Consider the following 339,287-nt stretch of genomic DNA (forward strand, 5'->3'; position numbering starts at 1 on the left):
CATTAGGTTCATCTAATACATGCATTTGGCCTTGCATGAACTGCCCACCCGGTTTACTGCGGGGATCTAAGATAATGACATCTAATCCTAGACGACGTGCTTCTTTGGCTAGTAATGACCCCTGAATCTCACTTCCGATCACGACGACATCATAGCTACTGCAACCCGTACCACATGATGCTTTAGCTAATACGGTATTCCCCATCGTAGATGGGGCAACCAGTTGAACCAAAAGTACAACAACCATAACGCCAATGATGTAACGAGCACATTGTTTCATGAAATTCATTGTTTGCTGACCACTCTCTCTTATGTAATAGGTAAATTCGACATTATATACACTTCGCTACCTAACACCACCCTTCCTCTTTATTGATAGGTAAATCACCTATATTCTGAGAACAATACGTTTCATTTAACCTCAATAACAAAAACCCCTAAATCCTTAACAAAGGATTTAGGGGTGACTACCATGAGTGGATATAGCATTAGAATTTGATAATCCCCGCTGAATGTAAGAATACGAATACGACAAGGATCGGCGCTACAAATCGCAGCAAGAACAACCATATACGGAACCATAACGCGTTCAAGCCCGCTTCATCTGCAACACCTTTATAGAAGTATCCTGCAAATATCGTTACAATGAGTCCCCCCAGTGGTAACAATACATTAGAAGCCATAAAGTCAATCCAATCGAAGAATGCCATCCCACCTAACTTTAATCCCGGTGACACTCCTAATGACAAGGATGCCGGTACCCCTACTATGAAACACCCGATAATAATGATCCATACTGACCGAGTTCTACTCCACTCAAAGCGTTCCATTGCGTATTTCACCGGTACCTCTAACAATGATACCGCTGAAGTTAACGCTGCTATCGCTAGTAAGATGAAGAACAACCCTCCAAAGAAAGAACCGAAAGGCATGGCCGAGAATGCAGCAGGTAATGCGATAAATACGAGTCCGGGACCTTGTCCAGGATTAATTCCAAAGGAAAAGGTAGTCGGAAAAATAATCAATCCTGCAATAAGAGCGTAGAGAAGGTCTCCTGTTCCAATGGCCAGTGTTGCCGTTCCCAGCGACTGTCGCTTCTCAACATAAGAACCATATGTAATCATGGTACCCATACCCAGAGATAGGGAAAAGAATGCATGACCTAAGGCTACAAGTGTCGACTCTGGTGTTAACTTCGAGAAATCAGGGTTTAGAAAGAACGATACTCCCGCCCCTGCCCCTGGCAATGTCAATGCTCGGACCATCAATATGACGAGCAGGATAAACATCCCTGGGATAAGAATCTTATTGAACTTCTCTATCCCACCAGAAATCCCCTTTACCACGATTGCGCCTATAAGCACTAACACGACAGCTTGCCAAAGTATTGGGGTGTAGCTACCCATGAATCCATTGAACATGACTGTGAAATCTGTATCTGCGACGAGCTTGCCACTAAATGCTTTCACCGCATAATGAAGCGTCCATCCAGCAACAATCGCGTAGAACGACAGGATGACAAACGGTGCGATTACCGAAATCATACCTAATCTGCCCCATATTTTCTTTCCGCTTAGTTTAACGAAAGAAGACGATGCACTTCCTCGCCCCCCGCGGCCAATAGCAAGCTCTGCTAGGAGGACAGGCAAACCTACAACTACTAAGCACGCAACAAATAATAGAAAAAATGCTGCTCCGCCATATTGTCCTGTAATGTAAGGGAATTTCCACATGTTCCCTAACCCCACAGCACTTCCGATCGCTGCAAATATAAATCCCGAAGAAGAGAACCTCTCGCCCTTACCCGAAGATAGATTTTCTTGATGTTTATTAAAATTGTCCATGATGTGTCCTCCCCATGATGTCCTTTAGCCTAATACTAGGTGAATGCACGTATTATACTAAAAAACGGCGCTATACGTATACGTCAAATATCTCATTATTTTTTACATTTATGTGTTATTTTATTCTAAAATGGATGGGTTCCTATAATATATACCCACAAAGGATTACAAATAAGCGAAAAATGGCTTCTTAACTCCTTTCTCATTCATTGTTTAGAAGGAAACACTAAAAAGAAGCTGACCTCATATAAGGGTCAACTTCTTTACTTGTACATGCAATTTTCCACCTTACGGCTTAGGTTTCATCTTCTTAACCAATAAACCAACCAGAAGGATCGATACTAGTATAACAATCCCGTTAAACCATACTTTTTGTTGTAACCACCATACAGGATCTTCTTTTGTAGGTGTGGCAACTGAGGACTTCACCTGTATATTTAGCTTTCCAAGCGCAACATCTTCTTGTTCAATATGACTCTTGAAATTCACAATATCATATTCAGGCTTGGTACTTAAGGTGTTTCCGTAAAGTAACTTGTATGGTCCCTCAGCTGTATCCTCGAACACCAGTCTATCCACGGCATAGGCTATACCGAATCCCGCAATGTCTAACGGCAGATCATCGCGATTATTTATTTCTATGGTGATAAAGGGACTTCTGATCGGCTCAACTGCTGTAATCATATGGTTCTTGATCTGCACGTCCTTGAAATCCAATTGGTATATTTCCTGTGCCCCAACGGTCTCAATCCTTACCCCCTGATCATCATATACTTCAAAGGATCTATTATAATTAGTTCTTTCCGAAAATAACTGTAATTCAGTAATTTGAAGACGGTTCTCATTATTAAGGATGATTTGTGTAAACTTATCTTTCTGCTTCACTTCAAAGGAAGGCTTCCCCCTCTTCGTGTGAACCAGCCACTCGCGCTCTTGTGTATTATGAATCAATTGCATGCTCGGGAAAGCTAGTTTCTCTTTATTGTTGAGAACGCTCAAGCGATAATATTCATATTTGTACTCTGAACCTAGGTCTATACGATCCTTCACCATCTGATCTGTTCGGTACAAATCACTTTGATCTACGAACTCCCACTGGGAACCGTCATAACTCCCATAGACTTTAATATGTTTCAGAAAAGATTCTTCCGGTAACTCTACGGATAGAAGATTACCCTGAATATCCACATTGTCGGCCACTCGCGTGACCTTATAATCCAATAAGGTATTACCATCCTTCGTAGCTGTACGAATGAGCGAAGAGGAATAAGACTTCGAATTTTCCTTTGCCTGTTCGTAACCGCTATCCATATAGTAAGGAACATACTGCCCTTTCTGATTCACAATTCGCAGATCACGTAAGTCTTCACTCGCACCAGCATACACTTCTTCATCAAGAAATAAGGAATGATAGCGAACGCTACTCTGTATTTCAATTCCTTTCCAGAAGCGCCATTCCTGCTCCTGTTCTTTCTCTGCTACAACGATGACGTCCCTGCTTACGAGTGCAAGCAGTAATAGCATTACCGCGAGAATTACACTAACTCTTTGAATCCGCTTCGACACCTTCGTTCGCATGGGTCTCCCCCAATCTGCTTGATACTTTCTGATAACCATAGGAAATGCCAAGTAATACAATTCCGAATGTGAAATAAGCAATAATTGTACTTCCAGTTGACAATAGACTTAGATCATACAATATTAATTTCCCAGTGGCAGCAAGCGTTAGACCTAATCCAAAACGTCTAATGTACACGTACCGATACCGGAATCCGAACGCAATATAGACGATAGCCAGTAGTAAATACAGCAGACTGAAGATCAGACCTATCTCTTCCAGTTGGAATTGAACAACTAGGAAAGAAGTTAGTATTCCAAGTAAATATACTCCTAAAGCTACCGGATATATCTCGATACTCTTATACTGCTGGCGTATAACTGCAATCAATACTTCACGAATACTGAAGAATACCAATACATTAAATCCAACTAGTATCCCTAATGCAATATATTCAGTTGCTGTATTGTACGTATAATCGGACTGTAGCGCTGGCGCCGTTAATGTAACCATGATACATAATAGATATCCAACCCCATATAGGAACATAACGTAGTACTTCACCACGCGATCATACAGTACTTTCACTTTGGAAAGCCCGTATGCTAGACCAATGGTTATACTAGCCATGAGCAGAGAACTGTAGAAATCAAAATGGCTAAAATCATTGGGTACCCAAGTATCATATACATCTCTCAACTCGTACATGAAATAGAACCACACATTCAGTAACGATACGTATTTAAAGACCTTAACCAATTGAGCTTCATAAGGGCGACTAAATAGTCCTGCTACCCGCTTGCGTTGCTGAACCGCATAATACAATGTAACGAGTAACATGCCTCCAGTGACAAAGCTATATTTCAAAGTATAGTATGGATCATTGTGGAACAATAAAAATAAATTAGTTAACATGTCTCCCCATAGGAATGCCCCTAAACATAACGTTAGAATGCCCCAACCTGCTTTCTCTAGAGACTTAAACCGATTGAGACTTCCATAGATCGTTAAGAGAACCCCTTCCGCTAGCCATCCAATTGATACCCACGCTGCACCGAATTGGAATGGAATCATCAGGATTGCAAATGTAAGCGAAGTGGCATAGAATAACAGCGTTGTCTGCCTTTCTTGATGCATGAACTTCTCCAGGAATCTGCCGAGCCTGATATATACAAGACAGAACACTAATGCCAATAGTCCTTGGAAATCCTCCAATTGTGATACATGAAACAAGACATACAGCGTTACACAGCTAGTGAAAGTATTCAAAGCGAGCAACGTGAAATCCCACCATGATAACTTAGACTTATACTTAAATGGATAGCCCAACGTCATGCCAAGGTACAGCATAAAGGTAATCGCTACATACACCATACTGATATAATTACTATTGGATAACGACACTAAAGCTATCATAGATGGAACATTAAATAAGAAGCTGATGTAATTTACAATGACCCACCGCTTACGAAATGAGACAAGTAGAATCGATGCGTTCAGGAGGAACAAATAACCCATCGCCACATATACCGCATTCCCTTCAAGTCCAAACGCACCCATGTATGAGAATAGCGGAAGATATCCTCCTACAAGACCCAGCGAAATGATACTCCGTGAATGATACCTTAGCGACAACAACACTGCCGTTAATGACACTAGAACAGATAAGGTTAAACCCACATAAATATCTATAATGTCGAGTAAAAAATAACTGTAAAAGATCGAACCATACAATATCGAAATCCCGCCACCTAATAACCCTAAGGCAAAAGTCTGCTTTTGCTTACGGAACAACCATTCTCCACCTACAAGCATTATTATGCCTAGCAGGAAAAAGGCACTCCCTTTCATGTATCCGTTGAACCAACCCGTATACATATATTTAAAGCTAACACCTACGGCTAAAATAATGAGCAACATCGCAACCTTATTCAACCAGTTCAAGCCAACTTTCATTTCAAACTGATTCTGCTTGATTCTCTTCTGCATCACTTCTTCCGTTACTTCTTCCGTTGCCAATCGATCTAACCCACTCGTTACTTGTTGATGAAGTCTTCTCTCATCTTCTACTATTCGCTCACGATGAATCATGATCTTCTGATTTAACTCATCAGAGATTTCTGCAAGCTTAAGCGCCATCTCCTCCTTCTCTTCCTTCAAATAGTTGGATGACCGCTCGAAGAGACGTTGAACCGCCGATTTGGTCTGAAGCTCGAAAGCTCTCAGTTGATTCGTCTGTCCGTCGCTACGACTTGCGAAATATGTATTCAATTTCTCCCGTGATACGTTGATAATATTCAATTTCTCGTTCATAATCTGCTCTGTTAACGAAGTCCTTAATTTCATGTTCTCTTCTTCTAGAAGCGATACTTTCTTCTGTAACGTTGTTAAACGAATCTTCTGCTCTTTATGTTGCTCCTGAAGAATCTCATTCTCATGGATGACATCGTACGACTCATATTCATGAATTAAGGTCTGCACCTCTTTAGACAATTGGTTCTGGCTATTTTGAATGTGAAATAGACGATCTTTAAACTCCTTCATAAGTTCCCTCCCATGCGCATTACTGGTAATCTTTACATTTTACTATATATTATCCACAAATATTAATTATTTAGTAAGTAGCTAAGGATATAAAAGAAGGTGCTATCTCCTCTGCAGAACACTGCGGAAAGATAGCACCTTCTTTAACTTATAACGACGACTTAACGCGTAGCCTTTCTAAATCCGGAAGCAACGGCTTCCTGATCACTACAGAACATCATCTCTGCCTTGGTATCATTGTAACTTTCCCCACCGGGAACATGATATATTTTTTCATTCCGAGAATTAATATTACCTTTGATCTTGGGATTGCTACAAGATTGAATCGCCGTAGCCTTATTCGTATCTTTGGCCCATAATCCTACTTGTTTGGACTGCGCTTCACGCTTGAGCAGTGAAAACTTATTTGTGAATAATACGTCAGGAGGTAAGGACATCGTATTTGCATAACCCTTAGCAATCAACATTTCGTTAAACATGATTGGATCATCCTTAATAAAGACCAAACGTAACAATCGATCATACTTATCTGTTTCGCTTACATCTTTAAATAGATAAACGGTCTGTCCCTTGAGCCGCTCCTTGCTGAAATTACTAGCTTCCTGACCATAATATTGCACTTCACCAAATACCTCAGGCGTATTTACGCCAACCAATCGCACCTTCTGATCGGAAGCCGTTACGAACGTATCCCCATCTACGATGCGCTTAACGGTGGTGATCTCATACTCTTTATCTTTCAACTCAGGGTAGTCTTTGACCAATTGGGTAACAAATGCATCCTTATCTTGTACTACAACATTCCCCGGATCAGAACACCCTGAAATAAAGAGGGAGACCAGTAAGACGATATACAGATAGATTTTCATCGTAATTCCTCACTTATTCATCAATAATACTCTTTAGTTGTATCTACCTTTTATTCGCGACATGCACTTTCAATAATTTACCCTTAACAGTAGTTGTCTTCATAACTTGGATTACATGCTGACCTTTACCATTCAATATTTCAACGTAAGATACGTTATCTTGAATCGTAATAATACCAATATCATCGGCTGATATACCTTCAATTTTGGCAATAGTACCCACGAAATCAATAGCTCTAATCTTCTTCTTCTTTCCACCGTTGAAATATAGCTTCGTGATTTCTTTATTTAATTGTTCATTCTTATCTTGTTTAAGTATCGGCTCGATACCAATTTTCCCTTGGAAAGCATCCCGATTACTTTCAACTTGTTCTTTAGATGGAACACTTTTCTTAGGAATATTAAATCCAATATAGTTCTCAATTTCATTTAGGAATTTCTCTTCATAAGGTGTTACGAAAGTAATGGCTTTACCCGTTTTACCCGCGCGGCCCGTTCTTCCTGTACGGTGAACATAACTTTCCTTCTCCATCGGAAGATCATAGTTAATGACATGTGTGATGTTATCAATATCAATCCCTCTTGCAGCTACATCTGTAGCAACTAAATAACGGAATTGGCCTCGTTTGAAATCATTCATCACTTCGAATCGATCCTCTTGGAGCATACCACCATGGATTTTGGAACATGTATAGTTGGCATTGGTTAATTGCTCGCTCACCTGATTCACGTGTTCTTGCGTCCGACAGAAAATAATGCAGCTATCTGGATTTTCTACAACAGTAATATCTTTAAGCAAGCCGAATTTCTCCGATTCTCTCACTTCATACAAAGAATGCTCAATGGTATCTGTTGTGAGTCCGCTAGCTTTAATCTCAATCATCATAGGATTGCTCATATATTTGTAGCAAAGTTTCTCCACATCTTGCGGTAATGTTGCTGAGAATACCATCGTTACACGTTCTTTAGGAAGTTTCTCTATAATCGATGCCACTTGTTGAATGAATCCCATGTTCAACATTTCATCAGCTTCGTCAATGATAAGATACTCTAAGCGCTCTAGCGCAAATGTTCCACGTTCAATATGGTCTAAGACACGTCCCGGTGTCCCAACAACCACATGGCTCTTTTGCTTCAACTCTGCCGTTTGCTTCGCATACGGCGTCTTACCATATAGAGCTGTTGCTTTGATACGTTTATAGCGCCCGATATTCATAATATCCTCTGTCACTTGCGCAGCAAGCTCACGCGTAGGCGTTAAGATTAATGCCTGTGGCTTATTCTCATTCCAATCAATCAGGTCACAGATCGGAATACCAAAAGATGCTGTCTTCCCGCTTCCTGTTTGGGACTTCACGACAAGATCCTGCCTGTCTAGCGCCATCGGAATAACTTCACGTTGCACCTCAGTTGGTGTCGTGTAACCCAAGCTATCGAGTGCTCGTACAATTTCTTCACTTAGTGTATAGTCTTTAAAACTTTGATCGCTCATGTAAGTAACCTCATCTATTCTAAAATTATTGTAATTACGGAAGCTCAGCACTAAAACCAGTGCTTTACAAAAGGTCATTTCTAATGACCGCTACGATAACGGATTGTCCTTCCGATCGCTATCGCTTCTCCAGGACAATTCCGTCACCTTCGCCAGGTTTCAGTATGATCCATCTTTTTGCAAGCACTAATTAAGGGTAAGAGCCCTTATGGACATATGTTTCCACGAATCATCTATCACATACTCTCTATTATACTCGAAATGGGGAAAATACTTTAGTTATTCGATGGTAAATAGCCGAAGTTAGCTTATAAGAGCTAACTTCGGCTTCATCAGCGACCTTCTATGGCAGTGGCGCAGCATGATCCTTTCTGCCCCGTGCGCCACTCTATGTACGTTTTCTTACACACCATGTCGTCATACAGCGCTGCCCTGCTACAATCGTCGTCTTGATCGGCTCAAATAACTCCCCCTGCAATGCCGTTGTGATTCTCCTTAATTGCTCTTCATCCACAAGGAACCGCATACTCCCGTCAGGTAAGATATAACGTTGATTGCCTACCGGCTTCACGTGATCCTCTATTCCAATGGAAGAAGCCAATCTTGCGAAGAGTCGACCTCCGGGTTTCAGCACACGCCATAATTCCTGAACCATCTGGTCAAAATGTACTTCATCTTCAGCAAAATGTAGAACTGCACTACTTATAACGAAGTCAAAGCTCTGATCGGCAAAGCTCATGTTCTCCAATGACTCCACACGTGCTTGCTCGGTTGACCATTCTGGCGCAAGCTTCTCTCCCAGCCTTTGAACATGTTGAATGGCTTCCTCCGAGCGATCTAAAGCATATACATTATAGCCACTCTGCAATAAATATCTGAGATTTCTGCCTGATCCACAACCGGCATCCAAGATCGTCATATCTTTGGTGATATTCCCTTTCAATAACTGATCAAATAAGTAAATATCGATATTGCCGAACTGCTCCTGTAATTCTATGTTCATCATGTCATCTCACTTTCAATTTAATAATACTCCATAAAGAGACTTAAACGTCGACAGTGATTTTTTGTTACATTACTGCTTGTTGATGGATTATAATGGTATAATATAGGATGCTGTATGAGATCAACCGAAGGGAATGAGAAGTTATTTTAAACGGTGTGGGCGTTCTTGGACTGATTTTATTAGTCGTGGTTGTAGGATTGATTATTTTATTCTTCGTGTCATTTTATCGATTTATAAGAAAATTAGTAACAAATTCTGCTCAAACAAAAAGAAGCCAAATGGCTTCTGAAGCTAGACTTCGTCATATCGAAGACCAACTGGATGTTATTACGAAAAAGATGGACAAAGGGATCTAATCCCTCTGCTATAATGTATCTCAGAAGACTACGCATACGGAACTTGAGGTAGTCTTCTTTCGAATGTTTATATTACTCGCTATTTCTATTCTATTCTTTATCTAATTATCTCCCAAGAAATACTTCTCCAGCGCCCTCTCCGCTCGATATTCCGATAGATTAAATGATGGCCAATCACGATCACGCATGGACAAGTTCTGCCATTGCTCTCTCAAATAATTATCCATGATCCCATTTTCCTCAAGGCTAAAACGTATAAGTAAAGGCGTGGCATCCGTAGATAAACTATTCAAATAGGACTCATCCATGTTGCCACTTTGTTTGTAACGTTCCATGTTCTTCTCAGCGATGATGGTATCCATGCTGGTATAGTTCATGATCACATAAGAGAGCAGACTGAGTACAATGTAAAATTTAGCTAGGGGTATGCGTTCGAAATGTATTCTTAGTCCTGCAACGATTAACAGTATCCCTAGAAAGATCAAAAACGCATGAACAAGGAATCGAATATAGGTATATCCATAAGCCTCCTCGTACAATACTAATCTTGTATAGGCCGAATACAACATTACACACGAGCATACAACCAATATGTACAGCATCATATTATTGATTCGTTGTAATAATCCTTGATCTTTCGCACTAAATACAAGCGTACCCATCAACAGGACAAAGTTAATCGCCGTTACGATCATGAGTTCGAAGAACCCACTTCTTGCATACTCTGCATAAGAGGCACCTTCTGGTAATGTCCCTTCCCATGCGCCAAACAAATAGGAGAACTGCAATACAACAAACAGGACATACACGATATTTATAGCTACTAATATGGTAGCCGTAATGATCGGATCTAATACAACCTTAAGTGAGTCAGTTGCTGCAGGGTTATCAACAAGATCCTTCTCTTGTTTATGGCCCCAATCGTACTTCTTAGAATCAATGAATCCCCATAAGTATCCGAACAATAAGAGACACATAATACACACCCACACAAACCGAATGATACCCTCCCCCATGGAAAGATTGCTCATCAGATCAGGGATTCTTGAAATGACTTGGTCGAATACCCCATCAGCAGAAGAGAGCAAGGAAATGACAACCATTAATATTGGCATGGCAATCACAAGCCCAATCAATACTTTACCAATCACCGTCTTACGACGTTCGCCCGATGTAGTTGAGTTTTTCGGCTTTATTAATGTGAACGCTGTTGGAACATGTCTTAAGCTTTGTACAATAAGATGATTTAATGCAACTCTGATCACCTGAGGTTTATACCAGAGCGGTCTCTGATCACTCAGGATATACCCCATATGCACGAAGACCAACGAAGGAATCGTCACAAAGTTGAGCACGTAGAAAAAAGGGTTCTGAAATAAAGCATATGTCAATGAGAGTAATAGGATGGCCCCAAATAACATCCACCCAAACCATGAGTATTGTACACTTTGATCCTTAGCATTGTAGAACATATACAAATACAGCAGGCCGATAAAGATAGGATAAGAAACACCCAACAAGTTTTCGAAAAACAAATACTGGTGAACGATCGCTAAGAAGAACGCACCAATTAGAGCCACAAGAGGTCGGTCAATTCTTGATTTCAAATGATTCACTACAGGTATCCCTCCACTTCTTACTTTCTAAACCTAATTCTAGATGATAAAATAAGAAGATAAAGAGAAATAAATATATTAAAACTTCCTATTTTAGAGGTGGATCAACAATATGAAGCTACACAACCAATTCCTGCGTCTTTATTCACATTTTGGAACCACAGAAGATGTCCAGATCACATTAGATGAGTTAGCTATGACGTTAAATTGCACGCATCGGAATGCCTCTATCGTTATAGGTAACATGGTGGAGCACGAATGGATATATTGGGAACCTCAGCGTGGTCGTGGTCGTCGCTCCACACTACGATTTCTTATTCAACCTGAAGAAATTGCTGCTCAATCCATGATGAAGGCGATCAGTCGACAAGACCTCAAACATGCCATCGATCAGATCAGAGTCCATGCCAGATCGTCCATGATGCAGGATCGACTACAGGAATGGCTGCTTACTTACTTTGGACATCATTCTGAGATTAGAAGTAATAAGCAAATTGACACGCTCCGATTGCCTATTCGCGAAAGACTCCACACCTTAGACCCCCTTTATATGAATCTTTTAGCGGAATCTTTTGTTTCAAGTCATGTATTTGATGGCCTAACTCGAAGAGCGAATAATACGGATGAGATCTTGCCGAACATTGCTCACGCTTGGGATGTCAATTCGAATCGCACACAGTGGACATTCTATCTACGCAAAGAAGTGTTATTTCACAATGGCACACTCATGACAGCCCATGATGTCGTGTATACATTTGAGCGATTAATCGAGACATCTCGGAAAATGTTATACAGCTTTATTTTCAAACAAATAAAATCTGTCCGAGCCCTTAATCCAACAACCGTCATCATTCAACTAAAAGAACCCAATGAGTTATTTCTATCCTTCTTATCGACAAGTCGTGCTGCTATTGTCCCAAGAGAATTAGATCAAGTGGGAGAGACTAGCTTCGGTACGAAGCCCATCGGGACTGGACCGTTCAAGGTAACAGAGATGAATGACAGCATTTGCGTGTTAGAGGTATTCACTCATTATTTTCAAGGAAGAGCACACTTGGACCGTGTGGAAGTTGTCTCTGTTCCATGGGATATCCCTTCAAATAAAACTGACACGGAACACACGTCAGATCCATTATCGCCCTTTCACATTATTCATAATCCTTCCTTGGCAGAAGGAACATCATGGAGCCAGATTCATTCCGAAGCCTCTGTCCGGAAATTCGTAACCTGTAACACCAAAAAAACTGGACCACTTACTGATCCAGTTGTTCGAGCTCAAGTTCTATCCTGTTTAAGCGGGGACGGGGACATTGTAAATAACGAAGATTCATGCGAATCTGGAGACGCAAGCGAAAACAAACTTACGCTTCAGATTGCGACGATCCCACAATATAGACTGGATGCGGATTTTATAGCTGAGCGTTTAGCCAAATTCGGTTATGTATGCCATGTCGTATCCACATCTCTCGAAGAGTTCAAAGGGTCCATCCGATTAGAATCTGACCTCATTGTCTTCTCTCTATTCCGCGATCAAGATGAGCAACTTCGCCTATTAGATCTCTATTTAACGATGTCTGAACACGTTGAACCACACACACGAGTGGATATTGATACGCTCCTTCACAACGTGATGCGTGAGACTGACTCCCATGTAAGAACGCAGAGGTTCGCTCAGATTGAAAACCGTCTGATTCAGGAACATCAACTACATATTCTTTATGAGAGGCCAGTTCAGACCGCCTATCTGCCCTCTGTTCGCGGCGTGACCTTTAACAGCCAAGGGTGGGTTGATCTAAGGCATATATGGTTCCCACCAAAGGTCGATCACTGACGTCTCTTTATAAACAGATGGGACATTTCTTTGTCCCTCTATCTTCTCTATTCATGCTTTATCGTGTACAAGCTAACATTATCACCATAATATTTCGAATATTCTTGAACGGCAAAGCTATCCATCATACCCGATATGAAATCGATAATGTTACGCCTTTTATCCGTATTCTCATCAATCACTCTGTACTCTGGAGGAAGCAATTGTAGATTTTTATTAAAGCTTTCATCGTTATATACGTTGTAAAGCCCTCTCAATACCTTCTCACCTTTTTTCTCATACATTTGGACAGAAGGTTTGCGCAATATCATATGAAAGACCATCTTCTTTAGTCCTGAAGATAGGGCGCCATATTGATTAAAACTCAATCTACCCAACGTTTCATTATATGTAATGTCTCTGATTAATGTATTTACGATTTTGGAGGTCAACTCTTTTCTAAACAGAAATGAATATTCCTCGGATGATTTCAGTCGAGTGCCTTGTGATGCAAATGTTGTACAATGGTGAATAATATCTTCTAGCACACTAGAAACACTGTGATAAGCTTCATGCACTTTAAATTCATACAGAAGTTCATCGATTGAAAATAAGTTCTGACTCAGACAATCTTCTAAATCATGGGCAGCATACGCGATCTCATCTGCTAAGTCCATAATCTGCATATCAATAGTACATGCATCTTTATCCGTTAACTTAAGCCTATACAATTCTTCTTGTATAACAAGATAATTATCGTCATATATAAACTTCTTATTCTCACCACTGTTATATTTGTTGAAATATTTCACGACGCCGAGTAGAGATCTGAATGTGAGATTTAGTCCCTGATAACCATAATGCTTCTTCTCTAATTTCATTAGTATTCTAAGGGTCTGCGCATTGCCCTCAAAGCTCCCAATATCTTGGACGAGTTCTCCCAATACTCTTTCTCCATAATGCCCAATCGGTGGATTTCCTAAATCATGTGCAAGGGAACACGCTTCAACAACAAATGTATCAAGCTTAAGATCCATAGCTAGTCCTCTTGCAATTTGTGCAACTTCCATACTGTGTGTTAATCGATTACGAAAAAAGTGATTGTTATCTATGCCAAGAAGCTGCATCTTCCCTTGCAATCTTCGAAAGGACGCTGAATATAGCACACGTGCATAATCGCGTGAATATTCCTCTCTTCCTCGCTCATCCGCTCCCATATCGTGCAAGCGAAAATTCAACTTGTCCAACTTAGGAATACTCTCTTTAACGTAATCCATTGTCTCCTGATTATAAAAGCTCATTGTCCTCCACCAACCCTCGCTTAATATAATTTATCATTCGCTTCGCCTTTTCTCTGTTCTCTTCCGTATTGTATATCACGATATCACATTGAGAGAGGGTACTCATTTCCTCCTCATAACTTGCAAGACGACGCGTTACTTCCTTGTCATCCGTATCTCTGGATAACAATCGTAATCTACATTGCTCTTTATCAGCCGTAACACCTATCACTAGAATTTTATCGTGGAATCTCTCCTTGAGTATCTTTACTCCATTGGCATCCATAACTACTGATTTCATTTGCTGTCCGATCATAATTTCGTTAATGGATAATATCGACGTCCCATAATAATTACCTTGGTATTTCGTCATCTCTAGCATATTGCCTTCTTCAAACATCTCACACATGATTTCCTTTGTCACAAAATGATAGTCTACCCCATTCACCTCTCCTTCCCTAGGTGCGCGAGAAGTCCATGTAACGACCTTGGGTATATCTAGTAGTGCTTGAAGTGTGCTTTTCCCTGAGGCACTCGGTCCTTGAAATACAATGAGCTTGAATGACATGTTAACCTCCAAATAGTCTTAAGAATGATTAATGCTATTTTATACTTAAATGGGAGAAGAAAACATCATTCATATGATTAACGCCATCGACGCGCTTCCCTTTTGACTTACTATTCAGTTAGAATTATATAATTAGAATATATTAGGAGGTTCCAAATGACACACACGAATATGGATCAAGTGACCATTGTAGAATATGAACCCAAGTATGCTGCATCACTGGCTGATATGTGGAACCGAAGCAGAGATAGCTGGGGCGGAGATAATGCGATCCGTTCAGAAGAAGCCATCCTCTCTGAGCATAACAATAGCACTCATATTAAAGTGTTTCTTGCCGTAGTAAATGATGAGGTTGTTGGTTATTGCAGTTTCTCTCACTATAAAGATGATGAAGGTGCTCTATATATTCCTTTATTAAACGTACGTCCTGATTACCACGGTCGTAAGGTAGGTAAGACACTGGTTCTTCGTGCATTGCAAGAGACGATAAATCTCGGTTGGTCGAGACTCGATCTTCATACGTGGCCCGGAAATACGAAAGCCGTTCCTACTTATAAGAAATCCGGATTCTTTTGGGAAAAGCGTGACGACATGACGCATCTCATGAATTTCATTCCATCCGTTCTTCAAACGGAGCCGGTTCGAGCCTATTTCAACGACATTGACTGGTATACGGCGAGCACTCGTGTTCTATTAGTTGAGCCGGATGGTCGTAAAGAAAATGGCTTCGACTACTTCACATATGAGTGGAATAAAGATGGCCGATATTTGAAAATGGAGTATGAACGCACAGGCCGTGGACTTCGACTCATCGAGACGGATGAATACCTTATTTCAGCGACTGTTGTAAATCACAGTCTTCCCTTCGGCAAAGAGTACGAGATTGTCTATGAACTCGTTAGTAAGAACAATACCCCTTTAACCGTCGAGGTACATGGTGTAAGCAATAAGCAGATCGAGTTCGATCTAAGTGAATCTCGCGTAGTTACTGGAACTGATGTTATTAAAGGGAAATTTAGAGTACATCCGATTGAAGAAGAGCAGAACCCTTGGCAGAATCATCCGGTTGTGGAAGCAGAGCTTAGCATTAACGGTCTTAAGACGATGTTCAAAGTCGGCATTGCTCCGACCTATCCTGCCAGCATCACACTTGAATCTACTAATCACACATTTAATATTGGGCAAGAAATGGAACTGTTTCTTACCGTGGAGAACGGATTTAACGAGGAGACTGTCTTTGCATTCGACTTGCCTACAACATCAACAATCTCCTTCGTACAACGTCATATCGAGATTACTATTCCTGCTAAAGGTCGCGTAAGTATACCTGTCACGGCTCAACTACATGAATACGGGGTACTACAGCAATCGATTGAGCTATTAGCTACGATTGATAATAAACAGATTGTCGTCCATAGAGAGCTAAGTGCGCTATTCCAAGGACATACCGCTATGTTCGGAGGGCAGATAAAACACGAGTGGATCATTAGTTATGGAGTCTATTCAGTCCATTTGAATACCTTAAATAATAGAACCACCGTTAATCAGAGTGGCCAGGAAATCGATACCGTATTGATCTTTCCTAAATTGGGTCTGCCCTTCTCGAGTGAATTCAAAAGAAATCGCCCTATCCATGTAGCCCAATATGCCGAACAACAAGTTATGGTCATGGAAGCACACTACACCATGCCAGGTTATGAGGGTATTCTCCTCGTGGCTATTACAAAACTTCATGGTAACGGCATCGTCCAACATCATTATCGTATACAGAACACTTTGGACGTATCGATGACTCACGATTTGGTACTACAGGAAGGAATTATCCACGATATCACGAACAATGTGATTCCCTATGATGGAGATTATTTCGATCTACGACAAGGTGTGGATGCCTCGAATAAGGATTATTGGGATTACAAATTAGTGATGGAGAATTGGCTCTTCGCTTATCGTGGATTAACAACCCATGGTATCAGTTGGCCTGCAAGCCAACAATTGATGAAAGACGGTTGGTTTTTCTGCATTGACCATTCACTCGGAACACTTCTTGCAGGGCAATCCATAGAGACGGAACCGGTCTGCATCACAGTAGGGACATTCACGGATTGGCGCGATTTCCGTGCCTTTGTTATGCAGGAGGAGAATACGAAGCAACTTCAAACTTCTGAACATCTCACGTATGCTCTTAATGATGGCAATCCTTTTGTAAAGGACTCCTTTCAAGTAACATTGAAGGAGAGAACAACCATCTATCTGGATGGACAAGTTACAGTCTCATCAGAGTTGGATAGCCTTGTCTCGGATAGTCTCACTGTAGATAGTGACCAACAACGATCTGAAGTCACGCTTCCACTTCATATTAAGGGTGATCATAAGGTTGATGTCGTCGACATACAATTAAATTTCGAGCCTTTCGAAACAAAGAAAAGAAAAGTTATATTCCCTATAACACATACAGAAGTACAATGTGAGGCTTCCACGGAACAGGGCTTAGAGGTATTCACAGCAGACAATGGTACACTACGGATTCAGGCGAGTCCTGCATTTGCACCTTCCCTCTTCTCGATCACACATCAAGGACGAGAATGGTTAGATTCTTCCTTCCCACAGGTAGGACCGAAATCTTGGTGGAACCCATGGTTAGGAGGCATCGCTACTAACTTCCGTTGGAGTTCTCTGCTCAGTCTGATGGAAGAACCACGAACAACGTCCTTTACCCAACTTACAGATAACAAAGGAAACGAATGGTCTGGTATTCGGATGAGTGTTACGATTACAAATAATGAAAAGTATAACGGACTCATACTCCACCATCATTATTTGCTTCTACCTGGAGCACCGGTCGTATGTCATGTCATCATGATCGAACAGCTTACAGGTGCCCATCTACCACCCATTCGTATGATTACTTCTAGTTTCTTCAAAGCAAGTAATGATTTGAAGAATAGTCGAATTCAACTGAACGATATTCAAGGTAATCCTCTTGTCTATAAAGCTGGCAGAATTCAATATGATATCGAGACCCAAGGTATTGTTAACTTTGGTTCTTCGGAACATACAGAACGACTAACTCTCGCGACTCACCCAAATTTAGAGTTATGTCATGCATTTGTGAATACCCATGCAATGTCTTCAACCGTTATTGAAGAGTTACTCGTTAAGAATGGTGAATCCAAATTTGCCACACCGCAGTTCTATACCCTAAGCGATCAGATGATCCCTGATCATGCTTACACTGATTTATTCAACATCCGTTTTACAACTCAATCATCCTAAGAGAGGGGCTAAACCATGAAAATTATCGATGCACATATCCATTATTCCAACATAGAATCCTTTCATGATACCGCCCGCACTTTGGCACATATCGATTATTCAGCAGCAGGATTACAGGAAGAATTTAAGCGTGCGGGTGTTATTGCAGGCGTAGGTATGGGCGTAACTGAGACAATTCCCGGTGCTTTTCCTGATTATGCAGCAGCTAATCCTATGATGCTTGATCTGACTGAGAAGTTACCACCCAATCTATATACTTGTGTCGGCATTAACCCGTTAACGCTGAGAGATGGCAATCAGCTAGTGGAGCTAGAACATACACTTCAGCAGGATCATGTCGTGGGTATCAAATTGTACGCTGGTTATTATCACTACGATGTGGGCGATCCGATTTATGACCCGATCTATGAACTAGCCTCCACTTATAACTTACCTATCGTCATTCATGGAGGATTGACATACTCAGACAGAGGCTTACTAAAGTACTCCCACCCACTCGCTATGGAGGAGACATTCCTGAAACATCGAGACATTACTTTCATGATGTGCCATCTAGGCGATCCATGGGTTATGGATGCAGCAGCCTTATTAGAGAAAAATCCGAATCTTTATGCTGATTTATCTGGTTGGATTGTAGGTGACGATGCCAAGGTTGAACGTATGATGCAAGAGCAAACCTATACGGATCATTTCCGTCGTGCTATCGTATTCGCTGAACGATACGATAGATTAGTATTTGGAACGGATTGGCCACTTGTTCCTTTGGATTCCTACATCCGCTTCGTAAAGAATTTAATTCCCGAAGCCTATTGGGAGCAAGTATTCTATGGCAATGCACTTCGTGTATTTCCAAAAATCGAGAAATTATTGAACGGTTGAATGATCCGACAGAAACGTACCACTAGAGCGTATGAACGCAAAAAATCCGTCCCTCGTAGGAGGACGGATTTTCTTATATTTTTATAATGATTTTATTTCAAGTAACTCATATTTAATGATTCCCATTGGTGCAGTTACATTAATAACACTGCCAATTTTTTTACCTATAAGTTCTTTACCTAAAGGACTCTCATAGGAGATCTTATTATCCAATACATCTGCCTCAGCAGGTCCTACAATTTGATACTTGATTTGCTCTGAGAATTCAATATCATTCAGAATGACAATAGAACCTACACTAACAACAGAGAGATCTAGACTCACTGTATCGATAACCGTTGCTTTCGTGATCATCTTTTCCAATATCTTTATTCTAGTCTCCATAAAGGATTGGTCGTCCTTAGCAGAGTGGTATTCACTATTTTCCTTCAAATCGCCGTAACTAATAGCTAACTTAAGACGTTCCGCTAATTCTTTACGCTTAACGGTCTTAAGATCTCTTAGTTCATCCTCTAACTTAGTCAAACCTTCTTTTGTTACAATCACTTCTTCTTTAGCCATGTTTACAACTCCTATTTTACTTTCTTATTCAATTCTAACCTATATTCACTTAAATTGTTATTAACTCAACGAAAAAGTTAGCTCTCAAGTGACTATATTGGTAAAATAAAGGTTGTTTTATACAATAATATTACAAACAGGTACTACAATATGTATATTTATTTTTGAGCATCCGATCTATAACTTTATTCTCTACACATGTTCCTTGTTCTATTCTGTCTTCTCTTCAGGTTAATCAAATAATAAAAGAGGATGATCCAGAGTATTGGATCATCCTCTTTTATTATAAGAATGGAATACTAACAATAACTGCAACGGATGCAATACCTATTAACAAGCTTTTATTACGAGGTAATTTAGGTTTCTGATAAGGTTTATATAAGGTGAATCGTGCTAACACATTGCGATGGAATATATAGATCAATGCAAAGTTTGCCGCGACAACAAGTATTAACATCTTTAAACTTTTGATCCCTCCAACTCCAATTATCGGTTTCTCAATCATCAAAAGAATAATAAATGCTACAACAAAAAACACTGTATTCTTGACTATATCAAGTGTTATTCTCTGAGAGTTGCTCATCTAAAATCACCTCCACATTTACTCTAGTATAACCTTCTAAATATGTACTGTACTGTTATAAAACTTACCATAAATCATATATACAGTCATCTTAACAAAATGAAGATTGTAATGAACAAAAAACAGTAAACCCAAGGTTGATTGAACATCAACCTTAGGCTTACTGTTTATAATTTATTTCATAATGAAATTTCGATTAGTATGCCAAAGTGAACAACGCTTTAATATGAGACAAGTAACGAATATTACTTGCTTCTTTCATAAGAGAAGCAGGCATTCCTTTAAGAGGTGTTCCGTTAGCTCCGATCGTTGCAACTGCGTCTTTACGACCCAAGCTTGCAAGTGTTCCAGAGTCAATTGGAGAGAATGATTCCATAGATTTATTATTCAACTTAGCGAATAGATTGTAACCTACAAGTTCACCCATCTGCCAAGCGATCTGTGCTGTTGGAGGATAAGGACGTCCTTCAGGACCAAAGAATACTGCACTATCCCCTACAACAAATACGTCTGGGTGAGAAATAGATTGAAGATGTTCGTTGACGCTTGCACGTCCACGGTTAACTTCAAGGCCTGATTCTCCAACTAGCGGACTTCCTTGTACGCCACCAGTCCATACAAATGTGTTCGTAACAATTTTGGAACCATCTTTAAGGTCAATCGTATTACCTTCAACATTGGTAACCGGAAGACCTGTTAGGAATTGAACGCCACGCGCTTCCAAACTTTTCGTTGCACGTTCAATCAAATGATCTGGTAATACTGGAAGGATCTTAGGACCTGCTTCAACTAGCAACAATTTCACTGATTTAGGATCTACACCATATTTCTTAGCAAGTGCAGGCATACCATCAGCAATTTCGCCAACTAACTCTACGCCGGAAAGACCGCCACCACCGATAACAATCGTGCCATCAGCCGGGTTATTTGTTTTCGCAAATTCACGAATACGATCTTCAATTTGTTTATGAATTTTATTTGCATCAGCAGCAGATTTTAACACCATGCTGTTTTGCTCTAGCCCTGGAATACCGAAAAAAGCCGTTTGGCTTCCCAAACCGACAACCAACGCATCATAAGTTAAGGATGATCCATCTGTAAGTTTAACTTCTTTTTTGTCTACGGAGAAAGATTCTACCTTGTTGATCATAAGATCAATGTCTTTCCCTTTGAACAATTTCTCTAGTGGCATAGCAATCGCCTCTTCAGCAATATTACCAGCTGCAAGACGGTGCAATTCTGTAATGATTTGGTGTGTTGGAGTCTGATTAATAACTGTTACTTGTGCTTCAGCCTTACTCAAAAATTTACGAAGACTCAAAGCCGTTAAAAGGCCACCATACCCTGCACCTAATATAACAATATGTTTTGACATAAGTGTATTATCCTCCGCTCTTACTCAGTTATTGTAAACGAACTATTTTTTATTCTGCTCTTCACTGACTTGAAGATAAGCATTAACGAATCGGAACATCTTTTGTGCTTGTGGATCTTTAAGCATTTTCATCAAACCAAATAGGCCGATTACTTCCTGGCTTTTCTCAGCACGCTCTTTCGCTTCAATAACATTTGCCGCAACATGCTTCACGGAACCTACTACAGGTCCAACAATTTCTGTTATTGCGCCAACTGTGTCGCTTTTCAGAACATCATCCGTAGCTACGGAATGAGCGAAATCATATGTCTTCGTCATTGCATTAACGATTTCATTCAATTTCGGTAATTGCTGAATTAAAGCAGTTAGAGATTCTTGAACCTCAGGTTTTAATAACTGATCCAATAGATCGTTGTTGTCTTTGCTTGTAGATAAAGCTTGTTCAGACGTTGTCTGAGTGATAGATTCTGACATATCTAATTCTCCTTTACGATAAGCAACATTCGCTTCGAATTTATATTATAGCTATAATTCATGAGTGTATAATAAATTTGGGAATTTAAAATTCCCTATTAATAATACGACTAACCTCTGATATTATCAAACATCTTTTTGAAAATTTAAGAAAGTATACGTTCCATCTTACACTTAATTCTTATATTTCTCACTGAAATCATTTGTTAACCTTTACTGTCGCTGATGCTATTATGCACCACAGCTTCTGCAACAATTCCATAACATATATTTACAAACTAAAATCTGGACGTACAAATAAATTTGTACGTCCAGATTTAATTTATAATCGAAATTATTTAGCTGTAACGCCACCATCAACAGGAAGCTCAACACCAGTAATATAAGAAGAAGCATCAGAAGCAAGGAACAATACTGCATCAGCCACTTCAGAAGCTTTCCCAACTCTTGGTAGAGCCGTTTGAGATAGGAACCAAGCTAGCATTTTCTCATTATTAACCATATCTTGGGACATTGGTGTCTCAATAAATCCTGGGTGAACGGAGTTTACGCGAATGTTAAATTTACCATAATCCACTGCAGCTGCCTTAGAAAGCATACGAACTGCTCCCTTAGAAGCTGTATAAGCACCTGCTCCACTACCACCTGTTAGACCAGCAATGGAAGAAATGTTCACGATAGATCCACCATTGATTTCTTTCATTTGAGGAACAACATGTTTCATTCCTAGGAATACGCTTGTAACATTTATATTCATGACACGATTCCATTGGTCCATAGTCGTATCAAGCATGTTCACTGCTAAGGAGATACCAGCATTGTTAACCAATACATCAATTTTACTATATTTTTGAATCGTTCCGTCTACAACTTTGATCCAGTCTTCTTCCGAAGCCACATTGTGTGCAAAAGCCGTTGCTTCTCCACCATTAGATGTAATTTCTTCTGCAACAGCTTGTACAGCTGCTTCGTTGATATCCGTTAATACAACGATAGCACCTTCTTTAGCAAGCAAAATTGCCTCTTCGCGTCCCATACCACTACCTGCACCTGTAACAATTGCTACTTTACCGTTTAATACTCCCATATCTATTCCTCCTAAGATTTATTTATAATAACGACAATTCCGTAATGGACTATAACTGTCATAGTATTTCCTAAGGCTTGTTAGAGTATTACTGAAACCGTTTATTACAACAGTATCACAAAAAGTAACCAATTGAAAATAAGTAATCAAAATTTTAGATATAGCATAAAACCCCTAGGAATTGTGCTATTTGAGATATGGATGACGTCTTCTAACAATTTATGAGGAAGGAATTATCGACTAAAGGCTGTGTGTCATCAGCTCTTAACTTTTTTATAGCGTGTACTTCAAAGTAACGCTGTGTTTAAGAATTCCTCTTTTGACGTAAAGTAATGTTATATGTACTTAACGTAATACAATAAGGAGGGGATCCTATGCTCGACAGAAACAGACAGAAAATTGTGGAGAGTGTTCCACAGCAGGGCTTTTTTGGACATCCTAAAGGGTTGTTCACTTTGTTCTTCACAGAGTTTTGGGAGCGTTTCTCCTATTATGGCATGAGAGCTATTCTTGTTTACTATATGTATTATAAAGTTTCACAAGGTGGATTAGGTCTCGATGAAGCAACAGCTCTTGCGATCATGTCGATCTACGGGTCGCTTGTATATATGTCTGGCATTATTGGAGGATGGCTAGCCGATAGAATATTTGGAACTTCAAAGGCTATATTTTATGGCGGCGTATTAATCATGTTCGGGCATATTATCTTGTCTATACCGGGAAGTATAGCGATGTTCTATATATCTATGGTTCTCATCGTTCTCGGTACAGGTTTATTGAAACCTAATGTTTCAAGTGTCGTGGGTGAAATTTATAGTCCTAACGACTTACGCCGAGATGCAGGGTTTAGCATATTCTATATGGGAATTAACCTTGGAAGTTTCCTCGCTCCTTTAATTGTCGGCACCATAGGTATGAAACAAAATAATTTTCACTTAGGCTTCCTCATTGCTGCTATTGGTATGTTTATTGGATTGTTGGTCTTTATATTGACTAAGAAGAAAAATCTAGGTCTTGCGGGTACCATTATAGCCAATCCCTTATCTTCTTCAGAGAAGAAAAAAGTCTATACCTACATAACGCTCGGCGTAGTTGTTGTAGCTATCTTGATTGCTGTTACTATACCCTTAGGTTATCTGACATTTGATACTTTCATTGCTCTTGTAGGGGTATTAGGGATTCTTATTCCCACCATGTACTTCGTTGTTATGTACCGTAGTCCGAAGACAAAAGCAGTAGAACGCTCCAGACTCATTGCTTATATTCCGCTATTTATCTCTTCAGTGATGTTCTGGGCCATTCAAGAACAGGGATCAACGATCCTTGCTAATTATGCGGACAAGCGCACACAGTTAAACTTTGCTGGAATTGAGCTATCCCCTGCTTGGTTCCAATCGTTGAATCCGTTGTTTATTATCATTTTGGCACCGGTATTCGCGTGGGCTTGGGTCAAGCTTGGCGTTCGTCAGCCCTCAGTTCCTACGAAATTCTCACTAGGTTTGTTATTTGCAGGCTTATCTTTTCTTGTGATTCTGTTACCTGCTTACTTTGGAGGTAGCCATTCACTGGTTAATCCACTATGGCTCGTTCTTAGCTATTTCATTATCGTCCTTGGGGAACTATGTTTGTCACCTGTTGGACTGTCCGTCACTACGAAGTTAGCGCCGGCCGCCTTCTCAGCCCAAACCATGAGTCTATGGTTCTTATCTAATGCAGCTGCTCAAGCGATTAATGCGCAGATTGTTAAATTCTATAGCCCTGAGACCGAGATGATTTACTTTGGTGTGATTGGGGGAGTCGCTATCGTGCTGAGTGTTGTGCTGTTTATGATTTCGGGGAGGATACAGGGGTATATGAAAGGTGTGCGGTGAAACTTAAAAATGTTATTTAGGCTCAAAGCTGTTATTAGTGCTTGCTTATAAACAATTGCGCGGTTGCAGGCTACGGGGACGGATTGTCTTTCGATCGCTGTTGTCCTCTGATTTCTTGATTATATACCGCATATAGCGGTTGAAATCGGAGGACAAAGGCGAACGCTATCGCTTCTTAAAGACAATTCCGTCCCCTTCGCTATGTCTGCCTCGATCGTTGTTGTGTTTGCGCAAACACTAATATGGCGTAGAGCCAACATAGCTATTTTTAATTTCACCTTTGGTGTGTTGTAAGTACGAACACGCCACGCCATTGATATCGGCTCGGCTATTAACAGCAATTATTAAACCTTGCTACATACGTTGAATGGGCCGATTCATTCATTGCTTACCCCGAGCGCATGAAGTGCTCTTCTGAAACAGATCGCTAATAGAAATGGCAAATAAGCGCCCAATGGACAGGACGCTTTTTGCTTGTTTATTTTCACACCGACATCCATGTTTTCTTTACGCACATTTTCATTACCAAAGGTCTTTAGTTCGGCACAGATATTCTATCTGATAACACGCCAAATGTGGAGGCTTTGATGAAAGGTAGCCCTTGTAACGCTTGTAACTGTTTAGCTGTTCCCGTTACAACTGCACCTATGATTGTCACATCACCTTCTTCTAAGGTGTTATTATCTCCCGCTAAAGCTTTGTGAATTTCGCCTGCTGCCCATTTGAAACTATGATTCCTACTACCACGCAACTGCTCAACACTTGTGATAAAAGTATCCATGCCGCCAGTTACTTCAAATTGTTCTGCATGAAATCCATAAATGAGCATGCCATCCGCAGAAAGTACCATCTTCACTTGCTTCATATATTTTAAATAATCTTTTGTATAAGCGTCCACCCACCACCAGACGGATTGTACATCCGGAGGAAGTAGGCTTTGGATCTCATCATAAGAATATGCTTTATCAAATGATAATCCCAGCTCCACTAAAGTAGTATCGTCAACTTGATTCAGATCACTAATACTGTCTTTATAGGTATCATACGAAACCTCAGGGTGGAAAAAGATCATTTCTCTATCACCCGTGTCCGAATTATATCGGATCAATTGATTCGATTCATTCGATTGTGAAATTTGTGAAATATTTAATGGGATGGAACCGAATGAACCATACATTCGTGGCGTACTACCAAATAATGTGTATCTACTTTCAACTGATTCCCACACATAGGGGACTTCTCCAATCAACTTAAAGGTTTTCGTTTTTATTTTCCCTCCAAACCAATTGTTGTCGTATGTTTGATGACTAATATGAATATTAGGTGCACTAATTTCGTTATACATAACAATTTCATTCATTGTTTTTTGTGCTTGATGGAGTGACCACGTCCTGAATCCATACCATAATAACACTAAGACAATGGGAGTTACGATCACGGTAATTCCAATCATTTTCAATGTAGACCAAAGCTTTGCTTTCCTCATTAATTGTTTAGCTTGTTTCTCATCAAATGAAAAATGATTCAAATCCTCGTCCATATCAAAGGTCCTCCTTGAAGTTCTTTATGAATCTTTCCTTTGCGCGTGCGACATGCGTTTTCAGTGTATTCTCATTTTTATTCAATAAAGATGAAATATTTCTGTACGATAACTCCAACTCAAATTTCAGAATTAACAATTCTTGATGAAATTCAGATAATGTCTCAAGTGTGTCTCGGATATTCTTTGATTGTTCCTTTTGAAGGATACTGATTTCTGGAATGTTAGTTAAGGATCGTAGAGGGACATCATCAATATCCATTGTGGGGTGTCGCTTATCTTGTCGCTTGAGATCATAAAATTGATTCGTAGCCACACGGAATAACCAACTCATGACTTTATCTGATTGAATTCCATCTTTATGCAATAAAAATTTGTAACAGGTATCTTGCGTTATGTCCTCTGCATCTTCATGGGTAAGTCCGCGTTTTCTCAAGTATCTATAGAGTACGGTGCCTACCTGTTGAAGAAATCCAGTCATTGTTTCTTTCGCCATGTCTGCCCCCTCCACCCATACAACGCACAACTCTATAAATAGTTTACAGCATAAGAAAAGGGTAATGGCCCTCCCAATCAATGAAGCTGTGACATGTAATCATATGCGGTTATTCCAAACATACTCTTAAAATGCCTATTCAGATGAGTCAGATCCGCGAATCCATATTCCGCTACGGCTGAATATATATCCTTAGTTCTCTCTATAGATTGTTTCGCTTGTTCTACCTTGCAATTCAAAAAAAATTGATAGGGCGATATTCCTGTATGTTTCTTAAACGCCCGGATAAACTGATATTTTGACATTTCAAACTCATCTGAAAGGTCGTCCAGTTTAAGGACATTCTCTATACTGCAGTACATCCGTTCCTTCGCTCTATTAACAAGTTCATTATTGATTCTGGAGACTGTATCTATTTGGGTATTGGAGACTAGATCAACAAGTGTTAACAGCAGCTCATGGCACATAGATTCATCTTTTCCATTCTGGATCGCATGGCTAAGAGCTAATATGCATTGTGCCAACTTGTCGTCGTATAGGATAGGAGAGGTGAAGCGGAGTTCTTTCTTTCCTAATATCTCTAAAATTAGAGCCGGCTTGATATAGAGCATGACATAATCAATGCCGGCTTTATCATAAGAACTGCCGTCATGCGATTGCTCTGGATTAAATAGCATGACGCCATTCTTATGGGATGATTGCAAACTGCCATCTAGGTTATATTGCTGGATACCACGTAAGGTTACGCCGAGTGCGTACTCCTCGTGGCAATGTTTTTTATAGGAGAACTCTGTAATGCTTGCTGATAACGACAAGATATCTACCGATCTTTTATAGTTGAATTTCTCCACGCCTTTACCTCCAACACGCTATAGGATCCCTGATACCATGATTGCAGAATACACTAAAAAAAGTGCCATCAGGGTATTGAGAACTTTTTGATGATTGTGCAAGAATCTTCTGAAGATTCTGCCAAAAACAACCCATGTCGTAAATGCTAAAAATCCGATCAGGGTTATGATGATAACAAACAAGAACAATACAAGAGATGACGTATAGTAAGGCATAACAAAGGTGGGAATAACGGTTAGTGTAAATAAGACAACTTTAGGATTTACAAATTGCATGAGTAAGCCCGAGACAAAGTTTGTAGTCTGGATATCCTTGGATTCCGTTGCACCCATCTTATAGACTTGGTAAGCAAGGTAGAGCATATATAGACTGCCGATGATCTGCATAATGCTCAGAATATTTGGGATGACATCAGCAAGAATACGGTTCAGCATGGTAGAAACAACAAGTAGCAATCCAAACCCTATCGTGGCTCCGCATACATACGCCATGGCCTTTTTAGCCCCAAAGTGTTGCACGGAAGATAGAATAACAATATTAGCAGGCCCAGGTGTAAATGTAGCTACAACACAATAAATTAAAAAGGACGTTATATTCATGATGACCCCCTGTAAAAGTAGTCCCATCAATATATACCTCATAGCTTGAATGCTTATAGTATATTATTGCAGATCGATTCCCGCCTTGTAAGAATAACAAAACTGGCTGTGCTGTCCTTGTTAAGGAACGGCACAGCCAGTTTCTAGAAGCCTATGCAATCAACCCAATGCAAATCGGTCGTGATCGGAGATGTCATCTTCGGATTCTTTCATCTTTTTACTTCTTAACTGTCCGCACGCGGCATCGATATCTGCGCCATGTTCAAGGCGGACTGTACAATTGATATCATTCTTTTTCAACGTATCATAGAACGCAAGAATGGCCTCTTGATCACTTCTCTGATATTGACTATGTTCATCTACTGGATTGTATGGAATTAAATTGACGCTTGCGAGATTTTTCTTGTCTTTAATGAGTTCTGCAAGTTCCAGTGCATGTTCCTTACGATCATTCACATCTTTTAACAGAATATATTCGAACATAATTCTACGATTGGTCTTCTCCAAATAGTACTCCACGGCATTCATTAACTTCGCTATTGGGAAGGCACGATTGATAACCATAATCTTCGTCCGAAGCTCATCATTCGGTGCATGTAAAGAGATTGCTAAGTTTACCTGAAGATCAGCATCGGTAAATTGAATGATTTTGTCTGGCAGACCGCTGGTAGATACAGTAATACGTTTCGCACCGATAGCCAACCCTTTATGATCCTTAACCACCTGTAAGAAATCAACCAGATTATTGAAGTTGTCGAACGGTTCGCCAATCCCCATCACGACAATATGGCTTACTTTCTCATCTAATTGCGCTTGATCAAGGAGTTGCTGAACTTTGATAATCTGTTCTACAATTTCACCAGCAGTTAAGTCACGACTCTTCTTAATTAGACCACTCGCGCAGAAGCTACAGCCAATGTTACATCCCACTTGGGTCGTAACGCATACGGCTATACCGTATTTCTGTCTCATCATCACCGTCTCAATGAGATTACCATCATATAATTTGAAGAGAAATTTAACGGTTCCATCGGTTGATTCTTGTTTCACATGTTCCGTTAAGGTCTGGATATCAAAGTGATCGGAAAGTAATTGAATACAATCCTTATTCACATCATCCATAACTGCGAATTCCGTAACCCGCTTGCGATACAGCCAATCCCAGACTTGTGTTGCTCGAAACTTCTTATGACCATATTCTGACAGCCACGCTGTCAATTGTTCTAATGTTAATCCATAAATGGATGGTTTATTCATTACTATATCCTCTTTTCAAACGATAAAATTCGTCCTATTCTTCTAAGCAGCCGAAGCTAACCATATGTCTATGATTGTCTCAAATTTTGATTACTAACACAAGAGGAAGCCCACTACCATCTCCTGTATACGATCTTGGTTTGTCACTAGATTAATTTGTGTATGACTACGTGCTCTATTCATATGTAACGCTTGTTCTAAATTCACATCTTTGCCATCCAAAAGAAGTTGCAACTACAAAGCAGTTATATTATGATTAGGATGAAAATAGTTTTCTTATTAATGTATATATTTACTGAAATAATTTTAAAACACTTCTTAGCAAATACTACAAATTGGAGGTGCATTTATAGCCACGATCCTTCACACCATCCAGCGTCAATTATCTAAATTATCCCCTTTAGAGCGCAAATTAGCGGAACGAATTCTTGCGGCTCCAAGTGAAATTGTTCATATGGGCATTACGGAATTAGCAGAACAATCCACTGTCAGCCCAGCTACGATCACGCGTTTTTGCAAAGTGTTTCATTTCAAAGGATTTCCCGATTTCAAGGTACATCTAGCATCTGAAATAGCACAAGGGGGACCAGAAGAAGAATCTTATTCTTCTGCATACCAAGATATTGTCGCAGGTAATCCTTTATCACTCATCGTAGAGGCCATACAAGCAAATCATCTAGCATCGATTAGGGATACAACCTCCTTACTAGATCTAACCAAACTAACCAAAGTAGTGGATTGGCTGTGTGGTGCACGTAGGATTGACCTATACGGGATGGCAACTTCCTCTATTGTAGCCCAAGACTTTTATCAAAAATTGATTCGCATCGGTGTGAATTGTACTGCGTTCGCCGATTCTCACATGCAAATTACATCCGCATCGACTTTAGGTCCTAATGATGTCGCGTTTGCTGTATCTTATTCTGGAGAAACCCCAGAGACCATCGATGCACTCACTTGTGCACGCAACAACGGAGCAACGACGATTTCCCTAACTTCTTATGGAAGTAATACGTTGGCGTCACTAGCTGATCTCCCACTCTTCTCTTCTTCATTAGAACAAGGCATGCGGCGGGGAGATATGGCGTCACGCATTGCGCAGCTCCATATTATCGACATTCTGTTCACTGGGATGGTTAGTAAGCAATTCGGAGACTTCGTTCCCAAGCTAGAGCAATCCTATAATAATGTTCAACAATATCGTAATAAACGAGGAGGCCATTGAGCCATATGAATATATTCACTTTTAAGACAGAAGAAGATTTCGTACAAACCGGAGCCAATCTAATCGCTAGTCTAGTACAAAGTAAATCAAATGCCATTCTCGGACTTGCCACAGGTAGCTCTCCAATTGGTATTTATACACGTCTAGCTGAAATGAACAAAAAGGGACTTGTAAGCTTCTCCCAAGTATCTGCATATAACCTTGATGAGTATGTAGGGATATCTGGCGACCACTCACAAAGTTACAAAACTTTTATGAAGGAAAACCTCTTTAACCATATCGATATTGATCTACAAAACACACATATCCCGAATACCAATGCAGCAGACCTTGATGCTGAATGTAAAGCTTACGACCTTGCGCTTGAGCAAAATGGACCTGTTGATATTCAAATTCTAGGTATTGGTTCGAATGGCCATATCGGCTTCAATGAACCTGATGATCATCTTTACGGCGGTACACATGTGATTGATCTATTGGAAGAAACACTAGAAGCTAATGCTCGCTTCTTCGATTCACTTGATGAAGTACCTAAGCAAGCAATCACAATGGGTGTAGCTAGCATTATGAAAGCCCGCCAAATTCTCTTTATTGCACGTGGTGCTAGTAAAGCTGAGGCTGTAAAAGCTGCTCTTCAAGGACCAATTACAACGCAATGCCCTGCCTCCTTGCTACAGTGTCACCCAAATGTCATCGTTCTTCTAGATGAAGAAGCAGGAAGTCTACTATAATGAGCAGCACGACAGAACAACTTCTTTATGGAAAAGTGTTGACACCACTTGGTCTTATTGAAAATGGCGTAATTGCCGTGTCAGGATCAACCATTTCATATGTTGGCGATCGTAAAGATCTTCCAAGCACGTATGCAGATTGGTTAACCATTCCTACAGAAGAGAATGGCCTGCTTATTCCCGGGTTCGTGGACGTACACGTACACGGTGGAGCTGGACATGACTTCATGGACAGTGATCGTGAGACCTTAGATGCGATTACTCGCTTCCATAGTTCCCAAGGAACAACAACCATGCTTGCTACAACAATGACTGCACCCAAAACAGACATTGATCACGTGCTTAGCGAAGTAAATGCCTATCGTTCTGGAGATATGCCATTTGCTCAATTAGCTGGGGTGCATCTCGAAGGGCCTTTCATCAGTCCTCAATGGCCTGGTGCACAGAACCCTGCACATATCGTGCTTCCCACCGTTAGCTGGCTAAAAGAGTGGGAACAACAATACCCTAATCTTATTCGCCAAGTTACGCTTGCACCTGAGCGCGAAGGTGCTCTTGAAGTTATTTCATGGTTGCGGGACAAGGGTATTACACCAGCACTTGGGCATACCGATGCCACTTATGATCAAGTTATTGCCGCAGTTGAGGCCGGGCTTTCGCAAGCGGTTCATGCCTTCAATGCTATGACACCCCTACATCACCGTAAACCGGGCACTGCCGGTGCTGTTCTGGGCGATCAACGGATTACCGCAGAACTCATCGCTGACGGTATTCATGTCCATCCTGCTGTGATGTCTATCCTTGCACGTATGAAAACAGATTCTAATCTGATACTCATCACGGATGCCATGTCTGCTGCTGGACTCGGTGACGGTGAGTATACGTTAGGTGATCAACCCGTGAATGTATCCGGTGGCATTGCTACACTTAAGAATAACGACGGAGCACTTGCTGGAAGTACATTAACCATGATCCGTGGTTTCCGTAATCTAATTACAGACGTTGGTCTTACTCTTGAAGAAGCTTCCGAAGCTGCCAGTCTAAATCCTGCAATTTCGCTTGGATTAGATCAACAAATTGGATCACTTGAAGCAGGTAAGCTAGCCGATATTCTTCTGTTAGATTCTGAATTGAATCTTCGTAATGTGTGGGTTCAAGGTAGACAAATCGTGTAAATAACAACTAAATCGTGTTAGTGAACTAAAAACGCAGCAATCCCATCCACTATATAGTGGGGATTACTGCGTTTTTGTCATCTATATGGATGTTTATACATGCCACGAACGGCCTTCAAACCTTTTTTCATGAACATGTGATTACGGTCCATTCTTACACAATCGAATCGTATCTTCCCACGTCATGGTCATCTGAAGGTTATCCTCTTTATCTAGTTCAGTGCCGATCTGGATTTCAATAAATTCAAGTGGAAGTATGGCTTTCACGGCATGTTCGGCTCCGCAGGAAATTTGGAGAACATCACCTGTCTGAATAAGCGATAACGTATCGTTCAAGATAAACTCTCCCGATCCGGAAATAATAGTCCAAATTTCAGTTCTCTTCGGATGTGAATGATAGCCAATATATTTCCCGGGTAACACATTCACCTTCCTCGTTATCGCTTCCGTTTCGTCATTCATTACCTTGGAGTAATCCAATACGAGACAGGTTCCCCATCTTTTCTCATCGTACTTAGGTTTTTGTGGAGTATACCGAAGTTTATTTTTTATTTGATTTGCGCTTTTTTTACTTGCCACAAGAATCCCATCTGGACTCGCGGCCACAATAATATTAGAGACGTCGATAACCTGAATTGGATATGGAAGCTCATTAACTAAATGTGTATTGATTGAATCATTAGAAATTTGTCCTGAACCAATAGCAAGACTCTCAAAATGACTCGTCAACGTATCCCAACTCCCAAGATCCTTCCACGCTCCATCGTAAGGGATGACCACGGAGTGATTGGTACGTTCAACAACCTCTTGATCGAAACTCAACTCGGGAAGATGCTCGTATTGAAGGAGATATTGATCATAGTCTGTTGGTAAACCTTTCTTCTTCATATATGACAGCATAAAATCCATCGAAAAGGCAAAAACACCACAGTTCCACAATGCTCCATTATTGATAAGGCGAATGGCATGCTGTTCCTCCGGCTTTTCTACGAAATGAGTGACGGTTAAGTATTCTCTATTCTTGATACGATTGGTATTCGGTATAATGTAACCGTATTGATTAGAGGGATTTTTGGGAACTGTCCCAAGAAGAGCTATCTCGGATTGGGAATGGTTTAATATTTCGGGGAATGTATGAATCAACTGGAAGAATGCCGTCTCCGCAAACGAGTCAACTGGGAGGACACATATGGTTTCGTTCGGATCTAGATTCATTGTAGAATGAAAATAACTCACCGCTAGTGCTATAGCCGTGAACGTTCCCTTCTTATAGGGTTCACCGAGTATAGGGATGTTGTCGCCGACATAATTCTGTGTAATCTCAACTTGGCTTTCATGTGTCACGATAGAAGTGGATTGAAGCAGTCCTACTGAATCCAATTGTCTACACACTCTTTGAATCATGGATTCCTTCGTGCCATCATCCGATTTCAATAATTTCAGAAATACTTTTGATCTAATCTCATTAGAGAGCGGCCATAGTCTTTTTCCGGAACCGCCAGACAATAGAACGATTCTCACAATATATCCCTCCCGACAAGATGCGTATTATCCTATTTTCTATTATGGTTAGTCCGTATGACCTCTTCTATAGCTTGTTTCAAAGAGACTCCCGCTCTATTCCAGGTTAGTTTAAGCACATCTTGTCTACCTCGACGACCCTTCGTCTTGCACAATTGGGGGTTATTATACGCTAATCTCATCTTTTGCCTCAAACTGCGAACATCTACTTCCGCCCATCGTTGTCCTTTTTGTGCAAACAACTCACGGAATTCACGAGAGATGGCGTGTCTACTATTCATGCTAAGCACAGGATTTCTTAATTTATACGGCAGTAAGAATGAATTGTTGCTGGTCAAGAAATCCATATGTCCTCCCCACCCTGTAGCTATAACTGGGGTCCCGCTCGCCAATGATTCAAGGAAGGGCAATCCAACGCCTTCACCTCTTGTAGGTAAAACAAAGGCTTGCGCACGGGTATACATCCCCTTGAGTTTCTGAGAATTCATATGCCGCGCTGAGAGTATAATTGGTGCCGTTTGCTTGTTGATGCCAAGGCTTTGTTTATAATGTCTAATTTTATTCTTAATCGATTGCTCATTCTCGTGCTCGGTGCATCCGTCCGTCTTGATAATCAACAGCACATTGTCCGTTGCAGAGAATTCTTCCCAGTAGGCTCTTAATAGGGTCTCCGGATTTTTCCTATGTTGAAAACCAAATACAGATACAAACACAAATCGATGCTTATACTTTCTTAACGTTATTTTCTTATTCGTGGGCGTATATCCTTTGGTGTCCACTCCATGAGGAACGATAAATATAGGTACTGTAACACCGCTATTCTGCATTGCCTGCTTATTGTGATACGTTGGCACGCAAACAGCATCAAATTTATTCATATAAGGAATCCAAACATTAGGTAATCGAGTCGTCTCCCACACCGTATTTAGAATGACATGATCGAAATAAGCTCTTTCCTTCTTGAAGTTAATCGTATGAGGAGGATCATGATAGATTAGGATTTTCTTTTTCCCTTGATTAGCGTTCCCTCTGGGTGTATCTCCCACCGAGACGTTTACACCTTGTCGTCGCAATGCTTGAACATAGGCTCTGCTCGCGATACCAAGCCCAGAATTTTTGTGGACAGGTCCTATCCACACAACTTGATAATTTGTCACTTCTTCCTCACCGGCAATTGCCTTACGTAGTCTTTACGTTTGTGAAAAGAGATGGATCTATACTGGTGGGATAGACCTTCAATCCGTGATTGTGATGCTTGTGAAACATTCATATGCAGACTCTTATTCAAAGATTTCTTGCGAATAATTGCACTTGGATAAGTACTATGGATGAAGTTTCCATACGTTTCAAATTCTGAAAAAGCAAACTGCTTGGTCTTATCCATACTCCGCAATATCGCAGAATACCAGCTCGTATGGTGTTTAGCTTCAATAGCCTTCTTCATTTGTACAAGCTTGGATTTCTCAAACAACATATAGTGAGTCACAAAAGATGTGGACGAGGAACGTTGTCTTCCCATCAGCTTACGATAGGTTCTGAAATATTCACCTTGGCTCCAATTTCGGCAATAAAATATCGTCTTGTTACCCGAGCGGAATATATGAGGGCGAATTAATACCGTATCGGCATCCATCACCAAAAAAAACTTCGAAGAACTCAAGGTATCGCCGTTCAGTTTCAACAATTGTTGAAACATCCACCCAGAACGTTCCCATCTCTTTGAACGATAATGAATGTTCTTTTTAGTAATCGGAAGAACGGTATTCTCATGAATGAACTTACATCCTTTTCGGTTACATAGATCTATGATTCTCTTCTTTCTCGGAGCAACGATCATGATATCCCCGATGGGGTGTTGTACATGTTTTCTGATTGCATCAATGACAAAGGGAAGTGTTCCTAGATCTTTTTCAATCGCAGGTATTAAGATATCTATCTTGGTCTTACTTCTTAATTGGCTCGTTCGAGGGATTGCCATCATTTCAACTCCATCTATCACGTATTTCAATTATGATATGTCAACCTAAAACAGATGGATTGGGCAATCAGAAGTGGTATAAGGTCTAAAAATAGCATAACGCTTCCGCCTATCGAAGGTCTTTCAGTCTTTAGTCATTATTCTATTTCATGAAGTAAATAGGTTGATCCTGCGAATATATCATAAATATATAAGCAAGTAGAAATCATTGTAAATATAAGGAATAGCGTATCAAGTGAAACTTATACTAAATTAAAAAAAGCAATAAGCGTGACTGCGCTTATTGCTTTTTTTCTAGATTCAATCAATTTCATTCCATAGGTTAAGAAATCCATCACACCAAGGTGAAATGTTAGACAGAAACTTTACTTAAATCGATCAGGGAATTGCTTAACAATTCCTTCTGTAAGAATATCTGCAAATTCAACCATATGATCCACGCCTTTATCAAAAGCAATGGTCTCAGCATCCCAATCCTTCTTCAGTCTTGCTGTCACATCGTCTATGATTAGTTGCAAATGTTCATACATCATATCCTTGATCACTTTTTCCGACCAGTATGGATTAACACTGCTGAGGAATTTAGCGATATCATCGGCATTTCGGTGCCATTCTTTGTTGTACTTTTCCAGATTCGCCTGATTTCCACTTTTAGCTGCGTCTAATACTTGTCCCGCAAGTAGAATATGCTCCCGAAGTAGTTCAGCTAGCTTATTTCCCGCTTTTTCCCCATAGTACGGCTTTATTGCATCTCCAATATCCTGCTGATTCCGCAGAAGTCTTTCAAGTACCTTCTGTTGATCCGCCAGCCCTTCGATGGCACTTACGATGTAGCTTCTAGTCCATACGACATGGTCGATCCATAACCGCCTCATGTCCTCTTTAAGTTTCACTTTGGCAGGGCTCAGACATTCTTTATGGGCAGCATGGGTTTGCTTATGTTCCATAGCTTGGACATTTAATGGTGCCATACTCGTAATAAGGATCACGCACAACATCGTTAATTTCATAAACTTGCTTCTCATATAAGTACCTGCTCCTTTTAGTAGAATTTTACTCATAGTTACATCCTGCTTTATTGTGCACTTTTTAACATATTTCATTCGTAAGTGATGATATAAAAAGGGCTTCATTTGCTTTTGATATTGAAAGCATTAAAATTAAGATGAAGGTTCCAATATTAAACATCGGGTCAGACCCATTGAAATCAAATAAAAGGAGCGATGTACCATGATTATTGTAACGAACAGAATGAAAGTAAAAAAAGGAATGGGTGCAGCTATGGCGCCAAGATTTACAGCACCAGGTCCATTGGATTCTTCTAAGGGTATGGTAAAAGTAGAAGTCTTACTGACACAGAACTTGCCCGATTATGATGAATTGAGTGTAAACACGTATTGGGAAACACAGGATGACTTTACGACATGGCGAAATAGTGATGCTTTCAAGGCTTCCCACAAGCGTCCAGAACCAAGTCCAGATGCTGCTCCCAAAGAGTCTCCTATCATTAGTAATGAAATTATTACGTATGAAGTAGCATCAACAAAAGAACTCGCTAAATAATTTTAAATATAAGAATGCGTACAACATAAAATAACCCGCTATCACTCTACTTATAGTGATAGCGGGTTACTTTGCCTAAGATACCAATGCCCAGCAGCCTTCAATATCTCATTAATTCTATAATTGCAGCCATGACCTTCATCCACATATTGAATAAGTCGTTTCTCAATAGGAAGTTTGGTATATAAATCATATATATTATCATGCTGTATAATCGTATCTTTCTTACCATGCACCAAGAGAATTGGACTTACATAATCGAGGCTTTCCATTCTTAATAGAAGACCACTCTTGGAATCCTCAATGATATTCAACAATCTTTCCTCAAAATACTCAGGCACTCTGGTATCCCCATCAATTACAGGGCTTACCGAAACCGTTCTGCATATCTTAGGGTGGCTACTTCCTTGGATGCTCCAAGCCCCACCTAAACATGTTCCGAACAAATAAAGCTGGAGCATTGGAAATTGTAATGCAGTGAACTCAATCACTTCATTGACAAAGAGGTCCCAGCTTTGACGTGTTGCCCTTTGATGACTAAAAGTATAGGTTTCGCCTTGTCCTGGGCCATCGAAGCTTACTGTAGCGAAACCCATCCCTGCGAAAAAATCTTCATACTTCACTACCTCCTCCTTCGAGGAATCAATAGGATTAATAATAATGACACAACCCTTAGGTCGATCAGAGACACGTATCCGTCCGTAACACTCGTTGCCTTCGACTTGAATGATAATGTTCATAATCTCATCTTCCACAAGCTGATCGGCTTGCTCATGCATATCTTTGCATCGTTGATACCATTCTCGCTTCTCATTACCCGTTTCGGGAAACACCCATTGAATGAGATTGTAGTGCATAGCTGCAAGTCGATAGAAGTTAACTGCTTCACCGACTGAATGTTGATTAAGAACATGCACCGCACGATTCTCGTAAACATCCGCATGTTTTTGTAATATCCGAATCCAATCTTCAAGTCTATTGATCCGATGGCGCAACTCAATCACCGTTTCCCTCGGGATATCATTTGCAATCCATCTATCCCAGAACCCTTGAAGCAGGAAACTCGTCAACATTGTTTTCTCTATGGTACTACTACCCATTACCAAGATTATGCCTCCAACCCTTAAAGCTCCAACTTAGCGTTTCAGGAATCCTGTAACTTCCATGATCTTAGATGTGATCAGATGAACAGGAACCGTGTAATCTACACAGCCTAATTCAACTGCTGATCTTGGCATGCCGTATACAATACAGGTTTCCTTCGATTCAGTAATGGTTGTATGTGCTCCCGCTGCTTTCGCAGCCATCATTCCCTTCGCACCATCGCTCCCCATTCCCGTCATAAGGATAAAATGCCGCTTCAAGCTCTTCAACAAAGAGATAGAATTGAATAGAACATCAACGGATGGACGATGCCCCTGGACCTGAGGCTCCTGATGAAGTCTGATTCTGAATTCCCCGTTCGTCTGAACAACCGTCATGTGGTAATCGCCAGGGGCAATATATACCGTTCCACCTAATACTGTCTGGTTATCTTCCGCTTCAACCACTCGAACACGTGATAAACGATTCAACCGATCTGCCAACGATTTCGTAAACTTCGGTGGCATATGTTGAACAACCAGTATGGGATAAGGAAAATTCGCTGGCAGGGCAGTAATGACAGTATCTAGAGCCTTCGGGCCCCCTGTTGAAGTGCCAATAACCAAGATCTGATCAAATTTCCTTGCAAGTCCAGTCTGAGTATTCCCTTTTTGTCCTTCATCATCTTTTGAATCCGTTATATTGTTAACTATAAGGTTTATTAGAGGTATTTGTGAAGCCTGTTTGATTTTAGATATTAATTCTTCCTTCACCTTAAATAAATCAAAGGGATTCGAACATGATGGTTTAGATATGAAATCTACCGCCCCATTTTGTAGCGCTTTAATTGTGGCTATCTCCCCATTCGGTGTCATCAAGCTTAGCATGATTATAGGTGTTGGACGGTGCTCCATGATTGTTGTCAAAGCTTCCAACCCATTCATTTCTGGCATGTCGATATCTAATGTTATGACATCAGGCTTGAGTCTGCGCACCATACTAACGGCTTCCTCTCCATTTCGAGCCGTTCCGATCACTTCCAATGCAGTATCCACTGTGATTAGTTGAGAGATTAAGTTCCTCATAAATACAGAATCATCTACTACAAGTACCTTTATCTTCTGCACAACATCTCTACTCCTATCACTAATTTATCCACGACCCCTCTCATATTAAGGCCCTTTCCATCTTTAATATCTTGGTTACTTCCTTATCCATTTCCCTTATTTGAGCTTGAAGATGGATACCAATCCATTCAATTCCTCCGCTAGTTGTGCCAAAGATTGCGCAGTTACTGCTGTTTCCCCACTGCTTGCTGCCACTTCTTCAGTCGCTGCGGATATACTTTCTATGGAGAACATCACCTCTGAGGATTGTGCAGCTTGCTCCTCGCTGGCTGCCGCTATTTCGGTTACTTTATATGCTGTCTCGCTCATCATGGATAGAATATGTTCAAATGCTTCGCCCGTTTTCTGTGAAGATGCCACACCCTCTTCTACGGATTGTACGCCTTGTTTCGTATTCTCTTGCATGCCTTTGATGATCGAAGTAATTTGTTTCGTAGCATCGCCGCTTCGTTCGGCTAACTTCCTAACTTCACCCGCTACAACTGCAAACCCCCGACCATGATCTCCAGCACGTGCCGCCTCAATGGCTGCATTAAGTGCAAGAAGATTCGTCTGGACTGCAATATCGCTAATGACTTCAATAATTTCACCTATTCTGTGCGAGTCTCCTTCGAGTCGAGACATTTGTTCATTCACATGTGTCATCCCATCAATAGAGATTCGGACTACCTTACCCCCATCTTGCGCAATCTTCATCGTCTTATCAGAGAGCTCAGATGCCTGCTCAGCACCCTGAGCTACGGAATGAATAACTAAGGATAACTCATGAAACAACTCATTCATGGTTTGAGCTGCACTGGCTTGGCTCATACTACCGCTTGCAATCTCCTGTGTGCTAGCTGAAATCTGCTGAGACGCTGCTGAGACTGTTTCTGCGGACACCAAGATTCCACCTACCGTATGTCTTAGTTTCAGAATCATGTCATTGACGGAACGAGCCAATAATCCGACCTCGTCTTTCGTAACCAAATCTGAAGTTTCACTCAAATCTCCATTCGCTACCTTCCCTAGCAAGACCACAACACGCTTCAATGGTCTCGATATGATCTGGGAGATTAAATACCCGAACCCAACACTCAGGAGGGTTGCAACTACAGTAAATATGAAAGTAATAAGACGTGAAGATAAGTAAAGGCTATTCGCATAGTCCTTAGCTCCGTCTGCCTGCTTCATCTTGATATCGATCAAACTTTGCAGAATCTCTGTCATTTCAGCAGTCGATTTCTGTAAATTACCTGAAAGCAAATAATTTGTATACTCCTCCCAGCCCACTTTGTCCTCATTCATCTTAATAGCTACGTCTATGTCAGCTTTATACCGTTGCCATATCGAGGTATATTCCTTCATCTTCTCTAGTTCTTCTGGTCTAAGAGCTGTCTTACTATATTTGGCCATAATAGCTTCAATCGCTTTGATGTTATTATGAATTTTCACCTTATATGCTGTAACTTCAGCTTCTGTACTAGCCATCGTGTTTATATCTCGGATATCTATTCTGTTTTTTAGGAACAATTCATTCGCTTCCCCAAAATAAGTAATCGGAGTCAAGCGATCGTCATACATATCGACGATAGATTCATCCATTTTACTCAAATTACTGATCCCATATAATCCAACGATACACAAAATAACAGCAACAATAACAAATGCAGAAATTAACTTTACAGCTGTTCTCATATTATAAAACCACTTCATGTTCCAACACCCCGTTTTTCCTTATTGTAGTAGTAGCATTGTAGTTTCTAATCCATAATTCTAAAGTCCTAGAACCATCATAAAACGAGGGCCATATTTTGGTAACCGAAAAAGTATAGCGTGACCCCGCAATATTATTGCGGAACCCTGCAATCCAATTGAGCAAATACTTTATAAATCATCAATCATTTCGCACCTCGAACTTCATTTCCACACAGCAAAAGACCCCATATCACAACGTGAATGGGATCCTTTTATAGGGGACATTTATTGTCCATGTAACGCACTATTATTCCACATCTGAGTCCGTCAATACACCCATTTGTTTCGCTTTAATTGCAGCTTCCACTCTAGATTTCACCTTTAACTTATAAAATAGATTCGTTAGCTTATATTCTAGGGACCGTTGGCCCATATGTAGAATCTCAGCAATTTCTTTATTACTTTTTCCTTGAGCTATTTCTTTAAGAATCTCATATTCCTTATTACTAATCGTAGAAGCTATCTCTTCATCAATCCCTTCCGGTCCCAAGATTGTCATTCTTCTTAATTGTTTCACTAAGGACAGGGGGAGGATGACTTCTCCTCTTAAAGCACAACGAACAGCCGTAACAAGTTGTTCCCTACTTGTCGTTTTGGGTATGAAACCAAATATGCCGGTCTCAATCATTAAGTTGAAATGATTATTAATTTCAAACCCAGTATATATTAATATGATGGCGTTCGAATTCATTTCTAACACTTGCTTAGCCAGGTCTATCCCATTAACATCGGAAATATGGAGATCGAATAACATGACGTCAAATGATTGTGAGCCTACCATTTCCAAGACTTCCTCAGCCGTATTCGCCAGGTCTACCGATATATCTCCCTCTTGTTCTAGTATCATCCTGGTTCCTTCCATGACAGCTGGATGGTCATCAACCAACAGAATATGAATCATAACAGTTACACCTCGATCCCTTTAGTATTTCGTATCTATTCATGTAGCTGTATAGAGATCGTCATCGTTAATCCATTATTCTCGGATGAGAGGAAATGAATGATTCCATCCATACTACGAACCCGTTCTTTCATACCATGTATACCCATACTTGTCATCGAGTCTTTCATCTCTGTAATATCCATTCCCATCCCATTGTCCTTATACTCTAATCGGATATGCTCGCCTTCGCTGAATAATAGAATACGAACTTCTGTTGCAGAGGAATGTTTCGAAGCATTAGCCAAGAGCTCTTGTACAATACGATATAAACCAATTAGTACATCGTCATCTAATTTATAATTGAAATGTTCTACATCAAAATGAATCACATAATTGGAACGCAATTGAGTGAAATCGAACAAAGCTTCAAGTGAAGAGACGAGTCCATCTCTTATTAACATAGGAGGTCTTAGCTCATTACACGTGATACGTAATTGATAAATGACATCGAGTAAACCCTCCGTGATTTGCCCAAGTTGCTCTCGTAGCATTCCAGTGATAGATCTATCCGTCAAAAGAAGATCAAGCTTACGGTACCAGATAATCTGCTCTTGCAGGGCTGAGTCATGTAAATCCTGAGCGAGGCGCTTTCGTTCATTCTCAGACAAATTAAACATGAAACGCAGAAGCCATGTAGGAGCAACTTGCTCAGATGCATCCTGCTCAAGTTCCTTAGTTAAATCCTCGATGATCAGAAAGTTATCAAATAGCACACTGACATATCGGGTAATCGTGGCAAGCCATACTCTTATAGCTGTTATCTCTAAGCTACTCGGTTTCTCGTCAATACAAAGTAAATAGCTCTTGCCCTTCTTCTCATCTATCTTAAGAGAATAACCTTTCTCCGTTTCGATAATCTCGCATAAATTATCTTTATTGTGTTCAACTTCAATGATACTAACATCTGTAACTTTCAGTATGTCACGTACTTCTTGTAATAACCGTTGTTCCATCTGGGCAATTTTCATTACGCCAAAGAGATCGTGAGAGAACTGATCCAGACTTGTTTGTAAGCGGAAATAGCGCTCCTCGCTTTCCAACAGTGCTTGTTCTACGCGTTTCTTTTCCGTGATATCTTCGAACATGAGCTGTATCGATGAAGATTGTGTATCATAGATCGCTAACATAGATACTATTATCACCTGACCATCCGAACGAACCACTTGATATTCAGCCGGAAGGGAATAGCCGTTCAACATCGTCTTATCCATACCAAGCCTTACATAATCATAATAATCTGGGTGCATCCAATCCATAATATCCGCTGACAACGCATCGTTGCTGATATCTAAGCCGAGGATCCTACAACCTTCTGGATTAATATAATTAATTAACCCGTCCTTATATACAGCGATTGCTACTGGAGAGAGTTCTACCAATCTTCGATAACGCTCTTCACTTTCCTGTAGAGCTCTTTCCATCTTGAGCTGTTCCGTAACGTCCTTAATTAAGATAAGGATCGTCTCTGTGACTTCGTCATATATTCCGATAACCTCTGTATCAATTAATTGACCGTCTACACGAATGATCTTATATTTCATAGATCCAATGTAGTCCATGTCCATCAATTGATGCATCCTTTGCGTGCCCTCTTCCCAATTATCTTCATGAATATAATCGTACATCGATTCCCCTATGATTTCATCGGCATGGGATGCTCCAATCATATTCAGACCAGAGGGATTCATGTAGACCACCTTAGTCTGTAGAAGGAGAACCATGGGTTGAGGAGACAGCTCAATAAGTCTACGATAACGTTCCTCACTCTCTCTAAGTTCTTTCTCAATTCCAACTTTTTTAGTAATATCCCTCGACACGATCACAATTTTCTCGAAATTTCCATCATCCCCGAATACTGGAGTACCCATCGATTCAAGATAGATGATATGACCGTCAACATGGATGAAACGAAATCTTAACAATTTACTACCCTTTGTTTCTAACATATCCATAACGTGATCTATCAGGTATTGCCTATCGTCGGGATAAATATGTTCCAATATTGTCGTCTCCCGAATCAACTCTAAAGGGATACCCATGATGTTCTCACAAGAAGGTGATGCTACAAGGAAATTGCCGGAGGCGTCCAATACAACCATTAAATCTTTCATATTATCTGTAATTAACCGATACTCCGCTTCACGTTCAGCAAGTCTATTCTGAACTTTTCTCTTCACCGTAACGTCTTTAGCAATCACATAAATGCCCACTAGCTGATTATTCACTTGAATTGGAACATTCTTGATATCCCAGTGAATAATACCTCTATCCCTATAACATGATGTCACTGCGTAATGGGGTGTTTCTCCTTCAAGAACCTTCTCGAAAGAGTCATTCATTAGCTCCGCATGCTCATTACCAAACACATCCACAATAGAAAGAGTCTTGCAAGACAGATTCATTCTTTCTCCTGTAATATTCTCGGCAACCGGATTAATAGCTAAGATATTTCCTTGAAGATCTAATTCGCATACAACATCTGTATTATATTCAAATAAAGATTTATAACGTTGCTCGTTCCTGTATAACGTTTCTTCCATCATTTTTCTTTCAGTAATATCTGTTACTAAACCATCGAGCCGCACAACCGAATTGAATTTATCCAGACTGGGTATTATTCTGACTTGAATCCACCTTATATCTCCATTGGCGTGGATAATGCGACTTTCGCTTAGATCCCGAATTCCACCTTTCACCATTGTAGTTATACTATCGACACGAGCTTTTTCATCTGGATGAGCAATACCTGACCAAAATTTACTCACTTTCGTTTGCTCAATTGGATAACCTGTAATTTTAGCTATAGCATCCGAAATAAATGAGACATGCTGCAAGTTCATATCGTATGAAAACAATGCGACGTCAATCGTATCCAACATATCTTGATACAAGGAGAAAGTATTCTCTACTTGTTCCTGTTCAGCTCTCTTTTCCGTTATATCTAGCATTACACCATCAATTCGGCAAACCTCATTAGCGTGATTTAGAACAGGTATACCGATATTTTGAATCCATTTCAGTTCATTATTCTTAATACGGATACGGTACTCTAAGCTACTTATCTGACCATAGCTTAACTTGTTCATGTGTTCATTGAACATATGAACATCTTCCGAATACACCATTTCTTGTAGAAGATTGGAACTATAGACTGTTTCCTCATTCAAATAGCCCATCCATCTCTTGAATCCGTCCGATAGCGTTAGGCAATTTGTTTCCGTAATCATTGACCAAGTGGTTGTTTCGTTGTTGCAGAGTGAATTCATGTTGCTCCCACTTCCTTATTACTAATTATGAACGGCCCCCTGCTTCACCCGACTGATGAACAGTCTAATAAAGAATAAGGGGTAAATCATTAAGTACAAATTGAACACCCACCATGTGATATCAAAGTCTTTAATAAATGACCAGAAGGCAATCGCTTGCAGACCCGAGCAGAATGTCAATACGAGCGATATCAACGCAAACCCTCGCCATGTTGCGTGTTGTTTACGATATAAATACAAACTGTAGAGACCCGTGAGCGATATTATAATATCTAATGGAAAGAACGACCAGTTCCAAGCTACGATGATCGGATTATCATAATCTTTAAATGCCCAACTTGTCGGAATAATATGAAAATAAGTAACAATCCAATACACAATAAATCCGATGTCTGTCATGAGGAAAAAAGGCTTTAATCGTCTCATCCTTAACCTCCAACGTATATAAATTAATAGTGTATTTTATCTTTAGATTCCTACTCGATGGACTCGCTAACCGTTGGTAACGGATCAGAAGTCTTCTCTGAACTAAGATTTAATGAAATGACCCCTATGACGATAAGTACAATAGACAGCACCTTTGTCACATTAACATGCTCGCCTAAATATACAAATCCAATGATTGTAATAGCTACAATTCCTGCGCCAGACCAAATCGCATATACAGTAGAAACCTCAAGGCCTTTTAATGTCAGTGTTAGAAATACAAAACTACAAATATAGAAAACCACAAGTAGGATGCTCGGTTGCCATTTGGTAAATCCCCCCGACAACTTCATACTCAACGTCCCACCCACCTCGAATACAATCGCTAGCCATAAATATAACCAATGCATACGAATCTGTACCCTCTTTACCGTTGTTGTGTGGTAATGCCGTATAACAGAATATCTACTACCGATTGAAGAATATCCCTCATCGTCATTTCAGCTTTCAAGTTAGACGACGGATCGTAAATTTGGTTGATGGCGCTTAAGTAAAGTTCAATAAATAATGGCAAGTGAATATTTCGGATTACACCCTGTTCTGTCCCTTTTTTCATTAATCCTAACACAACGTTCCATTCATCCTTTAAGAAGGAATCGAGAATTTGCCATTGCGAATAGTGGGCATTATGTAGTTCTGATAGTAACCTCGTATCCAAGCCTGCGAACTCCTCCGGGATGCATACCAACATCTGCTCGATCTTTTGTAGTATGTCAAGCTGTTCATCTTCTCCGATTTTTTGTTCTCTTTCTTTAATTTCTAGAATAAGTCCGTTCACAATATGCTCGACAATATCGTCTTTGGAAGTAAAGTGCTCGTAAATCGTCCGCTTACTGATTGCAACTTGCTTTGCTACATCACTAAGGGTAAAGCTAAAACCCTTTTGTTGAATCAAGTAAATCGTGCCATTGATGATTCTATCCTTCACATATCTACCCTCCACTTGGTACTCATTTTTTATTTACAGTACCAACATATGTTATTATATACCAATTATGATTGATAACAAGTTATTTCCCTATACAATCACACATAATCACATAATACATATTCCACTCACAAGAAAAAACGTGGTGATCACTCCCTACTAGGAGCGTCCACCACGTTTGGTATTGATAACCATTAGTTACTACAAAATCTCATTAATCTCGTCCTTGATCGTTTCGGATTGTGGACCGAATACGACCTGAACAGCACCTTTACCAAGTCTCATAACGCCAGCAGCACCAAGTTGCTTAAGACCAGCGTCGCTAACAGCCTTCTCGTCTTTAACGATAAGACGAAGACGTGTGATACAAGCATCAACGGACTCAATGTTGCTAGATCCGCCTAGTTGAGACAAGATTTTAGCCGCGCGACTGTCACCAGATATGGCACCGGAAGCCGAACCTTCAAGCTCAACAACTTCATCCTCACGACCTGGTGTTTTGAGGTTAAACTTCACAATTAGGAAGCGGAACACCACATAATACACCACTGCGGTTACTAGACCAATTGGAATCAATAGCAATGGCTTCGTAGCTAGCTGATAGTTGATTGCATAGTCGAGGAAACCTGCTGAGAAACCAAAGCCGAGCTTCATACCCATTGCATAAGATATAAAAGCAACAGCACCTGATAAAACAATATGCACACCATAAAGTAAAGGAGCAACAAACATAAAGGCAAATTCTAAAGGCTCAGTAATACCAGTCAAGAATGAAGCAAATGCAGCACCGATAAAGATAGATCCAATTGCTTTACGTCTTTCTGGCTTAGCCGTATGAATAATGGCAAATGCAGCAGCTGGAAGACCGAACATCATGACTGGGAAGAATCCTGTCATAAACATACCTGCTTCGGGATCCTTAGCGAAGAAGCGCGTTAAGTCACCGTGAACGACATCGCCAGCAGCGTTAACGAAATCACCAATTTGAAACCACACGATTGAGTTAATGATATGATGTAGGCCAAACGGTACTAAGAGACGGTTAGCAACCATATGAATGGCAGATCCTACACCACCGAGACCTGTAACCCACCCACCGAACGTATCAAGAGCCGCTTGAACAGGACCCCATACAAGACCACACACCAGACCTACAACGACCATTGTGAACGCTGTAGCCATAGGGACGAAACGCTTGCCCCCGAAGAATCCAAGCCAGTCTGGAAGCTTGATTTTATGATATTTCTTATAAAGACCTGCGGCGATACAACCTACCAAGATACCACCGAGAACACCCATGTTCAATTTAGTATCTGCCGATTGCATTAATTCAGGGAATATTCCTGGTACAATTAGAAGTACTTTAGCCAAGATCATATAACCGATCACTGCTGATAATGCTGCTACAGCATCGCCAGCCAATCCAATGGCAACCCCAACTGCAAAGATTAGTGGGAGGTTATCGAATATCGTACCTCCGCCCGCATTTAGAAACGGTGCAACGTAAGTATTTAAGAAACCTCCAACACTGTCTCCCATGTGAAAATCCTTAATGTAATCGACATTACCGAAACGCATTAGGATAGCTGCTGCCGGTAGTGTTGCCACTGGAAGCATCAGCGACTTACCGATTTTTTGGAGAAATGCTAACATGAATGAATCATCCTTTCAAATTTTATAATGCTATGACTTTATAACCGCCTTCAAAATGACAGTACTGCCTGCCTCAACAGGACCGGTGATTAATTCTAAGTCGCTTGTCACATCATCAGCGTTCGTTACAATGATGGGGGTAATGACGGGATATCCTGCAGCTTTAATCTTCTCGATGTCGAATTCAATTAACACTTGTCCTGCTTTCACTGTATCTCCAGTAGCTACGTGAGAGATGAAACCTTCTCCTTTGAGGGATACCGTGTTTACTCCAATATGGAATAGGAATTGCAACCCTGCGGGATGCTCCAACATGATCGCATGTTTCGATTTAATGATATGAGCAACCGTTCCGTCAAACGGAGCGATGAGCTTTCCTTCTGTCGGTTCAATAGCGACCCCTCGACCCATGTGCCCTGCGGCAAATGCCTCATCAGGGACCTCAGTAAGTGCAACCGCGTTACCTGTTACAGGTGCGTAAATATCAACAACAACATTTTCTTCTTTTTTCTTTTTCCAAAACATAAATATTCCTCCTAATCCGGTTTAACGGATATTTATTCTTTAGTCCGATACCCTTAGTGTGCTACTTTTACCATTACACTATCCCGTCGATTTAACCAACTATACTTAACGAGAAATTTTTAAAAAAACATTAAAATAAGCCAAGGAAAGGGACCTATTACTTTAGGTTCGCTTTCCTTGGCTCATGCCCATTAATATAACGGTAACACACCAAGTGAATTCGTTTTTTATTGTTTTTTTATTATGACCTTATAATAATTCATGCTTTGGCATCCGTCAACAACAAAATGTAAGCGCCTTTATTTTAAGTGAAATGAATTCAATTCAGCCGCTTTATAGCCATCAAAAAAAGCAACAAGCAGTCACACTTGACTCCACTTATTGCTTCTAAATTCACCAATTATTTATATAATACTTTGTCCACATTATATTTAGCTTTGTATTCATTAATGATATACGTTTCATAGATTTCTCTATGAACAGGATCACCAATGAGACACACATCAATTTTAGTGACTTCGTCTCTATTCATTTTAATTACGGAAACCGTATCTTCAAAATGTTTCTTTATTCTTGGTCTAAGCTTTCTTGCTTTACCTACGAACAACAATTCATCATTATCGTTGTAGAACATAAAGATACCACCCATATCTCTAGGAATCAGGTGAAAGTCAGTAAACCCGTAAATATTACTTAGCTCAGGATCAACCTGTTTAGTTATGCTAACATGTGGTTCTGGAACGGTTATGTTTATCATTATAGCTCACTTCCTCTTTCTATATAGGTGTAAATTCTATCACAAATCCCAATAGAAAACCATGCACAACTACCTTGCGATTCGCCCGACTGTTCTAGTTAAATATTTCCCTTGATAATATAAACATAAACCTAAATAATTAAGGTATATCTTATTTGGAGAATCTACACCATCCTGAGATGAAGCTTCATTACATACAGAAGAAAGGTTGAACGCTACAGCATGGAACTAACTCAAAGTATTCCTAAGAAATCATCGTTAAAAAAAGAACCATTCCCCATTTCTATCCTTTCGCTTACCGTTGGTGCTTTTGCCATTGGCATGACTGAATTCGTCATTATGGGTCTTCTACCCAATGTAGCTCAGGATTTAAATGTTAGCATTCCAACAGCAGGACAGCTTATTACGATGTACGCCCTTGGAGTAGCTGTCGGTGCGCCCATACTGACGCTCCTCACCCAACGAATTCCACAAAAGAAGCTTTTATGTCTGCTCATGGTTCTATTCATTCTTGGCAACGTTATATCTGTCGTTGCTCCTACTTATGCAGTGTTGATGGTAGCTCGACTCATTACAGCGTTAACTCATGGAACTTTCTTTGGCGTTGGAGCAGTCATCGCTTCTAACCTAGTCCAGCCGAATAAGCGAGCCGGTGCTGTATCCATCATGATGGCAGGCTTAACTATTGCGAATATTGTTGGTGTTCCTCTCGGAACATTTATTGGACAACATATGGGGTGGAGGTCATCATTTGGTGCTATCGCAATCATGGGCGTTGTGGCACTCATCGGTATCATTATCTTTATTCCACAACTCCGCCAAGATAAACCGGCCAGTATTAAACAACAGATATCTGCTTTGGCCAAACCCAGGTTACTTCTATATCTACTAATCGGGGCGCTAGGTAATGCCAGTCTATTCACCGTCTTCACTTATATTAACCCACTGCTTCAGGAGGTCAGCGGATTCGCTGAACATAGTGTAACTTGGATTCTCGTTCTATTCGGGTGTGGTGTGACCATTGGTAATATCCTGGGTGGTAAGCTTGCGGACTGGAAATTGATGCCTTCCATATTGGGACTTTACTTCTCAGTAGCCATCATTCTTACAATCTTCACTTTTACGGTTCATAGTCCCATTGCAGCTGTATTGACAATCTTCTTGTGGGGTGTTGTTTCCTTTGCTGTAATGCCAGGCCTTCAGGTCCGGATTATGAGCTTAGCTCAGGATGCTCCCGCACTAGCTTCTACCTCTAGCCATTCAGCGGGCAATCTAGGGAATGCATCGGGTGCTTTCATTGGTGGCTGGGTCATTACACATCTAGCTATTACATCGCTTCCTTGGGTTGGTGCAATCCTCGTTGGCCTAGGTCTAATCCTTGGAATAGCCTGCTATATCGTAGAGCGCAAGGAAGTTACGGTATAATCCTATTTATATCATTCAACAATATAAAGGCCCAGCTTCGATGTAGAAGCTGGGCCTTTACCTTATTTCACACAATTATTGAATCGCAATATAGATCTTTACTACAGCTTGGGTAGGGTCAAATTTCCCAGCATCATACAGCTCAAAATCCCCAGTGAAAGTTCTTACCTCCTCTGAATCTTTGAAGTAGGACCAAATCTCTCCCCAACATTGTGCGACCACTTCATACACTGGACCTTTGTTAGTCGTAAATACGAGGTACTTACTCTCTGGTATAACCGTATGATTATCGTTATGATCAAGGGCATCCTCACCCAATTCATGCCCTATTACAACGGTATACGCGCCCGATGCATCACTTTCGTAATCGGTGTATAAGGCATAAATAAGATGTGGGTTATTGATCCCAGCCTGTGATGCCAAATGACTCTGAAAATATGTATCCCATAGCTTTGATAATTGTCCGTTTGTACCTAATTCTTCAGCATTCGTCGTACGCACACTCACACCAGTCATTGCGATTTGTGGTTGTTGAACAGTATAAGTATTCATGATTCGCCTCTTCTCCTTGAATATAATTTGATTATACGTTGGAAAAGTGGACACCTATCTGTCTACGTTTATATACTGTTCCACAATTTTTTGTGCCCGTCTCACCACTTCCTCAGCAACACACGCTGGCTGCTCCACTCTGACATGTTCACCATAACTCAGGATCATTCCGTAGAACCATTCATCTTCCGCAAACTCACCCATCACTTGAATGGAACCATCTTCGAGTACAGAGACCATCTCTGGATCAAAAGTATCTACGATGCGATAACGAACTTGTCGTTGAAAGTTCAGTATCATCTCATGCCTAACGTCCGTCGACCACTCCGCCTCCCATGCGTAACCATCTAAGGATGGTGTCTCCCGATGCACACCCTGCTCCATTAACGTACGCAACTCATGTATACGAGATAATCGAAACACCCTGAAATCCTGCCGTAATGTGCAGTATGCATGCAGATACCATACATATCCTTTGAGAATTAAGGCCGCTGGCTCAATAACTCTCTCGCTCTCTTTTCCATTCATGTTCAAATATTGAATGCTGACCTTGCGTGATTCCTCTATCGCCTGTTTCAATGTTTTCACTTTATCTCGCTCAGCAGGACTCTGACCCCAAGGGTTGAAATCAAAGATAATTCCAGCTGAGGATTGCTCTTTATTTATGGTATCTGTTTTACTAAGAAGCGCCTTAACCTTCTCAAGAAGGGTAGCAAACTTACTGTCATCCACAATCCCGGTGATTCCTTTGACTACAGAAACCATTGTGTTGATTTCGTTAAGGGTTAGGAACTGGCGAGCAATCGTGTATTGTTCCATAATTTCAAATCCACCTGAGGTCCCTTGATGTGCCACTATAGGAATGCCTGATTGATTCAATGTCTCCATATCCCTGTAGATCGTCTTAGTTGAAACTTCAAAGCGATCAGCTAACTCCTTTGCACTAACTCGTTCACGGTTGAGCAGCAGAATTGTCAACGCTAATAAGCGATCAATTTTCATCGTTTCTCTCCTAGCCATTATTCTTTGGCTTTCATTATGTCAGCGATACGAAAGAGAATCAATAAATAACACAAAAAAGCCTAGGGCAATGAAGCCCTAAGCTTGTTATCAATTAAATTATTTAGATTGTGCTGCTTGTGCTTGTGCTGCCATCGCATTGAAATCAGGAGCAGTAGGATTAGCTAGATAATGTCCACCTTCAACTTGAATCGTCTGTCCTGTGATGAATTTAGATTCATCAGAAGCCAAGAATAGAACGGTGTTACCGATATCATCAGCTTCACCATGATAAGGTAGAGCATTGTATTTCATGAAGATGTCCAACAAAGGTTGTGACAAATTATTCTTCGCTGCTGGCGTCAAGATTAGACCTGGTGCAACGCCGTTACAACGAATATTATCTTTACCATACTGTGTAGCGATATATTTCGTAAGTTGCACAACAGCTGCTTTAGAAGCACCATATGCGGAACGGATAGAGTCTGAAGCGAACGCAGCCATGGATGCTGTATTAATAATAGAACCTCCACCTGCTTTGATCATATGAGGAATTGCGAAGCGGCTTCCCAATAGAACGCTCTTCACATTTACATTCATAAGGCGATCCCATTCATCTAGATCGATATTAACGACATCAAGGTCTTTCTTCAAATTAGTTAGACCTACGTTGTTATAAAGAATCGTAATTGTACCGTATTCTTTCACTGTGAATTCAACGGCTTCTTTGATCGATTCCTCTTTGGAGGCATCCAAGAATACTGCAGTAGCTTCGAAACCTTGGTTTTTAATTTCTTGTGCAGCTTCTTTTGCAGCGTCAATATTGTAATCACCGATTACCACTTTAGCGCCTTCTTTAGCTAATAACATGGCAGTTGACAACCCAATACCTGAAGCTCCTCCAGTAACTAATGCAACTTTCCCTTGTACTCTTCCCATTATGTTTGTCCCCTTTGTTGTGTGTTTGTTATATGATCGATTCATAATCTATCATTATTATCAAAGTTTTTTAATAACTTGTCATAAATATTAATAAACTGCTGTACTTCTTCTTCACTAAGCACTTTGAACAATTCAACGTGTAGTTCAAGCCCTTTTTGTTGCGCTTCTTTCTGTACCTCTAAACCCTTGTCCGTAATCGATAGAAATACATTTCGTCGATCATTCTCGTTATATTCTCGCTCCGCAAGACCTAATTTAATGAGGCGATCTGCAATACTCGTTATTGCACCTGGTGAGTATCCCAACTTCTTTGATAAAGTAGTATGTTTTTGGGTACCCCTTAATTTCAATTCAGTTAACACGAGAACCGGGGAAATCCCTATATTGTAATCAAAAGACTTCATCCAGCGAATAATCGCTTCATTCGTAAACAATTCTCCTGAACGTATCAACTTAAAAATATCGGTTTGTCCCAAAATAGTCTCCTTTAAAATCGGGTGAAATACATGGTTTGTCCTGTAGAACATTATGTTGAAGGACGCATCATAATCCAAATCCGCTTAATAAATCATCTCCTTATTGTCCATTACAATTAACATCTTAACATTAAAACGTTTAGTAGTAAAATACTTATATTTTAAATATCCATTTTTGTGAAAGATCTTATAATACTACTATTAACGTAACCGTTGATGCACTGGATTAGCCAAAGGAAAATTTGGATAACTTATCACATGATTCTACACAAAAAACACCTATATTAAAAATGTAGGTGTCGTAATTTCGATTCAATTGATACTTACGCAGCTTCACTACCTTACTTCTTCGAATTCATCCATAAGTTTGTCTACAATTTGTTGAACACTTCTAATTTCCTTGATCTCATGCACCCTTGACCCTGCAAAAATCAATCCATTCTGTACATCGCCAATAATGGCGTTATTCAAGGCTTCCATGGTACAGAAACGAAACGAGCATATCTTCAGGCATTTATGGCATTTCTTAATGCGCAATTTCGTCTCCTCGTTACTTATAATGTCTGTCAATCGGTTCTTTATCGCTCTTCCATGTAGTCCTACCGTAGTCTTAACTAGTATCGTATCATTTGGTTTGGTATTCACATACATCTGTTTGAAGGCTTGTGGGGCGTCACATTCGTGACTAGCCACGAAGTGTGTTCCGATCTGTACACCCGATGCTCCTAGTCTCATCGCTTTAGCGATATCTTCTCCTGTCATAATACCACCGGCTGCGATAACCGGAATATTGACGGCCTCTACAACCTCCGGAAGTATATCAAATAAGGGCCGATCTGTACCCAAGTGGCCTCCCGCTTCGAACCCTTCCACCACTACCGCGGATGCTCCTAATCTCTCTGATAGTCTAGCTACTTTAGCAGATGAGACAATTGAAATGACAGGTGTATTGTACGCTTTACCCCATGCATACATATCTCTAGAAATACCCGCCCCAGAGATAATGAAATCCACCTTTTCTTCTAAGGCTGCCTGCATTTTTTCAGCGAAATCTTTAACAGCAAACAAGACGTTAACTCCGATATATCCCATTCGTTCCTTGGATTCTTCTCGTGCTTTACGAATATGTAATCTTAATTCCTCTATCGTGATGCCTGTACCTGAAATGGTGCCAATCCCACCCGCATTAGCTACAGCTGCGGCAAGACCACTCAAGGAAATTCCGACACCCATACCCCCCTGCATGATGGGTACTCTTGATTTAATATGGCCAAATTGTAATATCGGAAGCTCCAATATGAACACCTCTTTCATGATATGACTACAAATCATTGGTTATATTGTTATTTAAGGATCACCTTTTACAGTACTATAGCAAGAAGTATGATCATATGATTCAACTCACAGTCCAATAAGAACAGCGTAGAGATTCGTAGAATCATACCCAGATCAAAAAACCTCTAACTTCAAATAAAGTTAGAGGAATTATGATATATTGGTTAATAGCCTACATTCGAATGACAAAGGAGCGCATACTTTGAAAAAGTATCTATTACCTGTACTTATTTTACTTATGAGTTTACTCTATATTTTCGTTATTCCATCGGAACCACACGCCGTCAAGATCCTATTCAAGTTAATTCCGATGTGGCTCATTATCATTTATGCATATTTTCAAATTCCTAGAATTAGAAAGCGCCATCATTTATTGCTATTAATCGGATTATTCTTCTGTATGTTAGGCGATGGCCTATTAAGTTGGTTCGTCGTTGGATTATCTGCCTTTCTAGTTGGGCATCTATTCTATATGATGGGATTCCTCAGCAAATGGCGCTTCTCAAAGCTTCGATTCGCTAGCATTGTTCCGATTGCCGTGTATGCTTCATTCATGGGTTGGGAGCTTGTTCATGCATTGATTCGAGATAACAATGGATCCTTGATCATCCCTGTTCTTCTTTATGTAAGTGTAATTTCCTTGATGATGTGGTCTGCGGCTATGACCGGTCAACTATGGGCAATTATCGGGAGTATTTTGTTTGCAATTTCAGATTCTATCTTGTCGTGGAACCTATTTATATCCGATATTACTTTCTCAGGTGTATTCATCATGACAACTTATTACGCTGCTCAATTCTGTATGGCCTTCAGCATAGGAACATTAGCTATACATACATTGTTAGTTGAAGAAGTAGAAGCACCTCTGGCATAGTACACGATTTGAATCACCAGCTATCTACCGCATGTTCGGCGAAAGCAACGATGTCCTTTACCTCATCAATAACGCTGCCGTCATCAAGAATTGCTTTCCCTGTAAATGTACCGAATAACTAATGCCAGCTATGATCTACGAACAATATCTGCCCTCATTGGTCGTAGATCATGACAGAACATACGAGAAGTCGTCGTTCATCGGTATCATCCCTTAGTATATAGCAGCAATGCGTAAGCTTATGACTTATATCTTTTGGTGAAAAGGACACCCTATTTCAGCCGACGAGACCGTAGTCGTCTCTATGTTATCACCAGATTCAAGTCGACCATCCAACGCATCTAGCCAGCCTTGATAAGCAGGATTTTGATAAAGAAATTGCGGACTCAGATCGAGCTCCTTCAAGGATTGATCGTGCCAGATTGGGGTAGCTGTTGGTGACATGGGCGGAATAAGCCAAGACCAACGGCTTGATACCTCACGCCCGCGTTGCTCTTCTTGCTGTTGGAAGCGAACGAATTGATCTGCCGCCGTATGATGGTCGACAATGCTAACCCCAGCTTGTTTGAATGAATGGAGCACCGCACGGTTCAGCTCTAGAAGTGCTCTGTCTTTCCACAACGTCGTGTTGGTAGAACGATCCAGACCCATCAGATTAGCAACAGCAGGTAGGAGGTTGTAACGTCCTATATCACCTAAATTTCGTGATCCAATTTCAGTCTCCATATACCAACCGTTAAATGGAGCAGCCGTGTACAAGATGCCACCAATCTCAAGCTGCATATCCGAAATAATAGGTACCGAATACCAACGAAGCTGAAGTTCTGGAAAACGTTCAATCTCGGGATGACTTAAGTGTACTTCCTGCACCAAGTCTGTAGGAATGGGAAACAGCCGAGGTTCCCCCTTCCCAATACCGACAACCAGCGGTAACACATCATAATTCCCGCCTGTTCCTTGCCATCCGAGTTGCTGACATACACGTGTGAAATCATCAGACGCCGGATCTCCTGAACGGACAGACCCGTCTATGCTTGGATAACCAGCATAACGAATCAGTTGATGATTCCACACACGAATACGCTGCCACTCGTCTTCTCCACTACGGAATACCGTTAATACAGGGCGAATACGCCCGCCATTATTCGCTCTTTCCACGTGTTGCAACAAAGCTTCCGCTATCTTCTCCTCATTCTCTGCTTGACGAGCATCGATCACCTCAAGCTTGTCCCAGAACAGACGGCCAATGCAGCGACTATTATGACGCCAAGCCATCCGCGCTCCATGTATCAATTCTTCCTCTGTGTGATAGTAACTACCCGAGTTATTTATTTGTTCACGTACAGTAATGAGACGGTTCTTCGTCTCTTCTTCCGACTTGTCCAACTCGAAGTACATCGTGTGGATGAATGATTCCGCCTTCTTGATCAACTCTTCGATGTTCGTGTTATTCATGCTGATCTCTCCCCGATTCTAACCATTCTAACTTTCTAGAACTCTTTTGTTTAGTATAACATTCGGGCTACCTTACTACATCTTTCGGGATGACCTTATCCTATCATTTCCGCAATATGTGTCTATTCAGTCAACTACTCCAGAAATCATAAATAGATATAAACAAATCTCCACTCCAAGAGAGGAACGGGAAATTTGTTTATATCTATTGGCTCATCACTATTATCTATCGTTCATAACCAAGTATCGATGCTACTTATTTCCCACCCATAGGTGCTGCCGCCTTTGGCGAATACACGGAAATATGGTGAAGCACTTGTTTATCATGTGGACCTACGAATTTGAGTTCATATTCTCCAACCTTATAGACAAGGATATCGTCATTTCCATTGGTACGATTTTCACTTGGCACCCCTAATGTTTGTGTAATATCTTCCAAAGAGATTTGGCTGAATTGTACCTTTGGACCCTCGCTAGAACCATAGGAACGAACATCGTAGATCACTTCACCACGTCCAATACCAAAAGCAAATGACCCTCTTCCTGCGCCTGGGCTATATGCCTCATAGGGATCACCCGCTCCTACCGGCTTATCTGGTTCTCCCCATGACGCATGAACTTTATCAATAAGATCTTGTCCCGAAACAAAATCAACACCCGGTACTTTCCCTTCCTTACTAAGCTCATAGATCTCTTTAATTAATTCGCCATTTTCTTCTTTAACCGGTGTAGTTCTTCCTGTATTGCCCTGCGCACTAACATCCTTGGAGGGTTTCTTGCTATCCGTATTCACATTTTCTTGTTGTTGCGTAACTGGCTGTTCTGTACTGACATTGGACTTACTATCCGAAGCACAGCCTGCAAGTAGAACGACTATAGAAATACCGATAATTGACCATGATAAAGACTTACGTTTAAATGTTATGATCATCACAATTCTCCTTTCAATTGCTGAATAGTTGGATTCGGTGACACTAAAAAAGTCTATTTTACACCACGAAATTAAATAAAAGAAAAAAACCTCTAGAATGACTCCTAAAGGCTCTATTCCTATTTGTAAGTATTATCCGTAACATCCGACCTAGGCGCTACTATTACTTTACTTAGCGTTGGTTGGGACAGTGCTGTCGGTGTTAGGTGTTACTACTGGTGCCGGTGTTGGTTCTACTGCTGGTCTTGGAGCTAAATGGTCTTTCTGAGTTTTGAAATATAGCGCTTTGTCAATGATAGCAATAGCTTCAGCACGTGTTGCTGTTCTCACCGGTCCAAATGTTCCATTAGGGTATCCTGCCATAATTTTATTATCTATAACTGCACTAATAGCTCCCTTACTCCATGCAGGAATACCTTGCCCATCTGCAAGAGATTCAATTGTTCCCGATTGATTCAAACCTAATAGATTCGCAACAATCACTGCTACTTCTTGACGAGTCATTTCATTCTTTGGTCTAAACGTTCCATCGGGGTATCCTGAGACGTATCCGGCTTTCTTTGCAACCCCTATATCTTCATACGACCAGTCTGTCTGTTTCACATCCGTGAATCCAATGGTTTCCGATCCCATTAATCCAAATGACCTATTCACCAATGCGGTAAATTCCTCACGATTCACCTTTTCTTCTGGTCGAAATGTTCCATCTTCATACCCAGAAACTAAGTCCCGATCATTCCAACTTGTAATGACACCTTCTGCCCAGTGACCTTTAATGTCATTGACACTACTAGCTGCTGATACCATTCCCATTGACGAAAAAGTTAAACCTAATACTGTTGTCCATACAAATGCGGTTTTCTTTGTTATTTTCTTCAAAACTAACATCTCCTCGTTAAATCTAATTTTATTAATAACCATTAGCAACTTATGTACTCACACTATTGATTTAACCCAGTATTTACTATTTTGAATCAAGGTTTCATCCTACCCTTTGCAATGTTGGTATAAAGGTGCATTCCTCCGATCGATCCAACCAACCCATTCACTCATATTCCCGTTAATTTCAGGGAAATATATATATTATGAAACATTTTATAGATTCAACACGTCGATAAGCCTAAGAACAGAAGTCACAATACACATACTAAGGAGAATGTCCCAATGAAAAAACTACCTTTCGCTCTTATGCTAGCCATCGTATTCACACTAGCGCTAAGTGCATGTTCCAGTACGAAGGAAACAAAGATTGAATCGAATGTACCTGTGAAAGAAATGGTCGATAAGATGATTACAGAAATAGAACAACCATCTTTAATGGAACTAGATGCAGAAATGGTGAAGCAACAATACCAATTAGATACTACATTGCTTGAAGAATATACCGTTCGAGCTCCGATGATGAACATAAAGACCAACGAAATTGCCATCTTCAAAGTGAAGGATGCCAAAGATATCCCCGCTGTTGAAACAGCTATTAAACAACGTGCAACAGCAGTACAAAAGCAATTCGAGACATACCTTCCTGATCAATACGAGAATGCTAAGAACTATAAAATGGTTACCAAAGGTAACTATGTATTCTTCGTTATTTCCGAAAAAGCAGATGAACTTGTGAAGGCATTCGATAATTTCTTCGTGCAAAAATAGTCATCTATGTTATTCAGCAGCCTACTGTTCCTATTCGTATTCTTGCCGGCCGTCCTTGCGCTATATTACATTTCGCCTTGGCGAATTAAAAATCTCATCTTATTTATAAGCAGTCTGATCTTCTACGCGTGGGGCGAACCGGTTTACATTATCATTATGTTGCTGTCCACCATTACAGATTATAGCTTCGGTCTACTACTCAGTAGTCCGAAGCTAAATGCTGTTCAACGGAAGTGGATTGTCGTATGCTCCGTAATCATAAATCTTGGATTGCTATCATACTTCAAATACGCCGACTTTCTTATTACGAATGTGAATGAACTCCTTGGAACTCATATCCCTTTAACAGACTTACCTCTCCCAATCGGGATATCGTTCTATACGTTTCAATCGATGTCCTATATCATTGACGTCTACCGTGGGACCGCCAAAGCACAACGTAATTGGATCGACTTTGGTACGTTTGTCGCCTTGTTCCCCCAATTAGTCGCAGGCCCGATTATTCAATACAATACCATCGCCGAACAACTACGCGAGCGTTCGATGAATATGGAGAAGTTTGCAGAAGGGGTCCGGCGCTTCACGATTGGACTGGGGAAAAAGGTGCTACTTGCGAACAATATAGGATTACTCTGGGATACCATATCCAAGTCTAATATGGAATCTATGCCTGTATTAACAGCTTGGCTAGGCATTATTGCTTTTGCTTTTCAAATCTATTTCGACTTTAGTGGCTATTCTGATATGGCGATTGGACTCGGTCTCATGTTCGGATTTCAATTTAACGAGAACTTCAACAAGCCCTATACCGCACAAAGTATCACGGACTTCTGGCGAAGATGGCATATTTCTCTTAGCAGTTGGTTCCGGGACTATGTCTATATCCCACTTGGCGGTAATCGCCGAGGATTTGGTATTCAATTACGTAACATTCTAATTGTGTGGGTACTTACAGGCATTTGGCATGGCGCAAGTTGGAATTTTCTGTTGTGGGGCTTATACTTCGGTGTTATTCTCATATTTGAAAAATGGTGGGGATTACAGCTTCTAAGTCGCTTACCCCGCTTCGTAAGACATCTCTATGCACTCGTACTAATCCTCATCGGATGGGTCTTGTTCGCTTTCGACCAACTTCCTATGGTATTCAGCTATCTACAAGCCATGATGGGACTCAGTCACCAGCCATTGTGGGATAATACGACGTTATATTTTGCGTATACGAACGCGATTCTCATCATCGTATTGGTTATCGCATCTATACCAAGGAAGTTGCTACCGAGACTAGAGACTAGGTATCTACTGCATCTCATCTGGTATGGATTACTATTCTTCCTATCGGTCGCTTACTTGGTAGATGCCACGTTTAACCCATTCTTATATTTCCGGTTCTAACCATGAGGGAGGATACAACTGATGAAGCAGAGGACAGATCGAATATTGGTTGGGGGATTTGTCCTAACGCTTGCTCTCATGTCTTTAGCCTTTTTCTTATTGCCTAAGGAGCGTTTCTCCGAACTCGAAAATCGTGTATTACAGAGCGCGCCACAACTGACATGGGACAATCTTTTGTCTAAAAAGTACGCGGATGATGCTGAGAGTTTCGTAACAGATCAATTTCCCTTTCGTTCAAAGTGGGTAGCGGTCAAATCGTCTGTTGAACAATTACGACTACAGCAAGAGAATAACGGGATTTATAAAGGTACTGATGGTTATTTGTTCGAAAAGTTCGCTACACCTGATTATTCAAAAATTCAACAATACGCGGATGCGGTAAAGAAATTTGCCGTTAGCCATCCTGAAGTGAACACCACCTTCATGCTTGCACCGACATCCGTTGGTATTTACGCTGATCGACTGCCTTGGCTCGCTCCAATCTACTCTCAAGCGAAGGTCAATCAATTTATTGCTGAAGATGTACAGGGAAGCGTATCGTTTATCGATGGTTTTAATTTCCTGAGTCCTCATGCTTCAGAACCGATATACTATCGAACCGATCACCATTGGACGACGAACGGCGCTTACCTAGCTTATGTAGCTTACGCCCAGAAGATGGGCTGGCATCCCTTATCCAAGAAGGAATTCAACATTCAGACCGTGAGCAATTCCTTCTTAGGAAGTTACCATACACGGAGTCAATTTAATGGCGTAACCCCAGATTCGATTGAAGTCTACACGCCTATTCAGCCCGTATCGACAGAGATGTACGTTGCTGATACCGATGAGACATTTACGAGCATGTACGATGCCAACTTTCTAGAGAAAAAGGATCAATACTCCTATTTCTTAGGCGGCGTTCATGCTCTTATGAAGCTTACAAGTAAGCCTCATAAGAGTGTTGTTAAACAAGAGAAATTGTTGGTCATCAAGGACTCTTACGCTCATAGCGTAATCCCATTCCTAACACTACACGTACCTGAAATTCATGTCATCGACATGCGTTACTATAACGGGAGCATCAGCGACTATATGTCCGAGAATGGCATTAAGGACGTACTATTACTGTTCAACACAGCTACTTTTATCGACAGTCCTGCACTCTTGAAATTGGATGCGAAGAAATAAGAATACATTGAGGGATCGGGGGCGAACATCTAGACAATCCCCGATCTCTCAACAACGTTCATACTGTTGAGTATGAGTGAAATATTCTTTCAATGAGTTTCTTTCCCTATCCTTACAGCATATCCGCTAATGTTTTGGCCTGTGTATCAAGTTGACGTGCAGCTTCTCCGAAGCCCGTAAATTCATCAACAGCCTGCTGAGTTCGGTGTTGGCTATCCGTAATAACCGTTTGCGAACGTTTGGTACCTTTAGCGATCTCTGCAACCTGAGCAGCAATACCCTCCAGATTGGCATTCACTTCCTTTGTTGCTTCCTCTGCTTGCTTAGACAACTTACGAACCTCGGTTGCCACCACGCTAAAGCCTCGCCCATGTTCTCCAGCGTGTGCCGCCTCAATCGCAGCATTCAATGCCAATAAATTAGTCTGTGAAGCAACATCACGAATGGTCTTCATAATACCACGCACTGAATTCGCCTTATCTTCCAATAACTTCAGAAGTTGCATGTTGTCATCAGACTCCTTAACGACCCGTTCAATGGATGATGCGATTTGATGGCTACTCGACACACCTTCCTCTGCACGCTTCAAGAGATTCTCCGCCATCTGTTGCAATCCACTTGTCACTTGTGTCATTGCATTCTCCCTATGGGTGATATCCGTTGCCACTTTAATAACGGCTTGTACATCGCCTTCTGCATCATAAACGGGTATATATGTCGCCTCAAACCACAGGAGACGTTGATTCTTACTGACCCGTAATATTTTTTCTTGGAAAGGACGTCCGCTTTTTAAATCTTTCCACAACGTCACATATTCAGAACTATTCACAAACTCTTGTGTACAAAACTGCTTATGCATCATTCCTACCATTTTTGAGGCTTCATAATCCATCGCACGTGCGAAGTTAGCATTTACCCATAATACTTTACCCTCCGTATCGAATTCGATCATGGCCAACGATTGTTCCATGGCTGCAAGAACCGCACTCTGTTCCAGTACTTGAGTACTTGAATACTTATCATTTCTTAGACTACCCATATTACGCCTCCTACATATGTATAACTTTTCACAATAACTATTATTAAAAATAGCCCTATAGAACTATAGATATGCACAACCACATAACTATAAACAAACTATATACAAAATATACACAAACATTAAACAACACGCAACACCATTTAGAGAAACAACCATCTTTGAAAGAAATTCAAAATAAAAAAAGAGACTGTCGATAGCCATTTTCATGACTTTCAAAGACAGACTCCGTTTAACACCATCATCAAACACCCTACTTAGTTCCTTAAATGGTTATCTTAATCGTAACCATATCCTTGTCATACTGAAAATAAATATCACCCTTATATATATCAACCGTTCTTTTAATAATCATTAATCCATTGCCACTTAGTTCATCAGTATTTTTCTTTGTTGTATAGCCATATAGAAATAGGCTCTTTTGTTCTTTAGCTGTAAGATATGCTGTGTTCTCCACAGCAAATACATATTTCTCTCCAACTATTTTACAGATGACACGGATCTGTTTAGGCTGGTCGCCCATATAAGCTGCCGTTGCTTCAATCGCATTATCCAATAGATTAGAGTAAATTCTAGCTAAGTCCATAGACTCCAACTTACTATATTCATGCTCATTCGTCTCAAAGTACATAGGTATCCCTTTAGATTGGGCAAATTCCCACTTACTTTGAAATATAACCATGAGAATTGGATTTTTGATACGTAATGACATTTCTACCATTTTGGATTCAATCGCAAGCTGTTTTAGATAATCCTTCGCTTTATCATGCAACCCCATGTCCATTAGTCCGCTTAGAACCTGTAGATGATTGATCATATCATGCCTACTTGATTTAACGGCATCAGTTACTCTTCTAAGCTCTGAGATATACATTTTTTCTGATTCTTTCAAATCCTGTTTCAAACGTAATTTATACCACTGGTATAAGCTGAACGCAACAAGTAATAATACAATAGCGAATAGAATATCAATGACAAAGATAAAGAGATTACTCTTAAGTACTTGCTCACTTACTTGCTTTAACTCCTTAACACCAACATCAATAGCGACAACACCAAGTAAACTTCCATCATTACCGTACAATGGTACTCCAACCGATAAGTAAGAACCGTTATATTTGTCTTTTATAATATTTGTATAATAGCTCTGTCCACTTTTAGCCTGCCTTACTTGAGCCGCAGGAACTGTACAAGGATCTGCTATGGGGAAATCATTCTTATTTGAAGGAACTGCTGAAACCATGACTTTAGATATATCTGAATGATCAAGCATTAACACATAAACATATAAAGCGTTGATTCGTTTGTGATATTCTTCTAAATACTGTTTTATTTGTAGGCGATTCTCATCATCTTGTTTAGTCGCTAGAAACTTCTGATAAACATCTGTATCTAAGCCTACTGCAATATCTTTTGCTATTTCTATATACTGCTTAGCAAGCGTGGTTTGCGCCGATTTACCAATCGAATAATAAGATATCAACAGTTTGACGCTCATAAGCGCGCTTAGTACAATACATGAAACAACAATGAAATAAACAATTCTCTTTTTTGAATATAAACTGTTAAATCTCATATACTCAGTCCTTTTGTCCTATGTCTTATGACTTATGCCCTTAGACTATTATAATCGGAATAATGAACTAAATTAATTAGATTCTTACCACATGTATATATTTCCTTCTTTTGAAGCGGGTTAACAATCCAGATTCACGTGAGGCACGATAACTAGAACAGCCGCACTGCAATGACATATTGTCAAAGAAGTGCGGCATGTTCTTAATGCAACGTTGTGATCAATCCTTGTTCTCTCATAAGTAAAGATTAAGATTATTCCGGCTAATCATCTACTGCAGTGGATTGTTGTTCTTGACTGTTTTGTTAGCTACCAACGTTATAAGTAGAGCCAGAACTAGTGCAACCACCATCGCAATAGTAAATCCAATCCAGTTATTAGATAACCATGGCCCCATAAATGATGGAACATAAGCGGTGCCTCGAACGTTAAATACGCCCACAAGTCCTCCTCCTACACCAGAAGCAACAATCGCCCCTGCAAAGACCATTTTATTAGAGAACATGAATGGGTAGGCTGCCTCAACGAATGTTCCGAATCCCATATTAATTAAGAAACCTGGTGTAGCTACCGCCGCTTCACCTCGATCTCTAGGAGCAATGATGTTCGCTAATGTAATACCCGCTGATACCATTACCAAACCAACCATATCAATAGCACCTAAGAAGCTATTTCCCGTCTTCTCCATCTCAAGGAGCACGATGGGTAGTATGGCAGCATGATATACGCCTCCCAGAATAGCTGGCCAGATCAAGAGACCCGCTATAACACCCGCTATAATAGGATTAAACGATATCGCCATGTTAATGATATCCTTGATGAATTCACCCAACTGTAGTGCAAAAGGAGCGATCAAGAAATACATAATAAGCCCTGATATGAGTCCTGCTAGACCGCCGGCAACAATATTTACCGTTGTCATTGGGAAACGCCACTGCACACATTTTACGAACAGGTATTGAACAAGCAGTCCAGCCCCGATACCACCAATAATCCCACCTATGATTCCCCCTTGAATAGACAGTGCCCCTGCAATAACACCCGCAACAATGGACACTTCATCCAAATCGGAAATTTGCTTAGCTGCAATGACCGCTAGCACAACTGGCAAGGCTTTTAGCATGATATCAAATACTTCACTTAATCCTTTAAATGTAGGAATTTGACTGATCGCAAGCACAATAGCCATCGCAATGAACCCAGGTAAGGACGATTGCATAATCCCTTTGAGATTGATATTCTTCCAAGGCTTGCTGGATGCTGAAGCTTGTGAGGATGGTGAAGATCCTAGAATAGGGTAATATTTCATGCCCCAATATTTACACAACGATTGGATAAAGGATACCGCTCTTGTACGGTTCGTGGTTCCTGTCGTCCCAGATGCCGCAATCACATTTGCACCTTTGGAACTAATCAGAGCCATGGATGTTCCACCTGTACCTACAAGGGGTATTCCTTTCTCTACAGCCGCTTTAATGGTTTGTTTATTCGCATCATTAGGATCGGCACTCATGGCAATCACGCCATCAATGAGACCTGAATGGATAAGGTTCGCGATTTCGGCATCTACAGCTGCTGCTGCATGGTTCATATCTTTCAATAATCCCTCGGAAAGCTTACTAAGGCGATTCTCCTCTGAATTCCATACATATAAATCTGCTGTCGTACTCTCTTTTGCGATGTCCATCGATTCCCCTGCTGCAATAAATTGCACCATGCCAATCTCTAGACCTGCGCTCTTACTTTGTGTAACGATTTCTCCAATTAACTTCTCAGGGTCTTTCCCCCCAAGATTAAATAAATTACCACCGCTGCTACCTATAATTGCTATACGTTTCATTTCTCTACCCCTCATTTGGTTACTTATGCACTTTCTCGCTTTAGCTAATCACCGTATTCCCTCATTATACTGACGTTGCTCTGAATAACAATAGATATGACTAAAAAAAGTGAAGTTCATTTTGCAACGATTGGTCGGTTGTAGCATGCAAAAAAACTCGATCATCTTGGTCAGAGATGATCGAGCCTATGACAACAGCAAGACGAAATTTACTCGTCCCACTTGATCCACATTTACATATAATTACTTTGTATATAAAGTAATATCATAATGATAATATATCAAATGAGTACGATTTGTCTTTGATGAAGATCGTGAATGAAAGGACAACTCAATGCGACAGAACTCGGATCAACAACATATACAAACGGTGCTTGATTTCATTTTAGTCTTAAGTGACACGATGACTCGACAGAAGCAGTTATTCGAAGATGAAACAGCATGTTCGCCCGAGGAGACTAACGTCATCCGAATTCTTTCTCAGAATGGCCCACTCATGGTCAAGGAAATCGGTCAAGCCTTGCCAGGAATGAACTTCAGTAAGCTTACTCGTATACTCGACAGCCTAGAGAAAAAGGGTCATGTCATACGTACCCTTAATCAGAAGGATCTTCGTAGTTTCCTTTTAGCACCAACGGAGAAGAGCAAACAGCTCCTCTGCAAATTCATGGGTGATATTGGAGAAGTTGCGCAACATATGCTTTCATCATTGACGCCTACCGAACGCCTCATGTTAGATCAATTATTCGGTAAAATGCAGATTAATTTACGTGATATTACCTCATTATAGAATGTGAACGTCAGACCATACCCTCCTAATTAGAGGGTATTTTCATCCTATAATAGTACCGAAGTGATCACATTTATGATGATAGGTTAGATTTCGCTGCAAATAAATGTTTCACTAATTCACGGTTTTTTTCTTTAAAGACGTCATTATGTGAAGAGACCATTCCATGACCATAAGCTTCTGGCATAATATATTGCTTCGCTTTATTCACAGCATTTGCTGCATCTTGAAATGCCCCTGCGATTAAATGGAGTTTCCCTTCGTGATTCAAAATATCTCCTGCAGCATAGATCCCAGGCACAGATGTTTCACTCATGGGACTACCCGCAATACTGTATTCATTTGCCATTTCAATATTTAATCCACTATTGGATGTCAACTCTTTATCACGTTCGTAGCCATGATTTATGATCACTTCATCAACAGACAGTTCAATCTTATTTCCATTCTCACCGCTAAGTAATTCCACTTTCTCAATAGTCTCGTGGTCACTTGCGGCAATGAGCTTTTCAATCGATGTATTCAATAAACATACAACAGAACTATTGAATAGCCGCGTAACTTCTGCCTCATGTCCCTTCAACATGTCTTTCCGATAGGTCAAATAGACTTTTTTCGCAATCGGTTCCAATTCATTTGCCCAGTCAACAGCAGTGTTGCCACCTCCGGAAATCAATACAGTCTTCCCTTTAAAGCGTGCGAGAGATTTCACTGTATAATGCAAATTGGAAACCTCAAAACGTTCAGCGCCTTCGATTTCTAGTTTTGTTGGATTCAAAATGCCCCCGCCAACAGCTAAAATAACTGTTTTGGAGAAATGTTTGCGGTTTGTAGATGTTTGGATAACAAAGTTTCCATCTTCATCTTTGTTAATTGACGTCACTTTTTCACCTAATACCACCTCGGGCTCAAAAGTTGTCCCTTGCTGAACCATTTGTTCAATCAGTTGTTCTCCAGTAGTGGGTAGGAGTCCCCCTATATCCCAAATCATTTTCTCTGGATAGACATGCACTTTTCCTCCTAAAAAAGGTTGAAATTCAATAATTTTTGTTTTCATTTCCCTTAAACCACTATAGAAGGCAGAAAAAAGTCCTGCTGGGCCACCACCAATAATTGTTACATCATACAGCTGTTCTGAATTCATTATGAATGCTCCTTTATATTTAATTAGGATGGAATGAAAGAAAAGATCCTCCCCCTACCATAAAGTTGGTGTGAGGAGTATCATTTCTATTTGTCGAGACTGGTGAGCCAAGTCGTAAGTTCTTCAATTTGAGCAAGGACGGCCACACATAGATATGTCCATTCTTAACTGCTGGAATGCTCCCCCAAATTGGGTCCTTCTGGAAGTCTTCAATCGTTCGATTATTCGAAGTCATAATAATATAATCGCCGGCGTATTTCTCTACCATTTCCTCTGAGAGTTCTGCCCATTGCTTCTCCATAATTTCATTGGCAACTACGCTTGGAGGCTTACGTCCAAGCGCCTGGTATATCGGTTGACCACCACGACCAAAATTATTGCCGTATACCCAAGTCGACTTACCACCATCCTCCATAATGGAAAAACTAGCATCAGTAGCAATAGCAGTATCAACCTTGGCCTTCGCCTCGGCAATACGCTTGTCGTATTGGAGTAGCCAAGTCTTCGCTTCTTCTTCCTTATCAAGTAGCTTACCGAAATAGGTTAGCTCCTCATGAACGTCTTTCAAATCGCCATAAGGAATAACAATAGTGGGCGCGATTTTGCTTAATGCCTCGTAGTTGTCTCCATTATTAGTAATAATGAGATCTGGGTTTAGAGCAAGTACGTTTTCGATAGATGGTTTTCCGTATGTTCCGATATCCGAAACCCCGACGAGTTTATCTTTGAAATAATAGTTTTTAATGCTCAGTCCTGGTGCTCCAACCGGAATAACACCCAATGGAATCAGACTTCCCAGGTACTCCTCTGCAACAATACGTTGCGGTTTAACAGGAATCTCAATATCACCTTTTATTGTGGTAACAGTTTTCACTGCACTGCTCGTGTCAGTACTTGAGTTCTCTTCTGTTTTCGGTTTCTCAGCCGCTTCGCTATTTGGAGCTGTCTTTGTCTCTGTCGCTCCGCAACCGGAAAGGACTAATACAATCAATAGAAACAATATTGGAAGAACTAACCCTAATTTCTGTGACCTATGGTGTTTTTCTCTTGAATACAACTTGAATCCCCCTTAAACAATAATGATAATCATTATCAATATTGTTATTGTAAGGTATACTGACAATCATGTCTATGCACTACAATGATCTGGCTCCCTCAATTTTGTAATGTTAGCAACCTCATTAGCTCATGTAACTGTCCCTGAGAGGATAGGGGGTCATAACCATAGAACAAATCTGGCTTGTCAATTATATACACCTGATTTTTTTTGACAGCCTCCATTTCCAGCCATGGCTCAGACCTAAACAGACGATTCATCCTCTTCTTTGCCGCTAAATTTGAAGGTAACCCAGTAATAAAGATATGATCCGCTGGGTAGTCTACGATAGCCTCGATCTCCTCCTCCACATATCCCCATCTATCCATGTCACGCTTAAGCAGAGAGACTGGTGGACGAAAGCCGATATCATCATACAAGATTTGACTCCCTCTACCGTAGCTGCTGTTAATGCAGTAAGCAGAGCTAGTACCAATCTCCCACACGACAGCAGTCCCCCGTTCGCAAAGGCGCTGATCAAGTGTCTGATTATAGGCCCCAACCATTCCTCTACATGCCTTTGTCTTTCTACAATGTCCGCAATGAGGCGGAATTGCTCTCGCCAGCTTATGTTCATGAAAGATAGGCCAAGCACAGGAGCCAACGGAAGCAGTAGATGATTCCCTTTTGCCGTATTATAGTCAATAATTACGTCAGGATGAGCGGCAGCAACGGTCTCATAGAAAGAGGAGGCGCTTCCTTCATATTCGTAGAGTTTTTGCACGGGGTTCACGTCCTTCACACTTTCTATCCAGGCAGAGTACACCCCCAGTTCCGGGGTGATACCTAAGGCCAATAAGCATGCGGTATGATTACTATTAAGAGCAACCACTCGTTTTTGCTTATGATGATAAGCGGTAGGAGATAAGCCGACTAACTGCTTAAATTTCCGACTTAAATATGTACCTTCTTTATAGCCCACTTCTTGTGCCAAGTTCTCTAACTTTGGCATATTGAATAACAACCTATTCTGGGAGGTCCGAATCCGTAACATAGCTAGATAAGCACTGAAGGTTTGACCTGTATGCATGCGAAATGCACGGGAGAAATGCTCTGGGCTCACCTGCGCAAATCTGGCCATCTGCTCGCGCGTCACATCCTCATGAAAATGTGTGTCTATGTAATGTAGTACTTGTTCCATCCACGAGCCTGCATGCTGAAGTTGCCTTTCAATTTCATCAGATAGCTCTGACAGTAGCTCAACAAATAACTGTTGGAGATGAAACGGCTTACTGTTGGCTAGATTTCTAGAGACTCTTTCTAACTCTGCCGCCAGCCATATGATATTTAATGAACAGTCCCAAAGAGGTTCAGGATACTTTAATTCATTCGGTTCTGTACCATCACTTGTTAAACAACGATACCTGATCAAAATTCCCTCGAACCTTGTATGCAATTTAGGAGACAACTTTAATTCATTGGAATTATGCCAAAGTACTACACAACCACGTGATAACGCATATTGCTGTTCGTTAAGCGTGAGTAAGCTGTTACCATTTGAAACAACAAGAAGACAAGGAAACGATGCCATTTCTTCATCCATTAAGGTTTCTTCCCAATTCGATATACTAACAGGTAAATAGTAGGTATTAGAAAGTGGGTTACGATCTTTGGATAGCCTATCTTCATCTTCCATCACCATGTTCCTCCTCTCGAGTGTAATCGGTTCATTCTAATATCGAGTTCCTTAAGATATCCAATCTGGCTTCGTCGTTTCGATGCCTTGTTCATCTTTGAAAATAATACATATGAACAAGGAAAACCGGAATGCACTTAACATCCCGTCTTCTCCCTTATCCCTCCACTTCCTAGACTCCAAATTGCGCTTGGTGAAGTCTGTTATAGGCTCCTTCTGCAGCTAATAACTCATGGTGACTTCCTTGCTCGACGATCCCATCCTCCGTTACTACGACAATGCGATCCGCATTTTTAATCGTTGCTAAACGATGTGCAATGACAAGTGTAGTTCGCCCTTCTGATAATTCAGTTAATGCCTGTTGAATCGCAACCTCTGTTTCTGTATCCAGTGCAGATGTTGCTTCATCTAAGATCAGAATAGATGGATTTTTAAGGAACATTCGAGCAATGGATAGCCGTTGTTTTTGTCCACCAGACAGTTTGACGCCTCGCTCACCAATCAATGTATCCATTCCTTCAGATTGGGACATGATGACTTCCTCCAACTGCGCTCTTCTAGCAGCTTCCCATATGTGCTCTTCCGAAGCATCTAACTTGCCATAAGCGATATTCTCCCGAATCGTCCCATCAAATAGGAAGACATCCTGTTGGACAATTCCTATCTGAGAGCGAAGGGATTCAAGTGTCATTTGTCGGGTCTCAATCCCATCGATCATTATAGATCCGCTGTTCACATCATAGAAGCGAGGTAACAAACTACAGATCGTTGTTTTACCAGCGCCTGATGGTCCAACAAGTGCTACTGTTTCACCTGCCTGAATCGTTAAAGTAATATTTACTAACACATTCTCTTTACCTTCATAACCAAACGACACATCTTGGAATTTTATATTTCCTTCTAAATGTGAGACAGCTATTGCATTGGGCGCATCCGCTACATCTGGCTCTGTCTCAAGCATCTCTACATAACGTTTGAATCCAGCAACTCCTTTGGGATACATTTCAATAACTGCATTGATTTGTTGAATCGGTCCTAAAAATACGTTCGATAGAAGAACAAAAGCAAGAAACTCTCCGTATGTCATTTGTTTATTAATAACAAACCATGTACCGCACAGCAGAACAAACAACGTGACGAATTTCATAAGAATATAACTAATCGACGAATTCCAAGCCATAATCCGGTAGGCAATCAATTTCGAATCTCGAAAACGTCCATTATTTTCATTGAATTGAGCGATTTCGTGCTCTTCATTAGCAAACGCTTGAACAACGCGCATTCCACTTACATTATTTTCTACACGCGCATTAAAATCAGCGATATCTGCAAAGAAACGTGTAAATGCTTTAGACATTTTTTTACTGAAATACAAGGAAAGACAGATAATAAGTGGCACAACAATAAAAGTAAGTATTGCTAATTGCCAATTTATTGTAAGCATGATTACAAATGCGCCTGAAAGCGTCATGATTGCGATAAATAGATCCTCAGGTCCATGATGTGCGATTTCACCAATATCCATCAAATCATTTGTCATTCTGGATACTAAATGACCTGTTTTATTATTATCAAAAAAGCGGAATGATAACTTCTGTACATGAGTAAAAAGATCTTTTCGCATATCGGATTCTATATTAATGCCTAGCTTATGTCCCCAGTAGGTGACAACATAATGGAGAGCCGAACTAATAATATATATTCCTAATAATGATGCACATCCCCATAAGATCCAACTCCAGTTCGAGCTAGGCAATAAATCATCCACTACACGATGGACAGCTAAAGGAAAGGCAAGTTCCAATAATGCTGCTATAATCGCACAGGAAAAGTCCAAGATGAATAGCCTTCGATAGGGTTTGTAGTAAGAGAAGAAACGTTTTAACAAAATGTATCGACTCCTAACCTATTTATTGAATAGTATTTTATTTCACTTCTGCTATTTCTGATATTAATAATCATTCTCATACATTGAATATAGCCTATCCCTTACTCTGAAGAAATGGACAAACGTGTATTCTTTTTTGGACAAAATGAACTTATATGATATGTGAGACTAGTCTTATTTCTGACCTTGTTTCTTAGCAACAAGCATATCAGCCCCTTCTTCCGCTTGATTTAGCACAGCAATCGGATCATATGTACGAAAGCGTTTTTCATCGAGATAGAATACATCATCTTTTTTGACTGCATCAACAGATTGCCACACGGGATCATTCTTATCTAACGAACCACCATTTGATATATCAAAAAAGATGTAGTCGCCCGCATAATCCGTTAGCACTTCGAAAGACACCTGTTTGTATGACTCCCCTTTATCGATCAACTCTTCTTTAATACGCTTGGGTGGAGTTAACTGAAGTTGTTTATAAATGGCTTGCCCGCCCTTATAAATACCATCGCCATAGAGATAAGTGTCCTTGCCAAGCATCTGCCCAATAGCCCTTACTTCTTCGTGTACATCACTATATGTTTCATAAGGAATAATAATGGTTGGAGCCATTTTGGAAAATTTCTCAAATGAACTCTTCTCAATATCCGAACTAATGATTAAATCGGGTTGTAATGCCAATATCTTCTCGAAAGAATTCTCACCGGTACTTTCAATATTAGCGTTGAGATTCTGGATATGTACATTTTCAATATCTACTTGAGTTGCACCTACGGGTTTTACATCCAATAAAAGCAACGTTGGCAAATAACTATCTACCACAATTCTTTTAGCATTTGCTGGAATTACAATATCTCCGTTAACCGTTTTTACTGTTCGAGTCTGGGGTTATTCACTTACAACCTCTTCTACTTTCCCTTCTTCGCTGCTTTTGTTACTTTCAGAAGATTGGGCTCCCTTACTACCACAAGCGGTAATCATTATTGCTAACATAACCAATAGCAGACCAAAGATAAAAGATATATTTTTAAACATTAAAATTCCTCCTCGTTAATTGAAAATAATTAATATTATTATTTATTGAACTTGTTATCTATATAGATTGAACTAAAGCTCACACTCACAAGTTCAATCCATTCTAGAGAATCATGAATATGGGGGTTCGTCTTTAGTTCAATCTATCTTACTAATCTTTCAAGCGCGACAGCAGGTAAAGAAAGTATGGTGCGCCTATCACTGCCACGACAATTCCAGCTGGAATCTCTGATGGCTGTAAGATCCACCGACCCAGTGTATCCGCAATAAGAACTAATAGTCCTCCGGACAGTGCAGCCGCTGGGATCAAAAATTGATGCCTCGATCCAACTAACTGGCGTGCCAAATGGGGACCAATCAGTCCTACAAAACCGATTCCACCACTTATGGACACACTTGCTCCTGCTAGTCCAACAGCTGCAGCAAGTAATACACGCCGCTCTTTCTCAATCGATGCGCCTAGTCCTGTAGCCGTTATATCACCTAAATTAAACACATTCAATACACGTGCTTTGGAGAATACGAATGGAATGAGTACGAGTGTCCATGGTAATAAGGCAAGGACAAATTTCCAATTCGATCCCCAAATACTACCCGCTAACCAAGTAGCAAGAAATTGATAATTCTCCGGACTGAGTCGAAGTGTTAACACAATCATGATTGAACTAATCCCAGCTGCTACTGCTACACCCGTAAGGATCAACCTCATTGGCGAAATTCCTTCATTACGTTTATAAGCTAACGAATAAATAATAATCGCTGTTATACCTGCACCAGAGAATGCCAATACCGGCAGGAAAAAGACAGGGACGGATGTAGTCGTTGGAAAAAAGGATATGTATAACATAACAGCGAGACCTGCCCCTGCGTTAATGCCCAATATTCCGGGATCAGCCAACGCATTACGAGATATTCCTTGCAAAACACAACCAGATACTGCAAGTCCCATTCCTACTAATACTGAAATAACAATCCGTGGTAATCGAAATTCAAATAAAATAAGGTGTTGCTTCTCTGTGCCATAGCCAAATAGCGTTCGAATGACTTCAAGCGGCGTTAACTTAATAAATCCCGTATTCATACTGATAACGAAAGTAATGACAATAAGCAGCGCAAGAATACCGATGATAACAAGGTTTCGAGTCTTTGCCTGATGTTGATCTTTGGAGACAAATACGATTTCCTTCACAGCTCCCTACCTCCTCTTCGTGCAAGATACAAGAAGAATGGGACCCCAATTAAAGCAATCAACGCTCCAATAGGCGTCTCATATGGAGGATTAATCATTCTAGCTGCGAGATCAGCCAACACGACCAAAAGCGCACCAATTACGATAGAGCAAGGAATAATCCAGCGATAATCGTGACCGATAATTAGACGGGTAAGGTGAGGTACAATCAAGCCTACAAAACCAACCGCACCAACAACCGAAACAGCAGATCCAGCCAACACGAGAACGATGAGCATCCCAAACACTTTAATGGTCTTTGTTTTTTGACCAAGCCCAATCGCCACTTCATCTCCAAGACTCAATAAGGTGATAGACTTAGAAATAATGATTGCACCTATCATTGCAATAATGATCCATGGGGCCATCACTTGAAGATTAATCCATTTTGTACCAGACACACCCCCGGCATACCAGAAAGCTAGATCCTGACCAATCCGAAAATAAAGAGCGATTCCTTCGCTAAGCGCACCCAATAATGCGCTTACCGCTGCCCCAGCAAGTACAAGACGCATAGGTGTCAAACCACCACGTGACAGCGAACCGATTCCATAAACAATTGCAGCACCTAATCCAGCACCCAAAAAGGAATACATAATCAGATACATAATTGGTAACCCTGGAAAAAAAGCGAAACATAGTGCTAGCATAAAAGCTGCACCCGCATTAAGACCCAATAGACCCGAATCTGCCAGTGGATTCCTTGTCATCCCTTGCATAAGCGCACCCGCCACAGCAAAACATGAGCCTACCATCGCAGCTCCAAGAACACGTGGCATACGTATTTCTCGAATAATTTGATGAGGTGTTAAATCAGGATTGAAATGAAACACAGCTGTCCACACCGTTGCTAACTCAATGTCCGCAGCCCCAAATGAAATGGACATTGCAATGGAAACAAGTAATGCAAAAATGCCTCCAAATAAAATTATAATTGCCATAATAGGTCGGGATTGCTTGTTTGTTTCTGTTAACGCTTCTATTTCGGCAGAAACTTCTGCTCGAGTAGACATACACTTCCTCCTTCTTACTAAACTTTCTGTTATCTTACGATTAAGAAAGTAAATTATCTGTTTTTCTGAAATAATTGATAGGATAGACATATCGGATTATTACTAAATGGACAGGTTGCCATGCTGGCATCTATATTAAATACATTTTGTAAATTTGGACAAGTCATTACTTCATCCGGCGTCCCCTCTATCATCAATGTGCCATCCTTCATAGCAATCATATAATCAGAGAAGCGTGAGGCGTGATTCAAGTCGTGAAGCACCATGACAATGGTCCGACCTTCCTCCTCCTTTAGTCGTTGTAAAAGGAGTAAGATATCCAGTTGATGCGCTAAGTCCAAATAGGTAGTCGGTTCATCAAGAATAAGTATTTCAGTGCCTTGTGCGAGCGCCATTGCAATCCACACACGCTGTCTTTGCCCACCAGATAAGGCTTCAATCGGACGATCCTTAAACTCATTTAATCCAGTTACATCAAGCGCCCAATAGATAAATTTATAATCTTCTTTTTTTAATGAGCCGAACCCCTTCTGATGCGGAAAGCGACCATAAGATACGAGTTCAAAAACAGTTAATCCCTCGGGTGCCGATGCCGTTTGTGGCAAAATCGCCATCCTCTTTGCAACTTCTTTCGTTTCTAACTGATGGATGGCACGTCCGTCGAGGTAGACCGCACCACTTTTCGTTTTCAACACACGTGAAATAGCTTTCAGTAAAGTCGATTTCCCACAACCATTCGGACCAATGATAGTCGTTATTTTATTTTCAGGGATAGAAACCGTTAAATCATTGATAATAAGCTTGTTTAAATACCCGGTTGCTATTCGATCTACATTAAGAACCCCCATTTTTCATTATCCTCCCTTTTTTATATCAAGCTCACTCGATTTACGAGTTCGTCGGCTATAGAAATTCCACTTACAAAACAAGTGAATTAACATATATTTCAATTCTAAATGAAAATGATTATCATTCACAATAAGTATCATAGTAAAGTACTTCATTATTAATTGTCAACAAGAATAGAAGGGACGCATTTTGCCGAATATTATCATATTGATAGTATATTGAATTAATAAAAACGGGTTTTAAATGATATCCCGAATGAAAATGATTAGAATAAATATCTACTTATAGATGAAACAACCTGTTCTAACAATGAGTCTAACGTCATCCACATCTCTCCTCTGAATGGCGCAGTAATGGTCAAGGAAATCCCCCAGACCTTTACAGTAATGAATTTAAGTAAGTTACCCCATAAACTGAATAGCCTAGTGAAACAGGTTACTTCTTACATATCCTTTGTTAGATGGTCTGTCTAGCTTTCAATTTATCTTGATACTACCTCCTTATAAGACGATAATATCGGAATACGCTCTCCTACAAAGACCATGTTCCATAAATTTTAATAGTACCGAAATGATAATTTATGGTATGGATAGTTGTGGAAAAATAAAATAAAGGCACTTATATTTGAGTACAGGGTATAGCAAAAGGCCACTTACACGTAGTGGCCTTTTGCTGTGCAGTATCCTATTTTAGAACCGAATCAAACCTACAATTTTCTCACGGGATAACATACCTCAGTAACCCAGTTATTCGGATTCTGCTCCATTGATGGCCCAACATGATAGATGTTAAACATTGAACCATCAGATTCATAATTATGATCTGAAATCCAATTCGCTAACGAGACATTGACTTCACTAAGTAAAGCATAACTCCCCGTAAGCATGGCCGAAGCAACTGTGATCGGAGCAACCTTTTTGAAACGGACATGTTCCGTATCCTTATAGCTTCCAGTGACGGATAGCTGGATTTCAATATCCACGTCGCTGTCTTTATACCCTTCATCGTGAAATACAGCTATACTGTAGCATGGATTGGCAAATTGTAGACTATCTCCTACTTCCTTCTCTAAGCGTGACCACAGCTCACCCTCTTGATCATATGCAGGAATAACATCTCTAAGACTTGCAACATATCTCTGCGGTATTTCTTTTAAAATAACATCGTAGTTCATATTTCCACAATCCTTTCCCAATCTGAGAATAGTGTTCTGGAGGAGCGCCAGTTTCTTCTGCAATACTTCCTCCTCCTCTTTCATTTGTGCGTGTTGAATCACGAGATACTTCCGTAGACTCTCCTCATCGTCATATGCTTTGAGCATCTGCCCAATCGTAGGAATGCCAAACCCCATGCCCTTAAGAACCTGAATTCTGTTAGCAACCATTAATTGTGCCGCATGGTAATAGCGATAGCCTGTGAAATCATCCGTATGATCTGGAATAAGCAGACCTACATCATGATAATGTCGTAGCATCCGGATACTAATTCTCGACAGTTTTGAGAAATCACCTATTCTAAACATAGTTATCCTTTCTACCGGTAAATTGTGAGCTCATATATAGAATGAAGTATGACACAGTGATAGAGTCAAGAAATAATATAAAAATCACCTACCCCTATGCAGAATGGGAAGTTTTAAACATTATTTGGAGCTTAGAACCATGCTGAGTTGAACTACAGTTATATCTCTAATCGTGGTACTATAAACTCATTGCAGAAATGGATAAATTTTATAGGATAGTGTGGAATTGTAACTTAATATTGTTAATATTGTTGTGACACTAACGCAAGTGGCGTTTACATGGAGGAATCGAAAATGATTCAGAAGAATAAATTGATGTTATGGATTTCATTGGGTGCTGTATTGTTAAGCTTAGTTATTCATATCCTAGGGAGCTTATTTCATCTATTTCCTAAACATCTAGCTACAATGACAATGGAACATACTCATTCAGGCCATTACTTATACCTGCTTAACACCCTGTTGTTCATACCCATCATTTTAATGATTTTCTGCGTCTACTTATATGCTCGAAAACAAAAAGATCATCCGTTCATCCCCTTAATTACCGCCGTATTATGGACTTTCAGTATTATTTCAATTATAGCTTCTTTATGGTGAACCATCTTATCTAAGTTAAGAAAATCATTTATAAACACACAAAAAAGGCACTCGATCCCATGGATTGAGTGCCTTCTCTTATATCCTTCTCCTCTGACAGAAGGATTATAGTGAACTACCGCTGCTCTTACCTAACCAACGACTTTCTCTTGTTTAGGTTGCTCAGCCGGTCTACTTCTTTTGATAAAGAAGGCAAGGATTAAGGCAACAGCCGCTACAAAAGCAGATACTAAGAACGCATCGTTGATTCCTTCTATAGTAGCTTGCGAAATGATCTGTTGTTTCATTTCTGCAGCAACGCTTTCTGAAGGTTGTGTCGTTAGTTTACTCATCGCCGCTTCCCCAATGGCTTTCGCATGTGTTGCAGTGCGCGTGGACATGATGGTAACCAGTAACGCACCTCCAATAGCCCCTGATACTTGTGAAATGGTACTATTCATGGCTGTACCATGTGGTGTATATTTGGCCGGAATGGAATTCAAGCCATTCGTCATGACTGGCATCATAACCATAGATATACCGAACATTCTTACGGAATACAACGTCATCAATGTCATGTATTCTGTAGTAATCGTCAATTCACTGAAGAAGTACGTTGTAATGATCACGATCGCTAAACCTAAGATCGATAATACTCTTGCTCCAAATTTATCAAATATTTTACCTGTGATTGGAGACATTACGCCCATAATTAATGCTCCAGGTAACATAAGTAATCCTGAATCGAGCGGTGAGATTTGTCTAATACTTTGTAGGTAAATCGGCATTAACATCATGGCAGAGAACATCGCCATATTCAATGTAACTGAAATCGCTGATGATAAGGCGAACATAGGATATTTATACACTCTGAAATCGAGCATTGGTTGTTTCAATTTGAATTGACGTGTAATGAATAGAACCAATGCAATTGCTCCAATAATGAGGGTAGAGTATACTACCGGTGAATCCCATCCTTTATTCCCAGCAGAACTGAACCCGTATAAAATCCCACCAAATCCGATAGCGGATAAGATAATGGAAAGAACATCTAACTTAATCTCAACTTTTTCTTTCTTATCATGCAGTTTAAATAAAGCTAATATGAACACCAATATTGCAATTGGTGAGATGATATGGAATAGTACTGGCCAGCGATAGTGCTGAATAATCCATCCCGATAGTGTAGGTCCGATGGCCGGTGCAAAGATCATTACTAACCCGAACATCCCCATGGCAGATCCACGTTTCTCAGGTGGAAATGTCGTAAATAATACGTTCATCAATAATGGCATCATGATTGCTGCCCCTGAGGCTTGAATCATTCTAGCCGTCAACAGAATAGGAAAGCTCGGTGCAAATCCACCAATTAGTGTACCTATTGCAAATAATCCAATCGCAATTAAGAACAGCCGTCTAGCCGTATATTTTTGAATTAAAAAGGCAGTTGACGGTATCATAACACCATTAACTAACATATACCCCGTCATTAACCACTGTACTGTTGAAGCACTCACATCGAATTCTTTCATGAGAGATGGCAAGGCTATATTAAGCAGTGTATTGCTTAGCAATGCAACGAATGCACCAATCATAAGAATGGCTAAAACGCCATATGACGCTTTACTTTTAGTTTGTTGTTCTTTCATTATGTTATCTTCTCCCATTGTTTCTAGATTCGTAACCTCCTATAATTGTGTTCACGACCAACAAATAATACCATTAGTTCAATTTTGGACTCGAGTTACAGTGAGATATATGATACACTTTTATTTCCTCTTTTACAAGGTGGAAGAACTTTAAGCATTATCATGCCCATTCGCATTTGATTTTACAATCCTTCGGATTCCATTGTAATAGAAGTGGAAATAAGCTAGTCTAATCTAGAATATGAGTCCAGTTAAAGGGGCATAGCGATGAATAAGCGAAAAGAACATGTTGTTCATAAAGCGCATGAATTATTTATTGAAAAAGGATATCATGCAACATCTATTCAGGATATTTTGAATCATAGCGGAATTTCAAAAGGTTCTTTCTATAATTACTTTCCTTCCAAAGGCGAGCTCTTTAAAGCTATATTCACGTCCATTCACAGCCAGGTTAAAGAAGACCGAGATGCCTTGCTTATTGGGGAGGATCTTGATGATATACATATATTTACCCAGCAAATTTATCTCACGATGGAATCCAATCGAAAAAATAAAATGTTGCAACTTATAGAGGATGCTATCGTCTCAAATGATCCAGATTTGATCCTATTTATTAAACAATCCAGATTTTTATTCTTAAACTGGGTACACGATCGCTTCATTAACATATTCCCTGAGGATAGGAAACCTTATTTGTTGGATTGTGCCATACTATTTGCAGCACTTCTGCCAAATATTCATCAAACAAGTCATGCTATGAATGAACCCATTTCCCTAAAACAGATTATCGATTATTGTATGGCATGTATAACAACGATTCTAGAAGATGTAAGTGCAAAGGGACTCCAACTCTTCTCACCGGATAAATTACATACTCTGTTGCCAAATTCAGACTACAATGATTTTTTTAATAATGAATTTTCTTATGCAACACTCAGTTTGAAAAAAGTTATTGAAAAAGTCTTCACAGCAAATAACCTTAACCAGGCTAGCTATCTTAAGTTGTTACTCTTCATCCAAGAGGAAATCATGAATCATAAAGAACCACGGGTTTTCTTAATTGAAAGTGCCTTGTTATCTTTGAAAACGTGCCCTCATATTAATGAAACGAAAGAATTCGAACATTACCAGACGATATTATGTAAGATGATTTAATGAACCTAGCTAACCACGCCATATCATAGCGTGGTTTTTTGGGTATATTATGATGCTATTGTCGGCGGTACCGGTAACATTTGCCGGGGTTTACTGCTAACTTAATCGTATTTCCGAATAGATCATATGGTTTTGCGCTCTTATCTAGCGCTAAGCAAGATATCACCCTTCCACATTTCTATTCAAACAGGATTTCCCTCCAATTACGCAGTAATACGATGATTTCAAAAGAATTATAAAGACGAAGCCACTCCGTATAAATAATTGGAGTGGCTTCATGAATATATACAAAGATTGACAGGTGCGATATTCAGTACTACTCTATACTAATTGATAACGATGAAGCACAAAGGAGCACTCATATTGTCTGAGAATCACGAATATTCAGAATCCTACCAAGATTGGAGTCGCGATAGTCTACAGGCTGACTGCGAGAACTGTTTCGGCTTGTGTTGTGCCGCACTGCCCTTCGCAGCCTCGGTAGACTTCGCAATCGACAAAGATGCAGGTCAACCCTGCCACAACCTGCAACCCGACTTTCGCTGCGGTATTCACACAACCCTCAGGCAGCAGGGCTTTCGAGGTTGCACTGTATTTGACTGCTTCGGAGCAGGGCAAAAGGTTTCCCAAGTTACTTATGGCGGACAAGACTGGCGACAAGCGCCAGGAACCGCGAAGCAGATGTTCGAAGTGTTATCGATCATGCGGCAACTCCATGAGTTACTCTGGTACTTAAGCGAAGCCATGACGTTGCAAGCAGCCCGGTCGATTCATAGTGAGGTAATCACCGCGTTTGAGGAGACGGAACGCCTCACTCAACTCAGTCCCAATAGTCTAGTAGAGCTAGACATGCTAGCACACCGAGCAGTTATCAATGCACTACTTCTACGGACCAGCGAACTTGTTCGGGCAGAGACAGAGCACAAGAAAAAAAACGCCCCAAGGCGTCAGAAAAATCCCGGCCGAGGAGCTGATCTCATCGGGGCCAATCTCAAAGGAGCTAATCTCAGAGCCGCCAACTTGAGAGGTGCCTACTTAATTGCCACGGACCTCAGAGGCGCGGACCTCAGATACGCGGACCTCATCGGTGCTGATTTCAGAGACGCTAATATCAGCGGTGCCGACCTTACTGGGAGTATCTTTCTCACACAATTCCAGGTCAACGGGGCGAAGGGCGATGACGATACAAAATTGCCCCCATCGATCACTCGCCCAATGCATTGGTCAGCAGTATAAAGCCAATTACGTTATAAGACTGAAGGAAAATGTCCCCTACCTATTTGAGGTTTACTCTCAAATAGGTAGGGGACAATTTTAAGTTATCTATGCTTTGATTTACTATACTTTGTATTACTATGCTTAATACTTTGGATACACACGACAGTATGGTTTTTATGATGCAAACATAATTGAAACATACATTAAAAATTGACCTAGCTCACTATTTCTCATTAAGAGTAAGTGTTTGGGTAATACCTTGATACACTGGCTTCCTATCTTTGAAGTACTGATCAATCGTCCAGAAAATAACCTGCGTAAAATGTTTTGGATGATCAACCAGCGTAATCAAATATCCAACTTTGACCTTATTGACTTCGCCAGTAACCTCAAATTCGAGAGCATCTCTTTCGTCAACTTTAATCTTGATAGGATCACTAATCTTCAGGTTCTTCAATGCACCACCATTCTCTTGACCATCCACTATCAATTTATGATAATCTTCCAATTTTCCAAAGTTTTCCTTTCCTTCGGATATGACGCCCACATAATCCTCCGTCACTATTCTGGAGGCCTGAATATCCGCATCCGGCATCAGATTCGTTTGTTCAACCCAATTAGTAGGGAGGTTGATGGCCACCAGACCACTCTTGCTTTTTATTTCTGAAGTCGTGCCTTGATCCGGTTTAATGGCCGGTGATAAGCTTAAGCTGTCATCTTCCTTCAGAACCTGAAATGACTGAATAATCTGCAGAAATTCGTCCTTATGGTTAGAAAATTTAGCCTCAGAGGACCAACTAATAATTTGGTAAAAACGATTATTTTTTTCAATTAACGCTACCAAATAATGAACCTTACTCATATTAACCACACCCGTAAATTCTACCAAGCGTGCTGAAGCATCGTCGATCTCAATATCTTTCGTGCTCAGTATTTCCATTTCCTTTACAGTAACTTTTGTATTTTCTTTAAATATATTTACAAAATCATCCAAAGTTGCACCTTCGGAGAAATCACTTTTTTGATTCGCAATAACCATGGCATATTTCAACTTTGATTCGTTAGCGCTGGCGATGATAGCAATATCGTTCAATTCCTTGCTTTCTTTCCAATCCGTCGGAAAGGTTAATTGGACATCTTCATTAGCGTTTTTAATCACCGTTCCTTTAAGTTCCGGTGTTTTGCTATCATTTGTTGTGTTGTTAGATTGTTGTTGATCAGGACTAACTTGTGTAGTAGACACTTCCCCTTCTTTTCCAGCGCATCCAGATAGAACTCCTGTTACCACGATGGCTGTGAGTAGAATTAACTTAAGTCGCATGTTACTCGTCATTGTGTTCTCCTCTTCCTGTTGTTGATTAATATTTCGCAAAATTAAAGTTAACATTTACCATTACCCCATAGAAATTATTTCCAATCACAATTGCAGTGTTGATTAGATGTATCGAATCAAATAATAAGGCACCCTCTTAATGATGAGGGTGCCTTATTATTTGACTCGAATTCCATCAAGCTGAAAACCCAGCTTATGCAACTTACTTGTTCCCGCAAACACCATAAAAAGAACATATGGACCATTTGTTCGAGGAAAATGTCCATATCTCGGCTTCAGTTGGCCTTTCAAGTATTGTTTCATACGACGGACATGGATGCTCAAATTTCAAGCCTGATATCGTCAATTGTGGGAAGCAATATACCAACAGAGCCAATGACTTCAACTTCACCTAAAACAACCAAATGAGTGTGGATGTACTCATTAGTGTCTTATCTAAAATACTCTGCGAGCCGTCACGAACCGGTTCATCCACTTGTCATCTAACGTTTCATAATGAACGCCGAGTTCCTTCGAATACGTATGTAAAACCCGATTGTTGCCTACATAGATAGCCACATGGCCTATGTCGAGACCCCGTGCACTGAAGAACAACAAGTCACCTTTACGCAAATCGTTAATCTCAACTTTCTTGCCCTCTTTGGCTTGGTTATAAGAGACACGCGGGAGATCGATCGACAGCTTGTCCTTAAAGAGACGACTGACAAAAGAAGAACAGTCAAATGTTAGCGTCTGATCTGTAGCAGCACCAAATTCATACGGTCTATTCAAGAACTTCTCTCCGTAAGCGATCAACTCGTCCGCTTGTCGATCAGCGAGTGACGCACTCGTATAATCGCTGTATTTAGGCTTCGCCGAAATATATCCAGTCTTATTGTCACGGGTTCGAATTTCTAACCACATCGCACTAACTTCTTGGATAACATGTACCTTCTCACCTACAGGTAGCATTTCTCGGATGATAGAATCATTCGTGGAATTAGGCTGACTTCGCAGATTGACCCCATAGAGAATCTTTGTATCGAATGCAACTTTAGTAGAAGAGAATATTCGGATGCTCCGAGTGTTGGCATCCCACTTCACTGTATTACCGAGAGCTTCGCTCACAAAACGTAGCGGCATCATCGTATAACCATCACTCAGTTGGCCGGGAACGTTCAAGCTTAGCGATTGTCCATTCTTATAGGCTGTTCGCTCTCCAATACGGTAGGTTATCACCATATCTCCCTTGGTCGCCTTAACTGTTTGGGTATCTTTATTCCAAGTAACTTTAGCTCCCTGATCTTCAAATAACTGCCGCATCGGAACGAGCACTGTATCGTTTATGAGCACCGGTTGGACTTCAAGCTGAAGCTTGCGGTCATCTAAATAAATGTCCGTAACTGGCGTCTGCGGCAACGTGTCCGCATGAGCTGGGGCTGAATACGCAATAGCTGTAAGTAGTAGAAGTAGCATTGCGCCCTTTTTTATCGTCATGTTGTCATCACCTCGTTGTTTGATAAGTTCATCTATTGGTACGACAACGAGGTTGATTAGTTCTGTTTCAATTATTGACTATTATGTAAATAAGCAAGATGAAGTTACACTTGAACTTGATTCCTCAAGCAGAAACTTTCACATGTTGAACATCGTGAAGCCGATGACTTCGTCTTCGAGAGAGGTATAAGGATACAAAACCCACTGTTACGAGGATACATATAACGACGTCAAATCCGATTAACACTTGATAGTTTTTAAAATAATCGAATGATAATCCTCCGATTAATGCGCCTAGAATAGCACCCCCCTGATGGAAAATAAATAGGAAACCCATTTGTTTCCCTTTACCTTTCGCATATTCATTGACGATAAGAAATCCTCCTGGAATTACGCTTAAATAGGTCATGCCGAATGCTATTGCGAACAGAATCGGTGACCAGCCCAGATGCATAAAGAGGAAGGCAAAGCCCATAATCCGTATGCCAAACAACATAGCCATCATGACCAACTTATTAAATCGATCCAGTAAAAATCCGAAGGCAAACGACCCTATAATTTCCAGTATACCAAGTATACTCATCGATAGAGCGATCATGCTGGGCGAAACATTAGCCATCTGATGGATGGCGACCAAGTTCATCTCGACAGTACCCATGTTGATGCCACAGGTGAACAATGCGATCGCGACCAGAATAAAAATAGGCAGATGACCTGAGCTCTTGAGTGATGGAGCGACTGTATCTGTATGTGGTTTATCGTGATCGTGATTTTCAGCTTCGATCGATCCATCCACTTTGGCTGTCGTTACTTTGCTCTGCTGAGAACCCTTAACACCCAACATAATAAAAGGAAGTGAAATGAGAATACTCAGGACAAATGAGGTCAGAAAGGCATCCTTCCAAGTCAGCCAGCTCTGGGACACAAAGATTGGTGTAGTAATCGCTAAACCTATAGAGTTAGCGCTCGTCAGTAGCGCCATCGCTTTGGCCCGATGATGCGAGAACCATTCAAACATCAATAAATACGTTGTCGTCGCCCCAATGCCAGCCAGTCCAGAGATCACTGCATATCCAATAAAGAAGACAGTGGAATGTTCCCCTATCACGACAATACCCGTTCCCAATGTGCCCATAGCTGCGCTTATCAACAACACCTTTTTGGCACCATAGCGATCTACAAGCCAACCCCCTAAAGGTGCACATAGCGCTGTAATCAACATATTAGTTGACCAAGTCATAGAAATGAATCCCCTGCTGATCTCTAAGTCCTCAGATATTTTCACTTGAAAATAAGCCATACTGAAGCGCGTCAAGGCACCAATAAATCCTATAATCCACAGCGATCCTAACCCAACCCACGCATACTTGGGTTCTTTGAACCATGTTGCATTCATTGCTTTCCCCTCCCTTATACTACCACAAAAGATACCGATCGGTATCTTTTTAATGATTATATGCTATACTTTTCAATATGACAACTTCATTTGATATAATAATTGTAAGATTTCATTGTAACGGGGGATGACAATGCAAAAAGGCGAGAATACCCGCAACCTTATTATTGCTAAAGCCGCTGAGTTATTTAACCAAAAGGGATATTCAGGCACATCCCTATCAGATATAACAGAGATAACAGGCATTAAAAAAGGCGGTATTTACCGCCACTTTGCAAGTAAAGATGAGATTGCTCTTGAAGCTTATAACTATGCCGGTAACATCGTGGGGAGCCACTTCACACAAGCGATTGACCAGCAGGAAACAGCCTCCGGTAAACTGTTAGCCAATTTACACGTATACGAGAATGTAGTTGATGACCCGCCTTTTATTGGAGGATGCCCACTACTCAACACGGCTGTTGAAAGTGACGACAGTCATCCAGGCTTACGACAAAGAGCCCAGCAGGGTTTAAAAAATACACTCGATGCTCTCAAAGGGATTATATCTGAAGGTGTCGAAAGCGGAGAATTCAAGGCGGATCTCGATATTGATGCGCTTGCCACCTTCACCCTTTCCATCATGGAAGGTGGCGTCATGATGAGCAAACTCGAAGGTAACAATCGACATATGCAGATGAATATTGAGAACTTCTCTGCTTATCTACAACAGGTATGTCTACGCACACCTGAGTAGTGTTTCGTGTGAAGAAAGATTCATATTACAATCAGGATCCTAGCTTACACACAGGTTTTCCTATACAATTATTGTAAAATGACCCAAAAGTGTGGTGAACCGATTTGTTTAAACTCCTATTAATTGAAGATGACACAACGTTATTTCATGAGATCAAAGATAGATTATCGCAATGGTCCTATGATGTGTATGGGATATCCGATTTCAGTAAAGTCATTCAAGAATTCACAGAAATCAAACCAGACTTAGTCGTTATTGACATTCAATTGCCTAAATTCGATGGCTTTCATTGGTGTAGAATGATCCGATCTCATTCAAACATTCCAATTATATTCTTATCTTCTCGTGATCACCCGACAGATATCGTCATGGCTATGCAACTTGGGGCAGATGATTATATCCAGAAACCTTTTCATTTCGATGTACTCATTGCCAAAGTACAAGCGACACTTCGACGTGTATACAATTACAATACAGACGTCATCGAACTCAAGACATGGTGCGGCGCAACGGTCGATTATGAACGAAATATAGTCACCAATGACACTGGATCGATTGAACTAACGAAGAATGAAATTTTCGTATTAAAAATGCTGATCGAACAGAAGAATAAGATCGTAAGTCGTGAGGAGTTAATCAATAGCTTGTGGGATGACAAACGGTTTGTTAGTGATAACACCCTCACCGTCAACGTCAATCGTCTACGAAAAAGGCTTGATGAGATTGGATTAGGCTCTTGTATTGAGACAAAAGTTGGACAAGGTTATATGGCAGTTGAAGAGGTCAATGGATATGATTAGAAAGTACATAACGGAAAGACGCAGCTGGATCATGCTATTTATAGCACAGCAGCTATTGATCCTATTTGTCACTTTTATTGATCCGACGATCCCCCTACAGTCCATGCTCTATTTGGTTTTTTTATCGATGATCCTTTTTTCGATCTTCTTCGTTATTCGCTACAGTAAAGAGACGAAATTTTATAGAAGTCTAGAAGCAAGGGATAACAATCTTGATTTAACGAGTATAGCAGGACCCGAAAGTCCCTTTGAACAAATCATTGAAGCCAGTATGACGAACCAAACTGAACTGCTTAAACAGACAGCTTCGCATAATCTTATGACGTTAGAACAAGAGAAAGATGACTTACTCGCTTGGATTCATGAAGTAAAAACGCCACTCACAGCCATGCATTTAATGATCGACCGCATAGACGACGAAATGATGAAGACTCATTTAACTTATGAATGGCTGCGAATCCATCTCCTACTTGACCAACAGCTCCACCAAAGACGTATCCCGTTTATTGAGAATGACTTGTATATTGAACATACCGATTTAGAAGCGATTATCTTCGATGAAATTAAAACCTTACAATCATGGTGCATCCACAAAGGCATCGGGTTTGATATCGACATACAAGTACCGGAAGTGCTTAGTGATGCCAAATGGTTGGCTTTTATTCTAAGACAACTCTTAACCAACGCCGTGAAATATAGCCAAGCTTCCGATATCTCGATTAGTAGTTATCAACGAGCGGATCAGACTATCCTAGAAGTGAAGGATTGTGGGCGCGGTATTGACCCCAAGGATTTATCACGTATTTTCGATAGAGGATTTACATCCACAACCATGCATCAAGACACTGCTGCAACAGGCATGGGGCTATACTTAGCCAAGAAAGCAGCACAGTCATTACTCATTCTTATCCATGTGGAATCAGCAATCGGAAACGGTACAATCGTGACATTAACTTTTCCCCAAAAAAATGAATTCGTACGTATCACAAGCGTGTGACAACAATGTCACATGCTTCGTTGTTTTGTTCGCTCAATCGCAGGAAAGTGAAGGCAAACCCTTTTATACTAAGTTTATTGAGAAAGCAAAAGGGAGTGTGTCGAGATGGTTATTCTAGAAGCAACTAAAATTCATAAGAGTTATGGCAATAAATTTAATAAGCAATCCGTATTAAGTGGTCTGGATATAAGTATTGAAGAAGGTGAGTTCGTTAGTATTATGGGCGCATCTGGTTCAGGAAAGACGACATTACTCAACGTCCTCTCCTCGATTGATAAGATCAGCGATGGTTCCATTAAAATCGAAGGCAAAGAGATTTCCGGCATGAAGGAAAAGCAACTAGCTGAATTCCGTAAGAATCATTTAGGTTTTATTTTTCAGGAATATAATCTATTAGATACGCTCACGGTTAAAGAGAACATTCTTCTACCCTTATCGATCACAAAGACACCTAGGAAAGAAGCTGATCAACGATTCCAGGCTCTGGCGACTGAACTGGGGATAGCTGATCTGAAGAACAAGTATCCAAATGAAATTTCGGGTGGCCAAAAACAGCGCACTTCCGCCGCACGAGCTTTCATTCACGAACCAAGCATTATTTTTGCTGATGAACCGACAGGTGCGCTGGATTCTAAGTCCGCATCCGATCTATTGAACAAACTGAGTGAACTCAATCAGAAACGAAAAGCAACGATTGTTATGGTTACTCATGATCCGGTGGCCGCTAGTTATTGCAGTCGAGTGATTTTTATAAAGGATGGGCAAATCTATACGCAATTAAATAAAGGGGAAGAAACAAGACAGACGTTCTTTAAAGACATCATGAAAACCCAAGGTGTGTTAGGCGGGGTGCAGAATGAGTATTAATCAACTCATGTTTCGCAATCTGAGGAAGAATCTGAAGAATTATTACCTATATGTATTTGCCTTAATCTTTAGCTCCGCCCTCTACTTCGCATTCGTCACATTGCAATTTGATCCCTCTATGGATGCTACAAAAGGGTCTATAAAAGGAGGCGCTGCGATTAAAGCAGCATCCGTCTTACTTATCGCTATTGTTTCTATCTTTCTTTTATATGCGAATACCATTTTTATTAAAAGACGTAGTAAGGAAATTGGTCTGTTTCAGTTAATAGGGATGACCAAGAACAGAATATTTCGAATCCTGACTGCTGAGAACTTCATCCTATATTTCGGATCATTATTGATAGGAATCTTTGTAGGATTCTCCGTATCCAAATTAATCATTATGATTCTATTTAAAACGCTCGGTGTCGAGGGAATCACTTCACTTCATTTTTCTTATGAAGCACTCATCCAGACGCTGATTGTATTCTTCGTGATCTATCTCTTTATCATGTTGATGAATTATTTATTTATCAAGAGACAGAGTATTCTATCCTTGTTTAGAGTGACTTCTGTGACTGAAGGCAAAGTGAAAAAAGTGTCCGTTATTGAAATGATCATCGGCTTACTTGGCATACTATTGATCATTCTAGGCTATTATATTTCATCGAGATTATTTAGTGGCGACTTCACCAAGATGAACGAACTATTTATTCAAATGATTCTGATTCTGGCATCCGTCATCATTGGAACGTATCTTTTTTATAAAGGGTCTGTCCGTTTTGTATTTAATATCATACGTAAAAATAAAAATGGTTACTTAAATATTAATGAAGTATTGTCCCTCTCTTCCATTATGTTTCGAATGAAATCGAATGCCGTATTGCTAACCATCATTACGACCGTATCTGCACTTGCCATTGGTTTATTATCCTTAAGTTATATCTCATACTACTCCGCAGAACAAACAGCCAAAACATCTGTCCCAGCAGATTTTTCAATCACCAATATCCAAGATGCAGAGAAATTCAAAGCTGCCTTAACCACCAATAAAATGATGTATACCGAAAAAGTGGTTGATGTCATTCAGGTCAATGTAAATATGGAGAACGTAATAGATAGACTCACCGAAGGATTGAATATAGATATGAACAATGTGCCTCTGCCTGTGATTAGTGAAGAATCGGTTGAAGGTATTCAAGTATCTGCGGATGAAACCCTCCTTACGGGGTATAGTCCTATGCTAGAGAAATTTATGTCTCTAAAAAAAGCTGGACCCATTGAATTGAAGGGTCAACACGAAGTCATTCCGCAACAATTTATCGGATTAAACAAGGATACGGTTGTCTCATGGTATTTCACGGATGGCGGCATACCCGTTGCTATTGTAGACAAAACAGTATTCGAAAGACTGAAGAATGATATCAACCCATCCATTCAAATGAAGTCCTCGATTTATATCGGAATTGACATATTGGATCACGCTAATATTAAAAGAGCAGATGAAATTTTCCGGGAAATGGGTTTCCTTAAGAATAGGGATAATGATTCTCAACTTGAAATGATGACCCAACAGAAACAAAACATGGGACTGATCATGTTTATCGTGGCATTCCTTGGGCTAACCTTTCTAATTACATCCGGATGTATTCTGTACTTCAAACAAATGGATGAATGTGAAGATGAAAAGTCCAACTATACCATTCTAAGAAAGCTCGGTTTTACGCAAGGCGATTTGTTAAAAGGTATCCAAGTGAAACAAATCTTTAATTTCGGAATTCCTTTGATCGTTGGGTTATTCCATAGCTACTTTGCAATCCAATCGGGAGGGTTCTTATTTGGTAATGAGCTGTGGACACCGATGATTATCGTCATGCTCGTGTATACAGCGCTGTACTCCATCTTCGGAATCCTATCCGTCTTTTATTACAAGAAGGTGATTAAAGAGGCACTACGATAGAGAATATCAAAGAATTTCTGCTCGACAAGTTGTAAATATGCCAGGTCATTCTAGCTACAGTTGTTACTTCTCGCTCTATAAACCTCTCCACAGGGTTATAGAGCTTTTTTTCGTTCCCCACTACATTTGAGTTGAGCGAAGGACACGATTCTTCCTGTCTTCACACATCGTAACGTGCCTCATTGTTACTGAATGCTTATCAAACTCTTCTTGTATTGAGCTTGTTCTACTTCTGCTGATCCTACCTTCAAATGAAGATGCTGCGAAATGTGATAATGATGAGTGCCTAACCGTATGGCCTCACGTAACTGGTCAATCGTATCACAACTTTGTTCAAATTGATTATACACGCATCCGAATTGCAACGGCTGATGTGTATCGCTTCCCGCGACGACGGGTAACCCGATGAGCTCTGCCAGACTAGTTACTTTCCCCTCCATATTCAGTCCGTAATGATGCAAGTCTCTACCATTCAGATCGAAAGCATCCAATCGCTTCAGCACTTCCGGATTCGTTTGGTAAAGAGGATTCAAGTCACGAAATGGATGAGCTCCAATGCTAACACAAGCATGCTCATCACTCATATCCATTAATTTATCCATTTTAATAAAGGTGCCTTCTGACGTATGCCCATCCAATCTCGAACGAACGGCAGCAATATTCTCCCTCGTTCCAATCAACAAAATATGACCCTTCTCATGCACATCAACTTCAATTCCTGGGAATACCTTTACCCCTTCAACAACGTAATGATCCCCTTCATAGTTACAATGCTGGTCTAAGATATCGTATATCTCGTGGAACCGACGTGTGTTGAAGTGTTCTGTTAACGCTATAGCATCCAACTGACTCTTGCCGGCCTCCTTCATCATATTCTGAAAATAATCATAGGAAAAATCAATACTTTTTGACCATTTAGCATGTGTATGCAAATCAATTCTCATTTCATAACCACTCCTTTACCGACATCATTACAACGTTACATGCTCATTATAATGAAAATTTATTTTCATATGCAATAGTATGAAAAAATTTAACGCATAAATAACATTGCCTTAATGATCCGATAACAAACGTACCCTATTCTAAATAGAGAAGACGAAGACAACTCACAACCTACACTTACGAAGTAGTCTTTTGGACCACTAGCTGGCCATCCAAAACTTTTAGGGGGAACGAAAATGAACGCTGGATCCATGAAGAAACGCTGGGAGCTGACCTCACAGCAAAAACTTATGATTTTCATTTTGTCCATGTCTTTGTACGGTATTTCAAACATGATTACGGAGCTTATACCGGAATTAAAGATCGGACCCATTGAACTTAAAGTTGAATATTTCATTTTCATTCCACTTCTATTCGCTATTCTCTTTAACCCTCTTTATGCAGCTTTAGGGGCTTGTGTGGGAGAGATTATTTTCGGAGAACTACTACTAGGTCAATTCGGAGGGCTGGGTGAGTTAGAGAAATTTATCGAATTCTCACTCGCAATATTTATTGCAGGAATGCTTGTCACGAACCCATCCAACAGACGCCAACTGGCCATTGCGGCTTATGTCGCTATAGGTATAGATCAACTGCTCGGTACCATCGTCGATATCGGCAAAGTATATTTTGGAATCGAAGAATTCGAAGCGGTTCCTGGACTTCCTGAAAGTATATTGGCTATCGAAGGTTTTGCTTTTCTAAATGCCATGGTTATCTCTGGAACGTTATTCGCGTTACTTCCGACGTTATATCTAGTCCCACGTCTGTACGGTAAAGTTGAACCTCTACTTGGTATGAAACCTCGTGATGGACGCGCAAGCACATCTATTGGTGATTTCGTCACACCGAGATTACTCATTGTAGGGATTCTATTGTTCGCTGTAGCAGGTGCAGCGGAATTCATGGCAGAATCGGACATCAACTTCATTGACTGGGAATCGGATTTCATCGCTGGTATGGGTGATGGCGCGATATGGATCAGTATGGGTGTTGCGGCCGTTATTTTTATTACTACATTACTCTGGGCGTTAAATAAAAAATCCAATAAACGGAAGGGTGAAGCAGCTTAATGGCGAAGATATCGACGGAGGAACAACCCATTATCCAGCTCAACAACGTAACCTTCCGTTACCCAGGTGCACAATCCAATTCTCTAGAACAGGTTAGTCTAACGATTAACCGCGGTGATTTCGTAGCGATCGCAGGAAGTAACGGAAGTGGGAAATCGACGCTTTGCAAATGCTTTAACGGTCTAATTCCAACCTATTATTCCGGTGATATGGAAGGAACAGTGATGATTGACGGGCATCTTACATCAGATCGAAGTGTTGCCGAGCTCTCTAAACATGTCGCCTACGTATTTCAAGACTTCGAGAACCAATTGGTTCGTCCCACGGTTTACGATGAAGTCTGCTTCGCACCACTTAATTTCGGGTTCGAGGACTACAAGGAAAGAGGTATGCTTGCGCTACAGATGCTCGAGATTGAGCATTTGCAGAAAGAGTGGATATGGCAACTCAGTGGTGGACAGAAACATATGGCTGCATTAGCCGCAGCATTAGCTCTGAATCCCGATGTTATCGTCGTGGATGAGCCCGTGGCTCAGCTTGATCCTGCTCACGCACGCATTATTTATGAGAAGCTTAAGCTATTAAACGAAAAGTACGGAAAAACGATTATTGTCATTGAGCATCACACCGAATTCATCGCCGATTACTGCCGCAAGATTGTACTCATGGAGACCGGTGGTAGAATCCGTTGGGTGAAGCCCGTCTCCGAAGGATTGTCTTCGATCACAACGCTTAACGAGATGAACATTCTACCTCCGCAGGTGACTCAAGCGTTCTATGCGCTTTGCAGCGAACAAGATAAGAAATTAGGAGCCTTGTACCCTATAACGATTGAAGAAGCGGTTGCCCATTGGGCACCGCTCGGAATTAGCACTTCGCGGACTTTGACTGAGCCTAAGCATGATCTACCTATAGATAGATTAACTACCCCTGAACCCCTTGTACGTCTTGAGGGCGTAACCAGTGGTTATCAAGGTATCGACCGTAAGCAGAAACCCGTACTTCGCGGCATCGATCTGGACATTTATGAAGGCGAGCGTATCGCATTAATTGGCAACAACGGAGCAGGCAAATCTACTTTGTTAAGATTGATTTCAGGGATACGTCGTCCTTGGGAAGGTAAGGTAACCGTCTGCGGTACAGACACCCGTCAAACAACGCCAGAACAATTATCCGATCAAGTAGCCTTCCTCTTCCAGAATCCCGAGGAAATGTTCATTGCCGATAACATTCGCCAAGATGTATCTTACTTCCTGGACGCTAGAAAACAAGAGGGAATTGATTCATTCGTAGACGAGGTGTTAGAAAGGTTTAAACTAACCAATTTACAAGAGCGGGATGGACGATTACTCAGTGGCGGGCAGCAACGACGTGCAACGCTCGCGATCGGGATGGCTATGCGTCCGACCATTATACTACTCGATGAACCGACTGCAAGTCTCGATATCGCCAGCCGTAGAGAAATGACCCTTCTGTTCGATCAGCTTCATGATCATATCAAGGCGGTCGTTGTAGCTACGCATGACATGCAACTTGTCGCCGATTGGGCCACTCGGGTTATTGTCATGAATGAAGGCCATATCCTGCTCGACACGGACAGTCGTACCGTATTTCAACATACGGATATACTCGAGAAAGCCGCATTGATTGCTCCACAGATCGTTCAATTAAGTGGCCGTCTGGGCATCGTACCAACTTGTTTATCCGTGGATGAATTCGTAGCTCATATGCAGGACACATCCAGAAAGGAGCTTTCATATGGAATTAGTTGAACAGACCCATAAATCGACACTCTGGGAAAAGCTTAGTGTGGAGAGGATTAAGATGGAGTTGTTAAGAACAGCTTTCGGGCACTCCTTGACGTTCCTCTCAAAGTTCGACCCACGGATCCTCATCGGGTGGTATTCCTTCTTTGCGATTGCCCCTTGGTTTATTCATGACAAGACTGTACTCATCGGTATGTTACTAGCAATTGCCATACTTACCTACACTTCGAAACCTAGCGTTCTTGTACTCATTGTGCTGGCCTTTGGACTAGTAACCGACACCGCTTATATGCTGATCGTCTCACTCGCATTCGGTGGTGGACTCTCTGCTGCATGGGCACTGTCCACACTAACGCTGAAACTTCTGGTCATTGCACTTGCGAGCATTGCTGTCTTTTCTAGTATAGATCCTGAGAAACTTAGCGATGCCCTACTCAGTCTCGGTATGCCAGCGCAATTCAGCTTCGGTGTAGCCTACGGCTACCGGATGTTACCGATCCTGATTGAAGAATATAACAATCTACTTTACTCATTTAGACTTCGTGGACGCGCACCACTACGCAAGGGGTTTCTAGGCTATCGTTCACTCATTCATATCGGGAAAATATCCATTCTGGCCTTTTACCCACTCATTCTCAATACAGCAAAGCGTACGCGGACAACCGTTGAGGCTTTGGAAGTGAAAGGCTTTACTTATGCGATCAAGGACCCGAAGGTCAAACGTATCAAGCTAGCTTATTTAAAAATACTTCCTCGAGATTATGTATTCATTGCCGTATCCGCTCTTTATGTAGCCTTGTTATTCTGGATGGGTAGTATCATCAATTTATAATGATAGGAGCATCACATCAATGAAAATAGATCTTCACTCCCATATCAAATTGACTAAAAAAACACATTTTTCTATTGAATATTTCCGAGAATCCGTCCAAGAAGCCATTCTCAATGGTCTCGACGCCATTGCCATGACGGAGCACTTTAATACCTACCGTTTCCACGATATCTATGAGGAGTTAGATCGTAATTACACGTATACAGAGGATTATTACGACGTGGAAGGCTTTAAAGTGTTCCCAGGCATGGAGGTTGATGTGAGGAACGGCGGTCATATCCTTGTCATCGGTACGAGAGGAGCAGTCCTTGAACTTCGTTCACGACTAGAACCACATACTGAAGCAAATATGTTCGTAGCATTCGAACAGTTACTTGATTGGTGCGATGAGTTGTCTTTACTGAGAATCGGAGCTCATCCCTACAGGGAGAGTAACTCTCTAACCCAACATGATCCTGCACTACTTCGTCGGCTTGATTGTTTCGATCTCAACGCCAAGGATCTGTCTACCTACGGTCCAACCATGAGAGACACTGTACAGGAGTTGGCTCATACCATCGGTATCCCTATGGTCGCAGGTAGCGATACACACCACCCTCTTCAGTTCGGAAGTGTTATCAATCAACTAGATGGTGAATATAATACTGTTACCGATCTAGCCGACTGTCTCAAGCAGGAACGTTACCACATTCTAGTATCTCCATGTCTAGCAGAAAAAGTGAAGGGCGCAAACGTGGTCAAGAAACTCTTGAAACAGCATGGGAAAGTCCTCGTCCAATAATACGGATTGGAAATTCAAGTTGAACAAGATACAATGTGAGTATCACTTTCACGGTCATCATGGTCGGTTACTTACTCTATGGGAGGATACCCATGAACAAGTTAGAATTCGAGATTCCATTTAATCAAATGTCCAAAAGCCAGCAAAGAATAGCCGATTTCATCGTTAAATCACCCGAACGAATTCCTTTCTACACGGAAGAAGATATTGCGACTAAGGCGGGCGTTAGTATTGCAACGGTATCGCGATTCTGGAGATCCGTTGGGTATGACAATTTGAAATCCTTTAAGAAATATTTGCAGGAAACGCAGCATTCAACCCCAGCACGCAAAATGCAACACGTCTTAGACAAAACCGAGAATGAAGTCGTTGTGCAGATGATTACCTCTGCGGCGGTTAACTTAGAGGAAACAGCCAAGCGGATTTCTCTTCAAGCATTCGATCAAGCCGTAGAAGCTCTAATCGTTGCGGATAAAATATACGTTCACGGACCAGGGTCCACTTCGTGTCTGAGCGACTTATTACGTTTCCGACTGAATCGGATTGGCATGGAAGTTCGGATTATGGCTCAAAGTGGCCACGAATTGTTAGAAAGTCTCGTCCATGCAGGTCCGAACGACGTCGTTCTTTTCTTCGGATTCGTCCGTAAATCACCTGAAGCGACTGTGATTTTGGATCAGGCTTCAGAGTCTGGCTATACAACGATCCTGATTACGGATCTTCTACTCTCGGACATGATTGACGACAGCGATATCGTCCTGCAAGTGGACCGAGGAGACAGAGATGCCTTCCACTCCCTTGTGGCTCCAATGACTATCGTAGAAAGTCTATCCGTATCACTGGCCGGACAACGGGGAGAGTCGGCGATGGAGAAGCTTCAACAACTTCATGCGATGCGCAAACATTACGCCTCTTTATTGCCCAAGTAACCCCGACCGACGACAAGCTCCTTCAGACACATAAAGAAAGCCTATCCAGACGATGATGCAACAAATCACCGTTTGTTATAGGCTATTTATGATGTATTCTACCCAAGAGACTCCATTCCATTGTGAATATACATAATCGTATATCTGTTACAGCGATGGAAAGGGTGACCCCTAGTGAATGTGAAATCAAAGAGGAAGACAACCACAACGATACAGAAATCGGCTACTCAAAGAGTCAATTTTGCAGTTATGGGAGATAGTCATGTCGGTTATGGAAATAGCTTAAGCATATTCAAGGGCTTGCTCCCTAAAGCAGTCGCGTCCGGGAATAAGAAGTTTGTTATCTTTGGAGGCGATAATAAGCACGGCTCCAAGGGTACAGTAGCTGAGGCAGATTACAAAGCATTCAAAGATACCGTCACACGAAATTTGAGTCCAAAGAAGATACCTTATAAGGCTTCTATAGGAAATTGGGAAGATAACACTAGAGTCTTATTCACCAAATATTTGGGCCCAGTTCATGGACAAATGAATTTCCCAGGAACACAGGGTAAAGTGAAATATGTCTGGCTAGATAATGCACCTGGAAAGTTCAGTTATGCAAGTATAAGTCTGCTCAAATCATTAAGCCCTAATTATTACTACATTATCGATTTTCATTGGCCTTTGAAGGTTAAAGGGATTACAGTAGATCCCACCCATGTTCTAAGTTCGCAGGAGACAGCTAATTTCTTCAGGGCCATTCCTGGTAATGTGCGAAATAAAGTCGTGGGTATTTTCACTCACCATGCCCATACATTTTATGAGAACCTAAATAATATTTATCCTGGATTCTCAAAGACCAAATTCTATGTGTGTGGATGCTCAGGTGCTTACAAATGTAAATGTACCTCTTCTGGTTGTGGTCGGGGTTATTATGATGCAACACTAACAATCAATAATAATCAAGTGGATCTTGCGGTCAAAACAGTCAAAGCCTAGAAAAGTGATTACCTTTAAAGCCCCAGACCTATAGGTACTGGAGCTTTTTCTTTTTACTATTACTGTTATAGTAATCACAGCATGATCTATTGCACCCAACGGTTCAACTGTTCCAGTGTGTCTTCTCCAAGTTCACCTAATCTCCATATTGCAATTTTGGGGTATCCACTTTGCCGTAACGTACTCATCCACTGAGATAACGTCACATCGTCGGCATACCACACGGTATGCTTGACTAGATCATCATCAATATAATCAAAATACATACTCCCGCTAGCCGCATCACGCTTTGGAGGATTTACACTCTTTAGGGATAATTGCGATGCCCGCTTCTCCGTCAGTGCAGTCACCTTCCCCTGATCTACCCAGTCAAATCCCCCGGCAGATATAGCTATAATGTTCTCCCCAGGTAATCGATCCATTCTAGCCGCGAGTTGGGTTATAAATGCTAGATCTGCCTTCGGTCCAGGTCCGCTGTGAGTTCCGTATAAATTGTATGCCATCATAACGTAAGTTGGCCCTTTAGGAAGTGATAATTTCTCAATAGGCATTCTGGATTCCAATACAATTCTAAGCGTTTTGTCCATTGCATCTAACCGTTGATACAATTCTGAATAGAATTCGCAGACGTTACGCCAGTCACTATCCTTGATCTTCTCGTAGTCAATTTCCACGCCACTGAAATCATACTTGGTGAGTGTATCTACAATTTCATCGATATGTTTGCTTCGGCTCTTGTCTGTCGCCATAAGTCTTGTGATCAAGTCCGGATCTTTCTGAACCCCCGTACCATTCTGATTCAAGCGGTCATTCACCAATGTCAGATCTACACCCGTCGACACAATTCCCTTCAACGTATCGAATAGGACTGGCAGAACTTCATTTATTTGGTCTGTGAAATAGAGATGGTCCGTCTCATCGAAATATGCTGCGAATACTTGAACGCTTGTCAGTCCACTCGAAATACTCCGAAGATCATCCATACCTGACTTCCACTGCCAATCTACTACCCATGTCGATAATGTTGGATTAGGATCCACCTTCGTCGGCTTCACTTCCACATGAGACGTATTACCCGACAACCCCTTAAACATCGCCGTTATGAATAAGATAATCGAAATAGAAGCGATAACTAACCATTTATTCGTCACAATCAACTTACACACCTTCCACTTTGCCCCTTCCTTCTCATGTTAGAAGGTATCAATCGCCCAATCTATAGAAGTATTAATTGCTTTTTGAATTTGGGTGAATATCCCCTTAAGACCCGTTTCCTTACTATTGAACACGACTGACGTATAGTCATTTCCTTGCAATGACTCAACCTTCAAGTCATCAAATACACCATCGTAGATATCATCTTTCTTATGCTGCTCGTTATATTCGGAACCAAGTGCCACGCCACCTATTCCTATCGTACTATCGATAATCTGTTGATTTAGAATCTGTTCCTTATCCACGCTGACATCAAGCTTATCTCCTTGAACTGTAATTTCAAGATTTCTTGTCTGCTGAACATTGACTGGATATGCATCCTCAGAGGTTAAAGCACCGTTAGATGTCTGCTGTTGTGTATACACGGTAGCCTTTTCAAGCGCAAGATCTTCCGAACGCCATTCAACACGATCTAATGTACGTGTGTAGATTTGCTCAACGGCATGTCCCGGCTTCTTTTGATCCACGTAGATTATGTTATTGTCCAGAGAAACACGAATGTAGGAATCCTTCTTCCTATCGTAGCGGACATAGATACTCTGCTTCCCTACTACATTTCCAGTAAGCTTAGTCGTAAGTTTAATATCCTGTAACTGCTCGCTTTCTTTTAAGTAGATCTTCCCTTCTCCTGCTGCTGGCGACGTCAGTGCAATTCGACTATCTATATATTCAGCTGCACCGCTGATTTGCTTCCATTGTTCTGCGCGCTTATCATCACCGTGAATATACTCAACAAGCTGCTGAGTATCCTTCTCAACCTTCATTAAGAGATGGTTCGTATACCAGTAAGGCTCTGGCTGCACTCGAGTTAGATCAAAAAGGTTCTGTTGCGTATCATTATACATGTCTCCTTCACGATTGAAATGCATATTGAAGATACGCTGAATATTCACATCATTTACATCCGAGACTAACGGGTTCATCCCTTCATACAGCGTATTCGCATGCATAATCATATACACATTCGGTACAAAACCCAATGTATCCATATAAATATCGTTCATCTGTTGGTAGTCCATGTTGATTCTCGATGTCATTTCGTCTCGATTTTCCAGTGGAATCATGTTCTCATCCCTAATGAAGTCCATCAAATAATGATTATAGTATTCCACGTTGTCCTTATTACGTAATTGAGTCTCATCCTTCACACCAATATAGCGACCCTCTTTATCAAAAACATTGATATACGTTAGACGATAACCGTTGGAACCAAGTTCCCAATAGCCCGTCTTCATCATCTTCAGCATATCTTTGGGCTGCAGAAATTTACGATCACTATTTCCTATCTTGTTAGCATAAGACAGAAACGTTGCCTTGAAGTTATACTTCTCCAGTAGTGGCTGAGCAAATAAACTTGAGTCGTTACGTCCATCCTCAAAAGATAGAAACAAAGCCTTATCAGGCAGTGCCTTCCCCAGCTGATAGTAGTCCATCACATCTTGTTGTGATATCGTCGTATACCCTTGATCATACAACGCCTTCAACTGTTGATCTAGTTGCTTCTTTGACACCAATTTCGGAGTTCCCGTACGATCTACGCCAAAATAAGATAAAGCGATAAATCCCTCATGATTGGTCCATCTCGACTTCACTGGCTCCGCGTAATCTTTTACACTAAATATAACTTGAAATAACAATATGCCCACAGTTAGCAACATCGCAGCTTGTATGATGGTCTTTATGACTTTCTTTCGATCCTTGCGGCGATAATCCAGGGCAGAACCTCGCTTTTCTTTGGTCATTTCTGCCAACCTCACTTATATAAATTCATCAATAATGGACTTAAAGAGGCAGTCCGCGTTTTTTGTTTTTGTTCTTTCTTGCTTCCTTTTTATTTCTAGCTTCTATATCCTGGGGTGTTTCTCTCGTTCCCCAAGTCGATTTCCAGAAGGTAACCCAAGCGATAGGCATTTGCCATAACAGTATGAATTCATAGAAAATACAGAATACAAACCCAAAGATCCATAACTTGCTCTTACGCAATAATAGATGTGCGAGACTCATCAGCATCGCCATGAGTAATAATCCCATGAGGAATGTACCTGGGAACACATGATACATGATCGGAACATACACCAAATTGTACAGTACGATAACAGGCGCAGCGATAGGTACGATTAGACCAATATAGAAGAATAACGTCATGAAAGGTTCCTTACGCCAGATAAAACTTCCAGCAATGAGCGATTCCCGCAACCATGAGCGTTTCCATCTCATTTGTTGTTTCAAGAAGACCCCCATATCTGAGGGAACAACGGTTGAACAGATTGCACGATCCTGATACCCCGTACGATGCGTTCTCAATATAAAGTTCGTCATACTTCGGTCATCACCGAAGGTGGCCGGTTGTCCCAGAAATTTCTGATTAAGCCAAGCATGGGTATGCTTCTCAATCAGTTCTTTACGATAACAAGATAATGGGCCTGATAAGCAGGTTACACTATCGAACCACGATTCAGCTGCTTTCATAATCCGAAAGGCAATGTAATATCTGACGGTCTGTAGCTTCGTTACCGTATTCGTATATTTGTTCTCTACATCTGTTCGACCAGCAACACCACCCATGCGGGGGTCTTGGAAGGGCTGAACCAGATGCTTAATTGCCATCGGGTCCAGAAAGCTATCCGAATCAACAAACACAACCAAATCATGCTTAGCCATTTCTACACCCTTCACGAGGGCGACCCGTTTTCCTCCATTTTCCGTTAACACATGCATTCTCAGGCGTTCCTTGGTCATGTATCGATCTGCTTCTCTATGAATCATCTCGATCGTCTTCTCTATCTGCTCCACCGACTTATCTGTTGAACGATCATCAACAACGATAACCTCCAACTTATCAATCGGATAATCCTGATTCATACAACTTAATATTGTGCGGTGAATCCATTCCTCTTCATTGAAACAAGGGATGATAATTGATACTCCCGGCATGTAGTCAGGATTAATTGGCACATCCCGATATAGAGCACCGAATAAATAACGTGTTAATAGAAATGCCGCAGCTATAAGACTATATAAGTACAGGACCAAATTATATTTGAAATATATAATACTCTCCGCACGCATGAGCATAATGAATACAACAGCTACAAACAACAACCCACTGGCTGTATACACGGAGTATCCCCATCGCTTCTTCTGGAAATATTCTGTTAGAGGTTTCACAAATTCAAATGCAATCATCTGCTTCACTTGATTCTCCACCGTGTGGTCAAATCTGCGGATGATCACTGCCTCCGTCTTGACCCTCGACTCGAAACCTTCAGGCATCGTACCTGGTGGGATATCGAATCGAATTGACACGGTATCCTCAACCTTGAAATCGTAAGTGGCCTCCTGTAACTCAACCAATATTCCCGTAGATGAGATATCCACGGCTCGCGCCTTTATACCAGACTTCTTCTTCTGTCCTTTGGCAACAATCAGAACCTCAAAGTCTGCCGTATACCTTAAGCTAAGCATACGTATCTTGCTGAGATACTCAGAGTCCATTCCCCCGTCAATCGCTGTCGCATCCTGTTCTTGCATACCCCTGCGGTCAAGCGTTACCCTGATATTCTCAGGATCGGGTACATTGGATAATGTGCGTCTATCTGTTCTTGGAGAAGTTAGTACCTCTTCAATCCTTTTCCTGTGTTTTCGTCTTCTTATCACGGTTGTAATTCCCCAATCTATTCATTATAGCCTCCAGTAATAGTAGCCTTGACTCTCAAATTCAGCTTTGTTATATACACCTTTGATATCTATCAACACCTTCGATTGACCTTTACTGTACATTCGGTCAATATCTTCGAAGCTCATTTGTGCGAATGATTCATGTGCAACAGCCAGAATCAGAACGTTCAATTCACTCAAATCCGATTCTGTAGACATCTCAAGTCCATACTCTGAATAGACCTGGCCTTGATCCACTAGGGGATCAACGAGGATAGGGTCGATGCCATACTCCTGAAGCTCTTCAATAATATCGGTAACTTTCGTATTACGAATATCTGAGGAATCCTCTTTGTAGGATAGACCTAACAATCCTATTCTAGCTTGATTCAAATCAAGTTTCAGACGGACTAGTATTTTAATAATATGTTGGGCAATAAATTTACCCATTCCATCATTAATATGACGGCCAGCAAGGATAATCTGTGAATGATAACCAATATCCTCAGCTTTGTACGTTAGATAATACGGATCAATACCGATACAGTGCCCTCCCACAAGACCCGGGGAGAAATCAAGGAAATTCCACTTCGTGCTAGCAGCCTTAAGAACCTCTTTCGTATCGATTCCCATTCGATTGAACAACATCGAAAGCTCATTCATGAAGGCGATGTTAATATCCCGCTGCGCATTTTCAATAACTTTCGCTGCCTCAGCAACTTTAATACTTTCCGCTCTATATACTCCTGCCTCTATGACTAGCTCGTACACTTTCGCAATGGTTTCCAGTGCTTCCTCATCGATACCAGAAACAATCTTCACGATGTTCTCCAGGCGATGAACTCTATCCCCTGGATTAATTCGTTCAGGAGAGTACCCAACCTTAAAGTCCTCACCACAACGCAGGCCCGATTCCGCCTCCAGAATAGGAATACATATTTCCTCAGTTACCCCCGGATAGACTGTTGACTCGAACACAACGATGGCACCCTTGGTCAGTTTCTTGGCTACAATTCGACTGGCACTTTGAACATATTTCAGGTCCGGCACATTCCCGCTTTGGACGGGTGTAGGAACCGCTATAATGAAGAATTTCACGCCATTCAGTTGTTCTACATCCGAAGTGAAGTCTACGGAACAGTCTCTGATATCTACATCCATCATCTCACCCGTAGCATCGATGCCATTACGATATCCATTTACCTTCTGCTCATTTATATCAAATCCAATGACGTTCACTCTTTTTGAAAACGCAACAGCTATAGGGAGTCCCACATAGCCAAGTCCGATGACAGCCAATTTCTCTTGAAGTTCAACTATGTTTTCATAAAGTTCCATCTCATTCATTCCCCGTTTTTATAGACTATTGCTCTTCAATTAAATCTGCCATTTTTACGAATGTAAATCCCTTGCTCTTCATCCCATCTAGTATTCTTGGCAATGCCTCAATGGTATGAATGTCATCAAGCATATGTAGCAAAATGATACTTCCTCTTTCCGACTTCGTCATAATATCATGGACAATATCATTTGCACTGTTGGAGGAATCCCAATCTAGTGCAGTTACTTCATACATCGCAATGTTGGGATATCCCGTAGCAGCGATGGCCTTCGCCCTTTCATCATCTACAACGCCAGTCGGCGGACGAAATAACATCACTGGCTGTTGCTGAATCGCATCTGTAATCACTTGGTGAGCTTTCACCAGATCCTCTTGCAGTTCCTTTGGTGTTATGGAAGTAACCACCGGATGATTGTAGGAATGATTTGCAACGTCATGCCCCCCCTCGACGATAGCTCTCGCAAGATTTGGGTTAGTCTCCACACCCTTTGCCCTCAAAAAGAAGGTCGCAACCGTATCATGTTCTGCTAATATATCCAGGATCTTTGTTATCGTTTTATCACTTCCCCAATCATCAAAGGTAAGTGCAACCTGTTTCTTATTCGTGTTCACTTTATAAATAAGCTCGTATTTCTCGTCTTGATAGTCCAAATTGATTTTAGCCGCATCGTAACCAGGGATTTGCTCCAGCGGCTTTCTCACACCACCGTTCTCCACCAATTGTTCTAATCGAATTAGCTTATACCCGATCTCATCTGCCGCCTCCGCAATATACTTAATAGATGAGATAACTTCAGGGTTAATATCGGTGTTTAACGAAATAATCCCCCCTCTGGAGATGTACCTCTTCACGTAATCACCTATGGTCTTTGCATCCTTCATGTCTCGATCCTTGGGATTGATGTTGTAGCTGACTACAGCTTCCATCCCATTATGCGCCGCAGCTAAGCGTACATCATCAGTGAAATCACCGGATTTGGTCCGCACATACTTGGGGGTCACGCCTGTTTCTTTCGCAATAACCTGATTACTCAGTTTAATTTCCTTATAAATCTGTTCATAACTAAGCTTACTCATGTCCAGCCCATTCAGCGTGTTACTCTCAATCTCATGGCCCCGATCCAAGATGTCTTTCGCGATATCTGGTTCTTCCGCCACTCTCATCCCTGGTAGAAAGAAGGTTGCCTTAATATGATAGGTATCTAGTTCATCTAATAGTTTCTTCATGGTCTCAGCATCACCCATCCCGTTAAAGGAAAGTGACAGCTCCCGCTTAGCGGTATACACCATCGAAATCTCCCTACTCTTCTCACCTGTATATCGTGTAATCGGTTGATCCACTTCGCTCTTAGTATTCAGATTATTAGTAGAATCGTCTCTACTTCCAGATGTCCCGCAGCCTGCAATAAATAACAGCGCAAGCACGATGATCATAGGGGCGAAATGTCGTCTGGCTATTTCCTCTCGACCTACGTCCATACCTCTACTCCTTTATATAAACGTTATACTTTCATTTACCCCTTATCGTATCACATGAATATGCGCAGAAAAATTAACCATTTGCCCTAATTAAATCCATACGATTCATCCCCGTAATAATTCCTTCTTTTGCTTCTAACTAAGTAAACAAGAATTAACCCGATCGTAAATCGACCGGGTTAATTCTTGGATATACTAGTAGAGCCTATTATTTAAGATCAATTCGGAAATGCTTGTCGCAATGCTGCCAGTCCATCCTTATAGATACCATGGAATAGATTAATGACCTCTTCGTCACTAACCCCTACAGGAGTGAAGCTGCCCGACCACTCCACGAGCGATGATTGGCTGCCATCAAGCTCACGAACGTGAATTGTGGATAGATAATTAGTGACTGGAAATGGTGATTCCATAATGGAGTAGGTGTATGCGCGCTCCTTGTTGTTGAATGCTTCCAAGCGCTCTATTATTACATTTCCATCAGGGTTAGCAAGCTTACGCACGCGTCCACCTTGGCTCAATTCGCTTCTGGGTATATATGGTAGCCAGTCCGGTAGTGAGTTAAAGCCACCAATCAATTTCCATACCTGATCAGGCGAAGCTGGGATTTCTAGCGTTGTCGTAGTCTGTGTCATATCGATTACTCCTTTTGAGAATTTATTGGCAATGGTGCGTTATCTGCCACCAGTCTCTGATCGCGCATTTCCTGCCAGAATTCGGCCGGAATAACAGTATTCAATGCAGCCTGGTCCTCTGCAATTCGCTCCGGTCGGCTAGCACCAGGGATAACCGCAGCAACTGCCGGATTGGCCAGTGCAAATTGCAGGGCAGCAGCCTTGATACTGGTATCGTGGCGCTGTGCTATGCTCTTCATCCGCTCGACCTTCGCAATAATCTCTTGTGATGCCTTCTGATACTCGAAATGAGTACCTCCAGCCAAGATGCCTGAGCTGTATGGGCCCCCGACAATAATATTCACATTTTTATCTACGGCGGAGGGCATTAATCGTTGTAGTGCACGCTCATGATCGAGCAACGTATAGCGACCAGCGAGCAAGAATGCATCCGGCTTCGCTTCGTCCAGTTCCAGCGTGATTTCAATTGGTTCTACGCGGTTCACTCCAAGTCCCCAAGACTTAATTACTCCTTCTTCGCGCAATTGTGTCAGTACACGAAATGCCCCCGTTCTTGCCGTTTCAAAATGCGAGATCCACTCGTCTCCATAAAAATCCTGTGCTATATCATGAATGTAGACGATGTCCAGACGGTCAGTCTTCAAACGTTTCAGGCTTTGCTCGATAGAACGAAGGGTGGCGTCTGCACTATAGTCGTTGACGATCTTATTCTTACGTCCAAATTCAAACAGTCCCCCCTTCTCTCCCAAGTCACGCAAGGTTGGGTCTTCGAGTTCGTCCAGAATCAGCCGGCCTACTTTTGTACTCAATACATATTCATCGCGATTGCGTTTCGACAATGCTTCACCAAGGCGAATCTCGGCCAGACCGGCACCATAGAATGGAGCACTGTCGAAATAACGAATGCCATGCTCCCATGCCGCATCCACAGTTGCCATTGCTTCTTCTTCTGGGATATCACGAAACATATTTCCAAGCGGAGCAGTACCAAAACCCAATTTACCCTGAAACAGATTGTCCTTCATTATAATAAATCCTCCTATATGAATTGATGAGATACGAGTTATGACTATTTCCATTATGAAAAATATTTCCCGTAAGCTCATCGCTCAAGTTGTTTTTATCTTACAAGCCCCATTATGAAATATATAAACATAAATGTATATTACGCACATTAAAGTACCGTAGGTACCAATAAGTACTGTAGGTACTAATAAGTATCTCTTTAATGGTGAATTGAATTCATCTGTCATACGAAAAAAAGTACCGTCAGTTAAGGCACTCATGCCCTCTGACGGTACTTCTAGTTTATTAACCTTTCAGCACCAAGGATATCTTCTTGGCATATATCACTCTGGTAACTACACCTGCGCTAGACTCGTTCGAGCAACAATTTCATCTATGAAGCACTGTAGCGTGCTCGTTACATACGAATCCTTACGTCGTATAAAGATCGTCGTGACTTCACGATAAGGTTCAGGTAAGTCATGACAAAACACAGTACCGCTAGCAACCAGATCCATCACCGATGATTCTGGAATAATCGTTATTCCTATGCCTGCCGCTACACTGCCTATAATCGTCCCAAACGTTCCGAACTCCATGATCTGTTTCGGGACAATACCCTCCACCTTCATCCAACTTTCAAGTCTCCCACGATAACCGCAACCTTTGTTGTATAGTAACAGTGGTCTTGTCGTGATATCCTCCATCGAAAAGGTGTCTCCCTTGGTCACCAGAACAAGCTTTTCTTGAATAACCTCAACCTGTTCCAGTAAAGGATGCCTGATAGGACCTGTAACAAATGCACCATCTAGCTTCATATCAATGACCTTTTGCAACAAGAGATCTGTTACTCCAGCATTCAGTGATAATTCAACATTCGGATACTTGCTATGGTATGAGGATAAAATATCCGGTAGAGCAACCACAGTCTCCACGATACCGATCTTAAGGACACCAGAAGGGTTCATTTTATCTTGAAAAGCAAGCTTCATTTCATCCATTCTAGACAAGATCTCTCTCGCATGTTCCAACAATCGTTTTCCTTCTGTATTAAGGATCATCCCCCGCTTATGACGATAAAATAAGGGGGTCTGAAGTTCCTTCTCAAGTAATTTAATTCTTGCTGTCACATTGGATTGAACGTAGTTCATCTCCAATGCTGCCTTGCTGACACTTCCATGTGTAGCGACGCTCTGAAATATTTTCAAATCATTAAATTCCAATGTGATAACCCCTCTGTAATCCTTGCTACGTACATTACTTCTTTCTAATATCATTATAAATGATGATAAACTTTATTATCAATCATTTTACTATACCCTTTTTTCTCCCTATCATGGGTATTACAATATTACATCGGCAGATTTATGCTAGGGAGAGACAACATGCTAAAGAAACAAATCATCATCGGGTCCATTTTGTGCCTCATTGCTAGTATGTCTTGGGGTGCCATGTTTCCCGTCGCACACATGGCATTACAGAAAATAGACTCATTTTATTTCTCGTTTATTCGTTATGCACTCGTTGCTGTTATGCTCAGCGTGATGCTTTTGATAAAAGAGGGGAAATCAGCGTTTCGCTTCGAGGGAAGAGGCAAATCTTTATTATTTTTCGGAACGATGGCCTTTTCGGTCTATAACATGTGCGTCTTCCTAGGACAACACCTCATGGGTGAATCAGGTACCGTTGCAGCCTCCATCATGGAAGTGCTCATGCCGATGATATCCATTGTGGTCTTATGGATCACAACAAGAAAAGCCCCGAAGAAATTTATGATCACAAGTGTAGCGATCGCACTTGCCGGCGCTTTACTTGTCATTACCAACGGAAATATGGAATTTTTCATGATGGCTGGTCAACATGCGTTCCCATTGCTAATGATCTTTGTGGGTGTTGTGGGATGGGTAGTCTATTCCATGGGCGGAACTCAGTTTAGGGATTGGTCAATACTTCGCTATTCTACATTAACCTGTATATTTGGCAGTGTAGTGAATTTCGTAATCGTCACCCTTGCCTCAAGCTTTCAGTTAGTTCCAGTTCCTACACTTGACACGATACTCTCCATTAAATATGAAATGGCCTTTATGGTCTTGTTACCAGGGCTAGCTGCCTTGCTATGTTGGAATCAAGGACTCAAGTTGTTGTCCCCACCTAACGGATTATTATTTATCAATTTTGTCCCTATTACGACATTCGTCATTATGGCTTTCCAAGGTTATCACATCAGTAACTATGAATTTTTCGGAACGTTACTCATCATTTTTGCACTCGTACGAAACAATGCTTATCAGCGCAAGACCATACCGGAAAAAGACCACAGAGCATATACAACTGCACGTGATCCTAAAGTTGAACTTATTGAAGCAGCCCCGTGACCATGGGGCTTTTCTTCATGAATAATTTCATTTCAGTTATGATGACATAGGTTCTGTATATATGACTCTTGTCGGTTTATTGTACTGGTTCAACCAGATCGACAAAAGACCAGGTAGCTCCCTCGTCTATCGAATTAAATCTTGCAACTACGTTACCACCTTGATAATCTCCGTTAGGTCCCTGATTCACATGCAAAATACCTTGGATTTCATCAAAGGTAGGTACTTCTGCTACTGTAAAGATCCCTTTAAATTCCGAAGGAATCGGTATCTCAATCTCATCCCAATTCTTCCCCCCATCGAAGGTTCGATATACGGATGGACCTTCCGGTTCAGAATTCACTGCAATAGAACCGAAAGAGATAAATCCAATATTCTCATTAATAAAACTACCGCTAGTTATATGTCTATTGGTGTCTTTGACGGTTCCTGTCATGATCCATCTATTCCCGCCATCGTTTGTGTTATAGATAGCATTAGCTTCAAAGCCCATCGTACCCTCAGAACTTATAATCAAATAGCCATTTTGTTCGGATGTAAAACCAAGAAATCGTACCCTGACATCAGGTGAATCGGTAACATACTTTTTTATCCACGTTTTCCCTTTATCTGTAGATTGTAGAATACTGAAATTAGTCCCCCGGTACTCATTATCTATGACAATCTGTTCACCAATGACAAATGCCATCCTATCTCTTGTAATCACATAACTTCCATCTATTAAATTCTGTCTAGAACCATTGTAATCTCCCGCAAATAATTCTTCTAAAGATGCAGGCACAACTTTCCAATGATATCCATTGTCATAAGTTACTCTCAGCTTTTTGTTGTAAATCTGATAACGATTATTCTCAAGATTCTCTTCATCAGACTTCATCGTATTCGTCATGGGTAAGATTCTATTTAAATCCTCTTTGTAGAATTTAAGATAATATGTAACTCCTATCGTAATTAATAGCAACAACGTGATTACAGCCGACACTATCTTCAAGTTATGATATTGTTTATTTGATGTCATGAACAAACTCCTCATATAAATTGTATTATTAAAACCTGATCCACTCTTACACTATACTATCACACTGTAAATCCATATTTTACCTTATTATTCTGATATGTTTTTTCATACGCAAAAATGACCACAGCGCTTATACTAAGCACGTGATCATAAATTAAATAAGTATAATCCCACTCCAACAATAGAGTAGCTTCTTTGTTGATAGGAGCAGAGGCAGACTTCTAGTCCCTAGGACAAAGACCCTGTCTCTGTTTCCCATGAGGATATCATTTCTCTCACTAATTCCTTATTTCGTTTTTTAAAAAGCTCGTTATGTGATGAGACCATACCTATTTTATCAGCTGTCGGCTGAATAAATTGTTTAGCCTTATTTACAGCATTAGCTGCATCTTGGAAGGCGCCCGCTATTAAATTTAATTTCCCATCATGCATTAGAATATCACCAGCAGCATAAATCCCGTCGATCGAAGATTCGCTAGTAGAATTACCTGCAATATAGTATTGATCTGCTATAGCAATTTTCACTTCACTTTTCTCAAGTAATGTCGTATCACGCTCATACCCATGATTAATAATCACTTCATCAATTGCTAAATACGTAACCTCTCCCGTCTCATGATTGGTTAGTTCCACGCGATCAATGAATTCATGCGTCTCAGAAGCCATTAATTTGGTGATCGAAGTATTAAAGAAACACGCTGCTGAACTATTCATCAGTTGTGTTACTTGTGATTCATGTCCAGATAAGGCATCTTTTCTATATGTTAAATACACTTTTTTGGCGATAGGCTCTAATTCATTAGCCCAGTCTATCGCAGAGTTTCCTCCACCTGAAATGATCAGTGTTTTTTCTCTAAAATGATTGAATGATTTCACTGTGTAATTAAGATTCGTAACTTCAAATCTCTCTGCTCCCTCGATCTTCAGCTTCTCAGGGTTTAATATTCCACTACCAACCGCCACAATGACTGTCTTTGAATAATGTCTTTGACCTGAGGCAGCTATCAACACAAATAACCCTTCTTCATTACGTGTAATCGACTCCACTTGTTCATTCAACACGACCTCTGGGTTAAACGTTAATCCCTGCTCTACAAGCTGTTCAATTAGCTTAGCTCCGGTTAACGGAGTCTGTCCACCAACATCCCATATCATCTTCTCAGGATATACATGAATTTTCCCACCTAATTGCGGTTGGTACTCAATAATCTTAGTTTTCATTTCTCTTAATCCGCTATAAAAAGTAGAGTACAGCCCCGCTGGACCGCCCCCAATCACCGTTACATCAAACAGTTCATCCTCTTCCACTTCAACACTCTCCTAAGCATTCAAATGTAACTGATTATCATTATCAATTGAATATACACGCATTATTTCTTTATTACAAGACAAAAAGCAGTTGACACCTCCCTGGAACTCCGCTATATTTATCGAGATTGATAATCATTATCATTAAATTTTTAATTACTTAGACAGATGGAGGTTCCCGCATGGTTCGCCTTTATACAGATCAACTGAGCATTGGCTATGGTGAACGCTTAATTGTAAATAATCTAAGCGTTACGATCCCAGATAAAAAAATCACAACCATCATCGGTTCCAATGGCTGTGGTAAATCTACATTATTAAAGGCTATCACTCGTATTATTCCACATCAATCTGGAAGCGTTGTGTTAGATGGAGAAGATATATCGAAGGGAAGTACCAAGATCCTTGCGACAAAAATGGCCATTCTCCCACAAACGCCAGAAAGTGCAAATGGGTTAACCGTCGGTGAGCTGGTATCGTATGGTCGATTTCCCTATCAAAAAGGATTTGGGCGCTTAACGCAAAGGGATTATGAAGTCATTGACTGGGCACTTGAAGTCACAGGAACAAAGGACTTTAAATACCGCCACATCGATTCACTTTCAGGAGGGCAACGCCAACGGGTATGGATTGCTATGGCCCTAGCCCAAGAAACGGAAATTATTTTCCTTGATGAACCTACGACCTATTTAGATCTAGCACACCAGCTAGAAGTATTAGAACTTTTGCAAAAACTCAATGTCGAGCAGGAACGTACGATTGTGATGGTCCTTCACGATTTGAACCAAGCGGCTCGCTTCGCTGATTATATCATTGCTCTAAAAGAAGGTGAAATTGTGAAAGCTGGCGATTGTGAAGAAGTTATTCATCATGATGTGCTTAAAGAAGTGTTCCATATTGATGCCGAGATCGGCCGAGACCCTAGAACAAACAAACCTATGTGTGTTACATATAATCTATTAAGAGGAGACTATACAAATGAAAAAGCTATTCCTACCAATCATGCTACTGATGGTGCTAGTCGTAAGTGCGTGTAATAACAATAATACTAGCAGTAACAGCAAAGTTAACAGTGAACCTGCAAAACAAGAGGACACCACAGCTACACCAGAGAAGAAATCAGGAACCATCACCTATCAGTCTGAGAATGGTCCCATTGAAGTTCCTGCTGACCCACAGCGTGTTATCGTCCTTTCTACTTATGCAGGTGACGTCATGGCTTTGAACGTTAATCTTGTCGGCGTTGACTCGTGGTCAAAGAGTAACCCCCGCTTTGAAGCAGAAATCAAAGATGCTGCCGAAGTCACCGATGAAAACTTAGAGAAAATCATTGAATTAGACCCTGATCTGATCATTGGTTCATCCACGATGAACAATATCGATAAATTAAGCAAAATTGCCCCTACAGTAACGTATACATACGGCAAATTAGATTATTTAACACAACATTTAGAGATTGGTAAGCTGTTAAATAAGGAAAAAGAAGCTCAAACGTGGATTGATGATTTCAAGAAACGTGCTCAAGCAGCTGGAGAAGAAATTAAAGCTAAAATTGGTGCCGACGCAACTGTTTCTGTCATTGAGAACTTCGACAAGCAAATTTACGTATTCGGGAATAACTGGGGACGTGGAACAGAAATATTGTACCAAGAAATGAAATTGAAAATGCCTGACAAAGTTACCGAAATGGCCTTAAAAGATGGTTACTATGCATTATCATTGGAAGTTCTACCTCAATACGCAGGAGACTATGTCATCTTTAGTAAAAGCTCTGATACTGATAATTCATTCCAAGAAACCGATACTTACAAGAACATCCCAGCTGTTAAGAATAACCGCATATTCGAAGCGAATGCGAAAGAGTTCTACTTTAATGATCCAGTAACACTAGATTACCAACTAGAATTCTTCACGAAGAGCTTTCTCGGGAAATAATACAAAGATACTATAACAGAAAAGATGAGTGATTTATGAATACAGAACCACAACGTATCATCCCATTTACTTATAAATTCATTGCGGCAATTATAGTATTTGTTGGTATATTCGTTGTTGCCATGGTATTTGGGGCAGCTGATACGACGATCACTGATGTATGGCTAGCCCTTACTTCTCATGCTACAGGAGAAAATATATCGATCATTCGTGAAATTCGCTTACCACGTGAAGTCGCAGCGATTTTCGTAGGGGCTGCTCTAGCTGTTTCTGGTGCAATTATGCAAGGTATGACAAGGAACCCCCTTGCCGATCCCGGTTTGCTAGGGCTATCTGCTGGGGCTAATGCCGCTCTTGCAATCACGATGGCATTCCTTCCTTCTGTGAATTACTTGGGGATAATGTTGGCTTGTTTCATTGGTGCAGCTCTTGGAACACTCATGGTATTTGGCATTGGTGCCATGAAAAAAGGGGGCTTCTCCCCTCTTCGCATTGTGTTAGCTGGCTCAGCTGTTTCCGCATTTCTTTACGCTATCGCCGAAGGCGTTGGCATCTACTTCAGAATTTCCAAGGATGTATCGATGTGGACTGCTGGAGGGATTATCGGAACTTCGTGGAGTCAACTACAAATTATTGTTCCATTTATTTGTGTTGGTATCCTTATTTCTCTAATCCTATCCCGACAACTAAGCATCTTGAGTCTGAACGAAGACGTTGCCGTTGGATTGGGTCAAAGAACAACACAAATTAAAATCATTCTGTATATCGTTATCATCCTACTCGCGGGAGCTTCCGTTGCGCTTGTCGGGAATATGGCCTTCATTGGCTTAATGATACCTCATATTGTTCGTGCTATTGTGGGAACAGATTATCGATTTATTATACCGATGTCTGTTATTTTTGGAGCTAGCTTTATGATGTTCGCAGATACACTAGGTCGTACAATAAATGCTCCTTATGAAACACCTGTAGCCGCTATTGTTGCGATAATAGGCTTACCTTTCTTCCTATTCATCGTACATAAAGGGGGCAAGGTATTCTCATGATTCACCCTGATATCATCAGAAAGCAACGAATCATCCTATGTATTTTGCTAGCACTCATAATTATGACCATCATTGTTTCACTAGGACTAGGATACTCTTCACTATCTTATGACCGACTGATTCCAACACTTTTTGGCCAAGGTACATTTAAAGAGGACTTTGTGCTATTTTCAGTACGATTACCCCGCATTATTATAACCTTGTTAGCTGGGATGACACTTGCATTATCGGGTGCTATTTTGCAGGGAATTACACGAAATGATCTAGCTGATCCCGGTATTATCGGTATCAACTCTGGAGCAGGCGTTGCCATCGCAGGTTTCTTCTTGTTCTTTCCTATCCAAGCAGGTTCATTTGTTTATATGCTTCCAATCGTCGCTTTCGTCGGTGCTCTTGTCACGGCAGGTCTTATTTATGTGTTGTCTTACAAGAAAAATGTAGGTCTTCAACCCGTAAAATTAGTACTCGTTGGGATCGGATTCTCCATGGCGTTATCCGGCGTAATGATTGTATTAATCTCGTCGGCAGAACGTGCAAAGGTCGATTTCATCGCCAAATGGTTAGCGGGGAATATATGGGGTTCTGACTGGCCCTTTATCTGGGCACTCCTCCCTTGGTTAGCTATTCTTATTCCATTCTCGTTATACAAGGCAAATCGATTGAATCTGTTAGGCTTAAATGAGCCGGTGGCCATCGGTGTTGGTGTGTCCATTGAAAAAGAACGTATCATACTGTTATTAACTGCTGTAGCACTTGCCGCTTCCGCCGTTTCTGTCACAGGAGGTATTGCGTTCATCGGACTTATGGCTCCACATATCGCCAAATCTTTAGTAGGACCTAGAAATCAATTATTTATCCCGGTTGCGATTCTGGTTGGTGGCTGGTTACTATTATTTGCAGATACTATAGGCCGTAATATCATTGAACCTGCAGGTATCCCGGCTGGTATTATGGTCGCAATCATCGGTGGACCGTATTTTATGTATCTATTAATAAAGAAATAAATAAATTTACAACGTTATTCATTCCTATCTGGGTTTCGCTCAGAGTCATGCCCTATTCTTGCAAATAGACTCCGAACGATGCACAATAGAAGTGAACAATATTGTGCACAATCAGTCGGTATCGTAATATGGGTACACAAATACAACATAGAGGATGATTAACCATGATTATTATCCATGCACACATGCAAGTAAAACCGGATCAAGAACAAACATTTCTAGAAGAAGTGAAAGCTCTGCTGTCTGCCACAAGAGCAGAAGAAGGTAATATCAGCTATGATCTTATGAAGAACACAGAGCTAGCGCATCATTACACTATGGTTGAGTTGTGGAACGATGTTGAAGCAACAGCAATACACAATTCAAGTGCACACTTTAAAGATTTCGTTCAGAAATCCCAAGCTTTCATGGCAGCGCCTATGAATGTTAAAGTATTTAACGGCGAGACTGTAAACCGTTAATTCTGAGTGTAAATGACCAACACCTCATATCAACACAGAAAACTCGTCCGATGCTAAGAATGCATTGGACGAGTTTTTTCTGTTATCCGTACCTTGAAAGTATACCCTTGATCAAATATGGAAGAAAACACCCAATCAGCTGCAATTTAGCCATACTTCTGGGATGCCTCTTTTGTTATGGCATCTCACCTACCTGTTCTCATGACAAAGAAAAAGAGACAAGAAGCGTATCGCCTTGTCTCTCACGTATGCCTAACTTTACCCCGCTACCGTCTCCAAAGCCACTTCGATCATGTCGTTAAACGTGGTTTGTCTTTCAAGCGCAGTGGTTTGCTCACCTGTGATGAGATGGTCACTAACCGTTAAGAGAGACAATCCTCTAACGCCAAATTTAGCTGCTAGGTAATACAGTCCTGCTGTTTCCATCTCTACTGCTAATACGCCATGTTTGCCAAGCTTCATCACTATAGAATCATCTTCCGTGTAGAAAATATCAGAAGACAGCACATTTCCTACGTGAAGGTTAAGACCTTTTTCAGTTCCAATTTCATATGACTTTTTGATTAAATCAAAGTTTCCAATCTGCGGGAAGTCATATCCTGGGAAGATGTTACGAACGATAGCCGAATCTGTAGCTGCCGCTTGTCCAATAATAACATCTCGAATTTTCACATCCGATTGTATGGCGCCACATGTTCCAATACGAACCAAATTTTTGACACCATAAATATTTATTAATTCATGAATATAAATGGATGCGGATGGCATACCCATTCCTGTCCCTTGAATGGATACACGGTTTCCTTTATAAGTTCCTGTATAGCCGAGCATACCACGAACATTATTGTAGCAGACTGCGCCTTCTAGAAAAGTTTCTGCAATATACTTTGCACGTAATGGATCACCCGGTAGTAATACAGACTCTGCAATTTCCCCAGCTTTTGCTTCAATGTGTGCACTCATGTAAATTGCCTCCAATTGTTATATTTATTCGTTAAGAAAACGGTTACAACGAAATCATATCACAATATATATCTACGTTCTGTTAAAGGGTTAACCCGACTTTTGTGAACTGGTTAACACAATAATCGTTAAAGCGTTAACTGAAATAAAGCGCTTACATTGTTATATTAATTGCACGACATATCTACTGGCTATTCCATTTTCGAAGTTCTGGGATCTCTTCTATTTTATTGCAAATGGATTCAAGTTTGCTCTTATCTAAGATAAATAAGTATTTATCCTGAATATCGAGAATTCCCTCGGCTTGAAAATCACTTAGGGTCTTGGAGATCGATTCTCTAGTTACTCCGAGCATATTAGCCATCAAGGATTGTCTAATCTTCAAATCTATTTTGTAAACGTTATCATTGTGCTTACCGAAGTTGAAATACAGATCCATGATTAAATTCGCTGTCTTCGTTCGAACATCATACAACGACAAATAGCGAATTAACCGATTGAGTATCCGCATTCGCTCAATAAGGATCGTATAAGCTTTTCTTAGAACAGCAGGATATTGCTCAACGATATAAAGAAAGTCTTGCTTTCCAATTTGCCAGACTGAAACATTCTCCAAAGCTTCTACAGAAGAAATTCGATGATTGTCACTAGATAATGCTTCTGATTCACCCAAGATATCACCTGCCGTGGCAATACTAAGGACAATTTCTCTATCTTCACTTAGGCGATACACTTTCAGCATCCCTGAGCGAATTAAGTAAACCTCTTCACTGAGATCATTTTCAAACATGAGGACGTGGTTCTTTTTAAATTGACGTTCCTTTAATAAGGGTGCAATACGTAACAAGGCTTCCTCAGGAAGTTCCGAGAAAATTGTAATGTCAGAGAGGTTAGTAATCATTAGTGTCGATCCTTTCATTCAGCAATCTATATTCATTACGTTTCAGTTCAGAGGTAGAGAGTATTAAGCTCTATTATTACACATTTGAAGAAAAACAATGCCCGAAACGTTACAGGAACATTCCATACTGGAGGCTAGAAACGATATGAATTTCGAACGTATTAGTGTAATTGTACTCGATAGTGTTGGCATTGGCGAATTACCTGATTCAGCCAACTTTGGTGATGAAGGAAGCCATACACTTGGTCACATATGTGATCAGGTTCCAGAGATCAAGTTGCCAAATCTCACTTCACTTGGGTTAGGTAATATTGCACCGCTTTCAGCTATCCCAGAGGTGGACAACCCTCAAGCATATTATGGAAAAATGAATGAAATTTCAGTTGGTAAAGACACAATGACTGGTCATTGGGAATTGATGGGGTTGCATGTAGATGTACCTTTTCAGGTGTATCCGAATGGATTCCCCGCAGAGCTCCTAACGAAGTTTGAGGAATTGACAGGTAGAACAGTGATTGGCAACAAGCCATCCTCTGGTACCGTCATCCTAGACGAATACGGTGCAGAACAAATGCGTACTGGAGCATGGATTGTTTATACCTCTGGCGATAGTGTCCTTCAAATCGCAGCACATGAAGATATCATTCCACTTGAGGAGTTGTATCGTGGTTGTGAAATTGCTCGGGAACTCACGTTGAATGATCCATATATGGTTGGGCGTGTAATCGCTAGACCTTATATAGGCCAACCAGGAGACTTTACACGTACACCCAATCGGCACGATTATGCACTTGAACCATTTGGTGATACCGTACTCAATCACTTAAGCGACCAAGGATATGATGTCATCTCTATTGGCAAGATCAACGACATATTTACCGGAAGTGGAATTCAAGAATCTCATCCAACGAAGAGCAATCTAGACGGCATTCTGACGACCATTGAATTATTGAAGCGTTCATTTAACGGACTGCTCTTTACAAATTTAGTTGACTTTGACTCTTTATATGGCCATCGCCGTGACCCTCAGGGGTATGCTGCTTGTCTGGAAGAGTTCGATCAATATTTACCTGAACTTATAGAGCAAATCGGAGAAAAAGACTTGCTGATTATTACCGCTGATCATGGGAATGACCCAACAGCACCAGGTATGGATCATACCCGCGAATATGTGCCCATTCTGATCTACAGCCCTTCGCTCATAGAGAATACTGCCTCTATCGGGGTAAGAACCACTTTTGCCGATCTAGCTGCAACCATTGCAGACAATTTTAATGTCTCCAAGACAGAAATTGGGCGAAGTTTCTTAAATTTATTAAAGGTAAATGCGTAAACCAACACAATCATTAGGGGGAATTAGAAAATGAGAAAAATAATGAAAACCGTTTTACCCATGGTGTTGACCCTTTCATTAGTACTGACCGCTTGTGGTGGAAAGACTGGAACAAATACGGGAGCTGCGGATGGTGATACCGCAACCAGCGACAAAAAACTTAAAATCGGTATGGTAACTGACTTAGGGAGTATCAACGATAAATCATTTAACCAGAGCGCTTGGGAAGCATTACAGAAGTTAAACGTTGACCACGGTTACGATGTGAAATATCTAGAGCCGAAATCAGATAGTGAGGTTATGCCCAACCTACTGCAATTTGTAAAAGGTAACTATGACTTAACTTGGGCAACAGCATTTACCTTAGCAGATGCAGTTACACAGCTTGCGGGTGAATATCCGAATGCTAAATTTGGTATTGTAGACTCTGATATTGTTGTACCAAATGTAGCAGCCATCAACTTTAAAGAACAAGAAGGAGCTTTCCTTGTTGGTGTCATTGCCGGATTAACGACTAAAACAGACAAAATAGGCTTTATAGGTGGTATGAAAATCCCAGTTATTAAACGATTCGAAGCTGGCTTTAGAGAAGGAATTAAAGCAGTAAATCCAAATGCTAAATTGATTGTCAACTATGCAGGCGTATTTAACCGTGTAGATGTTGGGAAATCCGCCGCTGCTACGATTTATAACGAAGGTGCTGATATTATTTTCCACGCAGCAGGATTAACAGGTAATGGTGCATTTAATGAAGCTAAAGAACGTAAAGCCATTGGTGAGAATGTATGGGTCATTGGGGTAGATAAAGATCAGTCCTTAACTTTCGGTGATGATGTGACTTTAACTTCTATGATCAAAAAAGTGGATGAAGCCGTATATCAAATTTCCCAGGACTTAGCTGAAGGTAACTTCCCAGGGGGTAAGGTTACTACGATGGGTCTCAAAGAAAATGGTGTTGATATTGCCTCGACCTCTAGTAAGAATGTGGCACCTGAAGTACTTAAGACAGTAGAAGAATATCGCCAAAAAATTATTAACGGTGACATTGTCGTACCAACAGAATAAAGATCATTTCGTCCCTTGTGAATTACAATTTCTCAAGGGACGAATAAAATTGTGGGAGGGAATTCTTGTGAATAAAGCTGATATCGCGTTGGAGCTTAAAGGAATTACCAAAAGATTCCCTGGCATTGTAGCTAACGATTCAATTAGTTTTCAGTTAAAGCGTGGTGAGATTCATGCTTTATTAGGTGAAAATGGCGCCGGAAAGTCTACCCTGATGAATATTGTTTTTGGACTATACCAACCTGAGGAAGGTGAAATCCACATCAATGGTGTAAAGGCAATGATCGATAGTCCTAATAAAGCGATTGAACTCGGCATTGGTATGGTCCATCAACACTTTAAATTAGTAGAGCCCTTTACCGTAACGGAAAATATCATTCTTGGCTCGGAGCCAAAGCGTGGTATGCGCATTGATATTAAAGGTGCAAGTAAAAAGGTAAAGGAACTTTCTGAACAATATGGATTTGATATTGACCCTATGGCAACGATCGATTCGATTAGTGTAGGCATGCAGCAACGCGTTGAAATTATTAAGACCCTTTATCGCGGTGCCGATATTCTAATTTTTGATGAACCTACTGCCGTGTTAACACCTCAAGAGATTATTGAGTTACTTGAAATTATGAAACGACTTGTTGCCGAAGGCAAATCGATTATTCTCATTACTCATAAATTGAAAGAAATTATGGAGATAGCCGATACTTGTACAATTATTCGCCGTGGCAAAGTTATTGAAAGCGTTACCGTTAAAGATACCAATCCACAAGAATTAGCAGAGAAGATGGTTGGGAAAGCTGTCAATTTCAAGACAGAGAAACAACCGGCACATCCTACGGAGGTGTTGTTAGAAGCAAAAGATTTAGTTGTCGTTGATCGAAATGGAAAACATGTACTCAACCATATCTCATTTTCTTTACATGCAGGTGAGATTGTGGGAATCGCGGGTGTAGATGGAAATGGGCAAACCGAATTAATTGAATCACTAACGGGCATGCAATCGGTAAATTCAGGTGACATTCTATTAAAAGGTAAAAGTATCGTAAATCATACGCCACGTAATATTTCTGAATCGGGAGTCTCACATATCCCACAAGATCGACATAAACATGGATTAGTTCTGGACTTTTCTGTCAGTGAAAATACAATTTTGCAAACGTACCACCATCCTGAGATTACAAAGCGCGGCTTCATCAACGTTAATGCTAGAGACGATATGGCAACACGCTTAGTGAAAGAGTTCGATATACGAACACCGGGGATTGATACAAGAGTTGGTTCCATGTCTGGGGGAAACCAACAAAAAATCATTATTGCACGTGAAATCGATAAGGATCCTCAAGTCATGATAGCGGCACAGCCTACAAGGGGACTGGACGTAGGCGCCATCGAATTTGTTCATCAACAACTTATTGCTCAACGGGATCAAGGAAAAGCCGTGTTACTGGTTTCTTTTGAGTTAGAAGAGATTCTAAATGTTGCTGATCGTATCCTTGTTCTATTTGATGGTCAAATTGTTGGTGAGACTACGCCAGAGACAACCAATGAGCAAGAATTAGGACTGATGATGGCAGGTAAATACGAAAGAGGTGGATCGAGTGAAACTAAATGAAATCTTTAAACGCGAGTCCCTATTCGTTCCTATTATCGCCATCGTTCTTGGATTAGTTCTTGGAGCACTCGTTATGTATGTTGGAGGATACGATCCGATCTTAGCCTACCATTCCATGATCACACAAATTTTTGGAAGTACCTTTGATATTGGGGAAACTATTCGAACAATTGTACCCCTCGTGATGTGTGGATTGGCCGTTGCGATTTCTTTTCGAGCTGGAATGTTTAACATTGGGGTAGATGGCCAAATTATTATGGGTTCACTTGGCGCACTGATCGTAGGTACGCAAATCGATCTACCTCCTTTCCTACATGGTCTGGTAGCTATCCTTGTTGGAGCTCTATTTGGTGGATTATGGGGCGCACTAGTTGGCTACTTAAAGGCGTCAAAAGGAATCAGTGAGGTCGTCACTTCTATTATGCTTAACTTTATAGCGCTATACTTCAGCCAATTGGTGATTAATCAATTTATGTTGCAAGAGGGTACACAACGATCACAAATGATCAAGGATTCTGCAAGTATTCAAATGAGTTGGTTATCTAATTTTGCAGGTGGGGCACGTATTCACTGGGGTTTCATCATCGCGATCTTAGCTGTTATTTTCTACCAAGTATATTTAAACAAGACGAAATGGGGATATGAGCTGCGTGCCGTGGGCCATAATCCACATGCAGCAAACTATGCAGGAATGAATGTGTCACGTGTTATTGTACGAACCATGTTCATTTCCGGTGTGTTTGGTGGTTTAGTGGGAGCCTTTGATGTACTAGGCGTGTTTAAATACGTGGCCATCAGTTCTACGACTTCGGGCCTTGGATTCGACGGGATAGCCGTTTCCCTTCTTGGTGGAAATACAGCAATAGGTGTGTTGTTGTCAGGTATGCTCATTGGAGCACTCACTTATGGATCCCAAGGGATGAGCTTTGGTGCAGGTGTGCCCGGTGAAATTATTCGGATGGTCATTGGGTTTATTATCTTCTTCGTTGCTGCTCCTGGAATTGTAAGACTGCTCTTCCGTCCGTTTCATAAGAAAACTAAGAAGGAGTCGTAAATTATGGACATTATTGCAAATCTTCTTAATGGCTCACTCGTGTTTTCTACGGCCTTAATTTTCGCTGCACTTGGTGGACTGATTTCGGAACGTTCGGGTGTCATTAATATTGGTATAGAAGGGTTCATGGTATCCGGAGCTTTCTTCTCCGCGGTTACGGCTTATTATGCAGAAGCGGCAGGTTTTGGTGCAATGTCGCCATGGATCGGGTTGATTGGTGCCTTTATATTTACAGTTATTTTCTCAAGTATTCATGCTGTTGCCTCCATTAAGTACGGTGCGAATCAGGTGGTTAGTGGAACGGTTATTAATATTCTTGCCGCGGGTTCTACGTTCTTCTTGGTCAAAATGATTTTTGTAGGCTCGGCTGAAACTCCGCTATTAACGAATGTATTTCATAAGGTAAGGATTCCTTATTTAACCGACATTCCTTTTGTAGGAAAAGTATTCTTTAATGCCTACCCAACAACGTATGTTGCTATTGCATTAGTTATTGTTCTTCACTTTATCTTGTTCAAGACACCAAGCGGACTAAGACTTCGTTCCGTTGGCGAGCATCCAAATGCAGCTGCTACGGTTGGTGTGAAAGTAAATCGCATGCGTTATATAGCCGTTATTTTGAGCGGTTCCGTGGCTTCACTTGGCGGAGCAACCATTGTTATGACAATGAACGGCAACTTTGCTCATAATACCATTGCTGGACAAGGTTTTATTGCACTGGCTGCCGTAATCATTGGGAAGTGGAATCCCATTGGAGCTATACTTGCCGCTTTATTGTTTGGTGTAGCACAAGCGGTAAAGGATCAATTCCAGATCTTTGAATTTGCCGCTACTATTCCAACTGAGATTTTCTATATGCTTCCATACCTATTAACCCTTGTTGTCTTGATTGGAGCAGGTGGTAAGTCTCGAGCACCTAAAGCATTAGGCGAACATTATGAAGTTGGGAAAAGATAAGCAGAAATAGATATGAAGAATGCATATTATCATGAAAGCTGGAAGTCATTAAGACCTCCAGCTTTTTATTTAGCAGATTTCGATATTATGTTGATGAAGAAAAGCATAAACCTTTCAACATAAGCAAAAGGTGGTGTCTCCCTATGAATAACAAGTTAGATGAATGGTTTCAAATACAAGCACACCAAACGACGATACGTACGGAAGTTATTGCAGGACTCACTTCCTTTATGGCGGCAGCCTACATTATTGCAGTGAATGGCGCGATTCTGAGTACGGTAGGTATGCCCTACGAAGCTGCGACCCTTGCCACAGCAATCACGGCCATCGTCGGTTGCTTGTTCATGGCATTTTGGGCTAAATCGCCCTTGATCCTCATTCCGGGTTTAGGAGATACCTCATTCTTTGTCTTCACGTTAGTATTCTCCATGGGACTTACGTGGCAGCAAGCACTTGCTGCAGTCTTTGTAGCCGGTATCGTATTTACCCTGACTTCGATTAGTAGATGGGCGGACTTTCTATCCCGCTCCATTCCAAAGTCTATGATAAGCGCAATGACTGCAGGGATCGGGCTTTTTATCGCTTTTCTCGGACTCAAGAATGGCGGACTTATTGTGGCAAGTGAAAGTACGTTTGTTGCATTGGCTAATTTCAATGATCCCAAAGCTTTAACTACGCTTCTTACCTTGCTTATCACTTTGCCGCTTTTCTTACGCAATGTGAAAGGGAACTTTCTCATTGCGATCATTGGAGGTACGATCATTGGTGCCTTGCTTGGCATCGTTGACTTTTCCGTTTTGCGTGATTTCAGTTTTTCATTCAGTGGGTATCAAGAGGTATTCTTCGCTTTTGATTTCAGTGCCATAAATACGGTTAATTTCTGGACTGCGGTATTCTCCTTATCCATGATTATTATATTTCAGAATATGGGTACCCAGCTTGGCATGCTTCCAGATAAATCGAAGTTTCGGAAGTCTTTTCAGGCCAATGCCTTTTCCGTAATAAGTGCTTCATTGTTGGGATGTAGCCCCTCAACCACAGCAGCTGAGACTGCAACAGGTATTGCTGCGGGTGGCAGAACAGGGTTAACCTCCCTGACAACGGGACTTCTGTTTATTCCAGCTATGTTTCTCATTCCACTGTTTAAAGTGATTCCTAATAGTGCCATTGCTCCTGTGCTCATTATCGTGGGTTGTCTCATGTTACAAAGTATCAAAGATATAGACATGAGTGACTTTACACAAGCTTTCCCAGCCTACTTAATGATCGCAATCATGCCTTTATCCTTTAGTGTCGCTAATGGACTTGCCTTAGGGTTCATTGCTTATCCGATTGTTAAACTAGCCACTGGACGAAGAAAAGAAATATCGGCTACGATGTACGTGATCGCCTTCTTCTTCTTGCTATACTTTGTACTCGGAGCGATATAAAGGTTTCGTCATAAAAGCAAAAGACCCCATTCAAGGGGTCTTTTGCTTTGCTCTATATGAATCTGAATCGTGCCCCAACAAATCCACACTCTCATTACTTTGAGATTAATCACCAAGCCAGCGGGTTGAATGAAGGTTATTTGTTTAACAGCATGATAGAGGCATCATTAATATCGTATAGCTTGCCCTTATTGCTATTTACAAGTTGAATAATTTGCTTGTAGGCTAATCCGCTTGTTGGTGCGATTGCATCAAGAATAACCTTATTTGTTGTAAGCTCTGCAATCATTTGTTCAAGAAAAAATCCAGCTTTTCCTTGTGAGGTACCTTTATCGTGAACAGGCGCGTCCGTTATAAATATGATTCTTTTGGAATTCTTGCTACCAGACAACTTATTAACTGCCATATGAATGGCTTCTAGTCCGGATTCTTCCACGTCTACTCCGCCACTAGCCACCAACTTATCTAAATTAGTCTTTAATACATTTTTATTGTTTGTGAATGAGAAAAATTCTAAATCTTTATGATACCGATCCACATAATTAATATCTCGATAAGCCACAATAGCAAATTTTGATCCGGACGGGACGGAATCCACGAATTTTTTAACCGTTTCTTTTATATAACCAATGATCTCTCCCATACTACCCGTAGTATCAATTACGAATACGATGTCAGTGGGAGCGGTAATACTATTCGATATTTTTTCTAAAATAGGCGAAGAGCTGGACAGATCGGATTTCGCTTCTTTCTCGCCTTCAGCAGTTGTAGGGATAGTTGGTTCTTTTTGAAAAACAACAACTGAATTAGAAGCAAGGTTCCACTCTACTATTCCACCAAGTGCCTCGCTAACAAATCGAATCGGAACCATCGTACTTCCATTAATTAATTGCGGAGCTGCACTCAAGGTAATAGGAACACCGTTCACGTAAGCGATCTTGGAGCCCATCGTTAATATAATGGTTTTTCCTTCTCTTGTTGCAGTCACCATTTGGGTGGAGTTGTTCCATTTTACGGTTGCCCCTAAAGATTGGAAAATCGCCCGGAACGGAACGAGTATATTTCCACCTACATTTACAGGTGCTTGCGCATAAGTCTGCTTGTGTCCTTCAATATACACTTGAATATGTTGAGGTTCATTGTTAATCGGAACAAACAGAGGAATTGAAGCTGCCAAGCCACCTGATTGATTCACTGTTTTCAAATAAAAATAGTATCCTCCTGAAGGCAGGCCGAGCTTACTTAGAGAATAGGTTAAAGATTCGCCCGGTTTAATGCGGATTCGTCTAACGACTTCCCCATTTGCGTTTTTGACCATAATATAGGAGGTATAGGTCGGCTGTAAGGCCGCAGATGTAATATTAACAATGAACGTTTGATTGATATTCAACGTAATATGGCCAGGGTAGCTTTCCCCCTCAGGCACTTGAAATTCCGATTCAACCTCTTTACCTGGCGTTATAGCTCCACCTGATGAGGGACTTTCTGTTGTTTCACCGGCGGATGCTTGGGTACCGGCAATAGAAGTAACCGGAAAATAAAAGTACATTTTCGAATTAGCACCCGGTGCCGAGCGCTTTTCTGATATCGTGATGGAATTGTTCGTATAATTAAAAGTGAACTCAGAGGCACGAACTTTCGTTCCGTCTATGTATAAACTGACATTCTTGCTCGAACTCAAAAGATAATTGGTAGTTAATTTAAAAACACGTGTTGAGCCATCCCCCTCAGGAAGGGCATTTCCAATTTGGGATTTGCCTGAAATCCCTTCTCCCCATTCAAACGTTGGGATTATTAAATATTTAATAGAAATCTCTGCCCCACTGTCGGGAGCTTTATTCATTGTTATGGCGTTGCTTTCATAATCAACCGTATACTTCTTAGCATCGATTTCTATTTGATTGATATACAAACGAAGATTGGTATTACTGGATGTAATTTTATTGTCAGTCGTAAATTTAAAAACACGTGCTTGTCCATCCCCATCATCGAGGAGATTCACAAGGTACTCGCCTTCTCTAAATTCATGCAAGCCATTAGCGCTTGCATTTCCTGCCCACAATTCCAAGCTCCCGGCAAGCATGATAAAAATCATGAACAACAGGATCCCTTTTCTATGCTTCATATTCTTCTATCACTCCATTTACGTAATTCATGGTTGGTCTATTATCTGCAACCTATTTCTGTGCGTGGAAAGGGTAGCCGACAACTCACTTTACCATACATATCAGTACGCTTATAGTTAAATATTACCTTTTATATGTAATGCATGTCGACTGAAACATCGATTACTTATAATGATTACCTTAGGTGGTGGGTTGCTCGTTAGCACATTTCTTAATTCGCCATTAACATGTAGAAAGGGCATCCTTTTGGTTGCCCTTCATTTAGAAATATTCATTATTAGGTGCCTAAATTTCACTTTAATACTTTTGAAAGCTCTGTAAAAATAACCCCCAACGCATACGCTCCTGCATCAGGATAACCAATACTTCTCTCACCAGCGGTGCCGGCCCTACCCATTCGAGCCACAATCGCCTCTGTTTGCTTAGCACCTTCTACAGCAGCATTCGCTGCCTTCGTTGATGCTACCTTGATATCATCACCCTCAAGGGCACTCTTTGCCCAAGACTCAGCATAAGGAGCAAGCGAATCAATCAACGTTTTGTCTCCCACAACAGCGCCCCTGCCAAATGCTCTCTCTCCTGTGTCTTGTATTCCTTTAACGATAGCTCCCATCATCTGGGCTACCTCGCCAATGGATAACTCTTGTTTATTCCCAACATTCTTACTGGCTGCTCGAAATGCGGATCCCCAGATTGGGCCCGATGCACCTCCACAGTGCTCCATAATAATGAGAGAACAGGCGTCTAGGAAACTTCCTATATCCTTCGTATGGTTCGTGATCATGTCATGCCATTCTGTTTTCAACTGCTTGAATCCCTTCGCTACACTCATACCAAAGTCTCCGTCACCCGCATGAGCATCTAACTCACAGAATGGAATTTCATTCTCAATAATGATTTCACTCATTATATCGATGAGATACATGACATTATTCAAGGAGAATTTATCATCTACAATCGTTGCAAAATCTTCATTCGTCTCACAACTAAAGGATACAGACGTTTTCACATCTTCATCCAAGACAACTTCAGTGTAATTCACTTGCTCAAAAACTCCACGAACAACGAAAGCTGGCGTATCACATTCTTCAGCCAATAACCCTTTTAATTGTTCGTCTAGCTTCATAATCGAGACAGACGCCCCGGCCATATCTATACTTGTCATGTAATTTCCAACAAACACTTTGTAGACCATCATATTTCTAGAAGATAATTCACGGATTACGGCGTTATTCAATACATATAATTCTTGTAGTGGCGTGCCTCCAAAACCATTAATCAATACGGCAACTTCCTGCTCAGCCTCACGATCTACCTTCAAATGTTCCAATAAGGCGCTCACCATTCTCTGTGCCAATTCATCGGCGGAGGCTATCGCTTCTTTACGAATCCCCGGTTCCCCATGAATACCTACTCCGTACTCCATCTCATTGTCTTCAAGGGTAAACGTTGGTGATCCCTTGGCAGGAACCGTACAAGAGGTGAACGCGAATCCTATACTTTTCGTATGATCTATCGCTTTTTGAGCCACTTCCTTCACTTCTCTTAACGTCTTACCTTGTTCAGCAGCTGCACCGGCTATCTTGTGAACCAGAACCGTACCTGCAACGCCTCTTTTTCCAACGGTATAAAGACTATCTTCAACCGCAATATCATCATCCACTTTAACGAAATCCACTTCAATGCCATCTTCACTTGCAAGGTGAGCCGCATTCTTGAAATTCATGATATCACCGCTATAATTCTTGATGATTAATAATGTCCCTTTATTGGAACCCGTGGATCGAATCGCTTGGTATACTTGGATCTGTGAAGGGGAAGCAAATACATCACCACAGACCGCTACGTCAAGCATCCCTTTTCCAATAAATCCAGCATGTGCAGGTTCATGCCCGCTCCCACCACCGCTGATCAATGTTACTTTTTCTTTGTTCATTTCCTTCTTCTGAATGATCTTGTACTTACTATTAAACGTTAAGTTGGGATGTGCTAGAACTAAGCCATTACACATCTCTCTAACTAGCGTATCTGGCTTATTAATTATTTTTTTCATGTGATTCATCCTAACGTAATTTATATTGTCGACCGAGTTGATCGGCTACCGTAATCGCTGCTGCCACCGCTTCTTCTGTGATTGGAAATGGCATCGAATGAATTGATTCTTGTGGAAGACAGGCTTTGCGAGCTACACTTAACACCTCTTCATATGAAAAGCTATCTACCCCTATGTCTGCGAGGCAGACGGGTAGACCCACCGCGGTACAGAATGCTAACACATCGTTCAATTCATCTTGATCTGCATTTTCCAGAACCAATTGTGCTATCGTACTGAAGGCTACCTTTTCACCATGATAATAATGATGCGTCCCTTCTAATGAAGTTAAGCCATTATGAATGGCATGCGCAGCGGCTAGACCTCCACTTTCAAACCCAAGTCCAGATAAGAGGATGTTAGCTTCAATAATATTCTCTAGTGCAGGCGTGACTAAATTACAATCACAAGCGAGCTTTGCCTGAACACCATCTTTCAACAATGTTTCGTAACAGAACTTAGCAAGTGCTAGTGCCGTATTGGTGCCTTTAGCATCACCACATATTCCTTCATTAACCCCACATGGTAATCCTGCATTTACGTTAGCATAAGATCTCGAGGTTGCTCTAGCTTCGAAATAAGTAGAGAGTGCATCCCCCATACCCGATACAAGAAATCTTGTAGGCGCATTAGCAATAATCGTCGTATCAATCATGACCACACTAGGGCTTTGTTTGAAATACGCATAGTCATCAAACTGCCCATCCGGTGTATAGATAACAGCAGAGTGACTTGTTGGTGCATCGGTGGCTGCAATCGTTGGTACAATAATTAATGCGACACCTTCTGCTACGCACTTCGCTGTATCAATAGCCTTTCCTCCACCTAATCCAATCGTACAAGAACAGGCATGTTCTTTAGCCAATGCTTGCAATCTTTTCACTTCTTCGCGTGTGCACTCCCCGTGGAAGTTACTTTCGATCAGTGAGATATTAAATGTATTTATAGTAGACTCCAGTTTAACTCTTACCCGATTCACATCATCTGGATGAGCAATGAGTAGTGCCGAATCCCCGAATGTCTTGACGAAATACCCTAAGTTTAAGAGTTCATCTTCTCCTTGAACATACTTCGTTGGACTAATAAATGCTTTTCTCATCAACTATTCCTCCTATATCATCCTATGAATCTTGTAGCGCGGGTAGTTATCACGGATCTGTCCCTACCTATATACCCATTTCGAGCATCAGGATATGCAACCCATCCGTTTATTAGTCTATTCTTCCGTTCAAAATTGTATTCTTATATAGGGAGCCGAACCTCTCGTATAGACCTTCTTAACTGAATAACTCATGTAGTCCTCTCCTTCAGTTGGTAACTCACAAATGCTAACTTCCTACCGTCAGGCGACCACGAATTGACATTAAGCGTTCCCTGACCACCAAACAGTTGAACGAGTGTACGAAATTCACCGCCTGAACTAGACATGACTCGAATTTCAACGTTTTTGTTAGGTGGATGATCTTCTGGATCTACATCCCCTGTTTGGTATGAAATATACGCAACCGACTCACCATCAGGTGACACATGCGGGAACCAGTTATTACTGTCATCAATGGTCATCTGCATAGGTTCACTCCCATCGGCGTTCATTCGCCACACATGCATAAATCCTGTTCTAACAGAGTTGAACCAAATATATTTTCCGTCAGGCGAGTATTCTGGGCCATCATCTAATCCCGGGGAATCTGTCAATTGAACTTCCACCCCACCGTCCACCGCAATGGTGTAGATATCATACTGACCGTTACGTTCGGCACAATAGGATAGTGTCCTACCGTCAGGTGACCAACCGTGAAGATAACTTGGTGCCATAGGTGTAATTAGTCTAGGATTACCACCTTCCATAGGAAAGATATATATCCGGGACTGCCCGTCCTCTTGCGTGTGATGGCTTACCGCAATATGCGAATTATCGGGAGACAACACATGGTCATTATTACAGTGATTCACATAGTCGGAGTCGATAACAATGACTTCACTCGTCTCCATATTGAAGGAATAGATGCGACCCAGACTGTTGTAAATAAGTCTCCTCCCATCCATAGTCCAATTTGGGGCCTCAATAAGGGAATCAAATTGAGCCAGAACGATACGTTTACCTGTTTGCACATCCACAGTTTCAAGGAAGCTAATGACATTTCGATCTTCTATCTTGCTCATTTCCTTCAAAGTATTCACAGTATGTTCTCCTTCTTGTAATTATCGAGGATAAGTTTATTTGACGTGCTATATTTTAAATCTTCTATACTACTTGCCTTAACCCTTTACCTTATGCCAAATTAACACAAAACCTTACATCAAACTGCGATAAACGGCATCCATGTCAATAAAATCTTCGTTTTGCGAAATATTTCGATAATATTCTCAAAATAAGACTTAAAAATAGAGGATTTTAAAGGAATATGTTGAAACCCCTAAAGTGGAAGAGAGTTGATCAGGCTCATAATGGGAGGCGCAATATGCTACAAAGAAATAAAGACAGTAAGACCTCTGTTAGAGGAAGCCGTTCAGATGAACCTGAGCCTATAAATAAACGTACCTTCAGCCCTCTGTTGGCTTCCGCAAAAATAGCCGGAATCTACTTTATCATAGGGTGTGTGTGGATACTGTTAACGGATAGAGTCGTGTCCATATTCACGCACAATACTGAATTGATCAAGCTCATTAAGATGATCATAAGTTGGTTGTTTGTCTTTATGACGGCTGTACTCATCTTCGGTCTAATTCTAGGGACGCTCAAGCGTATCAAAAAGATCGAACGGAAGCTGAAGATCGCTTATAAGGAACGAGTTTCCTCCCATGATAATCTCGAGTCTATGTACGAGCAAATCACAGTTACCGAGGAGGAACTCAGAGAGCAATATGATCAACTGGTTGAGAATCAACGCAAGCTTACCGAAAGTGAAGAGAAGATGCATCATCTAGCCTATCATGATGTATTGACTGGCTTACCCAACAAGTTGGCCTTATTCGAGAATGGTGACGCTACAATACGTTCAGACTCAAATACTGCTTCAGCCTTGATGTTTGTGGATATCGATAATTTCAAATACATCAATGATACGATGGGCCACGAATTCGGTGACCGTCTAATTGTTAAGGCAAGCGAAAGGCTCATCTCCATTGTGGAACATAGCGGTGAAATCTATCGGTTTGGCGGCGATGAATTCATTATTCTTTTACATCCCATGGAGAACAAAGAACATATACACGAGATTACAGCCCGCATTCTTGCAGGATTCAAGAAAGCAGTTGAGATGGAAAGTAGTATGCTACATATCAGCATCAGTATCGGAATAAGCATTTACCCAGAGCATGGCAATAATATTATGGAGTTGGTTAAGCGTGCAGACATTGCTATGTATAAGGCGAAAGAAGCTGGTAAGGATAAATTCGTTATATTTGATTTTCCCTTAAATGATATCTTCGTGGAAAGAATGAACATTGGGAAGCAGTTATATACGGCTATGGAACAAAATGAATTTGAACTCTTTTATCAGCCACAGGTGGATCTGACACAGAACAAAGTAATCGGTCTAGAAGCACTATTACGCTGGAATAGCCCAGAACTTGGCGTTGTCTCTCCACTTAAATTCATTAAGGTAGCCGAGGACTCACATCTCATTATTCCTTTAGGGGCCTGGGTTGTACGCACAGCCTGTGCATATCTAAAGGGTCTTCATGATCAGGGATTTGAACATCTAATGATGTCTGTCAATATTTCGATGTTACAGCTACTGCAAACTGACTTTAATGAAATGATTATGAATACACTGAACGATTGTGGCCTGGAGCCACAATATCTAGAGCTCGAAATAACGGAGAGTGTTCTCGTTGAATCCTATGATCATGTGATCGTTAAGCTGAATGAACTACGAGAACAGGATATCAAGATTGCACTGGATGATTTCGGAACGGGTTATTCTTCTTTAAGTTACTTAACCCATTTGCCAATCTCTACTTTGAAGATAGACAAGTCCTTTATTGATTCCATCTCTACGGGAACAAATCAAGCAGCATTGGTAGAGCAAATAATCATGATTGGCAAAAGAATGAACATGTGTGTCATTGCAGAGGGCGTGGAGCAATCGGTACAATTGACGTACTTGCAGGAGCAGGGCTGTGATCGGATTCAGGGCTATCTATATAGCCGACCACAATCAGCACTGGCCACAGAACAGCTACTGACCCAATGGGAGAATACTGGAATCGGTATACCAATAGAAGAAGACCTCAGGACAACTAGATAGAAATACAATGACTTACTAATCTGGATAAGAAGGTGTACCTAATTGGGTTTTACTGTATGGATCGACTTAACGTTGTTTATCGCCTTATTTATACTATTCGTATACGTATTTGCTTCAGTGACAATCACTAACCTACATAAAGTCTATTTAATCTTTCATTTTGCCATGATGTTATGGCCTTTCTGCCAGTTCGCCATCAAAACAACGGATAACCCCAGGATTCAACTATTTTACGTGAAGTTCGCATTTATAGATTTATCTCTATTAACCATTGGATGGCTTCTATTCACGATTTTTCTCACAGGCCAGTTGCATTTTTTACGCAAAAAAATATCATCACTTATATTTGTACCTGTGATATTCATAGCCATTGGTATCATTATCAATCCAAACGAGTTATTTGTTCGCCCCATGTACGGCGGTTATATCGAAAGAACATATGGACCAATATTTTGGTTCACTGTTACTATTCTGATTACCTATGCTATTATTTCGCTTTATATTATATATTTAGCACTAGCATCAAAGAAAACGGCCCGTATAAAAAAACAAGTATACCATGTGCTTCAAGGTGTTTCGATGCTGACTGCATTTGTATTATTAGATATATTGTTCAATGTTGTCTTAGCTCAATCTCTACCGGGAGTCATTCCAGGACTGACTTCACTAGGCATTTTACTATCTGCTATCTTCTTTGTAATTGCCATTCACCGCGATAAAATATTTGATATTGTAACTATCGCTCATCAAGATATTATCGATACTATCGGACAGGGAATTCTAGTAATCGATGATAACGAAATCGTTGTAGAAATCAATCAGGCACTACTTCCCCAATTCAACTTACATATCGGAGATCACTTCGATATCGAAGACTTTCTCCCAAAGGAACATGTTTCTAGCCATTTAAATATATTCTTGCATACTTATCGAGAAGAACCTTTGGAAAAAGCAGAAATTGAATTGTTCTATCCTGATTTCGATCGATATATCAACCTTCATGCTGCACCTATAAACGTTAGCCAAATCATGGTTGGGCGAATTATTACGATTCAAGACATGACTGAGCTTCATCGGCTCGTTGATGAGACAACCCTTCAGAATGGGTTCCTACAAGAACGTAACATAGAGCTCATTGGGATCCAAAATGAATTGTTTCAAACCAACCGAAAACTTAAACAGATGGCCATAACCGATAGCCTTACCGGTTGTTATAATCGCCATTACTTAACGCAACAGCTAGAGCACGAGATCATGGAAAACATGAAATATCAAACACCGTTTACGATATTCCTAATCGACATCGACTTTTTTAAATCCATCAATGATACTTACGGTCATTTAATCGGTGATATCGTGATATGTAAAACTGTGGAAGTAATCACACAGTCGCTACGTCAGTCTGACATTATCGCCCGATATGGAGGAGAGGAATTTATCGTTTATTTGCCCAATACAAGTCAAGCACAAGGAAAACTCTTAGCTAAGCGGATGAAATCTACCGTTGAAATGAATCAATTGATCATCGACAATATTCCTCATCCATTATCGATTACGATAAGTATCGGATTGCTATCCCTTAATAATTTCACAATTAAACAAACGAATAATCCCACAATTCATCTAAATGATATGTTTCAATCGGTGGACAAAGCCTTATATCAAGCCAAAAAAGAAGGACGTAATCGCATTGTTAGTATTGTAAAATAAAACAAGGGCACCTGAGTAAGGTGCCCTTATGTTCAAAAATATACCGCTATCCTCTTTATGACTCCCCCGTGTCTATCTTAATTCTCATTCCAAAATCAGAAGATTTATTCATCATTGCATGATTCAATTTCCCTCTCAGACTTATTAACCATTCAGGCTCGTGATCCCATTGTTCTACCGATGATTTTAGAATACGAGTGTACCCATATAGATTAGCAAACCGCCTACAGGCAGGCATGATAGAAGAGAACTCTTCTGAGATGTGATACTCCGTAAGATATCCGTCCATAAAGCATTGTTTCTTATGTTCGAAATACTCAGATGGAATATAATCTTGCAGACTATCAAGTGCCTGTTCAACATCCATTGCATACCAGTGATACATCGCATCATCGAAATCAATTACGTTACAAGAATCGGTTACCTCATCATAGAAAACATTATCATACTCAAAATCATAGTGAATGAGTCCGAAATTACCTTTTGTAATGGGGATGGAAGAGAAATAATCTTGTAATAATTTCACTTCCTCCAAAGCTTGCGTCTCTTCTGGAAAATCGATAAGAATGTCCTGAATCCATTGTAAAACATCACTATAAGACCATCTCTTATGAGCCGTAGGTGTATATTCGCTAGATAGTTGATGAAGCTTTCCTAAAGCCAGTCCATGGCTGAACACAATAGCATCACTGAAATCTGTATTGTTCATCTGTACACCCGAGACACGCTTGAATACAGATGCATAGTACTCACCCCATGGCGTGTGTGCTTTTACAAGCTCTTCTCCATTTCGAGATACCACCGATTCTAGCACTCCATAACCTTGAGCCCGCAAGTATGAGATAAAATCCAGTTCTGCTAACATGTTTTCTTTAAACTTCTCTATTGTAGGAGCAAACCTTAATAATTGGTTGTTCCCTCTACATTCAAATGGATAAATCGCATTTGAAGATATTCTATAGTACTTAAACAGTTCAATCGATTCTTTATCAAATTCCCAATGGCTCAGCATCATTTCTGCCAAACTCTCATTACTGAATAGATACTTCAACTTCAACACAAGCAACCAGCTCCTCATCTATTTGTGCGCGCAAAAAGACCGCAAGGCTATACCTGCGGTCTACGTAATCCTAGATTATGAGAAAGAGTGTACAACAAATACACCCCTCCTTAATAGGAAAAAATAATCAGCAAATCCCTTTATAATGGCAGACTACTTCTGTCTGCCTACAATATTCAGTTCATAATCACCTTAAGAGAAACAGTAGTCGTTATAGTCCGGCGTGTCATGCCGATCACTCCCTTCACATTCATATTATTTCCACATTACACCATATTGATTATAGAATAAATACCCAGTTTTATAAATAACATATCAGAAATAGCAGTACGTGTTATACGCAGGCATGGACAATTGACCCGATGGATCGACTCGCGATTCATTCGGGCCTACTCAATTACCTATTTATGTAAATATATTTTGATTATTTGTCAAAATATGTTCAATAATAAAGGATTTCGAAGAAGTTTGTTGAAGGTTTCTAAAGGCTAGATAGTGGGGGGCACAATATGCGGCGAAGAATTAAAGTCAAAAGAACCAAAGATGCGGGAGCACACTTAAATGAGGAATTCGAACCGGCCCCAATAAAAAGAATCCTTAGTCCACAGCGGAGTTCTTTCAAAATTGCAGGGATTTATTGTATTATAGGGTCCTTATGGATTCTATTAACCGATAGATTGGTTTCCATGTTCACGCAAAATATAGAAACGATCAAACAGATGAACTTAATCAAAGGTTGGTTCTTTGTAGTAATAACCGCCGGACTTATCTATATGCTAATTCTGCGTACACTCAAACGTATCAGAAAGATTGAAAACAAGTTAGGAGTCTCCCAGCAGGATAAGATATTTGCTAATGAAAGCCTCACATCTGCATATCAGGCAATTATTGCTACTGAGGATGAACTCAGACAGCAATACGCTCTGCTACTTGAAAACCAACACATGCTTTATGAAAGCGAAGAAGAAATGCATCATTTAGCCTATCATGATGTATTAACTGGCTTGCCCAATAAGTTGGCATTATACGAGAATGAATCCAATACTGCCTTTGCGGACTCCAATGTCATCGCCGCACTGATGTTTCTGGACATCGACAACTTTAAATATATTAACGATTCTATGGGTCATGAGTTCGGCGACCGCCTAATTGTTAAAGCAAGCGAGAGACTTCTCTCCATTATAGACAAGAAAGGGGAAGTCTTTCGGTTTGGCGGCGATGAATTCATCATACTATTACATCCTATGAAGAATAAAGAGGAGATAAACGACATTGCTGCCAACATCCTAACTGGGTTTAAGGAAGCCGTGGAGATAGACAATATTCTTTTACATATCAGCATCAGTATCGGAATCAGCATTTACCCTGAACACGGAAGCGACATTATGGAGTTAATAAAACGCGCCGACATTGCCATGTATACGGCAAAAGAAGCCGGTAAGAGTAGGAGTGCTGTTTTTGATCATCCATTGAATGATACGTTCATGGAGAGGATGAATATTGAGAAGCATTTATATAAAGCTATGGAGAACAATGAGTTTGAACTTTTTTATCAACCTCAGGTGGATCTTTCACTGAATAAAGTAACCGGTTTAGAAGCACTTTTACGTTGGAATAGCCCCGAGCTAGGATTTGTCTCACCTTATAAATTCATCAAGATAGCAGAGGATTCGCATCTTATTATTCCTTTGGGAGCATGGGTTCTACGCACAGCCTGCGCTTTCCTGAAAAGTCTCCACGAGAAGGGGTTAACGGATCTCAGTATGTCCGTCAATATTTCTATGCTACAAATATTACAAACTGACTTTAATGAGATGGTTATCAATACACTACAAGCTTGCGATCTTTCACCTAAATATCTGGAACTCGAACTAACGGAGACTGTTCTGGTTGAATCTTATGATCATGTGCTCTATAAGCTGAATGAACTAAGAGAACACAACGTCAAAATTGCACTAGACGACTTCGGTACTGGCTATTCTTCATTAAGTTATCTGACCCACTTGCCCATCACCACTTTAAAGATAGACAAGTCCTTTATCGATTCCATTCACACTGGAACACATCAGGCCGTGCTAATAGAGCAAATTATTATCATTGGTAAAAGAATGAACATGTGTGTTGTTGCAGAGGGCGTGGAGCAAACTTTACAGTTGGAGTACTTGCAGCAGCAAGGCTGTGATAAAATTCAGGGTTATATATATAGCAAACCACAATCAGCACAGAACGTAGAACAATTACTACTCGAATGGGAGCATACCGGAATCGGTACCCCAGTTGACAACATATGTAATAACAACAAACAAAGAAAACGGCACTCATGTACATGAGTGCCGCGATTCAACGCCTCTTAAATTGTGCGTCCCTATTTATATCTTTTTAACAAATTCAGATTTTAATTTCATTGCTCCAAAACCATCTATTTTGCAATCAATATCGTGGTCGCCATCAACCAGACGAATACTTTTTACTTTTGTCCCTATTTTCAGGACAGATGAACTTCCTTTTACTTTAAGATCTTTGATGATTGTGACCGAATCACCATCGTTCAAGACATTGCCGTTCGCATCTTTAACAACCTTAGTATCTTCAGTATTGTCGGACTCCGATTCTAACGTCCACTCATGAGCGCATTCTGGACAGATCAATAGACTTCCATCTTCATACGTGTATTCTGAATTACATTGTGGGCAATTAGGTAAGCTAGACATAATAGTATGTTCTCCATTCGTTATGTGAATTTATTAAGGCATTCCTTATATGCTTATATACTGTCATATTCTTCTCATATTGACAAACCCTTATTATGAGTTACACATTCATCATAACTTTTGTTATTCCATAATTGTTTAAATGAATCGCAGTGATCTATTAAATAATCAAATTCACCCTCACCAACAACAGAACCATTCTCTATCACAAGGATCTTGTCGACTTCTTGTATGAAGTTCAACCTGTGCGCAATAATGATGACGGTTTGATCCTTAAATTCTTTTAGAATCGTGTCCATAATGCTTCTTTCCGTCATATTATCAAGAGCCGACACAGGTTCATCCAGTATTAATACATTTCTTTTCTGTGATATGACTCTAGCAAATGCTAACCGTTGTCTTTCCCCTCCTGATAGTTTCATACCTTTCTCACCGACCAACGTGTCTAATTGATCTGGTAAAGCTAATACTTTCTCTTTCAAATGAACTTTGTCCAAAATAGTATATATCTCTTCGTCTGACATCATATGATCAAATACAATGTTCCCCCGAATAGAGGTATCAAATATAGGCGTTTCCTGTGATAAATATGAGATGTGATCATAATAACTATTCAACTCAATATCATCCATATCCATGCCATCCAATACAATATGACCTTCATTCTTCTTCAACAATCCTATTATTAATTTAATAATAGTGGACTTTCCACCCCCACTTAATCCGACAACAGCAACTGAAGTTCCTCGTTCGATTGAAAATGACAGGTTGTTCAATATCTTAACTAGCCCATATTCAAAGGATACATCTCTAAACTCAATATCACCTTGAATCTCAGTAATCGCTACACCAGATTCTAAGTTCTTATCCTCAGGAGCATAAATAAAGTCCTCAAATCTGTTATAAGTTATTCTATTCAGTCTGTAATCTACAAATAAAATATTAAAAATAGCAATCGGCGTATAAATTTTATCAATAAACATAAATAATGCGACCACAACCCCAAGCGATATCTCGCCTGCTATGATGCTTTTTATACCATAAATCAATAAAATGACTTTTAAGATCGTGATAAATATTTCAAAGATAGCAAAGAAGGATTCATGTATCATTTTTAGTTGAACACTTTTGCGGATGATATGACGCGCTGTATCGTTTAATTTATTGATCTCTTTGTCATAACGCTTATTTGTTCTGAACACGACCAATTCCATAAATCCACGTATGGAGTATCTAGACATATTCTCTTGTTCCTTGAGTATCGTAGACTTTATGCTATACAAATATTTCAATAGTAGATTGGTTACAACAAAGATAACTACATATCCACTCGCTATCACTAGCATAATCCTTATGTCATAGAAGCTAATAAAGAATAAGCTAAATAGAATGGTAGGTATTAACTCATGTAATGTTCTCAGGAAAAAAGAAAAGATAATACTATTTCCAGCTGATGCACCATTCTCAATCACTTTTATCATTTGTCCGGTGCCTATGTCTTGATACGCTTGATAATCGATTCTTGATATTTTGGATAATGCAATAATTTTTAATCTTTCTGTGATGCTATTCGATAAATATACGCTAGGGTATTCATCGACATAATTAAGGATAACCATCCCGCCTAGCACGATTCCATAGATCATGATCAAATTCGATATTTCACCTAAACTGTTTACTACCACGGCCATGTCTAATATTTGTTGGAAGATTACAATACCTAGACTACTTAACAATTGAATTATGAATCCTAAAAAAACATATGCACATATCCACCATTTCAGATGCAAAAGACACTTAGTTAACATGATATATAATCCCCTATCTCATAAATGAGTATAAAAAAACCAGGGTTGCCTCGCATTTTAACAATAAATAACCAAAATTACATACATGCCTAGTTATTTACGTTAAATAGCTTAGTGCCCTGGCTCTACAAAATGACTGCCCGACACCATTCAAAGTTCTAGTCTCACTCCAATCAAAAGGACATACGATCCCCTTGATAGCTGGCACGCGTATTACCCAGCCCGATAACTAGTTACTTCGAACGATACGGAAAGACATCCATTTCACCTCATTTATAAGATAGATCATATTATATATCTCAGATAAATATTATTCAATATTAACCAGTTCTTGTGACTAGGATTGATCTTTGCGATATCCCTGGGTAAGTGCATGGTATAGCGTTAGTAGATCTGGCGTGTCCTCTAAATCCTTTTCTATATTTGGTATCAAAGTAATATAATCATCTACACGTTGGCTGGATTGCGAAGAAACCTTACCTTTGCTCCTCGCATCTTCTTTTAACCCAACAACGGTAAAGACATCATCGAGTCCTACCATTCGAGTGAATTTAATATCGCTTGTCCCGATATACCCCTCCGAATCACTGCCTATTCCTGCAAACAGGTCATCTCGATGGATGAATGTAGAGTAGACTTTATTTCCCTTCTTAGGATATGCCACAAAGAGATAACCATCTTTATTGAGGTGCTCATGTTCAATCACTCGATCAACTAGTTCCTTTAATGAATACATATCTAACACAAAGGCAAATATGAGATCATATGAATGCTCCTTGAGCGTAATATCATACCCTGTCAGTTCCGACAAATAATTTGTCCCTTCAGGTTGATCCAATACCGCAACTTGAACATATTTCTGTAAACTCAATTTCTCTACTATCGATTTAGCCATTATGCTGTAGCTCCTTATCAAACTCATCTCTCAAGCTTACTTACATAGAAATAGCGTTATCTTAGAATATAATTTCTTTGTCTCATCTTCATAATAAGTTTATACTGATACCATATTTATTGTCGAAATATCCGTAGAAATAAACGCCATAACGCACATTTCAAAAACATTACTTTATTTTGGAGGATACTATCATGAAATATAATTTTGACACTACGATTGCAAGAGAGAATACCAACTCCACCAAATGGGATCCTGCTATTTTCAAAAAAATGAGAGGTTTTGACGGAGATGGCATACTGCCACTGTGGGTTGCAGATATGGATTTCCGAGCTCCGGAAGTCATCATAGATGCTTTAAAGACAAGAGTAGAGCATGGGATCTTTGGATACAGCTCTCCGCTTGAAGATTACTATGCAGCTCTCTCTTGGTGGCAGAAATCGAGACATGACTGGGAGATTAAAGAAGAGTGGGTTACGATTACACCTGGGATAGTTCCTGCATTAAACTTCATGATTAGAGCCTTGTCCAATGAAGGAGATCAGGTCATCATTCAAGAACCCGTATATTCTCCATTCAGAAGTACAGTTGAGAACAACAATAGAGTCGTAGCAAACAATCCTTTACTATTAGTTAACGGTAATTACGAAATGAATTATGATCAGTTGGAACGATTGGCTAGTAATCCATTGACGAAGATGCTTATCCTGTGTAGCCCTCATAACCCCATGGGAATGGTATGGAGCAGCGAACAACTCCGTAAGATGGGCAAGATCTGCAACCAGAACGGTGTCATTGTGATATCTGATGAAATTCATAACGATTTGATTATGTCAGGAAATAAACATATGACATACGCTCTATTGGGAGAAGAATTTGCGAATAATGCTGTCATCTGCACGGCACCTAGCAAAACTTTTAATATAGCGGGACTACAAACTTCAAATATTATTATCCCTAATCCTAATATAAAAGAAAAAATCGATCTAGAGATAGAGAAGTCTTCCCTTACGGAACAGAACCTATTCGGAATCGTGGCAACCACAGCAGCGTATTCGGAAGAAGGGGCTGAATGGCTGGATCAGTTATTAACGTACTTGGAATCGAATGCGGACTTTATTAATCAGTTCGTAAAGGAAAGAATGCCTAATGTTAGATTCATCAAACCACAGGCTACTTATTTGGCTTGGTTGGATTTCAAAGAAACAGCAATCTATGAAGAGCTGGATAAAAAAATATTAGAAGAGGCGAAGGTTCTGCTGAATAATGGAACTATGTTCGGTTTAGGTGGTGAGGGTTATATGCGAATTAATTTCGCCTGCCCGAGATCAACTCTAGAAGAGGCATTAGAAAGAATCGCTACATTGTTTGAATAGACAATAAGGACGATTAATACAGATGGCGCAACCACGGGTACTGTTCAAATTGATGCGCCTGAACCAGAAACTTATGAGAGGCTCAACTATTAAAAAAATAGTTGAGCTTATTTTTATTTTATTCCAGAATTAATTTTATATTGATAGATATTTCAGATATACTCGCTTGGGATCATTATCGCATAGACCCCTACGACAATTAAATAAACTGAAATAAATGATCCCAACTCAAATTACGTTATTTCAGTCCGACCCGGTTCATCCTCCAACAACTCACTCATATAAGGACTTAAGAACACATGATTAGGATCCATCTGTTCCCTTATTTCTTCAAAGTGCTGCCACATGGGATAACGTTTTTTTAAATCAGCTGCTTTAAGTGTATGCATTTTACCCCAATGGGGTCTGCCTTCATAGCGAAGGAAAATTTCCTCCATCACTTGGAAATAACGTTCATACGGCATACCGCGGTACATATGGACTGCGATATAGGCAGAATCACGACCGTAAGCCGGACTCAACCAAATATCATCTGCCGCTACATATCGGCACTCTATAGGGAAATGAACATGGAACTTCTCCCGCTCCATTGCCTCTCGCATTTCACGGATTACCGCAGTCATACAATCAGCGGGAAGACTATATTCCATTTCATTGAAACGAACCGTTCTTTGCGTTGCAAATATGTTATGGCTGTAATTTGCTTTCGTCATAATCGGTACACTCGATGCACTTATTCGGCTTATCGTAGAACTCACTGCGGGGAACAGTCTACACATCCCCGATAATAGACCAAATAACGTATTTTCAATGAGTCTCTCATTCACAAAGTCACTCACTTTATTAATCGATATTGGACTCCCCGTTTCATTCATCAGCTTGACCTGACAGGCCTCCGCATAAGGAAACCAAAAGAACTCAAAATGTCGATTTCTCTCGATCAATCCCGGTAACTGCGTCAAACAGTCACTCAAATCCATTCGTTTACTTTCATAGGAGAGTACATAAGATTTCCTTAATCGGAGCTTTACCTGAACGATAATCCCTAGTGTACCAAGAGAAACTTGCAGCGCTTTAAATACGTCAGGATGTGATTGCTCTGTACACTCCATCACTTCTCCCAAGCCATTCACAACGGTTATTCCTATCACTTGAGTAGCGATACTGCCCAAACGATGTCCCGATCCATGGGTTCCTGTGCTTATCGCGCCTGCAATCGACTGAACATCAATATCCCCCAGATTTTCTTGAGCCAATCCACTCTCGTGCAGCAATTCACCTAACAGCTTTAATTTTGTTCCTGCCCAGACGACAGCCGTCGCTTGGTCGACATCCATACTCACAATGCCTTGCAAACCGTCCAAGGATACGAGCACCTGATCGGAGGCAGCAACAGGCGTGAATGAATGTGAGGACCCAACCATACGTAAATACTTCCCACCTATAACACATTCATTATGAACAATCTCTACAATCTCATCTATCGTTGTCGGATACTTAACCAATTCAGGAGTTGCAGTGACGGATCCCGACCAATTAGTCCATTTCTTCCGGCGTTCTGTCATAAGAAGCATTCCCCTTCTCCACGGTAGGTTAAATACTCGTCAACGATGAATCCTCCAGATATCGCATACAGCTTGGAAAAGCGTTCACACAATTCCCCTGCCTTAGCATGACGGAAGAATATGGGGTCCCCTAGTGCAAGCTGTACACCTTTTGGACATCGAAGAGGCGTCTGCACTTCTCCTGCCCCTTCTAACGAAATCAGCTTTAATCCCTCAGGCAAATACGGTTGCGGAGCTTTATCCATTCCAACAACACCTGATGCTGTGTATCCTCCACCTAAGCAGGTCACCATATCTGCTCGAGGCTTTCGGACAATTTCCACTGCATAGCCAGCAGCAGGCAAATATTGAAATCCAGCATAATGATCAAATAACGTCGGAGAATAAAAACCAGAACCCACGGTTATCTCCGTAACACCCCGTTCCAATCGGGAACTACTCATACTTCCTGTACCGCCAGCGTTTACAAATCGCAATCCCACTCCTAATGCTTGAATACCCTGCAATATTTCCTCACGTCTGTTCATGACTTCTCGAATGGACCCTAGCTTCAATTGCTGGATAACTCTATTCTTTAACCATTGCCCAGCGGTATGATCCGCAACACCGGCGATCTGTGCTTCGTAGCCCATTACACCATCCAACCTTACCCACTTCGATTGCGTAATCCGTTCAACAATTGGCTTAGCTCGTGACCAAGAAGCTACTGGTGATCTCCATATACCGAAATGTAATCCCGGATAATCGGTGGACATATCTATATCCAGACAGACAGCCGCTTGTATGCCTAATGTTGCTGCAAGCTGCTCTATATGTTCCACATGTTGAATCGAATCCACCATAAATACAATCATATGGCCACGATCAGTCGCCTGTAATAGATTAATAATGTCGTTCTTATCCCATACGGGATATCCTAGTAGCAAATCATCAAAGCCATTCCGAATTAGAAAGTCAGCTTCTCTTGCCGTATAACACATCACACCCTGAAAAACATCGTCCGAATTGAGAATGCGGCGAAGAATCTCTACGGACCTTATGGATTTACTTGCAACACGTACCTTCTTGTCCCCTGCTGCAATTGCAATGGCTCTAACGTTGTCATCCAATAAGTCAAGATTCACATAAGCAAAGGGCTTAGCCACCTGCGAGAAAATCTCTTTATACTGCTCATAATGGGGGAGTTGAATAGGCCATCCTCCGTTCTATGTATATATCATCCTCCATACATCGTATTCTTCACTTTCTAATAGAAGAATTCTTTTTATTCGTATAACGAAATGAAAGGGCGCCCTTGTGGACGCCCTACGAAATCATTGCTTATTAATTACCTTTCCAATAAAAGAATATATGGACCATTGTGGGAAGACGTTCCTCATGTCATCACGGTGTGGGAAAACCTTTTGAATGTGACTTTCCATTGACACCGCAGGTTTTTTTCACTAATAATTAAGAAACAAACCGCAGGAAAGGTGACACAAACCATATGATACAAGCGATCATTTTTGATTTGGACAATACTCTTTATTGGGACAAACGCTCGAATGATGAAGCTTTGAATGCCACTTGTCTCTTGGCATCGAATGATATAACAACCATTTCTCCCGCTAAGCTCAAATATGACATCATCCGGGAAGCCGAGGTACAATTCACCAGTTCCACTTTTTTCGAATTCGCTAGTTCCATAGAAGTCACAGCACTGGAAGCACTTTGGGCTCGATTTGATGCAGGAGATCATCCGATGTTTGATACAATGCGGGTTGAAGCTCCCACCTACCGATTTAACGCATGGCATGCGGCCCTGCAACACTCAGGTCAATATAATCCAGACTTAGCGCTACTTCTTGCCGAACGTTATCCCGTAGAGCGTAGAAAAAGGTCTTTTATTTATGATGACATGTTCGAAACACTTACCCTGCTTCGTTCCAATTATCGCCTTCTCCTGTTAACCAACGGAACGCCAGATCTACAGCAAGAGAAAGTGGACAGCGTCCCAGAACTGGCTTCTTTTTTTGAACATATCATTATTTCAGGTGATTTCGGAGAAGGTAAACCTTCAGAATCTATCTTTCGCCATGCTATAGGTTTACTCAATCTTGAACCACATGAAGTCGTAATGGTTGGAGATAATCTGTACACCGATATACTCGGAGCCAATCGTTCCAATATTCCGAGTATTTGGATCAATCGTTCGAATAGCCCTAAACCCGACCATATACATCCAACGCGTGAAGCTCTAAGTTTAAGTGAACTTCATCCCCTACTACTCTCCATGTAACTTCACACACTAAAATACATAAATAAAAAGGGCATCCGATTTGGGTGCCCTTTCGTCAATTCCTTATACTTATTTCAGCCTAAAACTCCCTGTGACCGGGTTATGATCACTGTTCTTAAAGCTCAGATCGTGCCCCTTCACACTTACAACCTCGATGTTGGGAGATACGAGAAAACCATCAATGACAGCGAGGAAATTCACACCCTTTTGATAAGGTATATCAAGCGTCCTTACGCTAGGAATCGTTGGATCATTAGCCCATTGGAAGCCATCTGCACTGAAGGTTTCGGGGAATGATTGTAGCCATTCCGGCCACCCCTGCTGTGAAGCGAAATTATTTGGATCTGTTCCAGGGAGGGAATGATTCCAATCACCGCCAATCACGAGATAACTCCCCTTCTCTGTCTCCTGTCTAATATAATTCGATAGGAAGTCCAGTTGTTGCTTGCGAATTACACCACCCTTATCAAACGCTGATAAATGTAGATTAATCAATACTAATTCCTTGCCGTTGTCTACTGGGAATCTGCTTGCAATAAATGCACGGTCTAATTCCATCTGTTGCACAGGCCAGCTTTCCTTCCCAGGAAGATCGAATCGCGTATTGGATGTACTCTGAAACGTGGACAACGTGAGTAATCCACTTTCTACTGAACCCATCGGATGCAACACCGGAACGGGTACCCATGACACCTTATAATTGAGTGCATATGTACGACTGTATTCTGGCAGTAACTTCCCTAGTTCAGCAACTTCATTAATATAATTGCTACGGGAGGCGTTCTTGTCGACTTCCTGCAGTATATATATATTGGACTGGGTTTCTTTCACAACAGTACCAATAGACGATAGATTCTCTTCTGTCTGCTCTTTGCTACTGGAACGTGACATCGTTCCGCCATCCATGAAGAAGTCCTGTCCCTGATCAAGCCCCGCATAACCAATATTGAAGGTCGTGACTGTGAATGGTTCACCTTGCTTCAGCTCACTGCCGTTGTTATTATCCGTCTGGAGCTGTATTTGCGCGGCCGGCTTGTAATCAACCGCCGTAACATAGATAAGAAATATAGCGACAATTGCAACTAATATGACTATGATCCAACCTAACCACTTTAAAGAATTCTTGATCATGGTTATTATCCTAACCTCCCTTGTTTAAGTAGCTCCTCAGTATAATAGCATTGATGCTCCTGAGAGTGAACCATATAATGGAGATTTGTGATTTCATTTTACATGCTAATATATACGCTTCGAGGCAATACAATAAAGTTTGCGCAGTTACGATCAATGCTCTACTTAATAGAATAGGAATCATTTGATGATGTTATAGGCGGAGACTTTGACTTTGTAGAACATAGAGAACATACTCTACAAAATAAAAGCCGCAACGCTTGGAGTTACTCTACTCCTTTAGCGATGCGGCTTCTATTTTATTGTGAATAATTATGGTGTAGGAACCCAAGGTTTCTCGCCATTCTCAACTTTCTCAAAACCATGGTCGAGGGATGCCTCTAGAATATTCCCATAAGCCCACAATTGTGCTGGGACATCAACCCATTTCATTTCTGCCCCGAATAAAGGGCCTCTGCCAAGAAGCTTATTAATGATGGTAACCGCTTCTGCGCGGGTAAGACTTTGATTCGGACGGAATGTACCATCCTCATAACCTTCAATAATTCCTTTTGCCTTTACTTGCGAGATCGACAACTCCGCCCAGTGGTTGGTGATATCCGAGAAATCCCCACCACCGCTAACCACGTTATTCGTGTTTAGATTGAATGCGATATTTGCCATTTCTGCACGGCTAATCGTTTGCTCCGGCTTAAAACTTCCATTCGGATACCCTTTCATGATTCCCATACGTGTGACTTGATCGATAGATCCTTTTGCCCAATGAGATGCCTTAACATCCATATAGGATAAGGAATGTTGCTGCTCTTCTTTATCAAATACACGTGTGATTATCGCTGCCATTTCAGCACGGGTGATCTTCAGGTTTGGACCAAAGGTACCATTTGGATATCCTTTGATATAGGCTTTGTGCTGCGATCCCTGCATCTGAACAATCGTAAACGTACTGAATTTGTTGACGGTAAAACGAATACCAAGCTTACCAGATGCATCGTAGGCAATCACTTCACCTTTTACCAGTTCCCGCTCCCCATCACTATGTTCAATGAATATCCCCAAATTGTTGAGGTTCTCTTTGCTAAGTTTGACTTCACCCAACGGTAGAACCAGTGTGACTTTCTGGCTCTGCAAATTGGTCTCAATCGTCATCGGGCGTCCAATCACGTTGATGTTATTATTTCCAGCCTTCTCACGTACAATTTTCTCTGTCTTTGCCCGTTGTTCCACTTCTTTACGCTCAGCCTCTGCTTTGATCGGTATGAGTCGGAAGTATACATCGTCTTTAAGTCCTTCCATTGAACTATTCGGAATGATAATACGCACATTGTTTGTATTAATCTCCAGACTCACTTTACCTTCCTTTAAAGTCTTTATTGATGACAAAGGAACGGTAACATTTAATTCCGCGACCTCATCCTTGGGATCGGGAATTACAATTTTTGCAGCATCAGATCCAGCTTCCACGAGTTGCTTGATCGCCTTGCTTGCCTGTTCAGGCGTTAAATTTACTGCGTCCTTCTTGCGTCCATCCGGCATTGTCGTGCGCTGAATAACAGCTTTCGCAACTACATCTCCACTGCTCTTTGCACCATTCTCGACGTCTACCGTAATAATTTCTACTGATGGTGTTGGTGGTGTTGGACTTATGTTAGCTCCTGAACCATCTCCACTTGAAGGCCTGTATGGTGTTACTTCATTGGAGGCGGACGATTCTTGACCATCTCCGACAGCATTTACTGCTTTAACTTTAAATGTGTACGTAGTACCATTTGTCAAACCTGTAACTTGAATGGTTGTACCTGTCCCTATTGCCGTAATATTACCTGGATTTGAATGTACAACATATCCTGTAATCGGACTTCCCCCATGATCAGAAGGTGCTGTAAATCTTACTGTAGCCTCTCCATTGCCTGCTGTAGCTTTTATGCCTGTCGGTACGCCAGGAACAGTCATAGGTGTTGCACTAATCTGACCAGATTCACCAATAACAACCTCGTTATTATCCAATGCCTTAACCTCAAAATTGTAGGTTATTCCATTTGTAAGTCCGGTTACATCATAGGTATTCACGCTACCGCTTACAGTATCTATAAATGAATTATCTTTGTATACACTATAGGTAACTGTTTCAGGTACATTGTTCCAGCTTAAGTTCACATGAGCGTCTCCCGGTATTAAAGAAAGATCTACTGATCCCGGCTTATTTACTGTCAAAGTTGCAACGCTGCTGGTTATACTGTCTACCTGGTTTAATACCTCTACAGTATAACTTCCTGCATCGGCCGCTTGCGCCTTGCTTATGGTCAGCATTGGCGCGGTTGCTTCGGAAATATCAATTCCATCCTTCTTCCACTGGTAGGTAAGTGGTGAAGTTCCTTCTGCTACTATCATGAAGCTAGCAGTCTGTCCCTCGATTACCGTCTGGTTCTGTGGCTGAGTTGTGATTGTTGGCCCTACTGCTGCCTCATTCACCGTCAGGGTTGCTACATTTGATGTTGCAGTTGCAGTACCTGCACCCTTTGTATTCGTTACCACAATTCTGTATTTGCTTCCAGTGTCAGCTATGACAAGTGCCTCTGTGGTATAGCTTGCATTGGTCTTTCCATCAAGATCATTCCAGCTAACTCCGTTATCCGTGGACTCCTGCCACTGGTATGTGAGTGTACCGTTGTCTGAAGCGGTAGCTTGTACTGTAAAGGTTGCTGTTTCTCCCTCTGTTACCGTTTCGTCCTCTGGCTGTGGTTCGATAACCGGTGTCGCAGCTGCTCCAGGGTCAGTCACCAACACGCCCCCCGGACCAGATATTTTAAATTTAACATGTCCGGTTTCGCCGTTACTATAGCTGGTCATTATAACATAGTAGTCTGTTCCAGCCGTCAGACTTTGGTCTGGTATTCTTGAATCTTCATAGTCGGAATCGTCATTGGCCGCTATAGCATTTACTAGTGGTTGTACTGGATCAAAACTTCCCTGATAAATCAGCATAAATGTATCAAGGCCCCCGTCATCTATTACTTCAATGGTATATTCACCTGTAACGCTTGGCACAAATTTTTTGATAAAATAATTTCTTTCCTCATCGCCAGGGAAAAGTTGATCCCCCGAATAGACGTCATCATAATCACTACCTTCAACCCCGTTATCCGCAGGAGTCAAAGGTCTAATGAACATTTGCTCGGTAGTCAAGTCTCCTTCGAAATTTGTTTCGACGATTGAAGAGTCTAACCACTCAGCATAGAGTGTCATATTTGAATCTACTGAAGTTCCAAAGTCCCATGGCTCGTTATTTATTCCACCGTCTCTTACATAATCAGGTTCAAATACAGATATATACCAACCCACGAAATTATAACCCTCTTTTGTCGGTGGGGTTGGTACAGTAAGAGTAGCTCCAGATTCAACCGTTTGACTAGGTACTGGACTTCCTCCTTGTGAGTCGAAAACGACTTCATAGAGGTCCTCCCCTATGTCTTCTGCATAATTTTTATAAGGCCCTACTGTAACATCTCCCAATTGACCAAAACCGTTTGCCCCCCAGCTTACAATTTCACCGTCTTTTATCGCTAATGTATGGCTATCAATCCAAGTTCCGCCTGCAGCTATTGTTGTAGCACCTGTAAAGTAAGACATATCCTTATTTCTTACTTTTACCGGCACACTCGCGTTCATATCACTTTTATTACCTAGCTGTCCAAAGCGATTAAGTCCCCACGTCCATACATCTCCTATAGAATCTATAGCCACAACGTGGGCATATCCTGCAGCGATGTCGGTCACTCCTGAAAGACCTACCACTTGTACAGGAACATCTGAATCCTCTTCAGTACCATCGCCCAATCGGCCGCTATAATTATCACCCCATGTCCAAGCTATACCATCTGTAGCTAACGCAACGGAAAAATCATTCCCTCCAGTTGCTACTTTAGCTTTCAAATCGCTGCCATCGGCTTTTGTAACCTTCGTTGGTAACAGCTTTTCTACAGTGGTGCCATCGCGCCCCCATGTCCAAAGAGTATCATCTCCCATTATGGCCAAGGTTTGATTATCTCCTGCAGAGATAAATTTTGCCGTAAAAGGACTACCCCCATTCAATACTTGTACGGGGCCAGCACTGTAGTTAAGCATAGGATGGGTGATTCCTTCCAGCTCAACACCCAGAGAACCATAATAATCGTCCCCCCATACCCAGACCGTATTATCTGTTTTGATGGCTATTGTATGATGAGCACCTGCTGCTATATTCTGCACATCAGATATGCCACTTATCTTCGCAGGCGATAACACAGGAGCTGAAGTTTCACCCGTTCCTAGCTGTCCCTTGCTATTAACCCCCCATGTCCATACATGACCACTTTCGTCCAAGGCCACCGTATGTTGTGCCCCTCCAGCTACCTTCACTATTGTGACAGGAGATCCACCTTCTGTTATTTCAATCTTCACAGGTACATTACTTTGTGTCTGGGTACCATTGCCCAATTGTCCCTCTTCATTATTACCCCAAGTCCATACGTTCCCAGCAGAATCCAAGGCTACGGTATGATATCCTCCTGAATCAATCTGGGTATACGTATTAGTTTCGTTTGCGTAGGCTTTTTCAACACTTAAATTCCAGCCTGGTATTAGTCCTAAAAACATAGAAATAACCATCAATAAAACAGGTGATTTCTTAAAAATAATTTTATTATACATAATTCACCATCCATTTTTTTTTTAGAATCACTTCAAAAGCCTTGTTTCAGTTCTATAGCTTACATTGGTAATTCACTTGTTACGGACTACAGATATTCCGCTCATCTATCATATAAAACTGTTCTCACAAAATTCTCACAAAAACTCGAATATTGCCGATTATCAGCATTTTTTGATAAAGGAAGGTAGTCGCTTCAACACTACACAGCCGGAGCAGCATCGCAAACCTAAATAAAAGAGCGCCAGTGGATAATCTATTTTAAAAAATAGATTATCCACTGGCGCTCAATCGTTCTACAAATTACTTATGATCAATCATATAAATAAGGTACACGAGATTTCCCTGCACTTGATAAGTCATTCCTAACGTGTAGAGTCCCTTATCTTCATTCGAGAGGTCTATTGTAAACGTATCAGGATTCTCCGCCCAAGCACTTACATCAATCACGATATCTTTCATCGTTTTATTATTTCTAACGCCTACTAAATTAGGTATTACTTTGTTCCCATCTAACCCTTTAACCAGATTTTCCACTTTAGCGATAGGTCCTTGTACATATCCTACTTCAACCATTTGAGGATCAGCCATCAAGTTGTCTAGTTTCGTTAAACCTTGCAGAGGAGAGAAGTCAGTGATTTCATTCCCCGTAATATCGAGCGTCACTAAGTTTTTCGCATGCTGTAACCCTTCAAGGGATCTAGCTCTTCTTGTTTCACTTGTTAACGTCGTCAATTGATACATATCACCAAGCGTGAGATCCCCCGTTACTCCTAACGTTTTCTTAATGGAGGCATTTAAATACTTATCTTGTACAGTAATGACTTGGCTTAAGTCTATCTTGACCAAACCTTCTGTTGCTGACTTTAATGCTTCATTCGCTGCATCTATTTCACTTTGAGTAACGGCTGGATTAACCAGGGCTTCTTCCGCTCTTGTTATGCTAGCTTTTAGCGCTGTAATACTCTCAGAAGTATATCCATCAAGATCAATTGCTTTCGCATTGTCAATCGCTTGTGTAAGATCTGCTGTGAACAGTCTATCTGCATTGGCAAAATGTAATTTCGCATCGCCCCATGTCGCATGGTCAGATCCATTTCCATTTCCACCGTCTGTCACAACTAATCTCAGTTCTTTCGCTCCGTTAATATCCACTTCAATGAATTTCTGTGGATCTCTTGAATTCATGATGCCAGTATCGAATTTCTTCTCACCATCGACGAAGACTTCGAAGCTTACAGAACCAATAGAACCGAACATTTGTCGATCTACCCCAACAAATGAAGTGAAGTAATCAACATTCTTGTCGCTCAAGTCATACACAATTGTGGAGTTAGAATGTGCCCCAATTCCTCTTGCATAGGCGACTTCCTGATTGTTAGCATCCGTTAATCTTAGCGTCTTAGCACTAATCGAGATGTCTTTCAACGGAGCTGTGTAACTATTCTGAGTAGAATTCCAATCATAATCGGTTAAATATTTAGAGTCTTCCATGTTCACAACAGCGATTGTTCTTGTCTTTGTGATTATATTCCCATCACTATCGGTAACGGTATACGTAATTAGATATTCTCCAGCTCTGTTGAAGTTAACGCGATCTTCTCCAGTAACCTCTACTTTAGAAGTGACATCGCCATCTTCTGCATCTATGGCTGAATAAGCTTCTTGTACCGTTATAGCTTGTCCTACTTTAGTGGATACAGATTTAGGTATTGTGAGTTCTGGTGCATTGTTCAAGATGATGAACTTCGCATCTGCAAAATCGCCATGATCTGAAGCATTTCCGTTGCCTGCGTTATCGACAATTAGTTGTAATTGTTGAACACCTTTAACCGGTATGCGAGCAATTTTAGCCTCAGTCCCATATTTCATCAGTCCACTGTTATATACTTCTTTCCCGTCAGCTACCAATTTAAAGATCACGCTCGAGTTGGTCTGCTCTGGTATATTCCGATCAACACCTACGAGTGTTTCAAAATATTCATAGTTCGTATTCGCAAGATTATATACAATCTCAGAGTTGGCATGTGTTCCGATTCCTTTGGCGAACTCTTTCGTTGCACCATTTACGAGTAACTTAATCGTACTGTTGGTGCTAGCTTTGTCTTTTCTAACTACACCATAATCTGTTCTTGCTAATTCCCAGTTCACATCACTCAAGAATTTACTCGCACTATACACTACGATTTCTCTCGTCTTCGTCGTTGTATTGTCATCCCGGTCTGTAACGGTTAACTCTACACTGTACGTACCTGTCTTATGGGTAGTGAAACCGTTCGTTTTGACTTGAACTTGGCCGATTAAGTTACCATCTTCGGTATCAACCGCCACCACATCTTTCAGAATATCAAATTCGCTATTTAACATTACGAATGTGGTTTCTCCCGGTATCGTAATCGTAGGTTTACTTGAATTGTTCGTAAACTTAGCATCTGCCCATACGGTGTGATCTGATCCATTACCGTTATCCTTAGCATCTGTTGTAACAAGCTTAATTTCTCTTGCGCCTGTCACAGGTATCTTCACAAATTCATGTTCCGTTCCTGATCCGAACACTTCGCTGTTCAACAACTTCTCTCCGTCTACAAATACTTCAAAGGTTGCTGAGGATGCTTGTCCCTTCACTGCTTGATCGATACCGATATAACTTTCAAAGAAGTCATACCCTTTACCTTCAATGTCATATACAACTTCAGAGTTAGCATGTACGCCGACCCCTTTTGCATAGGTTGCAGTAAGACCTTGTCTAACAAGCGTAATCGTTCCACCGGCAGGTGACTTGTCTTTCTTGAAATCACCGTAGCCGACACTTACAGATTTGGCATTCAAATCTGAAATATACGCATACTCGCTCGTTACCGTAACGTTTGCCGTTTTAGATTCTGTTACCCCTTGATTCGTAATCTTATAACCAATGTTATAGCTTCCTTTTTGCGTTACATCCACATTATTCGCTGTGATCACGACTTCACTCGTAATATCATTTCCTTGATAGTTAATCGCCTTGACATAACTCATAGGATCGAACGTTTGATTAAGCTTTAATGTGACATGATCTTCAATGGATAAAGTCGGTTTGAATGCTTTAACCTCAACTGGCTTCAGCGTATTCAATTTCTTATCGTAACCAACGATCTTATACGTATAATTAATCGTTGTATCTACATTTTTGTCTACGAATTGATTATTACCAGTAAATCCTACCAGTATGTCATTTCGATAAATTTCATAACCTAAGAAATCCTTCTTATAGGCTTTATCCATACTGAAATTCAGCGTGTTCGATTTAGCAGTCGCATTTGAATTGACACTTACTTTAATGGAAGCATTCTTATCTTCTATTCCTGTTCCATTATAGTTAATGACCGTATTATTTAAATACCAAAACTTTTGGGGAGCTGGATACTTACTTACCTTTGCTTTGGTCTCAGGATTCACTGTGAATCCATGTCTAGCAAAGTAACTACTTAGATCCAGACCTAGCACTTCAGAAGAGAATTCAACCAGATACTGCTGCTTCGAATTATCGCCATTTGGTAGGGATACCTTCCGATCTCGGTAGATCCTGGTTAGTTCTGTCCAGTATCCCGGATGTGCCATCTCCAACTGCCAATAGGCTCCGAGTTGTGCAAATAGCCCCTGTTGATTCATAACAACTTTATTTTCCTCAATAACATATTTATAAATTTCTTCGTAGGGTATGCGGTCATCTATCGACTCAGCAGCGACAGACATCAACATGGACACCATGTTATTGGTTACTTCCCCATATTCTCGTTCCCCCATCGCTAGACGATGCCCTATTTCATGATTCAATCCCCAACCTGGATAAACCTCATTGAAATTACTTAACATCGTCCCGACGGTGCCGCCTTGAATCCCAGTATGATCACCCGCTGCATACATAGCGCCATAAGGTTGCATCAATCTAATATTCTCACGAATTAGCTTAGCATCATGAATGTCACTGCTGCCATCTAGACCATAGAAATCAAAGATTGTTTTCATCCAAGAATCATAGCCCGTTACGGTATCCATAGGGTTATTTCCTTGCGTAATGAACTTGTTATAAGCTTCCGTAGCCGTTCCTGTAAAAATAACATGCTCACTAACCACTTCTACGACATCGATCAATTCTCGATCTAACACATTCGGGTGTGCTGCTTTATCTTCATCTAATCGTTGTTTATATGTTGTTAAGAAAGCTTTGAATTGATCCGGATTCGTATCCTTCGTCATGAAAGGTATTCTCTCTAAGCCTTCGAATCGAATCGTAGGTGCCTTCCCTTGCTCTTCAGCCGTGTAGGGATTGACGATATAGACGGTTCCACCTTTGGTTACATCAAACGCATAATATGAATTCTTCTCAAATTCAGGTACAGTGATCGTATTTTTACCTGGTCGTAATTGTACGCCTCTTGCCCAGTTGTTCCAAGGCCCCTCTTGTTGCGAGATGACTAAAGAAGGTAATTTACCATTAGCATCTGCATCCACATAGACGTTAATTTGATCCCCTGGCATAGCAACCAATCCCGTAGGCTGATTGTTCGTACCAAATCCAATTCTCAAATTCTGCGAAGCATGCTTCTTCATATCTCCACGTTGCTCTGCCTTAATAATCGTACCTTCCATTTGCACTTCACCATTCACGATTCCCTTAGCTAATTCCAATTGATCTTTAAGAATCGGATATAACGGGTGTACCTTAGCTGCTTCTTCTAGCGTATTTATTGAAGCTATACTATTGTACTCAGGAACTACTGCACTCATCGTTCCATCCGTAAAAATACCCATTACCTTATCACTAACTGGATCTTCTTTATAAAATCTAAATTCCGCTGCGAACGGTCGATTAATATTCGCTTGGGTGAACTTGAATTTCACTCTCTTAAACTTCGTTGGCTCGAACTTGAATTCTAAGAAATCATTCGTACTTGTCGCAGTGCCGCTAGATACAAGTTGGAACGTGTCTCCCTTACTCGTTACAGATGCATAGATTTCGAAAGCTTCTGGGAATCCTTTTCTATTATCTCTAGCTAGAAATGCAACTCTATCTAACACTTCAGGATTTGCTAATTCAAACACCACTTCATTCGTAAAGTTAGCATCATTATTTCTATTCGTCTCCCAATGTGTATTCGCTTGATCGTCTAGCATATATTCTGGCTTCGTACCCGGGTAGCTTCCACCGTTTGCTGTTACTTTGGATACATTTGAATTAGGCATACGATAGGCTTCACTATAAGCCGCTTCATATTCTGTGCCATACCCTTTTAATTTAGAAACCTTTGCTGTTGCTGACTCAATTTGATGTTTATCTAGAAGTATTTTTGCATTCTCAATATCTGCTTGAAACTGAGCGTATAGTGGATGTGACTTCACTTCATTTTCTAAAGCTACTAATTTGTCTAAGGTATTAAACTCCGCACTCACTTGACTATATGTATCATCGGTAAATAGACGTTTCATTTGATCTGACACAGCATCTTCTTTATAGAAAGAAAACTCTGCTGCACTTGCCCAATCTTGATCGGCCTTTTTGTATACAAATTTGATTCGTTTAAATGCTGTGGTTGCAAATTGGATTTCAACAACATCTCCTGTTGAGCCTTTGTATTCACCAGAGGATACTAACGTGAAATTGTCTCCTGCTTCGGTAGTCGAGCTATAAATATCGAATTCCTTTGCAAATCCTTTTCCTTTGGCACCTACTTGTCTAGCTGCGTACACGATTCTATCTAATTCTGTCGATTCATTCAAAAGAATAACGATCTCATTGCTGAATGTTGATGTATTCGGTTTGCCTGTTTCCCAGTGCGTATTCACATCTCCGTCTATCGCCTTACCAATTGGAGATCCGGAATAGTTACCGCCATTGTTCGTTATTGATTTAATGTTTGCATTATTCATTTTAAATACTTCATTATATGTACTTAGAACCTCTTTACCGTAAAGGTCAAACGGAACAACGGATGCATCACTTGCTGTACTTACGCGGCTTTCTAGCACCGTATTCACTACATTCGTCTTTTGAATTTCACTTGCTAGAGCATAACCTGCCTCACTTGAAAAGCTGACCAACATAGCTGCAGATGTTGCAATCGCAATCATTTTCTTCATATTGCCTACCCCCGATGAATTATTATTATGACCGATAATCTAAAAATTCCATAAAAAAAACTACCCCTAAGAGTAGCTTGATTGTTCATAAGTTCGTATAAAAATTCAGACACCATTTTTATTAAACCTTAAGAAACAAAAAGCATGAAATACTCTTTGGCAGCTGGCTGACATAGTCATGAACCTTAGTCCCTTTAGCTTTGCGTCCCTATATTTCTATAGGTTTGCCTTATTACATTACAAAGAGTATCATGCATTACATTTCATTACATGAATAATTGGGATCATATCTACGTAGGTACTCAAACTTACTTTTTGATTTGTCTGATGGATGATCTCCATTACCTAGCACCTATATACAAAAACAAGATAACCAAGTTCTCTTAATCTATGACTAGATCGGTTAATACTTTAGAACTGGGTTTTATTGAATTATTGATCTTCTTTAATCTCTGATTGTAAACCTAATTGTCTGCACATCTCATTCATTCGGCGAATATCCCGTCTTGCCTCAATCCGAGATAACCCAAGGCGATTGGCTGTCTCCACAGCCCAGCGAAGAAGATACACTAATGTATCTGCCTGTGACTCCTTAGACGCATAATCTAACAGTACAAGCGTGTCTTCTGTGTATCCAGCGCGTACATACCCCCAGTAGGAGCCGTCACTACCCTGTATCGTAAATAGATCGCGATCCTCTTTCATGCCAAATTCCTGAAGAGGTGTCTCCAAATGTTCAAGCCATTCGCTCTCGGAAGTGAATTGCATCGTATACTGTGGAATGTTCCATTCTACCGTCTGGCTTGCAAGCTCGGACAACATTTGATCATCTTTCACCGGAACCCAATTCTCTACAGGATGCTCTAACTCCACAGGAACCTTCACCGTAAGCTTCCAAGACCTGTAACCCACTTCTATTCCAATAGAATCTAATATCTCAGGTATACCTACAGCTCTTAGTCCTTTTTCCTTTGCTATTCGAATAAGCTCCCTTAATGCCTCAGGCGTTCCCTTCGCAATATCATTACTATGCATCACGATAATTGCCCCTTTATCAAGCTTCGGTTCGACTTTTGCTATTATGCCTTCTGCAGAACGACCGTCCCAATCGCAAGAATCGAAACCTTCAATATCAAGATACCCCCACTCTTCTAGCCAATCCAAATTGTCCTGTTCAAACGAAAAATAAGGAAAGCGCATAATACTTGGGCAGGGAAGTCCCGTTGCATCCTGGTAAGCCAATTCAGTTAATTGTAACTCCTCTATAAATACGGATTTTGGCACCTGTGCCATCCGACGATGATGATATGTATGAGGGGCAAGCACATGACCGCGGGAAAGGATTTCTCTCGCTTTATCAGGATACCGATTCATCCACTCTCCAGTGAAGAAAAAAGTACCTACTACATCTTCCTCCTCAAGAATATCAAGCCATAATTCAAGTGGAAGTTGAGCAGGCCCGTCATCAAATGTGAAAGCACAGATTGCTTGATTAACATTACCTTGGAAAATCGCTTCAGCTGACATAATCCTGCCTCTTTTCTATCGTGTGATTGACCGCATTATACACCAGAACGGCTCGTTATTCTAATGTTGTTCTCACTTAAAAACGAGCTTGTCCCCATGCCGTTAACGTGGCAGCACTGGAATGTGTCACGTTAGCGAACAGTTGTCTGATTGGCCCTGCAAGAGAGATACCCGAGAAGCCAGAGCCCTCAAGACCCTAATTACGGTGCGTCAGTAGCTTGACCAGGATTAATATAATTACGGACATACCGCCTACCAACGCAGTTTCATCATCGTACTGGATCACCTGTAATCCGACCCTGTGTTGAAATTCAACTCATCCTCTAGACGAGATACGCTGTGCCGAAAACGTTATCCACATGTGTATAACTCTTTTTATTATTATCTGCTTGTTTTATCCCCAACTTCAAGACAGCTACTGTCTGCTCTGATATTTACAACTTTCTGGTCACAACATATATTAGCGCTATGATTCCCGTAAGGATCATTACATTTATTATTTGTTTCCTAGTACTTATCGTTCCTGATGAATGCCGTTTCTTATTTCTTATACCTAGATTAGATTTATCCCCTCCAGAAGGGTACGCTGATTGCTTATATGACTGATGTTCTTCTGATATAATGATATACCGCCCGCCCTTCCTCCTTGTGCATCTGCTGAAAAAAAGCCCCTTATCAAAGAGACTTTTCATTCAAATCTATGATGTGTGTCACGCGATTTCTACCATTTTCTTTGGAGGCATAAAGTGCTAGGTCTGCTTGTTTAAGTATGGTTGTATCGGAATCCTGAGGAGTAACCGTAGCTACACCGATACTCACCGTTATGTTAATCTTCTCCCACGCAACATTCGCTATGGCACGCCGTAAATTCTCGGCCTTTACCTTTGACTCATGTACATCCATGTCAGGCAAGATCATCACAAACTCTTCCCCACCAAACCTAGCAACAACATCCTTATGAAGAGAATGAGATATTAAGATATCCGCTAATTTCTCTAATACTTCATCGCCTGTCTGATGTCCCCATGTGTCATTCACTTTTTTGAAATAGTCTATATCTAAGATACAAATAGAAAATGGCTCTTGAGTACTCCCATAGCGGATAATTTGTTCTTCTAACTTTTCTTGAACAAACCTTCGGTTCTTTAATCCCGTGAGCTTATCTGTATAAGATAGTTCTACTAAAACAGCATTGATGTCCATCAATTCTTGTTGCTTCTGTTCAATCTCCATATGAATCTGCTTCAACTTCACAAGAGCCTGATCTTTCTCCCAGTAGGCATTTTCCATTTGCTTCTTAGCGGATCGGAGCTCAAGTTCATAATCAATGCGTTTGCCCATCTGCACCAATACACAATCAATAATCTCTACGCCTTCCATCTCATACCGTCTCCCATTTAGGATATAAGGAATTGACTCTCCTTGACGATCTTTCAATCTCAAATACAACTCTTCTACATGTCCATCCAAATTGATAAAAGGATAAAAGTATGAATGGAAAATGAGTTTATTTGCCGTAGACATGATAGATTCAATATGCTTATGCACCAAATCCTCTTGTGCATATCCCATCATATCAAGGAATGTTTGATTCACTTCCGTAACGATTCCCTCATGTGTGATGGAGATATACCCACATGGCGCATATTTTAACCGTTCATCCATTATCTAATATCCTTTCAACGCTACATGATCTGGATAACTTTATGCGAGGTATTCATTAATGAGAGAAATGGTTTCCTCAGGATGGCTAATATGAGGATAATGACCTTTGGCTTCCATTAATCGGAACGTACTATCTTTCAAGTGACTATGTAAATATTCGCCAACCACTATCGGAACGATACTATCATCTGAGCATTGCATAATGAGTGTAGGAACCGTGGATTTCAACAATGCTTCACGATGATCCGATAGAAATGTCACTTCTGCAAATTCTCTTGCTACTACAGGATTGGTGGAAATAAAACTACGTTCCAATTGTTCCGTTAGATCGGGATGATCGGGATGATTCATCGCAAGTGGCGCCATAAAGCTAGCCCAACCTGTGAAATTCATTTCCATCATATCGAGTAGTTCTATAATATCACTTTTCTCGAAACCACCGACATAATCACCATCATTTAAATAACGCGGAGACGGGCCAACCATAATTAATTTATCGAAATAATCAGGCCGCTCAATGGATGCTAGCATCCCTATCATAGAACTAACGGAATGACCTACAAATATAACATTGTTGAGATTAAGCGTCTCAATGATATCCAATACATCCTGCACATAGCCACTAAATTGACTATACTTTTCTGTCGTATATGCACTTAAATCTGAGTTACCTGAACCCACATAATCAAATAGAATGATCCGAAATTCTTTCTCGAAAGAAGGGGTGATATATTGCCACATACTCTGATCACACCCGAAGCCATGCGCGAAAATAATAGTGCGGTCTCCTTCACCAATCACTTTTACATTATTGCGTGCCATTATATCATTCATCTCATATAACTCCTTTTATGAATAGGTATTCTCTCTATTCTGAAGGGAGGCCATGGAAATATCAAGTTAATGATTAGTGAATCATCCATTACTTGTTTATCTTAACTTTTACCCGTATCCATATATTCTAATATATCTCCCGGTTGGCAATCTAACGCCTTACATATGGCCTCTAAGGTGTTTAATCTTATCGCTTTGGCTTTCCCGTTCTTGAGGATCGATAGGTTAGCCATCGTAATCCCAACTTTTTCAGCGAGCTCCGTTACTGACATTTTTCTTTTAGCCAACATTACATCAATATTTATCCTTATCGCCATATCTCATCACACCCTATATCGTTAAATCATTCTCATTTTTAATATCAATAACCTTCATAAGTAGCGCTCTAAGTACTTCTGCAAAAACAGCGATAACACATGCAGCAAATATAATGATGATCCCAGTTAAGAATAACGCAGGCGGAAGCGCATTTTCTACATTAAGATAAATAGTTCCTATCATAAAAAGAATAATGACACATATCGCAGATATTGTGATTACCCTTAATGCACCACATGCCTGTTCGTTAAAAGCATCCTCTTTCTTAATAAGTCTTATGAGTCGGAATGTCTGATAGATACCCATGTAAAATGGCATACATGCTAGATAAATCCCCAGAAGAATCGGGTACTGTAAATAAGCAACTTCAGGAAAGTTCTCTGCACTCATGGCAGCCATCCTAGGTAACCCAAATATAGCTACCGCTAAGGTAATTATGCAAATGATAACAAGTGCCGCTTCTAAAATATAGATTAACCTTTTATTCATGATAACACCTCCATATATTCACATTTTATATTAGCACTTATTTATTGTTTTGCAACACTAATTTATCGTTATACAATAAATTATAACCCTTAAAAATATTATTATAAGATATAAAAATATCCCCACTTCAATTAGAAGCTAGGACTGTTCACGCTATGTAATGTTAGGCTTATATTGAATAGATCTAACTAAACTTTCCAGCGATCTTCCACACTGTAGACTGATGGTCTTCGAAATTTCCACTGATTTCAAGATTGGCCTTTGTCGCAGCTACAATAAAAAAACTCCGCTAGATCTTCCTCTAGCAGAGTTTTATGATAAATGAATTAGAATGCAGAAGTCCAACCAGCATCTGCTGATATGACTGTTCCATTTACAAAACTGGAATCATCAGAAGCTAGAAATAGAGCAACTTGGGCGATTTCTTCAGGTGTACCTACGCGAGGGATCACACCTTGTGCCAATCTAGTACGACTGCTACCGAATTCACTAATGTTCTTCATAGAAGCTCCAATATTTGTTGCGGTAGCACCCGGTGCAATGGCATTGCAACGAATCCCTTTGTTAGCATACATAAAACCAGTGTTTTTCGTCAGTCCTACAACAGCATGTTTAGATGCAGTATACGCAGCACCAGCATGAGCACCGTTCAATCCGCCTGTAGAAGCCGTATTAACAATAACACCTTTTCCTTTTTCTAAGAAGATAGGTAGTGCTTTACGTGTAGAACGCATCACACTTTTCGTATTTATATCAAATATTAAATCCCACTTCTCATCTGTAATTTCACCTGCCGGTTCAAAACTATCCATAATACCCGCATTATTCACTAAAATATCTAACGTACCATATTCGCTAACAGCTGTATCAATCATGTTCTCGATATCTTCTAATTTTGCAACATTTACTTGTATTGCTTTGGCTACGCCACCATTACTAATAATCCCTGCTACAACTTGTTCTGCACCCTCTAAGTTAAGATCAGCAACAATGACTTTCGCGCCCTCTTTAGCATATAATTCTGCAATCGATTTCCCCATACCTGAAGCTGCGCCGGTAACAACGGCAACTCTGTCTTGAAGTTTCATGTGAATATCTCCTTTATGCTTGTAGTTGGGTGTAAGCATTATCCTATTATTCTCTGAAAACCTTTTAAAATTTGTACTAACTCAGTTTAATCCTCTATAATTTAAGTATCAATAAGCAAATGAGACGCTAAATGTTGATGAATATACATTAACTTATACTTCTGTTCAAATAGGATTGTAAAATAGACATTCAGGCGGTGTTCTGTTGATAAATAACAATCGAAGAATTAGAAAATCAAGAAAAGAATTAAAAGACGCATTGATCGAGCTTATGGAACAAAAAGATTTCAAAAAAATTACGATAACAGATATTGTTACTGGTGCAGATTTAAACCGTGGCACATTCTATAAACACTATCAATCAAAAGAAGAACTTCTGAATGAACTCATGGATGACATTATGGAAGATTTGATTACATCTTTTAAAGAGCCTTATCTTCATACAGATACATTTATTATTGGTGAGCTTACAACTTCGACTATAAGAATTTTTGATCAAGTTGCTACCTACGCTAAGTTTTATACAATCATTGTAAACTCTAATGTTTTACCTGGATTTCAAAATAAGCTTTGTTCCATATTAAAACAACTAGTCCAACATCATTTAGAAGCGCTCGTTAACCATAATAAGCGCATAAATCCTGATTTGTTCGCCAGCTACAATGCCTATGCCCTCTTCGGATTAATCATTGAATGGGTACAGAGTGGGTTCAAATATACGTCTACACATATGGCAGAACAATTGATCGAAATTTTGTCTTATAATTCAAATAACGCCACAATAAATACTTCCCACAAACCTAATTCTATCGTCCTGACTTAGGTGTAGGCTCTGGCTTGCCAAATAAGTACCCCTGAAAAAGTTGATAGCCACTTTGTTTTAACCATTCAAAGTCTTCTTTCGTTTCGACTCCTTCTGCTAATGGAATGGACTCTATCTGAAGCGATTTTTCCAGAAAATCTTTAGCGACTTTCTGTTTATTGGGGTCACTAGAAACCCCTTGAACATACTTCATATCCAATTTCATATAATGAGGCTTAAGCTCTAATAACACCTCGATGGTACTGAACCCTTCCCCAACATCATCTAAAGCATACTTAAACCCCTTCTCTTTGTAATACGTTAAAATACTCTTCAAATGATCAAGATCGTCTACTTTCTCCGTCTCTACGACTTCAAAAACAAATAGAGAAGGATCAACACCTAACTGTTTGGCTAATTCAGCTGTTGTTCTCAAGCAGAACTCGGGAGAGTAGATAGATGTTGGGATAAAATTAATAAATGTTTTTTTATTTAATGGTGCTGCAGATCTTACGGCTGTCATCCTGCACAATTTGTCCAATGCATATAATCGACCACGATTCCTTGCCGCAGTAAAGATATCATTTGGATAGATGATTGTCCCATCTTCTTTTTTAAATCTAGATAGAATCTCATACGCATAAATCTCTTCATTTGAATTGACGATCGGTTGAAAGTGGCACGTAATGAGCTCCTTCGTGATGACTTCATCAATCCATTCCATTTCAAGAACTGTACCCATTTCCGATAGTGGTCTCCATTCTTGATCCTGGACACGAAATTTAACACCTTCAGTGTTCATATGGTCATAGCAGAAGTCTAGAAAATCCCTTGCTCCTGATTCTTTTATGGTACATATATTTTCTGTTACATTATGTAATGTTCCGCTTCTATTGAAGTGATGAATCACTTCCGGTAAAATACGTCGATTATGCTCGCCCTCAACCCTAATTTCAAAATTAAGTTCTCTTATTATGCAGTTATTACACCCCACCACATATACCTCCTCGTATAATTGATCTAGTATAACGTTGTTCTAGACTCGTTCATTAATGGATCACTACTTTATTAAACATTTATCTCCCTGTTCGTGTCCATAGTAAATATGAGCGACGGTGGATTAGAACGAACTTTACTTCGTGGTACAACGGTTGCCTATACAGCATAAAAACAGGCTCAAAACATTGGGAAAACACATGTTTTAAGCCTGTTATTTTTCTATATTTTCTTGACGTTATTTATTATTCTCTAAGTTTAGCCTTCAATTACTTTGACTTTCCTCCTTCAGGTCTGGTTCTTCCGCCTCCACCACCTGGTCCTTGATTCGTTTGGGCTGTCGTTACTCCTGATTCATTCAACCAAGTTACGCTACTTGAGATATCAAACGCAACCACCTTCGTCCCGCCTACATATTCTCCATCTGCATAAATACCATTCGTTTCACTGCCATTTGATGTTCCTCCTGAATACAGCGTATAAGAACCCGTCTCTTTCAGATCTGGCGAACTCATCACGACAGATTGATAATTCTTGGATGGTGCAAAGGTTAAGATCGTGTTACCTTCACTATCTTCCAAATGTATGATAGTTCCTGCCTGCTGTGTCTCTGTGAACGTCATGCTGATCGAATGCTGGCTAGATGTGTCAGACGGTGCTTGAGTCATTCCCGAACTTCCTGCGGCTACCAGAGTTCCACCGCTCTGTTCAAAGCTACCATCGAAATCTAATGCACCATTCCCGCTATTGGTGGGACCATTCACACTTACCGTGCCGCCTGTCATCACGATTGATCCGTTCGAGTCAAGCCCATCACCTGCTGCATCAACCGTTAGCGTTCCTCCACTAATCGTTAGCATGTTCGTAGCGGACTCGCTGAATTGATCTTGGGGGGCGCCTTCTACAGTAGCCTCGTCATTACCTCCTGCTACATTAACTCCGTCATCGGAAGCGACAACATGAGACTCACCGCCGGAAATCGCAATGTTGGCTCCTTCGATCCCTTCATAACTCTTCGTGATATCAATAGTTCCACCTGCTATGGATAACAAGGCATCCGCATGAATACCATCGTCACCCGTCTTGATCGTAAACTTACCATCTGTTATAGAAACATTGCTGTTACTGTGTACTGCATCGTCCGCTGCATCAATGTCAAAGATTCCGTTGTTAACGGTAATATATCCTCCAGCCTTCAACCCTTTTGTGCTTGCTGTTTCGGATTCTATCGTTGTCGTTGTTGTTGATGTTTCTGTCTTTGTAGGTGGTGATGGTGGTGATGTTTCTGTCGTAAGCGCTGCTTGATCGCCAGATTCCGCATTTCGATCACCTCTCATGCCCATGCCCATCCCCTTGCCTTCACCTTGACCTCGATCGCCAGTCTTCACTTCACCATTCTCACTTCCTCCACCCGTAACCATGGTATAAGTCCCACCATCAATGACTAAAGAGGTTTCAGCCTGAATCCCATCATTACTCGTCTTAATATCAAACGTTCCTGCCGCAATAGCAATAAACCCTTTAGTAGCATCTTCGTCGTTGGTTGATTTGATGCCATCGCCTTCAGCAGTGATACTGATATTACCGTCTTGAACGGCAACCAAATCTTTACCCACAATTCCGTCATCTTTAGCATGAATTTCAGTCGTACCGCTCATGATTTTAAGATCGTCTTTACTTGTGATACCGTCATTATAGTTGGCGGTAACAGACAGCTTACCGGTGCCATTAATCGTCAAATCGGCTTTACTGAAGATCGTCGAACTAGGTTCATCTGTAGAATCTGCCCCATACACATAGGTTGCTCCATCCGATACAGCGTTCTCCGTCCCTTCCTGTAGCGTAATGACTACCTTGCCCGCTTCTTTAATGTAGATCGCAGCACTGTCGCTGTCCTTAATATTCACACCGTTCAGAACTAACCGTACGGTTTCCTTATCTTCATTATTCACTATAATCTGTCCATCACTCAGCGTCCCGCTAAGGACATAGGTTCCCGCGTCTGTAATCGTCACTGCGCCGTCTGTTGCTTCAGCTCCGGAGCCGCTAACCGTTGCGCTTGTTCCGCTAAGTTCGACCATTGTCGAGTTTTCCTTGCTCCAATCTGTAACAGCATCTTCTTCATCAAATGTCACCAGATCAGAAAGCTTTACACTAGCTAATTGTACATTAGTAGCCGTTGCGCTCTCACTCTGTGCAGTCTCAACAGCAGACGTTTCACCAGTATTCGCGCTGCAAGCCGACATAACCGCAGCACACAACAGCACCAGTCCTACTTTACTTCCCGTTGTCATCTTCTTCATATCTCATCCATCCTTTCAGTCATTTTAATAGTCATTGGCAGTGGGACTCATCGTTAACGATAGGTCCAGATTCCCGTTCCGGGTGCGAATCGCATCCAGGAATGCCTTCTGGTTCACCGCTTCATCCAGCGTAACAGCGTAGACCAATTCATATAAACTACCAAGCTCAGTCGTTCTAATCTTTTTAAGCTCGTATTCAACATCATATTTATTGAAGACTTCCTCGAAAGCTTCCTCATATCCCAGATTCTCCGGAATGGTCACTTTTAATGTTTTTTGCGATGTGGTTCTTACCCCAAAGTTAGTACGGTTAAGGATAAACATAAGTACACACAGAATGATGGTGAACATTACCGCATAGCCGAAGGAACCAACTCCACAGGCAAGTCCCGCTGCCATAGTGAACAGTACAAACGTGATATCTTTCGGATCACCCGGTGCGCTTCTAAACCGAATAATCGAGAACGCTCCGGCAAGACTGAAGGCTCTAGCAACATTGCTCCCGATGAGCAAAATAATGATCCCTACAATGACTGGCAACAATACCATCGTGAGTGTGAAGCTTTGTGAATATCCTCCCGGATTCGTCTTCATATAGGTGTAACTAATGATTCCTCCAAGTGCGATGGCTATGAAAATAGTTATAATAGCGTTAATAAACGTTAATTCAGTACTCGTGCTTACGGAAAATAATGAATCAAGCATAAAGGGTACTCTCCTGTTCTGTTTTACTGTTCTTCAGCATTTTTTTGTATTCGTTGCCGTACTTGGAGAAGCTTGTACGATACATTTGATGTTCTGAGAGCATCTTCGCCAACCAGACCGGAATTGTTTTCTCAGCCTTCACTTCCATAAGCCATTGACCCGATTCCAGCAGGGGTTCACCATGTGTGCCGTGTTCCATTTTAAGATCGTACCGCCGACTTCTAATGTTGGTATCAAACGTGATTCTCAAATCGCGATTCTTTTTACAGAACATCGCTTTTCGGTCATAAGACAGGTACACCTTGGGCTGCAACTCATACCGTGTTAAAAAGTATTTGATCTCTTCAATCACCTGTTGATTCATGTAATCCTTGAATTCCGGCTCCGTTCCTGTGGCTACAAAATCATATGCCTCATTTAACTTCAGTGACGTTCTTCTTTTATTGACCAAGCCGAATACCTTCTTCTTGATTTCCAAGTACACCTTCGTATCTTGATTGGGAACACCATAAGCTCTTAAACGAAGCTTCTCTTTGTACTTCGGCTTCGCAAGGCTGTTACGGATCAAAGTATTATGCGCAGTGTCATAATATAAGTTGGTTATGGAATAGAACTCATGCTGCTTGTTGAAATCATCCAGTTCCATATATTCAAGCAATTGATTGTAGAATTTGTAATATGCCTCACTATCTAGCAAGTATTTGTTCTCATAGCGGTTGAACACCTCGATAGCCATATCGGTTCATATCCTTTCTCTATTAGCATTGTCTCGCTTGCTTATGAATGTATCTTAGTCCCCAAACCTTTAATGAATCTTAAATGCTTTTACAAATCTCGAGCATTATTATTACATTCCCTTAATCGTTCTTAAGAAGATGCTGTTATTAAGGTTGGTTAAAGGTAATCTTGATATAATGACATAAGTAGTAAGCACACAATTTATGCAGAGGATGGCATACCTATGAGAATATTAATTGTAGAAGACGAGCTTCATCTTGCCGAAGCCTTAACCCAAATATTAAAGAAACATCATTATTCTGTGGACGCTGTCCATGATGGCAGATCGGGTCTGGATTATGCGCTGAGCGGAATATATGATTTACTGCTACTCGACATTATGTTGCCTGAAATGGATGGGGTCAGCGTGCTCAAGACGCTGCGTAAGAAAGGGATAGCTACTCCCGTTATTCTTCTTACCGCTAAGGGTGAGATCACAGATATGGTGTCTGGGCTAGATCATGGAGCCGATGACTATATCGCCAAACCATTTTCCTCGGAGTTATTATTGGCGAGAATAAGAGCTGCACTAAGGCGTAAAGGTGAGGTTATACCGGATGATGCGCTGAAGTTCGGGGATATTGAACTGAACACGGGTAATCTAAAGCTCACCGTGGGCGGAAAAGAGATCAAGCTGAACTTAAAGGAAAGTGAATTATTGGAGCTTCTTATATTGAGGAACCAAGCCGTAACCTCCAAAGAACAAATAATCGAGAAATTATGGGGCTTCGATTCGGAGGCTGAGCACAACAATGTGGAAGTGTACGTTTCTTTTCTGAGAAAAAAACTTACCTTCTTGAATTCGACAGTACGCATTAGCACGATCAGAAATGTAGGCTACGTACTGGAGGCGACGACTTAATGTTCACAAAGCTCAGGAATCGGTTTCTTATTGTTAACTTAGTAACCATCTCTATTATGATGCTTGTCGCCTTCATCTCTATCTACGTCATTACCTACCGAAATGTCCAAAATGATATCCAAATGGATCTGCATAGAATAACAGAGTCCTACCAGAAATCTCCCGATAAGTTCGGTAGGCCACGCTCTAATACTAATGAGGTTACCTCCTCGTTACTGCCCGACGTCATGAAGTCAAAGGACAATCCGAATGGTCCATGGGAGAGGTCTGTTTCATTCATGTTGCAAACAGATAAAGCGTGGAACCTTACAAGAAACACATCTCAATTCGATATGGACGAAGCGTTCTATGATTCTGCATTACAGGAAGCCATAGCAATCAACAAAAATTCCGGAAGGTTCAATCTCGATGGGAGCCACTGGGTCTTTCAGGAACAACCAACGAGTGAAGGGCATATGTTCGTATTTCTAGATATTACAGCTCAGGAAAATATACTTACCAATCTAATCTATACCTTCTCTGTGGTTGGATTAGTGATGTTAATTATTTTGTTCTTCGCAAGCCGGTACTTTGCTAATCGTTCAATCACACCGGTCAAGGAAGCCTTTGATAAACAGAAACAATTTATTGCTGATGCTTCCCATGAACTGAAGACTCCGTTGACCATTATTAATACCAACGCCGATGTTCTCCTATCTAACAGTGATGATACCATTCACAATCAATCGAAGTGGCTACACTATATCAAATCGGAAACAGAAAGAATGACAAGACTGACCAATGACCTGTTATTCCTGACCCAGATGGATGATTCCAGATCCAGCATGGTCTTTTCAAAGTTCAACTTGAGCGAGGCAGCTGAGAATATCATTCTAACGATGGAGGCCGTTATATTCGAGAAACATGTATCGCTTGAGTATGACATCGAATCTGACTTGACTGTGTATGGCAACAGTGAGCAGATCAAACAAGTGATCATGATCCTCCTAGACAATGCCGTAAAATACACGAGTCCTAAGGGATCAGTCACGCTATCTCTGAAGAAGCAGCATAACGAGGTTGTTCTATCGCTCACCAATACCGGTGAAGGCATTGCAGCAGAACATCTAGCAAGAATCTTTGACCGGTTCTACCGTACCGACGCTTCCCGGGTTCGCAAGCAAGGTGGTTATGGCCTGGGATTGGCAATTGCCAAATCCATCGTTGAGCAACACAAAGGCAAAATTCACGCCAAGAGCACGGTCGGTGAATCCACAACGTTTTATGTGCACCTTTCTTGACTACAGCTGAATCATAAAAGGCCCATGCTACAAGAATTTATTCGGGCAACAGAGGGGTTTGAAGTCATCATGGCGAAGCAGCCCTTAATACTTATCGTCGAAGATGAGGCTCGGATGAGGGAATTGGTTGCAGATTATTTTTGGAGGAAGAAGATAAATTATATGGCTATGAGTTGGGAGCGACGATTATGTCACGAAGCCATTTAGCCCCAAAACTGACCCTAGGCTTAATGGGCACTATCTATAATTGATATGCAAATAAGAGAAACCCTCTTCACTAAGAAGAGGGTTTCTCTTATTTTGTATTCTCAACATATTTGACAGATAGAGCAGTGCTAATATTAAGGCTGAACCGGAATGGTTAGCTCCAGATCATCCAGATATGTTTTGTCACCTGCAATCCCATTGCTTGCTCCAACGATACTCCAATCAGAGGTGTTCACGGTAAAGGTATACGGTTTAATCGTAATGAATTTAGGCGTCGCCGCGAATGCTTGATACAGCTCATTTACATGGTACTCGGTCTCAGGCGCGCTATTAAATAATCCAACTCTATCCTGATTAATTTCATTCCCTTGGTCATCCACGATATCATAGTAAACCATCGTTGCACTATAGTCGCCGGTCTGCTCAGGTGTCTTGGGAACATCACCCGTGCTATCCAGAATCAGTCTAGTGGATGCCGGCGTTATCTCCAATTGCTTCACCGTATAACTAAACTTCCCGTCCGTTTCGGTTGCATTCGGCTTCAATACAAGCATATTATTTTCAATTTTCACCGGAATCTTGAATTCGAATGGCTCTTCAATTTGTGTCACTTTGGCTTGAATGGTCAACTCGAATTCATCAGGAAGAGAAAATCCATTCGATATTTCAGCTTTAATGGTATTCTCTTTGTATGGTATATCCCCAAACCCTCCCGATGTATATTTGATTTCCTTACCATTAGCCAGTAGTGTCGGCGTCTGAATATATCCTTTGACCTTGCCCTTATCCTGATCTTGATGTGATCCAAATGTCGAAGGCAATTCGACACCCTCACGCTCCACTTCAAATTTTAGAACGGTCCCGTCATACAGTAGATCAGTCACTTTCAATGTTACGCCGTCATGCGTCACGCTCAGGTTAGGACTGGTAGCGATTCCTTGATCAATCGCTGTCTGCAATCTCTCATCACTGATTCCCGAGAAGACACTGCCAATCACCGGAATTTGTTTCAAAGCATCCGCCATCGCAGGGGATACGAACCCCGTGCCGATCACACCTACGCCTAGTACTGCTGCAGCCGATACGGTAACTAATGTTTTTCTCACAAAATTCGATCTCGATTTATTCATGGTTTGATCTCCTATCTTACTCATAATTTGATGACTCATACTTGCTCTTGGCATTTCCGAATTCCGAATCCATTGCTCGATCATGTCCATTTCTTTTGACTCAGTTTGATTTGGCAAATGTACCATGTACGATCCCTCCCTTATTACGCTTGTAATCCATAAGCTTACGGCGAAGCCGTTCGTATTTCTTGCGAATTGTCGCTGGCTTTATACCCATAATGTCTCCGATTTCGTCAAAGCTGTACTGTTCAACTGCTTTGAGCAGCAAAATATGCCGTTCTTCTGGAGTCAGATAGGTCAACAGTTCCTCAATAACAGACTCTTGGGGTGTAGGTGTAATTTCGATTTTGGGGTGCTGCTCCTTGAACTGATGAATCAGCTCGAACCAGCGACCCTGCCTTTTTTTTATGTTCATCATGTGGTGATAGGCCATCTTATAAAGCCAAGCGGAGAAGGTCGCCTGCCTACTGTATCGATGAAGATTCTCGTATGCTCGGATAAAAATCTCCTGGACAGCATCTTCGGTTTCTTCATGATTTTTCAAAATATAGTAGCAGTAGGTGTACATTTGCCGTTCAAACTGATGAATAATCATTTCATACGCCTGCTTGTCTCCTATTTTGACACGAACAATGATCGCTTCTATCTCACTTTCTTTCTCTTCCACTTCCCCGGGGATGGTTGGCTTCACATACTCACCTCCTTTGATTCTTTGCCTATATAACAATCGGAACCTACCGTTTTGTGACATGAGTTATTCTAATAGAACAAAAGTCCAATTTCTTAGCATCATTTTATATCCCATATCCTTTTCTTCCGTGATGAATATCCACCACAAGTATATTACGAATTAAAGGAAGACATAATAACGTTCAGATACAAATAGGACTCAATTACATGCGGAAATTTATCCATATAAATCATTCACCTGGAGGTATTCATGATGAGTTTAACAACTGGAGATAAAGTGGTTCTAATTGGAACCGGTGCCGTGGGATCCAGCTATGCCTACGCGTTGGTAAATCAGGGGATCTGTAATGAATTAGTGCTTGTAGATTTAGATACAGAGAAATCCGAAGGTGAAGTAATGGACTTAAATCATGGTCTTGTGTATGCACATTCTCCAATAAAAATTACAAGCGGTACTTACGCAGAATGCAAAGACGCGGCAATCGTTGTGATTTGTGCTGGGGCAGCGCAAAAGCCTGGAGAAACACGACTTGACCTTGTCAGCAAGAACCTAAATATCTTTCGAAACATTATAAAAAGTGTTATGGATTCAGGATTTAACGGCATATTTCTGGTGGCTACAAATCCAGTAGATATTTTAGCCTATGCAACTTGGAAATTCTCTGGTCTACCTAAAGAAAGAGTTATTGGTTCAGGTACCATTTTAGATACTGCAAGGTTCCGTTATTTATTGAGTGAAGAATATGATGTAGCACCCACAAGTGTTCATGCTTATATCATTGGTGAGCATGGTGATTCAGAACTAGCCGTGTGGAGTACAGCGAATATTTCAGGGAAACTTATCGCACCTAATTTAACAGATGCCAGAAAAGAAGAAATTTTTGTACAAGTTCGCGATGCAGCTTATCAAATTATAGAATCCAAAGGTGCTACTTATTATGGAATTGCTATGGGGCTGGCTAGAATAACGAAGGCCATCTTACAAAATGAAGAAGTTGTATTACCTGTGGGATCACTGTTGGAAGGGGAGTATGGTCACAACGATGTTTACATCGGTATTCCTACGGTTATCCATCGCGCAGGTAGAAAAGACCTCGTTGAGCTTTTATTAAATGAGGATGAACAAGAAAAGTTTGCAAATTCCGTTAAAGTTCTAAAAGATATTCAAGCTTCATTTTGGACATAGTTTGATTATGAGTACGAACATTCACTTACAACTAAGGAGTTAGCCAACCATGTTAGTAGACACTTTTAATCCATTTAACAATCTAATGATCTCCTCAATGGTTGCAGCTATTCCGATTATATTATTTCTATTATGTCTGACCCTGTTTAAGATGAAAGGTATTTATGCAGCCTTGTTAAACTTGGTCATTACCTTTCTGATTGCAATGTTTATATTTAATTTACCTATTGGCAATGCGATTGGAAGTATCATACAAGGTACTCTACAAGCGTTATGGCCCATTGGTTATATTATCGTTATGGCTGTTTGGTTGTATAAAATATCTGTTGAGTCAGGTAAATTTGATGTTTTACGTGCAAGTATTACAGGGATTTCACAAGATCAACGCATTCAACTTTTACTCATAGGCTTTTGTTTCAATGCCTTTCTTGAAGGTGCTGCCGGCTTCGGTGTTCCCATTGCAATCTGTGCTGTTCTATTAGTATCATTAGGATTCAAACCATTACAAGCGGCTATGCTTTGTCTCATTGCAAATGGTGCTTCAGGAGCATTTGGTGCCGTTGGTATCCCTGTTGCCATCTTAGGTACATTGAATTTAAAAGGTAATGTAACTTCCATGGATGTCTCCATGATGACTGCACTCACGTTACCTCTTATTAATTTCACGATTCCATTCTTACTTATTTTCATAATGAATGGGTTCAAAGGGATCAAAGAAGTATTTCCCGCTATTCTAGTAGTATCTACAACCTATACTCTAACGCAAGTTGTTTTCACCCTATTTCTAGGTCCAGAATTAGCCGATATTATCCCTTCTTTATTAGCTATGGGCACTTTGGCTTTATTCTTGAAGAAATGGAAACCCAAACATATTTTCTTACTCAACAACCAAGAAGTTAAAGTTGAAAAACATACATCAATTGATGTGATCAAGGCTTGGTCGCCATTTTATTTATTGAGTTTATTTGTTTTAATATGGAGCTTACCTGTATTTAAGAATTTATTTATCCAAGGTGGAGCTCTTGCTTTTACCAAGTTAACGTTTGGAATACCCGGTTCCACTTTAAGTTCAAGCCTTGATTTAATAAACTCAACAGGTACAGCTATATTGCTAGCAGGCTTAACAACCATATTAACAACACCATCTATAGGAGTTACAAAAGGTTCTCAGCTCTTCGCAAAAACAATTAAAGAATTCTGGATTCCCATTGTTATGATCTGTGCCATTCTAGGTATAGCTAAATTAATGACTTATGCCGGATTAACCAATGCACTAGGGGAAGCCGTTGCCGCAACAGGAAGCATCTTTCCACTGTTATCACCGATATTAGGATGGGTTGGCGTATTCATGACCGGATCCGTCGTAAATAACAATACATTGTTTGCACCCATTCAAGCTACAGCCGCTAACATCATTGGAACCAATCCAACGTTATTAGTCTCTGCGAACACGGTTGGAGGCGTGATGGCGAAGCTCATTTCGCCACAATCCATTGCCATTGCAACAGCCGCCGTTGGTGAAACAGGTAAAGAATCGGAACTCACGAAGATGACTTTAAAATATAGTGTGGGACTACTAGCCTTTGTCTGTGTCTGGACATTTATATTGTCGCTATTCCTTTAATGTTAGGCTTATTAATACGGCATCATTTTCCGTTCAAACTGATGATACTGACTGTGAATAGAAAATTAAACTGGCTCGTAACAGTATCAAAAACACCTGTTCGAGCCTTATGTATTTCAAGTTATGGGAGGAAATTCCTACCCTAGTAGACTTACGTTTAATAGCTTGTGAATAATGCTTCACACAATATAATTAACCAAATAAAAAAGATCGATCCGCACATGATAATTTCAATGAAATGAATCAGCATCAGCTTATCATCACCCTGTTTTTCTTGGCGAATTCCGAAGAAATCACAATGCTGGATGATATAGATAAACCCACAAGCAAAACTAAACTGAGCTAAAATCCGCGCCCCAACCGGTAAACTCAAGACATACCTGGGATTACCACTTGTCTCCAGATTTAGCACAAAACCGAAGTACTTAGATAGTAAAAATGTCAGAACAATCATAATAAATATGATCAGTGGTACGCTAAAGGGATGTTTCCTGTAATCGACCAGTCGCAGTAAATACCTAACTTTATGACTCTTGGGTTGAATATCCTTCTCCTCTTTATCCTTGCCCTCATCCTTCATAATATAAATAAATGAAAATCCGACGATTCCCAAAAAGAGAGTTGGCTGCAGAAGACTAAATGCCATACTGGAATCAAATATGAAAATAATCACCAGCATAACAAGAGAAAAAACGACCAATCTGTTTCCAATTTTCTCTCTTTGCCTCCACATCTTGTTGATGAACACCCGATTATCTTTGCCTATTCTTGGACCATCATAAGTAATTCGCTTGCCTTTAAGCTGGATAATCAAATAAGCGATCACTGTGATACATATTCCGATAGCCAAATTGAAAAATGCTTCTTTCGGATAGGTAACATACGAATCATAGGTATCCACGACCCAAAGACCATTCAGAACAATAAATAACATGCCAATAATTAAAATATAAGGAGCCGCTTTATAAATCATTATCCTTCACTCCCGTTTTTGATGACCGTCTCCTATTCTTGTGTTGCTATGTATACGATATACTTTGACTTGTTTTGTCTAGGCTCCAATGAAGTTGTTCAACCTCAAGTTGGTCTATAGCTTGATTTCAACATTCACTACTCCATCTTACTACCATCCTGCAAATAAATATCTCGGTTACCACTAACATTAAAGAAGCCTACCCCATGCTTTTGAGATAGCAATCGCACTGCCTTGTATGCATCATCAACACATATCCATGCAAAGCCAACATAAATGACATCTCGACCGACGGTGTAGTCTGACACCCTATTTTCTTCTTCTCCCAAAGCGTCAAAGGCATCGTCAGATAGAGCATAAGGTCCATTCATTTGTGGAAACAACACTATCATATCAAAGAACCAATTGCGTAGAGCCTCAGATGAAACGGATGGATCATCATAATTATGCTCTTCCGGCCATTCTGTCTGTAGCTCATACCATTCCATAAAGCTTCTTTTATCTTTAGGTGCAGATCTTGTCTCAAATACCATCAAGTCATAGCTCATATTCTATTCCTCCTATACAATTCCTTATCAATCTAATTCAGCGCGAGAGAATAGATCCCTAATGAGGACGTCATCCTCACAAGCATCCTTAAATCCGATTGTAAAACTTTGAATAGCCTCTCTATTATCAGAATAAGCGCAGAACATATCCGCTTCTGGATCAAAATGTACGATGTCTACTAATTCAGGCATTCTTTCCTCAAGAAATATTACCGCTAAGGAACCCCAATCATATCCGTTGCCTTCGAATCCCTCATCTTCCCGCGTTTGAAAAATTTCATCTTTATACGTGCCAACATTCAGAATAACTGACATACCGCCATTATCTTGTTCTATGAACAAGAATGGTTTGATTGTTTCTTCCATACACACCGCCCCTCTCAGCTTCTCAATCAACGTAAGTGTACCGCTTTCTTTCTACAAATCTTTCTTTCATATTAATTACCCAATAATATACCTTCACTAAGCCTATTCGTTAAATTAATAACTAGGTACATTCTATTTTTATTATAAGACTCATTTCATTATTACGATTACACATTGTAAATATCCGTAATATGCTATATCAAATTCGATCTTTTCGGGTAATGAAAATAAACGACTAGCTGAGGACTTCTATACTACGATTTGTAAAATATTTAATGTGAATAGAGAGGAACGTGTGTATGCAACAAGCCATGATTATCGTCAACCCCTCTTCCGGCCAAGAAGAAGCGCTAGAACATGTTAGACAAGTAGTGCAACTTCTACGTGATACAGGATACGAGATTACGGTCAAAGAGACGGCCAAAGAACGAGATGCAACACAATTCTGTATCACTGCGTGCATGGAGTGTTATGATCTTGTCGTGTCCATCGGTGGGGACGGTACGCTTCACGAGACTATTAATGGGTTACTTGATCAAGATCATCGTCCAAGACTAGGTGTCGTCCCTCTTGGGACAGTCAACGATTTCGCTCGCGCATTACAAATTCCACTGAATCCCAAAGAGGCCATCCGCACACTCACTTCATCTCGATTGAGAACAGTCGATATAGGACGATTAAACAACCAATTGTTCGCAAATGTCGTTGCCGCAGGTTCAATCGCGGAAGCATTGTCTTGCGTATCATCAAAGGATAAAACCCAATTTGGCGCATTTGCTTATTTAAAAGAAGGCATTAAAGAAATCGCAAACCAATCTGCCCATCCCATGGTCATTCGCTATGATGGGTTGACTTGGGAAGGAGATTCTCCACTCTTTCTCGCCGCTTTAACAAACTCTGTTGGTGGATTTGAAACACTCGTACCCGATGCTAGTGTGGACGACGGTCTACTTCACTGTTTCATTATAAAGGATCTCAATATATTCAAAACCATTACAGTCAGTATGTCGTTACTATGGGGTAACTTGAAGAATCATAAAGATGTTATTCACTTTACCACAACCCATGTAACTGTAAGCTCGCCTGATTCCGTTATGACCAATGTAGATGGCGAGGAAGGACCCTCCTTACCCATAGAGCTTAGTGTCCTCCCTAGCTTTATTCAGGTGATTGTGCCTGAAGAGGAATAGTTCAGAAATATGAAAGCCTCTGCTCGAAGTCATAAGGGCAGAGGCTTTTACTACGATGATGACTGCACTCACGTTACCTCTTATTAATTTCACGATTCCATTCTTACTTATTTTCATAATGAATGGGATCAAAGAAGTATTTTCCGCTATTCTAGTTGTATCTACAACCTCTGTATCTGGACCTTTATATTGTCGCTAATGACCTAATAATACAAAAGAACTGTCTCTTAGGTCGTCTTTGACCTTTGGAGACAGCTCTCTCATTGTTTAAGGATTAAGCGCTCTTGCAATCGCGTCCACATAACTTTGGCTGGCACGCTTACTCACTTCCGCTTGAGGAACGATCATTTCAATTCCTCCTATTATTAAGTGTACTCTCGAATCCATTGTAGATTTATTAATCAAAATTAAATTATGATCGATTTCCCGTCTCAGCTTCCCTCTTGCTTATTTCCTCCCGAACTCGGGGCGCTACCTCTGTTCCTAGGAGCTCAATAGCTCTCATCACTTGGTCATGCGGCATCGTGCTTAATGGTACATACATCATAAAGCGTGTAACGCCAACATTTTTGCGAAGGTGAATGATCTTCTGTGCAACAGTCTCGGGATCACCGACATACAGTGCGCCGTCAAAGCTGCGCGCGGCATCGAAGCTAGAACGGTCATAATGCGCCCAGCCTCGCTCCTTACCGAGTTTATTCATGCCTGCCTGAGTTGATGGAAAAAATGTATCTGCAGCTGTTTCAGTATTCTCTCCAACAAATCCTATCGAATGGGATCCAATCTTAAGCCGTGATTCGTCATGACCAGCGTGCGCTGCCGCTTTCTTATACAGCTGTACAAGTGGCTCAAACTGCAACGGATTCCCACCAATTATCGCCAGCATCAATGGCAGTCCTAACAGACCTGCACGGATAGCAGACTCCTGTCTGCCCCCGCTACCAACCCATATCGGTAAGGAATTCTGAACAGGCCTTGGATACACGCCCAAATGGTTAATCGCTGGCCGATGCCCACCCTTCCAAGTAACTTTTTCTGACTCACGTAGTTTAAGAAGCAATTCCAAATGTTCTTCAAACAGCTCATCATAGTCGTTCAAGTCATAACCGAACAGTGGAAAAGACTCGATAAAGGAACCCCGCCCCGCCATAATCTCCGCACGTCCATTTGAAATGCCATCGAGTGTAGCGAAATCCTGAAACACGCGCACCGGATCAAGCGAAGAAAGCACCGTTACTGCGCTGGTTAGCCGAATCCGTTTCGTCTGCGCTGCAGCCGCAGCCAATACAACTGCTGGTGAAGATGCCGCATAATCCTTGCGATGATGCTCACCTACGCCAAACACATCAAGTCCTACTTGATCGGCAAGGACAATTTCCTCGACCACTTCACGCAATCGCTGTGCGTGACTTATCACATCACCTGTCTTAACGTCTGGCTTTGTTTCTACAAACGAAGTAATCCCTATCTCCATGGTCACTCTCTCCTATCCAAAAATCTTAATATTATATTTCTTTATTTCGAGCTATTATTCAGTGCTTCTAAAATAAATTGATAGCTCAGATTAAGCTCCTCCATCTACATATCCGTATAGCGTAGGACACGAGCTTTATTGCACTGCGGTAGCCGTATAGCGTCTGGTCATTACCCAAAACAGAAGAGCTAAAGCACTAACAGAACCCCCGAGCAAGCACACGCCATCCCAGCCATAGCTTGCATATATATGGGTCGAAGCAATTGAACCCGTAGCACTGCCGATCGAATAGAATATCATGTACCCGGCAGTAAGCCGACTACGTGCCTCGGTATGTAATGCAAAGATCATACTTTGATTCGTTACATGTATGGCCTGCACTGCCAAGTCAAGAAGAACAATACCAATAACCAATGCGAACAGCGACTGTTCCGTATAGCTGATGAACAACCATGATATCAATAATAGAACTAAAGCCACGCCAGTCGTTCTCTGTCCATAACCTCGATCGGCTAATTTCCCCGCCCTTGCTGCAGCTAACGCTCCTGCAACTCCCACGAGACCAAATGCCCCAATTGCAGTGTGCGAAAGTGATAATGGCGGCGCGCTAAGAGGCAGTACTAGTGAAGTCCACAAAATGCTGAAAGCAGTAAAGATTAGCATAGCCAGAATGGCGCGAATGCGTAATATTCGTTCTTGTGCGAACAATATAAACACCGATCTAAGCAACTGGGGATAGGACAAAGATTGTACCCCACGCTCAACATTTGGCAACACCCTAAACAATGCGCACACCATAAGAAGCATCAAGGCAGCAGAGACCAAATATACGGAACGCCAACCCGCAATATCTGTTAATATTCCTGAAATGGTTCGCGCAAGAAGTATGCCAATCACAATTCCACTTGTGACCATGCCAACGACACGTCCTCGTTCTGCAGGGGCTGCCATTGTCGCCGCGAACGCAACAATCGTCTGCGTCACAACGGCAAGCAGTCCCACCAAAGCCATACCTGCGAATAGTGCCGTGTTGGAGGAAGCAGTGCCAACTATAACCAAAGCTATTATGGATAATAGCATCTGACCGATAATCAGACGGCGCTGGTTTAGTAAATCTCCAAGTGGCACTAGCAGCAACAGTCCCGCTGCATAACAAATCTGAGTGATGGTAATGAGAATGCCAATGGTTGAATAATCAATACCGAACGCACTCGACAGATTATCAAGTATCGGTTGTGCGAAGTAGATATTGGCTACAGACATCCCACAGACAACCGCAAACAACAGTGTCACATAGCGAGACATGGATGAAGCATGAACTGCATCGGATGTATTTAGCATCCCTTGTGACGAATTCGCCTTTATATCCGCATTGGCTGGTACTTTTTCTTTAACTTTTTCTTTAACTTTCTCCATTCTATACACACCTTATCTATATTTAGTTAAAATGCTGAGTTAATTACATACTGATCAGTACGTTATTTAGCTCAGTAAACATAACTCACAGAAACAATTACTGTCAACAAATAAATTTGATTTAATTCGTTATTTCTATTTATGAACTAACCTGCATTTGACAATACGAAAGGCTAATTGTAGAATTATATCATACTGTTTAGTACGAAAATAAACGCAGTTATATAGAATCGGAATTCACTGAGCAATTAAGTAAAAATGAAGCGTAACGAGAGGTAATGATTATGGGACGAATCCGCGAATTTGATGAAGAAAAAGTATTAGAAGCAGCTATGGAACTATTTTGGGAGAAGGGATATGAGGCTACCTCGTTAAGCGACTTAACTTCCAGAATGGGAATTCAACGACCCAGTATATACTCCGCCTTTGGAGATAAAAAAGGATTATTTGAAGCCGCACTACGCAAATATACGATGTCACGTGCTTCTGATGTCCGAACCAAACTTCATAACAATCTATCTGTAAAAGAAGCATTTTCTACCTTTTTTGAAGATGTGGTTGCCGAGGAATATACAGAAAGTCTCAGCCGAGGATGCTTTTGTATCAATACAATGGTAGAACTTGCGCCTCATGATGAGAAATTTGAAATTCTTACAAGGGAACATCAAATGTACCTATCGGTCATATTTCAAGAAACCATTGAACGAGGTATCCGATCAGGTGAGCTCGAGCCCAGTATAGACGCGAAGGCTCTATCACAGGCGTTAATCGTAGCGTTAATTGGACTAACCGTAATCATGAAATCTCGTCCACAGCGATCTTTTGTTGATAATTCGATAAAAGTGATACTTTCATTACTTAAGTAATTCGTAAATGAGTTCAATATTAATGAATGAACTTCAGTTGATGATTTGGTCTTCACTTATGTAGGCTATAAGGGGGTGTCTCAACATCCTCTTTCTTGGTGCGCCTTAAAGCCAGCATAAATAGACTGTTTTCATTTCTCCATAAAACAGATAGGATAGATAGAGTTTCGTACATACGATTAATAACAAAGGGAAGTGATTTAGTTTGCCATTGATTCGACGTTTTTTCGCCTATTATCGTCCTTATAAAGGTCTCTTTATACTGGATTTCGCTTGTGCTGTTATTGCAGGACTACTAGAACTAGCATTTCCGCTTGCGATTAGTAACTTTATTGATGACCTACTACCTAGCGGCAACTGGTCGCTTATCGTGTGGGCTTGTGTTGCCCTGCTCGCCATCTATGCGCTTAATACCATTCTGAACTATGTTGTGACGTATTGGGGGCATATGCTAGGTATCAATATTGAGACCGATATGCGTCGCAAGATGTTTGGACATATTCAAAAGCTCTCATTCCGTTTCTTTGATAATCATAAAACGGGGCATCTGATGGGGAGAATCACGAATGATCTGAATGATATTGGCGAGTTAGCCCATCACGGTCCTGAGGATGTATTCATTGCGATCATGACGTTAATCGGATCGTTCTCATTGATGGCCTACATCAATCTGGAGCTTGCCCTAATTACCTTTATCATCGTTCCACTCATGGCATGGCTCGTTATCTTCTTCGGCAGAAAAATGACTGCAACCTACAGAAACCTCTTCGGAGAAGTGGGTAACTTTAATGCTCGCATTGAAGATAATGTAGGCGGAATTCGCGTCGTACAATCATTTGCTAACGAACGTCACGAAGAGAAATTATTCGCAGTGGATAATCAGAACTATCGTACAACGAAGCTCTTGGCTTATAAAACGATGGCTAAAAGTATTTCGATCAGTTACATGATGATGCGCCTGATTACGATATTCGTGATGGTCTGTGGGGCATGGTTCTTCATTCAAGGCAAGTTGGATCTGGGTGAATTCATGGCCTTCATTTTGTTATCTAATATTTTCTTCCGTCCAATCGAGAAGATTAATGCCGTAATCGAGAGTTATCCTAAAGGAATTGCCGGGTTTAAACGTTATTTGGAAATTATCGATACAGAACCCGATATCGCTGACAGTCCTGATGCGATTACCGTAGACTGTGTGAAAGGCAATATTCATTTCGAGCATATCACCTTCGGTTATGACGTCGGCAGACCGATCTTGAGTCAAATTGATCTGAGTATTCACGCCGGAGAGACCATCGCATTTGTGGGTCCGTCAGGTGCAGGAAAGACAACCATCTGTAGCCTACTCCCTCGATTCTATGATGTAGACGAAGGTAGAATTACAATCGACAGTATTGATATCCGAGATTTCAAGCTAGAGTCACTGCGTAAGCATATCGGTATCGTTCAACAAGATGTATTTCTATTCTCAGGTACAATTCGGGAAAATATTGCGTATGGTGATCTGGATGCAACCGAAGAGCAGATATGGGAAGCAGCTCGAAGAGCATCCCTTGAGGACCTTATACGTAATCAACCGGATGGATTGGATACGGTCATAGGTGAACGTGGAGTGAAGCTGTCCGGCGGTCAGAAACAACGCTTATCGATTGCACGTATGTTTCTTAAGAACCCACCTATCCTTATCCTAGATGAGGCAACCTCTGCACTCGATACTGAGACAGAATCAGCTATCCAGCAATCACTTGCTGAACTGTCTGTTGGACGTACGACATTGGTCATTGCCCATCGCTTATCTACCATCCGACATGCGGATCGCATCGTGGTCGTTAATGAGCATGGCATAGCTGAACAAGGTAAGCATGAAGAACTCCTTGCTACTGGTGGGATTTACAGCCGACTCAACCAATTGCAACCTAGCTAGAACCTATTCACATACAGTTGTGGATATTAGAACAAACCTAAAAAACGGACACCGATAACTCCTTCGGCGTCCGTTTTTTAGGTTTGTTGCGCTTGTTCCTCTTTATAAAAGCATTCGAAAGCCAACGTAGTCAACAGGGTGGTTGCTGCAATTGCTCGTAGTCGCTTAATTTTCCTTCATAGATCAGATGCAGCCGATCACTTTTACGAAAATCATCCGGTGTCACTAGTGCCGGTAGCTTATTCCATATTTTGATGCCAGACCGTTCCAGAATTTCTGCAACGAATTGGGAACAAAAGTAGGAGTTACTGAATTCCACTGGTTCTTTCAGCGCGATGCCAATGACGCCCAGTATGTTATATAGATATTTTTGGTGCTTCTGGATAAAGACATGCAAGACGCGTTGCATCTTCTCCACTTCGCGCTCAGACACTTTAATCTCATAGATTACGCACGTCGTATTTGGATACTTGCTGTACGTACCTGTCTTAATATCCTCCTTCACGAATCCGCCATTCAGAGGGTTATTCGGGTGTTTCCTCCCAAAGCTGTATAGCTCCGAAAGTTCACGGTTAAAGGAAATTGAGGCGTGATTATAAGGTGCTTTCGTATAGGTTTGAATGACTCTCGTAAAAAGGGTACCCGTATTCGTAAGTAAAATAAAGACTGAGTGATCAGCTTCCATTCAGAAAATTTCCCCTTATCAATTGTGAACGTTTCCTTCATAATAACATATGAACCCTCTAAGAGGTTGTTTCAAAAAGTCCCCTTTTGATCACGCAGTATACCAAGAATCTTAAGATAAGTTGGTGAACCTCACTGGACAGCTCATTATTTACGTTAACTCTTATTTTTATCGCTTTATTGTTCATTCATTTGATGTATATTGTGATAAACAAAATACAGCCCGAGAAGGATTATGCCACGATTGGTGTCCGTATCAAGACTTGGTGGGGCATGTTCTTCATCTTTTGCCTAGCTACCCTGTTCAATCCAGTCGTCTCACTGCTTTCCCTCATGGCACTTACCTTCTTTGCGTTGAAAGAATATTTCTCCATGATCAAAACAAAAAAAGCCGACCGCCGACTCTTTCTGTGGGCGTATCTGGCAATCCCCGTACAATTCTATTGGATTTATACTGAGTGGTACGGCATGTTTATTGTCTTTATTCCACTCTATGTGTTCTTGTTCTTACCCATCCCACGATTGATCAACAAAGGTACGGTTGGTTTTCTACGGAGTGTCAGCTCTACCCAATGGGGACTTATGCTAATGGTTTTTGGGCTTAGTCACTTAGCCTATTTCCAATTCGCTACGCCGCAGTATGGCGCAGGACTTGTTATGTTTCTAGTGGTATTGACGCAACTTAATGATGTTATCCACCATCTAGCATCCATCTATTTCGGTAAGCGCAAAATAGTCCCGACGGCTAATCCGAATCTGACTTGGGAAGGATTTGCATGTGCCTTTCTCATAACAGCAGGTGTGTCCTATCTCATCTCTCCCTACCTGACCCCGCTTAGTCCAACTTTCGGGCTCGTGTCCGGTATGTTGATCAGCTTAAGTGGATTCTTCGGAAGCTTAACTGTTTCCGTACTAAAAAGAGATTTGTTAATCGGTGATGACGATAAGTTCGTCGCTCTGAAAAAAAGCTACTTAAGCCGGGTTGATAGCTTGGCATACACTTCGCCAGTTTTTTTCCACATGATCCGTTATTTTTTCGATTTCATGTAGTAGAGGACACCTCAATCAGGTGCCCACCATTGCTATTGCAACAGCTACTGTGTCACAACAAGTAAAGAATCTGCATTATCGAAAATGACTTTAAAATACAAGACTATAAAAATAGCCTTTCTCAAACCATGGGTTTGGGAGAGGCTATTGTCGTGGTTGATAAGTAAAATATTTATTGGCCGCCCACAATCACGTATCGGTGTTACATTGATTTATTCTTGACTGCCTTACTGCTTGCCTTCCATGTCGGCTTCCCACTTCGTTATTTCCTCACGAACTCTAGGTGCTACTTCTGTTCCTAGCAGCTCAATCGCTCTCATTACATCAGCATGCGGCATACTACCCAACGGTACATGCAGCATAAAGCGAGTAATGCCTACATTTTTGCGGAGGTGAATGATCTTTTGGGCAACTGTCTCAGGATCACCCACATACAGTGCACCTTCAAAGCTACGCGCGGCATCAAAGCTAGATCGGTCATAGTGGCCCCAGCCCCGCTCCTTTCCGAGCACGTTCATACATGCCTGAGTAGAAGGAAAAAAAGTATCTGCTGCTTGTTGTGTATTCTCTGCAATAAATCCGTGCGAATGAGATCCTACCGAAAGTCGCGATACATCATGACCTGCATGTGCTGCTGCCTTTTTATAGAGCTGCACGAGTGGTGCAAACTGTATCGGTTTTCCACCGATAATCGCCAGTACTAGTGGCAGTCCTAGCAGACCTGCACGGATGACGGACTCTTGATTGCCCCCGCTACCAATCCATATCGGTAAAGGATTCTGAACCGGACGCGGATACACACCCAAGTTCTGGATCTCCGGCCGATGCCCACCTTTCCAGGTTACCTTTTCGGAATCGCGTATCTTAAGGAGTAATTCCAACTTCTCGTCAAACAGTTCCTCATAGTCATCCAAGTCATAACCAAACAGTGGAAAGGATTCAATAAAGGAACCCCTGCCAGCCATAATCTCCGCGCGACCATTTGAAATACCATCCAGCGTAGCGAAATCTTGAAACACGCGTACTGGATCAGCAGAAGAAAGAACCGTCACTGCGCTAGTCAACCGAATTCGTTTGGTTTGTGAAGCAGCCGCAGCTAGCACTATAGCGGGAGAAGATGCAGCATAGTCTTTCCGATGATGCTCACCCACCCCAAATACATCAAGCCCCACTTGATCGGCAAGGGTGATTTCCTCAACAACTTCACGCAACCGCTGTGCGTGACTCATCACTTCACCAGTCTTAACATCCGGTGTTGTTTCTACAAATGTACTAATACCTATCTCCACGGGCAATCTCTCCTTTTTTATAATTTTTCTCCAACAACAACTTCGATAGCCAATAAAGCTTAAGATCAGATATCTTTATTTTGAACTATTATTTGTTTTTTTTCAAATATGTATATTGAACATGGACTGTACCTCCAATAGTTAGTTGTATCTAACCATTGGGGTGCAGCAGTTCACTTTAAAGTTAGCATCCATTACACCTTGTTCATGGTTTCTGAATAAAGAGTTGCGTCCAATACGTTCGATATTGACTTGTATCTGTTCCTGCCACATACCCTACCCCAATATCAGTAAATCTTGGATCTAGAATATTAGCTCTATGACCTGGACTATTCATCCACACTCTCATCACTTCTTCTGGTGTTGTTTGACCCGCTGCGATATTTTCTCCATAAGCACGCCACTTAACCCCATAACGATTTAGCATTTCCTCCGGGGTACCATACGTTGGAGATGTATGACCGAAATAATTCTTATCTCTCATATCTCTTGATTTCAAGACTGCAAGGTCTGTTAGCATCGAATTAAGTGTTAATGCAGCGATGCCTCTACTTGTCCGTTCTTCATTCACTAATCTAAATACCTGCATCTCATACGCATTCGCTTGTCTTATACGAATCCTAGTCATTTTCACTCTTTTCGTTATTTTGCTAGGATTACGATTAATTCTCCGTCTTGATGATATTCTTTTTCTCATCTTCTCAAACCTCCAACAATATATTTGCGTACAACATATATATATTGTTAAAGAGTTAATCCTGCTTGTATCTTAGTCTCTAATTCTAGTACGGACTCCCCCCAATTATTTCTCTATATTACTTCCTGTAAGTTCGCTTTAAGTCATCTTGGTAGTGACTTAATTCATCTAAAAGCAACTATTTTTTTCTAGGGATTTCATCATTTAAACCTTATAATAGAGTTTGCAACTTGAAATAACAGGAACTAGTAAAATTCTAAGCAGGGGGAAGTATCGAATGTTTAAAAATTCTAAATTCAGTATACGTTCTAAAATAGCACTCGGTTATCTTATTATATTATTTTGTCTAGGCGCGTCTATCTTTGTATTAAATGACCAAATGTCTAGTATGGAAAAAGAGATTACGTTTATTACAGACCATGATATGGAAGTCCATAACTTGGCCTATTTAATTGAAAAACATGTATTAGATATGGAAACCGGACAACGTGGATTTATGCTCACCGGTGACGAAAAGTACTTGGAGCCTTATAACAGTGGTATAACAAAATGGGACGACGATTATAACAGCCTCCATCAATTAATTACGGATAATCCGAGCCAGCAGAAGAAGCTTGAAGGGATAAAATTAAATATTGAACAGTGGATCGAGACCGTCGGTGAGCCAACCATCGCATATAAAAAAGAAAACAATATGCAAGACTCTCTGAACTTTTTCAAGTTAGATACAGGGAAGTTGAAAGTTGATCGGATGCGAGACCAATTAGATGACTTCCGCACCACGGAAAAGAGCTTAACGCAAATACGGGTCGATGACCTGAATCAAAGAAACGCCGATTTGAAATTCGTTCTCTATGTTTTCTTACTTACAGTTACCGTCATTTCTATTCTGGTTGCGTTCGTCATTTCTAGAACGATTGTCAATTCCATTAAACAAGTCTCCACAGCGATATCGGAGATTGCCTCTTCAGAGGGAAATTTAACTGCAAGAAGAATTAATATCAGAACGAAGGATGAAATCAGGGATCTTGGAGAAGCCACGAATCATCTTTTGCAAAGTAATGAGAACGAGATTTGGCTTCAAACCAGCATCTCAGAGGTCGCAACTGCCTGCCAGGGACTAGCGAGCGATTCAGAAATAGCGCAGTCCTTTATTTCGAAGATCGCCCTCTTATTGCATGCATCTCACGGCATATATTATCGTCGCACCGAGGGTAAATTGAAGATGATTGCTTCATTCGCTGCTTACGGGGACAATACTGCTGCATCCTCTTTTCGGATTGGAGAAGGACTTGTTGGACAATGTGCACTTGATAAGCGTACTTTCCTATTAGATCCCGTTCCGGAAGATCACGTTAAGATTACGACAGGACTTGGACAATCTTCTCCAAGAAGCATCCTGATTGTACCTATTGAATATGAGGGCCATGTGGTGGGGGTCATTGAACTTGCCTCTTTGGAGTCATTTATCCCCTTACAGCAACAATTAGTCGAGAAGACTCGTTCTACATTGGGTATTGCCATGAATAGCGCCATGATTCAAATGGAGGTACAGCGGTTATTAGAGGAGTCTCAAGCGTTATCAGAGGAACTACAATCCCAGACCGAGGAACTACAACAACAGACAGAAGAATTGCAAGCGCAATCAGAGGAATTAACCGCACAGCAGGACGAACTGAAAGCTTCCAATGATTCACTTAAGTTCTCAGAAGAGCAACTTCAACGTCAGCAGGAAGAACTTGAACAGAGTAATCAGGAGATCGCAGCACGTGCGGAACAAATGGAGTACCTCATGCGGAAAACCGAAGAAACCAATGAACAGATCGAGAATCAGAATGCTATTCTAGCAAAACATGCAACTGAACTCATTTCCGCATCCCAATATAAATCCGAGTTCCTTGCTAATATGTCACATGAATTACGGACGCCACTAAATAGCTTGCTGATTTTATCTCAGATTTTGGCGGATAACAAGGAAGGAAATCTTCATCCGAAGCAAATAGACTTTGCCCACACTATTCATGCCTCCGGCAGTGATTTACTTCGATTGATTGACGAGATCCTTGATTTATCGAAAGTTGAAGCCGGTCAAATGACTGTTGAACTGGAAACTGTTTTCCTTGAAGATGTGAAAGAGACTATGTGGCGTAATTTCCAGCCCATGGCCGAGCAAAAAGGTGTCGAATTTCAGATTCACGTCGAACAATCCTTGCCAGAGGCGATTCACACGGATGGTCATCGTCTTCAGCAAATTCTGAAGAATCTATTGTCTAATGCCTTTAAATTTACCGATCAAGGCCAAGTGATGCTACGCATATACCGAATGGACCTTCCCGAAGGAAGCGATCCAACCGATCACTCATTCCTTGCCTTCTCTGTTTCCGATACTGGCATTGGAATTTCAAAGGATAAAAAAGATGTTATATTTGAAGCATTTCAGCAGGCTGATGGTACGACAAGCCGGAAATACGGTGGAACGGGTCTTGGTCTCACGATTAGCCGGGAACTCTCTGCTTTACTTGGCGGACACATTAAAATTGAAAGCCATGAAGGGCAAGGAAGTACCTTCACCCTCTATCTGCCGGAGTCCCAGATGAGTTCGCAGCACTTCGCTTTGAAGGAAGTGGGGGCGGCTGGGACGGATTCGACTGACGTCCCACTTTCGATTGAAATGCTTCTTCCAAGTATTGAACTGAGTAATCCAGACTTGCTCCTGATCTCGGAAGTGGAAGATGACCGCAACGAGGTGAACGCCGGTGACCGCGTGCTTCTCATCATCGAAGATGACATCCAATTCGCCAAAATCATGCTAGATATGGCCCGATCTTATAATTTTAAAGGAATTGTTGCGCTCCAAGGTGACAAGGGCTTAGCACTTGCCCATGCCTATAAACCGGATGCGATCATGTTGGATATTCAACTACCCGTTATCGATGGATGGGCCATTCTCGAACGACTTAAGCAACATCCCGACACACGGCATATTCCAATTCATATTCTTTCTGTCCTTGATGAATCGAAACAAGGACTGATGATGGGAGCTATGGCTTATCTACAGAAACCCGTCAATAAGGATACAATTGATAATGCTTTGTCCCGGATTGAATCCTTTATTAACCGCGACCTCAAGCGCCTTCTAATTGTCGAAGACGATGTTGTACTAAGAAACAGCATGGTTGAACTGATTGGGCATGATGACGTAGTCATCACCGCTGTTTCGACCGGTAAAGAGGCACTTCATGAACTTCAATTGGAGCAATTCGATTGTATGGTCATGGATTTGGGATTGTCCGATATTTCCGGATTCGATCTACTTGACCGCATTCGACATACGGAACAGCTACAGAAGCTTCCAATTATTATTTATACCGGTAAAGAGCTGGACATGAAAGAAGAAATGCAACTGAAGAAATACGCAGAGAGTATCATTATTAAAAATGTTAAATCACAAGAACGTCTCTTTGATGAAACAGCTTTGTTCCTCCATCGAGTGGAGGCGAATTTGCCAGAGGATCGGCGTAAAATATTGAAGAAGTTATATAACAATGAAACGGCATTTGATGGCAAACGCATTCTTCTGGTTGAAGATGATATGAGAAATATCTTTGCTTTATCAAATGTGCTAGCTACCTACAACTTGGATGTTACGTTTGCCGAAAATGGACGAGAGGCTCTTGAACTCTTGGAGAAAGATCCGAATTTTGATTTGATTCTGATGGATATTATGATGCCAGAAATGGATGGGTATCAAGCGATGAAAGCCATTCGGGCGATGCCGCAATTTGAAAAGTTACCTATTATCGCGTTAACGGCCAAAGCAATGAAGGAAGATCGTAAGCGTTGCATCGATGCTGGGGCATCTGATTACATCAGTAAACCTATAGATACCGTGAAGCTACTATCCTTATTAAAAGTATGGCTCTACACGTAAGGAGGCCAAATATCATCTCTGAGTATAACGAAATAGACTTGGACAATTCTCTAACAAAGGACGAAGATGAACGAGAAAAAATTGAAGTACGCCTACTTCTGGAAGCTGTTTTTCAGATGTATGGATACGATTTTCGCAACTACGCCTTTGATTCCATAAGACGCCGAATTCGGCATGGTATGCACGCTATAGGTGTAAATAACGTATCTGCCCTTATTGAACAGGTCTTGCATTACCCGCAACGGATGCACCAACTACTTCGTTATTTGGTTGTGAACGTCACCGAAATGTTTCGCGACCCGTCCATGTTTAGAACTTTTAGAGAAAAAGTCGTGCCGTTTCTCCATACGTATCCGCATATTCGAATTTGGCACGCAGGATGTTCAACCGGGGAAGAAGTTTTATCGATGGCCATTCTTTTACATGAAGAAGGACTATACGACAAGGCACGCATCTATGCAACCGATATTGATGAAGATTCCTTGGAAAAAGCCCAAGAGGGTATCTTTCCTCTAAGCAATATGAAGACCTATACACACAACTATATTCAATCCGGAGGAACGAAATCTTTCTCCGATTATTATACAGCTCAGTACGACGCGGTGCGTTTCGATCCATCCTTGATGAAGAACATCGTGTTTGCTCGACATAATTTAGTCACCGATCAATCTTTCAATGAATTCAATGTTATTTTCTGTCGCAACGTCATGATCTATTTCGATAAAACTTTGAAAGGTCGCGTTCACCAGCTATTTCATGAAAGTTTAAGCATGTTTGGCTTTCTTGCCTTAGGGGACCGAGAGTCGATCCATTTCAGTGAGTTTGAAGATAGTTACAAAACCGTCGACCTCAGTGAAAAACTGTATCAGAAAATGAAATAATTAGAGAGGGGGATGAACATGGAAAGAGACTATCCCATCAATATTTTGTTAGTGGACGACCATCCGGAGAATCTGTTAGCCATTGAGGCTGTGCTAGAAGGCGAACCGTATCAATTGATTCGAGCCTATTCCGGGCTAGATGCGCTTCGTTGTCTGCTAAAAGATGAAATTGCCGTCATTTTACTGGATGTTCAGATGCCTGGCATGGACGGATTTGAAACCGCCCGTCACATTAAATCATACGATAACTCGAAGAGTATACCCATAATATTTATTACGGCCACCAGTAAGGAAACCAGACATTTTTCCGCCGGATATTCAGTCGGGGCTATTGATTACATGGTCAAACCCTTTGTACCCTATGTGTTAAAGTCCAAAATACAGGGCTTCGTCCATTTGTATGACGCACAGAAAACGTTAAAACAAAAAACAAAGCAATTGGAGCAGACCAACCTAGACTTAGTGAAGATTACGGAACAATTGACAAGAGCTGAGGCGCAGACGCGCGTCGTAATGGAAACGTCCATTGATACGATGCTGATCTTTACACCTAAAGGTGTCATTCTACAAACAAACCCTGCGGTTGAAGAGATGTTTGGATATGGTAGAGATGAATTGCTTGGACAGAATATTACCATTTTGCTGCCAACGCTAGGGAGTACGGATGATATTCGCTATCTAGATTGGATCGGAAAAGTGCGGGAAATATCGCCACGTTGTAAAAACGGGACCACGTTTCCGGCGGAAATTCAGCTAGGCGTATCGGGTGAAAATTCGTATTTATTGGCTTGCACAATTCGAAATATTAGTAATCGAAAACAAGGAGAACGAGATTTAATTCGAGCCAAAGATATAGCAGAGGAAGCCTCTAGGGTTAAAACGGATTTCCTTTCGTTAATGAGCCATGAAATTCGCACGCCTCTGAACGGTGTCATCGGCATGATGGATATTTTACTCGATTCCGGACTGACACAGGAACAACAAGAATTAGCACAAGTGGTCATGAATAGTGGCAACACCTTGCTATCTATCATGAATAATGTATTGGACTTTTCTAAGATGGAATCTGAGCGACTGGAACTTGAGGAAGAGTCTTTCCTGCTCATAGACTGCTTGGAACAAGTTCGTGATATCTTCACAGCTAAGCTTCAAGAGAAACAATTAGAAATGCTCTATGTCATAGATCGTGAACTACCCATTATGATTCGGGGTGACATTACTCGCTTGCAGCAGATCCTTTTGAACCTCATCGGGAATGCGATCAAATTCACTGATGTGGGTGGCGTATACATCGTAGTTAGCAAGGTAGGCGAGGCTCAGGACACCGTTTCAATTGAATTTACCATTAAAGATACAGGGATCGGGATTCCCCCTGATAAAACAGAGAAGCTGTTTCAACCCTTTTCACAGGTGGATGCCTCGGTTAACCGCAAGTATGGAGGGACCGGATTGGGACTTGCTATCTGCAAAACATTGGTGGAGATCATGGGTGGAACCATCCGCATAGATTCCATGAAAGAGGCCGGTGCGACGTTTGTATTTACCGTGGATATGAAAAGATGCTCCGATTCAGAAGCAGAGCTCGACCCAATTGGACGGGATTGGTTAAAAACTTGCCCATCTTCTGAGGTAACAGCTATATCTATGCAAATCTTAGTTATCGAAGAGCAGCCCGTTTATCAAAAATTACTTGTTCATATGCTCGAGGGCTTAGGGCATACCGTCATGGCCGTCTCAGATGAGATGGGTGCACTACGAGCATTGGAAGAGGGTTTCTTCGATATGCTATTCATAGATAGTCATCAACCAATGACTAATGTTCGGGAGACGCTATATACCATGATCAATCAGAGTGTTGACGTTCAACGTCTTATCCTGATTGGTATGCTCACCCATATGACGCAAGACTTCGAGGAACTAGAACAGACGAATCTCAAATTTAATGAGCTTCTTCAAAAACCCATTCGTTTAGGGCACCTGAAGCACATACTCTCTACTTACGCATCAACTATGGAGCCACATCTATTGGCCTAGTAAGGCATTATTGCTCTCATATATCAAGACATAGGCTGGGCTGATCTTGGATTAGTTCTGGTCTATTCGTTATAAAACGATAAGCGTTGATTCAGAAATCATAATGGGGGGATGAACATGAAGATTGGAATCATTGGATTAGGTGATATCGCCACTAAGGCTTACTTACCTGTGCTTTCTGAGAAGGATGGGATAGAATTGGTACTTTGTACAAGAAACATAGATACATTAAATACCTTATCCAAAAAGTATGCCATTCAAGAACAAGTTCAGACCGTAGATGAACTGCTAGCCAAGAATATCGATGCAGCATTTGTATGTACTGCGACAGAGGCACATTTTGAAATAGCTGAACAATTACTTAGAGGTGGTATACACATCTATATTGATAAGCCAATATCTATGCATTTTCATGAAGCTGAGAATATCGTAAAGCTCGCGAAAGAGAACGGCAAGATCGCTATGGTTGGCTTTAATAGAAGGTTTATTCCCCACATTACAGAGCTTAAAGAACATGGGAAAGCTAACATGATTATCATGCAAAAAAACAGATTCGCTGCACCAGATTATATACGAAGATTTGTTGTGCAAGATTTCATCCATGTTGTAGATACGCTTCGGTTTTTGATGGATACCAAGGTCAAGGATGTAAAGGTACAGTTCTTAAGAAACGGTGAATTTCTTGATCATGTAGTTATCACGCTCATCGGAGAAGGATGTACGGCTATAGGGATTATGAACAAGAATGGCGGGGTCACAGAAGAAATCATCGAGTATACAACGGCGAATGATAAATATGTAGTAAACAATCTTGTTGAAACAATCCATTATCATGATAAAGAAATTCGTATATCCAAGTTCGGCGATTGGGAGACTACGCTATACAAACGGGGATTCTACCAAATCGTTGATCATTTTATCGATTGTGTTCATCATAACTCAACACCTGATCCATCTATGGATGATTCGCTGGTAACTCATGAAATTTGTGAAAGGATCATTAACCATATTGATTGACAAGTCACAAGTGCTACAGGTCATCCATGAATGATTCGCGAGTCTTTTTAGTCTCGTTTATTATGTTATCTTATTTTCCATGATCTCAACAAACTTTGTTGATGCTGGTGATAACGGTACACTTTTCAAAAAACATACGCCTATACTTCTCTTTGGTATTTCCTCTGTTAGTTGTAGTTCATATAATAACCCTTTATTTAAATACTCTTGGGAAAATTGTTTAGTCACACATGCTATTCCTAAATTTATTTTGGCAAATTCCAATAGTAAATCATGTGATCCTAATTCAAATTCTGGTGAAATCCTTATCCCTTTGGATATCAAATAATCTTCTACATACTTTCTGGAATTGGATTCAAGCTCAAGAAATATTAAAGGTAATTTCACTACTTCATTAAGGCTTACCGGTTGAGATGATATCGACTTATATTTCTCTCCACAAACAAAAATATCATGAACATCAATCAATGATCGAAGTTCTAACGTTGGGTCCTCAATGGGGAAATTACAAATCCCAATATCAACCTCTCCCAATTTCAATATGGAACAAATCTCACGTGTTGTGCCATTAATAATCTTAAACTTAATGTTAGGATATCTATTATGAAAAATTTCTAAATAAGGGAGTAAGAAGTATCGAGAAATCGTATCACCTACACCTATCTTTAATTCACCCATCGTTAAATTCTTGAACTCCAAAATCTTTTCTTCTCCAACTTGAATTAAATGAATAGCTGAATTAGCATATTCAAATAAGAGACGCCCTTCGTTTGTTAAAGATACCCCTCTAGGTGTTCTTGTGAATAGACGTGTATCCAACTCTCTTTCTAACTGCATGATGGCTTGACTAACCGCTGGCTGTGTCATATAAAGATCTTTTGCCGCATTGGAGAAGCTTTTACTTTTCGCAACCTTACAAAACACTTTATATAAATCTAATTTACTCACTATATAAGCACTCCTTATATGTATTATACGATATATTAATTTCACTTATATCATTAGCTTGATGTATATTACAAATATATATGTCACATCATTAAACTAACTTAAATAGTTATAAGGAGCGATTATATTGGAAAGAGTAGTTGGAACAGTTGTCAGAGGTCTCCGTTGCCCAATCGTAAATCGAGGAGATAATATAGAGGAAATCGTTGTAGATAGTGTATTACATGCTGCAGAAGTTGAAGGATTTAACATTAATGATAAAGATATCGTTACGATAACAGAATCCATTGTTGCTCGTGCGCAAGGTAACTATGCCACAATCGATCATATTGCTAAAGATGTTAGTTCCAAATTTGGAGAAGATACCGTTGGTGTTATTTTCCCAATCTTAAGTCGCAATCGGTTCGCAATCTGTCTTCGTGGTATTGCAAAAGGGTCTAAGAAAGTTGTATTAATGCTTAGTTATCCATCTGATGAAGTTGGTAACCACTTAGTCGATCTAGACTTGCTTGACGAAAAAGGAATTAATCCTTGGACAGATGTGTTAACAGAAGCACAATTCCGCGAGCATTTTGGATACAATAAACATACCTTTACGGGCGTTGATTATATTGATTATTATAAATCGTTAGTTGAAGAATATGGTGTTGAATGTGAAGTTATTTTCTCAAATAATCCAAAAACTATTCTAGAGTATACAAAAAGTGTCCTTACTTGTGACATTCATACTAGATTCAGAACAAAGAAGATATTAAAAGCTAATGGTGGAGAGAAGATCTATAGCCTCGATAACATATTAGCAGCATCTATTGATGGTAGTGGTTGTAACGAAGCTTATGGTCTTCTCGGATCCAATAAATCAACAGAAGATAGTGTTAAGCTATTCCCACGTAATTGCCAACCTGTCGTAGATAACATACAACAGATCATCAAAGAAAAGACGGGTAAGCATGTTGAAGTCATGATCTATGGAGATGGTGCATTCAAAGATCCGGTAGGTAAGATTTGGGAACTTGCCGATCCTGTTGTATCACCAGCTTACACAGCAGGACTTGATGGTACACCGAATGAAGTGAAGTTGAAGTATCTTGCTGATAATAACTTTGCTGATTTAAGAGGTGCTGAACTTAAACAGGCGATTTCTCAATATATTAGCAATAAAGATACAGATCTTGTAGGCGCGATGGAAGCACAAGGTACTACACCTAGAAGACTTACTGATCTTATTGGTTCTCTATCCGATTTAACTTCAGGTAGTGGAGATAAAGGTACACCGATTATCTTTATCCAAGGATATTTTGATAACTACACAAACTAATCTTAATCAATAAAGAACGGGTGCCTAAATTAGGCACCCGTTCTTTATTGATTGCTACCTTCCAATCTCATTCATTGTTACTCTTATACCTTGAATTTCCCTATTAACGCTTGTAATTCCTCTGCCATATTACTCAAATAAGCAACTGATGCCGAAATTTCCTCACTTGATGCATTTTGCTCTTCTACTGATGAAGCTACATTTTGGGTATTATCTGTTGACTGTTGTAAGATCGAAGCGATCCGCTCCATTATATTTACTGCTTCATGGGAATTTGATTGTACTTGTTCTACAATAGCCGATACTTCTTGAGATTGTGATGAGATCTCAGCAATGGCATTGGATATATCATTAAAGGCAATACCTGATTGCTGAACTTGCTGCATGCCTTGTTGAACGACCTTCGTCCCTTGATTCATTGCAAGTACCGCTCGATAAGAATCAGCTTGAATTTGCCCAATTAGCTCACGCACTTGTTCTGCTGATTTCCCAGATTGATAAGCTAGCTTCTTCACTTCCGAGGCAACTACAGCAAATCCCTTACCATGTTCACCTGCACGCGCAGCTTCGATGGCAGCATTGAGAGCCAATAGATTCGTTTGATTCGCAATTTGTGTAATGGCAACAATGATCAGGTCGATTTCCTTAGATTTGCCCTCTAATATTTGAATAGCATTTGCTGCTTCTTCAACCGTCTGTTGCATGAGATTCATATGTTCTATATTGTGAGACACAACTTGAGTACCTAATCTAGCATTATCATTTGCTATAGATGAATAATCAGCCATTGTCTGGATTGCATTAGCCACTTGATCCATCCCTCTTGAAATTTCCAGGACAGATTCGGTAGAATGCTTGATGCTGGACAATTGTTTCTCTGATCCTATGGCTACTTCCTGAACAGCTAGGTTAATCTGTTCTGTTGCTTTACTCGTCTCTTCTGTGCTTGCAGCCAACTCTTGTGAAGAAGACGCAACGAGTACAGAAGCTTCTTTAACCTGTGTAAGTACAGATCGAAGATCCTTCGCTACCTTATTAACAGATTGTATTAATAATCCTGTTTCATCTTTACTTTTCGTTTGCAGATCATTAGAGGTGAGGTCACCATTCGCGATAATTTGAAGCACACGAGCCGAATCCTGAATTCGATTAACCATAGGGCGTGTGAGCACGAAATACAGCAATAGAGCGATAAAAAGAATAATTATCCCTTGAACCACCAGTTCCGTCATCATGTCCTTCTTAATTTGTTGAATACGTTCATTCGCATCAGGGGCACCCACATACCATATCCCAATAACTTTCCCACTAGAATCCTTGATTGGCATGTACGCAGCCTGGTAAGTATGACCTACAACATTAGCTTGGCCTAAGTACACTTGGCCCTCTTTGAGAACCTGATCAGCAACATTAGCTGACACTTTAGTCCCCACTGCACGTTTGCCATCAACAATAACGCTTGTCGTTACCCGTGTATCGCCTAAAAATATCGTAGAAGTATCCCCATTCGTCAATTTGCCTATTGCGTCAACAATCTCAAAGTTATTATTGATTAACGTTTCGCCTTTATATAACTTGTCCTCTTCCACATGCCACGACCCTGGATATTTCGTATCGATCATTTCCATACCCATCTGTAAATCAGATTGCGCCTTCTCAAGTGCCTCCCCTTCGATCAGAGTAGTTACTCTTACACCTTGCTGATAACCCATTACCACAAACGATCCAATCAAAATCAACATGCAAAGAAGAAAGAGTCGTGTGCGAATAGACATTGTTGAGAGCATTTCTGATAAACGATTCATAGTTTGTTGTTCTCCTCTTCTGTGGCGTACCTTAATAGGTTTTGATTTAATTAATTAATTGAACTGAAAACGGTTACGAAAGAAAAAACACCTATTATTTCACCATAATTACCAGAATAACCGTGTGAAACAATTAGAATATAACCCTGGAGTGAATACATGCATACTAAATGAGCTATAATCGTGACCTAAAAATGGTTAATATATATATTTATTTACACCCATATCCCAGTTCAAGTCAATTAATTTATACACACTTTCACCAGGATTACTTGACCTATAAAATAAGTGATAGTATGAATATATAGATTGTGATACCACATCATATATAAAGCATCAGATTGGTTAATCTACAGGTAATGAAAAACAGTCATAACAATAAAGGGGAAAGATCATAATGGTAGAAAATATAGATTGGAAAAATGGCGCTGTCGGGCATCCCTTCGTAGCTTCGTTCAGTGGAGGAAAGGATAGTGTGTTATCTCTATATAAAGCAATGAACATGGGAACGCCCGTTGGATTGATCGTGATGTTGGAGGAAGAAGGGAAGCGTTCTAGATCCCATGGAATGCCCCCAGAGCTTATTCGTGCTCAAGCTGAATCTATAGGTCTACCCGTATATACTGCTGCTTCAAGTTGGACAGATTATGAAGACGTGTTCATGCGCCTCTTGGAACATGCTAAGAATCAAGGTGCAGAAGTGTTAGTAACTGGTGACTTGGATATGCCTGCTCATGGATGTTGGCATGACAAGGTAACGAGAAATGCTGGATTAAAGCTTGGGATGCCTCTATGGGAAATGGATCATAAAGAAGCAGTTGAAGAGTTTATCAATCTTGGATTTAATACGATCGTAGTAACAGTAAATTTATCCTTAGGCATGCGTGAAGATGATTTAGGACGAACGTTAACCCATGAATATGTACAGGAACTCGAAGCTCGTGGTATTGACCCATGTGGAGAAGGTGGGGAATTCCATACCACAGTCATAGATGGACCCATCTTTAACAATCCTATTCCTGTTCGTAAATGTACGATTGTAAAGGATGGCAATTATGCTTTCTTACCATTGGAACTAGATCAGATGCCCGTTGGAGAATATTAAATGAGCAAAGGAGACAAATGGCATGAAGTATAATTTTGACGGAAAAGGATTAACAGAAACGCCAAACATCATATTTGAGACCCATGGACTCTTGGAACTAAGTATGTATAACAACCACATTAAAGAAATCCCTGAGAGGCTCTTCATTCATAATGAGTTAGAAGTATTAAATTATGCAGGAAATGATATTGAGGTCTTATCTGAGAAAATTGAACAATTAATCCATTTAAGAATGCTAGATTTAGGTCATAATAAACTGAAGGTATTACCCGAGACGATTGGAAAGTTACAAGGATTAGATTCCTTTCTATATCTGAGTAATAATCAGTTTGAACATCTTCCAGAACAGCTTTGTGCTCTTCAACAACTCAAATATTTGAATGTAACAGATAATAAATTGACAAAGTTACCTCACAGTATAGGTGAAATGACAAGTCTCATTGAATTACGATTATATAATAACCAACTTGAGACCCTACCTGATTCGATAACAAATATAAGAGGTTTGAGAGAAATACATCTCTATGGTAACCAATTAATCTACTTGCCAGAAAATATCGGAGCATTGGAAGAACTCCGAATACTGGATTTAAGTGATAATAAATTAGCAGCGCTTCCTACGTCCATCGGTAAACTGAAAAAATTGCGAAGACTAAACCTTCGAACAAATCAAATAAATGAACTTCCCGAAGAAATCGGTGAATTAGACAACCTCATCGAACTTGATTTAAGAGAGAATAATATACAGGAAATTCCGAATGCTATTCTAAACCTTAAACAATTGGAGAAACTCGATCTGAGATGGAATCACAACTTTAAAGTAACGAGAACATTAGAGCTATTAGAGAACAAGGGATGCATTGTTTATAAATAAATCCTTTGTTCAAATCATTTTAACAGATATCTAAGTTCCTGAAATAATCCATCTTACTATCCACAAATCCCTGATCAAAGTCTGCCTCTCCTATAAGCTCGGATTCACTGAAACATAAACCTAAGAGCCAAAGCTGTCTAAGTGCAACAAATACAGGGACGACGTTAATATCATTGTCGCTAATAAATCTTATGTCCCTGTATCCCTTTAGAAATGCATCCCATAACTTCTCAACCTCATCCTTATTGTGCCCACTATGTATTTCTCTTGCTAATCTGAATTCTGCAATATCATATGCTCTCCATCCATAACCACAAATATCGAAGTCATAATGTGTCAGTGTACCCTCGTCCGTAAAGGCTACATTAGTGTTACCATGCAAATCGCCATGACATAATCCCCAGTCTAATCCTTCTTCCAGATGGTTTACAATCTGTGCCTTTAATTGCATAGCAAGGTCATGCAGAAAATCATAATCCTCTTGGCGGTGTTCCATATGTGACCTGATAGTATCTAACGGTTTCTCAATCAGATGCTCAAAATCAAGATTTCCCCTTACGTGTTCACTACTAAAGTTGTCAGTCTCTTTGTGAATTTGTGCAACTGCTTGTCCAAACAAATAACTATCTTCTATCGCATGAATAGGCCTTTCAACACCTTCGGCATAACTAAACATAACCCCATGCTTTACACCTTCTACGACATTAAAATCGTTAATAAACGTCCCATCTTTTCTGTTAATGGGTACTGAAACGTTCGCACCTTTCACATGGAGGTCACGCAATACATCTAACTCAAATGCAATCTCTGAATAATTCCTCCTATCCGCACGATATACTCTGAAAATATATTTCCCTTGCCCAGTTGTTAATACATAAGTGTCATTCATTCCCCTTAGGAAATACTGAAGACTTACGGGTTCATGGACCTCATAATGATCTTTAATATGCGATAATAATGCTTCTTGTGACAAGAGTGAGTATGTCACGGGAAATAGACTCAATGATACCCCTCCTTATTTTACGATATAAACACCATACTACCATAACTTGGTATTTGTGTGATTAATATTGTTTATATCCTATTTAGGCTCTATAACGGTACGGTGTATACGCAGCTTGTATTTTACCAATTTTACCCTTAGCATGAAGTGTGAACCATTATTTTAAAAGGAGGACTGTTCAGTGTCACAGATAACAGAGAAAATGAATGCCTATTTAGAGCCGTTAGCTCAAGACCATAAATTCTCCGGAGCTATCTTAGCTTCATTACATGGTGAGGTTGTCTATTCCAATGCCTTTGGGAAAGCAAATATTGAACTTTCCGTAGATAACACAACTAAGACTAAATTCCGAATTGCTTCTATTACCAAAACATTTACCGCTGTGTGTATTCTACAATTGGTAGAACTGGGGCAACTACATCTTGAAGATCCTCTTAGTAAATATTATCCCGATTATACAAATGGCGATCACATCACGATCCATCACTTACTGACACATACCTCGGGTATCGCCAACTATACAGATGATCCTCATATGCTTGAATGGGCCGTTCATCCTTCTACTCCAGAGGAAATAATGGAACGTTTCTCACAGAAAGAATTGGATTTCTCGCCTGGCGAACAATACAAATACTCCAATTCCGGCTATATTCTTTTGGGTTCCATCTTAGAGCAAATTACAGGGCAATCCTATGATCAATACTTACAAGAACATATCTTTGAGCCACTTGGAATGAAGGATTCTCGATTAGACCGTCCCGATTACATATTAGATTTACGTGCAGCAGGATATCACCTCAGCGAAGAAGGAACACTCTTAAACGCTCCATTCTTTAATTCCACCAATGCCTACTCTGCAGGAGCTATTATTTCCACAGTTGAAGATCTGCATATTTGGGATCAAGCTCTTTATACGAATCAACTATTAGGTAAATCCTCTATCGATCAAATGTTCACCCCTTTCAAAGGCGAGCAAGATTATCTTTATGGTTACGGCTGGGTAATTCAAGAGACCCCCTATGGTAAATTAGTTACTCACACCGGTGGTATTCCTGGATTCACCTCCATTCTCTTAAGGTTTATAGATTGTGGTCTTTGTGTACATGTCCTCAGTAATATCGCCCAGGATGTCAGTGAAATCGGGAAGAAAATATCCGATATCATTCAAGAAAGTCCAATCAAAACTCTCGGCTAACGGATGTTACAATAATACATATGACCCATTACCCGGACCTCTCGAGGTCGGGGGTTTGTTATTTATTCCGTAAATTTCTCTTCTAGCAACCCATAGCACTAATTTCACATCTATTTCACATAATACATTCAGGTTGGGTATATGTTTGTCCCTCAGTCAAAATAAAGAAAATATTTTATTTACGCTCAGAAAGAAGTTATATCTTCTGACCAATAAGAATAAAGATCATTTTGTAATACAAATATTGGATTATTTAATCATAATATGGAAGGGGACGTTGTGAAGGATGAGAAAAGGTTCAATGAGTAAGGCATTCATTTTATCGATCGTTGTCGCACTTCTTTTAACGCTACTGCCGATTTTTCCCGCCACATCTTATGCCGCCGATCGAGGAGCATGGGCACCTTACACAGCTTATACGACAAGCGATACTGTAACGTACGGAGGAAGTACGTATGCATGCCGACAGAATCATCAATCTTTACCAGGATGGGAGCCATCTAACGTTCCTGCGCTGTGGTTAAAGACAACCACCGTCGATTCTCAATCTCCAACAGCTCCAAGTAATGTAACCGCAACGAGTGTAACTCCCACAAGCGTAACTCTTTCATGGGGAGCCTCCACTGACAATGTATCTGTAAGCGATTACATTGTATACTTAGGCTCGCAACCGGCAGCCACCGTTAATACCACTAGTGCGACCGTCCTTGGATTGACGGCCAATACGACATACGATTTCACGGTCAAAGCGAAGGATGCAGCCGGGAACTTATCGCCTGCTAGTAACATACTCAGCGTAACCACAACAGCCATCGTCGTGGATACACAGCCACCTACCGCTCCAGCCAACTTAGCAACTACAGCTACAACATCATCCAGTGTGTCTTTATCCTGGACCGCTTCTACAGATAACGTAGCCGTCATTGGATACGACGTATACAATGGTTCAACACTTTCTTTCTCTACGGTCAATACAACGGCAACAATCAGCGGATTGACAGCGAACACATCTTACACTTTCACGGTCAATGCCAAAGACGCAGCCGGGAACTTATCGCCTGCTAGTAACACAGTTAATGTAACCACAACAGCCATCGTCATTGATACACAACCACCTACTGCTCCAGCCAACTTAGCAACTACCGGTACAACATCAATCAGCGTATCCTTATCTTGGAGTGCTTCCACCGATAACATAGGCATTACTGGATACGACGTATTTAACGGTACAACACTTTCATTATCTACGACCAATACAACAGCTACGATTAGTGGATTAACAGCAAATACGACCTACACCTTCAAGGTTATAGCCAAAGATGCAGCCGGGAACCTTTCCCCTGCGAGCAATGTTGTCTCCGTAACGACACCTGTCGGCAGTAACGCATGGCAGCCTAATACTTCCTATAAACTCGGAGACATTGTTAGTTACAATGGGAAGAACTATCAGAATACCTTTGCACATACCTCCTTGGTGGGATGGGAACCACCAAATGCGCCTACATTATGGCGAGTCGTAACTGTTGATCCCGGAACTCCAGCTCCGACAACACCTTATTGCGCATCCGTATATGCTGCGAACAAGATATACTCCAAAGACAAAATCGTCGGTTATAACGGCAAAGCATATCGTGCACTATCCGATGTTCACGGCATCGCACCCGACGATACGATTTATCATATGTGGGAACTTGTCGGTATAGCTGACTCTACCCTCTGCCCCGTGTCTATACCCAACACCATTGATTATGGTCAACCTACCCCTGTTAACGGGAATCCTAATGCTGGTGTTGTGAAGCCATCTGGTCCGATAGCCGCAGCGCATCCCGTATCAGGTACAGGAACGGGGGGAACTCGCGGAGGTATTGACCCTTCGACAGACCCTGGAGGTAATCATCCTGGATTCGATGCAGACAACGGTGCTCGCGGATCGAAGCTTGCTTCAGGAACGCTTCCGCTTCAGAACAACGTTTATAGCCGCAGCGCAGGTCAAGAAGTCGTTGAATATATGGGCGATTGGGGACTTTACGGCCGTCGATTTGATTTCAATAAATTAGCTGCGAAGAATGTGGATCGTATTGTATACGGCTTTGCCGGTATCTGCTACCCAGCTGCCAAGAATACGCAAGATCCCGGTTTCCCAACTACTGCTCCAGCAGCAGCTAACCGCACCTGTAAACAAAGCAATTTGCCTGACGGTGCCATGGCCGTAGCTGACTTTGAAGCGGCATTTCTTCGCCTACAACCTGGTCAAACAGCAGGCAGTCTGACGGGTACGGAGAGCATGTACGATCTTGATCCCAAAGATGTGCGAGGCGTGTTCGGCGTCATCTATCAACTTCGCAAGAACAATCCAAACCTGAAGCTCGATTTGTCTGTAGGTGGATGGACGCTGAGTGAAGGTTTCGGTTGGATGGCTTCTGATGCAACACGTCGCAAAGTCTTTGTTGATTCTGTTGTTCGTTTCTTAGAACAGTTCGAATTTGATGGCATTGATATCGATTGGGAATATCCAGGCACAGATGGTGCTGTTATAGGCATGTCCCGTCCTGAGGATGCACAGAATTACCTTCAGCTTATAAAAGATTTACGTGCCGGTATGGATTGGCTTTCACTTAAAACAGGCAAACAATACCGACTATCAAGTGCAATTCCAGCAAGCCAAGCTGCACTCGATAAGATAGACTGGGCGCAAGTGAGCCCATATCTCAACCGCTTATACGCTATGACCTATGATTTCACTGGCGCATGGGATCGTAAATTAGGGCACCACACTTCGCTCTATAACAATCCAAACCTGAAAGATGCAAGTGGCAATCAGGTCCAGCTCTCTGTTGACGCTATCGTGCAATATCTAACCAACCATAGCGTGCCAGCCAACAAAATTATGATCGGAATCGCCAATTATCACCGTTCCAAGGCAATAAAAACCGGTGACATTACCGAGTATACCAATGGTTTGGTCGGATCATCTACCTTCGGAAATCTGAATGCGACGGGTGCCCCTCTGATCTTAGGCATTGCGGGTGTCGCATCATGGGAAGCTGGTGTTATAGAAGGATACGATCTCTATCAAAATTTCCTTGATAAAGATATGAAACCGAAAAATGGTTACCGCCTATACACCGATAAAGCGGCAAATGCCGACTATTTAGTCAACCCAACGATCGGCTCGTTCATCAGTATCGAGACCCCTCGTACTGTCGCGCTGAAGGCTCAATATGCTAAGGATCATGGCTTAGCAGGCATATTTGGATGGCAATTTGAGCAAGACAACGGCTACAACCTGAACGCACTAAATCACGCCCTTGGCAATACCCTTACTAGCGACTTGGCAGATGGTAAACCGCAGAACCAAATTGCCGTTTGCGGTGAGAACGTGACGGCAGCAGAGTGTACGCAACTGAACGCTAGTATCAAGTAATTCTTACACAATAGTGATCCCTTAGTACGTAATCGGGAACAACCCTACGGTTGTTTTCGATTGCATAACTAGGGATTTTTTTGCGTCTTTCACCTCTCATCTCAGCCATTTTCCAACTATGAGATCTACCTATTGCCATCTTCACCTGCATCATATTCGCTATTACATCCCAATAAACGTTGCCTCCAATAATGTCGATATTTACTCGTTACTATTCCTATAAAGTAGGTGATGCCAAAACTTTTAACGTTATATCCATGTTATATATTGTGTTATATTATATAACATACAAACTTAATTTGTGTCCATTTTTTCTTTTTAAAAGTTAAATTCCATTAATTTCTTGTTTTTTATTGAAAAAAATGTTATTCTTGTGTTAATTAAAATAACATTAACGGGAAATTGAAAGGGTGGATAGCTATGAATGTCGCTTTCGTTGCTCATGATCACAAGAAAGACGAAATGATTCAATTCGTTATTGCTTATCAGTCCTTGTTCGAGAAGCATACATTGTTTGCTACTGGCACAACCGGCGGATTAATTATGACAAATACAAATCTAGATATTGTAAGATTCATGTCAGGACCGCTTGGCGGTGACCAGCAAATCGGTGCTATGGTCGCTAAGAATGAACTGGACTTATTAATTTTCTTTCGTGACCCCCTTGTTGCGCAACCACATGAACCGGACATTACCGCTTTACTCCGACTATGCGATGTATACGGTATCCCTGTAGCAACCAACATGGCAACTGCCGAGTTACTTGTACACGCACTCGAACGAGGAGATTTCAGCTGGCGCGAGGTCATCCATCAATGCCGCCCTACAAATATTGCTCACCGTAAAATAAAACCAGTTGAACCTAAGGCCACGGCACAAACAGAATATTTGAGCGATACTAACCTTCCTACCGCAGAATCCCAATAATTATAAATAAAATCGAATAATCTAAGACGACGTAAAAAGGAAGGAATCCACCTCAGTATATCGAGGTGGATTCCTTCTCTCATGAGCGCATTTATATACCATATATCTACCCCTTCTCCAGAAAGGAGTAACACTAGACGTGCTAATGAGCTACCGATTTGAAATACTGAAAGACCTGGTTTAATTTCTTCTCATGCCTCCCCTTCGAACTTTCCATACTTCCAAATTCGAAGAATTTCACTTTCCTTATACCCACATATTGAAACAAAGCCTTTCTCATGAGCACTTTATGCGCATTATTCAACCAATATAAAGGATAGAACTTAGGCCCTTTCATGGTGGATATGCAGACCACCGATTTACCCTTCAGTAACCCTTCTGGTAACATACCACCCTTATCCTTGTATGCAAAATTGGAAGCAAACATTTGATCGATATAACCCAAGAGCATTGCGGGAGGTCGTCCCCACCAGATAGGATACACGAACACAATCTTATCCGCATTCAGAATTTGTTCACGATATTTCGCAAGCTTGGGATCGATGTGCATATCTCTCCTACGTTTGTTTTCATTAAACATAAGAACCGGATCAAATCCCTCTTCATATAAATCAAGCACCTGTACGTCCGCGATATGTATGTTCTCGCTGCTGCCTTGTATGACTTTTTTCAAAAATGCATAACTTAGACTCTTGTGATTCGGATGCGTATAAATGACTAAGACTTTCATTGCTCCACCCCATTAATTATCATTTGATAACTAAATGGTATCACGAATATCTTTTAGTTGTCAAATGATAATTGTATTGTGATAATCAGTTTGTTATTGTTTCATTAAGAGGTGAGGCTTGTGGATCAAGAAGTGTTTTTCCAAAAATTTGTGACCTTTGCGACATCGGTACATGAAGTGACGTATGAATTAACCAAAGATATTAAACCGAATGATATTACGCCCGTTCAATATAGTATTCTGGAGTATATTGCGGTTAGCCAACCCGTTACTCTGAGTCAAATAAGCGATTGTAAGCATATATCCATGCCGAACACGAGCCGTGAGCTCAAGAAATTAACTGAGAAGAATCTCTGTGAGAAGTTCGATGTTGCTGAGGATCGCCGTAAGCAATTGATTCGGCTTTCTGAAGTAGGACAAGCGATGATGAATGAGGCCTTTCATCGGATAGGTGGACGTTTTCTAGATCGAATCAAGGATGCTTCCGCTGAAGAACTTGAAGAGATCCAGCGGGCGCTAGATGTGCTTCAATCTAAGGTGTTTTATGGAGATAAATGATTCAGGTTACCATTCCTCCATGAAGGAATAACATTTCAACGATATTCAAAGGGCACTCCTGTCTAAGGGGTGCTCTTTCTACTATGAGTGCCGCTTAAATCGATCCCGATTCCTTCCTATAACTGACAGTACATTTTCCTATATTTATATATGATTATCCGCGCTGTCAATAGCGGAACATGCTAAAGTTTGTCCGGCAAGATTTATAATTTGTATACGACAGCATAATGAAACCGTTTTCAAAATTAGTTGCATATCCTACTAATAGAACAAATTGATTCTTATAAGTTATTTTTTAATATTTTACAATATGAAAGAAGCAAAAGATTGACTACATATAAATAATTTAATTGAATATGAACGGATTTGGAACAAAGAAGCATGACATTCTATTTTCACCTTAGGAGGATATACAATGAGTATGAATCAATTAGAGCTCAATAAGTCTGTAAAATTACAGGGGCAAACCGTACGTCCGTTTGGCAAGAGAGATAAATTCGGTTATTTATTTGGCGATCTTGGAAACGATTTCTTTTTCCTGTTAGTTAGTAGTTACTTAATGGTTTTTTATACAGATGTTTTTCATATTAGTGCTGCAGCCGTTGGTGTTATCTTTTTAATTGCACGGTTATGGGATGGTTTTGCCGATGTCGCATGGGGAAGGTTTATTGATTCAAGAAAGACGACGATAAACGGTAAATTTAAACCATGGATTTTTAGAATGTCTCTCCCTCTTGTAATCACAGGCTTACTGATGTTCGTACATATTCCAGGTATGTCCGATGGTTTTTATCTCGCATGGGCTTTCGTAACATATATTGTTTGGGGAACGTTATATAGTACAGTTACTATTCCTTATGGATCCATGGCTTCTGTCATTACAGATGATCCCGTAGAGCGAACCACTTTATCTACTTGGAGAACAACAGGTTCTTTGTTGGCAGGTATCGTCGTTGGTGTCATTGCTCCACTCATTGTATTTGTTGATAATAAGATTGATGCCAATCGTTTATTCATGGCTGCCGCTATCTTTGCTGTTCTTGCCGTTGCTTGTTACATGGCTTGTTATAAATTAACGACGGAGCGTATTGTAGCACCTGACCTTCCTAAAGAAAAAGGGCATTTCAGTAAATCAATGAAAAATCTATTGAAAAATAAACCCTTCATCTGGATCGTAGTCTCCATGCTCGTATCTGTGTTGAGTTCATTGCTAGTTAATACAGTTAACACGTATTTATTTAAAGAGTATTTCGGCAACGCAGGAGCACTAAGTATGGTAGGACTCGTTCAAATTATCTCTATGATTCTTGCAGTCCCATTAGTGAAACCGCTTGTGAAAAAGTTTGGGAAAAAGGAAGTTGCATCTACTGGCCTTTTAATTGCTGCACTTCTTTATCTGCTTCTATTCTTCTTAAATGACTTAACGGCCATTCAATTTATTATTATTACAGGCGTTGCTATGTTTGCATTTTGTTTCTTCGGTCTAACGAGCTGGGCGTTCATTACAGATGTAATCGATTATCATGAATATTTAACTGGATTTAGAGAAGATGCAACCGTATACTCTATTGCATCAATGACTCGAAAAGTAGGTCAGGCTCTAGCTGGTGGGATCGGTGGGGTCGCGATTGCTGCTGTTGGATATGATTCCACAGTACAAGTACAGACAGAAGCCGCAATCAACGGTATATATTCGCTTTCGACGCTAGCACCAGGGGTTCTGTATTTAATTATTTTCTTACTATTAGGATTCTTATATCCACTCAATAAACAACGTACAAATCAATTGCCAATTGATTTAGCTGAAAAGAGAAAGTTAATAGCATTAGCAAATGAAAGTAAGAACGGAAACTAGAAACTAAGGGACGATTCTTGTGCTGTTTTATTTTCACACAAGAATCGTCCCTCCACTTCTTGATATTACGTATACCCCCTCTTGTCCTATTTAATCCCTCAATGGCCCCAGTAACTATAGTACATTCCCTACACGTCCCAATCGTCAGATCATTGCAATTCGCCACACCCTCCATACTCCAGCAGAATATCTCCTCTATTACAAAATTTAGGTGCATACGTACCATAATTTTATCTTTTTTTTCACAAAAAAACTTCCCACTTTCACGTTTGCAAACAAAGTCAAACCGTGGTCTTATCGATAACGCTCATCGATTGTCCGATATATAATATAAATATCAGTCCACACTTTAAATAAGGCAATATATGACAGTGATACTAGGAGCAATTGTGATAGAATAGCTATTAAGTATCATTTTATGAAGATATTTAGGGAAATGCACAGACATAAACGTATTAACACAGATGTTTCTAGTGGGAAGGTCGGATCCATGTTGGATAAAAGAGTTTACAAAACGAAAATCATCATTATGAATGCTTTTAAACAACTCATTGAAACAAAGCGAATTGAAAAAATCACCATAAAAGAACTTACAGATCTATCCATGATTAATAAAACCACATTCTACCGGCACTTTGAAGATATATATGCTTTGGTCGACCATATTGAGAATGAATTGGTAGAGCAATACATTGCTAGTGCAGATAATGTTTTGACTATTTTCACAGACCCTGTGCAATATGTTAAAACAATAACGAGTACCTTTATCTCACTGCAACCGCTAAGCACTTATCTTGTTAGAAATGCCCGAAAAGAAATATTGTTTAGAAAAATGGAAGCTGCCCATCTCCAAGCTATATATAGAGTACGTCCCGAATTAAAAGATAATCAAAAGTTTAAGATAACTTTGGAGTACTTAAATGGTGGGTTAATTTCCATTGGGCTTGATTATTTCAATAATGTTGCTGACCAAGAGGAAGCCTGTGTTGTAATTGGAAACATTTTTAAAAATACCCTCGTAGAATTTAACCAGTAGTTTGTCGAACGCACGCAATGGACATACAACAGAGCATGCTAAATATATCTGCAAAAAAAAGATGATTCCGAATAATGGAAATCATTTTTTTTGCTTATTTTTTAATTTGTGTCAATCTTTCATTTAGCAAATATAATGCTGTACTTGGTAGTCTCTTCCCGAGGAAGTCCCAAATTGTTTCAAATGTGATACTTCCTGCTTTAGTAGCAACATCCTTCATCGTATTTTCTATTCCAGTAGCCTCACTATCAATGCGAATAGGCTCAAATATTAAGGTTTGTAAGGCTTCTGTTGCTTCCGGATTTGACAGCAAGGTATCAAAGTCATCCTTCACACTATAATATCCTTCTGGGAAAGTAAGTTCTGCACTTTTTGGAACCAAATTAACGAACCACTGCTCTACTTCATCACTCAATACCACTTCAACGACAGGTAAGATATAATCAGCATTTGGTTCTTCTAATCTTTCCAATACGATATGATCAGCATAACCACCCGGTGCTGTCACAAGTAACGTATTTTCTCCCATTTCTAGCGGAATGCCGCTAAAAATAAAGATTTTATCGCCTTTTTGTGTCATCTTATGACCATTATTCACGGATAAGGTTACTTCATCACAGTTGGAATAGATCTTAACCTCAATCTGCTCTTCAGCCCGTTTAACATATCTTCTTCCACAAATGTGAACGAACTTGTCTTTGGACCAATATGCTTTATAGAGATAAAAGGCTTCTTTCTTCGTCTTTCTATCAAAGGTTACCATCCCTTTATTGTTACGCCCAACTGATCCACCTTCATCTCGAAATGCTGCAGCGAAATCAAACATGTTCCACACATGTGTTGCCCATAGAAACGGTCGGTCGGTTATATATTTAACATTTCCTTCATGATAAAGTGCTTGATATTCTTCCGTATAATCTTTTTTACGCGGCTCCGAACTATGCCATTTCATAACCGAATCTGCGCCATACTCACTAATCCCAACAGGTATATTCGGATCTTCTTCATGAATTTGATCCATCCATGCAGCGTTATCTTCAATTGTCCCATTATACCATCCAAGATATTGATTATAACCAATGACATCCGTAATACTTCTTAATGGAGCACCTAATTTAGTTATAGATGCATTGGCTAAAGCAGTTAATCTAGTAGGATCTAGTGTATGCGTTAAATCATTTAATGCACGTAGCTCATCATAAAGTGCTTCACTTTCCCCACCGAGACTCAGTTCATTTCCGATTCCCCATACGATGATTGAAGGATGATTATAATTTTGTCTAACTAACTCTATCATTTGGCTTGTAGCATTGTCTCTACATTCTTTAGATGGCTCAAATACGGTAGTGAAAGGAATTTCTGCCCATAAAGCCATGCCCATTTCATCAGACAAATCATACGTCATGGCTGCATGTTGATAGTGAGCTAAACGGATCGTATTGGCTCCCATCTCTGCAATGAGTTCCATATCTTCGATCTGATCTGCATATGACACAGCAATTCCCTTATCTTCTCGACATTGGTGTTTGGCAACGCCTCTTAAAGGCGTCTCTATCCCATTGAGAATAAACCCTTTATTGGGGTCAATCTGATAGCTTCTGAAGCCAATGCGATAAGACAAACTATCCACGATTACTCCCGCAACACTTAGTTCAACAATAGCGGTATAGAGATATGGATCTTCTACTCCTTGCCATAAGTGTGGATTGGGAACGGACACGTTTAACTGGAACTGTCCATGATGTACATCAATTTCTCCTGTTCCTGCAAGGGTTCCAAGAGAATCACTAATTTTGCATATTACTTTACCATTATTCTGACCTGCAACGAATCCCGCCACATCTACGTATCCATTAACATTAGGAGTAAGGAATACCCCATCACTTCCATCTTGATCGAATGAAAAATGATTATTTGAAACGGTTATTAAAGTAACAGGTCTATATATACCACCATAGAAAGTGAAATCAGAATTTTGGGGATACACATCTTTAGATGAATTATCTGCTGAAACAGAGATATTATTGGTACCCTCTACTAAATATTCTGTAATATCGGCAAAGAATGTTGAGTACCCACCTCGATGCTCCACCACGAACTTCCCGTTTACATACACTTCAGCAACTTGAGCCACTGCCTCGAATTGTATGAGAATACGGCCTTCACTTTCCACTACAGGCTTTTCAAAATTCTTTCGGTACCAGCATTTTCCTTTATAATAATCGACTGTACTCTGACCATCGATGTTATTCCATGTATGGGGTAACGTAACTGCTTCAAATTGTGATTCATCTATTTCAATATTATAAAAGTCACCGTCTGTTTTGATAAACTGCCAGTTATTATTCCAAGCTTGTGTCTTTCTCATTATGTGCCTCCTATATTCAATTTAATATTGTAACTGTTATGAGTTGTTAACTATTCTTCTCTTATATTGTAGAAGATTAATAACGATCTTATAAGAATCAATTTGTTTTATTAGTAGGATATGCAACCATTTTTGAGAACGGTTTCATTCTTTAATTACAAGACAAACAGACCGAAGCACTAAGCTTCGGTCTGTTCCAATAATTCTATATCATGTCCCGCAAAAAGTTCGGTAAGGAAGTGTTGAATTCGCAGGTAGCGTAGCATAAATAGCCTGTTCTGGTGTGTGTGCATAGGGATTAGAAAGAACCCCAAGCAATTGCTCCATGACGCAATAATCTCCATGATCGACTGCCGCTGCAAGTGCTTCTTCTACGCGATGGTTACGAGCAATAACCGCAGGGTTACTGTTTCGCATCAGCTCCTGTGCTGCGTCTTTCGATTCCTGTTGCCGCTCTAGTCTCTCCTGCCATAACGTATTCCACGCCGTGAACGCAGGCGTGCCAGACAGAACCGTATCCTCCACCGTATTAAATGTTAAGGCAAGGAACGTATTTGTATAGTCCACATGGTGCTTATGCATCAGACTCAGAAGATCTTTGATAAGTACCTCATCTTGTTCCTCTTCGTTAAATATGCCAAGCTTCGCTCTCATTCCGGCAATCCAATGACCATAATACAACGTTGCATATTCTGCTAACGCATCCTGTGCCAATTCGACCGCTTCAGATTGATCTTCATGAAGTAATGGTACAAGGGCTTCAGCAAATCGTGTAAGATTCCAACTACCAATATTCGGCTGATTCCCATAAGCATAGCGACCTTGTCGATCAATGGAACTAAACACCTGTGCAGGATCAAAGGTATCCATAAATGCGCACGGACCATAATCAATCGTCTCTCCACCAATAGCCATATTATCCGTATTCATAACCCCATGAATAAAGCCAACCAATTGCCACTTCGCAATCAGCATCGCCTGACGCTTGATCACTTCCTGCAGTAAATGTAGATAACGGTCCTGCCCCTCTTCAATAGCTGGATAATGCCGTTGTAATGTATACTCCGCAAGCACCCGAATATCCTCAGCATTGCCCCATTGTAAGACATATTCAAACGTACCTACGCGCAAATGACTGGTCGCAATACGTGTAAGAATAGCACCTGGCAAGTGACTCTCACGGATAACCGTTTCACCCGTGGTCACTACTGCTAAGCTACGCGTTGTAGGAATGCCGAGCCCATGCATCGCTTCACTAATGATATATTCGCGTAACATAGGTCCAAGTGACGCTCGACCATCACCACCGCGAGAGTACGGAGTTCGACCCGCACCCTTGAGTTGTATATCCAATCGCTCACCTTGAGGCGTGATATGCTCACCAAGTAGAACTGCCCGTCCATCACCTAACATCGTGAAATTCCCGAATTGATGACCTGCATAAGCCTGAGCGAGAGGTTGTGCATCCTCAGGAATGCTGTTACCAGCAAACACGGCTACGCCTTCTTCACTTTGTAATGCCTCTATGCTTAACCCCAAGGATGTTGCCAACTTCTCATTGAGAATAACGAGCTGTGGCGCATCTACTGGCGTTGGGTTAGTACTGGTAGCAAATAATTGTGGCAAACGAGCATAACTATTATCAAAATTCCAACCCGCTTCTACTCTTTCATTTCCCAAAGTCATCACATACCTTTCTCTTCTTTATTTTAAATTCTATGTAACATCATATAGAAATCATTTATTACTGCGACTTATCTAATCCAAATCTGCATTTAGCCCTTTTAGCGTATACTTCTTCACATTTATTATACTCTTCCTCATCATAGATGGGCGAATCAACAATGAATGAAACTTTTCCTTGAAATAGTATTGTAAATTATTCCATTCACTGTTATCATTATCATTATCGATAATGATAATATTAAAAACAACAAACCAGAAAGGATGTTGATCACATTGAGCGAATCCAAAGCTGATTTAATCCTCCATCCGATACGTATGCGAATTATTCAATCTTTAATCGGTGGAGCACGCCGAACAACGTTGCAAATATCAGAAATCATGCCAGACATCCCACAGGCGACAATGTACCGCCATCTGAACAAGCTGCTTAAAGCCAAGATAATTGAAGTGGTTGAAGAACAGAAGGTCCGCGGAACCTTGATGAAAGTGTACATCCTCAATGAGAATGGAGGTGATATTCCGATAGAGGATCTGAACAACATGACTTCAGAAGAGCATATGGATTTATTCATGAAATTCATCGCCTCCCTAATTGGATATTACGGTAGATATCTACGACAAGAGCACTATGATCTCCAACAAGATGGTCTTTCCTTACGACAACTAGAGCTTAATTTATCTGACGAAGAATATATTGAACTACTACATGGCATGCGGGCACAGATGATGCAACATATCGGCAATGAGCTCAATGGTGAGCGTAAACGACGGAATATCGTTACCATCTCAATTCCTGAGCCCAAACGTAGTTAATATCACAATTAGATAATATGAGGAGTGAAAGTTGATGGCATCCATTAATGCTGATAACAGCAACGAATCTCAACAACAGTATGAACAAGTAATGAACAGAGCGAAGTATTTTTTACCGTTGTATCTCTTAGTTCCTGTGATGTTCTGGTTGGTATTCCACTATAGCGGTACTGCAATGGAGTGGAAAGCATTCGGATTGGGTGCACTTGGATGGGTAATCGCGTTCTTTCTAAGAGGGCCCCTGAGTGCCATTGTCATGAAAATGCCGAAAGAGAAAGCGACCACGATTATCGTAGCCTCTTCGGGCGTATTCGAGGAATGCGTCCGCATCGCGGTATTGTTATTAACAAGCCTGACATTCTCATGGTCACTCTCCATCGGTCAGGGTTGGGCGGCTATTGAAGTCCTCTTCGTTATTATCAATTTGATTGTCATGATCTCTCTTTCTACACGTACCGATGAGAAATCGATACAAGCTAAAGAAATGCTCCAAATGCAAGGGAATATGAATGCACATCCCGTGTGGGGCGTGATTGAACGGATTTTTGCAAGCGCATTTCATATCGGGTGTACATTATTGGTATCGAAGTACCCTTGGTTAGTTGTTCTATTAATTCCTCTGCATAGCTTCGTGAATCTATCCGCAATCAAATTATCGAAACAATCCATGGTGCAAACAGAGTTACTCATCGCAGTGTTCGGTATAATTACGCTTGCTGTTGGCATACTTGTGTTTCAATAAGAGATGTATGCATATCCTTCAACCGAATCGTAAACAGTAGGTGTTGAGGTGAATTATGCGAAGAATCATATTACTGTTCATGACTATACTCATCTATTTGGCCCCTATTGCTTATGCTTATCCAGATGAAGATGGAGAAGTAGAACCATTCACGTGGGATAAACAGTACCTTAAACAACTACAACACGTGAATATTCCTGTTTATGTTCCGTCGTATATCGCTACATCTGAATCCCATCGGACACTTGGACCTTTGACGTTAAGCAAACTTGAAGTGAGTAAAGATCACTATTTATTTCAAATTTCACGTCAAAGAGCCCTGAAAGGTAATCATAAAAGGTCTCCTTTCGACGTAATTACCATGTCCGCTGGCACACTTCCTGACTATCGAAAACAACCCTTTGCAACATTCGAAATGTTCCATAAACCAGAAGGCACAACTACCTTTAATGGATATAGTGTAGATTATTTTACTGATAAAACATCATTTATTTGGAAGAGCAACGGCTGGGAATACCTCGTATGGGCAAAGAATACAAACAATGCCATTAATATTATGAAGCAGGTTATGGCTACGATACCAAAAAGTGAAAAACCTGTTCATGATGCATTTAAAGGACAATTTACAGCCTTTGATACATTTGTGGGCATTCAATCAGACGCTGCTTGGTCTTATGACAATGGGGCAACATGGTATATCATGACTGGGCGAACTACCCCAGAGCAATTAGTAAAGGTTCTTCGGTCTATGGTTAAATTAGATACGCAATAACACCTCTTCATAGAAAAAAGGAGTAAAGCATATCGCTTTACTCCCGCGTCAATGGAACATTTGGATCCAGGTGTTATCCTTGCCTTTCAATGATTAATTCGAAGCTAGCTTCGGACAGAAATTAGTAACTTAGATAGCCAATGAATGTCATTTTTTATGGTTTGATAGGCATGGTCAACAATCAAATGAACAGATTCTCTTCTTTCAAGAGGTATAGCTGTAAGTTCCGGGTCTGCTTGCTCAACGACTTCCATCCTTTTATTCAGTTTCTCAATGGCTTCTTCAATAAGATAAGCGACTTTGTTCTTGTCTACTTTATCCAGAAACAAAAGAGAGGAATATAAAGAGTTTATATTTGAAATATTTTTAAATGCAGCATAAATGTCCTCTTCAAGTGCTTTACGGCCGACATCTGTTATTCCGTACGTTGTTTTCTCCGGACGATTTTCAGATTGAACGACTCCGACTTTTTTAATTAGTCCCTTTTTTAATAACACTTGGAAATTATAATAAAGAGTTCCGTCATTAATATTGGTTATCGTATTTTCTAATGCTCTGAGTACTAATTTCTTAATATCATATGGATGGTGATCCCCTTCGCTCAATGTGCCAAGAATAAATATTTGAAGCGACATGGTGTCCTCTCCTTCATACATATTTAAAAGGGCTAACAAAGCATGGAGCCCACACCTGCCAGCCCTTTATTCTTATTTTACATGAATTGAGCTTGTTGTGCAGGCTGATTCTCGTTCTCATTTTTCTTAACACCTTTGAACTGATGAATGACCGTGTTAATAACCAGCGCACCAATTCCTACAAGTATCAATCCAAGAAGATATTCCGAAGTTTTACCGCCACCAAAGAGCAAGTTATAGTCCAAATGAACCGTATAGAACATTGGAGAAATGTGGCTAACAGCCTTGAAGAATCCCGGCATCATCTCTTGTGGTAGCACAGATCCGTTGGAAATGGTCTGAGTAAGTAGTAAGGGTAGATTCAGAATCATGCCGGATTGACCGAACAGCATGCAGAATACACTTGTAAATTCAATAGCAACGAACAACTCTAGCGCATGTACAAGCCACATTTTCACAAACACTTCTGCACCATATCCGTGTATAGCGAAATACAAAGACAAGCCCACAAGTGGAGCAATTAATGCCAATAAACCATTGACTCCTTGCAAAGCGAAGAATGCCTTCCATTTGCCCATCTTACCTTTAAGTTGATTCAAAGCACCAATACTCATCATGGAATAAATCATCGCACCGACATATGCGGCCATCGTCAGAAACATCGGAGCCATTTGATTATGCATGCCAACAGGTTGAGGGTTGGTTATAATCACATTCGGAGATAATTTGGTCATTACCCCTTCTACCATCTGCTGAGATTGAGCCTCAGGCACCTTCAAATTCTGAAGAATACCCTCAAAACTTTGTGTCTGTAACTGCGTGCCTATGTTGCTAGTGATTTGGGAGACAACAGAATCCATCGTACTGTTAATAGTTGCCGGATTAGATTGATTCGTAAAGAAGTCTAGTTTAACTTGTTCTCCCTGTTGGGATAACAATTGAGTGAAATTTTGCGGAATATGCATAATCAAATGAATATCGCGATCTTCAAGCTCTTTCTTCGCTTGTTCTAATGAAGTATCCGTTATGATATTAAAAGGCAATTGCTCTTTCAATTGTTTGACAAATTGTACCCCGGACTGTTGATCATCGTTGACGATTGCAACAGAAAGATTAGGTATATTTTTAGGAATTGCACTGTAACCTGACATGAAAATTCCAATCATAATAATTTGATAAAAAACCATCATGAAAATACCGCTAGTGATACCCTTGTTCTTTAAAAATGCCTTCATAACTCCACTCCATCTCATCTACTTTGTTTAATGTACTCTAATTAGAGTAATTTAATCAGTGGTTAATGTCAATAAAAAACACAGTAGCTATTGTTTTACCAGTACCTACCGCATCCTTAATTAACCATCTTTTTCCTTGCACCGAACCATGCAAAGAAGTGGACTATCTAAAGAAGAAATGGCCAGAATGACACTCAATTTCTTTGATTGTTAAGTAAAATACCCTTTAAGCTCTATTTACAAAGCTCCATTATGATGTAGCTTTATTTTCTCAAAATCAATTTGCCCGAGCCCTCTAACCTTTAAAGCCAATAACAACGCTGAAAGTAATTATGTTACCACATAAAAAATAAGCTCCCCACCGACATGAACTTCGAGGGGAGCTTATCGCTCAATTGCTTAAATTTTGAGGTGTTTCAATAATGACATCATCATGGCGACTGTTTCTGCTCTTGTAGCTACTGCTACCGGAGCAAATTTATTATTACCCGTTCCCTGAATGAATCCTGATTTAACAGCCGATGCAACATAAGGAACTGCCCACGAAGGAATCTTATCCGCATCCGTGAATGTGAGCTTCGCTTTTGGATCAACGACGATGTTGGAAGCGCGAACGATTAAGACCACTAATTCCAATCGAGACAGCGTTTGATTTGGCCGAAGCGTATTGTCTGGGAAGCCACTAATCAAACCTGCATTCACGACCTGAGAGACGTAGGACTGTGCCCATTTCGGAATCGTTCCAGCATCAGTAAATGCGATATTATCTCCTGCAGTATCTAAACGAAGCCCTCTAGCAAGCATCGCCATAATCTCAACACGGTTTATCTGATTATTCGGCTTGAATGAACCATCAGAATATCCAGTGACAAATCCTTTATCAAGTGCCTGCCTAATGACGGAAGAAGCCCAATGATTTGCAATATCTGTTACTTCCCTTTGCGGCTTGGTTATTGTTCCTCCCGTACCTGCATTAATGTTGCTGTTGCTACTGTTGCTACTGTTATTACTAGTATTGCTGTTATTGCTGTTATTACTGTTGTTTCCATTGTTACTATTGTCTCCGTTGTTGCCGTTGTTGCCGTTGTTGCCGTTGTTGCCGTTACCATTTTCTCCATTGTTGCCATTGCTACCGTAAGCTGCGATAACTTCATTAGAATTATTCTTGCCGCTTACTGCTTTAATAGAGAACTGGTACGTTTTAGACGCATCAAGATTCTCTAATGCATAAGTCGCAGTGCTGCTTACTGTTGGCACCACTCTTGTATTCCAATTCGCTCCCAATTGATCGTTTTTCTCATATATCCGGTAAGCCGTTGGGGCAGGTCCGCCTTCCGGAGCATTCCAAGTCAGCATTGCTTGCCCGTTTTGAATAGTACTCATCCGAGCGTCTCTAACCGGGTTAGGCTTAACGTCCGATTTCTGAAGACTGAATTGATCGTATAAATCGGTCGATCCGGTCTCCGTCGTTGTATATACTTGGAATGACATTGAATTATTGGTTACTGTTATGCCCGTGAACATTTCTTTACCAGGCTGCCCATACTTAGCTGCAAAAGGAAATGGTCCTGCTTTTGGCGTATAGCGCTTATCTCCCGCAGCATTGCTCACTAAATACAATGTACCCTTTGGATTGTCCATCTGACCATTCTCGTTGGCCACTGTCTTCTCCGGTACATTATTAAACATCGGATACGTTCTTGTGTAGGTATGATCATGTCCACTGAGGACGACATCAATACCTAATTCGTCGAACAACGCTGTCAGCTTATTACGGAAGAAGAGGACATCGCTATCGGAAGTGTGACTCGCTACCGAGTATGGCGATTTATGGAACATAACGATTTTCCACTTCTTATCCGTTTTGGCTACTTCCGCTCTTAACCATTCTTCTTGTTTCTTGTAAATGGTATCTATGCCCTTAGCTTCGTTATATTCAGTATTAATAACCATAAAACGAGCAGGGCCATAATCGAATGCGTACACCGATCCGTCTGGCTTCGCATCTGTATTTGAACTGTTAGGCAAATTGAAATGATACGTAAAGTTATTATTTGCCTTGCTCTCATGATTACCGAGCGCCGGTACGATAGGAAGCTTCGAGAAAATTTCCTTCGGCTGGTTCAGCAGCCACATCCATTGGTTCTCGATATCGCCGTTGTCGACGAGATCACCTGTTATCGTAACGAACTTTGACGTCGGGAACTTCTTGAGAGCCTCCTCTAACGTATGATTCCAAGTCACGTATTCACTTTGCGTGGTCCCTTGAGGATCGGTCGTATATAGGAATGTGAACTCATTGCTAGATTCCTCCGTGCTAAAGCTACGAATGTCGCTCCAGTGACCCTCTTGCCCATCACCGATTCGATAGCTATAAGCTGTGCCTGGCTTAAGACCCGTAGCTACAACCTTATGACTAGCATAAGCAGTAGACTTCCCAGCACTCTTGTCTGAACTAGACTGATAGACACTAATTGGTAATGATGTTCCCTCGAATGTTAGCTTAGCATCCGTTGGGAAGGATCCGCCGACAACACTAGAGGATTCAACAACCTCAAGCTTAGTACCCGTTACGCTAGGGTCTGTATACCATCCGAACCCCTGGGAAGTCTTAGGATCACCATTAAACGTTAGTGCGATAGCCGTCGGAATAACAGGACCCTTAGCCCCCCCTCCTTCAGGAGGTAGCTCATCTGGATTCGCTACAAGTTTCATATCCCAGTAAAGATCGGAACTGCTATCACTGCGTTGGTGGACTTCTGCCGCCAATACATTGACTCCATTAAGCAACACTCCATTTAATGCTGATGTTAAATCCACCGTTTCTGTCGTAGGTTCGTTGATCGTGGCGGAGCTAAACGTTTGAAAGGTTGGTTCGCCATCAGGCATATTGAAACGGTAAACTTCCTTACCGTTAACATAGAGGACTACCCCATCATCAATACCAAATGTACCTACAATCTTCTTATAATCAACGAGACTCTTTACGTCGACCGTCGTGCGGAAGTAGGAAGTACGATACTTCATGCTAGTATTAGCTCCGAAGCTAATCGGTTGCGTAACGCCACCAAATATGTCTGTTGCTTTTCCTAGTGGGTAACCCAAAGGTCCAGATCTTACATTCCAACTGGAATCGATGAATTCCGTGGCCCTCCAAGCCGATGCTTGATCGGATCCATCGTCAAGATATTTCCATGTCGCATTCGGTGGTAGCAATATGATGTTGTTCCCGCTAGGGGAACCCGTTCCCGGTTCGTTATCTGAGCCATTGCCTGAACCATCACCACTCTGCTTATGCGTTGCCGTGAGCTCCATGTCAAAATATAAGTCGGAGCTAGAGTCACTTTGATTATGAATCTCTGCAGTGATAACATTAGCACCGTTTTTTAATGCCGCTTTGAGGTTTACCGTTAAATCCTCCTTGTACACGAGCGGATCGGTTTTACTTGAAGTCGCATATGTCGTATATGTCGCTTCTGTTACAGACATCCCTGCCCGATATACTTCTGTTCCGTTTGCATAAAGAATGATGCCATCATCAACCCCGAACGTTCCTTTATAAGAATCGTAGGAGCTGATATCACTAATCTGAACGATTTTACTGAAGTATGTCGTAATGTGCTTTTTCTCAAAGTTATCACCATAGCTCAACACGGTCGCGACCTTCCCGAAATCGGTTTTAGGCCCCACATCTCCTGAAGTTACACCCTTCGTATCCTTGTAACCAAATGGAGCCGCATTTACCTTCCACGTAGAGAAATCATAAGGAGCCTTCATCGCGTTCCCATAGTCGAGGCCCTCATCGTTGTAGCTCCACGAGGAGGCTTTATCAATCAGTTGGACCGGAGCTGTTTCTACTACAGCATTTTCATCTGCAGCGCTTACGATCATACCGCTTAAGAATGCTTGAAAGATTACGATGATCGCTAGGAATATTGCTAAACTCTTCTTTAACCCTTTCATAGACATAAATACCACCCCATCAACAAATTATGTACACCTCATTGTATCGAAGATTTGTTATAGCTAATTCATTAGTATGTGTTTGGATTGTTAAAATCAAACCCTCGGTGAAGACTTATCCTCTGTTATACGAAGATTTAGTCAGTAAATGAATCAAGAGCTACTACACTCTATCGTAAACAAGACCATAAGCTTTTTTAAACCTACCCAGAGACAGAAGTAAGAGCGTTACCTAGAAGGTAACGCTCTACACTTTAAATACATTTTAAACGGCAACGCCAAGTGCCTTCTTATTATGTTTCACTAACTGTTTTTCGGTTCAGGTTCATTCTATTTGATGTTGTGGTCTCTGCAACTTCTTCGACTTGCCCCACACGTTTAATGAAGAATGAAAGCAACAGACCAATAACTCCGATTCCAATAATGACAAGATATGCATCATTAATACCTTGAATAGATGCCTCCATTAATATATGTTCCTTCGTCAAATTCCCAGATCCGCCTGCGGCGGCCATATCCTGAACATGGAACTTGGTACGATTGGCCATAACCGTAACAAGCAGAGAGGTACCTATCGCACCTGCAACCTGTTTGATGGTATTGGAGATAGCCGTACCATGTGCATTCAGTCTAGCTGGTAGTTGGTTTAGTCCCGCCGTAGTAATCGGCATTAGGAACATGGCCATCCCGAAGCGTCGTCCAGTGGACATTAGAACTAAATACGTATAACTGGTCGAATCGCTCAGATTAACAAACCCGATAGTTGTCACGATCGTAATTGCCATTCCGATGATAGCCAACCACTTCGCTCCATACCGATCGAACAATCTTCCTGTCACTGGCATCATTAATCCCATTAGGAGTGCGCCAGGTAGCATCAGCAGTCCAGACTCCATAGCCGTGTATCCACGTGCACTCTGCAAATATAGTGGAAGCAGCATCATATCTGCATACATGACCATGGTTACAGCAATATTAATAACGGTAGTCAGGGAGAACATGCTATATTTGAACGCCCTAAGATCAAGAAGCGGGCTGTTCGATACTAGCTGTCTCCATGTAAATAGAATCAGGGAAATCACACCTGTAACAATAGATACTACCACTTCCGCGCTTGACCAACCTTTACTTCCTGCACTACTGAAGCCGTAAAGAACGGTACCAAATCCGATTGTTGATAACACTATACTTAGAATATCAATTTTAGGATAAGTTCGTTCAGCTACATTTTTTAGAAAAATAAAGGCAACCGCAATAACGATTACGACAATCGGAATCATTCCATAAAACATCGTACGCCAGGAAAAATGCTCTATGACATAACCGGCGATTGTAGGCCCGATTGCAGGAGCAAATATAATAGCGAAACCAACCATCCCCATAGCCGCTCCCCGCTTATTAGGAGGGAATACGGTCAGAATGACATTCATTAGCAGTGGCATGATAATACCTGCCCCAGCAGCTTGAATTAGGCGTCCAGCTAGCAATACATCGAAGTTAGATGCTACTGCTGAAACAATTGTTCCCCCTAGAAAAATAAACATAGAGGCCTGAAATAGCTCCCGGGTCGTAAATCGTTGCATTAGAAATGCAGTGATTGGAATAAGGACGCCGTTAACCAACATGTATCCGGTTGTTAACCATTGAGCCGTAGACGCTTCAATGTTAAAGTCAACCATCAGCTCAGGCAGCGCGACGCTCATGATCGTCTGATTCAAAACAGCGATGAATGCCCCCAGAATCATGACAAACAACAAGGGACCTTTCTTAATGGAGCTGCTGTCAAAAGCTAAATTATTACTCATCATGCTCAATCCCTTCAATTTTTCTGTGAACCTAATAGACACACTGTAGTATAATAAGCTCAATGTAAAAAATTATAGTGAATTCATTATAATTTCACAAACAACAGATTTCCGGAAAATGTATATTAGTTTACAACTTAGCAGAATCTGTCGTCCATTCGGAAAATAAACTACATAATAGGTTGTAAGTGTCGTCTAGAGCATTTAAAGAAGGGAAATGAGAGCTCATGTCAACAACTTCACCACGTACCGATCCCCGAGTACTTCGCACACGCCAATTGATCCGTGATGCATTTATTGATTTACTGGAGGAGATTCAGCTTGAGAAAATCACAGTGAATCGTATTACGGAACGCGCTACCATCAATCGTGTTACCTTCTATCTTCATTACCGTGATATTCCGGAAATGATTGAGAAGTTAGCCGATGATATGATTGGGGAAATTCATGCTATCGTAGTTGGTATTCAGAATCAGTCTCGTTCCATAGATATGGATTGGTCTATATTGGTCAAAATGCTTGAGCATATCGCCGATAATTCAAAATTTTATAAGGTGATGCTTGCTTCACAGCGCATACCTGTCTTCAATGATCGGCTTATGAAATTGTTCGTCGACCTTATTACTAGCAGAAGCGAGAACCAAACCGATTTCCCATCTACCTTGCCTATGGCAGTTCCGAAAGATATTGCAATCTGGTATGGTTCCTCCGCTTTTATCGGTACAATTGTCTGCTGGCTTCGCGAAGATATGCCCTACACACCACTTTTTCTCGCCAAGCAGCTTTCTCTATTGTTCCATATACAGCAAGATACCAACCTGCTCATAGACCCGGAATAACCTCATTAAAAAAATCCCTCAGACGATATCGTCGACTGAGAGCTTTTTATGTTAAGTTCTTATTTCAATATAGAGGTTTGTTTCGTTAAATGACGTAAGTTTAGCATTGGGCTGAAGCACATAATTTGTTCGATTAGTCGGACTTGTATCTATTTTGAATATTTATTTATATTCTGCTATAATTCAAATTCAACCACACATTAAAAATGAATAACTTTCTCTCATATAATCGCAGGGATATGGCCTGCAAGTTTCTACCGAACCCCATAAAGGCTTCGACTATGAGTAACGATATATTGGTGTTTCTTACTCCTATGTGCGATTATTAGGCGTTTGATTTTATTTGGGCCCCAGGAAATATTGTTCACTCAATGAAGTGAATCATACTTTCTGGGGTTTTCTATTTGGTTATATTGATATAGTTTGGTAAAACTAAATATCGATGGCTAATGGAATCAAATGGAGAGAGTCATTTTTAATGTCGTTCATACACCCTAGAAAATTCAGAAGGAGCACAGCCCAATGTATTTTATGATTAATGTTCTTGGAATTATTATTTTGTTAGGCGGTAGTTATCTATTATCGTTCAATAAAAAGCAAGTAGCCGTAAAGCCAATCATGATCTTGCTTGTCTTGCAATTAGTCACAACTTGGTTTATGTTATCGACTAATATTGGCGCAAACGTGATTACATGGATATCCGATTTCTTCTTATGGTTGATCAATAGTTCGATGTCCGGCGTGAATTTCGTATTTGGAGAGTTCGCACCTCTAGATGGTTCTACCTACACGTTCTTTATGAATGTATTAATGCCGATTATATTTGTAGTGGTATTCTTTGATATATTAACGTACTTTGGCATTTTACCAGTCCTTATAAACGCGATTGGATGGGTATTTTCTAAAATCACAAAAACGCCTCGTTTTGAGAGTTTTTATGCCATACAAGTTATGTTCTTAGGTAATAATGAGGCACTGGCGGTAACACGTGATCAATTGAATAAAATGGATAACAAGCGGCTCTTAACGGTTGCGATGATTAGTATGTCTTGTGTTAGTGCAGGGATGCTAGGTGGATATTTACAACTATTGGACGCCAAATATGTGTTGACGGCTATTCCTTTGAATGCCATTGGTGCATTGATTATCACCTCTTTAATTAATCCATATCACGTTACAAAAGAAGAGGACATTGTGTATTCTCCAACTAAATCGGAAAAGGGAAATTTCTTTGATATGATTTCAAAAAGTATGATGACAGGCGGTAAACTGGCATTAATTATTGCCGTTATGCTGATTGGATTCGTATCCCTAATTACTGCGACCAACACTTTCTTAGGATTGTTTAATGATCACCTGACGCTTGAAAATATTTTTGGGGTTGTTTTTTCACCAGTCAGCTTTTTAATGGGTGTGGACTTTACTCAAATCTTCACAGTCGGTCAATTAATGGGTGTGAAAATTGTATTAAATGAGTTCGTTGCCATGACGAATTTAAGCGAAATTCTTTCAAGCTTAAATCCGCATACCGAAGCTGTTACTACTACTTTCTTAGTTTCCTTCTGTAACTTCACAACAATTGGGATTATACTAGGGAGTATGCAAGCATTATTTGGAGATGAGAAATCTAAATTCATTGCAAAGTATACATGGTTATTATTGGTGAGTGGTCTTCTTGTTTCTACTTTAACCGCAATGGTTGTAGGGTTATTCGTTTGGTAACTTTCAAGAAATTATTACACATATAATGGGAGGAATACTGCTATGAAACAACATGATGCACAATATTATGTATCCAAACTTGAACTGGATCCACATCCAGAGGGTGGATATTATAAAAGAGTATTTGAATCTGAGGAACAAACTTCAGATAAAGAATTAACAGTGGAATTTGAGGGAATGAGAAAGCTTTATACGAGTATCTACTTTCTATTAGGATCTAAAGATATCTCTCATTTCCATCGTTTGAAATCCGATGAATTATGGTATTATCACGCCGGAAGTCCTCTAACCGTTCATCTTATTGATGAGCATGGTGAATATAAAGAGTATAAATTAGGAACAGACTTGGATAACGGGGAAGTTCCGCAAGTGCGGGTGCCCAAAAATTCTATCTTTGGTTCATCTGTTATGGATGAAGATACATTCTCCTTAGTTGGGTGTATGGTTTCTCCTGGATTTGAATTCCGTGACTTTGAGTTATTTACACAGGACGAACTTTTGTCTCAATATCCTCAATATAAAGATGTAATTATGAAATTAGCCTATGAAGTCATTCCAGTGTAATTTTACTAACTAAACAAATGAGACAAATAAAAACACCTTCTCATCGATTACTTATTAATCAATGAGGAGGTGTTTTTATTTTATTTTATTTTATCTTTGTTCTTGCTTGTTTTTGTCTAGACCGAGCCTCCACCAGGAGAAGCCCCTAGCAGTACGTTACCTAATGTAAGTTCACGTCAGCGCTGCTTAACTTTTTATCTTGGGAAGCATGTATTTTTACCATCGCAAATCTCGCTATCGGTTGAATCACTATACTCTCAGCGATCAGTACAATCAAGAAATTCCTTGGCCAATTCGTTAAGAAGCGAACGAATATTTCAGAACTAAAACCATGTCCAACGATATCACCAATAAGCGTCATAGCAAATGACATTCCTAGTACAGTGAATATGATGCGAAATAATATTTTGGCATTAAAACTATCTGTTGGTTCTGTAAATTTGGATACCAATTTTTCTGCAATACGACCAATTAGAACTGGCTCTATAATCATGACGATAATCCACATGATCGGTACTGTCTTAAGTATCATTAAGGCAACATCTACATTAAATTCCCCGACAGCCAGAATGATATTTAATGAAGTCATAAACAGCACTGTCAGTGTACAAATGATTGCACCGTACAATGCGCCCTCCTTGCCGTTCCTTGGTAATCTTGTTTCTTGATCCATTCTATTCTTCCTTTCCAATATATAATTTTGGCATTAAATATCCTTCAATAATTTCGGTAAGAGCTTAGCAATCGTCTTTAAGGGATCGGATGATTGTTGTGTTAAACAAAGCATCATCGCACCCTCAATCGAAGCTGTCATCAACAAGGCGATAGCGGAAGCTGATTCGTTCGATAAGCCATCAGTTACAAGTTTAGCACTGTAAATCTGCTGAATATTCTCATAAAGCGCACTACATGCATGACGTACAGGTTCACTCACCGTAGCCATTTCACTGACAATGCTGCTAAATGTATATCCTGTAATGGTACCCTCTGTTTCTAAGTCACGGATTAATTTATCAATTATTGAGAGTAAAGCTTCCTTAGTTGATAAATGCCTTCTAAAAATGCTCTCAATATCTGTCATGATTACTTCATTTAGAACCTGTAGACAAGCAATTAATAGTTGTTCTTTTCCATTTGGAAAATGATGATAAAGCGCTCCTTTGGTAACGTTACAAGCTTTTAAGATTTCAGTGAGTCCTACACTTTTGTACCCTTTTTGTTGAAAAAGAATTGTAGCCTTTTCAATAATTAGCGATTTTGTATCCACGTTTGATGATTCCTCCCAACATACCGACCGGTCTGTTTGTTATTATAACAAATTTTATTATCATGATGTAAGTGTTTTTTTATAACTGCGACAATTGGCTTCTGTCTGCTAAACCCATGCACAAAATAAAGGAAGCATAAGCTTGCCAACACGGCAATTTATGCTTCCTTTAACATGCGGGTTCTTCAATTATTGTGGCATAGCTTGTTTTTCACCCGATAAACCAAGTGTCTGCGCTGTTGAAGCTTGAATTTCACGAATAAGCTCTGGGTCTGTCAACATTGACACACCATAAGAAGGAATCATTTCTTTTATTTTTGGCTCCCACTCTTTTATATGTTGCGGGAAGCACTTATTTAATATCTCAAGCATGACTGAAACCGCCGTAGAAGCACCCGGGGAAGCTCCGAGTAATGCAGCTATCGATCCATCAGCAGCACTAATCACTTCTGTACCAAATTGAAGCGTTCCTTTGCCAGCAGCCGTATCTTTGATAATTTGCACACGCTGACCTGCTAGCACTAACTCCCAATCCTCAGCTTTGGCATTCGGTACAAATTCTTGTAAAGCTTCCATACGCTTTTCTTTCGATAACATAACTTGCTTGATTAGGTATGTTGTCAATGAAACGTTCTTCACACCTGCTGACAACATCGTTACGAGATTATGTGGTTTTACGGAAGTTATCAAATCAAACATTGACCCATATTTCAGAAACTTAGGTGAGAAGCCAGCAAATGGTCCAAAGAACAACGATTCTTTCTCGTCAATCACTCTTGTATCAAGATGCGGTACAGACATTGGAGGAGCACCAATTGCTGCCTGACCATATACTTTTGCACGATGCTTCGCTACAACTTCAGGATTCTTACATACCATAAATAACCCGCTTACTGGGAATCCCCCAATCCCTTTACCTTCAGGGATACCGGATTTTTGTAGCAAATGTAGACTTCCTCCGCCTCCGCCAATAAAGACGAATTTTGCAGTATGGCGTTCAACGGTATTGCTATCGACATTCCGCACCTTTAATTCCCACGAACCGTCGCTAGTGCGTTTAATATCATCAACATTTTGTTTGAATTTGATATCGACGTTGCTACTCTTTAATTGGTCGAACAATATGCGCGTTAAAGCACCAAAGTTAACATCCGTACCAGAGTCAATTTTTGTAGCCGCTATAGGATTGTTTATTACGCGATCTTGCATCATAAGCGGAATCCACTCCTTCAGTTTTTCCGGGTCATTGGAAAATTCCATCCCTTGAAACAGAGGATTATTAGACAATGCTTCATAACGTTTCTTTAAGAAGGTTACATCTTGTTCTCCTTGTACAAAACTCATATGGGGTACTGGCACGATAAAGTCTCTCGGATTACGTATCAGACTACTTTTTACAAGATAAGACCAGAACTGCTTCGAAAGCTGAAACTCTTCATTCACTTTTACAGCTTTGCTAATATCTATGGAACCGTCCGGTTGTTCGACGGTGTAGTTAAGCTCGCACAGTGAAGAATGGCCTGTTCCGGCATTATTCCATTCGTTAGAGCTTTCCTCTCCTGCGGTATCGCGCCTCTCCAAAACTGTAATTTCCCAGTCCGGTACTAGTTCTTTCAGCAGTGACCCCAAAGTAGCACTCATGATTCCAGCACCAATTAAGATAACGTCAGTTTTAGTTTGTCGGTTGCTCATGTTTACCGTCCTTATACCCTAGAATTTGCAGAAAGAATGTAGGCGCCACAACAAGTCGGGTCGTGACCTAGTCACATATCTTTTCTGGATCGAAATATAATCTATCTCATAGTGTATCACTATTAATTGCATATTAAAATATTAATTTTTACAAAATCACACAATTGAATCCCCGCTTCATAGCCTAACTGAGAAATATCTTTTCGAATAGATCGAGGACCTATAAATGTTGTTAAAATACGTTGTTATGAGAAATACACCATCAAAAAAAATGAAGAAAAAACGGTTGACCCTAATAAAATAGGGTGCTAATATCATAATAAATCCTATTGGAATAATAGGTATACGCACTATAAGTCCACCATATTACTGGAGACCTCCATTTCGTGTATTACACGGGGGGTCTCCTTTCTTTATATTCGATACATGACAAGGAGGTTTATCTCTGAATAACTAAAAACAACCATTCATTATTTTTTTACAATTGTTTCTTTTAAATCATTCTTTAAGTTGAAGGGGCTGTTAACAATCATAATTAAACAATGGTATACACGTGTACTTCCCGTTTCCTTCCTGCTGACGATATTTACATCACTTCTAATCTCCAACGCTGTAACTGCTGCCAACACTAATTATTACGTAGACTGTTCAGCATCTACGAATGGTAGTGGTTCAGATTCTACTCCATTTAACAATTTAGCCGCAATTAGTGCAGTACCTTTAAATGCTGGAGATTCTGTACTATTCAAACGAGGTGCAACATGCTTAGGTCAATACGCTCCATCTGGATCAGGCACTTCAACTGCACCTATTCTCATCAGTTCGTACGGTTCGGGAACAGACTACCCCGTTATTAATGCGAATGGACAGACTAATGCCGTTCTATTACAAGATATGCAATATGTCCAACTGGAGAACCTTGAGCTTCTCGCTCCAGGAAATGGCCTTACCCCACGTCGCGGTGTGTATGTATATAGTCAGAATTCAGGAGATTTATACGGTGTTATAATTCAGAATCTAAAAATACATGAGGTTCGCGGTCAGATGCCATCAACAACCGGTGGTGGGGCTTCTTCAAGCTCAGGTAAATTTAAAAATGCATCAGGTGGTATCATTATTGAGTCACAAGGGATAACTACCCCCACTGCTTATCATGATATAAAAATTTTAAATAACACCATTTCTTCCGTAGATCGCGAAGGTATCTACTTCTGGTCGAACTGGTGTAAACGACCCGAACTTAATCGATGGGGTACCGACTGTACAGCAAATTGGTACCCTCACACAAATATTACGATTAAGGGGAATCAATTATCGGACATTGGAGGAGACGGTATTGTTCCTAAGATGGTTGACGGCGGAGTCGTTGAATATAATAACTTGGATGGCTTTAATGTCCGTTCGAAATCCTATAATGCGGGGTTATGGACAGCTAATTCTAACAATATAATATTTCAGTACAATCGTGTTACCGGAGGAATAAGCACCCTAGATGGCATGGCTTATGATATCGATCACGCTACGGATGGCATCTTATTTCAGTACAATTTATCTTATAACAATCAAGGTGGTTTTTTCCTTTTCTGTCCAGATAGTAAGAACACGAAGAACTTCATCGTTCGTTATAACGTATCTATTAATGACCGTGCCCAACTATTCTTACAAGGCTGCGGTGGTGAAATCTCAAACGGGCAGATTTATAACAACACGATGTACGTCGGTAGTGGTTTATCACCAAATGTATATGTACAGAGTGGCTCTCCTATAGATAACGTGAAATTTTTTAATAATATTGTGTATAAGACCGGAACAGGTACCGTAGGTTGGAGTCTAACCGATACCGATTTCAAGATTGACCATAACATCTTATATAACGTGTCCTCTACCCCTACATGGGCTATCAACACGACTACCTCCGATCCGATATTCGTTAATTCTGGCGGTCTTGACCCAGTAGGATATCGTTTGGGGGCAGGTTCACCGGCCCTTGGTAGTGGAGTAGTTATCAGCTCAAATGGTGGATTTGATTATTTCGGCAATGCTGTGTCTTCGACCAGCACCCCAAGTATCGGCGCTTATGAAGGACCTCTACTTCCCGCTCCAGTAGCTGTGCCAATCGCACACTATCAACTGAATGAGACTAGCGGAAACGTTGCACAAGATAATAGCAGCTACGCAAGAAATGGTTCACTTGTCGGTAGCCCCATCTGGAACAGCAATGGCGCCATTCATGGATCTCTTCATCTAAAGGGAAGTGGTGATTACGTCAACATACCGAACTCATTCAATCCTGGCATAGATGACTTCACCATCGCCGGTTGGGTTAAGCTTGATGCTGCAGCAGGCGGAACTCAGGTTATCCTTCAACAAGAAGGTAGCACTGGTCGAACCATCCTTTATCGAAATACAACAACAGGGGTATTGTCCTCATTCCTAGGTAATACTCAACTTGCATCAACCACTACGATTCCAGTTGGTCAATGGACGCATGTGGCAATAACGAAGTCTAATAACACGGCCACCCTGTACTTAAACGGACAATCGGCAGGTTCAGCCACACGTTCAGTTGAATCATCAACCGGGAATTTCAGATTAGGCTCGCATAAATCACCAGATGGTACAAATGTGAACTGGAACGGCGATTTGGATGACTTCCGGATATATAACTCGGCTCTTCCAGCGAGTCAAATTATTTCTTTATACAACGCTGCTAATCCGATAGCTGATTATGAACTCGAATAGATAGGTAAGTAGAAGAGTCTTCCCCCAAAGTAAATTACTTTGGGGGAAGACTCTTCTGAGATCATATACATTTTGAAAGATAATATTCCTTCACAGTTCAAATGGCAAATGATTCCGGGTATTGCATTGACTCTTGTATTGTATTATAGTTGACCTATCAACAATTGATGCCTCAACTATTGATGTATCATACCAAATTCAGTCACCAAGAGAGGAACATATAACCATGAGTAATTTTCAGAAAACAAATGATTTCAACGAGATTGTATACGGTCGCCGCTCCATTAAGACTTATGATCCTACTATAAAGATCAGCCGTGAAGAAATGACGGAGATGTTAGCAGAAGCAACCATTGCACCATCTTCGGTCAATATGCAGCCATGGCGCTTTGTTGTCATTGATAGCGAAGAAGGGAAAAATACGCTTGGGGATTTAGCTAAATATAATAAAGATAAAGTATTAAGTTCATCTGCGGTCATTGCTGTCTTTGCGGATATGAATAATTTTGACTATTCCGAGGAGATTTTCGGTAAAGCTGTTGAGCTTGGATATATGCCTAAGGAATTGAAAGAATATCAACTGAATGCGTTCAAACCTATGTACGCAGCGTTGTCCGAGACAGCTATGAGAGAAACCATCATTCTTGACGCTGGACTTGTATCGATGCAACTTATGCTTGTCGCACGTGCACACGGCTATGATACCAATCCCATTGGTGGTTATGAGAAAGATCAAATCGCAGAGATATACGGTCTTGATAAAGATCGTTATATTCCTATTATGTTGATCTCCATCGGTAAAGCAGCAAGTGAAGGATTCCAAACGTACCGATTGCCTGTTGAAACGATAACAACTTGGAAATAATAACGTATCGATTATAAACCACTACAGCACTTCGGAGGTCAAAGATGAAATGTTTATTTTCGGATCAAGAAGAAATCTTACATCTACTGAAGGGGCTTAGCAACCAGATCAACCCTAAGTTCGAACGTTGTACAGGCATTAGCTCTTCACGATATGAACTCTTATACCAACTGTATCAAGTCGATGAGGTGAATCAGTCTACCTTACAAAAAGCCGTAAACATCGATAGCGCGGCTATTACCCGCCATTTAAAACAACTTGAAGCTGACGGGATGGTCTCAAGAAGTAAAATCGCTTCGGATAATCGTGTTACGCTCGTTCGATTGACTGAGGAAGGTCGCAATAGGATCATAGGCTACAAGGAAGAGAAAATTAGATTCGTGAATACGATGTTGAATGATTTCAGCAAAGAGGAACTCGACATGGTAACCACGCTGCTCAACAGAATGCAAAATAATATTAGTGAATTATAAAATATATATACTAAAGGATGATCATCAATGATAATTATACATGCCAACCTACAAGTGAAACCTGACCAAGAAGAAGCATTTTTAGAAGAAATGAAATCTCTTCTTCCCCTAACAAGAGCAGAAGAAGGTAATATCAGCTATGACTTAATGAAAAATACGGAGAAGGATCATTATTACACGATGGTTGAACTGTGGAAAGATGTTGAGGCAACTACGTCACATAATACAAGTGCTCATTTTACTGCCTTTGTTCAAAAAGCCCCAGTATTCATGGCTGCGCCTATGGATCTAAAGGTATTCGCAGGCGAAGCTGTAAATCGCTAATTGTTAGCGACAAAATCATAAAAAAATCGTCTTGTGCATTCTAAGCACAAGACGATTTTTTTATGATTCATTTCAACGCTTGAGCAGCCGTTTCAATTCTTCACGATTAGTCTTCTTACAATATGTACTTTCACACTATTTAAGTAGTTTTCTATTCAATTTACCTAATGAGGTATACGGTAAATCGTCGACTAGAACAATTTCTTTGGGTAGCTGAAACCGTGCCAATCGAGGACGCAGCCATTCAATAAGCTCCTCTGTTTCCATTTGGGCATCTGCTTGTAGAAGGACAAAAGCTTTCAAGCGCTGTCCAAAATGCTCGTCACTAACCCCTATCACGCCCGCATCCTCTACTTGAGGGTGAGTGAGCAGCACCTGCTCTACTTCTAGAGGATAAACATTTTCCCCCGCAGAGATGATCATACTGTCTGCCCTTCCACACAGATAGTAATAACCCTTCTCGTCCTGGTAGCCTAGATCACCGGTTTCAATCCAGGTATGAGTTCCATTCCTCATGGACCACCTGTTTTTAATACATAATTGCCCGACCTCACCGAGCTTAACTTCGTTCTTATACTTATCTAGTATCTTGAGGTCGACCCCCTTAATCTTCCTTCCGATTGTACATAAGGAATGGACCAAATCTTGTGGTGTTGCGATCATGTTCAGGCCCGTTTCCGAGGTGCCATATAAATTGTAAAGTACTTCACCCAACTGATTTAATGTCTCTTGGGTCAGCTTTGGACTAAGCTCTGCACCGCCTGAAGCAATACAGGTTAGCGATTTCAAATCACTCACATTTGTTCTTAACATTTTGTGTAGCATGAGTGGCACAACCGTTACAACTTCCACCCGATGCTCCCGAATCAGGTTGCATGCCATTTCAGCATTAAATCCACGGCGTACAACCACTTTTTTGCCTAGGGCGCCAAATAAGAGCAATACCGCTATCCCATAACCGTGATAAATAGGCGTTGCAATATACGCAGTATCATATTGAAGGATCTTTAATCGAATAAGGAAATCGTAGAATGGGTCTAAATAATTGAAAAGAGACGGCTTATGCGCCGCTTCCTTAGCACGACCCGTCGTCCCACCTGTCAAAAGGACTAACTTACCTGTGGAGTTGCGTCGCTTCTGTTTGCTGCTACAAGTTATAGGGGTTAAATTGTTAATCGCTGGACGCGTATGATGATAACTCATTAGTATCGCTTGTGTATATGTACATTTCTCACGGGAGTGGAATCGCTGCTCATCAATAACCAAGAGGTCAAAATGATGATGTTCAAGGATATCATTCAGCTGAATATCGCTCATCTCGGAGTTTAACAGATATACATCTGCTCCTGTTGCAGATACCGCAAAGATGGTTTTGATTAACGAAGCGTGATTTTGACAAATAAGACCGACTTTCTTACCGCTCCCAAGCTGGTATCGCTCGCTCAAGGTTACCGAAAGCTCTTCGGATCGTGCAAAGAGTTGGTTATAAGTTAAAGTTTCCTGCTCATCTACTAGGGCGACTTGGTCTCCATACGTTTTGGCAGAGAAACGAAGAAGTGTCAGCAGATTGATTCCATTTGTGTAAATAGCAGCAGCTAAACGAAACACGGCTAGGGGTGATAACAATCTGATCTTATTAAGAACATAGAGCAATTTATAGATCCTCACTACCATCTCTCCCTTTTCTTAGCCTTCGCGGCATCGAGAACTCTAAGTACCTTCTGAAGAGAATGGAAGCCAACTGTCCAAAGATTAACCACCAAGGCTTGTAGGTTGTTTTATGGGTATAGAGAGACTTTCCTATGATTCTTGCAACGTACTGTGGCGACATTGCGGGTAGCTTTTGATAAGAAGTCGTTGGCAATATCATAGGTGTTCTAACTAAGGGAAGGTACATCGATGTTGTGGAAATTCCCGTTATGTTCAGTTCTTGCGCAACTGACAGGAACCAAGTGTCGAAGGCTGCCTTGGACGCCTGATATGCTGCCCATTCAGGGAGCGGATGCAATAAAACGTTGACTGTCGAGACGTTGATGATATGTCCTTGCTTCTGCTCAAGTAAAGGAATCACCGACAAGAGCAATTGAACCGGAGCCGAATAGTTAATTGCCATTGTACGTGTAAAGTCATGATAGCGATCCAAGGATCGATGAATGGAACGTTTAATGGAATGACCCGCATTGCTTACAACAATATCAAGCCCTTCTGGAAGTCTGTGAAGAAAGCGTAACAATCCCTCCATGTCCTCCTCATTTCGTAGATCAGCTGGGAACACGCTGACTTGAGCCTCTCTCAGTTCGATTGTACCTTTTATAGCTACAAGCTTCTCTTCACGCCTAGCCACTAAGATTAAATGAACCTTTGTATCCGCTAGTAAATAAGCAAGCTGCTCTCCTATACCCGAGCTAGCGCCCGTAATAAGAACCGTCTTCCCTTCTAGTTGGCGCATCAACTTGCGCTCATTGAACAATAGCGGTGGAAACAGGACGTATTCGAGGAATCTGTACGTAGGCATGGTGGCTCCTTTCTTAGCTAATAATCAGCAGTCACGGACAACTCCTCATTTTTTCGACAAGGAGGAGGTGAATACCTCTATGCTGGGACTTGAGTGCGGCGACATAATCTTTCTCTCAATTTGATACACCCAAAATGCAAAAAAATAAGGACGCCAAGGAGGCACCCTTATTCAAAATGTCGTCCAAATTACCACTAATGCTTAGGCATTATTGAGCTGTATAACCACCGTCAATAACAACCGCTTGACCTGTTACACTTCTAGCTTTATCGCTTGCTAAGAACAAAGCATAATCAGCAATTTCACTAACTTCTAACAATTTCTTTTGAGGAACCAAAGGTAGAAGAACTTCTGCTAGCACATCCTCAACAGGTACGTTACGAGTCTTAGCTAGATCTGCCATTTGTCCACGAACAAGTGGGGTATCTACGTATCCTGGGCATAATGCATTAACGGTAATGCCATGTTCTGCACCTTCTAAGGCAGCAACTTTTGTTAGACCAATAACACCGTGTTTCGCGCTATTATATGCCGCTTTCCCTGCGAACCCAACTAATCCATTAATAGAAGCAATATTAATAATACGACCAAATCCTTGCTCCTTCATCATTGGGAATACTGTTTTGATCATAATGAAAGGTGCAATCAACATGATTTTGTGCATCATTTCAAATTTAGCTGTTGGAAAATCTTCAATTGGTGATACGAATTGCAAACCAGCATTATTAATCACAATATCAACTGTGCCGTACGTCTCTTTCGCCACTTTGACTAGATTTTGTATGTCTTCCTCTTTTGTAACGTCGGCTTTAATCCCTATGGATTCGAAACCTAATTTCTTAAGAGACTCCGCTGATTCTTTGACCTGTTCTTCATTAATATCAGATAGAACGACTTTAGCTCCGCTGGCAGCAAATTCTTTACCAATTTCAAATCCAATACCTCGAGCAGAACCTGTAATAATAACCACTTTATTGTTAACCATAATATAATTCCTCCTATTGTAGATATCATTTGTTAAATAGCATAGTGCTTCTTTATACTAGACCGATAATACCCATAATTACGCCAACGATTAATGCGATGGTAGGTATTATAAAAGCAACGACAAATACATCTTTATAGGTCTCTTTATGAGACAGCCCTGTAACGGCTAATAGTGTTAACAGCGCACCATTATTAGGGAATATAGATGCACCAGAAGCAACAGCGGCTATTCGATGCAATGCATCTGGACTAATTCCTGTTGCTAGCGCAGCGTTGTAAAACGTATCACCTAGCGTACTAAGTGCAATTCCCATCCCACCTGAAGCAGAACCCGTAATAATAGACATAATTTGTACAGAAAGCCCTTCAGCAACTTCCATTATCACCTGGATGCAGGGATACACCAAGTTCCTTGGCCACTTCGTATTTCACATCGTCTGGTAGATTCGGATTAACCGTATATCCTTCGCGCCTCATGACATCTGCTTTGAAAGCCTGCATTCCCTGTTCGACCCCTGGTACCACATATCTTCTCTTTCTTCTTGCCATCATGCTACACTCCCCTTTCCCCAGATATCTTGTTCTAACATACCCAGGACTTTTGGGGAATATCATGGAGAAAGGTAGATGAACTAATGATCTTCACTATGCGTGATACGCAACACCCTATCATCTATACAACGAAAAGTACGGGTACTCCAATAGAGTACCCGTACTTCAACAAACATTTGATATGATAATTATCCCTACTTATGATTATAGGACATAGAGCATGTCATTAATCCTTACTCCTTACTTTAAAAAGTTAAACTATTGTTTTGTGCAATCCGTCCTAAATACTTAGCACTTTCTTTGACTTTACGTTCTTGTGTGGCTCTATCCACTTCAATAATTCCGAATGTCATCGAATAGCCTGAATTCCACTCGAAGTTATCAAAGGATGACCAGTACATATATCCTCTGATGTCGATACCCTCTGCTACACAAGCCTGTACACCTTCTAAACCTCTACGAATAAATTCAATCCGACGACTGTCATCATCCGTAGCAATCCCATGCTCCGTAATAATGATGGGGATATGTAGCTCTTTCGCTACTTTTCGAATGACATTTCCAAGTGCTTCAGGGTAAAACTCATATTTCATTTGTGTAAGCTCAGCTCCATCTGTAGGCTTAACCAGGCCATTCGGACCGTAAACCTCTCTGGTATAGTTTTGAAGACCGAAGAAGTCATCCCCTTGCACTATATCTACATACTCACCAAAATTATCTTTCCATTTCTTCTCGGCCACTGCTTCACCACCCGGGATCGACTGGAGATCAGAAAGGGCCATGGATAAACCTACCTTAATGTTAGGTTGTATTCCCTTAATCACTTTACGAGCTTTCAAGTGTGCTTCCTTCAGTATGCCGATACTCGCTTCATCTGAGATCATATGGAATGTGAAATATTGGTCTACTGTAGTTCCACAGAGCTTCGCTGCTGATTCTCTCCATTTAGGAGAGGACCATGATTTGGTATCAATCCCTACAGGAGGAATAACTCCGATATTGGAGAATACATCACGTAACATAATGGGAAGATTTACTTCATTGAAAGTCAATACATAAGGGATTAAATTGCCCAACTCACGGATAACAACCTCACAATAGGCTGAAAAAAGTTCGGGAATATTCGGATTAGCCCATCCCCCTAGTCTCATTAACCATCTAGGAGAAGAAAAATGATGCAATGCCACAATCGGAGTAAGTCCGAACTCATGACAGGTATTCAGCACATCTCGATAATGTTCGATAGCCGAGCGTGAGAATTGTCCGGATTCCGGTTCGATCCTTGACCATTCTAAGGAAAAACGGTAGGCCTTCAAGCCTAAGCTAGCCATAAGGGCAATATCTTCTCTATAAAGCCTATACTGATCAATAGTATCGCCGGATTTATCCAAGTATGGGGAACCTTCTGCATGTTCCTCTGCCCAAAAATCACTGTTTGTATTGTTACCTTCTACTTGATACGCTGCCGTTGATGAACCCCAAATAAAGTTTACAGGAAATACATTTTCCATATTCAACACTCCTAATCCTTATTTATTCTATTTTTTTTAAACACACATCCACACGAAACTTACCTAGTGAGTAGCCCTTTCAATTCCCATTAAGGTCTAAGCCTTCCGATCATTACCCAAAGCTTGCAACTCTGCCATGATTGCAGGATATTTCTTATCCAAGCTATAGATAGACATCAATACAATTTGCAGTACAGCCAATAGCATGGGAACATATATAAACAAAGTCTTGATGGATGATAGAGCCATATCCGATTGAACCTCAATACCACCAATATATCCTCCCAGGGCTAACGTCCATCCGACAACCGCTCCTCCAAGTCCACTCCCGATCTTCGACGCTAAGCTATGACCGCTATAAATTAGGCCTTCCGTACGGACTCCGGTTTTCCATTCTCCGTAATCCACAGTATCAGCTAGCATAGCAGCACCTGTCGCAACGGCTGGGGCTATTCCAAGTGTCTTCAAGACTGTACTGATCATAATGACCTGAAAATTTGATGGATCTATAAGAATCAGTAATGATCCAATCAATGAGATACATGCTCCAATTAGAGCTGCATTTCTCTTTCCGACCTTCTTAATAAGGGGCGTTGATATAATCATACCGACCAAGATCGGCACCAGTCCAGCAAGAGATAAGGCTCCAACAAGGGCCGGATTATGCAGGATATATTGGGCGTAATAGATATTTAGCGCTCCGCTAACACCCGAGCTTAGGAAGATAAGCGTGGTGAACGGAATAACAATCAACCAGAACTTGTTCCGCATCAAAGCCTTAATCCCCACCCGAAATGGAATATCCTTTTGGACAACAACTGGTTTCACACGCTCTTTCGTTGTTTTGTACGTCACGGCATATAATAGTGGTGAGATCACCCCAATGATTACAAAGGTTAAGAACCAACCTGTCTTTCCGCCACCGAATGCATTTATCATAGGCATCGCAAAAAAACTAATGAGAACTCCTCCAGAAATCCCTAACACCATTCGAGTTATACTAAGAAGAGAACGTTGATAGGGATCCTGTGTCATAAGCGAATTCAAAGCGCCATAAGGAATATTTATGGATGAATAGATTAAACTAACAATGAAATAGGTAAGAGACGCATAGACAATTGCACCTGTGTGGCCTAATTCTGGTGCTGTAAACAAGATCATGACCGACAATCCAAACGGGACAGCCATCCATTTGATCCAAGGTCTAGCCTTTCCATGCTTACTCTTGGTCCGGTCAACCAAAGCACCTATACCTACATCAGCTACCCCATCTAGGAGTCGAGTAACCAGAAGGATTGTACCTACAATACCTGCTGAAATTCCAACAATATCTGTATAAAAAAAGGTGAGAAAGGTTGTAATAGCCGTCCAAATAATATTGGTCGAAAAGTCACCTATTGCATATCCAAAACGTTCTTTCAATGATATCTTTGCATAAGCCTCGTGAGTTCCGTTATCTAGTTTCGTCCCTGTCGCCGGTGTAGCCATCGCTTTTTCCTCCTTATTATTTCTTCAGAATACCAATTTCTTGACATTCGATAACGGACTGGAGCGCTTTCATGGCCATCTCTTCATTGGGCCCATCAACAGAGATGGTTAACACATGACCCGCTCGAATCGATAAAGAAAGAACTCCAAGGATCGAATGTAAGGTAACCCTTAGTCCTTCATGCTCACCAAATATAGCGCAATCCAGGTATTGGTTAGCCGTATACACTAACTCATTTGTAGGCCCTGCATGAAATCCGTTAGGATCTATCATTAAAAATGTTTTACTAACCATGTGTTTGAACCCTCCCTATGTACCTATTTTAGCAAGCGCTTTCATAAATTTTAATGCTAAAATCCAAGCATATTAGTGCTTGTTTCAAAGATTTTTATTTCAACGATCTATCACTATTAATAAAAACATAGGAAGCACCCATTATCTTTAGAAGCTTTCACAATACTACTCTCATTACGCTATTGATAAAAAATGTATACATGAGTTATAATTTTAAATAATAAACTGTGCTCGTTTCAAAGAATGGTGGCCTACCAATGAATACTGCTGAATTACGATCCTATTTGATAACCAACAACCTTAGAGATGTACCCGATTGGGACCTTATAAAAAACACATATAACGCGGAAACGATAGAGGTAAATGGTCAGACTGTTTATATATTTAACCTAAGTTTTGATATGGCGTATACACCCATTGAGGATAATATTGTTGTTTTTCAATCCGTGCCTTCCTCGGTAGTACCTATGCATATTCATCAATACATCGAATTGATTTACGTCTATCAAGGCAAATGCACAGTCGTCATGCAAACTGGCGAAATCAACATGAATGAGGGGGGCATCATCATTATTGATAAACAAACCCCTCATACATTAAAAGGAATATCGGATTCGGATATTATCATCGATATCAAACTGAAACATGATTACTTGACCTCAGGTTTTCTTAGCCGATTTACGAAAAAAAGTGCCATCTCTCATTTTTTAATAGATTCTCTGATTGATACTCGAAGAGCCAATAATTATCTCCACTTTCCCTTAGAAAATGGATCTAACATAATAGAAATCATGCAGAATATAATGTGTGAATATTTTGATCGAGATTTTTGTTCTACTGACATGATTGACTCTTATTTATTCATTCTATTTACTGAATTGATTCGGAACAGTAATAGTATGACTAGTATTGAGGCAGGTAATATAAGTCAGAAAGATTCTATTATTATTGAATTTCTAAGATATATTGAGAAAAATTATCGTGATTGCACCCTTACTGAAATAGCAGCCCACTATAAATATCACCCTAACTATATATCGGCTATGCTCAAGAGAGCTACCGGAAAGTCCTTTAAAGAACTTCTCCAGATTGAACGTTTGAATAAAGCCGTTATTTATTTATCCAACTCAGACCTTCCCATACCTGATATCGCGGAAGAAGTGGGTTATTCGAGCTTATCCTTTTTCTTCAAAAAATTCAAAGAAGTATATTCCCAAACTCCGAACCAGTATAGAGAGAATAAACATAAAAGAAAATAACGATCAAGCTATTATTTAATCCACAGAGTAGCTATCCATTCATTAATTCTCTCGTCCTACCTTCATGTCCATTTTATACATTTTTTTTGCTTCAATAGGACTTTCTTTAGCCGTCATATGGCTCGGAATGACCCGACATACTTGAACCGGTCCTCCAAATACAGCCGACCTATACTTGTCCACATGTTGCTTGGATAGGGGACGATTATAATATCCCGGTACATATTTATTCATCATTTCCTGAAGTACATGCGTAGCTTCGTCCAAATCGGTAATCGGCTCTGCTTGTCCAAATATCATTACACTCATATATGCCGTATCTGTTTTGGCAGGTACGGGATCTGTGATGGTTCCATATTCTTCACATACCGTAAAACATATCTCTGAGTTTTCCTTCATAACTTCATTTCGTCTTCCATCTCCAGCCCCGTGAAAATACAGCTTCCCCTCACTCCATACATAATTAAGAGGTACAACATAGGGTAGATTCCCATCAACCAACCCAAGAAACCCCGTTCTCGCTTGACGAAGGAAACGTTCAATTTTCTCTTGATCCTGACATTGCCTAACCTTGTAACGAACCGATTGCATTTTCTAATTTCCCCTTTCATTTATAGATATTCATCCCGCTTAATTGCCTTGAATTTCATATTCTTCTAAAGTACGAAAACGGGCAGATTGCATATACCCTTGTTATTACGGTAGTATATCAATAAATGGATGGCATAATAACATCCATAAATCATGTTTATGAACAATCCATAATTATTATTCAGGGTTAGATCTTGTATTTGGAGGTGTATACGATGATGAAAGTCATTCGTAATGATAAGAGACCAATCTGGCAGCAATTGCTGGATCAAGCTATTCATAATATTACAAAAGGAATCTGGACCCCAGGAGAATTGCTGATTCCTTCCCGCGAACTGGCCCACATGGTAGGTGTCTCCCGCTCAACGATACAGATTGTCTATGAGGAATTGCTTAGTCGGGGCTATACCGTTACGTCTCGCCGAGGAGGAACGCGAGTCAGTCAATGGAATCAAATCACGGAGTCAACGAAGGAAATTATGACAGATGGCCCCATCCCCCCTTCACTTCCCTTGTTAAACACGGCTGTCGATCAACTCCATGACTGGTTCAGAGGAAAAGAACAGCGAGAAGTGGATATTGATTTTAGCCCCCATGAACCTTATTTGGATGGGCAATTTCACAAGAACTGGCGACAATCGCTTCTCCATGCCTCCGCTGAAATGGATTTATCTAGTTGGGCTTATGGTGATCCCTATGGTTACACACCCTTACGTGAGCAAATCCAACGTTATTTATCACTTGAACGAGGCATTCATATTCAAACCAATCAGATTCTATTGACCTCAGGAGCGCAGCATAGTATTGACTTAATTGCACAATCGCTTTTATCTGATGGCGACACGGTCTCTGTAGAAGATCCTGGTTTTCCAGCTTCCTGGATGGCGATGAAATATCGGCATATGAATGTAGTACCCGTTCCTGTTGATGAGTATGGACTAGTGGTTGAGCATATTGACCCAGAATCCAAGTTAATCTTTGTCACTCCTTCGCACCAGTGCGCAGTCGGAGTCGTGATGTCGGAACCGCGCAGGCAACAACTGCTACATAAGGTTACTAAAGATCAATTGTGGATCATCGAAGACGATTATGATAGTGAATTTCGATATCGTGGGGACCCGCTTCCAACGCTCTTTAGCCAAGCACCTCAGAATACCCTATACCTTATGAGCTTTTCTAAAATGATTGCTCCAGGCATTCGTATTTCGGCTATCGTTGGATCTGTTGAAGCTATTGCTCAACTAGCTAGGGTACAGGAGCTGACTTACCGTCATCTTCCGATTATGGATCAACTAACACTAACCCATTTCATTAAGAGTGGGCATTTCATGCGCCATATGAGAAGAGTTAGAAATGTCTACCGAAGAAGACACGAAGCCATCACAAAGGCTATTATAGCTAGCGGTTTAGGAGAGCGGTTCACACTCAGTGGAGTAGAAACGGGATTACATATGTTACTTGAAGCTGAAGAATCATATGATGAGGAAGCCGTGAGCATGTTAGCTCTTCAACAAGGAATACGTATATACCCTCTTGGACCCTATTGTCTGGATAGCAAGCGAAAGGGCTGGGTATTGGGGTTTGCACAAGTAGATGAAGCTTCCATTGAACAGGGGATTCATCGCCTTGCGGAGTTGATCTTATAGAATCATCATAAAGACACCAGATCATCCTGACTCTGGTGTCTTAGAGTGCTCTATGAAACACGATTTGCAATCATTTATTCATACTACTTATCGTATTATAGTTTTGAATTTAATATATTAATTACTTCTTTTGCAACTTCACCGCCAGATGCAGGGTTTTGTCCTGTTACAATATGGCCATCAACCACAGTGAACGATGCCCAATCATCTCCTTTTACATAATTGGCACCTCTTTTAACAAGTTTATCTTCTGTTAAATACGGAACCACTTTATCCAATCCCACAGCTATTTCTTCGCTATTTGCAAAGCCTGTGACCTTTTTATTTGAAATTAAATATTCGCCTGCATCGTTTTTAATATTTATTAAACCAACAGCACCATGACAAACCGCTGATACAATCCCCCCATTTTCGTATATTTTCATAGCAACCTTTTGCAGTTTTTCATTATCGGGGAAATCCCACATTACGCCGTGTCCGCCTGTAAAGTAAATAACATCATAATCTTCAGGATTAATTTCGTCTGCAGCTAACGTAGTCCCTAACTTATTTAAAAAATCATTATTTTGATAGTATTTCCAATCTAATCCGGTCATTTGATCTTTTTCTAAACTATGTGGATCTATCGAAGTATACCCTCCTTTAGGGCTAACGTAATCGATTTTATATCCTTTTTTATCCATTTCATCTACAAAGTGTACAGCTTCTCCTAACCATAATCCTGTTGCACGCTCAAGATCTGGATATTTAGAAACATTGGTTACGACTACTAAAATATTTGCCATTATCTTCACTCCCTTTAATGTGTTAGTGTAACCTTAACGGTTAAACCATACTTTAAGTCAAGGAGGAAATATTATGTATTCAATTCAAAAAGCTAGTGATTTGTCTCAAATACCTTCAAGCTCAATTAGATATTATGAAAAAATAAAATTAGTTCCTACACTAAAAAGAAATATACAAGGAATTCGTATATTTGATGATAAAGACATTGAAATCCTTAGATTAATAAAGTGTTTTAGGCGCCTAGGAATGCCTATCGAAGATATAAGGGGAAATATCTCAAATATAAATTTAGAATATGAAAACATAGATACGAACTCAATTTTGTTACAACATAAAAAGAGCTTAGAAGAGCAAATACTTATTTTAAACTCTTACATCGATGAAATTGAAAATAAAATAATAAAATAATAATATAGATATTATTATGATAGGCTCAATATTAAAGCAAATCATTAATCCTATCCCTGTTCCATTACTTTTTAATGAATAAATAGGAGTGCCTAGCGACTTAACTTCAGCTTCTGACATTCTACTTCCTTCATCAATTATTTTTATCTCGGAAAAATTATTATTTCTATTTGCTATGAATATAATTCGGTTGCAATAACTTTCAGCTGTTGGGTCGTAGGTACCCATTAACATCGTTGCTCCGATTTCACGATTAATATTGCGAAACAATGTCATTCCTATTTCATGATCATCATTCGCTTCGCTTATATTGTCGATACACTACTGGCAGGCGCCACCTGAAATGATATTCTATTTCACAGAAAAAAACAGGATACCTTTTCACCAAATACAAGTGAGGTATCCTGTTCCTATTCAATTCAAATGATGTTTATTTAAGCTCCTGTAGGAGACTCTGTCCAAATTGTGGCATGGTTACATCAAAGTTATGTGCAACTGTTGCTCCAATGTCCGAAAATGTCTTACTTACGGGTAGCTCACGTTGCCCAGTGAAACTCTTACTGTAGATGAGTAAAGGAACATATTCACGGGTATGATCTGTACCCGCATGAATAGGATCATTGCCATGGTCTGCCGTAATTACGAGAAGATCATCTTCACGCAAGCACGCGAGAACTTCATTTAATCGATTATCAAACTCTTCTAGTGCTTTCCCATACCCGATCGGGTCTCTACGATGTCCATAAAGTGCATCGAAATCAACAAGATTCAAGAAACTAAGTCCCGTAAAATCAGTTTGAATGGTCTCCATGAGTTTATCCATGCCATCCATGTTAGACACGGTGCGCAAAGACTTGGTGACACCTTCACCATCATATATATCTGAGATCTTACCAATCGCTAGTACATCGAACCCAGCATCCTTGAGCTCATTCATCACGGTTCTTCCGTAAGGCTTTAAGGCATAATCATGACGGTTCGGTGTTCTCTTGAAATTCCCAGGCGGTCCGAGGAAGGGTCTGGCGATCACTCTACCTAGCATATATTCCTCACGCAAAGTAATCTCTCTGGCAATCTCACAGATTTGATATAGCTCATCTAAAGGAACAACCTCTTCATGAGCTGCAATCTGAATCACTGAATCTGCCGAAGTATAGACAATGAGTGCACCCGTGTTCATATGCTCTTGTCCAAGTTCATCCAGAATATCCGTACCACTAGCTGGCTTATTCCCAATCATCTTCCGCCCTGTTCTTTGTTCTAATTCGTTCATTAATTCATCTGGAAATCCATCTGGGAACACTTTAAAGGGAATATCGATTTGTAAGCCCATAATCTCCCAGTGTCCTGTCATCGTATCCTTCCCATTCGAAGCCTCTTGCATTTTGGTGAAATAAGCTAAAGGCTGCTCTACTCTGGGTACCCCGGGTATTTGATCAATATGGCTTAAGCCTAACTTAGATAAAACAGGTACATGTAGTCCGTTCATTCTTTCCGCAATGTGCCGTAACGTATGTGATCCCACATCACCAAACTTTATCGCATCTGGCGCTTCACCAATGCCTACCGAATCCATAACGATGACGAAAATCCGCTTAAACCGAGGTGTTGGTTTCATATCATAAATTCTCCTTCCAAGATCATCTGACTTCATTAGATTTATTTATGCTCTGCTGTATAGGAATAACCATCAACAACAGGAAAAAGAGTCATCCCGCAAGCTTCTAGATCTTGTGGGACAGCTCCATTTCGAGTTAAGTTGTATTCCATAGAGAAGTGATTCAACTAGAATATAATACCGATAATAATAGCTGATAAAACGCTTACAAGTGTCGCGCCATATAACAGCTTTAATCCAAATCGAGCAACAATATTCCCTTGCTTTTCATTCAAACCTTTCACTGCACCCACAATTGTACCAATCGATCCAAAGTTAGCAAATGAGATTAGAAACACGGAGACAATGGCTGTAGTACGCCCACTTAAACCATCTTGGATCTTAACAAAGTCAAGCATCGCAACGAATTCATTTGCAACAAGTTTTGTCGCCATGATACTACCAGCTGTAACAGCTTCATTCCATGGCACTCCGATAAGAAAGGCAATCGGTGCAAAGACATACCCTAGAACTCCTTGGAACGAGATACCGAATATACCGCTGAAGACACCATTAATTAAAGCAATGATCCCAACAAACCCAATTAACATAACCCCAACGATGATGGCTACTTTAAAGCCATCCATAATATATTCGCCCAGCATTTCAAAAAATGTTTGTTTTCCCTCTTCCTGAACTTCAACAATATCTTCTTCAGGTGTAACTTCATACGGATTGATGATAGATGATACGATAAATCCGCCAAATAGGTTTAATATTAATGCAGCCACAACATACCTAGGTTCTAGCATCGTCATATAGGAACCGACAATTGACATGGATACCGTCGACATTGCAGACGCACATAATGTATACAAGCGATGCTTTGGCAATAATCCAAGTTGGTTTTTCACAGAAATAAATACTTCATTTTGTCCTACAATTGCAGCTGCAACCGCGTTATAAGATTCCAATTTTCCCATGCCATTTATTTTACTCAGTACCAAACCAATATACTTTATAATGAAAGGAAGTATTTTGTAATGTTGCAAAATCCCTATTAATGCTGACATAAAAACAATCGGCATCAAAACAAAAAGGAAAAATGTATGGGCCCCTTCATTAGCAATCCCACCAAAAACAAAATTAATACCTTCATTGGCATAGCCAAGTAATTTCGAGAAACTATCGGCAAAACCCGTAATTAAGAATTCGCCAATGCTCGTTTTTAGTATGAGTAAACCCAAAACAATCTGAACAGCAATCATGACAATGATTGGACGATATTTAATCTTTTTCTTATCGTTACTCGCAAGCCATGCCAGTAGTAGAACAATAATTAGGCCGACAATAGATATTAGATAATGCATCTTTATCCCTCCAAATGATCAGTCAATTTTCTTGGAATTCTTATTTTGAAATCCATCTTTCCACATTAATCCTTGTTCTAGAATAATCGCTAACAGACTTCCACAGATTAACCCATTATTTAAAATGGCGATCACGATCGGAGATAATTGGATTGTGGATGATGAAGGGATAAACATTAAACCCACACCAACTAACAGGGAAACGCCACTAACGATAAATGTTCGCTCTTCATGAATAACCTTCTTCAATTCTTTCAGGGATAATCCAACCATCTTTACAAAAATGACGAATGTAACGGCATAGCCTATAGGAGCTGGAATACCTGATATGACGTTCATCATTGGCGGAAATAAGGAAATGGAGACTACTAAGCTACATCCAATCAAGAAGGAACTGCGTTCCCTCATACCTGTTTGTTCAACATATCCCGCCGATCCTGAGATAGGTACTGATCCAACGGCCCCTAAACAACCACCAATAAAATGTGTAATCCCAGAAGTAAATCCAGCACGCAAATACCGGCGATTATCCACTTGCTTTGGTTTCATAACGGTCTCCATCAACCTAATCGATGCAAGCGCATTCGTTATTAATAATAGTGTTAATAAAAATGCCGTAGTGATGGTCCCACCGTCAAATCTTGGCGTTCCAAAAGGGAATAATTCCGGTAGCTTAAATAGCGTATCCGCCTGTGCAATCACCGGCATATTGCCGCACACTATAAATAATAGACAACCTAGCAATATACTAATGATTATTGAAAATTGGCGCAGTAAGACAAAGCGACTGTTCCCTAACCAAAAGGTCATGCAAATCACAATCACACTAAGCAAGAACACTTTAACATCTAACAACGTGTGGCTTGATGTGATTCCCATCATCCCTTTCATGAAAGAACCGCTTAATTGAAAGATCAATAAGAGCAAATATATAAAAGTGACGGTTGGTGTAAATAGACGGGCGATTTTATCCATTAGCTTAAATACTGAAATTAGGATAAATAAAACACCACTAATGATCATCCCTCCACTTAAAGCTTGTAAGGCTTCACTACTAGAAGAATATAATACCCCTACTAAACTCGCATAAATGGTAAAGATGCTCCACCATAACCCTGCCGGACCTTCATGAATAGGGAATTTATGACCAATCAGGCCTTGTAGAAATCCAGCTGTCCCTAAAGTGATCATTGTGCTCTGAATGAGTCCAGAAGTCTCAATGGGTGTTAAGTTATATAAATCTGCGATAGCAATTGGCGCAGCAATGGCACCTGCGATCATAAAAATCATCCACTGCAATCCGGACAGTATTACTTTCATTTCTTTTCCACTCTCTTTTCTTACACCCGTACTCTTGTCCATCATTTAGCCATCAATGATCGTATTAAGAGCTATTTCAACCATTTCATGAAAAGATTGCTCACTTTCTTGATGAGTTAAATGTTCCTGTGTTAACAATTGACTGCCCACTGTCAGAATTGATAATGCCTTCACACCATATTTAGCGGCTAAAGTATATAAGGATGTACTTTCCATTTCTACTGCTAATACACCAAAATCCATAAACTTGTGAAGTCGATCTAAGGTTTCACGGTAGAACTCATCCGAATTATAGATGTTGCCAACAAAGACATTTACATCTTTACCTTGTGTTTCTTGATACGCTTTCATTAACAATGAGAAATCTGCCGTAGGCGCATAATTACAGCCATGAAAGATCTTCTCCGTCATATTGCTATCTGAAGACACGGCTTGGGCTAATATAATATCGCGGATATTAATTTCTTTTTGCATTGCGCCACATGTACCGATGCGAACCAATTTCTTAACTTCATAATCGACAATCAACTCGGTTGCATAGATACTCATCGATGGATTTCCCATCCCTGACCCCTGAACCGACACCGGCACACCCTTGTATAATCCAGTGTATCCATACATACCTCTGACTTCGTTATAACAATAAGCCTCATCTAAAAAGTGTTCTGCTACAAATTTTGCACGTAAAGGATCTCCTGGAAGCAACACGCGTTCCGCTATTTCTCCTTTTTTTGCACCTAAATGCCTACTCATATGTCTTCCCCCAACTTTTAATGAATATTAAACTCAGGTTTACCGAAATCGCTTTCACCTGCCGTTAAGAAAATTAGTTTCTGAAACTACTTTGAGCATAAGGTTTTTTTTCATAACAAACTAGACCAAAATCTCCCCTAGGGTAGGGAAAATAATTGGTCAAATTATATAAGTAATTCTTTACGAATATTGTCTAAATCTCTTTTAGATGGGATCGTAGAGATAATCACAACAGGCACTGTCTTTAATGTAACTGGGATATTACTAATGACAAGATCAATTTGATGTTCCTGCATCATTTCGTCCGTTAGCCCTTTCATGATGGATGTATCCATGATCAACTGATCTCCAATTTCCTTCTTTATCAAATCCGCAATGTAATGACGAATTGAGAATTCTTCTCCGATGACTAAGAAAGCCCTCTTCCTTTTATAACGCAAGCTTGAGCGAACCATTAAGGTGAGCTTTGTTAAGTGATAATCACTATACAAGAAGGAAGGGTACGCTTTATTCCACGTTTCCATGCAGGTCTGCAATTCTTGATAAATCTGCTGGCACTCCTTTTGAACATATGTCGTTAAATTACTTTTTGAAATCATCATCCATTCGGGAATCGCATTATCAATCAATAGCTTGTCAAAGAACGCATATATCTCCAATATAAATCGTTCTTCCATATCCAAGTTAGGGTATACCTTTGCCAATTGCGTTAGAAGCAGATTACCCATTTGATATTCTTCTTTATCTTTGTGTAATTCGATTTCTTTCATCGGTGTTATTTGTGATCCCTCATAATAATGATATTGGCTAAGACTAGCCAGGGATTGCATAAAGAATATTTCACTTTCAGGAAATTCAATGGAGAACGTTTCTTCAAGACTCTTCGCAAAGGTTTTCACTGGAAAATAAAAAAAGCCCTTTCCCCAGGGGTAACTATATTCGTCGATTTTCACACATTTTCCTATAGCAACTCTTTCTACTACAATGGCCAACAAAAAGGATAATCTCCTTTTGGAATTGATAAAATAAACAATGTTTTTCTCATTCTCTGTATTTGTAATTAACTGATTGATATAAGTAAAATCGACATTCTCAAAGGGCCATCCTGCAAACTCATACGCATCACAATATAACTTCCAATAGAAGTATCGAATATTCATCTCATTGCCTTTGATCATAGGTGTAGAAGAAGTAATGCGTAACTTATACGCTTGTAGATCATTATTATTTAATTCCACGATCAGTTTCTTCAAAGACGAGGTACTCATAAACAGTGTTCCGGCAAGTTCCTCCACGGACAGTCGACCAATATTCGTAAACAATACATTCATCAGCCGATAAAAGATGGTTTGTCTGAACATAGAAGAAATCACTTCACTAATTGTCTTACTGCGTCCATCCCGTCGAAGAAATATTCCCTTTCCTCTAGAAACCTCAATGATGACAGTAGGTGGTAATTGCTTGCTAATCTCCTCAACCATCTTGCGTATGGTTTTATCTGAGATACCTAAACTTTGTTCAACTTCGCTTAAGGTAAACCATCTTTGTTCCATATCAAGCAGCGTTAATAGCTGGCTAGCTAATGTAAATCCCTTATCCATATTCCCACCCTATTTCAATTTAATTTGAACATTAAAGTATAAACAAGGACAATTCCTTTTACCCTTTTGACGTTCTTTTACCGTGATCCGAACAGCCTCAAACGAAAAGCCTGTTTGAATACTATCTATGATAAGTCTCATGTCACCAACTCACCAAACATTAATGGTATCATTCGCTTGGTGTCAACTCTTATGCTTCCACGATCAAGAATATTTTAACGTATGCATAGTACAAGGCCCTAAACGTCACCGTATGACTTTAACAGCGATACTCATTGAAACGAATTAGCCTGATATAGGACCTATCGCATTGCGAAAGGCCCTCTTCATTGTATTTATTTACTTACCTTTTTCGCAAAAAAATCTCAACCTCATACACTATCAAGCCATCTAAGTTTTAATCTCACAATTATAATTTGTTAAAGATACCTGTTTATAATAGGTAAATGATCTAATGGCGGACGTTTATCATATATAATAAACATAGGGCTATGAGTATTATAACTATTGCACTTACGTTATACTTACTCTATAAAATGAACGGAGTGATATTATTAAAATTATTATTTTTGGTGCAACAGGTGGGGTCGGCCAATATCTTGTGAAGCAGGCTTTAGAACAGGACTTTGAGGTAACTGCATTTGTACGTACACCTTCAAAATTACAGATCAACCATGAGCAGCTACATATTATCCAAGGAGATTGCTTCAATAAAGATGAGGTTACCCAAGCCATTGCAGGACATGATGCCGTTGTATCCTGCTTAGGCTCTAGTCAAGGTATGAAAAAATCTACGGAGCTAGAAGAGATGACCAAAATTATAGTAGATGGCATGATGGAACATAAAATCAATCGAATCATCTATACAGCTTCTGCAGGTATTCACAAAGAAATTCCAGGTATTACTGGAAAACTGGTCATGACCATGCTAAAGAATGCTCTGCTAGATCATAAATGCGCCGTTGATTATATTGTGGCGAATGAACTTATCTATACCATCGCTAGACCTATGGGATTGACGAATAAAGCTTTGACAGGAAACTATAGAGAATCTTCAACAGGCGTACCTGAAAAGTCAAGAACGATTTCTCGTGCTGACGTAGCCGATTTTATCGTGAGAGCATTAAGAGATACCAAATACGACTGTACATCGATTGGTATTTCTGATTGATAAGGACTCAAATAAGGAATCACGTATCGTTTGTCATTTCGGTCCAATGACGAGCGGGTGGTTCATGTACACCTTCCTCACGATTCGTCTTTGTCGAAATAATCATCTGGCAAATGCAGTTCTCGCAAACAACCGATATATTTTTCTCTAAAATTCGGATTGCTTTTATATTCCGGCCATACCGCCTTATAGTAAGGCAGCAACTTCTCATGTGGAATAATGCCCCAGATTGTGAATTGATTGATGCCCAGTTGTATGATCGTACTTTCTTTCACCTGCTAATAGACACCCTGCAAAATATTTAACCTTTACATTACCGACTTCTTTACACTGGTGTGAAGCATACTATAGATATCTTAACAGACCTTAGTATAAACAAATAAAGAGCGGGGAAGTAAGCATAACAGCCTACCTCTCCACTCATTTCTAAAAACCTTGAGAAATAAAATGAATTAAAATCTACTTTAGCATCTGTGTCACTTCAATAAAAATCTTCCTTTTTGCTGAATCAAATGATTCAGCATATTAAGTAATGGTTGTGAGCAAACCCAATAGGTTTATCTGAAATGTTTTTATATTCCCATGTAATCGCAACGGATTTTCGGTTTACAGTAACGTCTTCTGCTGTTCGTATAGATCAGGGCGGCGGTCGTAGAAGGGTGCTACCGCTCCGCGTTCACGATTCTCTCGGAGCCTGTGGAAGTCAAGTTCGGCCAGCACCGTCCTGTTTTCGTTCGTTTCTCCGACCTGCAAGATGCCATCCGCGGCGAACGGTAGATCGCATGGGGTGAATATGCCCGCTTGGCAAAACCCCATGTCCACCTGCGGACGATCCTCGGACAAGGATCCGACCAGTCCGCTCAATACGACGAACAGCTGATTCTCGATCGCCCTCGCTTGGGCGCAATGCCGCACGCGATGGTACCCGAAGGAATTATCGGTATAGGAAGGGCATAGAAGCAGTTCCGCGCCACGAAGCGCGGCTGCCCTCGCCAGCTCCGGAAACTCGATGTCGTAACAGGTCAAGATCGCCATCTTGCCCCACTCCGTGTCGAATACGTTAAGCTCGTCACCCCCGACCAGTGGCCAGCGAATCTGCTCCTCCGGCGTAAGATGCACCTTGCTCTGCGTCTCCACCCGTCCGTCTGAAAAGAAGAGGAATGCCTTATTCGAGTACTTGCTCTCTTCCTCTAAGCAAATATGCGTTCCCGCTAGTATAGCAATATTGCATTCTCGGCTTAACCCTCCGAAGAACTCGATATATCTATCCGTCAGCCCGTCCAGAAAATAACACGCTTCATCGTGCATCATCGATGGCTCTAAGCTTAGCAAGTGAGCCGTCATGTACTCCGGGAACACGATCATGGAGGCGCCCTGCTCGGCAGCCCCCCGAACCTTCGTATCGATCCCCGTCCAGAACTCTTCTTCGGTACGGATATCGGTGAGACCGTATTGTGTGGTTGCTATCGTTAACTTTTTCATATTCACCTCTAGTATGTTTTAAGTTCGAATTTGTAAGGAATAGATGTCCGTCCGGCGATCCTTGAACGACAATGCATCATTGGACTTACGGTACCTTTCGAGCGTTTCCATGTCTACCTCAGCCATGATGACTGTCTCCGTATTCTCGCTGCACTCCCCCGCGATGCCGTCGCGTGAGAAGGAGAAATCAGCCGGCGTATAGATACCGGACTGGGCATACTGAATGTCTACGTTCTCCACATGGGTTAGATTTCCTACTGTTCCCGCGGTCACAATGAACACTTGGTTCTCAATCGCTCTGGCCTGTGCGCAGTACTTCACCCTCAGGAACGTCTGTCGATCTTCCGCGCAGAAAGGAACGAATATAATCTGCGCTCCCTCCTCCGCGACGATACGGGACAACTCCGGATACTCGATGTCACTGCTGAGTTGAATCGATATTTTACCGCAATCCGTGTCGAACACCCCGAGTGAACTACCCCCGTTGATGCCCCACCACTTCCGCTCGTTCGGAGAAATATGTAGCTTGTATTGCTGCTCAATTGAGCCGTCCCGGCGGAACAAGTGAGCGACGTTATAAATCCGGTTATTGTTCTCAACGAAGTGGGAGCCGCCTACAATATTTACGTTGTACTTGACTGCGAGTTCGGAAAATAACTCCACATAGTTGGTAGTATAAGTCGTAAGCTTCCGGACGGCCAAGCTCGGAGACCGTTCATCCAAAAAGGAAAGCAGCTGCATGGTGAAGTTCTCGGGGAAAACGGCGAAATCGGACTTGTAATCCGATGCCACGTCCACGTAATGCTCGCACTGGTTGGCGAATTCCTCGAAAGAATCGATCTTCTTCATCATATACTGGACCACGCAAATGCGGACGGGGAAAGACATTTTATAAAGCGTCTTGTTGATGCTCGGCTTGTATTCGATATTATTCCATTCTAACAGGGCCGCGAAATTCTCGGAATCGGCGTCATCGGACAAATAATTGGTAATGATCCTCTTCAGCGTAAATCCGTTCATCATCTGAAAAGTCAGCACCGGATCGTAGATATTCTGCTGCAACACTTCTTCCGCGTAAGCTCTTGGCGACAGCTTATCGGAATAGTTGTGATACCCCGGGATGCGACCCCCTACGATAATACTCTTGAGGTTACGCTGCTCCGCCAGCCGTTTCCTTGCCTCATATAACCTTCTGCCGATCTTCATGCGACGGAAATCTGGATGAACCATGACTTCCATCCCATAGAGGTTCCCGCCCCGGGGGTTATGGTTGCGAATATAACCCTTGTCCGTGATTTCGGAATACGTATGCTGCTCCAAATAATCGTCAAAGTTCACGATCAGGCTAGAACAGGAGCCGATAATATCACCGTCGAGCTCGACGCACATTTGACCATCGGGAAACGTACGGACGTGACTTTCCAGTTGATCCAGCTTCCAGGGACCCATGTTCGGAAAACAAATATTTTGCAACGCGATAATTTTATCGAAATCTTCGCGTTCAATGTTGCGGATGATAATTTTCTTTTCGAATTGCGAGATTTGATCGGTTGTCATAAAAACGAGACCCCTTTATAAATGTGTTTAACTAAATTATACCACATTGTTTCTTGTCCTTTTATTATTTGGGGGACGGAAAATGCAGAAATTTTCGTAATAACACCTTGTTTGACGAATCGGCACTCCAGGAGATACGTGCAGATCCAGCTTCGCGAAGGCCGCCTTCATTCCTTTGTTGATCATCCACTCCCTGACCACTTCGACCAGCTGCGTCTCTTGCATGCTGAAATGGTACCCGATCAGCCCTTGATCCACTCCCGCCTTGGCCGCAATGTCTTTCATGGTCGCTTTCGTGTAGCCCACCTGACCGAATGACGTGAATGCCGCTTGCATGATGGCGCTTCTTCGTTCATCCTGGTTCGGCGATTGTGTTTTAATCATTGATTGCTCACTCCAATACTGTTTGTTCGAACAGTCAATGGTTTTTATGTATTCAGGTGAACTTAATTTAAAAGCCACCCTATGCCGATGTGACTTCTGGCAGCGCTCGATAATAATCCGTACAACATCAACACACATTTCTGGAATTTCGATTCGTCATCTGTTTTCTCATTAGCAACAGCATAGCAGCAATCGTTAACACTTAACCAATCCAGAAGGAAAGTGCTGTAAGATGAAGGGAAAGAAAAAACTCAACCATGGGTTACCACTGATCTTGATGATTCCGCCAATAACAATTTCCCATCTTCCATCCGGTATACCTTGTCGCAATATTCAAGCATACGCTCATCATGGGTAACCATAATCGCCGCTTTCTGGCGTGACTTCACCTCTTGCGCAATTAGACTGACCACTTCATGGGCGCGCTTGGTATCCAAACTTGCTGTCGGCTCATCCGCCAAGATGATGTTGGGATTGATGATGTTGGGATTATTAATCAAAGCACGAGCAATCGCTGTCCGTTGCTTCTCACCACCTGATAGCTCTTCCGGTAGGCTTTTTAACTTCGAGCCCAGGCCTAGCTCTTCCAGCAACTTAGTTGCAAATTCCTTATCCTCCCTTTTAACCTTTCCCGACATCCTTTTTACTATTAGCAATTGATCAAGAACATTTAAATAGGGAACCAAATTCGATGATTGCATAATAAATCCGATTTCTTGTAACCTTATATTAGATAGTTCCTTCGCAGTAAGCGTAGAGATATTATACCCATTCAGCTTTATATCCCCTTCGGAGGCCTTAAGCAGTGCTCCAGCAATGGATAAGAACGTACTTTTACCAGACCCGGACGGTCCAACTACAGCAACAAATTCACCTGGCTCCACTGATATTGATACATGATCGAGTGCCGCGATCCGATTGCTTCCTTCGGCGTAATACTTTGTGACTTCACTCATTTGCAATCCCTTAGTCATTATTCAACCCTCCCGAGCGCTTTGAGCGGATCAATCTTTGTAATCTTGCGAACAGATACCATCGAACTTAACATAGCGATAATTAACAAGATAACAGAATACGTGACCACAAGACTAGTTTCCAGCTTGAATGGCATACCCTTCGGCATAATAGCAGCTGTTCCATAGGTCAGTAGAATTCCAACTACAATACTAGTTAGCGAAAGCACGAACACTTGTGACACAATAGCTTTGCCCAAAAATCTGTTACTAGCACCTATAGCTTTCATAATGCCGAACTGATTGGTCTTCTGCATCGTAATTACATAAAAGAACACACCAAGCACGAATGCGGAGATAGCGAGCAGAAATGCAAGCATCATTAAAATAGTACCGTTCTCTTCTTTGTACCCTGGCATTCCTTGAACGGCTGCTGCTCGGGTAACCGTATCCGTATTTGATAGCTTACTATTAATTAAATCTGGATCGATATCCTTGCCTTGTAACATAATCGCATTAACAGGCCCTGCAACTCCTTTATCCGAACCCGGAGCCGCGAAGGTAATCTTCCGCCATTCAGCCATTGGAGTAAATACTGATGCAACGTGGTTATAGGTCTGATTCTCGACATATCCGATAATCGTCAATGATTCCGTCGTTCCATCTAACTGAAAAATGTCACCAATGTTATAGCCCTCATCCTTCATGGTTGAATTCACCACGACACCTGTAGGGTTCCCGGAAGATAGGCTTTCCCCTTCTATGATAGCCGGTTCCAAGAAGCTTCCTGGGTTAATTCCTATTATCGCGATGTCCACCTTATCTTCATTCTTGGTGCTTTGCTCCTTCAGCGCCGTTGCCATCGTTGTTCCCATGGGTGCGGCAGCACTCACATTTGGTAGCAACTCCACTTCCGTCATCAATTGATCAGACAGTAACGACTTGCCCATTGAAGACTGCGACCCTTCTTCAAAGATGACATAATCAGCTTTCATTGTCTTGAATGTTGACGCAGCTAGCGTAGATAATCCATTCCCCAAACCAGATAAAATGAATACCAACCAAGCTATTAGTACAAAAATAATGACAATCATTAAAAATCTCATTTTACTATGCATCAATTCCTTCATAGCTAAAAACATTTTCTTTTCAACTCCTTATCTCTAAAGTTTTTGACACTAGTGTCAATTTCATAACGCTATCACACTTGTCTCATAAATTAAACATTATAAATGACACTTGTGTCAAATTAATTCCAAGACTGAGGCTAGCTCTTGGCTCCCCCGATCCAGATTTGAAACAACAGCTTTCCCCAATCAGGCAAAGGGATATTAAGCATATTAGGCGTATTTATTAAGTTAAAAAAAACACCAATAAGTGCAGGCAATGGGATATCTTGCCGCAGGCATTTATCCTGTTGTGCGCGTTCAAACAAGCGTGATAATTGAATTTTAAGGGTCATATGTGCTTCCTCAATAAATTCAAGATCTCTCGCTGCTGCAGAAGAATTAGCAGTGTTAATTTTACCAGAATCCCCTAAAAGTTGATGGAGCGTAGACTCTTCTACGTAAATGAGAAGTAACTGCTCGAGAGCGACCATAGGATCAGTCTCATCAATTGCTGATGATTTTTCTAATACCGTTGCTATTACGCGCTTCATACAAGCAGCAACTATCTCTTCTTTATTAGAGTAATATTGATAAATAGTGCTCCGGGCTCCGGACAGATGCTGTGAGAGCAGCTTGAGATGAAAACCGTCGTAGCCATGCTCAAGCAGTAATTTTTTTGTCGTATCCAGTAGCTCTGTCTCAGTAAAAGATTGTTTTCTTCCCAATGAATCTCTTCCTTTTCATCATATAAGATCTGTGTTAGAAGTGAGTTGCCACGCAACTTCGCTACACGTTGTCATATTGGCTTTGATCAAGCTCTTGCTGAACTCCAAGCCATGTTCACCATCATGGACTAACGCAGTCTTCTACAAGAGAAGTTTTTTTTCATTTACACAAAATTCTTGACGCTACCTTAAAAGTTATCTTCACGCAATAGATTAATATTGTAAATTCAAAAGAAACCTACCTCAATTTTATTTATTATCAGTATAGCATATGTTTATAGGCACTGCCCGAAACAAGACCACCGATCTCAGTAAATGAAGGTGATTCGATCAAAAAACGAACTTGAGCGTGAATCCAGCCAATCAGTTCAGTATCCAATTCTGCTAGATAAATAACATGATTGGATCCGTAATATCCTAAAGTCTCACTAAAGATACGAACACACCACATTTACTAAAATGTACCATTAAAAATAGCAAAGACGGATACGCAAGCTTAGATTAAATAATAGACATGGCTTCATAATTCATTTCTCCACTTACCTTTTAGGTGTTTTGGGTTTATCAAGTGTTAATGTTATCAGTTTTACACAGAATCTCTTAAATATTTCGCCCTATTATTCAGATCAAGATTGGCATTACCAAATGAAGAAGTATCGTCACACGCTAAGTAAGTACGTAATTACGCAAAGCATGTCTCGTAAAGGTAATTGTTACGACAATGCAGTGTTAGAAACCTTTTTCGGTATTATGAAATCAGAGTTCCTCTATGTTAAAGTCATTCGAGAGTGTAGAACACTTTAAACAAGAACTCGAAAAATATATTGACTACTATAATCACAAACGAATCAAGGCAAAATTAAAAGGAATGAGTCCGGTAAAATACCGAACTCATTCCCAAATAGCTGCTCAATAAAATAACCTGTCTAACTTTATGGGGTCACTTCACATGGGATACTATCTTTTTGATATAACAATTTAAATTAAGCTCTCCAGTAGCTTCTTCACTTCTGGCTGGAGCTCCAATACATTAAGTAAGATCGTTAGGGTCTCTGCACGAGTTGCCTTCCCTTGTGGATCAAAGTTCCCGTCATTCTTACCATTAATAATTCCAGACTGTGCTGCATTCTGAATTGCGTTCATAGCATATGAACTTGCACTGGAAATATCGGAGAATTTACCTTTGGATGCATCTTTGTTCAAGCTATCTAATTTTATTATGCGTGATAGAATCATAACGATTTCTTCACGACTGATTGTTTGATTTGGCTTGAATTCTCCATTGCCATAGCCGCTAATAACTCCTAAGCTCGCAAGATCCTTGATCGCATCTTTCCCCCAGTGATTGCTGATATCGTTCAGTGCAACGGTTTGACCCGTAGTACTACTGCCGATGTCAAATAGACGTGAAATGATAGATGCGAATTCTGCACGAGTGAGTTGGCCATTCGGATTAACACTACCATCACTATAGCCCTTAATTACCCCAAGCTTCACGAACAGATCAATAGTCGATGCTGCCCAATGTCCTTTGACATCTGTTAGCTCATTCTTAACCCCTGATTGATTAGCTTCTGCTATCTTAGAAGCAATCATGTTCACGAGCTTAGTAGCATCCACAACATTACCACTGAACACATCACCCTGAGGCTTTTCAGGTTCTGGCGTTGGCTTTGGAGTAGGCGTTGTTACAGATCCTGAAATAGGATTCGATCCGCCAGAGCCACCACCTGTTCCTCCAGAACCTCCAGTTCCACCATTACCTGGTCCTGGTCCTGGATCAGGTGTCGCTGTCGTTACCGTTATCGTTGCTGATGCTTTTTTGGTTGAGTCGAATTTTGACGTAGCTGCAATGATGTAATTGCCAATTGGTGTATCAGAAGCTACTGTTACATATCCACTTGCATTAACGCTTACTTTATTATTGCTGTCACTGCTTGTCCATAAAACCTCTTGTGACGCGCCGTCCAATACTGTTACAGTTGCTGTCAACTGCTTGCTTGAACCTTGAACTACACTTGCTGTTGATGGATCAACGCTCACATTTGTTACAGATGGATGTGTAGGCGCTTCTGTTACGGTTATCGTAGCTAATCCTGATCTAGCAGAATTTGCTGTTGATGTTGCTGTGATTGTATAGTCGCCTAGCTGAGCATTTGATACTACTGTTACTAATCCAGTATGATCTACCATTACCTTAGAATCATCACTGCTTGTCCACATTACTTCCTTAGAAGCTTCACCCTGCACTGACACAATGGCATTCAATTGCTGTATTTGACCTTGTTCTACATTTGCAGTAGCTGGATTAATGTTTACATTCAAAACTTCTGGCTCTACTGTTTGATCGGTAACCGTTATCGTTGCTGTTCCATATTTGTTAGAGTCGAATATGGATTCTGCGATAATGGTATAATTTCCGAGCTCTGCATTAGAAGCGATGGATACCAAGCCTGTTGATTCATTTACTGTAACATCGGTACCGAAATAATCATCGCCAACTAGCCATTTTACAGTTTTGTCCGCTCCACCAACTGCAATAACAGTCGCATTCAATTGCTGTGTTTGATCTTGTTTCACTTCTACTGCTGCTGGTAAGACGTTAACACTTTGAACCTCTGGATTCACTAATGTTACAGAATCTGAACTTGATGATGGCATAGATTTTCCCACACTATTTATCGCCGTCACTGTAAAAGTGTAGATCCCATTCGTTAAGCCTGTTACGATGATTGGACTTGATGTTCCTGTGAAAGTATTTCCTCCAGGAGATACAGTCAATTCGTAGTTAATAATTGAACTTCCTCCGTTGTCGACTGGCGCAGTAAAGCTAACAGAAACATCTCCGTTTCCTGCTGTTGCCAATACATTTGTAGGTGCATCAGGAACAGAAACTGGCGTTACGCTTGTTGAAGCCGTTGATGGCGCTGATGCGCTAACACTATTCTTTGCCGTAACCGTAAAGGTGTAGGCTGTTCCGTTCGTTAACCCTGTTACGGTGATTGGACTTGCTGTTCCTGTTGCTATAATCCCACCTGGATTTGACGTTACTTTATATTCGGTGATCGGATTTCCACCTATATTGCTTGGTCCTTTAAAGCTAACTGTTGCTTTCCCACTTCCTGCTGACGCTGTTACGTCAGTCGGCGCATCAGGTGCAGTTGCAGGAGTAACACTTGATGAAGATACTGATTGCGCTGATGTACCTCGGCTATTTGTTGCTGTCACAATAAACGTATACGCTGTTCCGTTCGTTAAGCCTGTTACTGTGATTGGACTTGTGGGTCCTGTTGCTGTAATCCCACCTGGGCTAGATGTCACTGTATATTCAGTAACCGCAAGTCCTCCATTATCAGATGGTGCTGTAAATGTAACCTTTGCTTCTTTATTGCCTGCTGTCGCTGTCACGTTCGTTGGCACACCCGGAACGGAAACCGGCGTTACGCCTGTTGAAGCTGCTGATGGCACTGATGTGCTAACGCTATTCTTTGCTGTCAACGTAATGGTGTACGCTGTTCCATTCGTTAAGCCGGTTACGGTGATTGGACTTGTTGTTCCTGTTTGAGTTATAGGAGGATTGCCTGATGAACTAGCTGTCACTGTATATTCGGTAATCGGACTTCCACCCGTGTTGCTTGGCATTGTGAAGAAAACTCCTATACTTTTATCACCTGCTATCCCCAGTACGTTTGTCGGCGCATCGGGTGCAGTCGCAGGAGTAGTACTTGAAGATGACTCTGATGACTCTGATGTACCTTGGCTATTTGTTGCCGTCACAGTGAATGTATACGCTGTTCCGTTTGTTAATCCTGTTACAATAATTGGGCTTCCTGATCCTGTTTGCGTTACAAGAGCATTGTCTGATGAGCTTGCAGTTACTTTATATCCAGTAATCGCAAGCCCTCCATTATCAGCTGGTGCTGTAAACGTAACGGTTGCTGATGCATTACCTGCTGTCGCTGTCACATTCGTTGGCACACCTGGAACAGAAACTGGCGTTACGCTTGTTGAAGCCGCTGATGGCGCTGATGTGCTAACGCTATTCTTTGCCGTCACCGTAAAGGTGTAGGCTGTTCCGTTCGTTAAATCTATTACGGTGATTGGACTTACTGTTCCTGTTTTAGTAACCGAAGGATTACCTGTTGAACTAGCGGTCACTGTATATTCGGTGATTGGACTTCCACCATTATTATCTGGTGCTGTAAAGCTAACAGTTACTTGTTTACTACCAGCTATAGCTGTCACGTCTTTCGGCGCATCTGGCGCGGTCGCAGGGGTAACACTTGATGATGGCGTTGATGCCACTGATGTGCCAACGCTATTCGTTGCTTTCACAGTGAAGGTATACGCTGTTCCATTCGTTAAGCCGGTTACGGTAATTGGACTTGTTGTTCCTGTTTGAGTTACAGGAGGATTGCCTGATGAGCTTGCGGTCACTTTATATTCGGTAATCGCAAGTCCTCCAGTATCAGCTGGTGCTGTAAAGCTAACACTAGCTTCTCCATTATTAGCTGTTGCCGTTACGCCTGTCGGCGCACTTGGAACGGAGACTGGTTTTACGCTTGGAGAAGGTTCAGATGCCACTGATGTAGCTACACTATTCTTTGCCGTCACCGTAAATGTGTACGCTGTTCCATTCGTTAAGCCAGTTACGGTGATTGGGCTTGCCGTTCCTGTTTTAGTTACAAGAAGATTCCCCTCAGAAATCGCATTCACTGTATATTCAGTAATCGCACTTCCTCCCGTATTGCTTGGTGCTTTAAAGTTAACAGTTGCTTGTTTGTTGCCTGCTGTTGCTGTCACTTCTGTCGGCGCATCTGGTGCAGTTGCAGGGGTAACATTTGATGATGGCGTTGATGCCACTGATGTACCCTGGCTATTCGTCGCCGTCACCGTAAAGGTATACGCTGTTCCATTCGTTAAGCCGGCTACGGTGATTGGACTTGTTGTTCCTGTTTGAGTTATTCCACCTGGACTAGCTGTCACTTTATATTGAGTTATATTAGCGCCACCATTATTAGATGGTGCTGTAAAGCTAACACTAGCTTCTCTATTACTCGCTGTTGCCGTCACGCCTGTCGGTGCGGCAGGGACAGTTAATACTATTGGCCATTCTTTCCATGTTCCCGTATTAACAGTTAACTTTTGTATTCGATTATTGCTTGAATCTGTTACGTAAAGGTTACCTGTTGTATCTGTAGCTAAACCAGCTATAGAACTAAACTGTCCTAATTCGGTTCCTTGACTGCCTATTTGAGTCCATGTTTGAGTATCCGCTGAGTATTTTTGAATATATGACTCATTGTATACGCCATTACTAATATAAATATTATCTGCGGAATCGATTGCAATTGCTGAAGCTTTAAAATCTTCCTTAAACACACTCCATTTAGTAGCTGCATTCGGATCATACTTTTGAATTCTTTTGTTCCCATTATCGGCTACATATACATTCCCATTAGAATCTGTTGCAATTCCAGTTGCCATGGAAAGTTGCCCAACTGCAGTGCCACTTGATCCACTATTACCATTATTTCCGATTATTGTCCAAGTTGATTGGTTCTCCCCAATGTATTGTATACGATTATTATTATAATCTAGCACATAAACAATCCCATCATTACTTACAGCAACGTCATTGGGTCCTTTAAATCTTCCAACTGCAGAAGTAGGGGCCGTATCAGAATTATTACCGAAAGCATTGAAAGCGCTCCACGATCCACCTTGAAACTTCTGAATGTAGTTATTACTTGAATCAGCTAAATATAGTGCTCCGCTTGGACCAATAGCTATACCTTGAGGATTCCAAAAACGGCCAGGAGCAGAGCCAGGTTCAGCTGTACCCTTTATAAATGTCCATTCTTGCCATGTCCCTGTACTTACCATTAATTTCTGAACGCGATTATTTAACCTATCTGATACATAGATATTGCCACCAGCATCAACAGTAATCCCATGAGGACTTTTAAAAGATCCCAGAGCAAGACCAGGTGCTGCTGCCTCAATTGTAGTAATTGGTATAGAGGTTAACATAAGTAGCACTGCCATACCGATTACAGCAAATTTTTTCAAAACACTAGATCTGAATTTCATAGCTATTATTACATCTCCTTCAATTTCTAATCTCATAATGCGACCAACTAAACCGTTAATCACCCTAAATCTTAGTAGAAATGAGCGAAAATTGTATCAACCAAAAGGTGTAGATGACGAAAAAATGTCGAAAAAACAAAAAAACTGATGCTAATAAGCACCAGTTTCTAACATTAGACAATTTTCACACAATCTGTAGCTCTTTCGCTCGAATGATAGCATGTCCACGACGCTTGACGCCGAGCTTACTATAAAGATTGATGATATGTGTTTTTACTGTCGCTTCCCCAATGCCTAACTTCACAGCAATTTCCTTATTCGACAAACCTTCAGTCAAAGCGATTAGCACTTCAACTTCACGCTTCGTAAGCGGCTCTATGAGTAGCTGCGGATTGTTGGAATTCACAGCAGGCTGAATGACATCTCTTGCATCCGCAGAAGAATGCCCCTGTAAATGCAGATAAGTCAATCGGGTGATCATCAGCTCTAGCACACTTAAACTTCTTTGTGTAAAAACACCTGTCACTTGTGTATTTTCTAAATATAGCAGCAAGGACACATTATTTCCCGGTAAACGCATAGGCATACAGAGGATAGAGCATGGCGCTGAATATTCAAGATATGGGTCTTTCATATAATAACTCTGAGTAGCATCACCTAACATCACAGTTTCACCCGTCATAGTCACATGACGAAGTATATACTCAGGATACACACTAGAGACCTCTTTTCTCCCAGCCTGAGCTTCAATGTGAAAGCTTTTCCCCCTATTACTTAAGATATATCCCCGATCTGCACCCAATTGACTAAGTGTGATCACGAGAAACTGTTCTAGCAAATTGGTATCCTGTTTACTTGACCATTGGACAATTTGTTCTAATAGTTCTTCCTCAGAATCATATGTCGTGTCCTGTGTAACAGCTATCTCCGTGAGTGAAGCTTGTTCCTGTAGCTCAATCTTCGCTCGATTTGGCAATTCTTCCTGTTCTTTGGACGCATACCACCATAAATCAGGATACTTGTGCTTGATCTGATTTACTTTAGCAGTTACCCCCCAGACAGAATAGGCCATACATGCATTCATGAGCAGAATAGCTGCCCCATTCTGGCTGCCAAGCTCCGTATAGTAGTTCGCAAGTCGCTCGCAAGATATAGCTTCTATTAGGCCCTGTTGCTCTTCTTTGGCTTTCTTTATTGCTACTTCGTAATCTTGCTGTGAAGCAGCCTTATATCCTCTTAACCGCTTCCATTCAGCTTGGATCAGAAGATGCGCCGAGGAATTTCGGCCCAAATACCCTATCCATTTATTCATTTGTCGAGATAATTTTTTTAATCGTTGTATAGTATAGCTCTGTTCTTCCAAGTTCGCACTTCGATAACTTGCAGCAAGACATAAAGCTTCATACACTCGCAATTTGCGATTTTGCACCCAGTCTAAATCTAGCTCCTGCTGTCTTCCCCGTTCAGCCCAGCATATTCCTACCGAATACTTACCTGCAAGATAGGCAACTACAAGCTTATTAATACAGCTATAATTGTCATCTTCCTCCTGATTTTCTGCTCCATTTACAGAAACATATCGTTCTTGTATCGTCTCATCTTGTAGAGCTTCACAATACGCTTTGGCATTCTGCATTAAGCCAAGTGTCTTATCATCCATAATCTGAATTGACTTACCATCAATGAAAGCGATCAGCTTAGATAAAGCATGTACACTCTCATTATGTGTAACCACACAAGTAATCATGGCCAAATTAGTAAAAGTGGTATCGCCGGATTCCAGTCCTCTTCGCATTGCCTTCTCTAAGTAACTGGTAGCTTCAATAGGATCCTCCAATTGTTTGAATAACCCGATTGCATACGGGATGCGATAATTCTTATCGGTTCTGACAAAAGTAGTTGTCTGCAGATAATCAAGTGTACGGGTTGGAAAAGCTTGGTATAGCCCAGGAGCCCCTCTCTGCAGAAACATTTCATAAATAACTACAATGGTCATTAACGACTCATTGGTACCTCGTTTTATTCCATAGCGAATAAATCTGGCACATAAGACAATGTATAATTCCGGATTATATACAAGCAGAGCCACAGAAAGCCCCAAAATAAGCCCAGACATAGCAAGATATTCTTCATCTTCATTGATCTGCAAGAGATGCAGCTTATTACGCATTCTATACAAGGCAGTTTGTGTAAGCAGAATCTCTTTAAGCACAGTCCCTTTGGAGACCTTCTTCGGTACGATCCAATCGAACTCAGCGAGTGCCTCTCTCCCGATCTGAACGGCCAATTCGCTATTATCAAAAGTACGCACTTCTATTTGATTCAAATAAAGTCGGTAGCGATCTACCTTATTCAGCTTATGTTCTTGATTCATTAATTGATCAAAAAGAACTTTTGCTTGCTCTATATTCCCACCTATATGCTCACATATAGCTAATCTCAAAATAATCTGACAAACGATTGAATCCGGCTCACTATCTTCTTCTAGAGCAAGATTCAAACCCGTTTCAAAATACTTCTTCGCTTCTGTTAAATTCTCGGCATAATAAGCCCTCGTGCCAGCATGGAAATTATATTGACCAAGTTCCAGCTTCTCTAGTGCTGCCATTGCATTCATGCCTAAATTCAATTGATCGACTGCATCGAACATTGCATCATTGGGCCAATCTGGGCTACATCGCTTCAGTACACGCCCGATTGCTAAATGCCATTTACTCTGACTGTCACCCGTAGTCTTATAAACCATTTGCTGTACCTGAATATGTAAAAACATATATTTGGTCTCATCTGTGTTCTCTGCGTCTTCTTCATCTTCATAACAAATGATTCCCTCTATCTCTGCTGGTTGTAGTAGGCGAAGCGTATCTGTCAGGGAGTAGTCACATACTTCTGCAAGCACGGACGGTGAGAAGCTCGAACCTATTGCTGCTGCAATCGATAGAATATTCTTGGTCTCTTCCGTGAGCCTGTCAAAGCCTTCCTTATACAAACGGAAACCCTCTGAAGATTCATCCATCTGGCCCTTAATCTCTTCATTCCACATCCATCGATGCTGCTTCTCATCATAAAACAACTTCTTCTCTTCGTACCAACTGACTAGAAGCTGTCGCAAAGCACGAGGATTCCCTCCCGTCTCATCATACATAGCACTAGCCAACAAACGGGTACGGGTTGTATCCTCATGCACAATACTAGATAACCATTGCCTCACATCATCGTAATACAACGCGTTTAACTCCATATGTTCCACTCGATTATTCATAAGCGCCTTATGCTGAGTACCAATAAACATCAAACCTGTGAACGCTTCATTATGTATTAGTTGTTCCAAAACTACTAATGTCTCATCATCCGCCCATTGCAGATCTTCCAGAAATATCACTAGCGGTTGCAACGCTTCAGCAAAACATCTTAACAATAAAAGAAGCAATTTACTGATTCGAGTTTCCGCATCTGAAAAGTTTGTAGAAGAGCTGTTCAAGCTGTTCAAGCTGTTCAAGCTGTTCACAGGATTGTTTAACAATGCTCTGGATTCAGGAAGAATCTCCATAAGCAATTCAGCTTCTTGTTCCAGTAGTTGTAGTTGATTCATCCGTTTCTTTACAGCTGTAATTGAAGTAGCTGGTTCACTCCAGAGTTGCTCGATCCATTGGAGAAGTACTTGCACGATAGGATCAAATAGCCTATGCTGCCCACTGGGCGGATCACATTTCCCCTCGATGAATCGACCACCTTGCCTTATAACTCTTTGTTTAAATTGTTGAATAAGAGAGGTCTTGCCTACGCCCTCACTACCTGTAACATATATCATAACAGAGCTTCCCGAGACTGCCTTCTCAAGCCCAAGCTGAAGCTGATCCATTTCAGCATTTCTTCCAAATAGTGAGTCCGTAATTCGAAATATACTAGCTTCGTCAAATTTACCTAACTCAAATGGCAAAAGTGTCCCGTGTTGTTCCAACATCGAATGACATTTCTTTAAATCATGAAGTAAACCATATGCGCTCTGATAGCGGTCTTCAGGCGACTTTGCAAGTAACTTCAGGATTATCGCTTGAAGCGGCCCTTCTAACTCGGGTCGAATTTCAACCATCGGACGAGGAGACTGAGAAATATGCACAGATCCCCAATCATGCCGATCTTGGTTTTGAAAAGGAAGCTGACCCGTCAGCATTTCATAGAAAATAACACCCAACGCATAGAGATCGCTGCGTTTATCCGGTGTGCGATTCATTCTCCCTGTCTGCTCAGGAGATTTATAAGCAAAATTGGACTCGACAATCTCCGTTATTTTAGCCAAGGATGCATCGATTTGAACTCTAATATTTGCAGGGTTTATTACTCCAATAATCTCATTCTGTTTATGTGCCTTGTACACCATATCTGCCAATGTAACAGCCACTCGAACAAAGGATTCCAATTCAAGTAAAGGACCCGTCATCCATTCTTTTAGACTTTTATCATCTGTTCGTCTCATGTATTCAACCCTCGTTATTTGTAACATTTTAGGAATTATTTGAGTAACTAGTATGTAGTTTATCACATTTCATTTTCACAAAGGAGTTCTCTAATTATTTTACAGAAGCCCCCTTCGGATTGTTTCAGCCCTATGTGGATAACATCTCCACGTTTATCCTCAAATCCGGCTTGTCCTTCTGCCCAATAACTACTCCACCTAAACCTCGTTTTGCACTCTCTCAAGATCTTACTCAATTGAGAGACTATAGTATTTTACAAACGGAAAGTGAATAATTTTGCAACTATGAACCCATGAATATTTTTCTTGATATAGAGCCCCTATAGATATGTAAGTTACACTTATATTTCCTAGCACTTATTTATGATACGGTTCACCGTAACATCTATAGAGCGAAATACAGGTAATTCTCATACTTTTAGCTTTGTAACTACATTGGTCTGAATGCTTTAGATAATTCCGGTAGATTAATGCATCCACGATTAGCTTTTTTAACTCTGTCATAATTTTCAGTGCCGCTGAAAAGGTGTGGCTTAATCCCGAAAAAGACGAGAATATGGATGCCGGTGAAGAACAATCCACGGCTCCGATGTACGCCTCTATTTTAATTTGCATGTCAATGGAAATTTATTCAAAACTTTTTCTGGTTTTCTGAATATTTTGCTGTACTATTCCACAAATTCGTACTTTTCAGTAAAAACCCGCACTTGATTTCGACCTGCTCTTTTGGCAGCATAAAGTGCTTCATCAGCTTTTTGAAGAAGTTGATAGATTGTTTCCTCCACAGCTCCTGTCGTTACGGATACTCCAAAACTGGAGGTAACCGATACCAATTTCCCATTTTCAACTAGAGGCTTCTGTTCAATGCAAAATCTAAGGTAATTAGCGAACTTTTCCCCTTCCGCTAGTGTATAGCCAGGTAAAGCGAGTATAAATTCTTCACCACCATATCTAGCAAATAGTATATGTTCTCCCATCTCAGCCTTACATATTTGAGCCACATGTACTAGCATTTGATCTCCGGTTTGATGCCCATAAGTGTCGTTCACTTTTTTGAAAAGATCAATATCAAATAGAATAATCACAAAGGATGACAGTTCACCCTTTGCTTTCATTAAGCTTTGCTCACTTTTCTGGAAAAAGGCACGACGATTGTATATTTGTGTAAGATCATCATAATAGGCTTGATGCTCTAACTTTTGTTGTAATGTATGTAGCTCTGTTATATCCGTAAATATAATTAGTAAGCCAGAGTTATTATTTGATTGTTGAAGCATAGAAATACGTAGCTGATAAATATAATTAGCTTGATGAATCGTAACATTCAATTTATCTGAGATCGTATCTAATTGTACAGGGAATGATTGATCCGTTAGCATATACCAAACTTGATCAAATGGCTGCCCTAACGTTGATCGATCCAATTCACTAAACATAATTTTACATGCTTGATTATATTCGATTAATTGATAGGTATCATTAAGCACAATGACACCATCGTTCATACTATTAAAGATCGTTTCCTTCGCAACTGGCATAATTGATAGCATTCGAGAGGAAGTAATAGACCAAAGGTACAAAACAGAAGAAAACCAAATAACCATTGGTACAGGATCGATACCATCGGGTGTCACTCCTATGAATAATAAAAATGCAGTCACTATTGGAAGCAATTGACCGCAGATGAGGGCAAATAATTGAGATCGATATACACTAACGGTTTCCTTCCAGCGTGAAAGTAGCAATAAGAGCGCAGCTAACATACAGCTGAAAATGTAAATATTATGTACAGCAAACCATGCCCCATATTCAATCTCACTATATGGAGCCCCAAGCACCGAATGGATATCATATATTCTATAGTAAAAATGATGGGATTCATTTGTTACATTGATGAGAAAAGTAAAACAAGGCATTGTAAGTAAAGCGATTATTCTTTTTCTCGTTATTTTATAACCCAAATATTGCATGACAAACAATAATCCTAACGGAGGGAAAAATGGCATCCCTACATACTGTACAATATTCCAAAATCTAAGTTGTTCTAACGAAGTCGATATTAAGCTAAAGGCATAACCAAAGCAATAAATCATTGAAGTTAATGTATTCCACATGAACAAATTAGCGATATTTGTATAATAATGTCTCCTCCAATAAGTATAGACAAGTATAGACAAATTCAGAACAGCCGAAGTACAAACTAATGTTATATATGCTGCTAGCTTCGAATCCAATAGTTATACCCACTTTCATACAATACATTTATCTTTACGTTAACACGATTAACATAAGATGTTGATGTGTTCCTTAAACCATGTACAGGATTCGGTCCACATCACTATTGTGCCTGTACTACCCACATCGTATTGATTATTGCTTCATGAAATAGATTGTTTTTAACTTAGCATGACACTCATGACAGTAGCAACACATTTCGCGAAGCAGTAATGCTATGATTACTGTTTCGTCTTTACCGATCACCAAATAGTTAGTACAACATTACAAAATTTCTTGAAAAAATTAAGAAAGAGAAGTCTGTAGTTATCCTACTGTAAACAGTTTCAACAGCTATACATATATATAGAAGCAATCAGCCGCTTATCGAACGAGCATTTCGCAACTTGCTGGACATTCCCATTCGTTACGGGAATGAAAGGCATTTCCTTGGAGTCGGATTAACGGAAGAAGAGGGTGCAGTGTACATTACTGTCAGAGATCGTGGCAGAGGAATCGCATCTGAGGATTGCGAGACAACGAAATTCATCAATTATATTGAATTGCAAACAAGTACCCATCGATTGGATGGGTACTTGTTTTACTTCTAATTATAAAGGTCTCCCCATGTACGAGATAAGTTCAATTAAATCAATTTAGAATTTTGTAAGGCGCTTGATATTAACTGTTATTTCCGCCTTAGTTATAAACGCTATTGGCTCAAACTGTGCACTCGTTTTACCAGATAAGAAACCCGCTTATTAGCTATCAGTTACGCTACTCTTTCCCCACTTGGATACTTATCCTGCATTTGCAAATGATCCAAGCAGCTGGGGAAATACAAATATTAATTAAAAGAGTGGTTTATGGAACAAAAAAAGTCTGAAGTGTATCTTGGTCTTTGAAAAAATTTCGCCCTACTTGTGATACGGTTCACCTCGATTAATCTTCACCGCCCGATACACCTGCTCCGTCAGCACCAGCCGCATCAGCTGATGCGGCAACGTCATGCGCCCGAAGCTGAGCTTCTGCTGGGCGCGACGCAGTACTGCATCGGAGAGCCCGTGGCTTCCTCCGATAACAAACACGATATGGCTCGTCCCATAGGTGCCGAGCTTATCGATCTCAGCAGCCAGCTCTTCCGAGCTCCATAGCTGGCCACCAATAGCGAGCGCAACGACATGCGCCTCGCTCTTAATATGCGCGAGGATGCGTTCGCCCTCGCGATCTTTAACGATAGACACCTCAGCATCGCTTAAGGTGTCCGGTGCCTTCTCATCCGCTACCTCTACCATTTGGAATTTAATGTACGGATTTAACCGCTTAGCATATTCCTGAATCCCAAGAACTAAATACTTCTCTTTCAACTTCCCCACGCCAATAATCTGAATAAACACTACTCAATCAACCTCCACCATTTATGTATGCGTTCAACGATATACAATACCGTTATATATTTTTAATAATCATGTACTCATGATTAAATTTACATCCATCATTATTTCCATAGTCTTCACATTCAAGAACTCCACCCTTAATCGTTCTACATCTACGATTTAACTAGTAGTTCAAACTATTACCAATAAATCCATAACCGAAAAATCAAATCCATTAGTTAAGCGTAATGTAATCTCGTACGCTACCAACACGATAATCAAACTTTTAGTTCAATCAGTAAGAACTAAAAGTTTGATTATCGTGTTTTTCTTTTGCACTTATACTTATACTTATATTTCTATTTGTATTTTTACTTGTACTTTCATTAGCCCATGAACTTCACATTCCCACCCACCTAGCGATGAAATGAGACCCTACTACATTGTAGGAATCTGAACGATGCGAAGCATCTAACCCATACGGAGTATGAACAGTGTTTCCATGGTACCAGCGTAGAGGACGGAATTGTTCTGGAAGAAGCGACAGCGTTCGCCTTTGTCCCCGGATTTCTACCGCGAGTAGCGGTATCCAATCAGGAAATCTGGGGACAACAGCGATCGGAAGAACAATCCGTTCACGAAGCGTAACTTCGAAGCACCTCCAAAGCTACGCCCTCAAAGTTACCTGCATCGTTTCCATCCCCCACAAATACAAAAAGGGCGTCAAATTTCACGCCCTTTCACTTATACGACCAAATACTGCGCCGCCTGCTCACACTCAATACATTTCACTGGAGGATCCCAGTCGGAGAACTCGGTTTCCTTCAAATCCACAATGTCCGGTGCATCTTCATATTCATCAACGAAACTGTCAATCGCGAACTCTACATGATCTTTGCATACAACGTACATGAACGAAAGCATCCTCTCTGTCCTACACTCTGCTGTTTTTTATCTATTATAACCCGAAACCACCTATAACACATCCACAATCTACATACATTTCATCAGCTATTTATCACGAGCCCCTGATTTATGTCATTCTATTCCACTGGCTTATCACTAAGTTTCAATGTAACAACCTTCAATACTCCCTCACGATAAAAGGTTATATTCAGCTCGTCACCGATTTTCGATTGATCATACAGGAACTTACGAAGTTCCATGGTCGACGTAATCGGTTCATCATCGAACTTCGTAATGACGTCATTCAACTTTAAGCCCGCTTCTAGCGCAGGACCTACAGCATCCAATACAACAACACCTTCTTTTACATCGGTGGGTAAGTTCAGGCTCTTACGTTCATCCGCATCTAATGGCGCATATGAGTTATTCAAATCTACCGTATATACGCCAATGTAAGGACGTGCTATTTTACCATTTAACATCAATTCATCAACCGTCTTCATCACTTGACTCGTCGGAATTGCGAATCCAAGTCCCTCTACACCCGTATCGGATATCTTCATCGTATTAATCCCAACGACTTTACCATTCAGATCAACCAATGCACCACCACTGTTGCCTTCATTAATGGCTGCGTCCGTCTGAATGACCTCTTGCTCCCAATCATATATGCCGTCCTTATTCAGAGATACAGGAAGTAAGCGATTGGTGTAACTCACAATACCGGACGTAAGTGATCCACCAAGCCCTAATGGGTTACCTAAAGAAATGACGGTTTCTCCCTGGCGGAGTTTACTCGAATCTCCGATCTCGGCAATCGTAGTGATCTTCTTACCATCAATGGAGAGTACTGCAATATCATTAACCGTGTCCGTACCCACTAACGTCGCTTTTATCGTATCCCCGTCAATCGTCAGCACTTCCAAGTCTTCTGCTTCCGAAATAACATGATTGTTCGTGATGATATAGGCTAAGCCGTTTTCTTTCTTGAAAATCACACCTGAGCCGAGACCCGACTCCTCTAAATTGATATCATCTTTTTTATGGTCCTTATAATTAGCGATACTTACGACTGCAGGACGTACCTTCGCTGCCGCTTGAATCAGTCGTTCAAAAGGATCACTCTCCATCTTCACTTGTACTGCACTAACAGCAGATGCGTGGGGAGTTGAGGAGGGTAGACCTGTGACCAGACTGAACAATACGGTTGCCACCACTGCGCCGATGACCGAGCTAATGACAGAAATTTGAATCGTGGACATTCCCCGACGACGGGTTCTAGACCAGCTCACGGGGTTAGGCTTTACTTTGGTATGCTCTTTTCTCTGTTTGGACACTTTGGTCGAATAAAATTCATCTTCGAACAAACCCATAGTAAATCCTCTCCCTTTGTTATCACCCTCTAAGAACAAGACAATAATGACTTCATTAGAGTCACTTCATCTGACAATACATATACTATATATAACTCCATTAAGACCCAAAAAGTTGCATATTTTATCTCGTTACTTTTACATCACCACATAATCACTTTTTCAAGCGTAATAAACAAGATTTCATGAAATAAAATATACCACAATAACATCGTAAGATTTCAACCATATTTTTCAATTATTCTAGTAATCTTTGCCCTACATAGGAATATATTGCGATGAAACAGACTACACTAAGAACAAGTCTATTAATCACGATTTCATAGATTACAGTTAAGCTTGCGTACTGTTCATTGTATCATACGTAGTGCTTAGCAACATCATGTTTTGGACCTATTTTAAATAGGTTAAATTTAGCATTTTTACCTAGTGCAAAAAGGGGAGGAATATCAATTGGAAGGTGTAAATTTATCTATGGATGTTGTCCACATGATAGCCAAGCTAGGAGATATGAAGGACGAGCATTATCGTAATACCCTTGCCATCAGTACAATCATCGAGCTTCTTGTAGACAAGGGGATTCTTACACGTGAGGAATTGGCTATCAAAGCCGATGAACTCGATCAATTTATGGCTTGCTCACCTTATCCCATGGTGTAGGTCGATCAAAGTAAGTGTCACATAACTTGAAATCCGTCTCTTTATAGAAACACCCACGCTCTTCCATGGCATCGCGCACGGTCATTTTGGCTAGGTCCATCATATTGTGGTCTCTACTTAAATGGGCCAAGTACGTACGTTTCGTATTTCCAGTAAGGAGCTCGCTCATCGCTTCGCCAGAAGCTTCATTCGAGAGATGCCCCATATCGCCTAAGATACGACGTTTGGTATTCCATGGATACCGACCCATTCGTAACAATTCAATATCATGGTTGGCTTCAAGAACCAGCACATCTGAATCCGCAATGGCCCGCTTCACTTTATCACTAACGTAACCCAGATCCGTAGCCACACTTAGCTTATCGTCGCCATCATAGAAACTATAGCCTACGGGTTCCGCTGCATCATGAGAAATACCGAATGATTCCACGCGAAGTGTACCGAAATCCTTTACTTCCCCGCTATCTAACACAATGCGATTTTCTTCTGATATTTTGCCAACCGATTTATTCATCGCATCCCATGTCTTCTCATTGGCATAGATCGGTAGATTATACTTACGAGCCACTGGACCCAAGCCCTTAATATGATCTGAATGTTCATGTGTAATGAGTATTCCGTCAATTTCGCCACCCGTAAGATCACGTTCTTGCAACAATTCATCAATCCGACGCGCACTGAATCCAGCATCGATCAATAACGTAGTTTCCCCATTCGTAACCACCGTTGCATTCCCTGTTGATCCACTTGATAGTACTGTAAATGATATCCCCATAAACGTTGTCCTACTCCTTTACTTTATCTGTCTTGGAACTAATAACGTCCCCACTGATGCCCTGTACATAATAAATTTCACTCTCTAACGTAAATCGCCATACCGGTGCCGCTACCTGATTCTCAGAGTTAAACATCTCTCCGTAATACCCTAGCTGAATATCTTTCACAGCTGAATTCTCTGGAATATAGTTATTATTAATGAGTTTGGCTAATGCGTCTGATGCATGTAACACCTTCTGCTCTTCCTCTTCGTTAGATGGAATGATTTCAGTTATTGATAACTGATAGGAAGTGATCTTCTGCTCACGATAGAACAACTTCAGCTTCAATTGATCATTAAAGAGTGGCCACTCGTTCTCAACTAAAGGATGGAATACGAAGGCCCCGTAATCACTTTCCATAGGATCATAACGATATTTCTTAAACTCAGGGATTTGCTTCTCTAGTGCTTTTGTTAACTCATCACCCATAAAGACTAACTTGCTATCTAGGGGTTCAATAAGATCCACAGGATCGTTATCCTCACTGTTAATAAAATGATAAGTAATCTTGGGAAGCGCTGGGGTTCGTGATGGAATCGGACATAACAGTTGAATGTTTTTTTCCTGCATGATCTTCTGTGTATTTTCATCGAGTGAGGTATAATCCAGGTTCGTACTTACTTGTTCCCTTACATCGGTCCACAACTGATAACCTAATACGAGATTTAACAGTAAAAAAGCGTAGATCAACACATTTTTAGCTCGTCCCCAATCCATCCTTGTCGCCCCCAATCGCACCTAAATATTATGAAATCAACTTCGTGTTCATTCTCTTAATCAAGCACCGTCTCTTCACCATTTCGTAGCTTAACCGCCCATACAGGGGATAAATGGAGTCCTTCATCATTACGTGTTGGCACGTAAGCAGGGTATAGGTCCACAATCGCAGATTTTTCACTTAGCATTTTTAATTTCGCTTTTAGCTGTTCACCGCCAGATAACACCTTGATTTGCTTGTTTTGTTCCTCCGATTTGATATAGATGAGAGAACGTTCATAAGCAGATACCGTGCCTTGATGCAGATCAAGCTTAATGGTACCGTATTGAAAATCTGATCTTTTCAAAATAGGGTAGTTGCCATAATACTGCTGAAATACAACTTCATTCTTACCTATTCCGCCTCCAGCAAGGCTTAATCGATAGTCACCATTCCAACCGCCATGTTGATTCACGAAATCAACTGCTGCAAGTACCTCTTTATCTAGATTGATTTCTCCAGCAGGTAGCGCAGCAGGATCCTTATAGCTCATCCACTTCTGTTCTTGCCTCACTGCCAAGCTTCGCTTACTATCCGTATATATTTCAGAACCATCCTTTTCCTTGATATTACGAGTAATACTTGAATCAACAAATAAGCTACGTTGCATTTGTTCTGCTGTATACACACCTATATTTAATGTAGATTCAACCATATCAACCGGTGCCTCAGGCATATAGTAGGCTCCATTTACGGTTGTATAGGGAATCCATGTTGCGCCGAAATCTACATGTTGCTGTACATCCTGCACGGTAAGATCGGCTTTACCTGCCTCATACACAACGCCACCTTCTGTACTGAAGAACAACGCATGTGCTTTCGATTCATTATTCACGTTATAAATCCAGACACGGTCAATGAGCTCTGCTTGAAATAATGAATCCGGTTGAATCTGCATCACACGTTGCAATAAGGTAACTGGCACACCCGCTCCAAACGTCAGTTCAATACCCGGATTATTCTGACGCATTTCTTTAAGATCGATATTCTGAATAGATCGCCGTTGAAAGCTATCGAAACTCCGACCCTCAAGTAGTGAGAAGATCAGATTATAAAATGTCGAGTCAGGATAAAAGATCGTATGTTTATCTGCTCCCATATGAATAATCATTTTGTCTGGATAAATAAGATTCTCCACATCGGTCTCTGGCCCCATATAGTCCGTCTTAATATAGTTAGTTGCAGACCTTATGATAGTGTCACTACCTGGAAGTCTATACATAAGATAATAACTCTCCACTAGACTACTCACGACCAACAAGACAAGCACGATAGACTTTAACTTCTCTTTCACGACAACACACCCCCTTCTTCAACCAAAGGAAGCGTGAAGCTGACCTTCGTACCTTGTCCCAATTCAGACTGTAAGGCTATGACGCCACCATGTGCACTAACAATTTCCCGGGCAATGGATAGACCAAGACCGGTTCCACCCATATTACGTGAGCGTGCCTTATCCACCCGATAGAATCGCTCAAATATACGATCCAAATCTTTCTTAGGAATACCAATCCCCGTATCCTGAACCGAAATCGCAAGGTTAGCTCCCTCTGTAAATCTAGCCTCCAACGTAACCACGCCACCCTCAGGTGTATATTTGAGCGAATTAGACACCAGATTATCAAGCACTTGGTCGATCTGGTCACGATCAAAGGATACGCTACCCATACCCTTGTCCACCTTAATTATGGATCGAATATTCCTCTGCTGCATTTGAAAAGAAAACCGATCCGTTACATCCTCCAACATTTCCAACACATCTGTTGGTTCTTTCCGAAGGAACGCTTCTTTGTTATCTAACCTAGATAAGTGAAGTAGATCTGTTACAAGGCGAATCATTCGTTCCGTCTCATTCTGGATTACGCCTACGAACCGAGGTCCCAGTTGTGCATCCTCTAATGCACCATCATCCAATGCTTCCGTATAACTCTTAATCGTCGTTAGTGGCGTACGCAATTCATGCGATACATTGGCCACGAATTCACGGCGAGACGCTTCCAACTTCTCTTGTTCCGTTACATCCTGTAGTACGGCTATCATACCTGTAATACCAAATTGTCTCCGGTGAATGGAAGTAAACGTCACTCGCACCTTATATGAAATAGCTAACTCTTCTCGATTGATCTCGAGTAATGCGGTACTGATTGATCCCTCTACAAAAGCTTGCGTCTGCTCAGCATCAAGTCCAAGTAATACAGTGATATCCCGATTATCCAATTCTTCCTCATCAAGGCTTAACATCGTGCCCGCGCGACGGTTCATCAGAATGATATGTCCCGCTTCATTCGTCGCTATCACACCATCACTCATATTCGTTAGAATGGATGCTAACTTCTCCTTCTCCTCTTCATTCTGCAAAAGTGCATTCCGAAGGCGACCCGTCATATAATTAAAGGCCTCACTCAATTGTCCAATTTCATCGTTACCGAACACCGGCATCTTCTGATCGAAGCTTCCTTCTGCCACCGCTGTAGCATGTCGTGTCATTTCTTTGATCGGCTGCGTAATGGTATGTGCTAGAATAACGCCAAGGATCGCAGTTAATCCTAGTGCAATCAACATACCTGATATAAATATATTGTTAACCCGCCCCATCGTATCGTGCAACTCATTCATGGCGGCTACTATATAAATCGCACCTACAATTTTACTATTATAAATAACAGGCTTTGCAACTACCCGTTTACGTTCATTATCCTCATCAATCATGTATTCCTCATTATCACTAATCCCTTGAAGCGCACGGCTCACGACCGTCTGTGTGTTCTTTCGTCCTACATAATCCTCATGAGCAGGTAAGGAGGTAATCAACACCTTCCCACTGGCATCAAGAACCTGAATCTCCACCCCACTAAGATTGAATAGATTGTTGACGATCACACCTAGGCTTTCCACAGAATTCTTCCCAGCCTCAACATCTCCACCTAATTTCTCGGCAGCCATCACAGACAATAACTCTGCTTGTTCTTGCAGGTCGTTGGTGAAATTACTAGTCAGCGAGTTTTTCATAGCGCTCACGAAATAGACGCCGATCAACTGCATGGCGATGAGAATCAAGAGCATATACACAATGATAAGTTTAGCTTGAATGGTGCCAAAGAAAGAGGCGAACTTCATTAGAGTCCACCGTTTTTAAGGCTTCGCATGACATAACCAAGGCCCCTACGTGTAAGAATATATTCTGGCTTACTAGGGTTCTCCTCAATTTTCTCACGTAGCCGACGAATGGTTACATCCACGGTACGTACATCACCAAAGTACTCAAATCCCCATACAGCCTGTAGCAAATGTTCACGGGTCATCACTTTACCTGCGTGTTTCACGAGATATACTAACAACTCATACTCTCGATGTGTGAGATCTAGTGGCTCACCATTCTTAAATACCAAATACATATCTGTATCAATAAACAACTCAAAGAGTTGTATACCTTGTTTCTCCGTAGGTGTTGTCGTTTTGGTCAATCTCCGCATATGTGCTTTGACACGGGCTAAGAGTTCACGTGTACTAAATGGCTTTGTTACATAATCATCTGCACCCATTTCTAATCCTAGCACCTTATCGATCTCGCCATCTTTAGCCGTAAGCATAATGATAGGGAAATGCAATTGAGCTGCCCGAATTTCCCGACATACGTCCATCCCATCTTTACCCGGTAGCATGAGGTCAAGCAACATCAAATCCGGCTTTTTGGATATGGCTAATTCAACAGCTGTAATGCCGTCAAAAGCACATATGACGTCATAGCCTTCTTTTTCTAAGTTGAATTTCAATATATCAGCAATGGGTTGTTCATCATCTACTACTAGAATTGTTCCTTGCATGAATGTATCCCACCTCATATTTCAACCATTGGTTGTTAATTCTCTTCCTATTTTACCACACCTGATGGCCTGCCACACACTCATTCCTTGCTCATAAATAGCAAAAAGAGCATCCCTATAGTATTCACAGTAGGTCATGCTCTTCTGCTATCTTAAAATAACGTTTGTTAATTCAAATATCTCATAGGGTTCTGAGCTACATTGTTCTTCTTGATCTCAAAATGTAAATGCGTACCTGTCGACCGCCCTGTATTCCCCATAATGCCAATACCATCGCCTTTATCAACCGTCTGCCCTTGACTTACGGTGATGCGACTCATGTGACCATATAGCGTTGTGTACCCATTACTATGATTAATAATCACGGCCTTGCCGTAACCACTAATGTTACCCGTAAAGGTAACGACACCTTCATCAGCGGCCATTATTGTACGATTTCCTGATACCATATCAATTCCCTTATGTTGTTTACCCCAGCGCGAACCATACGTACTCGATATGGTTGCACCCTTCACAGGCCAAGAGAATTGCCCCGATCCTTGTCCAGCGATCTTGGTTCCTTGTAACACGACTTCCGTAACGGAACCTTTGATCACTTCTTGACCTAGCCATTGTTCATCGACGACTTCACCGTTCTCTTTCGTCACCATATATTCCATGACCTTGAGTCCATCTTGCCCTGGACGAACAATCTTCGTCTTACCCGCAGGAAGCTCTGAAGTCTTTCTAATTTCAACTTCCGGTGCCGTCACAATCTCTTCAGATACCTGCTCAACCGTTGTAACTGTCACTGGGAGTTTCGGGACCGTTAACTTGATGGTATCTCCAATTTTAAGATACTTTTCCTTAATCTCAGGATTGTTAAGATAAATCTTTTTCTCGGAAATGTTATATCGCTTCACAATTGAGCTAAGCGTATCCCCTTCAGCAATCGTATAAATGATAGGAGCCTCTTCGGTTTTAGTGAGGAGATCCTTTACTGCCTCGGCGCTAAGCACCTTAGTAGGGTCTGTGTTAACTGACGCAACGTCTATCTTTTCTGCAATCTTAATTGATTTCACATTCGATGTTGGTACATCAGCTGTACTCATCGTAGATGCCATGACAGCTGTACTCATATTTTTGAGTTGGAGCTGTTTCACTTCTTTGGCTGGTAAGTACTGTTGTTTCACTTGTTGCAATATGCCGTCTACCGTTTCCTGATCCTTTACAATCGCAACGACTTTGCCGTCTATCTTCAGCTCTACCCCTTTAGCATAACCTGTTAGCATCCCGTTCAGCTTCTCGAGCGTTGCCTGACTATCCACTTCTGCTTTATAGGCTTCTTGCGCCTTAATCGTAATACCCTCTGTCTCGAGTGTCATTTCTACATCGGGATATTTATCCTTATATTCCTGCCGCTTCTGAGCATATAGTTGTTCAACTTCTGTTGGATTCTGCACGCTCCCGATCTTTTGACCCTTAACATACACGTTATAGTAGGCAATCTTGTTCGCAGTCACATACTGATTACCTGCGAATACAAGCCCCACGATTAGAAGGACTCCAGCTACTACAATCGTCATCCATTGCTTTCTCTGTCCTTTGTTCCCAAACATATCTCGTAACCATGATGATTGCTGGGTAGGTAATTTCATGCTGTTCTCATCTTCTTGTTGAATAGGTGTGAACTTGTCCCACATTTTCCCTATCCAGCGCATAACGTTGAAACCCTTCATGGTTTTTCTCCTTTACAACCAACTAGTTAGTATAGATAGATCCTTAGAGGCTCTATCTCACTCATAAGTGTTGCTCAATTCCAAATGTTTATAATACCCAATAAAATGAATTTTAATTATTATAATTGTAAATTAACTTACACTAAAAGGTTTCAAAAATTTAACCTTTAGGACTCCTTGTTTACTTTAACATAACATTTACAATCATTTCAACCTTAGGGAAACGACAAAAAACCCGCGGTTTACGGGTGTTTTTTGTCGTTTCCCTATATTTACATTAATAATTAACTTATGACAATTCAGTGATTACTGCCACTATTTTCATGGTTTGAGTAGCTTCATCAACTTAGCATACTCATCATCACTTAAATACTTCGATATAATCCCCTCTACTTGCTTCAGTTCTTGTTCTGTCAGACCGTCCTCCATAGCTACGGTAATCTCCTGTACTTTCTCTTGTGGAAGTTTAGTCATTAATATGTTAAATATCTCTTCCTTCTCACTAGTTGGTAGGTCGTCTTTCTTCCGAACAAGGTCATCTGGTGAGACAATAACCTGTTGATCCTCTTGCCCTACTCCAGCAGCCTCCGTGTGCATTTCTCCCATCACTGGCGTTGCATCGACAGGTGCTTCTTTATCTACATCTTCCGGTGATTCCTCTATACCTGATCCTGAGGAAGTTCCACCATTCTCTGTGGTTTCACTCTTATTCGTTGTTTCCGAGTCCTTAGATAGACCTGGAGATTCTGCTACTCTTTCATTATCTTCCTTACCGATTTCTGACTTGTTATCCTTGATATCATTACCCTCTACTACGTTCGTAGAATCCTTTTTTCCCATCAGTCCTTGTAATACACTTCCCCAAGCAAAGGGCTGACCCTCAAGCTGTATATTAAAGCTCGCTAACATAGACTTGATATAGGCATTCACTACCAACCCTGTCGTGAACATGCTTAATGTACTAACCATGACGACAATTAGAATCATCTTACCTAACCAACCCATAAATTTCATTCCTAGTCCTCCTTTACTGCCCCTGATCCGATATCCTTGATTTCATTCTCATTGACAGTATTGACTAGAAGGATCCACTTTAACCCAAGTTATTCCATAAATATAACGCAAAAAAGAACCGCCTATCACAATGTGACAAGCGGACTCATATGGTTGTTCATGAAATTATATTCTACTCGTAAATTTTAATAACTTGGTTCGTCTGATCGCGATTACGTCCTACAGAGAAGATCGCAATTGGAATTCCAGTAAGTTCTGCAACGCGAGTTACATAATTACGTGTATTCTCTGGAAGTTCTTCAAGCGTCTTAACACCTGTAATATCTTCACTCCAACCTGGCAACTCTTCATATACAGCTTCACATTCAGCAAGTTGCTTCAAGCTAGCAGGATACGTAGTAATAACTTCGCCACGGAATTTATATCCCGTACAGATCTTAACCGTTTCAAGACCCGACAATACATCAAGGGAGTTCAGAGATAATCCTGTAATACCACTTACACGACGTGCATGGCGGACAACAACACTGTCGAACCAACCTACACGACGCGCACGTCCTGTAACCGTTCCGTATTCATGACCTGTTTCGCGGATATAGTCTCCAACTTCATTGTTTAATTCCGTAGGGAAAGGACCATCACCTACACGCGTAGTATAGGATTTAGCTACCCCAATAACCTGTTGAATCTTGGATGGACCTACACCAGAACCGATACATACACCACCAGCAGATGGGTTGGATGAAGTAACATAAGGATACGTTCCTTGGTCAATATCCAACATCACACCTTGAGCACCTTCAAACAGTACTTTACGGTCCGCATCAATAGCATCATTCAATACAACCGATGTATCCGTTACATACGGGCGAATGAATTCGGCATACTCTAGATACTGCTTCAGTATTTCTTCTACATCAAGTGGAGCTTCACCATATACCTGTTGAAGAAGATGATTCTTCTCAAGCATCATGTGACGAAGTCTTAATTCGAACTCTTCAGCATCCATCAAGTCAGAGATACGAATACCGTTACGTGCTGCTTTATCCATGTAACAAGGGCCAATCCCTTTACGTGTCGTACCAATCTTATTGTCACCTTTACGATCTTCTTCTAACGCATCTAGAACCATATGATAAGGCATAATGACATGCGCACGGTCACTAATTACCAAGTTATTTGTTGTAAATCCATTGTCATGAATATATGTGATCTCTTCAATAAGAGCAGCTGGATTAATGACCATTCCGTTACCAATCACGCATATTTTATCTTCATAAAATACGCCAGACGGAATAAGACTCAGCTTATATTTTTTATCGTCAATCAGAATGGTATGGCCGGCATTGTTTCCTCCCTGATATCGAGCTACTACATCTGCGCTCTCCGCCAGAAAGTCAGTAATTTTGCCTTTGCCTTCGTCTCCCCATTGTGTTCCCACAACGACTACTGTTGACATATTCATTCCCCTTTTGGTGCTAACACACCTATTATTATTTCCCACGCATTAGGTTTAGCATATGATTAATATTCCCAAACCATTCACTTCGCATTGATTGAACCACCGTTTGCATTCCCAATTCAAATTATATATAAAGAAAAATCATCGGGAATCCGTCTTTAGTTCATTCTATCTAGCGGCAATAATAAGTTTAACAGCCCACATTTTCAATGTCAAATCAAAAACGAACAATCACACGTCGATAAGTGCGATTGTTCGGAAATGGATTGTATTATTGCCAAGCTACTAACTTCGTTACGATATTATTATGCAAAAGAGTCAGAGTGCGCTCTCTCATAATTAACAAACTTATTGAAATTCTTGAGAAATACGAGTTCAACCGTTCCAACTGGACCGTTACGTTGCTTCGCAATAATGATCTCAATGATGTTCTTTTTCTCTGAATCTGCATTATAGTAATCATCGCGGTAAAGAAAAGAAACAATATCAGCATCTTGCTCAATCGATCCAGATTCCCGCAAGTCACTCATCATCGGACGTTTATCTTGCCGCTGCTCAACACCTCGGCTTAACTGAGATAATGCTATCACAGGTAATTCAAGCTCACGAGCAATCTGCTTCAACGTACGAGAGATCTCAGAGACTTCCTGTTGGCGATTCTCCCCACCCTTACCGCGACCTTGGATCAACTGTAGATAGTCAATCACGATCATTCCAAGACCCTTTTCTTTCTTCAATCGACGGCATTTCGCCCGAATATCGGCTACGGTCACCCCTGGTGTATCATCAATATAAATTTGCGCTTCGGATAACGACGAGATTCCCATCGTAAGTTTCGCCCAATCATCATCTTTAAATTCCCCAGTTCTCATCACGTTCGCGTCCAGATTCGCTTCGGCACAAATCATACGCTGTACAAGCTGAGGCGCTGACATTTCTAGACTGAATATGGCTACCGTTTCATTAGCACGAACAGCAACATTCTGTGCAATATTCAGTGCAAAGGCGGTTTTACCAACGGAAGGTCTTGCCGCTACGATAATCAAGTCATTGCGCTGAAAACCATTCGTCATCTTATCAAGATCCACGAAACCCGTTGGGATACCAGACGTACCCCCTTTGTTCTCATGCAACATCTCTACCTTATCGAACACTTCCATAAGCACGTCTTTAATTACGACGAACCCGCTTCCACTACGTCGATTGGAGATCTCTAAGATCTTGCGCTCTGCATCCCCGAGCATCCCAGAGACATCTTCTCCACCTGTATAACCTTCACTAACAATATGAGTCGCTGTACGAATTAAGCGGCGCAACATCGATTTCTCCTCAATAATCTGAGCATAATAATCGACGTTGGCAGCCGTTGGTACAGCATGAGCAAGCTTCGCTAGATAACTAACGCCGCCAATCTCCTCTAGTTGTCCGCGATCCTGTAAAAGAGAAGTCAATGTGATCAGATCAATCGGTTGATTGGCCTCACCTAGATTTAACATGGCTTCAAAGATCAATTGGTGCGGCTTATCATAGAAATCTTCCGTGTGAACACGCTCCATCACGGTAATGATAGCTTCATCTTGCAGCAATATCGCACCTATAACAGCCTGCTCTGCCTCCAGGTTCTGAGGAGGAATTCGATCGTAAAAGACCTCTCCGCCCATCTTAACCCTCCGTTACTTGGACCTTCAGTGTTGCTTTCACTTCAGGGTGCAGCTTCACTGGCACTTGGGTAACACCCAAGGTGCGAATCGGGTCATTTAATTCTATTTTACGTTTATCAATCTTCACGCCATTAGCTGCAAGAACTTCTGTGATCTGTTTACTTGTGATCGCTCCGAAAAGGCGACCGCCTTCTCCTGATTTAGCTTTAAGCTCAATCGTCATTTCTTCAAGCTTCTTACCTAGTTCAGCTGCTTCGTCTTTCTCTTGTTGTTTACGTTTTTGCTCTGCAGATGTTTGATTCTCAAGCGTCTTCATGTTGCCATCTGTTGCTGAACGTGCTAATCCACGAGGAAATAGAAAATTTGCTGCATATCCTTCTGATACTTCCTTAACATCACCTTTTTTAGCCTGACCCTTAATATCTTTTATAAATATAACTTTCATTCGAATAAACCCTCTTTCTCTTCAATTTGCGTTAATACGTCTAGTAATCTAACTTCAGCTTCACTAACGGTACATTTCAATTGCACTGCAGCATTCGTCAAATGGCCGCCGCCACCTAAACTTTCCATGACGACTTGTACGTTCATACGCCCTAAAGAACGAGCACTTATCCCAATCATACCATCTGGACGTTCGCTGATCACGAAAGAAGCTACTACATCTGTCATGGTCAGAAGTGTGTCTGCCACCTGAGCTATTAATAATTGCGGGATGACGACACCTAATTCTGTCACCGCTAAAGCGATATGACCGTGAATCATCTTCGCCTTCTTAATAATCTCAGCCTTAGCCAAGTATTCCTGAAGATCCTCTTTCAACATCCGTTCAATCATCACTGTATCTGCGCCACTTCGGCGTAGAAATCCAGCTGCTTCAAAGGTACGCGAACCCGTATGAAGTGCAAAATGTTTCGTATCAACGATAATACCAGCTAACAACATCGTAGCTTCCAGTGGACTGAGTTGTATCTTGTCATGTATATACTGCAGCAATTCAGTTACCAATTCACATGCTGAGGACGCGTATGGCTCCATATAGAAAAGAACAGCATCATTAATAAATTCTTCACTACGACGATGATGATCTACCACTACAATTCGGGTAGCATTATGCACGAGCTTCGGCTCCATCGTCATGGACGCCTTATGCGTATCCACCACGACTAACAAACTATGTGCTGTAAGCATCTGCAAAGCTTGTTCTGGCGATACAAACCGTTCGGATAACTTCTCATCCTTCTCAACTTGTATTAGCATTTGCTCGATGGAGGGGTTACTTCCTGATAGCACAATATACGCATCCACATTGTACATCTGCGCTGCCTTCAGCACCCCAATTGAAGCACCTATCGCGTCCATATCTGGCATCCGATGTCCCATGATGAATACCTTGTCGCTCTCTTGCATGAGATCACGAAGCGCATGGGCAATAACCCTAGCACGAACGCGTGTCCGTCTCTCTACTGCATTCGATTTACCACCATAGAATGATAAGCGTTGCTCCGCTTTCACCGCAGCCTGATCACCGCCACGCCCAAGCGCCATGTCAAGACTGGTCTGCGCGAGTTCTCCTAGTTCAGATATATCCTCAGGACCAAATGCGAGCCCTATACTAAGCGTCATAGGTACTTTTAGATCCGCGGTCATTTCTCGTACTTCATCTAGAATAACGAACCGGCTTTTCTCTAGCTCCTGAAGAGACTTATAACTTAACATCATAAGATAACGATCCGAAGAAAGACGCCGTAAATATACTTTGTATGTCTTAGCCCAAGCGGTTATTTCATTAGCCACTTTGGCAATAAGAGCAGTACGTTGTTGGTCATCCATACCTTGTGATGCTTCGTCAAGATTATCTAGATTGATGATCCCCAAGGCTAGCTTCTCATTTGCATAACGCGTTCTGAGTACAACAAGCTCTGATATTTCATGTAGATAAATAAGTCGTTCATCCGGAATCACAGTCAGTTGATAATATCGATCTTCAATCAATACTTCCATCTGATGTTCTTTGTATGCGTGATCTTTGCTACCCTCTTTTTTATCACCAAATGATACAGGCAATTGAGGGAAAACATCCTGCAAGGCCGATCCAATCATTGACTTACGTCCAAACATTACGCTCACGTAACGGTTACTCCACTCAATCGTCCGATCCTCGCTGTACAGTAGTATACCAAAGGGAAGCATACTTACAGCTTCGCCTTCCACTCGTTTGATACGGAAGGATAATCCATTGATATATTCGAGTAAATCTTTGCGGAACGCCATTTCTGTCTTTAACATCAAATAGCTAAGGACGCCAACAATGCACAGACTAATAATGCCAAGTGGCCAATTGTACCACGATACAAAGATGACAAGCAGAAGTAGAAGCATGAACGCCCAGACGCTATGGTAGCCGTGCCAGCGTTTTTGTAGAAATTTTGGCATGACTTCTCATCCTATCATTTTGATTTAGTCATCAGCTTACGTAGTGGAAACGCGATATCTATAATACCGATGATAGCCATCGGTGGGAACAGAAACACAGGTACTGCTATTAAGAACGGGATAATAGGGTGCCATTTGCGGTGATATGCTACATAGAAGAAGAACCCCATCGCTTGGATACAAAAGAATATATTCAGCATGGGAACTAAATTTGCAGATATCATCGTTAAATAACTACTTTCAGAGTTGAAAGCCATGAACTCAAGAACAACACCGAGCAAATAGTACCAGATTAATGACCTTGGAAACATCCACTCTCTAACAGGTTTCAACCTCGTTGTAGTGTAACCCAAACGCCCTAGAATAGGACGAGTAATCGCATGTGCAATAATTGATAACATGAAAGAACTAAGAATCAATGCAAATGGAATCCTTTGCACTGTCATATTCATCAGGCTATCCACATATTCTTTCGTCAACACAAAATCTTTCGTAAGCGCACTTCCTCCAACCATTTCTTGCATTGGTTTCACAGCTATATTCACCATATCCTGCACATACCCTGACAAATCGAATTGGAACAATACCGTCCCGATTAAGAGAAGCAAAAGCATTTCCACCAGAATCGTAGCTGCTCCAACGACAATCGTCCGTAAAGCAGATGCACGTCTCTTATAACATCTACCCATCAGAATAGCTGGAATTACAAAATACAAAGCCAAAAACAAGTACACTGGATGAATAATAAAAGCTATCAGCCAGACTGGAACAACATGAATAAAGAACTGCTTCGTGTTCAATATGTTATACAGCACAATCACAGGTACAATCAATAAAAATGCAGTGATCATCGATAGGCTAGTAAGTAAAGAGAGGATGAGGAGTAAATAAGCTCCAGTCCAGAGTAACGTAGTAGAACGCGATTTCAAATCAATTCACCTCTTACGCAAATGTTCTTCAAGTGTTGAAATATCTTGGTACCATTCTTCTAACTGATGTCCTTCTTGCTTATGCTTTTTGAGTTTGTCTATCAACAGCTCATCGATCTCCCGATAAGACACGCCCAGCCTTCGTCCCAGAATATAGGAGCTCATAATCAGGCTAGCTATGCTGTCACTTACACGGGCTGTACTCCCTTCCCATAACGCCTTAAATAGGCGGGATACATGATCGACCACCTCGGTCTTTAGCCATTCAATCACTTTAGCACGTTTGGCTACATCCAAATCCTTTGGCATGTTAGACACATTAACCTCCCCAAGTGGAAACGGCAGTGCCGCCCTATTTTAAGGACAGTACCCGTTTTAGCAGAAATATAAGGAATAGAGTATCGAGTGAAACTTATACTGACTTATATTTTGAAAAAGCTTTATTCTCGATTATATCACAAAAAGGTGTTCCCTACACCCAAAGCTTCTGGCAAGAAGAGCATACATCATCGAAGTTACCTGTATTAAGAATTAGAATTTGTCGATTCTCTAGTTACAAATTTTTCGCAATATTCAATAACTTGACTTCTACGTACAATACCAATAAAACGGTTCATGTCATCCACTACAGGAACAAAGTTCTGAACTTTGGCTAAACTAATCAAGTCTTCCATGTTGGCATCTATCGAAACAGGCTTATTGCTCATCTTAATAGGAATATCCTTGATTAGAAACTTGGAAGCATTCTCAAAAGTAACTTTTCCTTCGGAGTTTTTCATGTACCATAATAAGTCGCCTTCCGTAATCGTTCCAGCATACTCACCTTTATTATCCAACATAGGTACGGAAGTATACCTGTGGAACTCCATTCGTTCAAGCGTCTGCCTTAGCGTCGATTCAAGCGTCAAACATACCACTTCCTGTTTAGGAAGTAGGAAAAATGCAATATTCATATAAAACAATTCCTCCCTAATTCTTAATACAACTTCTCTTCCTTCATACGTTTGCAACCTATAAATGTTCCATATAAACGCTAAACCAGCAGCCCTTCTCGGCTGGGCTGCTGGTTTGATTGACTTACTGCGCTTTAACCTGATCTTCTGGCATCAGCAACTGATATGTTGGTGTGGAACTGTTCATCCAATTGTCGATTAAGTCTTGCGCAAATTTGAGATCTTCTTCATCAACACGGTCATAGGAAATACCGTTCAATCGCATGCTTTCACCCATAACCGTAAAGCTTGTAATCTCCACTGCAGTTCCAGTGAGTAATTGTTTGCTCAGATCAATGATGAACTTCGGCTGCATGTTTGTCTGTAGGTTAGTACCCATGATATCTAGTAATTGTGGGATCTTCGTGATTTGATTCAGGTTCATCATTTTTTTAGCCACTTGATCTAAGAAGACCTGTTGTCTCTTCGTACGATTAAAGTCACTATCCTCACGATAACGCACATAATTTAAAGCATCCGTACCATTGTATATAGGCTGATTGGCTTTGATCGTGAATTTCTCATGATCTGCACCCTTGTTGACGATATCCTTCTGAATTGGAAGTTCCACGCCACCAAGCGCATCCACCGCATCCCTTAATCCCACGAAATTAATCGTAGTATAGTAGTCTAACGTATGGTCGAGCAAAGCCTCTGTGGTATCCTTTGCCATCTGTTGTCCACCAAAAGCGAATGCGTGATTGATCTTGTCCTTCTTACCTTTCCCTATAATCTCGGTATACGTATCGCGTGGGATAGAAACCAATAATACCTTTGATTCTTTAGGTCTTATTACAGAATAAATCATCGTATCCGAACGCGCAGGTTCATTCCCTCGCTGGTCTGTGCCTAATAGTAGAACAGAGAAGGGTTTAGTCTGAACAGCAATCGTCTCTGCCTTAGGGTTTGTTACATCCCCTTCTAACGGCTTATATGACTTCTCCTGTAGTGCATCCTCTACCTGGTCAGATAGAAATATATCAAATGCCAGCATAGCAATCGGCTTACGGAATGTAAAAGCCCCTGATGCAATCAAGACTAGCACTACCGCTGCTATAACCATTTTTTTTGTTTTCTTTGTCATTATTCAAGTTCCTTCTCTATATGTGGAGTATAAATAAATAGCGTGATTGTTATTATAAATTACATGAAACACGAACTAAGATCAAACCTCCCTTTTCGTATTAAACAGATTATTTAATGAATGAATCTAGTAATATAAAAAGTGTCATACCAAACTATTGTATACGGTAAATGGGTAAAAAGAAACTTTTATATGCTTGCTTCACCTTGTTTGCTTCTATTAGAAATAACGACATAAAGGGGAATAAATCTTAGGAATACGTAACAATAAATTAACATGAAGTGCATCAATCCCTTGCGTACTTACTATAGCTATGATAAAATCATTCTTGCTGCGGAAAGGTACCCAAGTGGTCCAAGGGGGCTGACTCGAAATCAGTTAGGCGTCGCAAGGCGTGCGTGGGTTCGACTCCCACTCTTTCCGCCATTACTATTTTATTTACAATAAACCAAATTATTCAACGCTCCTACATAAATGTAGGAGCGTTTTTGTTATTCAATATGCTGATAGGATACGGCATTCATCTTCTATAATACAAGCCAAAGAAGGACCCTTTCGGATCCTTCTTGACAGCGGTGCTTGACGATTTGGATTTCTTCTACATTTACAATTAAAGTGAACTTACGCTAGAAGCAAACCGCGTGCTTGCTTAATGTGAATTGGCATAGGCCAGCGCTCCTTTAATGTAGCGTTTCTAGATTTCCTTGTGAGATCTGTTCAAAAATATAACAAAAGTTACGTTTTAAATAACAAATTGCATATTTCTCGTGGCATGACTACCGCCCTTTGAAGGGTAAGGCGCCATATCCACTGACTCTGAAGTCCAACGGAACCACACCTCTCTCATGCACCGCTTGAAAATAGTATGATCTAGGTGAGCCATTCCTATACATGTTCTAATTAAATATTATTAATGGGATTTTCCTTTGTGTTTCTTTTTCCATACACGATCCTTGTTGGACGTGTCAGGAAATCGTTCGCCTTTACGTAATGTCACGTGCTTTGGATCAACAATTGTAGTCTCTAGACCAATGTCTCCGAACTCCATGTAATGTCCATTGTTTGGCGCCTTGTCTCCAGGTTTGAATTCTGTTCCTTCGCCCATATGTGCAGCCTCCCTTGAGATATAAAAATGGATTGCTCCATTAGTGTGTACCAGCGAGAGATAATCATGTGTCCATCTATTGGGATTGGGGGAAGGGCAGGCAATGCTTGCTTAAAACATAACTTTTTGGTATATTAATCAGGTGCGAGTTTCAACTCGTTCCTTGCTCCTGAGTCAAATCAGGGGCCGTGAGTCCATAAGGAGGTGAAAAAATATGCGCAAATATGAAGTGATGTACATTATTCGTCCTGACATTGAACAAGATGTCGTTCAAGCTACAGTCGAAAAATTCCAAGGCATTATCTCCAACGGTGGAGAAATTACAAAGCATGATGTAATGGGTAAACGCCGTCTTGCGTATGAGATCAAGAAATTCAATGACGGAACTTTCGTTTTGGTTAACTTCAACGGTACACCAGAAGTTATTAACGAACTAGAACGTCTTATGAAGATTTCTGACGAAGTAATTCGTTATCTCATTACCAATGACGTAGCTTAATTCATTTTCGGTTTTGTAGTTAAATCGCTTGAGGGAGGGGAACTTAAATTGTTGAATCGTGTCATACTGATCGGCCGATTGACTAAGGATCCTGAATTGCGCTATACACCTTCAGGGGTGGCAGTAACGCAATTTACGCTCGCTGTAGACCGTCCGTTTACGGCACAAGGCGGGGAGCGCGAAGCGGATTTCATTCCGGTCGTAACCTGGAGACAACTTGCAGAGACTTGCGCTAACTATTTACGCAAAGGTCGCTTAACGGCAGTCGAAGGACGCATTCAAGTTCGGAATTATGAGAATAATGAAGGTAAACGTGTATACATTACTGAAGTTATTGCTGATAATGTTCGATTCTTGGAATCATCCAAAGGCGAAAGTGGAAGTGGCAATGCTGGAAATAGTAATGCTACGCGTGAAGAACCTTCTTATGGAGGCGAAGCACGTGGAAATCAAACCTCGCGCAATAAAAACAACAATCAGGATCCTTTTTCCGATGACGGAAAACCGATAGATATTTCGGATGATGATTTGCCATTTTAACAACGGAAAGGACTGACTAGCATGGCTTTTAAACCAAGAGAAGCTGCCGATAACGATAAGAGACCGGCACGCCGTGGTGGACGTAATAAACGTAAAAAAGTATGTTTCTTTACTGCCAACAAAATTACTCATATTGACTATAAAGATATTGACTTGCTCAAGAAATTTGTTAGCGAACGCGGAAAGATTTTGCCGCGTCGTGTAACAGGTACTAGTGCAAAATATCAACGTGCATTGACGATTGCTATTAAACGCTCCCGTCAAATCGCATTGTTACCATACACTACCGAATAGTAGTTATGATTAAAAAAGACGACTTTCGAGTCGTCTTTTTTTTGTCTCTTCATTTCATATTTTTATTAACGCTAAAAACCTCCTACAAATCTATGTAGAAGGTCTAACGTTGTAGCATCTATTTCCTATTGCTGGCAAGCCCACTTTTCTGCGGAGCCCACACTAAAAAAACCGTAAGAGAATGTCCCTAACGGTTTTCTAGTTTAATGATATCTATCCCACATGAAGAAGCTATCACTTTATACGAAATGACAAGCAACTAAATGATCATTGCCAACATCACGGTATTCAGGTGCTTGTTGCTTACAAATATCTGATGCAATAGGACAACGGGTATGGAACTTACATCCAGATGGTGGATTTGCGGGACTCGGTATATCACCTTGCAGCACAATTCGGTCCCTCTTATACGTTGGATCCGGAATAGGTATCGCAGACATCAATGCTTTGGTGTAAGGATGTAGTGGGTTACGGAATAGCTCTTCCGTACTACTCATCTCTACCATCGATCCAAGATACATCACCCCTACTCGGTCGCATAAATGCTCCACCACGCTTAAATCATGGGAAATAAACAAATACGTCAATTGCTTATCACGCTGCAGATCACTAAGCAGATTAATAATCTGTGCTTGGATCGATACATCCAGAGCCGACACAGGCTCGTCTGCTACAATAAACTCTGGATTCATGATTAATGCACGAGCAATCCCGATACGTTGTCTTTGCCCACCAGAGAATTCATGAGGATAACGATCATACTGATAACTAGCAAGACCACAAATATTCATTGTCTCTAATACACGTTCACGCACTACCTTCGGATCGGTTACGCCATGATCATACAGAGCTTCACCAATCGCTTGGCCAACTTTGATCCGAGGATTCAGTGAACTAAATGGATCTTGAAACACGATTTGCATCTTCGGACGCATTCGACGTAATTCCTCTTTAGGCAGTTTGTACAGGTCTTTACCTTGAAATAGAACCGTTCCATCCGTCTTTTCATTCAAGCGAAGAATCGTTCTACCAATGGTACTCTTTCCACAACCAGATTCACCTACTAGACCAAGGGATTCGCCTCTATGAATACGAAACGAAACATCATCAACCGCTTTTACATTACCTACCGTACGCTGAAAGACCCCACCAGTGATCGGGAAGTATTTCTTTAAATTGTCTACTTGCATTAAGACTTCTTTCAAAGTACTTCCCTCTCTTCTTCATATAACCAGCAAGCTGATTTATGGTTGTCTTTGCCGTGCGATCTGAATGGTGGTTGTTTAACTTTACAAATATCCATGCAGAATTCACAACGATCATGGAAATGGCAATTATCTTCAAGATCAATTGGATTGGGAACTTGCCCTGGTATAGAATACAAACGTTCCTGTTTCTGATTAATAATTGGTTTAGCTTTGAGCAGTCCCTTTGTATAAGGATGTTGTGGATCCTGAAACAGTTCCAATACTGGCGCCTCTTCAATTACCTTACCTGCATACATCACGACAACATAATCCGCCATCTCAGCAACTACACCTAGATCATGTGTAATTAACATAATAGACGTATTAAGCTTTTGCTTAATATCACGCATCAAGTCTAGTATCTGCGCTTGAATAGTTACGTCAAGTGCAGTCGTGGGCTCATCTGCAATGAGCAATTTAGGATCACAACTTAGCGCGATAGCGATCATAATCCGCTGACGCATCCCACCACTTAACTCATGTGGATACGAATCAAATATTTTCTCAGGACGTGAAATTCCCACAAGGGTAATTAGTTCAATCGCACGTTTCTTAGCTGCTTTACGATCTAATAACATATGCAACATCAGCGGTTCGCTAATTTGATTTCCAATGGTAAGTACCGGATTTAATGAAGACATCGGCTCTTGAAAGATCATAGATATTTCATTCCCGCGAATCCTCGACATATCCTTCTTACTCAATTTGAGCAGATCTCGACCTTCGAAGAAAATCTCTCCCCCGACAATCTTGCCCGGTGGTGATTCAATTAATTGCATCAGTGACATCGCGGTTACACTCTTGCCGCAACCAGACTCGCCGACAACACATAATGTTTCGCCCTCACGAATGGTGAAACTAACGTTATCTACAGCCTTTACCGTACCTGCTGTTGTCTTAAAGTGTGTCTCCAAATTACGGAACTCTACTAAGTCTTTTACCATATTGCATCTCCCATCTTGAAGATATCGGTTTTGTTGTAACGACAACCGACGTTGTTCAAGGAAGCAGCCTTCGCTGCCTACATCACTTGTACTTTGTATTCAAACAATCATTATTTTTTCGTTTTAGGATCGAGTGCGTCGCGTAATCCATCACCAATCAAGTTGATTGCAACCGACGTGATCAGAATACACATACCTGGTGGAATCCATAGCCATGGTCTCTTTCGGAAATCAATCAGATTGTTCGCAGCCGAGATCATGTTACCCCAAGATGGTGTAGGTGGTACGACACCAACTCCTAAGAAACTAAGTGCTGACTCCGTTAGAATTGCACCAGCTACACTAAGTGTTGCTGTGACGATAATCACTGGAATGGTGTTTGGTAACAAATGCTTAAATATTTTACGTCCATCTTTGAGCCCTAATGCTTCCGTCGCCTGCATGAACTCTTGTTCACGAAGAGTCAGAATTTGTCCCCGTACAAGCCGTGCTAGCGTAGTCCAATTAAGAATCCCAATAATAACCATCAGGTAATATATTCTAATGTCAGGATCTACCTTCAGATCCGATAGAACAGCTCCAAGAATAATCAAGATCGGTAGCGATGGAAGAGCCATGAAAATATCAGCAACACGCATAATGATTGTATCCACAAATTTCCCATAGAATCCCGCTAAGGCACCCAATGTGGCACCGACCACCACTGTAATAAACGTAGCCACAAATCCAACTAATAGAGAAATTCGACCGGCCAACATCATACGAAGCAGGATATCCCGACCTAGCTTATCTGTACCCAACCAATACGTAACGTTAGGTGCCAAGTTCTTGTTCTTCAGACTATAGTCGTAGAGATTATGTGGTGAGAAAAATGGACCTATAAAACAAAGTATGAACATGAACACAATCGTTATAAATCCAATTACCGCAAGCTTATTTCGGGTAAAGCGGCGCAATGCCGTTTTCCACGGTGTATCAACCGCTTTAGCTTTTTTGGTATTTTTATTTTCCGTTATAGGCATAACATCAGCAGACAACGCAATCTCCTCCTACTTTAAACGAATTCTGGGGTCTGCAATTCCATAGAGCACGTCCGCAAGCAAATTTCCCAACAGGGTCAGCACGGCTAGAAAGATTGTAAACCCTAGCATAAAGGGGTAATCTCTCATATTAATTGAATTAAGATAGATGTGACCGATACCAGGCCATGCAAATATTTGCTCTAGAATCATAGCTCCACCAAACAGTCCTGGCAGTTCAAACCCAAGTAGAGTGATCGCAGGAATCATCGCATTGCGAAATGCATGCTTAAATATGACTGTCCGTTCTTTGAGACCCTTAGCTCTCGCAGTTCGTATATAATCCTGTCGAATGACTTCCAACATACTCGTACGGAAGTAACGCGTTAATCCACCTGTAGACAACATAGTCAGCACCATAATGGGTAAGAAGCTATGTTTAAGTACATCAGTGAAATATGTCCATCCCGTAGCATTTAACCCGGAAGTACTCATTCCTCCAACGGGAAACAGTTTTAAATCTAGTGCCAAGAACTTAATGAGTAATAGACCTATGAAAAAGGACGGCAGTGACATACAAATAAATACTAATAGTGTAACTACTTTATCAAAGAAAGAATACTGAAATTTAGCTGAAAATATACCGGTTATCATCGCTATAAACCAACTGAAGAACAACGCGAAGATTCCGATAACAAATGAATTCCATACATATGTGTTAATAACAGTCGTTACGGGTTGTTTATGTTGCATGGAATCCCCGAAATTCCCTTTAATCATATTACCTGCCCATATGAAATAACGTTGATAATCTGGCTTATCCAGTCCGTATATAGCTCTAAGTTGCTCTTGCTTCTCAATAGACATATTCGGATTCGCTCGCGCTGTAATGTAATCCCCTGGAACCATCGCTGAAATGGCAAAAATAATGATAGATATGCCTATTAGCGTAGGAATCATCTGCAAAAGCCGTCGAATGATATACTGCTTCATTCCTATTCCCCCTGGCCTATAAGTGGATATGCTCAGCTCTTATGAGCTGAGCATATCTAATATTCAATATTCTTTATTGTTCCAATTGAACTTGATACAAGCTGAAAGGGAACTCCTTGTACGGCGAAAGATCGAATCCTTGTGCTCTAGCATTTACAGATGTCATATTCGTTCTTTGGTACATCAAGATCATAGGAACATCTTTATTCAATTCTTGATACATTTCTTTATAAATTTCTTTACGTTTCTCTAGATCCATTTCTTTCTTACCTTTAGCCATCAACTCATCTACTTTAGCGTTAGAATAACCTGCGTCATTCTGTGCCCCTTTTGTGATGAACACGGTGTTATCTGGATCTGGTGTCAAGCCCCATGCAGCGAAGAACATATCGAAATCGCCTTTGGTTTTCTTATCCATGATTGCATTAAAGTCTAGTACTTCTGCAACAATTTCAATACCTAATTCTTTGTAGTTAGTAGTCATAATTGGAAGCAAAGATTCTACAACTGGATTGTCAGCAGTTGCAGAGAAATTGATTTTGAATTTCTCTCCATCTTTCTCACGAATACCACTTGCACCAACTACCCAACCTGCTTCATCAAGCAATGTTTTTGCTTTTTCAATATTAAAGTCATACTTCTCGATATTCTCGTCTGTGAATGACCAAGATACTTTGGATTGTGGGATGTTAATAACATCAGCATACGGTCCATAAATACCTTCTACGATTTCCGAACGGTTCAAACCGTAAGTAAGTGCTTGACGAACTTTAGGATCTTGGAATTTCTTATCATTGTGGTTAAATTGAATGTATCCATAACCATTGTTTGGAAGGATATTAATGTCCAAGAATCCAAGAGCTTTCAATTCTTCAACATTATCTTCGGAAACGTTGATGTTATCCATATCTGTTTCACCAGATTGTAGCATCGCCATGTTCGTCGAATCTGTTGTAGTTTTGAAGATGACATTCTTAACTACTGGAGCTCCTCTGAAGTAGTTCTCGTTAGCTGCCATCACAATTTCTTGTCCAGCCTTGTAACTTGTAATTTTGTATTGACCACTACCTACTGGTTTGCTGTTCAATGCTTTTACAGATTCCAAGTTACCTTGTTTGTATCCTTTGCCATAGTAAGATTCAGGCATAATGTATACCCCGCCCAATTCTACTGGACTCAATGCAGAATATTCTGTAAGACTTACTTCAACTGTATTGTCATCGATTACTTTGATACCAGAGATATCATTTGATGTGCCTTCGTTATATTCTTTAGCACCTACGATGTGATAACTTAGTGGATCAGATTCACCATCATAACTCTTATCAAGTAGTAACTTCATAGTAAACAAGTAATCGCTAGCTTTCATTGGGCTACCATCAGTGTAAGTAACACCTGGTTTAAGATGGTAAGTATATTTCAATCCATCTTCAGATACATCAATTTTCTCAGCCAAGCTGTTCACATAACTGCCGTCAGCTTTTACTTCAAGGAAAGAATCAAAAATTGCATAATTTACATAAAAATCATAAGCCGTTTCCATAAACAATGGGTTGAATACCCCTTTTGGATCTACCATACCAACAATCAATGTGTCTTTACGGTTTTTAGCTAGTTCAGGATTAAGTGATACATCCGTCGCTTTGATTAAACCACTTGACTGCTCTTCTGCAACTGGCGTCTCAGGTGTAGTCGTATCCACCGTCTCTTTTGTATCATTTGTTGCAGCTGGCGCATTCGCCTCTTTGTTGTTGCCCCCTGAACATGCGGAGAGTACTACCGTTAGCGAAAGTAAAAGCACTAACATTAAGTTCCATTTCTTTGTCATGCAAATTCTCCTCCTTTTAGATGATTTGTACTATATATTATAAATATAATATATCCGCCATATGTCAGTAACCACCTGGTTAACTGAAGTAAACAAACATTTGAATACTAATTTAATTATCGAAACAATGTACTAATTAAATAATGACCACAGGTCAATTTTAAGGTAAGTTTACCCAATGAATATTTAAATGTAAGGTATGCTAACACATAATGAAAATCAATTTATTTATTAATATAACCCAAATCTCAAAATATTCCAAGCATTTTAATTTATAATATGTTTGCATTTCTTTAAACATACAATTTACCCAAAAAAGTAAGATTCTACTTTTGGCTCTTTTTTGTAATCTTAAATCTATTCCTATTATAAGGAAGTAATGCACGTTGACCTGAGTATAGGCATGAGTCCTCTATAGTGGAAGATATTTCAAGACTGTATGGCTCACATTCGCTACGGAACAAATAGTTAATCACTTCGCTCATAAACCACTTCTATTTGTGTTCTATCAAAATCACTTGTTTTTAGTTGTTTTATTTTGTAAGTTTGCTCTCAGACTATACGTAGAAACCTAAAGAGCATGATTACGTTATGATCTTCGCATATCGCTCTGACTCAACTCTCATTTCAGCTTAAAGAGTATTAGTACAATACTCTTTATATGATTGTAAGCGTATACATTTTATTGTTGTTTAAATTTTTTTTCATCAACATACATTGTTTGTATAATTTTACTCTGTAAATGTGTCTAATTCAATACATTTTAATCACTTGCCTAATTACAATTACCTTTTAGACATATATCATAGTAAAGTATTCATCTAAAACTTCTATATCATATCACTGTTAACGAGTGAACCTCACTTTAACATAACATTTAGTGGAATGTTTATGCACATGCTACCATAGATAACAATTTGTAATTCACCTCCACCTATATTTTATTCTCTCCACAAAAAAATCTCCTACAGATTAATTAACTGTAGAAGATTGAAGTTTGGCGACAATAATAACCTTAATCCATAGATTCAAATGACGTCTCAGGTGGCACTGTGGACCGAAGAACTTTTTTCATATTCTTCTCAAATTTCACACGTGGTATGAGCACGCTATGCTGACATCCAACACATTTAATCCGAATATCCATCCCCATGCGAATAATCTCCATTTCATTACTTCCACATGGATGTTGCTTCTTCATCTGTACGATATCACCTAATTGAAATATCTTACGCTCCATCGCAAGTCCCCTCCTCGCCTTTAGTAGCTTGTAATTCTAGCACTTCTTCCCTCTCGATCGCTTGCTTTACATCCATTTGAATTTGCCGTTCTACCTTCTCGCGATATGTCGGTAAGCAGTCTGCCACAATTCGAAGCGCATATTCACTTGTACTCAATGATTGAACACCTAACACATTGGGTGATGAGATCATTTCAGGTGTATTTTCATTGGTACTTACTAAAGCTTGTTGTATAAGTTTAATTGTATCCTGAAGATTTCGTTCATTCTTAATAGGAATATCTACGATAGCTAATGCATTAGATAAAGAGAAATTAGTAACTGTTGTAATCGCGCCATTAGGTAAAATATACACTTCTCCTGTATGGCTTACGATCCGTGTCGTCCGAATACCTATCATCTCTACGGTACCTTTAAATGTGCCTGTCTGTATCACGTCTCCAACCGCAAATTGGTCCTCCAGAATAATAAAGAACCCTGTAATCACATCTTTCACGACGCTCTGAGCCCCGAACCCAATAGCTAAACCTAGTACTCCCGCTCCTGCCAGTAGTGGTGCAAGATCAAAGTGAAACTCAGATAAGACGATCAGGAACATCACAAAATTGCATACTACCGTTATGGTGTTCTTCAGTAATCCCCCAACCGTTATAAATCGGCGCGGATTCATTCTTAGCTTACTATTCTCTTGATGAGACAACGTCTTGTCTATCACTTTATATACAACTTTAATTAATAGACGAGTTAGTATAAATATAATTATTATTCTTACGGCTGCTAGGAGAACAACCGTCCACATCTCACTATCCGTCAGCCACTTCCACACCATGTCTTTAAATGCCAGCGCCTCCCCTATGACTTCTTGCGCAGTATCAGTATCAGTTTCATTCCCTGAATTCTGCATAATTTCCACTCCTTACATCTCGATGATTTCATAATGCTCTAAGTTGTTTTTTGTAAAGATGCCACGAATCTCTACGCGCTCTTGTTCAATGATGTTCTGCACGACGCTCAAGTCCTTCTCCGGAAAGAGAATAGATAGTGCGCAGCCTGCAGTTACATCTTTGGGTGTAGGAAATAAGTCTATTTCAATATCTGCATACTCCAATAGCATTTCAGCTCTCAGTGCCTGCTGAGTGGAATCAAATGCAATGAGAAGCCATTCCTCCATCATACAGCCTCCTGTGTCCTATCTTTTATAAACTTCCTACATATATTCATTTACTAGATTTGATACATATAAATATCTCTAGCTTTACCATTTCTAATCAAGCAACTGAGTATAAATAATTCATTTCATCCATATACTAGTACTACGATTCGCACGAGAAAGGAAGATCCTATGAGCCCTCTTACCAATCCATTTTCACAACAACAGCAACCTTCTTGCTTAAAAATACCACATACTGATCCTGAAATCCATTCCGCTATCATTCATCGATTGTTATTCCATCTCTCTCAAGTTAAGGAAGGTCAGCCTGTCATCATTATGTGTATTGGGACAGATCGATCGACGGGCGATAGTCTTGGTCCACTCGTGGGCACTTCTCTATCTCGTTATAATAGTCATCTCTTCCGCATCTATGGCACATTAGATGAACCCGTTCATGCTGTTAACTTACAAGAAACGATAACCTCTATTCATGAGATGTTTCATCAGCCTTTTATCATCGGTATCGATGCTTGCTTAGGCCAATCTGCTAGTATTGGCTGTATTCAAGTCGCTGACGGCCCCCTGAAGCCAGGCGCTGGGGTAAATAAACAATTACCGCCGATCGGCGATATCCATTTGACTGGTATCGTTAACGTCGGCGGCTTCATGGAATATTTCGTATTGCAAAACACACGTTTAAGTCTTGTAATGAGATTATCTGAAATTATTGCATCAAGCGTATACTCTGCCATTAAGGAATGGAAGTCTCACTCTACATTTTTTGCTTTGCGAGAGTAATGGCTTCCTTTTCCTCCGTCGACAAAGCATGCTTGGACTCCCCTAGTTCAAGAGATTTAGCATAAATGTATGAGTTGTCCCGATTATAAATCGAAGTAAGTACAACACCGTTCGAATGATCATCCATAATCGCCACAGAGAAGCTTAAATCACTACCTCTTTCTCCAAACGCATTGTATCTGATTAGACCCACATGTCCTTTGACAGAATGTAGTTTATTAACGGTACTGTCTAATAAGACTCTTTGTTGTTTATGATCGTCTTCCATGCTATCCAATTGTATTTTCAGATCAATGAGTAGTGACTCAAGATTTTCAACACCACTACCCGACATCATCATTTCATATCTACGGCGTAACTTGTTTAATTTAGATAACTGCGTAAACATCAAAATTAACAATATCAACACTACTAACAAAATGACTCCAATAAATAAGGCTAAATGTTCCTCGATTAAACCGTTAAGTTCTGACATAGATGTTTCATTCCCTTTCCTTCATCTTAGACTAGAGCCGTATATATTAGTTTAGGTCTATTTTTATTTACACAATTGCTTTATAGCTCTTATCAGAGATTCGACTTCTACCTCCGTTGTACCAACTCCTACACTAGCACGGACTGCTCCACTTTGTTCTGTATGTACAGCATAATGCGCTAATGGGGTACAATGAAGTCCTGCTCTCACAGCAATGCCGAACTCGCGATCTAATCGAAATGCAATTTCAGATGAATCATGTTGATCAACTACAAAAGAAACAATACCTGTACGAGGCATACCTTTATCTGGTCCTAATAAATTGATATTAGGGATATCTTTTAATCCAATCAATAGTTGTTGCGTGAGATTCCATTCATGAGTATATATCCATTTAGGAGTAAGCTCAATCACTTTGTCTACCCCTACGCGTAAGCCTGCAATACCTACCGTATTTGGTGTCCCTGCTTCATAACGATCAGGTCGAACCGTAGGTTGCTCTTTCTCCTCAGACTGACTTCCAGTGCCACCATGCAACATCGGCTCTAGATCGACGTGAGGAGCAATGTAGAGCCCCCCAGTTCCCTGCGGCCCCAGTAGTCCTTTATGACCTGGAAAGGCCAACAGATCGATGTTCATTCGTTCTACATCTATATCAAGGATTCCTGCGCTTTGAGCGGCATCTACCAAGAAGATTGCTCCATGACTATGAGCTAACCTACCTATTTCCTCTACAGGCAGTATACTCCCTAATAAATTAGAACTATGATTGCATACAACTAATGCCGTCGGTTTCTTCAGTGCTATTTCTACGTCTCTAATATTTAATTCACCTTTGTCGTTAACCCTCACGTAATCAACAGTAATTCCAAGTGTTCTCTTCAAGTATTCCAACGGGCGCCGAACAGAATTATGTTCTATCATCGTAGCAACAACGTGGTCTCCCTCTTTTAACAATCCTTTTATCGCCATATTCAGCGCCATTGTTGTATGAGGTGTAAATACGATATCATTGGGATTCCTGACATGAAATAACTTTGCTAATTGCATCCTAGCTTCGAATAGCACACGACTTGCCTTTACAGCCATAGCATGACTGCCTCTGCCCGGATTAGCAGCTGATTGTTCCATCGAGATCTGCATAGCTTGAAGGACACCTGGAGGTTTCGGCCACGAGGTAGCGGCATGATCTAAGTAAATAATTGAATTCAACCAGAACCCTCCTCTAAAAGCAGAAAAGCATATCCTTTTCCAATGATGGAAAACAAACCAGATATGCCCTCTCTCAATCATACTATTTCGTGATTGATATATAGTAGAACTGTTTCTTTTACTCCTATGCCTGTTGTAACAATTCCAATAGCCGCTCTAAGTCTTGTTTACTGTAATAATTCAATTCAATCTTACCTTTGTCTTCTTTATTGTGTTTAATCTTCACCGTTGTATGGAAGCGATCACGAAGCGACTCTTCTAAATGATCAATATATGGATCATTTTTCTTAGACGTTGGTTTTTGAGTTTCCACAGGTTTACGGTCCAAATATTTCACCGTCTCCTCCAGCTCTCTTACACTCCATTCATTATCTACGCATTGTTTTGCTAATTGTTTAATAACTACTGGATCCTTGATTCCTACGACAGCCCTTGCATGACCCATAGATAATGTTCCACGTGAAACATAATCTTTAACTTCTTCAGGCAATGACAACAATCGCAAGAAGTTTGCGATATGAGATCTCGATTTACCCACTTTAAGTGAAAGTTCTTCTTGGGTTAAAGCATATTGATCCATTAGCCCTTGATAGGCAACTGCAATTTCCATAGCATTTAAGTTCTCTCGCTGTAAATTCTCAATCAATGCAATCTCCATAACTTGTTGATCAGTAAAGTTGCGAACTACAGCTGGAATCGTTGCCTTACCACAATACTGAGATGCCCGAAAACGACGTTCACCAGCGATGATCTCATAACCTTTAATAACACTACGAACGATGATCGGCTGAATGACACCATGCTGTCGAATAGACTCTGCTAATTCATGAATGGCTTCTTCTTTGAATTCTTTACGAGGCTGATAAGGATTTGCACGTAATTGACTCAGTGAAATTTCAACAATCTTATCATCATCGTTAATGGAGAGTGATGGTATTAATGCATCCAGTCCCCTACCTAAACGCTTATTCATATGAAATCACTTCCTTTGCCAACTCTAAGTATGCTTCTGCTCCTTTGGAGCGCGGATCATACGTTATGATCGATTTCCCGTGTGATGGTGCTTCACTCAAACGGACATTTCGTGCAATCACTGTTTTATACACTTTATCTTGGAAATACTTCTTAACTTCCTCAATAACTTGAATCCCTAGATTTGTTCGTGCATCAAACATCGTCAATAGAACGCCTTCAATTTGTAAAGACGTATTCAAATGTTTCTGAACTAACCGAATAGAGTTCAACAACTGACTCAAACCCTCTAAGGCATAATATTCGCACTGAATCGGAATAATGACCGAATCAGCAGCCGTAAGTGAGTTAATGGTTAGTATCCCTAGAGATGGTGGGCAATCTATTATAATATAGTCATAATTATCTTTAACCATTTGTAATGATTTCTTAAGACGTTGTTCTCTAGATATGGTTGGCACCAATTCTATTTCTGCTCCAGCCAATTGAATTGTGGCAGGGATAATATGTAAACCTTCTACTTCTGTATGAATAATAGCATCTTTCGGATGAACTTCATTAATAATGACATCATAAATGCAGTTTTCCACATCAGCCTTATTAATTCCAACTCCACTTGTTGTGTTGCCTTGCGGGTCTATGTCAACGAGAAGCACTCTTTTACCTAAAGACGCCATGCCTGCACCTAGATTAACGGAGGTTGTTGTTTTCCCTACCCCGCCCTTTTGATTGGCTATGGCAATAATTTTAGACACTCAATTCACCTCAATATATTATTGACTCTTCGTGTAGTTCCTGAGATATGGTTTTACGGCATCGTAATTGATGTTATTGAGTTAGTTCAGACACTTTACAACTGAATCCGACTATATCAAGAGAGAAAGCAACTTGAATTGCCGCTTTCATCTCCCCGACAACATTATCTTTTGGGAATTTGAATTACAATTTCGTAGTGATTTTCATGATCCTTCTCAGTTGTTTTTATTGACAATCCCGAACCAGACACCATATCAATTGACTGTCTAATGGTGTTTAAAGCCAGACGAACATCTTTAGTAAATGAGATTCTTTTTGACTTCTTAATTATAGACGATTCTTTATAGTAGGCTACTCTAGCTTCTGTCTGCTTCACATTTAGTTCTTTGGCAATGACTTCTGCTAGTAATTTAAGTTGTAGCGCTTCAGGACTTAATGCTAAAAGTGCACGCGCATGACGTTCAGTGATTTTCCGCTCCATCAAAGCTTCTTTCACTTCTACTGGCAAGTGTAACAAGCGAATCTTATTAGCTATCGTAGATTGACTCTTACCTAAGCGCTGAGCTAGGCTCTCTTGTGTTAATTGGTGCAAGTCGATGAGATTCTGATAAGCGACTGCCTCTTCTATGGAAGTGAGTCCCTCACGTTGCAGATTCTCAATCAATGCAATGGAAGCTGCTTGTGAATCATTGAAGTCCCGAACGATAGCAGGAATTGTTTCAAGCCCTAACTTCTTAACCGCTCTCCATCGACGTTCACCTGCAATAATCTCGTACTTATCATTCCGGTAACGTACAACAATAGGTTGAATGACGCCATGCGTTTTAATCGTCTGACAGAGTTCATCAATTTTGTTGTCATCAAAAATAGTACGTGGTTGAAAGGGACTTCCCACAATGTCATCGACTGGGATTTGTTTCACTTCATCCCCATTAGTCCGCTCGGTTAGGCCAAATAACTTAGAAAATTGTTCTTTCATTCCGTATATTACCACCTAGTTTCATAATAGTACCGAGTCAAAGTGGTTTACTACGATGTAGTACGTTCCACCATGCCTTGCCAGCACCTTCTTATCCGTATACAGAGATATACTGCACTTTGTACACATAAGGACCACTTACATTTTTTCGAAAATTGAAAGTAATGTCCATATACAACCAAATTCAATTATTTAATTATTCTAAGAAAGTGATGTTAATCCATCACATATTGTAAGATACTCTATCTATCTTATTCTATCACTTTTTCATATATAATCCTATTCTATCACACTCATATATTTCTATATATTGTTTATTCCTAAATACAAAGAAAAGACTTTGTATTCCAAATGATCTGGATTACAAAGTCTTTTTTTTTGAATCATAATGTTTCACGTGAAACATTATGATTTGCATCTATATTAGAGGGGACTTAGCAGCAACCCCGGGACTTCTAGGGTATTTCTGCGGTGTAGCTGCCCTCTTTTCTACAATGATAATGTGACGTTCAGCATCTTCCACCGGAAGTGTAAATTTTTCAACTTTTGTAAGTTTACCTTTTAATTGTTTGAAGCTATACGACGCCTCTTTCAATTCATCCGTAGGATCACTGCCCTTCATAGCTGCAAAGGTTCCATCCACACGAACAAAAGGTAAACAAAACTCGTTAAGCAATGCTAACTTCGCTACCGCTCTAGCGGTTACTAGATCATAATGATCTCTATAACCTTGTTTTTGTCCCCATTCCTCTGCTCTTCCGTGAATGAGTTCGACACCAGAAAGACCTAACTGATCAACAATATTTTTGAGGAAGGAGATTCTTTTATTAAGAGAATCAATAATCGTCAACTGAAGATCTGGAAAACAAATTTTAAGTGGAATTCCAGGGAAACCTGCGCCAGAACCAATGTCGGCAAGTGTCTTAACATTCTTCATATCCACAAAAAAGGCAAGGGAAACGGAGTCGAAGAAATGTTTTGTATATACTTGATCCCGTTCGGTAATGCCTGTTAAATTCATTTTTTCATTCCAACTCACCAATTCTGTGAAATAAGTTTCAAATTGGTTTAATTGTGTTTCATTTAAAGAAATGCCACGCTCCTGCAAACGACTAGTAAATAACTGTTGTATATCATCCATAACCTAACCCCTTGCCGCAGTTACACGGTTATAGTGTTCGAGGTATACAAGAAGAACAGAGATGTCCGCAGGTGTAACACCTGAGATTCGTGACGCTTGCCCAATCGAGATTGGACGAATGTTAGCAAGTTTTTGACGGGCTTCGATTGCAAGTCCATGAATTTCAGAATATTCAATAGTATCTGGAATTTTCTTCTTCTCCATTTTCTGTAGACGTTCTACATGAATCAACTGTTTCTCAATATACCCGGCATACTTAATTTGAATTTCAACTTGCTCCTTCATTTCATCGGTTAATTCATATGGCGAAGGTGCCAGTTGTTCGATGACGCTATAACTAACCTCTGGTCGACGTAACAGCATCAACATATTGGTTCCATCCTGAATTTGAGTAGAATCTGATTGTTCCAAAAGAGCATTTACTTCTTTCGGTTTTGCTTTCTCCACACTCAAACGTTCAATTTCTAGTTCAACCGTATTCTTCTTCGTTAAGAATCTTTCATATCGATCATCCTTGATTAGACCTATCTCATGTCCAATTGGAGTAAGACGTAGATCTGCATTGTCATGACGAAGTAATAAGCGATATTCCGCCCGTGAAGTCAACAGACGATACGGTTCATTTGTTCCTTTTGTCACCAAGTCATCGATCAATACACCAATATAACCTTGCGAGCGATTAAGAACGATAGGTTCTTTCCCTTGAACCTTACGTGCAGCGTTAATACCAGCCATTACCCCTTGTCCTGCAGCCTCTTCATATCCAGAAGTACCATTAATTTGACCCGCTGTGAACAATCCAGGCATTTTCTTAGTCTCAAGTGACGGATACAATTGTGTTGGTACCATCGCATCATATTCAATTGCATAACCATTGCGCATCATTTCTACCTTTTCCAACCCAGGAATCGAACGCAACATCGCTAACTGAACATCCTCTGGCATACTTGTTGACAGACCTTGTACGTAATACTCTGCTGTATTTCTTCCTTCTGGCTCAAGAAAAATTTGATGTCTTGGTTTGTCACTAAAACGGACAATTTTATCCTCAATGGATGGACAATAACGTGGTCCCGTTCCTTCAATAATCCCGGAGAACATCGGAGCACGATGAAGGTTTTCCGTAATGATCTGTTGTGTGTCAACTGACGTATATGTTAACCAACATGGAAGCTGATCATTCGTATTCGTCGACGATACCGTCTCATAGGAGAAGAATTTAGGCTTACTGTCCCCTGGTTGAATTTCCGTCTTCGAGAAGTCAATTGTATCTCTATGCACACGTGGTGGTGTACCCGTCTTAAAGCGAACAAGATCGAAACCGTGCTCACGCAAATTTTCAGCTAGTTTAATAGAAGGTTGTTGATTGTTCGGACCACTTTCATAAGCTAACTCACCCATGATAACTTTACCGCGCAAATAGGTGCCTGTAGTTAACACGATTGATTTACCACGATACTCAGTACCCGTCTTCGTAATTACACCAACACAATGACCATCCTCAACGATTAGTTCCTCTACCATCCCTTGACGCATCGTCAGGTTAGGCTCTTTCTCCATCGTTTCTTTCATTGTATGTTGATAAGAGAATTTATCCGCTTGTGCGCGAAGAGCATGTACAGCGGGACCCTTTGCCGTGTTCAACATTCTCATTTGAATAAATGTACGATCAATATTCCGACCCATTTCGCCACCAAGCGCATCAATTTCACGCACCACATGACCTTTAGCAGGTCCACCAATCGAAGGGTTACATGGCATGAATGCCACCATATCTAAATTGATTGTAATCATTAACGTGCGACAACCCATCCGTGCCGAAGCTAAAGCAGCTTCAACACCGGCATGACCTGCACCAATGACAATTACATCATAATCTCCACCTGCATAACTCATGGTCTTACCTCCCTTAAATAATTGTATCTATATCTATTAACATTAACATTAAGCTTTAATTGCTAAATCCTCTATTTACCCAAACAAAATTGCGAGAAGATTTGATCAAGTAACGAATCACCCGCAGTATCCCCAATAATCTCTCCAAGTTGTTCCCATGCCAACCGAACATCAATCTGAATCATATCAATCGGGATAAATTGATCGGCAGCATCATACGCATCTTGTAGTGATTGCTTCGCCTTATTCAATAAAGCAATATGTCGAACATTACTTACATAAGTCAGATCGTTCGATTCAAGATTTCCGCTAAAGAATAATTGTGAAATCGCATTTTCCAATGCATCAATTCCCTCTTGAGCCTTAACTGACATCCGAACAATACTTTCTTCATTAAAATAACGTTTTACGATATCCATATCAATCATAGACGGTAAGTCTATTTTATTCATAATCACAATACATTGTCTACCACGGATTTGTTCCATTAATACCAATTCATCTTCATGTAATGGCTGACTCGCATCGAATACGAGTAAAATAAGATCAGCCTCATTTACTGCATTCTTGGAGCGTTCTACCCCAATCTTCTCAACAATATCAAGTGTTTCCCGAATACCGGCTGTGTCTAATAACTTCAATGGAATATTGTTAATCGTAACGAACTCTTCAATCACATCACGTGTCGTCCCTGGAATATCCGTTACGATCGCTTTATTATCATGCGCCAATGTGTTCAGCAATGAGGATTTCCCTACATTAGGTCGACCAATAATGGCCGTTGTAATCCCTTCACGAAGAATCTTTCCTTCCTCCGCTGTCTTCAGTAATTTCGTAATACCTTCCATAACTTCGCTACATTTATCTTTTATAAAAGAGGACGTGAGTGAATCCACATCATGCTCTGGATAATCAATATTAACTTCAATATGAGCCATTGTCTCAATTAAAGTAAACCTTTGTTTCTTAATTTGTTGGGAGAGATCACCCTTAACTTGCTTTAATGCAATACTAAATGCCCGATCTGATTTAGATCGAATGAGGTCAATAACTGCCTCAGCTTGCGATAAGTCAATTCGTCCATTTAAGAATGCGCGCTTTGTGAACTCACCAGGCTCAGCGAGGCGAATATTTTGTTGCAATAGAATACCCATCACTCTTGTAACCGAGATCACGCCACCATGTACACTAACCTCAACTACATTTTCCATCGTAAAAGAACGCGGAGCTCGCATGACCGTTACCAGTACCTCTTCAACTTCTTCTTTCGTCTGAGGGTTAATAATATGTCCATAATGCACCGTATGAGATTCTGCATCAGACAGCTTTATACGACTTTTGAAAATTCGATCCACTTCAGGAATGGCTTCTGGACCACTTACACGGATGACAGCAATTCCTGCTTCTCCAACGGCTGTGGCAATCGCTGCAATAGTATCACTAATCAACATGATCACACTCTCTTTTCTAAAATATAAAAAAACAATGACTCCTGTACACGTATCAGAGAGTCATTGCATCTATATAGAACGAACTAAAAAATTAATTTCCTAATTCTTTAGTTCATTCTATCTATTTCATCTCATTACTTTAACGAAATCACTACACGCCTATTTGGTTCTTCACCTTTACTGTAGGTATTGACCACTTTATGGTCCTGTAACCTAGCATGAATCACCTTACGCTCTTGTGGAGACATCGGTTCTAACACAACCTCTTTGTGAGAACGAATAACACGTCCTGCCAAACGATCTGCTAGCTCTTCCAACGTCTTCTTACGGCGTTCACGGAAGTTCTCTGCATCTAATACTATTCTTACATAACTATTTGAAACACGATTTGCTACAATGTTAGCTAAATATTGAAGAGAATCAAGCGTTTGCCCTCTTCTTCCAATCATTAGGCCTAAGTCAGGACCAAAGATATGCAGCGTTGTTGCATCTCTCGTATGCTGCACCTCTACTGTTACTTCTAGTCCCATACTTCTGCCTACATCTAGAATGAACTTCACTGCTGCGGCGTATGGATCTCCATCAACTGGTTTAATACTCTCAGAGGATGAAGTCATTGTCCCCACGACTGGCTCTGGTGAAACTTCTGGAAGCAAAGTAAGTTCTACTCTCGCTTGCCTGACACCAATCAGTCCCAGGAATCCTTTTGACGGCTGTGAAAGTATGTTAACCGAAACACGGTCTTGGCTTACCCCTAGTTGGGCAAGTCCCCTATTAACAGCTACTTCAACGGTTTTTCCTGAAGCGACGACGTTGCTCATTTAGACCGTTTAGCCCCCTTCGAGTTTTTACCAGACTGATTTCCTTTGCCTTTGTTTCCTTTTCTATTTCCTTGAGCATTACCTGCTAGGGCAACACCAGAAACACTGGCTGTCTTATCACTACTACGATAAAGGAAATAATTCTGTACAATTGTATACACGTTACTGAAGAACCAATATAAAGGTAATGCTGCTGGGAAATTGTATGACATGAAGAAGATTAATACTGGATAAACCATCATCATGAATTGCATAGGCCCCTGCATTGGTGTTGGATTCATTTTCATCATCATTTTAGTCTGCAAGAATGTTGTCAGTGCAGCTAAAATCGGAAGAATGAATGTCTTGTCCGGACTTCCAAGTTGTAACCATAGGAATGTACCATGACGCAATAGTTCATTTCCATATATAGAGTTATAGAGAGCAATAAATATAGGCATCTGAACAATCAACGGTAAACAACCTGCTAATGGATTTACCTTATTCTCTTGAAACAACTTCATTGTTTCTTTTTGTTGTTGCTCTGGGTTGTCTTTAAACTTTTCTTTCAGCTTTGCAAGTTCTGGTTGAATCGCTTGCATCGCCTTAGAACTTTTCACTTGTTTAATCGTTAATGGCAAAATAAGTGTACGAACAATAATAACCATTACTAATACGGCTAGTCCGTATTGTCCACCGAACCAATTGGCAAAGGTATCAAGTGCTTTAGCGAACCAATAAACTACATTACTCTGCCAAAAGCCCCCTTGTTCTAAATCTGCAAGGGTTTTGGTAGCAGCAGGTGCTCCACACCCCGATAGTATGGTCATTGCGAACATCATCACAATGGTGAGGAGGATCCATTTCTTTCCTCGGCTAGTCTTCAATCGCGACACTTTATTACCCCTCTCTTAGCACATCCATTTCATACTAAATCATACCATATTCAAATGGACAAGGAAACCTGACCTCAGCGGTTTGAAGTCTTCAAAAGTGACGCTTTGCGTAACACATGCAATACACTTCTTTCCATATCCTTATACGGCATAGTTATCGCGCCCTTGCGAACAATAAATACAAGGTCTATATGTTCAATCAGTTCAACATCATGATGACGAACAATTTCCTTCAGCATTCTCCGCATGCGATTGCGTACAACTGCATTACCAACCTTTTTACTAACTGAAATCCCAACTCTGAATTGCTCTACTTCTTTCTTCCGGAACCAATAGACAACAAATTGATGGTTGGCAAATGACCTTCCATGACGATATACGCGACTAAAGTCAGCACGATTTCGTAAACGTAAACTTTTATGCACGAGTTTCTCCCAATTTCACTTCAATTTTCAATGCAATTTATTTTTTACTTCATATATATATATAGTATAGGCAGCATCCAGATCCTCTAAACTAATCTCACTTATATAACTAAAGGCGAAACTCCATATTCAATTTCTTCTTTAGAAATGATTATTTTAGTTCAATCTATCTATTTGCCCTTCTTCTATTATTAACAGAAAAAAAGACCACCGCGGTGGTCTTCATGCACGTTGATTACGCACTCAAAATTTTTCTGCCTTTTAAGCGACGAGCAGCCAGCACTTTACGGCCGTTTTTCGTGCTCATTCTTTTACGGAAACCATGAACCTTAGCGCGTTTGCTCACATTTGGTTTAAAAGTCGGTCTCATGTATTGCACCCCCTTACAGGAATTATAAACACAGATTAACCATTTTCATATCCACAGAAAATGCCTCTATACATTTAACCATGTAGAAGAATAAAAGTCAACTGAACCATGCGTTTACTTCTCCCTCCTCCTTTTAATGAGTTACATAAAAAGTTTTCCACAGGTTTCAAAAAGTTATCCTTAAGAATAAAACTTATCCACTTGTACACAATCGTCAATTTTTCGATTTTTTATGGCACAACCTGTGCATAAGTTTTATTGCAATTTATAAGATGCTGTCGAAAGTTTAACAATTTATAAACAATATGTTGTGTTGTGAATAAAATCTATACACAAGTTATTGAGTTTGTGGATAAATTAGCCTGAATCATTGATATCACACCATTATTTTGCTATGATGATAATACTTTTGGTTGTGTATACATGTTTTAAAGCTCAATATTATCAACAAGCTGTGGATAAAGTTGTGAACAATTTCAATTTATCCATTTTTTTATGTTTCCACCTTTCTGAGTTTTGGGGATAAATGCAACATGATTCATTATATTTCGACATTTCCTCTCATGGCTCTCGCCACATTTGGATGATTTAAAGGAGTGACAATCTGTGGAAAGCCATACTTCTGAATTATGGCAACAAATTTTATCTATTATTCAAAGCAAATTAAGCAAGCCCAGCTTTGATACCTGGTTTAAAGCAACAAAAGCGACACGCATGAACGATCATTCCATTGTGATTTCAGCTCCAACAACATTTGCTGTCGAGTGGCTAGAAAGTCGTTACACCAAATTAGTGGGTTCGACTCTCTTTGAGGTTGTTGGAAAGCAGCTTGATGTCAAATTTGTGATTGAAGAAGCTGTCATTGAGGATCCCATTCCTTCGCTATCGTCTTCCCAACCGCAAGTGTCTCATGAAGAATCCATGACACACATGCTTAATCCGAAGTATACCTTTGATACTTTCGTTATTGGCTCAGGCAACCGATTTGCTCATGCAGCATCGCTTGCTGTCGCTGAAGCGCCAGCAAAGGCCTATAACCCGCTGTTTCTATACGGCGGTGTTGGACTCGGAAAGACTCACTTAATGCATGCGATCGGTCATTATGTATTGGAGCATAATCCAAACAGTAAAGTCGTTTACCTTTCTTCAGAGAAATTTACGAACGAATTTATTAACTCCATTCGTGATAATCGAACGGAAAATTTCCGTAACAAATATCGTAGTGTTGATATTCTACTTGTAGATGATATACAATTCATTGCTGGTAAAGAGTCTACACAGGAAGAATTTTTCCATACGTTCAATGCACTTCATGAAGAGCGTAAACAAATTATTATTTCCAGCGATAGACCACCCAAAGAAATCCCAACACTCGAAGAACGTTTACGTTCGCGGTTTGAATGGGGCTTGATTACGGATATCCAACCTCCGGATCTCGAGACTCGGACTGCAATTCTACGCAAAAAGGCCAAGGCTGAAAACTTGGATATTCCTAATGAAGCGATGACATATATCGCGAACCACATTGACTCCAACATACGTGAACTAGAGGGCGCTTTGATCCGTGTAGTAGCCTATTCATCCCTTACGAATCAAGATGTCACCACACATTTAGCAGCTGAAGCACTTAAGGATATCATTCCTTCAAGCCGCCCTAAGATGATTACAATGCAGGATATTCAGCAAAAGGTAGGAGAATACTACAACTTACGCATGGAGGATTTCAAAGCTCGTAAGCGTACAAAAGCAGTAGCATTCCCTAGACAAATTGCTATGTATCTTTCACGCGAATTAACCGATTTCTCATTACCCAAAATTGGAGAAGCTTTCGGTGGAAGAGATCATACAACCGTCATTCATGCCCATGACAAAATAACTCAGTTACTTAAGGTGGATCAAGATCTGTTTAAAGTGGTAAATAACCTCATAGAAAAAATCAAAAATCCGTCCTGAATAAGTTCAAGCCTATGCACAATCTATACACATGTGGATAGGCTTGATTTCATTAACGATTTTAGGGTTATCCACATATCCACTGCGCCTATTACTATTACTAATAAAATCTATAAAGAATAATCATCTATAAAGAGGGTGAAAAAGGTCGTCTTTTGACCCAAGTTCACCGAATACTTGCAAGGAGTGAAAATATGAAGATCAGCATTCTTAAAAACTATTTAAACGATTCCATCCAACAGGTGTACAAAGCCATATCCAGTAGAACAACGATTCCGATTCTGACTGGTATTAAACTGGATGTGAATCATCAAGGTGTGACGCTTACTGCAAGTGACACCGATATTTCAATTCAATCTTTTATTCCCGTTGAACACGATAACCAGATGGTTGTCCAAGTCGAGCAAACAGGAAGTGTCGTACTCCCTGCTAAGTTCTTTGTAGAAATTATAAAAAAGCTGCCTTCCCAAGAGATTGTGATGGAAGTCAAAGAAAACTTTCAAACGTTTATTTCCTCAGGAGCAACCGAGATCCAAATGGTAGGTCTAGATCCAGAAGAATTCCCCATTTTACCTGCGATTGAAGGAAATCAGACGTTATCTATCCCAGGTGATTTGTTGAAAAATATGATAAAACAGACAGGGTTTTCGATATCTACGCATGAAACAACTCCTATTCTGACAGGTATCCTTTGGAACTTAGAAGATAATGAGTTGAAATTTACTGCAACAGATCGACATCGTCTTGCGACCCGTTCAGCACAGTTACAGGGTGGAGATGTTAAATTCAACAACGTCGTTATTGCAGGTAAAACCCTAAGTGAATTGAGTAAAATCGTTCCAGATCAGAACACGCTTGTAGATATTCTTGTATCTGACAACCAGGTGTTATTCAAAATTGAAAATGTTCTGTTCTATTCACGAATTCTTGAAGGAATATATCCAGATACATCTAGGATTATTCCAACATCCTACAAAACAGAACTTATCATCGACACAAAAAAATTAAGTGAATCGATTGATCGGGCTTATTTGTTGTCGAGAGAAGAAAAGACAAATATCGTGAGATTGCAAACCCTAGAACAAGGGGGAATTGAAATATCCTCGAGTTCAACAGAACTTGGTAAAGTACGTGAAGAATTAGATGTGGTAGACTTTAAAGGGGAACCGCTACGAATTTCTTTTAACTCTAAATATATGCTGGATGTCTTAAAAGTAGTCGAAAGTGAACAATTGATGATTGCTTTTACCGGAATTATGAGTCCTATCGTACTTAAACCGATGGATGATAGTAACAGTCTATACGTCATTTTGCCGTACCGAACCAATAATTAAAAAGTTATGCACATGTGCATAGATCAACGAGAGATAAAGGAGCATTCGAGTGAACAAAATTATTATCCACAGTGAATATATTAAGTTAGACACTTTTATGAAATTATCAAATTGTGTATCCACAGGCGGTATGGCTAAGGCTCTTCTTCAAGAAGGCTTAGTATTCGTCAATGGTGAACAAGAAGAACGACGCGGTCGTAAGTTGTATCCAGGCGATATTGTAAAAGTAGCGGATGAAGGAACGTTTGAGGTTTCTAAAGAATCGTGATCTTCACCTCAAAAAAATCCCGAAGATTCTCTAACAGGGGTGGAAGATGGGGAGGATAACGTGTGTTTGTAAAAAACATTAGCTTGCAGCAATACCGCAATTATGAACAATTGCGGTTGGATTCCTTCGGGGATGTAAACCTTTTGATTGGCCCCAACGCTCAAGGGAAAACTAATCTGCTGGAAGCTATCTTTGTGTTGGCACTGACCAAAAGTCACCGAACTTCAAAGGATCGGGAATTGATCGCCTTTGAAAAGGGAAGTGCGCATGTATCTGCCACCGTTGAGAAGAAGTATGGTCCACTTAACTTAGAGTTGACGCTGTCAGCTCAAGGTAAAAAAGCCAAAATCAATGGGCTTGAGCAACGAAAACTAAGTGAATTTATTGGTTCTCTCAATGTGGTTATGTTCGCTCCTGAGGACTTAGAAATCGTCAAAGGGACACCAGGGATCCGTCGGAGATTCTTAGATATGGAGATTGGACAAGTTCAGCCAAGCTATCTATTCCATCTGCAGCAATACCAGAAGATTTTGCTTCAACGCAATAATTTCTTGAAACAATTATGGGGTAAAGACGCTATCAATCAGGGATTACTCGATATATGGAATGAACAGTTAGTGGAACATGGTGTTAAAATCATTAGAAAAAGGAAACAATTCATAATAAAACTGCAGCGATGGGCTGAGTCCATTCACCGTGGGATTACGAATGGCAGCGAAGATCTTCAGTTACGCTATGTTCCATCGTTTGGAGAAGCGACAGAGGAAGATGAAGCTGTCTTATTTGAGCAATTTATGATAAAGTTAAGACAAATGAAAGAACAGGAAGTTCGGCGCGGCATGACACTTGCGGGGCCTCACCGTGATGATATGACCTTTTATATCAACGGTAAGGAAGTGCATACCTATGGTTCTCAGGGGCAGCAACGGACGACAGCCTTATCACTCAAATTGGCGGAGATTGAGCTGATCAAAGAAGAGATCGGTGAATATCCCGTACTTTTGTTAGATGATGTATTATCTGAACTTGATCCTTACCGTCAAACCCAACTGATTGAGACATTTCAGAGCAAAGTGCAGACGTTCATCACCGCAACTGGAATAGAGAGCTTGAATGCGGATAAATTAAAGAATGCAAGCATCTACCATGTGAATGCAGGTCAGGTCGGTTTATAAGAGAGTGGAGGATCATAATGTATATACATTTGGGCGGAGAGAGAATCATTCGATCTTCAGAGCTCATTGCTATTTTTGACATATCCATTGAGAAATCTTCTAAAATATCGAAGCAATTCGTAAACCACGTAAAGGAAGAGAAGACATTGGTTAGTATCGGCGAAGAAGAAGCGAAGTCAATCGTTGTAACGAAAGACACGGTCTTTTATTCCCCCATTTCTTCTTCCACGCTAAAGAAAAGAGTTAACGTGTTTTATGCTAATGCTTAAGGAAGCAGATGTAGAATCTATAGAAGTAGGTGAAGGCATGTCTATGAATCAACCAACGTATGATGAAAGTCAGATTCAGGTACTGGAAGGTCTGGAAGCCGTTCGTAAACGGCCGGGGATGTATATTGGATCAACTAGCGCTAAGGGCTTGCATCATTTAGTCTGGGAAGTGGTGGACAACAGTATTGATGAAGCTATGGCAGGAATATGTGATCATATAGAGATCACTGTCCACAAAGACAATAGTGTGACAGTTGTCGATAATGGGCGCGGTATCCCTGTTGGAGAACACGCCAAGATGAAACGCCCTGCTCTAGAAGTCGTTATGACTGTCCTACATGCTGGTGGTAAATTTGGTGGTGGCGGATATAAAGTATCAGGTGGTCTGCACGGGGTAGGTGTCTCGGTTGTTAATGCTTTGTCGGAAAAAGTAGTGGTAACCGTTAAACGTGAAGGACATATCTATCAACAAGAATATCGCCGCGGTGCTCCTCAATATGATGTGAAAGTAATCGGAGATTCTGATGAACATGGTACAACGGTTACCTTCCATCCAGATCCTGAAATCTTTACAGAGACAACGGAATATGATTATGCAACGCTTCTTACGCGTGTTCGTGAGATTGCATTTTTAAATAAAGGAATTGCCTTGACACTGAATGATGAGCGAACAGAGTCATCCGTTCGTTTTATGTATGAAGGTGGAATTAAGGAGTATGTGAAATTTCTGAACGAAAAGAAAGAAGCACTTCATGAAGAACCTATCTACGTGGAAGGATCACGAGATATGATGCAGGTAGAAGTAGCACTGCAATATAACGATAGTTACACAGAGAATATTTATTCCTTCTGTAACAATATCAACACACATGAGGGCGGTACGCACGAGTCTGGATTTAAGAGCGCTTTGACTCGAATTATTAATGATTACGCTCGTAAAACAGGCGTAATTAAAGATAGTAACTCGAATCTTTCGGGCGATGATGTTCGTGAAGGATTGACTGCGATTATTTCGGTCAAGATACCAGAACCTCAATTCGAAGGTCAGACAAAGACCAAGCTTGGTAACAGTGAAGTACGTGGTATCGTGGAATCACTATTCTCAGAGAAACTACAAGAGTTCTTAGAAGAGAATCCAGCGGTATCTCGTCGAATTCTTGAAAAAGGATTGCAGGCTTCCAGAGCAAGAGAAGCAGCTCGTAAAGCTCGTGAATTGACGCGACGCAAGAGTGCGCTCGAAGTGAGTGCATTGCCAGGTAAGTTAGCTGACTGTTCTTCGAAAGATGCATCGATCAGTGAACTTTACATCGTCGAAGGAGATTCTGCGGGTGGATCAGCTAAACAGGGTCGGGATCGACATTTCCAAGCTATACTTCCTTTGCGTGGTAAAATTCTAAACGTAGAGAAAGCAAGACTAGACCGCATCCTTTCTAATGCTGAAATTCGGAATATGATTACAGCGATGGGTACCGGAATTGGCGAAGATTTCGACCTCAGTAAAGCTCGTTATCATAAGGTTATTATTATGACGGATGCCGACGTCGATGGTGCACACATTCGGACACTTATGTTGACCTTCTTCTACCGTTACATGCGGAAGTTACTTGATGCGGGATATATTTATATTGCGCAACCACCTTTGTTTAAAGTGGAGCGTAACAAGGTTATCCGTTATGCGAATAGTGAGAGAGAACGTGATCAAATCATTAGTGAGTTTGGACCTAATGTTAAAGTAAATGTCCAACGATATAAAGGTCTTGGTGAGATGAATGCAGGACAGTTATGGGAAACCACGATGGACCCTGAGTGTCGTACGATGCTTCAAGTAACCATTGACGATGCGATGTTAGCAGATAATATATTTGATACGTTGATGGGTGATAATGTAGAACCACGACGTGAATTTATTTATGAACATGCGAAGACTGTTAAGAATCTAGATATTTAAATAGCATATTAATGTTGAATAAAGAGAAGGTGCAGACAAGGCACCTTCTCTTTATTTTTGAAGTAAGGGAAAGTAGATTACCTTGATATCTTCTTTGAAGAATATCTTCCGTAGGACACAGCGTATCGATAAATACGACGATATACATCTTTGTTTGGAATATATTTTTTGAATGGGTATAGAGCTGGTAAGGTATTAACTTCTAATATCCAAGGTGTTTTATTGTTGTCCATTGCGATATCGAGTCCTAGTTCTTTAATATGAGGATATTTTTTTTGAAGCTGATTTGCGACGGAAACTCCTAAACTTTTGAGTGATTGTTGTAGTTCAAAGACTTCCATAGGGGTCATATAAGGAGACATTAGTGTTTCGAAAGTCTGAACTTTACCTCCGCTATGATGATTGGTTACGACTTTATGAGGAGCTGCGACACGGCCAATGATTCCTGTAGAAACCCATTGACGATTAGGACTCTTTTGAGTAAGAACACGTAAATCAAAGGGACAAGAATTGTATTGTAACAAGGAAATACCTTGTTGGATCAAATAATTATGATGGCGTGTATACGGGTGAATGCCTATGAATAGTGCTTCAAGAGAGTTGAATATCTTAGTTTCAGTGTTATAACGAAGTTGATAAATCGTATAGGTCTCTAAGGGTTGATCATCTGAATCAAGGTTATTCAAAGTTAATTGTTCAATACACATCACGCCACGACCATATGTGCCACAATCGGGTTTTAAGAAGACCATACTGAATTCATCCAGCATAGTTGTTAAAACTTCTGAAGAGTATTTACATGTAGCTGGAATGTAGGGGGAGATATGCTCATTTTTTAGGAGCACTTTCGTTTTGGCCCACTTGCTTGAGACACGCTGAATAACCAAGGAGGTTCATCCTTTCAATATTCTATTTTTGGAAGTGGCGCAGATGGAAAGCTTGATATTCCATCAAAAATATGAGAATGGTAGATGCTGATATTTGTTCATAAAAGGAACAGGAAACAAGATTATCTTATCGTATCAGGATGAAGTTTTGGATCAATTAGGGGCTTAAAAATTAAGACAAGGTAGTAAAAGAATGGTATACTATGTGTTGGGGATTTCTTAACTATTGTATGAATAGGCTGTTTAAGAGGGCAGGGCATATCCCTATTTTTCAGAATAAAAAAAGTGTTTATTTACCTTTATCAGTATTGATGTTTAATTGTGCTCTTTTTGAGAAAGTAATATAATAAAGATTACTGGTTTTATTATGTAACAGGTATTGAAGCGGATCTTTGACTTCATAAGGGATAACTCAGAGTTATGTGTTCCATAACTAGCTTCGTAAAGAATACCCCTAAACGACGGCAAGGCCTTTTCTTCTTGAAATATAAGATAGTATAAGTTTTACCTTGTACGATATCCTTATATTTTTAGCGGAGATGAGTACTGTCTTTTAGAAAAGATGGTACAACCGTTTCTTCTTATATATTCTGCATTTCGTTTATTGGGTTGATAGGAATTGGAGGAGGTACAGCATGGCAGAAGAATTAAACTCGCAAATTAAGGATCGGGATATTGGCGTTGAGATGCGCGAGTCATTTATGGATTATGCGATGAGTATCATTGTAAGCCGGGCTCTACCTGATGTAAGAGATGGATTGAAACCGGTGCATCGTCGTATTCTCTATGCTATGAATGATTTGGGTATGACCCCAGATAAACCGTTTAAGAAATCAGCGAGAATTGTCGGCGATGTTATCGGTAAATATCACCCACATGGTGATACAGCAGTATACCAAACGATGGTACGGATGGCGCAGGATTTCTCGATGCGGTATATGCTCGTGGAAGGTCATGGTAACTTTGGCTCGGTTGATGGTGACATGGCAGCAGCAATGCGTTATACGGAAGCACGTCTTTCTAAGATTGCAATGGAAATGTTAAGAGATATTAATAAAGAGACGATTGATTTCCAACCCAACTATGATGGTGAAGAACAAGAACCAATGGTTCTACCGGCACGTTTTCCTAACTTGTTGGTGAATGGGGTATCAGGGATTGCCGTTGGTATGGCTACCAATATTCCACCGCATAATCTAGGTGAAGTTATTGATGGTGTTCAAGCTTTAATTAAGAATCCAGAAATTACTTCAATGGAATTGATGGAGTATATCAAGGGGCCCGATTTCCCGACTTCCGGTTATATATTAGGACGCCAGGGAATTCGCCAAGCTTATGAGACCGGTCGTGGTTCTGTTACGATGCGTGCTAAAGCTAATATCGAAGAGAATAACAACAAATCGCGTATTGTCATATATGAACTTCCTTATCAAGTGAACAAAGCAAGATTGGTAGAGAAAATTGCTGAGCTTGTTCGTGAGAAGAGTCTGGACGGTATTACCGATCTACGTGATGAATCAGATCGTAATGGTATGCGTGTCGTTATTGAATTACGACGTGATGTTAATCCTAACGTCGTATTGAACAACTTATACAAACATACTCCAATGCAGTCTACCTTCGGTATCAATATGTTAGCTATCGTGAACAATGAACCGAAAACACTTAGTCTGTTTGATGTGCTATATCACTATTTGGAGCATCAAAAAGTAGTTATCCGTAGACGGACAGAATTCGAACTTAGAAAAGCTGAAGCACGTGCTCATATCCTAGAAGGATTGCGAATAGCACTAGATCACTTGGATGAAGTTATTGCTCTAATCCGTGGTTCACAAACATCTGAAATTGCACGTGATGGACTCATGAGCAGATTCGAGCTTAGCCTTGAACAAGCACAAGCCATCATGGAAATGCGTCTACAGCGCCTGACAGGTCTGGAACGCGACAAGATTGAGAACGAATACCAAGAACTGATGAAGAAGATTGCAGAATTACGTGAGATTTTAGCTGATGAATCACTTATCCTTCAAATCATTAGTGAAGAATTGAATGAAATAAAAGAACGCTTTAATGACGAACGTCGGACTGAAATTACAGTCGGTGAAGAAAGTATTCTGGATGAAGATCTTATCCCACAAGAAGAAGTAATTATCACGATAAGTCATTCGGGTTATATTAAACGTCTTCCTGCGAATACTTACCGTAGTCAAAAGCGTGGTGGACGCGGCGTAATGGGGATGGATACGAAAGATCAAGACTTCGTTGAACATCTATTCGTAACCAATTCACATCACTATCTCTTGTTCTTTACCGATCGAGGGAAGGTCTATCGTCTTAAGGCGTATGAGATTCCTGATTTGAGCCGTACAGCGCGTGGAACGGCGATTATTAATCTCATTCAGATCGAACAAGGTGAGACTGTAAATGCTGTTATTCCAGTACAGAACTTTGAGGGTGAGGATTACTTATTCTTTGCAACTCGTCAAGGAGTCGTGAAGAAGACACCACTGGAGGATTATACGAACATTCGTAAGGGTGGTCTTATTGCTATAAACCTTCGTGAAGATGATGCACTTATCGGAGTGAAGCTTGCGAATGGTGAACATGAACTCATTATGGGTACGGCCCAAGGGATGTCCATTCGTTTCTCTGAGAATGATGTCCGTTCTATGGGACGTAGTGCAACAGGGGTTAGAGGTATCCGTTTAGGCGATAATGATGAAGTTATTGGCATGGATATCATCGATAAGGATTTGGATATCTTGATTGTTACAGCTAAAGGATACGGTAAACGTACACCAGCTAGTGACTATCGTTCCCAAAGTCGTGGCGGTAAAGGGATTAAGACCATTAACGTAACCGAAAAGAATGGTCCTGTTATTGCATTGAAAGTCGTTAAGAATGACGAAGATTTGATGATTATCACCACACTTGGAACCCTGATCCGTACGAGTATGGAGGGAATATCCACGATGGGTCGTTATACACAAGGTGTGAAATTGATTAATATACGTGAAGATGATGCGGTAGCTACCGTATGTCGCGTTGATAAAACAGAAGAAACCGAGGAAGATGACTTGACTGAATGGGATGAATCCAATCCGATAGGTTCAGAGTCTGATTCCGCTGTAGAGGACATAGGGTCTTCTGAGGCGAATGCTTCTGATGATGAGGAACCTTCTCAAGACATTTCGGATGAAACACTAGAGGAATAGATTTCAAGAGGTATTGTTACATGAACGATTAAGGTAGGGGCTATTTCATAAATAGCCTATATAATAAGACCTCAGGAGAATATTCTGGGGTCTTTTTTAATTATATCTATTTTACTAGATTAAGCTGATCCGATTAGAATGGATTATTATACTAATAATGATTGTGTAGCTATAGAATAAATAATATAATGGCATTGATTGTTATTATATACATATGAACTTTAAATAATGGAACGGAGATGTATATTAATCTATGGCTAGCGTACCTATTATGGATTTAAAACCCGGTGTTAAATTAGTCAAAAGTGTATATACTCCATTAGGCAGCCTTCTCTTTCATAAAGAAAAGGTACTACTTCCACGTGACTTAGAAATTTTACAAGCATTTCTCGTGGAGAATGTAGAAGTGGGACATGTGGGCGAGAAGATTACTCAATCGAAGGATAAGAACTCTTCTAATGAACCTTTAGCTCAAGACCAACCGCCATTCAATAGAACATCTTTCTTTGTTGAAGAATATGATAAACTATTTAATTTGATCAAAAGTGCTTATCCTTCTATTCTAGCGGTGGGAATTCCAATTTATGAAATTCGTAATCAGCTAGAAAGTTTGATTCAATATATAAAGGATTACAGTGTCATTTCCTTTTTGCCTCGTTTACTGAATGATCATGATTATATGTATCATAATGCAATTCTATGTTCACTATCTTCTTATAAACTTGCTGAGTGGAGTGGTCTTCCTAAAAAAGATTGGATGCAAGTAGCATTTGCTGGACTATTCCACGATATTGGGAATGTTAGGGTTGATCCATCTATATTGCTTAAGCCAGAACGATTAACTATGGACGAAATTAAAGAAATGCGTGAGCATACTAAGATGGGGCACCAATTACTAAAGAGTGTTGCGGGAATTAATGAGGGTGTTCGTTTAGCAGCCTTACAGCATCATGAAAAAGTCGACGGTACTGGTTACCCATTAGGCATAGATAGTAACAAGATTCATATGTATTCCAAAATTGTAGGAGTAGTAGATATATTTCATGCTATGACACTTAATAAAGCATATCGTAAAGGACAATCTCCGTATTTAGTACTAGAGCAGATTTTAAGCGAATCTTTCGGCAAGTTAGATCCAAGGTTGGTACAGACCTTTATTAAAAAGGTCACAGAATTTAATAATGGTGTAATGGTTCGTTTAAGTAACGATAAAATTGGCGAGATTGTATTCTCCAATCATAATGAACCAACACGCCCGATGGTATCAGTAGCAAATGATATTGTTAATTTAGGGCAACAACGAAATCTCTACATCGTAGAAATTATTAAAAAGGACAACTAATAATAATTAGTCATCATATTGCTTCTATAATAACTGATATAGATAGGCTTTGATTTTCTAGTATGGCTTGAGTGAGATCGTTAAATATATCTAGTTATTATCAAATATATCTAATTCAAAAAAAAACTTGCATTCATTCTCATGCCGTGATATATTATTAGTCCGGCCAACAAATAACACATTTGTTGAATCGGCAAGCCAATATCGAATGAAACTTAAATCGAAAAAAAAGCTTGCATAAACGAACCGGACATGATATGATATAGAAGTTGTCGCCGAGAACATACGGTGCTAACGAAACGAAATAATTGGTCTTTGAAAACTGAACAACGAGTGAGTGGATTTCACGAAAGTGAAATCAAAACAAATGAGAAATCATTTGATAGAGAATGTAAATTCTCGCCAGTTTGTTTCAAAATGAGCATTTCGCTCTTTCTAAATACCAATTTGGAGAG

At 40.6% G+C, this 339,287-nt stretch carries 278 protein-coding genes, 1 tRNA gene, 6 pseudogenes and 2 riboswitches (1 of these 287 only partly in view); of the genes and pseudogenes, 98 read left to right on the forward strand and 187 right to left on the reverse strand.

The annotated features are described in order from the left end of the window. From PBAT_RS06020 to PBAT_RS06050, 7 genes are all read right to left on the reverse strand, one after another. Positions 1–280 carry the start of an FAD-dependent oxidoreductase gene (locus PBAT_RS06020; RefSeq protein WP_068648069.1) on the reverse strand. The gene continues 1,160 nt to the left of window position 1, outside the view, so the window shows 280 of its 1,440 coding nt (coding positions 1–280); it begins with the start codon at positions 278–280; its stop codon lies beyond the left edge, outside the window. A 208-nt stretch (positions 281–488) separates the two neighbouring features. Further along, positions 489–1,844 (reverse strand): sodium-dependent transporter, encoded by a 1,356-nt coding sequence (locus PBAT_RS06025; protein ID WP_068647561.1) that lies wholly within the window; start codon positions 1,842–1,844, stop codon positions 489–491. A gap of 288 nt (positions 1,845–2,132) precedes the next feature. Then, positions 2,133–3,422 carry a DUF3999 family protein gene (locus PBAT_RS06030; RefSeq protein WP_068647563.1) on the reverse strand — a complete coding sequence of 430 codons (1,290 nt, stop codon included), beginning with the start codon at positions 3,420–3,422 and terminating at the stop codon, positions 2,133–2,135. After that, positions 3,385–5,946: a DUF2339 domain-containing protein gene (locus PBAT_RS06035; protein WP_068647565.1), complete on the reverse strand. Its 2,562-nt coding sequence runs from the start codon at positions 5,944–5,946 to the stop codon at positions 3,385–3,387. The genes PBAT_RS06030 and PBAT_RS06035 overlap by 38 nt, the downstream gene beginning before the upstream one ends. 161 nt (positions 5,947–6,107) lie before the next feature. Then, complete coding sequence (locus PBAT_RS06040; protein WP_068647567.1) at positions 6,108–6,815, reverse strand: thermonuclease family protein; 708 nt, start codon at positions 6,813–6,815, stop codon at positions 6,108–6,110. 43 nt (positions 6,816–6,858) lie between these two features. Further along, a complete protein-coding gene (locus tag PBAT_RS06045) occupies positions 6,859–8,307 on the reverse strand; it encodes a DEAD/DEAH box helicase (protein ID WP_068647569.1) in 1,449 nt (482 codons plus the stop codon). Between the two features lie 388 nt (positions 8,308–8,695). Continuing rightward, positions 8,696–9,310, reverse strand: coding sequence for a class I SAM-dependent methyltransferase (locus tag PBAT_RS06050; RefSeq protein WP_068648071.1), 615 nt, complete (start codon positions 9,308–9,310; stop codon positions 8,696–8,698). Between the two features lie 158 nt (positions 9,311–9,468). On the opposite strand from PBAT_RS06050, the gene PBAT_RS06055 reads away from it, so the two are divergent. Continuing rightward, entirely contained in the window at positions 9,469–9,669 is a 201-nt protein-coding gene (locus tag PBAT_RS06055) for a DUF4083 family protein (protein WP_068647571.1), read from the forward strand. 101 nt (positions 9,670–9,770) lie between these two features. Here the strand turns inward: PBAT_RS06055 and PBAT_RS06060 are convergent, their stop codons facing one another. Continuing rightward, positions 9,771–11,285: a DUF4153 domain-containing protein gene (locus tag PBAT_RS06060; protein ID WP_246168335.1), complete on the reverse strand. Its 1,515-nt coding sequence runs from the start codon at positions 11,283–11,285 to the stop codon at positions 9,771–9,773. A gap of 112 nt (positions 11,286–11,397) precedes the next feature. Here PBAT_RS06060 and PBAT_RS06065 point away from each other — a divergent pair, with 112 nt between their 5' ends. Beyond that, positions 11,398–13,116 (forward strand): ABC transporter substrate-binding protein, encoded by a 1,719-nt coding sequence (locus PBAT_RS06065; protein WP_068647575.1) that lies wholly within the window; start codon positions 11,398–11,400, stop codon positions 13,114–13,116. A gap of 47 nt (positions 13,117–13,163) precedes the next feature. On the opposite strand, the gene PBAT_RS06070 is transcribed toward PBAT_RS06065, so the two are convergent. Together PBAT_RS06070 and PBAT_RS06075 are read right to left on the reverse strand one after the other, a co-directional pair. Continuing rightward, positions 13,164–14,372: a deoxyguanosinetriphosphate triphosphohydrolase family protein gene (locus PBAT_RS06070; RefSeq protein ID WP_211267819.1), complete on the reverse strand. Its 1,209-nt coding sequence runs from the start codon at positions 14,370–14,372 to the stop codon at positions 13,164–13,166. Between the two features lie 10 nt (positions 14,373–14,382). Beyond that, on the reverse strand, positions 14,383–14,943 hold the full coding sequence (locus tag PBAT_RS06075; RefSeq protein ID WP_068647579.1) for a guanylate kinase: 561 nt from the start codon (positions 14,941–14,943) through the stop codon (positions 14,383–14,385). Positions 14,944–15,099: 156 nt separating this feature from the next. Here PBAT_RS06075 and PBAT_RS06080 point away from each other — a divergent pair, with 156 nt between their 5' ends. Then, positions 15,100–18,219, forward strand: coding sequence for a GNAT family N-acetyltransferase (locus PBAT_RS06080; protein ID WP_084402859.1), 3,120 nt, complete (start codon positions 15,100–15,102; stop codon positions 18,217–18,219). 15 nt (positions 18,220–18,234) lie between these two features. Next, complete coding sequence (locus PBAT_RS06085) at positions 18,235–19,098, forward strand: amidohydrolase family protein (RefSeq protein WP_068647581.1); 864 nt, start codon at positions 18,235–18,237, stop codon at positions 19,096–19,098. A gap of 81 nt (positions 19,099–19,179) precedes the next feature. Here the strand turns inward: PBAT_RS06085 and greA are convergent, their stop codons facing one another. The 5 genes from greA to PBAT_RS06110 all read right to left on the reverse strand — a co-directional run bounded on the left by greA (position 19,180) and on the right by PBAT_RS06110 (position 23,178). Next, positions 19,180–19,659 carry a transcription elongation factor GreA gene (greA, locus tag PBAT_RS06090; protein ID WP_068647583.1) on the reverse strand — a complete coding sequence of 160 codons (480 nt, stop codon included), beginning with the start codon at positions 19,657–19,659 and terminating at the stop codon, positions 19,180–19,182. A 283-nt stretch (positions 19,660–19,942) separates the two neighbouring features. Further along, positions 19,943–20,242: a hypothetical protein gene (locus PBAT_RS06095; RefSeq protein WP_068647585.1), complete on the reverse strand. Its 300-nt coding sequence runs from the start codon at positions 20,240–20,242 to the stop codon at positions 19,943–19,945. Between the two features lie 196 nt (positions 20,243–20,438). After that, a complete protein-coding gene (locus PBAT_RS06100) occupies positions 20,439–21,617 on the reverse strand; it encodes an NAD(P)/FAD-dependent oxidoreductase (RefSeq protein WP_068647587.1) in 1,179 nt (392 codons plus the stop codon). 42 nt (positions 21,618–21,659) lie between these two features. Next, the gene (locus tag PBAT_RS06105; protein ID WP_068647589.1) at positions 21,660–22,091 is read right to left on the reverse strand and encodes a helical membrane plugin domain-containing protein; all 432 of its coding nucleotides are present in this window, start codon (positions 22,089–22,091) and stop codon (positions 21,660–21,662) included. A gap of 334 nt (positions 22,092–22,425) precedes the next feature. Continuing rightward, the gene (locus tag PBAT_RS06110) at positions 22,426–23,178 is read right to left on the reverse strand and encodes an SDR family NAD(P)-dependent oxidoreductase (RefSeq protein ID WP_068647591.1); all 753 of its coding nucleotides are present in this window, start codon (positions 23,176–23,178) and stop codon (positions 22,426–22,428) included. A gap of 374 nt (positions 23,179–23,552) precedes the next feature. Here PBAT_RS06110 and PBAT_RS06115 point away from each other — a divergent pair, with 374 nt between their 5' ends. Further along, positions 23,553–25,049 carry a peptide MFS transporter gene (locus tag PBAT_RS06115; RefSeq protein ID WP_068647593.1) on the forward strand — a complete coding sequence of 499 codons (1,497 nt, stop codon included), beginning with the start codon at positions 23,553–23,555 and terminating at the stop codon, positions 25,047–25,049. Between the two features lie 535 nt (positions 25,050–25,584). Here PBAT_RS06115 and PBAT_RS06120 read toward each other — a convergent pair. The 5 genes from PBAT_RS06120 to rlmN form a co-directional block, all read right to left on the reverse strand. Beyond that, complete coding sequence (locus tag PBAT_RS06120) at positions 25,585–26,589, reverse strand: anti sigma factor C-terminal domain-containing protein (protein WP_068647596.1); 1,005 nt, start codon at positions 26,587–26,589, stop codon at positions 25,585–25,587. Position 26,590: 1 nt separating this feature from the next. Further along, positions 26,591–27,085: an RNA polymerase sigma factor gene (locus PBAT_RS06125; RefSeq protein WP_068647598.1), complete on the reverse strand. Its 495-nt coding sequence runs from the start codon at positions 27,083–27,085 to the stop codon at positions 26,591–26,593. A 77-nt stretch (positions 27,086–27,162) separates the two neighbouring features. After that, positions 27,163–27,936 (reverse strand): AraC family transcriptional regulator, encoded by a 774-nt coding sequence (locus PBAT_RS06130; protein ID WP_068647600.1) that lies wholly within the window; start codon positions 27,934–27,936, stop codon positions 27,163–27,165. Positions 27,937–27,954: 18 nt separating this feature from the next. Next, positions 27,955–28,536, reverse strand: a complete 582-nt coding sequence (locus tag PBAT_RS06135; RefSeq protein ID WP_068648075.1) for a LysE family translocator — start codon at positions 28,534–28,536, stop codon at positions 27,955–27,957. A gap of 159 nt (positions 28,537–28,695) precedes the next feature. Beyond that, positions 28,696–29,793, reverse strand: a complete 1,098-nt coding sequence (gene rlmN / locus PBAT_RS06140) for a dual-specificity RNA methyltransferase RlmN (protein WP_068647602.1) — start codon at positions 29,791–29,793, stop codon at positions 28,696–28,698. A 349-nt stretch (positions 29,794–30,142) separates the two neighbouring features. On the opposite strand from rlmN, the gene PBAT_RS06145 reads away from it, so the two are divergent. The 3 genes from PBAT_RS06145 to nagA are packed head-to-tail and all read left to right on the forward strand — an operon-like array spanning position 30,143 to position 32,924. Next, positions 30,143–31,018: a MurR/RpiR family transcriptional regulator gene (locus tag PBAT_RS06145; RefSeq protein WP_068647604.1), complete on the forward strand. Its 876-nt coding sequence runs from the start codon at positions 30,143–30,145 to the stop codon at positions 31,016–31,018. A 5-nt stretch (positions 31,019–31,023) separates the two neighbouring features. Beyond that, on the forward strand, positions 31,024–31,749 hold the full coding sequence (gene nagB / locus PBAT_RS06150; protein ID WP_068647606.1) for a glucosamine-6-phosphate deaminase: 726 nt from the start codon (positions 31,024–31,026) through the stop codon (positions 31,747–31,749). Beyond that, positions 31,749–32,924 carry an N-acetylglucosamine-6-phosphate deacetylase gene (gene nagA / locus PBAT_RS06155; RefSeq protein WP_068647608.1) on the forward strand — a complete coding sequence of 392 codons (1,176 nt, stop codon included), beginning with the start codon at positions 31,749–31,751 and terminating at the stop codon, positions 32,922–32,924. Before nagB ends, nagA begins: the two co-directional genes overlap by 1 nt. Positions 32,925–33,065: 141 nt before the next feature. Here the strand turns inward: nagA and PBAT_RS06160 are convergent, their stop codons facing one another. From PBAT_RS06160 to PBAT_RS06175, 4 genes are all read right to left on the reverse strand, one after another. After that, positions 33,066–34,445, reverse strand: a complete 1,380-nt coding sequence (locus PBAT_RS06160) for a sugar phosphate nucleotidyltransferase (RefSeq protein WP_068647610.1) — start codon at positions 34,443–34,445, stop codon at positions 33,066–33,068. 32 nt (positions 34,446–34,477) lie between these two features. Then, complete coding sequence (locus PBAT_RS06165) at positions 34,478–35,602, reverse strand: glycosyltransferase family 4 protein (RefSeq protein WP_068647612.1); 1,125 nt, start codon at positions 35,600–35,602, stop codon at positions 34,478–34,480. Continuing rightward, positions 35,599–36,423, reverse strand: coding sequence for a DUF6492 family protein (locus tag PBAT_RS06170; RefSeq protein ID WP_068647614.1), 825 nt, complete (start codon positions 36,421–36,423; stop codon positions 35,599–35,601). The genes PBAT_RS06165 and PBAT_RS06170 overlap by 4 nt, the downstream gene beginning before the upstream one ends. Positions 36,424–36,788: 365 nt before the next feature. Further along, positions 36,789–37,448 carry a glycosyltransferase gene (locus tag PBAT_RS06175; RefSeq protein ID WP_068648077.1) on the reverse strand — a complete coding sequence of 220 codons (660 nt, stop codon included), beginning with the start codon at positions 37,446–37,448 and terminating at the stop codon, positions 36,789–36,791. A 205-nt stretch (positions 37,449–37,653) separates the two neighbouring features. On the opposite strand from PBAT_RS06175, the gene PBAT_RS06180 reads away from it, so the two are divergent. Continuing rightward, on the forward strand, positions 37,654–37,986 hold the full coding sequence (locus PBAT_RS06180; RefSeq protein WP_068647617.1) for a heme oxygenase: 333 nt from the start codon (positions 37,654–37,656) through the stop codon (positions 37,984–37,986). A gap of 50 nt (positions 37,987–38,036) precedes the next feature. Here PBAT_RS06180 and PBAT_RS06185 read toward each other — a convergent pair whose 3' ends face one another. From PBAT_RS06185 to PBAT_RS06235, 11 genes are all read right to left on the reverse strand, one after another. After that, positions 38,037–39,086, reverse strand: a complete 1,050-nt coding sequence (locus PBAT_RS06185) for an alpha/beta hydrolase (protein WP_068648078.1) — start codon at positions 39,084–39,086, stop codon at positions 38,037–38,039. 36 nt (positions 39,087–39,122) lie between these two features. Next, positions 39,123–40,196, reverse strand: a complete 1,074-nt coding sequence (locus PBAT_RS06190) for a protein-glutamate methylesterase/protein-glutamine glutaminase (RefSeq protein ID WP_068647619.1) — start codon at positions 40,194–40,196, stop codon at positions 39,123–39,125. A 96-nt stretch (positions 40,197–40,292) separates the two neighbouring features. Beyond that, on the reverse strand, positions 40,293–41,873 hold the full coding sequence (locus PBAT_RS06195; RefSeq protein ID WP_248912409.1) for a methyl-accepting chemotaxis protein: 1,581 nt from the start codon (positions 41,871–41,873) through the stop codon (positions 40,293–40,295). Positions 41,874–42,180: 307 nt separating this feature from the next. After that, positions 42,181–42,834 carry a response regulator transcription factor gene (locus tag PBAT_RS06200; RefSeq protein ID WP_068647623.1) on the reverse strand — a complete coding sequence of 218 codons (654 nt, stop codon included), beginning with the start codon at positions 42,832–42,834 and terminating at the stop codon, positions 42,181–42,183. Between the two features lie 35 nt (positions 42,835–42,869). Beyond that, positions 42,870–46,142 (reverse strand): sensor histidine kinase, encoded by a 3,273-nt coding sequence (locus PBAT_RS06205; protein WP_068647625.1) that lies wholly within the window; start codon positions 46,140–46,142, stop codon positions 42,870–42,872. A gap of 21 nt (positions 46,143–46,163) precedes the next feature. Next, entirely contained in the window at positions 46,164–46,568 is a 405-nt protein-coding gene (locus PBAT_RS06210; RefSeq protein ID WP_068647627.1) for a YvaD family protein, read from the reverse strand. Positions 46,569–46,618: 50 nt separating this feature from the next. Beyond that, positions 46,619–46,978 carry a DMT family transporter gene (locus PBAT_RS06215; protein WP_068647629.1) on the reverse strand — a complete coding sequence of 120 codons (360 nt, stop codon included), beginning with the start codon at positions 46,976–46,978 and terminating at the stop codon, positions 46,619–46,621. Positions 46,979–46,995: 17 nt separating this feature from the next. After that, entirely contained in the window at positions 46,996–47,556 is a 561-nt protein-coding gene (locus PBAT_RS06220) for a TetR/AcrR family transcriptional regulator (protein WP_068647631.1), read from the reverse strand. A gap of 201 nt (positions 47,557–47,757) precedes the next feature. Further along, positions 47,758–49,209, reverse strand: coding sequence for a PTS transporter subunit EIIC (locus PBAT_RS06225; protein ID WP_068647633.1), 1,452 nt, complete (start codon positions 49,207–49,209; stop codon positions 47,758–47,760). 30 nt (positions 49,210–49,239) lie between these two features. Beyond that, positions 49,240–49,740 (reverse strand): PTS sugar transporter subunit IIA, encoded by a 501-nt coding sequence (locus PBAT_RS06230; protein WP_188017014.1) that lies wholly within the window; start codon positions 49,738–49,740, stop codon positions 49,240–49,242. A 394-nt stretch (positions 49,741–50,134) separates the two neighbouring features. After that, positions 50,135–50,491, reverse strand: coding sequence for a nucleotide excision repair endonuclease (locus PBAT_RS06235; protein ID WP_068647637.1), 357 nt, complete (start codon positions 50,489–50,491; stop codon positions 50,135–50,137). Positions 50,492–50,713: 222 nt separating this feature from the next. On the opposite strand from PBAT_RS06235, the gene PBAT_RS06240 reads away from it, so the two are divergent. Next, a complete protein-coding gene (locus tag PBAT_RS06240) occupies positions 50,714–51,916 on the forward strand; it encodes an MFS transporter (RefSeq protein ID WP_068647639.1) in 1,203 nt (400 codons plus the stop codon). A 75-nt stretch (positions 51,917–51,991) separates the two neighbouring features. Here the strand turns inward: PBAT_RS06240 and PBAT_RS06245 are convergent, their stop codons facing one another. The 5 genes from PBAT_RS06245 to PBAT_RS06265 all read right to left on the reverse strand — a co-directional run bounded on the left by PBAT_RS06245 (position 51,992) and on the right by PBAT_RS06265 (position 56,199). Beyond that, a complete protein-coding gene (locus PBAT_RS06245; protein WP_068647641.1) occupies positions 51,992–52,468 on the reverse strand; it encodes a GyrI-like domain-containing protein in 477 nt (158 codons plus the stop codon). A gap of 54 nt (positions 52,469–52,522) precedes the next feature. After that, positions 52,523–53,470, reverse strand: coding sequence for a helix-turn-helix transcriptional regulator (locus tag PBAT_RS06250; RefSeq protein WP_068647643.1), 948 nt, complete (start codon positions 53,468–53,470; stop codon positions 52,523–52,525). Between the two features lie 117 nt (positions 53,471–53,587). Next, entirely contained in the window at positions 53,588–54,406 is an 819-nt protein-coding gene (locus tag PBAT_RS06255) for an SDR family NAD(P)-dependent oxidoreductase (protein WP_068647645.1), read from the reverse strand. Positions 54,407–54,447: 41 nt separating this feature from the next. Further along, the gene (locus tag PBAT_RS06260) at positions 54,448–54,885 is read right to left on the reverse strand and encodes a MarR family winged helix-turn-helix transcriptional regulator (protein WP_068647647.1); all 438 of its coding nucleotides are present in this window, start codon (positions 54,883–54,885) and stop codon (positions 54,448–54,450) included. Positions 54,886–55,221: 336 nt separating this feature from the next. Then, on the reverse strand, positions 55,222–56,199 hold the full coding sequence (locus PBAT_RS06265; protein WP_068648080.1) for an NAD(P)H-dependent flavin oxidoreductase: 978 nt from the start codon (positions 56,197–56,199) through the stop codon (positions 55,222–55,224). Between the two features lie 223 nt (positions 56,200–56,422). Here PBAT_RS06265 and PBAT_RS06270 point away from each other — a divergent pair, with 223 nt between their 5' ends. Beyond that, positions 56,423–57,094 carry a lysoplasmalogenase gene (locus PBAT_RS06270; protein WP_246168334.1) on the forward strand — a complete coding sequence of 224 codons (672 nt, stop codon included), beginning with the start codon at positions 56,423–56,425 and terminating at the stop codon, positions 57,092–57,094. Between the two features lie 246 nt (positions 57,095–57,340). Here the strand turns inward: PBAT_RS06270 and PBAT_RS06275 are convergent, their stop codons facing one another. The 3 genes from PBAT_RS06275 to PBAT_RS06285 all read right to left on the reverse strand — a co-directional run bounded on the left by PBAT_RS06275 (position 57,341) and on the right by PBAT_RS06285 (position 60,359). Beyond that, the gene (locus PBAT_RS06275) at positions 57,341–58,549 is read right to left on the reverse strand and encodes a nitric oxide synthase oxygenase (protein ID WP_068647649.1); all 1,209 of its coding nucleotides are present in this window, start codon (positions 58,547–58,549) and stop codon (positions 57,341–57,343) included. Between the two features lie 256 nt (positions 58,550–58,805). Beyond that, the gene (locus tag PBAT_RS06280) at positions 58,806–59,480 is read right to left on the reverse strand and encodes a YjgB family protein (RefSeq protein WP_068647652.1); all 675 of its coding nucleotides are present in this window, start codon (positions 59,478–59,480) and stop codon (positions 58,806–58,808) included. A 168-nt stretch (positions 59,481–59,648) separates the two neighbouring features. Beyond that, positions 59,649–60,359 carry an S-layer homology domain-containing protein gene (locus tag PBAT_RS06285; protein ID WP_068647653.1) on the reverse strand — a complete coding sequence of 237 codons (711 nt, stop codon included), beginning with the start codon at positions 60,357–60,359 and terminating at the stop codon, positions 59,649–59,651. A gap of 285 nt (positions 60,360–60,644) precedes the next feature. On the opposite strand from PBAT_RS06285, the gene PBAT_RS06290 reads away from it, so the two are divergent. From PBAT_RS06290 to PBAT_RS06300, 3 genes are read left to right on the forward strand one after another with little or no spacing between them, the layout of a single operon-like run. After that, the gene (locus PBAT_RS06290; RefSeq protein ID WP_068647655.1) at positions 60,645–61,130 is read left to right on the forward strand and encodes a DUF4358 domain-containing protein; all 486 of its coding nucleotides are present in this window, start codon (positions 60,645–60,647) and stop codon (positions 61,128–61,130) included. Positions 61,131–61,136: 6 nt separating this feature from the next. Then, positions 61,137–62,522 carry an MBOAT family O-acyltransferase gene (locus PBAT_RS06295; RefSeq protein ID WP_068647658.1) on the forward strand — a complete coding sequence of 462 codons (1,386 nt, stop codon included), beginning with the start codon at positions 61,137–61,139 and terminating at the stop codon, positions 62,520–62,522. Between the two features lie 21 nt (positions 62,523–62,543). Further along, on the forward strand, positions 62,544–63,692 hold the full coding sequence (locus PBAT_RS06300) for a DHHW family protein (RefSeq protein ID WP_068647660.1): 1,149 nt from the start codon (positions 62,544–62,546) through the stop codon (positions 63,690–63,692). 112 nt (positions 63,693–63,804) lie between these two features. Here the strand turns inward: PBAT_RS06300 and PBAT_RS06305 are convergent, their stop codons facing one another. The 3 genes from PBAT_RS06305 to PBAT_RS06315 form a co-directional block, all read right to left on the reverse strand. Continuing rightward, entirely contained in the window at positions 63,805–64,731 is a 927-nt protein-coding gene (locus tag PBAT_RS06305) for a methyl-accepting chemotaxis protein (protein ID WP_068647662.1), read from the reverse strand. 265 nt (positions 64,732–64,996) lie between these two features. Next, complete coding sequence (locus PBAT_RS06310; RefSeq protein ID WP_248912411.1) at positions 64,997–66,229, reverse strand: GHKL domain-containing protein; 1,233 nt, start codon at positions 66,227–66,229, stop codon at positions 64,997–64,999. A 349-nt stretch (positions 66,230–66,578) separates the two neighbouring features. After that, positions 66,579–68,147 (reverse strand): PTS sugar transporter, encoded by a 1,569-nt coding sequence (locus PBAT_RS06315; RefSeq protein ID WP_068647666.1) that lies wholly within the window; start codon positions 68,145–68,147, stop codon positions 66,579–66,581. A gap of 334 nt (positions 68,148–68,481) precedes the next feature. Here PBAT_RS06315 and PBAT_RS06320 point away from each other — a divergent pair, with 334 nt between their 5' ends. Beyond that, complete coding sequence (locus tag PBAT_RS06320; protein WP_068647669.1) at positions 68,482–68,937, forward strand: MarR family winged helix-turn-helix transcriptional regulator; 456 nt, start codon at positions 68,482–68,484, stop codon at positions 68,935–68,937. 73 nt (positions 68,938–69,010) lie between these two features. Here the strand turns inward: PBAT_RS06320 and PBAT_RS06325 are convergent, their stop codons facing one another. The 12 genes and pseudogenes from PBAT_RS06325 to PBAT_RS06375 form a co-directional block, all read right to left on the reverse strand. Beyond that, positions 69,011–70,081: an NAD(P)/FAD-dependent oxidoreductase gene (locus PBAT_RS06325; protein WP_068647671.1), complete on the reverse strand. Its 1,071-nt coding sequence runs from the start codon at positions 70,079–70,081 to the stop codon at positions 69,011–69,013. 19 nt (positions 70,082–70,100) lie between these two features. Beyond that, positions 70,101–71,138, reverse strand: coding sequence for an ABC transporter substrate-binding protein (locus PBAT_RS06330; protein WP_084402862.1), 1,038 nt, complete (start codon positions 71,136–71,138; stop codon positions 70,101–70,103). Between the two features lie 98 nt (positions 71,139–71,236). After that, positions 71,237–71,683, reverse strand: coding sequence for an ABC transporter substrate-binding protein (locus PBAT_RS26200; protein ID WP_276326531.1), 447 nt, complete (start codon positions 71,681–71,683; stop codon positions 71,237–71,239). 56 nt (positions 71,684–71,739) lie between these two features. Further along, positions 71,740–72,819, reverse strand: a pseudogene (locus PBAT_RS26300) (helix-turn-helix domain-containing protein); the annotation flags it as partial. A gap of 166 nt (positions 72,820–72,985) precedes the next feature. After that, entirely contained in the window at positions 72,986–74,701 is a 1,716-nt protein-coding gene (locus PBAT_RS06340) for an ABC transporter ATP-binding protein (protein WP_068647674.1), read from the reverse strand. Positions 74,702–74,875: 174 nt separating this feature from the next. Further along, positions 74,876–75,526, reverse strand: a complete 651-nt coding sequence (locus PBAT_RS06345) for an ABC transporter substrate-binding protein (RefSeq protein WP_248912412.1) — start codon at positions 75,524–75,526, stop codon at positions 74,876–74,878. A 66-nt stretch (positions 75,527–75,592) separates the two neighbouring features. Beyond that, entirely contained in the window at positions 75,593–75,739 is a 147-nt protein-coding gene (locus tag PBAT_RS25900; RefSeq protein ID WP_246168331.1) for a hypothetical protein, read from the reverse strand. Positions 75,740–75,890: 151 nt separating this feature from the next. Continuing rightward, a complete protein-coding gene (locus PBAT_RS06350; RefSeq protein WP_068648085.1) occupies positions 75,891–76,919 on the reverse strand; it encodes a FecCD family ABC transporter permease in 1,029 nt (342 codons plus the stop codon). A 5-nt stretch (positions 76,920–76,924) separates the two neighbouring features. Continuing rightward, on the reverse strand, positions 76,925–77,980 hold the full coding sequence (locus PBAT_RS06355) for a FecCD family ABC transporter permease (RefSeq protein WP_068647677.1): 1,056 nt from the start codon (positions 77,978–77,980) through the stop codon (positions 76,925–76,927). Positions 77,981–78,033: 53 nt separating this feature from the next. Next, on the reverse strand, positions 78,034–78,828 hold the full coding sequence (locus PBAT_RS06360; RefSeq protein WP_068647679.1) for an ABC transporter ATP-binding protein: 795 nt from the start codon (positions 78,826–78,828) through the stop codon (positions 78,034–78,036). 707 nt (positions 78,829–79,535) lie between these two features. Then, positions 79,536–80,351 carry a MerR family transcriptional regulator gene (locus PBAT_RS06365; protein WP_068647682.1) on the reverse strand — a complete coding sequence of 272 codons (816 nt, stop codon included), beginning with the start codon at positions 80,349–80,351 and terminating at the stop codon, positions 79,536–79,538. Positions 80,352–81,082: 731 nt separating this feature from the next. Then, complete coding sequence (locus tag PBAT_RS06375) at positions 81,083–82,579, reverse strand: DHA2 family efflux MFS transporter permease subunit (protein ID WP_068648087.1); 1,497 nt, start codon at positions 82,577–82,579, stop codon at positions 81,083–81,085. Positions 82,580–82,846: 267 nt separating this feature from the next. On the opposite strand from PBAT_RS06375, the gene PBAT_RS06380 reads away from it, so the two are divergent. After that, entirely contained in the window at positions 82,847–83,734 is an 888-nt protein-coding gene (locus tag PBAT_RS06380) for a TetR/AcrR family transcriptional regulator (protein WP_068647687.1), read from the forward strand. Between the two features lie 363 nt (positions 83,735–84,097). Further along, positions 84,098–84,970, forward strand: a complete 873-nt coding sequence (locus tag PBAT_RS06385) for a pentapeptide repeat-containing protein (protein ID WP_068647689.1) — start codon at positions 84,098–84,100, stop codon at positions 84,968–84,970. Positions 84,971–85,175: 205 nt separating this feature from the next. On the opposite strand, the gene PBAT_RS06390 is transcribed toward PBAT_RS06385, so the two are convergent. The 3 genes from PBAT_RS06390 to PBAT_RS06400 all read right to left on the reverse strand — a co-directional run bounded on the left by PBAT_RS06390 (position 85,176) and on the right by PBAT_RS06400 (position 89,157). After that, positions 85,176–86,339 (reverse strand): PsbP-related protein, encoded by a 1,164-nt coding sequence (locus PBAT_RS06390; protein WP_068647691.1) that lies wholly within the window; start codon positions 86,337–86,339, stop codon positions 85,176–85,178. Positions 86,340–86,720: 381 nt separating this feature from the next. After that, entirely contained in the window at positions 86,721–87,761 is a 1,041-nt protein-coding gene (locus tag PBAT_RS06395) for a stalk domain-containing protein (protein WP_068647694.1), read from the reverse strand. A 124-nt stretch (positions 87,762–87,885) separates the two neighbouring features. After that, a complete protein-coding gene (locus PBAT_RS06400) occupies positions 87,886–89,157 on the reverse strand; it encodes an MFS transporter (RefSeq protein WP_068647697.1) in 1,272 nt (423 codons plus the stop codon). A gap of 133 nt (positions 89,158–89,290) precedes the next feature. Here PBAT_RS06400 and PBAT_RS06405 point away from each other — a divergent pair, with 133 nt between their 5' ends. From PBAT_RS06405 to PBAT_RS06425, 5 genes are all read left to right on the forward strand, one after another. Next, positions 89,291–89,893: a TetR/AcrR family transcriptional regulator gene (locus PBAT_RS06405; protein ID WP_068647699.1), complete on the forward strand. Its 603-nt coding sequence runs from the start codon at positions 89,291–89,293 to the stop codon at positions 89,891–89,893. Positions 89,894–89,997: 104 nt separating this feature from the next. Further along, entirely contained in the window at positions 89,998–90,693 is a 696-nt protein-coding gene (locus PBAT_RS06410) for a response regulator transcription factor (protein WP_068647701.1), read from the forward strand. Beyond that, on the forward strand, positions 90,686–91,690 hold the full coding sequence (locus PBAT_RS06415; RefSeq protein WP_068647703.1) for a sensor histidine kinase: 1,005 nt from the start codon (positions 90,686–90,688) through the stop codon (positions 91,688–91,690). The genes PBAT_RS06410 and PBAT_RS06415 overlap by 8 nt, the downstream gene beginning before the upstream one ends. A 105-nt stretch (positions 91,691–91,795) precedes the next feature. Beyond that, complete coding sequence (locus tag PBAT_RS06420; protein WP_068647705.1) at positions 91,796–92,557, forward strand: ABC transporter ATP-binding protein; 762 nt, start codon at positions 91,796–91,798, stop codon at positions 92,555–92,557. After that, positions 92,547–94,496: an ABC transporter permease gene (locus tag PBAT_RS06425; protein ID WP_068647707.1), complete on the forward strand. Its 1,950-nt coding sequence runs from the start codon at positions 92,547–92,549 to the stop codon at positions 94,494–94,496. Before PBAT_RS06420 ends, PBAT_RS06425 begins: the two co-directional genes overlap by 11 nt. A gap of 185 nt (positions 94,497–94,681) precedes the next feature. Here PBAT_RS06425 and PBAT_RS06430 read toward each other — a convergent pair whose 3' ends face one another. Then, on the reverse strand, positions 94,682–95,440 hold the full coding sequence (locus tag PBAT_RS06430; protein WP_068647709.1) for a PHP-associated domain-containing protein: 759 nt from the start codon (positions 95,438–95,440) through the stop codon (positions 94,682–94,684). A gap of 237 nt (positions 95,441–95,677) precedes the next feature. Here PBAT_RS06430 and PBAT_RS06435 point away from each other — a divergent pair, with 237 nt between their 5' ends. From PBAT_RS06435 to PBAT_RS06460, 6 genes are all read left to right on the forward strand, one after another. Continuing rightward, complete coding sequence (locus PBAT_RS06435) at positions 95,678–96,553, forward strand: DUF8171 family membrane protein (RefSeq protein WP_068647711.1); 876 nt, start codon at positions 95,678–95,680, stop codon at positions 96,551–96,553. Beyond that, positions 96,553–98,325, forward strand: coding sequence for an ABC transporter ATP-binding protein (locus PBAT_RS06440; protein ID WP_211267820.1), 1,773 nt, complete (start codon positions 96,553–96,555; stop codon positions 98,323–98,325). Before PBAT_RS06435 ends, PBAT_RS06440 begins: the two co-directional genes overlap by 1 nt. Next, entirely contained in the window at positions 98,312–99,151 is an 840-nt protein-coding gene (locus PBAT_RS06445) for an energy-coupling factor transporter transmembrane component T family protein (protein ID WP_068647713.1), read from the forward strand. Before PBAT_RS06440 ends, PBAT_RS06445 begins: the two co-directional genes overlap by 14 nt. A 19-nt stretch (positions 99,152–99,170) precedes the next feature. Beyond that, positions 99,171–99,932 (forward strand): PHP domain-containing protein, encoded by a 762-nt coding sequence (locus PBAT_RS06450; protein ID WP_068647715.1) that lies wholly within the window; start codon positions 99,171–99,173, stop codon positions 99,930–99,932. Positions 99,933–100,024: 92 nt separating this feature from the next. Then, on the forward strand, positions 100,025–100,861 hold the full coding sequence (locus PBAT_RS06455; RefSeq protein WP_068647717.1) for a MurR/RpiR family transcriptional regulator: 837 nt from the start codon (positions 100,025–100,027) through the stop codon (positions 100,859–100,861). A gap of 174 nt (positions 100,862–101,035) precedes the next feature. Then, entirely contained in the window at positions 101,036–101,842 is an 807-nt protein-coding gene (locus PBAT_RS06460; RefSeq protein ID WP_068647719.1) for a metallophosphoesterase, read from the forward strand. 86 nt (positions 101,843–101,928) lie between these two features. Here PBAT_RS06460 and PBAT_RS06465 read toward each other — a convergent pair whose 3' ends face one another. The 8 genes from PBAT_RS06465 to PBAT_RS06500 form a co-directional block, all read right to left on the reverse strand. Then, the gene (locus tag PBAT_RS06465) at positions 101,929–103,008 is read right to left on the reverse strand and encodes a glycosyl hydrolase family 18 protein (protein WP_246168330.1); all 1,080 of its coding nucleotides are present in this window, start codon (positions 103,006–103,008) and stop codon (positions 101,929–101,931) included. A gap of 27 nt (positions 103,009–103,035) precedes the next feature. Continuing rightward, positions 103,036–104,799, reverse strand: coding sequence for a polysaccharide deacetylase family protein (locus PBAT_RS06470; protein ID WP_068647720.1), 1,764 nt, complete (start codon positions 104,797–104,799; stop codon positions 103,036–103,038). A 40-nt stretch (positions 104,800–104,839) separates the two neighbouring features. After that, entirely contained in the window at positions 104,840–106,714 is a 1,875-nt protein-coding gene (locus PBAT_RS06475) for a glycosyltransferase family 2 protein (RefSeq protein ID WP_068647722.1), read from the reverse strand. Between the two features lie 24 nt (positions 106,715–106,738). Continuing rightward, a complete protein-coding gene (locus PBAT_RS06480) occupies positions 106,739–108,052 on the reverse strand; it encodes a nucleotide sugar dehydrogenase (RefSeq protein ID WP_068647724.1) in 1,314 nt (437 codons plus the stop codon). Between the two features lie 25 nt (positions 108,053–108,077). Then, on the reverse strand, positions 108,078–109,535 hold the full coding sequence (locus PBAT_RS06485; protein ID WP_068647726.1) for a polysaccharide deacetylase family protein: 1,458 nt from the start codon (positions 109,533–109,535) through the stop codon (positions 108,078–108,080). A 218-nt stretch (positions 109,536–109,753) separates the two neighbouring features. Next, entirely contained in the window at positions 109,754–110,170 is a 417-nt protein-coding gene (locus tag PBAT_RS06490) for an SRPBCC family protein (protein WP_068647728.1), read from the reverse strand. Between the two features lie 5 nt (positions 110,171–110,175). Further along, positions 110,176–111,195 carry an aldo/keto reductase gene (locus PBAT_RS06495; RefSeq protein ID WP_068647730.1) on the reverse strand — a complete coding sequence of 340 codons (1,020 nt, stop codon included), beginning with the start codon at positions 111,193–111,195 and terminating at the stop codon, positions 110,176–110,178. 336 nt (positions 111,196–111,531) lie between these two features. Then, positions 111,532–112,398 (reverse strand): LysR family transcriptional regulator, encoded by an 867-nt coding sequence (locus PBAT_RS06500; RefSeq protein ID WP_068647733.1) that lies wholly within the window; start codon positions 112,396–112,398, stop codon positions 111,532–111,534. A 162-nt stretch (positions 112,399–112,560) separates the two neighbouring features. On the opposite strand from PBAT_RS06500, the gene PBAT_RS06505 reads away from it, so the two are divergent. After that, positions 112,561–113,550 (forward strand): DMT family transporter, encoded by a 990-nt coding sequence (locus tag PBAT_RS06505; protein WP_068647735.1) that lies wholly within the window; start codon positions 112,561–112,563, stop codon positions 113,548–113,550. Positions 113,551–113,626: 76 nt separating this feature from the next. On the opposite strand, the gene PBAT_RS06510 is transcribed toward PBAT_RS06505, so the two are convergent. Both PBAT_RS06510 and PBAT_RS06515 read right to left on the reverse strand, forming a co-directional pair. Then, positions 113,627–114,568 carry a WD40/YVTN/BNR-like repeat-containing protein gene (locus PBAT_RS06510; protein WP_068647737.1) on the reverse strand — a complete coding sequence of 314 codons (942 nt, stop codon included), beginning with the start codon at positions 114,566–114,568 and terminating at the stop codon, positions 113,627–113,629. Positions 114,569–114,796: 228 nt separating this feature from the next. Then, positions 114,797–115,876 (reverse strand): NAD(P)/FAD-dependent oxidoreductase, encoded by a 1,080-nt coding sequence (locus tag PBAT_RS06515; RefSeq protein ID WP_068647739.1) that lies wholly within the window; start codon positions 115,874–115,876, stop codon positions 114,797–114,799. 182 nt (positions 115,877–116,058) lie between these two features. On the opposite strand from PBAT_RS06515, the gene PBAT_RS06520 reads away from it, so the two are divergent. From PBAT_RS06520 to PBAT_RS06540, 5 genes are all read left to right on the forward strand, one after another. Beyond that, entirely contained in the window at positions 116,059–116,913 is an 855-nt protein-coding gene (locus PBAT_RS06520; RefSeq protein WP_068647741.1) for an ABC transporter ATP-binding protein, read from the forward strand. After that, complete coding sequence (locus PBAT_RS06525) at positions 116,855–117,811, forward strand: iron-hydroxamate ABC transporter substrate-binding protein (RefSeq protein ID WP_068647743.1); 957 nt, start codon at positions 116,855–116,857, stop codon at positions 117,809–117,811. The genes PBAT_RS06520 and PBAT_RS06525 overlap by 59 nt, the downstream gene beginning before the upstream one ends. Before the next feature lie 35 nt (positions 117,812–117,846). Further along, positions 117,847–118,857 carry a FecCD family ABC transporter permease gene (locus PBAT_RS06530; RefSeq protein ID WP_068647745.1) on the forward strand — a complete coding sequence of 337 codons (1,011 nt, stop codon included), beginning with the start codon at positions 117,847–117,849 and terminating at the stop codon, positions 118,855–118,857. Next, positions 118,854–119,861 carry a FecCD family ABC transporter permease gene (locus tag PBAT_RS06535; protein ID WP_068647747.1) on the forward strand — a complete coding sequence of 336 codons (1,008 nt, stop codon included), beginning with the start codon at positions 118,854–118,856 and terminating at the stop codon, positions 119,859–119,861. The genes PBAT_RS06530 and PBAT_RS06535 overlap by 4 nt, the downstream gene beginning before the upstream one ends. A gap of 164 nt (positions 119,862–120,025) precedes the next feature. Further along, entirely contained in the window at positions 120,026–120,322 is a 297-nt protein-coding gene (locus tag PBAT_RS06540; protein ID WP_068647749.1) for a putative quinol monooxygenase, read from the forward strand. A 258-nt stretch (positions 120,323–120,580) separates the two neighbouring features. Here the strand turns inward: PBAT_RS06540 and deoD (PBAT_RS06545) are convergent, their stop codons facing one another. Both deoD (PBAT_RS06545) and PBAT_RS06550 read right to left on the reverse strand, forming a co-directional pair. After that, entirely contained in the window at positions 120,581–121,285 is a 705-nt protein-coding gene (gene deoD / locus PBAT_RS06545) for a purine-nucleoside phosphorylase (protein WP_068647751.1), read from the reverse strand. A 184-nt stretch (positions 121,286–121,469) separates the two neighbouring features. Next, positions 121,470–122,204, reverse strand: coding sequence for a Crp/Fnr family transcriptional regulator (locus PBAT_RS06550; RefSeq protein ID WP_248912413.1), 735 nt, complete (start codon positions 122,202–122,204; stop codon positions 121,470–121,472). A 127-nt stretch (positions 122,205–122,331) separates the two neighbouring features. On the opposite strand from PBAT_RS06550, the gene deoB (PBAT_RS06555) reads away from it, so the two are divergent. From deoB (PBAT_RS06555) to PBAT_RS06580, 6 genes are all read left to right on the forward strand, one after another. Further along, complete coding sequence (deoB, locus tag PBAT_RS06555; RefSeq protein ID WP_068647755.1) at positions 122,332–123,519, forward strand: phosphopentomutase; 1,188 nt, start codon at positions 122,332–122,334, stop codon at positions 123,517–123,519. A gap of 30 nt (positions 123,520–123,549) precedes the next feature. Beyond that, a complete protein-coding gene (locus PBAT_RS06560) occupies positions 123,550–124,584 on the forward strand; it encodes a BMP family lipoprotein (protein ID WP_188016990.1) in 1,035 nt (344 codons plus the stop codon). A 67-nt stretch (positions 124,585–124,651) separates the two neighbouring features. Next, on the forward strand, positions 124,652–126,193 hold the full coding sequence (locus PBAT_RS06565) for an ABC transporter ATP-binding protein (protein ID WP_068647757.1): 1,542 nt from the start codon (positions 124,652–124,654) through the stop codon (positions 126,191–126,193). After that, a complete protein-coding gene (locus PBAT_RS06570; protein ID WP_068647759.1) occupies positions 126,180–127,247 on the forward strand; it encodes an ABC transporter permease in 1,068 nt (355 codons plus the stop codon). Before PBAT_RS06565 ends, PBAT_RS06570 begins: the two co-directional genes overlap by 14 nt. Positions 127,248–127,250: 3 nt before the next feature. Continuing rightward, a complete protein-coding gene (locus PBAT_RS06575) occupies positions 127,251–128,204 on the forward strand; it encodes an ABC transporter permease (protein WP_068647761.1) in 954 nt (317 codons plus the stop codon). A 143-nt stretch (positions 128,205–128,347) separates the two neighbouring features. After that, positions 128,348–129,634: an NCS2 family permease gene (locus PBAT_RS06580; RefSeq protein ID WP_068647763.1), complete on the forward strand. Its 1,287-nt coding sequence runs from the start codon at positions 128,348–128,350 to the stop codon at positions 129,632–129,634. 136 nt (positions 129,635–129,770) lie between these two features. On the opposite strand, the gene PBAT_RS06585 is transcribed toward PBAT_RS06580, so the two are convergent. The 4 genes from PBAT_RS06585 to PBAT_RS06600 form a co-directional block, all read right to left on the reverse strand. Continuing rightward, positions 129,771–131,759, reverse strand: coding sequence for a stalk domain-containing protein (locus tag PBAT_RS06585; RefSeq protein WP_068647765.1), 1,989 nt, complete (start codon positions 131,757–131,759; stop codon positions 129,771–129,773). A 293-nt stretch (positions 131,760–132,052) separates the two neighbouring features. Then, a complete protein-coding gene (gene dhaK / locus PBAT_RS06590) occupies positions 132,053–133,813 on the reverse strand; it encodes a dihydroxyacetone kinase subunit DhaK (RefSeq protein WP_068647766.1) in 1,761 nt (586 codons plus the stop codon). A 10-nt stretch (positions 133,814–133,823) separates the two neighbouring features. After that, the gene (locus PBAT_RS06595; protein ID WP_068647768.1) at positions 133,824–134,951 is read right to left on the reverse strand and encodes a glycerol dehydrogenase; all 1,128 of its coding nucleotides are present in this window, start codon (positions 134,949–134,951) and stop codon (positions 133,824–133,826) included. Between the two features lie 191 nt (positions 134,952–135,142). Continuing rightward, complete coding sequence (locus PBAT_RS06600) at positions 135,143–136,033, reverse strand: TolB family protein (protein ID WP_246168328.1); 891 nt, start codon at positions 136,031–136,033, stop codon at positions 135,143–135,145. Positions 136,034–136,314: 281 nt separating this feature from the next. On the opposite strand from PBAT_RS06600, the gene PBAT_RS06605 reads away from it, so the two are divergent. Both PBAT_RS06605 and PBAT_RS06610 read left to right on the forward strand, forming a co-directional pair. Next, on the forward strand, positions 136,315–138,105 hold the full coding sequence (locus PBAT_RS06605; protein WP_068647770.1) for a putative bifunctional diguanylate cyclase/phosphodiesterase: 1,791 nt from the start codon (positions 136,315–136,317) through the stop codon (positions 138,103–138,105). A gap of 42 nt (positions 138,106–138,147) precedes the next feature. Further along, the gene (locus tag PBAT_RS06610) at positions 138,148–139,815 is read left to right on the forward strand and encodes a histidine kinase N-terminal 7TM domain-containing diguanylate cyclase (protein ID WP_068647772.1); all 1,668 of its coding nucleotides are present in this window, start codon (positions 138,148–138,150) and stop codon (positions 139,813–139,815) included. A 55-nt stretch (positions 139,816–139,870) separates the two neighbouring features. Here the strand turns inward: PBAT_RS06610 and PBAT_RS06615 are convergent, their stop codons facing one another. Beyond that, complete coding sequence (locus PBAT_RS06615) at positions 139,871–140,875, reverse strand: phosphotransferase enzyme family protein (RefSeq protein WP_068647774.1); 1,005 nt, start codon at positions 140,873–140,875, stop codon at positions 139,871–139,873. A gap of 509 nt (positions 140,876–141,384) precedes the next feature. On the opposite strand from PBAT_RS06615, the gene PBAT_RS06620 reads away from it, so the two are divergent. Continuing rightward, the gene (locus tag PBAT_RS06620) at positions 141,385–143,205 is read left to right on the forward strand and encodes a putative bifunctional diguanylate cyclase/phosphodiesterase (RefSeq protein ID WP_068647776.1); all 1,821 of its coding nucleotides are present in this window, start codon (positions 141,385–141,387) and stop codon (positions 143,203–143,205) included. Positions 143,206–143,244: 39 nt separating this feature from the next. On the opposite strand, the gene PBAT_RS06625 is transcribed toward PBAT_RS06620, so the two are convergent. The 3 genes from PBAT_RS06625 to PBAT_RS06635 all read right to left on the reverse strand — a co-directional run bounded on the left by PBAT_RS06625 (position 143,245) and on the right by PBAT_RS06635 (position 146,289). After that, entirely contained in the window at positions 143,245–143,586 is a 342-nt protein-coding gene (locus PBAT_RS06625) for a zinc ribbon domain-containing protein YjdM (RefSeq protein WP_068647778.1), read from the reverse strand. Between the two features lie 74 nt (positions 143,587–143,660). Next, the gene (locus PBAT_RS06630; protein WP_068647779.1) at positions 143,661–145,394 is read right to left on the reverse strand and encodes an ABC transporter ATP-binding protein; all 1,734 of its coding nucleotides are present in this window, start codon (positions 145,392–145,394) and stop codon (positions 143,661–143,663) included. Between the two features lie 337 nt (positions 145,395–145,731). Next, positions 145,732–146,289: a hypothetical protein gene (locus PBAT_RS06635; RefSeq protein WP_188016989.1), complete on the reverse strand. Its 558-nt coding sequence runs from the start codon at positions 146,287–146,289 to the stop codon at positions 145,732–145,734. Between the two features lie 194 nt (positions 146,290–146,483). Here PBAT_RS06635 and PBAT_RS06640 point away from each other — a divergent pair, with 194 nt between their 5' ends. Continuing rightward, a complete protein-coding gene (locus tag PBAT_RS06640; RefSeq protein WP_068647781.1) occupies positions 146,484–147,665 on the forward strand; it encodes a MalY/PatB family protein in 1,182 nt (393 codons plus the stop codon). Positions 147,666–147,898: 233 nt separating this feature from the next. Here PBAT_RS06640 and PBAT_RS06645 read toward each other — a convergent pair whose 3' ends face one another. Continuing rightward, positions 147,899–149,239, reverse strand: coding sequence for a D-arabinono-1,4-lactone oxidase (locus PBAT_RS06645; protein WP_068647783.1), 1,341 nt, complete (start codon positions 149,237–149,239; stop codon positions 147,899–147,901). Continuing rightward, a complete protein-coding gene (locus PBAT_RS06650) occupies positions 149,227–150,375 on the reverse strand; it encodes an amino acid deaminase/aldolase (RefSeq protein WP_246168327.1) in 1,149 nt (382 codons plus the stop codon). Before PBAT_RS06650 ends, PBAT_RS06645 begins: the two co-directional genes overlap by 13 nt. 341 nt (positions 150,376–150,716) lie before the next feature. On the opposite strand from PBAT_RS06650, the gene PBAT_RS06655 reads away from it, so the two are divergent. Then, the gene (locus tag PBAT_RS06655) at positions 150,717–151,508 is read left to right on the forward strand and encodes an HAD family hydrolase (protein ID WP_068647787.1); all 792 of its coding nucleotides are present in this window, start codon (positions 150,717–150,719) and stop codon (positions 151,506–151,508) included. A 69-nt stretch (positions 151,509–151,577) separates the two neighbouring features. Here the strand turns inward: PBAT_RS06655 and PBAT_RS06660 are convergent, their stop codons facing one another. The 9 genes from PBAT_RS06660 to PBAT_RS06700 all read right to left on the reverse strand — a co-directional run bounded on the left by PBAT_RS06660 (position 151,578) and on the right by PBAT_RS06700 (position 169,367). After that, entirely contained in the window at positions 151,578–152,639 is a 1,062-nt protein-coding gene (locus PBAT_RS06660; protein WP_068647789.1) for an endonuclease/exonuclease/phosphatase family protein, read from the reverse strand. A gap of 312 nt (positions 152,640–152,951) precedes the next feature. After that, a complete protein-coding gene (locus tag PBAT_RS06665) occupies positions 152,952–157,328 on the reverse strand; it encodes an RCC1 domain-containing protein (RefSeq protein ID WP_068647791.1) in 4,377 nt (1,458 codons plus the stop codon). Between the two features lie 301 nt (positions 157,329–157,629). Beyond that, positions 157,630–163,446, reverse strand: a complete 5,817-nt coding sequence (locus PBAT_RS06670; RefSeq protein WP_068647793.1) for an NPCBM/NEW2 domain-containing protein — start codon at positions 163,444–163,446, stop codon at positions 157,630–157,632. Between the two features lie 155 nt (positions 163,447–163,601). Further along, positions 163,602–163,685, reverse strand: a riboswitch (cyclic di-GMP riboswitch). Between the two features lie 193 nt (positions 163,686–163,878). After that, entirely contained in the window at positions 163,879–164,973 is a 1,095-nt protein-coding gene (locus PBAT_RS06675; RefSeq protein WP_068647795.1) for a polysaccharide deacetylase family protein, read from the reverse strand. A gap of 675 nt (positions 164,974–165,648) precedes the next feature. Further along, entirely contained in the window at positions 165,649–166,638 is a 990-nt protein-coding gene (locus PBAT_RS06680; protein WP_068647797.1) for a sensor domain-containing diguanylate cyclase, read from the reverse strand. Between the two features lie 39 nt (positions 166,639–166,677). Further along, the gene (locus PBAT_RS06685; RefSeq protein WP_068647799.1) at positions 166,678–167,472 is read right to left on the reverse strand and encodes an alpha/beta fold hydrolase; all 795 of its coding nucleotides are present in this window, start codon (positions 167,470–167,472) and stop codon (positions 166,678–166,680) included. Positions 167,473–167,573: 101 nt separating this feature from the next. Next, positions 167,574–167,789, reverse strand: a complete 216-nt coding sequence (locus PBAT_RS06690; protein WP_068647801.1) for a helix-turn-helix domain-containing protein — start codon at positions 167,787–167,789, stop codon at positions 167,574–167,576. Between the two features lie 13 nt (positions 167,790–167,802). Beyond that, positions 167,803–168,279: a DUF2975 domain-containing protein gene (locus PBAT_RS06695; RefSeq protein ID WP_068647803.1), complete on the reverse strand. Its 477-nt coding sequence runs from the start codon at positions 168,277–168,279 to the stop codon at positions 167,803–167,805. Between the two features lie 326 nt (positions 168,280–168,605). Continuing rightward, positions 168,606–169,367, reverse strand: coding sequence for an SDR family oxidoreductase (locus PBAT_RS06700; protein WP_068647805.1), 762 nt, complete (start codon positions 169,365–169,367; stop codon positions 168,606–168,608). A 205-nt stretch (positions 169,368–169,572) separates the two neighbouring features. Between PBAT_RS06700 and PBAT_RS06705 the strand changes: the two genes are divergently transcribed. Beyond that, positions 169,573–170,190, forward strand: a complete 618-nt coding sequence (locus tag PBAT_RS06705) for a TetR/AcrR family transcriptional regulator (protein ID WP_068647807.1) — start codon at positions 169,573–169,575, stop codon at positions 170,188–170,190. On the opposite strand, the gene PBAT_RS06710 is transcribed toward PBAT_RS06705, so the two are convergent. The 4 genes from PBAT_RS06710 to PBAT_RS06725 form a co-directional block, all read right to left on the reverse strand. Next, positions 170,174–171,163, reverse strand: coding sequence for an EAL domain-containing protein (locus PBAT_RS06710; protein ID WP_068647808.1), 990 nt, complete (start codon positions 171,161–171,163; stop codon positions 170,174–170,176). The two genes, PBAT_RS06705 and PBAT_RS06710, sit on opposite strands and share 17 nt — an antisense overlap. 271 nt (positions 171,164–171,434) lie before the next feature. Continuing rightward, a complete protein-coding gene (locus tag PBAT_RS06715; protein ID WP_068647810.1) occupies positions 171,435–173,468 on the reverse strand; it encodes a carbohydrate-binding domain-containing protein in 2,034 nt (677 codons plus the stop codon). Between the two features lie 24 nt (positions 173,469–173,492). Further along, entirely contained in the window at positions 173,493–174,173 is a 681-nt protein-coding gene (locus PBAT_RS06720; protein ID WP_068647812.1) for a DUF4956 domain-containing protein, read from the reverse strand. After that, complete coding sequence (locus PBAT_RS06725) at positions 174,166–174,909, reverse strand: polyphosphate polymerase domain-containing protein (RefSeq protein WP_068647814.1); 744 nt, start codon at positions 174,907–174,909, stop codon at positions 174,166–174,168. The genes PBAT_RS06720 and PBAT_RS06725 overlap by 8 nt, the downstream gene beginning before the upstream one ends. A gap of 225 nt (positions 174,910–175,134) precedes the next feature. On the opposite strand from PBAT_RS06725, the gene PBAT_RS06730 reads away from it, so the two are divergent. From PBAT_RS06730 to PBAT_RS25170, 3 genes are read left to right on the forward strand one after another with little or no spacing between them, the layout of a single operon-like run. Next, positions 175,135–175,812 carry a response regulator transcription factor gene (locus tag PBAT_RS06730; RefSeq protein WP_068647816.1) on the forward strand — a complete coding sequence of 226 codons (678 nt, stop codon included), beginning with the start codon at positions 175,135–175,137 and terminating at the stop codon, positions 175,810–175,812. Continuing rightward, the gene (locus PBAT_RS06735; RefSeq protein WP_068647818.1) at positions 175,812–177,092 is read left to right on the forward strand and encodes a sensor histidine kinase; all 1,281 of its coding nucleotides are present in this window, start codon (positions 175,812–175,814) and stop codon (positions 177,090–177,092) included. Before PBAT_RS06730 ends, PBAT_RS06735 begins: the two co-directional genes overlap by 1 nt. A gap of 24 nt (positions 177,093–177,116) precedes the next feature. Then, on the forward strand, positions 177,117–177,299 hold the full coding sequence (locus tag PBAT_RS25170) for a hypothetical protein (RefSeq protein ID WP_149466269.1): 183 nt from the start codon (positions 177,117–177,119) through the stop codon (positions 177,297–177,299). A 134-nt stretch (positions 177,300–177,433) separates the two neighbouring features. Here PBAT_RS25170 and PBAT_RS06740 read toward each other — a convergent pair whose 3' ends face one another. Together PBAT_RS06740 and PBAT_RS06745 are read right to left on the reverse strand one after the other, a co-directional pair. Beyond that, the gene (locus PBAT_RS06740; RefSeq protein ID WP_068647820.1) at positions 177,434–178,555 is read right to left on the reverse strand and encodes a DUF4179 domain-containing protein; all 1,122 of its coding nucleotides are present in this window, start codon (positions 178,553–178,555) and stop codon (positions 177,434–177,436) included. After that, on the reverse strand, positions 178,530–179,120 hold the full coding sequence (locus tag PBAT_RS06745) for an RNA polymerase sigma factor (RefSeq protein ID WP_068647822.1): 591 nt from the start codon (positions 179,118–179,120) through the stop codon (positions 178,530–178,532). The genes PBAT_RS06740 and PBAT_RS06745 overlap by 26 nt, the downstream gene beginning before the upstream one ends. Positions 179,121–179,372: 252 nt before the next feature. Here PBAT_RS06745 and PBAT_RS06750 point away from each other — a divergent pair, with 252 nt between their 5' ends. After that, on the forward strand, positions 179,373–180,305 hold the full coding sequence (locus PBAT_RS06750) for an L-lactate dehydrogenase (protein ID WP_068647824.1): 933 nt from the start codon (positions 179,373–179,375) through the stop codon (positions 180,303–180,305). A gap of 49 nt (positions 180,306–180,354) precedes the next feature. Then, the gene (locus PBAT_RS06755) at positions 180,355–181,929 is read left to right on the forward strand and encodes an L-lactate permease (protein WP_068647826.1); all 1,575 of its coding nucleotides are present in this window, start codon (positions 180,355–180,357) and stop codon (positions 181,927–181,929) included. Between the two features lie 157 nt (positions 181,930–182,086). Here PBAT_RS06755 and PBAT_RS06760 read toward each other — a convergent pair whose 3' ends face one another. The 3 genes from PBAT_RS06760 to PBAT_RS06770 all read right to left on the reverse strand — a co-directional run bounded on the left by PBAT_RS06760 (position 182,087) and on the right by PBAT_RS06770 (position 183,816). Beyond that, the gene (locus PBAT_RS06760; RefSeq protein ID WP_068647828.1) at positions 182,087–182,902 is read right to left on the reverse strand and encodes a hypothetical protein; all 816 of its coding nucleotides are present in this window, start codon (positions 182,900–182,902) and stop codon (positions 182,087–182,089) included. Between the two features lie 137 nt (positions 182,903–183,039). Then, positions 183,040–183,450 carry a hypothetical protein gene (locus PBAT_RS06765; protein ID WP_068647830.1) on the reverse strand — a complete coding sequence of 137 codons (411 nt, stop codon included), beginning with the start codon at positions 183,448–183,450 and terminating at the stop codon, positions 183,040–183,042. A 27-nt stretch (positions 183,451–183,477) separates the two neighbouring features. Next, positions 183,478–183,816 carry an immunity 51 family protein gene (locus tag PBAT_RS06770; protein WP_068647832.1) on the reverse strand — a complete coding sequence of 113 codons (339 nt, stop codon included), beginning with the start codon at positions 183,814–183,816 and terminating at the stop codon, positions 183,478–183,480. A 299-nt stretch (positions 183,817–184,115) separates the two neighbouring features. Between PBAT_RS06770 and PBAT_RS06775 the strand changes: the two genes are divergently transcribed. Continuing rightward, positions 184,116–185,006: a diacylglycerol/lipid kinase family protein gene (locus PBAT_RS06775; RefSeq protein ID WP_068647834.1), complete on the forward strand. Its 891-nt coding sequence runs from the start codon at positions 184,116–184,118 to the stop codon at positions 185,004–185,006. A 267-nt stretch (positions 185,007–185,273) separates the two neighbouring features. Here the strand turns inward: PBAT_RS06775 and PBAT_RS25525 are convergent. From PBAT_RS25525 to PBAT_RS06785, 3 genes and pseudogenes are all read right to left on the reverse strand, one after another. Next, positions 185,274–185,393: pseudogene (locus PBAT_RS25525) on the reverse strand (alpha/beta hydrolase); the annotation flags it as partial. Between the two features lie 25 nt (positions 185,394–185,418). Next, positions 185,419–186,480 (reverse strand): LLM class flavin-dependent oxidoreductase, encoded by a 1,062-nt coding sequence (locus PBAT_RS06780; protein ID WP_068647836.1) that lies wholly within the window; start codon positions 186,478–186,480, stop codon positions 185,419–185,421. Between the two features lie 135 nt (positions 186,481–186,615). After that, positions 186,616–187,821: an MFS transporter gene (locus tag PBAT_RS06785; protein WP_068648096.1), complete on the reverse strand. Its 1,206-nt coding sequence runs from the start codon at positions 187,819–187,821 to the stop codon at positions 186,616–186,618. Between the two features lie 359 nt (positions 187,822–188,180). On the opposite strand from PBAT_RS06785, the gene PBAT_RS06790 reads away from it, so the two are divergent. Beyond that, positions 188,181–188,762 carry a TetR/AcrR family transcriptional regulator gene (locus PBAT_RS06790; RefSeq protein WP_068647838.1) on the forward strand — a complete coding sequence of 194 codons (582 nt, stop codon included), beginning with the start codon at positions 188,181–188,183 and terminating at the stop codon, positions 188,760–188,762. A 211-nt stretch (positions 188,763–188,973) separates the two neighbouring features. Continuing rightward, positions 188,974–190,686: an ABC transporter ATP-binding protein gene (locus tag PBAT_RS06795; RefSeq protein WP_068648098.1), complete on the forward strand. Its 1,713-nt coding sequence runs from the start codon at positions 188,974–188,976 to the stop codon at positions 190,684–190,686. A 130-nt stretch (positions 190,687–190,816) separates the two neighbouring features. Here the strand turns inward: PBAT_RS06795 and PBAT_RS06800 are convergent, their stop codons facing one another. Further along, a complete protein-coding gene (locus PBAT_RS06800; RefSeq protein ID WP_068647840.1) occupies positions 190,817–191,371 on the reverse strand; it encodes a hypothetical protein in 555 nt (184 codons plus the stop codon). Positions 191,372–191,505: 134 nt separating this feature from the next. Between PBAT_RS06800 and PBAT_RS06805 the strand changes: the two genes are divergently transcribed. Then, positions 191,506–192,420: a phosphatidate cytidylyltransferase gene (locus PBAT_RS06805; RefSeq protein WP_068647842.1), complete on the forward strand. Its 915-nt coding sequence runs from the start codon at positions 191,506–191,508 to the stop codon at positions 192,418–192,420. 227 nt (positions 192,421–192,647) lie between these two features. Here PBAT_RS06805 and PBAT_RS06810 read toward each other — a convergent pair whose 3' ends face one another. Both PBAT_RS06810 and PBAT_RS06815 read right to left on the reverse strand, forming a co-directional pair. Then, positions 192,648–193,709, reverse strand: coding sequence for an LLM class flavin-dependent oxidoreductase (locus PBAT_RS06810; protein WP_068647844.1), 1,062 nt, complete (start codon positions 193,707–193,709; stop codon positions 192,648–192,650). Between the two features lie 205 nt (positions 193,710–193,914). Continuing rightward, positions 193,915–194,406, reverse strand: a complete 492-nt coding sequence (locus tag PBAT_RS06815) for a CAP domain-containing protein (protein ID WP_068647846.1) — start codon at positions 194,404–194,406, stop codon at positions 193,915–193,917. 277 nt (positions 194,407–194,683) lie between these two features. On the opposite strand from PBAT_RS06815, the gene PBAT_RS06820 reads away from it, so the two are divergent. From PBAT_RS06820 to PBAT_RS06835, 4 genes are all read left to right on the forward strand, one after another. Beyond that, a complete protein-coding gene (locus PBAT_RS06820) occupies positions 194,684–198,337 on the forward strand; it encodes a response regulator (protein WP_068647848.1) in 3,654 nt (1,217 codons plus the stop codon). 32 nt (positions 198,338–198,369) lie between these two features. Continuing rightward, complete coding sequence (locus PBAT_RS06825; RefSeq protein ID WP_420848736.1) at positions 198,370–199,218, forward strand: CheR family methyltransferase; 849 nt, start codon at positions 198,370–198,372, stop codon at positions 199,216–199,218. Between the two features lie 18 nt (positions 199,219–199,236). Further along, positions 199,237–201,252, forward strand: a complete 2,016-nt coding sequence (locus tag PBAT_RS06830; protein WP_068647850.1) for a response regulator — start codon at positions 199,237–199,239, stop codon at positions 201,250–201,252. Positions 201,253–201,369: 117 nt separating this feature from the next. Beyond that, entirely contained in the window at positions 201,370–202,269 is a 900-nt protein-coding gene (locus PBAT_RS06835) for a Gfo/Idh/MocA family protein (protein ID WP_068647852.1), read from the forward strand. A 60-nt stretch (positions 202,270–202,329) separates the two neighbouring features. Here PBAT_RS06835 and PBAT_RS06840 read toward each other — a convergent pair whose 3' ends face one another. Beyond that, positions 202,330–203,220, reverse strand: a complete 891-nt coding sequence (locus PBAT_RS06840; RefSeq protein ID WP_068648103.1) for a LysR family transcriptional regulator — start codon at positions 203,218–203,220, stop codon at positions 202,330–202,332. A gap of 124 nt (positions 203,221–203,344) precedes the next feature. Between PBAT_RS06840 and PBAT_RS06845 the strand changes: the two genes are divergently transcribed. Further along, entirely contained in the window at positions 203,345–204,535 is a 1,191-nt protein-coding gene (locus tag PBAT_RS06845) for a coenzyme F420-0:L-glutamate ligase (RefSeq protein WP_068647853.1), read from the forward strand. Between the two features lie 83 nt (positions 204,536–204,618). Here PBAT_RS06845 and PBAT_RS06850 read toward each other — a convergent pair whose 3' ends face one another. Further along, positions 204,619–206,340, reverse strand: a complete 1,722-nt coding sequence (locus tag PBAT_RS06850) for a methyl-accepting chemotaxis protein (protein WP_084402871.1) — start codon at positions 206,338–206,340, stop codon at positions 204,619–204,621. Positions 206,341–206,737: 397 nt separating this feature from the next. Between PBAT_RS06850 and PBAT_RS06855 the strand changes: the two genes are divergently transcribed. Both PBAT_RS06855 and PBAT_RS06860 read left to right on the forward strand, forming a co-directional pair. After that, entirely contained in the window at positions 206,738–207,445 is a 708-nt protein-coding gene (locus PBAT_RS06855) for a Dph6-related ATP pyrophosphatase (RefSeq protein ID WP_068647856.1), read from the forward strand. Positions 207,446–207,467: 22 nt separating this feature from the next. Further along, positions 207,468–208,319, forward strand: coding sequence for a leucine-rich repeat domain-containing protein (locus tag PBAT_RS06860; RefSeq protein ID WP_068647858.1), 852 nt, complete (start codon positions 207,468–207,470; stop codon positions 208,317–208,319). Between the two features lie 19 nt (positions 208,320–208,338). Here the strand turns inward: PBAT_RS06860 and PBAT_RS06865 are convergent, their stop codons facing one another. Continuing rightward, entirely contained in the window at positions 208,339–209,322 is a 984-nt protein-coding gene (locus PBAT_RS06865) for a phosphotransferase enzyme family protein (protein ID WP_068647860.1), read from the reverse strand. A gap of 181 nt (positions 209,323–209,503) precedes the next feature. On the opposite strand from PBAT_RS06865, the gene PBAT_RS06870 reads away from it, so the two are divergent. From PBAT_RS06870 to PBAT_RS06880, 3 genes and pseudogenes are all read left to right on the forward strand, one after another. Then, positions 209,504–210,517, forward strand: a complete 1,014-nt coding sequence (locus PBAT_RS06870) for a serine hydrolase domain-containing protein (RefSeq protein ID WP_068647862.1) — start codon at positions 209,504–209,506, stop codon at positions 210,515–210,517. Between the two features lie 286 nt (positions 210,518–210,803). Beyond that, positions 210,804–213,941, forward strand: coding sequence for a glycosyl hydrolase family 18 protein (locus tag PBAT_RS24645; protein WP_084402872.1), 3,138 nt, complete (start codon positions 210,804–210,806; stop codon positions 213,939–213,941). Positions 213,942–214,361: 420 nt separating this feature from the next. Then, positions 214,362–214,766: pseudogene (locus PBAT_RS06880) on the forward strand (methylglyoxal synthase); the annotation flags it as partial. Between the two features lie 244 nt (positions 214,767–215,010). On the opposite strand, the gene PBAT_RS06885 reads toward PBAT_RS06880, so the two are convergent. After that, positions 215,011–215,598 carry an NAD(P)H-dependent oxidoreductase gene (locus PBAT_RS06885; protein WP_068647864.1) on the reverse strand — a complete coding sequence of 196 codons (588 nt, stop codon included), beginning with the start codon at positions 215,596–215,598 and terminating at the stop codon, positions 215,011–215,013. Between the two features lie 120 nt (positions 215,599–215,718). Here PBAT_RS06885 and PBAT_RS06890 point away from each other — a divergent pair, with 120 nt between their 5' ends. The 3 genes from PBAT_RS06890 (at position 215,719) to PBAT_RS06900 (ending at position 219,047) form a co-directional block, all read left to right on the forward strand. After that, the gene (locus PBAT_RS06890) at positions 215,719–216,156 is read left to right on the forward strand and encodes a MarR family winged helix-turn-helix transcriptional regulator (RefSeq protein WP_068647866.1); all 438 of its coding nucleotides are present in this window, start codon (positions 215,719–215,721) and stop codon (positions 216,154–216,156) included. Positions 216,157–216,571: 415 nt separating this feature from the next. Then, complete coding sequence (locus tag PBAT_RS06895; RefSeq protein ID WP_338045661.1) at positions 216,572–218,011, forward strand: MFS transporter; 1,440 nt, start codon at positions 216,572–216,574, stop codon at positions 218,009–218,011. A 490-nt stretch (positions 218,012–218,501) separates the two neighbouring features. Then, complete coding sequence (locus PBAT_RS06900; protein WP_068647868.1) at positions 218,502–219,047, forward strand: TetR/AcrR family transcriptional regulator; 546 nt, start codon at positions 218,502–218,504, stop codon at positions 219,045–219,047. Positions 219,048–219,141: 94 nt separating this feature from the next. Here the strand turns inward: PBAT_RS06900 and PBAT_RS06905 are convergent, their stop codons facing one another. Both PBAT_RS06905 and PBAT_RS06910 read right to left on the reverse strand, forming a co-directional pair. Next, entirely contained in the window at positions 219,142–221,415 is a 2,274-nt protein-coding gene (locus PBAT_RS06905) for a glycoside hydrolase family 2 protein (protein WP_068647870.1), read from the reverse strand. 210 nt (positions 221,416–221,625) lie between these two features. After that, positions 221,626–223,101, reverse strand: a complete 1,476-nt coding sequence (locus PBAT_RS06910) for a protein adenylyltransferase SelO (protein WP_068647872.1) — start codon at positions 223,099–223,101, stop codon at positions 221,626–221,628. A 273-nt stretch (positions 223,102–223,374) separates the two neighbouring features. On the opposite strand from PBAT_RS06910, the gene PBAT_RS06915 reads away from it, so the two are divergent. The 3 genes from PBAT_RS06915 to PBAT_RS06925 are packed head-to-tail and all read left to right on the forward strand — an operon-like array spanning position 223,375 to position 225,428. Further along, positions 223,375–223,914, forward strand: a complete 540-nt coding sequence (locus PBAT_RS06915; RefSeq protein WP_169810087.1) for a helix-turn-helix domain-containing protein — start codon at positions 223,375–223,377, stop codon at positions 223,912–223,914. 34 nt (positions 223,915–223,948) lie between these two features. Continuing rightward, entirely contained in the window at positions 223,949–224,656 is a 708-nt protein-coding gene (locus PBAT_RS06920; RefSeq protein ID WP_068647876.1) for a YhfC family glutamic-type intramembrane protease, read from the forward strand. Between the two features lie 55 nt (positions 224,657–224,711). After that, complete coding sequence (locus PBAT_RS06925) at positions 224,712–225,428, forward strand: hypothetical protein (RefSeq protein WP_068647878.1); 717 nt, start codon at positions 224,712–224,714, stop codon at positions 225,426–225,428. 104 nt (positions 225,429–225,532) lie between these two features. Here the strand turns inward: PBAT_RS06925 and PBAT_RS06930 are convergent, their stop codons facing one another. The 4 genes from PBAT_RS06930 to PBAT_RS06945 form a co-directional block, all read right to left on the reverse strand. Next, entirely contained in the window at positions 225,533–226,063 is a 531-nt protein-coding gene (locus PBAT_RS06930) for a PadR family transcriptional regulator (RefSeq protein WP_068647880.1), read from the reverse strand. 77 nt (positions 226,064–226,140) lie between these two features. Further along, positions 226,141–227,298 carry a YhgE/Pip domain-containing protein gene (locus PBAT_RS06935; protein ID WP_068647882.1) on the reverse strand — a complete coding sequence of 386 codons (1,158 nt, stop codon included), beginning with the start codon at positions 227,296–227,298 and terminating at the stop codon, positions 226,141–226,143. A gap of 399 nt (positions 227,299–227,697) precedes the next feature. Further along, positions 227,698–231,267: an S-layer homology domain-containing protein gene (locus PBAT_RS24650; RefSeq protein WP_084402873.1), complete on the reverse strand. Its 3,570-nt coding sequence runs from the start codon at positions 231,265–231,267 to the stop codon at positions 227,698–227,700. A gap of 287 nt (positions 231,268–231,554) precedes the next feature. Continuing rightward, positions 231,555–233,066, reverse strand: a complete 1,512-nt coding sequence (locus tag PBAT_RS06945; protein ID WP_068648111.1) for a DHA2 family efflux MFS transporter permease subunit — start codon at positions 233,064–233,066, stop codon at positions 231,555–231,557. A gap of 227 nt (positions 233,067–233,293) precedes the next feature. Here PBAT_RS06945 and PBAT_RS06950 point away from each other — a divergent pair, with 227 nt between their 5' ends. From PBAT_RS06950 to PBAT_RS06960, 3 genes are all read left to right on the forward strand, one after another. Next, complete coding sequence (locus PBAT_RS06950) at positions 233,294–233,905, forward strand: TetR/AcrR family transcriptional regulator (protein ID WP_068647886.1); 612 nt, start codon at positions 233,294–233,296, stop codon at positions 233,903–233,905. 201 nt (positions 233,906–234,106) lie between these two features. Further along, a riboswitch (purine riboswitch) is annotated at positions 234,107–234,207 on the forward strand. Positions 234,208–234,427: 220 nt separating this feature from the next. Then, the gene (locus tag PBAT_RS06955) at positions 234,428–235,627 is read left to right on the forward strand and encodes a NupC/NupG family nucleoside CNT transporter (protein ID WP_068647888.1); all 1,200 of its coding nucleotides are present in this window, start codon (positions 234,428–234,430) and stop codon (positions 235,625–235,627) included. A 42-nt stretch (positions 235,628–235,669) separates the two neighbouring features. After that, on the forward strand, positions 235,670–236,191 hold the full coding sequence (locus tag PBAT_RS06960) for a cupin domain-containing protein (RefSeq protein WP_068647890.1): 522 nt from the start codon (positions 235,670–235,672) through the stop codon (positions 236,189–236,191). Between the two features lie 160 nt (positions 236,192–236,351). On the opposite strand, the gene PBAT_RS06965 is transcribed toward PBAT_RS06960, so the two are convergent. The 3 genes from PBAT_RS06965 to PBAT_RS06975 all read right to left on the reverse strand — a co-directional run bounded on the left by PBAT_RS06965 (position 236,352) and on the right by PBAT_RS06975 (position 239,150). After that, entirely contained in the window at positions 236,352–236,864 is a 513-nt protein-coding gene (locus PBAT_RS06965) for a DUF2798 domain-containing protein (RefSeq protein ID WP_068647892.1), read from the reverse strand. A 33-nt stretch (positions 236,865–236,897) separates the two neighbouring features. Continuing rightward, complete coding sequence (locus tag PBAT_RS06970; protein ID WP_068647894.1) at positions 236,898–237,458, reverse strand: TetR/AcrR family transcriptional regulator; 561 nt, start codon at positions 237,456–237,458, stop codon at positions 236,898–236,900. Between the two features lie 189 nt (positions 237,459–237,647). Beyond that, positions 237,648–239,150 carry a malate:quinone oxidoreductase gene (locus tag PBAT_RS06975; RefSeq protein WP_068647896.1) on the reverse strand — a complete coding sequence of 501 codons (1,503 nt, stop codon included), beginning with the start codon at positions 239,148–239,150 and terminating at the stop codon, positions 237,648–237,650. A gap of 510 nt (positions 239,151–239,660) precedes the next feature. Between PBAT_RS06975 and PBAT_RS06980 the strand changes: the two genes are divergently transcribed. The 4 genes from PBAT_RS06980 to PBAT_RS06995 all read left to right on the forward strand — a co-directional run bounded on the left by PBAT_RS06980 (position 239,661) and on the right by PBAT_RS06995 (position 243,554). Next, entirely contained in the window at positions 239,661–241,892 is a 2,232-nt protein-coding gene (locus PBAT_RS06980) for a LamG domain-containing protein (protein ID WP_068647898.1), read from the forward strand. Between the two features lie 226 nt (positions 241,893–242,118). Next, the gene (locus PBAT_RS06985; RefSeq protein WP_068647900.1) at positions 242,119–242,757 is read left to right on the forward strand and encodes a nitroreductase family protein; all 639 of its coding nucleotides are present in this window, start codon (positions 242,119–242,121) and stop codon (positions 242,755–242,757) included. Positions 242,758–242,801: 44 nt separating this feature from the next. After that, on the forward strand, positions 242,802–243,230 hold the full coding sequence (locus tag PBAT_RS06990) for a MarR family winged helix-turn-helix transcriptional regulator (RefSeq protein ID WP_068647902.1): 429 nt from the start codon (positions 242,802–242,804) through the stop codon (positions 243,228–243,230). Positions 243,231–243,257: 27 nt separating this feature from the next. After that, a complete protein-coding gene (locus PBAT_RS06995; RefSeq protein ID WP_068647904.1) occupies positions 243,258–243,554 on the forward strand; it encodes a putative quinol monooxygenase in 297 nt (98 codons plus the stop codon). A gap of 135 nt (positions 243,555–243,689) precedes the next feature. Here PBAT_RS06995 and PBAT_RS07000 read toward each other — a convergent pair whose 3' ends face one another. The 8 genes and pseudogenes from PBAT_RS07000 to PBAT_RS07035 all read right to left on the reverse strand — a co-directional run bounded on the left by PBAT_RS07000 (position 243,690) and on the right by PBAT_RS07035 (position 250,902). Continuing rightward, the gene (locus PBAT_RS07000) at positions 243,690–245,228 is read right to left on the reverse strand and encodes an AMP-binding protein (RefSeq protein WP_248912414.1); all 1,539 of its coding nucleotides are present in this window, start codon (positions 245,226–245,228) and stop codon (positions 243,690–243,692) included. Continuing rightward, complete coding sequence (locus tag PBAT_RS07005; RefSeq protein ID WP_068647906.1) at positions 245,209–246,069, reverse strand: SDR family NAD(P)-dependent oxidoreductase; 861 nt, start codon at positions 246,067–246,069, stop codon at positions 245,209–245,211. Before PBAT_RS07005 ends, PBAT_RS07000 begins: the two co-directional genes overlap by 20 nt. A 208-nt stretch (positions 246,070–246,277) precedes the next feature. Then, positions 246,278–247,054, reverse strand: a complete 777-nt coding sequence (locus PBAT_RS07010) for a 3-hydroxybutyrate dehydrogenase (RefSeq protein ID WP_068647908.1) — start codon at positions 247,052–247,054, stop codon at positions 246,278–246,280. 52 nt (positions 247,055–247,106) lie between these two features. Beyond that, positions 247,107–247,403: a hypothetical protein gene (locus PBAT_RS07015; RefSeq protein WP_248912415.1), complete on the reverse strand. Its 297-nt coding sequence runs from the start codon at positions 247,401–247,403 to the stop codon at positions 247,107–247,109. A gap of 28 nt (positions 247,404–247,431) precedes the next feature. After that, positions 247,432–247,605: pseudogene (locus PBAT_RS07020) on the reverse strand (small, acid-soluble spore protein, alpha/beta type); the annotation flags it as partial. Between the two features lie 248 nt (positions 247,606–247,853). Next, entirely contained in the window at positions 247,854–249,119 is a 1,266-nt protein-coding gene (locus PBAT_RS07025; protein WP_068647913.1) for a glycoside hydrolase family 1 protein, read from the reverse strand. A 96-nt stretch (positions 249,120–249,215) separates the two neighbouring features. Further along, positions 249,216–250,607, reverse strand: coding sequence for an MFS transporter (locus PBAT_RS07030; protein WP_068647915.1), 1,392 nt, complete (start codon positions 250,605–250,607; stop codon positions 249,216–249,218). 16 nt (positions 250,608–250,623) lie between these two features. Continuing rightward, the gene (locus PBAT_RS07035; protein ID WP_068647917.1) at positions 250,624–250,902 is read right to left on the reverse strand and encodes an HPr family phosphocarrier protein; all 279 of its coding nucleotides are present in this window, start codon (positions 250,900–250,902) and stop codon (positions 250,624–250,626) included. 257 nt (positions 250,903–251,159) lie between these two features. Here PBAT_RS07035 and PBAT_RS07040 point away from each other — a divergent pair, with 257 nt between their 5' ends. Next, positions 251,160–252,161, forward strand: coding sequence for an AraC family transcriptional regulator (locus PBAT_RS07040; protein WP_068647919.1), 1,002 nt, complete (start codon positions 251,160–251,162; stop codon positions 252,159–252,161). A 42-nt stretch (positions 252,162–252,203) separates the two neighbouring features. Here the strand turns inward: PBAT_RS07040 and PBAT_RS07045 are convergent, their stop codons facing one another. Next, positions 252,204–252,752: a pyridoxamine 5'-phosphate oxidase family protein gene (locus PBAT_RS07045; protein ID WP_068647921.1), complete on the reverse strand. Its 549-nt coding sequence runs from the start codon at positions 252,750–252,752 to the stop codon at positions 252,204–252,206. Positions 252,753–252,967: 215 nt separating this feature from the next. Between PBAT_RS07045 and pdxR the strand changes: the two genes are divergently transcribed. Continuing rightward, the gene (gene pdxR, locus PBAT_RS07050) at positions 252,968–254,398 is read left to right on the forward strand and encodes a MocR-like pyridoxine biosynthesis transcription factor PdxR (RefSeq protein WP_068647923.1); all 1,431 of its coding nucleotides are present in this window, start codon (positions 252,968–252,970) and stop codon (positions 254,396–254,398) included. 95 nt (positions 254,399–254,493) lie between these two features. Here pdxR and PBAT_RS07055 read toward each other — a convergent pair whose 3' ends face one another. Beyond that, positions 254,494–255,183, reverse strand: coding sequence for a type 1 glutamine amidotransferase domain-containing protein (locus tag PBAT_RS07055; RefSeq protein WP_068647925.1), 690 nt, complete (start codon positions 255,181–255,183; stop codon positions 254,494–254,496). A gap of 73 nt (positions 255,184–255,256) precedes the next feature. Between PBAT_RS07055 and PBAT_RS07060 the strand changes: the two genes are divergently transcribed. Continuing rightward, on the forward strand, positions 255,257–255,592 hold the full coding sequence (locus PBAT_RS07060) for a MerR family transcriptional regulator (protein ID WP_068647927.1): 336 nt from the start codon (positions 255,257–255,259) through the stop codon (positions 255,590–255,592). On the opposite strand, the gene PBAT_RS25530 is transcribed toward PBAT_RS07060, so the two are convergent. From PBAT_RS25530 to PBAT_RS07085, 6 genes are all read right to left on the reverse strand, one after another. Further along, complete coding sequence (locus PBAT_RS25530; protein WP_149466267.1) at positions 255,548–255,868, reverse strand: hypothetical protein; 321 nt, start codon at positions 255,866–255,868, stop codon at positions 255,548–255,550. The genes PBAT_RS07060 and PBAT_RS25530 overlap by 45 nt on opposite strands. Positions 255,869–256,022: 154 nt before the next feature. Further along, positions 256,023–257,210: a phosphopentomutase gene (gene deoB, locus PBAT_RS07065; protein WP_068647929.1), complete on the reverse strand. Its 1,188-nt coding sequence runs from the start codon at positions 257,208–257,210 to the stop codon at positions 256,023–256,025. A 167-nt stretch (positions 257,211–257,377) separates the two neighbouring features. Continuing rightward, on the reverse strand, positions 257,378–258,559 hold the full coding sequence (locus PBAT_RS07070; RefSeq protein WP_068647931.1) for a NupC/NupG family nucleoside CNT transporter: 1,182 nt from the start codon (positions 258,557–258,559) through the stop codon (positions 257,378–257,380). Positions 258,560–258,577: 18 nt separating this feature from the next. Next, entirely contained in the window at positions 258,578–259,921 is a 1,344-nt protein-coding gene (locus PBAT_RS07075; RefSeq protein WP_248912416.1) for a purine/pyrimidine permease, read from the reverse strand. Between the two features lie 3 nt (positions 259,922–259,924). Beyond that, positions 259,925–260,632, reverse strand: a complete 708-nt coding sequence (gene deoD / locus PBAT_RS07080) for a purine-nucleoside phosphorylase (RefSeq protein WP_068647933.1) — start codon at positions 260,630–260,632, stop codon at positions 259,925–259,927. Positions 260,633–260,796: 164 nt separating this feature from the next. Then, on the reverse strand, positions 260,797–262,233 hold the full coding sequence (locus PBAT_RS07085; RefSeq protein ID WP_068647935.1) for an AcpB/EbpR/MafR family transcriptional regulator: 1,437 nt from the start codon (positions 262,231–262,233) through the stop codon (positions 260,797–260,799). 565 nt (positions 262,234–262,798) lie between these two features. Between PBAT_RS07085 and PBAT_RS07090 the strand changes: the two genes are divergently transcribed. Continuing rightward, on the forward strand, positions 262,799–263,404 hold the full coding sequence (locus PBAT_RS07090; RefSeq protein WP_338060041.1) for an NAD(P)-dependent oxidoreductase: 606 nt from the start codon (positions 262,799–262,801) through the stop codon (positions 263,402–263,404). Positions 263,405–263,481: 77 nt separating this feature from the next. On the opposite strand, the pseudogene PBAT_RS07095 reads toward PBAT_RS07090, so the two are convergent. The 7 genes and pseudogenes from PBAT_RS07095 to PBAT_RS07125 all read right to left on the reverse strand — a co-directional run. Next, positions 263,482–263,646, reverse strand: a pseudogene (locus PBAT_RS07095) (SMI1/KNR4 family protein); the annotation flags it as partial. Between the two features lie 364 nt (positions 263,647–264,010). Continuing rightward, complete coding sequence (locus PBAT_RS07100; protein ID WP_068647941.1) at positions 264,011–264,886, reverse strand: nitrilase-related carbon-nitrogen hydrolase; 876 nt, start codon at positions 264,884–264,886, stop codon at positions 264,011–264,013. 18 nt (positions 264,887–264,904) lie between these two features. Further along, positions 264,905–266,443 carry a bifunctional GNAT family N-acetyltransferase/carbon-nitrogen hydrolase family protein gene (locus PBAT_RS07105; protein WP_068647943.1) on the reverse strand — a complete coding sequence of 513 codons (1,539 nt, stop codon included), beginning with the start codon at positions 266,441–266,443 and terminating at the stop codon, positions 264,905–264,907. 36 nt (positions 266,444–266,479) lie between these two features. Continuing rightward, the gene (locus PBAT_RS07110; protein WP_084402874.1) at positions 266,480–266,827 is read right to left on the reverse strand and encodes a TetR/AcrR family transcriptional regulator; all 348 of its coding nucleotides are present in this window, start codon (positions 266,825–266,827) and stop codon (positions 266,480–266,482) included. Between the two features lie 251 nt (positions 266,828–267,078). Further along, a complete protein-coding gene (locus PBAT_RS07115; RefSeq protein ID WP_068647945.1) occupies positions 267,079–267,801 on the reverse strand; it encodes an ABC transporter ATP-binding protein in 723 nt (240 codons plus the stop codon). Beyond that, positions 267,801–268,922, reverse strand: a complete 1,122-nt coding sequence (locus PBAT_RS07120; RefSeq protein WP_068647948.1) for an ABC transporter permease — start codon at positions 268,920–268,922, stop codon at positions 267,801–267,803. Before PBAT_RS07120 ends, PBAT_RS07115 begins: the two co-directional genes overlap by 1 nt. A gap of 125 nt (positions 268,923–269,047) precedes the next feature. Beyond that, positions 269,048–269,614, reverse strand: coding sequence for a TetR/AcrR family transcriptional regulator (locus PBAT_RS07125; RefSeq protein ID WP_068647950.1), 567 nt, complete (start codon positions 269,612–269,614; stop codon positions 269,048–269,050). Between the two features lie 618 nt (positions 269,615–270,232). Here PBAT_RS07125 and PBAT_RS24660 point away from each other — a divergent pair. Next, a pseudogene (locus PBAT_RS24660) lies at positions 270,233–270,530 on the forward strand (IS3 family transposase); the annotation flags it as partial. A 62-nt stretch (positions 270,531–270,592) separates the two neighbouring features. Here PBAT_RS24660 and PBAT_RS07130 read toward each other — a convergent pair. The 3 genes from PBAT_RS07130 to PBAT_RS07140 all read right to left on the reverse strand — a co-directional run bounded on the left by PBAT_RS07130 (position 270,593) and on the right by PBAT_RS07140 (position 282,418). After that, positions 270,593–275,707 (reverse strand): fibronectin type III domain-containing protein, encoded by a 5,115-nt coding sequence (locus tag PBAT_RS07130; protein WP_068647952.1) that lies wholly within the window; start codon positions 275,705–275,707, stop codon positions 270,593–270,595. Between the two features lie 184 nt (positions 275,708–275,891). Continuing rightward, positions 275,892–280,184, reverse strand: coding sequence for an AAA family ATPase (locus PBAT_RS26210; protein ID WP_068647954.1), 4,293 nt, complete (start codon positions 280,182–280,184; stop codon positions 275,892–275,894). Positions 280,185–280,852: 668 nt separating this feature from the next. Then, positions 280,853–282,418 carry a histidine kinase N-terminal 7TM domain-containing diguanylate cyclase gene (locus PBAT_RS07140; protein ID WP_068647956.1) on the reverse strand — a complete coding sequence of 522 codons (1,566 nt, stop codon included), beginning with the start codon at positions 282,416–282,418 and terminating at the stop codon, positions 280,853–280,855. 366 nt (positions 282,419–282,784) lie between these two features. On the opposite strand from PBAT_RS07140, the gene PBAT_RS07145 reads away from it, so the two are divergent. Then, on the forward strand, positions 282,785–283,009 hold the full coding sequence (locus PBAT_RS07145; RefSeq protein WP_476739342.1) for an ATP-binding protein: 225 nt from the start codon (positions 282,785–282,787) through the stop codon (positions 283,007–283,009). A gap of 306 nt (positions 283,010–283,315) precedes the next feature. Here PBAT_RS07145 and rlmH read toward each other — a convergent pair whose 3' ends face one another. The 3 genes from rlmH to PBAT_RS07160 form a co-directional block, all read right to left on the reverse strand. Then, positions 283,316–283,795 carry a 23S rRNA (pseudouridine(1915)-N(3))-methyltransferase RlmH gene (gene rlmH / locus PBAT_RS07150; RefSeq protein ID WP_068647960.1) on the reverse strand — a complete coding sequence of 160 codons (480 nt, stop codon included), beginning with the start codon at positions 283,793–283,795 and terminating at the stop codon, positions 283,316–283,318. 723 nt (positions 283,796–284,518) lie between these two features. Further along, positions 284,519–284,686 carry a CxxH/CxxC protein gene (locus PBAT_RS07155; protein ID WP_068533896.1) on the reverse strand — a complete coding sequence of 56 codons (168 nt, stop codon included), beginning with the start codon at positions 284,684–284,686 and terminating at the stop codon, positions 284,519–284,521. Positions 284,687–284,817: 131 nt separating this feature from the next. After that, positions 284,818–286,053 carry a S1C family serine protease gene (locus PBAT_RS07160; protein WP_068647962.1) on the reverse strand — a complete coding sequence of 412 codons (1,236 nt, stop codon included), beginning with the start codon at positions 286,051–286,053 and terminating at the stop codon, positions 284,818–284,820. Positions 286,054–286,527: 474 nt separating this feature from the next. Here PBAT_RS07160 and PBAT_RS07165 point away from each other — a divergent pair, with 474 nt between their 5' ends. Beyond that, complete coding sequence (locus tag PBAT_RS07165; protein ID WP_068589447.1) at positions 286,528–286,713, forward strand: hypothetical protein; 186 nt, start codon at positions 286,528–286,530, stop codon at positions 286,711–286,713. On the opposite strand, the gene PBAT_RS07170 is transcribed toward PBAT_RS07165, so the two are convergent. The 15 genes from PBAT_RS07170 to PBAT_RS07240 all read right to left on the reverse strand — a co-directional run bounded on the left by PBAT_RS07170 (position 286,682) and on the right by PBAT_RS07240 (position 303,408). After that, positions 286,682–287,488, reverse strand: a complete 807-nt coding sequence (locus tag PBAT_RS07170) for an MBL fold metallo-hydrolase (RefSeq protein WP_068647965.1) — start codon at positions 287,486–287,488, stop codon at positions 286,682–286,684. The two genes, PBAT_RS07165 and PBAT_RS07170, sit on opposite strands and share 32 nt — an antisense overlap. A 10-nt stretch (positions 287,489–287,498) precedes the next feature. After that, positions 287,499–288,248, reverse strand: coding sequence for a two-component system regulatory protein YycI (gene yycI / locus PBAT_RS07175; RefSeq protein WP_068647967.1), 750 nt, complete (start codon positions 288,246–288,248; stop codon positions 287,499–287,501). 56 nt (positions 288,249–288,304) lie between these two features. Next, positions 288,305–289,582 (reverse strand): YycH family regulatory protein, encoded by a 1,278-nt coding sequence (locus PBAT_RS07180; RefSeq protein ID WP_068647969.1) that lies wholly within the window; start codon positions 289,580–289,582, stop codon positions 288,305–288,307. Continuing rightward, positions 289,579–291,405, reverse strand: coding sequence for a cell wall metabolism sensor histidine kinase WalK (gene walK / locus PBAT_RS07185; protein WP_068647971.1), 1,827 nt, complete (start codon positions 291,403–291,405; stop codon positions 289,579–289,581). Before walK ends, PBAT_RS07180 begins: the two co-directional genes overlap by 4 nt. Then, positions 291,405–292,112, reverse strand: coding sequence for a response regulator YycF (gene yycF, locus PBAT_RS07190; RefSeq protein WP_068647973.1), 708 nt, complete (start codon positions 292,110–292,112; stop codon positions 291,405–291,407). Before yycF ends, walK begins: the two co-directional genes overlap by 1 nt. A 167-nt stretch (positions 292,113–292,279) precedes the next feature. Then, positions 292,280–293,830: a M23 family metallopeptidase gene (locus PBAT_RS07195; RefSeq protein WP_068647975.1), complete on the reverse strand. Its 1,551-nt coding sequence runs from the start codon at positions 293,828–293,830 to the stop codon at positions 292,280–292,282. A gap of 321 nt (positions 293,831–294,151) precedes the next feature. Continuing rightward, positions 294,152–294,844 carry a hypothetical protein gene (locus tag PBAT_RS07200; RefSeq protein ID WP_068647977.1) on the reverse strand — a complete coding sequence of 231 codons (693 nt, stop codon included), beginning with the start codon at positions 294,842–294,844 and terminating at the stop codon, positions 294,152–294,154. 172 nt (positions 294,845–295,016) lie between these two features. Continuing rightward, positions 295,017–296,303, reverse strand: a complete 1,287-nt coding sequence (locus tag PBAT_RS07205) for an adenylosuccinate synthase (protein WP_068647980.1) — start codon at positions 296,301–296,303, stop codon at positions 295,017–295,019. Positions 296,304–296,611: 308 nt separating this feature from the next. Then, positions 296,612–297,967, reverse strand: a complete 1,356-nt coding sequence (gene dnaB, locus PBAT_RS07210) for a replicative DNA helicase (protein WP_068647982.1) — start codon at positions 297,965–297,967, stop codon at positions 296,612–296,614. Position 297,968: 1 nt separating this feature from the next. Then, entirely contained in the window at positions 297,969–298,412 is a 444-nt protein-coding gene (gene rplI, locus PBAT_RS07215) for a 50S ribosomal protein L9 (RefSeq protein WP_068647984.1), read from the reverse strand. Next, complete coding sequence (locus PBAT_RS07220; protein WP_068647986.1) at positions 298,409–300,403, reverse strand: DHH family phosphoesterase; 1,995 nt, start codon at positions 300,401–300,403, stop codon at positions 298,409–298,411. Before PBAT_RS07220 ends, rplI begins: the two co-directional genes overlap by 4 nt. 14 nt (positions 300,404–300,417) lie before the next feature. Further along, on the reverse strand, positions 300,418–301,332 hold the full coding sequence (locus tag PBAT_RS07225; RefSeq protein ID WP_068647988.1) for a DUF2232 domain-containing protein: 915 nt from the start codon (positions 301,330–301,332) through the stop codon (positions 300,418–300,420). A gap of 6 nt (positions 301,333–301,338) precedes the next feature. Further along, the gene (locus tag PBAT_RS07230) at positions 301,339–301,641 is read right to left on the reverse strand and encodes a MazG-like family protein (RefSeq protein WP_068589342.1); all 303 of its coding nucleotides are present in this window, start codon (positions 301,639–301,641) and stop codon (positions 301,339–301,341) included. Positions 301,642–301,856: 215 nt separating this feature from the next. Then, positions 301,857–302,285, reverse strand: coding sequence for a CBS domain-containing protein (locus PBAT_RS07235; RefSeq protein ID WP_068647990.1), 429 nt, complete (start codon positions 302,283–302,285; stop codon positions 301,857–301,859). Positions 302,286–302,409: 124 nt separating this feature from the next. Next, entirely contained in the window at positions 302,410–303,408 is a 999-nt protein-coding gene (locus PBAT_RS07240; protein WP_068647992.1) for an LCP family protein, read from the reverse strand. A 335-nt stretch (positions 303,409–303,743) separates the two neighbouring features. Here PBAT_RS07240 and PBAT_RS07245 point away from each other — a divergent pair. Beyond that, positions 303,744–303,834: transfer RNA gene (locus PBAT_RS07245), tRNA-Ser, on the forward strand. Between the two features lie 484 nt (positions 303,835–304,318). On the opposite strand, the gene PBAT_RS07250 is transcribed toward PBAT_RS07245, so the two are convergent. Further along, a complete protein-coding gene (locus PBAT_RS07250; RefSeq protein WP_068589347.1) occupies positions 304,319–304,513 on the reverse strand; it encodes a YjzC family protein in 195 nt (64 codons plus the stop codon). 214 nt (positions 304,514–304,727) lie between these two features. Between PBAT_RS07250 and rpsF the strand changes: the two genes are divergently transcribed. Genes rpsF through rpsR form a run of 3 tightly spaced genes read left to right on the forward strand, consistent with a single transcriptional unit; the run spans position 304,728 to position 305,846 of the window. Beyond that, positions 304,728–305,012 carry a 30S ribosomal protein S6 gene (gene rpsF, locus PBAT_RS07255; protein WP_068533934.1) on the forward strand — a complete coding sequence of 95 codons (285 nt, stop codon included), beginning with the start codon at positions 304,728–304,730 and terminating at the stop codon, positions 305,010–305,012. Positions 305,013–305,060: 48 nt separating this feature from the next. Beyond that, positions 305,061–305,552 carry a single-stranded DNA-binding protein gene (gene ssb / locus PBAT_RS07260; protein WP_068647994.1) on the forward strand — a complete coding sequence of 164 codons (492 nt, stop codon included), beginning with the start codon at positions 305,061–305,063 and terminating at the stop codon, positions 305,550–305,552. A 21-nt stretch (positions 305,553–305,573) separates the two neighbouring features. Beyond that, entirely contained in the window at positions 305,574–305,846 is a 273-nt protein-coding gene (gene rpsR, locus PBAT_RS07265) for a 30S ribosomal protein S18 (RefSeq protein ID WP_068589352.1), read from the forward strand. Positions 305,847–306,085: 239 nt separating this feature from the next. Here the strand turns inward: rpsR and PBAT_RS07270 are convergent, their stop codons facing one another. From PBAT_RS07270 to PBAT_RS07305, 8 genes are all read right to left on the reverse strand, one after another. Continuing rightward, positions 306,086–307,051: an ABC transporter ATP-binding protein gene (locus PBAT_RS07270; protein WP_068647996.1), complete on the reverse strand. Its 966-nt coding sequence runs from the start codon at positions 307,049–307,051 to the stop codon at positions 306,086–306,088. After that, positions 307,048–308,037 carry an ABC transporter ATP-binding protein gene (locus tag PBAT_RS07275; protein WP_068647998.1) on the reverse strand — a complete coding sequence of 330 codons (990 nt, stop codon included), beginning with the start codon at positions 308,035–308,037 and terminating at the stop codon, positions 307,048–307,050. Before PBAT_RS07275 ends, PBAT_RS07270 begins: the two co-directional genes overlap by 4 nt. A 110-nt stretch (positions 308,038–308,147) precedes the next feature. After that, positions 308,148–309,059 carry an oligopeptide ABC transporter permease gene (gene opp4C, locus PBAT_RS07280; RefSeq protein WP_149466408.1) on the reverse strand — a complete coding sequence of 304 codons (912 nt, stop codon included), beginning with the start codon at positions 309,057–309,059 and terminating at the stop codon, positions 308,148–308,150. A gap of 27 nt (positions 309,060–309,086) precedes the next feature. Further along, positions 309,087–310,049, reverse strand: a complete 963-nt coding sequence (locus tag PBAT_RS07285) for an ABC transporter permease (protein WP_068648002.1) — start codon at positions 310,047–310,049, stop codon at positions 309,087–309,089. Positions 310,050–310,122: 73 nt separating this feature from the next. After that, on the reverse strand, positions 310,123–311,877 hold the full coding sequence (locus PBAT_RS07290; RefSeq protein WP_068648004.1) for an ABC transporter substrate-binding protein: 1,755 nt from the start codon (positions 311,875–311,877) through the stop codon (positions 310,123–310,125). A 1,015-nt stretch (positions 311,878–312,892) separates the two neighbouring features. Then, on the reverse strand, positions 312,893–313,117 hold the full coding sequence (locus PBAT_RS07295) for a DUF951 domain-containing protein (RefSeq protein WP_068648006.1): 225 nt from the start codon (positions 313,115–313,117) through the stop codon (positions 312,893–312,895). Then, entirely contained in the window at positions 313,107–314,021 is a 915-nt protein-coding gene (locus PBAT_RS07300; RefSeq protein WP_068648009.1) for a mechanosensitive ion channel family protein, read from the reverse strand. The genes PBAT_RS07295 and PBAT_RS07300 overlap by 11 nt, the downstream gene beginning before the upstream one ends. Before the next feature lie 12 nt (positions 314,022–314,033). Beyond that, positions 314,034–314,288, reverse strand: coding sequence for a putative Se/S carrier protein (locus PBAT_RS07305; RefSeq protein ID WP_068648011.1), 255 nt, complete (start codon positions 314,286–314,288; stop codon positions 314,034–314,036). A 171-nt stretch (positions 314,289–314,459) separates the two neighbouring features. On the opposite strand from PBAT_RS07305, the gene yyaC reads away from it, so the two are divergent. Continuing rightward, a complete protein-coding gene (yyaC, locus tag PBAT_RS07310) occupies positions 314,460–315,068 on the forward strand; it encodes a spore protease YyaC (RefSeq protein WP_068648013.1) in 609 nt (202 codons plus the stop codon). Here the strand turns inward: yyaC and PBAT_RS07315 are convergent. From PBAT_RS07315 to rpmH, 12 genes are all read right to left on the reverse strand, one after another. Beyond that, on the reverse strand, positions 315,043–315,543 hold the full coding sequence (locus PBAT_RS07315) for a DUF4446 family protein (protein ID WP_068648015.1): 501 nt from the start codon (positions 315,541–315,543) through the stop codon (positions 315,043–315,045). The genes yyaC and PBAT_RS07315 overlap by 26 nt on opposite strands. A 63-nt stretch (positions 315,544–315,606) precedes the next feature. Next, positions 315,607–316,755, reverse strand: a complete 1,149-nt coding sequence (locus PBAT_RS07320; RefSeq protein WP_068648016.1) for an aminotransferase class V-fold PLP-dependent enzyme — start codon at positions 316,753–316,755, stop codon at positions 315,607–315,609. A 124-nt stretch (positions 316,756–316,879) separates the two neighbouring features. Continuing rightward, the gene (locus tag PBAT_RS07325; protein WP_068648018.1) at positions 316,880–317,728 is read right to left on the reverse strand and encodes a ParB/RepB/Spo0J family partition protein; all 849 of its coding nucleotides are present in this window, start codon (positions 317,726–317,728) and stop codon (positions 316,880–316,882) included. Next, a complete protein-coding gene (locus tag PBAT_RS07330; RefSeq protein WP_068648024.1) occupies positions 317,721–318,482 on the reverse strand; it encodes a ParA family protein in 762 nt (253 codons plus the stop codon). Before PBAT_RS07330 ends, PBAT_RS07325 begins: the two co-directional genes overlap by 8 nt. A gap of 164 nt (positions 318,483–318,646) precedes the next feature. Further along, on the reverse strand, positions 318,647–319,462 hold the full coding sequence (gene noc, locus PBAT_RS07335) for a nucleoid occlusion protein (RefSeq protein ID WP_068648026.1): 816 nt from the start codon (positions 319,460–319,462) through the stop codon (positions 318,647–318,649). 418 nt (positions 319,463–319,880) lie between these two features. Further along, positions 319,881–320,603, reverse strand: coding sequence for a 16S rRNA (guanine(527)-N(7))-methyltransferase RsmG (gene rsmG / locus PBAT_RS07340; protein ID WP_068648028.1), 723 nt, complete (start codon positions 320,601–320,603; stop codon positions 319,881–319,883). Between the two features lie 3 nt (positions 320,604–320,606). Then, positions 320,607–322,499 (reverse strand): tRNA uridine-5-carboxymethylaminomethyl(34) synthesis enzyme MnmG, encoded by a 1,893-nt coding sequence (gene mnmG / locus PBAT_RS07345; RefSeq protein ID WP_068648030.1) that lies wholly within the window; start codon positions 322,497–322,499, stop codon positions 320,607–320,609. Between the two features lie 71 nt (positions 322,500–322,570). Beyond that, on the reverse strand, positions 322,571–323,947 hold the full coding sequence (mnmE, locus tag PBAT_RS07350; RefSeq protein ID WP_068648117.1) for a tRNA uridine-5-carboxymethylaminomethyl(34) synthesis GTPase MnmE: 1,377 nt from the start codon (positions 323,945–323,947) through the stop codon (positions 322,571–322,573). Between the two features lie 137 nt (positions 323,948–324,084). Continuing rightward, positions 324,085–324,771: an RNA-binding cell elongation regulator Jag/EloR gene (gene jag / locus PBAT_RS07355; RefSeq protein WP_068648032.1), complete on the reverse strand. Its 687-nt coding sequence runs from the start codon at positions 324,769–324,771 to the stop codon at positions 324,085–324,087. Further along, positions 324,768–325,646 (reverse strand): YidC/Oxa1 family membrane protein insertase, encoded by an 879-nt coding sequence (locus PBAT_RS07360; RefSeq protein WP_068648040.1) that lies wholly within the window; start codon positions 325,644–325,646, stop codon positions 324,768–324,770. Before PBAT_RS07360 ends, jag begins: the two co-directional genes overlap by 4 nt. Positions 325,647–325,720: 74 nt before the next feature. Then, the gene (gene rnpA, locus PBAT_RS07365; protein WP_068648042.1) at positions 325,721–326,071 is read right to left on the reverse strand and encodes a ribonuclease P protein component; all 351 of its coding nucleotides are present in this window, start codon (positions 326,069–326,071) and stop codon (positions 325,721–325,723) included. 235 nt (positions 326,072–326,306) lie between these two features. Next, complete coding sequence (gene rpmH, locus PBAT_RS07370; RefSeq protein WP_068533979.1) at positions 326,307–326,441, reverse strand: 50S ribosomal protein L34; 135 nt, start codon at positions 326,439–326,441, stop codon at positions 326,307–326,309. Positions 326,442–327,047: 606 nt separating this feature from the next. Here rpmH and dnaA point away from each other — a divergent pair. The 6 genes from dnaA to gyrB all read left to right on the forward strand — a co-directional run bounded on the left by dnaA (position 327,048) and on the right by gyrB (position 333,388). After that, entirely contained in the window at positions 327,048–328,394 is a 1,347-nt protein-coding gene (dnaA, locus tag PBAT_RS07375) for a chromosomal replication initiator protein DnaA (protein ID WP_068648044.1), read from the forward strand. A 194-nt stretch (positions 328,395–328,588) separates the two neighbouring features. Continuing rightward, positions 328,589–329,728 (forward strand): DNA polymerase III subunit beta, encoded by a 1,140-nt coding sequence (gene dnaN / locus PBAT_RS07380; RefSeq protein WP_068648046.1) that lies wholly within the window; start codon positions 328,589–328,591, stop codon positions 329,726–329,728. Between the two features lie 49 nt (positions 329,729–329,777). Continuing rightward, positions 329,778–329,996 carry a S4 domain-containing protein YaaA gene (gene yaaA / locus PBAT_RS07385; RefSeq protein WP_068533986.1) on the forward strand — a complete coding sequence of 73 codons (219 nt, stop codon included), beginning with the start codon at positions 329,778–329,780 and terminating at the stop codon, positions 329,994–329,996. Between the two features lie 62 nt (positions 329,997–330,058). Further along, positions 330,059–331,171 carry a DNA replication/repair protein RecF gene (recF, locus tag PBAT_RS07390; RefSeq protein ID WP_068648048.1) on the forward strand — a complete coding sequence of 371 codons (1,113 nt, stop codon included), beginning with the start codon at positions 330,059–330,061 and terminating at the stop codon, positions 331,169–331,171. 17 nt (positions 331,172–331,188) lie between these two features. Next, complete coding sequence (remB, locus tag PBAT_RS07395) at positions 331,189–331,440, forward strand: extracellular matrix regulator RemB (RefSeq protein WP_068648050.1); 252 nt, start codon at positions 331,189–331,191, stop codon at positions 331,438–331,440. A gap of 37 nt (positions 331,441–331,477) precedes the next feature. Beyond that, positions 331,478–333,388, forward strand: coding sequence for a DNA topoisomerase (ATP-hydrolyzing) subunit B (gyrB, locus tag PBAT_RS07400; protein WP_068648119.1), 1,911 nt, complete (start codon positions 331,478–331,480; stop codon positions 333,386–333,388). Positions 333,389–333,465: 77 nt separating this feature from the next. Here the strand turns inward: gyrB and PBAT_RS07405 are convergent, their stop codons facing one another. Next, entirely contained in the window at positions 333,466–334,275 is an 810-nt protein-coding gene (locus PBAT_RS07405; RefSeq protein ID WP_068648052.1) for a YheC/YheD family protein, read from the reverse strand. A 635-nt stretch (positions 334,276–334,910) separates the two neighbouring features. Between PBAT_RS07405 and gyrA the strand changes: the two genes are divergently transcribed. Together gyrA and PBAT_RS07415 are read left to right on the forward strand one after the other, a co-directional pair. Continuing rightward, positions 334,911–337,490, forward strand: a complete 2,580-nt coding sequence (gyrA, locus tag PBAT_RS07410; RefSeq protein ID WP_068648054.1) for a DNA gyrase subunit A — start codon at positions 334,911–334,913, stop codon at positions 337,488–337,490. A gap of 253 nt (positions 337,491–337,743) precedes the next feature. Beyond that, positions 337,744–338,832 (forward strand): HD-GYP domain-containing protein, encoded by a 1,089-nt coding sequence (locus PBAT_RS07415; protein ID WP_068648055.1) that lies wholly within the window; start codon positions 337,744–337,746, stop codon positions 338,830–338,832. Positions 338,833–339,287: the final 455 nt, after the last annotated feature.

The organism is Paenibacillus antarcticus (assembly GCF_001637225.1).
GTDB classification, from domain to species: domain Bacteria; phylum Bacillota; class Bacilli; order Paenibacillales; family Paenibacillaceae; genus Paenibacillus_AQ; species Paenibacillus_AQ antarcticus.

Bases quoted from the DNA above. Each gene is read 5' to 3' on its own strand.
- PBAT_RS06520 (WP_068647741.1), top strand. From the start codon at position 116,059: ATGGTTCGCCTTTATACAGATCAACTGAGCATTGGCTATGGTGAACGC.
- PBAT_RS07055 (WP_068647925.1), bottom strand. From the start codon at position 255,183: ATGGCAAATATTTTAGTAGTCGTAACCAATGTTTCTAAATATCCAGAT.
- PBAT_RS06085 (WP_068647581.1), top strand. From the start codon at position 18,235: ATGAAAATTATCGATGCACATATCCATTATTCCAACATAGAATCCTTT.
- PBAT_RS06885 (WP_068647864.1), bottom strand. From the start codon at position 215,598: ATGAAAGTCTTAGTCATTTATACGCATCCGAATCACAAGAGTCTAAGT.
- PBAT_RS07100 (WP_068647941.1), bottom strand. From the start codon at position 264,886: ATGAAAAAGTTAACGATAGCAACCACACAATACGGTCTCACCGATATC.
- PBAT_RS06180 (WP_068647617.1), top strand. From the start codon at position 37,654: ATGATTATTGTAACGAACAGAATGAAAGTAAAAAAAGGAATGGGTGCA.
- PBAT_RS06675 (WP_068647795.1), bottom strand. From the start codon at position 164,973: ATGTCAGCTGAAGCGATTTTCCAAGGTAATGTTAATCAAGCAATCTGT.
- PBAT_RS07290 (WP_068648004.1), bottom strand. From the start codon at position 311,877: ATGACAAAGAAATGGAACTTAATGTTAGTGCTTTTACTTTCGCTAACG.
- dnaN (WP_068648046.1), top strand. From the start codon at position 328,589: ATGAAGATCAGCATTCTTAAAAACTATTTAAACGATTCCATCCAACAG.
- PBAT_RS06505 (WP_068647735.1), top strand. From the start codon at position 112,561: ATGCTAAAGAAACAAATCATCATCGGGTCCATTTTGTGCCTCATTGCT.
- PBAT_RS06065 (WP_068647575.1), top strand. From the start codon at position 11,398: ATGAAGCTACACAACCAATTCCTGCGTCTTTATTCACATTTTGGAACC.
- PBAT_RS07305 (WP_068648011.1), bottom strand. From the start codon at position 314,288: ATGGAGGAATGGCTTCTCATTGCATTTGATTCCACTCAGCAGGCACTG.
- PBAT_RS06435 (WP_068647711.1), top strand. From the start codon at position 95,678: ATGAACGCTGGATCCATGAAGAAACGCTGGGAGCTGACCTCACAGCAA.
- PBAT_RS06455 (WP_068647717.1), top strand. From the start codon at position 100,025: ATGAACAAGTTAGAATTCGAGATTCCATTTAATCAAATGTCCAAAAGC.
- PBAT_RS06965 (WP_068647892.1), bottom strand. From the start codon at position 236,864: ATGGATCAAGAAACAAGATTACCAAGGAACGGCAAGGAGGGCGCATTG.
- PBAT_RS06540 (WP_068647749.1), top strand. From the start codon at position 120,026: ATGATTATTATCCATGCACACATGCAAGTAAAACCGGATCAAGAACAA.
- PBAT_RS06900 (WP_068647868.1), top strand. From the start codon at position 218,502: ATGTTGGATAAAAGAGTTTACAAAACGAAAATCATCATTATGAATGCT.
- PBAT_RS07060 (WP_068647927.1), top strand. From the start codon at position 255,257: ATGTATTCAATTCAAAAAGCTAGTGATTTGTCTCAAATACCTTCAAGC.
- deoD (WP_068647933.1), bottom strand. From the start codon at position 260,632: ATGAGTAGGCATTTAGGTGCAAAAAAAGGAGAAATAGCGGAACGCGTG.
- PBAT_RS06580 (WP_068647763.1), top strand. From the start codon at position 128,348: ATGAATAACAAGTTAGATGAATGGTTTCAAATACAAGCACACCAAACG.
- PBAT_RS06715 (WP_068647810.1), bottom strand. From the start codon at position 173,468: ATGAAGAAGATGACAACGGGAAGTAAAGTAGGACTGGTGCTGTTGTGT.
- PBAT_RS06700 (WP_068647805.1), bottom strand. From the start codon at position 169,367: ATGAAACTTCAAGACAGAGTTGCCGTTGTTACCGGCGCAGCTTCAGGT.
- PBAT_RS07170 (WP_068647965.1), bottom strand. From the start codon at position 287,488: ATGGGGATATCATTTACAGTACTATCAAGTGGATCAACAGGGAATGCA.
- PBAT_RS06185 (WP_068648078.1), bottom strand. From the start codon at position 39,086: ATGGGTAGTAGTACCATAGAGAAAACAATGTTGACGAGTTTCCTGCTT.
- PBAT_RS07165 (WP_068589447.1), top strand. From the start codon at position 286,528: ATGGATGTTGTCCACATGATAGCCAAGCTAGGAGATATGAAGGACGAG.
- PBAT_RS06120 (WP_068647596.1), bottom strand. From the start codon at position 26,589: ATGGACGAGGATTTGAATCATTTTTCATTTGATGAGAAACAAGCTAAA.
- PBAT_RS06985 (WP_068647900.1), top strand. From the start codon at position 242,119: ATGAGTAATTTTCAGAAAACAAATGATTTCAACGAGATTGTATACGGT.
- PBAT_RS06110 (WP_068647591.1), bottom strand. From the start codon at position 23,178: ATGGGAGTATTAAACGGTAAAGTAGCAATTGTTACAGGTGCAGGTAGT.
- PBAT_RS06930 (WP_068647880.1), bottom strand. From the start codon at position 226,063: ATGTCGCTTCAAATATTTATTCTTGGCACATTGAGCGAAGGGGATCAC.
- deoD (WP_068647751.1), bottom strand. From the start codon at position 121,285: ATGAGTGCACACATTGAAGCAAAAGCTGGGGAAATTGCAGAGTCTGTA.
- PBAT_RS06415 (WP_068647703.1), top strand. From the start codon at position 90,686: ATGATTAGAAAGTACATAACGGAAAGACGCAGCTGGATCATGCTATTT.
- PBAT_RS06450 (WP_068647715.1), top strand. From the start codon at position 99,171: ATGAAAATAGATCTTCACTCCCATATCAAATTGACTAAAAAAACACAT.
- PBAT_RS06490 (WP_068647728.1), bottom strand. From the start codon at position 110,170: ATGACACAGACTACGACAACGCTAGAAATCCCAGCTTCGCCTGATCAG.
- PBAT_RS06030 (WP_068647563.1), bottom strand. From the start codon at position 3,422: ATGCGAACGAAGGTGTCGAAGCGGATTCAAAGAGTTAGTGTAATTCTC.
- rpsR (WP_068589352.1), top strand. From the start codon at position 305,574: ATGGCTTTTAAACCAAGAGAAGCTGCCGATAACGATAAGAGACCGGCA.
- dhaK (WP_068647766.1), bottom strand. From the start codon at position 133,813: ATGAAAAAAATAATTAATAAGCCAGATACGCTAGTTAGAGAGATGTGT.
- PBAT_RS06530 (WP_068647745.1), top strand. From the start codon at position 117,847: ATGAATACAGAACCACAACGTATCATCCCATTTACTTATAAATTCATT.
- PBAT_RS06605 (WP_068647770.1), top strand. From the start codon at position 136,315: ATGCTACAAAGAAATAAAGACAGTAAGACCTCTGTTAGAGGAAGCCGT.
- PBAT_RS06595 (WP_068647768.1), bottom strand. From the start codon at position 134,951: ATGAGAAAAGCATTTATTAGTCCAACGAAGTATGTTCAAGGAGAAGAT.
- rsmG (WP_068648028.1), bottom strand. From the start codon at position 320,603: ATGGATGATATACAACAGTTATTTACTAGTCGTTTGCAGGAGCGTGGC.
- PBAT_RS06480 (WP_068647724.1), bottom strand. From the start codon at position 108,052: ATGGAACTTTATGAAAACATAGTTGAACTTCAAGAGAAATTGGCTGTC.
- PBAT_RS25900 (WP_246168331.1), bottom strand. From the start codon at position 75,739: ATGTTTAAAAATATATCTTTTATCTTTGGTCTGCTATTGGTTATGTTA.
- PBAT_RS06420 (WP_068647705.1), top strand. From the start codon at position 91,796: ATGGTTATTCTAGAAGCAACTAAAATTCATAAGAGTTATGGCAATAAA.
- PBAT_RS26210 (WP_068647954.1), bottom strand. From the start codon at position 280,184: ATGAGACGAACAGATGATAAAAGTCTAAAAGAATGGATGACGGGTCCT.
- PBAT_RS06785 (WP_068648096.1), bottom strand. From the start codon at position 187,821: ATGCTAAATACATCCGATGCAGTTCATGCTTCATCCATGTCTCGCTAT.
- PBAT_RS07240 (WP_068647992.1), bottom strand. From the start codon at position 303,408: ATGACAAAGAAAACAAAAAAAATGGTTATAGCAGCGGTAGTGCTAGTC.
- PBAT_RS06975 (WP_068647896.1), bottom strand. From the start codon at position 239,150: ATGAGCAACCGACAAACTAAAACTGACGTTATCTTAATTGGTGCTGGA.
- PBAT_RS06645 (WP_068647783.1), bottom strand. From the start codon at position 149,239: ATGCTTCTTATGACAGAACGCCGGAAGAAATGGACTAATTGGTCGGGA.
- PBAT_RS06200 (WP_068647623.1), bottom strand. From the start codon at position 42,834: ATGATTCATATTCTGTTGGTTGATGACCATCCAGCTGTCATGGAAGGA.
- PBAT_RS06770 (WP_068647832.1), bottom strand. From the start codon at position 183,816: ATGGAAGAAACAATCAAACCATTCTTGTTCATAGAACAAGATAATGGC.
- PBAT_RS06080 (WP_084402859.1), top strand. From the start codon at position 15,100: ATGACACACACGAATATGGATCAAGTGACCATTGTAGAATATGAACCC.
- PBAT_RS07200 (WP_068647977.1), bottom strand. From the start codon at position 294,844: ATGAAATTTATGGGTTGGTTAGGTAAGATGATTCTAATTGTCGTCATG.
- rplI (WP_068647984.1), bottom strand. From the start codon at position 298,412: ATGAAAGTTATATTTATAAAAGATATTAAGGGTCAGGCTAAAAAAGGT.
- PBAT_RS06860 (WP_068647858.1), top strand. From the start codon at position 207,468: ATGAAGTATAATTTTGACGGAAAAGGATTAACAGAAACGCCAAACATC.
- PBAT_RS07300 (WP_068648009.1), bottom strand. From the start codon at position 314,021: ATGCAGAATTCAGGGAATGAAACTGATACTGATACTGCGCAAGAAGTC.
- PBAT_RS06295 (WP_068647658.1), top strand. From the start codon at position 61,137: ATGTTATTCAGCAGCCTACTGTTCCTATTCGTATTCTTGCCGGCCGTC.
- PBAT_RS07110 (WP_084402874.1), bottom strand. From the start codon at position 266,827: ATGATTAAAACACAATCGCCGAACCAGGATGAACGAAGAAGCGCCATC.
- PBAT_RS06935 (WP_068647882.1), bottom strand. From the start codon at position 227,298: ATGAAGGCATTTTTAAAGAACAAGGGTATCACTAGCGGTATTTTCATG.
- PBAT_RS06990 (WP_068647902.1), top strand. From the start codon at position 242,802: ATGAAATGTTTATTTTCGGATCAAGAAGAAATCTTACATCTACTGAAG.
- PBAT_RS06300 (WP_068647660.1), top strand. From the start codon at position 62,544: ATGAAGCAGAGGACAGATCGAATATTGGTTGGGGGATTTGTCCTAACG.
- noc (WP_068648026.1), bottom strand. From the start codon at position 319,462: ATGAAAGAACAATTTTCTAAGTTATTTGGCCTAACCGAGCGGACTAAT.
- PBAT_RS06620 (WP_068647776.1), top strand. From the start codon at position 141,385: ATGCGGCGAAGAATTAAAGTCAAAAGAACCAAAGATGCGGGAGCACAC.
- PBAT_RS07005 (WP_068647906.1), bottom strand. From the start codon at position 246,069: ATGCCTACGTACAGATTCCTCGAATACGTCCTGTTTCCACCGCTATTG.
- PBAT_RS06720 (WP_068647812.1), bottom strand. From the start codon at position 174,173: ATGCTTGATTCATTATTTTCCGTAAGCACGAGTACTGAATTAACGTTT.
- PBAT_RS06470 (WP_068647720.1), bottom strand. From the start codon at position 104,799: ATGACCAAAGAAAAGCGAGGTTCTGCCCTGGATTATCGCCGCAAGGAT.
- PBAT_RS06895 (WP_338045661.1), top strand. From the start codon at position 216,572: ATGAGTATGAATCAATTAGAGCTCAATAAGTCTGTAAAATTACAGGGG.
- PBAT_RS06125 (WP_068647598.1), bottom strand. From the start codon at position 27,085: ATGGCGAAAGAAACAATGACTGGATTTCTTCAACAGGTAGGCACCGTA.
- PBAT_RS07115 (WP_068647945.1), bottom strand. From the start codon at position 267,801: ATGACTAAGGGATTGCAAATGAGTGAAGTCACAAAGTATTACGCCGAA.
- PBAT_RS06035 (WP_068647565.1), bottom strand. From the start codon at position 5,946: ATGAAGGAGTTTAAAGATCGTCTATTTCACATTCAAAATAGCCAGAAC.
- PBAT_RS06775 (WP_068647834.1), top strand. From the start codon at position 184,116: ATGCAACAAGCCATGATTATCGTCAACCCCTCTTCCGGCCAAGAAGAA.
- PBAT_RS06635 (WP_188016989.1), bottom strand. From the start codon at position 146,289: ATGGCTAAATCGATAGTAGAGAAATTGAGTTTACAGAAATATGTTCAA.
- PBAT_RS06695 (WP_068647803.1), bottom strand. From the start codon at position 168,279: ATGAATAAAAGGTTAATCTATATTTTAGAAGCGGCACTTGTTATCATT.
- PBAT_RS06290 (WP_068647655.1), top strand. From the start codon at position 60,645: ATGAAAAAACTACCTTTCGCTCTTATGCTAGCCATCGTATTCACACTA.
- PBAT_RS06405 (WP_068647699.1), top strand. From the start codon at position 89,291: ATGCAAAAAGGCGAGAATACCCGCAACCTTATTATTGCTAAAGCCGCT.
- gyrA (WP_068648054.1), top strand. From the start codon at position 334,911: ATGGCAGAAGAATTAAACTCGCAAATTAAGGATCGGGATATTGGCGTT.
- PBAT_RS06855 (WP_068647856.1), top strand. From the start codon at position 206,738: ATGGTAGAAAATATAGATTGGAAAAATGGCGCTGTCGGGCATCCCTTC.
- PBAT_RS06690 (WP_068647801.1), bottom strand. From the start codon at position 167,789: ATGGCGATAAGGATAAATATTGATGTAATGTTGGCTAAAAGAAAAATG.
- PBAT_RS06550 (WP_248912413.1), bottom strand. From the start codon at position 122,204: ATGAAAGGATCGACACTAATGATTACTAACCTCTCTGACATTACAATT.
- PBAT_RS06575 (WP_068647761.1), top strand. From the start codon at position 127,251: ATGGACATTATTGCAAATCTTCTTAATGGCTCACTCGTGTTTTCTACG.
- PBAT_RS07195 (WP_068647975.1), bottom strand. From the start codon at position 293,830: ATGAAGGGTTTCAACGTTATGCGCTGGATAGGGAAAATGTGGGACAAG.
- PBAT_RS06950 (WP_068647886.1), top strand. From the start codon at position 233,294: ATGTCAACAACTTCACCACGTACCGATCCCCGAGTACTTCGCACACGC.
- PBAT_RS06255 (WP_068647645.1), bottom strand. From the start codon at position 54,406: ATGGGAAGAGTACAAGGGAAAGTTGCATTAGTTACTGGAGGAGCTTCA.
- PBAT_RS06830 (WP_068647850.1), top strand. From the start codon at position 199,237: ATGGAAAGAGACTATCCCATCAATATTTTGTTAGTGGACGACCATCCG.
- PBAT_RS07160 (WP_068647962.1), bottom strand. From the start codon at position 286,053: ATGGGTTTGTTCGAAGATGAATTTTATTCGACCAAAGTGTCCAAACAG.
- PBAT_RS06730 (WP_068647816.1), top strand. From the start codon at position 175,135: ATGAGAATATTAATTGTAGAAGACGAGCTTCATCTTGCCGAAGCCTTA.
- PBAT_RS06050 (WP_068648071.1), bottom strand. From the start codon at position 9,310: ATGAACATAGAATTACAGGAGCAGTTCGGCAATATCGATATTTACTTA.
- PBAT_RS06275 (WP_068647649.1), bottom strand. From the start codon at position 58,549: ATGAATAACACGAACATCGAAGAGTTGATCAAGAAGGCGGAATCATTC.
- PBAT_RS06240 (WP_068647639.1), top strand. From the start codon at position 50,714: ATGGAACTAACTCAAAGTATTCCTAAGAAATCATCGTTAAAAAAAGAA.
- PBAT_RS06045 (WP_068647569.1), bottom strand. From the start codon at position 8,307: ATGAGCGATCAAAGTTTTAAAGACTATACACTAAGTGAAGAAATTGTA.
- PBAT_RS25530 (WP_149466267.1), bottom strand. From the start codon at position 255,868: ATGACATTGTTTCGCAATATTAATCGTGAAATCGGAGCAACGATGTTA.
- PBAT_RS06425 (WP_068647707.1), top strand. From the start codon at position 92,547: ATGAGTATTAATCAACTCATGTTTCGCAATCTGAGGAAGAATCTGAAG.
- rpsF (WP_068533934.1), top strand. From the start codon at position 304,728: ATGCGCAAATATGAAGTGATGTACATTATTCGTCCTGACATTGAACAA.
- PBAT_RS06095 (WP_068647585.1), bottom strand. From the start codon at position 20,242: ATGAGCAACTCTCAGAGAATAACACTTGATATAGTCAAGAATACAGTG.
- PBAT_RS06390 (WP_068647691.1), bottom strand. From the start codon at position 86,339: ATGTTAACTTTAATTTTGCGAAATATTAATCAACAACAGGAAGAGGAG.
- PBAT_RS06760 (WP_068647828.1), bottom strand. From the start codon at position 182,902: ATGATTTATAAAGCGGCTCCTTATATTTTAATTATTGGCATGTTATTT.
- PBAT_RS06205 (WP_068647625.1), bottom strand. From the start codon at position 46,142: ATGAATTCACTCTGCAACAACGAAACAACCACTTGGTCAATGATTACG.
- dnaB (WP_068647982.1), bottom strand. From the start codon at position 297,967: ATGGGCGGAGAGGTCTTTTACGATCGAATTCCTCCTCAGAACCTGGAG.
- yyaC (WP_068648013.1), top strand. From the start codon at position 314,460: ATGAGCCCTCTTACCAATCCATTTTCACAACAACAGCAACCTTCTTGC.
- PBAT_RS06440 (WP_211267820.1), top strand. From the start codon at position 96,553: ATGGCGAAGATATCGACGGAGGAACAACCCATTATCCAGCTCAACAAC.
- PBAT_RS06025 (WP_068647561.1), bottom strand. From the start codon at position 1,844: ATGGACAATTTTAATAAACATCAAGAAAATCTATCTTCGGGTAAGGGC.
- PBAT_RS06485 (WP_068647726.1), bottom strand. From the start codon at position 109,535: ATGGACGTAGGTCGAGAGGAAATAGCCAGACGACATTTCGCCCCTATG.
- nagB (WP_068647606.1), top strand. From the start codon at position 31,024: ATGAATATATTCACTTTTAAGACAGAAGAAGATTTCGTACAAACCGGA.
- PBAT_RS06395 (WP_068647694.1), bottom strand. From the start codon at position 87,761: ATGACGATAAAAAAGGGCGCAATGCTACTTCTACTACTTACAGCTATT.
- PBAT_RS06445 (WP_068647713.1), top strand. From the start codon at position 98,312: ATGGAATTAGTTGAACAGACCCATAAATCGACACTCTGGGAAAAGCTT.
- PBAT_RS06945 (WP_068648111.1), bottom strand. From the start codon at position 233,066: ATGAGTAATAATTTAGCTTTTGACAGCAGCTCCATTAAGAAAGGTCCC.
- PBAT_RS06995 (WP_068647904.1), top strand. From the start codon at position 243,258: ATGATAATTATACATGCCAACCTACAAGTGAAACCTGACCAAGAAGAA.
- PBAT_RS06820 (WP_068647848.1), top strand. From the start codon at position 194,684: ATGTTTAAAAATTCTAAATTCAGTATACGTTCTAAAATAGCACTCGGT.
- PBAT_RS07315 (WP_068648015.1), bottom strand. From the start codon at position 315,543: ATGTCAGAACTTAACGGTTTAATCGAGGAACATTTAGCCTTATTTATT.
- PBAT_RS07220 (WP_068647986.1), bottom strand. From the start codon at position 300,403: ATGCCAAAATTTCTACAAAAACGCTGGCACGGCTACCATAGCGTCTGG.
- PBAT_RS07155 (WP_068533896.1), bottom strand. From the start codon at position 284,686: ATGTACGTTGTATGCAAAGATCATGTAGAGTTCGCGATTGACAGTTTC.
- PBAT_RS06510 (WP_068647737.1), bottom strand. From the start codon at position 114,568: ATGACATCAAATAAACAATATCATAACTTGAAGATAGTGTCGGCTGTA.
- PBAT_RS06790 (WP_068647838.1), top strand. From the start codon at position 188,181: ATGGGACGAATCCGCGAATTTGATGAAGAAAAAGTATTAGAAGCAGCT.
- PBAT_RS06325 (WP_068647671.1), bottom strand. From the start codon at position 70,081: ATGAATTCAGAACAGCTGTATGATGTAACAATTATTGGTGGTGGCCCA.
- PBAT_RS06310 (WP_248912411.1), bottom strand. From the start codon at position 66,229: ATGAGCGTCAAACTGTTGATATCTTATTATTCGATTGGTAAATCGGCG.
- PBAT_RS06835 (WP_068647852.1), top strand. From the start codon at position 201,370: ATGAAGATTGGAATCATTGGATTAGGTGATATCGCCACTAAGGCTTAC.
- PBAT_RS07325 (WP_068648018.1), bottom strand. From the start codon at position 317,728: ATGAATAAGCGTTTAGGTAGGGGACTGGATGCATTAATACCATCACTC.
- PBAT_RS06560 (WP_188016990.1), top strand. From the start codon at position 123,550: ATGAGAAAAATAATGAAAACCGTTTTACCCATGGTGTTGACCCTTTCA.
- PBAT_RS06735 (WP_068647818.1), top strand. From the start codon at position 175,812: ATGTTCACAAAGCTCAGGAATCGGTTTCTTATTGTTAACTTAGTAACC.
- PBAT_RS06755 (WP_068647826.1), top strand. From the start codon at position 180,355: ATGTTAGTAGACACTTTTAATCCATTTAACAATCTAATGATCTCCTCA.
- PBAT_RS26200 (WP_276326531.1), bottom strand. From the start codon at position 71,683: ATGGTTGGGGCCTATAATCAGACACTTGATCAGCGCCTTTGCGAACGG.
- yycI (WP_068647967.1), bottom strand. From the start codon at position 288,248: ATGGATTGGGGACGAGCTAAAAATGTGTTGATCTACGCTTTTTTACTG.
- PBAT_RS24645 (WP_084402872.1), top strand. From the start codon at position 210,804: ATGAGAAAAGGTTCAATGAGTAAGGCATTCATTTTATCGATCGTTGTC.
- PBAT_RS06170 (WP_068647614.1), bottom strand. From the start codon at position 36,423: ATGGCAATCCCTCGAACGAGCCAATTAAGAAGTAAGACCAAGATAGAT.
- PBAT_RS06365 (WP_068647682.1), bottom strand. From the start codon at position 80,351: ATGTTTAGAATAGGTGATTTCTCAAAACTGTCGAGAATTAGTATCCGG.
- PBAT_RS07235 (WP_068647990.1), bottom strand. From the start codon at position 302,285: ATGAATATTGCATTTTTCCTACTTCCTAAACAGGAAGTGGTATGTTTG.
- PBAT_RS06670 (WP_068647793.1), bottom strand. From the start codon at position 163,446: ATGAAGAAAATGATTGCGATTGCAACATCTGCAGCTATGTTGGTCAGC.
- deoB (WP_068647929.1), bottom strand. From the start codon at position 257,210: ATGAAACCAACACCTCGGTTTAAGCGGATTTTCGTCATCGTTATGGAT.
- PBAT_RS06075 (WP_068647579.1), bottom strand. From the start codon at position 14,943: ATGTCATTCAAGCTCATTGTATTTCAAGGACCGAGTGCCTCAGGGAAA.
- PBAT_RS06920 (WP_068647876.1), top strand. From the start codon at position 223,949: ATGGCATCCATTAATGCTGATAACAGCAACGAATCTCAACAACAGTAT.
- PBAT_RS06380 (WP_068647687.1), top strand. From the start codon at position 82,847: ATGAATAAGCGAAAAGAACATGTTGTTCATAAAGCGCATGAATTATTT.
- PBAT_RS06910 (WP_068647872.1), bottom strand. From the start codon at position 223,101: ATGACTTTGGGAAATGAAAGAGTAGAAGCGGGTTGGAATTTTGATAAT.
- deoB (WP_068647755.1), top strand. From the start codon at position 122,332: ATGAATTTCGAACGTATTAGTGTAATTGTACTCGATAGTGTTGGCATT.
- PBAT_RS06630 (WP_068647779.1), bottom strand. From the start codon at position 145,394: ATGTTAACTAAGTGTCTTTTGCATCTGAAATGGTGGATATGTGCATAT.
- PBAT_RS06115 (WP_068647593.1), top strand. From the start codon at position 23,553: ATGCTCGACAGAAACAGACAGAAAATTGTGGAGAGTGTTCCACAGCAG.
- PBAT_RS06235 (WP_068647637.1), bottom strand. From the start codon at position 50,491: ATGATAAACATAACCGTTCCAGAACCACATGTTAGCATAACTAAACAG.
- remB (WP_068648050.1), top strand. From the start codon at position 331,189: ATGTATATACATTTGGGCGGAGAGAGAATCATTCGATCTTCAGAGCTC.
- PBAT_RS06040 (WP_068647567.1), bottom strand. From the start codon at position 6,815: ATGAAAATCTATCTGTATATCGTCTTACTGGTCTCCCTCTTTATTTCA.
- PBAT_RS06955 (WP_068647888.1), top strand. From the start codon at position 234,428: ATGTATTTTATGATTAATGTTCTTGGAATTATTATTTTGTTAGGCGGT.
- PBAT_RS06195 (WP_248912409.1), bottom strand. From the start codon at position 41,873: ATGAGAACAGCTGTAAAGTTAATTTCTGCATTTGTTATTGTTGCTGTT.
- PBAT_RS06175 (WP_068648077.1), bottom strand. From the start codon at position 37,448: ATGAGAAGCAAGTTTATGAAATTAACGATGTTGTGCGTGATCCTTATT.
- PBAT_RS07045 (WP_068647921.1), bottom strand. From the start codon at position 252,752: ATGCAATCGGTTCGTTACAAGGTTAGGCAATGTCAGGATCAAGAGAAA.
- jag (WP_068648032.1), bottom strand. From the start codon at position 324,771: ATGAGCAACGTCGTCGCTTCAGGAAAAACCGTTGAAGTAGCTGTTAAT.
- PBAT_RS06210 (WP_068647627.1), bottom strand. From the start codon at position 46,568: ATGAGACGATTAAAGCCTTTTTTCCTCATGACAGACATCGGATTTATT.
- PBAT_RS06585 (WP_068647765.1), bottom strand. From the start codon at position 131,759: ATGAAGCATAGAAAAGGGATCCTGTTGTTCATGATTTTTATCATGCTT.
- PBAT_RS06135 (WP_068648075.1), bottom strand. From the start codon at position 28,536: ATGAATATAACGTCCTTTTTAATTTATTGTGTTGTAGCTACATTTACA.
- PBAT_RS06430 (WP_068647709.1), bottom strand. From the start codon at position 95,440: ATGAGAATTGATTTGCATACACATGCTAAATGGTCAAAAAGTATTGAT.
- PBAT_RS06660 (WP_068647789.1), bottom strand. From the start codon at position 152,639: ATGATCAAGAATTCTTTAAAGTGGTTAGGTTGGATCATAGTCATATTA.
- PBAT_RS06525 (WP_068647743.1), top strand. From the start codon at position 116,855: ATGAAAAAGCTATTCCTACCAATCATGCTACTGATGGTGCTAGTCGTA.
- PBAT_RS06850 (WP_084402871.1), bottom strand. From the start codon at position 206,340: ATGAATCGTTTATCAGAAATGCTCTCAACAATGTCTATTCGCACACGA.
- PBAT_RS06355 (WP_068647677.1), bottom strand. From the start codon at position 77,980: ATGTCTACTCGAGCAGAAGTTTCTGCCGAAATAGAAGCGTTAACAGAA.
- PBAT_RS07130 (WP_068647952.1), bottom strand. From the start codon at position 275,707: ATGAAATTCAGATCTAGTGTTTTGAAAAAATTTGCTGTAATCGGTATG.
- PBAT_RS24650 (WP_084402873.1), bottom strand. From the start codon at position 231,267: ATGTCTATGAAAGGGTTAAAGAAGAGTTTAGCAATATTCCTAGCGATC.
- PBAT_RS07040 (WP_068647919.1), top strand. From the start codon at position 251,160: ATGAATACTGCTGAATTACGATCCTATTTGATAACCAACAACCTTAGA.
- PBAT_RS07070 (WP_068647931.1), bottom strand. From the start codon at position 258,559: ATGCATTATCTAATATCTATTGTCGGCCTAATTATTGTTCTACTACTG.
- PBAT_RS06320 (WP_068647669.1), top strand. From the start codon at position 68,482: ATGCGACAGAACTCGGATCAACAACATATACAAACGGTGCTTGATTTC.
- PBAT_RS07250 (WP_068589347.1), bottom strand. From the start codon at position 304,513: ATGGGCGAAGGAACAGAATTCAAACCTGGAGACAAGGCGCCAAACAAT.
- greA (WP_068647583.1), bottom strand. From the start codon at position 19,659: ATGGCTAAAGAAGAAGTGATTGTAACAAAAGAAGGTTTGACTAAGTTA.
- opp4C (WP_149466408.1), bottom strand. From the start codon at position 309,059: ATGCCTATAACGGAAAATAAAAATACCAAAAAAGCTAAAGCGGTTGAT.
- PBAT_RS06685 (WP_068647799.1), bottom strand. From the start codon at position 167,472: ATGAATGATATAATGGCACGCAATAATGTAAAAGTGATTGGTGAAGGA.
- PBAT_RS07035 (WP_068647917.1), bottom strand. From the start codon at position 250,902: ATGGTTAGTAAAACATTTTTAATGATAGATCCTAACGGATTTCATGCA.
- PBAT_RS06400 (WP_068647697.1), bottom strand. From the start codon at position 89,157: ATGAATGCAACATGGTTCAAAGAACCCAAGTATGCGTGGGTTGGGTTA.
- gyrB (WP_068648119.1), top strand. From the start codon at position 331,478: ATGTCTATGAATCAACCAACGTATGATGAAAGTCAGATTCAGGTACTG.
- PBAT_RS06725 (WP_068647814.1), bottom strand. From the start codon at position 174,909: ATGGCTATCGAGGTGTTCAACCGCTATGAGAACAAATACTTGCTAGAT.
- PBAT_RS06100 (WP_068647587.1), bottom strand. From the start codon at position 21,617: ATGTCAAAACATATTGTTATATTAGGTGCAGGGTATGGTGGCCTTTTA.
- PBAT_RS06740 (WP_068647820.1), bottom strand. From the start codon at position 178,555: ATGGTACATTTGCCAAATCAAACTGAGTCAAAAGAAATGGACATGATC.
- PBAT_RS07205 (WP_068647980.1), bottom strand. From the start codon at position 296,303: ATGTCAACAGTAGTCGTTGTGGGAACACAATGGGGAGACGAAGGCAAA.
- PBAT_RS07230 (WP_068589342.1), bottom strand. From the start codon at position 301,641: ATGCCAAAGGATTTGGATGTAGCCAAACGTGCTAAAGTGATTGAATGG.
- rlmN (WP_068647602.1), bottom strand. From the start codon at position 29,793: ATGAATAAACCATCCATTTATGGATTAACATTAGAACAATTGACAGCG.
- PBAT_RS06765 (WP_068647830.1), bottom strand. From the start codon at position 183,450: ATGAGCTATGACTTGATGGTATTTGAGACAAGATCTGCACCTAAAGAT.
- PBAT_RS06780 (WP_068647836.1), bottom strand. From the start codon at position 186,480: ATGGAGATAGGGATTACTTCGTTTGTAGAAACAAAGCCAGACGTTAAG.
- PBAT_RS07085 (WP_068647935.1), bottom strand. From the start codon at position 262,233: ATGGATAAGGGATTTACATTAGCTAGCCAGCTATTAACGCTGCTTGAT.
- PBAT_RS07010 (WP_068647908.1), bottom strand. From the start codon at position 247,054: ATGGTTAACAATAAAGTGGTTATTATTACAGGTTCTGCTCGAGGTATT.
- PBAT_RS06360 (WP_068647679.1), bottom strand. From the start codon at position 78,828: ATGGGGGTTCTTAATGTAGATCGAATAGCAACCGGGTATTTAAACAAG.
- PBAT_RS06625 (WP_068647778.1), bottom strand. From the start codon at position 143,586: ATGTCTAGCTTACCTAATTGCCCACAATGTAATTCAGAATACACGTAT.
- PBAT_RS06225 (WP_068647633.1), bottom strand. From the start codon at position 49,209: ATGTTAGCATTTCTCCAAAAAATCGGTAAGTCGCTGATGCTTCCAGTG.
- PBAT_RS06655 (WP_068647787.1), top strand. From the start codon at position 150,717: ATGATACAAGCGATCATTTTTGATTTGGACAATACTCTTTATTGGGAC.
- PBAT_RS06800 (WP_068647840.1), bottom strand. From the start codon at position 191,371: ATGGAAGCTGATCACTCAGTCTTTATTTTACTTACGAATACGGGTACC.
- PBAT_RS06495 (WP_068647730.1), bottom strand. From the start codon at position 111,195: ATGAAGGACAATCTGTTTCAGGGTAAATTGGGTTTTGGTACTGCTCCG.
- nagA (WP_068647608.1), top strand. From the start codon at position 31,749: ATGAGCAGCACGACAGAACAACTTCTTTATGGAAAAGTGTTGACACCA.
- PBAT_RS07120 (WP_068647948.1), bottom strand. From the start codon at position 268,922: ATGTTTTTAGCTATGAAGGAATTGATGCATAGTAAAATGAGATTTTTA.
- PBAT_RS06315 (WP_068647666.1), bottom strand. From the start codon at position 68,147: ATGAAACGTATAGCAATTATAGGTAGCAGCGGTGGTAATTTATTTAAT.
- mnmG (WP_068648030.1), bottom strand. From the start codon at position 322,499: ATGAGTTATGCAGGTGGAGATTATGATGTAATTGTCATTGGTGCAGGT.
- PBAT_RS06535 (WP_068647747.1), top strand. From the start codon at position 118,854: ATGATTCACCCTGATATCATCAGAAAGCAACGAATCATCCTATGTATT.
- PBAT_RS06640 (WP_068647781.1), top strand. From the start codon at position 146,484: ATGAAATATAATTTTGACACTACGATTGCAAGAGAGAATACCAACTCC.
- rpmH (WP_068533979.1), bottom strand. From the start codon at position 326,441: ATGAGACCGACTTTTAAACCAAATGTGAGCAAACGCGCTAAGGTTCAT.
- PBAT_RS06070 (WP_211267819.1), bottom strand. From the start codon at position 14,372: ATGGATTACGTTAAAGAGAGTATTCCTAAGTTGGACAAGTTGAATTTT.
- PBAT_RS06280 (WP_068647652.1), bottom strand. From the start codon at position 59,480: ATGATCATAACATTTAAACGTAAGTCTTTATCATGGTCAATTATCGGT.
- PBAT_RS06960 (WP_068647890.1), top strand. From the start codon at position 235,670: ATGAAACAACATGATGCACAATATTATGTATCCAAACTTGAACTGGAT.
- PBAT_RS07275 (WP_068647998.1), bottom strand. From the start codon at position 308,037: ATGGTAAAAGACTTAGTAGAGTTCCGTAATTTGGAGACACACTTTAAG.
- PBAT_RS07030 (WP_068647915.1), bottom strand. From the start codon at position 250,607: ATGGCTACACCGGCGACAGGGACGAAACTAGATAACGGAACTCACGAG.
- PBAT_RS06105 (WP_068647589.1), bottom strand. From the start codon at position 22,091: ATGTCAGAATCTATCACTCAGACAACGTCTGAACAAGCTTTATCTACA.
- PBAT_RS06665 (WP_068647791.1), bottom strand. From the start codon at position 157,328: ATGTATAATAAAATTATTTTTAAGAAATCACCTGTTTTATTGATGGTT.
- PBAT_RS06925 (WP_068647878.1), top strand. From the start codon at position 224,712: ATGCGAAGAATCATATTACTGTTCATGACTATACTCATCTATTTGGCC.
- PBAT_RS07105 (WP_068647943.1), bottom strand. From the start codon at position 266,443: ATGACAACCGATCAAATCTCGCAATTCGAAAAGAAAATTATCATCCGC.
- PBAT_RS06265 (WP_068648080.1), bottom strand. From the start codon at position 56,199: ATGAAAGAGGTGTTCATATTGGAGCTTCCGATATTACAATTTGGCCAT.
- walK (WP_068647971.1), bottom strand. From the start codon at position 291,405: ATGAAGTTCGCCTCTTTCTTTGGCACCATTCAAGCTAAACTTATCATT.
- pdxR (WP_068647923.1), top strand. From the start codon at position 252,968: ATGATGAAAGTCATTCGTAATGATAAGAGACCAATCTGGCAGCAATTG.
- PBAT_RS07000 (WP_248912414.1), bottom strand. From the start codon at position 245,228: ATGGTAGTGAGGATCTATAAATTGCTCTATGTTCTTAATAAGATCAGA.
- PBAT_RS07285 (WP_068648002.1), bottom strand. From the start codon at position 310,049: ATGAAGCAGTATATCATTCGACGGCTTTTGCAGATGATTCCTACGCTA.
- PBAT_RS06750 (WP_068647824.1), top strand. From the start codon at position 179,373: ATGAGTTTAACAACTGGAGATAAAGTGGTTCTAATTGGAACCGGTGCC.
- PBAT_RS06215 (WP_068647629.1), bottom strand. From the start codon at position 46,978: ATGCATTGGTTATATTTATGGCTAGCGATTGTATTCGAGGTGGGTGGG.
- PBAT_RS06245 (WP_068647641.1), bottom strand. From the start codon at position 52,468: ATGAATACTTATACTGTTCAACAACCACAAATCGCAATGACTGGTGTG.
- PBAT_RS06815 (WP_068647846.1), bottom strand. From the start codon at position 194,406: ATGAGAAAAAGAATATCATCAAGACGGAGAATTAATCGTAATCCTAGC.
- PBAT_RS06305 (WP_068647662.1), bottom strand. From the start codon at position 64,731: ATGGGTAGTCTAAGAAATGATAAGTATTCAAGTACTCAAGTACTGGAA.
- PBAT_RS07295 (WP_068648006.1), bottom strand. From the start codon at position 313,117: ATGGAGCGTAAGATATTTCAATTAGGTGATATCGTACAGATGAAGAAG.
- yycF (WP_068647973.1), bottom strand. From the start codon at position 292,112: ATGCAAGGAACAATTCTAGTAGTAGATGATGAACAACCCATTGCTGAT.
- PBAT_RS07015 (WP_248912415.1), bottom strand. From the start codon at position 247,403: ATGTCTATTATTACGGGTTCTGCTTCAGGTGGGATGGGAATTGCACTT.
- PBAT_RS07025 (WP_068647913.1), bottom strand. From the start codon at position 249,119: ATGGAAAATGTATTTCCTGTAAACTTTATTTGGGGTTCATCAACGGCA.
- PBAT_RS06375 (WP_068648087.1), bottom strand. From the start codon at position 82,579: ATGAAAGAACAACAAACTAAAAGTAAAGCGTCATATGGCGTTTTAGCC.
- PBAT_RS06250 (WP_068647643.1), bottom strand. From the start codon at position 53,470: ATGAAAATTGATCGCTTATTAGCGTTGACAATTCTGCTGCTCAACCGT.
- PBAT_RS25170 (WP_149466269.1), top strand. From the start codon at position 177,117: ATGCTACAAGAATTTATTCGGGCAACAGAGGGGTTTGAAGTCATCATG.
- PBAT_RS06680 (WP_068647797.1), bottom strand. From the start codon at position 166,638: ATGGATGAACGGTTAAAATATGCGCCATGTGGGTATATCTCCATCACA.
- PBAT_RS07075 (WP_248912416.1), bottom strand. From the start codon at position 259,921: ATGGACAAGAGTACGGGTGTAAGAAAAGAGAGTGGAAAAGAAATGAAA.
- PBAT_RS06905 (WP_068647870.1), bottom strand. From the start codon at position 221,415: ATGAGAAAGACACAAGCTTGGAATAATAACTGGCAGTTTATCAAAACA.
- PBAT_RS07415 (WP_068648055.1), top strand. From the start codon at position 337,744: ATGGCTAGCGTACCTATTATGGATTTAAAACCCGGTGTTAAATTAGTC.